Source organism: Burkholderia cepacia ATCC 25416, from assembly GCF_001411495.1.
GTDB classification, from domain to species: domain Bacteria; phylum Pseudomonadota; class Gammaproteobacteria; order Burkholderiales; family Burkholderiaceae; genus Burkholderia; species Burkholderia cepacia.
In genome coordinates this window covers 285,205-746,577 of record NZ_CP012983.1, presented here as the reverse complement: position 1 = coordinate 746,577, position 461,373 = coordinate 285,205, and the positions used below count along the sequence as shown (strand labels likewise).

Here is a 461,373-nt window from a genome sequence, read left to right as displayed (position 1 = left end):
GCGCTCGACCAGCCGTGGGTCCCGCAATGGCGCGGCGAACCGATCAAGGCCGTCGTCTCCGACAGCGGCCTCGCTGCGAGCTACGTGGTACCGAGCCCCATCGTCGAAGACGGCCAGGCGCCCGAGTATTCGAGCCTGCTCGCCAGCTACACGTGGGAGGATGATTCGACCCGGCTTCAGCACGATTTCGGGTTGTATCCGCAAAACCCGGCAACCGAGACCGGTACGGCGGACGGGATGTACCGGACGATGGTGAATCGCGCGTATCGGTACGTGAAGTATGCGGGCGCGTCGAACGCACAACCGTGGTGGTTCTATCGGCTGCTCGCGGAAGCACGCACGGCGGACCGCTTTGTCTTCGACTGGACGACCAACAAGACGGCCGGCGGCTTCAAGCTCGACATGACGGGCGACCATCACCAGAGCAACCTGTGCTTCCGGTATCACACGCATGCGCTCGCCGCGTCGCTCGACAACCGCTTCTTCATCGCCAGCGACAGCTACAGCCACCTCGGCGGCTGGCTCGAAGGCGCGTTCATGAGCGCACTGAATGCGGTGGCGGGCCTGATCGTGCGCGCCAATCGCGGCGACGTGAGTACGCTGTCCACTGAGGCACGTCCGCTCGTGATCGGTCTGCGGCCCGTCGTGAAGGTCCCCGCAGCGGAGCTGGCCACCAGCCAGTAATTCGCGAACGAAGAGACGCGCGCATCGCGCGTCATCATGCGCCCGCCGTCCGGCGGGCGCGTTTCACATCGATCGAAACAGGGGCGCGCGGCCGGACGGCGGAATCGGTGTATCCGGATTAACGCTCGCTCACCTTCACGCGCGGCAGCCATTCCGCCTCGGCACCCTGCGTGCCTTTCAATTGGGCGGGAATCGCGTCTTGCACTTGCGCGTCGTAGCGGCGTACCGCCTCGGTGTCGAGATGACGGCCGTCGAACGTCGACTGGCGACGGGTAATCATGTTGATGCGAAGGCGTTTTGCCGCCATGGTCGGTCTTCCTTGAAAAATCGGCACCCCGCCAACTGGCGAAGTGCAATAGATGTACGTGAGAAAGATGTCGCCAAGATGACGTGATGTGAAACGCACGTCTCCCGCCATCCTACGGCGGCTGCGCATGCACCGCAATGACCTCGAGCAAGCATCGCAGTTCACTTCTCCGCGATCCGCTTGCCGTCCGGCTTGATGGGTCGTTTCAAAGAAGGCACTCGAGGCGCGCCGCACGATCGACACGCTCCGCACTGGGTGCGGCGTCGAGGTACAACGGGTCGAAGGCCTGCCGGACGTGACGCCGTTCAACTTCGACCGCATCTGACCTCGCAGGCCGGGCCGTGATCGGGCCGCCGTTATAATCGGTGCGACTCTACGGCGGCCGCGCGTGTCGGCTGCCGGCTACACGCCGGGATGATTTCCCTTTCGGGCGCGACGCGCTCGATGATTTCTTTCTCCCCGAGCGTGAAGCGCCTTGCGCCATTCCCCGCGCCTGCCATTCATGCTCGGCCGGGCAACGGATGGTGACTGCGCGAGTTGCTTCAAATATGACGGTTTCCCGTGCTGCCACCGGGTTCACGGGGATCCTCGACAAAAAGACAGAGGGCCTCGCCGATGCCGGTTTCCACTGGTTTTGACCGCAATGCATTCAGGGCGTATCCGCTGGACGGCGCGCTGCTGCGCTTTCACCCCGCGACAGGAACGCACGTCCGGATCGAGAACGCGGCGACCCGCCACTTGCGGCGCCTCGCACCCCGGGTCGTGATGTTCGGGATAACGAACAAGTGCAATCTGTCCTGCGACTTCTGCTCGCGTGATGTGCAGCGCGACAGCGCCTGGTCCGTCCAGTCGGCCGCCGGCGTCCTTCGCGGCCTCGCCGCGGCAGGCACGCTGGAAGTCGCCTTCGGCGGCGGAGAGCCGTTCGCGTTCCGTGGATTCGCCGAGCTGATCGACATCCTCCATCACACCACGCCGCTTGCACTGAACGTCACGACCAATGGAACGCTGATCCGGCGCAACACGTTCGCGCCCTACGCGGGCCGCTTCGGCCAGGTCCGCGTCTCGCTCTACGACGACGTGCGCTGGCGCGACGCAGGCACGGTCCTTTCGGAATACGGGCAAAGGTGGGGCGCCAACCTGATCGTCGACGACGCCGTGCTGCCGGGCCTCCCCGCCCTGCTGGCCGAACTGGCCGCGCTGGGTTGTCAGGATGTCTCGTTGCTGTCCTACATCGGCCCCGATTTGCGCAGGCACCTTTCGCCGAGGGGGCGCGCGCAGCTCGCGGCCATCGTGCAGGATTCGCCGATCGCCTGCCGCCTGTCGGTGTGCTTCGGCGACGCGGTGCCCGTATCCAGATTGTTCGACGGAGCCGATGGCAGTGGCGACTGCGGCGCGGGGCTGGACTTCGTCTCCATCACGCCCGATCAGCGCATGCAGGGCTGTTCGTTCCAGGACGGCGGCCTGCCTGCCGCCAGTGCGGAGGACATCCTGCACGGGTGGCGCAACGCGCGTGCGCATCTCGAGCAGCCCAGTGCGCGGCGCGGTTGTGCACGTCGCGGCGCAGATGCCGGTCGAACCCGGTCAACGCCGCCGGTCAGCGTGTGGCAGGCATTCTCCGGCAACAACAGCGGTGAGTGCGTGATGGTCGCGAAATTCGAGACCATCGCGGATGCGGACGCCTACCTCGCACAACTGCTGCCGTCATGGGCGCCCGATGCCGAGTATTCGTCCGAGTGGAAGCGCCTGTTCAAGGAGGAAGCGGTCGCGGGGCCGGGCTTGTCGGGCGGAGGGTCGCCCCGCGAGCTGGCGGCGATCGGCCGCTCGGTGATCGCAACGGGATACGAGGCGGACGACCTGTTTCCGGAATTGCGTGCGCTGGCCTGGAAGAAAGGCGCATACGTGGTGCCCGGCGGCATCCACGCCCACGACGTGTTCCTGCTGGCCGCGGTGCGTGCGTCAGGCGCGGATGACGCACGCGATCTGGCCGCCCGGAAGCCCCATCCCGCCGCCAGGACCTGGCTGCATGGAGAGGTCGTCCTCGTCACGCTCGAGCTGCAGGGTGACGGCGCGCCAGGTGAGCTCGTCGAGATCCGGCAACTGCTCACCGACTATTGCGCCGGTCGCCCGCTCGCCGCGGAACTCGTGTTCGACGACATCGACGACGCGGCCATGCTGTCGGTCAAGAAGCGGCTCGGCGCGGAAATCGGTCGAACGCCAAGGCTTGCGCTGCATTTCGGCTCGCGTGAGGATTCCGGCGAGCGGGCGGTTCGATTCGCGCAAATGATCGCGGAAGGCCAGACCAACGTCGCCGGCACGTGTGTCCTGGTATCGGGAATCGAGCGGCGCAAGCGGCTCGCGGTGCTCGCCTATCGGCAAGGTGCGCATGTCGGCGCCATCGACGGCCCGGAAGTGCGCGTCAGCGCCTGTTTTTTCGTGCGTGATGTCACCCCTCGGAAAGGCCGGCGCGCGGAACCCGGCGAGATCGATATCGGCCTGGTTCGCGAAGCGCTTCACCAACGGTTTCCGGGCGGCGTTCGCATCGATGTCAAGGCGGGATATCGCCGGGGTATGGCCTTCGTGACCATCGTCACCGCGGACCCCGGATACGCTTTCGGTCAACTCGAGCAGCTTGCGGCGTCGTTCGATGCAAGGCTCAGCATCGGGGTGCACGAGGTCGATCCGCTGGCGTTTGCCGTTCGACGCGTGATCGCGGACGTGTATTCCTGACCTTCAACGCAACCCGCCCGGCGCACGCATTCGTCATCCCGGAATGCACGTTTTCGGCCTTCAATCGATCCGGGTATCACTCAGTCCGGCCGCGTCGCCGTCGCTCACGCCCGCCTGCCCGTCGACTGCGCAGCCAGCGCGGCCCGCTCGATCCAGCGAATGGCCGGCGCATCGTGTTCGCCCGGCGCGGGCTTGCCGATCAGGAAGCCCTGCACCTCGCGGCAGCCGGCATCCGTGATGCACGCCAGTTGCTCCTCCGTCTCGACGCCTTCCGCGACGGTCGTCACACCGAGACGCTTGCCGAGATCGGCCACCGCGCACACGACGGCCGCGCAGTCCGGTCGCGAGATCGCATCGCGCACGAAGCTGCCGTCGATCTTGATCTTGTCGAACGGAAACGCGCGCAGATGCGCGAGCGACGAGAAGCCCGTGCCGAAATCGTCGAGGGCGACGCGCACGCCCATCGAACGCAGCGCGCGCAGGTCCGCGATCGCCTTGCCCTCGTCATGCAGCAGCGCGGTTTCCGTCACCTCGATTTCCAGCCGGTCGGGCGTGAGGCCCGCGCCGGCCAGCGCCGCCGCGAAGGCCGGCACGATCGTGCCGTGGCCGAGCTGCGCCGCCGACACGTTGACGGCGACGCGTGCGCCGTCCGGCCAGCGCGCCGCCTCCCGGCATGCATGGTCGAGCACGAAGCGGCCGAGCCGGTCGATCAGGCCGCCGCGCTCGGCCACCGGAATGAAGTAGCCCGGCGAAATCCAGCCGGAGCGCGGGTGATGCCAGCGCAGCAGGGCCTCGCGCGTCGTCACCTGGCGAGTCCGGACATCGACGATCGGCTGGTAGAACACGTACAGCCCCTGGTTCTCGTCCAGCGCGACGCGCAGCTTCGATTCGAGCGCGATCCGCTCCTGCGCGCTCGTTTCCATGTCCGGCGAGAACATCCGGTACGTCCCCTTCCCGGCTTTCTTGGCCGCATAGAGCGCCATGTCCGCGCGTGACAGCAGCACGCCGGCGTCGTTGCCGTGATGCGGCGCCAGCACGCAGCCGATCGACGCGCCGATGCGGAACTGCCGCTCGGGCGACGGCGCATAGGGCGCGACGAGCGTGTCGACGAGCCGCGCGGCCGCGCCCATCGCGCCGTCCGCGTCGGTGTCGCGCAGCAGCACCGCGAATTCGTCGCCGCCGATGCGCCCGAACATCGTCCTCGCTTCCGGGCACTGCCCGCGAAGGCGTTCCGCGACCTGGCGCAGCACCTCGTCGCCCGCCGAATGCCCGCACGCGTCGTTGATCAGCTTGAAGCCGTCGAGGTCGATGAAGAGCAGCCCGAGCGTCTTGTCCGAGCGGCGCAGGCTCGTGTCGAATTCGGCGAGGAAGGTCGCGCGGTTCGGCAGGCCGGTGAGCGAATCGTGATGCGCGAGCTGGTGGATGCGCGCTTCCGCCTCGGCCTGCTGCGTGACGATCGACCACGACAGCATCGGGCCGATGTAGCGCCCCTCGGCATCGCGCACCGCCGAGACCTGGAGGTCGAGCACTTCCGGCCCGAGCCGCACGCGGCCGCGATGCGGCAGGTTCGCCGGATCGGCGAGCAGGCGGCGCTGGTGCTGCGGGTGCGGATGGAAGAAGTCGATCGACGCGCCGAGCGCATCGTCCGCGCGGATCGGCAGCAAATGCTCGATCGAGCGCAGCAGGTTTCGCGACGCCGTGTTCAGGTAGTTGATGCGGAACGTCTCCGGGTCGGCCGTCATCACGGCCACCGGCATGTCGTCGATCATCCGCATCAGCCGCGTCTGCGCCTGCTCGCGCATCCGCGATTCGGCCTGCGCGTCGACGGTACGCACGAAGCCCCGGTAGTTGACCGAGATGACGGCGATCAGCGCGGCCGACACGAAAGCCATGTTGACCGCGGTGGCGACGAGCGTCGGCTGGCCCGTCGAGAGGAAGAACGCGATGAACGCGGCGTTGACGATCACGGCCACGATCAGCGCGGCCGTGCGCAGGTACATCAGGCTGAAGATGCAGCCGATCACCGTGATCGCCATGTAGAACGCGACCTGGGCCTTTTGCCACGCGTCGCCGTACGGGAACAGCAGCAGCGCCCAGAGGGTGAACGTCACCGCGATCGGGATCACCAGCCAGTTCGTCATCGTGAGCGCACGCGACACGGTGTCCGGCGTCGGCTCCACCAGCCGCGCGCGGCGCCAGTGCAGCAGCCGCGCGAGCGACACGAGCGTCATCCCGGCCGGCATCGCGACCGACAGCCACCACGGCGTGCTGCGCAGGTGCGTGACGGCGAGGCTCCAGGTGCTCGAGACGAGGATCAGGTACATCACCGGGAGCTGGCCGGCGAATACCCGGAATTGCGCCGCGAGCAGGTCCGGGTTCCGGGCCGGCGCCGCGATGCTTGCCAGTCTGACCATCCGTGCGTAGTGGGTTTTCATGTGCGCCTGCCTGCTGCAACCTGCGTTCGGATTGCCGTATCCGGCGTTGTCGCTTACCGGCGCGGGCCCGGATCCAGCTCGGCCGTGACGGCCGATCCGGACGCGGGAACCGTCGCGCTGGCGCGGTTGCTGCCGGTCAGCGCGATCTGCCCGCTGCCGACAATCTCGTTGAGTGGTGCGGGCCTGCCGAGCAGGAAGCCCTGCGCTTCGTCGCAGCCTTCGTCGGCCAGCAGCACGAGCTGATCGCGCGTCTCGATGCCTTCGGCCAGGATCGGAATGCCCAGGCTCTTGCCGAGCGCGAGCACGGCGCGGATGATCGCGCGATCCTGCGGTTTCGCTTCCGCGTCCGCGACGAACGACTGGTCGAGCTTGATGCGGTCGAACGGGAACGAGCGCAGCGTGTCGAGCGACGAATAGCCGGTACCGAAATCGTCGAGCGCGATGCTCACGCCCAGCGCCTTGATCTGCCGCAGCGTATCCAGCGCGCGCTCGCGGCCGGCGAAGATCGTCGATTCCGTCAGTTCCAGCTGCAGGCGCGATGCCGGCAGGCCGGTTTCCTCGAGCACGTCCGCCACGAGCGCCGTCAGGTCCGCGTGCATGAACTGCACGGCCGATACGTTCACCGAGACCGTATAGGGCGGCTCCCACGTGGCCGCCCGCGCGCATGCCTCGCGCAGCACCCACGCGCCGATCTCCAGGATCACGCCGTTCTCCTCGGCGAGCGGAATGAACTCGGTGGGCGGTATCGTGCCGAGCGTCGCATGCTGCCAGCGCAGCAGCGCCTCGTAGCCGCGGATCTCGCCGGTCGTCAGCGACGTCTGCACCTGGTAGTGGACGCTCAGCTGGTTGTCGGCCACCGCGCGGCGCAGGTCGGCCGCGAGGCTGCGGCGCGCCCGGACGATCAGGTCCATCGCCGGCTCGTAGAAGCAGATCGATTGCGCGACGCTGGCCTTCGCACGGTACATCGCGAGGTCCGCGTTGTTGATGAGGATCGCCTTGGTGGCTGCGTCGTCCGGGTAGATGGCCACACCGAAGCTCGCGCCCGGCACGACCTCGTAGTCGTCCAGCCTGACCGGCTTGTAGAGCGCGGGCTCGAGCCGTTCGAGCAGGTCCATCAGGCGGGTGTCGTCGCCCATGCGGCAGAGTGCCGCGAATTCGTCGCCGCCGATGCGGGCGACGAATTCGCCTTCGCGCAACACGTTCGACATGCGCCGCGCGAGGATGCGCAGCACCTCGTCGCCGGCGTGATGGCCGCGCAGGTCGTTGATTTCCTTGAAGCGGTTCAGGTCGATGCCGATCAGCGCGAGTTTCGTGCCCTGCTCTTGCGCCAGCGCGATTTCGAGGTCCAGCCGCTCGTTGAAGCTCGCCCGGTTCGGCAGGCCGGTCAGCATGTCGCTCAGTGCCAGCCGGCGCAGGTGCTCGAGCGATTCGGCCCGCACGTTGCTGTCGATCACGTAGCTCACGAGCCCCGTGCAGACGATCACGAGCGACGTACCCGCGACCGCGAGCGCCAGCGGACGCAGCGTGTTCACGTCGGTCCACGCGCCGTCGAGCGTCAGCGGCGTGATGCGCAGCGCGGACATCCCGGTGAAATGCAGCGCGAGGATCGCGAGCGACAGCACGCCGGCCATCTGGTTGACCGCGTGCGGCGACGGCCGCATCGCGAGGTGCAGCGCGAGCGCCGCGAGGGTCATCGCCAGCAGCACCGACGCGACCAGGTAGCCGATGTCCCACGACACGATGCCTTCGACCCGCCACGCGAGCATGCCGGTGTAATGCATCAGCACGATCGCGACGCCGACGATCGCGCCGCCGAGCGCGGGCGCGATCCTGACGATGCGGCAGGTCGTCAGCGCGAAGCCGATCGTGCTGCCGCCGACCGCGATGAGCAGCGATACGAGCGTGAGCGGCAGGTCGAATTGCACGGGCGCGCCGGCGTCGAAGCCGAGCATCGCGATGAAGTGCGTGCACCAGATCGCCACACCGGCCGAAATGGCCGTCAGCACCTGCCAGCCGAACCGCTGCGTGCCGAAGGTGTTCACCGTGCGCTGGAACAGGCGCGCGGTGACCCACGAGCCGGCCCCGCACAACAGCGCGGCAAGCAGGACCAGCCAGTGATTGTGCCGTTGAACGATGCACCCTAAAACTGTCGCCAAAACCTTTCTTCCCCTATCCGTCGCATGCGTGGATGCCGTTCCCGATCGAAACCGCGGGGCGATGCCGCTTCGATCAGGCGCGCCTTCCGGATATCGGCATGCGATGAATAAACTGAACGCCGCGCGGCGGCACGCAAACGATTGCCCGGAAGATATTTTTTCTGGGAAAAGTGCCGGAACGAGACGGGGCGGGATATCGAAGGATTGGCCGATGGTTTGCCGATCGACCGACGGGTGTGGGCGATGGGTGATACGGCTGGATTCCGCCGCGCTTCACCGTCAGGTTTCTTCCGGGTTCGTCACGGATGGCCAGGGAACGCGGCGCGGTTATCGAGGAAGGTGCGGCAGGCGCAACCATGTCGGCACGAAGTGCCGAAGAACGGGATATGTGGCTGGCGGGACAAAAACCGGATTCCAGAGATCGACCGCCCGCAATTGCAGGCGGTCGATCAACACGCGTCCGTCATTTGCCCGGGCGTCGCGTGGCCTCGATCGGCTCTCCGTTCTCCGACACGAAATGCCGTCACGCGATCGTCGGGCATTCAACGCACTGGCACAAACGCCATCAATTCACCCCGACCGCGCTCCAAGCACGAGCGACCGTCGCGCTTTCGGCCGAATTCGCGCCGTACAGGTCGTTCGCCGCCTGGATCGACGCACGCCGCGCGTTCGGGTAGCTGGAGTTGGCGTTCAGATACACGGTCAGCGTCCGGTACCAGATCTTGCCGGCTTTCTCGCGGCCCAACCCGGTGAAGGTCGTGTCGCCGTTGCAGACCAGTTTCGCCTTCGTCAGGCCGGTATCGGTCGACGGCACCGTCGGGCCTTCCGCCAGCAGGTAGAAAAGGCGGTTGCCGACACCCGACGTGAAATGCGGATCGTGGCGCGGATTCGACCACGAGAATCCGCCGGACGGGTAACAGCTGAACGACCTGCCATCGAGATCCTGCTTGTACATCTTGCGCAGGCCGCCGCTCACCACGCGCGCACCGATCACGTAGTTGCCGGGATCGTTCGGGTTGTTCGCGTAGTACTTGACGAGCGTGCCGAAAATGTCGGAAGTCGCTTCGTTCAGCCCACCCGCGTCGCCCGAATAGTTCAGGTTGGCCGTGGCCTCGGTCACGCCGTGGCTCATCTCGTGTCCGGCCACGTCGACCGACACGACCGGCTTCGGCAGGCTCGTGCCCGGCTGGCCGTCGCCGTACACCATGATGTGCGACGGCATCCATGCCGCGTTCGCGCCGGTCGTGCCGCTGCCGGTGTCGAACACCACGTGCGCGAAACTCTTCACGCCGCGCCCGTCGTTGAAGATGCCGTTGCGGTTGTGCGTCGTCTTGTAGTAATCCCAAGTTAACGCCAGACCGTAATCGATGTCGGCGGCGACGGTCTGCCGGTCGGTGGTCGCGTTGTTGCCCCACACGTTCGTGCTGCTCGTGAAGATCGGCAGGTCGGTCGCCTGCTCGACGTCCTCCGCGATCAGTCCGCGACCGTCGTACACGGAGCCGCCGCCGCGATTCGGATCGAGCATCCGGTACGCGTTCGTGCCGGTCTGGTCGGTGGTCAGCGTCAGGTTGCCGTAGTACAGCGAGCGGCCGGTGCCGGTCGCGGCGGCGGTCTTGATCAGGTCCTGCGCATCGAGCACGGCGCCCGTGCGTGCGTCGACGTAGTACAGCACCGCATCGCTGTGCACGTCGTTCGACTTGCCGTATACGCGCACTGCATAGGCCAGCGTCGGCGTGACGTCGCGTGCGAACACCACGAGTTCCGCGTCGTCGACGCGGCGCACGTCCGACTTGAAACGCGCGGTCGCGATGCGCTTGACCCTGGCGTTGCCGATGTCGGGCGCGTTGCGTATCACGGAGCGGTTTCCGACCTTGCCGATCGTGCCGGCGAGATTGATCGGCGCGAGCTGGGTGACGCTCGCCTGCTTCAACTGCCCCTTGCTCGAATGGACGACCACGTCACCGCCGATCACGGGCAGGCCCGCGTAGAAGCGGTCGAAACGCACGTGCTCGGTGCCGTCGGGATCGACGATCACGTCGCGCACCTCGAATTGATCGCCGTCCGTCGGCGCACTCGCCTGCGGCCCTGCGAACTTCAACGTGCGTGCTGCGCCGCCAGCGGCCAGACTGAAGGCGGACGGGTTCTGCTGGATCAGTTGCAGTGCCTTGTCGACCGCGGCCGACTGGTCGCCGGCCTGGGCAAAAGCACTGAGACTCGCGACGGTAATCGCGGTGATGGACAGCAGGCGAGACAGTTTCTTCATGTAATCCCCCGGTTATGTATGGGTGATGTTCGAGGAATGCATCAAGTACAGACTTTGATCCAGGACATGTCACGAACTGCAGAGGGATGCTAGAAGGTCATTTTTATAATTACAAGATATTTTCTGACAGATTAATATTTTCTGTCGTCGATGTTAATCGAGTCATGATTTGGTGAGAAATCTGAAATGATCTCGTCGGCTGCGATGCCGGTTTCGGCAACGCCGCATCGGCGGAATGTGCGTGCCGGGCCCGTCGTTACTGGGGAAAGGCGTGCGTGGCGCGGGTCGGGCGGGATGAAGGATGTGAAGCTCAAGGTAGCGCGGCAGATGCCATTTGCTTTATTAAATATTGATTTTGATTATTGCCATTCCGGGCGCGCCGCCGGGATTTTTAATGGCCTTCCGATTCTCGCCCTTGATGACACCGCCTTTTAATTCGTAGTAAAAGCCTCGCGAACGATGCGCGAGAACATGATTTTTACGAATCTTTTGTTTGAGCTGCGCGGCACAGCCGGCAGCATGAGCGCGTCACACTGCCTCTTGCATCGCCCTATCCGCGCAGCGTGACGCGAATGCGCGGCCGCACGCCGCTGTTTTCGCGAGAGATGCATACGGCCGATGAACCGTCCGTCGACGTCGGCCGCCTACCTGCCCCGCACCTTGACCTGCACCACCAGCCACGTCAGCGCCCCCAGCACGAATACGGCGAGCGTCCACGTGCCGCCATGGTGCTGCAGCACCGCAGCCGTCGCGGCGACGCCCGCCAGTCCCTGCTGCAGGAAACCGCACAAGGCCATCGCATGCGCGCCATGTTCATGCGCATCGCTGACGGCGGTCGCCATGCTGTTCGGAAACAGCACCGCCTGGCCGAAGATCGCCAGGCAATACAGCGCGATGAAGATCCACAGGCCGGTGAAATGGGTCAGCAGGCCGCTCAGCCACGACACCAGCATCAACGTGGTTGCGAACGCAAGCAACGCGGCACCGGCATGCATCAGCCGGGCGCCGCCATGCCGTCTCACGAGACGGTTGACCAGCATCGCCCCGCTGAAATAGGCCACGCCGAGCAGAAGGCCGATACTGCCGAAGCTCGTCACGGCCAGCTTGAAATGTTCCTGGAACACGAACGGGCTCACCTCCTGCAAGGTGACGGTCGTCGCGAACCCCAATCCGCCCGCGCAGGCTGGCCACAGGAAGCCCGGGCGCCGCAGCAGGAGCCAGTAGGTACCGGCCAGGCCCGACGGTTTGGCGGCTCGGCTTCCCGCCTTCAACGGCAACGCGTACGACAGCGCGATCGCCAGCGCGGCGACGACGGCCATCAGCACGAAACCCGTTTGCCAATGACTGTATCGGCCGATGAGCCCGCCGATGAACTGGCCGCCGCCCAGGGCCGTGATGAAGGCGATCGACAACACGGAGAGGCGTCGCGCCAGTTCGTCGCCGCGCCAGTTGTCGCGGACAATGATTCGGGCGATGATCGCCGCGCCGCCGCCGCCGATGCCCTGGATGGCGCGTAACACGAGCAGCGCCGGTGCGACCGTGCAGCCGGCGAGCAGCAGGCTGCTGCCAATGAACAGCAGCAGCGAAATCAGCAGCGGGCCGCGCCGGCCCCAGCGTTCCGCGGCAGCGCCCCAGAATGGCACCGGCAGCGCGGCACCGATCACATAGGCGGAGATGGATAACTCGGCGCCGCCTTGCGTCATCTTCAACTCGCGCATGACGACAGGCAGCGACGGCAAGTACACCGTCGTCGCCATTTGGGCCATGAATACGACCAGGCACGCCAGCGCCATCAGGGAAGCAGCCGACGCCGCAGGTTCGCACGGCGCACCGGCGGCAAGAACGGGTTTGTCGCTCATGCCAGCCCTCGATCCGATCGGGACGCGCCCCCGGTCGTTACCCATCCGGGCGCACATGACGGGCTCCCGTCGCGGGCGCTATCCGCGTACATGCGCGTCTGAAATCCGGGTTCGGTCGCCATCGTTTCTCTCACGTTATTTTTTTCGGGGTTTGCCGCGGCAGTGGGCGGCAGGACTGAAGCGGCTGATTGTACAAAGGTGCGGGAAACGAATGGTAGACGCCGAATTCAAATGACCGTTGCGGAGCGGCGAGGGGCTCCCGGCTTCGCCCGCCCCGACAATGCAGGAAGTGTGGTGGGGCAAGCAGGGCCATGGCCGATATTCAATGACGAACCGCAGTCGAGCGACCGCTTCGTGCATGAGGCACAATAGCCGGCTTCAACATTCAACCGCGATCAAACCCATGCGCTTCGTCGTCGTCGGAACCAGCGGAGCGGGGAAATCCACCTTTTCCAGCGCACTGGCGGCAGCAGCGGGCTGCCCGTACATCGAGCTGGATCGACTCTACTGGGGCCCCGACTGGACTGCCGTGCCGCCGGAACAGTTCGAGCGCGCCGTGCTGGCCGCGACGGCCGGCGACCGATGGGTCGCCGACGGGAACTACAGCGCCGTGCGCGACGTGCTCTGGTCGAGAGCCACTCACGTGATCTGGCTCAACTTCGGGCGGCGGACGGTGTTCTCCCGGGTGCTCTGGCGCACGTTGAGCCGCGGGCTCATGCGCACCGAACTTTCTCACGGCAACCGCGAGTCGCTGCGGATGGCATTTTCGCGAGAGTCGGTGCTGCTGTGGTCGTACACCACGTTCGCCAGGAATCGTGTCAAGTTCGCCGGCCTGCGTGACGACCCGAAATACGCGCATCTGCACTGGACGGAAGTCACCCGGCCTTCGCGCACCCGCGCGGTCATCGACATGCTGGTTCGCGCCGGCGGTTGAGCGCGGCGCGACGCGCGTTTGCGGCGATGCGAATTCACTTCACGGCCGCATTGCCTCCGTCGGCGAACAGGGCCGAGCCGGTAACGAAACTGGCCATCGGGCTCGCCAGAAACAGCGCCGCGGATGCGATCTCGTCGGGGCGGGCGATGCGCTTCATCGCGTGGAGCCCGGCCGCCCATTCCTTTTGCTCGGGGTCTCCCCCCATCGCGGTGTCCACACCGCCCGGCAACAGTGCGTTTGCCCGAATCCCCCGTGCCGCGTAGTCCGCGGTGATGCCCTTCACCAGTCCCATCAAGCCGGCCTTGGACGCACCATACGCGGACATGCCGGGTAGCCCGACGCTGGTTCCGACGAAGCTGGACGTGAAGACGATCGAGCCGCCTCCGCGTTCGAGCATCGCGGGAATCTGGTTGCTTGCGCCCAGGAAGGCGGCCGTCAGATTGGTAGACAGCGTGTGCTGCCAATCGTCGAGCGAGATGTCCGCGAGCGGTTTGAGCGGCCCGACGGTTCCCGCGTTGTTGATCGCGATGTCGAGACCGCCGAACTCGCGCAGGGCCGTCGCGACGAGCCTTCGATGCGTATCGACGTGACAGACGTCGCCGGCGCAGGCGAACGCCTGCCCGCCGTGACGACGAATCTCGCTGGCCACCTGATTCAACGTGGATTCACTTCGCGCGCCCAATACGATTGACGCGCCATGCGCCGCGAACATCAGTGCGATCGCCCGGCCGATTCCGGTGGAGGCACCGGTGACGATGGCGACTTTCCCGTCGAGTAAGGTCATCTTCTTCACATCCCGTGAGTGAGGTCAGTCACGGCAATGTAGGCGACCGTTTGCAGGCAGACACTCCGTTTCTTGCTGTTGAAGTCCGGTGCGACGGCATCGCGGGTGGTGCGGCACGGCCATGTCGCGCGCTGCGGCGATCTGCACGTGATGGAGATGCGCAGCCTTCCCGACCTGCACGGTCATTGAAATGGCGGCCCGCGCCGGCACCCGAACGCGGTACGACGCTTGCCGGCGTCAGTCGTCGAACGTGCCTTGATATTCCGGCGCGGCATCCGCGCGCGTGTTCAGCTCGAACATCACGCCGCCCGGCGCGCGGCAGAAGAAGCGCGAACCGCGCCCGTTGTTGAAGACGTCCGTCACCATCTCGACGCCCTCTTCCCTGAAGCGTTCGAACAACGTGCGAACGGCATCGAGGCTCGGCAGTTCGAACCCGACGTGGAAATTCGTCGGCCACGCGGTCTCATCGTCGCCGGCGTGATCGATCACTACGTCGAAGCCCGGGCGCTTGAGGATCCAGGATTTGTCCCAGCTTCCCGCGATCGTGAAGCCGAGATGCCGCTCGAAGAATCGGGCCGTCGCCAGTGTGTCGGCGGAGGGGAAGCTCAGGTGATTGAGCTTCATGGTTTGCGTCATGGCAGTCATTGCGAGTCTCCGTCATGCGTCGATCGGCGGAGGCCCCATGCCGTTCCGCCCGACGCACCCAGAATACGAGCCGCGGCTCGCATTCGACAATTCGCATTCGCCGCCTGGCTCGACAGCGCGCGAACCCGCGAGAAATCGCGGATCGGGGCGCGGTTGCGAGCGCTGCGGATCGCGCCATTCGCATTTGTCCGTGATTTGGCTGAGCCACGTCACTTCCGGCAGCCGCCCACCTTGTTTCTCGAGAGAGCCATCTCCATTGGCTCCTCTTTCTGGACAGGTGGAACCATCGTTGAAAGCGACACGCCCCATGCCGCCCTACGTCTTCACCGCTTCGTAAACCTTCGTCTTCGGATTGAACCGGTATTCGACGACATCCGCGGCGCCGTCGGTCTTTTTCCGGCCGGCGTTGTCGATGCCCGTCCCGGTCATCGCCACGCGAAGGCGCGGCCAGTCCCGGCCGTCTGCCGGCAGGAAGGTCAGCGTCGACGAGCTTTCCACGCACGGTATCCGGTTGCCGGTACCCGCGGCATCGCATGCCGCGCCGCTGTCGTTGCCTCGAAATACGTTGCCGGCATAGGTCCAGTCGGTATCGTCAGGATTGCTGGACGCGTCGGTGCGCCGATAGACGAACATGCCAAACGACTTGATCCGGGTACCGGAAGCCAGGTACCAGGTCGGCACGGCCAGCACGATCCGCCCGTCCGGCAGGGTCGTGCTCACGGCCGGTTCCCTGTCGTCGATCGTGTCAGCCTTTTCGTAGCGGCCAAACTCGCCGATCGAGCGTTCCGACTCGACCATGTTCCAGCCGGCCACGCCACCGTCCGTGATCCATTCGAAGGTCGCCTCCGTGATCGTCACCCTGGCATCGGGCGCCGGCTCGGCGGTGTTCTCCTGTTCGGCGTACTTGTTCGGCGTCTCGTACGCGAAGCCGGTGAAGTAGTGGCCGCCGTTCAGGTCGAACGCGTGGCCGTACCAATACGTGGCCTGGCTTCCGTTGGCGATCTCCATCGTCGCCTCGCCATGCGCGTCCTTCTGGTAAATGCCCTCCAGCACCTGGCCCGGCCTGGGCGGCACAGGCGAGTCGCGCCCTTCGCGCTGCGAGGTAACGGCCTGCGTCGCCGACGCGGCCGCCGGCTGCGCATTCGATGCGGTATCGGCCTGACCGGAACGATCCCCGCATGCCGCGACCAGAAGCGAAACGACGGACAGCCATGCAAACTTCCCGATCATGTGCCTTTACCCCCGTGGATTGTCCGGGCGCTCAGCGGTACCTGCCGCCGTAACCGGGCGGAAAAGCCGACGCGATGGCGGCGCTCGCCGCGAAGGCGTGCCGCCGAATCTGACGCGGCAACGCGAAGCGTTGCGCGGGAAGCATCCTCGGGTTTCATCGTTTTCATTTTGTCGTTGTCGGCGCCAATACAGGACTGGAAGACGTGCTCGGACACGCTCAATGCGGAGTGCATTGCGCCAGCGCCGATTATCTCCACAATCGGCGAATAAATCATCCATCGACGGCATCGCCTGCCGGACGAGCCCGGCGTAGCCATACCGCTCTTCGCGACGCCTCAAGCGTCGATGGCCCGGGGTCGACAGACACACCCCGGGCCACGGATCTCCCGCCGGTGCCGGGCATCACGACCGCTGCCCGACACCACCGTTCGATCGATACTGCGCGGACAACGTCAGAACTGGTAACCCGCGCCCACCACCGCGCCAAAGTCCGAACGCGTGTTGCCCGTCACCGACGCCTTGACGACCCAGCGGTTGCTTTCCGTCACGTACGAGTACCCGGCGGCGAAACCCTGCTGGCCGTGATAGTTCGACGTCGCCGCCGAGACCATCGAGCGGCCCGCGCCCGTCGGTTGCGGCAGGCCAGCCACGGCCATTGCCGATGCCACGCCGCCGTACATGTCCTTCTTCAGGTCGTTGAACGAGTTGTACACCTGGCCGATGCGCTGGTCGGTGTAGCCCTTCGCCTGCGACGTGGCGGTCGACAGGTTGTCGTTCAGCTGCTGCACGTTCACCGCGTCGGTCGGCGCCGTGCCGGCCGCGACGTTCGTGACCTGGCGCTCGCTGCCCTTCGCACCGACCGAGAACGAATTGTCGCGATCGGCGACGGAGCCCTGGCCGACCGCCACCGCGTTCTTGCCGGTTGCGGTTGCCGTCGACCCGATCGAACCCGCATCGGCACGTGTGATCCACGTCGTGTTCGCATCGGTCGCCGCCGCGCGGATCTGGTCGTTGGCCGCCGCGTTCTTCAGCGCGTTGTTGAACTGGCCCATGTTGACCGCGTCGTTGTCCTTCACGCCCGCCGCGACACCGGTCAGCACGCGATCGCCCGACGTGCCGGAGAAGTTCACGCTGGTGCCGCCGGTGTCCTTCCCGACCGTGATCGCGCCGTTCGGATCCTGCTGCTGCACGAGGCCGGCCTTGCCGTTCGCGATGTTGTTCACGTTCCCCTGCAGGTTCGTGATGTCGGTCGTGTTCTTCGCGACCTGCTGGTTGGTCGCGTAGAGCTGCGAGCCGTTCACTGCATCCGTGCTGGTTGCGCTGAGCGTGCCGGCCTGCACGTTGGTGATGCGCGTGCCGCCCGCGCCGCCGAGCGTGATCGAGCTCTTCGACGCGTCGTCGTACTGCACCGCGAGCGCACCGAGCTGGTTGAGACTCGACTGCACGCCCTTCAACTGCTTGACGTTCACCGCGTCGGTATCGGCGGTGCCCGCGGCGACGTTCTTCAGCACGACGGCCGCATTCGGGTCGCCGCCGATGAGCGATACCGAATTCAGCCGGTTGCCGTTCGCGTCGACGTCGTACTTGACGACGTTCTTCACGGCCTCGCCCGCCTGGTTGGACACCTGCGTGATCTGCTGTTCGAGCGACGACTTCACGCCCGACAACTGGCCGCCGTTCACCGCGTCCGTGCTGCCCGCGGCGACGTTGCCATCGGCCACGTTCGTCAGCTTCGTCGGTGCACCGCCGCGCGCCGCGTTGTAGGCACCGAGCGTCGGGTCGAACTGCAGCGCGTCCTGCTGCAGCCCCGCGATCGCGGCCGTGTTGCCCGCGATGTTCGTTTCCGCATTGCCGAGGCGCGTTTCGTGATTCTCGAGCGTCGTCGTGTTGTTGAGAACGCGGCCGTCGAGATTCGTGAGCGCGTCGCCGACATTGTTGAACGAACCGCCGCCGACCTTATAGTCCGGCGCGCTGATCGAGCCGTCCGGATTCGCCGTCGCACCGCCGCCCAGCGCGGCCGCCGTGCCGTCGGTTGCACGGCGCAGTTGCGCGCCGTTCACCGCGTCCGTGCTGCCGGCCGCGACGTTGCCTTCCGCGACGTTGGTCAGGCGCACCGGGCTCCCGCCGTTGCCCGCGCCGAGCGAAACCTGCTTCTTGCTCGCGTCGTCGTACTTCACGGCGAGTGCGTCGAGCTGGCTCGTGCCGTCCTGGATCGCCGCGTTCAACTGGTCGACGTTGACCGCGTCCGTGCCGTTCTTGCCGGCCGCGACGTTGCCGATGCGTTGCGGGCCGTTGGCGCCGTGGCTCGCGTCGTAGGTGCCGAGGTTCGCGTTCCACTGGAGCGCGTCCTGCTGGAGCGCCGCGATGTTGCCCGTGTTCGTCGTCACCTGGTTGCCGAGCGTCGTCACGTTGTTGCTGACGTTCGTAATCGACTGGTTCAGCGAGTCGGTTGCCTTGCCGAGCTGGCCGACGTTCACGGCGTCGCTCGCGGCAGTGCCGTCCGCCACGTTGTGCAGGCCGACCGGCGACTGCGCGCCCTTGCCGCCGAGCGTCACGCCGCTGTGCGCATCGTCGTCGTACTGCACCGCGTTCTTCGTCGCGTTGCCGATCTGGTTGTTGATCGACGTGCTCAGGTTGCCGAGCGTCGTATTGATGTTGTTCGTCACGCTCGTGCTGAGCGACGACAGGCCGCCGTTCAGTTGCCCGACGTTCACCGCGTCGGTGTTCGCGACACCGGCCGCGACATTGTGCAGCGTCGTGCCGTTCGTGCCGGCGAACGTCACCGAGTCGAAGCCGCTCTGGCCGTCGTACTTCACGTTGCGCGTGTCGGCGGCCTGCAGGTTGCTGATGTTGGTGGTCGCCGTGCTCAGCGATGCGTTGATGCCGGTGACGTTGCTCTGCAGGTTCGTGATGTTCGACGCGGCGGTCGAGATCGACGATTGCAGCGGCGCGATGCTGCCGTTCAGCTGACCGACGTTGACCGCATCGGTGTCAGCGACGCCGGCCGCGACGTTGCCGATGCGTTGCGGGCCGTTGCCGCCGTGGCTCGCATCGTATGCGCCGAGGTTCGTGTTCCACAGAAGCGCGTCCTGCTGGAGCGCCGCGATGTTGCCCGTGTTCGTCGTGACCTGGTTGCCGACATTCGTAATCGACTGGTTCAGCGAGTCGGTTGCCTTGCCGAGCTGGCCGACGTTCACGGCATCGCTCGCGGCAACGCCGTCCGCCACGTTGTGCAGGCCGACCGGCGACTGCGCCCCCTTGCCACCGAGCGTCACGCCGCTGTGCGCGTCATCGTCGTACTGCACCGCATTCTTCGTCGCGTCGCCGATCTGGTTGGTGATCGACGTGCTCAGGTTGCCGAGCGTCGTGCTGAGGTTGTTCGTCACGCTCGTGCTGAGCGACGACAGGCCGCCGTTCAGTTGCCCGACGTTCACCGCGTCGGTATCGGCGACACCGGCCGCGACGTTGTGCAGCGTCGTGCCGTTCGTGCCGGCGAACGTCACCGAATCGAAGCCGCTCTGGCCGTCGTACTTGACGTTGCGTGCGTCGGCCGCCTGCAGGTTGCCGATATTCGTGGTTGCCGTGCTCAGCGATGTATTTATGTCCGTGACGCTGCTTTGCAGGTTCGTGATGTTCGATGCCGCCGTCGAAATGGACGTCTGCAGCGGGGCGACACTGCCCTTCAGCTGGCCGACGTTGACCGCATCGGTGTCGGCGACACCGGCCGCGACGCCGCCGATCGTGGTGCCGTTGCTGCCGTCGAGCGCGATCGCCGCGTGCGAATCGTCGGTGTATTTCACGACGTTCTTCGTCGCCGTCACGATGCTGGTGCTGAGGCTGTTGCCCACGCTGGTCACACGCTGGTCGACGTTCGAAATCGTGGTCGACAGCGAATTGCCGACCGACGTCACGCGCGCGTCGACGTTGGCGATGCTCGTGCTGAGCGTGCCGTTCACGTTCTTCAGCTGCTGGACGTTGACGGCATCCGTATCGGCCGCGCCCGCCGCGACGTTCTTGAGCTGACGCTCGGCGCCGATGGCGCCGAACGACACCGCGCCGCCGACCGGCGCGGCCGTGCCGCCGAACACCGGCGTGCCGCCGTTGCTCGCGCCGACGCTGCCCGAGCCGATCGCCACCTGGTTGTTGTCGTTCGTCTGCGCGCCCGCACCGATCGCCACGGATTGCGTGCCGCCGGCGCGCGTCTGTGTCGCCGCGTCGTACGACGCGCCGGCCGACACGCCGTCGCTCGAGGTCGGGTTCGCACCGCCGATCGCAACCGAACGGTCGCCGCTTGCCAGCGCCGAGTGGCCAAGTGCGATCGAGCTCGTGCCGCGCGCATCGGCGACGTTGCCGAGCGCCATCGAGAAATCGCCGACCGCGGCCGACTGGCGGCCGACGGCCAGCGACGTATTGCCTTGCGCGACGGCTACCGTGCCGATCGCCGTGGCCGAGTTTGCCAGCGCCTGCGAACCGACGCCGATCGCAATCGCGCCCCCGCTGCTGGTGCCGCCCTTGCTGCTCGCATTCGACTGGTCGCCGATCGCGATCCCGCTGGTACCGGCCCTGGCGTTCGTCCCCATCGTGACGTTTGCCGTGCTCACCGCCACGTAGCTTCCGCTCTTGGTCGACACGCACAGCGGGTTCGTCCCGTCGATGCACTGGCCGTTCAGCGCGTTGTCCGGGTTGCCGCGGTCGACGAAGTTGTCCGCATGCGCGGCCCCCGCGATCAGGACACCTGCACCCGTGAACATGGCGGCGGCGAGCGCCGAAATCTGCTTCCTCTTCATGGTCTTCTGCTCCGTTTTGTAGCGTCTGGTTTGTATACGGACTACTTAATTTGCTTGAAGGATTCAGATGCGATTGCGACTGCGATTACGATTACGACTTCAGTGCGGAACCCGATTCCGATGCCCGGCCCGAGCGTGCCGAAGGCGACACGCATCGCCCGCCCGTAGCGACGGGACGTTCGAAAGCCCGGGCACGCCGTTGGTGTGACGGCCCGTTCCGTTAATTCGGTTAATGCATTAGGAATGCATATCGTTTTATATGGGCGAATTCACCCATCGACTGAATCCGGAGATTCAACCCGCCGTTATGGACACCCCTGATTTGATGTCGCGCCGACCGCGACCAACCCCGCTTCTTTTATTTCATCGACGGCAACCGGACGTGCGCCTGAGCGCTACGGACATGCGTTCGGACGAGCATCAATTGATGCCACGGCCCCGAATCACGCAACGTCCGTCACAACCCTCCGTGCCTTGTGCTGCCCCGTGCAACCCTGCGTTCAAAGTTCGGACGAATTATGAGACACGCACTTAAATTATTGAAGGCGACATTCTTTATAGATTGTAAAATCCAATATATTCAATAAGTTGCGTTAAAAATGCGCATCTCGCAAACGATTTCGCGGCGCCGGAATTAATCCGGATGTTTTGTAGAGCGGACAAATGCTTTGCCGAAGCGGATTAAAAACAAATTCCAGCGAAAATATTTCCGCAGAAAAACCACCGAGCCGCGCGATCGCGTGCGGGCAAGAATGAAAATGGCGGAAATGGACAGGCATCAGGGTGCCACATCGCTAACGCAAATCACAATATCTGATTAAGAATCAGAAAACTGGAATGAAGTAAATAGAGTCAATGCGTCTGGCAAGAATCGAAATATCCCCCTACAATTCGGCTCGCATCGACACGGTCAGCCGCACCCTTTTCCACGCGCGGCGGCGGCAACGCTTCGCGTCCTTACCGGATCAGCGATCAATACAAGCAACGCCGGGTATTACGCCGACCGGTCGTCTGTCGCGCGGTTCGCGCGAAATCCGAATATCGATGCGCTTGTGCGTTGCCATAGAGCAGTTTCCAACGATTATCCGAACCGGGCCGGCCACCCGCAGGAACGCAGCCAGCAGCCATTCCAGAACAGGTGCACGATGCATCCATCGACCTCCGCATTGGGCGACGCCCATATCCTGATCGTCGACGATCAGCCCGACCAGCTTCGCTTGCTGATCGACATCCTGCGCGGCACCGGGTGCCGGATCAGCATTGCATCCGACGGGCTGCAGGCGTGCCAGCGTGCGCAGGCGCTCATGCCCGACCTGATCCTGATGGATGTCCGGATGCCGCGCATGGACGGCTTCACCGCGTGCCGGCTGCTGGCCGCCGATCCGCTGACGTGCGCGATTCCTGTCATCTTCCTGACCGTGGCGGGCGCGTTGCACGAACGCCTCGAGGGGTTCGAGATCGGCTGCGTCGACTACGTGGTGAAGCCGTTCGAGCCGGCCGAAGTGCTCGCGCGGATTCGCGTGCAGCTCGCGCGGGCGACGCGCGAGCGGCCCGTCGACACGGAAAGCGTGTTCGTGACCGGCAAGGACGACGACATCATCGTGCGCGCGGCCATCCGCCACCTGGCGCGGACGCTGAACGATCCGCCGACGGTGGAACAACTGGCACGCGCGGTCGGCACGCATGAAAAGCGGCTGTCGCGGGCGTTTCGCGACAATCTCGGCCAGACGGTGTTCGAGTATCTGCGGCACGAGCGGCTGAGGATCGCGCAGGATCTGCTGGATTCGACGTCGCTCAGCATTGCCAGCATCGCGAAGGAGATCGGTTTTTCCACGCCGGCGAATTTCGCCACCGCATTCCGCGAACGTTTCGGCCTCACGCCGACCGAGTGGCGGCGCCAGCGCCACGCCGGTGAACGCGCCGCGCGCCGGGAGCCGCAACGCGACGCGTAGGACGCGTTCCGCGCGCTCGCGCCTACCAGTTGTATTTCGCGCTGGCGAGCACGGTCCGCTCGTTGCCGAACACACACACGTTATACGACTGGCAACCGCTGACATAACGCCGGTCGAACAGGTTCGCGACGTTCAGCGCGAACCGCCAGTGCGGCATCTCGTAGTGCAGCGCCAGGTCGACCAGCGTCACGCTCGGCACCGTCAGCGAGTTGTCGGGCGCGCCCGCCGACGCGCTCTGGTAACGCACGCCGCCGCCGAGCCCGAGGCCCGACAGCGCGCCCGTGCGCCAGGTCCAGTCGGCCCACATCGAAGCCATCTGCCGCGGCAGCGGCACGGCCACCGGCCAGTGGTTCAGCGACGCGTCGTTCGCCTGCACGTTCTTGACGTCCTGATGGACGTACGACGCGACGACCGACAGCTCGCGGGTGATCTTGCCGACCGCGCTCAGCTCGATCCCGCGCGAGCGCACCTTGCCGGTCTGCACGGACGTCGTGCCGGTCGGGTCGAGACTGACCGGCGTCGGCGTCACGACGTTGATCTGGTCGATCTGGTAGAGGGCCGCACTCAGCATCAGGTTCCGGCCCGGCGGCTGCCAGCGCAACCCGGCTTCCGTCTGCGTGCCGCGTGTCGGCTTCGGCAGCCCGCCACCATACAACCGCACGCCGATGACGGGATCGAACGACGTCGAATGGCTCACATACGGCGACAGCCCGGCGTCGCCCCGATAGGTGAGCCCGACGCGCCCGGAGAATGCACTGACGTCCTGCCGCGCCTGCTTGCCGGCCGTCCGGTCGTCGAACCGCGCATTGACGAAATCCTCGCGGCCGCCGAGCGTCAGCGTCCAGCGCTTCCAGCGGATCTGGTCTTGCGCGTATACACCGAACGTGTTCATCGCCGTGTACTGGTCGACGTGGCCGAGCGACGTCGGGCCGGAGAAAATCGCGTCCGTGACGGGCCGGTACACGGGGTGATACAGGTTGAGCGACGGCGCGATCGCAAGCCACACGCTGTTGGTCGTCGTCTGCCGGTCGTATTGCGCGCCGAGCAGCAGCGTATGTTCGAGCGGCCCCGTGCCGAAGCGGGCCTGCGCGTGGTTGTCGATGTCGAGCCGGCTGTAGTTGAGCTGGAACAGCCCCGCGGTACGCATCATGTTGGTGGTGCTGCGGGGCGCGAAGCCGTTGCCGAACACCGTCGCGTCGTCGAGCGACAGGTGCGACCAGCGCACGTCCTGGTGCAGCGACCAGATCGCGTTCACGCGGTGCTCCAGCGCGTAGCCGAGCGACCACTGCTTCTTCCGGTAGTCGTTGAACCCGGGGTCGCCCATGTAGATGTCCTGCGACAGGCGGCCGTTCGGGTTCGGCAGCACCGTGCCCGACGCCGGCAGGAAGTTCGACGAAATATCGCCGCTGTCCTGCAGGAACGTCGCCGAGAGCGTCAGCGACGTGTCGGCGTTCGGCCGCCAGCGGAACGACGGCGCCAGCGCGACGCGACGGTCGCCGTTCGGGCCGGTTTCCGCGTTGCCGTCGCGCGCCACGCCGGCGAAGCGATACGCGTACCGGCCGTCCGGGTCGAGCGTATCGCCGACATCGACCATGAATTGCTTGCGCGCGTCGTTGCCGATCTGCACGCCGGCTTCACGGACGCGTTCGCCGTCGGCGAGCTTCGTGTGCGCGTCGACGATCGCGCCGGGCTCGCCCGCGCCGTACAGCACCGACGTCGGCCCGCGCAGCACCGCGATCGAGTCGATCGTGTACGGGTCGACGCGCCAGTCCGCGATCACGGCCGTATGCGGCGCGGCCACGCCGTCGACGTACAGCGTCGGCGTGAAGCCGCGCAGCGCCGCATACGAGTCGGTGCGGCTGTCGGCGCCGAACGTCGCGAATCCCGGCACGTAGCGCAGCGCCTGGTTCAGGTCGGTCGCGCCGGTCATCTCGATCTGCTGCGCGGTCACGATGTTGATCGTCTGCGGCACTTCTGCCACCGGCGTGTCGGTTTTCGTGCCGGCCGTGGTGCGCAGCCCGACGAGCCCGCTCGACGAGCGGTCGCCCTTCCCCGTTACGTCGATTTCCGGCAGCACGGTCGCCAGCGGCGCTGCCGCACCCGATGCCTGCGCGTGCGCGCCGCCCGCTGCCGCCACGTACAACGCGCTTCCGGCGGCGATCACCATCGCGCGTTTCGCCGCGCCCGTCCCCGTTACCATCGTTCCATGCTCCGTCGTGCTGGTGGCCGATTCGACCCGATCGCGGCCCGATCGCGACGCGACGCACCGCCGGCGTCCGCCCCGTGTTGTCATGCTGGCGATGCTGGTTACGCGCGAGTCGGCATGCAACGGCCAATGGCGTCGTTCGCGAGCGCAGCGATCATACCGGGCGAACGTAACGGAGTCTTTAAAAAAAGTGCGCCAGCGGGAAAAGCCGGCGTTTGGCGCGTTGGAGGCGGGGCCGGCGCGGGATCGATCCGTGCGGCGGCCCGCGAGGAAGGCAGATGAAAGACGGGAACGCCAGGCTGCATGCGCCCCGGGAACGGCCGTGGGCTGCCGTCGGCGGTACTAGGCGCGCACGCGCCGCATCCTGAGCGTCGCCGACGGCGACTCGCCGAACGCCCGCTTGTACTCGATCGCGAATCGCCCGAGGTGCGCGAAGCCCCATTTCAGCGCGATGTCCGTCACCGATGCGAGCCCCGGCGACTCGTCGGCCAGCAGTTCCTCGCGCACACGTTGCAGCCGCAACTGCCGCACGAAGCCCATCGGCGTGATCCCGTGGCGATGGCGGAAGCCGGCGAACAGCGTGCTCGGGCTCACGCCGGCGAGGTCGGCGAGCCGCTCGATCGTCAGCGGCTCGTCGAGATGGGCGCGAATGTAATCCTCGACGCGCCGCACATAGAACGGTGCGAGCGCCACCGGCAGGTGCCGCGTGCCGTTGCGCGCGCTGTTCGGGTGGCCGTGCAGCAGCAGGTTGAGCAGCGTCGATTCGAGCGGCTCGAACGCGAGCGGATGACGCAGCGGATGCGCGTCCGTCGCGATCGCGCCGGCGAGGACCGGCAGCAACTGCGCGAGACACGCCCCTTGCGACGACGACAGGTTGAATGCCGGTTCGAATTCGACCGGTGCGCGCCGGTCGTCGCCGAAATGCCGCTGCGCATGGCGCTCCATCACTTCGCGCTCGATGCGCACGATGACTTGCGGACACGCGTCGCCCCAGCGCATCTTCAGCGGCAGCGTCGGCGAGATCAACGACGCGGTGCCCGGCGACGACACGAAACTTGCCGATCCGCACTCGATCTCCGCGTCGCCGCGCAGCGGGATCTGCAACAGGAAGAAGTGCTCGAGCGGCCCGGGCTCGATGCTGACCCCGCCGCCGTAATCGAGCAGGTTCAACGACAGGTTGCCCCAACGCGCATGATGCATGCAGCTGTGCAGCGCGCGCGATTCGCCGGTCGGCGTGAGCCGGTGCGGCTTGAAGACGTCGGCGACACGCGCGCGCACCTCGTCGACATCGTTCGACTGCAGCAGCAGGTTGTCGTGATTGAAACAGGCGGTGTCGGCCAGCCAGCCCGTTCCGGAAAATTGCGCCATCGATGTTCTCCCGTCATGCTCGGTTGCACTCGCGCCGTGCATGCGTTCCCGGTGCGGGGGCATTCGCCGCACGATCCGGATAGCGCCCGGAGTATCCGGACAGTCCGGCCGCCAAAGCACGCAAGTCCCGCGCAAACGACGCAAGAAACGGACCGTTCGCGCATCGTAGAAAACTGTGCGGGCTTTCCGCATCCGCACATACCCGCAGTCGGCCGCGCGCCTGCCCACGCGCGGCGGCCGGTGCCGCAGGTTTCCGGAATTCGCGGATACCGGCCGAAGAAAGCGGATAGAAGCGCACGTTTCGTCCGCCAATACTGGGCTCGTCGCAGCAATGAATTCAACGGAGGGACAGATGAAAGGACGTCACATCGACATTCCGTCGCCGGACGGCGGAACGTTTCGCGCCTACCTGAGCACGCCGGCCGGCGGCAAGGGGCCGGGCATCGTGCTGTGTCACGAGATCTTCGGCGCGAACGCGACGATGCGGGAGGCCGCCGACTACTACGCGGAGGAAGGCTATACAGTGCTCGTGCCCGACCTGTTCTGGCGCCAGGCGCCGGGGATCGAGCTCGGCCATGCGGCAGCCGATGTCGAGCGCGCGATGGCCCTGTATCGCGAATTCGACGAGGACAAGGGCGTCGAGGACATCGGTGCCGCGCTGGACGCGCTCAGGCAGCAGCCGGAATGCACGGGCGAAACCGGCGTGCTCGGCTACTGCCTCGGCGGCAAGCTCGCCTATCTCGCCGCGTGCCGGCTGCCGGGCGTGGCCGCGGCGGTCAGCTACTACGGCGTGGGCATCGAGCAGGCGCTGGACGAGGCCGCGCACCTGCAGGGCCGGCTCGTGCTGCAGATCGCGGGGCTGGACCGCTTCTGCCCGCCCGACGCGCAGCAGCGCATCGCCGACGCGCTGGCCGGCCGCGACGGCGTCGAAGTGTATGTGTATCCGGGCGTCGATCACGCGTTCGCCCGCGTCGGCGGCGATCATTTCGACAAGGCCGCCGCGGTGATGGCCCACCAGCGCGCGATCGCCGCGTTCCGCGCCGCGCTCGGCCCGCACTACGACCTGTCCACACTGTGGGAAGCGCATCTCGAACACGAATTCGCCACGCGCAACGTCGATGCCACGATGGCGACGATGGTCGCCGAGCCGTACGTCAACCATGTTCCGACGCTGACGGGCGGCGTCGGCCACGACGAGCTCAAGCGCTTCTACACGCATCACTTCGTGCATGCGAATCCGCCCGACACGACGATCACGCCGATCTCGCGCACGATCGGCGCGAGCCAGGTCGTCGACGAGCTGCTGTTCTGCTTCACGCACACCACCGAGATCGACTGGATGCTGCCGGGCGTCGCGCCCACCGGCAAGCGCGTCGAGATTCCACTCGTCGCGATCGTCAAGTTTCGCGGCGACAAGCTCTATCACGAGCATATCTACTGGGATCAGGCGAGCGTGCTCGTGCAGATCGGCCTGCTCGATCCGGCCGGCCTGCCGGTCGCGGGCGTCGAAACGGCCCGCAAGCTGCTCGACGAAACCGTGCCGTCGAACGGCCTGATGCGCCGCTGGCAGGACAGCGAGCCGTCGACGGGTGTGCACTGACGCGCCCCCTCCCTCACCTCACGATTCACGGAGACACCCCATGACTGCCCTTGCTGGCAAAGTCGCGATCGTCACCGGCGGCGCCACGCTGATCGGCGCCGCGGTCGCGCAGGACCTGAGCCGCGCCGGTGCATGCGTCGCGATCCTCGATCTCGATGCGGACAACGGCGCGCGCGTCGCCGGTTCGCTCGGCGACAAGGCCATGTTCGTCGCGCTCGACATCACCGACGATCGCGCGATCGAACGTGCGATATCGGCCATCGTCGAGCGGTTCGGCGCGATCGACGTGCTCGTCAACCTCGCGTGCAGCTACGTCGACAACGGCATCCAGGCGACCCGCAACGACTGGCTCGCCGCGATGGACGTCAACGTCGTGTCGGCCGCGATGCTCGCGAAGGCCGTGCATCCGCACATGGCCCGGCGCGGCGGCGGCGCGATCGTGAACTTCAGCTCGATCTCGGCCGAGTGCGCTCAGACCGGCCGCTGGCTGTACCCGACGTCCAAGGCGGCGATCCGCCAGCTCACGCGCAGCATGGCGATGGATCTCGCGCCCGAGAGCATTCGCGTCAACTCGGTATCGCCGGGATGGACGTGGTCGCGCGTGATGGACGAGCTGACGCACGGCGACCGCGCGAAGACCGATCGCGTCGCCGCGCCGTTCCACCTGCTCGGCCGAGTCGGCGATCCGTCCGAGGTCGCACAGGTCGTGACGTTCCTGTGCAGCGACGCGGCGAGCTTCGTGACGGGCGCCGACTACGCGGTCGATGGCGGTTATTCCGCGATGGGCCCCGAACAGGCGGTGCCGGCCATTCCGCGGCTCGCGGAGTGACCGTTTCCCGCCGCCGCTTCCCGCAATCATTCCGGCCGGCATCCGGCCAACCAAGGACATCCCCATGAGACGTATCGCCATCGTCGGCGCCGGCCAGTCCGGCCTGCAACTCGCCTTCGCCCTGCTCGGCCAGGGCTACCACGTGACGCTCGCGACCAATCGCGACGCCGAACAGATCCGCACGGGCAAGGTCATGTCGAGCCAGTGCATGTTCCATACCGCACTGCAGATCGAACGCGACCTCGGCCTGAACACCTGGGAGGAAGCGTGCCCGTCCGTCGAAGGGATCGGCATCGCGGTACCGCATCCGGACGGCGGCGGCCGCAAGGCGATCGACTGGTCGTCGCGGCTGACCCGCTACGCGCAGTCGGTCGACCAGCGCGTGAAAATGGCCGACTGGCTCGACAGTGTGCGCCGCCGCGGCGCGGACGTGCGCATCGGCGACATCGGCGTGCCCGAACTCGAGGAACTGGCGCGCAGCCACGACCTCGTGCTGCTCGCGGCCGGCAAGGGCGAGATCGTCAACCTGCTCGGCCGCGACGACGCGCGCAGCGCGTTCGACCGCCCGCAACGCGCGCTGGCCCTCACCTATGTGAAAGGGATGACGCCGAGCCAGCCGTATTCGCGCGTGCGCTTCAACCTGCTGCCCGGCATCGGCGAGTATTTCGTATTCCCCGCGCTGACCACGACGGGCCCGTGCGAAATCATGGTGTTCGAAGGCATTCCGGGCGGCCCGCTCGATTGCTGGGCCGACGTGAAGACGCCCGAGCAGCATCTGGACCGGAGCCTGTCGTTCCTGCGGCAATACGTGCCGTGGGAATTCGAGCGCTGTCGCGACGTCGAGCTCACCGATTCGAACGGCACGCTGGCCGGCCGCTTCGCGCCGACGGTGCGCAAGCCGTTCTTCCGGCTGCCGTCGGGCCGCACGGTGTTCGGGATGGCCGATGCGGTGGTCGTCAACGATCCGATCACCGGGCAAGGCTCGAACAACGCCGCGAAATGCGCGAACGCATATTTCGATGCGATCGTCGCGCGCGATGCCGCGCCGTTCAGTGAAGACTGGATGCAGCAGACGTTCGAAGGCTACTGGGCTTATGCGCAGCATGTCGTGCGCTGGACCAACTCGCTGCTCACCCCGCCGCCGCCGCACATCCTCGAACTGCTCGGCGCGGCCGGCCAGTTGCCGTCGCTCGCCGCGGCGATCGTCGACGGCTTCGACGATCCGCGCCGGTTCTCGCCGTGGTGGTTCGAGCCGTCGGCCTGCGCGGCGTTCATCCGCGAACACAGTGCGCGTTCGGAGTAACCGGCATGGAAACGATCGCTACCGACCGCCCGACCCTCGACCCGATGCAGCTGCGCGCCGCGTTCGGGCAGTTCCCGACCGGCGTCACCGTGATCACCACGTGCGCGGCCGACGGACGCAAGGTGGGCCTCACCGCCAATTCGTTCTCGTCGCTGTCGCTCGATCCGCCGCTCGTGCTGTGGAGCCTTCGCAAGGTCGCGCCGAGCCGCCCGGATTTCGTCGCGGCCACCCATTTCGCGATCAACATCCTCGCGCACGACCAGATCGACCTGTCGCGCCGCTTCGCGACGCCCAGCGCCGACAAGTTCGACGGCGTGCCGCACGCGGATTCGGACGCCGGCGGCGTGCCCTGCCTCGACGGCGCGAGCGCGCGCTTCGTGTGCCGCAACGTCGGCCATTACGAAGGCGGCGATCACCTGCTCTTCATCGGCCAGATCGAGCAGTTCGACGCGTTCGGCAGGGCGCCGCTCGTGTTTCATGCGGGTCAGTATCGCGCGATCGCCGACCACCCCGATCTTTTTCGCACCGTTTGATTAGTTATACCGATAAACAACCAGGAGGTGGTGAACATGAAATTCGGCTCTCGCCTGCTCGTCGTCGCGGGCCTCTCGATCGCCGGCATGGCCGCAAGCGCGCCGGCCCGCGCAACCGACCTGCCGGCGGTCAATCTCGGCATGACCAGCTTCCTCGACGGCATGCCGCCGGCCGGCTCCGGCTGGTACGGCACGCAGTACCTGCAGTACTACACGGCCGGCCGCGTCAACGACAACGCGGGCAACAAGGTCGGGTTGCCGAAGCAGGACATCGACCTGTTCGCGGGGCTGAGCCAGCTCGTCTATCAGTCGCCGCTGACGTTCGCGGGCATGCATCCGGGCCTCGACGTGATCCTGCCGTGGGTCGCATCGGCGCGGACCGACGACGGCATCGGCAACGTCGCGCTGAATGCGCGCGCCGGCTTCGGCGACCTGCTGATCGGCCCGTTCGTCCAGTTCGATCCGGTGATGGGCGCGCAAGGCCCGCGCTTCGCGCAGCGCGTGGAATTCCAGTTCATCGCGCCGACCGGCGCGTACGATCCGTCGCGCGCGATCAACCCGGGCAGCCATGTCTGGTCGTTCGACCCGTACTGGGCGGCGACGCTGTGGCTCACGCCGAAATGGACCGTGTCGTGGCGGCTGCACTATCTGTGGAACACGACCAACCATCGGCCGGCCACGTCGCTCGGCCCGGACGTGACGTCGACGCAGGCCGGCCAGGCGATCCACGCGAACTTCGCGACCGAGTACGAGGTGCGCCCCGGCCTGCGGCTGGGGCTCAACGGCTACTGGCTGCGCCAGACCACCGACATGAAGGAAAACGGGCAGGACGTGCCGGGCACGCGGGAGGCCGTGTTCGCGATCGGCCCGGGGGCCATGTACAGCTTCTCGCAGCAGGATCACCTGATGTTCAACGCGTATTTCGAGACCTATGCGCGGAACCGGCCGCAGGGCACGCGGATGGTGCTGCGGTACGTGCATCACTTTCAGTGACGGCCGCGACCGGACGAACGGGCCCGGTCGGTTTCATCGGACGAATGATGCATGCTGCCCGCACCGGCGCGCCTGTCCTATAGTTTTGGAGAAGACAACGCAGGCAATACGTCACGACCACGGAGGACCCGCGCGATGAATCCTTCAGCAACCTCCCGGTTCTTGTCGAACGTATCGCGGCGGCTGGCGCACGGCATGGTGGCCGTCGCACCGGCCGTGGTCATCGGCATCGCCGTTTCCGCATGCGGCGGCGACAGTTCGCCGGGCTCGAGCGTGCCGGCGTTCGCGAACGCGGCGCGCCCTCAGATCAACGCACTGCTCGCGGATACGCAGACACCCGGCGCAGTCGTCTATGTGCAATCGCCGCAGGGGAACTGGCTCGAATCGTTCGGCACGGCCGTGCGGGGCACGAACACGCCGATACCGACGAACGCGCACTTTCGCGTCGGCAGCGTGACCAAGACATGGACCGGCACGGTGATCCTGCAGCTCGTGCAGGAAGGCCGGCTGAGCCTCGGCGACACCGTCAGCAAGTTCGTCGCGAACGTGCCGAACGGCAATACGATCACGATCGAACAGTTGCTGACCATGCGCAGCGGCCTCTACAACTATTCGACGAATCTCGCGTTCAACCAGACGCTCGACGCGCAGCCGGACAAGGTGTGGACGACGTCGGAACTGCTGGGTATCGCCGAAGGCCAGCCGGTCTATTTCGCGCCCGGCGCGGATTTTCGCTACTCGAATACGAACACGGTGCTGCTCGGGCTCATCATCGAGCAACTGACCGGCATGAGCGCGGCCGATGCGATGAACGCGCGCCTGTTCGCGCCGCTCGGCCTGGTCAATACCTTGCTCCCGCCGCAGCAGGATACGTCGCTGCCGGCACCGGCGCCGCAGGGCTATCAATGGGGCACCAATGCCGAGACGACCGACAGCGACGCGCTGTCGCCCCAACGCCAGGCGGACGCGAAAAACGGCACGCTGCAACCGACGAACGTGACCCGCGTGAATACGTCGTGGGCGTGGACGGCGGGCTCCGGCATTTCAACCGTGACGGAACTGGCCGCATACGTGCAGCGGATGGTGGGCGGCGGCTACCTGAACGCCAACCTTCAGGCGCAACGGCTCGCCAGTTGCACGCCGATCGATTCGTCCGACCCGAGGTCGGCCAGCTACTGCATGGGTCTGGCCGAATTCGGCACGTTCTACGGACATACGGGCGAGATCCCGGGCTTCAATACCTTCATGGGCTACGACCCGGTCACGAAGACGACGATCGTCACGTGGGCGAACACGGCGGCCGCGCCGGATGGGCGCGCACCGGCCAACGTGATCGCGCAGATCGTCATGGGCGAGCTCAGCAAGGCGGCCGAAGTGCCGAGCGAAGGGCGGCCGTGATGCCGCGCGAACACCGCTGCATCGCGTACAACGTGATGCCGGCAAACTTCGCCGGCATTCAGGTTAGCAGTAGGGGGCAGCCGATCAGGCGGTGGACTACGGCTACTTCCATGGCCGACCATGGGTCCAGGATGCATTGACGCCGCTATGGTCAACCTGTCTCGCGGCGCCGCCTGGGGAGGGAGCCTCCATGAAGCCTGTCGCCGTGCCGGCCGGCGGGGGTGGCCGCCCGGCACGCTGAACCTTCATCGACGTTTCCGTCGATCCCGGCACGACGCCGGTTCGCCGCTTACTGCGACATCCCGACGAACGTCGGCAGCAGCACGCGATAGACGTGAATCATCGCCGGCCCGAGCAGCACCAGCATCAGCGAGGGAAAGATGCAGAAGATCAGCGGGAACAGCAGTTTCAACGCAATCTTCGCGGCCCGTTCCTCCGCGCGCATCCGGCGCCGCGTGCGCAGCATGTCCGACAGCACGCGCAGCGATTCGCTGATGCTCGTGCCGAAACGATCGGCCTGGATCAGCATCGCGCAGAACGACTCGATGTCCTCGACGCCGGTACGCAGCGCGAGATTGCGCAGTGCCGTCTCCTTCGTGAAGCCGGAGCGCATCTCGAGCAGCAGCAGGTCGAGTTCGCTCGAGACCACCTCGCTGCTGAACCGCAGCTCCTCGCTCACCTTCATCAGCGCCGCGTCGAGCCCCAGCCCCGCTTCGACGCACACCGTAAGCAGGTCGAGCGCGTCCGGGAAATCCTCGAAGATCTTCTGCTGACGCACCTTGATCCGCTGCGACAGCACGATGTTCGGGATGTAGTAGCCGATCCCGGCGAGCGCGACGAGGATGACCGACAGGAGTTCGCGCTGATCCCCGAGCCGGGTCGTGATCAGCACCAGCAGCACCGCGCACGGCACGGCGAGCGCGAGCATCGTCTTCGCGGTGAAATACAGCGCGGCCGCGTTCGGGTTGCGCCAGCCGGCGTTCATGAGCCGGATGCGCAACGGCGAATTCTCCCACCCGTCCTTCGGCACCGACAGCCTGGAGATCGGGGTGGACAGCTCCACCAGCTTCGCGACCCAGCGCGAGGCCATGTCGTCGCTGTCGCCGGGGCCCGTGCCGGCGCCGCCGGCCTGCTGGATCCGGCGCTGGATATTGCGCGGCGCGAACAGCAGCATCCCGATCAGGGCGCCGCCGGCCACGAAGATGAACAGGCCGCCCAGCATCACGGCGTGGACTACGCTCAGGTTTTGCATGACAGTCTCGCTACGGTTCGTTATTCATCTCACGCGTCAGACGCGAATCCGGACAATGCGGCGGATCCACAGCAGGCCAAAGAGCATCGTCACCAGCATCGTGCCGACCATCCTGATCCCGGCCGGATCTTCCCAGAGCACCGACAGGAACTCGCGATTCATCACCGCGATCGCCCCGGCCGTACCGAACGGCAGCAGCCCGAGGATCCACGCCGACAGCCGCCCTTCCGCCGACAGCACACGCACCTTGTCGAACAGCTTGAAGCGCTCACGGATGAGCGCGGAGATGCTGTCGAGCAGCTCGGCCAGGTTGCCGCCGGTCTCGCGCTGGATCAGCACCGCGATCACGAAATAGCGCAGGTCCTGCACCGGCACGCGCGTCGCGAGATTCATCAGCGCGTCGTGCAGCGACACGCCGTAGTTGACCTCGTCGAACGTGATCCGGAATTCGCCGCCCATCGGATCGGGAAACTCCTCGCTCACCATCCCGAGCGTGCTCGTGAACGAATGACCGGAACGCAGCGCGCGCGAAATCATGTCGCAGATGTCCGGCAACTGCCGTTCGAGCTTGCGCATGCGGCGCCGGCGGGCACGCATCACATACATCGCCGGCAGGCATCCGGCACACAGCGCGATCGGCAGCGCAACCAGCTGCGGCAACGTGGCGAAACTCAGCGCGAGCCACGCGATCGCCGGAAACACCGCGCTGAGCACGATCAGCTTCGACAGCGTCCAGTCGAGGCCCGATTGCTGGATCAGGAGATCGAGCGCCTGCACGCGCGGCACGCGCAGCAGCAACTGGTCGAACGGCTTCGACTCGTCGAGCATCCGTTTCTTCAGGATCGACAGCCGCTCCTGCTGGACGTTACCGCCGGCCGACATCGCGCGAATGCGCGACTCGATCCGGCGCGCGGCAGCGCCGTGCCGCGCGTTCCACCATTGATAGGTGCCTTCGATCGTCAGCACGACCGCGACGAACATGAGAATCACAAAGGCGTAAAAGATCGTGTTCATGAGGTCTCCCCGGCGGTTAGCGGCGCCATGTCGTCAGTTCGTCTCGTAACGCTGCGACGGGTCGTACAGCGAATCCGGCAGGTTGATGCCGAACGCCTGCAGCCGCTCGACGAACTTCGGCCGCACGCCGGTCGCGCAGAAGTGGCCGCGCACCGAGCCGTCGCGGTCCACGCCCGTGCGCTTGAACGTGAAGATCTCCTGCATGTTGATGATGTCGCCTTCCATCCCGGTCAGCTCCTGGATGCTGACGATCTTGCGCTTGCCGTCCGTCAGCCGCGCCGCCTGCACGACCACCGAGATCGCCGATGCGATCTGCTGGCGCATCGTCTTCGGCGGCAGCGTCAGCCCGGAGACGCTGATCATGTTCTCGAGCCGCGTCAGCGCGTCGCGCGGCGTGTTCGCGTGGATCGTCGCGAGCGAGCCTTCGTGGCCGGTGTTCATCGCGTTGAGCATGTCGAGCGCTTCGGCGCCGCGCACTTCGCCGAGGATGATCCGGTCGGGGCGCATCCGCAGCGCGTTGCGCACCAGCGTGCGCTGCGTGATCTCGCCCTTGCCCTCGATGTTCGGCGGGCGCGTTTCGAGCCGCAGCACGTGCGGCTGCTGCAGTTGCAGCTCGGCGGCGTCCTCGATCGTCACGATCCGCTCGTTGCGCGGAATGTAGCCGGACAGGATGTTGAGCAGCGTCGTCTTGCCGCTGCCGGTGCCGCCCGACACCAGCACGTTCACCTTCGCGCGCGACAGCGCATCGAGCAGTTCGGCCATCGGCGGCGTCAGGCTGTGGTAGCGCACGAGGTCGTCCATCTTCAGCGGGTTGACCGCGAAGCGCCGGATCGACATCAGCGGCCCGTCGATCGCGGACGGCGGGATGATCGCGTTCACGCGCGAGCCGTCCGGCAGGCGTGCGTCGACCATCGGGCTCGATTCGTCGATGCGGCGCCCGACGCGCGACACGATCTTCTCGATCACCTTCATCAGGTGCGCATCGTCGTAGAACGTCACGTCGGTCAGTTCGAGCTGGCCGGCGCGCTCGACATAGACCTGCCGGTACGTGTTCACGAGGATGTCGGAAATGCCGGGGTCGCGCAGCAGCGCTTCGAGCGGGCCGAAGCCGAACATCTCGTCGTACACGTCGATCGCGAGCTGCCGCCGCTCGATGTCGTTCGCGGGCATCCGTTCGTCGTCGAGGATGCGCGAGATCAGCGCGGCGATTTCCTGCCGGACCTGCTCCTGCGGCATCCGCGACAGGCGCTCCAGCTCGACGCGCTCGAGCACCGCCAGGTGAATTTCGCGGCGCAGCTTCTGGTACGCGTCGCGTACCGACGAATGCGCCGGGCCGGCCGGTTCGTTGCCCGCCGCCAGCGGCTGGGCCCGGTGCAAGGACATCTGTTCGCGCAATGACATGATGGTTCCCCGAAAGATTTACATGGACTTGAGCTTCGGCGTGGCCTTGCGGCCGAACAGCCGGGACATCAGCGGTTCGCTGCGCGTGGCGCTGCGCCCCACGCGCACCTCCCCTTCGACGAGCTGCTTCGCGTATCCCTGCAGCGCACGCGCGACCGCCGTGCCGCGCGCGAGACGCGACACCGGGTGGCCCTGGTTGACCGCTTCGAGCACGGTGTCGACATCGTCCGGAATCGTGCAGGCCGCCTGCAGGCCGAGCACTTCCTCGAGCGCGGTGCGGGTCCGGTCGCTCGCGCGCGTCGCGCGGTTCAGGACGAGCCGCATCTGGTCGGTCGAGTAGCCGAGCGACACGAGGATCTCCAGCAGCCGGCGGCCCGCGCGCACGTGCGGCATCGCGGGCTGCATCACGAGCTGGATCTGGTCGCTGCGATCGAGCGCGACCATCGACAGCGGATTGATGCAGACGCCCAGGTCGAAGATCACGAAGTCGTAGCGCGGCGCGGCGACGCCGAGGATCCATTCGAGCGCGTCCTCGCGCATCTCGGCGGCCTTGACCGGGTCGCCGGCGCCCGCGAGCACGTGGAAGTTCTCCGTCACGCGCGCGACGCTCGCGTCGAGAAACGCGCTGTCGAGCCGCTCGATCTGCGCACACAGCTGCGGCAGCGTCGACGGCGGGGTTTCGTCGCTGACGAGGAACGCCGCATCGGCGAACTGCTGGTTCAGGTCGATCAGCAGCACGCGGCGCTTGAAGCCTTCCGCGATCTCGAAGGCGATGTTGCTGGCCGCGAAGCTCGTGCCGGCCCCGCCCTTGCACGACATGAACGACACGATCCGCGTATCGTCGGTGTCGCGCCGCGTGCTTTGCGCGGCCGCGCGTTCGAGCGCATTGCCGAGCGCCTGCAGGTCGAGCGGCCACTGCAGCACGTCGCGCGCGCCCGCGCGCATCGCGTCGAGCAGCACGTGCGGCGACGCATCCGCCGTCACGAGGATGCAGGTCAGCCCGGTGTGAACCCGGCAGATCCGCTCGATGGCCGCCAGCTCGGGCGCGTCGAGCGACGTGCCGTCGACCAGCAGGATGTCGAACGCGTCGAGCCCGTCGGTGCGATGCTCGATCTGCGACGGGCGGCCGGTCGCGCGTGTGGCGCGATAACGTCCGCAGTCGGTCACGAGGCGCGCGATCTGCGTGAGCCGCGCGGTATCGTCGGAAGCTACGAGGATGTTGATCATGTCGTGTGCCTCGCCTGTTCGATCAATTGCAGTTTGCACCGCCGGTCGCGGAAGTCAGGCTTTCGCGCGGCAGCGTCGTCGTGAACGGCGGCATCTTTACCGACACGTTCATGAACGGGATCATCGTCTTGACCGTGACGTTCGTGACGCTCACCGTCACGAACGCGCAGGTGTTTACGGTGCAGCTCGTCGGCGAGTAGTTCACCGACACGTTCGCGTTCGACAGCAGCGGCAGCAGCGCCGTCACGCGTTTCGCGACGCCGGCGGCATTCACGTCGCAGACCACCGCCGTGCGTGCGCCGAGGCGCACGGCCTCGCTTGCGGTGTTCCAGTAGAACAGCACGCGGCCGAATTCGAAGATGCCGAGCAGCAGCATGATCAGCACCGACGAGATGAGCGCGAACTCGACGATCGTCGAGCCGCGTTGGGCACGCCGGCGTGACAGGGGGACTGGGCGCGCGCTCATGACACTTGCCTCATCACGGTGACGATGTTGCCGAACGGGATCGACGTCAGCCCCGGATACGCGGGGATCGGCTGGTACGTGTAGCCCTTGATCTTCACCTCGACGACGTTGATCGCGCCTGTCGCCGTGCCGCTCGCCGCGTTGTTGTTCGAGTCGTAGGTCGGCAGGTTCGAGAATTGCGCCGGGTCGGACGCGTCGCTGCAACCGGTCGTATGCTGCGCGTCGCAGATGGTCACCATCGAGGTCGTGAGCCCCGGCACCAGCTCGGTGCCGGCCTGGCCGCACGTCGTGCTGCCGTAGACGACGAGGCACTGCGCCGCCGATACCGGATACGCGCTGTCGGTCGGCAGCCAGATCGACAGGTAGCGCGCCGCGTCGCGCGTCGCCTTGGTCAGCGTCTCATACTGGTAGATCGCGCGGCCGAACTCGGCCACGCCGGTCGCGAGCACGATCATCGGAATCAGCACGATCGCGAACTCGACGGCGGCCACGCCACGGGTGCGCGAACGGCGAAACGGGGGCCTTTTCATGATCGCTTCTCCCTATTGAACGAGCATCGGCACCTGGACCCCGGACGCGCTGCCGTCGCCGGGCAAGCCGTGCGTCGCGCACGGATTGTTGCCGGAGACGGACGAGCCGAGGTATTCGAGGTGCGCTATGACGGGGCCACTGCCGGAGCTGAACGGCAGGGGATCGAGCATCAGCACGCAATCCCATTGCGTGACGTGTACCTTGCCGCTGCTGCCCGTCAGCGACGAGCAGTCGCCTTCCGGCGCGAGCGCGACACGGCGGTCGCCGCCATAGGTCTGGTAGTTGCTCGCCGTCACGGTGCCGTTGGTGGAGATCCCGCTGCCCGACGGCGGCGCGCCGTCGCCCTGGTAGGGCTTGAAGGTCGTGCGGTCGGCGACGAACTGCGTGTACGCATCACCCTTGATGCCCGGCGTTCCGGGCGGCCCGTAGTTCGGGCCGACATACGCGTAGCCGGTGAAGTCGGGCTGGCCGCTCGAGCCGTTCGCGCCGTTCGTATAGATGCCGAAGCGCGTATTCCAGGCGCGGAGCGACGCCGACTTCAGGCCGGTGGTGCCGAGGTCGGGCGGGCTCGTGATATTGCAGGTGTTGCCCGACAGCTCGCTCGCGATGGCCGGTTCGTTCGTCGAGCCGTCGAGTGCCGCCCAGCCGAAGTTGCCGGGCCCGTAGGACGAACCGGACGGCGACGTGATCCAGTCGCCGACGTTGTAGGGCGGCGCGCCCGTCGCCCGGCACACGAACACCGGGATCGCGCACGCCGTCTGCCCGCCGCCGACCGTCGCGATCGCGCTCGCCGACACTGTGGCCGCGTTCGCGAGCTTGGTGCCCGGCAGCACGTTCAGCACCTCGATGAACCAGTGCGCGATGTTGCTCAATGTCGCGGTGCACTGCACGTACTTGATGTTCGCCGGCGTCGTGACCGAGTCCTTCGTCAGGAACGGATTGGTCAGCGAGTCGCTGAACGTGACGTTCGAATTCGTCGCCATCTGCACCGACTTGTTCTGGAAGAACACGAAATTCAAGTGCCCGGCGGCGATACCGTTCGCCTCGGCGACCGACAGGCTGATGGCCGAAGTCAGGTCACGCGCAGCCGACAGCGCGCACGCATCGGCGCTGTTCTGCAGTTCGCTGCGCGTGACGTACAGCTTGCCGAGATCCAGCGCGAGACCGACGAACCCGATCATCACCGCCAGTGCGAGACCGACGATGATCGCGACGGCACCGCGCTGGCGATGCAGGCTGCGACGCATGACTTTCGGATAGCGGGCTGCGCTGTTCATGGCGTTCTCCCTGAGCGTGCCGTCGTTACTGGGTGGCCTTGCCGATGCCGATCACGAACGCGTTCGTGGGCGGATCGACCTGCTTGAACGACTTTTCGTAGTTGTCGAGCGCCGACGCTGCCGCGCCGCCGTCGACCACCGTCGTCGCGGCCGCGTGTTCGGCGGCATGCGGGTCGATGATCTGGGCCTGCGTCACGGCGCGGACCGATTCGCCGAAGCGGGTGTCCCACACCGGGGTCGACGACATGCAGCCGGCAAGCGCGAAGGCGAGCGGTGCGGCGAGCGCCGCACGGCGCACGAATACGAGGTAGGCGGATTTCATGAGTGTCCCCTTGGATGGCATCAACGATCGGTGGGCTCGGATTCCGAGCGTGCGACCTGCGCGTGGGCAGCCGCCGGGAGCCGGTGCGTCGACCGCGCAGGTGTGGCCGGCTGGGCCGGCCGGGCCGGTGCGTCGGGGCCGGCCGCCGCAATGCGCGCGGCGGCGGCTTCGATGCGCGCGACGCGGGCCGCGTTCGCCGCGTTGGCCCCGTCGGGCCGCGGCACGACAACCGCCACCGGCGCGGGCGTCTTCTGCGGTTCGGCCGGTACCGGCGGCTGCGCGTCCACGCCTTGCGGCACACGCGGTGCGGGCAGCGCGGCGGCCGCGGCGGCCGGGGCATCCGGTTGCGGCGCCGGTGCGGGTGCCTGAGCCGGTGCCTGAGCCGGTGCCTGCGGGGCAGTTGCCGCGCCGTTCGACGGCTGTGCGCCAGGCTTGCGGACGCCGCCGCGGCCTTCCATGTTGCCCGTCGCGTACACGTCGACTTCGTTCGGCTTCGAGAAGCTGTCGGTCGGCAGCGGCACCTCGGCGGTCTGCAGCGGCTTCACCAGGTGCGGCGTGATCAGGAAGATCAGCTCCGTGCGATCCTGCTGGAACGACGTGCTGCGGAACAACGCGCCGAGCACCGGCACTTCGCCCACACCCGGGAGCGCCTTCAACGCGCCCGTCACGTTGTCCTTGATCAGCCCGCCGATCGCGAACGATTCGCCGTCGCTCATCTGCACCGTCGTCGATGCGCGCCGCGTCGTGATCAGCGGCAGGATCGACGTGCCGCCGATGTTGGTCGAGCTCAGCGTGACGCCCGTCGCCGACAGTTCCGACACTTCCGGCGCGACCTTCAGGCTGATCCGGCCGTTCGCCAGCACCGTCGGCGTGAACTTCAGCGCGACGCCGAATTCCTCTTCCTGCAGCGTGATCGACGACGTGCCGTTGCCGCTGCTCTGTGGAATCGGGATGAAGATCTTGCCGCCGGCGAGGAACGTCGCTTCCTGGCCGCTGATCGTCACGAGATTCGGCTCCGCGAGGATCTTGACCAGGTTGTCGGTGTTCTGTGCGTCGGCCGCGAGGTTGAACGGCTTGTTGTTCGCCTTGCTGAACGCGACGCCGCTTGCGACGCCCGCGAGCAGGTTGCTGACCAGCGCCCCGCTCCACGAACCGAACCCGCCCTGGATGTTGAGCGCGCTGCCCATCTGGTTGATCAGCGTCTTCGACACCTCGGCCACCTTCACCTCGAGCATCACCTGCTGCGGCGACGTGACGGCCAGCATGTTCAGCACGCCGCTGCCGCTTTGCTTGCCGCCCGCGGCCGGGTCGCCGGCGCTGTCGCCGTAGGCGCGCGCGATCTGCACGGCCTGCTGCGCCGCCTGCGAGCTCGACACGGTGCCCGACAGCACGATCGTGCCGGCCGCGGTCGTCACGCGGATGTCGCGCTCGTTCGGCATCAGCTGCTGCAGCGACGCCTGCAGGCCGCCTGCATCCGCGCCGACTGCCACATCGATCACGCGGCACGCACCGCTCTTGCCCTGCACGATCATGTTCGTCGTGCCGACCGCGAGCCCGAGGATGTACAGCGTCTGCGGCGACACCATCGTGGCCTGCGCGACGGCCGGATTGCCGATCGTCCGGTTACGGACCGGCTCCGGCATCGGCACCAGCAGCGACTTGCCGAGCGGCACGCTGACGCTGGTCGATTCGCGCACGGCGCCGACGCAGTTCGGCCCGCGCAGCGGGCCCGCCGATGCGGCGGGCGCGGCGGCCGCAACCGGCCCCATGCTAATCGTCATCTGCATCGGCCCCTTGCCGACCGCGGCGGGCGCGCTGGCGCCGCCCTTCGTCAGCGCCGCCGACTCGACGCCTTCCTGTGCGAGTGCGCCATAAACCGTGAGCCATCCCGAACAAAGGATCGCGGCCATCATCGTGCCCCGTGCGACGCGTGTGCGCAGCGGGCCGGTATCCGTGCATTGCGGTTTGATCTTCATTTCGTCTGATCCCCCGAGAGACCGGCTCCGTGCCGGTTATCGACTTCCAGGGCCGCCGCGTTGCCGGCGGCCGTTTATGTGACTGTGTTGATCTGCTTCAGAAACACTCGATGCTGCCCCTTACGCCCGTCAGCACGCCGACGCAGTCGCGCCGCGCTTCCGGCGCCGCATGCGATGCGACGTGCACGCGTACCGTCCGTACGCGAGCGGGCGCCGCGGGCGCTTCGGGTGCGGGCTCCTTGCCGAGCAGCGTCATCTTGGTCGCCCCGTCGGTGTTCAGCGTCTTCTGGTCGACCTGGTTGCGCAGCACGAGCGACAGCGTGCCGACGCTGCGCGCGAGGTCGAGCCGCTCGGCCTGGTCGGGCGTGACTTCCAGCGTCACCGCGTTGACGACCTTCGGCGCCGTGTCGTCGCGGCTCACCTGCTGCGCGACGGCGAGCACGAGGATGTGCTCGAGCACGATCTTCGAGATGCTCTGCCCGTCGGTCTTGCCCTGCTGTTCCTGCGTGTTGACGATCACGTCGACGTAGTTGCCCGGCAGCGCGAAGCCTGCGACGCCGACCACGTCGTTCACGCGCACCGTGATCGCACGGCTGCCGTCCGAGATCACCGCGGACAGCCCGCCCTTCGTGCCGACCGGCGCGAGCTTCGACTCGATCACCGGCTCGTCCCGCGACAGGCTGGTGCGTACCACGCGCCCTTCGAGCGCCTTGGTATCGGTGAACGCGCCGGTCGGCACGCTGCCCGACGGCCAGCTCACCATGCGGATCTGGTTCGGCCCGAGCGGCTCGCCCAGGTTCAGGTCGGTGGCCGCCACCGCAACCGACGTGACCGAACTCGTGGATGTCTGCATGAGCCAGTGGGACGCGAACACGACCGCGGCAAGACCCGCGACCATCGCGACGACCAGCATCAGGATCGCTCGACTGTTTTTCATGGCAATGCTCCTCGACGAATCGTGAAAGAAACGGCTCAACCGGTGATGAAGGTGCGTCCGCCGCGCTCGACGGGCGGCGGATGGACGCCGTCCCGTTCAGGTCCCGCGCCGAAATAGCTCGCCCACGCGTCGTACAGTGCGTCGTGCGTCACCTCGGCCGGATCGCCGCGATAGCGCGCGCCGGCGGCGACGAGTCGCAGCAGGTCTGCCGGGAAGCACGCGAGAAACGCCTTGCCGGTCGGCAGATGCAGCCGGTGCAGCAAGTAGTCGAATGCATCGCTCGCCGCGACGAGTCCCAGCGATGCGCAGGCCGCGTCGAACACCGCGCGGTAGTTGTCGATCGACAGCGCGCCGACGTGGATCTTCGAGCCGAGGCGGCGCAAGAATGCGTCGTCGCAGAACTGTTCGGGCGCCAGGTTGCTCGAGAACACGGGCCAGACGTCGAACGGCATCACGAAGCGGTTGCCGGATTCGAGCGTCATGAAATCGACGCCGCGATCGAGCGGGCGCAGCCAGCGGTTGAGCAGGTCGCGCGGCTCGACGCGCTGGCGGCCGAGATCGTCGACGACGTACATGCCCATGTTCGCCTTCATGTGCGGCGGGGCCTGGTAGAAGCCCGCGGCTTCGTCGCGGCGCAGGTCGAGCTCGTCGAGCGTCAGTTCGCCGCCGGACATCACGACCGGCCGCTCGCACAGGCGCCAGCGGCGATCGACCGACTGGCCGCCGGGCTGCGATGCCGCGTCGACATGCACGAGCGGGTCGTAGATCTGGATCACTTCGCCGGCCGCGCAGATCGCGTGCGGCACCGGCACGTAACCGCGCATCAGCGAGCCGAGCCGCTCGGCGAGGAAGGTCTTGCCGCTGCCGGCCGGGCCGTAGATCAGCAGCGGGCGGCCCGCGTTGAGCGCCGCGGCCGCCGCGTCGAGCACCGACGTGTCGATCACGATGTCTTCGAAGGCGGCCCACACGTCGCTCTGGCCGATGTGCAGCTTGCGCACCGAATGAGCCGCCACGCATTCGAGATACGCGTCGAGCGTCACCGGCGCGGGCCCGCTGTAGCCGCTGCGCGCCCGTTCCTCGAGCGCCAGCACGCGGCCCGCGTCGGTCAGGCGGAACGTCACGTCGAGATCGGTCGCGCCGCGATGGGTGAGTTCGACGAGGTGCTCGCGCACCAGGAACGCAAAGACGTCGTCGAGCACCGCGAGCGGCAGGCAGTGCCGCTCGACCAGGTCGCCGTACGACGGGCGGCCGAGCATCAGCGTCGACTTCAGCACGAGGCCGGCAACGAACGTCTTGCTCAGTCCCGTTTCGTCGAGCGAGCGCGGCGCGGCCGGCAATTGCGCGCCCAGCTTCGTGTGAGCCTCCCGCGACGGCAACGGATCGGGCAGATGGGCCACCTGCGCGTCGCGTCTCGGTTCGGTATGGTTCGTGTTCATGGTCGTTCGATCCTCGTTGCGGGTGCGTCGCGCTAGGTGTGCGACGCGAACAGCATGGCCAGCGTGCCGGCCGCGATCGCTACGCCATACGGCAGCGAGCCGACCGATGCGATTTCCGCAGGGCCGTCGGCGGCCTCCCCGCGCGTTCCTCGCGAATGCCGCGCGATCAGCGCGCGGACGTTCGCCCACATCTGGCGCATCCGGCCGCGCAACAGCACGACCGCGAGCGCACCGATCCCGCCGGCCAGGAACGTGGCCAGCACGATGTAACAGGTCATTTCCGCGCCGACCCATGCGCCGATCGCGAGCATCAGCTTCACGTCGCCGGCCGCCATCCCGCGCAGCAGGTAGAACGGCAGCAGCAGCGCGAAGCCGGTCGCCGCGCCGGCAAGCCAGCCGAGTGCGCCTGCCAGGACGCCGTGCAGCACGCACTGGGCGACCAGCGCGCCCGCCAGGCCGAGCGCGACGAGGCCGTTCGGGATGCGGCGGGCCGCGATGTCCGTGCCGGCCGCGGATACCGCGAGCAGCGTCACGCACAACGGAATCGGGTAAGACGGCGCAACGAGCAACATGGCGAACCTCGCTGAGCGAATCGAAGGATCAGGAAACCATTGCCAGCGCAGTGGCCACGGCGGCCGTGACGGCCGTTGCGATCACCGCGTACGTATTGGCAAGCGAGCCTTTCGGCGTGACGACGCTGCCCAGCACCGCGACGGCGAACGTCGCCGCGACGGATGCATACCCGATCGACGTCGCGCCCTGCTCCGCGTCGATCCTGGGGCTTGCGACACGCACCCTGGTTTGCATGATGGTCTCCGGTTCCCGGTCATCCGATGCGTGGGAGCGGCTCGATCGCTGCACCGGCCGAGCCGTCCGCACGCTCTGCTTTTCAACGGCCTCACACGGCCGCGGTCAGGTCGGCAGCGATCGTGGTGAACACGGTCTTCAGCTGCGTGCCGACCGCCGTGACCGCCACGATGATGCCGACCGCGATCAGTGCTGCGATCAGGCCGTATTCGATGGCGGTCACGCCGTCTTCGTCGCGAACGAAACGGGCGGCTTGTTGAATGAACTTGGTCATGATGATCTCCTTGCGTGGTGACTTTCAAAGTCCTCGCGTGCCGGCTGGTCGGTTGACCGTGCATCGATACGTCGAGGTAGGGTGTTGTTGCCGTGTGGTGTCGACGAGCGATTCGAATGCTCCGTTCGTCGTACCGTCCATCAGAGTGCTGTTACCGCCGAGTCCAGACTCGAGGCGATCGTGCTGAACACGGTCGACAGGTCTGTACCGATCGCCGTCAGCGCGGCGACGATGCCGAGCGCGATCAGCGCGGCGATCAGGCCGTACTCGATGGCCGTCACGCCTTCCCGATCCTCGACGAACCAGGCGATCTTTTCGATGACTCTTGTCATAAGTACTCTCCTTTCGGACTGCTATTAAATACCCTTCGTCTTGTGCGACGTCGGGACGGGCACCACCGGCACTACGCGAAAAATCGGAACGCGACGCTCAGCTGCGGGAACGGGGATGCACATCCCTGTCCGCGCGAACGGGTATCAGTGAGGCAGAATGCGAGAGAGGCGTGTACGGTGCGAGGGGTCGGACAAGCCGGACAAGCCGGGCAATCCGGTCGACCGGAACGGCACGACTGCCGTTCGACGCATGGAATCCAGATGAACGGGAAACAATCTCCCGGATAAGCTGCAATATGTTTTTAATCCGGTTCTCGAACCGTGATGTGCTGTGGTCTTTCATTTTTATTCCCCATATTCGGCCATGCCGACTTTTTATTGCCCTGACGATACCTGGGCTCATTGGTCACTCGACGAAGGCTTGCACGGTTGATCGACCTGGAGCTGCATGTTCCCCGACGCGCTCCGGCCCTTCTTTCCGCCGGTGATTCCGATGCGGGTTCCGTCTGTCTTTTGCCGGAACCGCCCGGTCGTCACCTCGTCGACTGCCGTGCCAACGCTTACGCAAAGAGCAGGCCACCTCGAGCAGAATCGAGGCGCATCAAGGGTTACGGCGATGCCCGCGTTCCCCGGCCCGGGGCCCGGCGCGTGAAATGTTTCAAAATTGATATATGTTTCCCCGCAAGCGTTGCAAGCCTGAATGGCTGCCGCCGCGCTCCGCAAAGGAGCAAAAATTTTTACTCGGGACTTTCCCGCACACGCGAAACGACCGGCGTCTCGTGTGGCCGGCGGGATGCGGAGCCGGTCAAATTGGCCGAATGTTTCAAAGCAGAAACACGAAATCCGGAAACGTCGATTTCTCATACCTGAAAACACGGTTTTCACGTGCGTCACCGGTCAATCCGGATTCCGGATTTCAGCGGGCGATTTGCATCACGCGATTTTTTCTTCAACAATGAATTCACCGGACGACGCCATTTCAGTGCGATTCGATCCGCAGGCACGACAGAACATGAAACGGCTGCCACAAACCATGCAGCCTCTACACACATACGGGGAATCATGTACACAGCCAATCGTGGGTCGCGCGTTCGCGCAATACGCTGTGCTCAATGGCTCACAGCCGACCGGATCGTTCCGTACAGCTGCATCATGCTGATGCTCTTCGCCGCGTTGCTGATTGTCTGGGGCTTCGTGACGAACGGCTTCACGTCGAACGCCGCCGTCCGCCCGGGCGTCGACTTCTCCGTTTTCTGGACCGCATCGCACCTGGTGTTGCAAGGCCATGCCGCATCGGCCTACGACCCTTCCTTGTTCCTGCAGGCCGAGCTCGCACAATTCGACACGTATTTGCAGCACCGGTCGCTTCCCTGGCTCTATCCGCCGACGATGTTGCTGTTCATCGCTCCGGTTGCCCTTGTGCCTTTCCTGCCCGCATATTTCCTCTTTTTCGCGGGCAGTCTTTTATGCTACGCGTTCGCCGTCTCGCGGTTGTCGGGATTGCGCGCGCATCTTCCGGTGCCGCACGCCGCGGCGATCGTCGTGGTCGCGTATTCGGCCGTGTGCATGTCCGCGCTGTTCGGCCAGAACAGCATCCTGACCGCCGGCCTCGCCGCACTCGCGCTGCATCTGCTCGGCAAGCGCCCGGTCGCGGCCGGCGTACTGATCGGGCTGCTCGCGATCAAGCCGCAGCTGGCGGTGGTGTTCCCGTTCGCGCTGATCGCGGCGCGCGCGTGGCGCACGTTCGCGGCGGCGGCAATCAGCGCAACGCTGTTCGCGGCGGCCGGGATCGCGCTGACCGGTACGGGCGCACTGCATGGGCTGGGCGACGCCGTGGCGACGGTGCGCGGCCAGCACTTCATGCTGCCGTCCTACTGGCTCGCTTCGCCGACGCCGTTCGCCGCGCTGCGGCTCTCGGGCTTCCCGGTGCCGGCTGCCCTGGCCGCGCAGGCCGTGATCGCGCTGCTCGCGATCGCGGCGACCGTCGATGTCTGGCGGCGCACGCCCGACATGCGCTTGCGCGGCGCGGCACTGGCCGTCGCCACCTTGCTGACTACACCCTATCTGTGGCACTACGAGCTGACCTGGCTCGGGATCGCGATCTTCTGCCTGATCGCCCATGGCCTCGATGAAGGCTGGCTGCCCGGCGACCAGGCCGTGATCGTGCTCGCCTGGCTGCTGCCGATCTTCGAAATGCTGAACCGCTTGATGAAGCTGCCGCAGATCGGCCCGATCGTGCTGCTTGCGGTGCTGTTCGTCGTCGTTCGCCGCGCCGCGCAGTGCTCGCCCCGGAGCTCGCGATGAAAACGCCCCATTCCGTTTTCCACGCCCGTCCCGAGACGGATGCGCACCCGGAACTCCCGATCGCCGGCCCGCGCCGTTATCCTCACTGGCTCAATCGCGATCGTGTACGCGTCTATGCCGGCGCCGCGTTGCTGGCCGAACTGCTGTTCATCGGCATCTACATCGCCCGAATGTACTTGCAGCATGGCGCCGCGCTGGTGCCGCTGTCGGAGGATTTCTCCGCGATCTGGAGCGCGGCATGGCTCGCCGCGCACGGGCGTGCCGCCGACGTCTGGCATTTCAGCGCGTTGTTCACGATCCAGCAACTCGCCGTCCCGGGAATGAATCTCGAGGACGGCATGCTCCTGTGGCTCTATCCGCCCAGCATGCTGTTGCTGGTCCTGCCGCTCGGCTGGCTTCCGTACACGCCGGCCGTCGTGCTCTGGCTCGGCGTCACGTATGTGCTGTTCGCCGTCGTCATTCATGCGACCGTGCAGCGCGGCACCGCATGGCTGTGCGCGCTGGCCTTCCCCGCCGCATTCATCACCGTCGTCATCGGGCAAACCAGCCTGTTTACCGCGACGTTCGGCGGCCTCGGCCTGTTGCTTCTGAAGCGCCGGCCCGTCGTGGCCGGGATCTGCTTCGGCTTGCTGATGATGAAACCGCAGGTCGCCATCCTGTTCCCGCTCGCGCTGCTGTGCGCCGGCCAGTGGCGTACGTTGGCCGCGTGGGCCGCGACGATCGTCGCCTGCGTCGCGCTCGCCACGCTCGCGTTCGGCACCGACTCGTGGATCGCGTTCGCACACGGGATGCGCGATGTCTACCAGGTCATCAGCACCGGCCATGCGAAGCTCGCGCGGATGCCGACCCTGTTCGCGCTGGCCGCGATGGCCGGCCTGCCCGCTTACGTCGCCAACGGCCTTCAACTGCTGTCGGCCGCGGTCGCCGCGATCGCGGTCGTCTATGCGTGGCGCGGCGACTGCGCGTACGCGCTGCGCGCCGCGACGCTCGCGTGCGCGTGCCTGCTCGTCAGCCCCTATCTGTACGACTACGACCTGACCTGGTACGGCCTCGTGATCGCGTGGTACGCGCGGTACGCGTGGACGCACGGCTGGCGGCGCTTCGACCGGGAATGGCTGACGCTGCTGTGGCTGATGCCGCTCGCGGGCCTCGCGGTCGTGCCGCATCTGTCGTTCCAGTTCATGCCGCTCGTCACGCTGGCGTCGCTCGGGCTGCTCGTCAGCCGGATCGCCCGGGACCGGCGCGACGTGCCGTCGATGCCGGACGCACGCGACCACTCGACCGACACCGCGTTCACCCATTCGGCAAGAACGCACCACCGCCCGGCGTACGGATTGCGCCGCACCGGCCGACCGACCATCGGCGTGCATCGGTGAAGCGACATCACAGGGGAAATCATCATGCGGGAACCACTCTATATACCGCTCGTATCGCTGGTCGTGCCGTTCTATAACGAAGGCGAGGCCGTCGAGCGCTTCTTCGACGTCGTGATGCCGTTGATGACGTCCATCGACGGCATCCGGTTCGAGATCGTCTGCGTGAACGACGGCAGCCGCGACGACACGCTCGAGCGGCTGATCCGGATCGGCGCCCGCGAACGGCGCGTGCGGGTGATCGACCTGACCCGCAACTTCGGCAAGGAAGCGGCGCTCACAGCCGGTCTCGACGAAGCCCTCGGCGACGCGGTGATCCCGCTCGACGCCGACCTGCAGGACCCGCCCAGCCTGATTCCGGTGATGATCGAACACTGGCGCGACGGTGCGGAAGTCGTCGCCGCGAAGCGCAGCAACCGCGCGTGCGATTCGTTCGCGAAGCGCACGGCGGCCGCGATCTACTATCGCGTGCACAACCTGCTGTCGGACGTGAAACTGCCGGAGAACGTCGGCGATTTCCGGCTGATGGACCGCAAGGTCGTGAACGCGCTGCGCAGCCTGCCCGAGCGGCATCGGTTCATGAAGGGGCTGTTCGCGTGGGTCGGCTACCGGACGGTCATCGTCGAATACCAGCGTGACGCGCGTAGTGCCGGACACTCGAAATTTTCCGGCTGGAAGCTGTGGAATTTCGCGCTGGAAGGCATCACCAGCTTCAGCACCGTGCCGCTGCGCAGCTGGACCTACATCGGCGTCGGCATCGCCGCGCTCGCGTTCCTGTACGGCGCGTTCATCATCCTCCGCACACTGCTGTTCGGCAATCCGGTGCTCGGCTACGCGTCGCTGATCTCGGTCACGCTGTTCATCGGCGGGATCGAGCTCATCGGGATCGGTGTCGTCGGCGAATACATCGGGCGGATCTACGACGAGTCGAAGCAACGGCCCGTCTACCTGATCCGCCGCCGCTACCAGACGCACGGCAAGGTGGTCGAACTGCGGGTCGCGCGCGATGCGCGCCGCCAGAGCGCTCGCCGGCGCGTGCAGCCGACCCGTGCGCGGATCGGCGAACGCTGACGCGCGGCGACGGCCATGATCGGCCTGCTCGATGCCGAGCGCACGCGCCTCGTGCGCTTCGGCGTGTCCGGCCTCTGCTCGACCGCGATCCACACGCTGGTCGCGGCGGCGCTGTTCGCACAGTTCGACGCAACGCTGGTGACGGCGAACACGATCGCGTTCCTCTGCGCGACGGCGTTCTCGTATCTCGCGAACACGCTGTGGAGTTTTTCGTCGACGGTGCGCACGCGCAACGCGGTGCGCTTTCTCGCCGTCACGCTCGCCGGCTTCGTCGAAACCCTGCTGCTCGCGCGTGCGGCCGAAGCGCTCGACGTGTCCCGCGCAATGAGCATCGTCGCGATCGCGTTGCTGATTCCGCCGACGACGTTCCTGCTGCACCGGCTCTGGACCTACCGGTAAACGCCCCTCCCCGCCGCCCCCGAAAATAATCGGCCATTCAATTAACAGATTCAATGTCGACATATTTATGTCACGCATGAATCCGATTGATTCCGATTTTAAAATTACCGCCCGAAACAAATTAAATACCCTGTTTACTTTTACAGCTTCCAGAAACAACCGAACGGGATAATCTGCCTTCGCCATCTCGCCAGCACGGGCATCGAACGGCGACGGGCCTTGCAGGACAAGGCAATGGCGGCTGCGCGACGAAATTCGCGCAACAATAATTCCCATTCATTCAAACGGGAGCTTCTATGTCACGCGTTACCGATGTGCTCGTCTCTTTCGATACCGAAACCATCCTCAAAAAATATCCGAATCCCAGCAAGAATCCGAATAGCCCGACGCTGATCGACTGGAAGCACGTGTACATGGTCACCAACCAGGACAACGTGGTGTCCGGGCAGGCGGGCGGCGAACTCGACCTGAAGGCGCAGGTCGGCGACCTGATCCGCTGGCGTGAAACGAGCCTGTCGCTGGGCTTCGAGAACCAGGTGGTGTTCTACAAGTTCATCGGCAACGTCGGCAACGAACTGATCTCGACGCCGACGCCGCGCGTCGCGGAAGCGTCGATCCCGGTGCCGAACACCAGCAAGCCCGAGGTGCCGACCTGCCAGAAGGTCGCGAACTACTACTGGTCGTCGGAATGCCTGAAGGTCGGCCGCGTGACTTACCACTTCCAGTTCCAGATCATCGATCGCAACTGCCAGAGCCAGGGCTGCTTCTCGTGGGATCCGTTCATCTCGATCCATAACTGATCGCGGCAGGCGGGCGGCCGCGCGGCGGCTGCCCGCATCAACCCCTTGTTGCGGAGGAAGCGCTCATGCCTGGTCTTCGTTCCGATGTGCTCGTGATCGTCGACGCCGTCACGCTGCTGTCGGCCTACCCGGAGGCGAGCCGGGACCCCGACGCGCCGACCGTGATCGACGGCCGGCACCTCTACGTGGTGAGCCCCGGCGACGCCGCGCAGCTCGGCCACAACGACAGCCGGCTCTTCGCCGGGCTGTCGCCGGGCGACCAGTTGCGCCTGCGCGAGACGGCGCTGGCACTGCGCGCCGAGGCGAGCGTGCTGTTCGTCCGGTTCGCGTTGAAGGATGCGGGCATCGTCGCGCCGTTCGAAGCCGAAGTACGCGACGCGGCCGCGCCGGTACCCGATGCCGACGACCTGCTGCATCCGCCCTGCCATCCGATGAAGGACCACTACTGGCGCAGCGACGTGCTGGCCGCGGGCGCCACCACGTGTACGGCCGATTTCGCCGTGTTCGACCGCGACGGCACCGTGTCGGGCTATTTCCGCTGGGAAACGTCGATCGAGATCGGCGCCGGCCAGCCGGCCGCGAAACAGCCGGATTTCAAGCCGTCGTCGGATCGCAACGGCAACTTCACGCTGCCGCCGGATACCGCGTTCAAGGCGATCTTCTACGCGAATGCCGCCGACCGGCAGGACCTCAGGCTCTTCATCGACGATGCGCCGGAACCGGCCGCGTCGTTCGTCGGCAACAGCGAGGACGGCGTCAGGCTGTTCACGCTGAACTCGAAGGGCGGCAGGATCCGGATCGACGCGTTCGCCAACGGCAGGAAATCCGCGACCGATGCGCGTCTCGCGCCGCTGTCCGCGGGTGACACCGTCTGGCTCGGCTGGCTCGGCGCCGAAGACGGCGCCGATGCCGACTACAACGACGGGATCGTGATCCTGCAGTGGCCGATCACCTGAGCATCGCGGCGATCGGCACGCGAGCGGTTCAGGTGCGCGGCAGCCCCGGCGGATTGGTCTGCGACCGGTCGATCGCTTCGGCATCGAGACTCCAGCGGCCGAGCACCTTCCGGTAGCTGCCGTTCGCGATCAGCGCATTGATCGCGACCGTCAGCGGATCGGCGAGGCCGCTGCCCTTGCGCGTCGTGATCGCGATGTCCGCGGTGCGCGGCCAGCCGCCGCTCACGGTGCCGATCAGCTTCGCGTCGCCGCGCAGCGATGCCTGGTACGCGAGCATCGAATTGACGCTGAAGATCGTGTCGACGCGCCCCGACTGCAGCGCGACCCAGCGCTCCGCCGCATCCGCGTAGTACTGGATCTCGACCGGCGCGAGGCCGCGCGCGACGTTCTGCCGGTTCCATTCGAGCAGGATCTTTTCCTGGTTCGTGCCCGAGTCGGTCACGACGCGCAGCCCGGCAACGTCCTTCGGCTCGCGAATCGACGCGATCCGGCTGCCGTTCTTCACGTAGAAGCCGAGCTGATCCTTCCGGTAGGTCGAGAAGTCGAATTTCTCCTTGCGCTGTTCGGTCACCGTCACGTTCGAGATCACCGCATCGACCTTGCCGGACTGCAGCGCGAGCGGCCAGTCGGCCCACGAGAGCGGCACGATTTTCAGCTTGCGGCCGATGCTGTCGGCGACGAGCTGGGCGAGATCGGGATCGAAGCCGACGACCGTTCGCGCATCGGTCGCATAGGTGCTGAGCGGCGGCAGGTTCGGCGCGATGCCGATCGTCAACGTGCCCGCTTCGGCAAACCGGTAGCCGGCCGGCAATGCCTGCTCGACCGCCGGGTTCACGGTGCCGCGCTGCCGGCCCGGCTGCTCGGGGCTCAGGTCGAACGTCGCGGCCTGCGCGGCGACGCTGCCGCCGAGCAGGACGGCGGCCAGCGTGCGAGCGATGCGTGCTGCGGGAATTGCTGTTCTTCTCATGTCTTCCGGATTCCTTGATGTTTGACGAAGCGTCTGCCGAACGCGGGCGGCGCCGAACGATTCTCACCGCCCGTTCGCCGCCCTTCTCCTCCCGGCGTTCCCGGTACGCTCACGCGGGCGTCGCCTCGAGTTCGGCGGTAGCCGCGCGTTGCGGCGCCGGTTGCGCGACCGGCGACGGGCGCGTCGCGTGCGCGTCGCCCGCATACAGCGCCTTCGGATCGAAGACCCGCGCCTGCAACGGCGTGAACGCGCGGAAGTTCCACAGGCTGCGCGCGACGAACACGCGCTGCACCCAGCGGAATGCCCGGTCGTTCTCGTCGTATTGCGGATCGAAACGGTCGCGCGAATGGAGCGTGAAATGGTTGTTGATCAGCACCAGCTTGCCGGGCTGTACCTGCACGCCGAACGACACTTCGCGCACCGCGCGATACAGGTTGGCCAGCGCCTCCTGCGCACGCGCATTAACCGCCAGCACCATGTCCGGATAGAACGCGACCGTCACGCGCGGCGCGTCGAGCGGCCCCGACAGCACCGCGCTCAGGTCGGTATTGTCGCGCGGCGTCGGCGCGGCGCCGCGCCACCGGTACGGCACGCGGATGATGTAGTGCTCACCGTAGAGTTGCGCGATGTCGTCCGGCGACAGCAGCTGCAGCGCGCGGCGCGCGTCGGCGAGCCGCGTGTACGGGCCGCCGCCGGCTTCGCTGCGCACGCCGAGCAGCAGCAACGCGAACGGCGACGTGTCGCCTTCCGGCATGTGCGCCTGCGCGGCGTTCTCGATATGGAAATCGAGCTCGACCTCGGAGCCGAGGCCCGTATAGTCGCGTGCGGTCGCCTTGTGCGGCGTGAGGTTGTTCACGAGCTCGCGGCCTTCGTGCGCGATCGAATACGGCTCGCCGGCCAGCGTGCTCAGGGCGACCAGCACGTTCTCGCTCAACACGCCGGCCTTGAACGAGCGGCCGGTCTCCTCGAACCTCGGGCTGCCCTTCACGTCGTCGTCGATCGGCAGGTTGTCGATCTCGATCGAGCCGTGCGCGTCGGCGGTCGGTGCCTTCGCGCGATCGAACGCGTCGACGATCCGGTCGGGAAACGCGTTGTAGGCGAGCTTGCGCACCGCGCTGATGTAGCCCGCGCCGCCGGCCGGATCGTAGGCCAGTGCGCCGAGCGTCTTCCGGATGTGACCGGACTCCGCTGCCGTCAAGACGATGCGTTCATCTGCGAGATAGGTCATAGGTCTCTCGTATAAAGATCGGGGTTCGAAGAGCGGCATGGCACTGCCGCCGCGCGTTGCCGTCCTCGGGGCGCAGCGCTCGACAAGACTAGGAGACCGACATTGCATTGCGAAATGATATTAAGTCGATTGCAAACAAAAATTTTCGATATAAGTTCAGCAATCCCGGCGGCGTCAGGCAGCGTCGATCGCACCACGCCTTAACACGAAAAGTGGTTAAAAAATCGCTGGTTATTATTTGTATTCGTTAGCAGGTCGATGCTAGTTTTCTGTCGGATTCGACGATGCGGCCGGCCGTCGATCGGCAGCCGGCGCCCTTCCTCCGCCCTACGGAAATCTGCCCGATGACCCGATTCCGCCTGCTGCGCCGTTCGTCCGGTCACGACGTGACCCTGCCCGCGTCCTGCCTTGCGCGCCACCCGGCACGGAGGCCGCAATGAGCGATCGCGCTCCGGCGCTCGGCGGCGCGCCGGCCGCCATCGCACCGCCGCATCGCACGTCGCTGCGCGCGATCTTCCCGACCGTCGCGGCCGCGAGCCTCGGCTTCGCGATCGTTCAGCTCGACGTGACCGTCGTCAACGTCGCGATTCCGAGCCTCGGCCATTCATTCGGATCGAGCGTCCACGGGCTGCAGTGGATCGTCGATGCGTACACGCTGTCGTTCGCCGCGCTGCTGCTGACGTCCGGCACGCTGGCCGACCGCTTCGGCAGCCGCCGGCTGTTCGCCTACGGCCTCGCGCTGTTCCTGCTGGCATCGCTCGGCTGCGCGCTCGCGCCGTCGCTGGCCGCCCTGATCGCCGCGCGGGTCGCGCAGGGCGTCGGCGCCGCGATGATCCTGCCCACGTCGCTCGCGCTCATCACGCATGCGTGCGCGAACGATGCCGCCGCGCGCGTAAGGGCCGTCGCGTGGTGGAGCGCGACCGGCGGCGCGATCAGCGCGGCCGGGCCGACGCTCGGCGGGCTGCTGATCGATTCGCTCGGCTGGCGTGCGATCTTCTTCATCAATCTGCCGATCTGCGCGGCCGGGTTGTGGCTCACGGTGCGCCATGTACGGGATTCGGCCGCCGCACGCACGCGGCTGTTCGATCCGGCAGGCCAGCTCGTCGCGGTGCTCGTGCTCGCGCTGCTGACAGGCGGGATCATCCGGGCCGGCGCGCAGGGGCCGGGCGATCCGTATGCGGCCGGTGCGCTGGCCGCGTCGGTCGCGCTCGGCGCGCTGTTCGTCGCGATCGAGCGCCGCGTGGCCGCGCCGATGCTGCAGCTCGCGTTCTTCCGGATCGCGCGCGTGCCGGGCGTGCTCGCGATCGGCGCGATCACGAATGCCGCGTTCTACGGGCTGATTTTCTCGCTGAGCCTCTATTTCCAGAATGCGCGCGGCTTCACCGCGACCGAGTCGGGGCTCGCACTCGCGCCGCTCACGATCATCATGCTCGCCAACATCGCGAGCGCGCGCCTCGCCGTGCGCCACGGATTCCGTGCGACCGTCATCGTCGGGCTCGTCGTGTCGCTCGCGGGCTACGTGTGGCTGTGGCGGACGCTCGGCGCGCATACCCCGTATGCGCTGCTCGCGCCGGGGCTCGCGGCAATGGCGATCGGCGGTGGCATCGCGATTCCCGCGCTGACGTCGACGCTGCTCGGCAGCGTCGAGGCCGGCCGCTCGGCCACCGCGTCGGCGATCCTCAATACCGCGCGCCAGGTGGGCGCAGCGGTTGGCGTCGCGGCGCTCGGCGCGCTGGTCGCGGGCCAGGGCGCCGCGATCGTGGCCGGCGCGGCACGCGCATTCGCCGTCGCGGCCGTGCTCGTGGCCGTCTGCATCGTGCTGGCCGTACGCTGGCCCGGCGATGCGCCCGAACCCGGCACGCGGGCCTGAGCCCGCACCGGCCGCCTCCTTCAACCGATCCCACAGCCCAGCGAGGAATCCATGCCGCATCGTTTCATCGATACCGTCCTGATCGTCGACGGCGCGTCGACAGCCGCCTATCTGGCGCCCGCGTTTCGCGCCTACGGCATCCGTTGCGCGCACGTGATCAGCGACCCCGACCTGCCGGAGATCTACCGGAACCAGTTCGTCCCGTCCGACTACATCCGCCAGGTCCAGCATCGCGGCGACCTTGACGCGACGCTCGCGCAGCTGGCCGACCTGCGGATCGGCGCGGTGCTGCACGGCCTCGACGCGGCGCTGGAACTGGCCGACACGCTGGCCGAGCGGCTCGACGTGCCGTACCGCAATCCGCTCGCAACCTCGGCCGCGCGCCGCGACAAGTACGCGATGAACGAGCGCATCCGGCAGGCCGGCCTGCGCGCACCGGCCCACTTCCACAGCACGTCGGTCGACGCCACGCTCGAATGGGCCCGCGCTCACGGCAGGCTGCCGCTCGTGGTGAAGCCGGCCCGCAGCGCGGGCGTGGCCGGCGTGAAGATCTGCCGGACACTCGACCAGGTCGAGGCCGCCGCACGCGACGTGCTCGCCACCCGCTCGCTCTACAACCAGCCGAACGACGACATCGTGATCCAGAGCTATTCGGAGGGGCAGGAATACATCGTCGATTCGGTGTCCTTCGAAGGCCGCCATCGGGTGGTCAGCCTGTGGGAAGTGCACCGCGACCGCACACATGCACCGCGGCTCGACAAGATGCTGGTGCTGAATCACGCCGACCCGCGTTACGCGCCGCTGCTCGACTACGCGGCCGACGTGCTCGACGCGCTGGAAGTCCGCTTCGGGCCGACCCATCTCGAACTGTTCGATACGGCCGACGGCCCGACGATCGTCGAGCTGAACGCGCGGCTGCACGGCAGCCTCGATCCGCGGCTGACGAGCGCGGTCAGCGGCGAGAACCATGTATCGGCCGCCGTCGAGGCCGTGCTGCATCCGGAGCGGCTGTTCGGCGAAGCCGCCGCGCCGACGGATTTCCGCGGTTACTGCGGACACGTGCTGCTGCTGTCGTCGCGCAACGGCGTGCTCCGGCAAGACTTCACCTGGCAGGCGATCCAGGCGCTGCCGTCGTTCGTCGGGCTCAAGCAATGGGCCAAGGTGGGCGACACGCTGCGCGTGACGACCGACCTGCAGACGGCGCTCGGCACGGTCGGCCTCTACAGCCCGACGTTCGAGCGCCTGCTCGAGGATTGCCGGCGCATCCGCGAGATCGAGGCCGATTTCTTCGCGGACGAACGGGCGGTCGAGTCGGCCTAGTGTCTCCGCGTGGTGCGATCGGCGCCGCGCATGCGGTGCGGTGCGCTTGCGTTGTGCTCCGCTAACGCGCGAGCAGCGCGCCCGACTGCCGGCCGAGCACCGCGCGCAATGCGTCGAGCTCGGGCAGCGCGGGCGCTTCTTCGGGCGTGACGAGATAGGTCGTCACGTTGTCGAGATCGTCGAACGCGTGCGTCCGCAGCTCCTTGCGCGCCACGTGCTCGGTCGTGATCCGCTTCGGCAGGATCGCGACGCCCATGCCGGCCGCCACGCAGCCGAGGATCGCGCCGAACGTGCCGAACGACGCCACCGACCCGATCGCGATGCCGCGCGCCTTCAGCCAGTGCTCCGCGACCGCGCGATACGGGCAGCCGTCGTGAAACGCGAGCAGCCGTACCGTGTTGTCGGCCAGTACCTGCCGGCGCGTGACGGTGGCCGCGCTCACCAGCACCATCTCTTCGGCGAACGCCGGCTCGTAGCGCAACCCGGGCCGGACGACCGCGCGCGCGGTCAGTGCGGCGTCGATCCGGCCGCGCAGTAGCGCGTCGGCCAGATCCGGCTCGCTGCCGATCTGCACCGTGAGGCCGAGCGCCGGATCGTGCGCCTTCAACGCGGCGGCGAGCGCCGGCAGCCGCGTGGCCGCCGTGCTTTCCATCGAACCGAGCCGGAAGCTGCGCGCGACCGGCGTCTCGCGCACCACCTGCGTCGCTTCGTCGACGAGGCGCAGGATGCGGTCGCAATACGGAATCAGCCGGCGCCCCGCGTCGTTCAGCACCAGCCGCTTGCCGTGCCGGTCGAACAGCGGCGCGTCGAGCGACTCCTCGAGCTGGCGCAGGCGCGCGGTGACGTTCGACTGCGTGCAGCCGATCCGTTCGGCCGCGCGCAGCGCGCTGCCTTCCTGAACGACGGCCCGGAAGGTTTCGAGCAGAGGAATGTTCATATCACTATCTCTTGTTACCGATGCAGTTTATATCATTTTACTTCGCCAATAATCGGGAATAGCCTGACGGATATCCCGTACCGGCCCGCCCCCTTTCGAGGAAACCGCATGCCCTCCGCCGCCTGCCCCGGCTTCGCCGCCGTTCACCACCGGCCCGAGGCGCCCCCGTGCGCACGCTGATTGCCGCGCTGGTGCGGCGCGGCCCGACGGTGCTCGCGGGCGGCGTCGGCCTCGGGCTGCTGGTGCCGCCGCTCGCGGACCTCGCGCGGCCGCTGATGTCCGTCACCGTGTTCCTGTTCGTGCTCGGTACGCTGCTGCGCGTCGAGCCGAGCGCCGTGCGCGCGGTCGCGCGGCGGCCGGCCGTGTCGCTGCTGCTGCCCGCCGCGACGATGATCGCGTGCCCTGTCGCGCTCGGCATCGCCGCGCGGCTCGCCGGCATGCCGTACGACTGGGTGGTCGCGCTCGTGATCGCGTACTGCGCGCCGCCGTCGAGCGGCACGTCGACGATCGCGCGGATGCTGTCGCTCGACGCCAGCGTCGCGCTCGTCGCGACCCTCGCGTCGATGGTGTTCGTCCCGCTCACCGCGCCGCTGCTGACGGCCTGGTTCAGCCACGATGCGGCCGTGTCGATCTCGCCGTTGAATCTCGCGTTGCGGCTCGCGCTGCTGATCGGCAGCGCCGAGGGCGTTGCGCTGCTCGTGCGGCGGTTCGCGGGGTCCCGGCTCGACCGCTATGCGACGCCGATCGATGCGACCGTCGTCGCCGCGCTGCTGGTGTTCGCGCTCGGCACGATGGCCGGCATGCAGCAATCGATCATCGACGCGCCGCACCGCGCGTTGACGGCCATCGCACTCGCGTTCGCCGTCAACGCGGGCTTCCAGATCATCGCGTACGGGCTCACGCCCGGCGACGTCCGCACACGGCTCAATGTCGCGCTGATCGTCGCCAATCGCAACGTCGGCCTGATGTGGGCCGCGCTCGGGCTCGCCGCGACGCCCACCATGGCGCTCGTGTTCACGTGCGCGCAGCTGCCGATCTACACGCTCCCGCGCGTCGTCCAGCATCTGCTGCCGCGCCTCGAGGCACAGCGCCTGCGCCGGCGCGCACGTTGACCGGCACGCAATGCCCCCTTCTTCACCGATCAAGGATCCAGCATGAAGCGACTCATCGTGATCGGCGCACGCGCCACCGGCAGCAGCCTCGCGCTCGTGCGCGGCGCGCTCGCCCGCCAGGCGGCCGTGACCGTCATCACCGCGCCCGGTCACAGTCTGGACGGCGTCTTTCCGGACGGCGTCGAGACGGTCAATCTCGAACCCGATGCCGCACTGCTCGCCGGCTGGCTGCGCGCGCGTTATCCGGACGAGATCGACACGCTGCGCGTGACGACCGCGCACGACACCTATGCGCGCACCGCCGCATCGGTCGCCTACGCGCTCGGCCTGCCCGGCCCCGATGCGCGCCACGTCGCGCACGCGGTGTCGAAGTCGAACCAGAAGGCACTGCTCGCCGCGCACGGCATCCCGGCCGCGCAATTCGTCACGGGCACGCTGGCCGCACCGGCGGCACTCGCAGCCGCGGCCGCTCCGCTGCGTTTCCCGGTCGTCGTCAAGCCGTCGGAAGGCTCGGCGAGCGACGGCGTGCGGCGCTGCGAGGACATCGCCGAAGTGCGCGCTCAACTCGACGCGCTCGCCGCCGCGCAAGCCGCCGCTCGAGCCGATGCACAGGCGCTTGCGACCGAGCGCATCGTGATCGAGGAATTCCTGGGCGGCAGCGAATACTGCGTCGAGTATTTCGACGGGCGCTATGTCGGCGCGATGCGCAAGCTGAAGCGGCATGGCGCCGGCTTTCTCGAACGCGGCTATACGTCCGAACTCGATCTCGACACGCCGACGCTGCGCGCGCTGATCGACGTCGGTACGCGCGCAACGGCGGCCGCCGGGCTGACATGGGGGCCGGTGCACCTGGACTGCATCGTGCACGACGGCGTGCCGCACGTGATCGAACTGAATCCGCGCATCGCCGGCAGCTTCATCTGCGACATCGTGCGCGACGGCTACGGCTTCGACGTGGCCGAAGCGTTGCTCGACAAGCTCGACGGGCGCCCGGTCGCGATTCCCGAGCGGTTCGAACCGCTCGCGTATGCGCGCGCCGAATTCCTGCTCGACAGCGACCCCGGCGCATGGCGTTTCGCGCAGGCGGGCGAGATCCGCGACGGCACGGTCACGATCAGCTACGGGCCGCAGGTGTTGCCCGATCGCGAGCGGCGTGCGTTTCTTTATGTGCGGGTTGCGCTGCCGGTTGCGCACGATGTGCACGAGACGCCCGCGCATCCCGGCTCGTCGGCCCACCGGGCGTCTGTCGCACCACCGGCCGTTTCCGGCTGACCGGCTGACCGGCTGACCGGCACGCGCGTTCAAACCGTCATCACACTGGAAACCGGGGGCGGCAAAGCGGAATCGGCCACCCGTCCACATCACGCCGCGCGGAAACGGGCGAATACCACGTGGCGGATTCGGCAAAGCTACACTGCCGACCGGTACCGCAGCCTTTTCACCGGCGGCGCATCGAGCGTCGGCTGATGCGTCGCATGCGAAGCGGCTGACCCGCACCGTTACAGATTGCGCCCCAACAACTGCCCCGGCCACCCGTCCACGTCGAAGGTCGACAGCCGCTCATACCCGCAGGACTCGTAGAAGCGCACCAGCGCGCCGGTCCCGCCCCCATAGCAATCCACCCGCAAGCGCTGCACCCCGGCAGCCCGGGCGCGCTCATCCGCAAAGGCCATGAGCCGCCGGCCGACACCGCGCGCCCGCGCATCGCGCGACGCAACCAGCACCCTCACGTAGATTTCCGGCTCGGTCGCGGGCGGCACGTAGGGCATCGATTCGCCCAGGATCAAGGCGCCCAGGATGCGGCCGTCGGGCGATTCCGCCACCCACGCGTCGGGCAGCGCACAGGCTTCCGTCACGAGCGCAATCCGCTTCGGTTGCGTCGACCAGGGCTCGCGCCCCCATTGCCCGTCGTTGCCGATATCGACGAACCACGCAATCACTTCATCGAAGATCCCCAGCACGGCCGGCGCATCCAGCGCGCTGGCACGTCGGATCACCCGCTCGTCCGTTCCTGTCACCGTCACGTTCAACACTCCTTCGCCGGATTCGACGACCGGCGCATGGTTGGATGTCACGCCGGGCTACCCGGGGAGGCGCGATGGGAGCCTGGCGATCAAGCCTGCTACGGTACTGAAATTCCACCCTGTTGATCAAGGCGTGACGGCCCACGATCCGACATGACGGGTTGGATTTGTCGAACGCACCGGAGGTCGGTGTCAGGCGAGGTGTCGAGCGACGATGACGCGCATGGAGGTTGCCGACGGACTGCAACACGTCGCGGCGTTGCAGACGGATCGGCACAGTAAAAGCGGTTCGATTCCGTGGCGAGGGTGCCGAAAGATCATGCTGCGGCGCATTACACCTGGCCATCACGTGATGACGGCAGGCCGACGCGCCGCCTGCTACACACCGCGCCGCATCGAAACGAAAGGAAACGAAACGATTCCCGCGCGCATGTCGCCCTTCGCGGCAAAAATATACAATCGTCGCGACGCATCGAAGGCATGAAGCGCCGGCCGCCCACTCTCGCTCGCCACCATGAACGCACCCGTTGACCCCACTCCCTCCGCCCCGTCGGTACTCGGCGTCTATCGGCAACTGGCGGACCCGTCCGCCGGGCAATGGATCGTCAGCCGCTCCGAACGCGCGCACATGTACCGCATCCAGCATCATCGTCCCGACGGCAGCACGTCGGTCGATACGGTCGTCGACGCGGACAACCTCGATGCGAAGCTGCACAAGTGGATCCAGGAAGGTTACGTCCGGCGCGAAACGGGCGACCATGCGGCCCCCGTGCATCGCGACCGGTTCATGCAGGACCTCCGACACGCGCACGCATCGCGGCCGGCGGCCACCGGCGATGCGGCGCACGTCGTGCAGGTGGGCGGCGTGCCGATGCCGCGCGGCCCGGGCGGGCCGCTCGTGCCGCCCCGGAACCCCGCCTACCTGTTCACCGCGCGCGCGACGGACGTGCTGGAAGACATCGTCGAGAACCGGCGCATCCTGTTGATCGGCCACACCGGCACCGGCAAGACGAGCCTGATCGAGCAGGCCGCCGCGCTAGCCGGCCACGGCGTGCTGCGCTCGAACATGAACGGGCAGACGACGGTCGGCGATTTCGTCGGGTTCTGGACCGTCAAGGGCGGCGAGACCCGCTGGGTCGACGGCGTGCTGCCGACCGCGATGCGCGAAGGGCTGTGGCTCATCGTCGACGAGATCGACTTCGCGGAACCGGCCATCCTCGCGGTGCTCACCGCCGTGCTCGAACCGGCGGGACGCCTGTTGCTGAAGGAGAAAGGCAACGAGATCGTCGTCCCGCATCCGTCGTTCCGGCTGTTCGCGACCGCCAACGCGGCGGGCGCGATGGGGCAGTTCCGCCACCTGTACCAGGGCGCCAACGTGATGAACGAGGCGTTTCTCGACCGCTGGCGCGTGTACCGCCTCGACTACCTGCCGCCGTCCGACGAGGCGCGCGTGCTGCAGCGCACGTTCGGCGCGGCCATGACCGAGGCGATGGCCGGCACGCTCGCGGCGATCGCGGCGGACTGCCGCGCCGCGTTCGTCCGCGAGGATCTGGCCAGCGCGTTCTCGACGCGGCGCCTGATCGACTGGGCCGACCTGATGCTGCGCACCGGCGATCCCGAAGCGGCCGCCGGCCCGACGATCTATGCGAAAGTCGGCGCGGAAGACGCCGACCTGATCCGCAGCATCATTCGCCACTACATCGACGTCGGGGCCTGACGCGATGGACCGGGACGACGATGCGCGCGCGCTCCACCTGACCCGGCTGGCCCGCACGCTCGCGCAACGACACGGCATCGAGGTACGGTTCGCGCGCCACGGCCCGCTCGCGCAGCGCGACCTGCTGGTGCTGCCCGACACGCTGCTCGCGGGCGACGTCGACGACGACGCGATCGTCGGCCTCGTCGACCTCCACGCGGCGCGGGTCCGCTTCGGCGCGATCGATGACGTTGCCGCGCTGGCGTCGCCCGCGGTGCGCGCGATTGCGCAGGCGATCGACGACCGGCGCGCGGCCGGCTGCCTCGTTGCGCGCTATCCCGGCGCGACGACGCTCCTGCGGCAAATGCGGGTGGCGTCGGCCGCCGATACGCTTCGACGTTGGCCACGGATGGCGTGGCGCGACAGGCTCGTATGGCGCATCGAGCGTACGCTGTGGGACGAACCGCCAGCCACGATCGAGCGCATCCCGTCGCTCGACGCGACGCTCGCCGCGTCGGACGATCTCGTCGACGAAGCGCGCGCCGCGACTTCGACGGCCGACAGCATCCGCGCCGCGCACCGGATCGTCGAGCGCGTCCGCGCGCTGGCCTCGGCCGGTGCGAACAACATGATGTTCACGGCCGATCCGGGCAGCACGATCGACAGCGACAGCATTGCCGCCGAATTCGACTCGGACGGACCGGGCGCGCCGGACGATGCACGTGCGCCGGTTTCGGCCGAATCGGGCGCCGGCGCGATCGCCGACACGGAATCGTCCACGGCATCACCGACGCCGGGCGATGCGGCACCCGGCACGATCCGCCTGTCCGCGGACCGTCGGCCGCTGCTGTCGGTCCCGCTGACCACCGCATTCGACACGGTGACGGACTTCACCGGCAAGGGCGACGCGGCGCGCTGGCACCGCCTGCGAAGCGCGGCCCGCGCGCAGACCGAGCCGCTCAAGCTGCGACTCGAACGCGCGTTGAAAGTGGACGAACAGACGCGCTGGAAGCGCGAACAGGAGCGCGGCGAACTCGACCGGATGGCGCTCGCCCGCCTCGTCACGTCGCCCGGCTACCGCACGCCGTTCCGTGTCCGGCGCGCCGCGCCCGGGCGCGACGCGGCCGTCAGCCTGCTGATCGATTGCAGCGGGTCGATGGCCGGCAGGAAGATCGAGCTCGCCCGGCTGTGCGCGGCGGCGCTGTGCGATGCGCTGATGCAGCTCGGCTTCGCGTGCGAAGCGCTCGGCTACAGCTCCGTCGAAGACGCCGCGATGCGCGCGCACTACCAGCGCTGGATCGACGCCGGCCGCGACACGTTCGGCTATAACCGCTTCGTCGAACGGCTCGACCTGCGCGTCTACAAGCGCTTCGATTCCGACAACCCGAGCGGCCTCGCGTGCATCGAATGCGGCCACGAGAATCCCGACGGCGAAGCGTTGAGCTGGGCCGCCGAACGGCTGCTGGCGCAGCGTGCGCGGCGGCGGATCCTGATGGTGCTGTCGGACGGTTATCCGGCAACCGGCGACGGCAACCCGGCGATCCTGCGCACCGACCTGCGCGCACGCGTCGATGCGCTGCGCGAGCGGCGCGTCGAACTGATCGGCGTCGGGATTCTCGACGATTCGGTCGAAGCGTTCTATCCGGTCAGCAGCGTGGTGGAGCATCTGCACGAGCTGCCGGGCGCGGCGTTCAGTGTCCTGAGCGATACGCTGCTGGACCGGCGCTAACCTCCGCCACGGCCGCAGTCTCGTTCGCGCTTTCGTTCACGCTTTCGTTCGCGTTTCCGCCGGCCCGCCGGATCGGCAGCCGAACGCAGAACGTCGTGCCGCGCCCGGGTTCGCTCGTCACGTCGATGGTGCCGCGATGGCGCTCGACGATCCCGTGCGACACCGACAAGCCGAGCCCCGTGCCCTGCCCGACCGGCTTCGTCGTGAAGAACGGATCGAAGATCCGCCGGACGACATCGGGCGTCATGCCCGTGCCGGTGTCGCTGATCGCAATCGACACCTGCTCGCCGTCGCTCGACGTGCGGATCGTGATCACGCCGCGCTCGGGAATCGCTTGCGCCGCGTTCACCAGCAGGTTCATGAAGACCTGGTTCAATTGCGACGGCAGGCATTCGACCTGCGGCACGTCGCCGTAGTCGCGCACGATCTCGGCCTTGTACTTGAGTTCGTTGTGGACGACGTTGAGCGTGCTTTCCAGCCCTGCACGAAGATCGACCACGCTCCACTCGTCGCTGGCCGGGCGCGAGAAATCGCGCAGGTCCTGCACGATGCGCCGCACGCGCAGCGCGCCGTCGATCGACTCGTCGATCAGCGTCGCGATCTCGCCGCGCACGTAGTCGAGGTCCGCCGCGCGGCCCAGTGCCGTCAGCGCATCGCGCGCGGCCGGGTCGAGCTGCGGCAGCGCGGCTTCATGCGCGGCGATCACGTCGAGCAGGCTGCGCACCCACGTCTTCAACGTATTGAGGTTCGCGCTGACGAACCCGATCGGATTGTTGATCTCGTGCGCGACACCGGCCGCGAGCTGACCGATCGACGCGAGCTTTTCCGACTGCAGCAGCTGCACGTGGGTTTCCTCGAGCGCATGCAACAGGCGCCGCTGCTCCTCCTTCTCCTGTTCGAGCCGCGCCTGCGCGGCCTTGCGCTCGTCGATCTCGGTCGCCATGTTCTCGCGGGTACGTTGCAGCATCGCCGTCGTCTGTTCGTAGCGGTGCAGCGCGCGTTCCAGTTCGACGGTGCGCAAGCGCACGAGCCGCTCGAGCGTATCGGTCATCCCGCGCAGGAAGGTTGTGCGCGCATCGAATCGGCTGAGCAACAGCGTGACGACCAGGGTTCCGGTCGTAAACAGCGCGACGGTCGTCGCGAGCCACGGCGTGTCGACCCCGTTCGCGGCCCCGCATCGCGCGTCCGGCGCGAAATGCGCGGCCGCCATCGCCGTGTAGTGCATGCCGGTAATCGCGACGCCCATGACGACGGCCGCGCCGACGCGCTGGGCGGTCGCATGGCGCGCCTGCCGCGCGCGCAGCGCCTGCGCGATCCACAGCGCGGCGGTCGACGCGATCACCGCGATGCCGATCGACGCGGCGAACAGCACGGCATCGTAGCGAATGCCGGGCGCCATGCGCATCGCGGCCATCCCCGCGTAATGCATGCCGGCGATCCCGCCGCCCATCAGCACGCCGCCCGCGAGCAGCCGCCGCCAGCCCAGCCGCGCGCGCGTGACGACATACAGCGCGAAGTACGACACGAGCACGGCAATCGCCAGCGACGCGCCCGTATCCGGCAACGCGTAGCCGAGCGGAATCGGCAGTGAAAACGCGAGCATGCCGACGAAATGCATCGACCAGATGCCCGTCCCCATCGCCGCCGCGCCGCCACCCAGCCACATGCGCCTGAGCTTCGGGTTGTCGAGCAGCGAAATGAAGGCGGCGAGGTCGAGTGTCGTATAGGAGGCCAGCGTCGCGATCGCGACCGACAGCAGGACGAGCGGAAGATTGTAGGTGCCGTGCATGATCGAGCGCCCGAATCGAGGTGAGTGCGTTGCCGCGGCGCGCGTGCGCACCGCGGCCGTCAGGCCGCGCGTCCGGGCTCAGGCAGGCGCCGCGCCAGCATTCGGCACGCCCTGCGCCGGCTTCGCCGCCTGGCCGGCCAGCACGAGGATGTCGAACGCCGTCCCCTCGCGTGTCTCGAAGCGGCGCACGAGCTCGATCTGGTGTGCGGACATCACGCTGCCCTTGGTCATCAGCAGCACGCCGCGATGCGTGCGCAGATCGTCGGCGAGCTGCATCCCCTCGCGCAGCTGCGCGGACTTGATCTCCGCGACGGACGCCGCGATGCCGAGGCTCGCCGGGTCCCGCATCAGTTCGGCGAGGTTTTCGACGATGCGCGGGTCGTAACGCACGCCGGCCTGCGAACGCATTGCGTCGAGCGCCTGCTCGACCGAATGCGGCGCACCGATGTCGCCATTGCGCAGCCCCTCGAAATCGCGTGCGATCGCGACGATCCGCGAGCCCGGCGGGATCGAGTCGCCGGCCAGCCCGTCCGGCGTGCCGCGCCCGTTGAAGCGCTCGTACTGGTGCAGCACGATCGACGCGACCTTGTGCAATTGCGCGACCGGCGTCAGCACCATCTGCGCGCGCAGCGGATGCTGCTGGAACAGGCCGTGCTCTTCCGCCGTCATCCGCGTGAGCGGCTTGTGCAGCAATTCGTCCGGCAGCGACAGCTTGCCGATGCCATGCAGCAGCCCCGCGAAGTAGACGTCCTGCGCATGCAGCTCGCTCATCCCGGAGGCCAGCGCGAGCCGTCGCGCAATCTCGCCGACCCGCATCGCGTGACCGCTGGCCGACCCGCAACGCATCTCGATCATGCTCGCGCACACCTGGACCATCGCGGTGAAGCTGCTTTTCAGATCGCGTTGTGCGGCTTCGAGGAACATCACGGTCTGCCCGAGTTCCTCGGTGCGCGCGCGAACCTGCGTTTCGAGTTCCGTGTTGAAACGGCGCAGCGCTTCGTTCTGCGCTTCCGTCAGCGCGGCGAGCCGCGCCGCCTCGTGCCGCAAACGGCGCTGCTCCAGCGCCTGTTCGATGGTCAGCAGCAGGTCGTGATCGTCCCACGGCTTGTTCAGGTAGCGATAGACGCCGCCCTCGTTGACGGCCTGCATGACCGACGCGATCTCCGCATAACCGGTCAGCAGGATACGCATCGTGTCCGGGTAGAGCGCCCGGGCACGGGCCAGGAACTCCGCGCCGCTCATGCCGGGCATCCGCATGTCGGACACGATCAGGTCGACTTCGGTCGACGCCAGCACCTCGAGGGCGGCCTCGCCGCTTTCCGCGGTCAGGATCTCGTAGCCGGCGGGCCGGAACACGCGCCGGAGCGCCGACAGCACGCTCGGCTCGTCGTCAACCAGCAGGATCGACGGCACGCCATCCGCGTCGTCGGATGTCGCTGCCGCCCCGGTCGTTTCAGGCGATACCGCATTCGGTCCGTTTGTTGCAGATGTCGTCATGATTGGCCTCGGATCATGTAGTTATATTCTCTCTGCATCATCGGCATGCGCCGCGCATTCGATATCCGGGAAAACGCTGATGCGCTCACCTGGATCACACCCCGCATGCGTCGTCACGACGCGCGGGCATGTGCGATCTACGCCGTCGCCGAACCCGGTTCGCGCACGTAGTAGATGTCCCACTCCGCTTCGTCGGCCTGCATGAAGCCGTGCCGCGCATAGAAACGGTTCGAATCGCTGCCGCGCAGTGCGCCGACACGCACGGGCACGCGCTGCGCGTCGGCCTCGGCAAAGATCCGCTGCAGCACGGCCGCGCCGATGCCCTTTCCCTGGTGCGCGGGCACGATGTACAGATGGTCGAGCAACCAGTGGTCTTCCTGCGGCCGAACCACGAAGAAACCCGCGTTCACGCCATCGGCTTCGATGAAGCGGCATAGCGCCGGGTCGAACGACGCGAGAAAGCGTTCGCGCGCACGCCGCGGATCGAAGCGGCCGATGCGCTCGAGGCTGTCGCGCATCGCGGCGATGCGAATCGCGACCAGCGTTTCGGCATCGGATTGGGCGGCGAGGGGAAAGGTCAGGTTCATGGGCAGGTCGTGCACACGTGGAGAAAACGCCAGAAATCGCATCGCATCGCGGCGCGGCGCGGCCGCCAAAGCCTGCTCGCGATTCCGGCCGCCAGCCGGCACGCACGGCGCGCGTCAGGGCGTCTCGATGCCTTCCGCACGCGTGGCAAGGAATCGCAAGTACCTGGCATCCTCGTCCTCGAACAGCTCCGGCCCGCCCGCCATGTATGCGCGCATCAGTTCGTCGGCCGCGCGGTCGAGATTGCCCAGTTCGAACTGGCACTGGCCGAGCCGCAGGTGCAGGAACGGGTTGCCGATCGCGTTGGGGAAGTGCATCGCCTGGCCGAGATTCTCGCACCCGGCCGCGTAGTCCGCTTGAAGGAAATTCGCGTCGCCGATCGCGGCCATCAACCACGTTCCGGCCTCCCAGTTGGTCTTCGGTTCGGGAAGCAGGTCGAATCCTGCCCGGAATTTCTCCAGCGCGCCTTCGTAGTCGCCGTCTTCCATCAACGCATCGCCCGCGTCGCTCAGCGCGCCGATGCGCTCATACAGCTCGTTGTCCAGTTCCGCCATGTCGAATCCCTGTTCCTGAGTTGAAATCGGCCCGGTGCGGCCGGTGGTTGCGATGCGATCGCGTGTGGTGTGACGTGCCGTGTTGCGGTGCTGCCTGCTCATCCGCCCGGCATTCGTCCAGCATACCCGAGCCGTATGACGCGCGTGTCGCGACTTGCCGCGCACCTGTCCCGCATCTGCCGAACGATCCGCGTCGGCGTCGTGCGCGTGAATCCGCTACGCTGACGGATACCTCGTGCCACCGTGACCCGCCCGCCGACGCGGCGATTCGCAGCATCGGTTTCTCATGCGGCACGGTGACCTCGTGCGTGCCGCCCCGGCCGCCAAAGGCGGGGATGGTTGTGCCGCGGCGACCACCGTGGCAGGATGCCGGGTTCGTTTGCACCGTGAAAGGGAGCTGGAAGCGATGTTGTCTTGCCGACTGAGGTGGTACGCGCTCGCGACGTCGAACCTGCTGCGCAGGCATTGGCAGGCGCTGCTCCTGCTGGCCATGCTGTTGCTGCCGGCGATGCCGGTGTTTTCGCAGACGCGCATTCTGGGTGCGCCGGTACTCGCGGCGCTGGCGCCGTCGCATGGCATCGAATGGCGGTTCGCGTGGGTGCACCTGCTCGAAGCCGTGGGCATCCTGTGGGTGCTGGCGCAGCGTCGTGCCATCACCGGGGGGCCGTTCGTCACCTTCCTCGCGTCCTTGCCCGTCTCCAGCGGCCGCCGTCGCGCCATCGACACGATCGTCGTGATCGTCGCGAGTACGCCGCTGCTGCTGCCCGTGCTTGCCGCCGCCATCGCGCTCGCCTTCCTGCCGCAAAAGGCGATCAACTACCTGTTCGTTCTCGACCTGTTCCTGATCACGCTCGGATGGCAATTGACCGCGCTGTCGCGCAACCTGCGCAATGCAATCGCGTTGATCGTTGCGAATGTCTTCCTGATCGGCGGCTTTCACGCCGAGGGGGCGTTACGTCCCGCGTGGCTGACCGTGGCATTGTTGCTCGCCGCTTTCACGATTGCGCATACGGCCCCTGCGCGGGCCACCCGTTCGGAAATGCCGGGGGCGTTCTCGCGTCGCATCGCGGATGCGATCCGCGTCCGTGTCCGGAACGGGCTGCCGCCCATCGCGAGGCTGCAGATCGGCATCCTGCGGGATCGCGCCGCGAGCACCGCCGGGCACTGCCTGATGATGGGTGCGGTCACCGCTTCGACATGCTTCCTGCTTGCGCTCTGGGGGTTCGACCAGCGCGCCGTTCCGCTGACGCTGATCGCGCAGGCCGTCATCGCGCTGATCGCGGCGACGACGTATCGCGATTTGCAGGCGGCGCACCTGCATGCGTCGCACTTCATGCAATCGTTGCCGCTGTCGACCTTCGCGAAGCGCCGGGCCGACTGTCTGACCGTTGCCGCGCTGGCGCTGCCGTTCGCCGCCGTCGCCCCGCTGTTGCTGGTGACGCACGGCGTGCTGTCATCGCAGATGGCGGCGGCGCTCGTGTGCTCGGGCGCACCGCTCGTCGCATTACACTATCTGCCGCAACGCTACGCGTCCCGACAATCCGTGTTGCTGGGCATCGCGCTGACCGTGGTCTGGGTCACGCTGGCCTGGCAAGTTTTCGTTTGATTACCCGATCCATGCTCCGCTTCGACAATCTCGGCAAGCGCTTCGACAAGCGCGTCGTCTTCCAAGGGCTCAACTTCGCATCCGGCGCCGGGTGCGTGGCGCTGTGCGACGAAAACGGCAGCGGCAAATCGACGTTGCTCGGCATTCTCGCCGGCACGATCGACGCGGACGAAGGCGAAGTCTGGCTCGGCGGCCATTCCCTGCGCACCGCGCCGCTCGCGGCGAAATCCGCGCTGGCGTACGTACCCGACGATTGCCTGACGTATCCGTTCCAGACCGGACGCGCGTTTCTCGATCTCGTGGCCGCGGCCAAGAAAACCGTCGTCGACGCCCGCACCCTCGAGCTGGCCGATCGATTCGGGCTCGCCCCGCATATGGACAAGCGCTTCGAGCAGATGTCGCTCGGCACGCGCAAGAAACTGTTCCTGACGGCGACGACACTCGGCGCGCCTACCGTCGTGATCGCCGACGAACCGGGCAACGGGCTCGACGCCGCGTCGCGTGCGGTGCTCGTCGACCTGTTCAGGACGTTGGCCGCGGACCGTGCCGTCTTTTTTTCGAGTCACGACCTGGCGCTGGCGCGCGCATGCGACGCAAGGATCACCGGTTTCGCGGAACTGGGAGCGGCTGGATAGGCGACATCGTCACGCGCAGTCGTGTGGGAAGCACCGGCGCGGCTGCGTGACATGAGGAACGAGGAGGAGAGGCGCCGGTACCGTTCGCGGCAAACTGCGGTATCGGCGGCAGGCAAGGATCTGGTGCCTGATTCGTGCGGATAGGCGTGATAGCACGTTCACACGGGACAGCGGTCGACCAGCACCATTCCGGCGGCCGGCCAGGCTTCGGCAATCGTCACGCCGATGATGGAGCCGCCGCCCGCTCCAACGCCATCATTGGCATCGTTCGTCGATCCGCGCACCGACGATCGATCGCGCTCTTTTCCCGGAAGTGCGAAACATCCGATCCCGTCTCGCACTTCCGTGATCTTTCCGATACGCACGTCGGGCGTGCCGGGCCCCGATCAAGCCGCCGTTCGACACCACGGCCGCTGACCGTTCGACCCGCGCACCCATACGCCCACGCCCGTGCGCCTCGTCAGGCCTTCAACGCACCGAAGACTTCGTCCAGCATCTTCTTGGCATCGCCGAACAGCATCCGGTTGTTGTCCTTGTAGAACAGCGGATTGTCGACGCCCGCATAACCTGACGCCATGCTGCGCTTCATCACGATCGACGTCTTGGCCTTCCACACCTCGAGCACCGGCATGCCGGCGATCGGGCTGGCCGGATCTTCCTGCGCGGCCGGGTTCACGATGTCGTTCGCGCCGATCACCATCGACACGTCGGCTTCCGGGAAATCGCCGTTGATCTCGTCCATCTCCATCACGATGTCGTAAGGCACCTTCGCCTCGGCGAGCAGCACGTTCATGTGCCCCGGCATGCGGCCGGCCACCGGATGGATCGCGAAACGCACGTCGACGCCCTTCTCGCGCAGCACCTTCGTGAGTTCATGCACCGTGTGCTGGGCTTGCGCCACCGCCATCCCGTAGCCGGGCACGATGATCACGCTCTTGGCATCGCGCAGCAGCTCCGCCGTCTCCAGCGCGCTCACCGCCACCACTTCGCCGGCCGGCTGCGCACCGGCGCCTGCCGCCGCGGGCGCACCGCTGCCGGTGCCGAAGCCGCCCGCGATCACGCTGATGAAGTTGCGGTTCATCGCGCGGCACATGATGTACGACAGGATCGCACCCGACGAGCCCACCAGCGCGCCGATCACGATCAGCAGGTCGTTGCCGAGCATGAAGCCGGTGGCCGCCGCCGCCCAGCCCGAGTAGCTGTTGAGCATCGACACCACGACGGGCATGTCCGCGCCGCCGATCGCCATCACCATGTGCACGCCGAACAGCAGCGACACCACCGTCATCACGATCAGCGGCGTCATGCCGTCCTGGATCGTCTCCGCATGCAGGAACGCACGACCGTAATAGATCACGATCAGCAGCGCGGCGAGGTTGAGCCAGTGCCGTGCCGGCAGCAGCAGCGGCTTGCCGCCGATCTTGCCGGAGAGCTTGCCGAACGCGATGACCGAGCCCGCGAAGGTCACCGCGCCGATCAGGATGCCGACGTAGATCTCCACTTCGTGGATCGCGTGCTCGGCACCCGTAAACTGAACCGACGTATCGATGTAGCTCGCGAAACCCACCAGGCACGCGGCCAGACCGACCAGGCTGTGCATCAGCGCAACCAGTTCGGGCATCTGCGTCATCTGCACCTTCTTCGCGGCGACGAGGCCGACGGCACCGCCGACGACCAGTGCAGCCACGATATAAGGAATGCCTTCGGCCGACACGCGCGGGCCGAGTACGGTGGCGAGCACGGCGATCAGCATGCCGATCATGCCGAGCAGGTTGCCGCGGCGCGCGGTCTCGGGGTTCGCCAGCCCGCCGAGGCTGAGGATGAAGAGGATGGCCGCGCCGATGTAGGAGACGGTAGTCAGGTTGGAAGTCATTGTTGTCGTCTCCTTACTTGCGGAACATCGCCAGCATGCGGCGCGTCACCGCGAAGCCGCCGAACATGTTGACGGCCGTGAGCGTCAGCGCACCCACCGCCAGGCCGAGGATCAGCCCCGACGGCCGGTCGCCGGCCGCGGCCTCGCCCAGCGGCGGCGCGACCTGCACCAGCGCGCCGATCGCGATGATCGACGAGATCGCGTTGGTGACGCTCATCAGCGGCGTATGCAGCGACGGCGTGACGTTCCAGATCACCATGTAGCCGACGAAGCAGGCCAGCACGAACACCGTGAAGTGCGCCAGGAACGTGGCCGGCGCGAACTGGCCGACCAGCAGGAACGCCAGTGCGCCGACGGCGAACACGATCGCGAGCGACTTCGCCGACATCGGCTCGCCGCTGCCGTGCCCGTGGCCCTTGGACGCGGTTGCCGCAACCGGCGCCGCCGCGGGTTTCGGTACCGCGGCCGGCTGCTGGATCGGCGGCGGCGGCCAGGTCACGTTGCCTTCCTTGATGACCGTGAGGCCGCGGATCGCGTCGTCATTGAAGTCGACGTTGATCGTGCCGTCCTTCGCCTTGCACAGCTCCTCGATCACGCGCAGCAGGTTGGTCGCATACAGCGTCGACGACTGTCGCGCCAGGCGCGACGCGAGATCCGTGTAGCCGACGATGGTCACGCCATGGCGGACCACCGCCTCGCCCGGCACCGTCAGCTCGCAGTTGCCGCCCTGCTCGCCGGCCATGTCGACGATCACGCTGCCCGGCTTCATCGACTGCACCATCTCGGCCGTGATGAGCTTCGGTGCCGGCTTGCCGGGAATCAGCGCGGTGGTGATGATGATGTCCGCATCCTTGGCCTGCTGCGCGTACATCGCGCGCTGCGCCTGCTGGAAGCCTTCGCTCATCACCTTCGCGTAACCGCCGCCGCCCGAGCCCTCTTCCTCGTAGTCGACCTTGACGAATTCGCCGCCGAGCGACTTGACCTGGTCGGCCACTTCCGCGCGCGTGTCGTTGGCGCGCACGATCGCGCCGAGGCCGGCGGCCGTGCCGATGGCCGCAAGGCCGGCGACGCCCGCGCCGGCGACGAACACCTTGGCCGGCGGCACCTTGCCCGCGGCCGTGATCTGCCCGTTGAAGTAACGGCCGAACGCATGGGCCGCCTCGATGACGGCGCGGTAGCCGCTCACGCCGGCCATCGACGTGAGCGCATCCATCTTCTGCGCACGCGACAGCGTGCGCGGCAGGGAATCGATCGCCAGCACCGTGGCCCGCTTCGCGGCCAGCTGCTGCATCAGTTCGGGGTTCTGCGCCGGCCAGACGAAGCCGACCAGCGTGCTGCCTTCACGCAACAGCGCGACTTCCTCGCTGCTCGGCGGGCGCACCTTGAGGACGATATCGCTGCGGCCCCACAGATCGGCGGCCGTCGCCACGACTTCGGCCCCGGCCGTACGGTAGTCGTCGTCGCTGAAGTTCGCGCCGGTGCCGGCACCGCTTTGCACGGCCACCGAGAACCCGAGCTTGATCAGCTTTTCGACCACGTCGGGAACCGTCGCTACGCGCCGTTCCTCGTTGGCCGTCTCCAGAGGGACCCCAATCAGTAATGTCATATCCTGAACTGTCAGTAGTGGCCGTCGCTAGGAGTTACGGCCTGCGTTTCAAGTCACCCAACTCAATCCGTGTACGACGCTGTTCCGCGGGCAGCTTCGCACTGCCGCGCCGAATTCACAAACTGTTCATCCTCTAAACAATCGGCTTGTCAGATCCGGGCGGTTCATGCTCCAGCCTGATTTTTCCGACGAATAGCCGGCGCATGATTCATTCGGATAAGAACTGCGAAGCATATCCCGTGCCAAAGTCTTTCCGAAATTTATATTTTGAATCGGCGCGCATTCAATCCATGAATCCCCTGTCTGGACACGACGGGCCTATAACCTGGCGTTTACCCGCTGGAACCGCTTCGCACGGCCTGTCGGCGCGTGAATCCGCTTGAAATTCGCTTTCAATCCGTTCGAAACATGAAAAACCGGTTATCGGCACGAACACTTCGGAATCGGTTTCATCGCGAATTTTCCGCTTGTCGGCACAATGCGATTTGTCGCGTGCGAACGACATCATCCGCGTGGCCGATGACATTCGGTGCCGGCGAGTTTAAGGGAGAACGCAGCCTGTCCGGATCAAGCGCGACGACGCTCACTCGCGCTGCGCGTCGACGTGGGCACGGATGCGGCGCGCGCCCTCTTCCGGCGTGCATGTCGACGTGTCGATGCGCAGCGCGTAAGGCCGCGAATAAGCCGGATGCCCGAACTGGGAGCGGGCCATGCCCTCGCCGCGATCGGGCCTCGCGCGTTCGCGCTGTTCGAGGATATCCAGCGGGCACGTCACGCCGATGACGAAGGTCTGACGCGGCGACAGCGCGGCAATGCATGCGTCGAGCGCGGCCGGATCCCGGAGCACGAGATCCAGCACGATCTCGAAATGGCTGGCCGCGATCCGTGCGAGCGTCGACTGCAGGTTGAGCTGGTGGAGTCTCAGCGCCTGATTCAGCTCCTCGTCCGATCGCATGTCACGTCGGCGCGACATCTCGACGAACGCGTCGAGCGAGACGTGAAACGTCGGCACGTCCGACCCTTGCTGGAGCGCCCTGGCCAGGCTGCTCTTCCCTGCACTGGTCGGGCCGTGCAATACGACGGCAACGGGTTTCATGGCGATGGTCGATGGGCGAGGTGCCCCGGTTGCCGTGTTGAATCAGGATGCTAGCCCAATTTTCGCCGCCCATCGACACGCCCGGTCGGCGCTTCGGCGAGCCCGCGCAACGCCGCCGCGTGCTCGGCGCCGTCCGCGATCTCGTCCAGCGCCCGGTTGTTGGTGCGCGGCCCGAACACGCCGATCGACACCATCACGATCAGCATGCTGCCGCCGATCAGCACGAACACGGCCGACACCCCCGCGCGTTCGAGCAGCAGCGCGACGATGAAACTGCTCGCGATCCCCGTCAGGCGGCCGATCGAATGCACGAAGCCGAGCGCGCGCCCGCGGATCTCGGTCGGAAACACTTCCGACTGGTACGCGGTGCCGTTGCTCGCGAGCACCGTGTTGGACAGCGTGACGAGCAAGCCGAACGCGATCACGAACGGCGCCTGCGCCGACATCGCGAACGCGGTGCCGAACAGCGCGACGCCGAACGCCGACGCGACGATCAGCCATTTGCGCTCGACCCGGTCGGCGAGCAGGCCGGCGACGAACGGCGACACCGGATACGCGAACGCGATCACGAACGCATACCAGAGGCTCTTCGTGACGCTCGCGCCCTGCGCGGCGAGCAGCGTCGGCAGCCACTGGCTGAAGCCGAAGAAACCGATGCTCAGGAATGCATTGAACGCGATCAGCATCGTCGTGCGGCCGCGATGCCGCGCATCCCACATCGACGGCGTGCGCGGCGCGGCAGTGGCCGTGGCCGCTGCGACCGGCGTCGGGACTGCGGGCAGCGGCCGGCCGGATTCCCGCTCGACGGCCTGCTCGAGCCGCCGCAGCACGGCTTCGGCCTCGGCCTCGCGCCCCGTGTGGGCGAGCCAGCGCGGCGACTCCGGCAACCGCGACTGCAGCCACCAGACGAAAACCGCGCCGCTGCCGCCGAGCAGCACGACCCAGCGCCATCCGGACATGCCGAGCGGATCGTGCGGCACCCATAACCACGACACCAGCGCCAGCACGGGCATCGCGAGATAGCCGACCGCGAAGCACAGCGCGAACGCGCGGCCGCGCACCGCCTTCGGCACCAGCTCGGTCAGGAACGCGCCGATCGTGATCAGCTCCGCGCCGATGCCGCAGCCCGCGATGAAACGGCACACGAGGATGCCGAGCGCATGCGTCTGCACGCACATCGCCAGGCTCGCCGCCGTGTAGAGCAGCAGCGCGCCGGTGAACAGCGCGCGACGCCCGAAGCGGTCCGCGAGGCGCGACACGAACATCTCGCCGACGAACAGCCCGGCGAACGTCGCCGCGCCGAGCGCGCCCTGGTCCGACATGCCGAGCACGCCGTGCGAGCCCGCGTGAAAGATGCCGTCGCGGATCAGCCCGGGCGGCAGGTAGGTCATCTGGAACAGGTCGTAGACCTCGAAAAACCCGCCGACGCTCAGGAACAGCACGAGCGTCCAGATGCTGGCCGTCGCGGGCAGGCGGTCGATGCGGGCGGCGATCGACGCCGCATGGGAATGGGACATGGCGATTCCTCGATGATCCGCCCGCGCGGCCTGCGCGAAGCGGCGAAGCGGCAGACCCGGCGCCGGCGCGACATGCGCGCGGCGCCGGCGTTCATACGGTGGCGACCGGATTGACCGGCGACCCGACGAGCCCGCGCAGGTGCAGCGGCGGCGCGGTCAGCAGGAAGCGGTTGCGCCGGTGCGCGTGCAGCCAGTCGGCAAGCGGCGTCAGGTGCCACAGCTCGCCGAGGTGAATGCCGAGCTTGAACAGGCACAGCTCGTGCAGCGGCATCAGCGCGCCGGGCCGCTCGCGCGCCCGCGCATCGCGCGGTCGCTCCTCGACCGCGTGGTTGTCCGCCGCGAGCGCGGCGAGCCCCGACGCGTCGATCCATTCGAGCAGGCGCGGGTCGTCGCCGTCGAGCACGCAGCACACGTCCGGCGCGGCGGGTTCGCCGCGCGCGTCGGCGTCGAGCAGGCGATCGGCGAAGCCCGTATGCACGCACACGATGTCGCCGCGCTCGACGATCACGTCGTCCGCGCGCAGCACCGCCATCCACTCCGCGTAGCCGATCTTGCGCCGCTCGTCGCCGAAGTGGCGCCGCAGGTCGACCAGCACGCCGCGCCCCTGCACGCCCGTCTGCGCCATCACCTCGATGCCGAGCGCACGCGCGCCGCCGCGCGGCGCGCACGCTTCGGGCACCTGGATGTGCTCGTCCATCCGGTAGCCGTTGTAGAACATGCGGGCCCGCTCGCCGTCGCCCGCCGGATCGAACAGCGAGCCGACGTGCGACAGCGCATCCCACTGCGTCGAGAACTGCGAGTGCATGCAGAACGAATCGTCGCAGACGACATCGGTTGCGTTCGCAACCTGTTCATCCGCCCGATAACCGAAGTACGGCTTGTCGCCGAGCAGCGCCGGCATGATCGCCGGCGGCCGGCGCCGCGCGTTCAACCCGCCGCCGCGCGGCACGTCGAGCGGCAGGCTCAGCGAAAACACGCGGCCTTCGCGCACTTCCGCGACGCCGCGCAGCACCGCGTCGGCGGTCAGCCAGTTCAGGCGCCCTTTCTGATCGTCCGGGCCGAAATCCCCCCAGTTCGAGCCGGGCGGCCGATGGGTCCAGCGTGGCTTCATGGTTGTCTCCTCCATGCAATGTCCAGGGTGCGGCGGCCGTCATTCGCGGCCGCGTCGCACGTCGCGCCTACCGCGTTCGGATCACGCCCAGCCCCGCGAGCCGCTCGTATTCGCGTTCGCCGAGCAGCGGCAGCAGGATCTCGCGATTGTTCTCGCCGAGCGCGGGCGCGGGCCGGCGGAACGTGCCGGGCGTGGCCGACAGGCGCGGCGTGATGTTGTGCATCGGCAGGCTGCCGACGTCGTCGTCCGGCAGCTCGACGAGCGCCTCGCGCTCGATCACATAGCGGTCCTGAACGATCTGCGCGATATCCTGGATCGGCCCGACCGTCACGCCCGCTTTTTCGAAGAACGCGAGATTGGCATCGAGATCGCGCGCGGCGATGAATTCGCCGACGATCGCATCGAGCGCTTCCGCGTGCTGCACGCGCTGCACGTTGGTCGCGTAGCGCGGATCGTCGATCAGCTCCGCGCGGCCGATCGCGCGGAACAGCCGCTCGGCCATCGCCTGTGTCGAACTCGACAGGCACAGCCACTTGCCGTCGCGGGTCCGATACGCGTTGCGCGGCGCGGTGTTCGACGAGCGGCTGCCGGTGCGTTCCTTGATCTTGCCGGTCATCACGTAGTTCGCGGCGGCCGGGCCGAGGATCGACAGCAGCGGCTCGAACAGCGACACGTCGATCACCTGCCCCGCCGCGCCGTGCGCGTCGCGCGCATGCAGCGCGACCAGCACGGCGATCGCGCCGGACAGCCCGGCCGTCATGTCGCCGAGGAACATCGGCGGCAGCACCGGCTCGCGATCGGCGAAGCCGTTGATCGCCGCGAACCCCGCATATCCTTCCGCGAGCGTGCCGAAGCCCGGCTTGTGGCGATACGGCCCGGTCTGCCCCCAGCCGGAGATCCGCGCGATCACCAGCTCGGGGCGGATCGCGAGCAGGTCGTCCGGGCCGAGCCCCATCTTCTCGGCGACGCCGGGCTTGAAGCTTTCGACGAACACGTCCGCGTCGCGCACCAGCCGGCGGACGATGTCGATGCCCTCGGGCGCGCGCAGGTCGACGCACACGCTGCGCTTGTTGCGCCCGTATACCTTCCAGTTCGTGCTGATCCCGCCCGCGCCGACCGCGCGCAGCGTATCGCCGCGCTCGCTCTCGACCTTCACGACATCCGCGCCGAAATCGGCGAGCTGCACGCTCAGCATGTTGCCGGCCATCAGGCGCGACAGGTCGACGACGCGCACGCCCGCGAGCGGCCCCTGCGCGCCGGCGTCGAACGGTTTCGGATGAATCGGGCCGGTGGACGCGCGACGGTGCGCGCCGGCCGCGTGAGCGACCTGCGGGTCGGGAACGAACATGCTTGTCTCCTGGTTGGTGTATGCGTCGTGCGAGGCGGACTGCAAGGCGGACTTCGAGGCGCGCTCAGCCGCGCGCGGCGCTACTCGAGCAGCGCGCCGAGCTGGTCGGCCGCGCGAAATGCCGCGCCTGCGGCGGGCAGATCGCCGCCGAGCGCATGCGTCAGCTCGACGGCAGCCGCCTGCACGCGCGGCAGGTAGTCGGCCAGCACCTTCTTGTTGAAGCGATAACGCGGCACGCCGAGCGAGATCGCGCCGCTGAGCACGCGGCCGACGCCGAATGCCGGGCACGCGATCGCCGCGCTTTCCGGATCGCGCTCGGCGATCGATACCGCGTAGCCCTGCTCGGCCGTCTTCTCGTAGTCGCCGCCGCGCGTGCCGCTGAACGCAAGCAGCACACGCCCGGCCGCGCCGACGTCGAGCGGGAAGCGGTCGCCCTCGCGCAGGTGCGTGCGCACCGAGCGCTGCGCCTGGATGCGGAACAGGCACACGCGCTGGTCGCCTTCACGCACGTAGAACGCGGCCGTCTCGCCGGTTTCCGCCGACAGTCTCGACAGGATCGGCATCACGTACTCGCGCAGCTGGAACGACTCGCGATACATCATCCCGAGCTGGAACACGGCGGGCCCCAGCACATAGCGCCCGTCCGGCAGGCGCTTGATGAAGCGGAACTGCTCGAGCGACTCGAACATCCGCAACAGCGTGCTCATGTTGAGCCCCGTCTCCTCGCTCACCTGCGCGAGCATCAGCCCGCCGGGCGCGTTGCCGAATGCCAGCAGCGCGGTCAGCGCGCGGTTGACCGCGGCCACGCCGCCCTCTGCCGGACTGCTTGTCTCCACCTTGTTCATGTCCACCTCGTGCGATGCCGGGCTGTTCGCGTCAGGTCGGTGCCACGTTACGCTGGCCGGCATCGAAAAATGAAAGTCACTTTCATTATACGCAGATCATCGATGACATCAACATGAATCCGCAGAGCTTCGCTCGGTCATCATCCTGAAATGTTCCTTGATACTAGGCGTTAACGATAATCTTGACGAATGCGGTCATCCATCACAAAAATGAAAGTGACTTTCATTTTATGAGACCGTAGATGAATTCATCATCACAACCCGTCTGGCGCTCGCTGCTGTACGTCCCCGCGCATGTCCCTCGTTTCGTCGCATCGGCCGCCGCGAGCGACGCCGATGCGCTGATCCTCGATCTCGAGGACAGCGTCCCGCCCGCATGCAAGGCAGCCGCCCGCGACGGGCTGGCCGACGCCGTGCCGGCGCTGCGCGCGCCAGGCCGCGACCTGCTGGTGCGCGCCAACGGCCCGCTCGACCAGCTCGTGCCCGACCTGCGCGCGGCCGTCCGGGCCGGCGTGGACGGCGTCGTGCTGCCGAAGGTGCGCGGCGGCTCGCACATCGAGGCGATCGACGAACTGCTGACCGCGCTCGAAGAAGAAGCCGGCGCGCCGCCCGGCCGCACACGGATCGTCGCGATCGTCGAAACGCCGCGCGCGTTCCAGGCAATGGACCGGATCGCGCAGGCGTCGCCGCGCGTCGTCGCGATGATGCTGGGCGGCGGCGATTTCGCGCTGAACTGCGAAAGCGGCGCGAGCGCCGATGTGCTGCGCGTGCCGAAACAGTTGCTGATCATCGCCGCGCGCGCCGCCGGCATCCTGCCGCTCGGCCTCATCGGCGGCCTCGACGAACTGCGCGATCTCGACGCGTTCGAGCGCATCGCGCGCGCGTCCGCGGAGCTCGGCTATGCAGGCGCGACCTGCATCCACCCGCTGCAGGTCGGCGCGCTCAACCGTGCGTTCCGGCCCGACGACGCCGCGGTGCGCGACGCGCACGCGGTGCTGGCCGCCTACGACGACGCACGTGCGAACGGGCGCGGCGCGCTGCGCGTCGACGGCCGGATGGTCGACGCGCCCGGCGTCGCCCGCGCGAAGCGCGTGCTCGCACGTCACGCGGCGGTACAGGCACGCGCCGACGGCGTGCCCCGGTAATGCGGGCGCCCCCCTTCATCGTCGCGCGTCCATGCGCGCGTCGCGCGGTGCGCGCACGCGCCCCGTCACGATGCCGTCCGTTCGCCACCCGGCCCGGATAGCGCCGCCCCGCAGCACCGCCGCACCGCTCGACCGGCGCGGCGCCGAACTCAAACAAAGAACAAACCCTGGAAGGAGACAAACCATGGGCAAGCGGATGTCCGCACTGTGCGGACTGGGCCTCGTATCGGCCAGCGCCTGCGCGCAGAGCACGATCACGCTGTATGGCGTGGCCGACATCTATACGGAACTCCTCACCCATCAGGCCGCGCCCGGCGACAAGTCGTCGGCATCGCTCGTGCGGATGGCGTCGGGCGGCAAGAGCGGCTCGCGCTGGGGCCTGAAGGGCGTCGAGGAACTCGGCGGCGGCTGGCAGGCCGCGTTCCGGCTCGAAAGCGGCATCAACCTGAACAACGGTACCGGCACCGGCGCGGGCGGCTTCGACCGCTCCGCATGGGTCGGGCTGCAGCACGAGCGCTGGGGCGCGCTGCGGCTCGGCCACCAGTACACGACGCTGTTCGACGTCATGGAGCGCTATTCGCCGACGGGCGCGTACTCGACGCTGTACGAGCCGGCCGGCGCGATCGTCGGCGTCAACTTCCGCGAGAACAACGTCGCCAAGTACCTGGCGAAGATCGGCCCGCTGACGCTCGAAACGCACTATTCGTTCGGCGGCACGCCCGGCGCGTTCCAGTCGAACGCCGCCTATGGCGCCGGCTTCGACTATGCCGGCGGCGCAATCTCGCTCGCCGCCGCGTTCGACAACGTCAACACGCCGCAGCCGGGCGGCTTCGCGCATTTCCGCCGCTACGCCGCCGCCGCGATCGCGTCCGTCGGACGTGCGCAGCTGCTGGCCGGCGTCACGCACGGCCAGAGCGGCGTCGCCGCGCCGTCGGTCGTGACGCGCTACACGTTCTGGTGGGCCGGCGTGCGCTACGCGATCACCCCTTACCTGCAGGCGGTCGGCGCGTTCTATTACGAGGACATCCGCGCGCAGAATGCGCCGAACGCGCAGACACCCACGCCGCACCCGGCCAACCCGCAGCAGGTCACGCTGCAGCTGAACTACTTCCTGTCGAAAGCCGTCACGCTGTACCTGGCGGGCGGCTACGCGCGCCGCGCCGCACTCGATTTCGACAATTACAACTACAACTTCCTCCACTACACGCTGGCCGGCGACCGCGCCAGCAGCGCGGGCCTGGCACTCGGCCTGCGCAAGCTGTTCTGACCTCGCCTCTCCCCAGCCTCAGGAACCTTCGGAGTCTTCGCACAATGAACCGCCGCCACTTCCTTTCCACGCTGACCGGCGCGGCGCTCGCGCTGCCGTTCGCTCACGCCCGCGCGGGCGCACTGCCGGCCGCCGGCGTCAGCCCCGGCCGCCCCGATCTCGCGCAGCAGCTCGCCGACTACGCGGCCGGGCTGCAGTATCGCGACCTCGACGCCGCGACGATCGAAACGATCAAGGCGCACCTGATCGACGCGCTCGGCTGCGCGATCGCCGCGCACGACGAACGTCCGGTACGCATCGCGCGCGACGCGGCGCTCGCGTCGCCGGGCGGCGTGTCGACGATCGTCGGCACGAACCAGCGCACGAGCCCCGATCTCGCCGCGTTCGCGACCGGCACCGCACTGCGCTACTACGATTTCAACGACGCGTACGCCGGCAAGGAGACCGGCCATCCGAGCGACAACATGTCCGCGTGCCTCGCGGTCGCCGAAGCGCAGCATGCGAACGGCCGCGACCTGATCCTGTCGATCGCGATCGCCTACGAGATCGCGTGCCGGCTGATGGACGCCGCCGCGATCAGCCCGCGCGGCTGGGACCACACGTGCTACAGCCTGCCCGCCGTCGCGCTCGCCGCGGGCAAGCTGATGCGCATGCCCGCGCCGCAGCTGGTGCAGGCGGTGAACCTGTCGATCAACAGCCATCTCGCGCTGAACCAGACGCGCGTCCAGCAGTTGTCGAACTGGAAGGCGCTCGCCGATGCGGACGCGGCGCGCAACGCGGTATTCTCGACGCAGCTCGCGCGGGCCGGGCTGACCGGCCCCGCGCCGATCTTCGAAGGCATGGCGGGATTCTTTCCGCAGGTGTCCGGGCCGTTCGCCGTCGACACGCGCGAATTCGGCGGGCGCGGCGGCGCGTTCCGGATCGGCAAGTGCTTCGTGAAGTTCTATCCCGCGCAAGGGCTCACGCAAACCGCGATTCCGGCGGCGCTCGACGTCGCCGCGCAGGTCGGCGACCTGCGCCGGATCCGGCGCATCGAGATCGACACGACCGAAGTCGGTTATGTGACGGCCGGCCGCGACCGCGAAAAATGGGCGCCGTCGACGCACGAGACCGCCGATCACAGCCTGCCGTACATCGTCGCGCGCGCGATGCTCGACGGCGACATCACGACCGAGAGCTACCGGCCCGACGCGCTGCACGATCCGGCGCTGCGCGCGTTGATCGAGCGGATCACGGTGCGCGAGGACCCGGCGCTGACCGCCCGCTATCCCGCGCACGCGCCGAACCGGGTAACGGCCGTGTGCGAAGACGGGTCGGTCTGCACGAAGCAGGTGGACGACCTGCCCGGCTCGCCGACGCGGCCGATGCGGCGCGACGACTACGAGGCGAAGTTCGCGAAGAACTGCCGGCGGCACTGGAGCCCGGCGCAGATCCGCGCGGCGCTCGATTACCTGTGGCGGCTCGACGAGCAGCCCGACGTCGCGACGCTGCCGCCGCTGCTCGTTGTCGGCTGACCTGCGTGAACGAACCCTAAGCTTCCGCCGCGACGCCGTGCCGTTCGAGCGCTTCCGCGACCTCGACGATGCGGCTGCGCAGCCAAGCGTGCGCGTTGCTGCCGTCGTAGCGCCGGTGCCAGTACAGCGACCACGCGACGGGCTCCATCGCGAGCGGCAGGTCGCGGATCACGAGCCGCGCATCGTCGAGGCTCAGCGCATGCCGCTCCGACATGATCACCGCGTACGGCAGCGCGTCCAGCATGTTCGGCACGACGAGCCAGTGCGGCACGTTGAGCGCGATGCGCCGCGTGCAGTTCATGTTCGCAAGCAGGTTGTCGACCAGGCTGTGGTCGACCGGGTTGATCGTCACGTTGAGGAAGTCGAGCGCGAGGAACCGTTCGAGCGTCAGCGGCGTGCCCGCTTCCGGATGGCTGCGGCTCATCACGCAGACCATCCGGTCATGAAACACGATTTGCGACGACAGCGTGCCCGAATGTTCGAGGCCGGCGCTGATCGCCAGGTCGAGCAGCCCCGACTCGAGTGCGTCGGCGGTCTTGGCGGCACTCATGTGCACGACGTCCATGCCGATATTCGGGCTGGTCAAGCGCATGCAGCGCAGCAGAGCCGGCAGCAAAAGCAATTCGGTGAGATCCGACATGCGCAACGTGAAATGGCGCTCGGACGTAAAAGGATTGAATTGATAATCCGATTCAAATAATTCCTCGATTTGTTGCATGATCTGTCGAATCGGTATCGCCAGCGCCTGTGCGCGCGGCGTCAACTCCATGCCGACCGCGGTGCGCGCCAGGATCTCGTCCTTGAACAGGAACCGCAACCGCGCCAGCGCGTTGCTGACGGCCGGCTGCGTGAGGCCGACCTTCTGGCCGGCCCGTGTGACCTGTTTCTCCGTCAATAGCGCATCGAGTATGACCAGCAGGTTCAGATCGATCGAACGTAGATTCATGTTTGCGACCATCCACTAAACAGGTTAAACACCGCCTCCGATTGCGATCGCGAAATTCCGCAATCGGAGCAATCCCCTGATATTTAGTGCAATGCACAAGAATAGTCCAATCTTGACGTATCTATATTTTTAGGTATCGAGCGGTATTGGTTAATTTTTTAAATTAGTGGGTCCGTTTCGCATCGATTCTTCCGGATACCGTGCCAATCGGCCATTTGATTCGCGATTTTTGAAAAAAGGTCGCATTGCAAAAAAATGCGGACGACCGCCGCCCCGGCGGCCGCCCGCGAGCTCAAACGGTCGCGACCGGATTCGCCGGTGCGCCGACCAGGCCGCGGATATGCAGCGGCGGCGCGGTCAGCAGAAACCGGTTCCGGCCGTGTGCATGCAGCCAGTTCGCGAGCGGCGTCAGGTGCCACAGCTCGCCGAGGTGAATACCGAGCTTGAACAGGCACAGTTCGTGAAGCGGCATCAGCGCGCCCGGTTGCGCGAGCGGCTGCGCATGTTGCGGACGTTCCTCGATCGCATGGTTGTCGGCCACGAGCGCGGCCAGCCCCGATTCGTCGATCCATTGCAGCAGCCGCGCATCGCTGCTGTCCAGCACGCACGCGCTCGCGACCGTCACCGGCGACCCGCCGTCGTCATGCAGCAGCAGATCCGCAAAACCGGTGTGAATGCAGACGATGTCGCCGCGCTCGACCTGCACGCGGTCCGCCTCCATCACCTGCATCAGTTGCGCGAAGCCGACCTTCGTGCGCGCGTCGCCGAAATGACGCCGCAGGTCGATCAGCACGCCGCGCCCCTGCACGCCCGTTTGCGCCATCACCTCGATGCCGAGCGCGTGCGCGCCGCCCGTCGCGTCGCCCTCTTGCGGCACCCGCAGATGCTCGCCCATCCGGAAGCCGTTGTAGAACACGATTTCAGGCACGCCGTCGTCGTCCGCGTCGAACACGCCGCCCACGTGCGACAGGCCGTCCCATTGCGTCGAGAACTGCGAGTGCATGCAGAACGAATCGTCGCAGACCACATCGGTTGCGTTCGCAACCTGTTCGTCCGCGCGATAACCGAAATACGGCTTGTCGCCGAGCAGCGCCGGCATGATCGCCGGTGGCCGCCGCCGCGCGTTCAGCCCGCCGCCGCGCGGCACGTCGAGCGGCAGGCTCAGCGAGAACGACAGCCCTTCCCGCACTTCGGCTGCGCCCTGCCGCACCTTGTCCGGCGTCAGCCAGTTCAGCCGCCCCTTCTGATCGTCGGGACCGAAGTCGCCCCAGTTCGAGCCGGGTGGCCGCTTTTTCCAGCGGGGTGCATTCAAGATCTGTGTCCTCCTTCAGTGCCCGACGTCAGCGCCGCGAGCGCATCGAGCGGCGCATCGTCGGCGAGCGACCGTACCGCGTCGCGCAGCGCGAGCGCGCGCTCCATGCCGAGCGCCGAACTCGCCGCCAGCACGAATTTCGCGGTGAGTTCCTGTTCGGTCAGCGGCCGCGAATTCGTGCCCTTGCTCGACTCGATCCACGCCTCGCGCACTTGCCCGTCGCGCAGCTCGACGCGCAGCACCGCCGGCAGGAAATGCGGGAAGCGCGCATCGCACCACGGATCGGCCACGCAACGCACCTTCGCAGCCAGGGCGCGCCGCGCGGGGTCCCGCGCAAGCGCATCGTCGAAATCGTCGAACCAGACGCCGAGACCGCCGCCGCCGAGCAGCGCCGCCGCGACCGTGTACGGCCCCGAGAACGCCGCCGCATAACCGTTCGGCGGATTCGCCTTCAACTCCGCCGGCTCGCCGATCGTGCGCAGCGTCGACGTCGCGACCCGCAGCTCGGCCGACACCACGTCGTCCGCCGTCACGCCTTGCGCCTTCAGTTGCAGCGCCGCGTCGATGCCCGGGTGCGTGAAGTGGTTGCACGGATACGGCTTGAAGATGATCCGGCTCGTCTCCCATTCGTCGCCCAGGTCGCGCAGCACCGCGTCGACGTCGGCGAGGTCGCCGCACCACGCATGGAAGAAGCCGAAGCGGCCTTCGAGCGCGGTCGGCGGCGCGGTGACGCCCGCGCCCGCCAGTTCCGCCGCGCTCACGCCCGCATGCGCCGCCCAGCCGCAGTGAATCCGCTTCACCGAGCCGCCGGTGCGGTTCGCTTCGAGCAGGCCCGCGCCCATGCTCGCGGCAATGCCGAGCGCCGCCGCGATCTGCGCGGCGTCGAGCCCGAGCAGCATCGCCGCGGCCGCCGCCGCGCCGACCGTGCCGCAGATCGACGTCGCGTGCTGGCCGCGCTCGAAAAACACCGAATTGCCGAGCCCCTCGTTATAGGCGGCGACGCCCAGCCGGATGCACACCTCGGTGCCCACCGTGATCGCATCGAGCAGCGCCGCGCCCGACGCGCCGCTCGCCTGCGCGGCGGCGAGCGCGGCCGGAATCACCGACGCACTCGGATGCAGCACCGACAGCATGTGCGAATCGTCGAAATCCATCGCATGCGCGAGCGTGCCGTTGACGAGCGCGGCACTCGCGGCCGGCAGCCGGTCGGGCGCGCCGATCACGCTCGCCGGGCCGGTGCCCGCCCAGCGCCGCGCGACCTGCAGCACCGACTGCACGACCGGTTCGTCGTGCGCGATCAGGCTGTTGCCGACCACGTCGAGCACGCGCGCGGCGGCCTCGACGCGCAGCCGGTATTCCAGCCCTCCGGCGCGCACCTCCGCCGCGAAGCGGCCGAGCGCGCCGACGATGCCGTCGGGTGGCGCGGGCCGGTCCGGTGCGACCGGATCGGCAGTGGCCGCCGGAGCGGAAAGCGTCTCGGGTGTGCTCATGCCAGTGCTCCACTGAGTCGAAGATTGTTCGCGAGCGCGAGCGTCACGCGCGCGTTGGCGATCAGCGGCGGCGCGACCACGCGGCCGTCCGGCAGCACGAAGACCGACGACGCCGAGGCCTTGCCCGCTGTCGCATCGACCGCCTCGAGCACCCGCTCGGCTGCGCGGATCTCGTCTTCCGACGGCGTGAACACCTCGTTGATCACCGCGAGCTGCGACGGATGAATCGCGAAGCGGCCGAGAAACCCCATCGACTTGGCGCGCAGCGTCGATTCCCTCAGCCCGTCGAGATCGGGCAGCGTGTGATAGACGGTCTGGATCGGCCCGGCGAGCCCCGCCGCGCGAGACACCACGACGCAGCGCGCGCGGCACACCTCGAGCGTGAAGTTGTCGACGCCGATCTGCAGGTCCGCACGCAGGTCGCTCTCGCCGAGCCCGATGCGCTCCAGCCGCGGCGACGCGGTCGCGAGCTGGTAAGCCGTCTCGACACCGTACGCCGACTCGATCAGGATCTGGATGCCCGCATCGCTGCCGAGCGCGTCGAGCCAGCCGGCCACTTCCTGGATATGCTGCGGCAGGTCGCATTTCGGCAGGCGCAGCGCCTGGAGCGCCGGCTGCGCGATCGCGTCGACGTCGTCGCGACACCACGGGCTGCCGATCGGGTTGATCCGCACGTAGGTCGGCTTCGGCGGGCCTTCCGCGAGAATCGCGGCGGCCGCCTCACGGGCTTCGGCCTTGTGGCTGGCCGGCACGGCATCCTCGAGGTCGAGCACGATGGCATCGGCTTCGCTCGCATACGCCTTGTCCACCACCTGCGCCTTGTGCGCGGGCACGTAGAGGTAACTGCGGTAGGTTGCGCTGGTTTTCATACAATGCCCCGTTCGGTCAAATCGGCGATCTCGTGCCGCTCCAGCCCCAATGCGCCGAATACTTCGTCGTTGTGCGTGCCGCGCGCCGGTCCGCCCCAGCGGATTGCGCCGGGCGTGTCGGACAGCCGGAACGGCACGTTGTGCGTGCGGAACGCGCCGAGCTCCGCGTCGGGCACCGACACGACCGAGCCGAGCGCCGCGTACTGCGGATCGCGGAGCACGTCGGCGACGTCGTAGATCGGCGCGACCGCCGCCTGCGCGCGCTCGAACTCGGCGATCACGTCGTCGCGCGAGCGCTGCCCGATCCAGCCGCCGACCGCCGCATCCAGTTCGTCCGCATGCTTCGCGCGCTCGGCGCCGTTCGCGAACCAGGGTTCGTCGATCAGGTCCTCACGGCCGACGAGGCGCATCACGCGCTCCGCGATGCTGTGCGCCGACGTCGACAGCGCGACCCACTTGCCGTCCGACGTGCGGTACACCCCGCGCGGCGAATTGTTCGGCGAACGATTGCCGGTGCGTTCGGGCACCCGGCCCGTCTGGTCGTAGCTCGCGACCTGCGCGCCCATCGCAGCGAGCATCGTCTCGATGATCGCGAGATCGACGACCTGGCCGCGCCCGGTGTGCTCGCGCGCCTTCAGCGCCGTCATGATCGCGAACGCGGCGTTCAGCCCCGCGACGGTGTCCGCGAGCGGGAACGACGGCAGCAGCGGCGGCCCGTCGGCCTCGCCGGTGACCGACGCGAGCCCGCTCATCGCCTCGGCCAGCGTACCGAAGCCGGGGCGGCTCGCATACGGGCCGAACTGCCCGAAGCCCGTCACCCGCACGAGCACGAGCCGCGGGTTGATCGCGGACAGCACGTCGTAACCGAGCCCCCAGCGTTCGAGCGTGCCGGGCCGGAAATTCTCGACGACCACGTCCGCCTGCGCCGCCATTTCGCGGAAGATCCGCTGGCCGTCGGCCGTGCCGAGATTCAGCGTGACGGCCCGCTTGTTGCGCGCGAGCACCTTCCACCACAACGGCACGTCGTCGCGACGCGCGCCGTACTTGCGCGCCGGATCGCCGTCCGGATGCTCGACCTTGATCACGTCGGCGCCGTAGTCCGCCAGCATCGTCGCCGCGAGCGGGCCCGCGAACAACGTCGCGGCGTCGATCACGCGAATGCCGTCGAGCGGCGCCGGTTTGGACGCGTCCGACGCCGCACCGGCGTCGACGCTCCCCATTTCCACAGTGGCCATGCCGTTCTCCAGTCAGATGGATTGCACGGCGCGCCGCACACCGTCATCATCTGCATGACTAATCGTCTTGCAGCGATGCGGGCGCGGCGCGCGACCTGCCGCTCAGACGGCGTTGATCCGGTAGATCGGGAAATACGTCTGGATCTTCCCGTTCAGGTAGTCGGACGCGAGCTTCGGCACCTCGTCGAAATCGAAGATCTCGGTCGGCTCCTCGCCGATCCAGCCGCTCGTTTCCTGGAAATCGCGGATCGTGATGCTGTCGTCGTAGCGCCACGCGTGCGTGTGGATGTGCAGGCGGCGGTTGATGCACTCCGTCGCGCGCAGGTTCCACAGGCGCATCCCGGTCTTCCAGCCGACCGTCGTGACGATACCCGTGCGGCCGACCACGCGCATCGTCGCGCGATACAGTGCGCCGCCGAGGTTGTCGAGGAAGATCGCGACGCCGCGGCCGCCGCTCAGCTCCGCGATCGTCTCCGCGAACACGCGCTCCGACTCGCGATAGCTCGCCTGGTACTCCGGATCGGTCTTGTAGCGCTCGTCGTCATACGCGAGGTTCGGGAACTTGCGGCGATCGACCGGCGTGATGCCGAGCTTCGCGAGCTCCTCGAGGCGCCGGTCGTTGCTCGCCGTCATCGCGACGCGAAAACCCTCGCGCTTCGCGAGCTGCAGTTCGGCGAGCGTCGTGCCGCCGCCCCAGCCGAACACCAGGTAGTCGGCCGGATCGACGTCCGGCAGCTGCGAGCGCCAGCACGTCGACGCCACCTTCCAGTTGTCCCATGCGGTGAAGTAGCGGCCGTACGTCGCCCATTGCAGCAGCGAATGCCGGCTGTCCGTCGGCACCGCCACGAGGTTGTCGGCGCGCATCTTGGTCCGCTGCGCCATCACGCCGATCGTGCCCGGCGCGTCGTACGCGTAGACGAGCTCGGCGAACCCGTATTCGTCGCGCTTGCCGAACGGCATCACCATGCAGATCTCGCCTTCCTTCAGCGTCTTCACGCCACTGCCGCGCTCGACGATGCGCACCAGCGCACCGTTGCCGAGCACGATCTTGTCCTCGCGGCGCTGCCGGCAGATGTCGACCGGATTGCGCGACAGCGCGTGGTCCAGGTTCGCCTCCCACGATCCGTACAGCGGCTCGACCAGCACCTCGTCGGCTTCCAGATCGGAGAATTCGAAGGTCTCGCGACGCAGCTCGCCCGCCACGGGCGCCTGCTTCCTGCTCGGTTCCGGTCCTGCGTAGAGAACCCATGCATCGGTCTTGATCATCGTCATGCCTCGGTAAATGACTCTGTTTGAATGGTGCACGCCGAACACGCCGCTTCGTTCAGCGCGAATACGCCTGCTTCAGTGCCGCCTCCACGTCGGCCGTCGCGGCGACCTGCCCGAGCTTCGGGAAGATCTGCGTCAGCGCGAAGGTCTGCGCGTCGGTGGACGACGTGCTGACCGCGTCGCTGACGACGACGACGTTGTAGTTGTTCTCGTATGCCTGGCGCGCCGTCGATTCGACGCCGATGTTGGTTGCGATCCCGGTTAGCACGATGTCCGTGATGCCGCGCCGGCGCAGCTGCACGTCGAGGTCGGTGCCGGTGAACGCGCCCCACTGGTGCTTCGTCACGACGATGTCGGACGGCCCGACGCCGAGCGCCGGCGCAAACGCGCTCCATTCGGGGTCGAGATTCGGCGGCGCCGACGGCGCATCCGTCCTGACCTTCAGCGCAACGCCGCCGTCCGGCTGGTAGCTCGTGTGCACGTAGATCACGGGAAGCTTCAACGCGCGGAACGCGGTCGCGAGCTCGACCGTCTTCGCCACGACCTGCGCGCCGGTGTAGGGCACGACCGGCAGCGACACGATGCCGTTCTGCAGATCGATGGCGACCAGGGCGACCGTGCGATTGAGCGTCGGAGTGGACATGTCAAAACCTCACTTCTGTTGGGGGATGGAAGAAGCAGCGGTATCCAGGTGCCGGCTCGACGCTGCGTTGAGCAGCAGCAGCACGCTGATGACCGCCAGGACGATGGCCAGCTCGCGCAGGCCGCGATCGCTCGCCGGATGGCCGAGCGCCAGCCCGACGAGCGCAAACGACAGGCTGCCGCCGACATACTGCGCAGTGCGGTACAGCCCCGAAGCCGTGCCGATCCGGTCGTGCGGCGCGCTCTGGTAGAGCGCGGCCTGGTTGCCGAGATTGTTGAAGCCGTTCGGCACGCCGAACACGATCGATAGCAGTACGATCGACCAGACCGGCATCGCGCTCGTGAGCAGGCTCATCACGACGCTGCCGACGCACAGCATCGCGGAGCCGATGATCAGCACCGGCCGCGAGCCGTGACGGTGTGCGAGGCGGGTCGCGAGCATCGTCGCCACGGTGCCGATCCCGGCGACCGGCAGCATCACGAGGCCGGCATCGGCGGCGGACAGGTGCTTGGCCTCCTGCAGCCACATCGGCAGCGCATAGAAGATCGCGTAGAACACCGCGTAGGTGCCGACGCAACGCAGGTACGTACTCGTGAGCGCGCGGTTGTCGCCGAGCATGCGGATGTCGATCAGCGGCGTCGCGGCCCGCCGCTCGTGCCCGACCAGCACCGGGCACAGCACCAGCGTCGCGACGAGCAGCAGCCAGTCGGGATCGTGCGTGATCGATTGCAGGAACAGCAGCAGGCTCGCGAGCGTCAGGACGAACAGCACGACGCCCGGCAGGTCCAGCTCCTTCAGCGTGCCCCGCAGCGTGCGGCGTTGCTGCGCGCCGCGCGGGACGACGTCGGCCGGAATCCACAACCACGCCAGCACGAACGCCAGCAGCACGATCGGCACGTTGATCCAGAAGATCGCGCGCCAGCCGGCGAACTGCACGAGCGCGCCGCCGAGCGGCGGCCCGAACGCGACGGCCACCTGTGCCGCCACCGAGATCGCGCCGAGTCCGCCCGTCGGCGTCGCGCCGTTCGCGTGCCGCTGCGACCACGTGCGGATCATCGCCATGCCGGCCGGATACGCGGCCGACGTGCCGATGCCGAGCGCGACGCGCGACGCGATCAGCCACCCGAGCGACGGTGCGAACGGCGCGAGCGCGGACGCGATCAATACGATCGCGAGGCCGATGCAGAAGATCCGCTTCGCGCCGAACCGGTCGGCAAGCCGCCCCATCGTCGGCTGGCCGACGGCCGTCGCGAGATAAAGGCCCGACACGAGCCACATGGTGTCGATGCGTTCCTGCCCGTGCGGGTTGAACGCCTGCTGGATGCTGACGAGCGCGACCGCGATCATCGACGAGTTCAGCGCGTTGAGCAGCGTGCCGAGCACGATGGGGCCCACCAGCCTGGCCGGCAGGCGCGGGCCCGCCGCACGCGCATTGCCGCCCGCCGGCGTGACACCGGAAGGCGGGGCTGACACTTTGGCAGGTCGATCGCGGTTCGTTGTCATGGCATCGTCACAGGGTGGTTTCGCATCGCTCGATCAAATTCGAACGTGCGTTCACCTTACCGTTACGATTGCCGTGAATGAAATGGATTGTTGCGATGCACACATTCGTCGCTTGAATGCGGATCGCGAATCTGACGATCGAGCGCGTCCCCTGCGAGCCGGGAATGAAATCGTCAAACGCCCGGCATTCCTTGCTGGACGGTCATACTCCCGGATCGCGATGAATTTTTTAGATGGAGTACGAAGCGATTTTCTCCGTGCACTCCCTGCGGATGACGATCGTTTTATGCGGCAGCGCAACGGGAATCCAGAGCGGTGGCTCTAGACCGGCACCACACTCGCGAGTGCGGGGTAATCGACGTCGTTGCGCCCTGCGCCCGCACGATGAGATCCTGACGCGTTCGAGACTGACGCGGCAGCATGGCCGATTGCCGTCACGACAGCGCGCCGGCGCCTCCGGAACGGTTCCGCGATGAAGCGCGTATCGACCGCGCCGAAGCACGGATAAGCCACGCCCTGGTGACCGTTATCGACGACGCGCTGAAGCAATCGCCCGATGCACGGCGATCCGCCCGATCGCGCCCGGATCGCGGCAGGCGCGACGCCGGACATGCCTGCGTCGCGCGATGCCGCGCTTGCTCCCTGTCATCGATTACACGCCTTGATTCTTCAAGCGGTTCGCGTGCGTGCGGATTACCGCAACCGGATCCTCCACATTCGCGCCGAGCACGCCGAGGATCTGGTTGATCGCATCGGTGTGATTCCAGTGATACGTGCCGAGCACCTGGCCAAACCGCGCGCTGCATTGCGACACGACGCCGTCGTTCTGACCGGCGCTGCGATTGATCATCACCGTGCCGCTGCCGAGGAGTGCCAGCGTCGACGGATCGAGCGCGTTCGCCGGATCGATGGCCCCGCTCACGCTCGTATCGACGGCCCCAGTCACGCCGGCCACCGTCGCTGTCGGCTGGATCGCCGTGCCGCCCCACGAATAAAGCAGGTGCGTATTGCCGCCGACAGTCTCGGTCGACGCGCCGGTTTGACACGATCCCGGCGCACCGAGCCCTGCGCTCGGGAATTTCTGGTTGTACGCGGCGGCCTTTGCCGTCGTCAGCACCGACAACGCCTGAATCGCATTCTGGTTCGTATTGAAGTTGCTGCTCGTCAACGTGCCGAGCGCATTCGCGAATGCACCGAGCACGGTCGACGACAGGCCGGTCGGGTCCGTCTGCAACAGTTGCTGGACGAAGTCCGCGAATTGCGAGCCCCAGTGCGGCGTACTGATCGTCGTCACCGACGCGACCAGTTCCGGCGCAACGGACGCAACATAACGCGATGTCAGGCCGCCCTGGCTATGGCCGATCAGATTCACTTTCTGCGCGCCCGTCGCCGCGAGCACCTGCTTCACGAACGCAAGCAATTGCTCGCCACGCCCGTTCGGGCCATCGTCGCTCTGGAAGCCGGACAGATTGGCAACGTATACCGCCGCGCCGTGCGCCTGCAGGTCCTCCGGAATGCGATACCAGTACTCGACGACGCCACCGTACTTGTCGGTGCCGGTCAGCCCGTGCACGAGAATGATCGGGTACCGGGTCGCCGCATAGTCGTCAACGGCGGTCGTCGCGGCGGTAGCAGCCTGCGCGCCGGCCAGCGACAGAACGGTTCCGACACTCGCGGCCGGGGCCGCATTCATTGCGATTGCCACCACGGTCGCCACTGCTTTCGCTCGTATCGATCTGCTCATCTTGCTCTCCATTTTTTACGTACATGTCAGTTGCTCGAGGATGAGGATGCGGAAATCGCTGATGCAGCGACGCTTCCGGCACTGAAGCGTCGCCCGCGCGCGGGATGTCGGCCGTACCGACTCGACGGCTTGGCGCGACGGTTTGGCCCGACGTACTCCGACGCCGGAAAACGAATAAAAACGAACACAAACGAACGTTTTCGCACCAGCACGCGAAGTGAATCACGTTCAACAACGCTGTGCAGGCAGTTAGACAGGGCCCTCCAGTCAGTTGACAACGGGTGCATCAACCACTAAATCCACCGATCTTCCTCGACGTCTTGTGATCCCGCCGTGACGGCTTTGCACCGGCACGTCGCCCCGCCCGACGTGCCTTATCGCGTTGCCGTCATGGAGCAATGGTCATCAAGGATGCAAAGGAGACCAAACGATCATGTGGAAGAACCCGCATTGCGCGGGTGGAACCGGTTTTCAGTGCCGGCAGCACGGTTGGTCTTGGGGCTTTGCAGGCCCGTCGGTTGAGCGCATACGCGCGACTGACGGGCGCATTCGGCAGGCAGTGTCTCGCCGAGCGAGCGCACCCGATCGCGGCCTGCGTGCGGCGAATCAACGTGGAGAGGAAGCGCCGCGCTGACGTCTGCTTCGTGGTGTGCGTCGCGCGCTGCCGTACGGTGCCAGGCCCGGGGCGTCATTCAGCATCCACGTCGCGAAAGCCTGCAACGGCCCCTGGGCCAGTTCGATCGGTTCGGGCAGGACGAGGCAGAAGTTTTTCGTGACGGACCTGCCCGCCGGCCAGGGTGCGACCAGCCGCCCCTGCTCGAGCTCCGCGTCGACGTAAAGACGCGGCACCAGCGCGACACCCAGGCCCGCGAGCGCCGCTTCGATCAGCATCGAATGGAGATCGTAGCGCGCGCCAACCGCCGAATTGCCCAGCACGATGCCGGACTCCTGCGCATAGGCTTGCCACGCGTCCGGGTTCTGCCGCCGGTGAAGGCGTGGCAGTGCATCCAGCGACGGGTTCGCCCCGGCGCCCGCCAGCAACGCCGGACTGCACACGGGCACCAGCACTTCCTCCAGCAGCGGATGCAGATGCATCCCCGCCCATGCCGGATGCTCGAAATGAATGGCGGCATCGAAACCGCTCCCGGCCAGCAGGAACGGTTCCATGCGCTCGGCGATATGCACCGTGACGTTCGGATGCCGGTCCTGAAAGTGTTTCAGCCGGGGGATCAGCCAGCGCGTGGCGAAGGTCGGAATGGCGGCGATATCGATGCTCGCGCCTTCGACGGGTTGCCCCATCAGGTACAGGCTGTCCCGTTCCAGGCGGTCCAGGATCTCGCGAACCTGCACGGCGTACCGCGCACCGTTCGGTGCCAGCCGTACCCGGTTGCCGATCCGCTCGAACAGCGTGACACCCAGGAACGCCTCCAGCCGGGCGATCTGACGGCTGACGGCGCCCTCGGTTCGGGCGAGTTCATCAGCGGCTCGGGCAAAGCTGCCGTGTCGGGCCGCGGCTTCGAACGCCTGCAGCGCGGAATTGCTCGGGATCTTGCGGGGCATGCGTGGCTCGCCGGTCAGGGTGGGTTCGACGTCAGCTTGAGCAAATATCACTGAAGGCTGATTTTATTTCGTTTTATGGGCTGCAAATGCGAGCTTAGCATTACGTTACCGCACTGACCATCAAGCGCTCGCTGACGGAAGTGCACCCTGTTCAAAGGACGATCCGATGATCTACACCGTGGAATGCAGCTTCGCCGACGTCGACAGCGAAGCCGAATGGAACGACTTCTACAGCCTTGAAAAGCTGCCTGCCCTGATCTCGGTGACGGGGTTTCACACGTCGCAGCGGTTCAAGGCGATCGGCAGCGGTTGCCCCGTCTATCTGGCGATTCACACGATCGACGGTCTCGATGTCCTGACCGGCGACGAATATCGCCGGAAAGGCGGCGGCAATTTTGCGAAGTGGCAGCAGCACATCACCGACTGGCATCGCAATCTCTATGGCGCTATCGGATTGGCCCCGGCGGTGGAGGAAGGCGAACACCTCGCGCTGTGCGCTGGCGGCCCTGATCCGCTGATCCGGTTGGGCCTCGACCCGCTGGCCATGCAAGCCGTCGCGCTGGAGCAGTTTCCGGCACGACGCTGGCTCGCCGTCGTGCCGCGCAACAACACGCTGCTTGTCGACGAACGCGCGGAAGGCGTTCACCTTTACGCGCCGATGACGGAGCAACTGACGAGCGCACGCGCCCTTTCAACTGCCCAGGAGTAAGCCCACGATGCCGAACGTCACTTTCTCGATCGATGCACAGCGGATGCCCGCTGACGAAAATCTTGCCGAGCTGTCGCGCGACTGCGTCGAGCTCTGTACGCATGTACTCGGCGCGGAACTCAAGAACGTCCACATCATTTTTCAGCCGGTTCTGCACGGGCACGGGCATCCTGTCTACGCGGACATTCGGTATCGCGCCGGGGCGCCCCGCACGTCGGCGGTCATGGACCGGTTCATGGAAGCGCTGGATCGTGCGATCGTTCAGCGCACCGGCCTCACCGCGCGCATTCGGTGTTTTGGTTACACCGCGTCGAACATTCACGCCCGCAACTAGCCCACCATTCGCCGATCCGGAGAAGCACGATGGCCACGCTTACCTTTCCCGGCCAGCAAGTCGGGGATTTCACGATTACCGCCATCAGCGATGGCTACCTCACCGCGAGTCTCGACTTTCTGTCGAATATCGATCCGGCCGACGCGTCGAACATGCAACGTGACGCCGGGCAGAAAGAGCCAGAAGCCGTACACATCAATTGCTACGTCGTACGCGGCGCGGGCCGCACCGTGCTCATCGATGCCGGGGCGGGCGGGTTCAGGCAATGGGGCGGCCAACTCAGGACGAACCTGGCGCTGGCCGGTATCGAACCCGCCGCGATCGACACCATCCTGCTGACCCACGCGCATCCCGATCATGTCGGGGGGCTCGTGAACGGTGCCGGAGAGATCGCGTTCCCGAACGCGGAACTGGTCGTGCATCGACGCGAGGTCGGGTTCTGGCAGGACGACGCGAATCTGAGTCGCGCCAGCGAACGCGCACGCGGAAATTTCCTGGTGGCGCGTCGGGTATTCGATGCTTATGGCGACCGGCTTCGTCTTTTCGACGACGGACAAGTGCTCCCCGGCATCGACGCACTGCCGATACCGGGGCACACCGATGGACACACCGGATATGTGCTTGAATCCCGCGATCAGGGGCTTCTTGTGTGGGGAGACGTGGTTCATTTCCCGCATATCCAGATTCAGCGACCGGAGGTGTCGATCGCCTTCGATCACGATGCGTCGTTGGCCGCTGCTACGCGGTCACGGCTTCTGGATCAGGTCAGTTCGGAGGGACTGTTGATCGCCGGCATGCATCTGGGGGAACGCGGGTTCGCACGCATCGAGCGAACGAATGGGGGATACCGTTTGCGCTATGAGCGCGAGGAATGAAGCAGACGGCATCCAGATACCGGCCACTCGTTGCGATCGCGCGGACATCCGCATCGCGACCGCTGCGCGTCCGACCTTCGCGCACGCCTGCTTCACATGTCACTCGCCGCCAGCGAGACCACACATGAAGCGTGCGAACGGGCATTGCCCCCGCCAAACGCCGAGCCGCGTTATTCACCCGTTTGAACCGAGTGGCGCTTTTTGAGGGTTATACGACCTTTGCGCCATACGCCTCGCGTTCCATACTGCACGTGGAAGATCGAGCCGGAAAAGGCACACAAACGCAATTGCGTTTGAAGCCTTCGGCCCGATCAATCACGACGTAAAAATGGAGCAGAAGATGAGGCTTAAAGACAAGTCAGCATTAATCACCGGTGGTACCAGCGGTATCGGCCTCGCAACCGCGAAGCTGTTCATTGCGGAAGGCGCCCGCGTAGCGGTGACGGGCCGCGATGAGACGGTGTTCGAGCGCGTGAAGGCCGAGCTTGGCGAACATGCGCTCGTTCTCAAGGGCGACGTCCGTTCGCTCGACGACATGCGGGCGATTGCCGCCGAGGTCAAGGAGACGTTCGGCGGCCTGGATGTCGTATTCGCGAACGCGGGCTGGGCGTTCCCGTCCGCGGTCAACGACATCGACGACGCGCTCTATGGCGAGATCATGGACATCAACGTCAAGGGCGTGGTGTTCACGCTTCAGGCGGTGCTGCCGGACCTGCGGCCAGGCGCCTCGTTCATTCTCAATACATCGTTCGTCGCGCAGACCGGCAAGCATGGCATCTCGTTGACCGCGGCAGCGAAAGCCGCCGTACGATCGCTCGCCCGCAGCTGGTCCTACGAGTTTCTCGACCGCAAGATCCGCTTCAACGCGATCGCGCCCGGTGTGATCGACACTCCGCTGCTCACCAAATGGGGCATGCCCGACGAATGGGTTCGCGACCGCAAGGCCGAATTCGCCGAAACCATTCCGGTGGGCCGCATGGGCAACGCCACGGACATAGCGTACGCGGCGCTCTATCTCGCCAGCGACGAATCGTCGTATGTCGTCGGCACCGAACTGGTCGTCGATGGCGGCGCGTCGCAGCTTTAAGCCTGCGGCGCGCGATGCCTGAGCCCTGCAAATCATGCGGGCTCATCCCCATCCCGATCTCACGTCCGCCACGCCGTTCGTCGCGGCGGCCATTCAATCCGGCCCAATCTGGTTGCGCTCGCAGAGGGGCCGAAGTGCAAGGAGAAACGATCTTGACCGACCGTAGCGAAGACAATGCTTCCGGAACACCGCTCACGAGAGCGGGCCGTTCGCGCCGCGATGCCCTCAAGCTGGGGGGCGCCGCCACCCTCGGCGCCATCCTGGGCGGCAGCGCGTTGCTCGCGCACACCACCCCTGCTCTTGCGCAGGCCGGCAGCAAGGGCGAACTTGCTCCGAATGAACCGCTCAACATCCTGATCGTCAATTACGACGGCGGGACGCTGCTCGACTTCGCCGGCCCCAGCGAGATCTTCCATCGGCTGCCGAATACGAACGTCCGCTACGCGAGCCTCGATGGCGGCAACGTGACGCTCGAATTCGGCGTCGTGTACGGCAAGACCGAGCGGCTGGCCGACATCGAGAAGACGGACGTGATTCTGGTCCCCGGCGGGTCCGATTTGACGGCGCCGATGCGACCCGCGTACCAGGCGCAGATCCGGCGCCTGGCGGAAAGCGCCAGGCACGTTACGTCGGTCTGCAACGGATCGCTCGTGCTCGCTGCAACGGGCGTGCTCAAGGGCAAGCGAAGCGCGTGCCATTGGGCCTTCGTCAACAAGCTGGCCGAATATGGCGCGATTCCCGTTCCCGACCGCTTCGTGGAAGACGACAACGGCCGGTTCATGAGCGGCGGCGGCGTGACGGCGGGCATCGACTTCGCGCTTCGCGTGGCGGAGAAGCTGCGCGGCCGACAGGCGGCCGAATTCACGCAACTCGTGATCGAATACGATCCCGCGCCGCCGTTCCACTCCGGCCATCCGAGGGACGCGCGGCCGGAAGTCGTCGCGATGGTCGACAAGGAATTGCCCGGCGCCTCCAGGGGGCTCGCACGCATTCCTGGCGTTCGGTGAGACATGCGCCGGCAATGTGCGCGGGCCGTTTGCAGGCCTCGATGATCGCCGGCTCCGACATTGCCTGCCCGCCCTGCCAATTTTCGCAGTCCTCTCAATTCGATCTCTAACCGGAAATCACCCGATGCAACAGAATCGTACTTTCGCTACCGCACTTGCAGCAGCCTGCGTCACCTTTTTCGCGTTTGCAACGCCGGCATCTGCCGGTGGTTCGCAACATCCGCCCGAAGCGGCCATCAAAGCCGAGAATGCACGATGGGCGGATGCCTTCGCGCGAGGAGACTACGAATCAATCGGTCGCCTCTATACCCGCGACGGCACACTCTTGCCGCCCGGCGGCGACAAGGTAACGGGGGGCCGCGCGATCACCGAATACCTCACCAAAGGGTATGGCGGATCGAAGCCTGTCACCGTATCGTTCAGCAACTACGAGTTCTACGGCAACGACCGGGTCGTGACCGAGGTTTCGGATACGGAGATCCATGACCACGACGGAAAGCTCAAATACCGCGGCAAGCAGACGCTCATCTTTCTGAAGCAGGGCGGCGCGTGGAAGCTGCATCGCGACATGTGGAACGATTACGGTCCGCTGCCGACGAACGACCAATGAGCATCCGGCGAAACGGATCATGACCTGCCCGCAGCACGACTAATCCGTTAGACAGACATTCATGGGCAGCGCGCTGATCGGCCGGCAGCCGATCAGCGCGCGCCGTTCGATCGGCTCTCGCGTCGAATCGCTTGCGGCGGGTGCCCATGCAGTTTGATGAAGGCCCTGCGCATCCGCTCCGGATCGGTGAACCCCACCGCCAGCGCAATCTGTTCGATCGGTTCGCTACCACTCTGCAGGCGCAGCCGCGCCGCCTCGACTCGCAGGCGCTCGACCGCCTTCGCAGGTGTTTCACCGGTTTCCCGGCGAAATGCGCGTCCGAACTGCCGCACACTCAATCGTGCTGCATCGGCGAGCCGTTCGACGGGCAACGCTTCGGCCAGGTGCTCCCGGGCAAAATTCAGCGCGATGCGGATCCGGTCCGATTCCGGCTCCATCTGCGACATCGCCGAGAATTGGGACTGGCCGCCCGGTCGGCGATACGGAACGACCAGATACCTGGAGACAGCACGCGCAATCTCCGCACCCATATCCCGTTCAATCATGCCGAGCGCCAGGTCGATTCCGGAGGCGATGCCCGCCGACGTCCAGATGCGACCCTCCTCGATATAGATACTGTCGCCTTCGACCCGGGTGCGCGGGAAGCGCGACTGCAACTGAGCCGCGTACAGCCAGTGCGTCGTGGCTCTCACGCCGTCCAGCAAGCCGGTTTCCGCCAGCAGGAACGCCCCCGTACACACGCTTGCCACCCGTGAGGCCCGGGCGCCGAGTTTCCTGGCAGCGGCGATGTTCTCCGGAGCCCGCATCGGCTCGATCTCCCCGCCCACGAAAATGACGGTGTCGAACGTGCGCCGTCCGATCGGCCGCGTTTCGATCGAAACGCCCGTATTGCCGGGAACCGGGCCGCCGGACTGCGAGATGACCTGGAGGTCGTACGGCGTGTGGCCCGCCACGGTGGCCACCTGATTGAAGGCCGACAGCGGCCCACCCAGATCGAGCACATCGTAGCCACGGCAAACGAAGAATCCGATTCGATGCATGACGAAGTCGTTAACTGAAAACCCGGAAAGTCGCATTTTATCCGGAACCCTCAAATAACGACATTCCGCCTGAAACGAGGGAAAAACGTCCTTTACGCGCTGATCGATTGTCCGTATGTCCAATCGCCGACATCGACCCGGCCGGGACAGGAGCGCGGCTCACGTCACGCCGAATTCACGCTCCGCCACTACATCGGCGACACGCGCACGCCAGCCAAATTTTGCTTTGATATACTTCGCCGCCCCATTCTTCACGTTCCCGCGGACTTATGACTGCCGCACAGTCGGACAACGCATCATCTGATTTCATGCCGGCCGACCTCAGGCAAAGCGTCGTCACGCAGACGTTGCCGCACTCACAGGTCAGCATCAGTCGGCTGAAGACATCTCGCAGGGATATCGGCCGAACCGCGCCATACGAACTTGAAGACGCCGATCTCGTCGTGTTGCAATTGCGCGCGTTCGGCGAACAGGAATTGTGGCTTGACGGACGTGTCGCTCGTTTCGTCCCCTATCAAGCAGGAACCGTCACGATCCATGACCTCGATCGCAGATGGGTTTCCGACCTGAAGGGAACGTTCGACTGCATCCATTTTCACCTCCCCCGCCGAACGCTGGAGGAGACAGTCGATGAACTCGGGGGCAGGCAGCGGCCACAGCTTTACCTGCCACCGCATTTGAGCAAGGTGGACCCGATCATTCATCGCCTGGGCCAGGCCCTGCTCCCCGCTTTGGCGCAGCCCGGGCATGCCTCCCGGCTCTTCGTCGACCACGTCGCGCTCGCCTTTCAGACGCATGTCGCGCGCCAGTACGGCGGCGTGAGCGAGCGGCAGGAGAAGTCGACGGGCAAGCTCACGGCGTGGCAGGAGCGAATGGCGAAAGGATTTCTTCTCGAGCACCTGACCGGGAACGTCTCGATTGCCGATGTCGCAAAAGCGTGCGGCCTGTCTCGCGGCTACTTTGTCAAAGCCTTTCATCAGACGACCGGGTTGCCGCCCCATCGCTGGCTGATCAATCAGCGCATCGAGCGCGCAATCATGTACATGCGCACGTCATCCATGCCGCTGCACATGATCTCGGATATCTGCGGCTTCGCGGATCAGAGCCACTTCACCAGAACATTTACGCGCGTCACCGGCGTGTCACCGCGTCGTTGGCGCGCGGACAACATCTGAGGCCTCCGCGATACTCATCGCATCCCCGCCCGGGCATCCTGCCCGGCACGCACGCTGCCCGTTCGGGCAAAATCGGAAACCTTCAGCGAAACCGTATCGGCTTTCGCATTCGAGCGCGTCTTCCGGGCGACTGCCAGGATCGAGGCCAGATGCTCGTAAAAGCATTCGAGCTGTCGCGCATCGGATGCCAGTCGCTCGAGGTCGCATGCCTTCTCGAGAATCAACCGGGAAACATGAAAGCGCTGAAGCCCGCGGCCGACCCGAGCCTGAAACACGACGCCATCGCTGCTATGCGGTACCCCCGCCCACACAAGCGAACTGCGGTCCATGAAGCCTCCGAACATTCTTAATCGTCACATCAATATGCCAGCCATCTCCGACGCTGCATATTTGTATTTCAAAATTGTGGCGCGCGGCACATCGGCACGTTCGCGTCATCCGGATATTGCGCTGCAGCAAAAGTGCCCGTAGACTGGGTTCGCGCATCCGATGTAGTTGCCCTGCAGTCGCCCCATGACGGGAGAGCACGCCATGACGACTTTTTCATCAGCACTGAATCAGGCACCCCCTGCCCTCCACGTGTTCCAGCAGGACGGTGGCTGGCACTGGGGTATCACCGTCCCTCGTCCCACGGGGTCCGGCTTCAAACTGATCGCATTCAGTCACCACATCTTTTCCACTGAAGACACGGCCCAGCACGACGGCGCTCGAGCGTTGGCGTCCATCGTCGCAAATGACGTGCATTGAACCTCGCGGATCTGGACCCCATCACGCGTCCCGATTCGGTGGTATCCGACATCCGCAAGCAAGGGAAAACGAAAGTCACGGCTGCCGCCGGCAAGGCGATTGCGAACCGAGGGCGCCGAAGAAGCCGCCATCGCGAACACCGCATGACCCGCGATGAACGCAGTGCGATTTTTTATCGCATTACGGCAGATAAGGCGTGATGTTCGACAGCGCACGGGAAACGTACTCATCCTTCTCCCCGACCGGCGCAACGTAATGAAGTGCGCTGCGCGCGGCTTCCTCGCCCTCGAGGCGCGCGATGATCCACGCGGCCAGGTATTGCGAAGCAAAACAGCCGCCTGCCGTTGCGACGTTACCCCGAGCGAAGAACGGCTGATTGAGGACTTCGACGCCCGCCTCGAGTACCCACGGTTTGGTCGTGAGGTCCGTACAGGCCGGGACGTTGTCGAGGAAGCCGAGCTTGGCCAGAACCAGCGTGCCCGAACACTGGGCACCGATCAGTTGCCAGGCGGGATCGAGTTTCAACTGCTCCATCAGCGTCGCGTCGTTGACGACATCCCGGGTTCGAACGCCGCTCCCGACGATGACGGCATCCGCTGTGCATGCGTCGGCCAATGTCGACTGCGCCTGCACGGTCACCCCGTTCATCGATGTGACGAAATGCTCCGGGCATGAAAGCGTGACCCGCCAGTCGGGCTTCTTGATGCGATTGAGCACGCCCAGTGCGATGAGGGAATCGAGTTCGTTGAAGCCCTGAAAGGTCAGAATGGCGATGTGCATGGGGTGCCCGTGTCCGAAGTCCGTCGATGCATATTGCCAGATCGCCGACGCGAATGGCCTGGCGTTACGCCGGATTCATCCCGTCGATGCAACCTCCTTGAAGCTGCCGGCGGGCCGCCAGCCATATTCAACGACCGGCGTGACTCGTCCCGACACGTCAAGGCTGCCGCTTGCCACGGCCACCGGCGGGTTTGCCGGCCGGCTTGCGCGATCCCGCAGCCGGCTTGCCCGCCGGTTTGCCGCGCGGTTTCTGCACGCTGAACGGGCTGCCGATCGTGTAATCCGGTTCGTTACCGGCCGGCTTTGCGTGCGCCGCCGCAGGCTTGTGCCTGCTTTCTCCACCTTGCGCTTGCGGGCGCGGCTTTTTACCGGGCACCTGTCTGGCAGCGGGCACCGCTTGCTGCACTTTCGGCTTCTTCGGCTTTTTGGGTTTCTTGATGATCTGACCCGTCGCGCTGGTTTCCGGCACGCGGTGTTCGGCCTCGAAACCCGGCTCTTCTTCACGGCGCAGCGTTTGCCGGATCAGCGCTTCGATCGCGGCCAGTTGCGGCGCTTCGTCGGCACACACCAGGGACACCGCGACACCGCTGGCGCCCGCGCGCCCGGTACGGCCGATCCGGTGCACATAGTCTTGCGCGACGATCGGCAGATCGACGTTGATCACCAGCGGCAGATCGTCGATATCGAGCCCGCGCGCCGCCACGTCGGTGGCGACCAGCATCTGGACTTCACCCGTCTTGAAGCGCTCCAGCGCGCGCAAGCGCGCGGGTTGCGGCTTGTCGCCGTGGATGGTGTCGACCGCATAACCGGCTTCGTCCAGCATGGCCGCCAGGTAATCCACGCCGTTGCGCGTCTTGACGAACACCAGCGCATGCTCCCACTTGTTCTCGGCCACGAGGTGCATGAAGAGGTCGGGCTTGTTCCGCTTGTCCACCGGCACCACCCACTGCTTGATCTTGCTGGCCGTGGCGTTGGGCGGGCTGACGCTGATGTTGACCGGGCCGCGCAGAATGCTCGCCGCCATCGCGCGGATCTCGTCGCTAAACGTGGCCGAGAACAGCAGCGTCTGGCGCTGGGCGGGCAACGCGGCAAAAACGGCGTTCAGTTCGCGCGCGAAGCCGAGATCCAGCATGCGGTCGGCTTCGTCCAGCACCAGCGTTTGAACCTGATCGAACTGCACCGCGTTCTGGCGATTCAGATCCAGCAACCGGCCCGGCGTGGCCACGAGCACATCCACGCCCTTGCGCAACTTCATCATCTGCGGGTTGATGCTCACGCCGCCGTACGCGGCCAGGAATCGCAGGTCGAGGCCCTTGCCGTAAGCGATGAAGCTTTGCAGCACCTGTTCGGCCAGTTCTCGCGTGGGCACCAGCACCAGGACGCGCGCGCGGTTGCTGGACACCGCCGGGCCGTGCTGCACCAGCCGCTGCAACAGCGGCAGTGCGAAACCCGCCGTCTTGCCGGTGCCGGTCTGGGCCCCGGCCATCACGTCCTTGCCGCCGAGCACGGCAGGAATCGCCTTGGCCTGCACCGGCGTAGGAGCCTGGTAATTGAGGTCCTGCAGGTTACGCAGCAAGGGATCGATCAGGCCGAGCGAGGCAAAAGACATGGACGTATTCCGGGCTAAAACCGCAATTCTAGCGGTTGCCGGACGGATCAAGGCCCGCCGCGCCCGGCCGGACGCCCGCGACGTGGAACGGCACGGCAAACCGGAAGCCGCCATGGGCGTAAAGCAAAAAGCGATTCCAGCCCCTTTTCGACTTCAAAAGCGCGCTCGCCGCCGGTCGGTCATTTGCCTGTTTACGACTTCATGGCCCACGGTCAGGCAGCGCCGTGGCGGGAAGGCTGATGTATCGCGTCTCCGGGTCGGCGACGAACGCTGGCTCGCGACGCTCGATGCGGCCCCGTCACGAAAGCCGGGTGATAAGCTCGATGCCGGCGCACAGTCGTGCTTCGACTCGCATCGACACACCCATCGACACGCCCGGAACCCTGACCCTACGACCGCAACGAGCCACCCATGCCTCTCGCCCCCTCCGTCCTCTCCGCGTTCACGCCTACCGGCAAGCTGCGCGCGTCGATCAATCTCGGCAACCCGATCCTCGCGAACCGCGACCCGGAAACCGGCGAACCGTTCGGCGTGTCGATCGACCTCGCGCGCGCGTTCGCCGAACGCCTGTCGGCCGAGCTGGAACTCGTGGTGTTCGACACCGCGGCCAAATCGGTGCAGGCGCTGACCGACGAGCGTGCCGATTTCGGTTTCTTCGCGGTCGACCCGCTGCGCGGCGAAACGGTCGCGTTCACGGCGCCGTACGTGCTGATCGAGGGGTTCTATCTCGTGCGCGATGCGTCGCCGATCCGCACGAACGCGGACGTCGACCAGCCTCACAACCGCGTGACCGTCGGCAAGGGCAGCGCGTACGACCTGTTCCTCACACGCGAGCTGAAGGCCGCGCAGATCGTGCGTGCACCGTCGTCGCAAGCCGTCGTACAGACCTTCGTCGACCAGCAGTTGGAAGTCGCGGCGGGCGTGAAGCAGCAGCTCGAGGCCGATGCGGCGAAAACGCCCGGCCTGCGCCTGCTCGACGAACGGTTCATGGTGATCCGGCAGGCAATGGGCGTGCCGAAGAGTCGCGGCGAAGCCGCCGCCGCGGCGCTGAATGCGTTCGTCGAGGAAATGAAGGCGTCGGGCTTCGTCGCGGATGCGCTGCGACGGCATGGCATCACCGGCGCATCCGTCGCGCCGCCGGGTTGATCGAAAGCGGCTCGGCAGCAAGCCGCCGCGCGGCGCGTGACCATCAGCGGTTGCCATTCGACGGCGAAGGCGACGGCCCTCAGAACCGGTACGTCGCCCCCACCTGCGCGAATCGCCCGACATACGTATAGAGCGACGAATCGTAGCCGGTCGGCCCCGCCATCCATACCGGATCGAACGGCGGCTTGCGATTGAAGAGGTTGTCGATCCCCGCGTACAGCGTCCAGTGCTTGAATCCCGTGTAGCCGATCATCAGGTTGAACTGGCTGTACGACGCAACGCCATCCGCCATGCCGGGGTACGTGCCCGGCGCGAGAATGGCCTGCGCGTACGGGCCGACATAGAGCCAGCTCAGGGTCGCATTCCACTGGTGATGGTTCCAGCTCAGGTCGGTGTTCCCTTTCCAGCGCGGCGAACTGCCGCCGAACGGCTGGTGAAGTGCGCCGTTGTTGCCGGCGTAATCCCTTTCCACGCCGCCAACCGGCATCTTGAAGTGCCACATGTACGCCCAATCGCCGGACAACGTGAAGGTACCGATTTTCGTCGCGACCGTCTGGCGGAACGTGGCCTCGAAACCGTCGGTGTCCAGCGACGACAGATTGCGATACGGCAGCGTGACATAGGCGATGCTGCCGTTGGCATTGCGAACCACCTGAGACGGATCGTTCTGATTGACCACGACCTGCACGTCGTCCGTGCCGATCACGTTATCGATGTGAATCTTGTACCAGTCGAAACCGATATCGGTCGTACGTGTCGGCGAAAACTGGAAGCCGACGTTATAGTTCTTCGTGCGCTCGGGCTGCAGGCCGCGATTGCCCGCGCGAATTTCCTCGACGATGTTGTACGAACCCGGATTGTTCGGATCTCGCGCGTCCACCACGCCCTGCGAGCCGAACGTCCGCGACGACGTGTTCTCGATCAGCGTCGGCGCACGGAAGCCCCGGTTGTACGAACCGTACAACGTGAGTTCCCGCACCGGCTGAAAACGCAGCGCGAACCGCGGCGAAAACGCGCCGCCGAAGTCGCTGTAGTGATCGTAGCGGCCCGACTGGCTGAACGTCAGTGTCTTCAGCAGCGGAATGTCGAGCTGATAGTAGACGGCCGCGACATTGCGCTCGCCGTCGACGGACTGGATCGACGGCGACGTCAGCTGGCCGCTCGCCCAGCCCGCTCCCGTGCCGATGTACTGGCTCTGATGCATGAACTGCGCGCCGAGCCCGAGGCCCACGTTGCCCGTCGGCAGCCTGAACAGGTTCGGGCTCGACAGCGTCGCATCCAGCACGTCGAGCTTCGTGATCGCCTGGTTCGACGTGCTCTGGTAAAGGCCGTTCAGTCCGTTCGGCGTCGCGGACGGATTGGAGAAATCGAACGTGCCGTTCCGGATGATGTTCGTCAGCGCGACGGCGCTCATCTGGTTCGAATAGTTCTGCGAGACCGTGTCCTGCGAATGCGCATACGACGCGCTCCAGTCCCAGTCGCCCGCGGACGGCACCGCGAACGTTCCCTTCACGCCCGTCGCGGCGCGCCAGTAGTTCGAACTGACATGCACCGACTGCGACGCCGGAAACGCATAGCGCAACTGCGTCGGCACGCCGAACGGATTGTAGGGATTACCGGCCGGCACGACGTTCGATACCAGCGCAACGCTGCCCGTCGCCGGATCGAAGGTCTGCGTGCTGGTCGTCAGGCGGCCGACGCCCCGGTTCGCGACCGTCGTGTTGTTGCTCTCCCACAGATCGGCGAACGCCTGCATCGCGTCGTCGATCCTGAACTCGCCGTGCAGCTTCGCGCTCAGGCGCTCGGTCCACGGCGAGAGCGACGACGCGCCTGCCGTGTTGCGCTGGCAGATCGTGCCGCCTGCGCCGAACGATTGGGAATTCGCGTTGCCGGGTGCGACCTTGCCGCCATACGCACAGGGGTCGAGCGGCACGTTGCCGTTCGCCCTCGCCCAGTACGACGTCGACTGGTTGGACAGGCCGCCGGGATAGTTCGAGAAATTCTGGTTCTCCGTCATGTTCCGGTCGGAAGCGAGCACGCCGTTGTTCTTGTAGTAGCTGAGCGCCGCCGTCACGTTGAAGCGATCCGCGTTGATGTCGCCGAAGCCGCCCAGCAAGCCGAACCGGGTCGTGCCCGCGCCGCCGCCGCCGTTCGTCGCGCCGCCGTAGCTGCCGGTCAGCTCCAGGCCCCGATAGTTCTTCTTCGTGATGATGTTCACGACGCCGGCGACGGCATCGGAGCCGTACTGCGACACCGCGCCCGTCTTGACGATCTCGATCCGGTCGATGATGTTGAGCGGCAGCGTGTTCAGGTCGAAGAACTGATCGGTGCCGTTGGCCGCGTACGCATACGGGGCGGCGCGCTGGCCATCGATGAGTACCAGCGTGTATTTTTCGCTCAGCCCGCGCAACGCGATCCCCGATCCGCCGACCGCGAAGTTGGCCGTCGCGGTCGAGCCGTCCCCCCAGCTGCTCGATGAATTGGCCGTCACGCTGCGCAGATAGTCCGCGACCGTCGTATGGCCGCTGTTCACGATGTCCTTCGCCGTGATCGTCTGGACCTGATTGAAGCCGACCTTGTCCGCGCTGCGGATCAACGACCCCGTCACTTCGAAACGCTTGACCGTCAGCGCGTCGTGCGCGCCCGATGCCAGCAACGCCGGCGCCGCGGGCACGGCCACTGTCGACGTCGTCGCGCCGGGTGCCGGCTGCGACTGCGCCCATGCGGACGCTCCTGGTACCGCCGTGGACGCGCAGAACCACGCTGCGGCAATCCCCCTCACCACGCTTTGCTTCATCTTTTTTCCCGACCACAATCGCCGGCCTGGCCGCGCGTATTCTTGAAACGGCATCTGTTTAGAGATCCGAATTCATGTTCGAAATGCAGATCGTTCCGGCTCGACGAGGTGTCTGCGACGTTTCGGGCACCGTGCCCGATTTCACGTCAGCCCGGATCGCATGGACGCCGCACGGGAATCGCCCGCGGCGTCAGGTCGACGCTGCCTGGAAAGCACGCATGCGCGAGCGCGCCCCGCGCGAGCCAGGCCGCGCGCCTGTCGGGCAAGACGACGGATGCCCGGCAACCGCCCGGACATCCGCCTGCTATTGATGGGAACCCGTTCGCGCGACGATCCGCGAGCGATGCGACTCCGGCGGCCGATCAGTCGATGGCCACCGCTACCGACTCACGCGACAGCACGTGGTACAGCGCGCCGGCGGCGAGGATGATGGCCGCGAGCGCCAGCATCAGCGTCTGATAGCCATGCCGGAAATCGTCGACCTGCCGCATCAGGAAGATGGCGAACGCAATGCCGCTCGCGCCGCCCACGTTGTGCACGGTCCACGACGTGCCCATCGCCACGGCCGCCTTTTCGCGCGGCAGCGCACCCAGCGCCACCAGCGTCGAGGGCCCGAGTATCGCGCCCCAGCCGATGCCGAATAGCAGCAGCGGCACGACGAACCAGGCTGCGTCGGGCTGCCCCGCGACGATCGACAGCAGAATCGACGCGACGACGAACAGCGACAGGCCGGTCACGATCACCCGCGACGGGCCGAGCCGTTCGCTGCGGCCGCCGATCCAGGACGACGCGATGGAGAACGTGATGGTCGCCGGCAGCAGATACAGCCCGATGGTGATGTCGCTCTTGTGGAGCTGGGTCGAAAAGAAGATCGGCAGGGTGAGCAGCACGATGCAGTAGAAGAACGCGAGAAAGAACGTCGCGAGCAGCGCGGACAGGAACCTCGGTTCGCGGAAGAAATGAAACTCGACGATCGGGTCGCGCGTGCGCAACTCATGCCAGACGAACAGTGCCAGCGCGACGAGCGACACCGGCAGCAACCAGAGATTGAGCCCGCCGCCGTCGACGGACAGATAGCTGACGAGCGTGGTCAGGCCGACGACCAGCAGCAGGCACCCCGTCACGTCGATGCGCTTGCGCGCCTGCGCCTTGAACTCCGGTATCGCCCAGGCGCAGAGCGCCAGGCTGATCGCGATGAACGGAATGTTGATCAGGAACGCGTCGTGCCAGTCGAGCGCGCTGGCGAACAGGCCGCCGATGATCGGGCCGAGCGCCAGCCCGACGCCGTTGGCGCCGAACAGGATCCCCAGCGCCTTGCCCTGTTCGTTCTCGTCGAACGTATAGCTGACGATCGCGCCCGATACCGTATACAGGATCGCGCAGCCGATGCCCTGCAGGAAGCGGAACCCGACCAGCAGCCAGAACTGATGCGCGACACCGGCCAGCAACGAAGCCGCGCCGAAGATCACGAGGCCGACGATCAGCAGCTTCTTGCGGCCCAGGTTGTCGGCCAGCGTCGCAACCGGCACCATGAACGCGGACAGCGCGACCATGAAGATGGACGTGATCCACTGCGTCGTCTGGATCGGGATCGAAAAGTCGCGGCCGATCGCCGGAAGAATCGTGTTGACGACCGTGAGATCGATACATCCCAGGAAGCTCGCGATACAGATGCCGGTCAGCCCGACGTATTTCCGAACCTTGCTCGATGAATTAGTCATGCGCCAGTGCCTCGGTTTCCTCGTCTGCGTGCGACGGCGATTTTTTCTTGAACTTGACCGCCAGCCAGTTGGCGCGGGCATCGCTCCCGTTCTGCACGAAAATCTCGCGGGTCTTGCTCATCGCGGCGGTCATCTGCTTCGGGTAGATGATGAAATCGATACCGTCCCGCGCCCACATCGGCATGATGATCGGGCATTCCTCGAGAATGTAGAAGAGCGAGCGATAGAACGCGTCCTCGTGTTCGCGGGTGCCCTGCACGAGCCCGTTGCGCTCCGCGAACACGCCGATGGTGTCGTTGATCGCGTAACGGTATTCGGGATTCGAGTAGTACTCGTTCGTGATCAGATGGTAGTACTGCGAATAGTCGTCTCGGCGCAGCAGGTCGTCCCATCGCAGGATCTCGCGCCGCATCGACAGCTTCGCGAGGGTTCCCTCGTGGTCCCGCAGCCACGCGTCGCCGCGGTCGCGGCTTTTCTGATAGTTGCTGCGCGCGGAGCCGGTCGCATAGTTGTGGCGCTGCAGCGTATCGGCCACGCCGATCACGCATTGCCCGAACCCCGCCACGTTGATCTTGTCGACGGTCGCCGCCAGCTTTTCGCCTTCGTGATATTCCTTGCCGACGCTGATCAGCAGCAGTGCCGTCTTGCCGACGTACTCGTGCGCCTGAAATTTTCCTTGTGCCTGCAATGAAACCTTGTACATGGTCAGCTCCAGTAAACTAAGGGTTCGGTAACGGATTTGATGCCGACGAAGGCACTCAACGTGACCCGGTCGGTGCCCCGGACGGGGCGAACCGCGTGGATGAAACGCGGATTCAGGAAGATCAGGTCGCCCACCTCCGGCTTGATCACCAGGTCGGGCGCGCCCACCTGCTCGCGGCCGATCCCGTAGTGGCGATCGCCCTTGAGCGCTTCGTATTCGCGCGCATCGGGTGCGACGCGCCAGAGTTCCAGCTCGCCGCCGTGCGGCGGCACCTGCAGATAGATGTTGGCCGACAGCTGATACTCCAGCGACCATCCGGTGCCCGCCGGCAGCGTCCATTCCAGGTTGTCGATGTGCGGCTCGAGATCCACGCCGGGCGTCAGGTAGCGGCACACGCCGACGAAGCACTTGCTCCCGTCCACACTCAGCAGCCGTGCCCCTTCGGGCCACGCGTCGTCGAGCAGCGTGCGGAACCGGTCGACCGGCGACGCCAGCTCGCCGAACAACGTCCGAACGCGCTCGATATTGGCACGCGCATGCCGGTGATACGCCTGCCGCACCTCTTCGGATCGCACCTCCGCGTACGCGATGCCGAGCCGCGTAAATTCGGCTGCGTGACCCAGCGCGCCCCGGTCGGGATGAGCGAACAGCTGCTCCTCCGCTCGCCGGACGACCGCCGGCGGCGTGAACGCACGAATGCGTATCGCGAGCGCATGGCCTCTGCACAAATCGAGAATGTGATCGGCGCACAGCGACGTTTCGTCGACGTCGATCACTGCATGGTCAACCTCTGCCGGTCGGTTCATGGCGCGATGGAATGAAGGAGTGAAGGAGTGAAGGAAGTAAGGGAGCCACGCGCATCAGAGCAGGTAGCGGGCGCGCAGGTAATAGAAGCCGCCGTTGATGCCGATCGGCGACGACACGATGTCGTACTGCGTGCCCAGGAACTGGTTCTCGGACGGCAGCTTGCTCGGGTACACGTTGAACAGGTTGTTCGCGCCCACCGCGATTTCGAACTTGCGTGTCATCGCATAGCGCAGCTCGACGTCGGTGACGTAGCGCGCCGCGTTCGTGAAATGCGCGAAGCGCGTCGTCGAAAATGCATTCGGGCCGCTCCAGTAGCTCTCTTCGCCGGATGTCGTGCCGTAACGCGTTTCGTGCAGGCTGAGCGCCCATTTGTCACGGTGCCAGGTGCCGCCGACGATGATCTTGTTCTTCGGCGTCGACGACGTGATGTAGCCGACCTGCTGCGCGTTCAACAGCGTGTTGCCGTTGGTGTCGCGGCCCACGCTCGTCACGCTCGTCGTGTTGAAGTTGATGCCGAGATCCCAGTCGACGCTCCCCCACCTCGCGAAGTTGCTGTGATACGTGGCCAGAATGTCGAGGCCGCGCGTGCGGGTATTCACGCCGTTCGTGAAATAGTTCGCCGTCACCGACGGCAAGCCCGCCGGCAACGTGATGCCGGCCTGCGTCAGCGCATCGATCGCGGTCTGTCCGCTATAGGTGCCGCCCTGCACGATCCGGTCGCGGATGTTGATCTGGTACGCGTCGATCGTCACGTTCAGGTTCGGCAGCGGGTTGAGCACGAGCCCGATATCGAAGTTGGTCGACTTCTCGGGCTTGAGCGGCGTCGCGCCGAGGTTGCGTGCGGCCTGCGAGTTCGGGGCCAGTTGCCCGTAGGCGGAAAGCGGCGAGATGTTCAGGTTCGTGAAGTACTGCTGCGCGAGCGACGGCGCGCGAAAGCCGGTGCCGACGCTTCCGCGGACCGCGATGCGCGGCGTGATGTCGTAGCGCGTCGAGACCTTGCCGTTGGTCGTGCTGCCGACGTCGTTGTAATGCTCGAAGCGCCCCGCGAGATCCACCTGCCAGTTCGGCGCGAGCCGGGTGGCGAGATCGATGTAGGTGCCGAGCACCTCGCGCGATTTCGACAGCGCACTGAGCGGCGACAGGCCCGGCAACGCCTGGCTGCCCGCACCGTAGGTCGACGCGGGATCGCCCGCGCCGACCGTGTAGCTTTCGTGGCGATGCTCGGCGCCGACCGACACGTTGAGCGGCGCGGGCAGCAGCGGCAGGTGGAATGCACGCGACAGGTCCAGGTTGTTGGTCCACTGCGTGTTCGTGAAGGTCGACAGGCGGAAGCCGGTCGGCGTCGATCCGGTCGCGGCGAACAGGCTCGTATTCGCCGAATTGACCATGCCGATGCCGATGTTGTCTCGGCCGTAGGTCGAACTGATGTCCCATGCCCAGCCGAGCAGCCGGTCGCCTTTCACGCCCGCGGTCAGCGAAAAGTCGTTTTCGCTGATCGTTTCCTGCGGCGTGAAGCCATTCGGATAGAGCGCGGGCAGGACCGACGGCAACCGGAAATTCTGGTAGCTGCCGCCGCTCCGGTGCGCATACGTGCCGAAGCCGTACAGCTTCGCGCCGCCTTCGAGCAGGTAACCCGCGTTGAAGGCGACCGATTCCCGCGTGCTGGAAGGCGACCCGAGAATCAGGTTGTCGTTCCGGCCGGTTCGCGGATCGGCGTCGGTTCGCACCGTATGATTCTGCCGGTTGTATTCGGCGCTCAGGTCGACATAACCGGTATCGCCGAGCCTCAGCCCGATGGTGGCCGCATTGTTCTGCGCGAGGCCGTCGCCGTGATAGGTCTGGCCGGTCGTGTTCGACACCTCGCCGCCCTGGTAATTCGACTTGAGGATGACGTTGATCACGCCGGCAATCGCATCCGAGCCGTATTGCGCGGATGCGCCGTCACGGAGAATCTCGACATGATCGATCGCCGTGACCGGGATCAGGTCGACGTCGACACCGGTCGATCCTTGCTGCGGCCCGCGGTTCAGCGACACGTTCGCGGTCGAATGGCGGCGCTTGCCGTTCACGAGCACCAGCACGTAATCGGGGCTCAGCCCGTGCAGCGTCAGCGCGCTGGTCAGGTTGCCCGCATCGCCGCGCATCGCCTGGCGCGCGATCGACGGCGAGAGCTGGACGAGTGCGTCGCGCAGGTTGCCCTGCCCGGTGCGCCGCAGCGCGTCGCCGCTGATCACCTCCACCGGGGCGGCGGCATCGCGCACCTTCCGCGCGCTTTCACGCGTGCCGGTCGTGACGACGACGTCCTGAACGGTGACGACGACGTCCCGGGTATCGCCGGCAGGCGCCGGTTCCGGCTTCGTGCCCTGTGCCCACGCGGCGCTGCCGGCGGTAATCCAGCAGGCGGCCAGCGCCAGCGAGCGGCAACGGGGGATCCTCACGCGCGCAATGTCGTTTCTCTGATAAACCACTTCAAGGCCCTCATTTCAGCGCGCCGCGAAGTGTCGTTTCATTCTCGCGTCACGCTTCTCGTTTGTTTTGATATCAGTGCGTGACGAATCATCCTCCTGGTGTAATAGTTTGTTAAATAACAAATACGCATTTTCATTTATCGATTCATCCGACAATTAGCGACATTGCGCACGATTACGCAATCACGCAGAAAATGTTGCGATTGCGTGGCGAATGGAAATGGCGTCGGTTAAATCGACTGATATTGACGATGCCAGATTTGAATAATGAAAAGGAATATGCGCACGTTTGTGAAATATCGATTTCGCTCGACAAGCTGCCGCATTGCATGTTCGAACCGATGGGCTGGAAAATATCGTGACGATGTCGACATCATAGCGATGGCGGAACGATCGCAGCCCGGCGGCCCGGCTCCGCTTCGAGCAGTCTTCGCTGATGGGGGTGGCCGGCTTAGGAGGAACGCGTCGGTTTCTTGATGCGAATGGATGACCAGTCGCCCGGCGTATCCGTTTGCAGCGTGGCAGATGATCTGCTCGTGCGGGAGCGCCGGGCCTGGACAACACATTTGAGTTGCCCGGCCGGCGAATGCGATTCACGCGGGGTTGCGCGAAGTTGCGTGACAGTGCGGCGATTGTGCGGACAGCGGCACCCGAGAGGATCGCGCGATCGCGTGCGACCCGGCGGGATACGACTCGATCCGCGCCATCGTTCTTTCGAGCCGCTCACTCCATGTACTGCTCGTTGCCGATCAGGCCGATCTTCGTCGCGCCTTCGCGCTGGGCCGAGGCCAGCACTTCGGCCACCGCCTTGTAAGGTGCGGACTTGTCCGGGCGCAGCCGGATCTCGTCCTGGTCGGCCTCGGCCGCCACCGCGCGGAACTTCGCGTCCAGCGCGGCCCCGCCGCTCACCGCCGCGCCGTTCCAGTTGACGGCCCCGTCCGCCCCGATATCGATCTGCACCACCTGGGGCGGATGCGGCGGCGGCGGTGGGTTCCCCACCGGCAGGTTCATCTTCACCGAGTGCATCTGGATCGGGATCGTGATGATCAACATGATCAGCAGCACCAGCATCACGTCGATCAACGGCGTGGTGTTGATGTCCACCATCACGTCCGGATCGTCCTTGCTCCCTCCGGAGCCTGCGTTCATACCCATCGTTCGAACTCCCTAGCCCCCGCGCGCGGGCGGCTGCGTGATGAAGGCGACCTTGACGACCCCGGCCCGCTCGCATGCCGCGACGACCCGGCCGATGTACCGATACGGCGTCGCCTGATCGCCGCGCACGTGGACGTCCGGTTGCGGCGCCTGCGTCGAAATCTCCTTCAGGCGCGACACCAGCGTTGGAAGGTTCACATGCTCGGTGCCCCAGAAAAGGTCGCCCTGCCGGTTCACCGCGATCTCGATGCTTTTCGGCTGGGTCTGCAGCGGCTGTACCCGCTCCGCCGGCAACTGCACCTGGATCGTGTGCGTCACCACCGGGATCGTGATGAGGAAGATGATCAGCAACACCAGCATCACGTCCACGAGCGGCGTCGTGTTGATCGCCGAGATCACCTCGTCGTTGTCGTCACCGCCGACACTGATTGCCATGACGCGCCCCGCCTACGACTGAACCGCCAGCGCCTGCGGCGCCTGTGCCGCCGGTGTCGCGATGCGGCCCGCCGCGCGCCTGCCGCCCGCGAGCAATACCGTGTGCAGTTGCGCGCCGAAATCGCGCACGCGTTCCATCACGGACTTGTTGCGGCGCACGAGGAAGTTGTAGCCGAGCACCGCCGGCACGGCGACCGCGAGGCCGATCGCGGTCATGATCAGCGCCTCGCCCACCGGGCCGGCAACCTTGTCGATCGACGCCTGGCCCGCGATGCCGATGGCCGTCAGCGCGTGATAGATGCCCCACACGGTGCCGAACAGGCCGACGAATGGTGCGGTGGAACCCACCGTGCCAAGAAACGCCAGGCCATCCTGCAGTCGGTTCGACACGCTGGTGATCGAGCGCTCGATGTTCAGCTCGATCCAGGTATTGCGGTCGACCGAATCGAGCAGCGCGGTGTCGTGGTGTTCGCCCGCCTCGATCGCGTTCTCGGCGATGAAGCGAAACGGCGACGTATCGTCGAGCTGGGCGGCACCCTCGGCCAGCGTCGGCGCATTCCAGACCTGCTCGTCGGCCGACTTCGCGCGGCCGTTCGCCCGCGCCTGCTCGATGAACTTGGTGACCATGACGTACCAGCTGCCGAGCGACATGACCACGAGCAGCCCCAGTACGAAACGCGCGACGAAGTCGCCGTTCGCCCACAGCGCGCCCAGCCCATACGGATTCTCGACGGTGGCCGACGTCGCGGGTTCGGGCGGCGGCACCGGGCGCTCCGATCCGTTCGACGCAGCCGGCGCCGCCACGATCGGCGATGCGCCGGATGCTGTCTCGACCTGTGCCGCCTTCTCCTGGGCAAGCACGGATTGCGGGGCGACCAGCGTGCCGCCCACGCCGGCGGCGATCATCAGGCTTGCCGCCAGCGCGGCCCGAAATTGCTTTCTCATACGCACTCCATATCTATTTCGGATCGATCCGGGAAGCAGGCGGCGTCTGCCGCGTTGCCTTCCCCGTCAGTTCAGGTTGAAGGAAAACGGTACCCGCACACGCACGGATTGCCCCTGGGCGATACAGTTGAAGCGCTTGACCGCATTGAGCGCCGCACGATTGAGCACCGGGTCGGCCGGCTGCGCGACCCGCAGGTTCGTGACGCGGCCGTCCGGGTCCACCGTGAATTCGACCGTGACATCGCCCGTGATGTTGTTGTCCTGCGCCTCCGCCGGGTAGACGATCGACGACCGGACTTCGTCCGAATTCGGGCAGACCACGCCGATCTCGTGGTTCACCGGCTTCGTGACCGTCACCGGCGCCGGCGCCGGCGGCGCCTCGTGCACCGGTGCGCTCTGGACCGGCACGTCCTGGTGCGTGATGGTCGGCTGCGGCGGGGCCTGCACGTGCACCTCGGGCGGCGGCACGAACGGCGGCGGCGGCGCCGTCACCCGCGGCTTCGACACGACCTTTTCGACCGGCTTCGGTGGCGGCGGTGGCGGCGGCGGCTTCACCGGTGCGATGATGCGTGCCTCGATCGGTTGCTGGACGATCTGGACGACCCGCGTCGCGAGACCGTTCACGAGCGCCCAGATCAGGACGAGATGCAGCGCAATGGCGATCGCGATGCCGCCGAAGCGGCGTACCGGATGCGTCTGCTTGTTGCCGAAGCGGCGCGGGCGGCCGATTGCCGCGAGCCGGGATGGAGAAGCGGTTGTCATGTTCGGTCCAGTTGCAACGAGATCGAAGGTGCGGCGTGCCCGGCGGCATCCGGTCCGTCGCCGACTTCAATCACGTGCGCCATTCGATGGAATGTCATGTCGATCGCATCAGGCCGCGGCGGGCTCGCGCCGGTCAACCGGCTGCCACCCGAGTGCCGGGGCGATACGCGTGATGAAGTCCTCGAGAATCTGCCGGTAGTTCTCGAACGGCAGGTCGTAAGGCAATTCGAGGCGCAGCTCCCGCACCTGTCCGACCACCGGGTCGGCCAGCAGCCGCTCCACGATCTCGTCCGAGCTGCCGACGAGATCCGGCGCGAACAGCGTGCGCCGCTCGCCCTGCGGCGCCAGCGTGCGGGCATGACGCGCGTCGGCAAACGCGCGATAGCGTTCGCGCTCCTTCGCGCTCGCGCCGTCGGTCGGGACGATCACGCGCCCCAGCGCGATCCGCGGAGCGTGAGCTTCATGCCAATGGTCGCGATACAGATCCAGTTGCCGCAACTGGGCGTCGATATGGCTATCGGTGCCCTCGCCCGTGGTTATATTGCCGATCAGCAGGTTGAACCCGTTCCTGGCGGCCCATTCGATCGACCGCCTGGAACCGCCTCCGTACCAGAGTCGCCCCGTCAGGCCGGGCGCAAACGGGCTCACGCGCGGCCGCACCCGGCCCGCGGCCGATTCGACGAACGTGTCGTCGTCGCCGAGCCAGTCGCCGGCGAGATTGCGGCGCAGGCGTGCCACACGCGCGTGCGAGAAGTCGACGAGATCCGGATCGGTGTCGAACAGCCGCTCGCCCAGCAGCGCGCCGTGATTCGGTGCGCCCGCGCTGAGCCCGACATTGAGCCGCCCGCGCGAGAGCACGTCGACGGTCGCGAGATCCTCGGCCAGCCGGAATGGATTCTCGTATCCCATCTGGATGACCGCGGCGCCCAATCCGATCCGGGCCGTGCGCTGGCTCGCCGCCGCGAGAAACGTGGCGGCCGACGAGACGGCGCGCTCGAGGTGGCGTTGCCGCACCCACGCGCTGTCGTAACCGAGCGCTTCGCCCGCGCCGAACAGTTCGAGCGTCTGCTCGAATCCCGCCGCCGCGTCTTCACCGGCGTAATTGCCCGGTGTCAGGAAGGCAATGTGATCAATGCGGACGTTGCTCACTTTCGTATCCTTCGTCATTGGGTCTGTCTGGTGGTACACGCGCCGCGTGCTGTCGGCCCGGGATCTGCCCAATCTGCCTGTCGGCAGGCATGACGCACGACCAGCACGGCACCATCGACCAAAACGCGCGCGCTCGCCTCTTCGGCGAGCGGGTTTTTATCGGGGATCGAAAGGAAACGCGACATCGAACTCAACCTCGCGAATGGCCGGGCTGACCGGATTCAAACTTTCATGAAAAAGCGTCGAATAGGCAGGTAATCTCGAATGTCGATTATGGAGAACGTGCGACTGCCCCGTTGCGGTCATTTCTTCTATGAATATGACGCGCGGATCAAAACCGATAGCGCGCACACACATAATGGAATTCGCGATTGATTCAGGCGTGGCCTCGCAAATCCGGGCAGGTGTGTAAGTCGAACGCTCGATCCGCTGGCCCGCGATAATGCCGGCCCAGGAACCTGGACGATGAAGAAGAGAACCCGACGGTCACACCCGGCGGGGTTCGATGCAAAAGTGCTGCGCTTGCAACGCTAAAGGCGAGCGGACGCTGGCCGCACTGGCACAACGGTTCGATGTGCAACCGAGCCCGATCACGGAATGGATGCGACAGCGCGGAAACGCGTGGGGGATGTGTTTCAAGTGACGGGCACGCGATCGAGCGAGCCGCCGGCAGACCTGACGGCACCGCATACGGGGATGGCGCCGGTCGACACCAGAAAACGAAGCTCCGATAGCGCGAGGCTTCGCGTATCGGAAGCGGGGTAACGGCGCCACACCGGAGCCATTACCCCACGTCTTGAAAGAAAAGAACCGAGCCCGTTAGCCGGGAGGCAATCCCCCTGGCACCGAGGCTCTCAACACTAAGTGCCGCGCTCACCCTACCCGCGCTTCTCCCTCGCGCTCGGCTTCCCCTTCGCCCGCGCCCGTTCGCGCGAGCACCGGCTTGAGCGCCTGCCCCGTATGGCTCGCGCTCACCCGCACGAGCGCTTCCGGCGGCGCCGCCGCGACGATCGTGCCGCCGCCCACGCCGCCTTCCGGCCCGAGATCGATGATCCAGTCGGCTTCCGCGATCACGTCGAGGTCGTGCTCGATCACGACGACGCTGTGCCCCGCATCGACGAGCCGGTGCAGCACGCGAATCAGCTTCGCGACGTCCGCCATGTGCAGGCCGACCGTCGGCTCGTCGAGCACGTACAGCGTGTGCGGCGCCTTCTGGCCGCGCCGCGTGATGTCGTCGCGCACCTTCGTCAGCTCGGTGACGAGCTTGATGCGCTGCGCCTCGCCGCCCGACAACGTCGGCGACGGCTGGCCGAGCGTCAGGTAGCCGAGGCCGACATCCTTCATCAGCTGCAACGGATGCGCGATGTTCGAGATCGGCGCAAAAAACTCCACTGCCTCGTCGATCTCCATCGTCAGCACGTCGCCGATGTTCCGGCCGCGCCACGTGACCGCGAGCGTCTCCGGGTTGAAGCGCTGCCCGTGGCACACGTCGCACGGCACCTTCACGTCGGGCAGGAAGCTCATGCCGATCGTGCGCACGCCTTGCCCTTCGCATGCGGGGCAACGCCCGTCGCCGGTGTTGAACGAGAAGCGCGACGCCGTGTAGCCGCGCGCACGCGCTTCCAGCGTATCGGCGAACAGCTTGCGGATCGTGTCCCACACGCCGATATAGGTGGCCGGACACGAGCGCGGCGTCTTGCCGATCGGCGTCTGGTCGACTTCGAGCACGCGGTCGATCTGCTCCCAGCCGCTCAGCGATTCGCAGCCCTGCCATGCATGCGTGACGTTCAGCGACGGCCGCGGCGCACTGCACGCAAGCACGCTCGAGCGACGGTTGGCGGCCGGCGTGTCCTGCTGCGCGGCCTTGCGCGCGCGGCGCGTGGCCGGCGACGACAGCACCGAGCGGCCGACCGCGTCGAGCAGGTTCGTCATCAGCACGTCGCGCGCGAGCGTCGACTTGCCCGAGCCGCTCACGCCCGTGACCGCGACGAGCCGCGCGAGCGGAATGCCGACCGTGACGTCGCGCAGGTTGTGCAGCCGCGCACCGTGCACGGTCAGCCAGGCTTCCGGCACGGCCGCGCCGCCCTTCTTGCCCGGCAGGCTCACGCTGCGGCGTGGCTGCAGCGGATGCGTCATCGGCTGCGCGAGCAGGCGGCCCGTCACGGAATCCGGCTGCGCGGCCAGATCGGCGACCGCGCCCTCGGCGACCAGCGTGCCGCCGCGCTTGCCCGCGCCCGGGCCGATGTCGATGATGTGATCGGCGCGGCGGATCGTGTCCTCGTCATGTTCGACGACGACGAGCGTGTTGCCCTTGTCGCCGAGCTTGCGCAGCGCATCCAGCAGGATCTGGTTGTCGCGCGGATGCAGGCCGATCGTCGGTTCGTCGAGCACGTAGCACACACCCTGCAGGTTGCTGCCGAGCTGCGCGGCGAGCCGGATGCGCTGCGCTTCGCCGCCCGACAGGCTCGGCGCCGCGCGATCGAGGCTCAGGTAGCCGAGCCCGACTTCCTCGAGAAACGCGAGGCGGCTGCCGATCTCGCTGACGATGTCGCGCGCGATCTGCGCGTCGCGCCCCGTCAGCTCCAGCCCGTCGATCCAGCGGCGCGTGTCCGACACCGTCCATTGCGCGACCTCGACGATCGGATGCGCGTCGAACGTCACCGCCCGCGCGGTCGGATTCAGCCGCGTGCCGTTGCAATCCGGGCACGGCTCGTTGCCGACGCCTTCCGGTTCCTGTTCGTCCGACGGCAGTGTCTGCTCGCGGCCGCGATCGTCCCCGGCGAGCACCGTGTCGTCGTACGCGGCGCGCTGTTCGCGCGTGAGCGTGACGCCGGTGCCGACGCAGGTCGTGCACCAGCCGTGCTTGCTGTTGTACGAGAACATCCGCGGGTCCAGCTCCGGGTAGCTCGTGCCGCACACCGGGCACGCACGCTTGACCGACAGCACCTTGACCGTGCCGACCCGCGCGGTCGAATGATCGTTCTGCATCGCGTCGTGCAGCCCGTCGAGCGGCGCGAGCAGATGCATCACGCCCTTGCCGAGCTCGAGCGTCTCGTCGAGCACGCGTCGCAGTTCGGCTTCGTTGTCGGGGGACACGACGATATCGGCGACCGGCAGCTCGATCGTATGCTCGCGGAAGCGGTCGAGCTTCGGCCACGGATCGACCGGCACGAACTCGCCGTCGACGCGCAGATGCGTGCTGCCGCGCGCCTTCGCCCACTTCGCGAGATCCGTATATACGCCCTTGCGGTTCACGACGAGCGGCGCAAGCAGCCCGACGTGTTCGCCGCGATGATCGCGCAGCAACTGCGCGGCGATCGATTCGACGGATTGCGACGTGACCGGCGTGCCGTCGTGGATGCAATGCTGCAGGCCGAGCTTCACGTACAGCAGCCGCAGGAAGTGCCACACCTCGGACGTGGTCGCGACCGTGCTCTTGCGCCCGCCGCGCGACAGCCGCTGCTCGATCGCGACGGTCGGCGGGATGCCGTACACCGCGTCGACTTCGGGGCGGCCGGCCGGCTGCACGATCGAGCGCGCATACGCGTTCAGCGATTCGAGGTAACGGCGCTGGCCTTCGTGGAACAGGATGTCGAACGCGAGCGTCGACTTGCCGGAACCCGACACGCCGGTGATCACGTTGAACTTGCCGTGCGGGATGTCGACGTCGAGCGCCTTCAGGTTGTGCTCGCGCGCGTTGACGATCCGCACGACGTCCTCGCCTTCGATCGCACGCCGCTCGCGCGCCGCGTTCAGCACGGCCTGCAGCGGCTTGCCTTCGTCGGCGAGTGCCATGTCGGCATCCATCGCGCGTTCGTACTGCAGCAGCGCCACGCCGGTATGCGATGCGGCGCAGGCTTTCACGTCGTCGGGCGTGCCCGCGCACAGCACGAGGCCGCCGCCGTCGCCGCCTTCCGGGCCGAGATCGATCAGCCAGTCGGCCGCGCGGATCACGTCGAGGTTGTGCTCGATCACGATCAGCGAATGGCCGGCCGCGAGCAGCTTGCCGAACGCCTGCATCAGCTTCGCGATGTCGTCGAAGTGCAGCCCGGTGGTCGGCTCGTCGAACATGAACAGCTTCGCCCGCGCGATGCGCGCCTCTTCCGTGACGACCCGGCGGCCGTTCACGGCCGCCGCCGATTCGGCGAGGAAGCCGGCCAGCTTCAGGCGCTGCGCTTCGCCGCCCGACAGCGTCGGCACCGGCTGGCCGAGCTTCACGTATTCGAGGCCGACGTCGACGATCGGCTGCAACACGCGCAGCACCTCGGCGTCGGTCGCGAAGAACGCGGCTGCTTCGCTGACGGTGAGATCGAGCACGTCGGCGATGCTCAGCGCGCGGCCGTCGCGCTCGATGCGCACTTCGAGAATCTCCGCGCGGTAGCGGCTGCCGTCGCAGTCCGGGCAGCGCAGGTAGACGTCGCTCAGGAACTGCATCTCGATGTGCTCGAAGCCCGAGCCGCCGCAGGTCGGGCAACGGCCGTCGCCCGAGTTGAAGCTGAACGTGCCGGCGCCGTAGCCGCGTTGCAGCGCGAGCGGCGCCTTCGCGAACAGCTTGCGGATCTCGTCGAACGCGCCGACGTAGCTCGCCGGGTTCGAACGGGTGGTCTTGCCGATCGGCGACTGGTCGACGAACACGACGTCGCCCACCTGGTCGGCGCCCGTGAGGCTGCGGTACGCGCCCGGCGACTCGGTCGCCTTGCCGTGGTGCCGCGCCATCGCCGGATAGAGCACGTCCTGCAGCAGCGTGGACTTGCCGGACCCCGACACGCCCGTCACGCAGACGAGCCGCTGCAGCGGAATCTCGACCGTCACGTCGCGCAGGTTGTGTTCGCTCGCCCCTTCGAGCACGATGCGCGGCGTATTCGCGTCGACCACCCGGCGCGCCCAGTTCGACGCATGCGCGACATGCTTGCGGCCGCCGAGATACTCGCCCGTCAGCGTGTGCGCGGAGCGGATGTCGCCCGGCGTGCCGTCGTAGACGATCGTGCCGCCGCGCTCGCCGGGGCCGGGCCCCATGTCGATCAGGCGATCGGCCGCGAGCATCACCGACGGATCGTGTTCGACCACCACCAGCGTATTGCCCGCATCGCGCAGCCGCTGCATCGCCTCGACGATCCGCGTGAGATCGCGCGGATGCAGCCCGATGCTCGGTTCGTCGAGCACGAACAGGGTTTTCGTGAGCGACGTGCCGAGCGCCGTCGTCAGGTTGATCCGCTGCACCTCGCCGCCCGACAGCGTGCGGCTCTGCCGGTCGAGCGTCAGGTAGCCGAGCCCGACGTCGCACAGGTATTTCAGGCGCGTGCGCACTTCGGCGAGCAGCAGCTTCAATGCATCGTCGAGCAGCGCGCTCGGCAGGCTGATGTCGTCGAAGAAGCGGCGGATACGCTCGATCGGCAACAGCATCAGGTCGTGCACGGTCAGGCCCGGCAGCGCCTCGAGCTGCGCGCGGCTCCAGTCGACGCCGCGCGGCATGAAGCGGCCGGCCGGCGCGAGCACGCCGTCGGCGTTCTCTTTCGAGCCGAGCCGCCACTGCAGCGACTCCGTCTTCAGGCGCGCGCCGCCGCACACGTCGCACGGCGTGTAGCTGCGGTATTTCGACAGCAGCACGCGGATATGCATCTTGTACGCTTTCGACTCGAGATAGCCGAAGAAGCGCTTCACGCCGTACCACTGGCTCTGCCACTTGCCGTTCCAGTCCGGCGAACCGTTGACGACCCAGTCGCGCTCGGCGTCCGACAGCTCGGCCCACGGCGTGTCGCGCGGGATGCCGGCTTTCGCCGCGTAGCGCATCAGGTCGTCCTGACACTCCTTCCACGCGGGCGTCTGCATCGGCTTGATCGCGCCGCCGCGCAGCGTCTTGCGCGCGTCGGGAATCACGAGGCCGAGATCGACGCCGATCACGCGGCCGAAGCCGCGGCAGGTTTCGCACGCGCCGTACGCCGAATTGAACGAGAACAGCGCCGCCTGCGGCTCCGCGTAGCGCAGATCGCTGTCGGGATCGTGAAGCCCGGTGGAGAAGCGCCACACCTGCGGCTCGGCGATCGCGTTTTCCGCTTCCGGCGCCAGCACGTACACGTTCACGCGCCCGCCGCCGCGTTTCAGCGACGCCTCGATCGCCTCGACCACGCGCACCTTGTCGGCCTGCTGCACGCGGAAGCGGTCGGCCACCACGTCGAGCACCTTGCGCGGCCCGGTGGGCGACGCGACCTCGCGCTGCGCCTGCACCCGCGTGTAACCGCTCGCGGACAGCCACTGCGCGACTTCTTCATCGGACGCCGTTTCGGGCAGCTCGACCGGGAACGTGACGACGACGCGCGGATCGTCCGCCCGCGTGCGCGCGACGAGTTCCGCGTAGATCGTCTCCGGCGTGTCGTGCCGCACCTGCCGCGCGGTCTTGCGGTCGAACAGCTCGGCCGCGCGCGCGTACAGCAGCTTCAGGTGATCGTTCAGCTCGGTCATCGTGCCGACGGTCGAGCGCGAACTGCGCACCGGGTTGGTCTGGTCGATCGCGATCGCGGGCGGCACGCCGTCGACCCGCTCGACCTGCGGGCGGTCCATCCGGTCGAGGAACTGCCGCGCGTACGCGCTGAACGTCTCGACGTAGCGCCGCTGGCCTTCCGCGTACAGCGTGTCGAACACGAGGCTCGACTTGCCGGAGCCCGACGGGCCGGTGACGACCGTCATCTCGCCGGTGCGCAGGTCGAGATCGAGGTTCTTGAGGTTGTGCTGACGTGCTCCGCGAATGCGGATCAGATTGCTGGATGACAATTTGCCTGCCCGTCCGAATGAGTTAACCAGAGTGCCCGGTGCCGGAACGCTGCGGCGGATGCCCGCAGGCGCGGCGCACGCGCCGCAAGGGTTGCACCTGTGCGGCCCGATTTCGACGGACACTATACTGTATATTCATACAGTTTTCCATGACGACCCTGAGGGCGGTATGGGATGGCGGTGGGAGGCGCGGCCATTCCGCGACAACGCGTTTATACTCCCCGGCCCGGCAATCCGTGTGATACGACAAGGAAAATGAAAGCAAGAGCATTGCTCATCACTTCGCTGGGAGCGTGGGTGTTGACTCAGCCGTCACTCGCCTTCTCGCAAAACATCAACGGGAAAAATCTCTTCATACAGAGATGCGCGATGTGCCATGGCGCAGATATCAAGGGCACCGGGCCATTGGCCAGGAAAAGCAATCCCCCGACGCCTGACCTCACGACTGCCGCGTTCAAAAAGCGGCTCCACGATTATCCAGGCGTCATCGTTTCATCGGTAATACTTCGCCCGAACGGGGACCTGATTCCGAGAACCTTGAGGGAGAACGGCGTCAAGCTGGCGCCGCACGCCTGGACCGTCCAGGATTTTCGCGACCTGAATCAATACATGAGCGACGTGATTTCCAACAGCCGATGATTGCGTGTTGACCGGCTGACCGCTCCGGGTCGTTTCGAGCCGGTAACATACCGCCGACGCGATATCCGGCGGAGGCATCAACCTTCCGAAAATGGTGCCGTTGCCCGGGTCGGACTTCGGCACGCAAGCCGTGTGTTGCGCCATCCGGATCCAACGCACCTGCCCGGGCGCAGCCCATGCGATGATGCGCGCTGATCAACATGAGAAATGGAATGACGACTACATTCGACGAGGCGACAACGGCGGCGATCGCCGCGTTTGCCCAACTGGATTTCCACACGGCCGTGCAAGCGATGCGCGCCGAAGCCGACTACGACCGCGAAATAGACCAGTGGATCTCGCGCTACATCGACGAGCACGGCGGCGGCGCGGACGATGCGGAATACGACGCGTTGCACGCACAGGCCCAGGCAACCCCGGAATTCGCGCAGTTCGTCGATGCGGCTCGCCGCGAGATCCTGGAATACTTCGACGTAACCGACGATCAGCTGGACTGGATGGTCCTGCTGCGCAATGACGACAGCGACGAGCTTTGGGCGGAAGTCAACCGGCAGCGGACCGCGCTGGGAACCGGTGAAGTGCGCGGCGATCTCTGACCCTTGCCTGCCATCCGGATTTCGCGTCGCGCCGGGTGCTTGGCTCGAGTCCGATCAGTCATGAGGTGGGCCGGGCATCACGTATCCCGGCCACCCGCTCGCCCCTGCCCTGCTACGCCTTTTTCGCGTAAGCGCCGCACCAGCCTTTCGCATTGACCTGCTTGCCGCCGAAAATGGTGCACGGCGCCGTGGCCGCACCGGTCTTGCCCTGGAAGAACTGGCAGTTCGCGCAGGCCTCGCCCGCCTGAAATTTCGGGAATTTCGCATGGTCGACCCGGCTTGCATCCGTCTTGTAGCCGAGGGCCTGGGCGTTTGCATCGGTTTCCTGCACGGCACCGGCCCCGGCATCTGCCGCGGCCGCGCGGCGCCCAACGGCCAGCGCGGATGCCAGAACGGTGGTGGCAGCGATAAAACGTCGGCGTGAAAACTTCATCTTGCCCTCCTCGATGTTTGCGTGGCCGGATGACCGGCATCCTCCGATGCCGCGAAGCCGCCCGGCGCACAACCGCGGCCCGTCACCGTGCCCGTCGCGCTGCGACACGTTTACCCCCTGCGAAGGAATCACCGAAAAAACAATTCCCGCATCCCGAACGTGTGATGCGCCTCGGCCGCCATCAGCACCATGAGCACCAGCAGGCACAGCGGCGGCACGAGGATCGCGTACACCAGCGCCAGCCGCTCCCACATCATGTGCATGAAGATCGACACGATCAGCCCGGCCTTGGCGATCATCAGCACGACGATCAGTACCCAGCGCAACAGGCCCTGCACGTTGAAATAGTCGACCAGGTACGACAACGTGCTCAGCACGAACAGCAGGCCCCAGATCTTCAGGTAGAGGCCGATCGGATGCTGCTGGCCGTGCGCGGCGTCGGGTCGGTCGGCGGGATCGGTATGGTCCATGGCCTGCCTCACCACAAGTAGAACAGCGCGAAGATGAACACCCACACCAGGTCGACGAAGTGCCAGTACAGGCCGGCGATCTCGACGATCTGGAAGTTGCCGTGTTCGGTGAACCCCGGCTGCAGGATCTTGCGCGCGATCAGCAGCAGGTAGATCACGCCGCAGGTCACGTGAAAGCCGTGGAACCCGGTGATCGTGAAGAAGCACGCGCCGAACTGCGCCGCGCCCAGCGGATTGCCCCACGGGCGGATGCCTTCCCGGAAGATCAGGTTGCTCCATTCGAACGCCTGCAGCGACACGAAGGTGGCGCCCAGCAGCGCGGTCGCCAGCAGCAGCGCGGCGGCGGGCCTCGCGTTGCGCCGGTAGCCGAAGTTGACGGCCATCGCCATGGTGCCGCTGCTGCTGATCAGCGTGAACGTCATGATCGCAATCAGCAGCAACGGCACCTCCACGCCGCCCACGCTGAGCCCGAACACCTTCGCGGTATCGGGCCACGGCGCCGTGGTCGACATGCGCACCGTCATGTAGCCGATCAGGAAACTGCTGAAGACGAAGGTGTCCGACAGCAGGAAGATCCACATCATCGCCTTGCCCCACGGCACCTTGAAGGCTTCGCGATCGGCCGACCAATCCGTGACGATGCCGCGCCAGCCGTCGGGCCGGGCGTCGGCGGACGGCGCATCGACAGGCGGGGCCGCGGGCGAATCGGCGGCGGATCCGGTGGGGGCCGTGGGCGCGGTCATCGCGCGGCTCCATACAGCGGCCCGCAGACGGCGGCGACGATCCCGGGGGTCAGCCACCACATCGCCGCCAGCAGCACGAGCCACACCGCGAGCAGGAAATGCCAGTAGAGCGCGCACAGATCGATGACACGCCGGGCCCGGAACGGGTCCGCGCGCCGGAGCTGCGCGATCGTCATCGCCCACGCCGCCAGCCCGCCCAGCACATGCAATCCGTGCAGGCCGGTGAGCAGGTAGAGGAAGCTGTTCGACGGATTGACCGCAACGGTCTGCCCGCCAGCCGACAGCAGGTGCCAGGCGGTCAGTTGCCCAGCCACGAACACGGCCGCCAGCACGCCGCCGCACACGAGCCACGCGGTGCGGTGCAAGGTCAGTTGCCGGGCTCGCTGCATGGCGACGCTGGCCAGCGCCAGCGCGCCGGTGTTCCACCACAGCAGCGCCGGATGCGGGATCGGCTGCCAGTCGGGCTCGCGCATGCGCATTGCATAGGCGAGCAGCAGCAGCGAGAACAACGTCGTCGCGACCGCCATGAAGACGATCAGACCGGTGCGGCCCGCATTCGGCAAGCCGGGTGGCGCGTCGTGAACGAAGGGGCGCGGCAGCGTGGTCATTCGTGGGCCTCGCCGGGGTGAAGCGCCGGGTGGGCCGGTTCAGGCACCGTCGCGGGCGGCTGGTTTTGCGGCACGAAATCTTCCTCTTGCCCCGGCGGACTGTATTCGTATGCCCAGCGGTAGACGACGGGAAGCGCCGCGCCCCAGTTGCCGTGCGCGGGCGGCGTTTGCGGCGTCTGCCATTCCAGCGTGGTGGCCCGCCACGGGTTGCCGTCGGCGCGCCGGCCGTGCACGAGGCTCCACGCGAGGTTGAACAGGAACAGCAACTGCGCCGCCGCGACGATCAGCGCGACGACGGTGATGAACGTGTTGAGCGTCTGCGCCGAATGCGGGATGAAGCTGTAGCCCTGGTACGCGTAATACCGCCGCGGCATGCCGAGGATGCCGAGATAGTGCATCGGGAAGTAGATCGCATAGGTGCCGACGAAGGTGATCCAGAAGTGCGCGCGCCCGAGCGTGTCGTCGAGCATGCGGCCCGTCACCTTCGGGTACCAGTGGTAGAGGCCGCCGAACACCACCAGGATCGGCGACACGGCCATCACCATATGGAAGTGCGCGACCACGAAATACGTGTTCGACAGCGGGATGTCCACGCTCACGTTGCCGAGGTAGAGCCCGGTCAGCCCGCCCAGCACGAAGGTGCTGATGAAGCCGATGGCGAACAGCATCGGCACGGTCAGGTGGATATCGCCGCGCCACAGCGTCAGCACCCAGTTGTAGACCTTGAGGGCGGTCGGCACGGCGATGATGAGCGTGGTGGTGGCGAAGAAGAAGCCGAAGTACGGATTCATGCCGGCGATGAACATGTGGTGCGCCCAGACCACGAAGCTCAGCGCGCCGATGATGACGATGGCCCACACCATCATCCGGTAGCCGAAGATGCTCTTGCGCGCGTGCGTGCTGATCAGGTCCGACGCGATGCCGAAGGCCGGCAGCGCGACGATGTAGACCTCCGGATGCCCGAAGAACCAGAACAGGTGCTGGAACAGCAGCGGGCTGCCGCCGGCATGCTTGAGCGTCTGCCCCATCGACACCACGGCCGGCACGAAGAAGCTGGTGCCGAGCGTCCTGTCGAACAGCATCATCACCGCCGACACGAACAGCGCCGGAAACGCCAGCAGCGCCATGATGGTCGCGATGAAGATGCCCCACACCGTGAGCGGCATGCGCATCAGCGTCATGCCGCGCGTGCGTGCCTGCAGCGTGGTGGTCACGTAATTCAGGCCGCCCATCGTCGCCGCGACGATGAAGATCGCCAGCGACACGAGCATCAGCACGATGCCCCATTCGACGCCCGGCGTGCCCGGCAGGATGGCCTGCGGCGGATACAGCGTCCAGCCCGCGCCGGTCGGCCCGCCCGGCACGAAGAAGCTCGCCGCCAGCACCAGCACGGCCAGCAGGTAGACCCAGTAGCTCAGCATGTTGAGAAACGGGAACACCATGTCGCGCGCGCCGAGCATCAGCGGGATCAGGTAGTTGCCGAAGCCGCCCAGGAACAGCGCCGTCAGCAGGTAGATCACCATGATCATCCCGTGCATCGTGACGAACTGGTAGTAGTGGTTCGCGTCGATGAAGGCGAACTTGCCCGGAAAGCCGAGCTGCAGCCGCATCAGGTCGGACAATACGAGGCCGACCAGCCCGATCGCGATGGCCGTCATCGCATACTGCACCGCGATGACCTTGTGGTCCTGGCTCCAGACATAGCGGGTCCAGAAGCTCTGCGGGGCGTGGTCGGTGTGCGCATAGGTCATGGTTTCTGCTCCGCTATTGCCTGGCCGCGGTACCGGCCGGAGGCGGCCCGCCTTGCGCCTCGATATATGCCACCAGTGCGGACAGTTCCTGGTCGCTCAGGTCGAAGCGCGGCATGATCGGCGAGAACCCCTTCACGACCCGCGCCGCCGGATCGCGGATGAACGCGCGCAGATAGGCTTCGTCCACCTTCGCGGTGCTGCCGTCGGCCATCGTTTCGGTCTTGCCGTACAGGCCCTTCCAGGTCGGGCCCACGAGCGGGCTGCCGTCCACGGTATGGCAGGCGACGCAGCCCTTGGCCGCCGCGAGCGTCTTGCCCAGTTCGGCGAGCGCGTGTGCGCTGCCGCCGGCAGCGGCGGGGGCTGCCTGCACGCGGGCGAGTTGCTGCCGCGCGAAGGTGGGCTGCTGCGCCAGCCAGCGCGAGAACGCGGCTTCGTCTTCCACGACCACCACGCCGCGCATGCCGGAGTGCCCGATCCCGCAGAGCTGCGCGCACAGGATGTCGTAGCGCCCCGCCTTGGTCGGCGTGAACCAGAAGGTGGTCACCATGCCCGGCACCATGTTCATCCGCGCCCGGAACGGCGGAACGTAGAAATCGTGCAGCACGTCGCGCGAGCGCGTCAGCACCTGGACCGGCCGGTTGAGCGGCAGGTGCACCTCGGGCGTCTCGATCAGGTAATTGTCGCGGCCGTTGGGGTCGGCGGGGTTCAGGCCGAACGGGTTGTCGTTACTGATGTAGCGCACGTCCGTCGTGCCCAGCTTGCCGCCGGGGCCCGCGAAACGGAAACGCCATTGCCATTGCTGGCCGAGCACTTCCATCTGCAGCACGTTGCGCGGCGGCCGGATGTAGTCCGCGTAGACGAACAGCCCCGGCGCCAGCAACGCCGCCACGCCGACGGCGGTCAGGCCGATCAGCCACCATTCCAGCCGGCGGTTGTGCGGTTCGTAGGCCGCGCGATGCCCGCTGCGGTGGCGATAGCGCACCAGCGCGACGACGATGAACAGGTTGATGGCGATGAAGAATGCACCGGTGATGACGAGCGTGATCGTCAGCATGTCGTCCATGCGCACCCAGTTCGACGCGATCGGCGTGATCCACCACGGACTGGCAAAGTGAAACCCCACCGCCAACAGGATGATCAGGACCAGGGCAATCGCAAGGGCCATAGGCCGCCTCGCTGCATATCACTCGCCGGCGCCGCCGACGCCGGGTTCCGTGTCTCCCGCGAACGCCGGGTGGTCAGGCTCGGCGCGGCGGGAAACGCGATGTATCAGTCGTCCACGTTGTGCTTGCGCAATCGCTCCAGCCTGCCGTAAGTGATGGCCGCAACCACGCCGAACAACAGGTTGGCCAGCAACGGCCCGGCACCCCGCTCGGAGACGAACCACGGGAACACGGCCGTCATGACGTAGAAGTTCCACCCGTACGCGACGATCCCGAACGCCAGCCCGATGGCGGCTTCCATGCCCACGCTTGAATCGAGGCGGAAAGGCGCCATGATCGCGGCGAGCATCACCCCCATGATCGCGCCGAGCACGTAGTGCAGCAGCAGCGCCATCGCGACGATTTCAAGGTTGAATTGCGTCATCTGGCCGAGCGCGCTGCGGCCCATCACCATCGCCGCGATCTTGTGTGTCGGTTGCCACGGGCTCGAGCCGAGCACGAGTGTCGACCAGACGAATTCCAGCGCGATCACCAGCGCACCGCCTGCGAGACCGGCCACGGCGGCGGCGACCCAGTCCGGCGTCCGACGCGCCCAATGGTGCGATTGCATGTGCAGTTCCATACGACCTCCTTGCCGACACTTCGACGTCGGCGCTTCGGTTCCGAGGGCGTCACGCGCGTCGGGCCTGCGTCACTCGAGCGATTCGGAAGCAGGGTTGCCTGCGCAACGTGCGAACGCCCTTCTCCGCGCGCGGCCGTGCGCTCGACGAAATGCGTCGATGAACCCGGGTATCGGGCAGGCCGGCTTGCTGTCGCGCGTCAGGGGAAGATCGGTGTCGTGGGCTCGGCGCCTTCCAGGTCCGCCGTCGGAAAGTGCCTGGCGACCATCTCCTCGATTTCCTGCTCTCGCAATGCCGGCACATCGGCCATGATCAGAATCTGGCCTTCCTGTATGGCCTCGCGAAATCGCTGGAGTCGCGCGTTCGGCTCGGCAATGCCGATCATCGCGGCGGTCCACGCCCCGAAACCCGCTCCCGCCAGCGTCAACCCGACAACGGCGCCGCCTGCGATCACGAGTTCCGCCGGGGGAAATACCAGCGCGACGAGGCCGATCAGTGCACCCGCCGCGCCGCCAAGCGCGACGCCGCGCTCGAGCGCATGCACGACATCGCTGCTTTGCAGCAACGATGCTTCGGGTAACTGATCGAGTGTGACGCTGTGATCGGCGAGGACGTGGATATGGCGCCAGATGATACGTGCGCGCAATAGATCGTCGACGATGGCCTTGGCCATCTGCGTATCGGGTACGAGGAAATAAAGGCGTCTCATGTTGGCACCCCTTTGTGCCGTCAACTACTCTTTCCATTCTATGTCAGCAATGGCAACACAGTAGGTGCGCGCGGGCCAGCGACGGTGCCGCATGCGCAGCCGTTCGGCCCCGAGCGACGCTATCCGCGTTTGCGCAACGGCTCCAGCAAGTCCCGCAGGCCGTTGTGGTCGATTTCATGCATCAGCGCAAGCTGCCGGCCGATTTCGCCGCGCGGGAACCCTTCGCGGGCCAGCCAGTTGAGGTAAGGCCCGGGCAGGTCGGCAATGAGTCGGCCCTTGTACTTTCCAAAGGGCATGGTGACGGTGACGAGGTGTTCGAGATCTGGGGTCTGCATGCCGGTATTGTGCACGGCTTTCCGCTCCCGTCGCATGCCAGGCTGACATCCGACGCGGCAAACCCTCCGGCAACAGCCTCGCGGAAACGAGGCGCCGCAAACCGCCCGCGCCCCTTTTCTGGCCTGCTAGACTGAAATTTCCCCCTGCAAACGATGGAGGGAATCATGTTGTCCGTCTACGTCGTGAAGACCGGCGAGCAGTTCCTGTGCACCGCCGAGGATGGCGATATCGGCATGGCACCAGCGGTTGAAGATGCCACGTCGTTTCGTTCGTATGAGGAAGCGGAAATGGCGGCGCACATGCATGCCGACCCCGGATACGAAATCGTCGCTGTTTGCGTGCTCAGACACTGACATGGCGCCCGCTGCCGGGCGCCCGGTTTGTCGGCCTCAGTAAACCGCTTCGTCACGCGCGGTCGTCGTGGAATCGCACAAGACCGGCACCGGCTGATCCACGCCTGCGCCGCCCGAACCACGCGGCACATCCGATACCCGCCGGCCGCCGCGTCGAAGGCGGCGCGGCCGCTTAATCTCAAGCTCAAGCTCAAGCTCAAGCTCAATCTCAAGCTCAAGCACCGGCAGCCGTCGCGTACGCGACGCATTGGCGCGCGAGCACGTCGGTCGGATCGACCAGCGTCGCACGCACACCGTTCGGCGCGACATATTCGCGGCCCGGCAGCAGGATCGGCAGCTCGGTGCAGCCGAGAACGATCACTTCGACGCCGTCGGCAATCAGCGCGTCGACGGCGGCATCGATGTCCGCTTGGCACTGGCCGGTCGTAAAGCCGGCCTTGACACCCCGCTCTCCGTAGATTGCTTCCATCACGCGCGCCTGCAGTGCCGGCGCCGGCGCGACCTGTCGGAATCCATACGATTCGAGCGCCTTTTCGTATACGCCGCTTTCGATCGTGCCCGACGTTGCCAGCACGCCGACCTCGCGCAGCCCCGGATACGCATCGCGCAGATGGGCGGCCGTCACGGTCAGCATGTTTACGATCGGAATGCCGAGGTGCGGTTGAACCCGCTCGACAAACGCATGCGCGGTATTGCACGGAATCGCGATGAGATCCGCCTCCCCGTCCTCGAGCCGCCTGCACGTCGCATACAGCGAGATCGTGGGGTCGGTCCCGTCGCCGACGAGGTTCGCCGTGCGGTCCGGGATCTGCGGATTCTGTTCGACCAGCAGCTTGATGTGCTCCTGGTCGCGCGAAGCCGGTGTGTTTCGAACGATCTTGTCCAGGAAGTCCACCGTCGCGGCCGGCCCGACGCCACCGACGACCCCGATCTTGAATACCGGTGCACGGGCCGCGCATCGGGTCGAAACCGCGTACTGCGCATATGCGAGATTCGAATCGATCAGCGGTATCCGCAGCGGCCCGATTTCGTCCGCCACGAGCGCAATCTCCGTCAGCCCCGGAACGATGACCTGCGCGCCCTGGTCCGCCAGATCCTCGCATGCGTCGCGCAGCAGCTCGACCGGCCGGCCGCGAAGATTGCCGCGCTTGATGCCGTCCGCCCCGTAGATCGCCTCGGTGACGGGATCGACATCGCCGCGCGGCCGCGGATGGACGATCTCGAACTGCGGCGCCGGGAAATACCGTTCGAACAGCCCGTCGGCCCGCACATGGTCCGAAGCCAGCACGCCGATGCGTATGGCGCCGGGATACGTGCGCTGCACGTGGCTGCGAACGGCTTCGACGATGTCCACGATCGGCAGGCGCGTATTGGCCTTCAGTTCGTCGATGAAGGTGTGGCTCAGGAAGCACGGCAGCACCACGGTCGTCACGCCGCGTTTCTCGAACGCGCGGATCATGTCGAACACGTACAGCTTGCGCGCCGTCGTCGCCGCGCTGCCCGAACCCGAACCTCTGAACGGGTGCTGCTCGAAGATCAGGTCGACGTGATCCTCGTCGGACGACGCCGGAGTCGCCTTCACCAGCTTGAAGAACACGTCGGCGCTTCCCAGCGGCCCGAGGCCGCCGACCACGCCGAACGTCCGTCCCGTGCCTGCGATGTCCCGGTGCGTCATGCGTTCAGCTCCCGCGAATCGAACGCGGCGCTGTCCGGCTGCGCGGCGCGCGCGCCCTCCCACTTCGCGATCACGGCCGTCGCCACGCTGTTGCCGATCACGTTCGTCATCGTGCGGCCCATGTCGAGCACCTGGTCGATCGCCAGGATCATGGCCACGCCGGCGGCCGGCAAATGGAACATCGGCGCGACGGCCGCGACGACGACCACCGATCCGCGCGGCACGCTCGCCATGCCCTTGCTGCTCAACATCAGGATCAGCAGCATGAACACCTGCTGCGAAAGCGGCATGTGCACGCCGAACGCCTGTGCGATGAAGAGGGCCGCAAACGCCTGATACATCATCGAGCCGTCCAGGTTGAATGCATAACCGAGCGGCAGCGTGAAACCGACGACCTTCTTGTCGACACCGAACTTCTCGAGCTGCTCGGTCAGGCGCGGATACGCCGCTTCGCTGCTGGCGGTCGAGAACGCGATCAACGCGGGTTCGCGCACGGCCCTCAGCAACGCGCCGACGCGCCGCCCGAGGAACAGGTATCCCGCGCCGATCAGGATCGTCCAGAGGACGAGCAGCCCGAGATAAAACGCGCCGATCAGCTTGCCGTACGTGTAGATCACGTCGAGCCCGCGCAGCGCGACGGACGACGCAATCGCACCGAAGACACCCAGCGGCGCCGCGCGCATCACGTAGTTCGTCAGGCGCAACATCACCGGCACCATGCCGTCGATCGACCGGATGACGATGCCGACACGCTGATCGTGCTTCAGCGCGCCCAGCGCGATGCCGAGAAAGACGGAGAAAACGAGAATCTGCAGGATGTCGTTGCGCGCCATCGCGTCGAGCAGGCTGGTCGGAAACGCGTGCGTGATCACGTCCCTGGCGTTCAGTGCCGCGGTATTCAGGCCGAGGTTGGCCTCGCCCGCGGGTTCCGCCAGGTTCAGGCCGGCGCCGGGCTGCAACGCGTTGGCCATGACGAGGCCGAGGCCCAGCGAAACCAGCGATGCGCAGACGAACCATGCAACCGAGCGCAATCCGATGCGCCCGACGTCCTCACCGCTGTCCATTCCGGCCAGGCCGGAAACGAGCGTCACGAACACGAGCGGCGCAATGATCATCTTGATCAGCCGAAGAAAGATGTCCGTCACGATCGAGAAATACCCTGCGACCGTCTTGAGCGTGCCCGGGTCCGCGATGCTCGTGTGACACGCATAGCCGGCGGCGACGCCGAGGACCATGCCGATTGCGATGCTTGAGGTAAGCCGATTTTTCATGTCCATCCGTCCTTGGGTGACGCCCGACCGCCGGCAGGCGACGGGCCGCGCGACGCGGGCCACGCGTCACATTTGTCGTTGGAACGAATGGTAGGGACGGCCGAACAGACCATGATGCCGGTGCATCATGGCGGTATGCGAGACTCGCATAAGGCGGGAAAACCCTAGCCGCGCCGCGAGGGTTCGGCGTGCAGATGCTGCCAGAGCGTCTCCAGGAACTCGCTGCGATTGGACGCGTCGCGATAGACGCGCAGCTCGATTTCGAGGTTCCATGCCGCCGGCCCGGCCGGCACGAGTTCGCCGGCTGCCAGCTCGGCGGCGATCGCACTCCGCGGCAGCCACGCCACGCCTTCGCCTTCCATCACGAGCTTTTTCAGCACTTCGGCCATGTCGGATTCATAGTGCAGCTGCAACGCCGGCGCATCCGGAGCGCGATCGAGCAGCAACGCGAGGCAGCGCCCGAAGTAGCTGGTGTCCGTATAGGAGATCAGCGGCAGCGGGTGCTGCTTCGTTCCGGGAAGGCGAAATGCGGGCGCCGACCGGCGGTTGGGCCGGCAGGCCGGCATCAACGTGTCGAGGCCGACCGTCACGTGTTCGTACCTGACCGGGTCCAGATGGAGCGGCAGCTCCGGATGGTGATAGGCGAACATCAGCTCGCAGTTGCCGTTGACGAGCATCAGGATCGAATCGTGGACATTCGTCGGAACGACGCGTGCCCGCACCTCGCCGAAATGCGGCGCAAGCGCCTTGAGCCAGGACGGCAGGAAATTCAGCGCGATCGTATGGCCCGCCGCGATCTGCAGGCTCTTGCCCGCGATGCGCTGCTCGGTGCGGATGATCGCGCGTGTGTCGAACAGGCGGCTGAGGACGTCTTCCGCCGTCTCGCGAAACAGCCGCCCTGCAGGCGTCAGGACCGGCGGAAAACTGCTGCGGTCGATCAGTTCGGCGCCGATCCATTGCTCGAGCGACTGGATGCGACGGCTGAAGCCCGACTGCGTGACGTTGCGGAACTCCGCCGCCCGGGAAAAGCTTTGATATTGAGCGAGGGCGATGAAATCCTCGATCCACTTGATTTCCATGTTTGCCTTGGAGGTCTGCAACCGGATCGACTTGCTGCCGACCGGGGGCACGGCGCTGATCGACCGGGCGCATCGTAACGGAAGGCACGGCGGTCGTCATGCCGACGACCGCCGCGGAACGCACGAAAGACATGGACAGGGTACAGGATCGGGAAACCCGGCGGTCGTACGCTCCGCGTTCAGTCCGGCGCCGGCTGTCCCGGTTCGCCATGATCGACGCGGAGCGCGACGGCAGCGGAGCCGGCATCGGCTGCCGCGCGCGACCAACCTTGATCATCATGGCGACGATGCGGCCGCGAGCCGGCCGCCTTCGCCGGTACCGTTCGCGGCCCCCACCCGCTACTTCTGCAGCAGGATCTCCACGCGTCGATTGCTCGCCCGCCCTTCGGCGGTCTCGTTGGAGCCCACCGGATCGGCCTCCCCCTTTCCTGTGGCCGTCACGGAATCCGCGTTCACGCCATGCTCGCGCAAATACGACCCGACCGCCTCCGCGCGGCGCTGCGACAGCGCCAGATTGTGCGCATCCGAGCCGACCGAGTCGGTATAGCCGGTCACCTTCACCAACGAGAAATGCCGGTCCGCCTGACGGCTCAGCAGTGCGTCGAGCGAAGCGCGGGCGGCGGGCGTCAGCGTTGCGGAGTCGGTCGCGAAGTACGTGTCGCCGGTCAGGCTGACCTTTTCCGCGGCGGCCGGTGCCGCCGCCACCGGCGCCGGAAGCGGCGCGGGTGCCGCGCCGCACTGGAACTCGATCGACCGCGGATCCGCGCCGTCGCGGAACGGCGCCTCCGAATCGACCAGTCGAACCGGCTGCGTGTCGCACATGCGCGTCGCGACCTTCATGCAGGTCTTTTCGCTCGACAGGATGCCGTGACAATCGACGCGAAACGTCCGCACGCCGTTTCTCGGCTGCAGTTCGTATGCATTGAACGTCGGCCCGGACGCGCTCGAGCAGGCGGCCAGGGAGACCACGGACACGAGCAGGGCAAGAGAAGTTTTCTTCACTGATTCACTCCCGAAAATCGGTTCGATATCGCGCATGCGGCGCGGCAGTGCGGCCGCATGCGAATGCGTTCTCGTTCAGCGCGAACCGTTCCGGCGCTGCACGCCCAAACGGTTCGCTGCGCACGGATCACTTCCACTGATACAACATACCGGCGCCGACCACGCGCTGACTGCCGGCGAAACCGCCGTTCAGCGTCGCCTTCAGGTTCTCCGTGAGGCGCGCCTGCATGCCGACGGCCATCGCCTTCTGGCCGAGGAAGCTCGCCGTACCGACCCCCATCGCGAAGTTCGAGTCGCGGTCCATGTGCGGGATCGACGCCATGGCGGCCGTCGCGGCAATCCCGTCGCGCGCCATCGAATCGGTCTGCTGGATCTGCTGCTGCATCTGCGTGAGCTGGTTGTTGACCGTGTTCAGCGATTGCGTGAACTGGTTCGATACCGCGTTCAGCTGGTTCACGTTCACCGCGTCGGTGCCCTGCGTGCCGGCCGCGACGTTGACGACCTGGCGCGCCGACTCCGCCGAGCCGACCGCGACGACGTTCGAGCGCCCGCCGTCGTTGCTGCCCGTGCCGATCGCGGTCGATCCGTTGCCCGTTGCGGTCGAGCCGACGCCGATCGCGGTCGAACCGTTGCCGGACGCCAGCGACCCGTTGCCGACCGCCGTGCTGTTCGAGCCCGATGCGACCGCGCCCGAGCCGCCCGCCGACGAATTCGGCCCCGTCGAGCCGGGCGGCACGTTCGTGCCGGTCGGGTTCGTCGTGTACGACCCGCCGAGGTTGGACGTGCGCTGGGTGATCAGCGTCGTCAACTGGTTGGCGACCGAGTCGAGCTGCGACACGTTGACCGCATCGGTGCCGCTCTTGCCGGCCGCGAGGCCGGTGATCTGCCGGTTGCCGATGTTGATTTCGCCGGCCGACGACTGCGGACTGCTCAGGCCGTACGCGATGTAGTTCGTCTGCGCGCCGACGGTGGTCAGCGAACCCGAACCGAGCGCGATGCTGTTCGCGAGCGTCGCCGACGCGCCGGCCCCGAACGCGAGCGCATCGGTTGCCGTGGCGTGCGCGCCCGAACCGAGGGCGACGCTGCCGACGCTCGCCGCGACCGCGTTGGCGCCCTGCGCGACCGACTGCGCGCCGGTGGCCGTCGCGCCGCTGCCGAGCGCCATCGCATCGGCCTGCGCGGCGCTTGCCGCCTGGCCGATCGCGACGCCGCCCGGCGCGGTGGCATCGACGATCGCACCGTTGCCGATCCCCACGCCGTTGTCGCCGTTGACCACCGTCGTCGGGCCGACCGCGACCGACTCCGCGCCGACCGCGAGCGAATCGACGGCCGTCGAGTTCGCATGGAAGTACTTCGTCGTCGTGACCGCGAACGACTGCAGCGCGCCGGCCAGCTGCCGCACGGTCACCGCGTCCTGCTGGCCGGTGCCGTCCGCGACGTTGGTGATCTGGCGATACGTCTTGTTCGTCGCGTCGCCGACCGATACCGCGCCCAGCAGCGTCTGGTCGGTCGTGTTGAACGGAATCGACGCGCTGCCGTTGCGGATGGTCCCCGACGCCGGCACCGTCGCGCGATCGGACACCGACCCGGCGCCGAGCGCGATACTGCCGTCCACCTTCGCGACCGCGTTCGGGCCGATCGCGACACTGTCGAGCCCGAGCGCCTGGCTGTCCGGCGCCGTGGAGTTCGCGTGGAAATACTTGATGCCGTGCGCATTGATGTTGTCGATCGCCGAGCCGACGTTGTTGTTGATCGTCGTCGAACCGTCGCTGTTGTACGTCACGTACGAAGGCGCGGAGATCGTGCCGGTCGTCGGGTCGTAGGTGGCCCCGCCGCCGATCGCGCCGGCCGTACTGTTGCCAAGATTGCCGTTGTTCGACGCGATCGAGCTGAGGCCGGTCGACAGCGAACCGATGCCCGTCGACGTCGCGGTGGACAGCGACGTCAGGTTGCTGTTCGTGCTCGACAGGCCGGTGGACAGCGAACCGACGGTCGTCGAGGTCGACGTCGACAGCGACGAAATCGAGCTGGTCGTCGAGCTGAGGCCGGTGGACAACGAGCCGATGCTCGTCGACGTCGCAGTGGACAGCGATGTCACAGTGCTGTTGGTCGTGCTCAGACCGGTGGACAGCGAAGCGACGCCGGTCGAGGTCGACGTGGACAACGACGTGACCGCGCTGTTCGTCGAACTCAGGCCGGTGGACAGCGAGCTGATGCCCGTCGATGTCGATGTCGACAGCGACGTGACCGTGCTGTTCGTCGAACTCAGGCCGGTGGACAGCGAGCTGATGCCGGTCGACGTCGATGTGGACAGCGACGTGACCGTGCTGTTCGTCGAACTCAGGCCGGTGGACAGCGAGCTGACGCCGGTCGACGTCGAAGTCGACAGCGAAGCCACCGAACTGTTGGTCGAGCTCAGGCCGGTCGAAGTCGACGTGGACAGTGAAGAAATCGCGCTGTTGGCCGACGACAACCCGGTCGACGTGGACGTCGACAATGACGTCACGGTGCTGTTGGTCGAACTCAAGCCCGTGGACAACGAGGTAATGCCGGTCGACGTCGACGTGGACAGCGACGAAATCGCGCTGTTGGCCGACGACAGGCCGGTCGACGTGGACGTCGACAACGAAGTCACCGAGCTGTTGGTCGAACTCAAGCCCGTGGACAACGAGGTAATGCCGGTCGACGTCGACGTGGACAGCGACGTGATCGCACTGTTGGCCGACGACAGGCCGGTCGACGTGGACGTCGACAATGACGTCACCGAGCTATTGGTCGAACTCAAGCCCGTGGACAGCGAGGTAATGCCGGTCGATGTCGACGTGGACAGCGACGTGATCGCGCTATTAGCCGACGACAGGCCGGTCGACGTGGACGTCGACAACGAAGTCACCGAGCTGTTGGTCGAACTCAACCCCGTCGACAACGAGCCGATCCCGGTCGACGTCGACGTCGACAACGACGTGATCGCGCTATTGGCCGACGACAGCCCGGTCGACAACGACGACACCCCCGTCGACAACGAACTGACGCTCGACGCGGTCGACGTCGACAGCGAATTCACCGCCTGGTTCGTCGCATCGAGCTGCGACCCGTTGATCGCATCCGTGCTCGCCGAATTGATGCGTCCGGCCGCGACGTTGGTGATCTGGCGCTCGGTACCCGCCGCACCGACGCTGACGACGCTGGTCGGGTTGGTGCCGTTGAAGTTGTAGGTGACGCCGCCGATCACCGCGCTCGCCGTCGGATTCGGCGCGGCCGTCGTCGACCCGGAACCGAGCGCGACGTCGTTTGCATTGTTCGCCACGGCCGACGCGCCGAACGCCACCGCACCGGCTGCCGCTGCCGTCGACGTATTGCCGAGCGCGAGCGAGCCCGTACCCTGCGCGAGGTTCGAATTGCCGATCGCAACCGCGCCGTCGCCGTTCGCGGTGTTGTTCGAACCCATCGTGACCGCGCCGGTGCCGATCGCGGTGCTCGGGTCGCCGATCGCCACCGCGCCGTTGCCGCTGACCGTCTGCCCCAGGCCGAGCGCGACCGCCCCGACGCCGCTCAACACCTTCGAGCTGTTGCCGCCTGCGATCGACCCCGCGCCTGCCGCGGCCGCGACCGAATTGCTGTCGCCGATCGCCACGGTGGACGCCGCGGCCGCGACACTGTTGATGCCGATGGCCGTCGCATTCGTGGCCGACGCCGTCGCACCGGGCCCCAGTGCGGTCGCCGAGATGCCGCTGCCGAGCGCGAGATTGCCGAGCGCGACCGCAAACTGCTGCGTCGCGGTCGACTGCACACCCATCGCGATCGAACTGACGCCCGACGCATTTGCGCTCAGCCCGTACGCCATTGCCTGATCGGCACCGGCCGTCGTCTTCGAACCCAGCGCGATCGAACTCACGCCAAGCGACTGCGTGCCCGAGCCCGGTACGCCGGCCGTCCCGCCCCAGCCGATCGCGATCGATGTTGCGCCCTTCGCGCCGCTGTTGACGCCCATCGAGATCGCGGAATTGCCTGACGTCAACGCACCGCTGCCCACCGCCACGCCGGCTGCGCCGGAACTCGTCGACTGGTTGCCGAGCGCAATCGCGCCCTGATTGGTCGCCTGCGACGAATAGCCGAGTGCAACGCCGCCGATGCCCGACGAAACCGCACCGAGTCCAAGCGCAACCGCATACTGACCAGATGCCGTTGCATTGTTCCCGAGTCCGACGGCGGACGTGCCGTTCGCGGTCGCGCCACTGCCGATCGCGACCGTGCCGGTCTGCGTCGCCTGCGCTGAATTACCGACCGCAACCGAATATGCGCCCGAACCGATCGCCTGCACGCCGAGCGATGCACTGTTGACGCCGGTCGCCTGCGCGTTGATGCCGACGGCCGTCGAACCGTCTGCCATCGCATGCGCGCCCGGCCCCAGCGCCGTGGCGGAAACGCCTGCTGCCGTCGACAGGTTGCCCAGCGCGGTCGAGTTCTGCTGCGCGGCACTCGACCCGACGCCGATCGAGATCGACGTCACGCCGCCGGTCGCGGAACCGCCGTCCGGCGCGTATTGCGCGTGCGCCCCCGCATGGAACAACGCAAGATACGTGGACGCCATCAGCACGGCCAGCCGTCGCGGCGACGGCGCCGAAAGCAGGCCCGCGCGTTGCGCGGCGCCCTCGTTCGCCGCATGCTCGCGCGGGCCGCTCGCCGACGCGACACGCTTGCCACGCGCACGGTCAAGCTCGGAAGCCGCAACCCAGGCCCCCAGTGCTTCGTTCCAGATCGACTTGAACGACTTGTTCATCTTGTGTTCCCTCGGTTCTCATGTGCTGGATGACGCGGCAGCAAACGCGACGGCAGGCGATGACGCATCGGCCTGCCCCCTCGTCCGTGCCGCGACGCTTCGCGCTTCAATTTGGATGGCTAACTAAACGATCGAACAACACTGCTCGGTAATCGCGATCGCGCGGGCGATCGCACGACTGCACGCCGCACGCGTGCATCGGCACGCGGCGCGGCTGCACTCGCCGGTTATCGGTTCATCGAAGCCGATGTCGCGCGAAAGACGGCAACGCGCGACCCCGCGCATCCGCATGCGCGCGCCGTCGCGCCGAGCCGGCGGCGACCTCGAATTTCATGGGAAGGCGTCGTTCAGACGCCGGATGGACGGATGCCGACCCGAACCCCGGGGCGGCCCGTCACGATTCATTCAGGAGGAGGATGACGCCGAGTAGTCCCCGGGTATGAAGCATGCGCACCCGGTTCGCTCGAACCGGTGCGTTGACCTGCCATGCCTGTCGCGTTCATGTTTTTCGTGCCCGCCTGATTCGAGAACGCGCTGCGCGATCGCACCCGGACGGATCAGACCACCGGGCTGCGCGCGCAGCCGCTCACCTTCTCCGCCGGCAGTCAAACGCTTTTCCGGATTTCCGGAAATAGCGCCTGACTTGCCGAACGCCCCCGCATCGATTTAATCGGTCGAATTTTCTTGACGATTTTTTTGGTCGATGCGTCACACCCTGACCAACCTCACAATCTTTCCGCTTATCTTGTATACGCACTCATTCGGAAAATTATGAAATTTGTATTACCCTCGTGCCAATTTTCTTGTCCGTCATCGCATTCCCACATCCTGAGAATTGCCATCATTCGATGTCACATTGAATATCGCGTCATCTGAATAGGGCAGCGGCAGGAATCCTTGCAAAACCGTTCCCCTCGAAGAACCGATTCCAGCCGCGCCGGGGCTAGTGTGCGGTCATCCGTTCAAACGCATCTTTTCTGGAGCGGAAAAAAACTTTTCCCGAGCGGACGGCATTTACATTCATACATTCCCGCTCGAAATCCGGTTTTCATCCGGATAAATCTTGACCGTCCCGCAAAAAGAAATTAATCAGGCGAGCGTCGATTCAGCGCATCAACTTCACACTGGAAGGCATCGTCTCTCGACATAACTCGCTCGAATTCATTCTGCGGGCCAATTCGATTCATCAACCGATAAAATCCGGAAATAAAGACCGATATTAAAAATGCACTTCGGCATGTTTTTCCACTCCGATTCCATTCGGCGGAACGCCAGTGTCGAAACCGCGCGGCGCCCCGCCGAATATGCCCACACGGGCCGCACGGAATCCTCACAATCGGTACTGTTGTCGACATATAATTTTTCGCAACAATCGCGCTGAAAGCGAAGCTTTCAATCCGACCGACCACCCTTCCACCGCGTCCGCCACCATGTCATCCCGCTCGTCCAGCCCGGCGTCGCTTCGCTCCACGCCGGATCTCGCCGACGCCCATATTCTTGTCGTCGACGATCGCCCGAACGACCTGCGGCTCCTGACCGAAATCCTGCGGGCCGCGCGGTGCCGGATCAGCGTCGCGTTCGACGGGCTGCAGGCGTATCACCGCGCCCAGGCGATCGCGCCCGACCTGATCCTGATGGATGTCCGCATGCCGCGCATGGACGGCTTCGCCGCGTGCCGGCTGCTGGCGTCGACGCCGTCGACGCAGTCCATCCCGGTCATCATCCTCACGGCCGCGGGCGATCTCGAGGATCGCATCGCGGGGCTCGAAACCGGCGCGATCGACTACATCGTCAAGCCGTTCGAGCCGACCGAAGTGCTGGCCCGGATCCGCAACCACCTGAAGCGCGCGCGGCGCAGCCAGCCGTTCGCGCACCTGCCCGAGATGCCCGACAACCCGGAGGCGGCCCTCGTGCGCGCGGCGGCCGAGGTCCTGCTGCGCGACCTGCGCCATCCGCCGGCGCTCGAGGATCTCGCCCGGCAGGTCGGCACCCACGAAAAACGGCTGTCGCGCGTGTTCCGCGACCAGCTCGGCCTGACCGTGTTCGAGTACCTGCGCGACACGCGCCTGCGCGCCGCGATGCATTTCCTCGCGGAGACGTCGATGGGGATCGGCGACATCGCCGAGGAAATCGGCTTTTCCACGCCCGGCAATTTCGCGACGGCGTTCCGCGAACGCTTCGGCATCACGCCGTCCGACTGGCGGCGCCAGCGCCATGCGGTCAACGCGCCGCCCACACCCGGCGGGCATCATCCCGATGTGTAGTCGCGACGCGGCTTGGGCAGCCGGATGGCGCGCGGTGCTGCTGCTTCTGATCGCACTGGCCGTCACCTGCGCGACGGCCCGCGCGGCAGCGACGCCGAACCCCGCGCAACTGGAAGCCGTGTCGGTGTTCGAGGACACGAGCACGACGATGACCGCCGAACAGGTCGCCGCGCGCGTTGCCGATCAGCCGCACGATGCGTCCACGACGACCGCGCCCTCGTTCAACATCGCCTTTTCGCGGTCGGCATGGTGGGTCAGCGCGACGCTGACCAACCGTGACAGCGCCGCTCGGCCGCTGGTGCTGGCGCTTCGCGATGCGCGCGTCGACCATGCCGACTTCTATGTCGGCCGGAACGGCCGGTGGACGCTCGACAGCCGCTTTCCGGCGGCCGACGCCGGCGGCGATGCGGCCGGGCCGCCGTCGCGCTACCCGGCACTCAACATCACGCTGCCCGCCGGCGCAAGCATCCCCGTGCTGATCCGCGTCACGTCGCGCAAGGAGATGCGGCTCGCGCCGGTGGCATTCACCCGTGCGGCATGGGATGCGCTGGAACGGCGCGCGACGATGTGGGACTTCGGTTTCTTCGGCGGGCTGCTCGCGCTCGTGTGGTGCGCGCTGCTGATCGGGTTCTTTTCGCGCAGCGGCGTGTTCTACGTACTGGCCGGGATTGCACTGGGCACGACGCTGTTCGAGGCGGCCTACCGCGGTTATACGGCGATGGCGCTGCCGCCCGCGCTGCGCGAGTGGTCGGCACGCGGCGAAATCATCTTCGTGTACCTCGCGATCGCCTGCTTCATCGTCTTCATCCTGACGGTCGCCCGACGCGAACAGGCCAGGCTGCCGTTGCGCGCGGTCTACATGGCATTCCTCGCGCTCGAGTTCGTCGGCGTGGCCGGCGCCGCCTGCGGCGACCTGCTGACCTTCACGTGGTTCTGCCTGCGGCTGAACGCGGCGCTGGGGATCGTCAACATCAGCCTCGCGCTGTGGCTCGCCGTCCGCCGCACGCCGACCGGCCGCGTGATGCTGATCGCGATCGCGTTCGCCACCTTCAACATGCTGATCCGCGTGCTCGACGGCATCGACGCGTTGCCGCCGGTGCTGTCCTGGCTCAAGTCCGACATCTATCCGAACCCCGTCATCGCGATCGTCGGGCTTGCCACGCACCTGCTGGTGCTGGCCGCGTGGATCCATCACGTGGGCCGTCAGCGCACCGAGGCGCGCAAGCGGCTCGAACACTGGCAGCTCACCGAACAGGATCGCCTGCGCGACGAAGTCGCACGACGCACGCTCGCGCTCAACGACGCGCTCCAGCAGGTCACGACGCACATGCAGCAGAAGATCGAGACGCTCGGCTACGTCAGCCACGACCTGCGCGCGCCGCTGTCGACGATCAACGGCTACGCGAAGCTGCTGCTGCAAGGCGCGACGCGCGGCCAGGCGCGGCTGATCCGCTCGATCGACCGCAGCATCCGCTACCAGCTCACGCTGATCGACGAACTGCTCGCGTTCACGAAAGCCGAGCTGCAGCCGCTCGGCGTGTCGCCGGACGCGACCGACCTGCCCGGCCTGCTCGACGACATCGGCCACTATGCACTCGCGCTGTGCGCGCAGCAGGACAACCGGTTCGCGTACCGGCCGGCCAGCCCGCTGCCGCGCACGATGTCGATCGACGGGATGCGGCTGCAGCAGGTGCTGCTGAACCTGCTGTCCAACGCATCGAAGTTCACGCGCGACGGCACGGTCACGTTGTCGGTGCATGCGTCGCGCGAAGGCGACGCATGGCGCCTGCTGTTCGAGGTCGCCGATACGGGCATCGGCATCGACATCAGCGGCACCCGCGACATCTTTCGCGCGTACCAGCAGGTGCAGGCCGTCAACGGCGGCACCGGGCTCGGCCTGTTCATCGCGCAGCGCATCGTCGGCGCGATGGGCGGCGAGCTGGCCGTCGCGAGCCAGCCCGGCATCGGCACGTCGTTCTCGTTCGCGATCGTCGCGCCGGCCGTCGGGCACGTGCTCGTGCCGGCATCGGAGCTCGTGCGGCGGTTTCATGCGGCGGACGAGGCCGTGCCGGGCGGCACCGTGCCCGCGATGGGCTGCCCGCCCGACGATGCACTCGATGCGCTGATCCGGCTCGCCGGCAACGGGCAGCTCACCGATATCGAGGAATGGCTCGGCCAGTACGCGGACGAACAGGATTACGCGGCCTTCGTGCAGGAGGTGCGCGAGCATCTCGATACGCTGGACCTGCATGCGATCGAGAAGCTGGCCGGTACGCTGAAACGCGCACGCCACGCGGCGGCGACGGATGACGCGGAGACGGACGCGGCCGGGCCGGCTTGATCGCGCGGACGGGACATCGCCGGCACCGCGTCAGGCCCGCGTTCCGGATTCCGCCGCGCCGATCGTCCAGCCCGCAACGCGATCGCTTCACCGGCCGTCCCCCCGCTCGCGCTTTCCGATACGCGCCCCGTCGAGCACCCGGCACGCACACGTTTGCGTGCCGCACCGCGCCCACTTGGATTGCATCCGGGCCTCGATTTCTTCGACGACCTGCCGTTAACCCGGGTTTCAGCGCAGCCCGGTTCATCGCGCCGGGCCTCCCCCTGCGAGCGCCAGCATGTCCGCATCCACCTCCATCGAGAAAATCGCCGACTGGGCGGGACGAAACCATCTTGTCGTCGGCGCGCTGGGCACCCTGATGTCGCTCGCGGCGATCGGCATCAGCGCGGCCACGCTCTGGGCCACGAGAAGCGAAGTCGTCGAGCACGCGCACGAAACCTCGCGCAACGTCGCCGCCGTGCTGGTCAGCGAGATCGCGCGGACCGTCGAAACGTCCAACAACGCGCTGATCGCGCTCTCCGCCGATCTCGGCAAGCCGGAGGTGCGACGCATGGACGCCGGGCTGCGGCACGACCTGCTGTTCCAGCGCGCGGCCGCGCAATACGTGACGGGAATGGGCGTGACGGACCGCGACGGCCGGCTGATCGACGCGTGCTGCGGCCCGTCCCACCACTGGAACTTCGGCGATCGCGACTATTTCAAGGTCCATCGCGACTCGCCGAACGTCGGCCTTTACGTGTCGGAGGCGTATCGCGCGCGCTCGCGCGGCGGCACGGAATCGATCGCGCTCTCCCGACGCATCGAACGACCGGACCACACGTTCAACGGCATCGCGGTGGTCGCGATCGACCTCGCCTATTTCGACCAGCTGCTGTCGCGGCTGGACGTCGGGCCGCACGGCATCAGCGCGATCGTGCGCGCGGACGGCACCATCCTCGCCCGCAACCCGTCGCTGAACGATCACCAGATGGTTCGCCTGCGCCGCTCGAAAGCCTTCGATCGCATGCTGAACCAGGATTCGGGCTTCTACGCGGCGCATTCGCGCATCGACGGAACGCTGCGGCTCTATACGTTCCAGCGGGTGCCCGGCACACCGCTGATCGCCGTCGTCGCGCCGGCCGAAGCCGACGTGCTGGCCGGTTTCATCCGGATGTCGTGGTCGGTCGGCGTGTCGGCGTCGCTCCTCTGCGCGCTCTTCTGCGCGGTCGTCTGGCTGCTCGCGTTCGCGTTGCGGGACAACCTTCGCAAGCAGACGCTGCTCACCGATCTCACGCGCACCGATCCGCTGACCGGCCTGCACAACCGCCGCGCGCTCGACGTCGCGCTGGCCGACGAATGGGAACGGCTCCAGCGCGGCCACGACGGCAGCCTGTCGGTGCTGTTCATCGATGCCGACCACTTCAAGCAGTACAACGACCGATACGGGCATGCACGCGGCGACACGGCGCTCCGGTTCCTCGCCGCATGCATCCGTGCCCATACGCAGCGGCGCGGCGACCTCGCCGCGCGTTACGGCGGCGAAGAGTTCGTCGCGGTGCTGCCCGACACCGACGAACGCGGCGCCGCGAAGGTCGCGGAGGCGATTCGCCGCGAGGTTGAACGCAACCGGCTCGACGGGTTCGCGGAACCCGTTCCGCCCTTCACCGTCAGCATCGGCTGCGCGACCGGCCATCGCGCACGCCCCGCCTCCGTGCACGCGCTGTCGCATCAGGCGGACATGGCGCTTTACCGCGCGAAGCGCGAAGGCCGAAACCGGGTGTGTTGCGCGGAAACGGAGCCGATCGCGCGCTCGGCATGACGGCCACGGGTCGAGTCGCGGCTCCGGGCCGCGGGTTGCACACCAACGATTGCCCCGGGCCACTGTTCCGTCATGGGTCGTTGTGGCAACAGGGATCGTTGTTCGATATCGAGGCCGCCGGACTTTCCATCCACGCGTATGGCCGGCGCGTAGCGGCACGCCGCTACATATCCGTCTCGGGTGCGTAAAAATGGCATCCGAGATGTTCAGTATCTGGAATTAACCAGATAGTGGGAATTTTCGCGCACGGAGCACGACACGCAACAAATCCTTAACGGCCGCGTAACGAATCGTCACCACAATTCGCCATCTTTGACCATCAGGATGGAGTCTTGCATGTTTGCGTCACGAAGCCGTTTCCCGCTGCATGTCGCCGCGCTGTCGAGCGCGATCGTTCTCGCCGCGTGCGGCGGCGGCGACGATGTCGCCTCGACCACCCCGACCAGCGCGGCCATGCCAGCGCCGCCGGCCGATCCCGGTTTCGTCGACAGCGCGCCGGTTCCGGGCGTGCCCGCCTTCGTCGACAACGTCGCGACCAACCAGCGCGGCGACGCGCGCTACGCCACGCTGTCGACGAACGCCGCGGTGCGCGTGGTCAGCCGCTTCCTCGACCTGTGGCAGCCGTCGACGATGCTCGTCGATGCGGGCGTGAGCGCGCCGGCCAACGGCGCGTTTCCGGCCATTTCGCCGTCGACCTGCACGGGGCTGCCCGGCAGCGGCACGCCGTGCGGCACGATCCTGAACGATGCGGTGCTGCGGGCGAACGTGCAATACGTGGTCAACGCGACGACCGCACGCACGCCGCAGCAAGCCGACGCCGCGTACTACGACGACCGGCGCGGCAAGGGCTACAGCGTGACCGACGGCATGGGGCCGCTCACCTCCGCATGGCGCACCGCCGCGCAGCAGGCGACCAGCATCACCAGCGTGCCGGCCGACGCGACGACCGTCCTGTACAACGACACGGGCAACAACGTGGGCGTGGGCGGCAGCGCGAACGCGAGCTTCGGGAAAGTCGTCGACCTGCTCAACGAGATGGGCAACAACGCGTCGACCGAACCCGCGAAACGCTTCTACAAGTATGCGCGGCCGTACCGCTGGAGCACGAGCGTCGTCGTCGCCCCCACGCTCGTGCCGGCGGAAAGCACGACGCCCGCGACCGACGGCGGGTTCATCAGCGGCCACCAGGCGGAAGCGATGCGCGACGCCGTGACGATGGCGTGGCTCGTGCCGGAGCGCTACCAGGAAATGGTCAGCCGCGGCCTCGAACTCGGCGAGAACCGCATCCTCGCCGGCATGCACTCGCCGCTCGACGTGATCGGCGGGCGCATGCTCGCGCTGGCGATCAGCGCGGCCAATCTCGCGGCGTACGCGAACGACGCTCAGGCCGCCTACGGGCAGGCGCACCAGACGCTGCAGCAGCTCACCGGCACGACCGGTTCGACGTTCGCGGCATTCGCGCACTCGGGCACGACGGCGACCGACCGCTTCGCCGATTACGCGACGAACAAGGCGGCCTTCGCGCGCCGCATGACCTACGGCTTCGGCGCGCTCGACGCGACCGGCGCGCCGCCGGTCGTGCCGAAGGGGGCGGAGATCCTGCTGCAGACGCGTTTCCCGTACCTGGGCGCGGATCAGCGGCGCGTCGTGCTGAAGACCACCGAGCTGCCGTCCGGCTACCCGGTGATGGACGATGCGGAAGGCTGGGGCCGGCTGAACCTGTTCGCCGCCGCCGACGGTTACGGCGCATTCAACGGCAACGTGATCGTCGCGATGGATGCGTCGAAGGGCGGCCTCAACGCCGCCGACCTGTGGCGCAACGACATCACGGGCACCGGCAAGCTGACGCTGCAAGGCAGCGGCGCGCTGACGCTGCAAGGCAGCGGCGCGCTGACGCTGGCGGGCAACAACAGCTATACGGGCGGCACGCAGGTCAGCGGCGGCACGCTCGCCGCGGCGTCCGCGACGGCGTTCGGCAACGGCGACGTGTATGTCGGCGCCGGCGGCGGCATCCGGATCGCGGCGGGTGCGCCCGTCACGATCGCGACGCGCTATACGCAGCTCGACAACACGACGCTCGAACTCGACATCGACGGCAACGGCGGCGGCCGCCTGCGCGTGGGCGGCGCGTTCACCGTCGCGGGCGGCACGCTGCACGTGAAGTTCGTGAACGGTTATGCGCCGAAGGCCGGCGACACCATCGCGCTGATCGACGCGGCAGCGGGCGCCGCGAAATTCGCGACGGTGACCGTCGACGGCTTCAAGGCGACGCCGGTCTATACGGCGACGGGGGTGTCGATCGTGCTGTCGGCGGCGTAACCGGCACAGCGATCGATCCGTGCGACGTCGCCTCCGACCGGCGGCGACGTCCATGCGAAACGACCGCGCGCCGCGTCCCGCTCGTTCCGACGAATGAAGCCGCGCGCGATAAATGCACCGGCTGACGCGCGATAAATGGGTGGGTGGAAAAATTTCACGTGGCTCAACTATATTTCCGCCAATGAAAAAGACCGGTCGGCTATGCCGACCGGTCCTATCAAATACGATCACTCCCCTGCAGCAGCCTCGATCGCGTCCGTATCCCACTTCCCACGTCGCGTTGCCTCCGCCAGCATGCCGAGCGTCAGCGGGTGGCGCTTCGGCGGCCGCAGCCGCTTCACGAACAACCCAATGAGCGACGACAGCAGTTCCTGGCCTTCCGGGCCGAAATAGCGCCGGTACGGGAACCCTTGGGCGTCGACGCCGAACGTCTCGGCCCACTTGTCGATGAACTCAACCCCATCCAGGCCGGTCACGCCGAGATCCTCCTCAAGCCGCGATTCCGGCTGAAGGTTCAACTGGCCACCGAACAATGGCCGGCCGAGTTCCTTACGGGTGAAGGCTTCAAAACGTTCCCAGGTATCGTCTTTCATGGCTCAGAGCACCCGATCCTCGGGCTTCACGAGTCGGTTGTAGGTCGTCACGGTATTGCGCATGATCAGGAACGCATCGCGAGCCAGGAACACCTCGCCTACGACCGGAATCGTCCGGCCGACCCACGCGCCGAGGCGGCGGGTGAAGGAGATTCGAATACCGGACAACCCGACGCCCGTGATCATCGGCAGGCGAAACGGCAGTATTTGGGGAAACAGTTTCCGGGCGGCAAGCGAGGCGACGGAAGTCCCCGGCGTAGCACCAGCGAACTTGCCCGGAACAGGAACGTCGCCCTCACCGAGCAACATTGCCGACGCGGCGGCCAGATCGTCCAGGCCGAGTTGCTTGCGTGTCTCGTCGAGCGCCACCAGGGCAAAGACGTCGACGGGCCGCAGATTGTGCCAGGTGCCGTAGGTGTAGCGGTTTTCGGCTATTCAATTTTTCTCCTGGTCCAGCAAGGGCGCTGCTCTCTCAGCGTGGCCCCCTGCGAAGGCGATACTTTACCGCATTGCCTCTGGAACAGCCCGGCCGGCGCGGCCGCCCGATCCCAGCTGTACACGATCAGTTCGCCGCGCGCGGCATCGCGGCCGCTCTTGCCTACCGTGTAGTTGAGGCTGGCCTTCTCCATCTCGAACCCCTCGAACACCCGCCGGATATCCGGATGGTCGTTGATGCTGACCATGATCTTGCCGGCGCGGGTCCGCATGGTGGCCGCCATCTGCTCGTACTCCTCGAACGGAAATGCAACGCCGTAGCCCTCGGTCTGCCAGAACGGCGGGGCGCAATAGAAAAACGTGTGCGGCCGCGAGCAGATTTTCCGGCCCGATCCCCTTGGATTTATCTCACTCCCCATCAGGCGATGCGAAACGTGGCGCCATCGAACCCGGCGAGGGAGTCGAGCCCGGCTCCCCGGCTCGCTCCCGATTCCGGAATCATCTACTTGACGCCATTCCCGGCGACCCATTGAAAGCCGAGACCGGTGATCCCGTTCACCAGGCTCTGGAAATCCTGGAACCCGGGCGTGCCGAGATCGGGCTCGAGCCAGAACGGATGGAAGAAGAATGACGCGAAACCATCCCGAACCGTCAGCGCGTATTGCGCATTCGTGTAGAGATCCTGCCACGTATAGGACAGACACGAGAACGGATCGATACCGCAGATGTTGTATTCGATGTTCCCGAGGTTCTCGGGCAGCACCCGTTGCCCGTAATAGTCGGTATTGATGATGTACGGGAAGAATTGCCCGACCGAAAAATCGTGATTCGGCGCGGTCGAATTCAGGTTCGGCTGATCCGACGTGTAGTAGACGACCCGCTGGTACGTCGTCTTGAACAGCGGCGGAACGGCCTTGATCGAAAGGGGCGACGACTGGTAGTGCGGCGCTTCCCACGCAAAGGGAACATAGCCGTTCGTCGACAGTTCCAGCAGGCCCGCTTTCAGACGGTTCGACGCCCACTGTGTCGAATCTTCGTCCACCGGACGGTTCTGCGTCGCCAGCCAGAACTCGTAGTCATTGCCGCTGACCGCGTTGTCGATATTCGGCGTCGAATTGTATTGATGCGTGTAACCGTGCATCACGATACTGCCGCCCCGGATCAGCGCGTAATTGAGCGCCTGCTTCAGACTGCTCGCCTGCGCGAGGTGTACGGTCAGCGGCACGCCGCCGTTATAGGCGCCGAGCGGATCCTGGTACAGCGGGATGGTCGCAATCGAAAACGGAATTTTCTTGGAATACATGTAGTCGGTCAGCGTCTTCATCGACGACGAGGTCGTGAACGCGTTGACGTCTTCCAGACGCACCATCGCGCGATGCAGCACCGGCTGGTTGGTCCCGAGAATGTCATGCAGCAGATCGCAGATCACCAGGTACCGGTCGCGCGGCCCGATGTATGAGAACGGCATGTCGGCGAAGTACCAGAAATTGCCCGCGCGCATGACATAAGGCGCCTGCGCACCGGTCTGACTGTCCTTGATGGTGACGAGTACACTGGCCTTCGTCGCGTCGGACACCGCGGTGATGCCGATGTCCGGATCCGCGCTGACGACGCCGGTGCTCGCGTTGAACGCATAGTATTTGACCATGCTCATGTTCTTGTAGAGCACCGTGTCAAAGAAGTCCGGGTTCGGGTTGCTGCTGGTCGGCGCGTAGGCCAGCCCGCTTATCCCGCTAAAGGTGAATCCGTAGCGGGCCGTGAAGTTGTACGACGGATCCCACGCGACTTCCCACAGGTTGTCCTTGAACCAGACCACCGTCTTCGACGTCTTGACGACGTCCGACAGAAATGCGGCAGGAAGGGTGTTGTTGTAATAGTTCCCCAGGTAGAAAGTCGCCTGGTACTTTTCGACGGTTCCGGCCGTATAGCTGTCGACGGGCGCAAGCGTGACATTGGTGTTGAAATGGCCAAGCAGATTGCGCAGCATGATCGCGTAAGCCATGCCGAGTTTCGTGTACGGGTCGTTCGGTGGGGCGTCATAGAGCACGAGGACGTTCGCCGTGGTGGTCTGGGCGAGCACGGTGGACGGCATCTGGCCGAATGCGAATCCGAGCACCAGCACCCATGCGAGGATGAGCTTCTTCATTGTGATCTCCTTCGTGCTTAGTCGCGCTGAAAGTCGCCGTTGGCCCGACGATGTTTGCCTTCGTTGAAGGTCGGTCCCCTGCCATGCTCGCGCTCGGCATTCCGTTTCTCGTCTTCCGCCACGCCTGGCACGATCTCCGTCGCGACGGCCGCGCGCGGTGGCGGCTCGACGCGTTTGTGTGAGGCGGAAGCACCGGACGCTCCCGCGTTGCAAACGGGGCTCATCAATGCCGTCGCGAACAAGATCGCTGCACATGCCACGGCAAGCTTGAGTGGGGATTTCATTGGAGAACTCCTTTCACTGGTCTCTGCGTGAAAACCGGAGGTATGTCATCGGAACAACGCCTGGCCTGAGCATTGAGTGTCTGGCGACCGCGAACCCTGGGGGACGTCGATGCCTGAAACAACCTCATACGAATTGCGCCACGCATCGTCACTCGCGTGACGACGTGACCGCCACCGGCGTCGGTCACGTCGCCCTGTGATGACCGCGACTGCACCCGCAAACGGCAGACACCCGATGCGTGTGTCGAGCGTGCAGTTGCGGCCCTCGTTTGCTCATCACACCGACCACACATGCATTAACGATGCCAGGCACCGTTCCACCGAAGCGGGCCGGCAACAGACGAAGGAGGATGACATCGCAACGCAAAAAAAACGTAACGCCAAAGAAACGCGGGGCGGCGATGCACGGTGGTACCGGCTCCAGGGATCATCGATGCCGGCAGGGGGAGAGGAAATGCATTTCGACTCTGCGCCTGGTTTGCGGCCGAGCCGGTGGGGTGAAAAATGCTATGGATCACGAATCTTGTGTTCTCGACAGCCTGCATGTCGGAACGTTTCGATCCTGAGAATTTGCGCGGTTCCGTGAAGACGGCCCTGCCTGGCGCAATTCGCCTGTGGACAGGCGAACTTGTCGGAGAGCGTGAAACCTTTGTCGTATGACAAAAGACGATCTTCCTGCAATCGTCAATCAGCTACGAGGATGGCTTTCATCGCATGCGGTCATTTGGCGACGCGCCTCGGCAGCGTGGCCTGACGATACGACGGCCGTGACACGGTGGAGGTCGACACCGAACACGGCCGGCCAGGCCATGCGGCCGAATACGTCCGCCGGAAAGTCGACGCACGCCTGCACCTTCGCCGACGCAGCCAGCCGAGTCGGATACACCGCCCGCACGTTCGCGGGCTGCGCGACGCCGGGCAACACCTGCACGAGTGCGCACGCTGTCGAGTAGCGTGCGCACGTCCCATATCTAGCGCAGCACGATGCCGCGCCCCGATATCAGGCACAGGTTCACGACGATCGCCTGTAGTAATGCTGCGCCAGCGCGACCCAATACCGGACACCGGCCGGGATGATTTCGTCGTTGAAATCGTATTTCGGGTGATGCAGCGACGGTGCCGCCGCGCCCTCCGGCGCATTGCCGATCAGCACGTAAGCGCCGGGCCGCTCCTCCAGCATGAAGCCGAAATCCTCCGACGTCATGTTCGGCGGCACGTCGCGGTACAGGCGTTCGCCACCGAACGTGTCGCCGATCACCGCTTCGCACAGCGCCGTCTCGGCCGGCGTGTTGACCGTTGCCGGGTAGTACTGGAAAAACTCGACGTCGACCTGCGCGCCATACGCACGCGCCAGCCCCTCGCACGTGAGCTGCACGTCTGTCTGCAGTTTCTGCTGCAACGCGGACGACAGCGTGCGGATCGTCCCGCGCAGCTCGACGCTGTCCGGAATGACGTTGTCCGTCGTGCCCGCGTGGATCATGCAGACGGAAATGACCGCAGGGTCCACGGGATCCTTGTGCCGCGCGGCGATGGTCTGACACTGCAGCACCATCGAACACGCGAGCGGAACGGGATCGATGCCCAGATGCGGCTGCGCCGCGTGCGCGCCCTTGCCGGTCACCTTGATCCTGAAGCGCGAGCCCGCGGCCATGATCGGGCCGGTACGCAATCCGAAATGCCCGGCAGGCAAGCCGGGCCAGTTGTGCATGCCGAACACCGCTTCGGTCGGGTATTGCTCGAACAGCCCGTCGTCGATCATCTTGCGCGCGCCCGCGCCGCCCTCTTCTCCCGGCTGAAACACGAAATGAACGGCACCCGGCAATGGCGGCAGTTCCTTCAGGATGCGCGCGGCGCCGAGCAACATGACGGTATGGCCGTCATGCCCGCATGCGTGCATGATCCCGTGCGTGCACGATGCGTGCGCGAAGTCGTTGGCTTCCTGGATCGGCAGTGCATCCAGATCCGCGCGCAGCACGATGCCGCGCGCCGGGTCCGCACCGGGCAGGCTCGCGACGACGCCCGTGCCGCCCAGCCCACGCGATACCGCATAACCGAGCGCGTCGAGCTCGCGGGCAACGACGTCGGCGGTCCGGTGTTCTTCGAATCGCAGCTCGGGATGCGCATGCAGATCGCGCCGCAGCCTTGCCCAATGCGCGTGATGCGCTTGCAGCGACGTATCGGGAATGACAGGTTTTTCCAATTTCGGCACCTTCCGAAAGTAAGCGGCTTCCAGTCCGTGCTGCCGCCGCGTTCGCACGCAGCGGCTGCGTCAGTCGTAAAAGCCGATGATCGACTTGATTTCCATGTAGTCCTCCATCCCTTCGATCCCGTACTCGCGGCCGTTGCCCGACTGCTTGTAGCCGCCGAACGGCGCCTGCGGATCCCATGCCGGATAGTTCAAGTGCACCTGCCCTGCCCGGATGCGGGCGGCCACCGCGCGTACGCTCTCGTGGTCGCTGCCCTGCACATGCGCGCCGAGCCCGTACACCGTGTCGTTCGCGATGGCGATCGCCTCTTCCACGGTGTCGTAGGGAAGGATCGCGAGGACCGGACCAAAAATCTCCTGTTGCGCGATCGTCATGTCGGTGCGCACGTCGGAAAAAATGGTCGGCCGCGCGTAGAAGCCCCGATCGAATCCCGCCGGCCGCCCCGGGCCGCCGGCGACGAGCTTCGCCCGTTCGTCGATGCCTGCGTCGATCATCTGCGCGACCCGCCCGAACTGCGCGCGATTGGCAAGCGGCCCATGCGTCGTCGCCTCGGCGAACGGATCGCCGACCACCAGCCGCTCCACTGCCGCGACGGCCAGCGCCTCGACCGCGCCGAGCGCGGCGCGCGGCACGATCATGCGGGTCGGCGCGCTGCACGACTGGCCCATGTTCCTGAACGCGGCGGCCACGCCGGGTGCGATCGCCTGCTGCAAGTCCGCATCCGGCAACACGATGTTCGGCGATTTGCCGCCGAGCTCCTGCGCGACGCGCTTGACGGTCGGCGCGGCTGCCTGCGCGACCAGCACGCCCGCGCGGGTCGATCCGGTGATCGACACCATGTCGACCTCCGGATGCGACGAAAGCGCGGAGCCGACCTCCGCACCATTGCCGCTCACCAGGTTGAATACGCCTGCCGGCACCCCCGCATCGGCGATCACTTCCGCAAACAGCAATGCGCTGAGCGGCGACAGCTCGCTGGGTTTCAGGACGACCGTACAACCGGCCGCGAGCGCCGGGCCGACCTTCGCGGTGATCTGGTAGATCGGCCAGTTCCACGGCGTGATCAGCGCGCACACGCCGATCGGCTCGCGTACGATCGCGGTCGTCCCGCGTCGGGAAACGAACGGATAGCGCGCGAGATTGTCGCGCGCGACCCGGATATGCTCGGCCGCGAGCGGCACGTGCGCGGCGCGCGCATAGGCGATCGGCGCACCCATCTCGGTGGCCAGCGCCGTGGCGAACAGTTCCGCCCGCTCCAGCATCAACGTGTGGACGCGATCGAGCAGCGCGGCGCGCGCCTGCGGCGAAGTGGCCGACCACCGTTCGAACGCACGGCGCGCGGCGGTGACGGCCCGGTCGGCGTCACGTGCGCTGCCGAGCGGGATGTCGCACACCGTGTCCTCGGTGGACGGGCACACGACCGCGAACCGGTCGCCGCCGTCGGGCAGGACCCAGTCGCCGTCGATGAAGAAACGATCCAGCCTGCCGGCTTGCATCAGGTGACGAACGGGGGAAATGACGGATGAATTCATTGCAGGATGTCCTTGAGGCGGTGCTGCACGCCCGCGAACGGCACGAACGACGGTCTGCCGAAGCGGTCGGATAAAACGGGCCGATCGAAGCTTGTCGACGGGTTGAGAGCGGCGCGTCCGTCGACCGTCCGTCGACGATTCGCGCCACCGGCATGAGCACGGTTCGCGCCGTGGCCGCCGTCGCCCCGCGTACTAGAAATCCGCGACCTTGCCCCACGCGGAATCGCTGAACCGTTCCGGCCGATACGGCACCGGGTCGACCAGCGGTTGCGCACCGGTCGCGAGATCCGCGATCAGATGCCCGGCGCCCGGCCCGATGCCGAAGCCGTGACCGGAAAAGCCCGCGGCAAGGATCAGCCCCGGCACACCCGGCACTTCGCCGATGCCCGGCACGCCGTCCGGCGTGCTGTCGACGAAGCCGGCCCATGCGTGCGTGATCTTCGCGTCGCGAAGTTCGGGAAACAGTTCGGCGGCGCGGCGGTGGGTCTCGTTGACCGTCGGCATGTCCGGTTTCGGATCCAGAATGCGTACCACCTCCATCGGCGTCGGTTCATCGAGCCGCCAGCGCTTCAGCGTTTCATGCCCGCCGCGCACGCCTTCGAGCCAGCCCGGCAGAAGATTGCGCCAGCGCTTCGCGAACATCGGCAAGAACTGCGGCGCGAATCGCAGGAACTGCGGCGTCACGTCCACGCGCGCGCGACCGCTGATCGCCAGCGCGTAGCGTCCGTCACTGCGGCGCGTCACGGACACGCCGGACGTATACATCGCATCCGGCAGCGGATGCTCGACAGGCGACACGCTCAGGATCGACTGACGGATCGACGCCTGCGGAAAGCGGATGCCGAGCTGGCGGCAGAACGACGACGCCCATGCGCCGCCGGCAAGCACGACCGTCCTGGTCTTGATGACGCCGGCCTCCGTGACGACGCCGCCGACACGCCCGCCCTCGAGTTCGATGCCGCGCGCCGCGCAGTGCTGGTGGACACTGCCGCCGAGCTTCATCAGTGCGGCGGCGACGGCCGGTGCGGCCTTCTCCGGGTCGGCCGTGCCGTCGGTCGGCGAAAAGACGCCGCCTTTCCACGTCCGCCCGGTCGCGTGTCCGCGCTCGGTGGCCTGCTTGCGGTCGAGCATGTACGTCGTCACGCCCGCGGTCTTCGCGAACTCGCCCCAGTTGGCCCAGCGCGACAGCTCGGCCTCGTCGTTACTCAGATACAACAGCCCGCAGCGATGAAAGCCGGTGTCTTCGCCGGATTCGGCGGCGAATCGTTCCCACAGATCGATGCTCTTGCTCGCCATCGGCAATTCGCGTTCGTCGCGGTTCTGCTGCCGGCACCAGCCCCAGTTGCGGCTCGACTGCTCGGCGCCGATTCGCCCCTTCTCGACGAGCGCGACCGATACCCCGCGCCGGGCCAGGTAATAGGCGGTAAAGACGCCGATGATGCCGCCGCCGACCACGACGACGTCGGCCGATGCCGGCGGCGTGGGCGAGGTTTCTATAAGGCGCAGCGGTGGGGACATGGTCAGTCTCGTTCGGTTGAGGCACGTACGTTCTGCACGACGTAAAACTTCGCGACGCGTTCGCTGCTTTCCCACCCGATCGATGCGCCGCGCGGCACGAACAGCGCATCACCGGTGCCGAGCGACAGCACGCTGCCGTCGGGGGCGGCGAATCGCACGCTGCCGGCCAGCAGGAGCATGAACTCGTTGACGCGATGCGGGCGAACGATCCGGTGATAGGGCGTCGAATCCCACGTACCGGCGCAATACCCGGCGCCGTCGTCGAGGAACACGTTGTCGCTGCGGCATTGCGGTGCGGGGCCGAGCAGCACCTCGGGCGGCAGCGATGCGGAAGGCTTGAAGTCGGCGTCGGCCCGCAGCGGAAACAGGCCGTGTTTCGTCGGCGTCGTGCACGCGGCTGCGCAGAACATCAACAACACGCGCGATTCCGCGTTGATGCGAAGCGCCGTGCCGGCACCGATGACTGCCCCTTCCCCCGGCCCGAGCACCAGCGGAGCGGCCCCGGCCGCTTCGAGCGTCAGCTCGCCTTCGATGACCGCGATCGTTTCGATGTGCGGAAAGCGCGCCACGTCGAGTTCGCCGACGAAGGCGATACGTCCCGCGGCCATCGAGTCGGGGCCTTCCCAGGCGATCTCCCGATGTCGCGCAAAAGGATCGCCGTCGCCGAACGCCTGCTTGCGGAACGAGGTGGAACAAGGCGCGCCGTCGGCACGATGCAACACGAAAGCTGCGGTCATTTCTGCTCCTCTGCAGTGCGCGGCGGCCGGATCGGAAACCGTCGCGCAATATTGGAAATCTCCGTTCGCCGGCGAACCCGCCGGAATCCCGTCAGGTGTGCACGCCGCCCGCGCTTGCGCCCGCGCGGCGTTCGGTGTGCGCGCGCGCCGACGTCGTTCGCGCCGATGCACCGCCCGGTCGCGCGACCACGCAATCGCGCGGCGTGATCCCGAGCACCCGCCGAAAATGCCGGCACAGATGGCTCTGGTCGAAGAAACCGACGTCGGTCGCGACGACCGACGGCGCAACTCCGGCGCGCAACAGGTCCTGCGCCCGCCGCACCCGGACGAGGCACAGATACCGGTGCGGGGACAACCCGGTTTCGCTGCGAAAGCGCGCGGTGAAACGCGATACGCTCAACCCGGCCACCGCCGCGAGCGTGTCGAGATTCAGCGGCTGCGCGAACGACGCGTCGATCGTGCGCAGCACGTCGCCGATCGCCGGCGAGACGGGCCGCGCGACGCGCGGTGTGCATGGCGTCGTGTCTTCGACCGAATCGTGAATCAGGTCGAGCATGCTGGCAGTCCTCATGTCGCCGCCTGCGGTGTCACGCCCGGCAAGGCGACGCCCGCTGACGGGCAAACGAAACGCGCTGTCATGTTGAATTCTCCCCGGCGCCCGCTTCAGTGCAGGAAATCCTGCACCCGGTAATACGCGCCGACGAACGGCAGGAACCACGCGTGCCCGAAATGCCCGGGCATCGCCGGCCAGTCGAGCTCGCGCCACGGATTCGAGGCCGTCGCGCCATACAGCACGTCGGCCATGACGCGGCCCATGTGCACCGACATCTGCACGCCGTGGCCGCTGTAGCCCATCGAGTAATAGAGCCCGTCGTGCTGGCCCGCGCGCGGCAGCCGGTCGGCGGTGATGTCCACCAGCCCGCCCCAGCAGTAGTCGAGCCGGACGTCGGCCAGTTCCGGGAAGTAACCGGCCATGCCGGCGCGCAGGATGTCGCCGCTTTTCGCGTCGGAGCGCGGGCTCGACATCGCGAAGCGGGCGCGGCCGCCGAACAGCAGCCGGTTGTCGGGCGTCACGCGGAAGTAGTTGCCGATCTGGCGCGACGTCACGTACGCACGGCGATGCGGGAACAGCCGGTTCAACTGCGCGTCGGCGAGCGGCTCGGTCACGACGATGAAGCTGCCGACCGGCGCGATGCGCCGCCGGAACCATCCGAACGGGCCGTGCTGCGATGCGCCGGTCGCGACGAGCACGCGATCGGCGACGATCCTGCCGCGCGTGCAGGTAATCGCGTGCCGCTCGCCATCGAGCCGGTCCAGTTGCGTGACGGCCGCATGCTCGTAGACGCGTGCACCCGCGCGCACCGCCGCGTGCGCAAGCCCGACACCGAACTTGCCCATGTGCATCTGCGCACCGTTGCGCTGCAAGAGTCCGCCGTAGAAGCCGTCGGACGCGACTTCATCGCGAATCCGCGTGGGTTCGATCAGTTCGATATCCGGATCGACGTCGCGCCGCAACGCGTCGAACGTCTTCGCCAGCCCTGCGAAATGCTGCGGCTTCGCGGCGAGCTTCAGCTTGCCCGCGCGCCGGAAATCGCAGTCGATCGCGTGTTCGGTGACGATCGTCTCGACGCTCTTCACCGCGCTTTCGTATGCGCGATAGAACTGCTTCGCCGGCTCCGCGCCCATGCGCGCGGCCAATGACGCGTAATCCTGCGCGACGCCCGTGTTGCACTGGCCGCCGTTGCGGCCGGACGCTTCGCCCGCGACCTGCGCGGCCTCGAGCACGACCACCGATACGCCGCGCTGCGCCAGCGCGAGCGCCGCCGACAAGCCGGTAAAGCCGCCGCCGATCACGACCACGTCGGCGCGCCCTTCGACGGGGCCCTCGCAGCCCGCGCGAAATGCGGGGCGGGTATCCAGCCAGTACGATTCGAATTTCATCGGGTCCTTCTCGAGCTTGTTGGCGACGACGATCGGCTGCCGTTCACGGGAAATCATTTAATCACCATCAAAAACCGCAGTTGCCGCGTATTCGCGCACGGCACGCGCGCAAATCGCCGTTTTGGGCAACCGCCGCAGCAGACTATGCGGTGCACCGGCCGCCACGTCGCGCGCGCCGAACGGCGGCGTGCCGCGCATTACAGCTGCACGGGCTGCCCGGGCGCGGCACCCGCCTGCGTCGGCTCGGCCTGGAAGCGCGCCAGGTCTTCCTCGTTGCGATGGCACAGCACCTGCGCGCCGTTGTCGAGCTTGCGCAGCACCGGCGGCGTCCGGTTGCAGAGGCCGTCCACCCGCATCGCGCAGCGCGACAGGAACGGACACAGCTCGCCGTCGTCCGCGCGCTCGCCGATCGGCACCAGCGGCCGATGGCAGCGCTCGGCCGCATCGTCGAGCCAGCCCGCGCGCAGCTCCGGCGCGGACGACACGAGCAGGTGCGAATACGGGTGATAAGGCGGCGCGCACAGCGCGTCGCGGCTGCCCGTCTCGACGCGGCGGCCCGCATACAGCACGACGATGTCGTCGCTGATCGCGCGCACCTTCGCGATGTCGTGCGTGATGAACACGTAGGACACGCCGAGCTTCGCCTGCAGGTCGCGCAGCAGGTCCATGATCGCGGCGCCGACCACGGTGTCGAGCGCCGACGTGACTTCGTCGCACAGGATCAGGTCGGGTTCGGCCGCGAGCGCACGCGCGAGGTTCACGCGCTGCTTCTGCCCGCCCGACAGCTCGCCGGTGCGCCGCGCGGCCACCGCCTGCGGCAGCCGCACGAGTTCGAGCAGCTCCGCGACGCGCTGCCGCGCACGCGCGCCCTTGATCCCGTGGTAGAACGCGAGCGGCCGCGCGAGCGTGCGCTCGACGGTATGCACCGGATTGAGCGCGGTGTCGGCGTTCTGGAACACGATCTGCACCCGCCGGTGCTGCTCCTTGGTGCGCTTGCCGATATCGCGCGCGAGCGGCTCGCCGTCGAGCAGGATCTTCCCGGCCGCCGCCGGCACCAGGCCCGCGATCACCTTGGCGAGCGTCGTCTTGCCGGAGCCCGATTCGCCGATCACGCCGACCGTCTGTCCGCGCCCGATGCGCAGGTCGACTTCGTTCAGGATCAGCTTCGCGGGCCAGCCCTTCGCGTTGCGGCCGCCGTAACCGGCGACCGCGCCGCGCACCTCGAGCAACGGCGCCGGGTCGGCCGGCGCCGGTTTCCCGTCGCGTTGCGCATCGTTCGGCGTGACCGCCGCGATCAGGCTCTGCGTGTACGGGTGCGCCGGTGCATGCAGGATCTGTTCGGTGTCGCCCGTCTCGCGGATCACGCCGTCGCTCAGCACGACGATCCGGTCGGCCATCTGCGCGACCACGGCCAGGTCGTGCGACACGTAGACCGCGCTCATCCCGTAGCGCCGGATCACGCTCTTGAACGCCTGCAGCACGTCGATCTGCGTGGTGACGTCGAGCGCCGTGGTCGGCTCGTCGAGAATCACGAGCTCCGGATCGGTGATCAGCGCCATCGCGGCCATCAGCCGCTGCAACTGCCCGCCCGACACCTGGTGCGGATAGCGCTTGCCGATCGTCTCCGGCTCCGGCAGCGCGAGCGCGCGGAACAGCTCGACCGCCTTTGCCTGCGCATCGCGCTTCGACATCGTCCGGTGAATCAGCGCGCTCTCGATCACCTGGTCGAGGATCGTGCGTGACGGGTTGAACGAGGCAGCCGCGCTCTGCGCGATATACGCGACCTTGCGGCCGCGCAGCGCGGCCAGGCCCGACGCCGACAGCCTGCAGACGTCCGTGCCGCCGATCTTCACCGAGCCGCCGGCAATCCGGCAGCCGGTGCGCGCGTGGCCCATCAGCGACAGCGCGATCGTCGTCTTGCCCGAGCCGGATTCGCCGATCAGCGCGAGCACCTCGCCGCGCCCGATCTCGAAGTCGACGTCGTGGACGATCGTCGTTTCCGCGGCGCCCGGGCGACCGCCGACAACGCGCAGCCCGCGCACCTCGACGAGCGGAGTCGATTGATCTCGCATCAGTGTTCTCCGGCGGCCGCGGCCGCGCCCTTGCGGCGGCCGCGATGCGGCAGACCGTCGATCAACAGGTTGACGCCCACCGTCAGGATCGCGATCGCGACCGCGGGCATGATCGCGACAGCCGAACCGTCGCCGAGGCTCGCGATGTTCTCGCGCACGAGCGAGCCGAGGTCCGCATACGGCGGCTGCACGCCGAGCCCGAGAAAGCTCAGGCCGCTCAGCAGCAGCACGACGAACGTGAAGCGCAGGCCCGTATCGGCGAGCATCGGATGAATCATGTTCGGCAGCATCTCGACGCACGCGATGTACAGCGCGCTCTCGCCGCGCGCCTTCGCGACCTGCACGAATTCGAGCGTGCTGATGTTGACCGCCAGCGCGCGTGCGATCCGGTACGAGCCCGGCATGTAGCTGACCGCGGCGGTCAGGACCAGCAGCGGCAGCGACGAGCCGAACGCGGCGACGAACATCAGCGCGAACATCTTCGACGGAATCGACGTGAGCGCGTCGAGCAGCCGGCTCATCGTCTCGTCGACCGCGCGGCCCGACACGGTCGCGAGCAGCCCGAGCGTCGTGCCTGTCAGCGCGGCGAGCAGCACCGCGGCGAGCGCGAGCAGCACGGTCAGGCGCGTGCCGTACAGGATCCGGCTCAGCATGTCGCGGCCGAGGAAGTCGGAGCCGAACGGCAGCTTCGCGCTGAACCGCGCGAACACGTCCGGCGTGACGATCGCGCCCACGTCGTGCGGCGCGAGCAGCGGGGCGAACACCGCGATGAACAGCATCAGCCCGACCATCGACAGGCCGACACGGCCGCCGGCCGTCAATTCGATGCGTGCGGAACGGCGCTTGCGCGGCTGGTCGGGGGCCGGGGCGGCGGGCGGCGTCGCGCCGCCCCACGGCGGGCGCGGTTCGCCGGACGGCGGCAGCGTGTTGCTGCGTTGAACGGGGTCGGTCGGGTGCATGGGCGGCATCTCGGAAGAAGGGCGGGACGGTCAGGTCCGCAGTCGCGGGTTCGACACGATCGAGCACAGGTCGGCGAACAGCACGAGCGTCAGGTAGGCGACGCAGAAGATCATCGTGCACGCCTGGACCAGCGGGAAATCGCGGTTGCTGACGGCGTCGACCATCAGGCTCGCGAGGCCCGGATAGTTGAAGATCGTCTCGACGACGATCACGCCGCCGAGCAGATACGACAGGCTCAACGCGATCGCATTGGCGATCGGGCCGATCGCGTTCGGCAACGCATGGCGCAGCACGACGCGTGCGGGGCTCGCGCCCTTGAGCACGGCCATCTCGACATACGACGCGCTCAACTGCTCGATCACCGCGGCGCGCGTCATGCGTGCCATCTGCGCGATCACGACCGCGCACAGCGTCAGCACCGGCATCGCATACGCACGCAGGAAATCGTGCAGGCTTTCGATCTCGCCGCTGTACGACAACGCGGACAGCCAGCGCAGCTTCACGGCGAACACGAGCACGGCGACGGTCGCGATCAGGAATTCCGGCGTCGCGACGAGCGACAGCGTGCCGAGGCTGATCACGCGGTCGACCAGCGACTCGCGCTTGACCGCCGCGAGGATGCCGAGCAGCAGCGCGATCGGCACCGACACGGCGGTCGTGATCGCCGCAAGCGTGAGCGACTTCGGCAGGCGTCCGCCGATCATCTCCGACACCGGCATGTCGCCGGACAGCGAACGGCCGAAATCGCCGTGCATCAGGCCGGCGAGCCAGTGCGCGTAACGCACGTGCGCGGGCATGTCGAGGCCGAACTGCTGGCGCAGCGCGGCAACCGTCTCCGGTGTCGCCGACTGGCCGAGCGCGGCCTGCGCGGCGTCGCCGGGCAGCAGGTTCGTGATCGTGAAGATGATCGCGGACACGATCAGCAACGTCAGCGCGGTGAGCGCGATGCGTCGGACGATCAGGCCGATGAGAATTCGGTTCATGAAGCGACACTCCCGAAAAGGCCGCGCGTGGCCGGCGCGGTCGCCCGCACCGGCCGCAAAGCGGCCGCCAGCAACGACGTCACGCGTTCCACCACACGTGCTCGGCGAACATGAAGCCCATCATCCCGCCGGTCGGGATCGAACCGAGACCGGCGAGCCGCTTGTCGTAGCCGTCGAGGAAGCTGATGAAGGCCGGAATGCCGACCCGCCCCTGCTGCGACACGATCACCTGCATGTCGCCGTACATCTGCTTGCGCTTCGCGTCGTCGGTTTCCGAACGCGCGGCGAGCAGCAGCTGGTCGAACTTCGCGTTCTTCCAGCCCGACTCGTTCCACGGCGCGTCCGACTTGAAGAACTGCGTGAACAGCACGTCGGCGCTCGAGCGCGGGTTGATGTTGCCGAAGGTGAGCGGGTGCTTCATCCAGTGGTTCGACCAGTAGCCGTCGGGCGACGCACGGTTGACCTGCAGGTTCAGCCCGATCTTCTGGCCGGCCTGCTGCAGCAGCACGGCCATCTCGACCGACCCGTTCGCGTCGGAGGTCGCATACATCGGCGGCAGCGTGACACCCAGCGCGCCCGCCTTCTGGAGCAGGAATTTCGCCTTGTCCGGATCGTGCGCGCGCTGCGGCAGCGACGCGTTGAAGTAACGATGCCCCGGCGGAATCGGCTGGTCGTTGCCGATCACCGAGTAACCGCGGAACACCGCCGAGCGGATCTGCTCGCGATCGAACAGGTACTTCATCCCTTCGACGAAATCGGGATTCGAGACGATCGGGTTGTCGCTGCGCATGATCAGGTCGGTGTAGAGGCCCGACTTGGTTTCCTTCAGCGCGTAGCCCGGCGTCGACGAGACCCGCTGCGTCGAGCGCGGATCGATCGCGTTGATCAGGTGCACGTCGCCCGACAGCAGCGCGTTCAGGCGCGCGGCGCTGTCGCCGATGCCGATCAGCTCGATCTCGTCGAGATACGGCCGGCCCGGCTTGAAGTAGCTGTCGTTGCGCACGCCGACGGTCGACACGCCCGGCTTGAACGACTTGAGCTTGTAAGGGCCGCAACCGATGCCGGTGCTGAAGTCGGTCGTGCCGTCCTTGACGATCACGAGCTGCGGCGTCGCGAGAATCACCGGCAGATCGGCATTCGCGCTGACCAGCGTGAGCGTGACTTCGTCCGGGCCGCTCGCCTTCGCGTCGGCGAACTGGTCGGCGAGCGGCTTGACCTTCGATGCGGTGGCGGCGTTCTTGTGGCGCATCAGCGAATACACCACGTCGGCGGGGCCGACCGACTTGCCGTCGTGGAACGTGACGCCCTTGCGCAGCTTGATGACCCACGTCTTCGCATCGGTGGTCTGCAGCGACTCGGCGAGATTCATCTGCGGCGTCAGGCTCGCGTCGAGCTGCGTGAGGCCGCTGTAGAACATGAAGAAGCGAATGTAGTCGGCGCCGGTCGAGCCCTTGGCCGGGTCGAGCGTATCGGCCGTCGAACCGGATTCGTTCGCGACCCGGATCTTGCCGCCGCGTTTCGCCGCGGGCGCCGCGAATGCGGACGCGGGGTTCATCAGGAGTCCGCCGGCGCCGGCGGCCATCATGCCGCTCGCCGCCATGACCTTCATCATGTCGCGGCGAGTGAAACCACCGTTGCCGCCGCCGTTGTCGATATCGTCGCTCATCCGAACTGCTCCTGACTGTTGAAAGTGGGGTCTGGGGTCCAGCGTGGTTCTCGAATCCCGCAGTGCCCGCTTGCTGGTGGCGGGCGCAACGTCGTACACATGCAATTCATTTAAGCATCGCCAAAATGCGGTTTGTCGCGATTCGGGCCGCCCGCACGATACGAATCGACCGTTTTGAGCCGCCCGCGCAGCATGAATTGCTGCGTGCGCCCACGTGTCGCCGTGTACCCGGCGGCGTGTCGCGGCGGCTGCCCAACCCGTGTCGATGCAGGAAATCGTAAGGCCGCAGCCGCCGCAGATTGCGCCGACAAAATTGTCCGTTCGGCATCCGGCGCGCGTTTGGCACACGCAAACCGCACGTTTGTGTCGAATGCGTGTCCGCATGCCGATGACGGCTGAAACGCACGGTGTATTGCGGCAGATCGCCGCATGCACGGGCGTCGACGGTGGGGATCGCGACGGGACGTCGCGCAGGAAAGTTCAGAAGAATGCCGCTCGATCGGAACGGCTTGGCGGGAAGACGGGAGGATGACGGGACCGCCGGGAAACCGGACCCGTGCGGCCGTGCGGCCGTGCAGTCGTCAGGCAGCGAGCCGGAATACCGATACGGCGGCCCGCAGGCGCGCCGCCTGCTCGTCCAGCGACGAAGCGGCCGCCGCCGCCTGCTCGACGAGCGCGGCGTTCTGCTGGGTGACTTCGTCCATTTGCGCGACCGCCAGCCCGATCTGTTCGATGCCGGTGCTTTGCTCGGCCGACGCCGCCGAAATCTCGCCCATGATGTCGGCCACCCGGTCGATCGACCGGACGATCTCCGTCATGCGCTCGCCGGCCGTCTCGACGAGCCGGCTGCCGCTGCCGGCCCGCTCGACCGACGCGTCGATCAAGCCCTTGATGTCCTTCGCGGCCGCGGCGCTGCGTTGCGCGAGCGAGCGGACTTCCGACGCGACGACGGCGAACCCGCGCCCCTCCTCGCCGGCCCGCGCGGCTTCCACCGCGGCGTTGAGCGCGAGAATGTTGGTCTGGAATGCGATGCTTTCGATCACGACGGTAATGTCGGCGATCCGCACCGACCCATCCGAGATCTGCCGCATCGTTTCGACGACCGCCTGCACGGCGGCGCCGCCGAGTTCGGTCGCATCCTTGGCCTGGGCCACGAGCGCATTCGCCTGGCGCGCATTGTCGGCGTTCTGTTTGACCGTGGACGTGATCTGCTCCATGCTCGCCGCCGTCTCCTGCAGCGACGCGGCCTGCTGCTCCGTGCGCTGCGACAGATCCAGGTTGCCTTGCGCGATCTCGCCGGTGCCGGTGGCGATCGAGTGGGTCGTGGTCTGGATCTCGGCGATGGTGTCGGTCAGCCGCGCCTTCATGTCGCCCAGCGCGACGAGCAGGCTGCCGGGCGCGGCGTGCGCCGTATCGAACTGCACGTCCAGTTCGCCGGCCGCGATGCGGGCGGCGATCTGCGTCGCATGCGCGGGCTCGCCGCCCAGCGTGCGCCTGACGCTGCGCAGCACGCCCCAGGCGATGGCCGCGAGCGCCGCGGCGATGACGAGCGCGACGGCGCCGAGCGCCATCGCGAGCCGGGCAAACGCCGCGTTGATGTCGTCGTAGAAAAATCCGGTGCCGATCCACCAGTTCCAGTCCGGAATCGCGACCACGCCCTGCAGCTTCGGCTCCAGGTCCGCGTCCGGGCTACGCTTGATCAGCACGTCGACGAGCGCGAAATGCGCCTGCGCCATCCCCGCGCGGTACGCCTCGCTGTCGGTCATGCCGCTGGTCGTGCGGTTGCCTTTCGCGCGCGTGCCGATGAATTTCGCGTTCGGGTGCACGAGGTTGACGCCGTCGGACGTCGTGACCCAGAAGTAGCTCTTCGAATTCGCGTTGAGCGCGGCCAGCGCGGCCTTGGCCTGCTGCTGCGCCTGCTCCTGCGTGAGCGTGCCGCTCGTCTGCAGCGCGCGATACGAATCGACCAGATGCTCGGCCTTGGTCAGCAGAATGACGATCTCTTCGCGGCGGCTGTCGATCAGCGCGTCGCGCAGCGTGTGCAGCGACAACGCGGCGAGCAGGACGACGCCGAGCAGCGCCGCGGCGACGAGCATCAGCAGTTTGGTGGACAACTTCATGCGGGGGCCTCGAAATATTAACCGTTCGGTACATATATCGGCCGGGGCGGTCCCGCCTTGAACGACTCGATATCGGTAATTACCCTCGTTTCGTACGCTGATCGAACGCGTGACGGGGCGCGCCGGCATCGCGGCCGCGTCCCATCGCGCGATGGATCAGCCGGCCCCGGCGGCTTACAGGCCGAGCTGCGTCGCGAGATGGCCGATATCCGACACTTCGTAATAGTTGTAGAACGGCGTGCCGGGCTCGTGGCCGCGATTGACGAACGCCTTGTGCTTGATGCCCAGATCCTCGGCCGTCATCAGGTCGTAGCGCAGGCTCGACGACACGTGCAGCACGTCCTCGGGCTTGCAGCCGAGCTTGCCGAACATGTACTCGAAGCCCTGCATCCGCGGCTTGTACGACTGCGCCTGCTGCGCGGTGAACACCGCATGGAACGGCGCGCCGAGCTTGTCGACGTTGCTCATGATCTGCTCGTCCATTGCGTTCGACAGGATCACGAGCTTGTACTTCGTCGCGAGCCGCGACAGGCCCGCCGGCACGTCCGGATGCGGGCCCCACGTCGGCACCGCATGATAGAAGCGCTCGGCCTCGGCTTCGTCGAACTTCACGCCGACTCGCGCGCAGGTGCGCCGGATCGCGTTGACGACGACGTCGCGGTACGGCTTCCACGCGCCGAGCACCTCGTCGAGCCGGTAAGCGGCGAACGCACGCACGAAATCCTCCATCGCGACCGGCGAGAGCCGGTCCGCGTAGATCTCGCGCGCCAGGTCCGCCATCTGGAAGCGGGTCAGCGTGCCGTAGCAGTCGAACGTGATGTACTTCGGTTCAAATTGGATCATGGTGACGTCCTGTCGGTGTGAAGCCCCGGCAGGGCCGGGGATGGGCTGGGTGGTACGAAATTGAATCAGGGCAAAAAACCCGGCGCACGTCGTTCGACGCCGCCCAAAACGCAGAATCGCCGCGTGTTGCGCGGCGCGGGCAGCACGATCTGCGGCGCTTGCCGGCGCGGTCCCGCCGCACCGGCGGGGCGGCGCGCCGGCAAGCGGCCGCGACACCGGTGTTTTCATCGTAGTGCCGTTCCCACAGCAGGCGCTGTCGGATTGACGGGCCTCGGCGGCACGATCCGCGCGTTCGCACGCGCCGATCGAGCCGGTTTGCGTCGATCTTGCACGGCCGCCCGCCGTCGCCGGAAAACAGGCGAATCATCCTATCCGTGCCGCGGTGTCGCTGGCAGAGTCGATATGTCATTCCTACCCATCCGGAGTCCAGCGTGTCCGATCTCAACCCTTCCCGCACGCTTATTTATCGTCGGTTCGCCGAAACCGACCTGCCCGCCGCGCATCGTCTGTCGGAAGCAGTCAAGTGGCCGCACCGGCTCGACGACTGGCGCTTCGTGCTCCAGCTCGGCGACGGCTTCGTCGCCGAGGACGAAACCGGCATCGTCGGTACCGCGCTCGGCTGGCGCTTCGGCGAAGCGCACGCGTCGCTCGGCATGGTCATCGTGTCGCCCGAGCACCAGGGCCGCGGCATCGGGCGCGAACTGCTCACCCGCGTGGTCGACAGCTTCGGCACGCGAACCATTTTTCTGCACGCGACGCCGGCCGGCGAGCCGCTGTACGCGAAATTCGGGTTCGAGGTGATCGATACGATCGACCAGCACCAGGGTGCCGCCTTCCAGCCGCCGCTGATATCGCTGCCGCCCGGCGAGCGCCTGCGGCCCATCGGCGCAAACGACGGCCCGCGGCTTGCCGCGCTCGCCTCGCGAGCCGCGGGTTATCGGCGCGACGAGGTGATCGAGGCGCTGCTCGGCGTCGCGAACGGCATCGCGCTCGATCGCGACGGCGAACTCCTCGGCTTCGCGCTGTTCCGCCGCTTCGGCCGCGGCCATGCGATCGGCCCGGTGGTCGCGCCGGACGCGCAGCGCGCGCAGGCGCTGATCAGCCACTGGCTCGCGCTGCACGAAGGGAAGTTCGTGCGGCTCGACGTGCCCGGCGACAGCGGGCTGTCCGACTGGCTGCAGGGGCTCGGTCTGCCGCGCGTCGATACCGTCGTCGCCATGGCGCGCGGCGCGACGCCCGCGCGCGACCCGGCGCTGCGCGCGTTCGCGATCGTGAACCAGGCCCTCGGTTGAGCGGTACCCACGATGAGCTTTCTCTACAAGGCCGACCCGGTGCGCGGTGCGCAATGGGCACAGCGCTTCGCGCAACAGGCGCCCGAGCTTCCGTTCCGGATCTGGCCGGACCTCGGCGATCCTGAAGCCGTCCGTTATCTCGCCGCGTGGCAGCCGCCCGACGATCCGGCCATGCTGCTGCCGAATCTCGAAGTCGTGTTCTCGGTCGGCGCCGGCATCGATCAGTTCGACCTGTCGCGCGTGCCGGCGCATATCCCGGTCGTGCGGATGATCGAGCCCGGCATCGTCGAAGGTATGGTCGAATACGTGACGCAGGCCGTGCTGACGATCCACCGCGACCTGCTCGACTACGCGGCCCAGCAGCGCGCGCAAGTGTGGCGCGAGCAGCCGGTGCGCGCGGCCGCATCGCGGCGCGTCGGCGTGCTCGGGCTCGGCACGCTCGGCCAGGCCGTGCTCGATACGCTGCGCCGCTTCGGCTTCCCGTGCGCCGGCTGGAGCCGCACGCCGCGCACGCTCGACGGCATCGACTGCTACGCGGGCGACGCGGCACTCGACGCGTTCCTCGCCCGCACCGACATCCTGATCTGCCTGCTCCCGCTCACCGACGGCACGCGCGGGCTTCTCGGCGCGCGCGTGTTCGATGCGCTGCCGGCGGGCGCGTCGCTCGTGCAGGTCGGGCGCGGCCCGCAGCTCGACGAAGCCGCGCTGCTCGCGGGGCTCGCGAGCGGCCGGCTCGACAGCGCGATCCTCGACGTGACGGACCCCGAACCGTTGCCGGCCGGCCATCCGTTCTGGACGCACCCGCGCATCCGGATCACGCCGCACATCGCGAGCGCGACGCGGCCGGACTCCGCGGTCGATGCCGTGCTCGCGAACCTCGCGCGCCATCGCGCGGGGCAGCCGATGATCGGCGTCGTCGATCGCGCGCGCGGCTACTGACGCGTGCGCCCGGCCCGGCGGGGCGCGCAGCAGAAAATGCCGAAGCGCCCCGCACAAACGCCGCGTTCGTATGTTTCAGACTGCAAATTGAAAACGCATGAGGATGGCTCGCCCGGTAGCATGAACTCATCGCTGACACCCGACGAGAGTCCCGCCCTGCCATGAACCACGCCGCGCTGATCGAAGCTGATCGTCAACACCTGATCCACCCCGTCGTCAACTATCGTGCGCACGAGGCGCGCGGCGTCACCATGCTCGAATCCGCCGACGGCGTGTTCCTGCGCGATGCCGCGGGCCATACGCTGCTCGATGCGTTCTCGGGCCTGTGGTGCGTCAACGTCGGCTACGGCCGCGACAGCATCGTGAAGGCCGCCGCCGAGCAGATGGCGAAACTGCCCTACGCGACCGGTTATTTCCATTTCGGCTCGCAGCCCGCGATCGAGCTGGCCGAACGGCTCGCGGCGCTCGCGCCGCCGTCGCTGAACCGCGTGTACTTCACGCTCGGCGGCTCGGACGCGATCGATTCCGCGGTGCGCTTCATCACGCACTATTTCAACGCGACAGGCCGCCCGTCGAAGAAGCAGATGATTGCGCTCGAGCGCGGCTATCACGGCTCGTCGTCGATCGGCGCGGGCCTCACCGCGCTGCCCGCGTTCCACCGTCATTTCGACCTGCCGCGTGCGGACCAGCACCACATCCCGTCGCCCTACCCGTACCGCCATCCGCTCGGCGGCGATCCGCAGGCGCTGATCGCCGCGTCGGTGGCCGCGCTGGAAGCCAAGGTTGCCGAACTCGGCGCCGACAACGTCGCCGCGTTCTTCTGCGAACCCGTGCAGGGTTCCGGCGGCGTGATCGTGCCGCCGGCCGGCTGGCTGAAGGCGATGCGCGACGCGTGCCGGCGCCTCGGCATCCTGTTCGTCGCCGACGAGGTGATCACCGGCTTCGGCCGCACGGGCCCGCTGTTCGCGTGCGAGACCGAACAGGTCGATCCGGACCTGATGACCGTCGCGAAGGGGCTGACGGCCGGCTATGCGCCGATGGGCGCGGTGCTGATGTCCGACGAAATCTACGAAGGGATCGCGGGCAGCCGTGCGGAGTCGGCCGTGGTCGGGCACGGCCATACGTATTCCGCGCACCCGGTCAGCGCGGCGATCGGCCTCGAGGTGCTGAAGCTCTATCACGAAGGCGGGCTGCTCGCGAACGGCCAGGCGCTGGCGCCGCGCTTCGCGGCGGGGCTCGATGCGCTGCGCGCGCATCCGCTCGTCGGCGACGCGCGTTCGGCCGGCCTGCTCGGCGCACTCGAGCTGGTCGCCGACAAGACGCACAAGACGCGCTTCGACGCGGCGCTGAACGTGCCGGACAAGATCGCGGCGGCCGCCTACGCGAACGGCGTGGTGTTTCGCGCGTTCGGCGACGGCGTGCTCGGCTTCGCGCCGGCGCTGAGCTTCACCGCGGGCGAGTTCGACCTGATGTTCGAACGCGTGCGCAAGACGCTCGACGACGTGCTGGCCGATCAGGGCGTGCAGCGCGCCCTCGACGCCGCGCACGCGCAGCCGGCCTGACCGGCCGAGGGAAAGCCGGGCTTGTGGCGGCCATCGTTCGACTCTAAAGTAACCGGACATTCCATTTTTCCGACTCACGTGAACATGACGGACAGCAAGCTGGATCGCATCGACCTGCGCATCCTCTCCCAGTTGCAGAAGCGCGGCCGCATGACCAACGTCGAGCTGGCGGATGCGGTCGGGCTGTCGCCGAGCCCCTGCCTGATCCGCGTGAAGCGGCTCGAGAAGGCCGGCTACATCGGCGGCTACGGCGCGCACATCCAGCTCGAGAAGCTCGGCGACGTGCAGGTCGTGTTCACCGAGGTCACGCTGGCCGACCACCGGCGCGAGGACTTCGACCGCTTCGTCGCGGCGATCCGCAACGTCGACGAGATCGTCGAATGCCACCTCGCGAGCGGCGGCTACGACTATCTGCTGAAGTTCATCACGCGCAGTGTCAGCCATTACCAGACGATCGTCGAAGGGCTGCTCGAGCAGAACATCGGCATCGAGAAGTATTTCAGTTACGTGATCATCAAATCGCCGTTCGTCAAACGGCACTACCCGCTCGAATCGCTGTTCGGCGAACGTCACTGACGGGCGGCCTGCGGCAACCCCGAACGCGGCAACGTGCTGTCCGCGCGGGGTAGTCGCGCGCCCGCGCCTCCGCCGGACGGCTTCATCCAAGGACCTGTCATGCCGCTTACGCTGTCCCGAACCGAACTCGTTCGCACCGCCAACCTGATCGACGGAACGTGGCGCGACGCGCTCGACGGCCGTCGCTTCGACGTCGTCGATCCGGCCACGCTCGACATCGTCGCGCACGCACCCGACAGCGGCGCCGCCGACGCGCGCGCCGCGACGGACGCGGCCGCACGCGCGCTGCCCGCATGGCGCGCGACCCCCGCTCGCGAACGGGCGGCGATCCTGCGCGCGTGGCATGCCGCGATCGTGGCGCATACCGACGATCTCGCGAAACTGCTGTCGCGCGAACAGGGCAAACCGCTCGCGGAAGCGCGCGGCGAAGTCGCATACGGCGCGTCGTACGTGCTGTGGTTCGCCGAGGAAGCGACACGCACGTATGGCGACCTGATTCCGCAGCAGCAGCGCGGCAAGCGGCTGAGCGCGGTGAAGGAGCCGATCGGCATCGTCGCCGCGATCACGCCGTGGAACTTCCCGCTCGCCATGATCGCGCGCAAGATCGCGCCCGCCCTCGCGGCCGGCTGCACGGTGGTCGCGAAGCCGGCGGAGGACACGCCGCTGACCGCGCTCGCGCTCGCGTTTCTCGCGCAGGAAGCCGGCGTGCCGCCCGGGGTGCTGAACCTGATCGCCGCGTCGCGCGAACGTGGCATCGATGCGGTGGCCGACTGGCTCGCCGACGGCCGCGTGCGCAAGATCACGTTCACCGGCTCGACGCCTGTCGGCAAGCTGCTGGCGCGCGAGTCGGCGGCGACGCTGAAGAAGCTGTCGCTGGAGCTCGGCGGCAACGCGCCGTTCATCGTCTTCGACGACGCCGAGCTCGACGCCGCGGTCGACGGGCTGATGGCCGCCAAGTTCCGCAACGGCGGGCAGACGTGCGTGTCGCCGAATCGCGTCTACGTGCAGGCCGGCGTCTACGACGCATTCGCCGCGAAGCTCGCGGCGCGCGTCGCCGCGCTGAAGGTCGCGCCGGCGACCGACCCGGCCGCGCAGATCGGCCCGATGATCAACGCGCGTGCAGTGGACAAGATTGCCCGCCACGTCGGCGACGCCGTCGAACGCGGCGCGCGCGTGCTCGCCGGCGGCAAGCGTCTGGCCGAACTCGGCCCCAACTATTACGCACCGACGGTGCTCGCCGACGCCACCGCCGACATGCAGCTGACCTGCGAGGAAACGTTCGGCCCGATCGCGGCGCTGTTCCGCTTCGATACCGAGGACGAAGCCGTCGGCGCCGCAAACGACACGCCGTTCGGGCTCGCCGCGTATTTCTACACGCAGGACGTGCGGCGCATTGCGCGCGTGTCGGCGCGGCTCGAAACGGGCATCGTCGGGATCAACGAAGGCGCGCTCGCGAGCGAGGCCGCGCCGTTCGGCGGCGTGAAGGAGTCGGGTTATGGTCGCGAGGGCTCGCGCTACGGGCTCGACGACTATCTGTCGATCAAGTACCTGTGCCAGGGCGGGCTCGACTGATCGGATGAATCCGGGCCGTCCGCGAGGCGGCCCTCGCCGCGCCCGGTCGACAGGCATGCGTTGACATCGGAACCGATCGGTTCATATAATGCATCCAACTTTTGGCACCGCATCGTTTGCGACACCGATCAATGGCAAATCCGGCTGGCGTGGGCCGCCCACGCGAATTCGAACTTGGCGATGCCGCGCGCGACGCGATGGACGTTTTCTGGGACCGCGGATACGAAGGCGCGTCCCTGCCCGACCTGATGGCCGGCACCGGCCTGTCGCGCGGTAGCCTGTACAAGGCGTTCGGCGACAAGAAGGCGCTGCTGCTGGCGGCGCTCGACCTGTACATGGCCGACGGGCTCAAGGCGACCGCGGACATTCTGTCGCAACCCGGCGCCGTCAAGGATGCGATTCGCGATTCGCTGCTGCGCTATGCGTGCCTGTCCGTCGGCGAGGCGGGCCGGCGCGGATGTCTCGCGGTCGCGATGACCACGGAACTGGCCGCGCGCGACGCGGATGTCGCGGAGCGCACCGGGCGCATGTTCCGGCGGCTGCAACAGCTCTATGCCGGTGCGATCGTCCGTGGCCAGGCGAGCGGCGAGATCGCCGAACAGGACGAACAGGTGCTGGCGCGTTTGCTGGTCTGCCAGATCGAGGGCATGCGCGTGCTGGGCAAAACCGGCGTGTCGGAGCAGGACATGCTCGCGCTGGTCGACCGCACGATGCGCATCCTCGACTGATATTTTTTTACCCAATTTGGAACCGATTGGTTCCGTATGGAGAATCGTCCATGTCACGGAATGACCCCGTATCACCCGACCCGCGCCGCTGGGCGATGTTTGCGGTCCTGCTCGTCGGCGCGTTCCTGCCGCCGCTGGATTTCTTCATCGTCAACGTCGCGCTGCCGTCGATCCGCGCGGAACTGGGCGCCTCGTCGTCGGCCGAGCAACTCGTCATTTCATCGTATGCGGGCCTGTACGCGGTGACGCTGATCACCGGCGGGCGATTGGGCGACCTGTTCGGCCGCGGCCGCGTGTTTTTCCTCGGGTTGATCGGCTTTGCGATCGCCTCGACGCTGTGCGGTTTCGCCAGTTCGCCGTGGACGCTCATCGTCGGCCGCGCGTTGCAGGGCGTGACGGCCGCGATCATGGCGCCGCAGGCGCTCGCTTCGATCCAGGCGATCTTCCCCGAAGCGGAAAAGCCGCTCGCGCTCAGCTTGTACGGCGCGGTATTCGGCCTCGCCGCCGTGGTCGGGCAGGCGCTGGGCGGGATCCTGATCTCGCTGAATCTGTTGAATCTGGGCTGGCGCACGATCTTCCTCGTCAACCTGCCGCTGGCGATTCTGGTCGTCCTGTTCGGGATTCCGCTGTTGAAGGAAACGCGTGCGCAGCATGCGCGCAAGCTCGACCTCGGCGGCACCGCGCTGTCGATGCTGACGCTGGGCGCGCTGATCGTGCCGCTGATCGAGGGGCGCGAAGCAGGCTGGCCCGTATGGGCATGGGTGTCGCTGCTCGCGGTGCCGGCCCTCACCGGGTTCTTCTGGCGCTACGAGCGCCGGCTCGGCCGCCGCGGCGGCGCACCGCTGCTCGATCCGGCCGCGCTGCGCGCACCGGGGCTCGGCCGCGCGTTGCTGATCGCGCTGCTGCTGTACTCGATCGGCGCGTTCTTCCTGCTGTTCTCGGTGTATCTGCAGAATGCATTGCACGTCGACGCACTGAGCGCGGGCCTCGTGTTCTTGCCGTTCGGCGTCGGGTTCCTGCTCGGCCCGTTGTCGACGCCTGCCTCCGCGCGTGTCATCGGCGCTTACGTCAATCCGTTCGGCATGAGTCTGGAGATCGTCGGGCTCGTCGGCCTCGCGTGGTTGATCGATGCCACGCCGATCGGGATGCCGCTCGCTGCCGCGCCGCTCGCCGTCGTGCTCTTCGTCATCGGTTTCGGACAAGGTCTCGCGCTGCCGACGCTCATGCGCATGGTGACGGGGCGCGTCGCACCGGCGCTGTCCGGCATGATCGCCGGCATCGCCAGCTCGACGCTGCAGGTCAGCACGTCGCTGAGCGTGGCGATCATCGGCGGCATTTTCTATACGACGCTCGGCACGCGCCAGGATCCGGCGGCCATCGCGCATGCGTTCATCGTCGCACTGCTGTCGATCTCGGTGTTCCTCGCCGTGGGCGCCGCGCTGGGCATCTCGCTTGCACGGGCGGGTGCCGCTCATACGTCGATGCGGGCCGCCGCGCGTCCGGGCTTCGGCCCCGAACGCGAACGGCCGTGATCGTTTGTATTTGCCCGTATTTTCCCGTACCGACATTCATCGCCGCGTCAGTCCGACCTGGAGGTTCTTCGTGTATTTCATCGTCTCCTATCGCCGAGCCGCGGGCACGCGATTCGATGCCCGTTACTACGTCGAACAACACATTCCGCTGGTGGAAAAATCCTGGAAGCCGTACGGGCTCGACGCTATCGACGCTTTCTTTCCAGCACGTGAGGATAGCGAACTGATCGTCGTGGCGATGTGCCGTTTCAAGGACAGTGCGGCGCTGGACGCTGCGTTCGCGTCCGCGGAGACGGCAGACGTCATGGCAGATATCGATGCGTTCACCGACATCGAACCCGACCGGCTCATCACGGACGTGTTCTCGCGCGTGTCGTAGCGCCGATCGCGCGCCGCCATGCATCGGTTTAGGCCGGCGCCATCGGTCACTTGTCCGATGGCGCCGCGAACGATCGGGTGTCAGGATAGGCAGCCGTCACGCGATACCGGACCGGGAGGATCACTGCAATGTCGGGACGTCAGATCTTCATCGTCGCATTGGCGAGCGGCCTGCCGCGTGCGTTCGGCGTGCTCGCTATCGTGTCGGGCCTGTTTCGGATCGGCACCGCAGTGCATCGCGGGAAACACGCCGACGCGCCGGCGCAAATGGTCTCGGGTGGAGCGCGAATGGCGCTGGCCGGCGCGCTGCTTTCCTGCGAAGCCGTCGGTGCCGTCTACTTCGCAATCGCGACGTTGGGGTACGGTTGGGCCGACACCGACGCGACAGACTCGGATCGCAGGGAACGGATCAACGACTGGTCGACTTGAATGGTGCAACCGCCATCTTCGATACGCGGGATAAGCCACCGGACAGGCGGAGCGTCAAAGGTCGCGCCGGCCCGACGGGCCGTCCGCGCACACACGAAAGCGAATCCGCGTCGCGGAGCGCGTCAGAGCAGCCCCAGCGCCGACGCCTTGAGGGTCGCCGCGGCGCGCGTCGAACATTCGAGCTTGCGGAACGCCTTCTCGACATGGGTGCGCACCGTGCTCGGACTCATCGCGAGCGCCTGCGCGACCTGCTTGTTACTCGCGCCGCGGGAGATTGCCCGCAGGACGTCGATTTCCCGCGCGGACAGGCGCGGGCCAACGGCCGACGCGCCCGTGGCGATGCGCCGGGGCACGGGCGTCCCGCCCGTCACGAGCGCGGCTACCACTTCGCCGCATAGCCGGCCGCACGCCGCTTCTTCCTGCAACTGGACGGCGGCGGCGGCATCGCTCAGCGCCGCGCGCCACGGACGCGCCGAGCGCAACGCGACCCACGCCAGCGACGCCGCCAGCACGCGCGCTTCGAGCGTCAGCGCCACATCGCGCGCGCCGCGAAAATAGCCCGAACCGTCCTGCCGCTCGTAGGCATACGACGCAAGCACCGCGGCTTCGCCGAGCGCGCCGGTCTGCCTGCCGGCGCGCTCGGTCCAGTACGGGACGAGTCGCACCTTTTCCCATGCGCTCGCAGGCAGCCGCGTCGGCAGATTCCACACATCGTTCGGCACCGCGGCCCTGCCGATGCCATGAATCAGTCCGGCCCGGTACACGCGTTCGCGCGCGGCCTCGTCCGGCGAAAGACGGCCGTAACAGGCGGCCGCCGTCGCCGCGACCGAACGCGAAAAACCCGTCATCCACGGCAGTTTCAGATCGATGACGTCCGCAATCAATTCGGCGGACGTCGCGCCCTGCATGTCCGGCGTGGCCAATGCGGCATCCAGGTCGGCGGGCGCCATGTGCTCGAGCGCCGCCAGCCAGCGCGGTGCGTCGCGCGCAGCAGTCTCGACGAGCACGGCCGGATAACGTGACCCCGCGCGCTGGCCGATCAAGTCGAGGGCCTGTTCGATGCCGTACGTGCGGCTGAGCACGTCCAGGTCGCCCGCCAGCGCGACGATCGACACGGCGGGCGGCACCTGTTCGCGTTCGAGCCGCGCAGGCAGCCCGTTGCCGTCCCAGGTTTCGAAAATGTGCCGCAGCGCGGTTTCCGTCGCGCTGGACAGACCGAGTATTCGCGCCACCTCGCCCGAGACTTCGCAATGAATCTGCGCGAGCGGGATCAGCGCGACACCCGCGCTGCCGATCGCTTCAGCCATGGCGGGCCGGCTCTCGAGCATCGCGGCGCGGATCGCGACGTCATCGCCGAATACCTGCGCGAAGCCCGCCGCGTTCGCCGTGCAGCCCGACCAGCGCAACAGCGCCACCTCGCGAGCCGTGTCGCACACCGATGCATCGAATCGTGCCGCGTGCGCGAGCTGCGCCGCCAGCCAGCCGGTGCGCGGCGAATGGTCGGTCGGCTGGCCCATGCTGAGATCGCCGATGAAGGCCAGCGCGCGCACGGCGTCGACTATGCGCAGCGGGGCGTGACGGGCTTCGGCGTCGGGCATCGGATGGGCGGAGAGATTCGCGAGGACGGGGAAACGATCATACGCGACGGCGTCGCGGCGTGCAGGGGCATGCGCGTCGGGCGGCGCGCCCCGGGACCAACACGGTGCGATGTTCGCTCGCATCTCTGCGGAGCGCCCCGCGGACTTCGCCATCGGACATCTGACCGATGGCGGCAGGCGCGGACGATTGCGATACTCGGCGCACTGGAGATCCGTCCCGGCGCCGCATCCGAATCCGCATGGCGGACATCCTGCGTGCCGGCCGGAACGACGTTTCGATGTAAAAGGAGTGCAAATGACTGATCGCTACCCTGAATTCCACGCCCTGGCCGACGAACACTGGCTGAAGCGGTACTACTTTTCCCGGGCGGTGTTCTCGCTGATCTGGGTCGCGCTGGCGTTTTCCGTCGGCCGGCGGAGCGCGGCCGGCGCGGCGGTCCTGCTGGTCGTTTATCCGGCCTGGGATGCGCTCGCCAATTTCGTCGACCTGTCCCGCAGCGGCGGGATGGCGGCAAACCGCACGCAGGCGGTCAACGTCGCGATCAGCGCCGTCACGACACTGGCGGTATTTCCGGCGTTGAATGCGGGCCTGCCCGCGGTCCTCGCGGTGTTCGGCGTATGGGCGATTCTGTCCGGCGCGCTGCAGCTCGGCACTGCCGTGCGGCGCTGGAAGCAGGCCGGCGCGCAGTGGGTGATGGTGCTGAGCGGCGCGCAATCGGCGTTGGCCGGGTTGTTCTTCATTTTGCAAAGCCATGCGCCGATGCCGCCGGCGATCGTTAAGATCGCGGGTTACGCGGGAGTAGGTGCGCTCTATTTCCTGATATCCGCCATCTGGCTGCAGGTGCGGGGGATGCGGCGCAGGGTGTCGTGAGCCGTCGGGCGGAATGAAGACCTGCACGCGGGCACGAATGGCTCTGAACGACCCGTAACGGTCAGTCGAATTTCTCCCAATCAGCCATTCGCGGCTTCGCCATATCGTCGCGCGCCTGCACCTGGACCGGCAGGTCGAACGCGGTCCCAGACGCTGACGTACCGTTTGCTGTGGCTTGCTTACCAACCGGCGGAAAGGCAGATTTCAACGCTCATCATCAACACCTCCATCCGATTCGACGGTTCGCCGGTGCGCAATCCGCTCTGGTCTGTAAGTAATCTTGGCCAGCGCTCGCTCAGTCTCGGGCAGCGCGTTCCGAACAGCAGACATACATTTTTCGGGCTGCGCGGTCTCCCACTCAAATGAAGCCGAAAGCTGGCTGACGCTCCCCGTCGCCGGCCTCGCAAGTTCAGAGGGCAAATGGATGGCATTAAAATCCGGGATAGCATTACGTCCGATCAGCCCGACCTGGCGCGCGACTGCCGTAGGGAGCTCAAGGCTCACCCGATAGCGGCCGCCGGGAGGTTCGAGCGGGACCAGCGCATCAATGTGCTCGAATGCCTCTGCCGTAGCCACCGCCCATTCCAAGCCAATCCCATCACGAAGTATCGTCGTGCCGTCCCCATGGGGCGGGACGTTATAGAACGGATTGCCTGGGACTTTTAGTTGGGGGAAAGCACTCAGGACACGAGCCACCTCATCGTCGGCAGCGTCCTCGATTACGCCTCCGACGACCGATGACGCCAAGTCACCTAGTGGTCCACGACCATTGCCACCCCAAGCGCCCACTAACGTGTCGCTAAGCGTCATCCCGTGCAATGCTTGGCTCAAAGGAGTAGCTGGAAAGCAGAAATCGGAACTATCGATCTGGCACATCGGATCGATTCCGGCGCCTACGAGCAGCGTCCATACAGCTTGGTTCTCCGTCCAGACGCTTACTAGGCCATCCTGAACGCGCACCGTAAGGGGCGTCGCGGGGGCGTCCTGAACGGATTCTAAGCGGTGGCCGACGAGTTCGAACCACTCCGCAAGCGTGGCTGGCAGTACGAAATTGAGGCGAGCCGAGATATCGGCGAGCTCGTCGGGCGAGCAGCCATCGGCTGAATCTAAGGCGCGCACATACCAGATACGCTGAAGTTCATCGAGCCATTGCCAGCGCGGAGAGCCTAGAAGGTCGAGCTGACGGCGGGAAGCACGATCGGTCATTAGCTATGTCTCCAGTCTGATCAAATCGTCGTGCGGTGATGACGTGAGATTGTGTGTGGCATTCCCAACGACGGTCATCAACAAGTGTTCGTGACCTGGATTGGTGACGGTTTAGACACCGAAGTCGAAGGCCCGAAAGTGGCCGAAGCCCGTCTCACACCCCATGCGCGAGAGCGGAATCGATTTCATTGTTTGTCAAGCCGAATCTCGCCATACGAGCGCGATGCTCTTCTGAGCCCAGATATGAACGAAGTTGCCCGTTTACCGCATTGAGCAGAGCGCTGTTTCGTCTGCTAAACGAGAATGCGCCGAGCGGGAGCTTCTGCTGCGTGCCATTCGTTTGCGGCTCGTGCTCCACTGCCTCAAGCATTGAGCCTCCGATCCGATACGCAACTATGCGATTTCCCAAGGCTGTGCTTGCATACGCGTCGATCGCGCCCGAGAGAACCGCTTCGATCGCGTCGGCCTGTTGCTCGAAGATGACTATCTGGTCCTCACTTACGCCTGACGTTCTCGCCGACTCGTGTTGCACCTGTCCGGCAATGACGCCAAGGCGCGCCTCGGGACGTTTGGCGAGTGACACGTAGCTGTTGAGCGCTTTCGGATTTCCAGTCCGAACCAGAAAGCCGTCTCCGATCCCCCATACGGGTACGCTGAACGCGACGATATTGGCGCGTTCAGGGGTAACGAAGAGCGGAACGTTCATATCCCAGTGACCTGCTTCAACGCCGGGTAGCAGTTCACTGAATGTCGTCAGGCGATGCTCGATCCGGGTAACACCGATCGCCCGAAGAACCGTATCGGCCAGATCAACGTCAGCACCCGTAGCATTACCATCCGCTTCCGTCCAACCGAACGGTGGTTCTTCGATGTATGCAATCGTTACCTTCATCGCTGCGCCTCGCGAAATGGGAATGGCCATCAAACCTAGAGCTGATTGTTGACGATTCTACCTACGTGCGCAGATGTCGCTTTTTGGCCGGATGCAGCCCGACGCGTTTGCCTATAGCTACCCCAGAAAAAACGCCAGCCATTCCCCATACCAGCCTTCCGCACCGGTCAATGCCCCCGGCCTGCCCCACATCCCTACCGCCCACGCAACGCCTGAGCCAGCGCATCCCCCGCAGCCAGAATATGCGCGGACAGAGCCGCACACGCCGCGTCCACATCCCCCTCACGTATCGCCCGAACGATGTCCCGATGTTCGTCGTTCGAGCGATCCTGCCAGTCGAGTTGCTGCCACGTCGCATACAGATGCCGTGAACTGGCCCGATGCATGTCGCCGATCGCGGCGACGAGCCGCGGCATCCCGCACGGCGCGGTCAACGCCCGATGAAACCTCAGATTCAGCGTGCCCAGCACGGCGATGCCACGCGCCGCGGCCTCCTGATCGAGGATCGCATCGAGTTCCTCCAGCGCCCGTGCATCGAGCGCGGGAATCGCCTCACGCAACGCCAGCGCCTCGAAAGCAGCACGCATCTTGGCCATTTCAAGCACGTCCGCCGGCTCGAGCGGCGCCGCCCGCACGCCTCGTCGCGGTTCCACCACGGCCAACCCCTGCGCTTCCAGCCGTCTGAACGCCTCGCGTACCGGCACATGACTCGCGCCGAACTCTGCCGCGATGTGGTCCTGACGCAGCCACTCCCCCGGCGCGATGACGCCCGAGATGATGCGGTCCGCCAATGCGATAGCGATCCGATCGGCCAGCGAGCGCTCCTCCTTGACTTCAAAGTTCATCCCGACCACCATGCATATATTATCTATAAAATTGTAACAAGATCGGAGGTCCGATGCACCGCCACCGCCCTGTCCGTCTGCAGCACATTGCCGGCATCGGCGTCGATCGCATGGGGTCGATCGCCGATCATGCCGACGTCGACCTTTTGCGACTCGAAAATCTCGACACCGACCTCCCACCCACTTCAGAAGCGCTGGCCTTCACCCGAGAAGCCATCCAGCGAGACTCGGCCAACTCCTATTTGCCCTTCGTCGGTCAGGATCGGCTGCGCGCGAGCGCTGCCGCACACGTGTCGGCGCTTTCGGGGCAGCGCTTCACGGCCGACCAGGTGGTGGTGTCGGCGGGTGGACTCTCCGGCATTCTGAATACGCTGCTCGCCACCGTCGAGACGGGCGACGAAGTCATCGTCACCGATCCGACGTACGCCGGTCTGCTGAACCGCATCCGCCTGGCGGGCGGCGTGCCTAAGCAAGTCCCGTTCACCTTCACGCCGGGCAGCGAATGGAAGCTGGACCAGACGGCACTGCGGGCAGCAATCGGTCCGAAAACGCGGGCCATGCTGCTGATGTCGCCGTCGATGCCTTCGGGCGGCTTCTTCGATGCGTCCGACTGGCAAGTGATCGCGAGCCTGTGTGTGCAGAACGATCTGCTGCTGATCCTCGACAGCGCGATGGAACGGCTGCTTTTCGATGGACGTACGGTCATCCATCCCGCCGGCCTGCCCGGCATGGCCGAGCGTACGGTCACGGTCGGCGCGGCGTCGAAAGAGTTGCGCATGATCGGCTGGCGGGTCGGCTGGATCGTCGCGCCGGAATGGCTGATTCCGGATCTGGTGGCCGTGTCGCTCGCCAATGTCGTGGTACCGGTCGGCATAGCCCAGGAGGCCGCGGCGGTTGCGCTCGAACATTCCGCATCCGATCTGCCTGGCTACGTGAGCGAACTGGAGAGACGGCGGGATACGGTCGCCGCCGAACTGTCGGGACTCCCGTTCGGCATGCCGGCGGGCGGCTGGTCGATGCTGCTGCGCGTCGCCGATTTCGGTCTGACCGGATCGCAGATGTCGGAGCGGTTGCTGCGCCACGGCGTATGTGCGACGGCCATGACCGGATGGGGCGTCGCCCACGGCGAGCAGTACGTCCGTTTCGTGTTCTCGAACGAACCGGTCGACCGGTTGCGCACGCTCGGGGACAAGGTGCGCTTCGCACTGGAGGACGCATGACGGCCGCTCACGAGAAAGCAGAGTCGCGCGCCGGGCGTCCCTGGCTGGAAGTAGCCGGAATTCCGCGTGTGGTGGTCGAGCAAACTCACACAAGATCGATCCGCGTGACGTGATGCATCCGGCGCCGAGGCGGCGCGATGCCCCCGCCCCGGCCGGACGTAACGTCGCGCGAACGCCCTACCGCCCCACCGGCGGCCGCAGGATATCGCGCGGAATCGACGCGATCAACATGCAGCTGACCAGCAGGCAAGCGCCCAGCGCATAAGTCCCGTTGTTGATGTTGCCGGTCATCTGCTTGGCGACGCCGGTGATCATCGAGCCCGTGAAGCCGGACAGGTTCCCCACCGAGTTGATCAGCGCGATGCCGGCGGCCGCGGCCGTGCCGGACAGGATCTGCCCCGGAAAGGTCCAGTAGATCGGCATCAGCGCGAGGATGCCGCAGGTGGCAATGGTCAGGAATACGATCGACAGCGCCACGTTGTGCGCGAACGCCGCGCTCAGGATCAGGAAGACGCCGCCGATCAGCGCGGGAATCGCCGCATGCAGGCGGCGTTCGCCGGTCTTGCGCGAGTGCGACGCGTTCCACACCATCGCGAAGATCGCCGTCAGGTACGGAATGGCCGTCAGCACGCCGATGTGCAGCGGGCTGTGCACACCCGACGCGCGGATGATCGACGGCAGCCAGAACGCCAGCCCGTAGAAACCGGTATTGAACGTCAGCAGAATGAAGGTGAGCAACCAGACGCGCGGGCTGCGCAGCGCGGCGCCGATGCTGTGCGACTTGTGCGCGGCCTCGGATTCGAGGTTGCGCGACAGCACCGCCTTTTCGTCGGCGGACAGCCACTTCGCCGTCTGCGGGCCGTCGCCGAGGCAGGCCAGCACGATGAACGCCACCACGATCGACGGCAGCCCTTCGAGCAGCAGCATCCATTGCCAGCCGCTCATGCCCGACAGGCCGTGCGTCTGCTCCATCAGCCAGCCGGACAGCACGCTGCCGAGCGTCAGGCTCAGCGGGATCGCGACCAGGAAGCCCGACATCGCCACGCTCTGGCGCCGCGCCGGGAACCAGTAGTTCAGGTACAGGATGACGCCCGGGAAAAAACCCGCTTCGCACAGCCCCAGCAGGAAGCGCAGCGTGTAGAACATCGTGGTCGTCTGCACGTGGAAGAACTGCGCGAGCGGCACGATGAACGCCATCGACGACGACACGATGCCCCACGTGATCATGATCCGCGCAATCCAGAAGCGCGCGCCGTAGCGGTGCAACAGCAGGTTGCTGGGCATCTCGAACAGGAAATAGCCCCAGAAGAAGATGCTGGCGCCGAGCGCATAGACGCCGTCGCTCAGGTTCAGGTCGTCGAGCATCTGCAGCTTCGCGAAGCCCACGTTGACGCGGTCCAGGTAGGCCACGACGTAACAGAGCAGCAGCAACGGCAGGATGCGCCGCATGACCTTGCGGTAAAGGGCGTCTTCGGACGAGTCGGCCGCGGCCGGTGCGGCAGCGGCCTGCGTAAGGGATGGCATCGGTCTGTCTCCTGATTGTGTCGATCTTCTTCGTACCGTCGCGTGCGCTGCGCGCATCGATGTTACCGATAACATCCGGTGCCAAAAAAAAGCCGACGAGGCGACGGGAGCGATCGGCAAGCTGATACCGGTAACACATTCGAAGGTAGCATGCGGCGACACGCGTGTACAAGTGCCGCCGGACGCGTGGTTTCCCTAGTGCGGCCCTCACCGCGGCGGGCACGCCGCGACCGTGCCTGCGCGGTATGCCGCACCGGTATGATGTAGCCTTTCCTGCCTTCTCCCGATCGCGATTCCGATGCCCAGTCCCACCGCAGTCCGGCCCGCCGGGCCGCCCCGCATGTCCGACGTAGCGCGCCTCGCCGGCGTATCGAAGATGACGGTGTCGCGCGTGCTCGCCGGCCACAGCGTGGCCGCCGAGACGCGCGCACGGGTCTGCGAGGCCATCGACCAGCTCGGCTACGTGGCGGATGCCGCTGCCGGTGCGCTGTCGTCGGGGCGCTCGGAATTCGTCGCGGTGCTGGTGCCGTCGCTGTCGAGTTCCAACTTCTCGGACACCGTGCGCGGCCTGACCGATGCGCTCGAGCCGCATGGTTTGCAATTGCTGCTCGGCGATACCGACTACGACCTCGAACGGGAAGAACGGCTCGTCCGGTCGATGCTGCGACACCAGCCGCGCTGCATCGCGCTGACGGGGTCGCAGCACACCGATGCGACGCGCAAGGTATTGGAGCGCTCGGCGATTCCAGTGGTCGAGATGTGGGACCTGCCCACGCGCCCGATCGACACCGCCGTCGGCTTCTCGAACGTGCGCGCCGCCCGTGCGATGGTGCGCCACCTGGCCGAGCGCGGTTACCGGCGCATCGGCTTTCTGGTCGGCGCGAGCGAACTGGATCGCCGCGGCCTGGACCGGCTCAAGGGCTACCAGGCGGAGATCAAGGCGCAGGGGCTGGGCGAACCGCGCGTCGTGCGGCTGGGCGAATCGCCGATCACGATGAGCCACGGCGGGCCGGCGATGGCCGCGCTGCTGGAGCAATGGCCGGATACCGACGCGGTGATGTGCGTGAGCGACATGTCGGCGTTCGGCGCGATCATGGAGTGTCACCGGCGCGGGCTCGCCGTGCCGGCCGATATCGCCGTGGCCGGCTTCGGGAACTTCGAAGTGGCGACATGCTGCCATCCGACCATCACGACCGTATCGGTCGACGCGTACGGCATCGGGCTGCGCACGGGCGAAGCGTTGCTGGCGGCGCTGCAAGCGCGTGACGCCGGCGAGCGGACCGAATCGAAAAGCATCCGTATCGACTACACGATCATCGCGCGGGAAAGCGCCTGACGGGCCGACGGCCGCACGCATCCCAAGACGCGACGCGCGCGGCTTCGTACCGGCCCCTGCCCCTCTCCGTCGCCACGCGCGCACGAAATCCCTTCCGCTGCGCAAAAAACCCGTGCTAACATCCAAACGATGTTACCGGTACCATCCGGCATGCAGAATGACAAAGGCCCCTCAGGAGACAGCCTGCCATGTCACACACCCCTCGCCGCCTGCGCAGCCAAGAATGGTTCGACGACCCCGCGCACGCGGACATGACGGCACTCTATGTCGAGCGCTTCATGAACAACGGGTTGACGCGCGAGGAACTGCAGTCGGGCCGCCCCATTATCGGCATCGCGCAGACGGGCAGCGACCTCGCGCCGTGCAACCGCCATCACATCGAGCTGGCCGAACGCACCAAGGCGGGCATCCGCGACGCGGGCGGCATTCCGATGGAGTTCCCCGTGCATCCGCTCGCCGAGCAAAGCCGCCGGCCCACCGCCGCGCTCGACCGCAATCTCGCGTATCTCGGGCTGGTGGAAGTGCTGCACGGCTTTCCGCTGGACGGTGTGGTGCTGACGACCGGCTGCGACAAGACCACGCCCGCGTGCCTGATGGCGGCCGCCACCGTCGACATGCCCGCGATCGTACTGTCGGGCGGCCCGATGCTCGACGGCTGGCACGAGGGCAAGCGGGTCGGCTCGGGCACGGTGATCTGGCATGCGCGCAACCTGCTCGCGGCGGGCGAGATCGACTACGAAGGCTTCATGCAGCTGACCACGGCCTCGTCGCCGTCGATCGGCCATTGCAACACCATGGGCACCGCGCTGTCGATGAACAGCCTCGCCGAGGCGCTGGGCATGTCGCTGCCCGGCTGCGCAAGCATTCCCGCCGCCTATCGCGAGCGCGGCCAGATGGCTTACGCGACCGGCAAGCGCGCGGTCGAGCTCGTTCGGGAAGACCTGCGCCCGTCGACAATCATGACGCGCGCGGCATTCGAGAATGCGATCGTCGTCGCGTCCGCGCTGGGCGCATCGACCAACTGCCCGCCGCACCTGATCGCGATTGCGCGCCACATGGGCGTCGAACTGAGCCTGGACGACTGGCAGCACCTGGGTGAATCGGTGCCGCTGCTCGTCAACTGCATGCCGGCCGGCGACTACCTCGGCGAGAGCTTCCACCGCGCCGGCGGCGTGCCCGCCGTGCTGCGCCAGCTCGATTCGGCCGGGCTGCTGCGGCGCGACTGCCTGACCGTATCGGGCCGCGCGATCGGCGAGATCGCCGACACCGCGCAGGACGCCGACCGCGACGTGATCCGCACGCCCGATGCGCCGCTCAAGCATGGCGCCGGCTTCATGGTGCTGTCGGGCAACTTCTTCGACAGCGCGATCATGAAGATGTCGGTGGTGGGCGACGCGTTCCGCCGCACCTACCTGTCCGAGCCGGGCGCGGAGAATACGTTCGAGGCGCGCGCGATCGTGTTCGACGGCCCCGAGGACTATCACGCGCGCATCAACGATCCCGCGCTGAACATCGACGAGCGCTGCATCCTCGTGATCCGCGGCTGCGGCACGGTCGGCTACCCGGGCAGTTCCGAAGTCGTGAACATGGCGCCGCCTGCCGAACTGGTGAAGCGCGGCGTGACGTCGCTGCCGTGCATGGGTGACGGACGCCAGAGCGGCACATCGGCCAGCCCGTCGATCCTGAACATGTCGCCGGAAGCCGCGGTCGGCGGCGGCCTCGCGCTGCTGCGCACGAACGATCGCGTGCGCGTGGACCTGAATCGCCGCAGCGTCGACGTGCTCGTCGACGAGGACGAACTCGCGCGCCGCCGCGAAACCGAAAGCTTCACCGTGCCGCAGGCGCAAACGCCGTGGCAGGAACTCTATCGCCGGTTCGTCGGCCAGCTGTCCACCGGCGGCTGCCTCGAACCGGCCACGCTGTACCTGAAGGTGATCGAGCAGCGCGGCAACCCGCGCCATTCGCACTGACCCACCGCCCCCGACTCTTGCCGAGCTGACCATGCATACGCCTTCCGTTTCCGATTGCCTGCCGCACGACCTCGACCACGCGCTGCTGATCGGCCGCGTCTGGCGGCACGACGGCGCCCACGCGGGCCCGAGCGTCGTCGCCGTGCGCGGCGGCGAAGTGTTCGACATCACACGCACCGTGCCGACCACCGCCGACCTGTTCGATCGCCCCGATGCAGTCGCCATCGCGCGCACCGCTGCCGGCGAATCGCTCGGCCGTGTCGAGCCGTTGTTGCAGGCCGCGCTGGACGGCACGCCGGGCGCGACGCACCTGCTCGCGCCGTGCGACGTGCAGGCGATCAAGGCGTGCGGCGTGACCTTTGCGGTCAGCCTGATCGAGCGCGTGATCGAGGAACAGGCGGGCGGCGATCCGGCCAAAGCGCGGGAGGTTCGCGACACCATCGCCGCGACCATCGGCACCGATCTATCAAAGATCGTGCCGGGCTCGGAAGCCGCGCTGCGCCTGAAGGCGGAGCTCGAACGCCGCGGCGCATGGTCGCAATACATGGAAGTCGGCATCGGCCCGGATGCGGAGGTGTTCTCCAAGGCGCAGCCAATGTCGGCGGTCGGCTTCGGCGCGGATGTGGGGCTGCTGCCCGTGTCGGTGTGGAACAACCCGGAACCGGAGATCGTGCTGGCGGTCGCCCGTGACGGCAGGCCGGTGGGCGCGACGCTCGGCAACGACGTGAACCTGCGCGACATCGAAGGCCGTTCGGCGCTGCTGCTCGGCAAATGCAAGGACAACAACGGCTCGTGCGCGATCGGCCCGTTCGTGCGGCTGTTCGACGACGGCTTCACGCTCGACAGCGTGCGGGCATGCAGCGTGTCGCTGCGCGTCGAAGGCGCGGACGACGGCTTCGTACTCGACGGCATCAGCCATATGCGCGAGATCAGCCGCGACCCGACCGACCTCGTCGCGCAGACCTGCGGCGCGCATCACCAATATCCGGACGGCTTCATGCTGTTCCTCGGCACGATGTTCTCGCCGATCCAGGATCGCGACGCGCCCGGCGGCGGATTCACGCATCACCTCGGCGACCGCGTCACGATCTCCACGCCCGCACTCGGCGCACTCGTCAACACCGTGCGGCTTTGCACGGAGATCGCGCCGTGGACCTTCGGCGTGCGCGCGCTGTATGCGAATCTGGCGGCACGCGGGCTGCTTGCCTGAGCGGAACGGCAGCAACACCGGCCTCCCCACGGGTGATCGATCGCAGTCAGCCACGGCGTGGGCGACGTACAGCGGACCGGTGCAGGATACGAACGAAATCCCGCCCGTCGTCGGCGGGTGCGCCAGCCGGACTGGCTTCGCCGCGCCGCATGAAACCGGGGCCCGCCGGCCCCGTCACGCGAACCGTCACGCCGCCACCGCGCGCTCCGCGAGCCTGAACTCGCCGACCGTCTGCGCGAGCCGGGCCGCCTGCTCGCGCAGCGACGTCGCGGCAGCCGCCGATTGCTCGACCAGCGCCGCGTTCTGCTGCGTCGTATCGTCGAGCTGCGACACCGCCTGATTCACCTGCTCGAGCCCCGTGCTCTGCTCCTTCGCGGCGACGCTGATTTCGGCGATCACGCTCGTGATGTTGCGCACGCCGTCGACGATTTCGTCCATCGTCGCACCGGCCGTCTGCACGAGCCCGGAGCCGCCCTCGATCTTCTCGACCGATGAGTGGATCAGCTGCTTGATTTCCCGCGCGGCCTGCGCGCTGCGCTGCGCGAGCGCACGCACTTCCCCGGCGACGACCGCGAAGCCGCGGCCGTGCTCGTTCGCGCGGGCCGCCTCGACGGCGGCGTTCAACGCGAGAATGTTGGTCTGGAACGCGATGCCGTCGATCACGCCGACGATGTTGGCGATCTCCGCCGACGCCTGCGTGATGTCGTTCATCGTCGACACGACGTCGCGCACGACCGTGCCGCCCCGCAGCGCGACGTCCGACGCCGATTCCGCCAGACGGTTCACCTGGCTCGCCGCATCGGCCGGGTTGCGGGCCGTGCCGGCGATCTCCTCGAGCGCGGCGGCCGTTTCCTGCAGGCTCGACGCCGCGTGTTCGGTGCGGGCCGACAGATCCTGGTTGCCCTGCGCGATCTCGGCGCTCGCGAGGTTCACGGACGTGCTGAAATCGCGGATCTGCCGCAGGATCGTACTGATCTTCTCGGCGAACGCGTTGAACGCTCTCGCGATCTGCGCGGCTTCGTCCGCGCCGTCGGCCGGCAGGCGCTTCGTCAGATCGCCGCTGCCGCTCGAGACGTCCGTGAGCGCGTCGCGCACTATCAGGATGTGCTTGAAGGCCGCGTTCGTCATCGCGCCGACCAGCGCCGCCGCGATGATGGCGACACACGTCGCAAGTATCCGTGCGCGAATTGATGACAGCATGATGACTTCGGTCTCCGTTACCGCGTGATTGAAATGGGATCGCTGAACAAGGCGAACCTGATCCGTTTAACGGCATGGCGGGCGAAAACAGCGCCGTTCTCCGGCTCAGCGTGACGAATGCGGATCGCGGTCGGATTTATTTTGACGACAGGCAACCCGCAAACGATTGCCCCGCAGCGCCGGTCCTAAACCTTTCTTTCACCATTCCGTTAATCAGGAAATCTATTTGATAACCACAACCGGATTCATCCCATGAACGATCGACGATTAACCGTTCGCACGAAGCTGATCATGGCTTTCGGACTTCTTACGTGTACGGTCGTGCTCGTCTCCATCGTCGGCATCGTCTCGCTCGGCAACGCGAACGCGGCATTCGACGACTATGTCAACGGCACCAACGCCCGCGCGAACCTGGCCGACAAGATTCGCTTCGCGGTCGACCGGCGCGCGATCGCCGCCCGCAACCAGGTCCTCGCGGCCAGCCCGCGCGACGCGGACATCGAGAAGGAAGCGGCGCTGCAGGCCGACCACGAAGTCGGCGCGCTGATGGGCGAACTGACGAATGCGGTCCGCGAGGGCAGCGGCGCATCCGACAAGGCGCGCGAACTGGTTCGGCAAATCGGGGCGGTCGAGGCGCAGTACGGCCCCGTGGCGCGCGCCATCGTCGACGCGGCGGCGAACAACCGGCGCGATCAGGCGATCACGATGATCAACGAACAGTGCCGACCGCTGCTGGCCCAGCTCGTCGCGGCCACCGACACGTATGCGACGTACTCGCGCGCGCGGGCCGATCAACTGGTGAAGGAATCGGACGACCGTTATACCTCGCGACGCCTGATGCTGATCGCGATCTGCATCGCCGCCGCCGCCGCGGCCGCGCTCTCGGGCCTCGTCATCACCCGCGGCCTGCTGCGCTCGCTGGGCACGGAGCCCGCCGTGCTCAGCGATATCGCCGGCCATATCGCCGCCGGCAATCTCGGCGCCGAAGCCACGACCGGCGCCGCGCCGGCCGGCAGCGTACTGGCCTCGATGCGCGACATGCAGGCGAACCTGATCCGCCTGATCTCGGAAGTCCGTACCGCATCGGGCAACGTCGCGACCGGCGCCGGCGAAATCGCGTCCGGCAACCAGGACCTGTCGTCCCGCACCGAACAGCAGGCCGCGTCGTTGCAGGAAACCGCGTCGAGCATGGAGCAACTGACCTCCACCGTGCGCCTGAACGCCGACAATGCGCAACAGGCGAGCGGCCTGGCCAACAACGCATCGGAGGTCGCGCAGCGCGGCAGCTCGGCGGTCGGCCTGATGGTCGACACGATGACCGACATCAGCGCGAGCTCCGCCAAGATCGCCGAGATCACCGGGATCATCGAAGGGATCGCGTTCCAGACCAACATCCTCGCGCTCAACGCGGCCGTGGAGGCTGCCCGCGCCGGCGAACAGGGCCGCGGCTTCGCGGTGGTGGCAAGCGAAGTCAGAAGTCTTGCGCAGCGTTCGTCGAGCGCCGCGAAGGAAATTCGCGAGCTGATCTCGCAATCGGTCCGGAAAATCGAGGACGGCTCGCATATCGCGAACAACGCGGGCGATACGATGAGCGAGGTCACGCATGCGATCTCGCGCGTGACCGACATCATGGGCGAAATCGCCGCGGCGTCGAGCGAACAGAGTCGCGGCATCGAGCAGGTCAATCTCGCCATTACGCAAATGGACGAGGTCACCCAGCAGAATGCGGCGCTCGTCGAGCAGGCGGCCGCCGCCTCGAAGTCGCTCGAGGAACAGGGAAACCGGCTTGCCGAGGCCGTCTCGTTGTTCCGGCTCGACGCGCGCATGGCCGGCGCGTAGGTCGGCGCCCGCCGCCCTGCCGCCGGCTCACCTCGACACAGAGTTCGAGCGCCCGTGCGCGCGTCTCGGCGAGCAAGCGCAGCGCTTCGCCGAGCAAGCCCTTCTCCAGGTCGGAGAGATGATCGTCGCGGCCGATTTCGCCGATCGCCGGCTCGCTCATGCGGGTTTCCATCGCGGCTTCTCCTTCGCTGTCCGATTGCGCACGCGGTCGCATGTCGCCTTTCGCGTCACATGACCGCGCCGCGCAGCCACGGCACGAACTCGCGTTCGCCGATGCCGTTGTCCTCGCTGCGGGATCGTCGTCCGGAGGCAACGTCGAGCATCAGCCGGAACAGCCGCTCGCCCGCTTCGCCGACCGAGAGCGAACCGGCGACGATCCCGCCGCTGTCGAAATCCATGTCCGATTGCATCCGCTCGTACAGGCCGGTCGTCGTCGCGATCTTGATCGTCGGCACCGGCTTCGAGCCGAACACCGAACCGCGGCCCGTCGTGAAGCACACGAGATTCGCGCCGCCGGCGATCTGCCCGGTGGCCGACACCGGGTCGTAACCGGGCGTATCCATGAACACGAGCCCCGCTTGCCGCACCGGCTCCGCATAGTCGTAGACCGCGCGCAGCGGCGAGCGGCCGCCCTTCGACACCGCGCCGAGCGATTTCTCGAGAATCGTCGTGATGCCGCCGGCGAGGTTGCCGGGCGACGGGTTGTTGTTCATTTCGCCGCCGTTGTCGGCGACGTAACGCTCCCACCACTGCAACCTGCCGAGCAGACGCTCGGCCACGTCGCGCGACGCCGCTCGCGCGATCAGCAGATGCTCGGCGCCGTAGATCTCGGGCGTCTCGGACAGAATCGCGGTGCCGCCGTTGCGGACCAGCAGATCGACGGCCGCGCCGAGCGCCGGATTCGCGGTGATGCCCGAGTAACCGTCGGAGCCGCCGCATTGCAGGCCGACCGTCAGCCGCGAGGCCGGCACGGCGCTGCGACGCGCGCCGTCGGCCGCCTCCAGCAACTCCCGCACGATCGACACGCCTTTGGCCACGGTGTCGCGCACGCCGCCTTCGTCCTGGATCACCAGCGTGCGCACGGTACCAGGTGCCGCCGCGTCGAGCCGCTGCGCGAGCGCGCCGACCTGGTTGACCTCACAACCGAGGCCGACGAGCAGCACGCCGGCGAAATTCGGGTTGCGCGCATAACCGACGAGCGTGCGTCGCAGCAGTTCGATGCCGTCGCCGGTCGCCGACATGCCGCAGCCGCTCTGATGGGTGATCGCGACGACGCCGTCGACATGGCCGAACGCGTCGAGCGCGCCGTGCCGGTATGCATCGGCGATCGCATGACAGACACTCGCCGAACAGTTGACGCTCGCGATCACGCCAACGTAGTTGCGCGTCCCCACGCTGCCGTCGGGACGCACGAATCCGTCGAAGGTATCGCGGCGATCGGCCGGAACGTCGTGCGTGTCGCCCGCCGGCCCGTCGTCGTGCGCATGCCGCTCAGGCATCCCGACGTTATGCACGTGCACGTGCTCGCCCGCGGCGATGTCCCGCAGCGCGACGCCGATCGGCTGCCCGCATTTGACGATCGCGTCGCCACGCGCGATCGGCGTGGTGGCGATCTTGTGGCCGGCCGGTATCGCGGCCGCCGGCCGCAGCGGTGCGCCGTGCACGTCGATCGGCACGTCCGGCGCCAGCGCATCGAGTGCGACGGCGACGTTGTCGTTGCCGTGAAGGATCACGATGGTCGGTTGCTTCACGATGGTCTTCTCCCTGTCGTTGCGGCCACCGGTTCGCAGCGGGCGACGAGTTGCCGCAACCGCGGTTGTTCGGCCGCCAGCGCCAGCGAATCGGCGAGCGCGAGCAGCGGCTCGATCCGCCGCGCGACCTTCTCGCGATGGTTGACCGCGATATCGGCGATGCGATGCGCGAGAAACGGATTGAGAAAGCGCTCGCGCACGCTGTCGACGTAGTGTTCGGCCGTTTCGCGCAAGCCCAGCGCCACGAATACCGGCGCGACTTCATCGCGCCACACGGCTTCGAGACCGTCGCGCAACCGCGCATCGTTCATCGCGTCCAGCACCGTTTCCGATGGGTCGCGCCCCGCCGCGAGCCACTGCTCCGCGAGCCAGCTGTGCCCGAGATTGAGGAAGAACAGCTTCAGGCGCTCGTGGCTGCGCAAATCGTCGGTGACGACGACCTGAGCATGCGTGCACGGCAGCGCCATGCCGGCACGCCGCTCGATCGCCCACAGCGCGTAGGGCTCCGCGATCGCGCCGACCGGATGGAGCGGCTCGGACACGATGCGGTCGACGAGCGAGTTGACCCACACGCAGCGGTTGCCCAGATAGTCGGCGAACGCGTCGGGCAGCCGCCACTGGCGCGCGAGGTCCAGCACGATGTCGCGCAGCGTGTCGCCGTTGTCCGTCACCAGTTCGCAAGGCAGGATGGAGACGCCGTCATCGGGCCGCACCTGCCAGCGCGCATGCAGCAGCGCGAACAGCTTCGCCGGAAAGCCGTGCGGTGCGTGCTCCTGCTGGGCCAGCAGGTCCACGGTGTCGCGCGGATCGGCGCGATACCCTGCGTCGCCGGTGTTCGACACGATGACGCGTACGGTCTCGATCGCGGCACCGCGTATCTCCGCCCAGTCGTGCTCGGCGTCCCACGCGCGATGCACGGCGCGGCACTCGACGACTTCGTCGACCACGCCGCCGCGGTCACGCCCGCGAATCCGCACCGGATAGCGACCGGTGGCGCGCAGCGCGTCGATGCGGGCGCGGCTGGCCGGATTGCCGGTCGTCTGCACGATGCCGATGCCGCCCATCGCGTTGCCGTCGTCCAGCGCCTGCGAGACAAACAAGTCGACGTGCGCGAGCAGGAAGCGGCTCGTGCCGAACTGGAGGATCGGCGGCGTCATCGCATGCGCTCCGCGTGCCGGATTCGATCGATCAGCATTCGACGAGCGCCTTCACGACGGTCTGCCCCGCATCGAGCAAACGCGGCAGCGCATCCGGCACCTCTTCGAGCCGCATCCGGTGCGTGTTCAGCGCGCGGTCCGGAATACGCCCCCCGCGCATCGCGTCGAGCACCGTCGCGAAATCCTCGGCCGTCGCATTGCGGCTCGCGAGCAGCGTGGCTTCCCGTTTGTGGAATTCGGGATCCGAAAAAGCGACGTGCCCGCGCACGATCGAGATCAACGTGTATTTGCCGCCATGCGCGACGAATTCGAAACCGCGATTCATCGCATCGAGGTTGCCTGTGGCGTCGAACACCGCATCGAAATACTCGCCGTTCGTCAACGCCGCGAGACGCGCCGCGTCATCCTCGCCCACCTCCACGGTCGCATCAACCGTCAGATGTTGCCGGCAAAACGCCAGTCGATCCGCCCGCGTGTCGAGGCATGTGACGTCGGCGCCACGCAGCTTCGCGAAGATCATCGCGGCCATGCCGATCGGCCCGGCGCCGACGACCAGCGCGCGCTGCCCGGCGCGGACGTCCGCGCGCCGCACCGCATGCGCGCCGATCGCGAGGAATTCCAGCATCGCCGCCTGGTCGAGCGAAATGCCGTCGGCCTTGTGAACGAACTGCGCAGGCACGCTCAGGTATTCGGCGAGCGCGCCGTCGCGATGCACGCCGAGCACCTTGATGTTCACGCAGCAATTCGTGTTGCCGTGCCGACAGGCGATGCAGTGCCCGCACGACAGATACGGCATCACGTACACCGCGTCGCCGACGCCGAGCCCCGACTCGGGTTCCGCCTCGACGACGACCGCCGAAAGCTCATGGCCCATCACGCGCGGATAGTCGAGGTACGGCTGGTTGCCGGTGAAGATATGCAGGTCGGTGCCGCAAATGCCGACCCGTTGCACGCGCAACAGTACTTCGCCGCTGCCGCGTACGGGCAGTTCGCGCTGCTGCACGCGCAGCACGCCGGGGGATTCGCAAATCACGCTGAGCATGTCGGGTTCCTTTCGTTCTGGTTCATTCGTCGTGGCGTGCGGTGTCGATCCGGTAGAAGCGGTGTGCGTTGCCGCCGAAGAGGCCGTCCAGCGCCGCGGCGCCGAGCAACCGCGCGCAATCGTCCTCGCACGCGGCCAGCCATTCGCCGTAGCCGCCGCACGCCGACGCCAGCCGCAGCACCGGCCAGTCGCTGCCCCACATCAGGCGCGTCGGCCCGAACAGCTCGGCCAGCGCGTAGACATACGGCCGCGTGCGCGCGCGCACGGCATCGGGCCCAGCCGACGGCCCTGCTTCGGTCCAGAGGCCGGACAGCTTGCAATGAAGGTTCGGCAGGCGCGCAAGCCGGCCCATCGCCGACAGCCACGGCTGCCATTCGCCGCGCTCGATGAACGGCTTCGCGCCATGGTCGATCACGATCGGCAGATCCGGATGGCGTCGCGCGAATGCATGCAGCGCATCGAGATGACGCGGCATCACCAGTGCATCAAAACGCAGCCCGTGCTCGAGCATCGCGGCGACCGCGCGATCCAGCCGCGGATCGTCGATCCACGTGTCGTCGGGCAGATCCTGCAGCATCGGTCGCAAGCCGCGCGCCTTTGGCGCGGACGCAAACGCCGCGATCCGCGCCGGTGCGTCGTCGGCCTTCAGGTCGACCCAGCCGACCACCGCGCCGACGCTCGGCGTTTCGTCCGCGAGATCGAGCAGAAAGCGCGTGTCGGCTTCGCTCGGCAGCGATTGCACGAGGACAGTGGTGTCGATGCGCGCAGCGTCGAGCAGCGGCGCCAGATCGGCCGGACCGAAATCCCGGTGAATCGCATCGAGTTCGGCCGGCGGCCAGCAGCCGGCCCGTGCGTCGATGCGCCAGTAGTGCTGATGGGCGTCGATGCGCATGGTCATGCGTGGGCTCCCGGAACCGGCGCGTGCGCCGCGATCAACCCTTCGTCGCGCAGCGCATCCCACAGTTCGGCCGGCGCGGGACGCTCGAACCAGTCGACGTTCTGCTTCAACTGCGCCACGCTGCGCGCGCCGACCACGCACGATACGACGGCTGGATGACCGAACGGAAACTGCAATGCCGCGGCGGGAAGCGGCACGTCGAAGCGGTTGCACAGCGCGCCGAGCCGCGTGGCCTTGTCGATCACGTCGGCGCTCGCGTCCGCATAGTTGAACTTGCCGTTGCCGGCGAGCAGGCCGGAATTGAACACGCCGCCGATCACGATCGCCGTCCCGTCACGGGCGCACGCGTCGAGCAGCGGTTCGAGCGCCGTCTGTTCGAGCAGCGTGTAGCGGCCGGCCAGCAGCACCGCATCGAGCGCCGCTTCGTTCAGCGCGTCTGCCGCGACTTCCCATTCGTTCACGCCGAGACCGAACGCGCCGATCTCGCCGCTGGCGCGCAGCGCATCCAGCGCGCGAAATCCGCCGCCGCGCGTCAACTGTTCCCAGTAGTGCGCGTGACGATCGCCGTGCGTCATCGCGCCGATGTCGTGCACGTACAGCATGTCGATCCGCGCGAGCCCGAGCCGTTGCCGGCTGTCGTCATGCGAGCGCATGATGCCGTCGTAGCTGTAGTCGTAGACGGGCCGGAACGGCAGCGGCTCGGCCCAGCCGTCGTCGCCCGGCCGCACGCTCGCGTCGGCGCGCATCAGCCGCCCGACCTTCGTGCTGAGCGTGAACGCGCTGCGCTCGCGCGGAGCGAGCCCCGCCCCCACGCGCCGCTCGGACAGCGTGTAGCCGTAATACGGCGCGGTGTCGAAGTAGCGCAGGCCGGCAGCCCACGCGGCGTCGACCAGCGCGGCGGCGGCGGCCGCCGACATCGGCCGATAAAGGCCGCCGAGCTGCGAGCAGCCGAGGCCGAGCGTGGACACCGTCAGCCCGCTGCGCGGCAAGGTGCGCGTATCGTTTGCGTTCATGAGTGGTGACTCGATGCGTGCAAGCGGCACGGGCGATCAGTACAGGACATTCTTCGCTGCCTGCGAATCGAGGTTCTGCTTGTCGACCATCACGACGCCGGTATCGATCAGCTTCGGCGCGGGCTTGCGCTCGATCACGTCGAGCGCCGTGCGCACGCCCTGGTTCCCCATCTGCCACGAGCCCTGCACGGCGATCGCCTGCACGGTGCCGTCGCGCACGAAGCCCTGCAGGTCCTCGTTGCCGTCGAACCCGATCGCCACCACCTTGCCCGCCTTGCCCGACTGCTTCAGCGCACGGCCCATGCCGACCGCGGTCGGCTCGTTCGCGCCGAAGATGCCCTTCAGGTCCGGGTTCGCCGACAGCACGTCGGTCGTCTGGTTCAGCGCGGTCGCCATTTGCGATTGCGAGTAGTACGGGCCGACGACCTGCAGCTTCGAATGGCTCTCGATGTACTTGCGGAACCCGCCGACGCGGCTGACCTCGGAGCCCGCGCCCGGTACGTACGACATGATCGCGATCTTGCCCGACTGCCCGACGCGGTCGATCAGCGCCTTCGCGCACAGCGCGCCCGCCTTCTCGTTGTCGGTCGACAGGAATGCCTGGTAGTACGGCTTGCCCGCGTCCGCGATCGCCGAGTCGATCAACATGACGGGAATGTGCGCTTCCCACGCCTTCTTGATCGCGGGCACGAGCGCATCGGGATCGGACGGCGCGAGCACGATGCCCGCCACATGACGCGTAACCGCGTTGTCGACCATGTTGACCTGCCCGCTGATGTCGGACTCGGCCGCCGGGCCCTGGAACGTCATCGTGTAACCCTTGGCGCCGCCGAGCGCCGCCTTCGCGCCCTTCTGCACGTTCTGCCAGTAGTTCGAATTGACCGTCTTGACGATCACGGCGATCTCGCCGCCCGCCGCATACGCGCCGCTGCTGCACACCGCGAACACGCACGCCGATGCCGCCAGCAGGATGGATTTGTTCATGTCTCGCTCCGCTTCTCGTTGGTAGGGACTGCTTGCTGCCGGTCAGGGCCGGCGATTGCGCAACTGGTCGATCCACACCGTGCCGAGGATCACGACGCCGATGATGATCTGCTGGATGAAGCTCGACACGCCGTTCATGTTCAGGCCGTTGCGCAGCACGCCGATCACGAACGCGCCGATCGCCGTGCCGGAGATCGTGCCGACGCCGCCCATCAGCGACGTGCCGCCGATGACCGAACTGGCGATCGCGTCGAGCTCGTACATCACGCCTTCGTTCGGCTGCCCGGTGACGAGCCGCGACATCAGCACGCAACCGGTCACGCCCGCGAGCGCGCCGGACAGCACGTAGGTGAACAGCTTCACGCCCTGCACGTTCACGCCCGACAGCCGGGCGGCTTCCGCGTTCGACCCGACCGCGTAGATATGGCGGCCGAGCGACGTTCTCGACAGCAGCACGGACACCACGACGAACAGCACGACCATGATCACGACCGGATACGGAATGCCGGGAAAGGTCGTGTCGGGGAACCCGTCCGCGCCGATGCGCGAGATCCGCAGCAGCGCGCCGTTGCCGAGCGCGCCGAACGCATCGCCGAGATCCGATACCGGCCGCGCGCCGGTGATCTGCAGCGCGATGCCGCGCGCAACGAGCATCATGCCGAGCGTCGCGATGAACGGCGGCAGGCCCATCTGCGTCACGCAGATGCCGTTGACGAGCCCGCACAGCGCGCCGACCAGGATGCCGGCCGCCATCGCCGCGGGCACCGGCGCGCCGGCCTTGACCAGCAGCGCCGCGCACACGCCGGACAGCGCGAGCACCGAGCCGACCGACAGGTCGATGCCGCCCGTGATGATCACGCAGGTGGCGGCCACGCCCAGATAGGCGATCGACGTGACCTGCAGGCCGACCGTCATCAGGTTGTCGACCGAGAAGAACGCCGCGCTCGAGATCGAGAACGCGAACACGAGCACGACGAGACTGCCCAGCGCCGCGAACTTCTGGATCAGGTCGCGCCGCCGCTGTCGCGCCGCCCGTTCGTCGGCCTGGCTTCGATCGGATGTCATTTCAAGCATGGGAACTCCCCGACGCGTAGTGCATGATCTCCTCCTGACTGGTGTGTTTCGTATCGAGAAATGCGGTCAATCGACCTTCGTGAAAAACGGCGATCCGGTCGGTCATGCCGAGCAGTTCGGGCAGTTCCGAACTGATCAGCACCACGCCGACGCCGTCGGCGGCGAGCCGGTCCATCAGCCCGTAGATCGCGAATTTCGCGCCGACGTCGATGCCGCGCGTCGGCTCGTCGAAGAACAGGATCTTCGAGCCGCGGTACAGCCATTTGCCGATGACGACCTTCTGCTGGTTGCCGCCGGACAGGTTTCGGACGCGCTGGTGCACGGACGGCGTGCGAATCGCGAGGTCCTGCACGTAGCGGCGCGCGACGTCGAGTTCGTCGTCGAAGCGCAGGAATCCGAAGCGTGACGTGATGCCGCGCACGTTCGCGAGCGTGAGGTTCGCCGCGACGGGCATCGGCAGCGCGAGACCCTCCTTCTTGCGGTCCTCCGACAGATACGCGATGCCGTGCCGGATCGCCTCGCGCGGCGAGCGGATCGTCACGGGCCGGCCGTGCAGCCCGATCGTGCCGCCGTCGGGGCGATCCGCGCCGAAGATCGCGCGGGCGATCTCGGTGCGCCCGGCGCCCATCAAGCCCGCGAAACCGAGGATCTCGCCGCGGCGCAGCGCGAACGACACCGGCCCGAACACGCCGTCGCGGCGCAGGTCCCGCACGTCGAGCAGCACCTCGTCGGTCGGCACCGATTGCCGCGACGGATAGGCGTCGTCGAGCGTGCGTCCGACCATGCGCGCGACGATGTCGTCGATGCTCACGTCGGCGAAAGCGTCCGTCGAGATGTGGCGCCCGTCGCGCAGCACCGTCACGCGATCGACGATCTGCGCCATTTCGTCGAGCCGGTGCGAGATATACAGAATCGCCACGCCGTCGGCGCGCAGTTCCTCGATGATGCGAAACAGCTGCACCGTTTCCGTTTCGGTCAGCGACGACGTGGGTTCGTCCATGATCAGCACACGCGCATCGTGCGACAGCGCCTTCGCGATCTCGACCATCTGCTGCTGCGCGATGGACAGCACGCCGACCTTCGTCGTCGGCGCGACGTTCAGGCCGATGCGCGCGATGCAGCGCGCCGCCTCCGCGTTCATGCGTTTCGTATCGACGAACGGCCCGCGCCGCGGCTCGCGCGCGAGGAACAGGTTCTCCGCCACGCTCAGGTGCGGGACGAGATTGAGCTCCTGATGAATGATCGAGATGCCGGCCGCCTGCGCTTCGGAGGCCGAATGAAACCGCACCGGCGCGCCGCGATAGTGAACGACACCGTCGTCGGGCAGGTACTGGCCGCTGATGATCTTCATCAGCGTCGATTTGCCTGCGCCGTTCTCGCCGCACACCGCATGCACCTCGCCGCGGCGCAGGTCGAGGCGAATCCCGTCGAGCGCGAGGACGCCGGGGAAGCGCTTGCGAATCCCGTCCAGGCGCAGGATCTCCCGGTCCGGTTCGTCCTGCGCGGCCTGACCGGGCAGATTGCGAGGCATTGCCATTGCGTCTCCTGGGGATGGATCGACCTCGACACTAACCGGTCAGTCCAATTTGGATGAATTACAGCAATCAAACCCATTTTGGTCAAGCCAATTTAATTATTCACATCTGATCTTACCAATAGTGAAAACCCGGACATCCGGATGAACGCGCCGCTACACGGGGCGATGCGTCCGGCGTGATAGACTCCGCGACACGCGCTTGCGCCCGAAGCGCATTGATCCCTATCACTCGGATGAAATCGACAGAACCCAAGCGGCTTTACCAATCGGTCGCGGCCCAGATCGTCGCGTTGATTCGCCAGGGCGAATTCGCGATCGGCGAGCGGCTGCCGCCCGAGCGCGAGCTGGCGCTGACGCTCGGCGTGTCGCGGCCGTCGCTTCGGGAGGCGCTGATCGCGCTGGAAATCGGCGGGCAGATCGAAATCCGCATGGGCTCCGGCGTCTATGTGCGCGATACGGCCGCCGACGCTGTCGGCCCGATGGCCACGCTCGGCGACAGTCCGTCGGAATTGATGCAGGCTCGCGCGGCCGTCGAAGGCAGCGTCGCCGCGCTGGCCGCAGCGCGGATGACGGCCGCCATGCTCGAGCGGCTGCGCCGCACCGTTCAGCGCATGAAGCGGCTCGCGGAGGCCGGCAAATCCCCGGTCGAAGCCGACCGGCAGTTCCACATGCTGATCGCGGAAGCCGCCGGCAACTCGGTGCTCACCCGCTTCGTCGGCGAGCTGTTCGACAGCCGCCACGACCCGATCGCGGCCGCGATGCGCGGCCATGCGGAGAATCCGCAGACGTGGACCGCCGCGGTGCGCGAGCACGAGGACGTGCTGCTCGCGTTGCAGGCCGGCGATCCGATCGCCGCGCAGACGGCCATTCGCGCGCATCTTCGCGCGTCGGAAGCGCGGTGGATCGAGGGTGGGCTGAAAGCCGATCCGGATTGAGCTGAACACGCACGGGCGCCGGCGCGCGTCGGCGAGCGCGGTGTCGTGCATCGCGTGGCGCCGTGCCCCCTGCAATTTCACTCATATTTCTCGCGCAGGCGTGACGAAAGCGCTATCCGGCCGTCACCACGCCATGGTTTGTTTTCCCCGCCGTTCGGCATTTCAGGAAATCCACCCATCCCCTCGCTCGCATCCGCGCGCCCCACCGTTTCGCTCCCCATACCAATCCTCAAAATTACGATTGCAAATGCCTCTCATTTGCATTAAATTGCCGCGCAAATGTACTGTTTGGAACACCGATGTCAGCGCAAGGCCGCCCGCCGTGCCCGAACGCGAACGACACGAAAGGGAGAGGTATGAGCAGGAGGAACTGGGCGGCCGCACCGATGGCCATCGTCGTCGGCGCGGCAGGCGTGGGCGCGGCCGACGCGCAGGAGGCGACGCTGCCCACCATCGAGATCTCGGGGCAGCGCGCAAGCGCGCCATTTCGCACACGCGACTCGACGAGCGCGACGCGCGGCGACGCGGACGTGATGGAGATCCCGTTCGCGGTCAGCAGCGTCGATGCGAAACTCGTGCGCACGGTCGCCGCGACGCGCGGCGAGGACCTGTACGACTGGGTCGCGGGCGTCGCACGGCAGAACAACTTCGGCGGTCTTTGGGACAACTACGCGGTGCGCGGCTTCGCCGGCGACGGCAACACGTCCGGCACCGACTACCTCGTCAACGGCTTTTCATGGAATCGCGGGATCAGCGTGCCGCGCGACACCGCCAACCTCGAGCGCATGGAAGTGCTCAAGGGGCCCGCGTCGGCGCTGTACGGGCGCGGCGATCCGGGCGGGCTCATCAGCTACACGACGAAGCAGCCGCAGTTCGCGCGCGCGAACACCGTCGGCGTGTCGGCCGGCAGCTACGGCGCATTGCGCGAGACGCTCGATTCGACCGGCCCCGTGACGAAGTCGCTCGCGTACCGCTTCGTCGCGATGAACGAGAACAACGGCAGCTTCCGCGATACCGTGTCGAGCAAACGCTACCTGTTCGCGCCGTCGTTCACGTGGGACATCGGTGCGGACACGACGCTTCATTACGAATTCGAGAGTGCGCGCCAGCGCGCACCGCTCGATCGCGGCGTGGTCGCGGTGGGCGGGCAGCTCGGTGCGATTCCCGCATCGCGCTTCCTCGGCGAGCCGCGCGACGGCGACTACGACGTGCGCAACACAGGCCATCAGTTCACGCTCGAGCATCGCGTCGATGCGAACTGGTCGGTCAACGCCGGGTTCGCGCAGCGCACCACCGACCTGTCCGGCCGCTCGTCCGAGGCATTCGCGCTGCAGCCGGACGGCCGCACGCTGTGGCGCCGCTACCGGCAAGTCGCGTTTCATTCGAACGACCTGCAGGGCCGCATCGAAACGGCCGGCAAGTTCCGCACCGGCGGCATCGGCCACACGCTCGTGCTGGGCGTCGATGCGTACCGCTTCAACTACGACCAGTTCGTCGCGCGCTCGACGCCCACGGCCGCGGCGCCGTATGCGATCGACATCTTCGATCCCGTCTACGGCCAGCCGGCGCCCACGCCGCGCACCGCGACCAACCTGCTCGAGCGCGACGACGGCCAGGGGCTCTACGCGCAGGACACGCTCGCGTTCGGCCCGCACTGGAAAATCCTCGCCGGGCTGCGCTGGGATCGCTTCCACCAGTCGGTCGAGAACCGCCTGAAAGGCACGACGAGCAGCCAGGTGCAGACCGCGTTGAGTCCGCGCATCGGCATCGTGTACGAGATGAGCCCCGCCCTGTCGCTCTATGCGAACACCGCGTATTCGTTCCGGCCGAACAACGGCGCCGACGTCGACGGCCGCGCGTTCGATCCGGAGAAGGGGCACGGCTACGAAGCCGGCGCGAAATGGGCCGGCGCGCGCTGGCTCGCGACCGTCGCGGCGTTCTACGTCAACAAGCGCAACGTGCTGACCGCCGATCCGGCGAACGCCGGTTTCTCGCGCGCGGCCGGCGAGGTGCGCAGCCGCGGCGTCGAATTCGAATGGAACGGCGACCTCGGCCACGGCGTGCGCGGCCTCGTCAACCTTGCGTACGTCGACGCCGAAGTCACGCACGACGCGGTGCTGACACCCGGCGCACGCCTCGTCGACATTCCGCGCCTGAGCGGCAGCGCGCTGCTCCTGTACGAAACCGCGGTACCGTTCGCGGACAAGGCCGGCGCCGGCGCCGGCCTGATCTACGTCGGGCGCCGGGCCGGCAACACCGCGAACACGCAGGACGGGTTCGAGCTGCCGGCCTATGCGACCGTGCAGCTGAACGGCTATGTGCAGGTCAACAAGCACCTGCGTGCGTCGGTCGTGCTGAACAACCTGTTCAACCGCACCACCTACGTCAGCTCCTACAACAGCTTGTGGGTCACGCCGGGCGCACCGCGCAGCCTGTTCGCGTCGCTCGCCTATACGTTCTAGCGGGGGTTGGCAGGCCGGCGCTGCGACTCGTGCGCTTCACGCGCCGACCGCGAGGAACGCGCCGAAACCGACCCGCAACCCTTCACGCCGGATGGCCGCGAGCCACAGAATCGTCGCGAGCGATCCGGTGACGGACAGGTTCGGCCCCAGGTCAACGCCGATCAGAATCGCGTCGATCACCGCTTGCGGGCTGCGTGCGGCGTCGACCGTCGAACTCGCGATGAGCCCGGCAGGCAGGTTGTTGACCAGGTTCGACGCCAGTGCGATCGCAATGCCCGCCGCGGCCGCGGCGGTCTGCTCGCCGCTTGCCGTCACCGCGCGCAGCAGCCCGGCGAGCGCACGCACCGCACCGCTCCGGTCGAGCGCCTCGACGAGTACGAACAGCCCCGCGACGAGCGGCAACACGCTCCATGAAATCGCGCGAACGATCGGCACGCATGCGGTGCGATCCTTGACCAGCACGCATGCGACGGTGACGATCCCCGCCGCCGCGGTCGGCAACCCGAGCGGAAGATCGAGCGCCGACACCGTCATCAGCGCGGCGGCCGTGATCGCGATGCCGGCCAGCGCGATACGCCCGCCGCCGGTGAGCGGCCGGGTCGGCAAACCGGATTCGCAACGGCCGCCGAGCGCGTGCCGCTGGGTCATCCGAAGCATCAGGAACGTGCATGCGATCGATGCGACGGACGGGATCGCGAAGTGGGCCAGCCATACGCCGAGCGACGGCATGCGCGCGCCGTACAGCACGAGATTCGCGGGGTTCGAGATCGGCAGCACGAAACTCGCCGCGTTCGCGACGAACGCGCAGATGTACAGCAGCGGCAGCGGATCGGCCTTCGCCCGGCGCGCGGCCGCGATGACCGCGGGCGTCAGCACGACGGCGGTCGCATCGTTCGACAGGAAGACCGTCGTCACGGTGCCCACCAGGTAGACGAGCGCGAACAGGCGCCGGGGAGAACCCTGCGCGAGATTGACGACGCGCGTCGCGACCCAGTCGAACAGCCCTTCGCGCCGCGCGACCTCGGACAGCAGCATCATGCCGGTCAGGAACAGGTACACGTCGCCGCCCTTCGCGACGGCATCGAGCGCCGGATGCACGGGCAACAGGCCGCACACTACCAGCAGCAACGCGCCGCTCACGGCCCAGGTCGCCTCGGGCCAGCCGAACGGGCGGGCGATGACGCCCGCCGTGGCGAGCGCGGAAATCAGCCATGCAAGTGAAACGGAATTCATGGGCAGGTCGGGAATCGCAGGGAGAAGGAAAGCACGTTCAGGACGACGCGGCCGGCAGGTCGGCCGGCTTGCCGCACACGCTGCTCAGCGCTCGCGCGTGACCGAGCCAGAGCGCGAGCGCGCCCGTCGACACGGCGCCCAGCACGACGAATGCGACCGGATAACCGAAGTGCTGCGCGAGCACGCCGCCCAGCACGGGACTGAGCGCCGCGCCGATCCCCTGCGCGGTCGCGACGGCGCCCTGCCCGGCGTTCACGCGGCCGGAGCCGTGCAGCAGGCGCACGACGAGCGCCGGCACGACGACGCTTTGCAGGCCGGCACCGATGCCGTCGAGCACCTGCACCGGCCAGACGCCCGCCTCGCTCATCAGCACGGCGGCAATCACGCCCCGCACCGGCAACACCAGATAGGAAAGCAGCAGCACGCGCCAATAACCGTGCGCGCGAATCAGCCGGGGCGCGACCCACGCGGCCGCGATCATCACGAGCTGCGCGATGACGATGGTTTGCGCGGTGAACATGCTCGCGTTGCTGCGATGCGTGGCGACCACGCCCATCCCGTAGAGCGGCAGCATCGCCGCGTTGCCGAGATGAAACAGCGCGAGCGACGCGCCGAGCAGGAGCAGCGGCCGGTTCGAGGCGAGCGTGCGCAAGCCGCCGGCGGGCGGCGCCGACGCGCCCATGGGCGGATCATCGCGCACGGCATGCGTTCGCGGCTCGGCATGGTCCACGTCGAGGCCGCGTGCGCACGCGTGGTCGATGGCCCGTGCGGGAATCGCCAACGTACTCGCGATCGCGAGGAGCGTGAACACGGCGACGAGCGCGAACACCGCGTCGAATCCCGCATGCCAGCCGAGCCATCCGGCGAGCGCCGCGCCGACCACGTTGCCCGCATGGTTCGCCATCTGGTTGCGGCCGAACTGCCGGTCGAAACCCTGCCGGCGCGCGATGCCGAGCGTCACGCCCGCGACGGCCGGCGCCAGCGCCGCGCCGCCGACGGCGGCCAGGATCTGCGACGCCGCCACCGCCGGATAACCGTCGGCGAACATCAGCGCCAGCGAGGCCAGCGCCGTCACGGCGGTGGCCGCGACGATCAGCGCGCGCTTCGCGCGCAGCGCATCGACGAGCGCGCCGGCCGGCGGCGTCGCGGCCATCGCGGCGAGCCCGGCCAGCGTCATGACCGAGCCGATCGCGTCGGCACTCCAGCCGCGCGACAGCAGGATCACGCCGATGAACGGGCCGATGCCGGCCTGCACGTCGGCCAGGAAGAAATTGAGCGCCTCGAGCGCGCGCGCCGCTCTCATCGTCGACGGGCAGTCATTCGTCGTCCACATCGACCAGCTCGGCGATCTCGCTCACTTCGAGCACCGCGCCGTACCGCGTGACGACGCCTTGCCCCCACGCCATGACATGGATACCGGCGCGCAGATAGTCGCTCAGCTCGGCTGCCGCATGCGGCGGCATCCGCAGCACGACGCCGTTCGTCAGCAACGCGCCGTTCAGCTCGCCTTTCGGGCCGTGCAGCGCGAACGCGACTTCGCCGCTCATCTCCATCAGCTTGCGGCCGCCATGCGGCGGCTTCGGCGCACCGGGCACGGGCCCGTTGTCGACGATGTCGACGCCGTGGCGCCCGGTCAGCTGCACCGCCACGATCATCGCGGCGCCGCGCGACTTGACGCCGCGCACGCGGATGCGGTCGCCCACCTCGACATGGCGAACCAGTTCGCGGCCCAGGTGCGGCGGCACGTGAACCTGCAGGTCGCCGTTCAGGATCAGGCCGTCGATGTCCCCGTGCGGGTTGAGCAGGAACTGTGTGACGCGGCCGCGCGTTTCGGGCAGGCAGGCGGGATCGATCCAGTGCATGGCAGGACTCCTTGTGGGATGGCAGGAAAACGACGTGCGATCAGCGCACGACGTCGTCATAAAGATTCACGACACGGCCCGGCGAGCCGAATGCGGTGGCCTGCAGCGCTTCGCCGTAGGCATTGCGCGTGCCGTATCCGACCGCGGCAACGCGCGCGCCGGGTACGAGCAGCGCGCCGAACTGCTGCGCGGCCGGCACCGTCAGCTTGACGATCGCGCCGCTGTCGAGCATCACGCCGTCCGGCTCGCCGCGTGGTGCGCGCATGACGCGCCGCACGACACCCGACACGCTGAGCCGGGCCAGATTGACGCCGCGCAGCGCGGGCGGCATCGGCGCGGCGGATGGCGGCGGCTGGTCGGACAACGATGCGCCGCTGCGGTCGTTGCGCACGACGCGCGCGTGGATGTCGTCGCCGGCGCGACGTTCGCCGGCCACCGTTACCCGGTCGCCCGGCCGCGCGAGCGCGATCAGCTGCGTGCCGAGATGCGGCGGCACGCCGACGAGCGTACCGTCGGTCAGCACGAAACCGTCGACCGCGCCTTCCGGGTTGATCGTCAGGCGCGAGAGCGTGCCGGACACGAGCGTGTCGGAGGCGACGGGCGACAGCGGCGGAGGCGAAAGAGGAGCCGGTTCGAAACCGGCGCGCGGCGGCGCACCGGGCGGTTCGTCCGCAGGCGGCGGGGGTGGAACCTGCGCGGCGCAGGCGGTCGCCGCGGCGATCAGCGCGGCGGCACACAGTCCGACACAGCTGCGGCGAACGGCGGCGCGTGGGATCGACTTCATGACGGGCTCCGGCAACGGGTTGCGATGCCGTGATATCTGCAACATGCGTGCCAGCACGCATGCGCCCGCCGGGCGGCGTATCGAACGATGAACCGTGCACAACGTGTCGGGATTCCCGACACGTGTTACCCGCCGTTGTCGGGAATCCCGACAGGCGTCATGGCGCCGCTACTCGTCGCGCTCGATACCCAGATGGGCCATGCGCGCATAGAGCGACTGACGGCCGATGCCGAGCTGCCGTGCCGCCTCCGCGCGATTGCCGTTCGCGCGCTCGAGCGCGCGCAGGATCGCGGCGCGCTCGACCGCCGCCAGTGCGTCGGGCAACGGCATGTCGAACAGCGGCGCGGGCAGCGCAAGCGCGTCGCCGCCGGGCGCCGGCGCCGCCACGACGCCGAACCCGAGATCGGCCGCGCCGATGGCCGGCCCGGGCGCCAGCGCGGCCGCCCGCTCCATCACGTTGCGCAGCTCACGCACGTTGCCGGGCCAGCGATGATCGAGCAGCGCCCGCTGTGCGTCGTTCGTCAGGTGCAACGGGCGCGCGCCTGCCGCGCACGCCAGGAAATGCGCGGCCAGCGGCAGGATGTCGGCCACGCGATCCGCGAGCGGCGGCAGGTGCAGCGGAATCACGTTCAGCCGGTAGAACAGGTCTTCGCGAAACGTGCCGTTCGCGACGGCCTCGGCGAGATCGCGGTGCGTCGCGGCCACCACCCGGATGTCGATCGCCGTCGGACGATCCGCGCCGAGCGGCGTCACCTCGCGCTCCTGCAGCGCGCGCAACAGCTTGGCCTGCATGGCCGTGGGCATGTCGCCGATCTCGTCGAGAAACAGCGTGCCGCCGTCGGCCTCGACGAGCCGCCCGGCGCGATCGACGTGCGCCCCCGTAAACGCGCCGCGTCGATGCCCGAACAGTTCGCTTTCGAGCAGGTCGGCCGGAATCGCCGCGCAGTTGACCGCGACGAACGGCCCGGCATGCCGCATCGACGCGGCATGCAACACGCGCGCCGCCACTTCCTTGCCGGTGCCCGTCTCGCCGGTGACGAGCACGGTCGCGTCGCTCGTCGCGGCCCGGCCGATCTGCTTCTGCACATCGCGCATCGCGGCGCTCACGCCCAGCAGCCGGGGGCGGGCCGACGCGGGTTCGCGCGCAAACCCGCCGCCGTGCGGCTCGACGGCCGCCGGCGGCGCGTTCGCGGAAACGACGCGCGCGAGCAGTTGTGCGATGTCGCGACGCCCGATCGGCTTGGTCAGGTGATCGAACGCGCCGAGCCGCATCGCGTCGATCGTGTTGTCGCTGGTCGCATGGGCGGTCAGCATCACGACCGGAATCGCGGCCAGTGCGGGATCGTCGCGCAGCTGCGCGAGCACCGCGAGCCCGTCGAGGTCCGGCAAGCGGAAATCCAGAAAGATGCAATCGACGCGGCCGCCGTCGCGCAGCGCGCTCAACGCCGCGCGCCCGGCTTCGGCTTCGACGACCCGATGACCGAGATCGGCGAGCGTCTCGGCCAGGCCGTCGCGAAATGCCGCGTCGTCGTCGACTATGAGGATGGTTGCCATGGGATTTCAATGACGAAGGATGCGCCGTGCGGAACGTCGTCGAGCCAGGCCTGGCCGCCATGCGCCGCGGCCACTTCGCGGACGACAGCAAGACCGAGGCCGGTGCCGTCCGCCCGCCCCGTCACGAACGGCTCGAAAATCCGCTCGCGCTGCTCGGCGGGAACCCCGGGGCCGGTATCCGACACGGTGATCCTCAGCCAGTCGCGTCCGGCGAACGTGCGACGCGCGGCGGCGAGCGTGACCGCACCGCCGTCGCCGGCATGGCGCAGTGCATTGAGCAACAGGTTGTCGAGCGCGCGACGCATCTGGTCGGGATCGAACATGGGGAACGCGGCGGGCTGCGCAAGGCGTTCGCCCTGCTCGCCGGGCAGCCATGCGAGATCGATCGCCTGTCGCTGCGCCAACTCGCGGTGCGTGTCGACGACCTGCGCGAGCCACGCGTCGACGTCGACGCGCGTCGCATGCGGGCTGACCGGCTGCGTCAGCGCGAGCAGGCCCGACAGCTGCGCATCGATGCGTTCGATCTGCGCCAGGATCACGCGCAGCGCGTCCTGCTGCCGTCGGCTGTCGCCGGCCAGCGCGTTTTCGGCTTTCAGGCGCATCGCGCCCATCGGGTTGCGAATCTCGTGCGCGACCTGCGCGGCCAGTTTGCCGAGCATCCCGAAGCGTTCCGCCTGCGCGAGCCGCGTGCGGAGTTCGGCGGCCTGCTGTTGCAGTTGCTCGGCGCGCCGTGCATGCGCGTTGAACGCATCGATGATCCGGTCGAGATCGGGCTCGCCGACATACGGCAGGTGCGGTGCGCGGCCGTCGGGCGCCAACCCGGCTTCGATCCGCGCGAGATTGCCTTTCCAGCGCCGCAGCGCGATGGCGAGCGCCGCCGCGATCGCGAGAATCACCGCGAGCACGCCGGCAAGGCCCGTCGCCAGCAGCTCGCCGTGCCGGCCGAGCGGCGGGCGGGCGCGCGTCAGCATCCAGACGAACAGGCCCGATCCGGCGCGGACCGGACACGCCGCCGCGATCACGGCATCCTGCGCGCCCTCGACCGCATTCGACGTCGTGGCACGCGTCGCGGCGGCCGCGCGCAGCGTGCGGAGAATCAGCGGCGTTTCCGCGTCCGGCACGTCGCGCTTGATGCCGCTGCCCTGATAAGTCGGAAAGGAATACGCGAGAAAACCGCTCGCCGCGGGTGCGCCGCCGGCCGCCCAGAAACCGCCTTCCATGTCCGGCGCGCGCGCCAGGACGATATCGAGGATCGCATGCATCAGCGCCGAATCGGGCTGCGCGCCGGCCGGCGCGGACGCATCGTAGCGCGACGCGACCGCTTCGCAGGCCGCTTCGCCCGCGGCCCGCGCGCCGGCGATCTGCTCCCCTTCGGCGGAACTGGCCATCACCCAGACGACCGCGACGAGCGTCGCGCAGAGCGTCGCGACGAGCGCCCAGAGCATGACGAGTTGAGTGGAAAACGGCGGACGCTTCATCGGATCGGGCAGGCGGTCGAGGGCGACAGGATAACGTAAAGCATACGACGCCGGGACCCGCGCCGCCGGCCTGCCGGATCGGGCAGGACATCGCGCCGGACGGCAGCGGCCGCCATCGGGAAAGGCCGCTGAAAGATCGAACCGCTAGACTGCCTCCGGCCCGACGCGGTGCAGAATCCCGACAGTTTCAGGACGATCACGCCGGTCAGTCAGGACCTGTTCCCGTGGGCGTTCCGCGACGAGTTGAGCTGGGTCGAGCCGTACTACGCGCGCTTCGGCGATCGCCGCCTGCCGGCGATCATCGCGCCGCGCCGCCCGTTCAGCGAATGGCGGCTCGGCGGCGACGTGACCGCGGTGTGGGGTGCTCCGCTGCCGTAACGGTCGCCCGCGCGCGTTCGGGAGGTTTCGCCGTCGCGAACCGCCGCGACGGCAAAACGAGCCGGGCCGCGACCACGGATCGTGTCGACGCCTGCTTCAGCCGCTTTCCAGTGCGAAATTGTTCGGTCGACGCACAACCTCGCGCAATCTCGCGCAAACGGCGCCGCCAGGCCATTCATGTATCAGCGCGCAGCGCCCGGGACGGGCTCGTTCATCGCGTCGCCGTATCGCTCCGCGCGCTCGACGATGCGCGCGAGCCGGATGATGTCGGTCAGCGCGAAATCGTTCGCGTCCGGCCTCGGACGATCGTGCTCGTCCGCCACGCGCATCGCGAACGCGAGCGCTTCCGAGCGCTCGCGCAACAGCGTGCGCAGCGCATCCGCGATGATCCGGCGGTCGCGCGGATCGCCCAGGCCGAGCGCGGCCCCGTGATCGTATTCGACGGCCGGCGTCGCGAGCGGCGACGCCGTCAGCATGGAGATCCCGCGCATCGGTACCGTGTTCCGTTTCATGTCCACCTCCCGTTGACGGGCGGCCAGGGCGCGACGCCTCACCGCCGGTTCGACCGCGACACCACGTCGATCCACACCGCCAGCACCAGCACCGCGCCCTTGACGATCATCTGCCAGTACGCGTCGACGTCGAGCATCGACATGCCGTTGTCGAGGCTCGCCATCACGAGCGCGCCGATCAGCGCGCCGTACACGGTGCCCGAGCCGCCGCGCATCGACGTGCCGCCGATGAAGCACGCGGCGATCGCGTCGAGTTCGCCCATCGTGCCCGCCGACGGCGAACCGGCCGCGAGCCGCGCGGTGTTCACGATGCCGGCGAACGCGCACATCAGCCCCATCAGCGCGAAGATCGCGAGCTTCACTCGGTCGGTATCGACGCCGGACAGCCGCGTCGCCTCGAGATTCGAGCCCACCGCATAAATGCGTCGGCCGAACACGGTCTGCGTCGCGATCCACGAGAACACACCGAGCAGCGCGAGCAGCAGCAGCACCGGCACCGGGATGCCGCCGTAGCGGTCGAGCGTCGCGACGAACGCGAACAGCACGGCCCCCGCGCCCACGATCTTGACGGCGTCCTGCCACAGCGGCGCGACCGCAAGCCGGTAGCGGTGCCGCGTGCCGCGCTGGCGCACGACCAGCAGCGCGACGAGCGCGAACAGCAGCAGCGCGAGGCCGTCGCCGGCCACGCGCGGCAGGTAGCCCTGCCCGAGGAACACGAAGCCGTCGGACACCGGGGCGATCGTCGAGCCGCCCGTCACGCCGAGCAGGATCCCGCGAAACGCGAGCATCCCGCCGAGCCCGACGATGAACGACGGCACGCGCCGGTAGGTCGACCACCAGCCGTTGAAGAGTCCGATCAGCACACCGAGCGCGAGCACCGCCGGGACCGTCGCGGCGACGGGCCAGTGGCGGTTCACGTCGAGGATTGCCGCGACGCCGCCGAGCAGCCCGAGCAGCGAGCCGACCGACAGGTCGATCTCGCCCGCGATGATCACGAACACCATTCCGCACGCGAGCATGCCGGTGATCGACATCTGCCGCAGCAGGTTCGACACGTTGCGCGGCGTGACGAACGCGCCGTCGGTCAGCACCGAGAAGAATGCCCAGATCGCCGCGACCGCGAGCAGCAGCGCGAGGATCTTGTAGCGCACGAATATCTGGCGAAGCTGGCTGCCGGTCGAGCGCCCGGCCGGTTGCCCTGCTTCGTGGCCGCTTGAACGGCGCGCATCCGCGTCCTGCGTCGCCGGGGTGGAGGAAGAAAGTTCGGAATTCATGTCGCACTCGTTGCGGTGGGTTCGGTCGGCCGCCGGCCGGATTTCAGCGCGGCGCCGAGGATCTGTTCCTGTGTCAGGCCGTCGTTGACGAAGTCGCCGCGCAGCTCGCCTTCGCCGATCACCAGCACGCGATCGGCGAGCCCGAGCACCTCGGGCATTTCCGACGACACGACGATCAGCGCGACGCCGCGCTTCGCGAGCGCGAACACGAGACGGTAGATCTCCGCTTTCGCGCCCACGTCGACGCCGCGTGTCGGCTCGTCGAGAATCAGCACCTGCGGCTCGGCCAGCAGCATCTTCGCGAGCACGGCCTTCTGCTGGTTGCCGCCGGACAGGCTCGCGATCGGCAGGAACGGATGCGCGGCACGCACCGACAGCCGCTGCATCTCGGTGCGGATCGCGTCCAGCTCGGCGGCCGCGTCGATCCGCCCGCGCGCCGCGAAGCGCCGCAGCACCGTCAGCGTGATGTTGTGGCCGACACCGAGCTGCGGCACGATGCCGTGGCGCTTGCGGTCCTCGGGCACCATCGCGATGCCGGCGCGGATCGCATCGGCGGGCGTGCGGATCGACAGCGGCCGGCCGTTCATCAGCACGGTCGCCGTGCACGCGCCCGGATACGCGCCGAAGATCGCCTGCATCAGCTCGGTACGACCCGCGCCGACGAGCCCCGCGACGCCGAGGATCTCGCCGCGCCGCACGCTGAACGACACGTCGTCCACCCGCTTGCGGCGCGGGTTCGTCACGTCGCGGCAGGTCACGTGGCGCGCTTCCAGCACGACGTCGCCGATCTCGTGCGGCTCGCGCGGGTACAAATCGCGAATCTCGCGGCCGACCATCATCGCGATGATCCGGTCGGTCGTCAGCGCGCGCATCGGCTCGGTCGCGACATGGCGGCCGTCGCGGATCACCGTCACCGTGTCGCACACCGCCTCGACCTCGTCGAGCTTGTGCGAGATGTACACGCACGCGACGCCGCGGCGCTTCAGGTCGCGCACGATGTCGAGCAGGATGCGCGTTTCGGACGCGCTCAGCGACGACGAAGGTTCGTCGAGGATCAACAGCTTCGCGCGCTTGTTCAGCGCCTTCGCGATCTCGATCAGCTGCTGGTGGCCGCCGCCGTAGTTCATCACCGGCTGCGCGACGTTGATCGAGTCGATCCGCAGTTCATGCAGCAGCGCCTCGGCACGCTGCACCATCGCCGCGTAGTTCATGCGCCCGCCCGGCAGCGTGATCTCGTTGCCGAGAAAGATGTTCTCGGCCACCGACAGCTCGGGCACGAGCATCAATTCCTGGTGGATGATCACGATGCCCGCGCGCTCGGTGTCGCGCACGCCGGACGCGACGAGCGGCGCGCCCTCCCAGCGGATCTCGCCCTCCCACGTGCCGTGCGGATACACGCCCGACAGCACCTTCATCAGCGTCGATTTGCCCGCGCCGTTCTCGCCGCACAGCCCTACGCACTCGCCCGGCCGCACCACCAGGTCGATGCCGTCGAGCGCCTTCACGCCGTCGAATTCCTTGACGATGCCGCGCATCGTCAGCAAGGGTTCGGTCATTCGCTCATGCCTCGCAGTGTGCGCGCGGACGCACCGGTGGGACGCCCGCGCCGCGTCGTTACTGGCTCGCCAGCTGCGCCTGGGTATAGAAGCCGTCCTTCACGACGACGTCGACGTTGCGCTTGGTCAACAGCGTCGGCTGCAGCAGCACCGTGTCGACCTTCTTCTTGCCGTTGTCGTATTGCGCGTTGAACGCCGGTTTCGTGCCCTTCGCGAGATCCACCGCGAGTTTCGCCGCTTCGCTCGCGATCAGCTTGAGCGGCTTGTAGACGGTCATCGTCTGCGTGCCGGCGATCACGCGCTTGACCGCCGCGAGATCCGCGTCCTGCCCGGACACCGGCACCTTGCCGGCGAGGTGCTGCGCGGCGAGCGCCTGGATCGCGCCGCCCGCGGTGCCGTCGTTCGACGCGACGATCGCGTCGATCCGGTTGTTGTTCGCGGTCAGCGCATCCTCGACGATCCGCAGCGCGGTCGACGCGCTCCACTCCGGCACCCACTGCTGGCCGACGACCTTGATGTCGCCGCGATCGATCGCCGGCTTCAGCACCTTCAACTGCCCTTCGCGCAGCATCTTCGCGTTGTTGTCGGTCGGTGCGCCGCCGAGCAGGAAATAGTTGCCCTTCGGCTTCGCGTCGACGACGCCCTGCGCCTGCAGTTCGCCGACCTTCTCGTTGTCGAACGAGATGTACGCGTCGACGTCGGCGTCGAGGATCAGCCGGTCGTACGACACCACCTTGATGCCGGCCTTGCGCGCTTCGGCGACCACGTTGCCGAGCGTCTTCGAGTTGAACGGGACGATCACGATCACGTCCACGCCGCGCGAGATCAGGTTCTCGATCTGCGAGATCTGTCGCGCCTCGCTCGCGTCCGCGGACTGCACGGACACCTTCGCGCCGAGCTTCGTCGCGGCGGCCACGAAATAGTCGCGGTCGCGCGACCAGCGCTCGACGCGCAGGTCGTCGATGCAGAAGCCGATTTCAGGCTTGTCCTTGCTCGCATGCGCGAGCGGGGCGCCCAGTGTCAGGATCGCCAGCGCAGCGGCGCCGGCAAGCGAGCTCAATACCGTACGACGTTTCACGGATTTCATGTCTCCATTCCTCTCTTTATTGGACTACTCCACGAACGCCGGGCAGCCGCCGAAACCGGTCGCCCATCGTCTTGCCACCGCGCGGCACGGCTTCGTGCGGCCTGTCACACGCCCGTCACGCGCCTGTCGCAAACACCGGCTCGAGCGCCCGATACAGCGCGCGAAACGTCGGCCGCCGCGCGTCGCGATACCACGCGTGGCGTGTCATGTCGGGCTCCCGTACCGCGACGACCGGCGGCTGCGGGCACACCGCGTCGAGCGGCGCATCCGGTTCGAGCGCGAGATGCGCGAGCCGCGCGGCGCCGAGCGCCGGGCCGACTTCGCCGCCCGCGCGCAAGGTCAGCGCGCGGCCGCTCAGGTCGGCCAGCATCTGCGTCCAGTACGCGCTGCGCGAGCCGCCGCCGATCACCGTGATGCCGTCGGGCGCGAGCCCGGCCGCATGCAGCGCGTCGATCCCGTCGAGCAGCGCGAAGCCGACGCCTTCGAGCGTCGCGTTCGCGAGATCCGCGCGCCGCGTATCGGGCGTCATCCCGTAGAACACGCCCTTCGCATTCACGTCGTTGTGCGGCGTGCGCTCGCCGCTCAGGTAAGGCAGGAACCACGGGCGCTCCGCGCACGCGTTCGCTTCCGCGTCGGCGAGCAGTGCGGCAACGCCGTCGTAGCCGGCCAGCTGCGCGGTGAAATCGACGCAACCGGCCGCGTTCAGCATCACCGACATCAGGTGCCAGGTGCGCGGCAACGCGTGACAGAAACTGTGAACCGCCGATTCGGGATTCGCGCGAAAACCGTCCGACACCGCGAAGTAGACGCCCGACGTGCCGAGCGACAGCAGCGCGTCGCCGGGCCGCACGATGCCGACGCCCACCGCGCCGGCCGCGTTGTCGCCGCCGCCCGCGACGACCGGGATCTCGCGCAATCCGAGCGTGCGTGCGACGGCCGGCAGCAGCGTGCCGGTAATGCGGTTGCCCTCGAACACGGCGGGCATCTGCGCGCGCGACAACCCGCATGCGGCGAGCAGCGTGTCGTCGTAATCGCGCTTCGCGACATCGAGCCACAGCGTGCCGGCCGCATCCGACGGATCGGTCGCGAACGCGCCGGTCAACCGGTAGCGCAGATAATCCTTCGGCAGCAGCACATGGGCGATCCGCGCGAATACGTCCGGCTCGTGACGGTGCACCCACAGCAGCTTCGGCGCGGTAAAGCCCGGCATCGCGAGATTGCCGGCGACGGCGCGCAGCGTGGGCGCGCGCCGCTCGAGTTCCGCGCACTCCGCATCCGCGCGGCCGTCGTTCCACAGGATCGCGGGGCGCAGCACGTCGCCCTGCGCATCGAGCAGCGTCGCGCCGTGCATCTGCCCGGTCAGGCCGAGCGCATCGACGGCGCGCGGATCGATGCCGGCCGCGCGCGCATCGGCGACGAGCGCCGCCAGCGCACCGCCCGTCGCGTCCCACCAGTCGCGCGGCGCCTGTTCGGACCAGCGCGGCCGCGGCCGGCTCACCGCCAGCGGCCGGCTCGCGCTGGCCCGCACAACGCCGTCACGGTCGAGCAGCACGGCCTTCACGCCCGACGTACCGAGGTCGACTCCGATGTACATGGCGTCAGCGCAGCCCGTAGATGGCCTGGTTCACGATGTTCTCGAGCCGCTCCTGCCCGCCGCTCGCATGCTGCGGGTTCACGCCGCGCGCGAGCGCGTCGGCGGCGAGCGACTCCAGCGTATAGCCGCCCGACAGGATCTCGCGGCCGAACGCGCTGTCCCACTGCGCGTAGCGCTGCCGACGCAGCGCGTCGAGCCGGTCGTTGGCGACCAGCACGGCGGCGCGTTCGAGCGCGAGCGCGAGCACGTCGATCGCGCCCACATGGCCGTGGAACAGGTCTTCCGGATCGACGCTCTGGCGCCGCACCTTCGCGTCGAAGTTCATGCCGCCGGTAGTGAAGCCGCCGTGGCGCAGGATCTCGTAGAACGCGAGGGTCAGCTCCTCGACGCTGTTCGGGAACTGGTCGGTGTCCCAGCCGTTCTGCGGATCGCCGCGATTCGCATCGACGCTGCCGAACACGCCGAGCGCGAACGCGTTCGCGATCTCGTGATGGAACGAATGGCCGGCGAGCGTCGCGTGGTTCGCCTCGATGTTCACGCGGATCTCGTTCTGCAATCCGTATTGCGTGAGGAAACCGTGCACGGTCGCGACGTCGTAGTCGTACTGGTGCTTGGTCGGCTCCTGCGGCTTCGGCTCGATCAGCAGCGCGCCCTTGAAACCGATCCGGTGCTTGTGCTCGACGACCATCGACAGGAAGCGCGCGAACTGCTCGCGCTCGCGCACGAGATCGGTATTGAGCAGCGTCTCGTAGCCTTCGCGGCCGCCCCACAGCACGTAGTTCTCGCCGCCGAGCCGGTGCGTCGCGTCGAGCGCGTGGCGCACCTGGGTCGCCGCCCACGCGAACACGTCGGGATTCGGGTTGGTCGCCGCGCCCGCCGCGAAGCGCGGATGCGAGAACAGGTTCGCGGTGCCCCACAGCAGCCGCACGCCGGTGGCCTGCTGACGCTCGCCCAGGTAGTCCGTCATCCGCGCGAAATTCTCGACGTACTCGCGCAGGCTGTCGCCTTCCGGCGCGACATCGGTGTCGTGGAACGTATAGAACGGCGTGCCGAGCTTCGTGAAGAACTCGAACGCCGCATCCGCCTTCTGCCGCGCCCGCTCGAGCGGGTCGCCCGGCTGCTGCCACGGCCGCCGGAACGCGCCCTGGCCGAAGATGTCGTGCCCCGGCCACACGAACGTGTGCCAGTAGCACACCGCGATGCGCAAGTGTTCCTCGAGCGTCTTGCCGAGCACCTGCTTCGTGCGGTCGTAATGGCGGTAGGCAAGCGGGTTGTCCGATTGCGGACCTTCGTAGCGAATCGCGGGAATCTGTTCGAAATACGACATGGCGTCTCCGTCCGGTTTCTTGTTGCAGTGCGGCGCGCGGCGCGTTGGCGTGCGGGCCGAATTCGGTCTGGCTGGATCGTGCCCGCGCGCCCCCGCCCCCGCAATTGCGAAATTGCGCAGCACGCTTAACGTTTCTTGCCAGCGCGCTGCGCACCGCACGCGTTCCGTCCTACAATCGCCGGACACCAGACAAGCGCGCGGCACCGTCCGCGCACCCGGAGACAACGGCGCGACGCCCCGCACGGCACGCGCCTCGAGACCGAGATGACCCGCGCCCCTTCCAGCCAGACACCGCACCGCATCGCGCTGCTGTTCAACGCCAACAAGGTCTACGACCGCGAGATCATCAGCGGCATCGGCCAGTACCTGCGCTCGACGCGCGTGGTGTGGGACCTGTTCCTCGAGGACGACTTCCGCTGCCGGCTCGCCGGCATCGAGCATTTCGACGGCGACGGCATCATTGCCGACTTCGACGATCCGGCCGTCGCCGACGCGCTCGCCGGCTCGCCGCTGCCGATCGTCGCGCTCGGCTCGTCCTACGAAGATCCCGCGCAGTATCCGGACGGCGTGCCGTATATCGCGACCGACAACGCGAAACTCGTGTCGCTCGCATACACGCACCTGATCGGCGCCGGGCTCGCGCACTTCGCGATGTACAGCCTGCCCGACGCGCAGCAGAACCGCTGGGCGCAGCAGCGCGAGCTGGCATTCGACCGGCTCGCGCGCGCGGACGGGCTCGACGCGCCGATCTACCGCGGGCTGTCGACGAGCGCATCGGCATGGAATCACGCGATCGAGCAGCTGATCAGCTGGCTGCATGCGCTGCCGAAACCCGTCGGCATCATCGCGGTGACCGACGCGCGCGCGCGGCACCTGCTGCAGGCCTGCCTGATCGCCGGCCTCGCGGTGCCGGAACAGGTCGCGATCATCGGCATCGACAACGATCCGCTCACGCGCACGCTGACGCGCATCCCGCTGTCGTCCGTGATCCAGGGCACCGAGGAAATGGGCCGGACCGCCGCGCACCTGCTGCACCAGATGCTGCGCGGCGTGCGTTTTCCCGACCGGCGCATTCTCGTGCCGCCCGTCGGGATCAACGTGCTCGAATCGACGCGCCACCAGCCGCTCACGAGCCCGTACGTGATGCGCGCGCGCCATTTCATTCGCCAGTACGCGTGCCAGGGCATCAAGACGGAACAGGTCGCCGACTACGTCGGCGTGTCGCGCTCGCTGCTCGAAGAGCACTTCCGGCGCGAACTGCAGCGCACCGTGCACCAGGAAATCCTGCGCCACAAGCTCGAAGCGGCGCAGGCGCTGCTTGCCGGCCGGCAGGCGTCGAGCGCCGAAGTCGCGATCCGCTGCGGGTTCACGTCGCTTCAGTACATGTACGCGGTATTCCGCCGCGAGCTGGGATGCACGCCGCGCGAATACCAGGAACGCACGATCGCCGCGCACTGAAGCCGGCCTTACCCATCGAATCCACCCATGCATATCGATACCGACTCTCCCCGCCCGGCGCCCGGCGTCGCACGCGTCCCTTCCGAACCGTGGGGCACGCTGCCCGACGGCGACGCGGTGCGGCGCTACACGCTGCGTAACGCGCACGGGATGCGCGTCGTCGTCAGCGACCTCGGCGCGACCGTCGTGTCGTGGCTCGCGCCCGACCGCGCCGGACGCTTCGCCGACATCGTGCTCGCGCACGACACGCCCGCCGAATACGTCGAATCGGGCGCCTACCTCGGCGCGACGGTCGGCCGCTGGGCGAACCGGATCGCCGGCGCGCGCTTCACGCTCGACGGCGTCGACTACCGGCTCGATCGCAACGAGCGCGGCAATCTGCTGCACGGCGGCGCGAACGGCTTTCACCGGCAGCGCTGGGCCGTCGTCGACGATTGCGGCGGGTTGACGCTGCAACTCGATTCGCCGGAAGGCGACGCGGGTTTTCCGGGCAACGTGAGCGTGCAGGTTCGTTACGCGCTCGACGACGACGGCACGCTGACGATCGACTACACCGGCGTCACCGACGCGCCCACGCCGCTGAACCTGACGAATCACAGTTATTTCAACCTCAGCGGCCGCGCGGGCGGCGACGTGCGCGGCCACGTGCTGAGCATCGACGCCGACGCGTTCCTCGAAGTCGACGACGCGCTGATCCCGACCGGCACCGCCGACGTGACCGGCACCGCGTTCGACTTCCGGCACAGCGCACCGCTCGGCGCGCGCCTCGACTGGCCGCACGCGCAGCTCGCGCGGGCGCGCGGGTTCGACCACTGTTTCGTGCTGCGCGACGGCGCGCACGCGCTCAGGCCCGTCGCGGCGATCTACGACCCGGAAAGCGGCCGCGAGCTGCTCGTGTCGACGGATCAGCGCGGCCTGCAACTCTATACGGGCAACTACCTGGACGGCGTGCGCGTGAGCGGCGGCACGCGCTGCGCGCGACACGCCGCGCTGTGCGTCGAAGCCGGCGGTTTTCCGGATCAGGTCAACATGGACGACCTGCGCGACGCCGTCATCGTTCAGCCGGGCGCCGTCTATCGACAGACCACGCAATACCGCGTCGGCGTTCGCGCCTGACGCGGTGCGCGCCGGCGGCGCGGCTACGTCGCGCACCGCTGCCCGGTTGATCCCGCCCCGCTGCGCCGCACGCGCGGTGCGATCCCCGGTGTGATCCCGGTGTGATCCCCTACGCGCGCCGCATCGTCGACACGAGCGCCGCATCCTCGCCCGTCCCGGCCGGCCGTGCCGATGCGGCGTCGGCCGGCCGCGGCCGTTCGCCCAGCCCCGTGCCGCCGGTGCGCCGCCGCGCGGCATGCCGCTCGATCACCCGCTGCAGCACGCAGAACACGCACAGCAGCGCGCCGATCACGATCCGCGTCCACCACGAGCTCAACGTGCCGTCGAACGTGATCAGCACCTGGATCGTGCCGAGGATGCCGACCCCGAACACCGAACCGATCACGTAGCCCACGCCGCCCGTGAGCAGCGTGCCGCCGATCACGGTCGCGGCGATCGCGTCGAGCTCCATCCCCTGCGCCTGCAGCCCGTAGCCCGACAGCACGTACAGCGTGAACACCACGCCGCCGAGCGCCGAGCAGAAGCCGCTCAGCGCGTACACGCCGATCTTCGTGCGCGCGACCGGCAAGCCCATCAGCAGCGCCGAACGTTCGTTGCCGCCGATCGCATACACGTTGCGGCCGAACCGCGTGAAATGCGCGACGTAGATCGCGGCGGCCAGCGTCGCGAGCGCGATCAGCGCGCCCGCGCTCAGCGTGCCGCCGCCGACCGGCACGCTGATGCCCGCGATCGCATGAAACGTCGGCTCGTTGATCGTGATCGACTGCGTCGTGATCAGGAAGCACGCGCCGCGCGCGAGAAACATCCCGGCAAGCGTGACGATGAACGGCTGCAAGCGAAAGCAATGGATCAGCGCGCCCATCGCCGCGCCGTACAGCGCGCCGAACGCCAGCACGAGCGGCACGATGACCCACACCGGCCAGTGCAGCCGCTCGGCGCCGACCGCGCAGAGGATCGTTGTCAGCGCAACGACCGAGCCGACCGACAGGTCGATCCCGCCCGACACGATCACGAACGTCATCCCGATCGCGACGATCAGCAGGAACGCGTTGTCGACGAGCAGCCCGGTGAGCACCTGCATCGAGAAAAATCCGGTGTACATCACGGACCCGAAACCGAACAGCGCGACGAACAGCAGGATCGTCACGACGATCGGCAGCGTGCGCGGGTCGGCGAGCCGGCCAAGGAATCGGGTCATCGGGGCGTCGCTCCGGTGGTGGCGCGCGAACGCGCGGATGGCAGCAGCCGTGACGCATGCCGGACGACCAGCGCGCGCGCCGCCTCCGACTGGATCAGCGTCACGACGATCACGACGACCGCCTTGACGACGAGCGTCGCCTCCGGCGGCACGCCGATCGAATAGGTCGTGTAGGTGAGCGTCTGGATGATCAGCGCGCCGAGCACCGAGCCGGCGAGGCTGAAGCGGCCGCCGAGCAGCGACGTGCCGCCGAGCGTCACCGCGAGGATCGCGTCGAGCTCGAGCAGCAGCCCGGCGTTGTTGCCGTCGGCGCTGCGCACGTTCGAGCTCGCGAGGATGCCGGCGAGCGCCGCCATCACGCCCGAACACAGATACACGCCGAACACGACCGCACCCGCGCGCAGCCCGACGAGCCGCGTCGCGACCGGATTCACGCCGATCGCGCGAATGAACAGCCCGAGCGCCGTGCGGTTCACCAGCAGCGCGGTCGCCGCGATCGTCGCGATGGCGATCCACACCGCGCACGGCACGGTCGCGAGATAACCGCCGCCGAGCGCGAGATAGCCGGGCGCGCCGATCGGGATGATCTGGCCGCCCGTCAGCAGCTGCGCGACGCCGCGGCCGGCCACCATCAGGATCAGCGTCGCGATGATCGGCTGCATCCCGACGAACGCGACGAGCAGCCCGTTCCAGGCGCCCGCGAGCAAGCCGACGCCGAGCGCGGCGGCCAGCGCGGCACCGACCCGCGACGGATCGGCGTCGAGCACGATCGCCGCGGCCGCGCCGGCGATCGCGACGATCGCGCCGACCGAGATATCGATCCCGCGCGTCGCGATCACGAGCGTCATCCCGAGCGACACGATCACGAGCGGCGCCGCGCGGTTCAGGATGTCGATCGGCGCGCCGAACAGGTGGCCGTCGAGCAGTGCGATCGACAGAAAACCCGGACGATGCGCGACGTCGAGCGCGAACAGCAGCGCGAGCGTCAGCACCGGCCACGCGAGCGAATGACGAAACAGCATGCGCAGCGGCGTCATGACTGGCCTCCCGCGATCAGACGGTACACCTGCTCCTCGGACGCATCGGCGCCGGTCAGCTCGGCGACCTTGCGACGGTCGCGCAGCACCGCGATCCGGTGACTCACGCGCACGACCTCGCCGATCTCCGACGAGATGAACAGGATCGCGAGCCCGGTCTTGCACAGCGCGAGCACGCGCTCCATGATGTCGAACTTCGCGGCGACGTCGATCCCGCGCGTCGGTTCGTCGAGAATCAGCAGTTTCGGGTCCGTCGCGAGCCAGCGCGCGAGCAGCACCTTCTGCTGGTTGCCGCCCGACAGCAGGCCGATCGGCTGCTCCGCGTCGCGCGCCTTGATGCCGAGCCGGGCGATATACGAATCGGCGATCTCGCGCTGGCGCGCGCGCCCGATCAGCCGCCACCAGCCGCGCCGCGCCTGCAGCGCGAGGATGATGTTCTCGCGGATCGACAGCGCGGCGACGATACCCTCCTTCTTGCGGTCTTCCGGGCAGTACGCGATGCCGTGCCGCACCGCGTCGTGCGGCGACGCAAGCCGCGTGCGCGTGCCGTCGATCTCGATCGCGCCGGTGTCCGGGCGCTCCGCGGCGAACGCGAGCTGCGCGGTTTCGGTACGCCCCGAGCCGAGCAGCCCGGCCAGCCCGACGATCTCGCCGGGCCGCACGTCGAGATCGAGCGCGCTCATCATCCCGCGCCGGCCGACCTGTTGCATCGACAGGAACGGCGCGGCGTCGCCCGCGGTGCGCGCGGCGGCCGCGGCACCCGCCTGCAGCGTATCGGACATCCGCTCGCGGCCGGTCATTTTCGCCACCAGCGCGTCGACCGGCAGGTCGCGCGCCAGGTACTCGCCTTCGCGCTCGCCGTTGCGCATCACGGTGATCCGGTCGGACACCGCATAGGTCTGCTCGAGAAAGTGCGTGACGAACAGGATCGCGATGCCCGACGCCTTCAGCCGGCGCAGCACGTCGAACAGCCGCGCGACCTCGCCGTCGTCGAGGCTCGACGTCGGTTCGTCGAGGATCAGCACGCGCGCGTCGACGGAAACGGCGCGCGCGATCGCGACCATCTGCTGCACGGCGATCGGGTACGCGTCGAGCGAGCGCGTGACGTCGAGAGACAGGTCGAGTTCCGCGAGCGCCGCGCGCGCACGCGCATGGATCGCGTTCCAGTCGATCGCGCCGCGCCGCATCGGCTGCCGGCCCGCGAAGATGTTCTCGGCGACCGACAGGTTCGCGCACAGGTTCACTTCCTGGTAAAGCGTCTGGATCCCGGCCGCCTCGGCTTCGCGCGGCGCGGCGAAGCGCACGGGCCGGCCGCCGACGCGAATCTCGCCCGCGTCGTGCGCATGCACGCCGGTGAGCACGTTGATCAGCGTCGACTTGCCCGCGCCGTTCTGCCCCATCAGCGCGTGGATCTCGCCGGGAAACAACCGGAAGTCCACGCGCTGCAGCGCGCTGACACCCGGAAATGACTTGTCGATGCCGGTCATCTCGACCACCGGCGATTGCGTCATGACCCCTCCGTCGAAACGGTTGCGAAACGGTTGCGACTCGGGCGGCAGCCGCGCCGCCGCCCGCGCGGGACATCAGTACTTGCGGGTCGGCAGCACCTGCGCCGCGACGTTCATCGGGAACACCGTCTCGTTCGTGACGATCCGCTTGGGCAACTGCTTGCCGGCGACCACGTCCTTCACCGCGCTCATCAGCTGCGGGCCGAGCAGCGGGCTGCATTCGACGTCGACGTTGATCTTGCCGGCGATCATCGCCTGGAAACCGCCCTTCGTCGCATCGAACGACACGACGCTCACGTCCTTGCCGGGCTTGATCCCGGCTTCTTCCATCGCCTGGATCGCGCCGAGCGCCATGTCGTCGTTGTGCGCGTAGACGACGTCGATCTGCTTGCCGTAGGTCTTCGCGAACGCTTCCATCACCTGCTTGCCGCCGGCGAGCGTGAAGTCGCCGCTCTGCGACGCGATCACCTTGAATTTCGGATTGTTCTTGATCACTTCGAGCAGACCCGCGCGGCGATCGTTGGCCGGCGCGGAGCCGACGGTGCCCTGCAGTTCGACGATATTGATCGGGCCCGCGTCGTTCTTGTAGCGCTCTTCCATCCAGTGGCCGGCGCGCCGCCCTTCCTCGAGGAAGTCCGAACCGATCATCGTCACGTACAGCGACGGGTCCTTCACGTCGACCGCGCGATCGGTCAGGATCACCGGGATATGCGCGGCCTTCGCTTCGGTCAGCACCGGTTCCCAGCCCGATTCGACGACCGGCGAGAACGCGATCACGTCGACCTTCTGCGCGATGAACGAACGGATCGCGCGAATCTGGTTCTCCTGCTTCTGCTGCGCGTCCGAGAATTTCAGGTTGATGCCGGCGTCCTTCGCCGCGCCCTTCACCGACACGGTGTTCGCGGTGCGCCACGCGCTTTCCGCGCCGACCTGCGAGAAACCGAGCGTGATCGGCTTCTGCTGCGCGAACGCGCCGTGCGCGAACACCGTCGCCGCGGCGACGATCGCGCCGGCCGTCAGCTTCCTGAAGAATGTCATGGTCCGTCTCCGATGATGTCGTTGTATGCCGCTGCGCTGTTGTGGTTCTGCGTGGCGCGGGGATGCGGGTCGGGCTGCAGACCGGGCTGGCGCGTGCGGCCGGCCCGGTCTGCATGCCCCGCATCAGTCTATGAACAAGTCCGATAACCTTCCAATGAAATATTGGATTCGGGCGATATCGGAATTGGCATACGTATAAACACCTAAACGGGCCGGGGGACGGGCGCGGCGGAGATGGGGAAAGAGGCCGGCTATACGAGCGCGCAAGGCGCGATCATGGGCGGCTTCGTGAACCGGGGCGGCAGACCGGGCTCGGTCGCGAGCGGCTGGCTGATGGATCGCTTCGACCGCTACCGGGTGATCGCCGCGAGTTTTTGCCTGGCGGCACGGTCGCTCCGGGCCGTGCACGGGATGCAGTCGACGTTCCGGGCCCGGCAGGTGCTCGCCTTTGCTTGGGGATCGTTCATTCCCGGCACGAATACCGGCATGAACGTGTTGACCGCGCTTTTATCCGACCGTCGCTCACGACGGCCAGGATTACCGCGCATCGCCATCGCCGGCGACGCCAAACCGCCGGTCGATGCCGCTGTCGCGACCGCGCGACGTCTCGCCGCCCCGATTCGGCACGACGCCGGCCGCATGCGGCCGACCGTCTTCAACCGCGCGCGCCGGGTTCAACGCTTGCAGCACGCTCGCGCGCCCACCGTCGTCATCGGGCAATTGCGGCATCCCGCGTGCAAAGGCCGGCGCGACCGCCGCCGCGAGCAGCGCGGCGATCGCCAGCCGGGAAAGGCGCTTCATCGCCTGTCTCCCGGTCACTGCGCGCTGACGGCCGGCACCGGCGTCGACGCGGTCGCGGTGGCCTGCTCGCCGTGCGCGATCGCATAAAGCTCGCGATTGCGCGCGATCGTCTGCGGGCTCGGCGGATAGTCCCAGTTCGACATGGGCACGGTGCCGTCGCGTTGCGCCTGAACGAGCTCGGCGATCACGTCGGCACGGGTCGGGCCCGACGACGACGCTTGCGCGAAAGCGGCTACCGGCGTGCCGATGGCGAGGGCGAGCAGCGCGGTCGCTGCGATCAGTCTGCGATTCATGATGAAACTCCCCAGAACGGTTAGATGAGGACGCATCGTCGATGCGCCGCCGGCGGTGCCGCGGATGCGGTTCTCCGCCCGACGTCTTCATTCTGGTGACTGCGGCCGGCACGACGCTGACCGTTACATGACAATCCTGAAATCTGCGGCGCAACGCGCAGATAACAGTTTCGTAATCTTCGAGTCAGGGCCGGGTCAACGCGGCACCGGCAGACTGCACGCTCGTCGCATCCATCGCGGCGCCCTTGCTCTGCTTCGAGGAAAACATCATGTGGATCGTCCGGCTGGCGTTACGCAGGCCCTATACGTTCGTCGTGCTCGCACTGCTGATCTTCATCGCGGGCACGCTCGCGATCCTGCGCACGCCGACCGACATCTTTCCGAACATCGACATCCCGGTCGTCAGCATCGTCTGGTCGTACAACGGCTTTTCCGCCGAGGACATGGCCAAGCGCATCACGACCAACTACGAGCGCGCGCTCACGTCCGACGTCGACGACATCGAGCACATCGAATCGCAATCGCTGAACGGCGTGTCGGTCGTGAAGATCTTCTTCCACCCCGGCGCGGACATCAATCGCGCGATTGCCGAAGCCTCCAGCAACTCCGCGTCGATCCTGCGGATCCTGCCGCCGGGCACGCTGCCGCCGAACATCATCACGTACAACGCGTCGACGGTGCCGATCCTGCAGCTCGGGCTGTCGAGCAGCACGCTCGCCGAGCAGCAGCTGTACGACCTCGGCAACAGCTTCATCCGCACGCAGCTCGCGACCGTCCAGGGCGCGGCCGTGCCGCTGCCGTTCGGCGGCAAGGTGCCCGAGATCGTCGTCGACCTGAACATGCGCGCGCTGCAGGCCAAGGGGCTCGCGCCGATCGACGTGGTCAACGCGATCAACGCGCAGAACCTGATCCTGCCCGGCGGCACCGCGAAGATCGGCGCACGCGAATACAACGTGCAGATGAACGGCAGTACGCAGACCGTCGCCGCGCTGAACGACCTGCCGGTGAAGACCGTCGGCGGCAACGTCGTCTATGTGCGCGACGTGGCCCACGTGCGCAACGGCTACGCGCCGCAGACCAACATCGTGCGCAGCGACGGCAAGCGCGCGGCGCTGCTGACGGTCGAGAAGACCGGCAGCGCATCGACGCTGACGATCATCGGCCAGGTGAAGGCGATGCTGCCGAAGATCGCGGCCGGCCTGCCGAAGGCGCTGCACATCACGCCGCTCGGCGACCAGTCGGTGTTCGTGAAAGCGGCGATCCAGGGCGTCGCGCGCGAAGCGCTGATCGCCGCGTGCCTGACGGCGCTGATGATCCTGCTGTTCCTCGGCAGCTGGCGCGCGACGCTGATCATCGCCGTGACGATCCCGCTCGCGGTGCTGACGTCGCTGTGCGCGCTGGCCGCGCTCGGCGAGACGATCAACATCATGACGCTCGGCGGGCTCGCGCTCGCGGTCGGGATTCTCGTCGACGATGCGACCGTCGCGATCGAGAACATCACGCACCACCTCGAACGCGGCGCGCCGCTCGAGGAGGCGATCCTGACCGGCGCGGGCGAGATCGCCGTGCCGACCTTCGTGTCGACGCTGTCGATCTGCATCGTGTTCGCGCCGATGTTCCTGCTGACGGGCGTCGCGCGCTACCTGTTCGTGCCGATGGCCGAAGCGGTGATCTTCGCGATGATCGCGTCGTACTTCTTCTCGCGCACGCTGATCCCGACGCTCGCGATGGTGCTGATGCGCGCCAAGGGGCACGGCAAGCAGCCGCGCGGCATCTTCGCTCGCTTCGCGCGCTTCCAGGCCGCCTTCGAGCACCGTTTCGAAGCGGTCCGCGCGCGCTATCGCGCGCTGCTGTCGGCCGCGATCGCGAACCGGCGCCGCTTCGCGGCCGCGTTCCTGCTCGCCTGCGTGGCTTCCACGAGTCTGTTCGCCGTCGCCGGGCAGGATTTCTTCCCGTCGGTCGATACCGGCGAGATCCGGCTGCACCTGCGCGCGCCGACCGGCACGCGGATCGAGGAGACCGCGCGCCTGACCGACGAGGTCGAGACGCGGATCCGCTCGGTGATCCCCGCGAACGAACTGGCCGGCGTGCTCGACAACATCGGCGTGCCGGTCAGCGGGATCAACCTGACCTACGACTCGTCCGATCCGGTCGGCGCCGGCGATGCCGACATCATGATCACGCTGAAGCCGAACCACCGGCCGACCGCGCAGTACGTGACGAAGCTGCGCAACCTGCTGAACCAGGCGTTCCCGGGCGTGACCTTCGCGTTCCTGCCGGCCGACATCGTCAGCCAGATCCTCAACTTCGGATTGCCCGCGCCGATCGACATCCAGATCGTCGGCAACCGGCTCGATGCGAACCGCGCGGTCGCGAACCGGCTGCTCGCGCAACTGCGCGGCGTGCGCGGCCTCGTGGACGCGCGCATCCAGCAGCCCGGCGACGCACCCGCGATCAACGTCGACGTCGATCGCACCAAGGCGATCCAGGCCGGGCTCCAGCAGCGCGACGTGGCGCAGAACCTGCTGATCGCGCTGTCCGGCAGCTCGCAGACCACGCCGAACTTCTGGCTGAACCCCGCCAACGGCGTCAGTTACCCGGTGCTGGTGCAGGCGCCTCAGTACGACGTCAATTCGCTGCAATCGCTCGCGAACATCGCGATGCCGACCGCCGCGCAATCGCCGCAGACGCCCGCGGGCGGCCCCGCGGCCGGCGCGGGCGCGCAGAACCTGCTCGGCACGCTGGGCACCTTCTCGCGCGCCGAGCAGCAGGCCGTCGTGTCGCACTACAACGTGCAGCCGGTGCTCGACATCTTCGCGTCGGTGCAGGACCGCGATCTCGGCGGCGTGACGGCCGACGTGACGAAGCTCGTCGACGCCGCACGCGCGCAACTGCCGCCCGGCTCGTCGATCGTGCTGCGCGGCCAGGTGCAGGCGATGCACCAGTCGTTCGCGGGGCTGCTGAGCGGCCTCGTGCTCGCGATCGCGCTGGTCTACCTGCTGATGGTCGTGAACTTCCAGTCGTGGCTCGACCCGCTCGTGATCGTCAGCGGCCTGCCCGCGTCGCTCGCGGGCATCGCGTGGATGCTGTTCGTCACGAACACGACGCTGTCGGTGCCCGCGCTGACCGGCACGATCCTGTGCATCGGCATCGCGACCGCGAACAGCATTCTCGTCGTCAACGCGGCGCGCGAGCTGAGCGCCGGCGGCGCGCCGCCGTGGCAGGCCGCGCTCGACGCGGGGTTCAGCCGGTTCCGCCCGGTCGTGATGACCGCGCTCGCGATGCTGATCGGCATGCTGCCGATGGCGCTCGGCCTCGGCGACGGCGGCGAACAGAACGCGCCGCTCGGCCGCGCGGTGATCGGCGGCCTCGCGTTCGGCACGGTGTCGACGCTGCTGTTCGTGCCCGTCGTGTTCGGCTTCGTCCATGCGTGGCTCGAACGGCGACGCGATGCGGCCGCCGCACGCCGCGTGCCGGACACGCCGGCACTGCCTTGAGCACGGATACCCGGATAGCTGGACTGGATACCCGCCGATTTCCTCCGACTCGCCCGACTTCGAACCCATCATGAACGACTCGACCGAACCTCTCGCCCCGCTTTCCGCCGAAACGGCGGCGGTGCCGCCTGTCGCGCGCGACGCCGCACCCGACGCGCCGCTGCCCCGTCGCGGCCGCAGGCTCGCCGTGCCGCTGGCCGCGCTCGCATTCGCCGCCGCGCTGCTGGCCGCCGGCATCGTGCCGCGTATCGATGCACGCGCCGCGCAGCGCGTGCAGGTGGCCGCGCAGCGGGCGCTGCCGGTGTCCGTGATCCGGCCCGGCGCCGCGCCGGCCGACCAGACGCTCACGCTGCCGGGTGCGGTGATGCCGTACGCGGAAGCGTCGATCTATGCGCGCACGAGCGGTTATATCGCGCACTGGAGTGCGGATATCGGCACGCACGTGAAAGCCGGGCAGACGCTCGCGCAGATCACGGCGCCCGACCTCGACGCGCAGTTGCGCCAGGCGCACGCCGACACGTCGACCGCGCAGGCGAACTACGACTACGCGAAATCGACCGCGCAGCGCTGGCAGGAGATGCTGAAGACGCAGTCGGTATCGCAGCAGGACACCGACACGAAGGTCGCCGACATGAACGCGAAGCGCGCGATGCTCGCCTCCGCGCAGGCGAATGCCGCCCATCTGAACGAACTCGTGTCGTACGAATCGGTGACGGCGCCGTTCGACGGCGTGATCACCGCGCGCAACGTCGACGTCGGCACGCTCGTCACGGCGGGCGGCACGCCGGGCAGCCCGGGGCTGTCGGGCGAGCTGTTCCACCTCGAGCAGACCGACACGCTGCGCGTGTTCGTCGACGTTCCGCAGGACAGCGCGGCCGGCGTGTCGGCCGGCACGCCCGTGTACCTGACCACGCAGCAGTATCCGGGCCGGCGCTTCGCCGCGCGCGTGGCGCGCAGCGCGGGCGCGATCGATCCCGTGACGCGCACGCTGCGGGTCGAGATCGACGTCGACAACCACGACGGCGCGCTGATGCCGGGCGCGTACGCGCAAGCGCACCTGCTCGTCGCGAGTGCGGCGCCCGCGTTCGAGCTGCCGGTCAGCGCGCTGCTGTTCCGGCCGAACGGCGTGACGGTCGCGACCGTCGCCGCGAACGGCACCACCGCGCTGAAGACCGTGCAAATCGGCCGCGATTTCGGCACGCACGTCGAGATCGTCGCGGGGCTGGCCGCGACCGATCGGGTGATCGACAACCCGGGCGATTCGATCGCCGGCGGCGAGACCGTGAAGATCGTGGCGGTCGAGCCCGGCGCGGCGCAGGCGGCTGCGCAGGCCGGCTCGGCTACCGGTGTGCCGGCGGCGCCTCGCGCGGTAGCGGCCGCGGCAGCGCCGGCCGCCGTCGCGGCGCCCGCGTCGACGCCGGTTGCGACCTCGACGAAGGCCCGCAGCTGACCGTTCATGACAACCCGCGAGATCTCCACCATGTGCCTCTTTCATCCGCTCCCGTTCGCGCGCCGCGTCGTCGCGCTCGGCATCGCCGCCGCGTTGACCGCATGCTCGACGCTACCCGCCTACTCGCCCCCCACCGTCGCGGTGCCTGCGCACTATGCGGGCGTACCGGCTACGGGCATACCGGCTACGGGCGTACCGGCTTCGGGCGTACCGGCTACGGCCGCCCCCGTCTCCCAACCCGGCTGGAACGTCGTCACGCCCGCCGATGCCGCGTCGCGCGGCCCGTGGTGGACCGTCTTCGACGACGCCGCACTGAACGCGCTCGAAGCGCGCGTCGACATCTCGAACCAGACCGTGAAGAAAGCCGTCGCCGATCTCCAGCAGGCGCGCGCGATGGTCGGCTACCAGCGTGCGGGGTTCCTGCCGACCGTCACGGCCGGCGTCGCACGGAGCCGCTCGCGCTTGTCGCAGAACAAGCTCGGCTCGTCGCTCGCCGGCAAGACGACGCCCGACTACCAGGCCGGCGTCGCCGCGAGCTGGGAACCCGACCTGTTCGGCCGCGTGCGCGACGCCGTGACGGGCGCGCAGGCGAATGCCGACGCGAGCGCGGCCGACCTGCAGGCCGTGAGGCTGTCCGTCACGGCCGAGCTCGCGACCGACTATTTCGCGCTGCGCTCGCTCGACACGCAGAAGCAACTGCTCGACGAAACGGTGCGCGCGTATGCCGATGCCCTGAAGCTGCTGAAGCAGCAACTCGCGGACGGCGCGATCGACGCGTCGGCCGTCGCGCAAGCCGAGACGCAGCTCGAATCGACGCAGACGCAGGACACCGACATCGACGCGTCGCGCGCGCAACTTCAGCATGCGCTCGCGACGCTGGTCGGCGAAAGCGCGTCGACCTTCACGCTGCCGCCGCGCGTGCAGGCATTCGACGTGCCGGCGATCCCGGCCGGCGTGCCGTCGCAACTGCTCGAGCGGCGGCCCGACATCGCGGCGGCCGAGCGGCGCGTCGCGGCCGCGAACGCGCAGATCGGCGAGGCGCGCGCCGCGTTCTTTCCCGACCTGGTGCTGTCGGCGAGCGCGGGGCTCGAAAGTTCGTTCTTCGCGCCGTGGCTCACCGCGCCGAGCCTGTTCTGGTCGCTCGGCTCGCAGCTCGCCGGCACGCTGTTCGACGGCGGGCGCCGCAGCGCGTCGCTGCACGCCGCGCATGCGCAGTACGACGGCGTGGTCGCCGATTACCGGCAGACCGTGCTGGCCGCGTTCCAGCAGGTCGAGGATCAGCTTTCCGCGCTCGATGCGCTCGCATCGGAAGCGAACAGCCAGCAGCGCGCGACCGACGCGGCCGACCTGTCGCTGAAGCTGACGACCAACCGCTTCAACGCCGGTGCGGTCAGCTATCTCGACGTCGTGACCGCGCAGACGATCGCGCTGTCGAACCGGCGCCTGGCCGACCAGATCGCCGCGCGCCGGATGGAGGCGGCGGTCGCGCTGCTGACGGCGCTCGGCGGCGGCTGGAACAAGGATACGGATATGGATGCGCACGCAACGGCCGCCGCGCACGCGGCCGCTACGCCGTCGGCGTCCTGACGAACGTGAGGATGAAGCGCGTGCCGGCCGCGTCGCTTTCGACGCGTGCGGTGCCGCCGTGCAATTCCATCACCGAGCGCACGATCGCGAGGCCGAGCCCGGCCGTGCCGCCCGGCACGCCGCCGCTGCGCGCGGGGTCGCCGCGCACGAAACGCTCGAAGATGCGCGGCAGCAGCGCGGGATCGATCGGCTCGCCCGGGTTCGCGACGACGACGCGCACCGCATCCGCCGTTTCGTCGACGCTCATCGCGATCACGCCGCCCGCCGGCGTATAACGCAGCGCGTTGGCCAGCAGGTTGCTGACCGCGCGGCGGAACAGTTCGAGATCGGCGGTCAGTTGCCCGTGCCCGTCGACGCGCAGCGTCGATCCCGCTTCGTCGGCCAGCCCTTCGAAATAACCGGCGATACGCTCCAGTTCGTCATGCACGTCGAACGCACGCTGCCGTGTGACGAAACCCGGATGCTCGGCGCGCGCGAGAAACAGCACGTTCTCGATCATCCGCGCGAGACGGTCGTATTCCTCGAGATTCGATTCGAGCAGCGCCTGGTACTCGTCGGGCGAACGCGGTCGCGCGAGCGCCACCTCGGTCGCGCCGCGCATGTTGTTCAGCGGCGTGCGCAGGTCGTGCGCGAGATCCGCGCTGAATTGCGACAGGTGTCCGAACGCCTGCTGCAGGCGGCCGAGCATCGCGTTCTGCGCGTCGACGAGCGCCGTCAGCTCGCGCGGCGCACGCGACGCGTCGAGCCGCGTATCGAGCTTGTCGACGGTGATCCGGCCCGTGTTCGCGACGATCTCGCGCAGCGGCGCGAGCGATGTGCGGATCAGCCAGTAGCTGAGCAGCATCGCGAACAGCGCACCCAGGCCGCCGGCGATCTTCAGCCGGTCACGGTAGCCGTCGAGCATCGCGGCGCGATCGCTCATGTTGCGCGCGATCGCGATCCGGATCGTCGAGTGGTCGCGCAACTGCGCGTCGCTGACGACGCCGCGCACGGACACGCCGCCGCCGGCCGTCCACGTTGCGATCCGGTCGGTGGTGATCCGTTCGTTCGCGGGCACCGGCGTCGCGTGCGGCGGGAACAGCGCGGCGTCGGGCAATGCCGGCAGCGCGGGCGAGGCGGGCGAGGTGGGCGAGGTGGGCGTCGATGCGGCTGCCGCCGGCTCGGGCGAGTCCTCGAACCCGGTGCGCTCGACGTTGTGGCGCGCGAGCACGTTGCCCTGCCCGTCGACGACGGCGATCGACAGCGCCGCGTTGCCGAGCACCTGGCTCGTCAGCCGGTCCGCATGCGTGCGCACCGCGTCGAGCGAATCGAGCTCGCCCGCCAGCCGGCGCGTGTGCCGCGCGGCGAGCACGATGTCGAGGTCGTCCTGCGTGCTCACCTGCCGCTCGAGGGCCGTATACACATAGGTGCCGACAAGCGCGAAGACGGCGAGCATGGTCGCGCCGAACGCGAGCGCGAGCGTCGCGCCGATCGAGCGGCCGATCAAGCGGCCGAGGGTCATGCGGCGTCCTTCGGTTCGAGCACGTAGCCGACGCCGCGCACCGTATGGATCAGCTTGACCGCGAAATCGTCGTCGATCTTCGCGCGCAGCCGCCGGATCGCGACTTCGACGACGTTGGTGTCGCTGTCGAAATTCATGTCCCACACGTACGACGCGATCTGCGTGCGACTCAGCACCTCGCCCTGCCGGCGCGCGAGCAGTTGCAGCAGCGAGAATTCGCGCGGCGTCAGGTCGATCCGCACGGTGCCGCGCTTCACGCGGCGGCGCACGACGTCGATCTCCAGGTCGCCCACCGCGATGCGTTCCGTCTCGCGCGGCGGCCCGCGCCGTGCGAGCGTGCGGATCCGGGCAAGCAGCTCGACAAATGCGAACGGCTTCACGAGGTAGTCGTCGGCGCCGAGTTCGAGGCCGTGCACGCGATCCTGCACGTCGTCGCGCGCGGTCAGGAACAGCACGGGCGTCGCGTGGGTGTCGCGCAGCCGCTTGAGCACACTCCAGCCGTCGAGCACGGGCAGCATCACGTCGAGCACGATCACGTCGTAGCTTTCCTCCTGCGCGAGCGTCAGGCCCTCGCCGCCATCCTTCGCGAGATCGACGCTGAAGCCGGATTCCTCGAGCCCTTTCTTCAGGTACGCGCCGGTCTTCGGTTCGTCTTCGACTATCAGGATGCGCATGGTCGGCTCCGTCGCATGGGGGTGGTGACATGCGCCGATGTTACCGGGAAACGCGGCGCGCGAGCCGCATCGTGCAAGCGCGAAACGGGCGGATTACAAAACTGTAATCGGCGGGTCAGCGTCGTGACTGCCGCGGCAACCAGAATGGGATACGTGGGGCCGCCCCACTCGCCCGTTCGTTCAACCACCAGGGAATCGTCATGAAACTCTTCACTGCCTTTGTCGTTGCCGCGCTGAGCCTGCCGTTCGGTACACAGGCTTTCGCCCAGTCCACACAGGCGCCGCTCACGCGCGCCGAAATCTACCAGCAGCTGATCAATGCCGAAGCCGGCGGCCTGCTGCCGACGGACCGGAACGACTATCCGCCGTCGCAGGCGCAGATCGCGCGCAATCGCCAGCTTTACGCGCGTGCGCATCCCGATGCGGCGCCGGTTGCGACGGCATCGGCCGGCTCTTGATCTCCGCATCTGTTCGGCAGCCGGCTGACGGCCGGATCGCGCGCCGACCCGGCGCCTGGCGGCGGATTTCGCGGCGCCCGCAGCCGGGCCCGCGAAATCCTTGTCGCTCAAGCGCTCAAGCGCTCAAGCGCACCGGCCCGATGGCCGCCCGCCCGTCCGACGACGTGAAACGATGATCGCAAAAAAACGGGCCGTGCTCGGCTCGGGCATGCCGGCCGCGGCCTTTCCGGCGCGATCCTGCTCGTTGGCCGGCTCCCGGCCGCTGCCTCACGCTTCGCCGCTCACTCGCGGCGGTGCGGTCGAGCGCCCGTCTCGGCGACGCGGTCGACCCAGCCCCGGTAGAACGCGCGGTACTTGAGCACGAGCTTGTCGTACCTGCTGTACGCGCCGCCGCCGTCCGGCTTCATCCCGTTCCAGATCCTGACGTCGTACCCCGCGGCCTGTCGGGTCTGCAACCCGAACAGCACGTAGTCGGTCGCGCGGCGCAAGACGCCGCCCACCTTCTTGATCGAGATGAGCATGTGCATGACGTTTTTGCCGTCGCTCACCGGCGTGACGCACTGGAGCAGCTTGTATTTGAAGTCTCCGTCCAGCGCGACGGTCATGACGCACCCGCCGGGGTAGCCGTCGAAGTGCAGGTTCATCTGCGACATGTTCAGGCCGAGCGCGCGCGACAGCATGCCGAGGGGCCCGAAGTACCGGTTCACGGTGAAGTCGATCCCGGCACCGAACCACGCGCCCGCCCGGGCCAGCGGCTCGACCTCCGGCCACGGGCGCCAGTCGTCGAACAGCTTGAGTTCGAAGGCCGAGATCGGGAGCGCGTGCACGGGGGTGGCGTGTTGCGCGTCGTAGAAGTTCTCGACGATCCGCAAGACCGCCGTCGTCGTCTCGAACGCGAAGTGCAGGTGCATGAAGTCGCCGTTGTCGACGTCGGCCGCGGCGATTTCGGGCAGCGGGTGCAGCGGCTGCGGAGAGCCGTACCAGACCCACACGTAGCCGTACCGCTCCGCGGTGACCCACGTCGGCTGACGCGCGCCGCGCGGAACGGGCTCCAGCTGCCGCACCACCTGGCTGTGTCCGGGGATGTGAACGCACCGGCCCTGCTCGTCGTACCGCCAGTGGTGAAACGGGCACTGGATGCACCCGTCCGTGACCCGCCCGTCGGCCAGGTTCGCGCCGAGGTGCGAGCAGTGGCGGTCCATCACCACCGCCCGCCCCGTCGCACCGCGCCACGCCACGCACGGACGGCCGAACAGCGTCAACTCCGTCGGCTTGTCCTTGAGGTCGTCCGAGCGCATCGCGACGTACCAGCTCGCGGCCACGCGCGTGGTCGCGTCGTACACCCCCGGGGCTTGCTCCGTGGCGACCGCTTGATCGAATTGAACGTCGTTCATCGTTTTCCTGGCGGTGTCGGCCGGCTACTTCAGCGCCAGGCCGATGCGGGTCGTGATGTACGCCTTGAGCAGCGCGAACATCGGGTTGTAGTCGAAGTACCGTTTCACCTCTGCCGGCGCGCTGGTTTGCGTCCAGTGCATCAGCTTCATCGCGGGCACCAGGCTGTACTTCGAGTTGTTGAGTTGCGGCCTGGCCCCGGTGATGCAGTACCCGAAGCCGAACATCGGCCTGGCGAACTCGCGTTCGTCGATGAGGGCGTGAATCCGCGCCGCGGCCTCCCCGGCCTCCTTGTGCCCGGCGCTCACGGCCTCGACCTCGGCTTTGGCGTCGTTGAACAACTGGTAGTACCCCTCCATGTCCGCGCACAGGTACCCGAGGTACGGAGGGTCGTTGTCCAGGTGATCGAGGTCGCCCTCGTCACGCGACGCGCGGAACCTCGCATGGGCCTGCACGAGCCGGAACTGCCCGAGGATCGTGCCGACCGCCCACAGCCGATGGAACGCGTCCCACAGGCGGAAGTCCGAGAACGCCGTGTAGCAGCAACTGACGAAGTCGTCGTTGTGGTCCAGGAGCTTCTGCTGCAGGCGCTCGATGTACTCGAAGCGCTCGGGGGAGAAGTCGTCGTCGCGCAGCGCCTTGATGAGGCGCGCCGCGAGCGCATGGATGGTCACCGCGGTGTTCTCGAGCCCCCGGGAGAACAGCGGGTCGATGAACCCGTTCGCATGCAGCATCAGGCAGTAGCGGTCGCCGACGCAGGCGCTCGACGAGAATTGCAGGCGGTCGGTCTTGACCCAGTCGCGCACCGGCACGGCATCCCGGAACTGCGCCGCGATGCTCGGGAACCGCGCGAGGAACTCGTCGAATTCCTGCTGTGCGGAGATGTCCGTTTTCGGGTAGACACGCGGGTCGAGCTGCAGGCCGACGCTCACCAGGTTGTTGGTCGATCGCGGGTGGTTGTTGAACGGAATCACCCAGAGCCAGCCGCCCGCGAACATGTGATGCAGGGTTCCCTCGTGCCAGCGCCAGCGCTGCCCCTTGACCTTGAAGATGTCGTCGAACGGCTTGACCCCGAGCATGTGCGTGTAAATGCTGCGCGAGTGCGTCTTGAAGCGGCACGGCTCTTCGCGGAGCTTGAACTTGGTCGCGAGCGGCGCGCGCGGCCCGCCGCAATCGATCATGTACCGGCCGGTGAACCGTTCGCCCTGGGCGGTGGTCACCGCGACGCCGTCCTTGTCCGCGTGGTATTCGGTCACGTTCGTCTTCTGGCGCACCGTGCAGCCGTATTTGATCGCGGCCTGCAACAGGTAGGCGTCGACGTCTTGCCGGTAATAGTGGCTCTCCGGGCCCCACGGCAGCTCGGGAATCACGCACTGCGTGAACTCCTTCGGGTCGTGTTCCTGGCCGGGCTTGTGGAACACGAAGCCGAAGTTGCGCTTGATGCCCGTGCTCGACGCGACGTAACGCTGCGTCGCGTAGAACGACGTGATGCGGTCGAGCTCCGGAATGCCGTAGCGATCGGCGATGATGCGATTCATCAGGGACGTCTCGGGGATCGACGATTCGCCGATCGTGAAGCGCGGGTGCGACGACTCCTCGATGATCAGCACGCGAAACTGCTGGTTGGCCAGGATCGCCCCCATCTGGGTGCCGGACATGCCCGACCCGAGGATGATCACGTCGAAGTGGTTGCTGTCGCGCCCGTTCGCGGGGCTCTTTTGAGTCATGGGGGCACACTCTCCTTGTGAGATGGAACACATGGCCGCACGCGTCGGGCGTCGGGTGTCAGGGCTCGTCGAGCGCGGCGCGAAGGCGGGACCGCACGGCACGCGTGAGCGTGAGCAGATCGCCGAGCATGCTGGGCGCGTACCCCCCGCTGCCGATCGTCGGGCCGCTTCGCCCGACCTCGTACGCCCGCTCCGCCAATTTGACGTGCGGCGCGCGGAAGCGCAGCAGGATCTCGAAGACCCGGTCGAGGGCGGCCAGCCCGGCCACGACGGGCTCGCGCCGCGCGCCCGTCGCCTGCACCTCGTCGAGCACGCGGTCGACGAGCGAAGGCGCCCCGGCGAACCGCGCGTAGATCGCCCCGAACGCGGGAAGCACGTAGGGCAGGTACGTCTCCTTGAATTCCCGATAACCCGGGTGGTCCGATTGCGACCCCCACAGCACGTGCTCCAGCACGAAGAGCGGCATTTCCACCGCACCGGGGCCGAGGTAGCTCCGGCCCCCGACCCGAATCGGTTCGTAGTACGGGCGAAGCTCGTCGTAGAAGACCTGCACCGAGATATAGCGGTAGGCGTAAACGATCGATTCGACCATCTTGTGGAGATAGTCCGCCAGCTCGTCGCACCCTTCGGCGAACGACGGCGACCGCAGGGGCACGTCGTACAGCTCGACGGTCATCCCGATGGCCGCCTCGAGCGCCGCCATAGAGATACGCACGCTCTCGAGCAGGTGCGCTTCGTCGCGCAGCCCGGTGTAGCTCCGCTGCGCGTCGGCCGCCGCGGGGTTCCAGACCGTCACGTGCAGAAGCGTCTCGCGCGGCGGCAGGCCGGTCACGCGCGCCAGGTCGAGCAGCACCGGCTCGAGCCCGGGCACCGCGTCCACGGGCTCGTGGCCGTGCCGCTTGAGCGAGCCCAGGAAGAACCCGATGTCCCGCATCGCGGCGGCGGCTTCGACGAAGCCCCAGTCGGCGGGCACGCCGCGCACCGGGAGGAACTCGCGCAACAGGCCGACGATGCCGGGCACGTCCTTCTGACGGTTCAGGCCCGGCAGTTGCAGAACGAGCGCCCGCGCCCGCAGCGGATCGCAAGCCGCCACCGCGGCGTGCGTCGCCGCGAATGCGCATGCGCGGTCCAGGGTGCGCTCCACTACAGGGTTTCCGGCGCCGCGAGCGTCGGCCCGGGCTGGCTGCGAGACAGCCCCGCGCCGCCGTCGCGCAGCGACCGCAGGTAGTCGTAGTTCGTCGGCAGGCTCGTCCGCAGACGTTCGGCCTCGCGCCGGATACGGGCGAACATCGCCTCGGCCTTGTCGATCGACTCCGGCCGGTGCTGCAAGAGCGGCAGCGACCGGTCGGGCAGTAGCCCCAAGCCCGCAAAGATGCAGTAGTAGTTTCCGTTCAACCAGAAGTTCCTGAATTCGTAGTCGAACGTTTCGTAGTACGTCGAATCGTCGAACGACGTGGTGGTCAGCGGCAATCCTGCCTTGTAGCGCTGAACCTTCTCCTTGATGGCATCCGAGAGGCGCAGGTCGTGCCGGTTCGCGAGCCAGAACGGCGTGTCGTCGCGCGACGAGGTGAAATAGTGCGCCTGGACGAAATCCCGGCAGTCGTCGAACATGTGGACGATCTCGGCGTTGAATGCGTCCGCCAGCCGCGGGTCGAACGAGGTATCGGGGAAGTGCTTCACGAGCTGATAAAGCGCCGCGTAGATGAAGTAGATTCCCGTCGATTCCAGCGGCTCCAGGAAGCACGACGACAGCCCGATCGCGACGCAGTTGTTGACCCACGCCCGCCCGTTGCGCCCGACCCGGAACTTGATCTGGTTGAGCGGCTGCTTGTCCGACAGGCCCCAGAGGTTGAGGAAGTCGGCGGTGGCCTGGTCGCGCGACGTGAACTTGCTCGAGAAGACGTAGCCGCTGCCGAACCGGCCCAGCATCGGAATCTTCCAGGTCCACCCCGAATTCATGGCGATCGCCGAGGTGTACGGCTCGACTCCCACGCGCGCATCGGCATTCGGCACTGCACTGGCGACCGCGCTGTCGCACAGCAGGTAGTCGGACATGTCGATGAAGGGCTCTTTCAGCGCCTGGTTGATCAGCAGCCCCCGCATGCCGGAGCAGTCGATGAACAGGTCCGCCTCCAGCGTGCGCCCTTCCTTGGTGGACAGGCTGGCGATGTAGCCGCGTTCGTTCAGGCGAACCTGCTCGACCTCGTCGATCACCTGTTTCACCCCGCGCTCGATGGCCCAGCGCTTCAGGAAGTCGGCTACCAGATGCGCATCGAAGTGCCACGCGTGGGACATCTGGCGGGTGCCGTCTGACAGGCACGGTGCGAGCTTGGCGTCGAGCGCCCCGGGCTGCGGGTAGCACGCGTACTCCATCGGCTGCTGGAAGCCCTGTTCGCGCTTGCGCATCCAGTAGTGGGTAAGCGGCACGCCGTCGCAGTTCGGCACGGTGCCGAACAAGTGGTAGAAGTGATCGTCGCGCGAGCGCTCCGGGGACTTCCTCCAGTTCACGAACTTGATGGCGGCCTTGAACGCGCCGTTCACCTGGGGCATCCACTCCCGCTCCGGTATCCCGAGGAAGTCGAAGAACACCTTCTGCAGACTCGGGATGGTCGCCTCGCCCACGCCGATCCGGGGGATCGCCGCGGACTCGACGAGCGTAATGCTCGTGTGCTGCTGGAGCGCCCGGACGAGGTACGAAGCGGCCATCCAGCCCGCGGTGCCACCGCCCACGATGACGATATTCTTGATCGGGTTGCTCATGACACGGTTCTCATAGGATTTGAAACCTGAAGGGATGGTGCCGCCTGATCGAGCTGAACTCGTAAATCGTCCGGTAACGCGTCATGAATGGATTGGCTTGCCGATGCGGAAATTGCCATTAACGCATCGAATGCACATGAAACTTCAGCTTCCCGAAGCTTTCCATACCGTTCGCGCAACCTGTCCGATACACCTTAACAGCGTTCACGACGGCACACCTCGTAAAATTTCATATCAATTTTCATTGCTCCAAAGAAATATTCAATCCATAAAATATCGGCGAGATATTTTATGGATGAGCATTTACATTTTTAAAAATCAATCATTTCATTTTTAGCCAACGCACCCGTTTATTGTATAAAAACGATAAATGAACTACCCAATTAACGGGAAACGAATAAGGTCGCCACCATTTGCGAAACAATGATGTCGACCCTTGCGCATTTCGGCGAACTTGACCTGCTCCCGGCGATGAGAGGGGTGCTGCCCGACAGGCCTTAGCGATTGAGTACGGAAAACGCCAGCGTGCCCGCGAACATCGCCAGCACGACCGACGCGCCGCGAAGCAGCGTTCCGGTATGGGTAGCCAGCGACCGGCGCGCCGTCAGGACACCGCCGACGACAAGCCACATCGAACCGATCGTCACGGCAAGCGCCGTAAAGACCGCGATCGAGCAGAGATAGAACGGAACCGATACGAAAGCCTGCGGGGGAAAGATCGCCGTGGCGAACAACAACGCCTTCGGGTTCATGGTCGTCGCGACGAACATGTCGCGAAAGCCGATGGTGCCCGACCGGATGCCCTCAAGGTGCGGGCTTTTCCATAGCTGCAGGGCGAGATAGAAGATGTAGGCCGAACTCCCCAGCTTCAGCACATCGTAAAGCCAGGGCCGCGTGGCCGCGAAGGTCGCCAGGAAGAAACCCCACAGTGATATCGCGAAGCCGTAGCCCGATGCCTCCGCCACCAGGAGTCGCGACGATTGCCGGAAGCCGACCTTGATTCCCGAGGACAGCAACAAGGTATTTGTCGGGCCTGGCGTGGCCAGGACCAGCGAAACGTAGAGTGCCATCTTCAACATCACCTGGAATGTCGGCATCTTGCTTCCTTGGTGTCGATGACGGTCGCCATGCGTCGGGGCGAGCTGTCGTATCGGTTGTGGGTCATTCTGCATTCGGGCTGCGGTCGGCGTTCGCAACAGGCGCCAGCGGTGCCCGGCAACCATGCCAATGGCGATCAAGAGAAAACCAGCCGGGTTCGAGGGGCTTTGGGAAAATGGCGCATTTTTCACGGCATTACCGTTTGGCAGCGAATTGTACGTCGCCGATCCGAATTATGCTGCGTCTGAAAATGCCCGCCTGAGATTAAAAATAGATGCAACCAATGTTACTCAATCACACATTTTTTAATTCTGAAAATTAAAGCGTAACTTTCCGCGTGATTGATTCAATTACGTGTTCTTAATCGTTTAATCGGGTCACGATGATCAAAATGGCTCCAATAGCCCCGACAAGAACCGCGCGGTGAAACAAACGTCGCCTGCGCGCCACCCTGAATATGTCACGGGTCAAATCCGCCAATGGCCGGATTCGTATTGGTTCATAACAGGCACCGACCCTGCCGTTCGGCACGCAGACTTTCGCACCATCCACGCCGGCGTCGCTCACGCGCGCCGAAGTCCGCCAGCAACCGATCGATGCCGAAGCCGACACACTGCTGCCGACCAACCGTAACGACTGTCTGCCGTCGCACGCGCTCGCGCATCCCGATGCGGCACCGGTCGGTTGTCGATCAACGGTGGACAGCCGCGTCGCAGACGCCGTCCCTTTTCATTCGCTCCACCGCTTTATTATCAGGAATCCTTTCATGTCATCCAGTAGAGCGACGCATCATCCGTGCATGAGGCGGACGTGAGTGAACCCGAGGCCTTCCCGCCAGCACGGCGCCCTGCCCGCCACCGGATCATCGGCGTCGTGCCGGTCGCGCTGATCGCCGCTCACCTGCTGCGCCAGACGAAACCGGTCTCGGTGCAAAAAGAGGCGGCTACGACCAATGGCCGTCAGTCAGTCGTTGGCGCGAACGACTTCAGGTACTTCATGCCGGTGTCGCACATGATCGTCACGATCGTGGCGTCCGGGCCAAGCCGTTCGGCGAGTCGCAATGCGCCAGTTACGTTGGCTCCGGTCGACGTACCGCAGAACAACCCCTCTTCGGCGGCCAGTCGGAACGCCATGGCTCTCGCCTCCTCCGTGGAGACACGCTCGAGTTCGTCAGCAATCCCGTCGCGCCAAAGCGGCACGACATAACCCGCGCCGATCCCGTCGATCTTGTGCGCGCCGGTAGGGCCGCCCGACAGTACCGCGGATTCGGCCGGCTCCACACCGGCGATCCGAATGCGTGCATCGTGTTCGCGCAAGCGCCGCGAGATCCCGCGCAGCGACGCAGCCGTGCCGACACTTTGGACGAAGCCGTCGAGGCGGCCGCCGGTCTGCTCCCAGATCTCGTCGGCCATCTTCGTATAGGCGTTGAGCTGATCGGTGTTTTCCATCTGCGCCGTGATGTATGCGCCCGTCTCGCCGGCAATTCGATGCGCTTCGCGAATCATGTCCTTCGTCAGCTTCTCGGTTTGCTTGCCGTTGTCGCTGGCGACGAGCGTCAGCTTCGCGCCCAGCAGGCGCATGTGATCCAGCTTTTCCTTCGAGAACGCATCCGATGAAACCAGATGCAGCGGATGCCGCTTGACGGCACACACCAGCGCCAGCGACACACCTGTGCTGCCGCCGGTGTATTCGACCACTGCGCCGCCGGGCTTCAGACGCCCATCCCGCTCGGGAGCTTCGATCATCTCGAGCGCGATCCGATCTTTCATGCTGCCGGTTGGATTCTGGCTTTCGAGCTTGACGAAAAGGCGTGCGCCGTTCTTCGGGACAACGTTTCGCAACGGGACGAGTGACGTGTTGCCGATCGTGTCGAGGATGCTGCCGGGAGTCGATTTCATGGTGACCTCTGAAGTAAGCAGGCAAGTGAAACGCAAGTGCGTGGGGGTCAGCTCGCTTGTCCGAGCAACGCAACAGCGAACGTGAGCGTCGCCGCGAAGCCGGCCAGGAAAGCGATCGTGCGAACAACGGGAATGCCGGCGGCGTAGACCACGTAGTGAACCAACCGGGCACCGAGATAGAGCTTGGCCGCGAACACCGTCGCCGGGCCGCTCGCCCCCCGTCATTGCGCACATCAGCACGAGCGGGGCGAACACGGCGAGATTCTCGATCGCGTTCGCATGCGCGCTCCGTGCGCGTTCCGCCCACGGCGGATCGGGCGGACGGGACGGATCGGGATTGTTCAGGGCCGCCATCAGGCCACGCGTCATGATCCTGGCCAGCATGTACGGAATCCACATCAGCAGCGTTGCGAGTGCGGTGAGCGTCAGCAGGTGAAGTTCTGGCGAAAATGTCATCGGATTGGCCTTGTCGTACAGAAGGTGCAGCAGAGATCTGCGGATGCCGGAAACGCTTCGCAGTCTAGACTTGCGACGAGGTCTGATCCATAGTCACAAATGACATTAATAGCGACAATCGCGACATCCGATCGACACGGAATCCGGCAGTCGTTCGACCGCGACGATGCATCGTTGGCGCGTAGCACCAACGCGCCACACGCCGCCCACCGAATTCATTCAGACCGCACGCGACACAAGCTCGCCGAGAACCGTATCCAGTGCGATGCGACCACGCACGATTTCTTCCGGATTACTTTCGAAATCGATCCAGCCTTCGTTGAAGCCGTCCAGCATGCGCATGCGGGGTAGTGGATGTTTCATGCCCTGCGCACGGAACAGCGCTTCCCACGTTCGCCTGTCGACGCCTTCCGCGCGCACCTGCCGGCCCAGAACGCGAGCGAAGGCGAGTGCAAGATCGTCGGGGCTCACGCGGCGCGGGCCCTCGAGCTCGACGACACGCACACCGCGCCAGGTCTGCTGGAGCAGTTCTGCCGCAACGCGACCTACGTCCGCGGTGGCGACCATCGGCACGGGCTTGTCGAGCGGCTGCAGGTAGCTGGCGATGACGCCCTCGTCGCGCGCGGACGCGACGTCCCACGCGGCGTTCTCCATGAACCAGCCGGGCCGCAGGAACGTCACGGGCATCGGCATCCCGCGCAGCGCCTGTTCCATCAGCGTGCGTTGCGTGAGCAGATTGGGCTCGTCAGCCTGTGCACCGATCGTCGACAGGCAAACGACCTTTTCGGGGCGCGCCTTCAGAAGCGCCGCGGACACGGCCTCGATCACCTTCCGCGCCTCGGGAAACCCGGGCTCCGGATCGAACTCCGAAGGCGGCAGGATGAAAACGCCCGCAGCGCCCGTGAACGCGGCGGCGAGCGACGATGGGTCTTCCATGAAGGCAGTCGCAATCTCGCACCCGCGCGCCGCCCACGCCCCTGCCCGCGTCGTGTCGCGCGCGACCGCGCGCACCGGCCGCCCCGCCGCCAGCAGCTCGCTGGCCAATGCGCCGCCGACCTTGCCGGTGATTCCTGTTATCGCATACATGTTCGTTCTCCGTGTGTGAATACGTCGGTCGCATTCTGGCCAAACATCGAGCGAAACAAAACGACATGGATGGAAGCAGATAAGTGACAACGCGTCACTAATTCGGCATGATCGACGCAGACGACCGGCATTGCTGCGCTGTCCGGCGTCGGCGTGGCGGCCTTCAGCGGGTCGCCCGCGATCCGCCACCGTATGCACTCGAACAACCATGAGATCCAGTAGCGAGAAACTGTCCGGCAGCATTAGCGTGTTCGCCGCCGTGGTCGATGCCGGAACGTTTGCGGCTGCGGCCGACGTAATAGGCATGACGCCGCCGGGCGTCAGTCGAGCGATTGCACGACTGGAAAGAAAGCTGAACATCCGGCTTTTCAATCGAACGACGCGGTCGGTGTCGCTGACCGAAGAGGGCCGCAGGTTTTACGAGCAGGTCATGCCGCATCTTGCCGGGCTGGAGGAAGCAGCCGCGGCGGCCGCAGGCGGCGCCTCCGTCGTGCGCGGAAAGCTGCGAATCAATCTGGATCCCGTCGTTTACCGGGCCATTCTCGGGCAACAACTCGATGCGTTCATGGACGCACATCCCGACCTCGAAATCGAGCTCATCGCGCGAGACAGCCTGGGCGACCTCGTCATGGACGGCTTCGACCTCGCCGTGCGATTCGGTGAACCGCGATCGTCCAGCCTGATTGCGAGAAAGCTGCTCGATACCGGCGTCGTGACGGTCGCGGCGCCCTCGTACATCGCTCGCCGGGGACGGCCGGCCAAACCCGAGGACCTCGAAAGCCGGAGCCACCGATGCCTTGAATTTCGCAACCCGGAGACAGGCAAGCCGTTCGCCTGGGAATTCCATCGTCGGCGCAAACGCATCGTGGTCGACACCCGGGGGCGCCTCACGGTCAACGATCCGGGCGCCCTGCTCAGCGCGTGCCTCGCCGGTTCCGGCATTGCGCAGATGCTGCTGCTCGGTGCCGAGCCGCTGATCGCCGACGGCCGGTTGATCAATCTCTTTCCCGAATGGGCCGACGAGCGGTATCCGTTATATGCGTACTACCCATCCCGGCATCACGTGCCGGCCAAAACCCGGGCGTTCCTGGATTTCATGGTCGAACTGACGGGTGTTCACGGGCGCGCCGGCATGCGCTAGTGCCGTTCCGGCGGCGCCCACGGCCCCTTTGTTCGGCATTCGCCGCGTACGCACGCCGCTTTTCAAGGCCGGACGCTACCGATTGCTGGCGCGCAATTCCCGCACCCCACGGCCGAGCCTGCGACGCAACAAGGCCCGCAACGTCGCCGCATCCGCGTAGCCGACCTCGCTCGCAATCGTCTCCAGGTCGTAACCCATCGACACGAGATTCTGCGCCCGTTCGATGCGCAGATCCTGGACGAACGCCAATGGCGACTTCCCAAGTACCGCCTCGGTACGGCGCTGCAACGTGCGCGGTCCGACGGCCAATGCGGCGGCCGCCGCCTGAAGCGAAAAACCCGTGGAAAGATGCTCGCGCGCCCATCGCTCGAATCGAGCGACCAGCGGATCCGCATGGGCAAGGTAATCCGGAATGATGTATTCGGCCTGCGACGAACGCTTGTCGATCAGCATGAAACGGGCAACGAGCGTGGCCAGTTCGGGACTCGCCTGACGCAGCAACCACAGCGCAAGGTCGAGATGGCCCATGGCCGATCCCGCCGTCACCAGGCGATCCGCGGCGACGACCATGCGTGAATCGTTCAGATCGACCGCAGGATAACGTTGACGAAAGAAGGGCGAGAGCGACCAGGTGGTCGTCGCCTCGCGATGATCCAGAAGCCCGGCTTCCGCCAGCACGAACGTACCGATGCAAGCGGCGGCGACGCCGACGCCATCGGCATGCCACGCCCGAAGGTGCGCCATTGCATCGCGCACGTCCGGACGCTCCAGCGCCTCGATCAGGCGCTCCGGCTGCCTGATGCCAGGCGCGGGCACGACCACCCAGTCGGCATGGCGTGCGCTGCTTGCGGGCTCCGCCAGCATGGACAGTCCGTGCGCGGTACGGACGCGTCTGCGTACGCCGACCACTCCGACGTCGAAGGGCGGCGCGGCAAAGCCCTGAGCGGCAGCCAGTTCGTTGGCCATCGCGAAGGTATCCAAAAGCACCGTCAGGCCGGTGTCGAACAGCCCTTCGAGCGCCAGAATGGACAATCTCATGTCGTAAACGCATCCATTAATGTCATTTGCGACTATAGCCCGCTTTCCGTGAAAAACCTAGACTGCACTGCAATGCGGCGAAGAGTTCTCCAATGACGTCGCCCATTTCATCTCGACCGCGCCGGACATGCTCGCGCTGATTCGGTTGCGGCTCTCCAACCTTGTTTTGCTGGAACACACTCGACATGACCAAAAATATTCTGATAACCGGCGCCAGCAGCGGCTTCGGCCGCCACACTGCAGAAGGGCTCTCGGCGGCCGGGCACCGGGTATTCGCGTCGATGCGCGACATCGCCGGCCGAAACCGGCCCCATGCCGATGCCCTTCAAGCGAAAGGCATGCACGTCATCGAACTGGATGTGGCGGACGATGCGTCCGTCGAGCGAGGCGTGGCTTCCGTGCTGGAAAATGCCGGGCATCTCGACGTCCTCGTCAACAACGCAGGTATCGGATCAGCGGGTATTTCCGAGGCGTTCACGACACAGCAGGTACAGGCGCTCTTCGACGTGAATGTATTCGGCATCCAGCGAACGTCGAGGGCGGTGCTGCCGACCTTCAGGAAACAGGGCGAAGGCCTGATCGTGAACATCGGCTCGATACTCGGCCGCGTGACGTTTCCGTTCTTCGGTCTCTATGGCGCATCGAAGTTCGCGCTCGAAGCGTTGACCGACAGCTACCGCTACGAGTTGTCGACGTCGGGCATCGACGTCGTTCTCGTTCAACCCAGCAACTATCCGACGAATATTTTCGCCAGCGCGCAGCGGCCCGCCGACGCCGCGCGCGTACCCGGCTACGGCGAGGCCGGTGCGATTCCGGACAAAATGGTGGAGACGCTCATGGCGCTGTTCGCGAGCGACCACGCGCCGAACCCGCACGACGTCGCCGACGCGATCGTGCAGCTTGTCGCACAAGCCAACGGTACTCGCCCGCCGCGCTTGATCGTGGGCGAGTCATTCGGCGCTGACGCCCTCAACGCCCAGGCGGCATCGATTCAGGCGCAGGTGCTCGAGGGCCTCGGGCTGGCACACCTCGCCGAGCCGAAAGGGCGATCCGCCGCGGCCTGAAGGTACGGTCGACGCGGAAGCCGACACCGATCCGGCGCGCTGCCCCCGCTTCGTTCAATTGCCGGGCGCGAGGTCGTTGGCAAACCGGTTCGTATAACCGAGCGTACCGACGCCGCCGATGGAGTTGCACGTCGACGATGCGGCGCCGGGCGGACAATCGACGTCACGGTCGAACGACCAGAAGTGGACACCCACGAGGCCATTCTGTTTCACGAACTGCGCAACGGTGTCCGCATCCGCCGGCGTAAAGGTTTCGCCGCTCACATCGTTGCCGCCGATCATCGGCGTCAGCTCGATCTGGCTGTACGGCACGCCCCAGTGATCGTGCAGGTTCATCGCCGCCTGGATCGCCGACTGCCCCATCTGGCACGTGCCGTTCGCGACCACGCAGTTCCCCGCCCCCGCTGACCCGTAGTCCATCGTCATCAGGTCGATGGTGTAGTTCTTCAGGCCGTGCGCCTGGATCGCCTGCATGACCCAGTCTCCGTACACGTTGAAGCTGTCGGGGGCGCTGGCGCCCCAGGAGCCGGCCGTGGTCGCGCCCTGCTGGGAAGGGGCCAGTGTCGCGAGCGTAAAGCTGAAGCGCAGGCCGGGATAATTCTGCTGGGCGACCGCCACGCGCCGGACGAGATCGTCGATCACCTGTTGTGTCTGCCCGCCCTCGATATCGAAGTCGATCCCGATGAGGTTGTTCGACGCATAACGATTGATGAAGGCCGCCATGCCCGCATCCGTCCCGCACGTGAACATGCCGGCCGCGCCGCCGGTGGAAATCACGTAATTCACATTGGCAGCAGTGAAAAGCGGCACATTGGCGGCCGCCATCGCGCCGCCGTCGACGCCCGCCCAGTTCTCGCTGCCGCATTCGCCGGTCGCAAACGCGAGCGTCAGCGTACGGACACCGGCTGGCAGCACCGACAGCACCGGGCGCATCTGACCGGTGACGTTCGACGAGATGACGTTCGTGTTCCAGTTCATCGAAATCGTCGTGTCCTTGTACGGGCTATAAACGAATGCCGGCGCCGTGCCGGTACCCGTCCCGGCTGCCGCGGCGGTGCCGGTGCCGAAGGACGACCATGCCAGCAGAAGCGCCAGCGCGCCCTTCAAGGTCGATCGCTGCATGATTCCGGATCGGTTGCTCTTCATTTTCACGCCCTCATTGCGTTTTACGCATTGCCGGCATCGGTCTTTCACGCGATACATGCCGGGGAAGATTTCAGGAAGACGCGCTCCGTCCACACGGGCGTAACGAAAACCCGCCACGTCATGCGGACGGCAAGCGCCTGCACCATTGATACGGACTACCGAATCAACATCGTGATCAGATCAGCCTTGCGGCTCCTCCACCCGGTGGCTTCCCCTTTCGATTGACAACGCTCCGCCCAGGTCGAATTCAAGAGAAATCAACCTTACAAATTGCCGTCCGAAGACAAATTTCGATATTGATTTTGTTTTTATATCTACGACGAAAAAACTGCGACTTCGGTCTATGCTGGTGAAGCATGTACACGCCACTTTCGCGCAAGACCGGATATCCGTCACAAGCGCGATGCAGGCGGTACGTGAAGCCGTCACGCAGGCCTGGGATAGCGTGCCTGCCACGCGGCGGCGGATACCGGTCTTTCGACGGCCGATGTAGTGATGCTTCAATCCGACGCCCGCGTTTCGTTTGGTTATACTACATAATCGTCAGGCATCAACCCTTGAATCGAGTATTTTCACCCATATCGAAACCAGAAATATTCACGCGATCGCATTGCCATATTGCAATTATCGCCATTCGATAATTTAACCGGATATCCCGCAGCCATTTGGCTGATTGTTCAAATCAACGAAATTCAGGCGACGCGATCTGGCTTCATCGTATTGGCTGCCGACCCGCGATGACGTCACGTGGCCGTCCTTGATGCATCCACCGAACCCGGAGGCCGAACATGACTGTCGATCTCGCCCCCCAAGCATCGACCCGCACCGCCCAACTGGTCACCCGGGTGTACGCGAGGCTCCTGCTGGTCAGCTTCGCGCTGCTGCCCGCCTATCTGATCGCCTACCTGTACTTCTTCCAGGACCCGTCGCTGAAATTCGAGAATCACGCCTTTCACGAGCTGGCGATCGCGGCCGCCACGCTCGAAGGCGCGTTCGTCACGTATGTCTGCTGGCGCTGCTATCGCCTGTCGGGTGAGCCGTTGCTTCGCTGGCTTACGCTGGGCTTTCTGGGCTTTTCCGTCATCTATGCGTTGCACGGCCTGTTCACCGGCATGGCGCATCACAACATCTGGCTGTTCCTGCTGTACGGGCCGGCATCGCGCCTGACCATGTCGATCCTGATCCTTGTCGGGCAGCTCACCTATAGTCACAAGGCCGACAGCGCAACGACCCGCGCCGATCCCCGCATCTGGTTGCCCTGGCTCGCGCTGTTCGGACTCGTCGACGTCGCGGTCGCCGTGATCGCCTTCTCGCCGGTGGCCGGCAACCTGTGGGTGCGCCTGTCGATGGAAGGCGGCGCACTGCTGCTCTCGGCCGTGAACGTCGTTGCGCTGGTCGTACGCCGCATCCGCTCGCCGCTGATGACGATCTACGGCATTTCGGTCACGTCGTTCGCACTCTCGTCGCTCGCCTTCATCCTCGGGCGGCCGTGGAATCACATGTGGTGGCTCGCGCATGCGATTTTCGCGGCCGGCTTCTTCCTGCTCAGTTTCGGCGTGGTGCAGGCCTTTCAAACGACCCGTTCGTTTTCGAAGATCTACAGCCAGGCAGAACTGTTTGCCCGGTTGAGGGACGCGATGGCCAGGACGGAGCGCGCGTTGCAGGCGCTGCAACGGACCAACGAAAAGCTCGAGCACCTGGCGGCCACGGACCCGCTCACGGGCGCGACCAACCGGCGGCAATTCATCGAAAGCGTGGAAGCGGAAATCAACCGGGCCAAGCGCAACGGTGCGCCGTTCTCGCTGCTCGCGCTCGATCTCGACCACTTCAAGGCGATCAACGACAGTTACGGGCATCAGGCGGGCGATCAGGTGTTGCAACGCTTCGTCGACAAATGCACCGATGCGATCCGGCCGTACGATGGCGTCGCGCGGGTAGGCGGCGAGGAATTCATGGTGCTGCTGCCGCAAGCCGCGCTGGACACGGCCCGGTCGATCGGCGAGCGCATCCGCGCGGCGATCGCCGGCGCGCCGTTCGAAGCAGGCATCGGCGAACCGATCAAGGTCACCGTGAGTGTCGGCGCCTCCGAATTCGGCCGGGACGGCGAGACGATCGACGCGATCCTGCGCAAGGCCGACGAACGCCTGTACCGCGCGAAGCATCAAGGCCGCAACCAGGTGGTTGCCGGGTAAGCCGGTTGCCGTGTCAGTGCCGCCCACCGCGCTCCTCACACGGGTTCTTCAACTCATGACGCGCCGGGCATCGCCGGGCGCGTCATGTCGCGGCCGGATCAGAACGGGCTGCGTGTCGTATCGCCATTGGTGAAGATCGCGTCGACGACCTGATAGAACGCCATCGCCGTATCCGCGACTTCCCAGACCGCAAGGATGACGTGGTAGCCGCTACGCATCGGCAGCCGGCACGCGTGAATGGTCGGCTGCTGGGGCACCAGGTTCGCGTTCGGGTTCCAGTATGGCTGGCCGGGATTCTGGATCGTGCAGAACGGCGTGGGCTCGAACTGCGCGCGCGTGAGCTTTTCCGACGGGTTCCAGTCGGCGCGTGTAATGAAGTAGTTCCAGCGACGCGTCTTGTGCACGGCGCTGAACTCCCATTTGAAATTCTGCACCGCGCCCGGCCGTAGCGGGATCTTCTGCCAGCGGCCCGGCGACTGCTCGTTCAGCACGGGTAGCGGGCCATTCGTGCTGGCGCCGGCGATTTCGCCATCCTTCGGTGGTGCGGCATTCTTCGCGTCGTCCGGCGCAAACGGGTCCGACAGGCCGCTTTGCGTCGCGGGGAAGAACTTGCCGTTCTCCATCGCGTTCGCGTGCCACGCGTCGACAGGGCAGTTCGGATTCTGGCCTTGCGTGCACAGCACGATGCGCGAAGGCGGTTCGGTCAAACGGCCGTGCGCGTGCGCACCGGCCGCCGCGACCAGCAGTACCGCACCGGCCAGCGCGCGTGGCATGACGGAAGCAACGTAGCTGCGGATGTTCTTGTTCATGAGCCCTCTCATGGCATGAATGTCGAAACGGATATGCGCACATCGAGCCTGTCGCAGGATTCCGCGAAGAGATTCCTGTCGACGCATCGTCGCGCATGCTGATCGGCGAAAGCGGCGGTCGAATGAAACCGCGGCAAGCAATGATCAATCGCCATGCTTTCTGACAAATCACTTTCACCGAGTCGAACCTTATCCGCAAAAACCGGAAAAATAAACGTCCGTCATTGATAATCATTTGATTCGCGGCATCGAATCATCCATTCCTGGATTCTTCGCCCTTCAACCCTGACGTAACGCGGATTCTGGCGTTTGACGATCGTGAATGATCGATCCCGGCATTTCGCGTTCGGAGGCCACCGGTATGACCGCCTCCATTGCTCAATAATTTGATTCGTCGATTGATATTTGAATTGAATCAAACCCGCCAATAATTAAAAATCCGGATCGGGATGAATTATTGTTTCGCTGAAAATTACGCCTGATCTGAAAATAGCTCGCAGGCCATCGTCGACCGGGAGCCTCCAGATCCGGGCATATTCAAACGCTGGCGCGCTGCGCATCGATGTCGTCAATGTCGGTCACGTTGCGAAGCGCGGAGTCATCCCCCCAAGCCCCCACCCCGAAGCGAACAACCCACAGCGCCCAACACCCGCGTTGTCGACCGCCCACAGGCACGAAACCAACGCAAAAACTGAAAGACTGAATTGCCGATCCGCACGCTTTTGACGCAGCTATATTCTCGACGACCAGCCCCTTAAACAAGGACTGCGAACAATATCCGTCAACCTACGTTCGAGACCTTCATCCATGAATAAAACGACACGGCTGCTGCGCATGACGTGCGCACTCGCCTGCTGCGGCCTGTTCTCCCACGCGCATGCGCAAAGCAGCGTCACGCTGTACGGCGTCATCGACACCGGGATCGACTTCGCGTCGAACGTCGACGGCCAGCACCTGTGGCAGATGGCGAGCGGCGTCAGCGCCGGCAGCCGCTGGGGGCTGCGCGGCAAGGAAGATCTCGGTGGCGGGCTCGCCGCGATCTTCGATCTCGAAAGCGGCTTCAATTCCACGAACGGCGGGCTCGGCAGCGGCCTCGCGTTCTCGCGCAACGCTTACGTCGGGCTGTCCGACCAACGCATGGGCACGCTGACGCTCGGCCGGCAGTGGGATCCGATCGTCGACCTGATCGAGCCGTATTCGCTGAACGACTATTACGGGGGCTGGTATTTCTCGCACCCGAACGACATGGACAACCTCGACAACGGCTTCGCGATCAGCAACGCCGTGAAATACACGAGCCCGACGATCGCCGGCTTCACCGCCGAGGCGCTCTACTCGTTCGGCGGGCAGCCCGGCCGCTTCTCCGACAACGCCGCGTACAGCGCGGCGCTCGCCTACACGAACGGGCCGTTCTCGGCCGGCGTCGGCTACTTGCGCGTCAACGATCCGGAGCAGGCTGTGCAGAGCTACCAGAACGGCAGCGGATACACGAACGCGGTGTACGGCGACGCGCTCATGAACGCGCGCAGCCAGAACATCTTCGCGGCCGGCGCGTCGTACCAGATCGGCAACGTCAAGCTGATGGGCAACTTCACCAACGTCGATTTCCAGCAAGGCGACGACGCGCAGGACGTGAAGTTCCAGAACTACGAGATCGCCGGCACGCTCGCCGCCACGAGCCAGCTCAATTTCGGCCTCGGCTACACCTACACGACCGGCCGCGACCACGCGACCGGCCAGGAACCCGACTACCGGCAACTGAACGCGAGCGCCGAGTACGAGCTGTCGAAGCGCACGGCGATCTATGCACTCGCGGCACTGCAGATGGCGTCGGGCGGCGCCGTCGCGCAGGTGGCGGGCTTCGATCCGTCGTCGAACGGCCGGCAGGCGGTCGGCCGGATCGGGCTGCGCCACACGTTCTAGGCGATCGCGCGAAGGGGCCGGCTTCCCGTGTACCGGAAGCCGGCCCCGGCCCGCGCGATCGACCCACGCGCCGAATCAGTTCGGCAGGCTGACCACCATCTGCTCGTCCTCCAGCAGTTGCGTGAGCGACCCGTGCAGACGCTCGAGGCTCCGCGGCGGCAGCGCGAAACTCGCCCAGCCGAGCCCCGTGTGCCGCAGCAACAGCACCGCGCCGCCGTACAGCGGATGGCGCTCCGCATACCAGCACGGGTCCATCTCCGTCACGAACTGCTGCGCGCGCGGCGGCATCTCGGGCACGGCCGGCTGCATCGACGCGCGCAACAGGCTCAGATACTGGATGACCGCATCGACGTCCTCCGGATCGAGCACCGCGGCACCCCGTTCGACCGACACCAGCACCACCGGCTTGCCGTGTTCCTGGATCATCTTGATACTCAGCGGCTGCGTCATTATTGCGTTCCTCGTGGCTACTCGTATCGGCCCATTATCGGCAGCCGCGTCGCGCGCGCACCTGAAGATTTGATGCAGCTTCATGAATTTATTTTTAGGTTGACTGCCGTTGCGACAATCGCGTATTCGCCGTCACGACGCACGACGATCTCGATGGCATGGTCGTCCGCCGCTTCCTTAAACGAAATTTCATCCATTCCGCGTCGTTTTTTAAGTGTCCGGCGCCGGCCCGCATCCCATAATCGGCTCGCTACCTTGCCGGTCACGCGCGGCGGCACGCATCGAGCGATGCGTCGGCGGCGCATGCGAACGGTCAATTCTTTCCTTCGGCGGACCATGAACCAACTGCAAGCGATGCGCGTGTTCACGCGTGTAGTCGAGTTGTCGAGTTTCAATCTCGCCGCGCGCCAGCTCGGGATGTCGGCGGCCGCGGTCACGCGCAGCGTCGGCATGCTCGAAGCGCACCTGAACATGCGACTGCTGAACCGGACGACCCGCAGCCTGTCCCTCACCGAGACCGGCCGCGAATATCTCGACGGTTGCCGCTCGATCATCGAGAAGCTCGACGAGATGGAATCGAACCTCGTGCAGGTCACGCGCGACCCGCGCGGCACGCTGCGGATCGCCGCGTCGGCGACCTCCGTCGCGGCCGGCCTCGGCATGCTGCTGTCGGCGTATCGCGACGGGCATCCGCGCGTCCGGTTCGACGTGACCACGTTCGACACGCACGTCGACATGGTCGAGGGCGGCTACGACGTCTGCTTCTGCGACGATCGCCGCCTCGTCAACGCGACCTTCGTGTCGCGGATGCTGACGAGCGTGCGCGACGTGGTCGTCGCGTCACCCGAGTACCTCGCGCGCCACGGCACGCCCAACGATCCCGTCGAACTGAACGAACACAGCCTGCTGACCGTGTCGAACGGCACCGCGCGCAGCTGGGAATTCTCGGACGTCGACGGTTCCTACCGCGTCTACACGGGCAACGCGCTGGCCTCGACCGGCAGCATGATGGTGCGAATCGCGGCGCTCAATCACATGGGCATCACGCAATTGCCGCACCCGCTCGTCGCCGACGATCTCGCACGCGGCGCGCTGGTGCCGCTGCTCGAACGCTACGAAGTGAACGGCGGCGCGCGCTGCATCTCGATGCTTTACCCGAGCCGCAACCATCTGTCGACCAAGGTCCGCAGCTTCATCGACTACGTGGTCGAACACTATCGCGCGCCCGAGCGCGCCGCCGCCTGATTCCGCCCGGGCCGCCCCGTCCATGCCCCACATCCTGACGATCGAAGACGATCCGCTGATCGCGGATCACATCACCCAGACGTTGCGCGCCGGCGGCCACCAGGTGGACGTCGCGCGCACCGGCCGCGACGGCATGGCCAGGGCGATGAGTGCCGACTACGACGTCGTGACGCTCGACCGCATGCTGCCGGATCTCGACGGGCTCACGATTCTCGCGACGATGCGCGGCGTCGGCCTCGACACGCCGGTGCTCGTGATGAGCGCGATGTCCGACGTCGACCAGCGCATCCAGGGGCTGCGCGCGGGCGGCGACGACTATCTCGTCAAGCCGTTCTCGCTCGACGAGATGTGCGCGCGCATCGACGTGCTGATCCGCCGCCGGCCGCGCGGCGCTCAGGTCGAGACGGTCCTGCGCGCGGGCGAGCTCGCATTCGACCTGGTGCGGCGCCGCGTCACGCTCGGCGCGAGCGAGCTCGCGCTGCTGCCGACCGAATTGCGCGTGCTCGAATTCATGATGCGCCACGCCGGCCGCGTGCTCACGCGCACGATGATCTTCGAGGCGGTGTGGGGCTGCCGCTTCGATCCGGGCACCAACCTGATCGACGTCCACGTCGGCCGCCTGCGCAAGAAGGTGAACCGTCCGGATGCGGCACCGTTGATCCGCACGATCCGCGGCTCGGGCTACATGCTCGGCTGAATCCGGCCGCCGCCACCTAAAACTTCTTTCATCTTTTTAGCGACCGGCTGTTAGGGGCCGCTCCGCAGAATGCGGTCATCGGCTGCGTATCGGTGTTTTCCCGAAGCCGCGCGCATCCGGCTCTTCTTCACGACGCTTTTGAACGGAGCAGCACCCCATGCTGAAAATTGTCCGGCTCGCGCTCACCCGGCCCTACACGTTCGTCGTGCTGGCGCTGCTGATCCTGATCGCGGGTCCGCTCGCGGCACTCCGCACGCCCATCGACATCTTCCCGGATATCCGCATTCCGGTGATCAGCGTCGTCTGGAACTACGCCGGCCTGCAGCCGGACGACATGTCCGGACGCGTGATCACGTACTACGAGCGCACGCTCGGCACGACGGTCAACGATGTCCAGCATATCGAGTCACAATCGTTCCGCGGCTACGGCATCGTGAAGATCTTCTTCCAGCCGACCGTCGATATCCGCACGGCAACCGCGCAGGTCACGTCGATCTCGCAGACCGTGCTCAAACAGATGCCGCCCGGCACCACGCCGCCGCAAATCCTCAACTACAACGCGTCGACCGTCCCCGTGCTGCAGATCGCGCTGACCAGCAACACGCTCGACGAACAGAAGCTGGCGGATTACGCGGTCAACTTCATTCGACCGCAGCTGCTGTCTGTGCCCGGTGTCGCGATTCCGACGCCGTACGGCGGCAAGTCACGTGAAGTGCAGATCGACCTCGACCCGCAGGCGCTGCAGTCGAAAGGGCTGTCGGCGCAGGACGTCGCGCACGCGCTCGCGCAGCAGAACCAGATCATCCCGGCCGGCACGCAGAAGATCGGCCGCTTCGAATACAACATCAAGCTCAACAACAGCCCGCTCTCGCTCGACGCGTTGAACGACCTGCCGATCAAGTCGGTCGACGGCACGACGATTTATATCCGTGACGTCGCGCATGTGCGTGACGGCTACCCGCCGCAGGGCAACATCGTGCGCGTGGACGGCCATCGCGCGGTGCTGATGAGTATCCTGAAGAACGGCTCGGCATCGACGCTCGACATCATCGCGGGCGTGAAGGCGAAGCTGCCGCTGGTCGAACAGACGCTGCCGCCGGGCCTGAAGCTCGTCACGATGGGCGACCAGTCGACCTTCGTGAACGGCGCCGTCAGCGGCGTGGCGCGCGAAGGCATCATCGCCGCCGCGCTGACCTCGCTGATGATCCTGCTGTTCCTCGGCTCGTGGCGCTCGACGCTGATCATCGCCGCGTCGATCCCGCTTGCCGTGCTCTCGGCGATCGCGCTGCTCGCGGCCACCGGCGAAACACTCAACGTGATGACGCTCGGCGGCCTCGCGCTCGCGGTCGGGATTCTGGTCGACGACGCGACGGTGACGATCGAGAACGTGAACTGGCACCTCGAACAGGGCAAGGACACGCGCACCGCGATCGTCGACGGCGCGAAACAGATCGTGATGCCGGCGCTCGTCTCGCTGCTGTGCATCTGCATCGTGTTCGTGCCGATGCTGATGCTCGACGGCATCTCGCGCTTCCTGTTCGTGCCGATGGCGAAGGCCGTGATCTTCTCGATGATGTCGTCGTTCGTGCTGTCGCGCACCTTCGTGCCGATGCTCGCGCAATACCTGCTCAAGCCGCACGCGTCGGCCGGCCATGCGTCGGGCGAGCTCGCGGCGATCATGGATTCGCATGCGGGCCATGCCGGCGCGCACGACGCGCCGCCGTCGCGCAATCCGCTGGTGCGCTTCCAGCGTGCATTCGAGCGCCGCTTCGAGTCCGTGCGCGCGTCGTACCGGATCCTGCTGGGCCTCGCGCTCACACGCCGCAAGCCGTTCGTCGTCGCGTTCCTGTGCGTGGTGGCCGCATCGTTCCTGCTCGTCCCGTGGCTCGGCCGCAACTTCTTCCCGACGATCGACTCGGGCGAGATCTCGCTGCACGTGCGTGCGCCGGTCGGCACGCGGGTCGAGGAAACCGCCGCCGAGTTCGACCGTATCGAAAACACGATTCGCGGTGTGATCCCGCCCGCGCAGTTGCGCGAAGTGGTCGACAACATCGGCCTGCCGAACAGCGGGATCAACCTGACCTACAACAACAGCGGCACGCTCGGGCCGCAGGACGGCGACATCCTGATCTCGCTGTCGCACGACCACGCACCGACCGCCGACTACGTGCGCGAGCTGCGCGAACGCCTGCCGCGCGCCTATCCGGGCACCACGTTCTCGTTCCTGCCTGCCGACATCGTCAGCCAGATCCTCAACTTCGGCGCACCGGCCCCGGTCGACCTGCAGGTGGCCGGCCCCAACCAGCAGGCCAACCTCGCTTATGCGCGCGAGCTGTACCGCAAGCTGCGCCTGATCGCCGGCGTGGCCGACCCGCGCATCCAGCAGGCCAGCACCTATCCGCAGTTCACGGTGGCGGTCGACCGGACGCGTGCCGACCAGCTCGGCATCACCGAGCAGGACGTGACGAACTCGGTGGTCGCGACGCTCGCGGGCACCAGCCAGGTCGACCCGACCTACTGGCTCAATCCGCGTAACGGCGTGTCCTATCCGATCGTCGCGCAGACGCCGCAGTACCGGATGACCACGCTGTCGGCGCTGCAGAACCTGCCTGTCACCGGCGCGAACGGCCAGTCGCAGCTGCTCGGCGGTCTCGCGACGATCACGCGCGGCGTCGGCAACGCAGTGGTGTCGCACTACAACATCGAACCGCTGTTCGACATCTACGCGACCACCCAGGGCCGCGACCTCGGCGCCGTCGCCGCCGACATCGGCAGCATCGTCAAGGCCACCGCGAAGGACCTGCCCAAGGGCTCGACCGTCACGCTGCGCGGCCAGGTGCAGACCATGAACAGCGCGTTCACCGGCCTGCTGCTCGGGCTGGCGGGCGCAATCGTGCTGATCTACCTGCTGATCGTCGTGAACTTCCACTCGTGGGCCGATGCGTTCGTGATCGTCTCCGCGCTGCCGGCGGCGCTGGCCGGCATCGTCTGGATGCTGTTCACCACGCACACGCCGATGTCGGTGCCCGCGCTCACCGGCGCGATCCTGTGCATGGGCGTGGCCACCGCGAACGCGATCCTCGTCGTGAGCTTCGCGCGCGAGCGCCTCGCCGAAACCGGCAACGCGCTCGCCTCGGCGCTCGAAGCCGGCTTCACGCGCTTTCGGCCCGTGCTGATGACCGCGCTCGCGATGATCATCGGCATGGCGCCGATGGCGCTCGGCCTCGGCGACGGCGGCGAGCAGAACGCGCCGCTCGGCCGCGCCGTGATCGGCGGCCTCGCGTGCGCGACGATCGCGACACTGTTCTTCGTTCCCGTCGTGTTCAGCCTCGTGCATCGGCGCGATGCGCTGAAACACGACGCACCCCGCGCTTCCTTCCCTTCCGCGTCCGGAGCTTCCCATGTCCACTGAGATCGAAATCAAGTCGCCGAAACGGCTGCCCAACCTCAAGCTCGTCGCCACGATCGCCGCGCTGGTCGCGGTCGGCATCGTGACGGCCGGCATCGCAGGCCGCGCGCACGCGAAACAGGAAATGACCCGATGGTCCGCCGAACAGGCGGTGCCGACCGTGGTCGCCTACACGCCGACGACCGGCGGCGACGGCGCCGCGCTCGTGCTGCCCGGCCACCTGTCCGCGTTCGAAAGCGCGCCGATCCATGCGCAGGTGTCGGGCTACCTGCGTGCGTGGTACACCGATATCGGCGCGCACGTGAAGTCGGGCCAGCTGCTCGGCCTGATCGACACGCCCGAGCTCGACCAGCAGCTTCAGCAGGCGCGCGCCGACCTGCAGAGCTCGCTCGCCAACGAGAAGCTGGCCGCGTCCACGGCCGCGCGCTGGACCAGGATGCTCGCGCAGGATTCCGTGTCGCAGCAGGAAACCGACGAGAAGACCAGCGACCTCGCCGCCAAGCAGGCGATCGTCGCGGCCAACGAGGCCAACGTGCGGCGTCTCGACGCGCTGGAGGCGTTCAAGCGCATCGTCGCGCCGTTCGACGGCGTCGTCACCGCGCGCAAGACCGACATCGGCCAGCTGATCTCGGCCGGCGGCGGCGCCGGCCCCGAACTGTTCGCCGTGTCCGACGTGCACCGGATGCGCGTCTACGTGAGCGTGCCGCAGAACGAGGCCGCCGCGATCCGCCCCGGCATGAGCGCGACGCTGACCGTGCCCGAGCATCCGGACGAGACCTTCCATGCGACGCTCGCCGACACCGACGATTCGATCGCCGATTCGACCGGCACGCTGCTCGTGCAGCTGATGGTCGACAACCGCGACGGCAAGCTGATTCCGGGCGAATACACCGAGGTGCATTTCGCGCTGCCGGCCGGCAGCAGCCACGCGTTGACGATTCCCGCCAGCTCGCTGATCTTCCGCCAGGCCGGCCTGCAGGTCGCCGTGGTCGGCAAGGACGATCGCGCGGTGCTCAAGCCCGTCACGATCGCGACCGACCTCGGCACGCACGTGCAGATCGCGACCGGCCTCGCGCCCGACGATCGCGTGATCGACAACCCGCCCGACTCGCTGTCCGCGGGCGACCGCGTCCGGCTCGCGACGCCGGCCGGCACCATCGCGGCGGCCGTGCGCGACACGGAGCGTGCGAATGGCTAACCCGCGTCGGCTCTGCGCGATGCTCGCCAGTATCGCGTTCCTCTCCGCCTGCTCGTTCGCGCCCGTCTATCACGCGCCCACCACCGCGCTGCCTGCCCAATTCAAGGAAGCGGGCGGCTGGCAGCCGGCACAGCCGGCCGACCGCATCGCACGCGACGGCTGGTGGAAGGCGTTCCGCGATCCGGTGCTCGACCGGCTCGAAGCGCGGGTCGCGGCCGCCAACCCCGACGTGGCCGCCGCGGTGGCGCGCCATGACGAAGCCGGCGCGCTGTTCGATCAGGCGCGCGCGGGGCTGTTCCCGACCATCGGCCTCGGCGCGCAGGTTTCGAGCAACCGGCAATCGGCCACGCGCCCGCTGCGCGGCGCGAACCAGCCGAACGTGTACGGCTCGAACACGCTCGACGCCGGCTTCGACTACGACCTCGACCTGTGGGGCAAGGTGCGCAACGAGGTCGCGGCCGGGCGCGCGAACGCGCAGGCCAGCGCCGACGATCTCGCATCGGTGCAGCTGAGCCTGCAGGCCAGCCTCGCGAACGCGTACTTCAACCTGCGCGGGCTCGACCAGCAGCAGCAGTTGCTGTCCGACACGATCGACACGTACCAGCGTGCGTTGAAACTCACGATGAGCCGGCACGCGGGCGGCATCGCATCCGATCTCGACGTCTCGCGCGCGCAGACGCAGCTCGACTCGGCCCGCGCGTCGGCCGAGGACGTGCGGGCGCGGCGCGCGCTGTACGAGCACGCGATCGCGACGCTCACCGGCGTGCCGGCCTCGTCGTTCGCGCTCGCGCCGGACCTGAGCGTGGCGTATCTGCCCGCGATCCCGGCCGGCATTCCCGCCACGCTGCTGCAACGGCGGCCCGACGTCGCGGCCGCCGAACGCCGCATGGCGGCCGCCAACGCGCAGATCGGCGTGGTGCGCGCGGCGTTCTTCCCCGACATCACGCTCGGGCTGATCGGCGGATACCAGAGTTCGGGGCTCGGCCATTGGCTCAGGGCGCCGAACGAGATCTGGTCGATCGGGCCCAGCCTCGCGCTCACGCTGTTCGACGGCGGCCGCCGCCAGGCGCTCACGGCCCAGGCGCACGCGCAGCTGGCCGAGAACGGCGCGAAATACCGCGCGGTGGTACTCGATGCGTGCCAGCAGGTGGAAGACAACCTCGCGCTCACGCACCATCTCGGCGACGAAGCCGATCGCCAACAGGAAGCGCTCGACGCGGCCGAACGCACGTTGCAGTTGTCGATGTCGCGCTATCGGGACGGCGTCGTCAGCTATCTCGACGTGGTGACCGCACAGACCACCGAGCTCGAGACGAAGGTGGCGATGCTGGAACTGAATACGCGCCGGCAGTTGGCGGCGGTCGGGTTGATCGCGGCACTGGGCGGAGGGTGGTCGGCCGACGAAGCAGCGTCCGGCGCGAAAGCGCCGGTCGCGACGCCGGCTCGTTCGACGACCTGAGCCCGTTGCGGCACGTGGGGAGCGTGTCGCGTTTGGATGCACCCGTCATCGCGACGGGTGCTTTTTTTCGCGGGCCCGGCCGGTCAGAACTTGTGACGGATGCCGGCCGCGACCACCGCCTGGCGATCGTTACCCGACGCGGCCAGATTGAAGATCCCCGCGTTGCCGAGCACCGCGACACCGTCCGCGCCCGTCACGCGCTGATACACGCCTTCGAGATAGAGATCGGTGCGGCGCGACAGTGCATAGTCGGCCTGCAGCATGAACTGGTTCCACTTCGGCGCGATGCTGCGGCCCGCATCGTCGAAACGGCCCTGCGTGAACGTATACGAGCCGCCCAGCGAGAAGGCCGGCGTCAGGAAGTAGCGCCCGTTCAGTTCGTAGTTGCTGAAGGTCAGCAACTGGCCGTTCACGGTGCCGTACGCGCCGCCCTGCGACAGTTCGCGCGGGTCGTTCAGGATCGTTCTCGTATAAACGAAGCCGATCGTCGCATGATCGAACGCATAGTGCGCGCCGGCGCCGAACGTGCGCCAGCGTCCGCCCGCGAGCATCGCATCGCCGTCCGAGCTGCTCAGCGATCCGCCGGTGTTCTTCGGCGCATTCACGCCGCCCGGCTGGTTCGACTGCAGGTACGCCACGCCCACGTCGAGCGGACCGTTCGCATACCGCGCGCCGACGCTGTACGCGTTGTTGTTGCTGAACCCGCCGCCCTGGTTGCTGAAGCCGTACGCGCCGCCGAACGTGAAGCCGCCGTAGTCTGCGCTGCGGAACTTCACCGCGTTGTTCATCCGCGTGTCGTTGGCGAGGTTGTCGTTGTCGTACGGGTGATCGGCGAGGTTGCCGCCGAATCCCGAGCCCGTCGCCGACAGCGGCGCGACGAAGTCGACCAGGAAATCGTATTGCCGGCCGAGCGTCACCGTGCCCCATTGGCGGCTCGCGAGGCCGACCCAGGCCTGACGGCCGAACTCGTCGCCGCCGTTGCCGAACTTGCCGTTCGCGACGTTGAAGCCGTTCTCGAGGGTGAACACGGCGGCCAGGCCGCCGCCGAGATCCTCGTTGCCGCGCAGCCCCCAGCGCGACGTGCTGACGTTGCCGCTCTGCACGCCGTAAGCGGGCCCCGCGCCGGCCGCCGATTTCTGGTTGCTGATGTAGTCCAGGCCCGCGTCGATCGTGCCGTACAGCGTGACGCTGCTCTGTGCATGCGCCGCGCCTGCAAGCAGGCACGCAGCCGCTGCCGGGATTGCCAGAAGTTTCTTCATGATGGTTTCGCTAGAGTGGATCGGTCTTCTCGCATCGCCGGCCGGTGTGGAACGGCCGCTCCGTCCGCGATGCGATGGCGCACAATTTAGGCAGCGGGCATGACAGCGCCGTTATCGAAACGGCCCGAAAAATGAAACCTTCTTCATCCTCGCGATACGCCGCATTCATGTCCGTGCGGAACGCGCCGGCGCATGAATTTCTTTTCACGTTGCGTATGCCGATCCGATAGCCCCCCTCCTCTATGCTTGTCCTCAACCCGACGCGCGGCATCGACTGGCCGTGCCGGGGGATGAACCCGATCAATCATCATGAGGATTCCGAACATGAAAACCGCCACGATCGTCGCTTCCACGCTGCTCGCCGCGTGTGCCGCACTGTCCGTTCCCGCGTTCGCGCAAACGAGTACCCGGGTGACGCAGATGACGCCGGCCGCCACCAAGGACGGCGTGCCCGGCGCGCAGGCCGCCGGCCAGTGGGTGCCGCCGTACGGACAGCCGATCCACGAGAAAACGCGTGCCCAGGTCTACGCGGAACTCGTGCACGCCGAACAGGACGGGCAGATCAAGTACCTGGATTCCACGCTCTATTCGCATTGATGCGCACCGCCGCGCGGCCGGGCGTGCTGCCCGGCGCGCGCCGCCCACCCCTCGCATCACCCGTCATTCATGAAGCTTCGTCCCTTGCTCGTTCGTTCCGCCCGTGTTGCGCTCGTCGCGATCGCGGCCGGCGTGATGCTGTCCGGCTGCGCCGGCGCGCAACCCGACGGCCCCGGCGATTGCGTCGGCCCGCCCGATTTCTGTGTGCCGTTCTTCGGCTCGTAAACGCACGACGGGCGCGCTGCCATCGGCAACGCGCCCGTTCGTACAGGGGGGCCGCGCGGTTATGCGTCCGGCAGCGTCACCTGGTAGCCGTAGCGGCTCACCGTATCGATCCGGACATCGGGCAGATGCCGCGCGAGCTTGCGGCGTAGCCGCGACACCACGAGATTGACGCTCGACGGGTCGACATCGTCCTTGTCCTGCCACACATACCGGATCAACTGGTCGCGCGGCACCGGCGCGTTCGGATGGCGCATCAGGCATTCGAGCAGCAGGCATTCGCGCCGCGTCACGGCGAGGCGCAGCTTGCCGTCCTTGAGTTCGCGCGCGAGCGTCTCCAGCATGGACACCGCCGCGACCGGGCCTTCCGTGTCGCGCGGCCCGGCCAGCCGCTGCAACGCCTGCAGGCGCTCGTGCAGCTCGATGAACGAATACGGCGCGCCGAAACACGCATCGGCACCTGCGTGCAGCACGCGGATGCGCTCGCGCGCCGATGCCTGGCCGATCAGCACCACCAGTGCCGCACCGCCGCCGTCGGCGACGAAACGCGGCAGCATCGCGATCAGCGCGGCATCGCTGCCCGGCTCGAACGCGGTCGCGACGATTGCGTCGAACGTCTCCTGCGACGCGAGGAACAACCCGTCGCGCAGATCGTCCGCACGCTGCAGGCTGTGCCCGCTCTCCTGCAGCGCCTTGTACAGCCACGCTGCTTCCGGGTGCGGCGAAGTCACGAGCAGCACGCGCATCGTCAGCCCCCTTCGCGGCGGCAATGCGCGCGCACGTGCAGCCGGATGCGGACAACCGTCATGCGAGCGACCTCGGCCAGCATTCGATCGTCACGCGCGTGCCCGGCTCGGCATTGCCGATGCGCAGCGTGAAGTCGTGCACGTTGACGACCGTCGACACGATGCTCAGGCCGAGCCCGGCCCCGGCGAGGTGCCCGGTGCGGCGGCTGCGGTAACGATGCTGCAGCACGGCCTCGCGCTCGTTCGCCGCGATGCCCGGGCCGTTGTCGACCACGTCGATGCGCGGACCGGACGGCGTATCGTGAAGTTCGAGGCGCACGGTGTCGCCCGAGGTCGTGTACTTGAGCGCGTTGTCGAGCAGGTTCGTGAGCGCCTCGAACAGCAGCGCGCGATCGCCGTGAATCCGCGCGACCGGTTCGACGAGCACGACGAAATGGATGGCACGGCTGTCGGCGAGCGGCTCGAACAGTTGCCCGACGTCCGTGACGAGATCTTCCAGCGCGAGCTCGGCGAACCCGCCGCGCCGCTGCAGCGACCCGATTTCGGCGATGCGCAGCATCGCGCGAAACCGGCTGAGCAGCACGTCGGTCTCGTTGCGTGCGCGAGCGACGAGCGTCGCCAGCGCGGCATCGTCGAGCCCGTCCGCGCGCTCCGCCGCATGCGCAAGCAGCGTATGCACGTGCGCGAGCGGCGTACGCAGGTCGTGCGCGATGCCGTCGCAGACGCCCTTCACCTCGTTCATCAGGCGCTCGACTTCCTCGAGCATGTGATTGACCAGATGCGACAGCAGGTCGATCTCGTCGTGCCCGCCGATCGGCAGCCGCTGCCCGAGGTCGCCCTGCGCGATGCGCTGCGTGATGCGCCGGACTTCCTTCAGGCGCCGCATCTGCCGCACGCTGAGAATCAGGCCGCCGACGACGCCCGCGCCCAGGCAGAACAGGCCGCCGCCGACCAGCGCCTGGATGATCGCCGCGCGAATCCGCAGGATGTGCGTCAGGTCGCGCCCGAGCACCAGCACGTCGCCGTTGGCGCGCCGCTCCGCCATCGTGCGGACGACCGGCGGCACCTGATCGCCCGCGATCGTCATCGTGTGGTCGAGCGTCACGCCGGTGCGATCCGGCCGGATGCCGTCGGGCATGGCCAGCACGTCGCCGGCGACATGCCTGCCGTCGGCCGTGAAGAGCCCGTAGTAGTTGGTGTGCATCCGCTCGTGCTCGATCCGGTGCTGGATGGCCGCGGCAAGCTGGTTGTCCTGGAGCGAATCGAAGTAGATCATCTGCCAGTCGATCACCACGTCGGTTTCGCGCTCCATGTCGTGCGTGATGATCGATGCGATGAAGCCGAGCAGCAGCATCACCGACACGGAAAACGTCACCGCGTAGACCGACACGAGCCGGAACGTGCTGGAATACCAGTGACGCTTCGGCGCCGGCTGGACGTGATCCGTCGAGGACATCAAGGTCGCGGACTCAGCCAAGGATGTAGCCCGCGCCGCGTACCGTCTGGATCATCTGCTTCGCATCGGGCGGATCGATCTTCTTGCGCAGCCGGCCCATGTGCACTTCGATCAGGTTGGTGCCGGGATCGAAGTGATAGCCCCATACGGCCTCGAACAGCATCGTGCGCGTGATGGTCTGGCCGGCATTGCGCATCATGTATTCGAGCACGCGGTATTCGGTCGGCAGCAGCGCGATTTCGTCGCCGTCGCGAAACACCTTGCGCGAAATCAGGTCGAGCCTGAGCGGGCCGACGGTCAGCGTCGTGGCGAACGGCGCCGGCGCGGTCTGGCTCCGGCGCAACAGCACCTCCAGGCGTGCCGCCATTTCCTCGGGATCGAACGGTTTGGTCAGGTAATCGTCGCCGCCCGCACGCAGGCCGCGCACGCGTTCGTCGACATCGCCGAGCGCGCTCAGCATCAGCACCGGGGTGCGCACGCCGACGCTGCGCATCGTGGTCAGGATCGTGAGGCCGTCGACGACCGGCAGCATGCGGTCGAGCGTGATCACGTCGAACTCGTTGCCGAGCGCGCGGGCCATGCCGTCGCGGCCGTTCGCCACCCATTCGACCGTGAAGCCGCGCCCTTGCAGTTCCCTGACTATTTCGTTCGCGGTGATTTCGTCGTCTTCGATCGTCAGTACATGCGCGATGGCCGTACCGCTCTTGGCCAGCCGGTCGGGCAGGGCCGGCGTGTTACCGGGGGAAACTGATGATGCCATTTACGATTCTCGTCTTCAGCGAAGGGACGCACGCGCTTCGACACCCGAAGGGCGAGCGCGTTCGGATGGAGACTACACGCGCGCGCGTAAATCGTGCGCGTCGACTTCATGAAGAAAGTTTCATATACGGCGGCAACGCCCGCCGGGGCTACCGGCGCGCGTTGTTGCGACAGGATGCCGCACGACCCTTCGCCTTCGCGCACGGGCGGTTGCAACCGATCGCGTCGAAAGGTATCGGTAAAGAATCGCGCATCAGCTTCGGTGCGGCTCCGCGCCGGGCTGGTCGACGCGATGCGAAGCGACGCGATGTGCCGCGTTCTCCACACGCTGCGTGCGCTCGACCTTCTCGTGCGCGAGCGTCACGTCGGCAATCGCGAGCCCCGTTCCCTGCACCTTCGCGAACGCCAGCACCGGTGAGCACACCAGCGCGATGAGCGCGGCCATCCTGACGGTCTCTTTCATTGCATTACCCCGATGCAGGCCGCGCCGTGCGCAGCGTCGATTGATCACGGGTTCGACGATACGCCCGCACGGCTAACCGTTCGGTCGCGCATGCATGAAGGTTTCTTTAAGGTTCGATGCGTACGACGACGATCGCCTCCGCGCGCGGTCGATCCGGATAAAACTAGTTTCATCTTCGCGCGGCCGTTTCGATAGTCCACGGTGCCTAACCTGTGTCGTGAGGTCGACGTTGGCAATCCACCGTACGGCCGGTTCCCAACGCTTCCCAGGAGTCGAAGATGAAACATCCCGCCCGTTACCTCGCCTGTTCCGCGCTGCTCGTGATGAGCTTCGCCGCGCACGCCGCACCGACACTCACGCCGGCGCAATGCCACGACTATCCGTTCGTGCATACGCACGGCCCGGTCTCCCACCGGCAACTGATCAACGAGCTGAACGAGCTGGAATCCGTCGGCTACAACCCGTCGTCGGGCGACGAGAGCAGCTACCCGGACGATATCGATTCGGCGCAGGCGCGCCTGATGACCGAGTATCAGAAGGATTGTGCGGGCGCAGCCAACACCGTCGCGTCGAACGGCAACTGACTCGCCACCGGCGAACGATCTCCGAGTTTGCGCGCGTGCCTCGCGGCCGCGCGCTTTTTTTCGTCGATGCCGTGCACGCTACGCGACGGCTTTTTTCAACGACGGGCGGATCGCGACGGAAGGCAATGTCGTGATCGTGAACGTCGCCGGACGCACGGCGATCGGCACGATCGATTTCACCGGGTACCACGGGACGCCGCGATCGTGTGTTGTCCCCCCATGGCAAGCGCACACGCGCTCGCGATCGACTTCAACGTGTCGGTGTCGCTGTTCGGCGGCACGACGCCGCTCGTCACCGCATGGCGCGTCGATCGCACCGGCGTCTCGCACGACGGCGCGCCGCGTGCCGTCCTATCCGACGCGATACATCGGCAGCACGTTGCTGCCGGCCGCTTCCTGGCCCGACGCGAGCGGATGGTGCGCCTGTTCGAGCAGCCAGTTGGTCAGCACCGCGATGTCGAACTCGTTGCACGCATCCGGGTTCTGCACCAGCACGTAACTGCCCGATGCGACCGTGCAGTGCGCGAACAACTCGACGAGCCGGCCCTGCTTCAGCAGCCCGTCGACCAGCGGCCGCCGCCCGATCGCGATGCCGTGCCCGTCGACCGCCGCCTGCACCAGCTGGTCGTACTGGCTGAAATGCAGCGCGCCGGCGGGCCGCAGGCGCGGCACGCCGAGTTCCTTCAGCAGATGGCTCCACCCGTGCCACGGCCATTCGCAGCGCGGATCGTCGAGATGCAGCAGCACGTGCTTTTCAAGATCCTCCGGCTTCATCGACGCCGCGTCGCCCGCCGTCGCCATCAGGCTCGGGCTGCAGACCGCCACGACGCGCTCGCGAAACAGCACGTCCGTATCGTCCGTCGACGTATACGGCCCCGCATATCGCACGGCCAAATGCAAACGTTTGCGCTTGAGATCCTCAATTTCGCTCGTTGCCGATACGCGCACGTCGATGTCGGGGTAGCTTGCGCGGAACGAACCGAGGCGCGGAATCAGCCACAGCGCCGCGAACGATACGGTCGTCGACAACGAGATCGCGCGCTGTCCCACGCTCGACGACAGCTTGCCGATCACCGATTCGAGGTCGGACAACGCGAACGAGATCGCGTCGTACAGCTCCCGCCCCTTGTCGGTCAGCGTCAGCGATCGAATGTGCCGGTGAAAGAGCTCGATCCGGAGCTGCTCCTCGAGTGCCTTGACCTGCCGACTCACGGCAGATTGCGTGACGTTCAGTTCCTGCCCGGCGCGTGTAAAGCTCAAATGACGCGCCGCGCATTCGAAGCCTCTCAGGAAATCCAGCGAAGGCATACTTCTCAATCGTTTTGCCAATCTCACATTAGCCATACCGCCGCCTCAAAGTTGCACCCATCGACAGGCAAGTCGCCTTTCGTTCCCCTGAATCGTTTCTCCTATTTGGATTCGGAAGCGATTTTATATTGAAGAATGGATGCCGATCATTCTTATTTTCAATCGTGACACTCGTATTTATCTATCGATTTTAGTCGGCCCAATATTCTTACATTAACATTATTAAGTAGTGGTTTTGTAAATAAATATCCGGGTGGAATGACGCGAGGAATGGCCGAAAAATACCCACCAAAACAGGATATTGCGGGCAAAAATCGATGTCACGGCGGACATCTCGACGTCGCAACGGAATCGCGCCCCGTGCCTACAATATAATTTCAATCACCCGACATATCATTTCATTTGCCGCATTACGGAAAGAAAGCACACTCCAACATACACGCGAAATACCATTTAAATCCTGAATTTCATGTTTATGAAAATATACTAAACGCATGAAATTTGATTGAATCATGCAATAACAGGAAATTGATGAACCCATTATGTCCGGAAATGAATATCCCGCCGGCCGGATACGGGACACCGTGCGCACTACGTCATCTTGCCGGCCGGAATCGGTTCCGCCCAAGCTGGACGGGGCACGCATCCGCTATACGCCGTCCACCACGCCATCCGCCACACGGTTCGTCCGCGCGGTCACTTCGCGGCGATAGCGGTTCAGCTCCTGCGCGGTCGCGAACGTGCGCTCGAACAGGATCGACAGGTTGTGCAGGATCCGCTCGACGACCTTCTTTTCCCACTCGCCGTCGAACCGGATCTGTTCGTCGAGCCAGCGCTCGAGCCATTCCGGATCGGGCAAGCGCGACTGCACGGTATCGCGCGGGAACAGTGCCTGGTTCACGTGCAGGTTGGTCGGGTGCAGCGGCTTCTCGGTGCGGCGCGCCGACGCCATCAGCACGCCGATCTTCGCGAACGCCGCGCGCGCGACGTCGCCGCAGTTGTTCAGCGCCTTCTTCATGTAGCGCAGGTAGGCGCCGCCATGGCGCGCTTCATCGCGCGAAATCGTTTCGTAGATCTGCTTGATGACCGGCTCGGTGTGCCAGTCGGCCGCGCAGCGGTACCAGTGGTTCAGGCGGATCTCGCCGCAGAAGTGCAGCATCAGCGTCTCGAGCGGCGGCGCCGGGTCGAATTCGAAGCGCACCGCGTGCAGTTCCGCTTCGGTCGGCACCCTCTCCGGCCGGAAGCGGCGCAGGTATTCCATCAGCACGAGCGAATGCTTCTGCTCCTCGAAGAACCACACGCTCATGAACGCGGAAAAGTCGCTGTCATGCCGGTTGTCGCGCAGGAACATTTCCGTCGCGGGCAGCGCCGACCATTCGGTGATCGCGTTCATCCTGATCGTCTCGGCCTGCTCGTCGGTGAGCAGCGAAGCGTCGAACCGGTTCCACGGAATGTCCGTCTCCATGTTCCAGCGCACCGCTTCCAGCGACCTGAATAATTCCGGATAGAGCATCGTCGTCACCGTCGTTGAACAATGTTCCGGCACGGCACGCACGCGGGCGGCCGGCCCCGTCGCGGTCATGCCGATTGCGTCGACGCCGGCGCCGGCGCCGCCGTTTCGGCATCGGGCGCACGCTCGTCCGCATCGTCGTCCACCGTGCGCGGCGCCAGCCTGCCGCGCAGCAGCGCGTAATAGAACTGCCGGTACGTGCGGTGGTAATAGCGGATGCGCGGCCCGATCGCGCCATGCAGGTCGTGCAGCCGCTCGATCGGCAGGTTCGGCATCATGTGGTGCTCGACGTGATAGTTGTTGCCGTTCGTGAACCACGTCATGAACGCGTTGCTCTCGATCGTCCGCGTGTTGCGGAACGGGTCGGTGCTCGTCAGGTCGCAGCGGTAGTGCTCGGGCATCTCGACCAGCGCATGCACGGGCGCGGCGACGAACACCAGCGGCACGACCCACACCCACACGGCAAACCACGTGTGCAGCGCGACCGACACGCCGGCCAGCAGCGCGATCGCCGCGACCATCAGCAGGTGATCGCGGCGGATCGCGCGCGACACGAGCGGGTTGTCGCCGAAGCGCGCCCCCGGCACGACGAGCTTCGCGACGTTCTTCGCGAACTGGATATAGTGCGCGGCCATCGACAGCCGCCACGCCCACAGGCCGAGATTGACGACGGGGCTCGCGCCGTACTGGTCGCCGTAGTCGAAGAACTCCTTGTTCTCCGGCGTGCCGAGCAGCCGGTGATGACGCAGGTGGCTGTCCTGGTACGCGTGGAACGACACCAGCATCGGCATGCCGAGCAGCACGCCGAACACCATGTTGAGCCGCTTGCTCCGGAACCCCTGGTAGTGCAGCGCCTGGTGCTGCAGCTCGACGCCGTGCGCGTACATCGCGCCGATCAGCAGGATCCCGACGATCTTCAGGATCACATACGTCGACAGCGCGAACAGCATGCCGTGCGCAACGAGCGCGACGTATACCGCGAGCTTCAGCGAGAAGACGACGCCGCTCGGGCGGCTCTTCATGTCTGCAACCGGTTTCTGACGGGCGACAAGCGATGAGGTGACGGACAAGACGCTCTCCTTGAGCCGGACCTTGCCCGGCGCCATGACACGGCGACGCTGGCGCGCTGCCGGGTTGCAATTCTTCTGTGAGTCGATGCTTCGGACAAACGAATTTTCCGAACGCATTGCATGACGCCCGCGCATGAGCGCACCACATCGTGAACTAGACGACCGGTCGAATGCGTACCGGCCATTCACCCGGCGCGGGTTCACATGCATATGTGCGGGGCAGACACGAGTGGATGCGTGCCGCTCATGCATAGCCTGCAAATATTCCGTTTGTCGTGTCATGTCGATCCGGCAAGAATCCCCCTCACTCGACGAACGGCGCCGCCGGCACCGTGGCACGAGCGGCCGTGTTCCTCAACGGGAGATTCTCGTGACGAAGTGCGCATCCACCATTCATCGCCTGATCGAATCGCTCGAGGACGTCGCGGGCGCCACGCATCGCATGACGTTCGTCGACGAGGCCGGCAACGAGGCAGGCATCACGTACCGGCGCTTCGCGGAAGAAGTGTTTCACCAGGCCGGCGCGCTGCGTGAACTCGACGTGCGCGAGAACGACCTGGTGATGCTCGCCTTGCCCGCATCGGTCGAGCACGCGGTCGCGATGATGGCCTGCGTGATGACGGGCGCGCTGCCCTGCACCGTGCCCGTTCCCGCGCGCCGCGCCACCGCCGGCAGGCAAGTGATCGACGTCGCGTGCGAGCTGTATCGGCCGCGCCTCGTCATTGCCGCCGATGCGCAGGCCGCCGCGTGGCGCGACGACGCGTTTCCCGCGGCATCGACGCGCGTGGTCGATCTCGACACGCTGTCGATCGCCGCGGATGCCGGCGCGCGCGCACTGATCAGCGCGAAGAGCGGCCATGACCCACATCACGTGCAGCTCACGTCGGGCTCGACGTCGCACCCGAAAGCCGCGGTGCTCAGCCACGAGAACGTGATCGCGAACGTGCTCGGCATCGGCGGGTCGGTCCGCTTCGACATCGCGGCCGGTGACGGCACCGCCTCGTGGCTGCCGCTCTATCACGACATGGGGCTGCTCACGCTGCTGTCGAACCTGCACTACCGCGCGCCGCTGCTGATGATGCAGCCGAACAGCTTCATCCGGAATCCGCTCGGCTGGCTGAAGCGCATCGCGTCGGCGCGCGCGACGACGACGTCGGTGCCGACCTTCGCGCTGCGCTACTGCGTGCGCCGCTTCAACGCCGCCGCGATGGAAGGCGTCGACCTGTCCGCGTGCCGCAACATCTTCATCGGCGGCGAACGCGTGGACGACGCGACGCTGCGCGACTTCGCCGCGACGTTCGCGCCGTACGGCCTCGCGGCATCGGCGCTGCAGCCGTGCTACGGGATGGCCGAATCGACGCTCGCGGTGTCGATGCATCGTGCGTGGCATGAAGGCACGGTGGACGGCGCACCGTACGTGATCGCCGACACGCTCGACCGGCGTGCGCTGATCGAGCGGCGCGACGCGCAACCGGCCGCCGCGAACGACGGCGCCGACACCGAGACCGAAACCGTGCTCGCGATGGGCACGCCGATCGACGGCATGGCCTTTCGCATCCTCGACGACGGCGACCACGCGCTCGCGAACCGCGCCGTCGGCGAAGTCGCGATTCGCGGCACGTCGGTGATGCTCGGCTACCTGAATCCCGACGACGGCTCGATCGCCGCGCCGCTGACGGCCGACGGCTGGTTCCGCACCGGCGACATCGGCTACGTCTCGGACGGTCAGCTCCATATCCTCGGGCGCAAGAAGGAAGTCATCATCATCCGCGGCAGCAACTACTTCCCGCACGACATCGAGGAAGCGCTGGCATCGCATCGCACGCTGCGCAAGAGCACGTGCATCGCGTTCGGGCTGCCCGACCCCGAGACGGGCACCGAGCGGCTGGTCGTCGCGATCGAGGCGCGGCCCGCCGATGCGACGCCGCAGACGCGTGCCGAGTGCCAGCAGCTGCTCGCGTCGCGCATCGGCTTCGCCGCGCAGGAGCTGTGCTTCGTCGAGCCCGGCTCGTTGCCGCGCACCACGAGCGGCAAGCTGCAGCGCCTGAAATGCCGCGACCTCTATGCGAACGGCGCGCTGCCTGTCATCCACGCAGCGGCGGCGGTCGAAGCCGGCCAGGGAGCGTACGCATGACGGCCGCCCCGCTCACGCCGGTGCTCGAGCTGCGCGACGTCACGCGCGTGTACGAGGGCGCGGGCCGCGTCGTCGCGGTGCGCGACGCGACGATCTCGATCGGCCCGCGCGACGTCGTCGCGCTCGTCGGCCCGTCGGGCAGCGGCAAGAGCACGCTGCTCAACCTGGCCGGCTTTCTCGACGTGCCGAGCAGCGGCGAACGCTGGCTCGAAGGCCATCGGATCGACGACGCACCGGACACGCTCGAACGGATCCGCCGCGAGCGCATCGGCTTCGTGTTCCAGCAGTTCAACCTGATTCCGGTGATGTCGGCGCTCGAGAACGTCGAGCTCGGCTGCTTCGCGTGGGGCACGCCGCGCACGCGCCGCGAGCGCGCCCGCGCGATGCTCGACGCGGTGGGGCTCGCCGCGCGCGAACGCCACCGCCCCGGCGAGCTGTCCGGCGGCGAGCAGCAACGGGTCGCGCTGGCGCGCGCGCTCGCCAAGGAGCCGGCGATCGTGATCGCGGACGAGCCGACCGCCAGCCTCGACAGCACCAACGCGCGCGCGGTGGCCGAGCTGATCCTCGACACCAACCGCACGCTGGGCACCGCCTTTCTGATTGCGTCGCACGACGATCGTCTGTGCGCGCACCTGCCGCGCCGCATCGAGATGCGCGACGGCGTACCGGGAGTGAATCGTGAACTGGTCGACGTTTGCGTGGCGTAACCTCTGGCGCAACAAGCGCCGCACCGTGCTGACGATGGCGATGATCGGCGTCGCCGCGTTCGCGTCGAGCCTCGCGCTCGGCTACGTGATCGCAACCTTCGACGCGGTGCGCGAAGGCTCGATCGACAGCGGCGTCGGCCACGTGCAGGTGCTGCACCATGGCTATCTCGACCTGATCGGCGAACGGCCGCTGCAGTACGGGCTGACCGCCGACGAGCAGGCTGCCGCCGCGCGCGCCGTCGCCGCGCTGCACGGCGTCGCCACCACCGCGCGCGGCATCGACTTCGACGGGCTGATCTCGAACGGCGATCTCAGCTACGGCTTCGTCGGCGAAGGCATCGAGCCGAACCGCGAGCCGCCCGGCTTCTTCGACTATCACACGGTGCTGTCGGGCCGCTACCTGTCGCCCGCGAATGCCGGCACCGAAGTCGTCGTCGGCGCCGAACTCGCGCGCAAGCTCGGCGTGCACGTCGGCTCGGTCGTGCAGTTGATGGCCTCGACCGCGCACGGCGGCATCAACGCGACCGACGCGCAGATCGTCGGCGTGATGAGCACGGGCAACAAGGACGTCGACGAACGGATCGTCGACGTGACGTTCGCGGCCGCGCAAGCGCTGCTGCGCACCGACCGCGCGTCGCGCATCGCGGTGTTCCTGTCGGACACGGCGCACACGCCGTCCGCCGCCGCGACGCTGCGCGCCGCGCTGCCCGCGCTCGACGTGAAGACCTGGGACCAGCTCGTGTCGCTCTATCACCAGGTCGTCGCGCTGTACAAGAACCAGTTCTCGGTGTTCGGCGCGATCCTGTGCGTGACGATCCTGCTGTCGATGAGCAACTGGATCCTGATGAGCATCGTCGAGCGCCGCCGCGAGATCTCGACCCTGCGCGCGCTCGGCGTGCCGGCCGCGACGGTGCGCGGCGTGCTGATCCAGGAGACCGCGTTCCTCGGCCTGCTCGGCGCGGCCGCCGGCATCGCGGCGGCGCTGCTGACGATGGTCGCGCTCAACCATGCGCAGATCCACCTGCCCGCGCCGCCGGGCCGCGTGAAGCCGATCCTGCTCGAATTCACGGTTTCGCCGGCCGCCGTGGTCGCCGTTGAAGGCGCGTTCGTCGTGCTCGGCGTGGCCGCCGCGCTGCTCGCGACGCTCGGGCTCGCCAAACGCAACATCCTCGAAGGACTCGCCCCATGAACCGCATTCGCCTGATGGTCGCCGCGCTCGTCGCGTGCGCGCCGCTCGCCCACGCAGCCGACGCACCGGCGGCCCAGACCATGCTCGCCCGTGCCGACGCGTACCGCAGCACGGCCGCCGATACGCAGACGAACATCCAGATCACGAACGAGGTCGGCGGACAATCCGGCGACGCGACGCGCTATCTCGTCTACACGCGCGGCAACGGCGACACGCTCGCGCTGACGCGCAGCGGCGAGAACGACGGCCAGAAGTATCTCGCGACGACGCGCGGCCACTGGTTCTACGTGCCGAACACGCGCAGCGCGGTACGCATCAACGGGATGCAGCGGCTGCAGGGCGAGGTCGTGATCAGCGACATCACGCGCACGCACTGGGCGGACAGCTATCGCGCGTCGGCCGCGCCCGGCGCGACGACGATCGCCGGCAAGCCGGCCACCGAGCTCGACCTGACCGCGACCGATCCCGACAACGTCTACCCGACGATCAAGCTGTGGGTCACGCCCGACACCGACGTGCCGGTGCGCGCGCAGTTCTTCCTCGCGAGCGGGCTGCTGTTCCGCAGCGCCGATTTCTCCGCGCCGGTCGAGGCGAACGGGCGCAAGGTGATCCGCAAGATCACCTATCGCAACGAGATCGAGAAGCAGCGCGCGAGCGTCGTCGACATCCTCGACGGCCAGCCGCGCAAGATTCCGTCGGGCTGGTTCAACCCCGACACGCTTGCCGATGGCCAGTGACCACGACGCCCATGCCGACGCCCGTCGTGACCGCCCTCGTCCCTCGCCCGGCCGCCTCCGGCGCGGCGTCGTACTCGCCGTTCCGCTCGCGCTCGGCTGCACGCTCGCGCACGGAGAATCGCTGATGGAACAGTTGAGCACGCTGAACGGCATCGCCTACGCACGCTCGGTCGACAGCATGGACGGTCATGCGCTGCTCGGCAGCCTGATCGGCGACCAGCCGCGCAACCAGCAGGAAGCGGGCCTGCTCGCGCGCATCGACGGCGAGAACCTGTTCCTGAACGCACGCGCCGTCGCGAGCAACCATTCGCTCGGCGCGCAGGCCACCCGCTTCAACGAGGCCGGCGTGCGCTACGCATTCGACAACGGCATCACGCTCACCGCCGGCAAGCGGATCGACCCGCTCGACACGTCGCAGGCGTTCTTCCCGCTCGGCTTCTTCCAGAAGCGGGCCGCGACGGCCGACATCTACGACCGCTACGGCGACGTCGAAGGCACGCCGCTCGTCGAAGCGAAATGGGCCGGCGAACAGGCCACGCTGCAGTTCATCGCCGGCGAGAACCGCACGCTGCGCAACGACGTCGACAACCGCGACGTGCAGGGCGCGACGCAGCTCGTGCGCGGCGCGTACAACTGGTCGGGCGGCTCGGCCGCGCTGCTCGCCGGGCGTCATGCGGGCCGCGGCGGCGCGGGCGCGACGCTGTCGTTCGACGTCGCGCGCTCGAACACCGTCTATGCGAGCGCGTGGCTCGAACGCGGCACGACACGGCCGCTGCCGGCCTTCATCGCGAACGGCACGCCGCTCGATTCGCCGGCCGCGTACGACGCCGTCGATCGCCGCAACGACCGCCAGGTCATGTGGCGCAGCGCGGTCGGCATGCAGAGCGCATTGCCCGGCAACCTGTCGCTGATCGTCGAGTGGTCGCACGACGAGGCGCGTTACGACGCGAACCAGTGGCGCCGGATGGTCGGCGCGGTGCGCGCGAACAACGCGCTGCTGCCCGTCGCGCCCGGCCCCGCGCTGGCCGGCCTCGGCGGCACCGCCGATTTCGTGAGCGCGGACGGCAACCTGCGCGACTACCTGTTCGCGCGGCTCGGCAAGAAGATCGGCCGCGTCGAGTATTCGCTGCGCGGCGTGTATTCGCCGCAGGACAAGGGCCTGCTCGCGATCGCCCAGGTCGTCGCCGACGTGAACAAGCGCGTGAGCGTCGATGTCGCGCTCACCCGCGCGTTCTCCGACAGCAATTCCGAGTACCGGATGGTCGGTCTCGGCACCCGTATCGACGCCGCCGTGCGCGTGCGCTTCTGACAGGAACCCCGCCCCATGTCCACGCTTACCGTCCCCGCTTCGTCCGCCGACCTGCCGCCGCCGCCGCTGCTTCGCGTGGCCGACCAGGCCGCGTATCCGGTGCTGCGGCACCTCGACACGATCGGCACCATCGGCACGCCGCCGCGCGCGGCCGCCCGGCTCGTCGAGGCGGCCGCCGTGCGGCTGCTCGACAGCGAGATGGTGATCGCGCTGCGCGCCGCCACGCCGGACGTGCTGCCCGATTCGTCCGCGTCGACGCCGCTGCGGCACGACGAGGCACCGCTCACCGAAGCGCTGCTCGGCCAGATCGAACGCGAAGGGTTTCATCACCTGTTCAAGCCGTTCATGCGCGCGTTCATCCGCATCATGTTCGGGCTGTTCTTCTCCGACGACCAGAACCGTCGCGCATGCGACTGCATCGACAGCGGCCACAACTTCGCGTTCCTGATGAGCGACGGCGGCGGCCCGACCCTCGCCGCCTGGCGCACGGTCGTGCGCAGCGACGATAACGGCCTTGCGCTCACCGTCGACAAGGTGTGGGGCATCGAAGCGCATCGCGACTGCATGGCGGTCGTCGCCGCGCGGCTGCCGGGCGTGATGTTCCCGGCCGCGTACCTCGTGTGGCCCGACGAGTACCGCAAGCTCAAGCGCACGACCTGCGGCGCGCCGTTCCTGGCGGGCAACCTGCAGCTCGCGAACGTCGGCGGCCAGGTGCGCGTGAGCGCCGAGGATCGCCTGCGGATCGGCGGCCCGACCGTGTTCAACAAGTACCTGACCGTCGTGCGCCCCTACTTCGTCCGCGCGTTGATGGCGCACGTCGAATGGCTCGCGCAAACCGGCCGCGTCGAACTCGACGCCGACGCGCGCGCCGTCCACCGCTTCATCGCGGACGCCGCGCGCAGCCAGACCGACGACGCGCACTACAGCTTCGGCAAGGTGCAGCGCGTGCTCGCGATCAAGCTGCTGTCGAACGAGTTCCTGACGGCGCTCGTGCGCGACGGCCGGGTCGCGACGTTCGACGACCAGCGCGACCTGCTGGCGTTTTCGAAGATGGAAGGCAGTTCGTACCGTTGTTATCACGAGCTTCGCAAGAGCCTGCGCTGCGAAGCCGGCAGTTGACCCACGCGACAGGCCGATCGATCCCGATCAACCCACTTCATTACCAGGAGCTCCTCTCATGACGACCCAGAACGTTCCGGCCGACGCGCTCGACATCCTGTCCCGCGAAGTCGCGAAGATCCTCAATGTCGAGACCGTCGACACCGATGCCGGCATCGGCGAACTCGGCATCGATTCGCTGAACATCGTCGAGCTGATCGTGTTCTGCGAACAGCTCTACGGTTCGATCGACCCGGAAGCGCTGAACATCACGCAGTACACGACGCTGCAGCAGCTCGACGCGCAACTGCGCAGCCAGCAGCACGCCGCCTGACACGACGATGCTCGCGCCCCTTGCGACCGTGGCGGCCGCCGCCGCCGAGCCGCTCCCGGTGGCCCCGGCGGCCCCGGCGACCGCGCTGACCGTGCAGGCGCTCGCGTACCGGCGCGTCGCGCCGTCACGCGACGGCGCGGCCGTGCCGCTCGACGACACGGCCCGCGCGATCGGCGCGCTCGCGTGCGCCGATCGCGAGCGGCTGTGCGGCGCGGTCGGCGCGGACGACTACGTGGTCAGCTCGACGATCCTGTCGATGCTGCTGATGAACGATTCGCCGCAGCATCGCGTGTTCGCGCAGGCGCTCGCGGGCGCGAACGACTACACGCCCGACTGGATGACCTGCTCGTACGAGTGCGCGGGCTGGGGCTACGTGCTGCGCCGCGCGCTCGCCACCGCCGCCGAAACCGGGCCGCGCACGCTGCTGCTGCAGATCGTCGACGTCGACGTGCACGGCTATACGTACTGGCACGGCAACCCCGCGTGGGGGCGTTCGGGCTTCGGCGTGTGCACGCTGCTCGTCGACGTCGGCCGCGAAGCGTCGCCGGCCGCACCGTCGGTGCTCGCGGACGCCGCGCCGCCGGCCAGCGCGGTCGTGCGGCTCGGCCGCGACATCCGCACCTTCTGCGCGGCGCGGCCCGGCGTGCACGCGGCGCTGCCGTTCTTTCCGGCGACGTCGCGCCGCGCGCTGCTCGCGTCGGTCGGCAAGACGCCGCTGCTACCCGACGGCCACGGGCTGTTCGGCCATGCGTTCGGCAGCGACCCGTGGCTGTCGGTGCTGCTCGCGCATCGCGACGGCGACACGCCGCGCCGCGCGGCCGTCTGCTCGCTCGCGCTGAACGGCTATTACGCGGTCGCCGACGTCGCATTCGCGCCGGACGCGACGTTCTCTCTCGACAGCGAGGCATGACATGGTGCGGCCCGTTCACTTCACCTACCGGATCGAGCGCGATGCGCGGCAGCCGGTCGCGGTCGCCGCGAGCGCGTACCGGATGCCGCTCGACACGCCGGCCGACTACGCGCGCGCCGCGCTCGCGGAAGCGGCCGGCGAACCGTACGACGCCGGCGACGCATCCGGCGGCGAGCGCCGCGTGCTGCTCGACCACGTCCAGTATTTCGCGTTCCTCGCGGAAGCGACCGCGCGAATCCGCGACGCGGTGCATCCGGACGCACGCGTGTTCATCGAAGTCTGCGCGCCGTACTTCGGCGCGCTGCCGGCCGAACTGCTCGCGCCGCACGTGCTGCTCGGCGTGCACCTGTACGACGAAGCGTTGCGCGATGCCGCGCGCGGCGCGCCCGTCGTGTGGATCGGCGACCGGATCCTGCGCGATGCCGAGTTCTCCGGCGACAACCGCGTGTGCTGCGCGATCTGGCCCGCGCGGCTCGCCGATGCGTTCGACGCGCAACTGCGCGGCGCATGGCCGTCGTACGCGATCCGCCTCGTGCCGCATCCGCCGACACCGCGCGCCGCCGCCACGACGCTTACCGATTCCGCCCATCATTCCGGCGCCGCCGCGCGGCCGGGGAGACCCTAAATGACTGACACGCTCACCGTTATGCAGGACACGGCCGACATCCGCTGGTCGATGCCCGTCGACGCCCTGATGTCGAACGACTACGCGCTGCGCGAAGAGGCGCTGAACCGGCTCTACGAAAAGGCGAAGGCCGCGCAGTGGGACGTCGCGACCGACGTCGACTGGAGCCACGACCTCGACCCGGCGAATCCGCTCGGCATGCCCGACCCGACGCTGCTGATCTACGGCACCGAGCTGTGGAGCAAGCTGTCCGACGCCGACAAGCGCGAGGTGCGCCATCACGCGCAGGGCTGGCTGCTGTCGCAGATCCTGCACGGCGAGCAGGCCGCGCTGATCTGCGCATCGAAGCTCGCGTCGGCCGAGGATGGCCTGAGCGCGCGCCTGTGCGCCGCCGCGCAGATGATGGACGAAGCGCGCCACGTCGAGGCGTACGCGAAGCTCGTCAACGAGAAGCTCGACGTCAGCTACCCGATGAGCCGCTCGCTGAAGGGGCTGCTGCACGACACGATCACGAGCAGCGCGCTCGACATGACGAACCTCGGGATGCAGGTGCTCGTCGAGGGTATCGCGCTGTCGATCTTCCAGAGCGTCGTCGCGTACAGCACCGATCCGTTCATCAAGGATCTCTTCCTGCGGATCCAGCGCGACGAGGCGCGTCACTTCGCGGTCGGCCGGATCACGCTGTGCCGCGTGTATGCGGAGATGAGTTCGACCGAGCTGCGCGAGCGCGAGGAATTCGTCTGCGAAGGCGCGGCCGTGCTGTACGAGCACCTGTGCGCGGACGACATCTGGGAGCCGATGGGCCTGTCGAAACGCGAATGCAGCGCGATGGTGCGCGAGTCGCCGGTCTCCAGCTCGATCCGCCGCTCGATCTTCCGGCGCCTGGTGCCGACGATCCGCGAGATGGGCCTGCTCACGCCGACGGTGCAGGCGACCTTCGAAAAACTCGATGTTCTCGACTACGCGGCGATGCCGCTCAACTGAACCATGACGAACTCCTCCCAAGCGTCACGCGATTTCTGGATCGGTATCGACGCGGTGGCCTACGAACTGCCGGGCCTGCCCGTCGACATCGAGGCGTGGGCCGCCGAGCGCGACTACCCGGCGCAACGGGCCGCGGCGATCGCGCAGTCGGGCAGCCGCTACTTCCACATGGCGCTCGACACGAGCGAGACCGAGCTCGCGATCGCGGCGGCGGGCCGCCTGCTCGACACCGCGCGCGTGCATCCGTCCGACATCGGCGCGATCGTCCACGTGCACACCCAGCAGTTCAGCGTGCCGCCCGCGCCGCGCAGCCTGCCGCACGAGCTCGCCGCGCAGCTCGGCATCGAGCCGCTGTGGCTCGGCTCGGTCGCGCAGCTGAACTGCGTGTCGGTCGCGGCCGGCATCGAGACCGTTCGCGCGCTGATGCGTCGTTATCCGCAACTCGACGCGGCGCTCGTCGTGTCGTCCGACCGCGTGTACGGCGAGGATTACCGGATGCGGCAGATGACGGGCGTGCAGTGCGACGGCGCGGCCGCGATGCTGATCGCGCGCAACAGCACGAAGAACCGGCTCGGCGGCATCGCGATCGAGACGCACGCGAAATGGCATCGCGGCTCGGACACCGTCGCCGCGAACGAGGCCGACCTGATCATGATGGAGTGGCCGTACACGCGCAAGGCGATCGACGCGGCGGTCGCGCTCGAACCGCACGCGCTCGACGCATACGAGCTCGTGCTGCCGCACAACGCCGACCTGCCGGGCTGGAACGCGCTGTGCCGCGCGATGCGCGTGCCGGCCGAGCGGCTGTATGCGGAGAACATCCATGCGCGCGGCCATGCGTGCTGCTCGGATTTCCCGATCAACCTGGCCGACGTCGGGCTCGACGCGGTCGCGCGCGGGCAGCGCGTGCTCGGCGTGATGCAGTCGAACTGCGGCGCGTATGCGGCCGCCACGCTTCATCCGGTGGGCCGCCATGACGCCTGAGCACCCGCTTCCACCCGCCGGCGACCACGCGTGGATCGCCGACCTGCGCACGCCGTGCTACGTGTACGAGCCGGAAGTCGCGATCGCGCGTTACCGGTCGCTGAAGGCGCGGCTCGGCACGCGGCTGATCGTGTCGCTGAAGGCGAACCCGAACCAGGACATGCTCGCGCGCTGTGCCCATGCGTACGAGGACGGCGTCGAACTCGCGAGCCGCGGCGAACTCGACGCGGTGATCGGCCGGATCAGGACGCCGCGCTACCTGAACAACCCGTCGATGGACGAAATGTTCATGCGCGCCGGGCTCGCGTCGCGCTGCCATTTCGTGCTCGACAACCCGGACGCGGTCGCGCGCTTCGTGCCGCTGGCGCGCGAAGCCGCGGCCGGCGGCAGCACGCCGGGCCCGGTACTGCTGCGCGTGAATGCCGGCGCGCTGGCCGGCGACGACGCGCGGGCGCTGTGGCACGACCACTTCGGGATGACGCCGAACGAGGCGCACGACGCGGTGCGCACGCTCGCCGCCGCCGGCCTGCCCGTTGCCGGGCTGCACGTGTTCTCCGGCCCGCATTCGTTCATCCGCCAGGACGCGACGCAGCCCGACACGCTCGTGCTGCCCGAGCGGCTCGCGGCGCTCGCCCGCGATCTCGCGCCGGCCAACGGCGCACCGCTCGGCTCGCTGAGCCTCGGCGGCGGCTTCGCCGACGATCACCCGGGCGATGCCGCGTTCGAGCGCTATACGACCGCGCTCGCCCCGCTGGCCGGCCGGTACTCGCTCGCGCACGAATCCGGCCGCGCGATCTTCGCCGACGCGGGCGTGTTCGCGACACGCGTCGTCGCGGTCAAGACATGGCAGGACCGCACGATCGCCGTCTGCGACGGCGGGCTGTCGCATGCGTTCCTGCTCGCGCAGACCGAATCGGTGATGCGCCGGCTGGCCGCGCCGTCGCTCGTGCGCCGCACGCCGGCACCGCCCGCGCGCGGCGTGCCGACGATCTACGCCGGCAGCACGTGCAGCCGCGCAGACGTGATCGGCCGCGACGATACCGGCGCTCCGCCGCAGGTCGGCGACATCGCCGTGTTCGCGCGCTGCGGCGCCTATCACCGGACGTACTCGATGGCGCATTTCCTGTCCCACGAAGCCGCGCACGTGTACGTGCGGCCCGCCTAGACCCACCAGAGAGAGGAGCCGATCATGAACGCCCTGATCAGCATCGCCGACCTGCTCGACCACGGCGCCGCGCGCTGGCCGCATCATCCCGCGTATGCCGACGGCGGCGGCACGATGACCTACGAACAGCTCGCGCGCGCGGTCCGCCGCGCGGCCGCCGCACTCGCGTCGCGCGGCGTGCGGCCCGGCGAGCGCGTCGCCATCTACGCGCCGAAACGCATCGAAACCGTGGTCGCGATGCTCGCGGCCAACGCACTCGGCGCGATCTTCGTGCCGGTCAATCCGCAATTGAAGGAAGCGCAGATCGAACACATCGTCGCCGACAGCGGCGCGGCGCTGTTCATGACCGGCGCGCAGCGATTGAAGCGCCTGCCGGCGCTCGCCGCGCTCGTCGGCACCCGCACGATGCTGATCGAGGAGCTGGCCGATGCGATCGCCGCGTCCGACGCCGGCGCTCCGGCACCGTTCGCCGCCGGCCGCCCGGTGGACGACGATCCCGCCGCGCTGCTCTACACGTCCGGCTCGACCGGCAAGCCGAAAGGCGTGGTCGTGTCGCATCGCAACCTGGTGTCGGGCGCGTTCAGCGTCGCCGCGTACCAGGGGCTGGCCGACGACGACGTCGTGCTCGGCGTGCTGCCGCTCAGCTTCGACGCGGGCCTGAGCCAGCTCACGACCGCGCTGGCGTCCGGCGCGTGTTACTCGCCGCTCGACTTCCTGCAGCCGGCCGACGTGCCGCGCCATTGCGACGCGTTCGGCGTGACGTCGATCACCGGCGTGCCGCCGCTGTGGATGCAGCTCGCGTCGGCCGGCTGGAGCGATACGGCGCGCACGCGAATCCGTCGCTTCGCGAACACCGGCGGCCATCTCGCGACGCCGCTGCTGCACCGCCTGCAGGCGCTGTTCACGCACGCCGCGCCGTACCTGATGTACGGACTGACCGAAGCGTTCCGTTCGACGTACCTGCCGCCGGCCGACGCGGCGTTGCGCCCGACGTCGATCGGCAAGGCCGTGCCGAACGCCGAGATCCTCGTGCTGCGTGCGGACGGCAGCGAATGCGCGGCCGACGAGCCCGGCGAACTCGTGCATCGCGGCGCGTTCGTCACGCTCGGCTACTGGAACCGGCCCGAGCTGACCGCGCAGCGCTTCCGCCCGCTGCCGCGCCGGCACGGCGAGATCCCGCGCCCCGACGTCGCGGTGTGGTCCGGCGACATCGTGCGGCGCGACGCCGACGGCTACCTGTATTTCGTCGCGCGCGGCGACGACATGATCAAGACCTCCGGCTACCGCGTCAGCCCGACCGAGGTCGAGGACGTGCTGTTCGCGCTGCCGCACATCCGCGAGGCGGCGGTGTTCGGCGTGCCGCACGCGTCGCTCGGCGAGGCGATCGCCGCGTGCGTCGTGTCGACGCTCGACGCCGACGCGTGCCGCGCCGACATCGCACGCGCGTGCCGCGACGCGTTGCCGACCTACATGAGCCCGCTCGTCGTCGAGCCGCTGCCGGCGCTGCCGCGCAACCCGAACGGCAAGATCGACCGCCCCGCGCTGAAAAACCAGTATCGCGACGCGTTCGCGCACACGAACGAGGAGACCGCCGCATGACCCTGTCCACGCTCGATGAAACCTGCCTCGGCGCGCGCCGCGTCGCCGAGCCCGGCACGCTCGCCCTGTCCGGCGGCGTCGTGGTGCTGCCGCCCGCCGTCGTGTTCAGCGCGATCCAGGCGCAGGAGCGCCATCCCGGCTACCGGCACCTGCTGCTGCCGCAGGCGCGCTTCGCGCGGCCGCGCGGGATGGGTGCGCTGACGCCCGAGGAAGGCACGCGCCTCGCGCCGGGCGGCCGGCCCGCGCTGCGGGTCGCGCCGCCCGGGCGCAGCCTCGCCGATCTCGCCGCCGACGCCGCGCTCGACCTGCGCGACCAGCTCGGCTCCGGGCAACTGGCCCGCACGACCCACGTGATCGTCGCGAGCTGCGCGCTCAACGAAGGCATCGGCGACTCGGTCGTCGGCCGCATGCAGTACGAACTCGGCCTGCAGCGCGTGACGCCGTTCGCGCTCGGCCAGAACGGCACGCTCGGCTGGTATTCGGCGCTGATGCTGCTCGACGGGCTGCTCGACGAAGGCGACCAGGCGCTCGTGATCCTCAGCGACAAGTGGCTCTACCCGTTCTTCCGCCAGTTCGGCGACCTGGTCGGCTACGGCGACGCGGCCGCCGCGCTGCTCGTGTCGCGCGCGGGCCCGGCGCCCGAGCCGGCCGACTGGGGCGGCGTGCGGTCCGTCGCGCTCGAGTTCGGGCCGTCGATCGCCGATCCGTGGGCCGACGCGCCGGGCGCGCTGCGCGACACGCTCGCGCCGCTCGCCGCGCGCGCGATCCGCCGCGCGCTCGACATGGCCGGGCTGCGCGCCGACCAGATCGACTGGTGCGTGCCTCCCGGCTTCGATCCCGGTTTCGCGGCGCGCGTGGCCGACGCCGCGTCGATCCCGGTCGGCGCGCGGATTCAGCACGACGGATCGGGCCACCTGTCGTCGGCCGAATCGGCGGCCGCGCTGATCCGGCTCGCCGGTGCGCTCGACGAAGGCGAGCGCCGCACGGTGCTCGTGTGGGATGCGGCACTGCATGGCGCGGCGGCGGCGGCCGTCGTCGACCTCGCCGGCGGCCTCGATGCCGCACTCGATATCGAAGGAGACGCATGATGAGCGCCTACAAGGTCAGCCTGCGCGAACTGCGCTTCTTTCTGTGGGAACTGTTCGAAGCCGACAAGCAGTTCCTGGCGGAACACGGCCTGTACGGCACCCATGACCGTGCGTCGATCGACGCGCTGCTCGAACGCGCGCGCGACTTCGCGCTCGACCTCGGCCGCAGCTACCAGCAGGCCGACGTCGAGGGCTGCACGCTGCTCGACGACGGCCAGGTGCGCATTCCGTCGCATTTCCACGCGTTGTGGGCGCGGTTTCGCGACGAATGGTCGAACACGCTGTTCGGCACCGCGCACGGGCTGCCGCCGATCGTCACGCAGATGATCTACGAGATGTTCATGGGCGCGAACCCGTCGTTCATGACGTACGGCGGCTTCACGCGCCCCGCGGTCAAGCTGCTGCAGATGCACGGCACGCCGCACCAGAAGGCGCTGATCGCGCCGCTCGAGGCGTACCGCTGGGATGCGTGCTTCTGCGCGACCGAGCCGCAGGCCGGCACCGACCTCACCGCGGTCGCGCTGCGCGCGACGCCGCTCGAACGCGACATCTACGCGATCGACGGCGAGAAGGTCTACATCTCGGCCGGCATGCACGAGCTGACCGAGAACACGCTGTATTTCGTGCTCGGCCGCATCGACACCGCGTCGCCCGATTCCTTCTCGCTGTCGTGCCTCGTCGTGCCGCGCTTCTGGCCGGACGAGGAAACCGGCGAATTGCAGCCGAACCACGTCGACTGCATCGGCCTGCCGCGCAAGATGGGGCTCAAGGGCTGCGCGAACACGCACCTGGTGTTCGGCGCGAACGGCACGACCCGCGGCTGGCTGCTCGGCGGCCGGCGCAACGTCGGCCTGCTCCAGCTGATGCCGCTGATGAACCAGGCGCGGATGAGTACCGGGATGTTCGGTGTCGGCGTCGCGTCGAGCGCGTACCTGCACGCGGTCGAGTATGCGGGCCGCCGGCTGCAGGGCCGGCCGATCGAGCGCGCGTCGAACACGAATGCCGCGCGCGTCGCGATCGTCGAGCACGCGGACGTGCAGCGCATGCTGGTCGACATGAAAAGCCGCGTCGACGGCTGCCGCGGCCTGCTCGGCAAGCTCGCCGCGACCGCCACGCGCGCGGCGATGCTCGAAGCGACACCCGACGCCGATCCGGCCGAGATCGAGCGCCACCGCAAGCTGCAACTGCTGCTGACGCCGGTCTGCAAGGCATTCATCTCCGACCAGGCGTGGCGGATCTGCGAAACCGCGATCCAGGTGCACGGCGGGCTCGGCTACACCGACGCGAGCCCCGTCGAGCAGAACGCGCGCGACGTGAAGATCCTGTCGATCTGGGAAGGCACGAACTACATCCAGGCGCAGGACCTCGTGCGCGACAAGCTCGGCTTCGGCCGCCATTCGCGGCTGATCCAGTACTACCGCGACGAACTCGACGTGTTCCTCGCGCGCCAGCATCACACGGGCACGCATGCGGAGCTGCGCCCGCTGTTCGACGCGCTGCGCACGGGCGCCGACCGGATCGCCGCCGCGCTCGACGACATCGCGCGCGACGTGCAGGACGGCCACACGCACCGCAGCAGCCAGTTCTACACGCGTTTTCTCGAGATGTTCGGCGTCGTCACGTCGGCGTGGGTGCTGCTCGAATCGGCGACGATCGCCGCGCGCCGGCTCGATGCGCCGGACACGGCCGACACGCCGGCCGAACTCGCGTTCTATCGCGGCAAGCTGAAAAGCGCGCGCTACTACTTCGCGAACGTGCTGCCCGTGGTCGACCAGCACGCGGCCGTGATCGCCGCGATGGCGTACGCGGCGATCAGCGTCAGCAGCGAAGAACTCGCGCAGGCGGAATGACATGGACACGACACTCGATTCCGGCACGAACGCTTCGGCCGCCTCGACCGGCGGCGCGCCGCGCAACCTGCTCGGCCGCCCGGCAACGCGCCATCGCGGCACCGACATCGACGGCGCGACGCTCGAGCCCGAAGCGCTGCGCGTGCGCGATCTCGACCTGAACGCGCTGATCGGCGCGACGACGTTCGAAGGCGCGCTCGCGCACCTGTGGTTCGACGTCGCGCCGGACAACGCGGCTCATGGCAAGCACGAGGCGGCGATCCGCACGCGGCTCGCGGCGTTCGCCGAGGCGCTGGCGCCCGGCTCGGCCGCGCAGTCCGTCGCCGCGGATCTCGGCGCGGCGGGTGTCGCGCCGGTGTTCGCGGCCGCGTCCGGCCTGTTGCGCGGCTTCGACGACGTGACGGCACGCATGCCCGGCAACGCGCCGGACGACGCCGACCTCGACACGATGCTGCTGTGCGCGGCGGCCGCGCCGTTCCTGCTGCACGCGGCGATCGAAGGCCGCCCGTTTGCCGCCGGCACCGACGGCGGCGCTTCGCTCGATACCGCCGCGACACAAGCGCAACGCATGCTCGTGCTGACCGGCGCGACGCGCCGCGATGCGCAGGCGCAAACCGCAATGGACATGCTGCTCGTCGCGTGGCACGCCGGCTTCGGCTACATCACGCCGACCGTGCTCGCGCCGCGCGTCGCGATCGGCACCGGCGTCACGCTCACGCAGGCGATCGCGTCCGGTTTCCTCGCGAGCGGCCCGTCGCACGTCGGCGCGGCACTCGAAGCGATGCACTGGCTCGCCGCGCTCGCACGCTCGGCCCCGGGCGGCATCGACGCACCGCCCGCCGCGCTCGACGCCGCCGGCCGCGCGGCGATCGATGCGGCGCTCGACGCGAAACACACGCTGTACGGCTTCGGCCATCCGCTGTTCGTCGCCGATCCGCGGCCGCCACACATGCGCGGCCTGTTCGCCGCACACGGCTTCGACGGCGCGTACGTGACGCTGTTCGACGCGTGCAGCGCCCAGGCCGACGCCCGCCGCGCGTTGCGGCCTAACATCGATTTCCTGACGGCCGCGACGCTGCTCGAACTCGGTGTCGCCGCGCCGTCGTGGGGCGTCGGTGTCGGGCTCGGCGCGCGCATCGCGGCGATGGCCGCGCATGCGGTCGAGCGCCGGCGCCGCCCGGCCTTCGGCGTCAACAGCGCGACCGCGCGACGGCTGCTGGCCGCCGTGCCGGTCGGCTGGCTGTGAATCCTCATCCATCGGCACCATTCAGCAAAAGGAACGTCATGCTGCTCAAGAACCTGCGCCCGGCGAACGACTACGATCGCTTCGCCACCGAAACGCTCGAACCGTGGGACCTGCTGTTCATCAGCCGCATCCGCCAGCTCGCGCGCGGGATGACGCCCGGCGTGATCGCCGACATCGGCACGGCCACCGGCGTCGTGCCGGTGCGGCTCGCCACCGACCCGGCGATGCGCGGCTGGCGCTACGTCGGCATCGACCTCGATCCGGCGATGCTCGACGAAGGCCGCCCGCGCATCCGCGAACTCGATCTCGACGACACGATCGAGATGCGCGTCGGCGACGCGCTCGCGCTGCCGTTCGACGACGGCACACTGACGATGGCCGTCGGCCGCGCGACGCTGCACCACCTGCCCGACAAGGCGCTCAGCCTGACCGAGATGTATCGCGTGCTGGAGCCGGGCGGCATCGCGCTCGTGCACGACATGCGCCGCGACGCGCCGCAGCACCTGCTCGACCGCTTCACCGAGATGCGCGCCGCCGCCGACTATCCGCCGACCCACGTCGAGGAAAAGATCACGCTCGACGAAGCGCACGCGCTCGTCGCCGAAGCCGGCCTCGCGGACGTCGCGTCGATCTACAGCCCGAGCGCCGGGCTCGGCGCGCTCGGCTTCGAGATCCTGCTGAAGAAACCGGCGCTGGCCTGAGCGATGACCGACCTCGCCTTTCTCGCCGCGCACGCCGCCGTGCGGCTCGGCGCCGACGACGTGCACTGCGCGGCGGTCGCGCCCGGCGCGACGCTGCCGCTGTGCGTGACGCCGCGCAGCGCCGAGCTCGCGACCTCGCCGGAGATGTTCGTCGCGTGGTACCGCTCGCGGCTCGACACGATCGACACGCTGCTCGACGCGTGCGGCGCGCTGCTGTGGCGCGGTTTCGCGGTGCCCGACACCGCCGCGTTCGGCCGCCTCGGCGCGCTGTATCCGGCGCACGCGAACGGTTACACGGCGGGCGCCGCGCCGCGCAAGCAGATCGACGGCCAGGTGTACGAATCGACCCGCATGCCGCCGCCGTTCAAGATCGGGCTGCATCAGGAGATGGCCTACATGCCCGCGTTCCCGCGCCTCGTCGCGTTCTATTGCCGGCGGCCGGCCGATGCGGGCGGCGAAACGCCGATCTGCGACATGCGGCGCGTGACGGCGCGCGTGCCGGCCGCGCTGCGCGAACGGTTCGCCGCCCGCGGCGTGATGTACCTGCGCAACTTCGCGGCGCCCGGCGATCGCGCGGACGGCCTCGCCGCCAACCCGAACCTGCCGTTCGCCGAATACCACCGGCCGTGGCACGACGCGTTCGGCACGCGCGACCGCGACGAGGTCGAGCGGCTGTGCGCGGAACGCGGCGTCGGCTGCCGCTGGCTCGACGACGGCAGCGTGACCGTGTCGCACGTCGGCAGCGCGCTGCGCGCGCATCCGCGCACCGGCGAAACCGTCTGGTTCAACCAGGCGAGCGCGCAGCACCCGAACCCGCGCTCGATGGGCGAGCTCAGCTACCGCTACCTGCAGCGCATGTACGGCGCGCGCGCCGCGTTCCCGTACGAGATCCGCTACGGCGACGGCTCGCCGATGCCGTTCGACGATCTCGTCGCGATCTACGACGCGTTCGACGAAGAGGAACTCGCATTCCCGTGGCAGGCCGGCGACGTGCTCGTCGTCGACAACATGCTGGTCGCGCACGGCCGCAACCCGTACCGGGGCGCGCGCGACACGCAGGTCATGCTGTTCGACTGACAGGAAGCCGACGATGAGCGATTCGTTCCTCGCCTCCGTGCGCGCGCTGTTCGGCCCGCACACCGCGTTCGACCGGCCGCTGCGCACGGCCTCGCAGCCGCCGCCCGATGCGCACGCGCCGGGTGCGGCGCTCGGCGCGCGCGCGATCGACGTCGCGGCCGGCGATTTCCGTTTCTCCGCGCGCCACGTGCGATTCCGGCTCGGCGCGGTCACGGCGATCGTCGGGCCGAACGGTTCCGGCAAGACCACGCTGCTCGAAACGCTGCTCGGCTTCCGGCGCGGCGGCACCGACGTGCGCGTGCTCGACGTGCCGGCCGCGCGCTTCATGCGCGACACGCCGTCGCTGCGGCGGCTCGGCGCGCAGCTGCAGAAGGTCGAGTATCCCGACCATCTCCGCGTGTCGGAGATCGTCGCGCTGCACTGCGCGATGTACGTGCACGCGGACGCCGCGGTCACGGAGGCGCTCGGCATCGCCGAATTGCTCGACAAGCCGTGCCGCGCGCTGTCGAAGGGGCAGCGCCAGCGCGTGGATCTCTACGTGGCGCTCGCGCACCGCCCCGAACTGGCCGTGCTCGACGAACCGTTCACCGGCCTCGACCGTCGTTATGCCGGCGTCGTGATCGACCTGCTGCGCCACCGCGCGCGCGGCACGAGCATCGCGATGATCTGCCACGCCGAGGAGGAGCTTGCCGTCGTCGACGATCTCGTCTGGGTGCGCGACGGCGGCGTGCGCTACCAGGGCGACAAGGACGCGCTGCGCGCCGAGCTCGTGGGCGAAGCGCGCGCGGTCCTGCATTGCCGCGACGAAGCCGACGCACGCGCGCTGCGCAAGCGGCTCGCGGCGCTGCCGGGCGTGACCGGCGTGCGCGTGTCGGCCGCGCACGTCGTCGAGGTGTTCGGCGATGCGACGCTGCATCCGAACGTGCACCGCATCGTCGGCGAACAGGGCATCCAGCATCTCGCGCTCGCGCCGAGCACGCCGGGCGACCTGCTGCGCCTCTGTACCGAGGGCCCCGTCCATGACTAAGGTGTTCCTGATTCTCGTGCGCAACGAGCTGCTCGGTTATCTGCGCAGCCGCTCGTCGCTGTTCTGGACGCTCGTGTTCCCGGTGTTCCTGCTGAGCGTGATGCTGTTCGCGTTCGGCGGATCGGGGTCGCTCGGCACCGCCGACATCGCGTTCGACGTGCCCGGCGGCGCGACGCCGTACAGCCGCGCATGCGAAGCGCAGATCGTCGCCAGCCTCACGCACAGCGACACGGTGAAGGCGACCTTCGGCGGGCGCGGCGCGGCGGCCGATCGCGTGACCGTCGTGCTCGGCGCCGACGAGCGCACGCCGGCGACGATCCGCTACGACTTCAACGGCTCGCTCGCGGTCAAGGCCGCGTCGCGCGTCGTCGAGATCGCGCTCGCCCGCTGCGCCGCGCAGCGGCTCGGGCTGCCGGCCGCGCAGGCGCGCTTCGAGAACGCGGCACCGGCGCGCCGCCCGTTCGACTATGGCGCGTTCTTCGCGACCGGCATTCTCGTGATGGCGTTCATGGCGATCGGCCTGAACTCGACGACCACCGCGATCGCGTCGCTGCGCGAACGCAATACCTTCAAGCTGTACGTGTGCTTCCCGGTCTCGCGCGGCGTGTTCCTCGCCGCGCTGATCGTCGCGCGGATGGTGATGATGGCGCTGTCGGCGCTCGTGCTGCTGACGGTCGCACGCGTCGCGTTCGGCATCGCGCTGCCGATCGCGACGCCGGACGGGCTGCGCGCCTTGCCGATCGTGCTGCTCGGCGCGGCGATGGTGCTCAGCATCGGCGTGCTGCTCGCGAGCCGCACGCGGTCGCTCGCGGCCGCCGAACTCGCGTGCAACGTCACCTACTACCCGCTGCTGTTCTTCAGCGACCTGACGATCCCGATGCACGACGCACCGGCCTGGCTCAAGGCGGTACTCGCATTCCTGCCGACCAACCAGTTCGCCGTCGCGCTGCGCGGCGCGCTGGTCGACGGCGCCCCGTACGCGCAGCTCGCGCCGCAACTGCTCGGCATGACCGCGAGCACGGCGCTGTTCCTGTTCGCCGCCGCGCGGCTGTTCCGCTGGCACGACGCATGACGCATGACGCGTCGCCCATTGTTTCGACGAAGGAGAATCCCCCGATGAAATCGAGCAATCCCATCACCGACTACCTGCTGCACGCGAGCAACTTCCTGCCGGCGATCGTGTTCCTGTTCTACGGCCGGCTCGGGCCCGGACAGCCGGACGTGCGCTGGACGCACGCGTTCCTGATCGGCGGCGTGCTCGCGCTCGTGCACGGCGCATGGCTGATCCGCCGCGCGGACCGCAACAGCATCGCGATCGGCGTCGACCTGTTCCTCGTGATCGGCGCGGTGCTGGCGCTCGTGTCGCCGACAGGTAGCCGTTTGTGGGGAGAAGAACTCGGGCCGGCCGCAATGCTCGTCTGCGTGCTGGTCGTCGGCATCGTGCATACCGCGTGGTCGGACGGCGGGTTCGTCGACGGCACCTTCGTCGACCATGCGCGCGCCCGTTCGCTGTCGATCGTGCTGCTCGCCGTCACCGTCGTCGCGCTCGCGGTGTCGATCGCGATGCGCCACAGCCCGCTGTGGGGCGGCGTCGTGCCGCTGATCGCGCTGGTCGTCGTGCGCGGCCGCCTGCGCAAGCAGCTCGTGCGGGCCGGCTGACGATGAGCGCGCTGCCCGACCGCGCCGCGCAACGGCACGCGCTCGCCGCGACGCTCGGCGACGGCTGGCTCGACGGTGCGTCGGCCGAATCGTGCGAGCCGTACGCGACGGACGTGACGCTGCACAGCGGCGTCGCGCTCGGTGTCGCGCGGCCGGCGTCGACCGCCGACACGAGCGCGCTCGCGCGGGTCGCCGTCGCGCACCGCATCGCGCTCGTCGCACAGGGGGCGCGCACCGGGCTCGTCGGCGCCGCCGTGCCCGATCGTAGCGGCACGCAATGCGTGGTGTCGTTCGACCGGATGCGCGCCGTTCGCGCATTCGACGCGGCGAATCGCAGCATCACGGTCGAGGCCGGCGTGCGGCTGTCCGACATCAACCGCGTGGCGGCCGACGCCGGCCTCTGCCTGCCGATCGACCTCGGCAGCGATCCGGCGGCCGGCGGCCTCGTCGGCGCCAACGCGGGCGGCAGCCGCCTGATCAAGTACGGCGACGTGCGCCGCAACGTGCTCGGCGTCGAAGTCGTGCTCGCCGACGCGGCGGGCACCGTGATCGACGCGCTCGCGCCGCTGCGCAAGCGCAACGCGGGTTTCGACGTCACGCAATGCTTCATCGGCGCGAACGGCGCCCACGGGCTCGTGACGGCCGTGTCGTTCGCGCTCGCGCCGCTCGAACGGTCGTCGTGTGCCGCGTTCGTCGCGTTTGCGTCGTACGACGCGGCGCTCGCCGGCCTGCTCGCGTTCGAGCGTGCGTTCGGCGAGATGCTGTCGGCGTTCGAATTCATGTCGGCCGCGGCCGTCGGTTGCGTCGCCGCCGCGTTTCCGGCGCTGCGCATTCCGTTTGAAGCCGACGCCGCCGCATGCTACGCGCTCGTCGAGATCGCGACCGGCATGCCGGGGCTCGACGGGCTGCTCGAGGAACGCACGATCGCGACGCTCGACACGCTGGCGGGCGAACGCGTGGTACTCGACGCGGCCTGCGCGCCGGCCGAACGGTTCTGGCGGATCCGCGATGCACTGCCGGTCGCGGTTGCGCAGCACGGCATTCCGCTGTCGTTCGACGTGTCGTTTCCGCGCGGCGCGCTGGCCGCATTCGTCGCCGATGCCGAGCAATGGATCGCGGCGGCGCATCCGTCGCTGCGCTGTCACGCGTTCGGTCATTTCGGCGACGGCGGCTGCCATCTCGTCGTGTCGGTCCCCCACGCCGACGCGGAGCGCTACGGGCCGCTGCAGCAGGTGGCGCTGCGCGGCGCGCTGTACGAGCGCGTCGTGCGGGCCGGCGGCTGCTTCAGCGCGGAGCACGGCGTCGGGCCGGTCAACGTCGCGTATTACCGCAAGCACGTGCCGGCCGCGCAACGGGAACTCGCCGCCGCCGTCCAGCACGCCGTCGACCCGTTGGGGTTGATCGGGCGTGTGCGCTATTGATGCGCCGTTTCGCGGCGCCAGGGAGAAATCGCATGATGCTTCGACACCCGCCCGGCCCGGGTACGGCTTCCGAACCGGATACCGACCCGCCGCTCTCCGGCATTCCGGCCACGCTGCCCGACTCGGGAGCCGTGATCAACGTGCGGGGGGTGGCCCACGTGATCCCGCTGCCGCCGCGCGATCACGCGCGCCCGGCGCTGTGGCGCGAGCTTGCGGATCGGCGCGACGAACGGTCGGCCGATGGAAACGGAGAACCGGAGGCGCGGCAGGATTGAGCGGGCATGTGCGCTCCGGTGAATTGAAAGGGCACCGCGCAAACGAACACGGCGCCGGACAACCTCGGTCGTCCGGCGCCGCGTCAGGCAACGCATCCGGTCAGAACACCGCGTGTCCGCTGATCAAGCTGGGCAGCCAGGTCGAGAAGAACGGCATGTAAGTGACGATGTTGATCGCACTGAAGATCGCGAGGTAATACGGCCACGCCATCTTCGTCGTCTCCCCGATCGACACGTTGCCGATCGCGCAGCCGACGAACTGCACCGAGCCGATCGGCGGATGCACGAGGCCGAGCGAGCAGTTCAGCAGCAGCATGATCCCGAACTGCACCGGCCCGACACCGCATGCCATCGCGATCGGCAGGAACAGCGGCGTCGTGATCAGGATGTGCGCGGCCATGTCGACGAACGTGCCGAGGAACACCTGGATGATGTTGATGTACAGCAGCATCAGCCACGGCGCGGCGGTCGACTGCTTCAGCAGCCCCTCGATCGCATCCGGAATCTCCAGGTACGACATCTGGAAGCGCAGCATGTTGGACACCGCGATCAGCAGCAGCACGACCCCCGTCGTGCGCGCCGCATGCGACAGCGCGCGGCGCAGCTTCTCGGCCGTCAGCGTGCGGTACACGACCGCGGTCAGTACGAGCGAGTACACGACGGCGATCGCGGCGGCTTCGGTCGCGGTCGCGATCCCCTTCGCGACGCACACGAGGATGATCGCGATCACCATCAGCCCGGGCACCGCGCCGACGAAGCTGCGCAGCACCGCATACCAGCCGGGAAACGCGGGCAGCGCGGACGAACCGTCTTCACGGCGCGGGTAGCCGTGGCGCACCGCCTGCCAGTACGCGGCGGCGAGCACGAAGCCCATCACCCACAACACCGGCAGCAGCCCGGAAAACAGCAGGTCGCCGATCGACACGCCGCTCACCGGCTGGCCGTGCAGCATCCCGGTGATGCCCTGCGCGGCGAACGCGTAGATGATCATGTTGGTCGACGTCGGCATCAGCGCGCCGGCGAGCGACGCATGCGTCGTCACGTTGACCGCGTACGCGGCGCTGTAGCCTTCGCGCTTCATCAGCGGAATCACCACGCCGCCCATCGCCGACGTATCGGCGGTCGGCGAGCCCGACACGCCGCCGAACAGCGTGCAGGCGACGACGTTCGCCATCCCGAGGCCGCCGCGGAAATGGCCGACGGTCGCCTGCGCGAAGCGCAGGATCCGGTCCGCGATGCCGCCATGCAGCATCAGTTCGCCGGAGAAGATGAAGAACGGCACGGCGAGGAACGAAAACGCATTCATCCCCGAGATCATCGCCTGCATCGCGGTCGCGATCGGCAGGCCTTCGACCATATAGGTCAGCACGCAGGCGATGCCGAGCGCGAACGACACGGGCACGCCGAGCACGAGGAAAATCAGAAAACTGACGGACAGGATCGCGAGTTCCATGGCGTTATTGCCCCGGCGAAGAACGACGAAGCGCGAGCAGGTGCTCGAGCGAGAAGAGGGTGATGGCGATCGCCGCCGGCATCGCGATCAGGTAGCGCACGCCTTCGGGCAGCCCGATGATCGGAATGCGGTCGCCCATCGTCTCGGCGGCCATGCTGCCGCAGCCGGCCATGATCATGATCGCGAATGCGATCAGGCTCACGTGCTGGATCGCGATCACCACCGTGCGCGACCTGGGCGGCAGCCGGCGCACGAGCGAATCGAGGCCGATGTGACCACCGTCGCGCACCTTCATCGCCGCGCCGAACATCGCGATCACGATCACGAGCAGCAGCGCGATCGGCTCCACGAAATCCGGCGCGTTCTCGAACACGTAGCGCATCACGACCGCGTAGAACACCAGCACCGTCAGCACCGCGAGGCACGCCGACGCGATCACCGCCAGCACGCGGAACAGCACGTCGTTCACGCAGCGCAGGAGCGGCGCGGCATGCGGCCGCGCCGGCCCCGCGCCGTCCGGGGCGGCCGCCCCGCCGGCGGCCGCGGCGCCGTTCAGGGAAGTGCGACGCGTCACTTGGTGGCCTCGATCTCGTCGACGATCTGCTTCATCTGCGGCGTCTTCTCGTACTTCGTCCACAGCGGCTGCATCGCCTTCACGAACGCCGCGCGATCGATCTGCGCGGCCGGCAGGACCTTCGCGCCGCCCTTCGTCACCGCCTGCTGCGCGGACGCCTCGCGCGCGGTCCACAGCTTCTGGTAGTACGGCACCGAATCGGCCGCGGCCTTCCTGATCGCCGCCTGCTCCTGCTGCGACAGCGTGTCCCAGACCTTCTTCGAGAACACCAGCACTTCCGGCGTCATCGCGTGCTGCGTCTCCGAGTAGTCGGGCGCCACTTCGTAGTGCTTGGTTTCCTCGTACGACGGCATGTTGTTTTCGGCCGCGTCGACGAGGCCCGTCTTCAGCCCCGTGTACACCTCGGCGAACGGCATCGGCGTCGGCGTGCCGCCCATCGCCTTGATCTCGTCGACCATCAGGTCAGACGGTTGCACGCGCACCTTCAGCCCCTTCATGTCGGCCGGCGAGCGCACCGGGCGCTTCGCGTAGATCGAGCGCGCGCCGCTCTCGTAGAACGTCAGCGCGATCATCCCCTTCGCGGTGAACGCGTCCAGGATCTTCTGGCCGGCCGGGCCGTACATCGCCTTGCGGAAATGATCGACGTCGCGGAACAGGAACGGGAACGACGGGATCAGCGATTCCGGCACGATCTCGTTGAACGACGCACCGTTCACGCGCGCCATGTCGATCGCGCCGATCCGCACCTGGTCGACCGTGTCCTTCTCCGAGCCGAGCGCGCTGTTGCCGAACACCTTGATCGAATCCTTGCCGCCCGTCTGCTTCGACAGTTCGTCGCCCATGAACTTCACGGCCATGTTGGTCGGGAAGTTGTCGCCATGCACGTCCGCCGAGCGGAACACGCGCGCCTGGGCGGACATCCCGAAGCCGGCCAGCAGCGCAACGGCCAGGGCGGTACGGGAGCGGGTGAATCGGTGCTTCATCGTCAGTCTCCTTGATGGTTGTACTCGTTGTCGCGCGGCGATCGGCCGGCATGCGCATGCTTCGGCGCCGTGCTCGCCGACCGCAGAGTCATACGTCGTATGACGTGTTGACGCGAATGTACGTCGGTTAATCGTTTAACTCACTTGGTGCATACCCGTAGAATCTCAGCCAGGAAGGGTTTCCAGCGAATTTTGGGGAACCGCATTCTCTGTTTAGGTGGCTCTATGCGAAACGTTTTCCGGAAGCGGGTTCGCATTTGCGGGAAGCGGCCGGCTGATTGCCTGGGCTGACAGGGGAAATCGATCGCTCGCTTCGCTTTCTATTGTCATAGGATGACTGATCTCAACGCGTGTACGTCGGCGCAATGTCATGCGCACGCGCCGCCGGCGGCGGCGCGATTCAGGAAGGAAAGAACGAGGGGGAAAGCGTGCAACGACAGGCGCGCTCGCCTGCCGTTGCCGTCATGTCTGCATGACCAGCGACGTCAGTTGCGCCGCGCGCGCCACGGCCGTCTTTGCGTAGATCGACTTGATCTGCGTGCGGATCGTGCCGATCGACACGCCGCGCAGCCCCGCGCATTCCTGCGGCGACAGCCCGTCGCAGCACAGCAGCACGGCGAGATCGGCCTCGGCCGACGACAGCCCGTAGAACACGCGCAGCCGCTGCGCGCGGGCCGACGGCGAACGCAGGTCGGCGGCCGTCATCAGCGTCGCGACGCCCGGCCGCTCGCGCATCAGGCGCGACTGCTCGGGCACCGGCATCAACGCCAGCGGCAGCGGTTCGCCCGTCGCGCGCCGCAACAACAGCCCGCCGCGCGCGTACGCGTGCCGCCAATGCACATCGTCGACGCAGCCTTCCGGCGCGAAACGCCCGTTCACCACCCGCAACGCCGGCTCCGCCGCGATCAGCTGATCGGCCGCGCGATTCGTATAGCGCAATTCGCGCTGCGCGCCGAGCAGGAAGACCGGCACCGGAATCGCATCGAGCGCCGATTCGGCCGCGGCCACGCGCGCCTCGAGCTCGCCGATCCGCGCCTGGATCTGCAGCGCGCGGCTGATGTGCATTCCCATGTTTTCGATCGCGCGGCGCTGATCGTCGGACAGCCCCTGCGATTCGAGGCCGCCCTGGACGCTGAGGAATGCGCCCGAACCCTCGCTGCGATGGATGTACAGGCCCGAGATGCTGCCGATCCCAAAAGGGTGAAGGAACTCCTGATAGAACTCGCTGTGCGCACGCTGGTGCGCGGACAGGTGCTTGACGTCCTCGAACCAGCGGCCCGCCGGCCAGTTGCCGGCGACCGGCACGACCGGATCGTACCGATAGAACTCGGTGTTGTACGTGTGATAACACGCGGCGACCCATGACGCGTCGTCACCCGCCGCCTTCTCGATCGCCGGCACCCGCGCCGCGTCGTCGAACGACAGCAGCGTGACCATGCGCACGCCGACCCACGATCTCAGCCCGTCCAGCACCGTTTCCCAGCGTTGATCGCCCAGTGCCGCGGCATAGACGTCATCGATCCATGCCGATGGAATCAACCCGTTCATTTGCATCTGGCTACCCCGCGCCGTGCGTTTTTGTCGAACGTCTTCTGCGCATCTTAGTCAATTGACGCCAACGTTTGAATCACTCGTTCGCATTTGGTCGAAATACGACGTTTGTTACCGTTTATCATCAGACGTAATGGGCGTTTTCCGGCGTTTCGGCTCAATCGAATCCGGCACACGCAGGGTGGCGCGCTTTTCTTCCGGATCGCGGTATGCCATGATGCGGCGCATGACGATTCGAAACACCACGCTCTCGCTGCACCATCACCACGGACGCCCCCTGTTGCGCCGTGGCTCGTTTCGCATCTAGCAATTGCATCGGGTGAATGCCCGATCAAGACGACACCAAGGCGCCTGCGGCGCCTTTTTTGTTTTTTGCCGCCTTAAAAACCTGCTGCGCCGATCAATCGATACCGTACGGAGTGTTTTCAATGCAACAGCCCTGGAAAGAAATCGCCTTGTCGGATTTGCCGCTGCGCGAGGACCTCAGGTTGCAGCACGCGTACGGGGCGCCGCAGCTCGACGTGCCGGTCTGCCTGAACGTCAACGAGAATCCCTATCCGCCATCGCCCGCGCTCGTCGAGCGCATCGCGACCGCGGTGGCCGACGCCGCGCGCACGGCGAACCGCTATCCCGATCGCGACTTTGCCGGGCTGCGATCGCATCTGGCGGCCTATCTGACGCACGACACCGGCGTGACGGTCGACGCAGCGGGCATCTGGGCCGCCAACGGCTCGAATGAGGTGATCCAGCAGATCCTGCAGGCATTCGGCGGCCCGGGGCGATCGGCGCTGGCCTTTACGCCCGCGTATCCCATGTATGACGAATACTGCCGCACGACTTTCACGCGCCTCCATACGTTGCCGCGCACCGGGGATTTCGCGCTGGACGTGGATCAGGCGCTCGACGGTATCCGCACGCACCAGCCGGGCGTGGTGCTGCTGACGTCGCCGAACAACCCGACCGGAACCGCGCTGCCGGTCGGCGATATTCGCGCCATCCTCGACGTCGCGCCGGGCGTGGTCGTCGTCGACGAAGCCTATGCGGAGTTCCGGCGTCGCGGCGTACCCAGCGCGGTGACGCTGCTACCGGATCATCCGCGGCTCATCGTGACCCGCACGTTGAGCAAGGCATTCAAGTTCGCGGGCGGCCGCGTCGGGTATTGCGCGTGCGCGCCCGCGATCGTGCAGGCGCTGAAGCTGGTTCGATTGCCCTACCACCTGTCGGCCTTCACCCAGGCGGCGGCCTGCGCGGCGCTGGTCGCGCGCGACGAGATGCTGTCGCAAGTCGAGACGATCAAGGCCGAGCGCGATTCGACCGTCGGCTGGCTGCGCGGTCTGGGCCTCACGGTGGCCGATTCCGATGCGAACTTCGTGATGTTCGGCGAGTTTGCCGATCGGCACCGGATCTGGAGCGGCCTGCTGCGCCACGGCGTCCTGATTCGCGAATCGGGCCCGCCGGCGTATCTGCGCGTGTCCATCGGCACCGCTGCGGAGATGGCCGCATTCCGTGCGGCCCTGCTTGACGTGATGGCGGCCGGATAAGCGACCGGCCATCCGGTCGACGACGCGACGAAACACATGCCGGCGCCGCATCCGACGATGTACTTACTTCATCGCCGCGAAGCGCATTTCCATCTCGTCGATCTTCGCGAGCACCGCTTCGCTGAGCTTTCTGATGTGGCGCGGCACATCGGGCGCCGACAGCAGCTCCTCGATTCGCCCGCGCCAGTAGCTCGGATGCCGCACACGCACCGCGCCCGACATCGACACATCGTCAGCGTTCTGTTCGCTGTCCAGGAGAGCCACCATTCTCTGGATGTGAGAGAGCTCTCGTTCCACATAGTCTCGTGCCAGCATATTGATTGAAATTCCCCGAAATACGACAGCAGGCCTTCCGTCATCAACGCGCCATCGTGCTGCGATGAAAGCGACTCGCCGCACACATCGAACGCCATCGTAAGCAGAAGCTGTGTCAGTAGACTGCGTGGGCATGTGTTGATTTCGACTCGGAATGGCGGGCCTGCCCGCTTGTTCTGATGCCATCCGTCCCCGATGCCCTGTGGTCAATCGTAGGCTTACTGTCGGGCAATGGCATCTCCCAAAGTGGGGATGCCGTCCGATATTGGCGGGGGGATTTCCGGAAATCGTGGGGAGTCGGGGGGCGCACATGCGGCGGCCGGCCGGGGATGAATTCTCGATGGGCCGGCTACTTGAATGGCGTGCATCGGCGCACTGCCGCCGGGCAGGCAAGGGGAGGATTTGCAGCGCGCATGAGCGTGGCCCGGGGTTCGCGTTCACGACGATTTCGGACGGGAACGTGTGACGTCCGTCGTACGCCGTGCGCGTCGACAACGTTTGCGCCTGCGTGACGCGCCAGCGTGCGAGATTGTTTCGACATGGGGCGCGCGACGGCGCAGCCCACTTGCCCGGCTCGCCGCGCGCATTCACATCGCCGGTATCGAACGCCGCCTGACGCTTCGTCAAATCCTTTTGATCGAGCAACCTGTCGAAGTCCTTCGGCGAGTGTTTTTTTGGGTATTGCAAGCGCTTGTCGGTAGTGACTCGCGTGTCGCGCGCGAATATCCGGATGTTTCGCGAAACGACCTACCCGCGAGATACAGCCCGTCGGAATCAGATACCGGCATTGCCCTGCTTCAACCCGAAAATGAAATCCGCTTCCACCGATGCGCCTTTGGGCAATTGCAGCACGCCGACCGATGTCCGCGTATGAACACCGGCGTCGCCAAGCACCGCATACAACACATCGGATGCGCCGTCGGCAACTTCGCTTTGCATCGTGAAGCCGGGTGCACTTCGCACATACACGGTCATGCGCGGCACCGTCGCTATTACGTCAAGCGTGCCGCAGCGCGTTCTGATCAGCGAGAGCGCACGGAGTGTCGATACACCGGCAGCCCGGCGACCTTCATCGAGCGAAATGGATTCCCCCACTACGCCAACGAAATGCACCACTTCGCCGATCCGTGGAATCTGGCCGGCAATATAGGCCGTATTCCCGTCGACCAGAACGGGGGTGTACTTTCCGCCAATCCTGATTTCCTCGTCCGGATTGAAGCCGAATTCGGCGGCAATCTGAATCAGCTTCTCGTCTCTGTTCATCAGTGAATTCCCCGATACTTCATAAAAATGTAAAGAGTAGTTAAATCCCGATTGCTTGTCTTGAAGAAGAAAACCCGTGCGATCGGTCAACTTGACATGCTCGTGCCGTTAAAGATGCCCGGGTAATCCTCTACGTCTTCGTCAATACGACACACTTCTCAGGTGTTCGAAGCAGTCCTGCATCGCCATATTGACGACAAAACACGTAGTCGATGAGAATTTCCTCAAAATTTTCCGTTGAAACCGCTATCATGTGAGTACTCAACCTGAAGAGCGATACATGGCAACGTACAAGGAACTGAAAGCCCAAATGGAAGCTTTGGCCGAGAAAGCCGAAGCTGCACGTGCCGCGGAATTCCAGGCGATCGTCGACGACATCCGCACCAAGGTTGCCGAATTCGGCATTACCGAAAAGGACATTTTCGGTAACCGTCGCGGCCGTCCGGCCAAGCAAGCGGCCGCCCCCGTGCAGGCAAAGTATCGCGACCCGAAGACCGGGGCAACCTGGTCGGGCCGCGGTCGCGCACCCGCATGGATCAAGGACGCGAAGAATCGCAATCGATTCCTGATCCAGGAATAAGATTCTCGACGCGTACCGGCGCGCGGTTTTGCGCGCCGTCCTGCTATTTGGGCATCAATACCGGCGGTATCCAACGACCGCGCCGGGTTGATGAGGCTTTGTCTCATTCGGCGCGCGGCGGCATGCTGCGCGCCGGATCGAATTCGGCCTCGCCCTCGCAATATTTCCTGATTCAACGTTCGTAATAGATCGCAAGCCAGACGGTTTGCGTTTCTTCGTGCGTCCACGCTACGCGATGGCGGCAATGCGGCTCGATCAGCACGTAGTCGCCGGGATGCATTTCATGGCGCGTCGGGCCTTCTTCGAATTCGAGCACCGCCGCCCCCGACAACAGCACGACCCATTCGGCGCGTGCGTCGTCATACCAAAAACCGTCCGGGCTCGTGTGGCCCATCGATACGATTCGCTCGACGTTCAGACGCTGGCCCGTGACAAGGAGGTCGATTTTTTCGTCCTCATCGCGCCGGGCATCGGCGGTGAACAGGTTGCCGGTTTGAAGTTGCATGGGTTGGCCTCGTCGGCGGTATTGGATGGGCGCCAGGGTTGACGGTGGCGGGAAATGTTCACTGTAGCTCAATGGATGCGATTGGAACCGGCTCGTTTCGCTGGAAGGAAACGATGGCGGTACCTATTCCATGATCGGCCAACGAGAGACGATCATCGTCTTTTTTCAATCGCCGCTGTTGGGAGGTATCGCGTCGAGCAGACGGCAGGCTTGGTTTGCGATCGTGTCGGAAAGAACCCGCGGCCGTTCAACTGCTGCGCGGGCATACGAGGCTCGAGCGCGCTGGCCGATACCTCGGCACCGAGGTCGACGATGCGCTTGAGACGGCGGAGCGAACGAAGGCCTGCCCCAACGGCCGGCGAACGGACGTTTGCCGGCCACAAGCGGCCAATGGCTCATCCACAGCGAACGGCCGCTTCCCGTCGGGACGCGGCCGTTCCTGGCGGCAACTGTCACGTTACGCAAATCGTCGGGTTCAGCCAGTCGTTCGAGCCATCCGGTCGGTCACGCGAGCCAGGTTTTGATAGACGCGGCCATCGTGCCGGTCGAGATGCCATATCGGTCATGCAGCGTCGGCAGCGCGCCGGCATCGAGAAATTCGTCAGGCAGTGCGATCTGCCGGAACGACGGTGTCACGCCCGCGCCGAGCAATGTGCGTGCCACGGCTTCGCCGAGTCCGCCGATCACCGTATGGTTTTCCGCGACGATCACCATGCGGCCGGTACGCTTCGCTTCCCGCAGGATCGTGGCGGTATCGAGCGGTTTGATGGTCGGCACGTGCAGTACGCCGACGTCGATGCGGTCCGCCTCCAGCGCTTTCGCGACTTCGAGCGCGCGCATCGTCATGATCCCGGACGAGATCAGCAGCACGTCGTTGCCGTCGCGCAGCAGCTTCGCCTTCCCGAGTTCGAACGTGTAGTCGTATTCGTCGAGGACGGCGGGCACATTGCCGCGTAACAGGCGCGCGTACACCGGGCCTTTGTGTGCGGCGATGCCCGGCACCATCTGCTCGATGTCGAGCGCGTCGCACGGATCGATCACCGTCATGTTCGGCATCGCGCGCATCAGCGCGAGATCTTCGGCAGCCTGGTGACTCGGGCCATAGCCTGTCGTGAGACCGGGCAGTGCCGCCACAATTTTCACGTCGAGGTTGTCCTCGGCGATTGCCTGGTGGATAAAGTCATACGCGCGGCGCGTGGCGAACACCGCATATGTCGTCACGAACGGCTGTGCGCCTTCATGGGCCATGCCTGCCGCCGCCCCCATCAACAGTTGCTCGGCCATGCCCATCTGGTAGTAACGATCGGGAAACGCCTTTGCGAAGATGTGCAGGTCGGTGTATTTGCCGAGGTCTGCTGTCATGCCGATCACGTCGGTCTTCGTGCGTGCGAGTTCGGCAAGCGCCTGGCCGAACGGCGCGGAACGGGTCATCTGGCCTTCTCCCGCGATCGACGCGATCATCGCCGATGTCTTCAGGCGCGGCTTTTTCTCAACGGTGCTCATGCTGTTCTCCCTGCCTCGAGTGCCTCGAGCGCGAGTTGCCACTCGTGCGCGTCGACGCGGATAAAGTGGTTCTTCTCGCGTTGTTCGAGGAACGGCACGCCGCAGCCCATCTTCGTATCGCATACGATGATGCGCGGTTGCGGCTTGTCGTGATTGCGGGCGTTATCGAAAGCCACCTTCACGGCATCGATGTCGTTGCCGTTCACACGCTGCGCATACCAGCCGAATGCCTCGAGTTTCTCGACGAGCGGCTCGAACGCCATGATTTGCGTCGACGGGCCGTCGGCCTGCTGGTTGTTGACATCGACCATCGCGATCAGGTTGTCGAGTTTCCAGTGCGCGGCGGACATCAGGCCTTCCCAGATCGCGCCTTCGTCGAGTTCGCCGTCGGAGAAGAGGGTGTAGACGAACGCGTTCGACCCTTTGCGCCTGAGCCCAAGGCAGCGGCCTACGGCAATCGTCAGGCCGTGGCCGAGGGAGCCACCGGACATCTCCATCCCCGGCGTATAGCTCGCCATGCCGGACATGGGCAGGCGGCTGTCATCGCTGCCATAGGTTTCGAGTTCTTCTGCGGGCAGGACGTCGGCCTCGAAGAGCGCCGCGTACAGCGCAATCGCGTAATGGCCGTTGGACAGCAGGAAGCGGTCGCGATCTTCCCATTCGGGGTCATGCGGGCGGTAACGCATGGCGCCGAAGTACGCCACGGCCAGTACGTCTGCGATGTCGAGCGCCTGGCCGATATAGCCCTGGCCCTGTACTTCGCCCATCAGCAGCGCGTTTCTCCTGATCCGGTACGCACGCTCGGCGAGCGAGACGTCCTCGGCAATGATTTCGGTTTCCATGTATTGCTCCTTCGATATCGAGAGAATCCTGAAAGCGTCAGCGGTTGACGGACCTGGCCGGGACGAGGAACACGAGCGCGGCACCCAGCGTCACCGCCACGGAGATGAAGACGAGGCCCGCCGTCGATTTGCCGGTCAGGTCATTGAGCCAGCCGACGATGGCGGGCGAGAAGAATCCCGCCAGATTGGCGAAACAGTTCACGGCGGCGATGCCCGCCGCGGCCGATACCCCGCCAAGCAGTGACGTCGGCAAGGACCAGAACTGCGAAGACGATGCGAGGATGCCGGCGGCAGCAACACTCAGGCAGATAATCGACGCCGCGACGCTGCCCAGCGCGGGCAACGCGGCGAAACCCGCTGCGGCGATCAGCATGGGAATCGCGAGGTGGAAGCGGCGTTCGCGTCGGCGGTCCGCGCTCATGCCGATCAGCGGCAGCGCGACGAGTGCGCACAGGTAGGGAATCGCGGTGAAAATGCCGACCCAAAGCGGGTCCGATACACCGGCTTTGCGTACGATGGTGGGCAGCCAGAAAGTCAGACCGTACTGGCCGAGCACGACGCAGAAGTAGATCGCGGCCATCAGCCACAGGCGGCGGTCGCCGATGAACGCCCCGATCGAGAGATGAGCCGTCTTGTGCGCATCGTCTCCCGCGACATTGCGGGCGAGCAGTGCCTTTTCGGAGTCTGTGAGCCACGTTGCCTTGGCGATGCCGTCATCGAGGTACAGCAGGATCGCGATGCCCAGCACCAGCGACGGCACGGCTTCGAGCAGGAACAGCCACTTCCAGCCCGCCATCGACATCGCGCCCTCGAGCGAATGCATGATCGAACCCGACAGCGGGCCGCCGATGATGCCTGCCAGCGGAATCGCCATGAAGAACAGCGACAGCGCCTTTGCGCGGCGCACGGAGGGAAACCAGTAGGTCAGGTACAGGATCACGCCCGGCGCAAATCCCGCTTCGGCCACGCCGAGCAGAAAACGCAGCATGTAGAAGACGGTTGGCGATTTGACGAACACGAAGCTCGCGGAGATCAGCGCCCACGTGAGCATGATCCGCGCAAGCCACTTGCGCGCACCGACTCGGTGGAGAATGAGATTGCTTGGCACTTCGAACAGAAAGTAGCCGAGAAAGAAGATACCCGCGCCTACGCCGTAGACGGTCTCGCTGAAACGCAGATCGCTCAGCATCTGCAGCTTCGCAAAGCCTACGTTGACGCGATCGAGATACGCGCCCAGGTAGCACAGCATCAGAAAGGGAATCAGGCGGCGGCTGACCTTCGCGTAGGTTTTTGCCTCGAATGTCGGCGAGTCGCCGCACTGGATCGCATCGCCCGCGACGGCCGATGCGCTGTATCTGGATTTCATGTGTCTGTCTCCTGCCACGGCCCCGGTGGGTCCCGGGTGCTTCGGGATGCCGCGCACGCGCGGCGCTGTCGTTAGTGAATCAACATGCCGCCGTTCACGTCGAGTGTGATGCCGGTCAGGTAGGTCGAAAGGTCGCTGACCAGAAAGAGGCAGGCATTCGCGACATCGGCTGCGTCGCCGAGGCGCCCGAGGGGGATGCCCTTGATGATGTCGGCGCGCATGTCGGGCGTGAGTTTGTCGCCCGTGATGTCCGTCTGGATGAGACCCGGCGTGATGGAATTGACACGGATATGATCCGCGCCGAACTCGCGCGCCATGGCTTTGGCGAGTCCGAGCACACCGGCCTTGGCGGCGCTGTAGTGCGGTCCGCCGAAGATGCCGCCGCCGCGTTGCGCGGAAACGGACGACATGCACACGATGCTGCCGCCGTTTTGCGCCTTCATCGCGGGAATCACTGCCTGCGACATATGGAGCGTGCCACGCAGATTGACGTCGACGATCGCGTCGAAATCCTTGCCGCCGATTTCGAGCGTGCGAACCGGCTGCGTGATACCTGCATTATTGATGAGGCCGTCGATGCGGCCGTACCGTTCGAGCGTCGCACGCGCGGCGGCGACACAAGCGTCCTTGTCGGTGACGTCGCAGGCGAGGCCGAGATGGTCGGCGCCGAGATCGGCGGCAGCGGTTTGCGCGTCGTCCTTGCGCAGGTCGAGAATCACGACACGCGCCCCCTCTGCGGCCAGCGCCTTTGCGGTCGCCTTGCCGATACCACGGGGCGACGCCGCGCCCGTCACCACGATAATCTTGTTCTCGAGCAGCATTGCCTGTCTCCGGGGTGTTGATGTGTGCCCGTAGTGTCGGTGGACGGGGCAACGGCATCAACGCGGAAACGCTCAACAATGGCTGAGAAAAATTCAGATGACCGCCGCCTCCCGCTCGATCCATGCGAGAAAGCGTTCGACGCGCGGCAATTCGGCGTTTTGCGTCGGGTAAACCAGATGATGTGCGCCGACTTCAACGGAATATGTCTCGTCGAAAACAGGCACCAGCAGTCCGTCCCTGATTTTCACCGATGCGAGCGTCAGGCTCTCGAGTGCGATGCCGAGGCCGAGTGCCGCCGTTTCGATCGACATGTACGAGCGGTCGAAGGAAAAATCGAACGTCTTCTGCTTCGCGGATACGCCTGTCCTGCCGAACCATTGCTTCCACTGGACGAGCGGAGTCTCTGAATAGATCAGACGATGCGCCAGCAGGTCTTCCGGGGTCTCGACGGGATGCCGCTCAAGATAGGCAGGCGAAGCAAGCGGCGCAATGAATTCGCCACGCACTGTTTTCACTTCCAGCGTGTCCCAGTTGCCGTAACCGTGCCGGATGTCGATGTCGTAGTAGCCGTTCGAAAAAGAGACGTTCTCGTATGAGCACGCGAGATTGAGCTGAATGTCGCCATTCGCTTCCTGAAACGACGATAACCGGGGAAGCAGCCACATGAGTCCGAAGCTCGGACTCGAATGCACCCGCAAGATGTCAACCTCCGTGCGGCTCGACGCCCGCTCGGTCGCGCGGCTCAGATCCGCAAGCGACCCGGTCACGTCGGAGAGGTAGCGCTCGCCCGTGGGCGTCAACACGAGACCACGCCCGGACCGCTGGAACAACGGCTGGCCGACGATTGATTCGAGATTGCTCAGCTGATGGCTCACGGCCGACGCCGTCAGACCCAGTTCTTCCGCTGCGCGATTCACGCTTTTGGTTCTGGCGACACTCTCGAACGCAATGATGGACTTGAGCGGGGGAATACGCATCGTGACATTCTTTCGGTTGCGGTAGAAGGAAACCGACTTGTTCGCACGACATCTGCCCTGCCATCCTGTCGGCAACCCGCACAGCGTACACGCATCCGATACGACGGCAAGCGCGATGCGACCAGTCAAGCGTCTCGGCTTCCAACCACAATCCGACCTGGCGCCGTGCACGACTGCGCAGGACAGCGACATGCATTGTCCGGCTTTCCCTCCTGACGCGCGATCGCTTTTCGTCACCTGACGAGCAAGTCACGGCCCCGGACTCCCTCATTCAGCGAGCCATCTGCTGTCCGGGCTGCCGGCTTCGTTCGCGGGGATCGTCAGCATCTCGTCCATCGGCCGTGCGGAGGCAACGGCCGGTTTGCGTCTGCCCGGCCGGCTCACGAGAATCGCAGCCCGCCAATGCTACGTATGGTCACGTACCGTAGACAAAAGCCACCACGCGTTAATCCGTCGCCGGAATCCACGAGGCCGTCACCGCGTCGCTTGCGCGGAACGCGGGAAACTTCGCGCTAAGCTCCGCGATCGTGTGGATGTCGTTCTTCACGAGATCATCGCGCGTGATCAGCGTCGGCTTGACCACGATCCGCCGGCCCGGATCTTGCCCCGCGACGAGCAGCGCGGCGGCCCGCACCGACACCGCGCCGACGACCGCGGGATTCGTCGCGGCCGTCGCGACCCATGCGCTGCCGGGCGCGCGAATCGCCTCGATATCGGCGGTCGAAATGTCGGCGCTATAGATGCGCAACTTCGACGCCAGCTTCGCCTCGTCGGCCGCGAGCTTCGCACCGCGCGCGAATTCGTCGTAAGGCGCGAACACCACGCGGATGTCGGGATGCGCGCGATAGGCGGCCGCGGCCTGGTTCGCGACCGATTGCGCGATCGGATTGTCGACGGTGCCCCAGCGCGCCTGCTCGCGCACCTTCGGATGCGCGCGCTTGAAGTCCCGCCACGCGGCGTCGCGCCGGTCGAGCGGCGCGAATCCGGCGACGTACACGTAGCCGGCCGAGAACGCATCGCCGTTGTCCTTCACCGCCTGGTCGAGCAGCAAGTTCGCGAGGTCGCGATCGCTCTGTTCGATCTGCGGCACCTTCGGGTTACCGAGGTCGACATCGAACGCGACGACCTTGATGCCCTTGTCCAGCGCGCGCTGCACGACGTCCTTCAGCGATTCGGGGAGCCCGTGGTTGACGATGATCGCCGACACACCGACGCTGATCGCCTGCTGGATCTGCTCGCGCTGCTCGGTTGCGTCCTGGCGGCCCTCGTAGATGCGCAGGTCGATACCGAGCGCCTTCGCCTGCTTCTGCGCGCCGGCCTCGTATGCCTGGAAGAAATCGCCGGTCGACAGGTAGTTGACGAGCGCGACCTTCACTCCGCCCTTGTCGAACGGCGCGGGTGCGCCTTTGAGCGGGCCGGCATGCGATGCGGGCACGGTCAACGCGGCAACGGACAGGAGCGCGAGCGCGCGGATCATCCGGACGGGGCGCAACGGACGGCGAAACGGGAATCGCATGCGGGTCTTCCTTGGCTGGTGTCGGTATCCGGAAAATCTATCAGCGCGGCGAACCGCTTCAAACCGAGCGATTCGGCAATCGATATTCCTTCGGATGGCAAATCGTTGAAGCCGACCACGTCGCGCCTGGCACAAGCATTCGAGCGCGCGCGTGATATGCGTAGCAGGAATCGATGGTTAGCGCGCGGGAGCGTTGTCATTAGAGTCGCAAAGTTCAGCTCCCTCTTTTTTCAGCGCCCATCGACGCCATGACCCGTCCCGCCCGAACCCGTCGCACCTTTGCCGCCGCCCTGCTGACGCTCGCCGCCGTCGCCGCGCTCTCCCCTGCCCGCGCGCAAAGCGATGCAGCAGCAAGTAACGCCGCCGTACCGTCGCTGAAAGGCAAGCGCATCGGCATCACGGCGATCGGCACCGATCATTATTGGGACCTGAAGGCATACCAGGGTGCGATCGACGAAGTGAAGCGGCTCGGCGGAACGCCGATCGCACTCGACGCCGGCCGCAACGACAACCGCCAGATCGCGCAGATCCAGACGCTGATCGCGCAGAAGCCCGATGCGATCATCGAGCAGCTCGGCACGGCGAGCGTGCTCGAACCGTGGCTGCAAAAGATCCGGCAGGCCGGCATTCCGCTGTTCACGATCGACACGGCCTCGCCGTCGAGCCTCAACGTCACGACCTCGGACAACTTCTTCATCGGCGAGCAACTCGCGCTGAAGCTCGTCAACGACATCCACGGCGAAGGCAACATTCTCGTGTTCAACGGCTTCTACGGCGTGCCGGTGTGCGCGATCCGCTATGACCAGTTGAAGGCGGTGCTCAAGTACTACCCGAAGGTGAAGATCCTGCAGCCCGAGTTGCGCGACGTGATTCCGAACACCGTGCAGAGCGCGTACGCGCAGGTCAGCCAGTTGCTCGCGAAATACCCGAAGGGGCAGATCGCCGCGATCTGGGCCGCGTGGGACGTGCCGCAAGTCGGCGCGACGCAGGCCGTCGACGCCGCGCGCCGCAGCGAAATCAGGACCTATGCGGTGGACGGCAGCCCCGATGTCGTCGCGCTCGTGAAAGACCCGAAATCGAGCGCGGCGGCCGTGGTCGCGCAACAACCCGCGCTGATCGGCAAGACCGCGGTCGACAACGTCGCGCGCTACCTGGCCGGCGAGCGCACGCTGCCGCCCTATACGTATGTCCCGTCGCTGCTCGTCACGAAGGACAACGCCGGCTCGGCCCAGCAGACGCTCGGGCAGGCCGCCGCCCCGAAATGAGCGCCGACACGCGCCCGCCCGCGCTGGCGCTGCGCGGGATCGTCAAACACTTCGACGGCGTGCCGGCGCTGCGCGGCGCGTCGCTCGACGTCGCGCGCGGCACCGTGCACGGGCTGATCGGGCAGAACGGCGCCGGCAAGTCGACGCTGATCCGGATTCTCGCCGGCATCGACACGGCCGATGCCGGTACGATCGCGATCGACGGTGCGACACAGGCACTCGCACACCGCGCGCCGCCGGAGGGCATTGCGTTCATTCATCAGGAGCGTCTGCTGCCGGCGACTTTCACGGTCGCCGAGGCGCTGCAGTTCGGCAACGAACCGGCCTATGGCGCGGGGCCGCTCGGGCTGCTGGCGGCACGCCGGATGCGACGCGATGCCAGCGACGCGCTGCACGCGCATTTCGGCCTCGACCTGCCGCCGAACCGCCTGATTGCCGAATTGAGCGTCGCCGAGCGGCAGATCGTGCAGATCACGCGCGCGCTGATGCGCGACCCGCGCATCCTCGTGCTCGACGAACCGACCGCCGCGCTCGTCAGCAGCGAGGTCGACCGCCTGCTGCAGACACTCGACCGGCTGCGGCGCCGCGGGCTGACGATCCTCTACGTGTCGCACTACCTGAACGAGATCGCGGCGATCTGCGATCGCGTCACCGTGCTGCGCGACGGCACCGACGTTGCGCACGTCGACGCACGGACCACGCCGACCGAGGCGCTCGTCGCGGCGATGATCGGCACCGGGATCGCCGCACGATCGCAAGCGCCGGTGCGCGTGCCCGGCCCGTCCGCGCTGCGGGTCGCCGGCCTCGCGGCGCCCGGCCGGTTCGACGACGTGTCGTTCGAGGTCCGGCGCGGCGAGATCGTCGGTGTCACGGGGCTGCTCGGTTCCGGCGGAAAGCAGGTCGTGCGCAGCCTGTTCGGTCTCGAACGCGGCGTGCGCGGCACGGTGACGCTCGACGGCCGCGTGACGCGGCTGCGCAGCCCGCGCGACGCGGTGCGTCGCGGCATCGCGTTCGTGCCGGAAGACCGCCGCTCGCACGGCATCGCGCCGAGCCTGTCCGTGCGCGAGAACATCACGCTCGCGAGCCTTGCGCGCTTCACCCGATTCGGTCTGGTCGCGCGGCGCCGCGAGGACGACGCGGTGCAACGGCTGATCGCCGCGCTCGACGTGCGGGCGCCCGGCCCGGACGCGCCGGTGCGCCAGCTGTCCGGCGGCAACCAGCAGAAAGTCGCGCTCGCGAAATGGCTGAGCCGCGGCGCCGATCGCACGTCGCCGGTGTATCTCTTCGACGAGCCGACGGTGGGCGTCGATATCGGCGCCAAAGCGGAAATCTACCGGCTGCTCGATCGCCTCGCACGCGACGGCGCGGCGATCCTGCTGTTCTCGAGCGACCTGATCGAGCTGCTGGACGTCACCGATCGCGTGCTCGTGATGGCACGCGGCCGGATCGTGCGCGACGTCGCGACCCGCGACGCCACGCGCCACGATCTGCTCGCGTGGGCGACCGGCGCACGCGGCCACACGCCGCGGCAGGAGGTGGCCGCATGAACCGGATCCTCGATCGTGCGCCGCCCGGAGCGGCGTTCGCGCGGCTGCCGGGCACGTTCGGCGCACAATTCTGGCTGCGCTGGGGCGCGGCACTGGCGTTCGCCGTCGTGTGTGCGGTGTTTGCCGCGAGTTCGCCGCTCTTTCTGACCGTCGCAAACCTCGCGAACGTGCTGCAGCAGTCGGCCGTGGTCGGCATCCTCGGATTCGGGTTGACCGCCGTGCTGATCGGCGGCGGCCCCGATCCGATCCGCGGCGGTCTCGACCTGTCGGTCGCGGCGAACATGGGCCTCTGCGCAGCCGTGCAGGCCGTCGCGCTGCGCGACGGGGCGCCTGACGGCGCGGCGCTTGCGCTGATGCTGGCCACCGGCGCGGCGGTCGGTGCGCTCAATGCATTCGCGGTGATCGCGCTGCGGATCGTCCCGCTGCTGGCCACGCTGACGACGATGAATCTCTGCGCCGGCTTCGAACTGGTGCTGACGCAGAACACGTCGGTCGCGGCGGCGAGCCCGGTGCTCACCTTTCTGATCGACAGCGGCCCGTTCGACGTACCGCATCTCGCGCCCGCGTTGCTGATCGTCGCGCTGCTGTTCGGCGTGCTGCTGCACCGAACCCGCTTCGGCCTGCGGCTCGCCGCGACCGGTGCGCATCGCGATGCCGCCCGCGCGGCCGGACTGCGCGTGAACGCGTATGTCGCGGCCAGCTACGTGCTGAGCGGCGTCTCCGCCGCGCTGGCCGCGCTTGCGTCGAGTGCCTTGCTGAGCGGCAGCTCGCCCGGCGCCGGCGAAAACCTGCTGGCCGTCGTCGCGGTCGCGCTGCTCGGCGTCGTGTTCTCGCGGCGGCTCGTGCCGACGATACCGGGCACGCTGCTCGCCGCGCTGTTCGTCGGCATCGTCGGCAACGGCTTCCAGCTCGACAACGTGTCGAGCTACTGGGTCAACGGCGTCGAAGGCGCGCTGATCCTGTTCGTCGTCGCGACGACCGCGCTGATTCGGCGCCGCCATACGGAACACCATGCCCATGACTGAACGGATCGGCCGCCTGCAGCGGTTCTCGCTCGTGGCGGCACTGCTCGCGGTGATCGCCTTCTTCGCCGTGTTCGCACCGGGGTTCGCGCGGCCCGCCAATCTCGCCGACGTGCTGGTGAACAACTTCGCGCTGCTTGCGATCGCCGCGCTCGGGATGACGCTCGCGCTGTCGATCGGCGCGGTCGACCTGTCGCTGGGCACCGCGATCGACGTCGCGAGCCTCGTGTTCGTGCAGCTGGTCGCGCATCAGGTGGGCGTGCTGCCGGCCCTGCTCGGCGGCCTCGGTGCGGCGGTGCTGGTCGGCACGTTCAACGGCGCGCTGGTCGCCGGCCTCGGGATCGCACCGTTTCTCGCGACGCTCGGCACGCTGTTCATCGGCCAGACCGTCCAGCAGCTCGCCACCGGCGGCGGCCAGCCCGTCTACCTGCTGAACGTGGCGCTACCGCCGCTGTTCGGCGCGCTCGCACACGGTACGCTCGCGGGCGTGCCGGTGCCGCTGTGGTGCGTCGTCGTGCTCGCCGCGGCCGTGCATGTCGTGCTCGCGCATTCGGCGTTCGGGCGCTACAGCGCCGCGCTCGGCGCGCAGCCGGGCGTCGCGCGCCATTCGGGGCTGCCGGTCGCGGCGACCGTCGTGGCGACGTTCGTCGCGAGCGCGCTCGTCTACGGCGTGGTCGGCCTGCTGCTGTCGTCGACGGTCAAGGCCTATGTTCCGCAGGCCGGCAACGGCTTCCTGCTGAACGCGATCGGCGCGACCTTCATCGGCACGACGCTGTCGCCGACACGCCGTCCAGGCGTCACCGGCACCCTGCTCGGCGTGCTGCTGATCAGCCTCGTCGCCAACGGGCTGCTGCTGATCGGCTGGAACTTCTACTGGCAGCAGGTCGCCACCGGCGCGCTGATCCTCGCGGTGCTCGCGCTGAGTTTCATGGGGCGGCGTGTACGCGCCGCGTGAGCCGCCGCACGCCGTGCCCTCCCTACACCACGCTCAGGCGCGGGCGTCCGCGTGCCGGCCGATGCCGAACGTGAACGCCAGCGCGAGCACCAGCAGCGCCCCTTTCACGAAATCCTGCAGGTAATACGGCGCATTGAGCATCGTCAGGCCGTTGAGCAGCACACCGACGAACACGGCCCCGACCACGGTGCCGAACACGTTCGGCCGTTTCGCGCCCCACACCGCGTACCCGACCAGCGCGGCGGCCACCGCGTCGAGCAGCAGCGAGTGCCCGGCGCTGACGTCGCCGCGCCCGACGCGGGCGGCGATCAGCACGCCCCCCAGTGCCGCAATTGCGCCCGATACGACATACGCCGCGACCCGGTAGCGCGCCGCGGGCGCACCGGCCAGCCGCGCGGCCGTCTCGTTGCCGCCGATCGCATAGATCACGCGGCCCCAGCGCGTCGCTTCCATCGCGATGCAAGCCAGCACCGTCACCGCCGCCAGTATCAGAACCGGCAACGGCACCACGTCGAACACACGCAGGCGCCCGAGCGCGAGAAACGCGTCGGGAAACATGCCGCTCGCTTCCGTGCCGTCGGGCAGCACCGAACCGGTCGCGAGCGAATGCCCGCCGGTCGGAATCAGCTGCAGGCCCGCGAGCAGGAACAGCGTGCCGAGCGTCGCAAGCTGGTCCGGCACGCGCAAGCGCGTGATCAGCACACCGTTGAACAGGCCGGCTGCCACACCGAGCGCAACGCAGGCCGCCACCGCCGCGAGCGCGCTGCCGTGCCAGACAACCAGCACATAGCTCGCCGCCATCTGCGCGGATGCGGCGATGCTGCCCACCGACAAGTCGAAGCCGCCCGCCGCGAGCGTGATCGTCACACCGATCCCGAGCAGCGCGACGATCGACACCGCCTGCAGGATGCTGAACAGGTTGTCCACTTTCAGGAACGCGGGCTCGTTGACGGTAAAGACGACGACCAGCGCGGCAAGCACGAGCAGGATGCCGGTGCGTTCGAGGCCGGCGCGCAGGCGGGCCGACGCGGGCAGCGCCGGCCTGGCGGACGGCGCATCGGCTGCAACGGCAGGTGTGGCGGATTTCGGCATCGTCATGGATCAGTCCGACGGGTGGGAGGATGAATGATCGAGCGTCGCGCGATCGAACCGGACGACTCGATCGGCGACTTCGACCGCTTCCTCGAGATCGCTGACGAACACGAGCGTCGCGCGTTCGTGCGCATGGCGCCGCAACATGTCGACGATATCGGCGCGCGCACCGGCGTCGATGCCCTGGAACGGTTCGTCGAGCAACAGCAGCCGCGCGGGTTCCGCGTGCCAGCGGGCGAGCACGACCTTCTGCTGGTTGCCACCGGACAGCCGCACGAGACGGTCGTCGGGGCCCGTGCAGCGAATTCCGAAGCGCGCGATCGCGGCGGCGGCCGCCGTGCGCTCGCGCGCAGCGCGCACCGCGCCGCCGCCGAACCAGCGCGACAGGAACGGGAAGCTGATCGTGCCCGCGATCGACGCAAACGGCACGCTGTCGGGAAACAGCGACGTGCGCCAGCGGTCCTCGCCGGCGAGGAACACGCCGGCGCGAATCGCGTCGGCAGGTGAACGCGGGCGCCACGGCCTGCCGTCGAGCGTCATCGCGCCCTGCGCCGCACGCACGGCGCCGAAGATCGTGTTTGCGAGGCGCGACTTGCCGCCGCCGACGGGCCCCGCGATCGCGACGATCTCGCCGCGCCGCACGTCGAGATCGAACGGCGCGCTGGACTGCGTCAGGCGCAACCCGCGCACGCTCAGGCCGGTGTCGCCGGGCCGCGCGATCGGCGCCGGGCCCGGCGCACGCGCCTTCGGCAACGGCCGCCCGATCATCGTTTCGACCGCCGCGTCGAAATCGACCGGTGCGGCGAGATCGGCGACGATCCGTCCGTCGCGCACGATCGCGACGCGATCGGCGATACGGCGCAGGTCGCCGAGCCGGTGCGACACCAGCAGGACCGCGCCCCCTTCGTCACGCAATGTATCGAGCAGCGCGAACAGGCGCTCGGCCTCCGGCGCCGACAGGCTCGCGGTCGGTTCGTCGAGGATCAGCAGGCCCGGCTGCCCGGCAAGTGCTCGCGCGAGCGTCACACGCTGCTGGTCCGCCAGCGAAAGCGACGCGAGCGGCGCCGCCAGGTCGGCATCGAGCCCGACGCGTTCGGCGAGCGGCCGGGCGGCATCGCGCCGGGCGGCCGGCGGCACGCGCCACGGCGATGCCGGATCGCACAGCCGGTCGAGCAGCAGGTTGTCGGCGATCGACAGCGTCGGCACCACCGCGTCGGCAACCGACTGATGCACGGTCGCGATGCCGAGCTGCTTCGCCGCGTGCGGCGACGCGGGCCGGTAAGGCGTGCCGCGCAGCGTCAGCGTGCCGCCGTCGTGACGGATCACGCCGCTCAGGATCTTGACGAACGTCGATTTGCCCGCGCCGTTGGCCCCCATCAGCGCGACGACTTCGCCGGCGCCGATCGACAGGTCGAGCGATGCGAGCGCGGTCGTCGCGCCGAAGCGCTTCGACACGCCGATGGCCGTCAGGACGGGCGGCCGCGCGACGCGATGCCGTCGATCTACTCGGAGATTGGATGAAGTCGTCGTCAATGCGGTGTCGAAAAGATGTGCCTCTCGGCGGGCGGTGCCATGTGCGCAACGCCACCTGGTCACCGGAAACGTGCGGGGGATGCTTTGCGCGGGGGCAATCCCGCTTTGGCGGGGACGCCATGTCGCGGCTCATCGACTTCGGCCTCCACGTCGATCCGCGTCGAGCATGACTGTGCACCGGGCAGGCATCGACGCCGGTTCGGCCAATCTAGCGTGCCGCACGATGTACCCGCAAACAACGATTTCTGTCATCGATATGACGTGGGCGAGAATCCCGACTCCGCACCCTGTCACGATCCTTACGCTGCCGGAGATGTGCGAACCGCTGCGTGACGCGCTCTAATATTTTTTCTTTACCAGACTTTGTTTACCTGAAAATATAGCCCCGCAGTTCGCGCGATTTGCAAAGAGTCCGGACATTTGCGGATACGCGTATCGCCGGCCCGGCATCGACCTGAATACGCGGCACCTCGTCACGCTTGGAGTAAGCAGTGCCATGAGCGGCTGCGAGAATCAATTGTGTTTCCGGCCTGGCGCTGCCTTGCATCTCGGCATCTCGGCATCTCGGCGTATGGCGCCGAGCAGATCCGCGAGGTATTCATTGCAAGGTTTTGCCGGGAATGCGCGGGCGTTCAATGCGGCAGCCATTTTCACATCCGTCGCCGACACGTTCCAGAATAACGAATAGCATGATGCCCTCGACCCGGTGGCAACTGATCGTGACGTATGTGTGCGCCGACGCAGCCGTGACGGTTTCGTCTCGCATCCTGCAGTTCTATGCCACCTGGCTTTTGCTGAAGGGTATCGCGAACCCGTCGGCACTCACGCTGACGCTGGTCGCAACGTGGGCGACGACCCTGCTGATCCTTCCGTTCACCGGCATCGTCGCCGACCGAGTCCGCAAAAGTACGGTTTTGCTGGGCGCATCGTTGCTTGCCCTTGCGTCGGTGATACCGGTCGTCGTCGTCGCACTTGCGCTTCACGGCACCTACACGAACTGGCTTATCGTCGTCATCGTCATCGCGAGTGTGACTTCGAGCGTCGCCGTGGCGGCCCTTATGCCGCTGAGCACGCCGCTCATACCTGAAATTTCACCGGATGCCGACGAGGTCCGTCGAGGTCTGCGCCTGAAGGCGTCGGGTTTCATCCTGAATATCCTGTTCGGCCCGACGCTGGCAGGTTTCATGATCGGGGCATTCGGCGGCGAGTCCGCGTTATGGGTGAGTGTCGCAAGCAGTTGTTTCGGCGTCGTAGCGGCGCTCGCCTTCCACATATCATTCAGCGCGGGCCAATCGGTGCACGCGCACTCCGGCGAAGCGCCGTCGTTTTTTCAGGATCTGCGCCGCGGGATGCAGCGGGTGCTTGGTATTCGAGCCGAGCGGGCGATCGCGACAGCGTCGCTGCTTGCCAACATGCTGTTCGTCCCGTTCGTTTTCTTCCTGTTGCCGGCCAAGGTTCTCGCGGAGGGCGGCTCGATGCTGAACGTCGCCGGCATCGAACTGTCATTGGGTGCGGGCGTATTGGCGGCTTCGGCCTTGCTGATCCAGCAAGCACGACGCATTGTTTCCGATCACGCCACTTCGATCGTCGGCATTGCAATGATCGGCGCCTCCATCTTCGCGTTCGGTTGCTCGCACACGCTCCCCGTCTGGTGCATGCTCGGTTTCGCATTGGGTACCGGATTGACGATGTTCAACGTCACCGTCAATTCGAAACGGGCAATGGCCATTCCAGCCGGGCATCGTGCCGGTATGGAATCGAGCCTGATGTTTCTTTGCACGGCCGCTGCTCCTTTGGGTATCTGGATGTCGGGCGCGGCGCTGAAGACCTTGTCGCCAAACGCAGTCATCATCTACGGCAGCGAACTTTTCGTATTTGCGCTCCTTTGCATTGCCTTTTCCCGGCCGTTGAGGCTCATGCTCAATTCCGACGATGGTGGCTCGCCTCACTATCTCCAGACCAACCGGGAACTTTTCGACCTTCAATCGCCGTCGTGACCTGTCCATTCCTGCCAGTGCCGAGTGTGGCTTCGTCATTGTCGACGGCGTTCGATTCCCGGCTGAAGTCCACGTATGACGATCGACTCGAATAACGCTCAACGCATGCGCCAGAGCTGTATCCCGACAGGGTTCGCGCATACTTTGCGGCCGCGCAGCCAGGCGGATCAGTTCACAAATCAAAATCAATGTGCCAATATGACCGGCATGGAACTCCGTAACGTCCCGAACCAATTTCGTCATCATCACGGCCGTCACTCGATGCGCCGTGGTTCGTTACGTCCATAGCAGGACATCCGGGATTGCAGTTCCCCCTTCCTGTACACACGACCAAGGCGCCTACGGCGCCTTTTTTATTTTTTACCCCGAGGAGAACGCTCATGACCATGATCAAGCTCGACATGTAAGTAGCGTTCCTGCAGGTTCTCGCACAGATACTTGGACAACGTGCTTTTGCCCGAGCTACTTGGCCCGTTAAGTACAACGATGGCTCCCGGAGGGGGGAGCGTTTCGGTGATCGGCATCACGGAGCCCGTTCTAAGCCCGAAGGGGCGACTAGCTGATTGATAGGCGATATTGCGTCAGTCCCGGACGATCAATGCGTTCCTTGATCGCAAAGCCATGGCGCTCGTAGAACGGAATATTGCGCGACTCTGCGGTTTCCAAGGAAATCATCCCAGATGGTTCGATCTCGCGAAGATGCGCCAAGGTCGCATTTAGGAGCGTCGACCCGATCCCTTCGCCTTGTAGCATCGGGGACACACCGATGAACTCAATCCAGCTTGAGTTTGCAACAGAGGAGTTCGAGCCAGAACTCTCGCGAAGCAGATCGATTCTTCGCAAGGATAGTTCGCCACAGGTGCTTGCGATCTGATGTCCCAGCTCGGCAAAGTTGCCGGATGATTCTGCGCGGGACGCCGGCGCAAAGTAGCTCACGGCAACGAGGTCACCGCTACGCCACGCGCCCAAAGCAGGCATGAGCGCATCGTGGTGATATCTCAAATAGCTTCTCAGATAGTTTGTGCGGCGCTCGTCGAATCCCCAGTTTTCAGCGAACAGGCACCAGGCAAGGATGGGGTCTTGTTCGAACGCTGCATCCAGCAAAACCAACGCCGATTCAAGGAACTGATGCGGCAGGGGCGCTACCGATAGTTTTGTATCGTGCATGTTCGGTTTAGGCAGCAGGCGCTCGTTGAATGAATTGGCGTAACTTACAGCGTAGCTTTTGATTTTGAGCCTTATCAGATAAGGTGCTGGTACTGCTGCATCATTGGGGTGACGGGTGCAGGTGCTGTGGTGGGTTGGGTGCTCATGTGACCGGGAAAAGTTACTTTGGCTACCCGAGTTTACCAGTGGCTTCGGCGTTCACGCGCGAAGTTCGCCGTTTGACCAGGTGCGGGTGATCGTGAGCGGCAGCCAAGCGTTTCCAAACTCTCGCGACGCTAGACAACGAACAAGCAATCACAAAATATCAGAGACGGACCATTAGTACATACCTTCGCCCGGCTTGCACCAGGGCAAAGGTATTGACCGCATCGTAAACGTCACTCCGCGCGTATCGACGTTCGCATTCTGCGCGTGAATAAAATCTACGAAACGGTATTGATTTGGAGGTGGCAGATCTTCGCTGGCTCCCAGTCCAAACTGACGGCAGTGAGGCGTCTCGACACGAATGAACCCGTACTCGCCGTCGGGGCCATTCATATGCCTAGATAGATCCTTTGATAACCCGATGAGAGTCGCAGCGTTCTGTCCCTGCGCTGTCGAAACGACCGACAAGCCTGTTAATGCAACCAGAATGAGTAGTGACTTCACAAGTTGCCCAGTTGGTTTTTCGCGACGACGCATGATTGTGACACGTTCGATGCCATGCCCTTTTGGGCTAACGACAGATTCCGAAAAGGGTGGACGTAGTTATTGGCGTAGCTTTGCGGGCTGATCCTTGTCAGGCAAGGCGCAGGCACTGCTGCATCATTGGGGTGACGGTTGCAGGTGCTGCTGCGGGTTGCGTGCTCATGTGACCGGGAAAAGTTGCTTTGGCAGCCCGAGTTTACCAGCGGCCCGGGCGCGTCCGCGCGAACTTCGCCGTTTGGCCAGTTTCTGGTGATGGAGAGCGGTAGCGATCAGTATCACCCGGCTTTAGCATCCCGACCCGGCGCATAACGATAACAAGGACCAGCCATTCGACATCCTCCAGCAGATCGTCGACAATCAGCACGCGCTTCGAGCAACGACATGGCAGTGTCGCGTTGCCCAAAGGATCTGGCGTATGTCGAAGTCTTCGAACTGACGCACCGGGAATTACCATGAGATATCCGAGAACCTCGTTCATTCTGTCGGCGATCGATCCGGATCTTCTGTACCCGTGCCTCGAGGTTCGATTCGAAACCGACGACCTTGATGCGCTGCGGCGAATGGTCGACCCGAACGCATCCGAGGATGCGGACCTCGACGACTGCTATCTTCTGTCGCCGACACAGGTCGCCAACGTATGCGACGCCTTCGCGATCGAGTTTGAACATGGTTCGCGCGAAACCCTTCTCGCAAAATATGTGACGGCTCGCATTCTCGTACCGTACCTTGTCCATACCGGCTACGAGCTGGCTTTGATGGTGCAAGGGCGCAAACCATTCGGGTTCATTGAATTCAACAGCGAATGGCCGCCGTCGGTCGTACTGAAGGCTCGCTTCGACGAGTATGTGGCTCAAGGCGTCTTGCATTCCCAGGAAATCATCCGCGAGGTACCGGCTTGTCCAGGCCGCCCGGCGCGTCGAATCGGACAAGTTCTGTATACGCTCAAAGGCGAGGAGTGGCGCATCCCGGCTCTGGAATTTTTTCGTCAGAATCTCAACAGGGAAGGCGACGGCTGCGAGAACATGGTGCGCTTAGAGGGCGCGTTGCTCGGTTACGAGCGATGGCAAAACGACTGGTGGATCGACCATCTCGAGCGCAGCGGTACAGGCCTTTGTGGCATGTCCAGTATCGTCCAGGTGAACCGGGCGCAATTCGACTGGCTTGACCATGCGGGTTTCCGGGCGCTTCCGCCGGTCGACGCACCGACGTTCACACTATATTCGTCGCGTTGGTTCGACGAGGACGCAATGAAAGCCGCCATGCGGAACGACCAGACCATTGAAGCGTTCGTTCAGTTCAACGTCGGGTTGGTTCACATCATGCATGCAGCCGACTTTCGGACCGCAGGCCCTTATGAGATTCCGGCAACACTGATTCCGACGATAAACCATCACCTCTTGCGCGCGGTGAGGGTCTTGATCCGTCGAAGTGATTGCCTCGAAGCTTCCTCTTTGTAAGGAGGAGTCTGGCAAGTTCTCGCCGGCGGAGAAGCGGTCATATGAGTGACGACTGTAAGCAGTCGAATTTCTCTGGGAGGATTCCTTCGATGAAAGGATCGGGCCGACGACCTCTGCTACATAGCTTTCATTGAAAACCGATCATCATAGGGAAAGTGATCGACGCTATCCTTGATAACGGTAACAAAACAGCGGTTCGCGAGGAGTTCCATGCGCTCCTTCGGCGACAGTCCTTCTTCGTTGCACGATTCTGCATGAAGTTCCAAAAGATCAACCGTGCCGTCGACATTAAAGTGGAAGGTGTCGCCAAGGTGGTAATCGCGCCTAAAAGAAGTTCGCCATGATGAGTTGTGCCCCCACCCGTGGGCGAGATCGTGGTGCGGTCGTGTCTTTCTGCGAAAAGCCCAATAAAGAGTAGAAGCGTCAGCGACCTCTGGGCGCATGACACTGGCGTTTGCAGATAGAGTGACGCCCGCCCGCATCAAAAGAAGCGGACCGAGCATCAGGCATGGCCAGTGATATTTGGCAATTTGAGGTGACTGAGCCGCCTCAGCAGAGCAAAGTAGAGCAGCGATCTCGTGATGGAAAGGCGAATATCGATCGGGTCGCACGACATCCAAGCCGATGCGTTCCGAGAAGCACACAAGCTCATCCTCCGAGATGGCGGGGCCACGCCACTCAGTTCCATCGGCTCGTCCACTCTGGAAACAAAGCACTAGAAGCTCGAAAACGCGGCTAGCTGCATAAAGCAACCAGCGTTCGTCTTCGGATACATTCGGAATAGGCCTACCGCTTCTTAAGCGAATGGATCGGAGCCGTTCGATTTCGGCGGGATTCTCTTCTATCCAAGGAATCAGCACATCGACGAACGCCATCTGGCCTTGGTATGCGAGCAGGTCGTCATGAAGGGATCGAAATGACATATAGAAATACTCGCATCAAGAGGCTCGACGTAATCAGGGCCGCGACAACTCAGAGAAATACATGGGTCCCTGCTTTGCAAGACCGATACTGGACGAAGCTGTCAGCATGGTTGCTACAATCATTGTAGCCGGGGAACCGCATGGCCCTATCTGGAGGGCCGCTCCGGGTCGGTTTCGGGCAACTGTGCTAGGGCAAGTGCAAGCAACCCCGGAAGGTAGCAGTCGGCCAATTCCGGACGTCCATCGTTGTGCTCCACATCGCTGACAAGCAGGCCGGGAAATGAAAGAACGCAATTCGTGACTTTTTTGACAATTTCGCACGCGATTTCGACTTATTTTTTACTTGTCGGAGCATCCCAGAACACGGGAAAGAAAGCACGCTAAGTCGGTTGCAGTGGTTGGCACCGATCGTGAACGACTGTCCGTACCCGTCCCCCTCGATTACCTGTTCCGACAAAGGTCGATAAATCTACGATCGAACGTGGCACAAGCACGGAATGAGCAGCACGAGCTTCTACAATTGGCGCTACCTATACAATTCATTGACTTCTGAACGGAATAAATTGACGCGATGAAAATCGAAGGCATCCTTGGTCGAGTCGACACTGGTCTAGTGAAACTGGGGGGGGACTCGCTACCCTGTCTGTACCGGATTGAGGTGGCCGGACACTACTATTTTTGCGATCCCGGGGAGTTCGCTGCGATTCACAAGCAAATCGCTCGGGCAAACACCGGTTCGCGGGTATATGGCATGGCCTATCGTACAAGGAGCAACAACGGCGTGAGCTGGCTTATCGGCGACGGATTCGAGCTTGCTCCGAAAAGTTGGTTGCGACAGGGGCTATGGGCCACGCTGATTTTTATCGTATCGCTCGGATTGATGTGGCCACTCGGATATCTGATCCTTGGTGGTGGCGACAATCTGTTGTCGAGGATCGGCGGTTTTTTTTATTCGATTGCGCTTTTGATCTCGGCTTTAGTCGGTTTCTTGGGGTTTGGAGGAGGGCTTCTGTCTATAGTTCGTATCGTGACTGCATTCGCACCTCATCGTCTATGTGCCGAGTTCAGCTATCGACATGCATCAAGGCATTTTGCGGCTAAGAAAGCATGAATTCCCTTCCACCAATGAAACTGATCTCGGGTCGTGCTCGAGCCATCGAGCAGCTTACGGTGACCACTGAGCACATCATCGGAGTAGATAACCTTAACCTGACTGAAGTCAGCAGCCAGTATGTCGTGCTCGTCCTTGATGGTGTTGATACGCCGCTCACGCTTAACTCCTTCGACCCTAGTACGCTGTTCATCGCGGAGGGGGATGCGGTAGAAGTGGCAGGCATTCGTCAAGGCAACCGCGTAGATGTCTACGGCATTCGAAACGTCACAGATGGGTCAGTCTATCTCGTACGTCCTGCTGGAATGTACAGCTGGTTTGGTAGCTATCTCGTAGCGGGCATTTGTACTTTTTCGGCTTGTGGCACCCTCCTTACGATGGGCTTGGGTGGTGAACGAGATCCGGCTGCTTACCTGCAGGTTATCGGGATCGCCGCCGCGATTGCCAGCGTCCCGTTCGGACTTGGATTGCTCGGAAGGCGTCTGGGCTACTCTAATCGGGCAGTTGAAGCGCATTCCCAATCCGGTGGAAAGCAGGAGATGATCGACGCGCAGTCAATCCTACAGTTGACGCCTGATGAGCTTAAACGAATTCGGCGGCTGGGATGACTTTGTCGACCGTTACCTTGCTTGATTTGACGGGGACGGCTGGAAGAAATGGCCATTAAACTTCTTTGGAATAGCTCTGACGAGCGGAAAGTTGGGGGATGCTTATCCACCGCGCATGAACGTCCGTTCTGGAGAACTGTGAAGGACCGCTCCGGGTCGATCTGCGCCGGTCGTGCGTCACAGGGCGGCGGCCGGCCGCGTTCGGCAGCCAAGAGCAGTCACTCAGAACACGTTCTTTAAAGCGAATATTGGCCGCCCAATAGCGAGTTGCTGCGAAGCATGCCGCGATCTTTCTTGGAAGATACTGCGAGCCGTCACTCCCGCGGCTTGTATAACGGCTTGTATAACCGACGTCAGCCGAGATAAACTCCGCCGCTACATCCAACTCTTTTTAAAAAAGGAGGTAAATATGGTTTTGCTCATGCGCCCACTGATGTTGGCACATTTGTTCAGCACATTCGCCTGCTCTTGCCTGAGTTCCATCGCGCTGCGATAACCCGGTCTGAGCAAAGCTTTCTCCTTCCGAGTCCTTTCTCGACTCCAAAGTTGTCGCCAGCGCTCCTGTTGACAGGGACGAACACGTCCCGAAAAAACGAGAGCAAGAGCATGACAACCCTGATTTCCGCACTTTCCTTGCAACTGGAAACCGGCCATGGCCCGCTATTCCAGGATCTTACCTTTACTGTAAAACTTGGCGACCGCATCGGCCTGATCGGCCACAACGGCTGCGGCAAGACCAGCCTGCTTGATGTATTGGCGGGCAGCCGCGAACCCGGTGTCGGTAGCGTGCAATATGCGGCAATGTGCCGCCTGCAACACGTCGAGCAGCATCTACCGCCAAGACTTGCCGACCTGACGACGCGAGAGGCGTTGCTGAAGAGCGTCGGCGGGCAACGGGCCGAGCATTGGCGGGTAGACAGTCTACTGGACGATTTAGAGCTGGCCACTGCGGCGGACATACCCGTTTCCGACCTGAGCGGCGGTCAGCACACGCGTTTGCTGTTGGGACGTGCCGTACTTGCGCAGCCGAATCTGCTGTTGCTTGATGAACCAAGCAATCATCTGGATCTACCCTCGTTGTTGTGGCTGGAAAATTTCCTGCGCCGCTGGCAGGGGGGCTTCATCCTGGTATCGCACGACGCGCGACTTCTGGACAGCCTCAGCAACAGAAGCTGGATTCTGCGCGATCAGCGCTTGTATAGTTTCGATATGCCGTGCAGCCGGGCCCTGGTCGCGTTGGCTGAGGCCGATGCAACGGCACAGGCGCGTCATGCAGGCGAGCAAAGCGAGATAGACCGGCTGGCCGCCAGCAGCAAACGTCTGGCCATCTGGGGGCGCGAGCACGACAACGAGAAACTGTCGCGCCAAGCCAAGTCCATGCAAAGGCGTGTCGAAAAACTAAAGGAAGACCAGACCTTTGTGAGTCGCGGCAGCCCGTGGCGCTTGAAGCTACAAGGGAGGCCATTTGCGGCTGACCGTCTGATGGCCTTCGAAGGGCTGCATGTACGCGCCCAGGCGGACGAACCGATCCTGTTTGAGGTTCACGATTTGTGGTTGAGGCCAGGTGACAAGGTCGCGGTCCTGGGCAGCAATGGCACGGGCAAATCCTCGTTGCTGCGCCAGTGCTGGAGCGATCTGCAGCGGGGGGAAGCGCGCATGGGTTGGCGTTATCATCCGGCCGCACGCATCGCCTACTACGATCAGTCATTGCATCAACTGGCCGACGACGCCACTTTGTCTGACGCTCTATATAAATTCGCGCCCGTCGGAGACAGAGAGCGACGGCAGGCTTTGATTTCCGCCGGGTTTGCGTATGTCCGCCATGGTCAGACCGTCGCCACGCTCAGTGGCGGCGAGCGGGCTCGTCTGCTCTTTCTCGCGCTGTCCATGGCGAGCTACCACCTGTTGTGGCTCGACGAGCCGACCAATCACCTGGATATGGAAGGTAAGCGCGAACTTGCTGCCGCACTGGCGGCGTTCGATGGCGGTTTCATCCTGGTTTCGCACGACCGCGAATTGATCGAGCACAGTTGCAATCGCTTCTGGGCAATCCATAACGGGCGCTTGCAGGAATTGCCGGATGCGGAAAGCGCGTATCGAAATTTGTTCACATCTCGTGAGCCCGCTGTACCCGAGCAGATTCCGACCACACGGAACCACACCGGCGTTCAATCCACCAGCAGTGACGCTGAGGCACTGTGGCAACGGTGGTGTCAGTTGGAGACCTTGCTGGCGGCAGAACTCGTACGCAAGCCCAAACATCAAAAGCCGCGACTGCAGGAACAGTGGCGGGAAGAAATGCGGCAACTGGAACGGGAGCTTGGGCTTTAAGGCGTATGTGACGGGTACGGTTCGCAGCAGCGCGGCGACGTCTGACTGGCTATAGGCAGAGACTGGTGCGGTGCCTCTTGGTGCCGCCCGCCGCCAGTATCCTGCGATTCCACACCCGCTTCACGTTCTGATCGAACGAATGGCCGATATCGAAAAGCTCGAGTGTCGCTTTCGGGTCGACCACGGTCAACCAGCTCCGACCAGCCGCCCACGACCAATCGCTCGACGCCACGGGCCAGTCTGTTGATAATCAGGACATGATCCGCCGACTCAAGGCGTCACTTCTAACCCAAACAATCGCGATCGACACGTCTTTTGCGCATTTCTTGCCGGAGTTACTTGTGTACATCGATGTACCCCGCGGTCTCGTGTTCTTCGACCAAACTGACGCTTTCCTTCCCGAGCCGGCGTTAGTGCAATACGACCGTGATTCGAAAACGATTACATCGATCGCCGGCGCGCAGACGGACGATACGGTGTGTGATGTATCGCGCGACGGCCGTCGCCTTGCATTGGCATCGGCGTCGTGGATAGTCGCACGCAATACCAACCGCAGCCGCTTGACCGTAGTTGCCGATGGCACCGTCCTGCATCAGACCGACAAGTTTCTGTCGTTCTGGACGCGCCTGGATCCGTCCGGGCGCTATGCGCTGGTAAGCGCCTTCAAGAGCAATGACAAAGGCCGTCCGGTGGTGATCGATCTGGACACCGGCGAGCATGGCGATCCTGTCGCGCGTGATTTCGATGCACGTTTCGGCGACGTGGATCCGGTCGACGGACTCCTTTGGGCTCCAGACGAACGAACCGGGAATTCGGTGCTGACCGTGAATTGCCGCAGCGGCGAGATCAATAAGGTCAATCTCCCGGCGGGCGGCAAGGTCAAGCGCCTGCGCTTTGCGCGCGATGGGTCGGTCATGTTCGTCGCGAGCGATACCAATCAATTGCTGTGCTGTGACCGGAATGGCTCGGTGGTATGGTCGCGCGATATTGGCGAATTTGGCGAGGTTCGCTCGGCCAACATCCTGTTTAACGAGAGTGGCAGCCATTTGTGCTTACCCTTGCCGGAAACGGCACGCTGCAATTGGGGCGAGGATCTGGTGATCGACGCACATACCGGTGCGGTCGAACATGCCATTCAACGTCACCGTGGGCCGCCCGCGCGACTGGCAGCAGATTGGTTCGGCGACCGGCTGCTGACGCATGGCGGTGAAATCGTCGATTTTTATACCGGCAAGGTGACGGACATGCTGTCGTTCAAAAGCGGCAGTAGCGCGATCGCGGGAAACCTCGGCTGCTGACATATCGATACCCCACCGCCTCACTCGGTCAGCAACTCAACACCGCGACGCGACGAGATCCCGGCCAGCTGTTCAGCAGGCTGCGGCCGCGCGAACAGAAACCCCTGCACCTGGTGGCAGCCGATTTCCTGCAGGAACGCGAGCTGCTTCTCCGTCTCGACGCCCTCCATCACGACATCGAGCCCCAGCGCGCGCCCCATCGCAACGATCGCGCGCACGATTGCATCATCCGTGCTGCCCGAACCGCAGTCCGTCAGGAACGACCGATCGATCTTCAGCGTATCGACGGGCAGATCCTTCAGGTACACCAGCGACGAATAGCCCGTACCGAAATCGTCGATCGCCAGGCTGATCCCCCGTGTCGCCAGTTCGCGCAGCAGGATGCCGATTTCCTCGCGGGTGTTCATCGCCATGCTTTCGAGCAACTCGAGCTGCAGGCATTCGGCCGGCAACGCGGTTTCGCTGAGGATGGTCGTCAGGTCGCTGAGGAAATGGTCGGTAAAGCACTGCCGCGCCGACACGTTCACCGACACCCGCCCGAACTCGAAACCCTCGTCGAGCCAGCGGCGCGCCTGTCGGCAGGCTTCGCGCAGCACCCACCGGCCGATCGGGACGATCAGCGCCGACCGCTCAGCCAGCCCGATGAAGTCGCCCGGCGGCACCAGGCCCTTGCGTGGATGCAGCCAGCGCAGCAGCGCCTCCACGCCGACGATCCGGCCGCTGGCCAGATCGTATTGCGGCTGGTAGAACAGCCGGAATTCGTTCTGCTCGAGCGCGCGGTGCAGCTCGCCGAGCGTCTCCAGCTGCTCCATCGCCGACGACGTCATCTTGCTCTCGAAGAACTGGAACACGTTCCTGCCGCGGCTCTTCGCGCCATACATCGCCTGGTCCGCGAGCAGGATCAGGTGCTCCGCCTCGGTGCCGTCGTCCGGATAGATGCTGATGCCGATGCTCGGCGTCACGAAGATCTCGCGACCGCCGACATCGATCGCCCGCGCCACTTCGTCCAGCAGCTTGCGTGCAACGCGCCCGACGTCGCGAACATCGTCGAATTCCTCGAGCACGAGCGCGAATTCGTCACCGCCCATGCGCGCCACCGTGTCGTTCGCGCGCACCGACGCGACGATGCGCTCCGCGACCTGCTTCAGCACCTCGTCGCCGGCGTTGTGGCCGAGCGTATCGTTGACCAGCTTGAAGCGGTCGAGATCGAGGTACATCACCGCGACCTTGCGACCGAGCCGCTTCGCGTGAGCGATCGCGTGCGCGAGCCGCTCCTCGAACAGCGCCCGGTTCGCGAGATCGGTGAGCACGTCGTGCGTGGCGAGATAGCCCAGCCGCTCCTCCGCCTGACGCCGTTGCGTGATGTCGGAGAAGATCGCCGCATAGTGCGAGATCTCGTCATCGTTGTCGCGAATGCTGGTGATCGTCAGGTATTCCAGAAACAGCTCGCCGGTCTTGCGGCGATTCCAGATTTCGCCTTGCCAGTGGCCATCGGTCGTCAGCGAATGCCACAGCTGCTTGTAGAAATCCGGCGTCTGGCGCCCGGAACTCAGCAGGCCCGGGTTGCGCCCGATCACTTCGTCCGCGGTGTACCCGGTCAGGCGCGTGAAGGCCTGGTTGACGCGCTCGATCCTCGCGTGCCGATCGGTCACCATGATGCCTTCGAGCGCCGATTCGAACACCCGATCCGCCATGCGCAGGTTGAAGCGCGCGAGACCCAGCGCTTCGTCGCGCTCGCGCACGGCGCTGCGCAACTCGTTCGCGTATTCATGCTCGATGCTCTGCAGCACGTCCGCGAAACAGAGCAGCCCGGTCAGCCTGCCCGCCTCGTCCCGAATGCCGACGTGCCGCATATTGTGCTCAGTCATGAAGCGCTGTGCTGTATACAAACTCTGCTTCGCGCTCAGCATCTGCAGCGGCTTGCTCGCGTAGACCCCGACCGCGCCCTGGGACGCGCCTTCCGCCAGGAGCCGGACGATGTCCCGCTCGGTCAGGATGCCGTGCTCGCCGTCGTCGTAGCCGACCAGGATCGCATCGATTCGTTGCGTGCGCATCTGCGTGACAACGTCGTGCAGCGCGACCTGCTCGGACACCACGACGGGCGGATGGACGCGGATCGATTCGATCGGTTTCAGGTGCAGGAAGAACTCCGGCCCCTGGTTCACGACGACGTCGGTCTGCGTCAGCACGCCGATCGCGGCGTTGTCGCGGACCACCACGAAGTGCCGGACGCCCGACTGCTTGAACTTCATCGCGGCCTCACCCAGCGGCGTGTTGGCCTCGAGCGTCAGCACCGGATGGCTCATTACCTCGCTGACCGGCCGATCGAGCCCGTGCGGATCGTCGCCGGCCGACAGTGCATCGCGCTCGGTCCAGATCCCGACGACCTGTTCATCCTCCATCACGACGATCGAGCTGCAACGCTCGATGAACATGCGTCGCGCGACCTCCCGCACCGGCGTGGCGGGCATGCAGGACAGAATCTGACGCGCGACGAGGCGCGCAATCGGAACATCGTAGCTGCTCGGATACATTCTCTAACCAAGACGAAAAGCCCTCGCCGGCGCGCTTCGATCCGGCAACCTTCAGGCTCGCCCGCGGCGACAGGCGCGGTGCGATCTCGCTCGCCTCGAATGGTTGCGTACTCATCGAACTCGCAGACGGGGCATTGACCCATCGTGTGAGGCGTCGCGGCGGCGAGCGTGGCACATGAGCCGCGACGTCGCATTTGACGATCCCTTGTCCAGCGGGTTCAGACGCCGGAGCGCCGCCCACTCGGAGGCAGCCGCCCTGAGTTAACGACAGATTCGTGGAAGAGTTGAGTGCCGTGACGACATTCGTGCTGCGGGACGGCAAGTCGAGCGGCTGCGGGGCGGGTGAACCGTCAATGCGGCCGAGACACCCCCGGCTTCAGCAGGGCTTTTTGTTACACGCGGGTGACAAGGCGTCGCATGGACCGGCGGCGGCGCTCATGGAGGAATGGAACCCGTCCACGGCTGCCGTGAAGTCCGGGCGATCCGTCGGACGAGACTCGAGATCGGGCGGCCAGCTGCGCCCCGGCCGCTTGCGGCCGTCTGCCATGAACGCTCGAATCGTTGACGATCCGAGCGCTCATGGTCATATGGAACCACCAGAATGCTGCCAGCCCGGCGTATTGCACCCACTACTCCGGGCTTCCGGGCCTGCAATTTGAAGATCAGAAGCTATGGTGCATGCCGATGTTGACCTGAACCTGGTTACCGCCCGATGAGGTGTTGCCAAAGTCGGCAGCCGAAGCCTGAGCGCCCTGGGCATGGACGTAGGCGCCCACGGCGTAAACCGACGTGCGCTTCGACAGCGCGTACATGGCACCGAGCGACGCCTGGTTGATCGAAGCCATCGTGCGGCCTTCGGCAGCCTGGCTGGGTGTGGCTGCGGAACCGTAGACATACGTGTACCCGGTGGCCAGCGACAACGCCGGGGTGACCTGGTACTGCAGGAGCGCACCCAGCACGTTGAAGTGGATCGACGGCTGGCCGTTGTTGCCTTGGTACTGCGCATTCGAGTACCGCAAGCCCGCCGTGTACGGACCGATCTGGTATTGAGTTGCGATCTGGGCGATGCCCGCGCTCTTGAACGCATTACCACCGTTATAACCCGAGCTCGGATAGCCCAGCGCGGTACCGAAACCCGGTTGTGCCGTTGCGTTCTGCCACCCGTTCTCACCCTGGTTGGCCGCGCGGAAGTAGCCGCCGGCGACGGTCAGGCCGCCTTGAGCGTAGTTCGCCGCCACCGACCACGATTGCCCCGAACCCATCGCACCGGCAACACCGCCGAACGAGTACGCGCCTTCAGCCTGGAAGCCGTTGATGACCGGCGAAATGTACTTCACGGCGCTGTTCTGGTTCGTCGTGTTGTCGTTGTTGTCGACGTCGCCCGGGGTCGAGAATGTCGACGCTGAAATGGCGTCGCCCGTCAGGCCCTGCACCATTTCCGTTACGGCATCGAGCTGGCGCCCCATGCGCAGCGTACCGTACCGATCGGAAGCAATGCCGACGTATGCCTGGCGGTTGAACAACGAACGCGTGGCACCAATCGGCCCTTGGCCGTTTATGCCGCCCGTACCGATATTGAAACCGTTTTCGATCTTGAATACCGCCTTGAGGCCGCCGCCGAGGTCTTCGTCCCCCTTGAGGCCCCACTTGTTCGAACCTACGGCGCCGCCGTCGAGGCCGAACCGCTTGTGGCCATTGATGTTCGAGGTGTAGCCGATACCCGAATCGAGCATGCCGTACAGGGTGACCGACGACTGCGCCATTGCTGCCGAAGATGCGGCGAATGCGGCAACAGCGATAACGCTGACGTTGACGTTTTTGTTTTTCATCTGTATTTCACTGTCAGGAGTGGTTTTGGGATTGTTTGAAACGGGTTGTGTCGTATTCGAATGCAGACGGCGGCGCACGGCCTGCGCGTCGTCTCGGCCGCAACGGCCAGCGTCATATTCGCCAAATCGGCATAATCAAATCAATCATTTCGTCATCCTCAAAATTTCATGCGGAGAAGCATCGCGCATCTCGACCTGTCCGGCACTCTTTCGATCAGAACAATCGCGGCGTCCCCACCTGGATCAAAGCCGCTTCCTTGCTTCCGTTGTCGCTCCAGCCCTACGGCACCGTGGATCGAGAATGTGCCGAGTCGCCTGTTTGCTGCATCAATACCTTGCCTTCCAGCTCCGGCGAAACTTCACCGTCGATCACGCGAAGAAACTTGCCCCCTGCGCGGTGATTTCCGGGCGCGCCTTGGCCACGAGCGCGCACTAGAGGATTCATTCGAACTGACGTCCTCCCGCCGTATTCATGATTCGGCGAACCGATGTGCCGAATCCGCGAAGCCGGACAACTCGAGCGGATCACCGCGCTCAGCCGAACCTTCCCCGATCGCATTTCGGAGCAGTCCGGCGTCGTCACGTCCAGCGCCCGTGCAATGCCTGCGAGCAAGGTCGGCGATGACGAAACCGGACCACGCTCCACCTGCTACAAAAGACCGTCTGGACGTACCGACCGCCATTACAGGCTGCTTGAGCGTCCGGTTCAACCGCTGGCGAAGTACGCGAACCTAATCGCCGGGCACCAACGTGGACGGATCGCGCTTAGCAAGTGCGAAAGACCATATCAGGAACATAATTTTGCGTCAAAAATTGTTTGATATAAGTTAATCTGGTTTGATAACGTTGCGCCATGCCGGACTTACCCTTATAGGAACTGGCCCGAGGACACCGCGTCAGCAAGATCCGCGCCGTGACGCTGATCCACGATCAGACGAAAACCTGGTGTCGAACGGGAGCGCTTATGCGCTGACGACAGACGCTCCCTATCCGACGTCGAGCCGGGGCCAAAATGGCAGCGGTAAGCGAGGTATCCTGACTCGCATCGCAGGGCACCAGCCCGCCGAGACAGACGCTGCAGGCCGTTCTCTCGAAGTGCTCGCTGCATCGAGGTTCCCGTCGCTTCCGCATCCGCTGCCCGGGCCTTGATGATTCCGTGACCGCGTGTGACTCCTTTCCAGAAATGCGCCCGGCTGCTTCCGGTACCTGAATGAATTCAAGTCCCGTTCGACTCCGTGAACACGTGCCGTCCGACATCGAGCGATTTTGCGAATTGCAGATGAGCTCGCAAGTGGCCCGCTACGTGTCGTGGCTCCCGCGAACGAGAGCGCAATGTGAACATGCGTTGGCGGACGCGATCGCACAGCAACGATCCGCGGAGCGGATACGCTTCTTCTACGCGGTTGAATGTCAGCACGTGAAGGGAATGATCGGGAGTGTCGGCTACACGATCCGCGACTCCGTTTCGGCTGATTGTGGCTGGTTTTTATTGCCTGACTTTTGGGGAAAGGGCTACGCGGCTCATGCGATTCGTGCGCTGCTCGTTCTCGCGTTCGGCTCGGGCAGGATGACGAGCATGACGGCGTCATGCGCTATCGAGAATCGAGCCTCTCTTCGCGTCGCCGAAAAATGCGGGTTTCGCCTGATAGCCACGACAGGTGATCGATGCACCTTCGAAATCCACAAGGAAGAAGTCAATCGCCACAGCGTGAAGATGTGAACCTCTTGGTGACTTTGTAACCGCCAATCACGTGGCATCCGTGCTTACGATGAAATATCAAATAATTCCACAGTCGATTGATATTGATTCTGCACGCAATGAATTTATTCATACTTTCCCCGCATTCAAGGATGCAATTTTCATGTGCAAGCTTTGCTCATTGAATAATCTTCCCGAAAAGAGACGGTATAAGACAGAATCGACGACTCGCGACTGCGGACGTTGGAAATTTTTCAAAGCAGCGACCTTCTCGGTGCACATGGTGCACGTCACATTTGGTCTTTTGAGGGCGACATGGACGGAATAGCCAAGGCACTTGTACTGGCCGTGAGGTACATCGATCAGCGGAGTAACTTGCACACCGAGGACGACGACGTCAACGCACTTGAGGAGATCGCAGCGGCACTTGCAGTTGCATCGACAACAGAGCAGGATGCCTTTGCCAGGATGGCAACGTCGCTTGGCTTCCCTGAGCTAGTGGAGCAACTCGGCCTGGATTCGCCGCGATGACCGCATCGGGCGGCAGCCGGCCAAACAGAGGCAGTCGACCATTGTGTCAAGATTGATAACACTGCGAACCATTCCAACCAAGGCAAAACAATGATGACTTCCGGCGACGGCCTGACCAGTCCCGCGCGGCTCCTGCGACTCGCCTCATGGGTAATCGCGATCATCTTCGCCGTCTTTCTGAACATGCTCGGCAGCCTCGTGATCCGCGACATGGCGTTTGCCCCGACGGGCGGCCCGCCCGTCATCGAGCAATTCGCCGATGCGCCGACGAAAGCGCGGCTGGACGCAGCGCGGCGCAATCTGCAGGCGCAGCACAACGCGCTTACCGACAAGGCCGACACCATGGAGGTCGCGCGCGGCCGCGCCGCGAAGGAGTAGGCGGCCGAGAAAGAAAGCTTCCGCAACTGGCTGGCAACGCGCTCGGTAACCGGCGACAGTGCGAGGGACCCCGACATTCTGGCGAGAACTCGCAAGCTGGATTCGCTCCAGGCCGTGGTGGTCAACTGGCAGCATCAGATCGATGCGATCAACGATCAGCAACGGGCGCTGGCATCGCAGCTGACTCAAGTAGACACGCAAATCGCCGAAGCGGACGCAGCAGCCGAACGGCGCTTCGACGAAGCGACACGGCACTACGAGTTGCAAGTGTTCGGACTGCGGCTTGCGCTGACGCTGCCGATACTGCTGGTTGCGATCTGGTTGTTCATACGCTATCGCAAGATACGCTACTGGCCTTTCGTGTACGGTTTTGGCCTGTTTGCACTGAGCGCGTTCTTCATCGAACTGGTCCCGTACTTGCCGAATTTCGGCGGCTATGTCCGGGTCCTGGTGGGCATTGCGCTCACGGTGTTCGCCGGCCTTTACATGATGAAGGCCTTTCAGCGCTATGCCGAACGCAAACGGCTCGAATTGCAGCAGGATCAGGGAGAACGCGCGCGCACGATCGGCTACGAAAAAGCCGTTCGTTCGCTCGAAAAAAAGCGCTGCCCGTCATGCGACAAACAATGGAATCTCGGCGGCGACGACTCCACGTTCTGCGTGCATTGCGGATTACGACTCTTCAATGTCTGCGAATGCGGCGGCCGGAATTTCTTCTTCTTCCCGCATTGCCATCAATGCGGTGCGGCTCAGGGAAATGAGGTGCCGGCGTCGTCCGACTGACAACTGGTGTCGGCGTACGGCGGCTGTGGAGCGTTGTCGATAGCCTTCAGCGGATCGGGTCGGGTCAGTCGCGGAACCAGGCAGCGACCGGGTTCGGCGGCGGATTCAAAAGGTCGTCCGGCACGGGCCGCTCGATCGTTCACAATCCTCGACCCGTCGCCCTCGCTCGTTGAATCCGCAACCATCCGCGAACGCCGCCGATGCCGTCACGCGTGCGTTTCAGCGACAGCTTCGCCCGGCTTCACTGCCATTCGCCGGGATGACAGACCACCCAACCCGGATGATAGCTATCCATGTCCGTGTGCCCCCAGCACCAGCCGTGCTGGCGAATGGTTTTCATCATCAGCTCGCGTTGTGCGCACGCACTGCCCGGAGCATATTGCCCGTCAGGCAATAGTTTCGGTGCCGCGCCGTTCCTGCATTGGCCATCAACCGCTTCTTCCTGACGCATCAACTCCTGGACAGCGGGTGGAACGGTGCGGGCCAGCGTGGCCTTGTATTCGATGCAGGCGGCCGCCTTGGGGTCGTTGGATTTGCCGGCACATCGGGACTGGAGCTTGTCGATGTTTCTCGACACTTCCGGCGGATACGTTTCGGCGTGCGCCGCTGTAACACATCCCGCCAGCAACAGGCTGGCGGCGGCAAGAGATCTGATCAAAATCATTTCGTGAAGGACACGATGCATCGGGTAGCCCAGGAACCGGCGAATTATGGCACGTGCGCGTTTTCAACGACTCGCCGGGCAAGGGTGTCCGGACATCCCTCGGCGACGCAACGGGACACTCACGAACACGGCCGGCGCCCCGCGGATTGCTCCAGTCGCGCGAGGTACGCATCGCCCCATTGCTTCATCGCCTCGAGCACCGGGGCGAGCGTTCTGCCGAATTCGGTCAACGTGTATTCGACGCGGGGCGGAACCTCGGCGAAAACCGTACGGGTCACGATGCCGTCCGATTCGAGCTCGCGAAGCTGCAACGTCAACGAGCGCTGGGTCACCACTCCGATCAAGCCGCGCAACTCGCCGAACCTTTTGGTACCGCCCAGCAGATAGTGCACGATCAGCGGCTTCCATTTCCCTCCCGCGACATCGACCGTCGCGGCGACCGAGCACGGATACGTGCTAACCGAAGATGTCATGCCGGCTCCCAATAGGATAATTTCTTTCCCTATATATCAAAGACGTGCCTTCTTGTGCAAAAGCGGTCGACCGCCGATAGTCCCGGCATCGTTACATCGGCCGCCGATAACCGGCGACCGGACTCATTCAAGGGATCAGATCGATGAAGGCCGCTTATTACGAACGTCAGGGCAACGCTTCGGAAGTGTTGAGGCTCGGGGATTTTCCGGTTCCGCAACCGGGTCCGGGCGAAGTCCGGGTACGCATCCACGCATCGGGCCTGAATCCCAGCGATATCAAGGCGCGTACCGGCTTCTCCGGCCGTTCCGCATTTCCGATGGTCATTCCGCATCAAGACGGTGCAGGCGTGATCGACGCGGTCGGTGCCGGCGTTGCGCCGACACGGACAGGCGAACGGGTGTGGCTGTTCGAAGCGCAATATCGCCGCCCCTTCGGCACGGCCGCGGAATATGCGGTCGTTCCGGAAGCACAGGCCGTTCCTTTGCCCGACAATGTTTCGTTCGAGGTCGGCGCCTGCCTGGGCATTCCGGCACTCACGGCCCATCGCTGCCTCTTCTCCGACGGCGACATCAAGGGTCGCGCGATACTCGTCCAGGGCGGCGCGGGAGCGGTCGGAACCGCAGCAATCCTGCTTGCAAAATGGGCCGGCGCGTGGGTCGCGACCACCGTTTCAACGCCCGCGCAGGCAGACGCCGCACGGCGTGCGGGTGCAGACCTCGTGATCAATCGACGGCTGCAGGATGTGGTCGCGATCGTGAAGTCGGCAACACGGCAGCGGGGAGTCGATCGTATCGTGGAAGTCAGTCTGCAAGACAACCTCGACATCGATATGCGCTGCCTCGCCAACGGCGGCATCATCAGTTCGTACGCCGTAGGATCCGCTGCCGATCAGGTGCCGCTTCCCCTGCTCGACGCAATGATCGCAGGCTGTACATTCCGGTTCGTTTACATTTACACCGTCCCGGCGGCCGCCAAGTCCGCAGCCGTTTCGGCGATCTGCCGATGCCTCGAGGACGGCGCCTATGTGCCGACCATAGGCATGCAATTCGCGCTCGACGCCATCGTTGAAGCCCACCAGGCTCAGGAATCTGGCCAGGTTATCGGCAAGATCATCGTCAGGCCACCGCTCGTCCGGTCGCATGAGCCGGCGGACGTTCAGCCGAATGATTGATCACCGCAAGGACGTGTCGGCAAGCCAGCGTCCCCGCATTCGCAATGCCGGGCACTTCCGGCGAAGGACGGCCGGGATTCGTGAGGCCCCCTGCCGCGAGATCGAACCGACGACGCTCATGTTCGAACGTGTCGTGGTCAGCGTCATGAAGCCCCCTCGAGAATGACGAAGGTCCCGGTTGCTGCCCCGGCGCGAAGTGCCTTGGCCGTCTGGTATTCGGGGCTCTCATAAAAACGCCTGGCCTCGGCGAACGAATCGAACTCGAGAACCACATGCCGCTCATGGGCCTCGCCTTCGAGGTTTTCATACTGCCCCCAGGCCGCAATGACCTTGGGGCCGAAAGCCTTGATTGCATCACCCGCGGCTTCTGCATAAGCAGCATAGGCGGCCGGGTCCGAAACGCTGACGTGTGCGACTAGATAACCCTTCGGCATGTCGATCTCTCTTTGGTAACGGGAACACGCGATTCAACGCGGGGCGGCGATCTTCAACGACTTGCGTCGACTGGATTGAGGTGCGATCGCCGGTTCTATTCCGACGCGACGCGCCGGAAAGGTTGAGGGCGCCTGCCCGCCTCCTGACGCTCGATCATCCAGCCGGGATAGCTGGCCGGCAAAGCACTCACGGCATCGAGACGCGCAAGCTCGGTCTCGGTCAGGACGACGTCGACCGCGCCGAGATTGTCTTCGAGCTGTTCGATCCGTTTGGCGCCGACAATCACGCTCGTGACATGCGGCCTCGCAAGTAGCCACGCGAGCGCGATCCGGGCGACCGAGACATCGTGCGCATCGGCGATGGTGCGCATCTCTGCAACGCACGGCCAGGCTCGATCAAGATCGACCGGCGGAAAATCGAAATGATTGCGCCGCGAACCACTGTCGGTCGACGTACCGGGGCCGAACTTCCCCGACAGCAACCCGCCGGCGAGAGGCGACCAGACGAGCAGCCCCATCTGCTCCTCGACGACGAGTGGCACCAGTTCGCGCTCGACGTCACGTCCGGCGATCGAATAGTAGGCCTGGAGCGTCTCGAAGCGCGTGGCGCGAAGCGCCGCACTCAGCCCGAGCGCCTTGCCGATCCTGCCCGCGCGCCAATTCGACACGCCGACATATCGGACCAGCCCCTGCCGCGTGAGATCGTCGAGGGCGCGCAGCGTCTCTTCGATCGGCGTGACGGGATCGTTGGCATGAATCTGGTACAGATCGATATGGTCGACCTGAAGCCGTTCCAGGCTTCTCTGCACGGAATCCATGATGTGGCCGCGCGACGCCCCCTGTTCGTTGGGCTTCCGGCCCATCACGCCGGCCGTCTTGGTCGCGAGCACGATCTCGCTGCGCGGCACGCCGATGTCCCGGAGGGCCTGCCCGACGATGCGTTCGGACTGGCCAAAGGAGTAAATGTCGGCGGTATCGATGAAATTGATTCCGTCGGCAAGCGCGCGGGCGATCAGCTGGTTCGCCTCGTCCTGTTCGACGGCGCCGATCGCCTTCCACATGCCGGCATCGGCATTGCCGCCCAGCGTCATCGTGCCGAGGCACAACTCGGAAACGTACAGGCCGGTGCGGCCAAGTTGCTTGTATTTCATCACCCTTCCCTTCAAACGTGGCTGGATGGCATGCGGCGGCGTCCGTTGCGTTGCGTCACGTCCCGTCGCGCATGCCGGGATTTCAGTTGCCTCGAGGTGTTCCGGACCGAAACTGTCCGGCGATCGTCGCGACGCGCATGCCATGGCGGCGTGCCGTCTCGAGGTCCCCCGATGACATTTCCTCGGGCGACGCATCGGCAGGCGTTTGCGCCATCGGCCCGATATAGGCGCCCATGCGATTCAGGTCGTCACGCATCGAGGCTTTCACGTTCGCCGGCTTGATGTCCATGCTGACCCAGATGCCGCCGTGCTGCCCGGCGAGCAGGAAGAAGTATTCGAGCGTGTTGAGCTTGTCGCCGTTGATGCTTGCGCTGTTGGTGAAGCCGCCAAAGATCTTGTTCCGCCATCCGCCTTCGAACCAGACCTTCGAGGATGCGTCGGCAAACTTCTTGAACTGCCAGCTCGGGCCGCCCATGTAGGTCGGCAAGCCGAACAGGATCGCGTCCGCGCCGGCGAGCATTTCCCAGGCATCCGCTGGAATGTTTCCCTCGCTGTCGATCGCGACGAGCACGGCGCGGGCGCCTTCGGCGACAGCGTTAGCCATGCGCTCGGTATGCCCGTGGCCGGAGTGGAATACGACGACTGTGTTGACCGGAGAGGCGTGTGGTGTCATGGGTGCTTCCTTTCGTTCGCGTTGTCCGCGGTGGACGACATGGAAAGCCACTCTACCGAGCCACAACTGAGTTATAAACGATGACAAATTGAACGTTCTGTTACTCCCTGGGTGAACAATGCAAAACCTCGACGCGCTTTTGATCTTTGCCCGTGTCGCCGAAATGACGAGCTTCACGCGCGCGGCCGAAAGCCTCGGTATCCAGAAGGGACGTGTGTCGATGGTGATCCGTGAACTCGAGCGGGACGTGGGCGTTGCGCTCCTGCACCGGACCACGAGGCGCGTTCAGCTGACTGAAGACGGGCGCGCCTTTTATTCACGCGCGCGCGACCTGCTGGCCGAAGTACAGGAGTTGCAATCGATGTTCTCCGGCAACGGCACACCGTTGCGGGGAAGGCTGCGCGTCGACATGCCCACCGAGCTGGCACGCAGCGTCGTGATTCCCGCACTCCCGCAACTGATGGCGGCGCATCCGGAACTGGAACTGGAACTTTCGAGCACCGATCGGCGTGTCGATCTCGTCCAGGAAGGATTCGACTGCGTGATCCGGCTCGGGCCGATCGTCGACGAGACGCTGATTGCCCGGCCGCTGGGAAAACTGCGGATGACCAATGCGGCGAGCCCGAGCTATCTGGCGCGGTACGGCACACCGCACACGCTCGATGATCTGCGCACGCAGGGACACCGAATGATCCACTACACGCTGACACTCGGTGCCAGGCATGCCGGATGGGAATACCCGGACGGCGACGGCTATGCGTCGCTTCCGCTGCCGAGCGCGATGCAGGTCAACAGTGTGCAGACCTATCATGCAGCCGGGCTGGCCGGCCTCGGGTTGATCCAGGCGGGATATCCGACGCTTGCGCACTACATTGAAAGCGGCGCGCTGGTGGAGGTGCTGCCCGACTTGCGTCCCGAGCCGCTCGCCGCGTCGCTTGTCGTGGCCCATCGGCGCAATCTGTCGCCTCGCGTCCGGGCCTTCATGGACTGGATCGAGGGGGTGTTGGAGCCTTATCTTGATTGAGCGGCGGGTGTGGTGGTTTATGTCCGGCGCGGGTCGTTCGGTCGTTCGGCGACACCTTCGTCGATCAGGTCTTGAATCGCGCTGGCGCTTGTACGTTCGTCGAAGGTCGCTTACTGGAACGCAAGTCGAATGGTCGTGACAGATCGCAATGGCTTACCGTCCGCATCATGGTATCGGGTACATCGGCTGGCAAGTAGCGCCGCTTTCGCACTGTCGTTCAGGCACGCGTACCCCGTCGATTCGACAACAGTCACGTTTTCAACCTGACCGTTGACGCTGATTTCGAAACGCAGCTTTACCGTCCCGCTTTCGTGTGCCCGCCGCGCCTCGTTCGGATAGTCCGGCCTGACCAGGTTGCATGTCGCCTGGTGAGCGACATCGGGCGCGGCCACGGACGACACGAGTGCTTCAGGCGTCACGGCAAAGGCCGATAATGCGGAACAACTCAGGCACGCCGTTGCGCCGTGTCGCAGAATCGGAAGAAGTTTTATTTTCCGCATGAGGTGCGAGTGGTCGGTGCGGATCAGTTTTTGAAGCAGTTGCGAAGCGTTGGATCAGAATCCATAGGTCAGGCGATCATAGCTGGACGGTCGCTTGATGTCCGCAGGCAGCACGATGAATGTCCGATTTGGCTTTCGATGCAGGTTTGGAATGGGTTGGGAATCACCGATCAGGATCGACGGGTTGAATCCGCAGACATATTCGGCCGTTCGTCAATGAAAATACACGGTCATTCGAGTGACCGCATCGGTAGCCGAACTCGGACCGATGCGGTTAAAGTTCTGCTGAACCCGGGTTTGTGAATTCAAAACTATACTTCACTATCAGCAATGGCTTCGACCAGAAAAAATACAGGAAACGTTTCTCGCGGAAAACCGGCTCTTGAGCACCATCTCACTAGTCTGAAACGCATTTTGACACTGGGAGATGCTCGCATGCTTGAGCGGCTTGCCGCCAGCCTCATTGGTTCGCTTATCGGCGTAAGACTGGCTGTTTCGGATTCTGGTTTTCAGTTTGGTGCAGATGCCGGGACCGCAGGCAGCCAGGGCCGACACATTCGTATAGAGAGCAAGCGCTATGCGGACGGCACCTCGCTCAACAAACGCGAATTGCAGGGTGAAGTCGACGATGCACTCAAACGGAATCCGCTTCTAGAGCTTTGGATTCTGGTGTGCACACGTCGTGCTGACGAAGGACTCAGAGAGACGCTGAACGGGAAAGCCGACTCTGAGGGATTGCCCATTGCTGTTATCGACTGGGACGATCAGAGTGGAGGAATACCAGAACTCGCGGCGCTCTGCGCAGTCGATCCAGAGCTTGTAAAGCGATTCTACGGTAAGCCTGCGAGCGACGCCGCACTGGCAATCCACGAAGCCGCCCAACCGGTAATCGGAATGATTCGCCGGGAACTGGAGCCCTGGAAAATCGGATTCGATTCTGTGCGGGAAGCTGCGGCGCAGCGTATTGTTTCTATCTGGAACAATGCCACCGAGTCAACCGCGCTTTTTGCACAGAACGCAGCGGGCGGCGCTGCCGACATCTTTATTACCAGGAAAACTGTTCTCGATCAGTTGGATAACTGGTGGGCAAAGCCTTCGTACCAGCGCGCTATTGCTCACGGCAGTGAGGGCGTCGGCAAAACGTGGACAATCCTGCACTGGATTGTGCGTGAACTGGAACGTCTACCTATTGTTCTCGCGATACCTTCATCGGCGATCCGTCGTTTAAAGGGGCTCTCAAACGGCACCTTGCAAGAGTTTCTCGGCGACGAGCTGTACGACCTCACTCGTAGCAGGAACCGTGTCTACTGGGAACAACGTGTCCGCCGACTGCTTAGCCGTCCGGCCGAGGAAGGGCCAGCTCTGCTGCTAACGTTGGACGGGCTGAACCAAGAGCCATCGTTCGAATGGGTGCGCCTTCTCCAAATATTGCAGGGCGAGACGTTTCACACTTCAGTGCGTACTCTGGTCAGTGTCCAGACTCACTTCCTTGAAAATCGGCTTCAGGGGCTTCGCTCGGCCCCGAATACGAGCGTACGCATAGGAATTGAACCCTACAGTGACATCCCGGGGGGAGAGCTCGATGAGTTGCTAATCGCACATTCCATTCCGCGTACAGAGTTGTCTGCGGACCTCGTCAGGCTGGCCTGCATTCCAAGGCTCTTTCCGCTCGTCGTCCGATTCCGTGAAGAGGCGTCGTTTAAGGGGGGCGTGACGGTCAATCGTCTGTTGTGGGCCTATGGCCGAGACGAATTGGGGATGCGAGAAGGGCGGAGCTTTTCAGAGCTGGAGTGGACTCAATGGCTGGTTGCTCAGGCGAATAAATATCTTGAACAGATTGGAAGTACCGGTGCAGATCTCGCACGGCTCGCAGAACAGTTCTCATACACGGCAGATGAACTTGCAAGTTCGGCGCAGGTGAGTGCTCGCAGTGTCGACGACAACTATAGACGCCTAAGCGAAATCATTTCTGGCGCGTGGATGGAAGAAGTCCCCGGTAGACTTGGGGTTCATCGTCCAAAGGAATCGACAATTCATCTCGCTTTGGCAGCGGCGTTGCTGACAAAGTTGGAGGAGGCCTCGGCAAACGGCCATGATGTAACCGCAGCACTTGAAGAGTGGCTAGATCCAATTGCTTCCACATCGGCCTCGCCCGATATCCTTTCCGCGGCTATCTCTGTGCTTGTTGCGCGAGGTGCGGCAATTATGCAGGACGTCACGACGCCTGTTCTTTTTGCACTATTACAAAGCCAGAACGCAAACGACGAGCATCGGAATGAGGTAGTAGACCTTGCCCCCGCGCTGGCAGTGCCCTTGCTCGATGTGACCGAAATGTCCAGTGGCCGTGCAATGGCCTCTGCTCGCAGCTGGGCTGTGCAAGCCCTCCGCCTTATTACACCTGCCGGCGGCACAGTCTGGAATGCCGTTCTTGACCGACTGGTCGAGTGGGTGGCGCGAGTGCCATGTCCGTCTCCTGAGGAAAGGATTCGCGACAAGGATGCTTCTGCAATGCTCTCCCGGCATCTTGTCCACTTGATTGGTACCGATGAGGCCGGAATCCATCCTGTGATGGGCATTCCACTTAGGTTACAGCATAAACGATTCGATGATTTGCGCGAGCTCGTTCCAATTCTTCTGCAGGGAAAAGCACTGCATTCTGCGGAGAGAGTTTTTGCTGCCACTTGCGTCGTGCATCACGTGGACATGTTAGGTAGTGATTTTTGGCTCGCAATGCGTTGGCTAGTTCTTCTCAATCAGGTGGACCGCGATGAAGTGGTCAGAATGCTGGTCCGCATATCGGACGCGGCGCTGCATGTCGTGACCGAGAAGGGTGTTCACAAGGATTTTCAGCAACAAATTGCAGCCTTCCTGCGCTGGCTCGCGGGCACTGAAACGTCGGAGGCGGAGGCGTCCGCAATTCAGGATCGCCTGCCAGGTAATTTCGAATACCAACGGGATTACCTCGCCAACCCGAGTCAAAGCTTCTATGCACTTGAATATCGTCATACATTACAGGTGCTGGGCAATTCGACCCTGCCCGTTTTGAGACGAGCAGAACGTACGGCCCGGTACTGGGCAGCGCCTAATTTGAATGTGCCGAAGTCGTTTGTTGATGCATTGGCCGAGACCGCAAATGCACTCGACGTTAGTCTGCTCAGAACAGGCATGACATCGACAATTGAGGACCATAATTTCGATACTTTAGTTGGAGTGCTGGGTCGCTTTACCCCCGACGCACTCGGCGCGCTGGTGACACGTTTTCTCAGGCAACTTGCTGAACGCACTGATCAAGCTCGCCACTGGGCGGGTTTACAGGCTCCAGACCACGTGCTGCTTGTGGACGATGCTGCTGCCAACGCTGCGAGTATGTTACGGCACAAGCAACCGACCGTACTGCACAAGGATGAACAATTTGTCGCGGCACGACTGGTCCATCTTGAACTTCTGCCACTAGATGTGAGGTCCCAACTCGACCTGCTGGCGGAAGCGGAAGGCGTCCCGATTTCTCTCACGCTTCGCTACACGTTGAAGCCTGCCGACTCCGGTACGCTGTCCCGGTTTATTGAAGACCGGGGTGTGGAAAATCAGCGGGTGATAGAGGTGGTATTCGCATCTCTCGGATTTCATCCAGTACCACTGCCAGAATCCGAAGTCGAACGTCTCGCGAATGTTGCGTTGGCTCTAGAACATGAGGTGCTTCGCAACGTAGCATTTATTGGTCTTTCAACCTCCAACCCTGCGTCGTTCGGCCGGGTGCTGCTGCAAAACGGATGGTGTTTTAAAGCGAGCCAAACCGTCTTCGAGCAGGAGTACGGAAGCGCTGCCGTGCTTGCGGCTGCGAAGGAGCGGTCGTTGATCTCACTGGCAGGTCTTGTCGCCCCGTGGTCGTTGCTACGTGCAGCTCTCGAGCGAGGCGCCGCAGAAGAGGATGTGAAAGTCGCTGCTCAAGCTCTAGATGCGACGTTAAGTGCCAGCCAGCATCTAGACATCGGCGTGCTGGACTCCGATGTCACGATCGACGTTTCGGACGCTATTGCTCGGCTATCGCTGCACGCTCGCCAGAACGAGGAAAATGTTCAGTCTCTTGCGGAGATGTTTGATTTCAAGAAGCGGGAGGCACGTGAGCGTGCAGCTCGATCCAATACGTTGGCTCAACTTGAACGGGCGCGTACCGCTGGCGCGAATCTGTATTCGATACTATTCCCAACAGTACAAGCGCGATTGCTTGTGAAGAGCGCTTCAGCCGAGGTCGACGCGTGGCTGGACGGGATGGAGGAGCTGACGGTTGACTTTGTCCGACGCGTGAATCAGGCGGGGGGGTTATTTGTGGCGCTCTGCGAGGCTCTGATGGAGGTTGCTCCCATTCGCGGTATTGCCCTTTGGCGTGCGCTTAAACGCTCCCTTCGTGTCAAATTCACTGGTATCGCTGGCGTTGACGACCTGATGCACATGCCATTTCGGGTAGACGGCGGTCCGGCAATCAATCAGTTTCGCGACGAGTTGTATCAGCTTCAGGGCAACGCGACGACCGCCGACTACGTGGAAACGGTCGTCTGCGCACTCGCAAATGGTCGTCGCGACTGGCTGGATTCACGGATCTTGGCTGATGAGAACTCGACAGAAGATTGGCGACGCAAACGCGCAATCCTGTTGCGGGGACTGACGGACCATGTCGCTGTTGACGAACTGGAGTGGCCGGAAGGAGACTTGAACGAAGGTTGGGGGCAAGTAAAGCGGGAAGCGCAATTCTGGCGTAACCGGTCGGCTTTCTCTCGGTATTGGTGGCAAGAGTTTGTTTCGGCGAGCAGCGCGGAGGCGGCCTACGCCGCATGGCAGGTTCTGCTCACCTGTGTGGACCGAAAAATCTGGATTTGGATTGACCAGGATTTTGCAAGTCTCGACGAGTCGGATCTGTTGTCGCGGAGAAAGCTGTTACATCTTCAACTGTCGAGACGAGCGCTTGAAAGAGCAGTCAACGACGGGGAAAAGAAAGCCGGGAACAACGCCACTGAAAGTCTAATGTCCTGGAAGGCTCCCAACCATTGGCTAGATTTGTCAGTGGTGCAAGGCTAGAAGTACTTTTTTTGCGCGGCAATTACAAGGTCTCATAGCTGAGTCGCACGCAGATCGCGTCGTACGTCGGCTCCGGCTGATGACCTGCCGACCAACATGGCCGCCCGAATGGCCGTTATAGATTGAACGCTGCCTTTGAGTACACGTGGTCCCGTAGGACCGCTGCGGGTCGGTTTCCGCCTCGGTCACCACCGCTAGTTCCCAACCGCGCCCATCCCCATCACACATACGCGCGAGTATTCAAGCAGGAGGTGATCGGAGAATTGTTGGAACCGGGCATTGTCACGCACCTGCGTTATCAGCGGACTCTCGAGTGACCGCGCGAACTACGAGCATGCCGGCACATAAAAGGCTTGACCCCAACCCGCCCCCCCTCCCCCTACTCCGCATGCTCACGATCGAACGCACGATTACTCGCCTCGATCGTCGCGAGCGCATTCTCCGCCCATGCCTTGAGATCGATGACGAGCGGAAGCAGCGTACCGGCCAGAGAACTCAGCGCGTACTCGACACGCAGCGGCAGTTCGTCATAGACATTGCGCACCACCAGTCCGTCGCGCTCCATCGCGCGCAGCGTCTGGGTCAGCATCTTCTGCGAGACACCTTCCAGGCGGCGCTTGATGTCGCCAAAACGCATCGGCCCATCCTTCATCGCGACCATGGCCAGCACGGTCCACTTCTGCCCGATACGCGCGAGCACCGCGCGTGACGGACAGACTTTCAGGAACGCATCGGGCGGCAACTCGATCTTCTTCGTCATGGTTACCCTCGGGTACCTAATTGATTGCAGAAACCGGAATTGAAAGAATGATGCCACCCAATCAATCGTGAGGTGCATGCCATGAAGATCGCATTCCTGGGCGGTGGAAACTTTGGCGGGAATCTGGCCGAATTGCTGGTCGCGGCGGGACATGATGTGGTAGTCGGCTTGCGCAATCCCGCGAGGGCGCGCCCGGGCGCCCGGTACCGAATCGCGTCGCTGGACGAGGCCGCGACGCATGGTGATGTTGTCATCATCGCTGTCCTCTATCAGGCGTGCGCCGAGGTACTTCCCTCCCTTGCGCATCGGCTGGCCGGCAAGATCGTTGTTGACGCAACGAATGCGCTCAAGGACGACTGGTCGCCACTTCCGCTGGGGGCCGACGGATCGGCAGCCGAGGCGATCGGCCACCTGCTGCCGGGCGCGCGTCTGGTGAAGTGCTTCAACACGGTGTTCGCCGACATCATGACGCCGGATCGCATCGATCGCGGTGGCCATGCCGTTACGGCATTCATCGCGGGCAACGACGTCCAGGCCAACACGACGGTCGCCGAGATCGCGGAAAGCGCGGGGTTCGCGCCCGTCGTGACCGGCCCCTTGAACAACGCCCGTTATCTCGAGGCGATGGCACACCTCAATATTCAGATCGCCATAGGTCGGGGCGGCGGAACGAATGCCGGCTTCGTGTACCACCGCGCGCTCGCTTAGAAGCCCGGGTGTTCAACCTCGACGCGGTCGCCAATGGAATCCCGGCCGCGCAGAAATAGCGCGGCGCCAGCGGGCGGCGATCGCTTCGGCTCACAAGTGTCACGCACCCGCAACGCGTCGCTTCCTGTCGACATTCGATTCGCCACGAATCCCCGATCGCTACCTGCGTTCGACTTCAACGCCCCGCACCATGCTCGATCAAATGCTCGACGAAACGAGTCAGCTTCGGCAATGGCCGCCGATCGTGCCGATACACGATATGAACCGGATGCGGCGCCGGCAAGTACGCTTGCAACACCGGCACCAGCGCGCCACTCGCCAGATCGTGCGCCACCAGAACTTCAGGCTGCAGCAACAATCCCGCGCCCGCGATGGCGGCCATGCGCAGCCCGTTCCCGTCGTCGCACGTGAAGACCGGATCCTGCGAAACCTGCGGCCCGTCCCACCCACCGAGCTTCCACCCGTTACGGCCGTTCCACACCGAGTGAGACAGGCAGTGATGCACGCCCAGATCCTGCGGCGTCTCCGGACGTCCATGCCGCGCGAGGTAACCGGGCGATGCGCAAATCACCATGCGATACATGGTCAACGGTTTTGCGATCAGATCGACGTCACCCAGTTCACCAATTCGAACGGCGAGATCGAAACCCTCGTCCACCAGGTCGACGACGCGATTGCTCAACACCAGCTCGATGCGCACGAGTGGATGCATCTGCTGGAACGTCGCGGCCAGCGGCGCGACGACGCATGCACCGAAGGTAATCGGCGCGCTGATCCGCAACGTGCCGGACGGCGACGCACGCAATCGCTCGACCGATGTCTCGGCGATCCGCACCTGTTCAAGCGCGCGCTTGGCATCTTCGTAGAACACGCGCCCCGCGTCCGTCAGGCTCTGCCGTCGCGTGGTGCGCTCCAGCATGCGCGCGCCGAGGCGCTCTTCAAGTTCGCGCACGTACTTGCCGACCATGACCGCCGACATGCCAAGCCGCTGCGCCGCCTCGGTGAAGTTGCCCCCTTCCACGACGGCAACGAAGGTTTCCATTGAACGCAGCTTGTCCATATTGCGAACTGGCGATTAGTAGTGTCGGAAATTAGAGCACATTTATCTCAATATTGGTTCGAAGAACAATGGCTGCTCCAACCTGAAATCGAAAAGGAGTGGTTCCATGAAGATCGTTGTAATCGGCGCCGGCGGAGACGTCGGACGTGCCGTGGCAGATGAGCTTGCGCGTGACGGAAGACACGAAGTCGTTCGCGTGGGTCGCACCTCCGGTGACCATCAGGTCGACATCACCCATGACGAGAGCGTGAGCGCGCTGTTCGAGAAGATCGGGCAAGTCGACGCAATCGTCGCCGCCGCGGGCAATGTCATCCTTGCCCCGATCGAGAAGATGACGGCGGCCGATTTCCACAAGGGATTGCAGGACAAGCTGCTGAGCCAGGTCCGCATCGCACTGGTGGGCCAGCACTATCTGGTCGACGGCGGGTCGATCACGCTGACCTCGGGCATCGCGGTCGATGATCCGATTGCGCAAGGTGCCCATGCCGCCGCATCGAATGCCGGAATTGAAGGATTCGTGCGCGGGGCCGCGTGCGATTTTCCGCGCGGCATCCGGATCAACGTCGTGAGCCCGACGGTGCTGACGGAATCCATGGATCGGTTCGGTCCGTTTTTTCCCGGCTGCGAGAGCGTGCCGGCGGCACGTGTGGCAATGGCCTATCGACGCAGCGTGGAAGGCGTGCATAGCGGTCGCGTCTATCGGGTCGGTCATTGACGTTGAGGGTTCGCCCCGCGAGCCCGAATTCCTCGCGCCCCTGCCTGCCCCAGATTCCGCCACGCCATCACCGCACCGGCCACCAGCAACAGAACGGAAACGATCAACGCCCGCGCCATCCCGTGAACGAACGTCGCGCTGTCTGCCGCCCGAACGAAGAAACCAAACAACGCGACGCCCAACACGCCGCCCACCTGCCGGGCCGTATTCAACAGCCCGGACGCCACCCCTGACTGCGCGGCGCTCACCGCCGCGAGCGCCGCGTCCGTGATCGTCGGTATCGTCAGCGCGATGCCGCTGCCTGCCAGCAGCATCGGTATTGCGAGCAGCGCGTTGGAGTGCACGGCGATCGCCGGCCACATCGCGAGATACCCGACCGCGGAAATCGACAGGCCGGCCGTCGCCAGCGTGCGCGCACCGAGCCTGCCGGTGAGTCTGCCGGAAGCGATGCTCATGGCCATCAGCACACCCATCATCGGCAGAAACGCGACACCCGTACGCACGGGCGTCATATGCCACACCGACTGAAAAAGCAGGCTCAACGTAAACACGATCCCGTAGAAGACCAGATTCGCGATCGCGCCGATCACGATCGAACTGCGGACGATCCGGTCCTGCCACAACGCAGATGGCAGCATCGCGTCCGGATTACGCGCTTCCAGCCGGACGAACGCGATGCCCAGCCCGACGCACAACGCGAACGCGCCCACGATGACCGGGTTGCGCCATCCCAGTGCACTGATCTCGGTCGACGCGAACGTGAGCGCCGCCAGCGCCAACGCACCGGTCAGTTGTCCGGGAAGATCCAGGCGCCTTCCGCGCTGCGCTTTCGTGTCCGGCGCAAACCGCCATGTCATCCAGATACCGGCCAGGCCGACCGGCACATTGACCAGGAAAATGCTGCGCCAACCCACGGCAGCGATGAGCAATCCGCCGGCCAACGGCCCCGCGGCCAGCGCGATGCCGCCGCCGGCGCCCCACCAGCCGATCGCCCGGCTGCGCGCCGCCGCGTCGTCGAATGCGACGCGCAGCACGGCCAGCGAGTTCGGCACCAGCAGCGACGCGCCGATCCCCTGAACGAGCCGCCACGCGATCAACGCTTCCATCGAATGCGCGATGCCGCAGCCGATCGACGAGAGCGTGAATATCGCGTAGCCGGCAATGAACACGCGCTTTGCGCCCAGCCGGTCGCCGAGGGCGCCGGCCATCAGCAGGGTCGCCGCGAACACGAGCGCATACGCATTGACGACCCATTGCAGGTCCGTGACCGCTGCGCCAAAGGCCGTCCGCAATGCATCGAGCGCAACGTTGACGACGCTGACGTCGATCAGGACGACAGCAAAACCGAGGCACGCGGCCGTTTGAACCAGCCGCGGGTGATGTCTGGATGAGGTCTGCATCGGCAATCCTTCGCATGGGGAGGATTGCAGCGTAGAGGATCGCCTTCTGTGCGAATATTCCGCGAAACAGCACAGCAACCTGGAGAAAATGCACCGATGTTCGACTGGGAAAACCTGCGCTACTTCGTTGCCGTCGCACAAACGGGGAGTCTTTCGGCAGCCGCCAGGCGCTTGAATGTCGACCACGCGACCGTCAGCCGCCGCTTGGGCGCACTCGAAGCGGAACTGAAGATCCGCGTGATCGACCGGTTGCCGCGCGCGTGCCGGCCGACCGCCGCCGGCCGGCAGATACTCGAGCTCGCCGAGAAAATGGAGGCACACGCGTTTGCGATCGAGCGCCTCGCGCTCACGGAACACCTGCCGATGCACGGCACCGTGACGATCAGCGTGCCGCCCGTACTCGCAAACAACTTCTTCGCGAATCATCTACATGAATTCGCGCAATTGCATCCGGGCATTCGGCTATCGATGGCCAGCCAGGCGCAACGCGTGTCGCTCGCCCGTCGTGAAGCCGATATCGCCGTGCGCCTGTTCCGCCCCGAGGAACCGCAAAACGTGACGCGCAAGCTGGGCGAGATGGCGTTCGGGCTCTATGCGAGCCGCGACTATGCGCACGCGTCGTCGCCCGACGACTGGGCCTTCATCTGCTACGACGCGCAATTCGCGGAAATGCCGCATCAGAGATGGCTCGAGTCGATCGCGCGAGGCCGCCGTATCGCGTGCGAGGTGAGCGACATCACGACACAGCAGGTGGCGGCACGTACAGGCATCGGCGTGGCCGGGCTGCCGGTGTTCATGGGCGACGACGATCCCGTGTTGCAGCGCCTGCCGTTCGACGGGGAACCGTACGCCCGGGATCTCTGGCTGGTCGTGCATGCCGACCTCAGACATGCGCCGACGATTCGCGCGGCAATCGACTTCATCGTGGACGTGACGGGCAGGACGTTCGCGCCGGACGCCCGACCGTAGCGACGGCGACTACGGTCACCCGATCGCGCTGGCCGAGCCGGCTGTCAGCGCGCCGCTTCAACGTCGGAAGCAGCCGGTCTCGCTCATCGTCGACCGCCCCTCCCCGGCATCCGCGCGCCGATCAGGCCACCGCCCTCAACCACGCAAGCACATCCGCCTGTGCACGGCCTGCCACCACCGGCTCCGGCGTCAATAGACAGTAATGCGAACCATCCTCGACGAACCCCATCGGCGCGACCAGCACGCCGCTTTCGATATCGTCGCGAACGAGATGCCACGGGCCGATGGCGACACCCAGCCCCGCAACCGCCGCCTGCAGGCTGAAGTAGAAATGGTCGAACACCTGCCCGCGCCCGCTCACGGCCGGCTGATGCGCGGCAACCGCCCATTCCTTCCACGCGTCCGGCCGTGTCCGCGTATGCAACTGCGGAACGTCCGTCTTCAACGAACGCTCGCCGCGACGAGCGGAAAACCACGCATCGACCTTGTCCGGCCGGCAAACCGGCCCCACCCGCTCCGCGAACAGACGCTCCGCGTGGTAACCCGCCGGCCACGCAAAGTCGTTGCGTCGAATCGCCATGTCGATGCCGCTGTCGAATGAAAACGGGCCACCCGCGGCAGCCAGGTGAACGTCGATGCCCGCATGTCGCGCCTGAAAATCCGGCCAGCGCGGAATCAGCCAGCGCATCAGAAGCGTCGGCTCGCACGACAGGACCCAGCGCCGCGCCCGGGCGGCCTCGGTGCGCAATTCCTGCGCGGCGTGACGCATCAGCCCCAGCCCGTCGTGGACCGCCTGCGCCAGCTTGCGGCCCGCGTCGGTCAGGAACACGCGCCGGCTGCGCCGCTGGAACAGCGCCACGCCCAGGTCGTCCTCGAGCAGCCGCACCGCGCGGCTGACCGCGCCGTGGGTCAGGCACAGCTCGTCGGCGGCACGACTGAAATTCTCGTGACGCGCCGCCGCCTCGAAGCAACGCAGGGCCATCAGCGAAGGCAGGTTCGCGCGCATCGATTGTGAATCCATCTCACCATTCTGGTCAGAAATCATCGCTTTTCCGGATGAAACTTGACCCATAAGATTGCGCCATCAAGCCATCAATCGCAAGGACAGGACGATGACCGAACTGATAGTTGTAGTCACCATCACGCTGCTGGCCGTGATCAGCCCGGGCCCGGACTTCGCGATGGTCACGCGCAACAGCCTGATGCTGTCGCGTCGCTCGGGCGTGCTCACCGCGCTGGGTATCGGGCTGGGCGTGACGGTTCACGTGAGCTACACGCTGCTGGGCGTCGGCCTGCTGATCCGGCAATCGTTGTGGCTCTTCAATGCCGTCAAGCTGATCGGCGCGATCTACCTGGTCTACCTCGGCGTGAAGATGCTCATGACGAAGGCCGGCAGCAGGCAGGCCGACGCGCCGGCCGCACCGCTGTCGGACCTGGCCGCGCTGCGCACCGGCTTCCTGACCAATGCGCTGAACCCCAAGACCACGGTGTTCATCGTCAGCCTGTTCATGCAGGCCGTGCGGCCCGACACGCCGTTGATCGTGCAGATCGGCTACGGTGCTTTCATCGCGCTGGCGCACGCCGGCTGGTTCAGTCTGGTGGCCGTGTGCTTCTCCGCGACGGCCGTCCGCGATCGCCTGCTGTCGCTGCGGCACTGGATCGACCGCACCTTCGGATGCCTGCTCGTCGGCTTCGGCGTTGCGCTCGCCATCGCGCGCGGCGGGCGCTGATCCGGGCGTCCGCCCCGCACGCCGACACAAGCGCCGGGAGCACACCGCAGACGCACCGACTCACCGGCGCACCGGATACGCTGCGCGGCAGCGTCAGAACCCGCGCGCGATCGATCGGGCTTCGTCGATCGCGCGGCTGCGATCGACCTTTCCGTCGGCACCGAACAACGTACGCTCGACGACGATGCCCGTGACGTCCGTCACGCCCACGAACCTGAGCCATGTTTCCATGTACGGGCGCTGAAGATCGAACTCTGCGGCCGGCGTAAACGAACCCGGCGACTGATAACCGAGCCCGCGCGCGTAGACCACGGCCGCCTTTTTCCCGGCCAGCTTGCCGGTGAAGCCCGTGTCGTCGAACGTGAACAGCACGTCCTTCTGCGAGATCGTATCGATCAGGTGCTTGAGCTTGTACGGAATGCTGAAATTCCACAGCGGCACGCCGAACAGGAACTTGTCCGCTGCGTGGAACGGCGCTGCGAGCTGCTCGATCCGCTGCCATGCCGCCGCCTGCGACGGTGTCAACGCGGTGCCGCTCAGCCCCGCATATTTCGCGGCCAGCGCGTCTTCGTCGAATTCGGGCATCGCCAGATCCCACACGTCGAGCTTTCGTATTTCATGATCGGGATGCGCATGCCGGTACGCGTCGAGAAACGCATTGCACACTTCGATGGATGCGGAATATGCCTTGTTGGGTGAGCCTTCGATATAGAGCACGCACGTCATGGAGCCGGTCCTTGCCAGGAGTGACGGCGACGCGCCGGATGCGCGGTCGCCCACTACGGTTCGCAGCGTATCGAGCCCGCTTATAATTTGGAAACGATATTAATTGATTGAATTAACCCGGATTTGTGATCAATGGAGAATCCTCTCGACACGGCGCTGCTTCAGACGTTCGTCGCGGTCGCCGACGTGCGGAGTTTCACCGGCGCCGGTCGCAGGCTGAATCTCAGCCAGTCCGCGGTCAGCGCCCAGATCGTTCGTCTCGAAGAACAGGTCGGCCAGGCGCTGCTCGTGCGCAATACGCGCAGCGTCACGCTCACCGCGCATGGCCAGACGCTGCTCGGTTACGCGCGCGCGATGCTCAATCTGAGCGGGGAAGCGAGGGCGCGGCTGGGAGCCGGCGACGCAGCCGATACCCGGCTGCGCATCGGCGCATCGGAGGATTTCGCGGAAGGCTGGCTGCCGGACGCGATGCGCCGCCACTCGGCCACGCGGCGCGGATTGCGGCTGGATCTGACGGTCGACATCGGCGACAGCTTGTTTCGGCGGCATGCCGACGGCGAATTCGATCTCGTGATCGGCAGCCGGTGCGCGCACACGGATCAGGGCGCGACGTTGTGGCAAGAGCCGCTCGTCTGGGCATTTGCGCGCCACGAGCGGTTGCCGGAAGGCGAGGTGGCGCTCGCGTGCTTCCCCGATCCTTGCCCGTACCGGGGCGCCGCTCTCAAGGCGCTCGCGCTGGCCGACCTGCGCTACCGGATCGCATGCGAAAGCCCGAGCGTCGCCGGCATCCGGACATGCGTGCGCGCCGGCATCGCCATCGCGCCGGTGCCGCGCAGCGCGATCGACGGCACACTCCGGGAACTCGGCGTGGCCGACGGCTTGCCGGAACTGCCGGAAGTCGAATTCGTGCTGATGCATGACGCGCGGATGCCGGCCGCGGTCGAATTCGCCGCGACGATCTTCGACGAAGCCGCCGTTCGCACGGGAGCGGGCAAGCGCACTACGCCCTAGCAGGCATCGTGCGGCCGCGTTCAGCGCTTGGCGCTCAATCCCGCGCGCACGCCCACCGGTTCCCGGCTCCGCCCGAGCAGCGCCGCCAGCGAGAGATCCGCGAGCTTGCCGAACGGCGCGCGCAGCAGGCTTGGCAGGTTCCAGCGCCCCTGCACGAACACGCCCTTCGCGTGGCTCATCGCGCGGAATCCCTCGATGCCGTGATACGCGCCCATCCCGCTCGGACCAACGCCACCGAACGGCAAGTCTTCCTGCGCGACATGCAGGAGCGTGTTGTTGATGCCGACATTGCCCGACGTGGTGCGCTTGAGCAGCGACTCGCAGTCGCCGTCCTGCGCACCGAAGTAATACAGCACGAGCGGACGCGGACGCGCATTCACGTAGTCGACGACTTCGTCGATCGTGCGATACGTGCGCACCGCCAGGATCGGCCCGAAGATTTCTTCCTGCATGACGGCCGTATCGTCGCCGGCGCCGACGATCAGCGTGGGGGCGAGCGTCCGCTTGCGGGTCGCCGCCTGCTGCGGGCTCACGCCCGCCTCGATCACGCGCGCGCCCTTGCTGCGCGCTTCGTCGACGAGCCCCTTCAGGCGATCGTAATGCCGGTCGCTGACGATCGACGTGTAATCCGGGCTCGTCGGCCCGTCCGGATAGAAGCGCGCGACGGCCGCATCGTATTGCGTGACGAACGCGTCCAGGTCGTCTTCATGCACCAGCGCATAGTCGGGCGCCACGCAGGTCTGTCCGCCGTTCGACAGCTTGCCGAACACGATGCTCGACATCGTCCGGCCATCGACATGCCCCCGCGCGACGATCGCCGGGCTCTTGCCGCCGAGTTCGAGCGTCACCGGCACCAGGTTCTCGCTGGCCGCCTTCATGACCTTGCGGCCCACCTGTGTGCTGCCGGTAAACAGCAGATGGTCGAACGGCAAGCCGCTGAAGGCCGCACCGACTTCCGGGCCGCCGAGCACGACCGCGACTTCTTCGCTCGGGAAGGTCTCCGCGAGCATCCGGCGCATCACCTCGCTGGTGCGCGGCGTCAGTTCCGACGGCTTGAGCATCGCGCGATTGCCCGCGGCCAGCGCGGTCGCCAGCGGAATGAAGGTGAGCGAGAACGGGTAATTCCACGGCGCCATCACGCCGATCACACCCAACGGCTGGTACTCCACGTGAGCCTGCCCGGCCCGATAGAAAATCCCGACGTGCCGGCGCTGCGGCTTCGTGAAGCGGCGCAGGTTGCGCGTCAGGTAGTCGATCGCCTGGATCACGCCGACCAGTTCCATGATCGCGGTCTCGTGCCGCGAGCGATTCCCGAAATCGGCGCTGATCGCCTCCTCCACTTCGCGGCGATACGCCAGCACCACGGCGCGCAGCCGCGCGAGCCTGGCCTTGCGCTGCTGCAAGGTCGGCGGCCCCTCGCTGACGAACGCGTTGCGCTGGCGGGCCAGCAGCACCGCCGGGTCGAAGCTCGAGATGGATTCTGCGGAAACGGCCATGGTGAACCTCACGAGGTTGCGTCGATGTAGACACTGTCAACTTGCATGCGGCGGATCATAGGCCCACAATGTGTCCCCTGTCAACATAGGAGCAACACGATGTCGTCGGATGAGGATGCGGACGCCGGGCAAAAGGCCTATCACCACGGGGATCTGCGTCGCGCGATCATCGAAACGGCGCTCGACACGCTGCAGGAGCAGCAGGGCTGGCAGTTCACGCTGCGTGAAATCGCGCGGCGCGCGAACGTCAGCCACTCCGCGCCGTACCGGCATTTCCCGGACAAGGCCGCGTTGCTGCACGAGCTCGCACTGATCGGCTTCGACCGCCTGCGCGACGAGCTCGCCGCGTCCATCGATCCCGCGGCGAGCGCACCGGACGTGCTGCTGGCGCTCGCGTATGCCCATCTCGCATTCGGGCAGCGCAACCCGGATCTCTATCGACTGATGTTTGCCGCGGATGCCGGGGAGCCCTCGGACATCCATCTCGATCCGCGCGTGCAGGCGCCTTTCCTGCTGGTCGTCGACATCCTGGAACACGGCCAGCGCGCCGGCACGATCCGCCCGCGCCCGGCGCTCGGCCAGGCAACTGCCTGCTGGGCGCATCTGCACGGCCTGACGATGCTGGCGATCGACAGGCGGCTGGTGCGCGAGAAGGTCGGCGATCACGCGATCGAAGATGCGCTGACAACCTTGCTGGACGGACTCATACTGCCCGCCAGCCCTGCGCGGGAAGCAAAGACAAAAACAAAAGCGAAAGCGAAAGGGTCTTGACCTTCAACTTTGCTTAAAGGTTATGGTTTGCCTCGGCAGCGTATCGAGGCCATGGGTATGTGTACTGCCATCCGACAATCCGGCGGCACGTAGAAGACGTCCGCCCGTGGCCGATGAAAAGGAATCCGCATCATGAGCAAGCGCATCCTTCACGTCGTCAGCAACGTCGCGCACTACGCCGACCCGTCGCAACCGACCGGCCTGTGGCTGTCCGAACTGACTCATGCCCACCACATCTTCGCGGCGAAAGGCTATGAGCAGAGGCTCGTGAGCCCCAAGGGCGGCGTGTCGCCGCTGGAGCCACGCTCGCTCAAATGGCCGCACGCCGACGCCGCCTCGAAAGCGTGGCGCGCCGACAAGGCCAACGCGGCCCTGCTTGCCAATACCGCGCGCCCCGACGAGATCGATCCGGCCGATTTCGACGCGATCTACTTCACCGGCGGCCATGCCGTGATGTGGGACTACCCGGACGACGCGGGGCTGCAGCGGCTCACGCGCGAGATCTACGAGCGCGGCGGCGTCGTGTCGTCGGTCTGTCACGGCTACTGCGGGCTGCTGAACACGACGCTGTCGGACGGCTCGCTGCTGGTTGCCGGACGCCGGATCACCGGCTACTCGTGGGTGGAGGAAATCCTCGCCGGTGTCGCGAAGAAGGTGCCGTACAACGTCGAGGAGCAGATGCAGCAGCGTGGCGCGCGCTACGAGAAGGCGCTGCTGCCGTTCACGTCGAACGTCGTCGTCGACGGCCGTCTGGTGACCGGCCAGAATCCGCAATCGGCGAAGGCGACCGCCGAGCAGGTCGTCGCGCTGCTGTGAGGTGATGCGCCGGCGCCCCGCTACGCGCGGGTCGGCCGGCGCAACACCGGTTCGTCGCGATCGGCGGCGGCCTCGCCGCCATCCGCTGCATTCCCCGGCGGGACCCGCGACAGCAATCGTTTCGCATGGGTCGCACAATCGACCGACGCCGGTTTCGCCGCGATTTCGGCGATCAGCGACAAGACCTGCCCCTTGCTGCGCGCCAGCCGCGCCTCCAGTGCCTCGATGTCCCGCACCTTGCGGTGCAGCGCCTCCAGCAACGAATCGCATGGCCACTGCGCGAGGCCGGCCGGAATCAGCGTGCGAATCTCGTCGAGGCTGAAATCCGCCTTCTGCGCCGCCGTGATCAGATCGAGCACCGTCACCGCTTCCTGCGGATAGGAGCGGTAGCCGTTCGCTTCGCGCGCGACGAGCGTCAACAGACCGATGCGCTCGTAGAAGCGGATGCACGAAGGAGTAAGGCCGGTGCGTTCCGCCAGTTCCCCGATCTTCATGTTCCGATACTCCTTCGCCGGATCGCATCCGGCCATCCGTCCCGTCGTGACTGCAGGTTGTCTCCTGAAATTGATTCGCTATCCGATCTTTATCGGCTTCCTGTCGCAGGGCCGACGGCGCGCACTCACATCACGTCGAAACGCAGCCCCGCGTGGCGAACCAGGCGCTCGATGTAGCGCTCGTCGAACATCGTCGCGGGCGTCCAGAAGCCGCCGCCGCGGCCGGTCTTGACACCGTCTCCGCCGTAATCCAGCGCGAGACCGATCGCGGCCTGGCCGAGCATCTTGCCGGTGGAGCCATAGCCCGGATCGCGGTCGCCGGTGACTTTCACGCGCAAGGTCCGCCCGTCGTCGGCACGACCGAAGAAACGCAAATCGTAACGGCCGGCCAGCTGGGCGGCCGCGCTCGGCCCCTCGCCGGGCTTCGGCAGCAGAAAACGCTCCATCAGGCTGCGCACCGGCTTGATGAGGACACCGACCATGAACGCGCCGAGGCCGGCCACCATCGTCAGCGCCGTCAGGCGGCCCTTCAGGCCCGTGCCCGTCATCACCGCTTCGTCATACGTGAAGCGGCTGCCGTACGCGTTGCCGGCCAGCGCATTGGAACGATGCACGACACGCTCGTTGATCGCCGCCATCACGAATGGCGCGATCCACGCGTCGAAGTCGCGATCGAACGCCGCGGATCGCACCGCATGCTGGCGTACCGTGAAGCCGTGCCCCTTCGGGCACAGCGAATAAGGATCGAGCAGTTCCCTGCGCAACGCGGGATCGGCGGCCGCTTCGCGGACGACGTTGATCACGCTCGCCACCGTGCCGCCCGACGCGCCGCCCTTCAGCGTCCTGACGCGCATCTTCACCTGCGCGGCCGGCACGCCCCACCGCTGCCGCGCCTGCTGCTGCAGGAAGAACACGCCCATGTCCGACGGCACCGAATCGAAGCCGCAGCAATGGACGATGCGCGCGCCGGATTGCCGCGCCGCCGGCTCGTACCTGTCGATCATCCGTTTGATCCACTGTGTTTCGCCGGTGAGGTCGCAGTAGTCGGTGCCGGTTTCCGCGCAGACCCTGACCAGCGGCTCCCCGTAAAGCGCATAGGGGCCGACGGTGGACACGACCACGCGCGTCTGCGCGCAGAGCGCTCGAAGCTGCGCTTCGTCGGCCGCATCGGCAACGATGATCGGCACCGACTGCCCGGCCGCACCCAGCGTATCCCTGACCTGCCCGAGCTTCGCTTCGGAGCGGCCGGCGATGGCCCAGCGCAGCGTCTCGCCGGAGCCCGACAGGTACTCGGACAGGTAGCGGGCCAGGATCTGCCCGACGAAACTGGTGGCGCCAAATACGACGAGATCGTGGGTCGGCCGGGTCATGGGCGGTTCCTCATGGGGGATTCCTTCGGCGCGGGGGTACCGCGAACGGACGTGGCGTCAGCGTTGCTTTCCGGGTTCATCGAAGGCCTTCAACGGGGTCGGCAGGTTCAGGACCAGTTGCGCGTCCTTCACCACGTCGAGACGCAGGATGGTGGACGCGCCCAGCCCGTCGAGCAGCTGGCTCAACGGGCCGCCGTGCCGCACGAGCTCGACGTTGCGCGGCAACAGGCGCTGGGCGAACGATAGCGCATTCGTCTGCACCGATGTCTGGTGCCATTCGCCGTCGATGCGATTGATCATCGTCGTCGAGCCCATGTGCGACTGCGATGCGACGTGGGTCAGTACCGGCAGCGGCACGCTCAGGCTCAGGTCCGGCCGGCCGCCCGGGCCGGCGATGCGTGCGCGGGCGGTGGCGCCGAGGTCCACGTCGATGTCGGCAAGCCACTTGGGCAACTGATAACCGTGCACGCCGCGCACTCGCGCGATTTCCGTGGTGACCGGCAGCGCCAGCACGTGCGCGAAGAAGCTCCGGCGCCGCATCGAATCGATCAGCTCGCGCGCGTGCGACCCTGTCGCGCCGGGCCGGCGGATAACCACCGCGACGGACACTTCGTCATACGGATCGTTGTCGCACACCGAATACGAGAAGAAGGTCAGCGCGACCAACCCGTACCCGGGCAGCGCACGCAGCGGTTCGAGCGGCACCGGCAGCGTGGTCCGCAGGCGTTCGAGCGGCGCAAGGAACAGCAGCTGGATGCTGCTGGAACGGTAGTAGAAATTCGGTGCCCAGGTCGGGCCGACCCGCGAAGCGACCTGACGCTTCGGAATCCGACGGAAAAAATCGATGTTCCCCGCGGCGGGATCTCGCGCCACCTCGTCGAGGTCGGGATTCATCCGGAACCGGTCGTAGTACCCGCCTTCGGGCACGTCGACCGTGTGCGGCCCGAATTCGACCTGTGTAAACCGCCTGTCCATGTTCGTCGCCTCTCGTCGATGATCGACCGTGGCAGGCAACACCCGAAGCCCGCTGACTCACCGCCGTCAGCAAGCACTCTAGGATTGAAGTCAACTTTAAGGTCAAGGAGCGGAATAGAGGGGCGCGTCGGATCGCGTCGGGACGGCCGGCCGGTGCGCCCGGCGGGAGCGCCGAATCATTTGGCGGCCGTGCGCCGGCCCTTGCCGCGTATCGGCACCACTGCCGGTTTGCGCAACCGGTCCATCACCCACCGCGTACGCTCCGAGCAGTTCAGTTCGGTCGGCCGGTTCCGGATGCTGTCGATCGCGACGAGCAGTTGCGCCTTGTTCTCCTTGAGACGCTTCTGCATCGCCTCGATCTCGACGACTTTCCGTTCGAGCGCCGCCACCAGCCCGTCATGCTGCCAGTTGCCGGCTTTCACCGGCAGCAGATGGCGGATCTGCTCCAGCGAGAACCCGGCGCGCTGCGCGCCGGCGATGATCTCGAGCATCCACACCGCGTCTTCGCCGTAGTCGCGATAACCGTTCGTGCCGCGCTCGACCGCGGTGAGCAGCCCTTCAGCCTCGTAGAAACGGATCCGCGATGCCGTCAGGCCACTGAGCTTCGCGAGCTCTCCAATTCTCATACCTGCCTCGCAACCGTGTTGACATTAAACCTAACTTTAAACCTACAGTGAGCGCATCGCCAGGCCGGCCGGACGGCCGAAGCCGCGTCGGACACAGCACCGGCCTGGCGATCATCGCGAACGGCAAGACCGTCACGCATCGATATCGCCTACCGAACAGGAGCAGACATGGGATACGTCACAACGAAGGATGGCGTCGACATCTTCTACAAGGACTGGGGGCCGCGCGACGCCCAGGTGATCTTTTTTCATCATGGCTGGCCGCTCAGCGCCGACGACTGGGATGCGCAGATGCTCTTCTTCCTGGCCCAGGGTTATCGCGTGATCGCGCACGACCGTCGCGGCCACGGGCGCTCCAGCCAGGTCTGGGACGGCCATGACATGGATCACTACGCGGACGACGTCGCCGCGGTCGTGAACCACCTCGGCGTGCAAGGCGCCGTTCATGTCGGCCATTCGACCGGCGGCGGCGAAGTCATCCACTACGTCGCGCGTCACGGCGAAGACCGCGTCGCCAAGGCCGTGCTGATCAGCGCGGTTCCGCCGATGATGGTCAAGACGGACAGCAATCCGGGCGGCCTGCCGAAAGCCGTGTTCGACAACCTCCAGGCGCAGCTCGCGGCGAACCGCGCGCAGTTCTACTACGACGTCCCGGCCGGCCCGTTCTACGGCTACAACCGCGACGGCGCCAAACCGTCGCAAGGCGTCATCTGGAACTGGTGGCGGCAGGGCGTGATGGGCAGCGCGAAGGCCCACTACGACGGCATCGTCGCGTTCTCGCAGACCGACTTCACCGAAGACCTGAAATGCACCACGATTCCCGTTCTCGTGATGCATGGCGACGACGACCAGATCGTCCCGTATGCCGATTCCGGTCTCCTGTCGGCGAAGCTGGCGAGGAACAGCACGCTGAAGACCTACCAGGGCTTCCCGCACGGCATGCCCACGTCCAACGCCGACACGATCAACGCCGACCTGCTCGCGTTCATCCGCGGCTGAACACGGCAAGCGCCGACGCGGCCTTCAGCGGCAATCGTCGCCGAAGGCCGTCTTCCTGCGTCCGTCCGCTCCCGAAGGCAGCGAGTCGACCTCGTGAAGAAAATCGGGAACCGCTTCTCCGATCGAGGCGAGATACCCGGCCATCGCGCCGGCGACCTTGCGCACGGCGGGACGTGCGGTTATCCGCTCGCGCCACGCGAGCAGGCGCGGCGTTTCATCCGTCATCGGTGCGCCCTTGCGCGCACCGAACAACTGCGCCATGTAGAACGCGATATCGGCGTACGAATACGCGCCGGCCACAGCGCGGGATCGCCGTCCATCAGCACCGGCACCTGCCGCTTCGGGTTGATGCGCACGACATCCGGATGCCAGCCTGAACTCCGTCAACGCAATGCTGCACCGAATGCGGCCGGATCAGATTTCGTCCGCAAATTCGTCGAGAAAGCGCTGCAACCGGTCGCGACGAACGATCGCCATCCGGGTACCGGTGACGGTCTGGAAACCGGTTGAAAGCCTCAGCAGTTTCGTGCGGAAGTGATCGATCGCGAAACGCGTGTCGTCGAGTTCCCGTTCCGATGCGTGCGGATCGGCCGGGTCGTACAGCGCGCTGCCCATCCGGCCCGCGACATAAAAGCACCGCGCGACGCCTACCATCCCGATCGCATCGAGCCGGTCGGCGTCCTGCAACACCTTTGCTTCGCGCGTCGTCGGCGCGACACCGGCCGAGAAACTGTGCGCCTCGACCGCATGAGCAACGGCGTCGACCTTCGCGTCAGGCCAATCCAGCGACTTCAGCACCTGCCGGGCCTTTTGCGCCGACAGCCGCGATGCCTGCGCGCGAAGCGGGGAATCTTTCTCCACCGCCACGCAGTCGTGCAGCAATGTCGCGGCGAACAGCACCTCGGCATCGCCGCCCTCCTTCGCGTGGATCGCGGCCGCGTTCTTCCACACGCGTTGCAGATGCGAAGTGTCGTGGGAACCGTCGCCGTCGGCGCCGCTCCAGTGAGCCAGCAGGGCCTTGGCCAGATCCTGAAAGGGTGCGAACGCAGGGAGGGTCATGAGGGGCGGCGGTCGAGGTCGGGATGCCGATTATCGCCGCAAGTGCCGCACGGCACACGATCGGCAGCCCGATCCGCCGTTGATCCCGGCGCCTGCGCGTCGAACGCAGTGCCGGGTTCGCCACACGATCGTGTGGATGCATCAGACCGCGGCGGCTCACTCGGTCATCGCCGAGCGAAACAGCCACGATCGAAACGGATTCAATTCCACGCATGGCGCGCCGGGCGCACGCCGTTCAGATAGTAGTTGCCGACGAGGTGATATTTCCAGCGCACCGGATCGTGCAGCGTATGCGTGCGTGCATTGCGCCAGTGCCGGTCGAGGTTGTGCTCGGAAAGCGTCGCCTGCGTGCCGGCCAGCTCGAACAGCTTCTCGCCCGCGAGCAGCGCGATCTCCGTCGTCAGCACCTTCGCCTCGCCCACCGCTACCGACGCGCGCGCAACGTCGTCCTCGGTCACGTCGCCGCGCGCCGCGATCTCGTCGAGCGTGCGCGCCGCGCGCTCGAGCAACGCCTCCGCCGCATGCAGCTGAATGTGCAGATGGCCGATCTCGCGGATCGTCAACGGATCGTCCGCCGCGCGCTCGACGCCGCTGTCGACCCACGGCCGCGTGCGTGTGCGCACGAACGCCAGCGTATCGTCGAGCGCGGCCCTGGCGATACCCGCGTCGATCGCGGCCTGGATGATCTGCGAGAGCGGGCCGTTCAGCGTCGGCAGGTCCGACACGCGTTGCGCCGGCAGCACGTGCGACGCTGGTACGCGCACATTGTCGAGCACGACCGTGCCGCTCGCGGTGGTCCGCTGCCCGAATCCCGACCAGTCGTCGATCACGGTCAGCCCCGGCGCCGGCTGGCGGATGTAGGCGAGCCACGCGCGGCGCTCGTCGTCGAGGCCGAGCACCGGCACGTAATGCGCGAACAGCGCTCCGGTCGAATAGAACTTGGTGCCGTCGACGACGTAATCGTCGCCGTCCCGGCGCACGCGCGTCTTCAGGTCGAGCACGTGCTTCGTGCCCTTCTCCGAAAAACCGTTGCCGAACCGCTTGCCGCTCAGCACTTCCGAGAAGAAGAGACGCTTCTGCGCGTCGGTGCCGGTCAGCGCGATCACGTCGACCAGCCCGAAATGATTCTGCGGCAACTGCCCGAGCGACGGATCGGCCGCCGCGACGATCTTCACCACCTCCGTCAGCGTCACATGCGAGACGCCCGCACCGCCATAAGCCTTCGGCACCGTGATGGCCCACAGCCCCGACTGCGAGAACCATTCGATCTCGTCGCGCGGTAACCGGCGCTCCCGGTCGCGCTCGGCCGCGCCTTGCGCGAGCCGTTGCGCAAGCGCATGCGCGGCCGCGATGGCCTGTGCGTCGTCGGCGATCACGCTGGCCGCCTGCGGTTGCGTATCGGCCGGTCGTTCCTGGATCGTGGCGCTCGTCTCTGACATCGGGCTCTCCTGCTGGTTGACGGAAACGTTCAATCTAGCAGCGCCCCGAGCGCCGGCAAACCGAGCGATTCGCACAACGATATTCCTTCGAATGACAAACGATGCGGCACGCCGCGTGCAAAAAGCCGCGCATCAGCAGCGATATCGACACCCCGGCATCGATGCCACGGCGCGTCGCCCGCGTAATGCCCGGCAGCGATAAGGATGTACGAATCCGTTATTGGATCGTCCGCATCGTGCTTCCTATACTGGCCTGCCGGCATCGACGGCCCCCGCCTTTCAAGGACCACCGCATGACTTCATCTCCCGCCGCAACCGAACTTTCCACCGGCACCGACTATGACGCGCTTGCCAGCCGCTTCAGGCCGATCTTCGAACGCATCGCGGCCGACACCGCGGAACGCGAACGCCGCCGCGAACTGCCGCACGAGGCGATCGGCTGGCTGAAGGCCGCCGGCTTCGGCGCCGTCCGGCTGCCGGTGCGCGACGGCGGCGCCGGCGCATCGCTGCCGCAGCTGTTCCGGCTGCTGACCGAGCTCGCTGCCGCCGATTCCAACCTGCCGCAGGCATTGCGCGGGCACTTCGCGTTCGTCGAGGACTGGCTGAACGCGCCGCCCGGCGCCGACCGCCAGACGTGGTTCGACCGCTTCGCGAGCGGCCAGCTCGTCGGCAATGCATGGACCGAGACCGGCGACGTGTCGCTCGGCCAGACCATCACGAAGGTGTCGGAAAAGAACGGCCGGCTCGTGCTGAACGGCCGGAAGTTCTACAGCACCGGCAGCCTGTTTGCCGACTGGATCGACGTGTTCGCGCAACGCGCGAGCGACGGCAGCGACGTGATCGTCGCCGTCGCGACCGCGCAGCCCGGCGTGATCCGCGAAGACGACTGGGACGGCTTCGGCCAGACGACGACCGGCAGCGGCACCACGCGCTTCGAGGACGCGACGGTCGACGCACGGGACGTGATCGACTTCGCGCGACGCTTCAAGTACCAGACCGCGTTCTACCAGCTCTTCCACGTCGCGACGCTGGCCGGCATCGGCCACGCGATCGTGCGCGACGCCGGCGAGCTGGTGCGCCATCGCACCCGCGTGTACAGCCACGGCAACGCACCGCGTGCCAGCGACGACGCGCAGCTGCAGCAGGTGGTCGGCGAGATCGCGTCGTGGGCCTACGCGGCCGACGCGCTCGCGCAGCGCGCCGCGCAGCCGCTGCAACGGGCCTACGAAGCGCACTTCGGCGGCGACGCGGCGGCCGAGCACGATGCGAACGTCGCGGCCGAGATCGAATCCGCGCAGAGTCAGATCGTCGTGTCGGAACTCGTATTGCGTGCGGCGACGCACCTGTTCGACGCGCTCGGTGCGTCCGCCACCCGCAGCACGACGGCGCTCGACCGCCACTGGCGCAACGCGCGCACCGTGTCGTCGCACAATCCGCTCGTCTACAAGGCGCGGATCGTCGGCGACTGGGTCATCAACGGGCGCACGCCGCCGTTCGTCTGGCAGGTCGGCAACGGCGCGGGCACGCAAGCAGAAACCGGAGCCGCCCAATGAGCAAGACCGGCAAGACCATCCGCTTCAACGCGTTCGAGATGAACTGCGTCGGCCACCAGTCGCCCGGGCTGTGGGCCCATCCGCGCGACCGGTCGTGGCAGTACAAGGATCTCGACTACTGGACCGACCTCGCCCGCGTGCTCGAGCGCGGCATCTTCGACGCGATCTTCATCGCGGACGTGATCGGCTACTACGACGTCTACAAGGGCAGCAACTACCATGCGCTGCACCAGGCCGCGCAGATCCCGGTCAACGATCCGCTGCAGCTCGCCGCGCCGATCGCGATGGCGACCGAGCATCTCGGCATCGGCATCACCGCGTCGACGACGTTCGAACACCCGTACACGTTCGCGCGCCGGCTGTCGACCGCCGATCATCACACGAAGGGCCGGCTCGCGTGGAACATCGTCACGTCCTACCTAGAAAGCGGCGCGAAGAACATCGGTGACCACGGCCTGCGCACGCACGACGATCGTTATGCGGTCGCGGCCGAATACGTCGAGGTGCTGTACAAGCTGTTCGAAGGGAGCTGGGAAGACGGCGCGGTAGTGCGCGACCGCGACGGCCGCGTGTTCACGCATCCGGAGAAGGTGCACGAGATCGGCCACAAGGGCCGGTTCTTCGACGTGCCCGGCTACCACCTGTGCGAACCGTCGCCGCAACGCACGCCGGTGCTGTTCCAGGCCGGCGCGTCCGGCCCCGGCAAGGCGTTCGCCGCGCAGCACGCCGAATGCGTGTTCGTCGCCGCGCCGACCCGCGCGCAGCTCGCGCGCTACGTGGCCGACGTGCGCGCGCAGGCCACCGCCGCGGGGCGCGATGCGAGCAAGGTATTGATCTACAACCTCGTCACCGTGATCGTTGACGAAACCGACGAGAAGGCGCAGGCCAAGTTCGACGAGTATCGCAAGTACGTGTCGTATGACGGCTCGCTGGTGTTCATGTCGGGCTGGACCGGCATCGACTTCGGCCAGTACGCGCCGAACGATCCCGTCCGGCGCGTCGAGACGAATGCGATCGTATCGGCGGTCGAACATCTGTCGGGCGGCGACACCGCATGGACGATCGAGGAACTGGCGGCCTGGGGCGGCATCGGCGGCCTGGGCCCGGTGTTCGTCGGCTCGGCGGCGACCGTCGCGAACATCCTGCAGGAATGGGTCGCCGCGACAGACGTGGACGGCTTCAACCTCGCGTATGCGGTCGCGCACGAAACCTTCGAGGACGTCGTGCGTCATCTCGTCCCCGAACTGCAGCGGCGCGGCGTGTATCCGACCGGCTATGCGCCGGGCACGCTGCGCGAGAAACTGTTCGGCGGGTCGGCGCGGCTGCCGGACGAACATCCGGCCGCGCAGTTCCGCGACATCGAGCAGGTCAAGCGCGATGCCGAGCGGGTAGCGGCCTGAGCGGACGGCATCGCGACGGCCGGTCGGCCCGTGTGCGGGCCGGCCGGCTTCACGACAGGCAGCAACCGGCACGTCGGGCCGCTCGCCCGACACCTCGCCCGATCGCTGCTCTCCTCCTCACTCGAAGAAGCACGGTGCAGCCCCGCTGCGCGTTCTGCCTGCGCACTCGCGCATCGAGATGCAATGCAGATATCGCGGTAACGACTACGCGCGCACTGAAGAAAGCGCGCGCGTTATCCAGCCGACGAGCGATCCCGACCGCCTTCACTCTGCGCCGTCGTCGTCGATGTCCCGCGCCGTCGGCTCATAACGCACGATCAGCAGGAACACGATCGGCGTCGCGGCGCTGATCGCGACGACCCAGAACATGTCCGTGCCGAGACGCGCCTGCAGGATCGGCAGCACGAACAGCGCCAGCGCCTGGCCGATGCCGCACAGCGACCGCCCGAAGCCGACGCCGGTGCCGCGGATCGACGCCGGATACGACAGCGTCGGGTAGATCATCATCTGCGCGCCGGGCCCGAACCCTTCGGCGAACAGCCAGGTGCCGAGCATCAGCAGCACGAAGCCGATCGCGAGTGCGCCATGCGGATGCCCGGCCAGCGCGAGCGCCACGAGCGCGACGAACTGGAGCGCGAAACCGGCGATCGCGACATGGCGCGACGCATGGCGATGGGCCAGGCGCATGCCCAGCAAACCGCCGGTGAACGCAAACAGCACGTTCAGCGCCAGCGACGCCGCGATCGTTTCGAACACGCCCGCACCCAGAAACTGCGACAGGATCGACGGCAGGAAGAATGCGATCGCCGTGTATTCGAACGGGATGCACAGGTTCATCACGCTGGCGACGATCGTGCGCCCCAGGTACGGGCGCTGGAACAGCACGCGAATGCGCACGGGCGGCTGGCTCGGCGCGCGTCGCGCGTCCTCCGCCTCGTGTGCGTGAATCCCGTACGACTCGCGCAGGATCCTCGCGGCATTGGCCAGGTCGCCCTGGTTCGCGGCCCACAGCGGCGATTCGTTCATGAAGCGGTTCCTGAACAGGATGATGACGAGGGCCGGCACCGCGCCGAAGATCAGCGATGCGCGCCAAAGCCATCCCGCGTGCTCGGCCGGCAGCAGGAAATACAGCCCGAAGATCAGCAGGAAGCACGCCGACGACGCCACGTACCACATCGGGCACCACGCGGCGAGCCGCGACGCCTTGTTGCCGCGACCGTTGAACTTCGAGAATTCCGCGAGAAACGCCATCGCGACGGGCAGGTCGATGCCGACACCGAGCCCCATCACGAAGCGCGCGGCGATCAGCACCCATACATTGGGCGCAAGACCGGCCGCGATCGCCGCGACCACGAAAAACAGCATGTCGGCCATGAACACCTGATAACGGCCGATCCTGTCGGTCAGCCATCCGCCGATCAGGCTGCCGAAGATCGTCCCGATCATGATCGCCGACCCGACCAGCCCGGTCAGCGCGGGTGTCAGGCCGAACTCGCGCGCCACGTCGTCGATCCCGTAGGACAGCGTCGTCAGGTCGTATGCATCGAGAAAGACGCCGCCGAGCGCCAGCAGCACGATCATCCGGGCGTGGCTGACGGAGCTGTCCACCGTGTTGATCAGGCGCGCGACGTCGCTTGCCGAGCGAATGGGGGAGGAAGCCGGGGAGACGGCATTCAGGTCGATCGAACTCATCGCACTCCTTTGTTTTTCGCCGACGGGCCGGCGATGTCCGCATGAAGCCGGAAGTCGTGCGTGTTCAATCGCGGCCGGCAACGACCCTTCGCAACTGCACGCCTCTCGACACGCGACACGCGACGCCGTCGAGCTCCGGCAGCAGGCATTCTGTTCTCCCGATCCGGTTCTCCCAAGCGATATAAACCGATAAATTAATCGACCCGCGTCATAAAGTTGCCCGCCGCCCGCGCTTAGCAGCAACGCGCATGTTCAATCGCGGATTTCTTCGTTACCGAAACCCCGCGGCTTCGCTACATTAGCCGGTCACCCTGCCCGTCCCCGGCTCGTTGCCGTTCTTCCGGAGAATCCCCGATGAAGCTGTCCTGGTCCCGCGTATGGCAATCCGCGGCCCTCGTCGTTGCCGCGTTCGCCGGCCTCGTCTCGGTGCACGCACGCGCGGCGACGCCCGCGGAAATCCGCGTCGACTACGCGTACTACTCGCCGGAGAGCCTGGTGATCCGCCACTTCGGCTGGCTCGAGGACGAATTCAAGGCCGACCGCACGTCGATTCGCTGGGTGCTGAGCCTGGGCAGCAATCGCGCACTCGAATACCTGAACAGCGGTGCGGTCGACTTCGGTTCCGCCGCGGGTCTCGCGTCGGTGCTCGCACGCGCGAACGGCAACCCGATCCATACCGTCTACGTGTTCTCGCGCCCCGAGTGGACCGCGCTCGTGGTCCGCAAGGACTCGCCGATCCGCTCGCTCGCGGACCTGAAGGGCAAGAAAATCGCCGCGACGCGCGGCACCGATCCGTTCCTGTTCACGCTGCGCGCACTGCATACGGTCGGCCTGACCCGCGACGACGTCGAGATCGTCAACCTGCAGCATCCCGACGGGCGCACCGCGCTCGCGAACGGCCAGGTCGATGCGTGGGCCGGCCTCGATCCGCACATGGCCGCGGCGCAGCTCGACGACGGCGCCCGCCTGCTCTACCGCAATGTCGCGTTCAACACCTACGGTTTCCTGAACGTCCGCGATGCGTTCGCCAGCCAGTACCCGCAAGCGGTCACGCGCGTACTGAAGGTCTACGATCGCGCGCGCCAGTGGATCGTCGCGCATCCGGTCGACACCGCGCAGATCGTCGCCGACGAATCGAAGGTGTCGCTGCCGGTGGCGAAACTGCAGCTTCAGCGCAACGACTTCAGCGACCCCGTACCCGGCGAAACGCAGCGCGCGGCACTGAAGGCGGCCGCGCCGGTGCTGACGGCCGAGCAGTTGACCAAGCCCGGCGTCGATCCCGCGAAGATCGTCGATACGCTGATCGATCCGGCGTTCGCGCGCCCGCTCGTCGCCGCTTCGCACTGAGCCTGCCGCCCATGACGAACAGCGCCGCCCGCGACGACACGCTCGCGCCTCGCCGCCCCGCGTCGCCCCGCGCCGGCCGGCGCGATCCGCTTCGCCGATGGCGGCTCGCGGGCCTCGCGCTGCCGTTCGCGGTGCTCGCGTTGCTGGAGGTCGTCGTGCGCCAGGGCTGGCTGCCGGACCATCTCGTTCCGGCGCCGAGCGAGATTCTCGCCACGCTCGCCGGCATGGGCATCACGCGCGTGGCGCGCCACGTCGGCGCGAGTACGCTGCGGGTCGCGGTCGGTTTCGCGGCCGGCGCCGTACTCGCGCTCGCCGTCGGCGCGGCGATGGGCCTGAGCCGACGGATCGACGCGCTGCTCGAACCGACGTTCCAGGCGCTGCGCGCGATTCCGTCGCTCGCGTGGGTGCCGGTGCTGTTGCTGTGGCTCGGCATCGATGAAGCACCGAAGATCACGCTGATCGCCATCGGCGCATTCTTCCCCGTCCACCTCGCGGTGGTCGCCGGCATTCGCGACGTCGACCGCAAGCTCGTCGAGCTTGGCGCCGTGTACCGGCTCGGCCCGCTCGCGCTGTTCCGGCGAATCCTGCTGCCGGCCGCGCTGCCGCAGATCGTCACCGGCCTGCGTACCGGCCTCAGCCTCGCGTGGATGTTCATGGTCGCCGCGGAGCTGATCGCAGCCACGCGCGGCCTCGGCTTCCTGCTGAGCGACGGCCGCGAGACCGGGCGGCCCGATCTCGTGTTCGGTGCGATCCTGCTGCTGGCGTTGCTCGGCAAGCTGACCGACGGCGCGATGGCGCGCATCGAGTCGCACTGGCTCGGCTGGCGCGACGCATTCGATCACGCGAAACGCAAGGCGTCGACATGAGCACGCGCGCTTCCGCACATACGGCAGCGGACGCGGCAACACCGCTGCTCGACCTGCGCATCACCCGCAAGCTTTACGGCGGCCGCACGATCCTCGCCGACGTCCCGCTGCAGGTCACGCGCGGCGAGATCGTCTGCGTGGTCGGCCCGAGCGGATGCGGCAAGAGCACGCTGCTGCGGATCGTCGCCGGTCTCGACACGGATTTCCGCGGCAGCGTGAAGCTGGGAGGTGTCGCGCTCGACGGCCCCTCCCCGCGCGTCGGCGTGATCTTCCAGGAGCCGCGACTGCTGCCGTGGTTATCGATCGCGGACAACGTCGGCTTTGCGGCCGGCCCGCGAGGCGGGCGAGCGCCGGCCGTCGCCCGGCTGCTCGACGAAGTCGGCCTTGCCGGCGTCGCCCGGCAACTGCCGGCCACGTTGTCGGGCGGGATGGCCCAGCGCGCCGCGATCGCGCGCGGGCTGTTCGGCGAACCGGACCTGCTGCTGCTCGACGAACCGTTCAGCGCGGTCGACGCGATGACCCGGATGCGGTTGCAGACGCTGCTGCTCGATGTCGTCGCGCGGCACCGGACGGCCGCGATCGTCGTCACGCACGATCTCGACGAAGCGCTGTACCTGGGCGATCGCGTGCTGATGCTCGCGCCCGACCCGGGCCGCATCGACGACGAGATCCATGTCGAAGCCGCACGACCGCGCGACCGCCGCGACCCGTCGCTGGCCGTGCTGCGCGCGCGGCTGCTGGACGCGTTCCAGCATCTTCAGGATCGTGCCGGCGGGGCAAAGCGTTTGACGCACGACAACCCGGGTGGGGAATCCGGCATTCGCGCGGGCTGATTTCGGGCTGATTCCGGGCTGATTCATCACCGATTCGTCGCCGGCATCTCCCGACCCCGATCCGGCACACGTTCAACGCCTGGGCGACGCATCCGGAGTGTCACGCGCGTGCGGCGAGAGTCGCTGTCGTATCGGCGCCCCAACAGGGTGCGCGGGAGATCGAGCGTGCCCGCTCACGTCGCGGCCCCATGCAATGCCGCGACGCGCCGGTGCACCGACGCACATCAACCGTGCTCAACCGTGCGTATGCCGCAATTCGCCGTCGATCGTCTGCGGCAGCGTCAACAGGTTGAAGATCGGGCACACGGCCTCGACCGCCTGATGCAGTGCACGAATCGTCTCCGGCGGTTCGGGCGACACGATATCGAGCGTGTAGCGGAGGTTGTGCGGAAACACCGGCACATGCTCGAAGCCCGGCTGCTGCGCGAGCGGATGCTGGTCGCCGGTCACCTCGACCTCGATCGAGTCGATCTTCAGGCCGCGCTCCGCGGCCTGGATCAGCGTGATGTGCGTCAGGCAACTGCCCAGCACGCCGAGCTGCAGCTCCGGCGACGCCGGCCCGAGGTTGTAGCCCGCAAAATCGGGCGGACTGTCGCTGATCACCTGGAAATCGCGAATGCGGATCTCGCGCACGCCGCTGCGGCCCAGTGCACGCACGGTCGCTTTCAACGGCGTCGCCTTGAATTCCGGATCGTTGCGCGCGGCATCCTTTTTCGCGAGCCAGGCGTCGCGCTTCTGTTCGAGATAGTCGTTCAGTGTGGTCATGGTCGGGCCGGTACGGTCGCAATCATCGGCCTCGCATGCGGCGGCCGGTTGAGGGAAGTCGTCATGCTATTCCGATCCGCTTCGGCTACTAAACGATCTTTCCAGCAAAGCAATTCGCGCCGCGCGATGTCACATTGCAACCTCCGCGTTCAGGAACGCGTCGGCAGTTATGCACCGCCCTCCGACTTATCCACAATTTCCGTGCATAACCCTGTGGAGAACCTGGCGGCAATCGCGCTGCCGCCCTTGCCGACAGGCGTCGCCGCGCCGCCGTCGCCGCATCGCGGGCACTGAACGAGAACAGCGGCGCATCGGGTTCGATGCTCGCCCGGATCCGGTTCCTCACCGTGCCGGCGCATCGGTTGCGTCAATATCGGCAGTCAGGATGTCCGCACCAGAAGTGTGCTGCTTCGACGACGTCCGCACCGTGTCGTGCCGCGAGCGCGGCCCGACGATCCGGTACCCGCCGCCCGCCTCGAGGCATCACGCGAGCGCGTCGTCACGCAGACGGAACTGCGCGACCGCCGCGCTCAGCCGCGCGCCTTGTTCGTCGAGCGACAGCGCCGCGGCCGCGGCCTCCTCGACCAGCGCGGCATTGCGCTGCATCGCCTGCTCCATCTGGATGACCGCGGCGTTCACCTGCTCGATGCCCGACGATTGCTCTTCGAACGCGTGGCTGGTGTCGCTCATGATCGTATTGACGCGCTCGACCGCGGCGACGAGCTCGGCCATCGCCGAGCCGGCGAGTGCAACGAGACCGCTGCCGTCCTCGACGCGCTGCGCGGAATGGCCGATCAGCTCGCGGATTTCCTTCGCCGCCGACGCGCAGCGCTGCGCGAGCCCGCGCACCTCGGTCGCGACGACCGCGAAGCCGCGCCCTTGCTCGCCCGCGCGCGCGGCTTCGACGGCAGCGTTCAATGCGAGGATGTTGGTCTGGAACGCGATGCTCTCGATCACGCCGACGATCCCGGAGATCTTCGCGGAACTGTGCGAAATCGCCGACATCGTCTCGACGACGCGCCGCATCGCGTCGCCGCCGCGCGACGCAATGCCCGCCGCGCCCTCGACATAGGTGCGGGCATCGCGCGCGTTGTCCGCGTTCTGGCGCACGGCCGCCGTCAGCTGCTCGACGCTCGCCGCCGCCTGCTGCAGCGACACGGCCTGCTGCTCGGTACGCGCCGACAAGTCGACGTTGCCGCTCGCGATCGTGCGGACGTCGCCGACGATCGTCTCCGTACTCGTGCGCACCTGGTTCACGGTGTCGACGAGGCCGTCCTGCATCCGCTTCAGCGCATGCAGCAGATACGCCATCTCGTTCTCGCCGGGCACGACGACCGTGCCGGTCAGGTCGCCCTTCGAGATCTTTTCGAACTGGCCGACCGCGAGCCTGATCGGCTCGATGATCGCCTTCGCGAGCACGCGCTGCGCCACGAAGCCGATGACGAGCGCGAGCACCGCGACCGCGACCATCCCCCACACGATCCGGTGGAACAGGACACCGGCCGCCTCGTAGCGCGCCTTTTCACGCGCAACCTGGAACGATTCGAGCGCATCGATCGCCTCCTGGTACGCGGTGAACAGGGCGGGCGGCGCGGTGCGTTGCGTGTCGAGGAAGCCGAACGCGTCGTCGCCGTCGAGTTGCGCGAGCGCCTTCAGGAACACGCCGTCGAGCAGGGCACGACGGCGATTCTGCAGCGTGTCGAACAGCGCCTGTTCGTCGGCGCTGCGCGCGTGCAGGCGCGCGTAGGCATCCAGTTCGTCGTTGCTCTGCTTGAGGAGCGCGTGGACTTTCGCGACCTCTTCCTTCGCCGACCGGCCGGCGCTGATGACCTGCGCGACGTCGCTCATCCGTTCGCGCAGCACGAGCATGCGCTCGGAGCTGGTCTTCAGGTGCAACAGCGACGCGGTGTCGTCGCGGTACATCGCCTCGAGCGAACCGTTGCCCATATAGAGGGCCGCGATGCATGCGCCGACCACCAGCACGAGCAGCACGGTATAACCCGCGATGGTCGCGACGAGACCACCACGGATAGTGAGTTGTTTTCGCATGACGTTCCCTTGCGCCGGCCGGGCGCGGCCAGCGGCGGATGTGGATTCCGGATCACGAAAGACGCGCGCCGTGTCGCAACACGCGGCGCATGGGCTGCGAACGGGTTAACGGCGGGTGGAGCGGGGAGGTTTTATCCGCACGCGACGCGAATCTTGACGATTGCGACAAAAGAAGCAGAAAGGTGCGCTCGACTCGTGCGCCAAGCAGTACCAACGATTGCGTGGGTCACTTTCCGCGAGCGTCGGGCGGAACACGAGGAACGCGAGGCACGCGAATCGCTCGACGCGTCCCGACAGGTATCTAACCGCCGCCGGCCAGCCGTGAACGGATCTCGTCAACCGAGAGATCGCGCAGATGCGTGGCGATCTGCCATGTATTTCCCCAGCGGTCTTTCACCATTGCCCGCCTGTCGCCATACGGCATGTCGGCCGGCGCTTCGAGCGGAATCGCGTGTGCCGCGAGCGCCCGCCGATAGGTCAGGTCGGCATCCTCGACATAGACGTACAGAAACGCGGGCATCGGATCGCGCAGGCCGTCCTCGCCGCTGACCATCACGACGGAATCGCCGATCCGGATTTCCGCGGGCAACCCGGGTCGAAACGCGCCCTGGGCGTGAAATACCGATCGCATGAATTCGATCAGGTGTTCCGGATCCGGCACCACGATGCGGGGCGTGACGGTATGCCATCCGTCGGGCTGGAATCGGGCCATGTCGGGCAGCCTCCGAAAAGATTTCCGCGGGTATTCTCCTCCGGCTCCGGCGCGCTGCAAAGGGCACGCCGCCGCCGGCCGGAACGCCCTTGGTTCAATCGACGACGAGCAGTTTCGCGCCGGTCCGGGTGGACGATCGACGGGCCTCCTTTACGAACCCGGCCTGACGACGCCGGCTTCGTCATAAGCGACGATGTTCAACCCTTCCGACGCCGTCGGCGCGACGAAGTACCGCGTCATCCTGTCGAACTCGGCGTCCGACGCCTGGAACGGATGGTCGCCTCGCGCGTTGCGCGCGCGCAGCCGCGCCTTGCAGACCGCATCGGTGACGTCGAGGTAATGCAGCCGATGACCGCAGCCGGCGGCCTGCGAAACGGCGAGCCCCCATGCGCGCGCAGCGACGGTATTGAACGGCACATCCAGCACCACCGACACGCCGGCCTGCAGCACCGCGCGAGCCTGATCCGCAATCACGTTGCCGACGCGCCGTGCACACCGGACGTAGTCGTCGATCGACAGGATCTCGCCCGGATAAAGATGCGCGAGCCACGCGTCTTCGCTGATCGCAACGACCGGCCCGGCGCTCGCGAGCCGCGCGACGAGCGTCGATTTTCCGGAAGCGATCTTGCCGCATACCATGTGGAGCAACACGGCATCGTCCGATGCCGTCGCGTGAAGTGACTTCGTCTGCATTTCCAGGTTCTCCGTTGAATGCCCGGAAAGCAAAAACCCGCCTTCCAGGCGGGTTGTGACGATATCCATTCAGTCGATCGCTACCCCGCCGGCAATATCGCGGCGCGAATAATCGAACGGATTGGCGAATGGGTCATGCGCGTCAGAATAACCAGCGGCCCGATTGCGGGCAAGCGAATCGGAAACGGCATACTTCAACCCGCAGGCTTAAAGCTGATACCCTTGCCGGAAAACAGATATGGAGTTCCGTGGCGGCCCGCGCCACCTCCATTCAGAAAACAGAAAACCAAAGAGAGGGCATTCCGAAATGAAACGTGGTTTTGTATTTGCCGGCCTGCTGGCAATGTCGTTGTTCGCCGCGCAGGCGGCACGGGCGCAGGAAAAGGCCGCGCCGCCTGTTTATACGTGGCTGTCCGAGCGTTTCCCGGATTACACCCGCTACGATTCCCCGGTATTGACCATCAGCGATTCGGGTTTATCGGCCGACCAGGGCATCGTCGACGCGCAACTGACGCTGGTCCAGTCTCCGCAAGGCGTCGATTCCGTACTGGGGCTGGCCGTCGCCTTCCATACGAAGCAGAAGTGGAATTTCAATACCGTGCGCGACTACGGGAAATTCGGCACCCGCTACCGGCAGCCGGACCTCCCCGTCGTGATTCCGACGCTGAACGGCGGTGGCTACAACGACACCGGATACTGGAACACGGCAGCCGATGGCGGCAAGACCTGGCCCGTCAACGGCGGCGTTTTCATCCTGCTGGACCGCCTCAACCTGAAGACCTACGAGATCAGCGGGACCGACCTCGTGCTCAGCCTCTCGGACTACGACGCAACCGACAAGGTCTTCAGGATCCGGATTCCGGCCGCGTACCTGTCGCGCTTTCTCGCCAGCATTCCGAACGACCGCCGTCTGGTGCCGGAAGAGCTGAGGGGCCGCCCGATGGGCTTCGGCGTGCATTTCGTCGACCTCGACGAGCGGGTACAGTCGGGCATGAAGCTCCCCGGCGGCGCGCTGCAGATCCTCGGTGTGCTGCCCGGCACCGTCGCCGATCGCGCCGGCCTGAAGAACTACGATGTGCTGATCCGGTTCGGCGATCGCCCGCTCAAGACGATGGCCGATCTGGCCGACGCCGTGCATGCGACCGCCAAGGGCACCGTGGTGCCGCTGACCGTCTGGCGCGATGCCAGGGCGGTCACGCTGCAGGCGCAGTTCTGAGCGCGCCGCCGGGCCGGCGCGCGAACGCGGCCTGACGCCGCGGCGCACGCGTCACGCGGCCCCGTCGCGCCCCTTCGGAAACGCGCCATGGCTCATCGCGTCGAGTTGCCGCTCGATCTCCGCGCGCAATTCGGCGGAGATCTCGACGCTGTCCAGCAACTGCGAAATCCATAGCCCGTCGGCGGCGAGCCGGCAGATCATCAGCGTCGCGGCCTGCTCGAGCGGCACCGGGTCGGGGCGCGTCCATTCCCGCATCGGCACCGACCATCGTTCGCGCGTGTCCTGGTCGGTAATCATCGACGCGACGAGCACGCGCAGCACATCGGTACTCGCGACCGGCTGCGACTCGTCGAGCACCGCGTGCATGTAGGCCCGCGCCGCCGCACCGGCGCCGCCGGCATCCGCCGCCACCCGCTCGGCCATCTGCGCGGCGAACCGCCCGGTCGCCTGACCGAACAGCGCATCCAGCAGCCCCTGCTTGTTCGCGAAGTGATACTGCAACGCGCCCTTCGTCACGCCGGCGCGCTCGGCCACCGCATCGAGCGTCAATGCGGCCACGCCGTGATGTGTCGCGATTTCCGATGCGGCCGCCAGCAGCTGCGCGCGCACCTGGTCCGGTGCTTTTTTCCGACGCACGCCGGCGGTGGCGACGGCCGGCGCCGACGATGCTTCAGGCGCCCGCGCACCGGCCACGGCAGCCGGTTCGACAGGCTCGGCCACATCGTGCGGCGCGGGTTCGAGGTGCTTTTTCATGGTGCGGATGTTAGCACCGGGCGTCTCGATATAAACATTCCGGCTGGATGGTATGATCCGCCGCATGACTCGATCCACCCCCTCCCCCTGGTCCGCGCTCGACACCGCCATCGCCCGTGGACGCGACGCCCTCGTGCGTCTCCAGCAGCCCGACGGCAGCTGGTGTTTCGAACTCGAATCCGACGCGACGATCACCGCGGAATACATCCTGATGATGCATTTCATGGACAAGATCGACGACCTCCGCCAGGAGCGGATGGCGCGCTACCTGCGCGCGAACCAGCGGCTCGACACGCACGGCGGCTGGGCACTGTACGTCGACGGCGATCCGGACGTGTCGTGCAGCGTGAAGGCGTACTTCGCGCTGAAGGCGGCCGGCGACAGCGAGCACGCGCCGCACATGGTCCGCGCGCGCGACGCGATCCTGAAGCTCGGCGGCGCGGCACGCTCGAACGTGTTCACGCGCATCCTGCTCGCGACGTTCGGCCAGGTGCCGTGGCGCGCGGCGCCGTTCATGCCGATCGAATTCGTGCTGTTCCCGAAGTGGGTGCCGATCTCGATGTACAAGGTCGCGTACTGGGCGCGCACGACGATGGTGCCGCTGCTCGTGCTGTGCTCGCTGAAGGCGCGCGCCCGCAATCCGCGCAACGTCTCGATCCGCGAGCTGTTCGTCACGCCGCCGGATGAGGAACGCCGGTACTTCCCGCCGGCGCGCGGCATGCGCAAGCTGTTCCTCGCGCTCGATCGCACGGTGCGTCATGTCGAGCCGCTGATGCCGAAGGGCCTGCGGCAGCGCGCGATCCGCCACGCCGAAGCGTGGTGCGCGGAGCGCATGAACGGCGAGGACGGGCTCGGCGGGATCTTCCCGCCGATCGTGTACAGCTACCAGATGATGCAGGTGCTCGGTTACCCGGACGATCATCCGCTGCGGCGCGATTGTGAGAACGCGCTGGAAAAGCTGCTGGTCACGCGGCCGGACGGCAGCATGTATTGCCAGCCGTGCCTGTCGCCGGTGTGGGATACCGCGTGGAGCACGATGGCGCTCGAGCAGGCGCGCGGCGTGGCGGTGCCGGAAGACGGCGAGCCGGACGACGCGCGGCGCGCACTCGACGCACGCATCGCGCGCGCGTACGACTGGCTGGCCGAACGCCAGGTGAACGACCTGCGCGGCGACTGGATCGAGAACGCGCCGGCCGACGTCCAGCCGGGCGGATGGGCGTTCCAGTACGCGAACCCGTACTACCCCGACATCGACGACACCGCGGTCGTCACCGCGATGCTCGATCGCCGTGGCCGCACGCATCGCAACGCGGACGGCACGAACCCGTATGCGCCGCGCGTCGCGCGCGCGCTCGACTGGATGCGCGGGCTGCAATCGCGCAACGGCGGTTTCGCGGCGTTCGACGCCGACTGCGACCGCATGTACCTGAACGCGATCCCGTTCGCCGATCACGGCGCCCTGCTCGATCCGCCGACCGAGGACGTGTCGGGCCGCGTGCTGCTGTGCTTCGGCGTGACGAAACGCGCGGACGAACGCGCGTCGCTCGCGCGCTGCATCGAATACGTGAAGCGCACGCAGCAGCCCGACGGCAGCTGGTGGGGCCGCTGGGGCACGAACTACATCTACGGTACGTGGAGCGTGCTGGCCGGCCTCGCGCTCGCCGGCGAGGACAAGTCGCAGCCGTATATCGCACGCGCGATCGAATGGCTGCGTTCAAGGCAGCATGCGGATGGCGGCTGGGGCGAGACGAACGACAGCTACATCGACCCGAAGCTGGGCGGCACCAATGGCGGCGAGAGCACGTCGAACTTCACCGCGTGGGCGCTGCTCGCGCAGATGGCGTTCGGCGACTGCGAATCCGATTCGGTGAAGCGCGGCATCGCGTATCTGCAGTCGGTGCAGCAGGAAGACGGTTTCTGGTGGCATCGTTCGCACAACGCACCCGGCTTCCCGCGCATCTTCTACCTGAAGTATCACGGCTATACCGCGTACTTCCCGCTGTGGGCGCTCGCGCGTTACCGGCGGCTGGCGGGCGCGGCGGCGGCTGCGCCCGCGGCAGTCGATGCGGCCGACACAGCCGTCGCCTGAACGATCGCGCGCCGTGTCCGGCGATCAGCGATCGATCGGCAGCGGTGCATCGGCCGCGACGAGCTGCTGCTCGCGCATCTCGCGCCAGAAATCGGCGGGGATATCGAACGTCAGTGCCGCTGAATCTTCCGCGATCCGCTCGGGCCGGCTCGCGCCCGGAATCACCGCGGCCGTCGCCGGATGCGCGAGCACGAACTGCAGCGCGGCCGCCTTGACCGGCACGTCGTAGCGCGCCGCGATCGCGCGGATGCGCTCGACCTTCGCGACGATGTCGGGCGGCGCCTTCCGGTATTCGAAGTGCGCGCCGCCGACGAGCACCCCAGAACTGTACGGGCCGCCGACGACGATCCCGACGTTGCGGGCCGCAGCCGCCGGCATCACGCGCTGCAGCGCGCGTTCGTGATCGAGCAGCGTGTAGCGGCCGGCCAGCAGCATGCCGTCCGGTTGCGGTTCGGCCAGATCCAGCACCAGTTCGATCGGCTCGACGCGGTTCACGCCGAGGCCCCACGCACCGATCACGCCTTCTTCGCGCAGCTTGCCCAGCACGCGGAACGCGCCCTTGCGCGCGGCCTCGAACTGCGCGAGCCATTCGTCGCCATGGATGTCCTGCGCGATGTCGTGCACCCAGACGATGTCGAGGCGGTCGGTGCGCAGGCGCTTCAGGCTGTCCTCGATCGAGCGCAGCGTCGCGTCGGCCGAGTAGTCGCTCACCAGCCGGTTCGCGCGGCCATGCGCGAAGATCCCGCTCTTTTCGCCGTAGTCGCGCGTCTTCGCGTCTTCCATTTCGTCGAGCACGATGCGGCCGACCTTCGTGCTGATGACGTAGTCGTCACGGCGACGGCCGGCGAGCGCGTAGCCGAGGCGCGCTTCGGCCAGGCCGGCGCCGTACGACGGCGCGGTATCGAAGTAGCGGATACCGCGCGCCCACGCGGCTTCGACGGTGGCGATCGCTTCTTCGTCGGGAATGTCGCGGAACATGTTGCCGAGCGGCGCCGCGCCGAAACCGAGCCGGTTGTCGGCCGGCAGCGTGTCTTTGAGACTCATCAGTTGCTCCGGGTCTGACAGGAAAGTGAACCCAGTCTAGGTTGCACACATAAGTCTGTCCAAGACATAATTCGTCAAACTTGAGTCCCAGAAGGTCTTATATGCTCGACATCCGCCAGCTTCAGTATTTCATCGCGGTCGCGGAAGAGGAACACGTCGGCCGCGCGGCCGAACGCCTGCACATTTCGCAATCGCCGCTCAGCCGCCAGATCGCGCAGCTCGAGGAAAAGCTCGGGCTGACGCTGTTCGAACGCAGCCAGCAGCGCATTCGTCTGACGCGTGACGGCCGCACGTTCCTCAGCGAAACCCACGCGTTCCTGCGTCACGCGAACCGGCTCGAATCGCTCGCGCGCCGGCTCGGCCGCGGCGACGAAGGCGGCCTGTGCATCGGCTACCTCGAAACGGCCACGCACTCGGGCGTGCTGCCGCGTGCGCTGAAGACGCTGCGTGCCGATCGCCCGTCCGTTCACATCGCTCTGTATAACTATCAATCCGCCGCGCAGCTCGAAGGCTTGCGCGAACGCAGCCTCGACATCGCGCTCGTCACCGAGCCGCCTGCACCTGACGACCCCGAACTCGATTCGATGCGGGTGCTGAACGATCCGATGCTGCTCGCGATGCCCGACGGGCACCCGCTCGCGAAGAAGAAGACGCTCGTCGCCGACGATCTCGCCGCGCAGGCGTGGATCGGCGTCACGCAGCACGAAAGCGCGCCGCGTCACGGCGCGTTCGTCGCGGCGTGCGCGAAGGCCGGCTTTTCGCCGGACATTTCGGTGGAAGCGACCGAGCCGCTCGCGGCGCTCGGCCTCGTCGCCGCCGGGCTCGGCGTGACGATGATCCAGCAGAGCCTGCGTCACCAGGTGCCGGAAGGCGTCGTGCTGCGCGAGCTGCCGTGGTTCAGTTACCGCACGCCGCTGTGGGCCGCGTGGCACAAGGTCAACCTGCGGCCGCTGGTCGGCATCTTCCGCGAAATCCTGACCGGCGAAGAGGTCGTCGCGGTGGCTGGAAAGTAACGCTGCGGATGGCCGGGGGGCCTGCACATCGGTGCGGTCGCGCATGCGAAGCAAACATGCCAACGCCTTCGACACGAGCCTGAACCCGCGACGAAGGCGCCGACGGAGCCCGATATCGCCGGGCTCCTGCTCACGCGATGCGATGCGTCGAGTCGCGCTGCCGTCAGGCCGCCGCGAACCGCTTCGCCAGTTCCGCGAGGCCGTCTTCGTAGATCCCGCGGAACAGCTTGACGGTGTCGTCGTCGGTCGCGCCGTGCGGCGTGAACGTGCCCGACCATTCGACAGTCGACGCGTTCGGGCCGTTTTCGCGCACGCGCAGCGTCGAGCGATAGTTCACGACCGGGAACGGCGCTTCGAGGATCGCGTACGTGTAGCTGCGTTGCGCTTCGTCGAACGCGACCAGCCGCTCGACGATCGCCTCGCCGGCCGGGTTCGCGAGACGCCGCACGCGCCCGCCTTCGCTCAGCTCGCTGGCCGGAATGTACGACAGCCAGTCGGGCAGCGACCCGAAGCCGCCGATCAGTTGCCAGACCGTCCCGGCCGAAGCCGGGAGTTCGATGCTTGCATTGGCCTGTGCCATGTCATCACCTTTCAGGATCGACGTCAGGATTAGCGATCGATCGGCAACGGCGCGTTGGCCGCGATCAGACCTTGTTCACGCATTTCGCGCCAGAAGTCGGCCGGGATCACCACGTTCAGCGCTGCCTGGTCTTCCGCGATCCGCTCCGGACGGCTCGCGCCCGGAATCACCGCGACGGTGGCCGGATGCGACATCGAGAACTGCAGCGCGGCGGCCTTGATCGGCACGTCGTAGCGCGTGGCGATCGCCTTGATCCGCTCGACCTTCGCGAGAATGTCCGGCGAAGCCTTCTGGTATTCGAAATGCGTGCCGCCCGCGAGCACGCCCGAGCTGTACGGGCCGCCGACGACGATCCCGACGTTCTGCGCGGCAGCCGCCGGCATCACGCGCTGCAGCGCGCGCTCGTGATCGAGCAGCGTATAGCGGCCGGCCAGCAGCATGCCGTCCGGTTGCGGTTCGGCGAGGTCCAGCACCAGTTCGATCGGCTCGACGCGGTTCACGCCGAGACCCCATGCCTTGATCACGCCTTCTTCGCGCAGCTTGCTCAGCACGCGGAACGCACCCTTGCGCGCGACTTCGAACTGCGCGAGCCATTCGTCGCCGTAGAAGTCCTGCGCGATGTCGTGCACCCAGACGATGTCGAGGCGGTCGGTGCGCAGGCGCTTCAGGCTGTCCTCGATCGAACGCAGCGTCGCGTCGGCCGTGTAGTCGTTGACGATGCGGTTCGGCCGGCCGTGTTCGAACAGGCCGCCCTTTTCGCCGAGATCACGCGCCGACACGTCTTCGATTTCGTCGAGGATCACGCGGCCAACCTTGGTGCTCAGGACATATTCGTCGCGCGGGTGGTTCGCCAGCGCATCGCCGAGGCGGATTTCCGCCAGGCCGGCGCCATAGAACGGAGCCGAATCGAAATAACGGATGCCGTGTTGCCATGCCGCTTCGACGGTGGCCGCGGCTTCCGCGTCGGGGATGTTGCGGAACATGTTGCCGAGCGGGGCCGTACCGAAACCAAGGATCTTGTTACCGGGCAGCTTGTCTTTGAGACTCATGATTTTCTCCAGGGAATGAGGGAAAGCGGGTTCAGTCTAGGTACGTCGGTTAAGTCTGTCCAAGACGGAATTCGACACACTTGAGTCCCCGGAGGTCTGAATGGCCGTTTCAAGGCCTGCCTCGATGCCCCGCCCCGATACCCCGTTCCGGCAGGACGCCCGACCGGCAAGGCTTTCGACCGAATCCGCACCCGATTCGTGATTCCAGATCAAAAATCATTTGGGCCGGCAGCCGTTTTTCCCGGGCGCCGCGATACCTATATTGGCTGCACTCGCAACGACATCGACGTGGTTGCGGTTCACTCGACCCGACAGGTACCCATGATGAAAACGCTGATTTCTTCCACGCTTGCCGCACTGATCCTTTCCGCACCGGCGCTGTCGTTCGCGCAGCAGGCCGACCATCAACTGACCCGCGCCGAAGTGAAGGCCGAAATGGCGCGCCTCGCGGCCGTCGGCTACACCCCGGCGCTGGACCACAACCAGTATCCGGTCGCGATCCTCGCCGCCGAAAAGCGCGTGCGGGAAAACGCCGTCGCACACAATGCGCCGGGCACCGCACCGGCCGCCGCGACGTCCGGTTACGGCAGCGAAGCGCGCACCGCCGGCGAATCCGGCCGCGTGACGACGATCAACGGCCGCGACTCGATCTATCGCGGTCATTGAGCCGCGCCGACGCGCAAGAGCGCCCGCCTCCCGATACGCGCCACCGCTCGTCCCGCCCTTCCGCATGGCCGGCCCGAATCGCCTGAACAGGCATTCGGGCCGCGCGTCGTCGCCGCATTTTTTCTCCCCCGCCCTGCCCCGCGAAACCCGCTCGCACATCGTCACCGCGTACGCCGATTCGTGACTGCGCAGTACAAGTTCTTATGCCGCTTCATCCGTTTATCCGCCGCGCGCCGCGCCGGATACTGCGCACCATCCGGCGCGAGGCGCCCCACTCGATATTTCGCACACGTATGAACCGATATCCAGGATTGAAGCGCATCGCGCGACCGGCCGTGCTGGCCGCCATTCCACTGGCCGCGCTCGTCGCGTTGTCCGGCTGCCGGTCGGACGACAAGGCGCCGGCCGCGACGCCGAGCGTGGTCGTCAGCGCGCCCGTCGCGCGCGACGTCAACGACGTCGACGTCTATACGGGCCGCTTCGAAGCGGTCGACACCGTCGACGTGCGCCCGCGCGTGAGCGGTTATCTCGACAAGGTCGCGTTCCAGGACGGCGCGACCGTCCGCAAGGGCGACCTGCTGTTCGTCATCGACCCGCGCCCGTATCAAGCGGCCGTCACGGCCGCGCAAGGCACGCTCGAACGCGCGCAGTCGCAACTGAAGCTGAGCCGGCAGGACTTCGAACGCGCCAGCATCCTGATCAGGACCGACACGATCGCGCAGAGCCTCTACGACCAGCGCAGGCAGGCCGTGCAAAGTGCGCAGGCCGAGGTGACGAGCGCGCAAGGTGCGCTCGAACGCGCGCGGCTCGACCTGTCGTTCACGCGCATCGTCGCGCCGATGTCCGGCCGCATCAGCCGCAAGCGCGTCAGCGAGGGCAACCTCGTGAAAGGTGGCGACAGCGACGCGACCGTGCTGACGACGATCGTGTCGCAGGACCCGATCGACATCTACTTCGATGTCGACGAGGAAAGCTACCTGCGCTATACGCGCGAGGCGCAAAAAAGCGGCGGCAGCGCGTCGTCGCGGCAGGTCGCGATCGCGCTGCCGGGCGATGCGCAGCCGTCGCTGACGGGCACGATGGATTTCGTCGACAACCGCCTCGACGACTCGACCGGCACGCTGCGGCAACGCGCGCGCGTCGCGAATCCGGACCGGCGCCTGAGCCCCGGCCAGTTCGGCCGCGTCTATCTGTCGAGCCGCGTCGCGCATCACGCGCTGCTCGTGCCGGATGCGGCCGTCGCGACCGATGCGACGCGCCGCGTGCTGTATTTCGTCGATGCGAACGGCACCGTCGCGATTCGCCCCGTGACGCCCGGCCGCCTGTACGGCAACCTGCGCGAGATCGACGCAGGGCTGAACGCGGGCGACCGCGTGATCGTCGACGGCTTCCAGCGCGTGCAGGCCGGCGACAAGGTCAAGGCCGTGCCGCGCGCGATCGAAGCCGCCACGTTGGCCCGCGCGGCGAGCGGCACGACCGGGAGCGCGCAATGAACCTCGGCCGTCTGTCCGTCCAGCAACCGGTGCTCGCGATCGTCCTGTCCATCGTGCTGACCATCGCCGGTGCGCTGGCCTATTTCTCGCTCGCGGTGTCCGAGTATCCGGACATCGCGCCGCCGACCGTCGTGATCCAGGCGACCTATCCGGGCGCGTCCGCGGAAACGGTGTCGCAAACGGTGTCGACGCCGATCGAACTCGAAGTGAACGGCGTGGAAGACATGCTGTACATGTACAGCCAGGCGACGTCCGACGGCAGCCTGAACATCACCGTGACGTTCAAGCCCGGCACCGACGTCGACAAGGCGCAGGTGCTCGTGCAGAACCGCGTCGCGCTCGCGACGCCGCGCCTGCCCGAGCCCGTGCAGCGCAGCGGCGTATCGGTGCGCAAGTCGTCGCCGACGCAGCTCGGCACGATCTTCCTGTACTCGCCGGACCAGCGCTACGATCCGCTGTACGTGTCGAACTACGCGATCCGCAACGTCGCGGACGTGCTGAAGCGGATCGAAGGCGTCGGCGACATCAACCCGCTCGGCGCGCGCGAATACTCGATGCGCATCTGGCTCGATCCCGAGCGCGTCGCGTCGTTCGGCCTGAGCCCCGGCGACCTGATCGCCGCGGTGCGGGCGCAGAACACGCAGCTCGCGGGCGGCGTGGTCGCGCAGGCGCCGATCACGAACCAGGCGTTCCAGCCGAACCTGATCTTCGAAGGGCGGCTCAAGCGTCCCGAAGATTTCAGCGACATCGTCGTCAAGCAGGGCAAGGACGGGCGGCTCGTGCGGCTGAAGGATGTCGCGCGCGTCGAGGTCGGCGCACTCGCGTATGCGACCGACAGCTACATGCTGCGCCACCCGACGATCGCGTTGCAGGTGCTGCAGCAGCCCGGCGCGAACGCGGTCGCGACGATGGATGCGGTCGAGAAGAAGATGGCCGAACTGGCCAGGGACTTCCCGAAGGGCATCGTCTACAACATCGGCTACAACCCGACCGCCTTCATCGGCGACAGCATCCACGAACTCGTCAAGACCATCTACGAAGCCGTCGTGCTCGTCGTGTTCGTCGTGCTGCTGTTCCTGCAGGGCTGGCGGCCGTCGATCATCCCGATCCTGTCGATTCCGGTGTCGCTCGTCGGCACGTTCGCGGCGATGGCCGCGCTCGGCTACTCGATCAACAACCTGACGCTGTTCGGCCTCGTGCTCGCGGTGGGGATCGTCGTCGACAACGCGATCGTCGTGGTCGAGAACGTCGAGCGGCACCTGTCGGCCGGCGCCGGGCCGCGCGACGCGACGCTGCTGACGATGAAGGAAGTCGGCGGCGCGCTGTTCGCGATCACGCTCGTGCTGTGCGCGGTGTTCGTGCCGACCTCGTTCATTCCGGGCATCTCGGGCCAGTTCTTCCGCCAGTTCGGCGTGACGATCGCCGTGTCGACCGCGATCTCGTTCTTCACGTCGGTGACGCTCGCGCCCGCACTCTCCGCGATGATGCTGAAAGCGCACGCCCGCGATCACGACGTGCCCGCTCCGGCGTCGCGCATGGCCGCGCCGTTCGCGCCGGCGATGCGCGTCGCGCGGCGCATCTCGAACGCGTTCAACCGCGTGTTCCAGCGCCTGTCCGATGCGTATGGCCGGCTCGTCAGGAAGGTCGTGCGGATCATCCCGGCGATGGGCGTGCTGTACGTGGTGCTGATCGCCGCGACCGGCTACCTGCTCGTGTCGAGCCCGAAGGGCTTCATTCCCGCGCAGGACCGCGGCTACCTCGTCGTGCTCGTGCGGATGCCCGACGGCGCGACGCTCGAACGCACGAGCGCCGTCGCACGCAAGATCGAGGACATCGCGCTGTCGGTGCCCGGTGTCGCACGCGTGCCGGTGTTCTCCGGCGTGAACGCGGCGACCGGCACGAACTCGGCGAACAGCGCCGGCCTGTTCCCGGTGTTCCAGCCCTGGCCCGAACGCAAGGCGCGCGGCCTGACGATCGACACGATTGCCGCCGAGATGCGCAAGCGGCTCGCGGCCGTCACCGAGGCGTCGATCGTCGTCGCGATGCCGCCGCCGGTGCAGGGCCTCGGCAGCACGGGCGGTTTCGCGATGCGGCTCGAAGACCGCAACGGCCTCGGCACCGCCGCGCTCGCGAAGGCGACGCAGGATCTGGTGGCGGCCGCGAACCGCACGCCCGGCATGGTCGGCGTCTATACGCCCTACTCCGCGACGAGCCCGCAGGTGCACGTCGAGCTCGACCGCGAGAAGGCCGAGATGCTCGGCGTGCCGAGCCAGGCCATCAACGACGCGGTCGAGACGTATTTCGGCTCGACCTACATCAACGACTTCAACATCGTCGGGCGCACCTATCGCGTGACCGCGCAGGCCGACCTGCCGTTCCGCGTCGGCGCTTCCGATCTCGCGCGGCTGAAGGTGCGCAACCGCGACGGCGAGATGGTGCCGATCGGCAGCGTCACGCGCATCGACGACACGCTCGGCGTCGATCGCGCGCCGCGCTACAACCTGTATCCGGCCACCGAGATCAACGGCGATACGGCACCGGGCCTCGGTTCCGGCTTCGCGATCAAGACGATGGAATCGCTCGCGAAACAGGTGCTGCCGCCCGGCATTTCGTTCGAATGGACCGATCTGTCGTATCAGCAGACCACGGCCGGCAACACGGGGCTGCTCGTGTTCCCGCTGTGCGTGCTGCTCGTCTACCTGGTGCTCGCCGCGCAGTACGGCAGCTGGAGCCTGCCCGTGTCGATCCTGCTGATCGTGCCGATGTGCCTGCTCGCCGCATCGCTCGGCGTGCGCGCGCTCGGCCAGGACGTGAACATCCTCACGCAGATCGGCTTCATCGTGCTGGTCGGGCTCGCCGCGAAAAACGCGATCCTGATCGTCGAGGTCGCGCGGCAGCTGGAGGCCGACGGCACCGAACTCGTCGAGGCCGTCGTCGAAGCCTGCGTGCAGCGGCTGCGCCCGATCGTGATGACGTCGCTCGCGTTCATCCTCGGCGTGCTGCCGCTCGTGATCTCCGACGGCGCCGGCGCGGAAATGCGCCAGGCGGTCGGCGCGGCCGTGTTCTTCGGGATGATCGGCGTGACGTTCTTCGGGCTGCTGTTTACGCCCGTGTTCTATGTGATGGTTCGCCGGCTCGCGTTGCGCAAGGCCGCTGTCGCGACCATCGCGACGGAGGTGGTGCAATGAAGTTCGTTCGACTCGTGGCCGCGCTGTCCGCGGCGGCCGTCCTGACCGCGTGCACGAGCGCGCCGGTCGCCACCGTCACGCCGCCGCCGCTGGCCGCGACCTATGCGAACGCGGATCTCGCGGCCGGCGGCCCGGCCGCCGACACCGGCGCGTGGTGGCACGCTTTCCACGACCCGATCCTCGACGGGCTGGTCGACACGGCGCTCGCGAACAACCTCGACCTGCAGGCCGCAGTCGCACGCATCGACGCGGCGCGCGCGGTGCGGATCGGCGCGGCGTCGCAGTGGTTCCCTTCGGTCGACCTGAACGCGGGCGCCGGCCGCCAGCGGCTCTCCGCCTCGCAGGCATTCCCGACCGATACGCCGACGACCGGCAACGCGTTCGACCTGAATGCGAGCCTCGCGTGGGAAATCGACATCTTCGGGCGCATCCGCCAGGGCGTGTCGGCCGCCGACGCGGATATCGCGTCCGCGCAGAACGATGCGGCGGCCGTGCGGATCGCGACGATCGACGAAACCGTGCGCACCTACGTGACGGTGCGCGGGCTCGAGCAGCGGCTCGCGCTGGTCGAGGCCAACGCGTTGAGCCAGCGCAGCACCGAGGAATCGACGCGGCGCCTGTTCGACGCGGGCGTCGTGCCGGTGGCCGACGTGGACCGTGCCGCCGCGCAGACGGAAACGACGCTGGCCGAGCTGCCCGCGCTGCAACTTCAGCGGCAGGCCGCGATCCACCGGCTGTCGATCATCACCGCGTCCACGCCGCAGGCCATCTACGCGCGCGTCGATCCGCCCGCGCCGGAACCGGTGTGGACGGCCGCCGCGCCGGGCGTCGGCACGCCGGCCGACTTGCTGCGCCGCCGGCCCGACGTGCGCGCGGCCGAGGCGCGCGTTGTCGCCGCCTATGCACGGATCGGCGTGGCGGAGGCCGACCTGAAGCCGCACCTGCAACTGATCGGCGTGATCGGTGCGGCGATCGACGGCTTCTCGGGCGCGACGCTCGCGCGGTCGCTCGCCTGGATGGCCGGCGCCGGCGCGAGCGCGCCGCTGTTCGACGGCGGGCGCCGGCGCAGCGTCGTCGCGTTGCGCCGCGCGCAGGCCGCGCAGGCGGTCGCCGCGTATCGCTCGACGGTGCTGACGGCCGTCGGCGACGTCGAGACGTCGATCGCCGCCACCGCCCGCGATCACAGCCGGACCGAGCGCCTCGAACGCGCGGTGTCGAACGCGCGCGGCGCTTATACGCAGATCAACCGGTCGTGGCGCAGCGGCGAATCGGCGTTCATCGATACGCTGGAGGTGCAGCGTTCGCTGCTCGCGGCCGAGGATTCGCTCGCGCAGGCGCGCACCGAGGAAATGCTCGGCCGGGTCAGGCTGATGACTGCGCTGGGGCAGTAAGCGCGCGGTTCAGGTGCGACCGCTGCCGCGCATCGGTCGATACGCAAAGGGCGGCGGGTTCGATGTGATTCGAACCCGCCGCCCTTTTGCATCTTGCGTGGCCAGCTGCGTGCGGTACCGGCTCAGTCGATGTCGCCGCCTTCCTTCAACTGCGCGCTCAAGTAGTCGAGAAAACTGACGATGCGCGACGACAGCGTCGCGTTCCGATAGAACACCGCGTGAATCGGCTGGCGGAACTCGACGGTATCGTCGACGAGCAGTTCGACGAGGCTGCCGTCGCGGCGATGCGTGCCCGTCATGTAGTCGGCCAGGCACACGATGCCGGCGCCACTGAGCGCGAGCGTCAGCAGCGTCTCGCCGCTCGACGCCTGCAGCGCCGGATGAATCCGGTACACGCCGCCGTCGGCGGTATGCAACGGCCAGTGGTTCAGCGTTTCCGGCTGCACGAAGCCGAGCAGCGCATGGTTCGCGAGATCGGCGACGCTCGTCGGCACGCCGGCTTTCTCCAGATAGGCCGGGCTCGCCAGGATGCGCAGCCGGCTGCTGCCGAGCCGGCGCGCATGCAGCGTCGAATCGCGCAGCTCGCCGATCCGGATCGCCACGTCGGTGCGCTGTTCGAGCAGGTCGATGATCTCGTCGCTCGTATGGAGTTCGGCCGTGATCGCCGGATAGGCTTCGCGGAAGCCGGGCATCATCGGCGCGATCACGTGCTGCATGAACGGCATCGCCGCGTTGATCCGCAAGCGCCCGGACGGCGTCTCGCGCTGGCTGACGATCTGTTCCTCGGCAAACTCGACCGACGCGATGATGTCGCGCGCGTAGTCGAGAAAAAGCTTGCCCTCGTCGGTCAATTCGAGGCGGCGCGTCGTGCGGCGGATCAGCGTCGTGTCGAGCTTCTCCTCGAGGCGCCGCAGGATCCGGCTCATCACCGAGGTCGGCTGGTGCAGCTTGTCGGCCGCACCCGTCAGCGAACCGGTATCGGCGATGGTCACGAACGCGAGCATCTCGTCCAGGGTCGTCTTCATGGTCGGCAGTCTTCCGCAGTTTCAGAAACCGCCACGATAGTGCCGCCGCGCCGCTTTGATAAGCCGGCGCGCGCGCGAATCACAGTTGATTTCGATTCAATGATTCGCGGCGACTATTGTCCGAACAATCCGGCACGAAGCGGGAGGCCGCATACGCAAACGCGCCCGGGCGGGCGCGCTTTTCGTCAGACAAGGCAACGCCGTGTCAGGCCGCGACGGGCATCTCGTCGCGAATCCAGTCGAGCATCGCGCCGTGCGTCGGCGCCCACCCGAGTTCCTGCCGCGCGCGCAACGCCTTCACGCGGCTGTTCGACGCGAGCGAGTCATGCGCGCGCGAATGGCCGAGCGCCTGCGCCGCATCCGCGATATCCCATTCGACGATGGACGGCAAGCCGAGCCGCTCGCCGAGCGCATGGCCGATTTCCGCGAACGACGCTTCGCCGTTTTCCGCGAAGTAGAACGCACCGGGCGGCGCGGCATCGATCGCGCGCAGATACAGATCGGCGACATCGTCGACGTGCACGTTCGACCAGCGGTTCAGCCCCTTGCCGATCACGCGCACCGCGCAGGCATCGCGCGCGATCGCCGCGAGCAGCGGCAGTTGCGCGCTGTCGCGGCGGATGCCGAGGCCGTCGCCGTAGATCATGCTGTTGCAGATCACGGCCGAGCGGATGCCGAGGTTGGCCGACGACATCACGAGCCGGTCGATCGCGCGGCGCTCGGCCTTCGCGGGTTTGACGACGGGCGTCGTCTCGTCGAATACGGGGGCATCGCCATGCGCGCCCTGTGCGTCGTCCGCGATCACGCTGGTGCCGCTCGTATGCACGAACGTCTTGCCCGAGCCGCTCAGCGCGCCGATGATCGCCTCGACGGCCTCGCGGTGATCGCTGCTCGCCGCGTTGACGACGCAGTCCGCGTCGCGCGCGAACGCTTGCAGCAGCGCCGAGTCGTCGAGCGTGCCGACGACCGGCATGATGCCGGCCGCCGCGAGTTTCGCGGCGTTGTCGCCGTCGCGCGTCAAGCCGGTGACGACGTGCCCCGCCGAGACGAGCCGCGCGGCCACCGAGCCGCCGATGTAGCCGCTCGCGCCCGTCACGAATATCCTGATGCCTTTCATCTGCTGCTCCGAGAGCGAGACAGCCGGTACGGCAGACGTCTCGCGAAATGTCGTGCGTCGCAGTATCGGCGGCCGGCGTTGCACGCGGAAGGGCGGCGTCGCGAAAACAGTTTTGAGCGCAACGGGATGATCGGCCGCGTCAGACGAACCCCTCGTCGACCAGCGTGCAGCCGTCCGCGGTGATCTCGTGCCGCTGGCCCGAGCCGCCGGCCACGCGGCTCCAGCTTTCGGACACGAGCATCGCCGCATCGCCGTCCGTGTGCAGCGCATAGCCGAATCCGCCATACATGCCCGGCACCGCGAACCACATGCGTTCGGCCTGCGCGTCGAATTCGAGTAGCGGCTCGAGCTCGGGCAGGCGCAGCGCGTCGACGCGCAAATGTGCGATGCGGCCGAGCATCATCGCGTGGAAATGGCGCTGGATGGCGAACAGCGTGGCGTCGGGCACGAAGCGTCGCGGCTGCGGCGCCAGCAGGTCGACCAGATGCCGATGCCCGCGCCGCACGGCGATATCGACCGGGCGCTCGCCGTGGGCATCGCGCAGCATGCGCCACGCACCGAGCCGCAACAGTTGGGCGACGACCGCCTTCGGTGCGCCGCCGCGGGCGGCCTGATGCAGCGGCGCACGAAGCGACGTGCCGCCGAGCCGGTTCGCGTTGACGAGCGCACGCTCCTTCGCGACGAGCGCGAGCATCGTCGCCCAGTCGCCGTTCCTGGCCGCGTCGGCCAGCGCGTGCCGGGTCGCGACTTGCGCGTCGCCGAGCACGTCGGCGCCCGTGATGCCGTCCCATGTGATGCTCAACCGGATCTCCTCGTGTATCGCGTTCGCGTGACCGCGTCGATCGCCCATCATAAGCGTTCGTCGCGCCTGCGCGATCGCGCGGCGCTGCTTCGGGTCACGATTCCCCGGCGTCCGATCCGGCCGCTGCCCGCACAGGCGCGTCGATCTGCGATGATGTCGGACGCGAGGCCACGCATCGCGATCGCCTCGCACGGGCGCGCCGCACGCGCACCCGATCCATCCACCCCGACGAAGCATGCTCATCATGATCGACGTTTCCTCCATCACCGACGCGTTCGCCCCGAGCGGCGAGCCGACGCAGTACCGCGTATCGCCCGAGAAACTGATTTCCGGCGATCCGCTGCACACGCTCACACCCGGCTTCGCGAGTCCGTGCGGCCGCTTCTCGACCGGCATCTGGGAAAGCACGCCCGGCTGCTGGCACGTCGCATACACCGAAGCGGAATACTGCGAGATCCTCGAAGGCACGTCGGTGATCACCGACCTCGAAGGCAACCGGAAGACCCTGCGCGCCGGCCATCGTTTCGTGATTCCGCCGGGTTTTCGCGGCACGTGGGAAGTCGTCGAACGCACGCGGAAGATCTTCGTCGCGTACGACGAGCAGCCGCCCGAATGAGCGGCGAGCGGGCGCGATCGATGCGGCATTGCACGACAGGTCGACGATCCGCCAGCCGCGCGGCATCGCCGCCGTGCGCCATCGTTCGTCCGGATTCGTCGCGACCGCATCGGTCGCCTTCCCGACAGCCCGGCACGCCGGCCGTGCGGCACGACCGGCCCGCCGGCTGAAACGTTACCGCCGGCCGTCGAGCGCCCCGAGAATCCCGTACGCGGCCTTCACGCGGTCCTCGTTCGGAAAGCTGCGGTTCGCGAGCATCACGATCGCGATCCGCTTCGACGGGACGAACGCGACATAGGTGCTGAAGCCGTTGGTCGAGCCCGTCTTGTTGATCCACGTATCCGCGCTCGGCGCGAGCGGCGGCTTGATCGCGGAGGCCGGCAACCCGTCGCGCAGCATCTTCATCGAGTTGCCTTCGAGCAGCGTCGGCAGCGCGACCGGATACGGATACTGTTCCCAGATCAGGTCCTGCGTCAGCGGCCCCGCGCGGAAATAGCCGGTGTGGGTGCGTTCGAGCGCGCGCTGCAGGCGCGGCGCGGTTTCGATCAGCCCCATGTTCGCCTGCACGAAGCGCAGCAGGTCGGCCGCCGTGGTCCGCACGCCGTAGGCCGGCTGCCACAGCATGCCGCCCGTCATCCGGATCGGCTTGCCGTCCTGCGTATAACCCTGTGCGTAGTCGGCCTGACGTGCTTCCGGCACGTTGATGTACGTGTGCGTCATGCCGAGCGCGGGAAAGAGCCGCTGCTCCATCAGCACCGCGAAATCCTTGTGCATCGCCTTCGCGGTGAGCCACCCGAGCATGCCGACCGACACGTTCGAATACGTCCGGTACGTACCCGACGCATGCGCGGGCCGCCACGCGTCGAGATAGCGGATCAGGCCCGCGTCGTCGCGGATGCTGTCCGGCACCTGCACCGGCATGCCGCCCGACGTGTGCGTACCGAGATCGAGCAGCGTCACGACGCCGAACGGCTTGCCCTGCAGGGCAGGCAGGTACTTGCCGACCGGATCGGCCAGCGACAGTTCCCCGCCCTCCTGCGCGTCGGCCGCGAGCGTCGCGGTCAGCGTCTTGCTGACGGAGCCGATTTCGAACAGCGTGTCGCCGGTGACGGGCTTGCCGGTTTGCGTCGACATCACGCCGTAGTCGAACACGTAGGGCTTGCCGTCGGCGACGATGCCGACCGCCATGCCGGGAATCGCGTACTGCTTCATCAGCGGCGCGATGTGGCGGGTCACGGTGTCGTGGAGGTCGTCCGGGGTGGCGGCGGCCGCTCGGCCGGCCGTGGCGGTGACGCACGCGGCGACGAGCAGGGTCGCGGCGAAGCGTGTCGCGTTGAATCGCATGGTTGCGGTTCCTTCGATTTGCGATGGTTGCGTGGACAACAGATCCGGTCGCGCCATGCGGAAATCACAGCGGCCGGCCTGCCGAAGCAGGACTATCCGCTGTAAGCCGTCCGTCAACAATCGACGTTATGTTGATCGAGCCTAAAGAAAAACTTATGGGCTTGGCGAAGGCGTGGATGACCGCTGCCGTCGTCGCGGCGTGCTCGATGGTTTGCGGGGAACGTCGGGCGGCACCGTCAAGTGCACTGCCACGAACGCGACACGTCGGTGACGTTGCCGTACAAGCGAGTCACGGCGCTGGCAACACGAGGCTCGAGCACGTCACCCCGGCAACCGGTCCAGAAACGCCAGCATCGCCGCGTTGAACCGCGCGGGCCGCTGCAGCGGCGCGAAATGGCTCACGCCGGGCAGGATCGTCAGCGTCGCGCCCGGGATCGTACGCGCCAGGTACGCCGCATGCTCGGGCCGGATGAATTCGTCGTGCTCGCCCAGCACGATCGTGACCGGCACGGCGATCGCCGCGAGATCCTCCGCGCTGTAATCCGGTTGCGTGCGCATCATTTCGCTGACGGCCGCGACGAATGCATCGAACTCGCCCGGTGTCGCGGAAAGCGCCGCATAGTCCTTGCGATGCCGCGCGAAGCAGCGGTCGAGCAGCGGGCCCGGCACGATCTCCTTCGTGCCGCCCGGGTCCATGTTGCACGCGAAGAAGAACACGCCGGCCGCACGTTCCGGCGCGCGATCGGCCAGCACGAGCGCGATGCACGCGCCGTCGCTCCAGCCGACGAAGCGCGCACGGTCGACGTGCAGCGCATCGAGCACCGCGAGCACGTCCGACGCCATGCGTTCGTAGGAATAGGGTTGCGCGTCGCGCGTGCTGCGGCCGTGGCCGCGGCTGTCGATCACGATCGCGCGGTAGCCGGCCGCGAGCAGCGCCGGCACCTGGTTGCCCCAGTTGCCGCCGTGGCCGAGGCCGCCGTGCAGCAGCACGACCGGCGGGCCGTGGCCGAACGACGCGTGCCAGATGCGCGCGCCGTCGTGTTCGAGCCATCCTTGCTCGTCGGCCGCCGGCAGCGGCGTGCCGCCTTGCGCGTCGAAGCGGACGAGGTCGTCGTCGTCGAGTTCCGCATGCATCGTTCTGCCGTCCTGTCGAAGGAGACGTGCTTGCGATTGTAATGCGTGCGGCCGACGCGGCCGCATCCGCTCAGGCCTGCGTCGACACCAGCCCGCCTGCCGACGAGCCGCCCGTCTTCTCGACGGCCGCCGCGAGTTGCGCGATCGCGGTCGCCAGCGCCCCCGCGATCGCGCCGGCTTCCGCGCTCAGCGACTGCTGTTCGACCTCCGCGGCCGGGTCGTCCTTCGCGCGCTGCGCCGCGCTCGCCATCTGGCGCTCGATCGTGGCCAGCTGCTTCTGCAACCGGTCGATCAACGCTTTCAGCTGCGCGACCGCCGGATCGTCGGACGACGCGCCCGATGCGCCGAGCGTTTCGCCGGTGGCGCCGGTCGAACCCTGCGCACCGGACGTGCCTGTCGTACTCGCCGCACCCGTCGCGCCCGCGGCATTCGTCGCGCCATCGGTCGATGACGTCGCGGCGGGCGCGGCCGACGAAGCATTCGCGCCCGGGCTCGCGTCCGCCAGCGAGGTGCGCGTGGTCGTGGAGAAATCGATCTGCATCGTGTCGGTCCCTGTGTCGGTAAACGAATCGTGGCTGGGGGGGAATTGCCTTCCAATTCGTTTACGGCATTCGTCACACGAAACTTGAGTATCGGGGCCCGACAGATTTGGCTGAAGATCGCCGGTTTTAGTCGCGAAAGGGCCAGATTCGCGGCACCGCAGCGCTGATAAAATCGCGGCTTCGCCGGCGGAAGTCGCGCGCCCGCTGCCCCGGGGCGCGAGCGCGCAACGCCGCCGGTATCGACTCCCGCCCTTCCGGGCGCGGCACGCGACACGTGCCGACGCCGCGGTCGCGGCTGCGCGGGTCGCTTTTTCCGTTCGCCTGCGTGCCCCGCTCGCCGCTTCAAGCGGCGAACGCCGTCCGGCGCGCGCTCACTTCATCACGCATTCGAGGAACACACGATGGCCCGCATCGGCGCCTTCTGCATCACGACGTGGCTTGCCGCCGCGATTCTCTACTTCGGCCAGCACTCCGTCGCGATGATCGTGTTGAGCGGTGTCGTCGTGTTCGGCGGATTCGACCTGCTGCGTCCGTAAGCGCGCAGGGCCACGCGGCCGCGCCCGGTCGCGACGGCCGGCGCGACTGTGATAGCCTCTTCCGCACCGTCTGTCACGCGCACGCCTCGCCGGCAACCAGGAGAACGGAATTTGAATCATGGTTCGAACCGCCACCCGGCCGCCCTCGCCTGCAAGGTGTGTTCGGCCCGCGCCCCCATCTGCGGGCTGGTCGATTTCTCGCGCTGCGGCGCGGACTTCATTGCCGGGAAGAAAGTCGACCCGTTTGCGGGCGTGCCGGTCTACTACCATGCTTGCGAGCAATGCGGCTTCACGTGGGCGCCCATGTTCGACAGCTGGACCCACGACGATTTCGCGCAGCATGTCTATAACGCCGACTATGCGCGCCACGATCCCGAGTATCTCGAGGTCCGTCCGCAGCAGCATGCCGACCTGATCTGCACCAGTTTCGCGGAAATGCGGGAAGGCCGGATTCTCGATTTCGGCTCGGGGCTGGGCTTGCTGGAACGGAAACTGGCATCGCGCGGCTTCACGGACGTGACGTCGTACGATCCGTTCTCGCACCCGGTTCCGCCCGAAGGCACGTTCGACACGATCCTGTCGTTCGAGGTGTTCGAGCATCATCCGGCGCCGTTCGACCTCTTCGACCAGATCATGCGTTACCGGAAACGCGACGGCGCGCTGCTGTTCCAGACGTCGCTGATCAGCCGGGAGATCATCGAGCGCGGCATCGAGCAGTGGTGGTACTGCGTGCCGCGCAACGGGCACATCTCGTTCCACACGCCGCAGTCCCTGACGCTGCTTGCCCAACGCCACGGGCTCGAATACGGCGCGTTCAGTCCCGAGCTGCACGTCGTCTTCGATCGCGCGGCGACACCGCACTGGCTCGACAGGTTTCTCAAGCCGTAACGGCTCGCCGGCGATCAGGCATGCAACGAACGCCGCGTGCCTTCACGCGGCGCTTGCACGGCATCGCGCCCACGCCCACGCCGCCGTCAGCATGCCCCGAACGTCGGCACCGCCGGATCGACCGCCAGCGCGCACTCGTTGAACACGACCGGCACGCCGCCGAGCCCGAGCCTGCAGTTCGGGCGGTCGAGCCGCCACCCGTCGACGCGCAGCGCGGCGCGCGACACCGGCGCACCGCTCGCATGCGGCAAATCGATCGTGACCTGCCGCTTCGCGCCCGGCATCAGGTTCAGGTAGTTGTCGCTGTAGAACGCGGGCAGCACGCGCGCACCGGTCGACGAATCGAATACCTGCAAGTGCGTCATCAACGCGAACGTCGTGCCGATGTTCGCGACGTCGACCGTGATGCGCGTCGTCGTGTCGTCGGTCTCGGCCGATGCCGCGCCGATGGCAACCGCCGCGCCCGGCATCGTATCGAGCGACGTGTACGCGGTGTCGCCTCCGTCGCGCTGTCGCCAGTACACGTTCTCCGCGAGCGGATTGCCGCCCGCGTCGGTCAGCACGAGCGACACGATGCACACGTCCGACTTCGCCGCGGCCATCGCCGCCTTCAGGTTCGCCACCACGCGATACGAGGCCTTCGCGACGCCGCCGACGTCCGCGACAGTCCGGCTGCTCGACGTGCCGTCGAGGTTGTACACGCGCATCTCGACGCGGCCGGTGACGGCCGCCGCCGTGTGATTCGCGATCGTCACGTCGGCGGTATTCGCATCGAGGATCGCATTGACGCGACGGCACCCGTGCCGCACCGCGAAGAACGACGCATGCGCGTCGAGGTCGTGGCTGTACATCTGCCACACGAAGCTCGGCTGCGCGGGGTTCGTCATCCACATGATCACGCCGGTGGCCGGCGACGTGATCTTCCCGGCCACCGGGCCGATCATCACGGCCGCGTTCGCCTCGTAGATCGAGCGGATGCATTCGTAGTTCATCATCTGCGCCTTGCGCACGAAGTCTGCGAGATTGCGGATCGCGCCGTAGCGCTGCGCCGTCATCGCGATGTAGCCGGCGCCGCCCTGCTTGCCGACCGACGGGTAGTACGCGCCGTTGCCGTTCATGTCGCGGTCGGCCCAGAAGTCGTCCGGGCATTCGTACGAGCCGGGCGGCAGCATCGATTCGACGCATTCGAGCGTCGGGATCGAATGCGAGCCGACCTCGTTGTGAAACGCAATCGACGTCGTGCCGTAGCCGCGGCTGAATGCCGCCTGCGGCGAGGCCCAGTTGTACGGGCCGCCGGACGAATAGCCGTTCACCGCGCCGGTGCCCGTATCGCCGGCCGAACTCGTGAGGCACAGGCGCTGCGGATCGAGTTCGGCGACGAGCGCGTCGAGCCCCTTGACGAGTGCCGGCGGCGGCGCACCTTCGTTGCCGCCGCACCAGAGCAGGATCGACGGACGATGGCGGTTGCGCGCGATCACGTCGCGGATGTTGTCGAGATCGCGCGGCACGTTGGCCGGCCCCGATCCGTCGCCTTCGGTCGAGAAGAAGAAGTCCTGCCAGACGAGGATCCCGTAGCGGTCGCATGCATCGAAGAAATCGTCGCTCGTGCTCTGCCCGTTCCAGTTGCGGATCAGGTTGAGGTTCGCGTCGCGATGGAGCCGCACCTGGTTGAACAGCCGTTCGCGCGGAATGCGCTTCAGCGCTTCGTCGAGCCCCCAGTTGCCGCCCATCACGAGGATCGGCAGGCCGTTGACCGTGATGCTCAACTGCGGCCCCATGCCGATGTCGCGCACGTATTCGATGCGGCGCAGGCCGACCTTCAGCGTGCGCTCGTCCGAGCGCCTGCGCGCCACCTCGATGCCGACCGTCACCGCGTAGAGGTTCGGTTCGCCATACCCGTTCGGCCACCACAGTCTCGGCTGCCTGATCGACAGCGCCGCGATATCCGACGACGTGAGCGACACCTTCGTCGTCGTACTCGATGCGGGAATCGCGATGTCGTGGCGAAACGGCGCGCCGTTGCCGACGGTGCCGACGACGGTCGCGACGAGATCCGCGCCGGAGCCGTTGTCCAGTTCGAGATCGAGCCGCAACTCGGCGTGCGACAGGTCGGTGGACAGCGTGTGCGCGACGTTGATCGCCGCGATCCGCACCGTGCCGGTCGTGAACCATGCCACTGGCTGCCAGATGCCGAGTTCGCGATCGGGGATCGTCGGCAGCCAGTCCCAGCCCGCCGAGCAGAAGAAGGTCGGCCCGTTCTTCAGCGTGACGCCGGTCGGGCCGCCGTTGCGCCCGCCGCGCGTGACGCCGCTCGCGTAGCTCGGCAGCAGCGGCCCTTCCGAGAAATCCGGCTTGACGACGCGCACCGCGAGACCGGCCGCGCCGCCCGCTTGCGGCACCAGCCTCGAGATGTCGAACGTCCCCTGCTTGAACGCGCCTTCCAGCCGGCCGACGGGCGCGCCGTTCAGCCAGACCTCGGCGCAGTAGTTGACGCCGCCGAAGCGCAGCCACAGCCGCTGCCCCGGCTGCCGTGGGGGCGCCGTGAAGGTCGTCCGGTACCAGTAGTCGGTGTCCTTCAGCGTGTCAGGAATGGTGTCCGTGACGATGCGGCCGTAGAACGGGTCGGGATACTTGCCGTTGACGATCATGCTGTTCAGCACGGTGCCGGGCACCGTCGCCGGCGCCATGCCCGGCACGCCGGCCGCGCCCGACAGTTGCGCGCCGCCGGCGCCCGGCAGGCTGCTCGCCGGGGCGAACGTCCAGTTCGTCGTGAGATCCTGCGCGGCCAGCAGGCTGTGTTCGGGGTCGCCCGGCACGACGGGCGTGACCGTCGCGGGGCCGTCGGCGCCGGGCGTGCCGGGCGCGCCGGCGGGCGCATCCATGTCGCCCCCGCAGCCGGCGAGCCAGCTCGTGCCGACCAGTGCGGCGCCATACGACAGGAATTTCCGGCGTTCTTTCGACGTCATGTGGTTGTCTCCCTGATGATGCCGACATCGTCGCGGGCGCGCGCGCGACGCGAAGCCGCGCGCGCGCCGGTCACGTTCACTGCGCGCCGGCCCGGCGCATGCGCATCACCGTCGACGGACTGCCGGCCGTCATCTGCGTATAGTCCGCGTTCGGCCCGGACGGCGGCGTCAGGTTGTCAGCGGCCGCCCATTGCGTCGGCGCCGCCGACAGCGTGTAGCGCATCGTGCCGCCATTGGCGATCTTGCCCAGCGGCAGCCATGAGCCCGCGTAGTCCGCGCCGTTCACCTTCAGCGACTGGATATACGCAAACGACGGGTGCCCCGCACCGTCCATCGCCACCTGCTTGTCGCTTTCGAGCCGCAGCGTCTTGCCGTTGCCGAACCAGACGGTGATCCCGCTGAACTGCGGCGTGGACAGCGCGAGCCCCGCCTCCGACGGAATCACCGGGAACATGCCGAGTGCCGCCCACACGTACCAGCTCGACGTCGCCCCCATGTCGTCGTTGCCCGGCAGCCCGTCGCGCGCGGTCGTGAACGCCTTCGACATGATGATCGGCAGGATGTACTGCGCACCGCTCGGCTGCCCGGCCCAGTTGTAGCCCCACGGCGACTGGAACGACGGTTCGTTGCCGATGTACAGGCCGGTGGACGATTCGCCGCCGTTCAGGTCGCCGGAGGCCGGCACGGTCGAGAACGGCGTCGTGATCGCAAACAGCGTGTTCAGCCGCGCGACGGCCGCCTGCTTGCCGCCGATCGCGTCGATCAGCGCGCTCCAGTCCTGCGCGAAGGTCCAGAAGTAATTCGGCTCGGTCGATTCATGGAACGAACCCTGCACGAGCGTCCCCAGCGTGCCGGGCGCCGAGCCGGCCGGCGGCGCATTGCGCGCGGCGATCACCTTGTTCGTGTAGTCGAAGATGTTGCGCCACCACCCGGCCCGCGTGTACAGCGTGCCGATGTTGTCGGGCGTCACGCCGACCGACGGCGCGTTCAGCACACTGGCGGGCAATGCCTGCAGGAACGCGGCCGCGGAACGGTCGCTCAGCACGCGCTCGATGGTGGCCGAAGACGAGTGACCGTCGTCGCCCTGCGACAGGTAGTGGGCCGTCAGGAAGTTGGCGAGGCCCGCAGCGCTTGCGCGGTCGTTGCATGCGCTCGACGGATCGAACACCGACTGCTTCGTCAGCCGCGCGGCCGACACCAGATCGAAATCGGTCGCGCCGAACTTGTACGCGCCGGCGATCACGTTCAGCGCGTTGTCGCCGGCCATCGGCGTCGAGTCGTCGCTGCCGTCGACCCAGTGCGGGAACGCGCCGCACTGAAGCCCGTCGACCACGAGCGACTGCATCATGTCGCTCGTTTCCTTTGGCGCGAGCAGCGCCAGCAACTGCGTTTGCGACCGGTACGTATCCCACAGCGAGAAGCCCGTGTAGTGGTTGCCCGCGCCGCCCTGCGAGCCGTCGGTGCGCCGGAATGCGTAGTCGCCGACCTTTGCCGTCGCGCGCTGCGGCACAGTGCCGGTCTGGTCGACCGACGCCGGATAGCCGCCGCTCGCGTTCTTCGGCTGGCGCATGCTGCGGAATTCGCCGTTCGTGTCGCTGTAGAGCGTCGGCGTGCCGAACACGCGATAGAGCGCGGTGTAGAACTTCGTCAGGTTCGCCTTCTGCGTCGCGTTCAGCGATGCGGGCGCGGCGGCCTGGTCGATCTGGATCGTGTTGAGCCGGTCGTTCCACAAGCCGGACGCGTTGTTGCGCGCGTCGTCGAACGCGAGCTTTTCGCCTTCGGCTTTCAGGTTGGCCTGCGCATTCTGGATACTGACGGACGAGACCCCGACCTTCACGGTGACGGTGCGGTCGGTGTCGGTCAGGTCGAATTGCAGCGTCGCCGCGCCGTTGCTGACGGTATTCACCGCCGACGTGCCCGCCTGCTTGCGCAGCGGCTTGTCGAAGGTCGCGTAGAAATACACGGGCGCGTTCCACACCGTGCCGTACGGCGTGCAGAACGCCGGCGCGACGGCCTGCCCGCTCATCGACCTGCCGTCGCTCGCGAGCGCCAGCGCGACGTTGCTGGCGGTGACCTTCGTGCTGCCCGAATCGCTGTTGCCGTTCAGCTTCGCGTCGATCGAGAAGAAACCCTTGTCCTTGTCCGTGTACGTGAAGCGCGCGATGCCGGAGCGCGCCGTCGCGCTCAGCTCCGTGACGATGCCGTTCGCGAGGCGGACCTTGTAGTACCCGGGTTCGGCCGTTTCATCCGCATAGCTGTACCCGATTCCGGTCGGCCGGCCGCCCGACGCGATCGCCTTCGCCGCATCGGCCGGCAGCATCGCGACCGTGCCCTGCCCCGGGCACCCGACACCGCTCAGGTGCGTCACGCTGAAGAAGTCGATCGTGCCGCCCGCCCCACCCGTCGACAGGTAGCCGCCCGAGCCGTTGAAGTTGTAGCGCGGCGTATTGGGCCCGAAATTCACCATCCCGAACGGCACCATCGCGCCAGGGCTCACGTTCCCCGCGTAGCCCGAGTCCGAGTTGACCTGCGTGCCGATGAGCGGGTTGACGAACCGGGTCAGCTGCATGTTGGTGCGCCTGGGCGGCGCCGGCTGATCGGGCTGCGGCGGCCGGGAAGGGTCCGAGGACGGCGGCACGGTCGACGGCGTGTCTCCCGCGCCGTTGCTGGCCGTCTGAACGCTGTTCACGTCGTCGCCGCCGCACGCGGCAAGCGCCGCGCAAGTCAGCGTGGCGACGAGCAAGAGTCGTGGATGTCTCATTTTTTCGTTTAGTACCGTTAATCAAAACGATTGTTCCGGCGCCGCGATCATCCGGCACGCCGCGCGGCGTAGCGTCGACTGGCCCTCCAGGCGACGTCACGCCGGCTCGTTACATGCGAATACCCCGCGACGATCGTTGCTGCCGCAACCGTCGCCTCACCGCCCTGTCTCCGGGAACGTCACATCCTTCCCAGGGGCTTACAGTGCCGTAACGACTGTTTATTCACCACGAGAAGTTTCCCGAATTTTCAGTTTGTTTAACTAAACAATCTGGAGTTAAGCAGCTTCGGGTATGCATTCCCGCCATTTGTTGCGTTGCAACGGCGGCGCACCGGGAGGTGCATTGACGGGCGCCCGGCGAACCCGGGCGCCGCATGAACGTGAAGAACGGGACGAACGGATGCCGTGCGCGTCAGCGCGGCAACGTCCGCAGCGACGACGGTCCACCCGTCAGCGCGATCCGCTTGCCCGTATCGCGCAGCTTGCCGCCTTCCACCGCATAGAACGCCAGTTGCCGCTCGACGTTGAACTGCACGATCACGTGCCGGCTGTCCGCGGTGAACACGATGCCTTGCGCGGCTTCGCCGCCGGGCACCTCGCTCACCTTCACGGCCTGCCCGTTGCGGATTTCGAACAGCAGCACCTTGCCGATCTTGTGGCGGCCCGGATTGTCGGCCGTCAGGTTCGAGCCGTCCATCGCCTGCACGGCGATCCACTTCCCGTCCGGCGAAATCGCGACGCCTTCCGGCAGCGACGGCACCGTCAGGTACTGGACCGTGCGGAACGGCACGCGCGACACGTCGATCAGCGCGACCGAATCGGCATCGCCCGCGAGCGTGCCCGTATAACCCGGCAGCCCGGCCAGCCCCACGTTGCTGACGACGGCCCAGCGGTTGTCGCTCGACACGTCGATCGTGTAAGGCGCGACACCCGTGCTCAGGCGCGACCCGCTGTCGGTCACCTTGCCGTCGTCGACGTTCAGCACCGCGATGCCCTGCTCGTCGCGCAGCGACACGAGCGCATGCTTGCCGTCGTGCGTGAAGCTGATCCCGGCCAGCCGCTTCTTGCCGATCTTCAGGCTGCCGTCGAGCGTCACCTGTGTGCCGTCGATGCGAAGGATCGACACGCTGCCGTCGACGTTCGCGACGAGCGCGAGCTTGCCCGAGCGGTCGATCGCGATCCCTTGCGGATGCGTGCCGAGCTCGATGCGCGTGACCGACGGCGGCGCGGCGTCGAGATTCACGACCTGCAGGAACGTGTCGAACACGAGCTGCTTCGCGGCCGTGTCGTAGCGCGTCGGCGCGCCGACAAGCGCGAGCTTCGCGTCGGGCGTGATCGCGACGGCCTGCGGCGGCCCCTGGATGCCGTTCTCGACGTCGACCTGCCGCGCGACCTTCGGCGGGAACGTGCTGGCGTCGAGCAGCGTCAGCGTGTCGGCGGGCGGCGAAGCGAGATAGGTGTCGCGGCCCTCGACGCGCTGGTACTTGCCGTCGTTGCCGGACACGATCCAGTCGGCGGCGTGCGCGGCAACGGCCGTCGTGGCGAGGGTCAGCGCGGCGAGCAGGCGCGCGCTGCGCGGGCGGAAGGAATTCGAATGCATGGCGGTCGGTTCTCCGGATCGGTTGCGGATGCAATGGATGGCTCGACCCTGCTGCTCGACGGGTCGAAACCACCGCATGATGCCCGAAAGCCGCCGAATCCGGCGTCCCGCACCCGGTTCGTTTCGGTCAACCCGTCCGTCGCGCGCCGAACGGCCACTCGCCGACGTCGTCGAGCGGATACACCGGCCGCGCCAGCCGCTCGTAGTGAAACAGCCCGTAGTCCGAGCCCGTCACGCCGCGGCTGTCGCACTCGACCAGCGCGGCCGCGATCGGCACGAACACCGGCCGGCAATACATCCGCGATTTCAGCAGCAGGAAGCGTGCGCGGCGCGGATCGACGCCGACGCTCTCGAACACGCCGAGGTCCCACGGCTCCTGCGTACGCTCGGTGATGACGAGCGTGGCCGCGCCGATATCGAGCACGGCCGTGCGGCCCATGTATGCGCGCTGGCCCGTGTAAGTCGGCCCCGTGATCACGTATTCGCCGTCGGTGAGCGCACGCACGACGCCGGTCGCGCGAAACGGCTCGCGCCGCACGCCGCCGTGCGACGGCAGGCGGTTGCCGACCGGCACCGTCACGGTCGCGCCGACGCCCGCGTCGATCAGCGCGGCGACGGCCTGCGGGTCGCACAGCGGCCCGCTGACGATGCCGTCGAGCCCGTGCGCGAGCGCGGCCTCGAGCAGGTCCATCGTGTCGCACGGGCCGCCCGACATGCAGTTGTCGCCGTGGTCGAGCATCAGCACGGGCCGGTCCGCGCCACGCGCGAGCGCCGCGGCCTGCGCGACCGATTCGGTAAGCGGCGCGCTGCGATAGACGAATTCGTCGCGCGCGTCCCAGATCTGCCGTGCGATGCGCTCGGCGACCGCGTCGGCCCCGGCGCGGTCGCCATCGGCCACCACCACGACGCTGATGCACGGCGCGGGAATGTCCGCGAGCGAGAAACCCGGCAGCACCGATACCGCGAGCATCCCGTCGGCCTCGGCCGCGCGCGCGGCCTCCACCGCGCGCTTCATCGCGCCTTCGGCGCTCGCGCTGCGCAGCGTCGACGTCATCAGCGGCGGCTGCCGCCATGCGAGCACGGGCCGCGCGCGACCGTGAAGCCGGTCGAATAGCAACCGTGCCGCATGCTCGCCGGTCTCGTACATGTCGACGTGCGGATAAGTCTTGAAACTGACGATCACATCCGCGTGATCGACCATCTTCTGCGTGACGTTCGCATGCAGGTCGAGCGCGACCGCGATCGGCGCATCGGGCAGCGCCGCGCGCACACGCGCGAGAAGGTCGCCCTCGCCGTCCGCGCTCTGCTCGGCCACCATCGCACCGTGCAGGTCGAGCATCACCGCGTCGCAGCCGGGCGCGGCCGCGACGATCGCGTCGCAGATCGCCGCATACGCGTCGGCCGCAACCGGCCCGCTCGGGTTCGCGGCCGCCGACACGGGCGTGACGATCCCGGCGCCTTCACGCTCGGCCGCGTCGAGGAACGCGGCCATCGCGGTGCGCATCCCGCGATTCGCGCGATACGCGTCGTCGCCCCAGTCGGGGCCGTTGCGGCCGAACGCGGCGAGCGGCGTCGGCACCGGCGAGAACGTGTTCGTCTCGTGGTTCATCCGGGCGATCAGGATCTTCATCGTGTACTGCCCTTCGCGATCCCGGCCGCGCCCAGCATCGCCTGCAGCAGCACGTTGCAGCCGGCTTCCAGATGCACCGGATCGGCGTCCTCGATCTCGTTGTGGCTGATCCCGTCCTTGCACGGCACGAAGATCATCGCGGTCGGCGCAACGCGCGCGAGATACACAGCGTCGTGGCCCGCGCCGCTGATCACGTTCATCGACGACATCCCGAGCGCGTTCGCGCCGGCGCGAACCTGCTCGACCAGCGTCGCATCGAACGGCTGCGGCGGAAAATACACGACCTGCTCGACGTCGATCCGCATGTCGGCCGCTGCGCCCAGGTCGGCGCACGCCGCGCGCAGTTGCGCATCCATCGCCGTCAGCGTCGCGTCGTCAGCCGCGCGCAGGTCGACGGTCAGCGTCACGCGGCCCGGAATCACGTTGCGCGAATTCGGGTGCACGTCGACCCAGCCGACCGTGCCGCGTCCGTGCGGCGGATGCGCGAGCGCAATGGCGTTCACCGCGCGCACCAGATCGGCCGCGACCAGCAGCGCGTCGCGTCGCAACGCCATCGGCGTCGGGCCCGCGTGCGCCTCCATGCCGTGCACGGTCACGTCGTACCAGCGCTGCCCGAGTGCGCCCTCGACCACGCCGATCGTCGTGTCGTGCGCCTCCAGCACCGGCCCCTGCTCGATATGCGCTTCGAAATACGCGCCGACCGGATGCGCGCCGTGCCCGCCGTCCGCATGGCCCGCATACCCGATCGCGGCAAGTGCGTCGCGCACCGACACGCCGTCGCGATCGCTTTGCGCGAGCGCATGGTCGAGCGTGAACGCGCCCGCGAACACGCCGGAGCCCATCATCACGGGCACGAAGCGCGAGCCTTCCTCGTTGGTCCAGACGGCGACCTCGAGCGGCGCGCGCGTGCGCACGCCCGCGTCGTCGAGCGTGCGCAGCACTTCGAGGCCCGCGAGCACGCCGTAGTTGCCGTCGAACTTGCCGCCGGTCGGCTGCGTGTCGATATGGCTGCCCGTCGTCACGGGCGGCAGGTCGTCGCGTTCGCCGGCCCGCCGCGCGAAGATGTTGCCGATCGCATCGACGCGCACCGTGCAGCCGGTTTCCTTCGCCCACGCGACAAACAGGTCGCGTGCCTCGCGATCGAGTTCGGTGAGCGCGAGGCGGCATACGCCGCCCTTGTCGGTCGCGCCGATCCGCGCGAGACGCATCAGGCTGTCCCACAGCCGCGCGCCGTCGACGCGCAAGCCGGACGCCGCGACGCCCGGTGTCGAATCCTGAACTTGCATCGATGGATTTCCTCGCAATGAAAGAGCGCGACGCTTACGCGACGCCGACGCCCAGGTAACGGTCCTTCACCTCGTGATCGGCCGCGAACGCCGCGTTGCTGCCTTCATAGACGATCACGCCCTGTTCGATCACGAAGTGGCGGTCCGCGAGCTGCGTGCACACTTCGAGGTTCTGTTCGACGAGCAGGATCGCGACGCCGGCCGCCTTGATCTGCTTCAACTGCGCGACGATCTCCTCGACGATCACCGGCGCGAGCCCCTCGACCGGCTCGTCGAGCATCAGCAGCCGCGGGTGGTTCATCAGCGCGCGGCCGATCGCGAGCATCTGCTGCTCGCCGCCCGACAGCTGCGCACCGCCGTTGCGGCGGCGCTCCTTCAGGCGCGGAAAGATCCGGTAGATGTCGTCGAGCTGCCACGGCGAATCCCGGCGCGCGCCGAGCAGCAGGTTTTCCTCGACCGACAGCAGCCGGAAAATCCCGCGATGCTCGGGCACGAAGCACAGCCCGCGCGTGGCGATCCGGTGTGCGGGCTGCCCGGACAGCGAACGGCCCACGAACGTCACCGTGCCACCGGTTGGTGCCACGACACCGGCGATGGTCTTGAGCGTCGTCGACTTGCCCGCACCGTTGCGCCCCAGCAGCGTCACCGTCTCGCCTTCGTTCACGTTCAGCGAAATGCCCTGCAGCACGTGACTCTTGCCGTAGTACGCATGAACCTCCTTCACGTCGAGCATCATGCGCGGCCTCCCGTGATCATGTTGCCGAGATACGCGCTGCGCACGCGCTCGTCGCCGCGAATCGCGTCGGGTTTGCCTTCGACCAGCACGCGGCCCTGCTGCATCACCGTAATCGTGTCCGAGATGTCCATCACGATGCCCATGTTGTGTTCGATCAGCACGACCGTGTAGTCGTCGCGCAGGCCGCGGATCAGCGCCTTCATGTCGTCGAGATCGTCGATCCCCATGCCCGACGTCGGCTCGTCGAGAAAGATCGCGCGCGGTCGCGCCGCCAGCGCCATCCCGACCTCGAGCCGGCGCTGCTGGCCGTGCGACAGCACGCCGGCCGCCGTATCGGCGAAGCGCTGCAGGCCGAGCCGCTCGAGCACGTCGTCGACAATGCCGTCGTGCGCAAGCGCACCGCGCGGCGGCGTCCACGGATTCAGCGCGCGCCGCGATTCGACGCCCTGCGCGGCAACGCGCAGGTTCTCGCGCACGCTCAGGTTCGGAAACAGGCTCGTCACCTGGAACGAGCGCGCGATGCCGCGCCGCACGCGCTTGTGATCGGGTTCGCGCGACACGTCGTGACCGTCGAACAGGATCGAGCCCGACGTGATCGGCAATGTGCCCGTCAGCGTATGGAACAACGTGGTCTTGCCCGCACCGTTCGGCCCGATCACCGAATGCACGGTGCGCGGCATGATCCGCAGATCGACGCCGCCCAGCGCCGTGAACTTGCCGTAGCGCTTGACGATGCCGCGCGCTTCGAGAATCGCTTCGCTCATTGCCGCTCCTCGGTCGTCTGCTCCGTGCGTCCGCCGCGCCGCAGCGACGCCACGACGCGTTCACCCAATCCCCACAACCCGCGCTGCATGAACAGGCTGACCGCGATCAGCACGAGGCCGAGCAGCAGCAGCCAGCGCGGCCACAGCGTCGACAGCCAGTCCGCGAACAGCACGTAGAATGCCGCGCCGAGCACCGACGCGAACAGGTTGCCCGTGCCGCCGATCACCGTCATCACGAGGATCATCTCGCTCGTGTGATAGTCGATGTTCGACAGCGGCGCGATGCCCGTCATCAACGCGTGCAGCGCACCCGCGAAACCCGTGACCGCCCCCGAAAGCACGAACGCCGCAAGCTTGAAGCGCTTCACGTCGTAGCCGGCCGCCGCCGCGCGCGCCTCGTTGTCGCGGATCGCGAGCAGCGTGCGGCCGAACACGGAGCGCGACACGCGCAACAGCAGCCAGAACACCGCGACAAACAGCACCGCGACGAAGCCGTAGTAGCGCCACGGCGAATCGAGTGAAACGAGCGGATGCCCGAACGCGGCGAGCGCGGGACGCGGGATGTCGAGCAGCCCGTTGTCGCCGCCCGTGACGTCCGGCGTCGTGTAGGCGAGAAAGTAGAACAGCTGCCCGAACGCGAGCGTCAGCATCACGAAGTAGGTGCCACGCTGCCGGATCGAGAACCAGCCGACGAGCGCCGCCGCGACGGCTCCGAGCACGGTGGCTGCAGCGAGCGCAGCGGTCACCGATGCGACGCCGTGCGTCAGCACCAGCCCCGCCGCGTAGCTGCCGAGCCCGAAGAAGATGCCCTGCCCGAATGACAACAGCCCCGTATAGCCCAGCAGCAGGTTGCAGCCGAGCGCGGCGAGCGCGAACACCAGCACTTCGGTCGCGAGCGAGCCCGAGCTCAGCGCGACCGGCAGCATGCACACGACGGCCACCGCGAGCCAGCCCTCCGGGCGTTGCAACGCAGAGCGCCATGCAGGCACGCGCTGCGAGACTGCCGCTCCCGACGGCAGCGGTTTCGACGATTCGATCATGCGGCCCTCCCCAGCAACCCGTTCGGACGCAACAGCAGCACGGCCGCCATCGCGACATAGATCATCAGCCGTGCGCCTTCCGGCCACAGCGTGCTCATCAGGCTCTGCACGATACCGACCAGCAACCCGCCCACGAGCGCTCCGAGAAAATTCCCCATCCCGCCGACCACGACCACGACGAACGCGACGCCGAGCGCCTCGATGCCCATGAACGGATCGACGCCGCGAATCGGCGCGGCGAGCACGCCCGCGAGTGCCGCCGTCGCCGCGCCGAGCGCGAACACGAGACTGAACACGCGCGTCACGTTGATGCCGAGCAGCGATACCATCTCCGTCGATTCGCTGCCCGCGCGCACCGTACTGCCGAGCCGCGTGCCTTCGAGCACCCACCACAGCAATGCGGCGAGCACGGCCGTGAACCCGATCACGAACAGCCGGTATTTCGGGTAGACGAAGCCGCCCCAGATCACGACGCCGTTCAGCGCGTCGGGCGGCGGCACGTTGTCGCCGAGCGGGCCCCATGCGAGGATCGCGCACTCCTGCAGCACGAGCGCGAGCCCGACGGTCGCGAGGATGTGGAATTCGTGCTGTTGCGCATACACGTGACGCAGCACGAGCTTCTCGACGATCCACGCGAACGCGCCGACGACGAGCGGCACGACCGCGAGCGCGACCCAGAAATTCGCCGACCATTGCAGCGCCTGGTAGCAGAGATACGCGCCGAGCAGGTAGAACGCGCCGTGAGCGAAATTCACGAAGCGCAGCAGGCCGAACACGATCGACAGGCCGACGGCGAGCAGGAAATACAACATGCCCACGCCGATGCCGTTGACGATCTGCAGCAGATAGACGTTCATGGCTTCCGTGTCAGAAAGGAAGGAAATGGACGTCCGCGGCGCACGACGGCCGCGGACGCATGCATAGCGTCACGCGAGCTTGCAGCCCGTCTTGTCGATCGGCAGGAACGACTGGCCCGAGCTGACGATGTCGGCATAGTCGTCCGCGCTCTTCATCCGGCCCTTCGGCTTGCCCTTCAGCAGGTAATAGTTCTTCAGCACCTGGTGGTCGCCCTTGCGGATTTCCTCCGGGCCCGTGAGGCCGTCGTACTTCATGCCCTCCATCGCCGCAACGACCTTCTTCGGATCGGCACTGCCGGCCTTCAACATCGCGTCGACCAAGATCTTCGAGCAGATGTACGACCCCGCGAGGCTGTAGTTAGGGTTCGCCTTGAACGCGGCGTTCGTGCGCTTCACCAGATCGCGGTTCAGCGGCGAATCGATGCCGTGCCAGTACTGCGCGCCGAAATACACGCCGTCGCAGATGTCGGGCCCGAGCGCCTCGAACTGTTCGAGGCCCGACGCCCACGCGAGCAGGATCGTGCAGTTGCGCTTCATCCCGAAGCTGACGGCCTGGCGCAACGTATCCGACGATTGCGAGCCGAAGTTCAGGATCAGCAGCACGTCCGGCTGCGCGGCCACCGCGTTCGTCAGGTAGCCGCTGAATTCCTTCTCTGCGAGCGAGTGGTAGCTGTTGCCGACATGCTCGATGCCCTTCTCCTTGAAGATCGCTTTCGCGGCCGACAGCAGGCCGTCGCCGAACACGTATTGCGGCGTGATCGTGTACCAACGCTTCGCCTTCGGCAGCATCTGGATCAACGGGCGCACCGTCTGCTCGATCGCGCCGAAGGTCGGCACCGACCAGCGGAACGTCGCGGCATTGCAATCCTTGCCGGTGATTTCGTCCGCGCCGGCCGTCGTGATGAACACGCCGTCCGCCTTCTGGACTTCCTTGCCCATCGCCAGCGATTCGGACGACAGGATGCCGCCCGCGAAGAAGCGCACGCCCTTCTGCTGCGCGATCTCCTGCACACGCCGCACAGCGGTCGCGGGCTTGCCCTCGGTGTCGAGCGCCGTATAGGCCAGCGGCATCCCGAGGACCTTGCCGTACTGCTTGACGACGAGCTGCATGCCGAGATCGGCGTACTTGCCGTTGGCGGCGAACGGCCCCGACATCGGCACCGGGCACGCCAGCTGGATGGGCGAACCCTGCGCGAACGCGGCACGGGACGACATGCTGCCGAGCGCACCCGGCACGGCCGACAGCGCGGCCAGTTTCAACAGTTCTCGGCGATTCAAGTTGACGCTCCTGATAAAGGGGGACACACGCGATGCGACCGACTGCCAAACCGTGCCCACGCCCTGCAGGATGCGCGCCGCCGGTTGATCCTATTTATCATGATAAATAGAATGAACCTGATGCTAGAGTTGATCAAAATTAGTGTCAATCAGGCAAAATTCCGTACTCGCGCCGGAACGGATCGTCGACGATGACGCGGCGCGCAGTCAGACAAAGGAGTCGTGAAGATGGTCATGGACCGAGCCAGGGCGGGCCTCGCAGTCGAAATCAAGCAGCCGAAGCGGGCCGACCTCGTCGCCGAGGAGATCAAGCGGCTGATCACCGAGAAGGACCTGAAGCCGGGCGACCGCCTCCCGCGTGAAGCCGAGCTGCAGCAGCTCTATGCGGTGAGCAAGAGCACGATCCGCGAGGCGCTGAAGTCGCTCGAGGTGCAGGGGCTCATCAAGGTCACGACGGGGCCGACGGGCGGCGGGATGGTCGTCGAGGTGCCGCTCGACCGCACGCTGCAGCTGCTGCAGAACTACCTGTTCTTCAAGGACGTGACGATCGACGACATCTATACGGTGCGCCAACTGCTCGAACCCGAGCTGGCGGCGGGCGCCGTGCCGCACCTGACCGAGCGCGACTTCGCGGCGCTCGAGGCGAACATCGCGTGTTGTGATGGCGGCTCGGGTATGCACGACCGCGGCCACATGCTGCGCCAGCGGCAGGAGGACACGACGTTCCACGACATCCTCGCAGCCGCGAACCCGAACCCGTTCCTGCGATTCAGCTGCGAGCTGATCAACGAGATGATCCGGCAGTTGATCGAGTTCCGGAACGATACGCCGCTCGTCGAGCACAAGCGCTTCGGCGAAGCGAACGTGTCGATCCACAAGGCGATCCTGCAGGCCGCTCGCGAGCGCGATGCCGAGCGCGTGCGTGCGCTGATGGTCGAGCACATGACCGACGCGCCCAAGCATGTGAAGCGGATGAAAGGCAAGCTGCGCGGGCGTCTGATCCTCGACTCCGAAATCCGCAGGCGGGCCGCCGCTCACATTGCGGGACCCGATGCGGCCGCAACGGATCCCGAAGAGGACTGAGCGTCGGCCGGCGCGGTCGATTCAAGGCCGACTGCTTCGCGGCGGCCTGAATACCCCTACCGCGCCGCGAATGCCGATGACGCGCCGTTGCGCACCGTTGCGGCCGAACGCCGCGAGCGGCGTCGGCACCGGCCGGAACGTATTCGTCTCGTGGTGTACCCGGGCGATCGGGATCGTCAGCGCACGCCGCCTTCCGTGTACCCCGTCGTGCCCTTCGTCTCCAGATATTCGACGAGGCCGAACTCCGCATACTCGCGGCCGTTGCCCGAACGCTTGTAGCCGCCGAACGGCGCGGCCGGATTCCACGCCGGATAGTTGATGTGCACGTTGCCGACCCGCAGCCGTGCCGCGACCCGGCGCGCACGTGCCGGGTCCTTCGTCTGCACGTATGCCGCAAGCCCGTAGACCGAATCGTTCGCGAGCGCGATCGCCTCGTCCTCGGTGCGGTAGGTCAGGATCGACAGCACCGGCCCGAAGATTTCCTCGCGCGCGATCGTCATGCCGGGCGTGACGTTCGAGAACACCGTCGGCTTCACGTAGAAGCCGTCTCCGAGCCCGTCGGGCCGACCGGTGCCACCGGCGACGAGCGTCGCGCCTTCGTCGATCCCGCACTGGATCAGCTGCTGGATGCGGTCGAACTGCGTGCGGCTGACGACCGGCCCGATATCCGTTTCCGTCGAACGCGGATCGCCGACGACGGTGCGCGCCGCCTCGTTGCGCGCCGCGGCCTCGGCTGCGGCAAGGTGGTCGACATGCACGAACATCCGCGTCGGCGCGTTGCACGACTGCCCGCTGTTGCTGAAGCAACTGCGCGCACCGCGCGTGACCGCATCCTCGATGTCGGCATCGGGCAGGATCAGGTTCGGGCTCTTGCTGCCGAGTTCCTGGTGCACGCGCTTCACGGTATCGGCGGCCGCCTTCGCGACCTCGACACCCGCGCGCGTCGAACCGGTGAACGACACCATGTCGACGTCCGGATGCCGCGACAGCGCGTCGCCCACTTCGTGCCCGTAACCGTGCACGAGGTTGAACACGCCCGGCGGCACGCCGGCTTCGTGCAGGATCTCCGCGAACAGGATCGCGCTGAACGGCGCGATCTCGCTCGGCTTGAGCACCATCGTGCAGCCGGCCGCGAGCGCCGGCGCGACCTTGCACACGATCTGGTTGATCGGCCAGTTCCATGGCGTGATCAGCGCGCACACGCCGATCGGCTCGTGCGACACCAGCAGCGAATCGGTCTGCGTGCTGAAGCGGAACGACTGCAGCGCGCGGATCGTCTGCTCGAGGTGCGCGGTGCCGACCGCCGCCTGCATCGCACGCGCGAATGCGATCGGTGCGCCCATCTCCTGGCTGATCGTCCGCGCGACCTCCTCGTAGCGACGCTGGTAGATCTCGAGCACGCGCCGCAGCAGCGCGACGCGCTCGCTCACCGGCCAGCGCGAATACGTGTCGAAGGCCTGCCGGGCCGCGCCCACCGCACGGTCGACGTCGGCCGCGCCGCCGACCCTGAGCTGCGCATACGGCCGCGCCGTGCTCGGGTCGATCACGTCGATCGCCTTCGCATCGGCCGGGTCGAGCCACTGGCCGTCGATATAGGACTGTTGTGACGTTCGCATCGAATGCTCCTGTTGTGACGGATGCCGGTGTCGCGCTCAGCGCGTCGCGCGCGCGAAGGTGTCGACGAGAATGTCGCGGATCTGCGCGACGAACCACACGATTTCGTCGCGCGACATCACGAGCGGCGGCGAGAACTGCGCGATCGGCGTGCCTTCGTGATCGACGCCCGCGCGGCACAGCAGCCCCGCGTCGAAGATCGCGGGCGCGAGCAGCGTCGACACGAACGCCTGCGCGCTGATGCCTGCCGCCCAGCGGCGCGCGGCCTTGTCGGTCACGAGTTCGAGCGAGTAGTGGTAGCCGTCGCCGCGCACGTCGCCGACGCACGGCAGTTCGAGCAGGCCGTCGAGGGTCTGGCGGAACACCGCTTCGTTGCATCGGACGTTCTCGAGCACGCCTTCGCGCTCCATGATCGCGAGGTTCGCGAGCGCGGCCGTGCACGCGACCGGATGGCCGCCGTATGTCGCACCGTGCAGGAACATCTGCTGCGGGCCGTCGAGGATCGTTTCGACGACCGCGTCGCTCGCGATCACGCCGCCGAGCGGCACGTAGCCCGACGCGATGCCTTTCGCGAACGTGATGATGTCCGGCTTCAGCCCGTAGCGCGCGGAGCCGAAATATTCGCCGAGCCGGCCGAACCCGCAGATCACTTCGTCGGCGACGAGCAGCACGCCGTGCCGGTCGCAGATGTCGCGCAGCCCGGCCGTGTAGCCGGCCGGCGGCGTCAGGCTGCCGCCCGCGTTCTGCAGCGGCTCGACGACGATCGCGGCGACGGTATCCGGGCCTTCCTGCACGATCAGCGACTCGATCTCGTCGAGCAGATGGCGCGTGAACTGCGCTTCCGTCTCGCCCGCCGGGCGGCCGTAGCGTTTCGTGTTGCCCACGTGGCGCACGCCCGACATCAGCGGCTCGAAATGCTTGCGGAAGTTCGTCATCCCGTTCAGCGCGAGCGCGCCGAACGACGTGCCGTGATACGCGACGCGCCGCGCGATGAACTTGCGCCGCTGCGGCTCGCCGCGCGACTGGTGATACTGGCGCACCAGCTTGATCGCCGCTTCGTTCGACTCCGAGCCGCTCGACGTGAAGAACACGCGGTTCAGCCCGTCCGGCGCGAGCGTCGCGAGCTTGTGCGCGAGCGTGATCGCCGGCTCGTGGCCGACACCCCAGTTGGTCGCGAACGGCAGCCGCACCATCTGCTCGCGGATCGCGTCGCCGATTTCCGCGCCGTGGCTGTAGCCGACCTGCACGCAGTACAGCCCGGCCAGCGCATCGAAGTAGCGCTTGCCGTGGCGGTCGACGAGCCAGCAGCCTTCGCCGCGGTCGAACACGGTCAGCGCATGGTCGCGATACGCATCGGCGTGCGTGAAATGCATCAGCAGGTGGCGCTTGCCGAGCGCCTGCAGGTCCGCATCGAGATTGACGTCAACAGCGTTCATGGTTCACTCCTCCTTCAGGGTTTCAGGTCCGGCGCGGCGCGCCCGGTCATTCAGTTCATCGACAGCGTCGGCGCGGGGCGCGTGAAACCGCGCGTCAGCCATGCGAGCTGGCAGAGCCCGAGCACGAGCCAGCCGATGCCGACGTAGAACGTCTGGCGCGACAGCCCCGACCAGAGCCACACGTTCATCGCGAAGCCGAGCGCCGGCATCACGCCGAACGTGATCCAGCCCGCGAAGCGGCGATGCTCGGCGCGGCACAGATAACTGCGCATCACGCACAGGTTGACGATCGCGAACGCGACGAGCGCGCCGAAGCTGATCATCGTCGACGCGAGATCGAGCGTGACGAACAGCGCGGACAGCGACACGACGCCGACCGCGAGCGTCGCGCGAACCGGCGTGCGCAGCCGCGCATGCAGGTGGCCGAATACGCGTTCGGGCAGCACCCGGTCGCGGCCCATCGCGAACAGCACGCGCGTCACGCTCGCCTGCCCGGCCATCGCGCTCGCGAAACAGCCGGCCACGTACACGGCGACGAAGAACGCCGACAACGTGCCGCCGCCGATGCGCCGCATCAGCTCGAGGCTGGCCGAATCGAGATCCTTGAATGCGTGCCAGTCGGGAAACACCACCTGCCCGACATACGCGATCAGCATGAACAGCACGCCGCTCGCCAGCGTGCAGAGCAGGATCGCGCGCGGCACCGTGCGCTTCGGCTCGCGCGTTTCCTCCGACAGTGTGGTGACCGCGTCGAAGCCGAGGAACGACAGGCACAGGATCGCGGACCCGGCGAAGATCGCGCGCGCATCGCCCGACGACGGCAACGCGACGGCCATCGACAGCCCCTCGCCTGCCGCGACCCGCGCCGATGCGATGACGAAGATCGCAATGAACACGAGCTGGCTCGCGATGAGGATCAGGTTCACGCGATTGACGAGCCGGATGCCGACGATGTTCAGCCCGGTGATCAGCGCGATGCTCCCGACGATCCACACGCTGGCCGGCACCATCGGAAAAATCTGCTTCATGTAGATGCCGATCGCGAGGTAGCTGATCATCGGGATGAACAGGTAGTCCATCAGCAACGCCCAGCCGACCATGAAGCCGGCCGACGTGCCGAAATTGCGGCTCGCGAACGTATAGGCGGACCCGGCGCTCGGCATCAGCCGCGCCATGTGGCCATAGCTGCGCGCGGTGAACAGCATCGCGACCAGCGTGACCGCATACGCGGCCGTCAGGTGCCCGTTCGTCTCGCTCGTGACGAGCCCGTAGGTCGTGAACACCGTCATCGGCAGCATGTACGCGAGGCCGAAGATCACCAGCGTCGCGAGGCCAAGCAGGTGCGGCTTGCGGCGGTCGTCCGCGTCGCTGCGAAACGCGTGCGCTGCGAAGTCCTGCGTCGCGGCGGCCGATGCGTATCGACCGGGGCTGTCGTTGTCCATGCTGTCCTCACGTAGGTGGCGTTCACGGCTTCAACACTCGTGCGCCCGGCACGGCCGGCGGCGCACGACTGGAAGAAAGTGTGGTGCGCCAAAAATTCCGCCACGAATGAGAAATGCGGACGTAATCGGGGGATATTTCCGGACACCCGGCCGCGTATCGCGCCGGCGTGTCATGCATGGTGCTGTGCCGCACTGGCGTTTTGCGGACATTCCGGCTATGTTCTACGCGACCCAGTCGCCCCGTCAGCACCATGGACACCCGCTCTCATCGAAACCAGAGCCGGGCCGAGCGCAGCCTGCGTTCGTCGCTCGGCCTCGCGCGCCCGGCCGGACGCCAGGAGGACATTCCCGCCACCGTCCACGCGATCGCGGTCGCGCTGGACGAGTGCCGCGTGCGGCACATCGACGGTGCCGCGCTGCTCGAAGGCACGGGGCTCGGCGCGGACGAAGTCGCGTCGCCGAACCTGCACGTGAATCGCGGCCAGGAGCAGCGCTGCTTCCGCAACCTGCTGCAGCGCAGCGGCGTGCCGTCGATCGGGCTGTCGATCGGCGCGCGGCTGCACGTATCGACACTCGGCCTCGCCGGCTACGCGATGCTGATCAGCGGTTCCGTCATGCAGGCATTCCGGTGCATGAGCCAGTTTCCGCTGTTCATGGGCCTGTATTTCGACGTGCGTATCGATGCGCATGCGGACGGCATGAGCGTGACCATCAGCCGCTACAACGGCGAGCCCGATCTCGAGGTGTTCCAGATCGACATGTGCCTGTCGAGCCTGCGCCTGATCGTGTCCGACCTCGTCGGCAAGCCGGTCTGGCCCGCGCAGGTACAGCTCGCGCGCCGCACGCCACGCAACGCGGCCGACTACACGCGCCACTTCGGCTGCAGGGTCGCGTTCAATGCCGGTGACAACCGGCTCGTGTTCACGTCCGTGAACGGCACCGAGATGCCGCTGCTCGCGAACGAAGTCAGCTTCAATGCGCTGCACGGCCAGTGCGAGGCGCTCGAACGGCAGTGGGCCGCGTCGGTCGGCACGCGTTTCGCCGATCGCGCGAAGGAGCTGATGGCGCGCGACCTCACGCGTTTCAAGTCGATAACGTCGCTCGCGAACGCGCTGCACCTGACGGAGCGCACGCTGCGCCGTCGGCTCGACAAGGACGGCCTCACGTTCCAGTCGCTGCTCGACGACGTGCGCCGCGACGAGGCGGTGCGGATGCTCGACGATCCGGAGCTGACGGTCGCGGCCATTGCGGAACGTCTCGGCTACAGCGAGCCGCGCAGCTTCCGCCATGCGTATCGACGCTGGACCGGGCACCCGCCGCGCGCCGGCGCCGAATCCGACGCGTAACGCGCCATGGACGCCCGGTTGAAAGGCCCGCCGCACAAGCCTTCGCGCCGACCGGCCACGAGCCGGATTCATTGACGGCATCGGCCATTCCCGCACACGTCATGCATCACCTGCGTCTGCATGAAGTCGCGTTCGAGATGGCGGTTATCGTCCGGGTCGACTCAAGTAGAATGCGCGCAACCATCAAGCCGAGCGGGGCCACGCTTCCATTCCACTCGCACCGGCGCAACGCGAACAAGACGACACGAACATGCGCAGCGGCATCCGCGGGCCGCGCCGCCCCAACCGGGCGCGCGCCACCGCGACGATCGACCGCCGACGAAGCCTCCATGAGCAAACCGATCCTGTACCTCCTCGCCGGCAACGGCAGCGCGGCCGACTGGTGGGACGACACGCTGCCCCACTTCCGCCGTTACCGGCCCGTACCGCTGGAACTGCCGGGCTTCGGCGACAATCCCGCGCCGCCCTGCGAAGATCTCGCCGCGTATGCGCAAGCGCTGCTGGACGCGACCGAACCGGGCCACGCGATCATGGCGGTCGGCGTGAATGCGCTGCTGGTGCTGCATGCGTTGCAACGGCGCCCCGGCCACTTCGGCCGCAGCGTGCTGCTCGCGCCCGTCGGTGCATTTCTGTGGGAACGGCGCCTGCCGAAACTGATGGCGCCGAAGCCGCTGCGCAAAACCATTCACTGGCTGCTCGCGCACTACCCGGCGCTGTTCGCCCGCAAGTTCTCGAACCTGACCTGGACACGCGCGCAGTACCGCCGCATGGGCGCCGGCTACGCGCGCTGCCGCGCGTTCCTGCCGCACTGGGATCTCGTGCGCGCGGATACCGCGCTGCCGCTGCTCGAGTGGGTCACCGATCGCATCGAACTCGTGTGGGGCGACCAGGACGCCGTGCTCGGCGTGCGCCAGGCCGCCGCATGGTCGGCCATCCTCGCGCGCGCCGAGCTCACCGTCACGCTGCAGGCCGGCTGGGGACACTATCCGTGGATCGACGCACCGGCTGCGTTCGCGCAGTGGCTCGAAGCGGGCGACGCCGGCTTCGTCGCGCACACCAAGGGCGGGCGCCTGGCGCTGGCGACGATGGCCGGCCTGCCCGTGCCGCCCGCGCTGTCGCTGACCCGCGCCGACGATCCGCGCCTGCCCGGCTTTCTCGCGAGCCAGCCCGACGCCGAGTGGGCGATCCGCTCGTCGAGCCATGGCGAAGACCAGGCCGATGCGGCCAACGCGGGCCTGCACACCACGTTCCTGCGCGTACCGGCCTCGCAGGCCGCCGCGCGCGCGGCCGAGCTGCTCGACGGCGGCCTCGAGGAAACGGTCGTACAGCGCTTCATCACGCCCGTGCTGTCGGGCATCGCGTTCGTGCGGCATCTCGCGGTCGAAGTCGAATGGGTGGAAGGCCACCTCGAATCGCTCGCCGACGGCCAGGCGAGCCCGCAACGCGCGATCCTGTCGCGGCTCGGCGAGCCCTGGCAACGCGGCACGTTCCCGGGCGCGCATGGCCTGGACGCGACGCAACTGTGGACCTTCCTGCAACGCGTGCTGCGCGCGTTCCACTACGTGCCGGGCGATGTCGAATGGGCGTGGGACGGCACGCAGCTGTGGCTGCTGCAATACCGCCCGATCAGCAGCTACGGCTGGCACCGGCACCTGACCGCCGCGAACATCGCCGAGATCCTGCCGCCGCAGCCCAGCCGGCTGGTCGAGTACGCCCAACGGCGCGCGGCCGGCAGCATCCCGGCCATCATGGCGCGCTGGGATGCGCGCGTATTGCAGGATAACGAACCATTCACCGCGCTCTATGGCGGCGCGTCGTACATCAACAACGACCTGTTCCTCGCCCGTCTCGCCGACTGGGGCGTATCGGCCGGCAACTACAGCGGCGAGATCGGCGGCGCGACCCCGCCGCTGCGCTGGCGCCCGCTGCGGCTGCTGCGTTCGCTGCCGGTGTTCTGGCGCATGCTGCGCGCCGCACGCGGGCATCTGCCGACGCTCGAACGCGGCCTGCAGCGCTTCGACCGGGAACTCGCGACGCTCGTCGAGCAACGCGCCGACGGCCGGCAGCTGGCCGACTGGTTCACGCGCTTCTACGTGTTCGTCGTGCAGGGCAACCTGTGCATCGCGTCATCGCTGGCCAGCAGCGGCGGCGCGCTCTGGGGCCGTCCGCCGACCGCGTATGGCCGGCTCGAGAACAGCCCGCATCGCCTGCCGTGGGAAACCGATCCGGGCACCGCACGGCCCGCGCCCGCCGATCTGCCGTTGCAGGCGTTTCCCGACTGGCCGCTGCCCGTCCGCGTGCTCCACGCGCTCGGCGCGCCCGGCATGCGCGGCTGGTATCTGCAGGTGCGCGAGTGGTATCGCGACAACCTGATGCGCGTGTTCTTCCGCCTGCATCACGCGATGCCGGCCGCCGACCGCGACGCATGGTTCGCGCCCTATCCCGATCGCCGCGAACGCAACGGCAGCTTCTGGCAGGACGGCAGCGAAGGCACCGACGAGGCGGCCGGCTTCATGATCTATCCGGGCCACACGCAAGGCGTGCTCGGCCGCGACATCCTGCTCGAAGACACGCTCGACCCGGGCCGGCACGCGCAGTACCAGGCCGCACGCGCGGTGATCGCGCGCATGGGCGGCCGGCTGTCGCACGGCGCGACGCTGCTGCGCGAACTGCGCAAGCCGTCGGCCGTGCTGCCGCGCGTCGACGCGGCGTGGATCGGGCGCGAGGTGCAACTCAGCGACGGCCGGCTGACGCTGGTCGACTAGGCGCGACGCGGTTGCCGCGGGCCCGGGCGCGGACTCAGCGCACCGGCGTGCGGGGTTTCCCGTCGACCTTCAACGTACGCCGGTCGTGCGCGGCTTCGTATTCGACCGTCTGCGCCGGTGTGACGGCGCCGTACGAACGGCCGTTCACGTAGACGATGCCGTCCCGCAGCTCGATCCGGTCGCCGTTGACCGTCGCGGTGGCCCGGTCGCCTTGCAGCACCGCGCCCGAGCAACCGGCGGTCGAAAAGCTGCGCACCGACGTGCCCGGCATCGCGGCGATCCCGCCCTGATCCGCCGCATGCGCCGCGCTGCAGGGCGGCGCATCCATGCTGCCGGCCGCGTGAACGGTACCGGCACCGATCCCGCACCCGGCAAGCAACGCAATCGTCATCGGCTTCAGATTGTTCATGGTGGGCTCCGTTGTCCGCCGCCGCGGATCGATGACCGGCCGACATCCGCGCTCGCATGGCGGGGCGTCCGGATGCACCGAGTATGCGTCCGGTGCCCGGCACTCCGCCATCCGCGCCAATACCACTCACCGCCCGCCCATCCGTCCCCGTGATCCGCGCCGACGCCGGCCCCGCAAGCACCGCTCGGCACGACGCGTCCCGATGAAAATCCGCCTTGATCAAGTTGCGACCCGCAACTATTATTGATTGCGATCCGCAACCGTTCCGGACTGACCATGGACCTCATCGACGCTCCCGCCAAGCCTCGCGAAGCAACCATCCTCGAGCTTCGCGACTTCTCCCGCAAACTGGTTCGCGAGCTCGGTTTCATGCGCGCGACGCTGGCCGACAGCGACTGGGCGCCTTCGGCGGTTCACGCGATCCTCGAGATCGGGATGGCGCCCGGCATCAACGCCCGCGATCTGGGCAACATCCTGCGGCTGGACAAATCGAACACGAGCCGGCAACTCGCGCGGCTCGAGGCGGCCGGCATCGTCGAACGGCGCGTGTCGAGCGACGATGCGCGCGCGACCGAGCTGTACCTGACCGCCGACGGCAAGAAGCTCCAGAAAAGAATCGACGCGTTCGCGACGGATCAGGTGTCGAATGCGTTGCGCCGCATGGTGCCGGCGGATCAACAGGCGCTGCTGCGCTCGCTCGCGCTGTATGCCGATGCGCTCGCGCAGGACAACGCCGCCAGGGCAAGCGCCGCGACACCCGATGCGCCATCGATCCGCGAAGGCTACCAGCCGGGCTGCATCGGCGATATCGCGAGCCTTCACGCGCGCTTCTATTCGGAACACTGGGGATTCGGCGCCTTTTTCGAAAAGCGGGTGGCGACCGAGCTGGCCGAGTTCGCCGGTGCGCTGCCGGCCGACGGCAAGGCGCTCTGGCTGTGCCAGGAAGACGGACGGACGCTCGCGTCGCTCGCGATCGACGGCGACCCGGCAACGGGCGTCGCGCACCTGCGATGGTTCATCGTGAACGATGCGTTGCGCGGCTCCGGCATCGGGCGCCGCCTGATGACGGAAGCGATGCGCTTCGTCGACGCGCAGCGGTTTCGCGAAACCTACCTGTGGACGTTCAAGGGCCTCGATTCGGCACGCCACCTGTACGAGTCGTTCGGCTTCACGCTGACGAGCGAATCCGCGGGCACGCAATGGGGCACGGAGGTGGTCGAGCAGCGCTTCAGCCGGCCCGGGCCATCCGGCGGCTGAAGGTCGATGGGCTGCATGCCGTCGAATATTCTCATCACTTGACGCGCGTCATGACCGCTCGAGCCGCGTCGCGTGCGCGGTTCATCCGTTATCGCGATCACGCCGAACGCCTGCATCGGCCTGCGAATCACTAGGGAAAATCCCGAGACATCCTTACAGCGATTTCCCTGATGATTCACGGAAGCGTCATGTTTTCGGCGATCCAGCGGTCCGCCAAGCTTTCAGTTCCCGTCTCGAAACCGATGACGCATCGCGGCAAATTCGATGACCGCGGCCTGAAATGGCAGTCGCTGGCGAATCGTCAGGTGTTCAATACTTTCAACAACCCGGTCGAGAGTAAACGTGAGATTCCGTGGCCCGCTGGTGCGGTGGAGACGAGGCGATGCGCGAAACCTGCGCGCCGCGATCGCGTCCACCGACGACCGTGACGGCTGGCAAAGTCCTCGCCTGCATCTGTCGATCTACACCATCCTGTCCTGCCGCTCCGTTCGCCGCCACAACGCCGTCGCCGCGCGTGCGTACGTCGCGATCCATACCGACGACGTGGCCTCGCTGCTGCCTTAGCGCTTCACCCCTTTTCCTGTATCCGTTCGACCTGCCCGCCGTGTCGCCCGACCGGTGACGGAATCCGCTCGCGCTTCGTTTCCGTGCGAGCCGGCCCGCAATCGAACGGATTCCTGATCGTCGCGCACCACGCTCGCTCACCGCGAGCGGTGCTCGCGCACGCCCGCTTCATCCGATGAACCGTCGCGCACCGGCCCGCGCATCGCGGATCGACACGCGCCCTGAAAATGGAAGACTTCGTCATGCGAATCCGCACGCTTGCCCGCAGCATTGCAACCGCCGCCTCCCTGTCGGCCGCCGCGTCCGCCGGCACGACCGCCCACGCGGCCGGTGAACTGAACATCTACAACTGGTCCGACTACATCGCCCCGGACACGGTCCCGAACTTCCAGAAGCAGACGGGCCTCCACGTCCGCTACGACAACTACGACAGCGACGACACGCTGCAGGCGAAACTGATGTCGGGGAATTCCGGCTACGACATCGTCGTGCCGACGTCGAACTACATGGCCAAGCAGATTCAGGCGAGCGTCTACCAGCCGCTCGACAAGTCGAAGCTGCCGAACCTGTCGAACCTCGATCCGCTGCTGATGAAGATGGTCGCCGACGCCGATCCGGGCAACCAGTACGGCGTGCCATGGGCCTACGGCACCGACGGCATCGGCTACAACGTGCAGGCGGTGAAGAAGGCGCTCGGCGACAAGGCGCCGGTCGACAGCTGGGCGCTGGTGTTCGATCCGGCCAATATGGCGAAGCTCAAGAGCTGCGGCGTATCGTTCCTCGACCAGGCGGTCGACGTGTTCGCGGCCACGCTGCAATACATGGGCAAGGACCCGAACAGCACGAACCCGGCCGACTACCGCGCGGCGTACGAGGTGCTGAAGAAGGTACGCCCGTACATCACGCAGTTCAACTCGTCGGGCTACATCAACGATCTCGCGAACAACGACCTGTGCGTGTCGTTCGGCTATTCGGGCGACGTCGGCATTGCGCACCGCCGCGCCGCCGAAGCGAAGCGCCCGTACGAGATCCGCTTCGCGAACCCGAAGGAAGGCGGGCTGCTGTGGTTCGACATGATGGTGATCCCGAAGGATGCGCCGAACCGCGACGCCGCGCTGAAGTGGATCAACTACCTGCAGGATCCGAAGGTCAACGCCGGCATCACCAACGCGGTGTTCTATCCGACCGCGAACAAGGCCGCGCGCCAGTATGTGAAGCCCGCGATCGCACGCGACCCGTCGGTGTATCCGGCCGACGAGGTGCTGAGCAGGATGACGCTGCTCAAGCCGATGCCGCCCGAGATTCGCCGGCTGCAGAACCGGCTGTGGGCGCAGTTGAAGACGGGGCGATGAGCGTCGTCGCGCGACGCGACCCGATCCGGTGCCGCACCTGCGGCCGTCCGGACGGAGGCGCATACGGCGCCGACGCGCACGTGCTCGCGTCGTTGCGGCAGACGTTCGACCCATACGCGACGTCGCGCGACCTGCCGCATGGCCGGCGACAGCAGGAACCGGCCGCGCCGAGCGGACGTCGAGACGAATGCGCTCGACGCCGTTCGATGCGCTATCGCGACACCTGCTCCGCCGAAAACGCGTCTTCCACGAACCGGATCACGTCGTCGAGCGACGACGTGCACGTGGCGCCCGCCGCGAGCACGCGAAACGCCCCCTCCGGCCCGAAGCAGACGAGCGGCTTGCGCCAGCGCCGCGCGAGCGCGATCTCCTCGGCCGTGCCGTGCCCGCCCGGCAGCGCGACGATCAGGTCGCTGCTCAGCACGTTCACGTAGTTGCGGTTGATCGTGTGCGGCTCGGCGTCCGGCTCGCGGCGCGGCAGCGGCGTGAGGATCGGGATGTCGACGAACGGATGCGGATAGCCGTCGAGCGGCACGAAGCCCGCGAGCGGATCGGCCTGCGTCGGCAGGATGCCGATCGATCGCCCGGCGCGCCCGGGCACGCCGGCGAACGCCCGCGCGACCGCCAGCATCACGCCCTGCCCGCCGCCCGTCAGCAGGTTGAAACCGGCCCGCGCGAGCCATGCGCCGAGCGGCTCCGAAAACGCGAGCCACGGCTCCTTGCCCGAGCCCATCACGCCGATCGTCCTGTTCTTCTGCTGCATCGTGGTTTCCGGAGAAGGGGTTGGATTGCGCGCGATCGCCGCGCTCATTCGAGCTCGACGCCCTTGAGCTCGGGAATCAGAAACAGCGTCGCGACCATGTCGAGCACGTAGAGGCCGGCGAGCATGGCGATGGCCGTCTGGAACGAATAGTGCGCGGCAAGCGCGCCGACCGCGACCGGGCCGAAGCCGCCCACCGCGCGGCCGATGTTCCACAGCACGTTCTGCGCGGTTGCGCGTGCGGCCGTCGGATAACCCTCCGACATCAGCGTCCCGTAGCCACCGACCATCCCGTTGACGAACATGCCCATCAGCGCGCCGGCCCACAGCATCGCCGTCGGGTCCGACAGCCGCGCATACGCGATGACCGTCGCCACCGCGCCGAGCTGGTACAGCAGGAACGTCGGCTTGCGCCCGATGCGGTCGGCCAGCTGCCCGAACACCCAGACGCCGATCATCATCCCGACGACCGTCACCGCCGTCCACACCCCCGACTTCGTCAGCGAGAAACCCATCTGTTTCGACAGGAAGGTCGGCAGCCAGATCATGATCCCGTAGTAGCCGAAGTTCTGGACCGAACACAGGATCACGATGCCGAGGCTCGTGCGCGCGGTGCGGCCGTCCGCGACGAGCAGGCGGAACGCGTTGGCCTTCGGCTGCGCCGCGCGCTGCACGAACGCCTCCGGCTCGTGCAGCTTGTTGCGCATCGCCCACGCGAGCAGTGCGGGCAGCACGCCGACCAGGAACATCCCGCGCCAGCCGATGTGCAGCAGCAGGAACGGCGTCAGCAGGGCGGCCAGCAGCACGCCGGCCTGCCAGCCGAGCGCGACGTAGCACGATACGCGCGCGCGTTTGCTGGCCGGCCACGCTTCCGCCGCGAGCGCCATGCCGATCCCGAACTCACCGCCCAGCCCGATGCCCGCGATGGTGCGGTAGACGAGCAGATCCCGGAAGCCCTGTGCGAACGCACACAGCCCGGTGAAGACCGCGAACAGCAGGATCGTCCAGGTCAGCACGCGCACGCGCCCGTAGCGGTCGCTCAGCGCACCGAACAGGATGCCGCCCGCGACGGCGCCGATCAGCGTCCAGGTGACGAGCGCGCCGCCCTGCCCGGGTGTCAGGTGCAGCGCCGCCGTGATCGCCGGCAGCATGAAGCCGAGGATCAGCAGGTCGAAGCCGTCCATCGCATAGCCGATCGCCGATCCGGCCAGCGCTTTCCACGCGTATGCGCCGACCTGCTCGACGCGCGGGGCCGACGGGCCGCCGAGCGTCGGAGATTTCATGTTTGCTGCCATGATGTCCTGCCACGATTGTCCGGCGACATTCTAAGGCCTGTGCCCGCGAACGAAGGGCCGGCAGGTCGGCCAGTGGCGAGGCTCCGCGTGCGCCGGCACCCGCCTGCGGGACGGCATGGCGGCAACCTGCGGGTCATGAACGGGAGAGAAAAACGGCGGGCCGGTGTCGGCGGTGAAGCCGGCGATGTCGCGGCCAGGCCGGACACCGGATGAACGACTACGTAGGGGGAGCGGGTTGCCGGCCGGCCCGCTTGCGCGAGCCGGAGGGCGCCGGAGGGTCCGGCAGCCTGGCCGGCTTCAGCCCTGGTCGTCGCCGGGCCACCAGGTCTTGGCCTCGCGGTCGACGGCGAGCGTGTCGAGATCCTTGCCTTCGAGCCATTTCGGCCGCGGGCCGCGGCCCGACCATGAGCGGCCGGTCGTCGGATCGTAGTACTTGGCAGGCGCCTTGCGTTTTCGCTGGACGATATAACCGAGCGCGCTCAGCACTTCCTGCTGCGAAATTCCCAAAAGCTCGACCTGTTCCTTGAATGCCGCGAGCGCGGCCTGCTTCTCCTTCTGCTTCGCATCCGACAGCTTGATATTCAGGTCCCGAAGTTGTGCTTCGAGTTCCTGCAGGGCCTGGGTCATGTATTCATCCTCTTTGGGCATGTTTTCGCAAAAAGCTCCGATGGCGGAACCTACCACGAAGTTCCGCCGATGGGTGCTGTCAAATGTATGTATCGTTTGCCTGAGCCGGCGTGGCTTGCGCGATACGCACTAAACGACGTCGCGCGTCAATCGATGACAGACTGAACCGGCCCGGCAACGCGCAGCCCGCCGCATACGAAGGCACGGGCGAACGACTGCGGCAAGTAGGCGCCGCACCAGGCACTGGCGCGGCATGGCGCGAATGATAGCAGTGCGCGGCATCGCGATGCAGAAGTCGTCGGCCGGCGTCGATCCGGACCCGGTCGCTTTTTGGTCGCTTTTCGGCCGCTCGTCGATCGCTTTTCGGCCGCTTACAGACCGACGTCGCAGGCGTCCCACGCGATCCTGTCGAACAGCGCGCGCAGCTTCGCGCCGCGCGCCGCGTTCAGCGCGGCCGCATGCGCGACGCGCCCGGCGAGATGCGCGCGGAAGTCCGGACGCGCATCGCGATTCTGCGCCGCCGGCCCGCTCCGGATGCAGTTGGTCAGGATGGCCTTCAGGAGATCGAACTCATCGCGCGCCAGGTTCGGATGACGATTGACGACCACGCCGGCGAGTTGCTGGCGCATGCCGCGCCGCATCACGCGCGTCTTGCGCAGGTGCAGCGCAAAGCCCTCCTCGAGCGCGATCGCGGCAACGCGCACCTGCAACCGCTCGACGTCGCGCGCCAGCGCGCCGCCGCCGGAAAATGCGAGATCGTCGGCGTAACGCGTGTAGGTTGCATCGAGCGAACGCGCGAGCGCGGCGAGCCGCATGTCGAACCGGAAGGCGCTCAGGTTCGCCAGCGCCGGCGACGTCGGCGCCCCCTGCGGCAGATGCCGTTCTCGATAGCGCTGGCGGCCGATCCAGTCGAACCGGTCGCGCAGGTCCGGTGCGAGCAGCCGCGCGGACGGCACGCGGTTGGTGCACAGCCCGGTAAGCGTGCGCGCGACTTCGGCCGGGTATCCGAGCGTGACGAACAGCGCGTGAATGCGCGCGGCGCGTATCGATACGAAGAAATCCGCGAGGTCGAAACGGACGACGACATCGCGATCGGCATGCGGCGCCGCGAACGACACGATCCCGTGCCCCTTGCGAAAACCGTGCACCGCTCCGTGCGGCGCGATGCGGTCGAGCAGCCCGTGCAGGATGCGGCGCTGCGCTTCGCGCAGCCGGCCCTTCGGGATCTCGACCAGTCGGCACCCGCCGCTGCGCTTGTCGTGCGCCACGTACGTGTAGTGATGCAACGGCGTGGCGCCGCTGCGCGCGTCGACGCGCCAACGGTCGGACAGCCAGTCGAGTTCCGGCACGCGCACGCCGAGCCAGTCGGCGAGATCGCCGGGCGTCGCCCATTGCGGCACGTCGCAGCCGGCCAGCGGCGCCGGCAACGGCAGCTGGACGAGCGGCCGCCGCACGACGCGGATCGCGGCGGGCCGATCGCTGCCGTACCACGCGAGCACGAAAGGCGGCGCATCGGCGAGGTGCGCCGCAAGCGCATCGATGTCGACATCGGCCCAGCGCGCGCCGAAGCGCACGAGCGCGGCGTCCGCGACTTCGTGAGTCCACGGCGGCGCGCCGCCGAGTACCGCCGCCATCCGGGACAGGACGCCGGCACGTTCGGGCGCACCGGCCAGCATCGCCTCGGCAATCGTGCGGGTGGTATCGCGCAGGGATGAAGACATGGAAAAGGATGGGCGGGACGATGAGCCAACGTGACGGGTATTGCGAGGAGTCACGTTGCGCAACGCGCAACGGCGCTCCTTGCGACGCATCGGGATGTCGATCTGATCCACGGGGTAGCCCCGTAGTCCTGGAACATCGGCTGCCTGTTCCGGGCGTGAGCTTGACCCACCGGCCCGCGATGCGACTTTAAAGGCCGCGAACGCGGCGTGTCAAACCGGGGCGATCCGGTGCGGCCGGATCGCGACGACCGACCTACGCGCGCCGGGAAAACAGTTCGCGGTACGCGATCGGCGCGACGCCGACACCGGCCATGTTGTTCAGCATCGTGGCCCAGGTCGCGTTGTCGACGCTGACCGGAAACGACCGCACGCGGTTGGCGAGCAGCCAGAAGGTGCGCGTCATGCCATTGCTCATCGCGACTTCGTACCCGCCTCCCTCGATCCAGTAGCCGACCGGCGGCAGTGCCACCGGTTCGAGGCGGCCGGCCCGGAACGCGGCGGCGGCCGACGCGTACTTGCTGTCGAGCGGCATGACGCGGCGCGGCACGCAGTCCTGCGAGTTCGGCTGCGGGAATCTCGGGCTCGTGCCGAGCCACAGGCCGTAGAACGTCTGCGCGTCGAGATGCACGACGTAGCGCTCCGTTTCGGCGGGCGTCGCCGCCATGTAGCAGTCGGCCTGGCCCGGAACGGCGACACGCCACATCGCGCGCTGCGCGCTGAGGTCGACCAGTTCGCTCGCCTGCGGCCGTGGGTGGACGGGAGACGGTCGTCCCGCTTCGCGCAGGTCGCGCGCGCGATCGAGTCCGATACGAAGACGTGTCAGCATGGGCCCTCTCTTGCTCTCGTGATTTGTTCGAATGAGCCGGGGTGCGGGCGAAACCATCGTCGCGCGTCGGCAAACCGTGTGCCCGGCGCCCTGGCGCTCCCGGTGTGCCCGGGAACCCGCGCAGTGTAGCGCCTTTCCGTTCGGGCACGAGTCGCGTCGTGCCAGAGATTCCTCCCGCGCTCGAACGATCGCCCCCCCTATGAACGCCCATGCGCTTCGCCTGCCGCGCCGGCACCACCATCGATCATCGCCTCAATATTCGCCGTCGATTATTTGAATATCGAAACAATCAAAAAATAAAAACAACACCACCCAGAATTCAATTAAATCAAATTCAAACAAAAAATTATCGAATTCCATTAACGATAAATTAATTCGATTGGCGCCCTCAAACCCAAATAAATAGTCTGTGTTGTGCGCCGCAACACCGCGATTCAAAAATCAAAGAGGTAACGGAGGCGCAGCACGAATCATTTCATTCGTGCTTTGTCGCAAAGTTCCAGCTTGCCAGGCCCCGTTGATTTCCAGACGCTTGCGAATCAGCAATCCGGAAGGACAGACATGTCTTTCCGGACGTGGCCGACGTCGTCAGATCGCATCATTTCATTCAATTCCAAAGGAAAGTCATGAAGAAGATTGCAACCGTGCTGTTTTCAGCACTGATGCTCGCCTCCACGTGCGCGTCCGCACAGGCACTTTGCAAAGCCGGCAAGATCGACAAGATCGAAACCGACACCACCGGCAACCTGCTGGTGACGATCAACGATGGCGTCTACTCGTTCAGTGCCAAGGAAGTTTATTCAATTATTTACCAGGCATATTCTGAAAACAGAAATATGTTTATCTATGGAAATAATTGCGCGAATGGCTCGCCGGCGACCCGCTTTGCGATTCGTTAATCGATCTTGAAGCGCTCGACGATTATCGATACGTGAAGCCCGGTGCTGGATTGACGGTCTGAATCCAGCACCACCGCGGGCTGGGGTGCCGATACTGCGCGACATCGCACCTGCATGCCCGCTACCTGTTCATCCATCTGCCATTCCCGTCCGGGTACCGACGAAGCCGGCCGGCTTGCCATTGCGATTCAGGCGTCGTCCGGCGTTTGTCGCCTCCATCGCATCATCGTGACGTTCACGCCGAGCCGGATGCCCGGTTCGTTGCGCCAGGCTCGCGCGTGATTCCATGTGCGGCTTGTGAAAGCGCATGCACGGCCGTAGCATCAGGCATCCCTGCGTCGGCGACCGTCGGGGCCCAGCCATGAGCAGACGCCCGGCTGTCGGATATCGCCATGCGCAGACCGTACCCATCCCCGTCGAAGGCGCCCAATGATCGACCACGTTTACATCTCAGTCACCGACATCGAAAAATCACTGGCCTTCTACGCTGAAGCCTTGAAGCCGCTCGGCTGGAGCATTTTCGGCAACTACGACTCCGCCTCGGGCCCGGAAAGCGTCCCCGATCTTTACGGCATCGGCGACGACGTGTACGGCAAGGGAGCGGGAGTCGGATCGAGCATCTGGCTGCGCAAACGCCATCCCGGCGAGACCGGGCTTTACGTCGGGATCGTCTGCGATACCAATGAACTGGTCGACGCGGCCTACGCCGCCGCGATCAAGGCCGGCGGGATTGACGAGGGGAAACCGGCGGATCGTACCTACTTCGCCCCCGGCTACTACGCCGCCAACGTAGCCGACTTCGACGGCAACCGCCTCGAATTCGTACACAAGGCGTGGAACCCGAAGCGACACGCATAGCACATCGATGCACGGGCGCCCTGGCTGTTCGGTCTGCGCCGCCCGCGCCGACGCGTGAATCGCATGCGGCATGGCGCACCCCGCATCGGCTGAGAAGCGCGACCGCGCGGGCCGCCTCCCGGCGGTCCGCCACAGGCGACGTCACCGATCCAGCAAGCGCCCCAGCCGCATCATCGTGACGTTCACGCCGAGATGCCGCATCGACGGTTGCACGATCACGCAGTTGTCGTACGGCGTGACGATCACATGGTCGCCGTCGCGGGCAATTTCGGTGCCGGCCTTCCCGATCACCTCGAGCCCCGTGAACGGTTGCGAGAACCGGAAATCCATCGAACGCGCGACGACCGGCTCCGTGATCTCGACGAACTTCTGCCGCACCGGCACGGCCTGCGTGAGGAAGGCCGCGACGTCGTCGCGCGCAACCACGCCCGCATGCAGCAGGAAGCGCGCCGCGCTGTCGAGCGCGACGTCACGCGCGCTCGCGGCGAAGTGCTGGCCCGTCTCGATCAGCAGCGCATTCTTCGCGCTCGCCGCGTCGCCGAAGCCGCCGTAGTCGCGCAGCCGCGTGCCGTTCGCATGGCCGCGATCGATGATCACGTGCTCCGGCGTGCCGATTGCGGCCGCCAGCGCGATCGCCTTCTCGAGCGGGCCGGTCATCATCAGCGGCGCGGATGCCTCGTGCATCGAATGAATGTCGAGCAGCAGGTCGACCGTATCGAGCAGCGGACGCATCGCGCGCGCACGCGCGAGCTCGCGGCTGTCGCGCGTGCCGTCGAGCGCGGCCGGCGTCCACACGCGATTCATGTCCTCGTCGAGGTAGCGCGTCGCATCGGCGTTCTCCGCACTGAAGTGCTCGTAGGCGCCCACGTTGCCGAAGCCGAGCGACAGCCGGCCCGCAATCGGCTGCAGGCCCGCGGCCAGCAACGTATCCACCGCGATCGCGCCGCTGACTTCGTTGCCGTGCGTCAGCGCGAGGATCATCACGTGCTTGCCGGGCCGGCCGCTGTCGAACGTATGCAGATAGTCGATGCCCGTATTGCCCGCGCGCCAGCGCGAGATGTCGGGGAAGGCCACTTCGATCGGATAGGCCGGCAAGGCGGCGCGGATGGCTTCAAGCGTGGTCATGTCGGAAAGGCTCAACAAGGTTCGGAAAAGGCACGGCCGGCGTGTGCCGGCTGCGCCGGAATCGGGTTTGCGGCCGGCGCGTCACGCCCCGGTCGCGCGTGTCGATGGCGCGGCGGCGGCCGCCGCGCCGCGCATCCGGCGGCCGAGCGAAATCACCGACGTGATCCCGAGCACGGCCGTCGCCATCACGTAGAAACTCGGCGCGAGCTTGTTGTGCGTCGCGTCGATCAGCCAGGTCACGATCAGCGGCGCGAAGCCGCCGAACAGCGTCACCGAGAAGTTGTACGACAGCGCGAGGCCCGTGCCGCGCGTGCTCGTCGGGAAGATGTCGGCGAGCAGCGCCGGCAGCGGCGCGAGGCTCACCGCGATCAACAGGCCGACCAGCGCCTGGACCGCGAGCAGCGTCTCGACCGTCGGATAGCGGTTCAGCATGACGAACAGCGGCCACGTCGTCGCGCCGACCAGGATCAGCGCGATCAGCATCACGCGGATGCGGCCGAAACGGTCCGACAGATGCCCGACGACCGGCGCGGCGACCATCAGCATCGCGCCCGTGACGACCGCGCCGAGATACGACGACGTGGCCGGGATATGCAGCTGCTTGACCGCGTACGTCGGCATGTACAGCTTGTGCACGTAGTTGAAGGCCGTGGCCGTCGCGACCACCCCCGCGCCGAGCAGCATGTTCGCGCGATCGCGCACGAACACGTCGCGCAGCGGCGACTTCGCGCGCCCTTGCTCACCCAGCCGGCGGAAATCGGCCGGTTCGTCGATGTTGCGGCGAATGTAGAGCCCGACCGGGCCGATCAGCAACCCGACCGAAAACGCGACGCGCCAGCCCCACGTGTGCAGCTGGTCGGTCGTCAGCAGCAGGCTCAGCAGCGCCGATACGCCGGCCGCGAGCACCGTCGCGAGCCCCTGCGTCGACATCTGCCAGCTCGCGAAGAAGCCGCGCCGCTTCGCATCGGCCTGCTCGACCATGAACGCGGTTGCCGCGCCGAATTCGCCGCCCGTCGAGAAACCCTGCAGCATCCGCGCGACGATGATCAGCAACGGCGACGCGATGCCGATCTGCGCATACGTCGGCGCGAACGCGATCATCGCGGTGCCGAGCATCATCAGCCCGATCGACATCGTCAGCGATGCCTTGCGGCCCGCGCGGTCGGCGTAGCTGCCGAGCACGATCGAGCCGAGCGGACGCGTGACGAACGAAATGCCGAACGTGCCGACCGACAGCAGCAGCGAAGTCGCCGCGTCGTGCGTGGGGAAAAACAGCTGGCCGATGACGATCGCGAAGTAACCGTAGATCAGCAGATCGTAGAACTCCAGCGCGTTGCCGATGCTCGCGGCGCAGATCTCGCGCCACGGGTTGTGCGGGGCCGGCGTCGCGCCGTGTGTATTGCGGGTCATCCCTTTGCTCCTCCGGTAATGCTGGCCGTCAGGATTTTGAAAGACGGCGCGCGGCTTTGCCGGCGGCCGTTCGGGCCAGTCAAGCGCGGAGTGTAGGCAACGCGGGGCGGGCGTTCGTGCCGTTTCGGCACGCAATCGTGCCGATCGGCGCGCAGGCCGCGCGGGCGCTGCCCGCGGAGGCTATGCGGCGCCGTCGTCGCGGGCCGGCGCGGTGCGCCAGATCGCGTCCAGTACCGGGTGCGGGTCGTTCCGTCGACGGTACAGCGCAATGTCGAAGCCGATCTGCCAGTCGGCGCCCCCGACGATCGCGAGCTCGCCGCGCCGCACGTCGTCGGCGACGAGCCGCTGCGGCAGCCACGCCAGGCCGAGCCCGCGGCGCGCCATCGCGAGGATCGCTTCGTACGAGTCGGCCTGGTACACGGGCCGCAACGTCGGGCGGCCGGGCATTTCGGCGAGATGGCGCGCCAGCACCGCGCGCAGGGTCAACGTGCGCGCGAACGCGAGCCACGGCACCGGCGCCTGCCCGGCCGGCAGCCGGTAGCGCACGCTGCCGCGCGCATCGAACGCGCTGACCGGCACCAGCACCTCGCGCGCGACGGACAGCCAGTCGAAGCGGTCGCGATCGATCAGCAGCCGCGTATGCGGGCTCGAATAGACGATCAGCATGTCGGCGTCGCCGGCCGTGAGCTGCAGGATCGCTTCCTCCGCGCTGCCGGTCGACACGGTCGCCGTAAAAAAACCGGCGCGCGCAACGGTCTCGTCGTACCAGTCGGGGAAGAAGGTGGCCGAGAGCGTGCGGCCGGTCGCGATTCGCAGGTTGTTCTCCAGCACCGGCGACGCTTCCTGGAGTTGCGTGCGGGCGCCGTGCAGGACGTCGAGCGCGTTCGATGCCGCATCGAGAAACACGGTGCCCGCCGCCGTCAGTTCGAGCGGCTTCGTGCGCGCGATCAGGCGCGCGCCGACCCACTCCTCGAGCGACCGGATACGGCGGCCAAACGCCGGATGCGTGACGAACCGGTTCTCCGCCGCGCGGGTGAAGCTGCGCGTGCGCGCGAGCTCGACGAAGTCTTCGAGCCATTTCAGTTGCATGGCTGGGCTCCTGGGTGGGCGATGATGGGCCGGCCGATGCGCGCGGGCCGCCTCCGTCGCGCAGCTGTCGCCGTGGACGGCTGCGGATCACGCGGCGCGGGCCGCGGCGTGGCGCGGCGCGGCGCCCGATCCTACAGCGTCTGCGGCGCATCGCGCAGGACGGCGCGCAGCGCGATATCGAAAGGCGTCGCGTGATCGATCCCGGCTGCGCGCACGCGCGATGCGTCCAGATGGCAATCGTACGGACGCGGCGTCGCGTCGGTCGGCTGGTCGATCCGCGTGAGCGATGCTTCGATGCCGAGCGCGGCCGCGATCCGCTGCGCAATGTCGTACTTCGTCATCGGCTCCTCGCCCGACCAGTGACGGATGCCCGTGATCGACGCACCCGCGAGATGGCGCAATGTCAGGTCGCGGATGACGTCCGCGACGTCGGGCGTATAGGTCGGGTAACGGATCGCCCAGGCGTCCATGCCGACCGCGGCGGCGCCCGGCCGTGCGGACGCGGCGATCGCCGGCACGAGACTCGTGACGGCCGATTCGCTCCAGTCGACGATCGGGCCGTACAGCAGCGGCAGGCGCAGCACGCACGACAGCGGCGACGCGGCGAGGAGCGCTGCCTCGCCTTCCAGCTTCGTGCGGCCGTAGATGTTCAGCGGATTCGGGGTGGCGTCCTCGCGGTACGGAGCGGCCTTGCCGTCGAAGACGTAGTCGGTGGAGATACCGAGCGTCCATGCGCCGTGGCGCGCGGCGAGCGCGCCGATGCGCGCCGGGGCGGTGACGTTGATTGCGCGTGCGCCGTCAGGATCGCGTTCGCAGACGTCCGGGCGGCGTTCAGCCGCGCAGATGATCACGGCGGCCGGCTGGCGGGTGGCGAAAAGGTGTTCGAGGGCCGGCTCGTCGAGGACGTCGAGTTCGGCGAGGTTTTCCGCAGGCAACGCAAGGCGTTTTGCGCCTGCGCCGTGCGGGTTGCGAATCGTCGCGACGAGGTTTAACGAAGACTCGCGGGACAGCGATGCGGCAACCGCGCGGCCGAGGAGGCCGGCGGCGCCGATGAGAAGGACGGTCGATTGAGGTACGGTAGCCATCTGTGAAAGGGGAACGGGGATTCCCCAATCTATACAAGAACAGGCAACCGATGTCGACTCCCCTCACTCGTCGGCTGCATGCCTGTCTTCTCGTCACGTCGGGACTCGCGGCGCCGGTCGGCCTGGCGACACCCGCCGAGCGGATCCGGATGACGCTTCCGGCACGCTCGTCATTCGCGGACAGGCAGGCTGCAGGATTCCCGTCGACCTGCCTGATCTCCAGTTCGACGGGCGCCACCGACGTCGCCATTGCGTCCGACAGGCACGACAGCGCCGCGAGCAAGCCCGGCGCGCTGCTTCAAAAGCCTGTCTGCACTACCTGAATCCTCCCGGAACGGCACAAGAATGCGAACAAGCGCTTAGGTGGCCCGACATAACCATGGTGAAACCCGTAAGCGGCGCCCGGCCCAACCTTGTCCGCGCCGTCATTCGCGACCGGAACGCCACGACGCGAAGCCCACTGCGCCGCTCAGTATCCTGCCGACGCGCACGGGTTCCCTTCCTGCCCCGGCGTCGCAATGCGGACACCGCCCCCCGCTTGCCTGATCACGCAAAACGCCGAGCTGTACACCGGGCCATAGCCCCCTCCCGGTACGATCGAGATGCTGTAGAACTTGTTGATGTCCAGCGCCCTCGGCGCCGCACGCACAACCGCACCGGCCACGGTCTGGCCATAGACGAGACACGCGCCTCGCTTCAGATAAACCGGCGGCGCACTCCCCGGAACCTCCAGCGCCCAATACGTGACAACGGGACTGACCGGGCCGGTTTGTCTCGTCACATCGACCCCGCGGATCTGGATCGGGTCGGAACCAGTGTCGTCACTTGCCGGCAGGCAAGCAGCCGGTTTTCCGTCGATCTGCCTGATGTCCAGGCGAATCGGACCGTGCGACGTGGCAACCGCACAGGAGGTAAACAACCAGCACGATAGGCATGCCACGGCACTGCTTCGCAAAATTTCCCTCACGCTTCGCATCCATTCATCGCGGCATCGAAACCACTCGAGTCAATCAGGAATTCAAACATCGCCACCGTGCGACGGCGCCCGTCCCGCTACTTCGGCAAATTGTCCGTATTCTTCGGATCCCGCAGCAACGGCGCGAGCACCCAGTCGAGTTCTTCCGGCGCGCCGACGTATCCGCGGTGAATGATCGCCTGGTATTTCTTGAGCACATGAATCGCGAAATAATCCGCGACCAGATTTCCCTGCTGCTCCATGTTGTAGTCGTGAAAAACGTTCTGAGGCGTGATGGTGTACTGATAGGCACGCTCGCCGCGAATGGTGACGGTCAGCCCGTGCCAGCGCATCGAATATCCGAGCTGGTATTGCCAGACGTGCGTCATCTCGTGCATGAACCATGACATGTCGCCATCCGCCACCGACGCGGCGGAGAAGTCCTCGAGAAAGTCCTCGTCGCGAAAATACATGTGCCCGTCAGGAGTAACTGCGGTTCTCTTGCGCTGCATGTCGAACCAGAAGTAACTCCCCCGATGCACCCGCACCTTGTCGTAATCGATGCTGTCCTTGAAGACGGTCCGGGCCATCTCGATCTCGCCCGCCGTCAACGGCCGATCATGTCCCTTGACCGTCATCGACTTCTCCGATTCTCCCAACTGAAACTGGTTCGTCTGCACGCCGTTGATCTTGACTCGGCAATCCACGCCGTCACCGCCTTCCGCGCAAGCTTCACGACGCCGTCGATCAGTGGCCGGCTGTCAAGCTGCGTACCACGCGGCACGGTGACGGCGGCCGACATCTGTGCCGCCCGGCCGCTGTCCATCTCGAAGTGCGCGATCGAACATGACGGAAACGCGCGCAAGTAGTGCGGGTACAGCGTCTCGAACCATGCCTCGGTAAACCGCGGATAGTCGTCGTTCTCCGTCGGCAATGTCCTGAAGCAGACGATTTCTGCGAGACGCCGCGGCGTGAACAGCGTCACTGTGCACGCGCAATCATGTCCGGAACCTGTTCGTTTGGCAACGCAGCACCCACGCCGCACGCGCCACACGTCACGCCCCGCCCACAAAAACAAAACCCGGCGCACTTTCGTGCACCGGGCTCCGAGCCGAACGGAACCGCCGCCCCGCCTTACTTCCGGTCGAGCGAATACCGCCCCGGCCCGGTCAGTGCGAGCAACAGCAGCCCGCCGATGATGCTCACGTTCTTGTAGAAGTTGATCATCGCCATGTATTGCTCCATCCCCTGCAGCGCCCAGTAGCGATGGCCGATCAGCGCGGTCGCGAGCGTATAGGCGGCGAACACCAGTGCGAGCGGCCGCGTATAGAAGCCGGCCGCGATCAGCAGGCCGCCGACCAGCTCGACCGCCACCGCGATCACCGCGGCCAGTTCGGGCGCTGGGTTCCCCGTCGACGCCATGTACGCGACGGTGCCCGAGAAGCCGTTCAGCTTCTGCCAGCCGAACAGCACGAACAGGATCATCAACAGCACGCGAGCCGCCAGCAGCAGCTCGTCCTTCTTCGACTCCAGCGAAACGTAACGCATAGCAATATCACCCTTGAATTGACGGTTTGATGCATCCGGTGCCGGGAGGCGCCGAATCACTCCTCGCACGATCGGACAGCAGGCCGGAGCGCCCGCCGCCGAAGAATCCGTCGGGTTGCGCCGTTCCCGGCGCGCTTCCGATCGGTTCTGGCGAAGCACGGGTGCAGTCTACTGTCTCGTCACGAATCATCAATCCGTCAAAGAAGGATTCGCTGTCTCATTAAAGTGGACAATCGACGACAAAAGCGCCGACAGGCAAAGGTCGGCAGGCAGTGCAAATCAACCCGCCGCATGTTTCCGGAACACGGAAACGCCACGCTTCTTTCAGGCCACCTGATTCAATCGATATTTTCGGCTTCAATTGACACAAATCGGTCACAACCGCGCATATCGAACTTGTCATTAAACGGCGGGTTCAATATCGATTCACAAAGGCCGACTTGATTCCCGCAACTCGACCCGCATTGCAATCTACCGGGCATTCTGTTTCAGAAAAAATCTCATGGCCCGGAAACGAACATCGGCAATACGAAAACGTTTCGCGGGCAGGCGGACTGGAATCGCCGGTGACGCATGTCGTCCGTCAGACAAGGATTTCAGCCCGTCATCGACTGGGAAACACCCTTTCCACACACCGTCGATCGATCCGATGTTTAGCAGAATCAGCGCAAAACCTTGACCAATCCTTCTCGCCCTTTGCCAGTTTTCAACACCGTGAAAAATGCTTGAATAAATACAGCCAAAACGGTGTGTTTACGGCAAAAAATCGCAGACCTTTAGCCCTCACTCAAACACCCCGTTCCCGTCTGCATTTTTCTCAACATGCATTACAAAAAATTACCAAGTAATACCGATTTAAATATACGATAGCGCACGTCCTTACGTTTTCCCGACACTCCCGTGAACCCCGGGAACGCGTCGCGCCGGACGCGCCCTGCCTTCGAAGCGCCGCAGGCCGACCCGGCAGCCGCTCGTCACGGGATCGTTATTCAACCGGAGACCACCCATGGCAACGAACACGCCCGTGACCAGCGGCGCGAACACGAACAGCCTGTTGCAACAGGCGGCGCAATCGATCATCAACGGCTCGACCGGTAATCCGTCGATGGACGTCGGCACGCTCGTCAAGACGCTGGTGAACGCGAAAACCGCCGGCCGGGCCGCCGCGCTCGCCGCGTCGCAGACCACCGGCACGACGCAGATTTCCGCATTCGGCGCGCTGTCGTCCGCACTGGGTGCGCTCGAGGCGGGCCTCGCCTCGCTGTCGAATGGCGGGCTGCAGTCGACGTTCACCGCGGTCGCGAGCGGCAAGGGCCTGACCGCGACGGCGGGCGCGGGCGCGGTGGCCGGCACCTACACGATCGGCGTCACGCAGACCGCGACCGCGCAGGCGCTGGCTTCGTCGGGCTTCGACGGGAGCAAGGCGCTCGGCACCGGCACGCTGACGCTGTCGCTCGGCAGCCAGTCGTTCAAGGTCGACGTCACCGGTACGAACAACACGCTGTCGGGCATCGCGGCCGCGATCAACTCCGCGGCGAACAACCCGGGGATCAGCGCGACCGTGATCAACGGCACCGACGGCGCGCACCTCGTGCTCGCGTCGACGAAGACGGGCTCGGCGAACGCGATCAGCGTCGCGGTCGGCAACGTGGCCAACGACAACGGGCTGTCGAACCTCGGCGTCACGTCGACTGCCGACACGACGGGCGGCGCGTCGAAGATCGAATCGGCGAACAGCGCGGCCGCGTGGCGGCAAAGCGCCGTCGCGCAGGACGCGAAGTTCACGCTCAACGGCATCGCGTCGACCAGCGCGAGCAACACGGTGTCGGGCGTGCTGAGCGGCGTCACGCTGAACCTGTCGGCGGCCGCGGTCAGCGCGACCGACACGCAGACGCTGACGGTCAGCACCGATACGAAGTCGCAGGCGGCCACGATCACGAACTTCGTGAACCTGTACAACACCGTCGTCAAGACGATGGGCGCGCTGTCGAGCTACACGGAAGGGGCGAGCTCGCAGGGTGCGCTGATCGGCGATTCGACGCTGAACACGATCCGCAACTCGCTCGCGTCGATCGTCGCGCGCGGTGTCGCGAACGAGAACGGCAACGGACACACGAACCTGATGGCGATCGGCATCTCGCTCGAGAAGGACGGCACGCTGAAGGCCGACAGCGCGAAGCTCGACAGTGCGCTGTCCAACAACCCGTCAGGGGTCGCGCGCCTGTTCAACTCGACGAACGGGATGGGCAAGCAACTGACCGACCAGATCGCGCCCTTCACGAAGAAAGGCGGGATGATCGAAGTGCGCACGAACGCGCTGAGTGCCAACCTGAAGCGCGTCACGCAGCAGCAGACGGATCTGGCCGACTACGCCGCGCAATTGACCAAGCAGTATCAGGCGCAGTTCACGGCGCTCAATACGCTGATGGCCAAGATGAACTCGAACACGCAATACCTGACGCGGCTGTTCGGCGGCGCCAACAGCAGCGGCACGCTGGCGAACAAGTGATGCGCGCCCGGGCCGCCGGATGATCGCGGCGGCGGCGGCCGGTCAATGGATCGACCGGCTCGCGCCGCCGCGCACGGCGTCCCGCCTGGACACATCACGCAGACGCCGGCGGTGCGCAAGCATGCGCCGGGCGCCCTTCCGCGGTTCGCTCCATCGCGGCAGGCCGTGCCGTCAGCCGAGACCTTCGACGCGATCGGCAAACAAATCGATCGCACGCGACACCTGACGCCCGAAATAGCCTGGCCGTTCGCGCTCGTATGCGCGCAGCAGCGACGTGCATTCACGCTCCGCCCAGCGCCACACGGGGCCCTGTTTCGCGAAGACCGGATGACCGTGCAGTTCGGCCGGTACCGCGTGCTCGTCGTCCCAGCCCCAGAAATACGCCTGGTACGCGCGTGCGTACGGCATCCCCAGATGGCTCGCCACGGTCTCGTCGTGGCGCAGCGTGAAATCGACGATTTCCTTGCGCGCACGGCCGCCGATATCGTCATGACGCGCCTCGATCCAGCAGTGATACCTCGCGAGCTGCGACAGGTGCCGCGCGGTGCGGCGCCGCTCGCGCGTCGTGCACAGCGCATACAGGTTGCCGCCGCCGAAATCCAGCACCTCCCCACCCGCGAACGGCCGGTACGGCTTGCCGGTCAGCAGCGTCAGCACCTGCGCGCCGACGATCGCGTAGTCGGCACATCGCATGTAGCCGCTGCGCGTCGTCGCTTCCGACACGCTCCGGTGGACGACCTCATC

Annotated in this window: 388 protein-coding genes and 3 pseudogenes (2 of these 391 cut by a window edge); 158 read left to right on the top strand and 233 right to left on the bottom strand. The window is 66.6% G+C overall.

Going from position 1 to position 461,373, the window contains the following annotated elements; translation table 11 throughout:
• On the top strand, nucleotides 1-684 hold the final stretch of the coding sequence (locus APZ15_RS35535) for a flavin monoamine oxidase family protein (RefSeq protein ID WP_027792695.1). Its footprint begins 1,461 nt before the window's first position; only the last 684 of its 2,145 coding nucleotides appear in the window; its start codon lies off the left edge, out of view; the stop codon is at nucleotides 682-684.
• Nucleotides 685-802: 118 nt separating this feature from the next.
• Here the strand turns inward: APZ15_RS35535 and APZ15_RS35530 are convergent, their stop codons facing one another.
• Nucleotides 803-1,090 carry a hypothetical protein gene (locus APZ15_RS35530; protein WP_226151172.1) on the bottom strand — a complete coding sequence of 96 codons (288 nt, stop codon included), beginning with the start codon at nucleotides 1,088-1,090 and terminating at the stop codon, nucleotides 803-805.
• Nucleotides 1,091-1,606: 516 nt separating this feature from the next.
• On the opposite strand from APZ15_RS35530, the gene APZ15_RS35525 reads away from it, so the two are divergent.
• Nucleotides 1,607-3,718, top strand: a complete 2,112-nt coding sequence (locus APZ15_RS35525; protein WP_027792697.1) for a radical SAM protein — start codon at nucleotides 1,607-1,609, stop codon at nucleotides 3,716-3,718.
• A 104-nt stretch (nucleotides 3,719-3,822) separates the two neighbouring features.
• Here APZ15_RS35525 and APZ15_RS35520 read toward each other — a convergent pair whose 3' ends face one another.
• The 3 genes from APZ15_RS35520 to APZ15_RS35510 all read right to left on the bottom strand — a co-directional run bounded on the left by APZ15_RS35520 (nucleotide 3,823) and on the right by APZ15_RS35510 (nucleotide 10,572).
• Complete coding sequence (locus APZ15_RS35520; protein ID WP_027792698.1) at nucleotides 3,823-6,153, bottom strand: putative bifunctional diguanylate cyclase/phosphodiesterase; 2,331 nt, start codon at nucleotides 6,151-6,153, stop codon at nucleotides 3,823-3,825.
• A gap of 53 nt (nucleotides 6,154-6,206) precedes the next feature.
• Nucleotides 6,207-8,309, bottom strand: a complete 2,103-nt coding sequence (locus APZ15_RS35515; protein WP_027792699.1) for a putative bifunctional diguanylate cyclase/phosphodiesterase — start codon at nucleotides 8,307-8,309, stop codon at nucleotides 6,207-6,209.
• A gap of 565 nt (nucleotides 8,310-8,874) precedes the next feature.
• Complete coding sequence (locus tag APZ15_RS35510; RefSeq protein ID WP_027792700.1) at nucleotides 8,875-10,572, bottom strand: M4 family metallopeptidase; 1,698 nt, start codon at nucleotides 10,570-10,572, stop codon at nucleotides 8,875-8,877.
• A gap of 186 nt (nucleotides 10,573-10,758) precedes the next feature.
• On the opposite strand from APZ15_RS35510, the gene APZ15_RS41950 reads away from it, so the two are divergent.
• Nucleotides 10,759-11,007, top strand: coding sequence for a hypothetical protein (locus tag APZ15_RS41950; protein ID WP_138143355.1), 249 nt, complete (start codon nucleotides 10,759-10,761; stop codon nucleotides 11,005-11,007).
• Between the two features lie 209 nt (nucleotides 11,008-11,216).
• Here the strand turns inward: APZ15_RS41950 and APZ15_RS35505 are convergent, their stop codons facing one another.
• Nucleotides 11,217-12,431, bottom strand: coding sequence for an MFS transporter (locus tag APZ15_RS35505; RefSeq protein ID WP_027792701.1), 1,215 nt, complete (start codon nucleotides 12,429-12,431; stop codon nucleotides 11,217-11,219).
• Nucleotides 12,432-12,834: 403 nt separating this feature from the next.
• Between APZ15_RS35505 and APZ15_RS35500 the strand changes: the two genes are divergently transcribed.
• The gene (locus tag APZ15_RS35500; RefSeq protein ID WP_027792702.1) at nucleotides 12,835-13,365 is read left to right on the top strand and encodes a P-loop NTPase family protein; all 531 of its coding nucleotides are present in this window, start codon (nucleotides 12,835-12,837) and stop codon (nucleotides 13,363-13,365) included.
• Between the two features lie 34 nt (nucleotides 13,366-13,399).
• On the opposite strand, the gene APZ15_RS35495 is transcribed toward APZ15_RS35500, so the two are convergent.
• From APZ15_RS35495 to APZ15_RS35480, 4 genes are all read right to left on the bottom strand, one after another.
• Nucleotides 13,400-14,149: an SDR family oxidoreductase gene (locus APZ15_RS35495; protein WP_027792703.1), complete on the bottom strand. Its 750-nt coding sequence runs from the start codon at nucleotides 14,147-14,149 to the stop codon at nucleotides 13,400-13,402.
• A 237-nt stretch (nucleotides 14,150-14,386) separates the two neighbouring features.
• The gene (locus tag APZ15_RS35490; protein WP_027792704.1) at nucleotides 14,387-14,794 is read right to left on the bottom strand and encodes a VOC family protein; all 408 of its coding nucleotides are present in this window, start codon (nucleotides 14,792-14,794) and stop codon (nucleotides 14,387-14,389) included.
• A 315-nt stretch (nucleotides 14,795-15,109) separates the two neighbouring features.
• Nucleotides 15,110-16,024 (bottom strand): hypothetical protein, encoded by a 915-nt coding sequence (locus APZ15_RS35485; protein WP_049097131.1) that lies wholly within the window; start codon nucleotides 16,022-16,024, stop codon nucleotides 15,110-15,112.
• Nucleotides 16,025-16,476: 452 nt separating this feature from the next.
• On the bottom strand, nucleotides 16,477-20,811 hold the full coding sequence (locus tag APZ15_RS35480) for a YadA-like family protein (protein ID WP_027792705.1): 4,335 nt from the start codon (nucleotides 20,809-20,811) through the stop codon (nucleotides 16,477-16,479).
• Nucleotides 20,812-21,956: 1,145 nt separating this feature from the next.
• Between APZ15_RS35480 and APZ15_RS35475 the strand changes: the two genes are divergently transcribed.
• On the top strand, nucleotides 21,957-22,763 hold the full coding sequence (locus tag APZ15_RS35475) for a response regulator transcription factor (protein ID WP_027792706.1): 807 nt from the start codon (nucleotides 21,957-21,959) through the stop codon (nucleotides 22,761-22,763).
• Between the two features lie 22 nt (nucleotides 22,764-22,785).
• Here APZ15_RS35475 and APZ15_RS35470 read toward each other — a convergent pair whose 3' ends face one another.
• Both APZ15_RS35470 and APZ15_RS35465 read right to left on the bottom strand, forming a co-directional pair.
• Nucleotides 22,786-24,963 (bottom strand): TonB-dependent siderophore receptor, encoded by a 2,178-nt coding sequence (locus APZ15_RS35470; protein ID WP_027792707.1) that lies wholly within the window; start codon nucleotides 24,961-24,963, stop codon nucleotides 22,786-22,788.
• Nucleotides 24,964-25,311: 348 nt separating this feature from the next.
• Nucleotides 25,312-26,337 carry an AraC family transcriptional regulator gene (locus APZ15_RS35465; RefSeq protein ID WP_027792708.1) on the bottom strand — a complete coding sequence of 342 codons (1,026 nt, stop codon included), beginning with the start codon at nucleotides 26,335-26,337 and terminating at the stop codon, nucleotides 25,312-25,314.
• A gap of 352 nt (nucleotides 26,338-26,689) precedes the next feature.
• Here APZ15_RS35465 and APZ15_RS35460 point away from each other — a divergent pair, with 352 nt between their 5' ends.
• From APZ15_RS35460 to APZ15_RS35435, 6 genes are all read left to right on the top strand, one after another.
• Nucleotides 26,690-27,937 carry a dienelactone hydrolase family protein gene (locus tag APZ15_RS35460; RefSeq protein ID WP_027792709.1) on the top strand — a complete coding sequence of 416 codons (1,248 nt, stop codon included), beginning with the start codon at nucleotides 26,690-26,692 and terminating at the stop codon, nucleotides 27,935-27,937.
• Between the two features lie 40 nt (nucleotides 27,938-27,977).
• Nucleotides 27,978-28,766 (top strand): SDR family oxidoreductase, encoded by a 789-nt coding sequence (locus APZ15_RS35455; protein WP_027792710.1) that lies wholly within the window; start codon nucleotides 27,978-27,980, stop codon nucleotides 28,764-28,766.
• A gap of 64 nt (nucleotides 28,767-28,830) precedes the next feature.
• Nucleotides 28,831-30,069, top strand: coding sequence for a styrene monooxygenase/indole monooxygenase family protein (locus APZ15_RS35450; protein ID WP_027792711.1), 1,239 nt, complete (start codon nucleotides 28,831-28,833; stop codon nucleotides 30,067-30,069).
• A gap of 5 nt (nucleotides 30,070-30,074) precedes the next feature.
• Nucleotides 30,075-30,602, top strand: coding sequence for a flavin reductase family protein (locus tag APZ15_RS35445; RefSeq protein ID WP_027792712.1), 528 nt, complete (start codon nucleotides 30,075-30,077; stop codon nucleotides 30,600-30,602).
• 36 nt (nucleotides 30,603-30,638) lie between these two features.
• On the top strand, nucleotides 30,639-31,595 hold the full coding sequence (locus APZ15_RS35440; RefSeq protein WP_027792713.1) for a SphA family protein: 957 nt from the start codon (nucleotides 30,639-30,641) through the stop codon (nucleotides 31,593-31,595).
• A gap of 135 nt (nucleotides 31,596-31,730) precedes the next feature.
• Nucleotides 31,731-32,993 carry a serine hydrolase domain-containing protein gene (locus APZ15_RS35435; RefSeq protein ID WP_027792714.1) on the top strand — a complete coding sequence of 421 codons (1,263 nt, stop codon included), beginning with the start codon at nucleotides 31,731-31,733 and terminating at the stop codon, nucleotides 32,991-32,993.
• A 289-nt stretch (nucleotides 32,994-33,282) separates the two neighbouring features.
• Here the strand turns inward: APZ15_RS35435 and APZ15_RS35430 are convergent, their stop codons facing one another.
• From APZ15_RS35430 to APZ15_RS35360, 15 genes are all read right to left on the bottom strand, one after another.
• Entirely contained in the window at nucleotides 33,283-34,245 is a 963-nt protein-coding gene (locus tag APZ15_RS35430; protein ID WP_027792715.1) for a type II secretion system F family protein, read from the bottom strand.
• 36 nt (nucleotides 34,246-34,281) lie between these two features.
• Nucleotides 34,282-35,259, bottom strand: coding sequence for a type II secretion system F family protein (locus tag APZ15_RS35425; protein ID WP_027792716.1), 978 nt, complete (start codon nucleotides 35,257-35,259; stop codon nucleotides 34,282-34,284).
• A 33-nt stretch (nucleotides 35,260-35,292) separates the two neighbouring features.
• Complete coding sequence (locus APZ15_RS35420; protein WP_027792717.1) at nucleotides 35,293-36,660, bottom strand: TadA family conjugal transfer-associated ATPase; 1,368 nt, start codon at nucleotides 36,658-36,660, stop codon at nucleotides 35,293-35,295.
• An 18-nt stretch (nucleotides 36,661-36,678) separates the two neighbouring features.
• Complete coding sequence (locus APZ15_RS35415; RefSeq protein ID WP_027792718.1) at nucleotides 36,679-37,887, bottom strand: CpaE/TadZ family protein; 1,209 nt, start codon at nucleotides 37,885-37,887, stop codon at nucleotides 36,679-36,681.
• 22 nt (nucleotides 37,888-37,909) lie between these two features.
• Nucleotides 37,910-38,353 (bottom strand): TadE/TadG family type IV pilus assembly protein, encoded by a 444-nt coding sequence (locus tag APZ15_RS35410; protein WP_027792719.1) that lies wholly within the window; start codon nucleotides 38,351-38,353, stop codon nucleotides 37,910-37,912.
• Nucleotides 38,350-38,883, bottom strand: a complete 534-nt coding sequence (locus tag APZ15_RS35405; protein ID WP_027792720.1) for a TadE/TadG family type IV pilus assembly protein — start codon at nucleotides 38,881-38,883, stop codon at nucleotides 38,350-38,352. The genes APZ15_RS35410 and APZ15_RS35405 overlap by 4 nt, the downstream gene beginning before the upstream one ends.
• Before the next feature lie 12 nt (nucleotides 38,884-38,895).
• Nucleotides 38,896-40,161, bottom strand: a complete 1,266-nt coding sequence (locus tag APZ15_RS35400; RefSeq protein WP_027792721.1) for a pilus assembly protein TadG-related protein — start codon at nucleotides 40,159-40,161, stop codon at nucleotides 38,896-38,898.
• 25 nt (nucleotides 40,162-40,186) lie between these two features.
• Nucleotides 40,187-40,483 carry a hypothetical protein gene (locus tag APZ15_RS35395; RefSeq protein ID WP_027792722.1) on the bottom strand — a complete coding sequence of 99 codons (297 nt, stop codon included), beginning with the start codon at nucleotides 40,481-40,483 and terminating at the stop codon, nucleotides 40,187-40,189.
• A gap of 20 nt (nucleotides 40,484-40,503) precedes the next feature.
• The gene (locus APZ15_RS35390; RefSeq protein ID WP_027792723.1) at nucleotides 40,504-42,459 is read right to left on the bottom strand and encodes a type II and III secretion system protein family protein; all 1,956 of its coding nucleotides are present in this window, start codon (nucleotides 42,457-42,459) and stop codon (nucleotides 40,504-40,506) included.
• A gap of 97 nt (nucleotides 42,460-42,556) precedes the next feature.
• Nucleotides 42,557-43,396 carry a Flp pilus assembly protein CpaB gene (gene cpaB, locus APZ15_RS35385; RefSeq protein WP_027792724.1) on the bottom strand — a complete coding sequence of 280 codons (840 nt, stop codon included), beginning with the start codon at nucleotides 43,394-43,396 and terminating at the stop codon, nucleotides 42,557-42,559.
• Nucleotides 43,397-43,431: 35 nt separating this feature from the next.
• Nucleotides 43,432-44,832, bottom strand: a complete 1,401-nt coding sequence (locus APZ15_RS35380) for a P-loop NTPase family protein (protein WP_027792725.1) — start codon at nucleotides 44,830-44,832, stop codon at nucleotides 43,432-43,434.
• A 32-nt stretch (nucleotides 44,833-44,864) separates the two neighbouring features.
• Nucleotides 44,865-45,404, bottom strand: coding sequence for an A24 family peptidase (locus tag APZ15_RS35375; protein ID WP_027792726.1), 540 nt, complete (start codon nucleotides 45,402-45,404; stop codon nucleotides 44,865-44,867).
• A 28-nt stretch (nucleotides 45,405-45,432) separates the two neighbouring features.
• Entirely contained in the window at nucleotides 45,433-45,639 is a 207-nt protein-coding gene (locus tag APZ15_RS35370) for a hypothetical protein (protein ID WP_027792727.1), read from the bottom strand.
• Between the two features lie 91 nt (nucleotides 45,640-45,730).
• Complete coding sequence (locus APZ15_RS35365) at nucleotides 45,731-45,913, bottom strand: Flp family type IVb pilin (RefSeq protein WP_021156632.1); 183 nt, start codon at nucleotides 45,911-45,913, stop codon at nucleotides 45,731-45,733.
• A 140-nt stretch (nucleotides 45,914-46,053) separates the two neighbouring features.
• Nucleotides 46,054-46,245, bottom strand: a complete 192-nt coding sequence (locus APZ15_RS35360; RefSeq protein WP_027792728.1) for a Flp family type IVb pilin — start codon at nucleotides 46,243-46,245, stop codon at nucleotides 46,054-46,056.
• A gap of 1,062 nt (nucleotides 46,246-47,307) precedes the next feature.
• Here APZ15_RS35360 and APZ15_RS35355 point away from each other — a divergent pair.
• From APZ15_RS35355 to APZ15_RS40365, 6 genes are all read left to right on the top strand, one after another.
• Nucleotides 47,308-48,549, top strand: a complete 1,242-nt coding sequence (locus APZ15_RS35355; RefSeq protein ID WP_027792729.1) for a glycosyltransferase family 87 protein — start codon at nucleotides 47,308-47,310, stop codon at nucleotides 48,547-48,549.
• Nucleotides 48,546-49,925, top strand: a complete 1,380-nt coding sequence (locus APZ15_RS35350) for a glycosyltransferase family 87 protein (RefSeq protein WP_027792730.1) — start codon at nucleotides 48,546-48,548, stop codon at nucleotides 49,923-49,925. The genes APZ15_RS35355 and APZ15_RS35350 overlap by 4 nt, the downstream gene beginning before the upstream one ends.
• 24 nt (nucleotides 49,926-49,949) lie before the next feature.
• The gene (locus APZ15_RS35345; protein WP_027792731.1) at nucleotides 49,950-50,993 is read left to right on the top strand and encodes a glycosyltransferase family 2 protein; all 1,044 of its coding nucleotides are present in this window, start codon (nucleotides 49,950-49,952) and stop codon (nucleotides 50,991-50,993) included.
• 15 nt (nucleotides 50,994-51,008) lie between these two features.
• Complete coding sequence (locus APZ15_RS35340; protein WP_027792732.1) at nucleotides 51,009-51,392, top strand: GtrA family protein; 384 nt, start codon at nucleotides 51,009-51,011, stop codon at nucleotides 51,390-51,392.
• A 296-nt stretch (nucleotides 51,393-51,688) separates the two neighbouring features.
• A complete protein-coding gene (locus APZ15_RS35335; protein WP_027792733.1) occupies nucleotides 51,689-52,192 on the top strand; it encodes an inclusion body family protein in 504 nt (167 codons plus the stop codon).
• Between the two features lie 65 nt (nucleotides 52,193-52,257).
• On the top strand, nucleotides 52,258-53,148 hold the full coding sequence (locus APZ15_RS40365; protein ID WP_080981943.1) for an AidA/PixA family protein: 891 nt from the start codon (nucleotides 52,258-52,260) through the stop codon (nucleotides 53,146-53,148).
• Between the two features lie 28 nt (nucleotides 53,149-53,176).
• Here APZ15_RS40365 and APZ15_RS35320 read toward each other — a convergent pair whose 3' ends face one another.
• The gene (locus APZ15_RS35320) at nucleotides 53,177-54,115 is read right to left on the bottom strand and encodes an ABC transporter substrate-binding protein (protein WP_027792734.1); all 939 of its coding nucleotides are present in this window, start codon (nucleotides 54,113-54,115) and stop codon (nucleotides 53,177-53,179) included.
• Nucleotides 54,116-54,224: 109 nt separating this feature from the next.
• Nucleotides 54,225-55,343, bottom strand: coding sequence for a TauD/TfdA family dioxygenase (locus APZ15_RS35315; RefSeq protein ID WP_049096656.1), 1,119 nt, complete (start codon nucleotides 55,341-55,343; stop codon nucleotides 54,225-54,227).
• A gap of 436 nt (nucleotides 55,344-55,779) precedes the next feature.
• On the opposite strand from APZ15_RS35315, the gene APZ15_RS35310 reads away from it, so the two are divergent.
• The gene (locus APZ15_RS35310; RefSeq protein ID WP_027792736.1) at nucleotides 55,780-57,213 is read left to right on the top strand and encodes an MFS transporter; all 1,434 of its coding nucleotides are present in this window, start codon (nucleotides 55,780-55,782) and stop codon (nucleotides 57,211-57,213) included.
• Nucleotides 57,214-57,264: 51 nt separating this feature from the next.
• Nucleotides 57,265-58,533: an ATP-grasp domain-containing protein gene (locus tag APZ15_RS35305; protein WP_027792737.1), complete on the top strand. Its 1,269-nt coding sequence runs from the start codon at nucleotides 57,265-57,267 to the stop codon at nucleotides 58,531-58,533.
• A 61-nt stretch (nucleotides 58,534-58,594) separates the two neighbouring features.
• Here the strand turns inward: APZ15_RS35305 and APZ15_RS35300 are convergent, their stop codons facing one another.
• Nucleotides 58,595-59,470: a LysR family transcriptional regulator gene (locus APZ15_RS35300; RefSeq protein ID WP_027792738.1), complete on the bottom strand. Its 876-nt coding sequence runs from the start codon at nucleotides 59,468-59,470 to the stop codon at nucleotides 58,595-58,597.
• 167 nt (nucleotides 59,471-59,637) lie between these two features.
• Here APZ15_RS35300 and APZ15_RS35295 point away from each other — a divergent pair, with 167 nt between their 5' ends.
• The gene (locus APZ15_RS35295) at nucleotides 59,638-60,582 is read left to right on the top strand and encodes a hypothetical protein (RefSeq protein ID WP_027792739.1); all 945 of its coding nucleotides are present in this window, start codon (nucleotides 59,638-59,640) and stop codon (nucleotides 60,580-60,582) included.
• Nucleotides 60,583-60,624: 42 nt separating this feature from the next.
• A complete protein-coding gene (locus tag APZ15_RS35290) occupies nucleotides 60,625-61,854 on the top strand; it encodes an ATP-grasp domain-containing protein (RefSeq protein WP_080981944.1) in 1,230 nt (409 codons plus the stop codon).
• 227 nt (nucleotides 61,855-62,081) lie between these two features.
• On the opposite strand, the gene APZ15_RS35285 is transcribed toward APZ15_RS35290, so the two are convergent.
• A complete protein-coding gene (locus APZ15_RS35285; protein ID WP_226153243.1) occupies nucleotides 62,082-62,657 on the bottom strand; it encodes a GNAT family N-acetyltransferase in 576 nt (191 codons plus the stop codon).
• A gap of 172 nt (nucleotides 62,658-62,829) precedes the next feature.
• Here APZ15_RS35285 and APZ15_RS41515 point away from each other — a divergent pair, with 172 nt between their 5' ends.
• Genes APZ15_RS41515 through APZ15_RS35275 form a run of 3 tightly spaced genes read left to right on the top strand, consistent with a single transcriptional unit; the run spans nucleotide 62,830 to nucleotide 66,031 of the window.
• Nucleotides 62,830-63,090 carry a hypothetical protein gene (locus APZ15_RS41515; protein WP_138143354.1) on the top strand — a complete coding sequence of 87 codons (261 nt, stop codon included), beginning with the start codon at nucleotides 62,830-62,832 and terminating at the stop codon, nucleotides 63,088-63,090.
• A gap of 30 nt (nucleotides 63,091-63,120) precedes the next feature.
• The gene (locus APZ15_RS35280; RefSeq protein WP_027792741.1) at nucleotides 63,121-64,323 is read left to right on the top strand and encodes an ATP-binding protein; all 1,203 of its coding nucleotides are present in this window, start codon (nucleotides 63,121-63,123) and stop codon (nucleotides 64,321-64,323) included.
• Nucleotides 64,324-64,327: 4 nt separating this feature from the next.
• Nucleotides 64,328-66,031, top strand: coding sequence for a cobaltochelatase CobT-related protein (locus APZ15_RS35275; RefSeq protein WP_027792742.1), 1,704 nt, complete (start codon nucleotides 64,328-64,330; stop codon nucleotides 66,029-66,031).
• On the opposite strand, the gene APZ15_RS35270 is transcribed toward APZ15_RS35275, so the two are convergent.
• The 4 genes from APZ15_RS35270 to APZ15_RS35255 all read right to left on the bottom strand — a co-directional run bounded on the left by APZ15_RS35270 (nucleotide 65,994) and on the right by APZ15_RS35255 (nucleotide 70,456).
• Nucleotides 65,994-67,820, bottom strand: a complete 1,827-nt coding sequence (locus APZ15_RS35270) for a histidine kinase (protein ID WP_027792743.1) — start codon at nucleotides 67,818-67,820, stop codon at nucleotides 65,994-65,996. The genes APZ15_RS35275 and APZ15_RS35270 overlap by 38 nt on opposite strands.
• A gap of 78 nt (nucleotides 67,821-67,898) precedes the next feature.
• Complete coding sequence (gene nosR / locus APZ15_RS35265) at nucleotides 67,899-69,317, bottom strand: response regulator c-di-GMP phosphodiesterase, NosR family (RefSeq protein WP_027792744.1); 1,419 nt, start codon at nucleotides 69,315-69,317, stop codon at nucleotides 67,899-67,901.
• A 137-nt stretch (nucleotides 69,318-69,454) separates the two neighbouring features.
• On the bottom strand, nucleotides 69,455-69,904 hold the full coding sequence (locus APZ15_RS35260) for a GNAT family N-acetyltransferase (RefSeq protein ID WP_027792745.1): 450 nt from the start codon (nucleotides 69,902-69,904) through the stop codon (nucleotides 69,455-69,457).
• 114 nt (nucleotides 69,905-70,018) lie between these two features.
• Complete coding sequence (locus APZ15_RS35255) at nucleotides 70,019-70,456, bottom strand: tetratricopeptide repeat protein (protein WP_027792746.1); 438 nt, start codon at nucleotides 70,454-70,456, stop codon at nucleotides 70,019-70,021.
• Nucleotides 70,457-70,742: 286 nt separating this feature from the next.
• Here APZ15_RS35255 and APZ15_RS35250 point away from each other — a divergent pair, with 286 nt between their 5' ends.
• Both APZ15_RS35250 and APZ15_RS35245 read left to right on the top strand, forming a co-directional pair.
• Nucleotides 70,743-72,062 (top strand): hypothetical protein, encoded by a 1,320-nt coding sequence (locus tag APZ15_RS35250; protein WP_138143353.1) that lies wholly within the window; start codon nucleotides 70,743-70,745, stop codon nucleotides 72,060-72,062.
• A gap of 11 nt (nucleotides 72,063-72,073) precedes the next feature.
• Nucleotides 72,074-72,697 (top strand): ABC transporter ATP-binding protein, encoded by a 624-nt coding sequence (locus tag APZ15_RS35245; protein WP_027792748.1) that lies wholly within the window; start codon nucleotides 72,074-72,076, stop codon nucleotides 72,695-72,697.
• 158 nt (nucleotides 72,698-72,855) lie between these two features.
• On the opposite strand, the gene APZ15_RS41510 is transcribed toward APZ15_RS35245, so the two are convergent.
• From APZ15_RS41510 to APZ15_RS35210, 8 genes are all read right to left on the bottom strand, one after another.
• Nucleotides 72,856-73,062: a hypothetical protein gene (locus tag APZ15_RS41510; protein WP_138143352.1), complete on the bottom strand. Its 207-nt coding sequence runs from the start codon at nucleotides 73,060-73,062 to the stop codon at nucleotides 72,856-72,858.
• A 95-nt stretch (nucleotides 73,063-73,157) separates the two neighbouring features.
• Nucleotides 73,158-74,570, bottom strand: a complete 1,413-nt coding sequence (pntB, locus tag APZ15_RS35240; RefSeq protein WP_027792749.1) for a Re/Si-specific NAD(P)(+) transhydrogenase subunit beta — start codon at nucleotides 74,568-74,570, stop codon at nucleotides 73,158-73,160.
• A gap of 13 nt (nucleotides 74,571-74,583) precedes the next feature.
• Nucleotides 74,584-76,176: a Re/Si-specific NAD(P)(+) transhydrogenase subunit alpha gene (locus tag APZ15_RS35235; RefSeq protein ID WP_027792750.1), complete on the bottom strand. Its 1,593-nt coding sequence runs from the start codon at nucleotides 76,174-76,176 to the stop codon at nucleotides 74,584-74,586.
• Between the two features lie 583 nt (nucleotides 76,177-76,759).
• Nucleotides 76,760-77,272, bottom strand: coding sequence for a chloramphenicol phosphotransferase CPT family protein (locus APZ15_RS35230; RefSeq protein ID WP_027792751.1), 513 nt, complete (start codon nucleotides 77,270-77,272; stop codon nucleotides 76,760-76,762).
• A gap of 50 nt (nucleotides 77,273-77,322) precedes the next feature.
• The gene (locus APZ15_RS35225) at nucleotides 77,323-78,789 is read right to left on the bottom strand and encodes an MFS transporter (protein WP_063623172.1); all 1,467 of its coding nucleotides are present in this window, start codon (nucleotides 78,787-78,789) and stop codon (nucleotides 77,323-77,325) included.
• 91 nt (nucleotides 78,790-78,880) lie between these two features.
• Nucleotides 78,881-79,900: a cyclase family protein gene (locus APZ15_RS35220; protein ID WP_027792752.1), complete on the bottom strand. Its 1,020-nt coding sequence runs from the start codon at nucleotides 79,898-79,900 to the stop codon at nucleotides 78,881-78,883.
• 67 nt (nucleotides 79,901-79,967) lie between these two features.
• Nucleotides 79,968-81,248, bottom strand: a complete 1,281-nt coding sequence (locus tag APZ15_RS35215; RefSeq protein ID WP_034196226.1) for a CaiB/BaiF CoA transferase family protein — start codon at nucleotides 81,246-81,248, stop codon at nucleotides 79,968-79,970.
• 80 nt (nucleotides 81,249-81,328) lie between these two features.
• Entirely contained in the window at nucleotides 81,329-82,093 is a 765-nt protein-coding gene (locus APZ15_RS35210) for an IclR family transcriptional regulator (RefSeq protein WP_034196227.1), read from the bottom strand.
• Between the two features lie 242 nt (nucleotides 82,094-82,335).
• Here APZ15_RS35210 and APZ15_RS35205 point away from each other — a divergent pair, with 242 nt between their 5' ends.
• The 3 genes from APZ15_RS35205 to APZ15_RS35195 all read left to right on the top strand — a co-directional run bounded on the left by APZ15_RS35205 (nucleotide 82,336) and on the right by APZ15_RS35195 (nucleotide 86,019).
• A complete protein-coding gene (locus APZ15_RS35205; protein ID WP_027792754.1) occupies nucleotides 82,336-83,238 on the top strand; it encodes an HpcH/HpaI aldolase/citrate lyase family protein in 903 nt (300 codons plus the stop codon).
• 184 nt (nucleotides 83,239-83,422) lie between these two features.
• A complete protein-coding gene (locus APZ15_RS35200) occupies nucleotides 83,423-84,505 on the top strand; it encodes a porin (protein WP_027792755.1) in 1,083 nt (360 codons plus the stop codon).
• Between the two features lie 44 nt (nucleotides 84,506-84,549).
• Nucleotides 84,550-86,019, top strand: coding sequence for an MmgE/PrpD family protein (locus tag APZ15_RS35195; RefSeq protein ID WP_027792756.1), 1,470 nt, complete (start codon nucleotides 84,550-84,552; stop codon nucleotides 86,017-86,019).
• A 16-nt stretch (nucleotides 86,020-86,035) separates the two neighbouring features.
• On the opposite strand, the gene APZ15_RS35190 is transcribed toward APZ15_RS35195, so the two are convergent.
• The 10 genes from APZ15_RS35190 to APZ15_RS35140 form a co-directional block, all read right to left on the bottom strand.
• Entirely contained in the window at nucleotides 86,036-86,965 is a 930-nt protein-coding gene (locus APZ15_RS35190) for a LysR family transcriptional regulator (RefSeq protein ID WP_027792757.1), read from the bottom strand.
• A 292-nt stretch (nucleotides 86,966-87,257) separates the two neighbouring features.
• The gene (locus APZ15_RS35185) at nucleotides 87,258-88,277 is read right to left on the bottom strand and encodes a cyclase family protein (protein ID WP_027792758.1); all 1,020 of its coding nucleotides are present in this window, start codon (nucleotides 88,275-88,277) and stop codon (nucleotides 87,258-87,260) included.
• On the bottom strand, nucleotides 88,274-89,767 hold the full coding sequence (locus APZ15_RS35180) for an MmgE/PrpD family protein (RefSeq protein ID WP_027792759.1): 1,494 nt from the start codon (nucleotides 89,765-89,767) through the stop codon (nucleotides 88,274-88,276). The genes APZ15_RS35185 and APZ15_RS35180 overlap by 4 nt, the downstream gene beginning before the upstream one ends.
• The gene (locus tag APZ15_RS35175; RefSeq protein WP_027792760.1) at nucleotides 89,764-90,636 is read right to left on the bottom strand and encodes an HpcH/HpaI aldolase/citrate lyase family protein; all 873 of its coding nucleotides are present in this window, start codon (nucleotides 90,634-90,636) and stop codon (nucleotides 89,764-89,766) included. The genes APZ15_RS35180 and APZ15_RS35175 overlap by 4 nt, the downstream gene beginning before the upstream one ends.
• A complete protein-coding gene (locus APZ15_RS35170) occupies nucleotides 90,633-91,871 on the bottom strand; it encodes a CaiB/BaiF CoA transferase family protein (protein WP_049097012.1) in 1,239 nt (412 codons plus the stop codon). The genes APZ15_RS35175 and APZ15_RS35170 overlap by 4 nt, the downstream gene beginning before the upstream one ends.
• A gap of 102 nt (nucleotides 91,872-91,973) precedes the next feature.
• A complete protein-coding gene (locus tag APZ15_RS35165) occupies nucleotides 91,974-93,137 on the bottom strand; it encodes a quinone oxidoreductase family protein (RefSeq protein WP_027792762.1) in 1,164 nt (387 codons plus the stop codon).
• A 58-nt stretch (nucleotides 93,138-93,195) separates the two neighbouring features.
• The gene (locus APZ15_RS35160; RefSeq protein ID WP_027792763.1) at nucleotides 93,196-93,783 is read right to left on the bottom strand and encodes a hydrolase; all 588 of its coding nucleotides are present in this window, start codon (nucleotides 93,781-93,783) and stop codon (nucleotides 93,196-93,198) included.
• A 9-nt stretch (nucleotides 93,784-93,792) separates the two neighbouring features.
• On the bottom strand, nucleotides 93,793-95,286 hold the full coding sequence (locus APZ15_RS35155) for an MFS transporter (protein ID WP_034196229.1): 1,494 nt from the start codon (nucleotides 95,284-95,286) through the stop codon (nucleotides 93,793-93,795).
• 652 nt (nucleotides 95,287-95,938) lie between these two features.
• The gene (locus tag APZ15_RS35145; protein ID WP_034196290.1) at nucleotides 95,939-97,030 is read right to left on the bottom strand and encodes a triacylglycerol lipase; all 1,092 of its coding nucleotides are present in this window, start codon (nucleotides 97,028-97,030) and stop codon (nucleotides 95,939-95,941) included.
• 606 nt (nucleotides 97,031-97,636) lie between these two features.
• Nucleotides 97,637-98,590: a LysR substrate-binding domain-containing protein gene (locus tag APZ15_RS35140; RefSeq protein ID WP_049097015.1), complete on the bottom strand. Its 954-nt coding sequence runs from the start codon at nucleotides 98,588-98,590 to the stop codon at nucleotides 97,637-97,639.
• 166 nt (nucleotides 98,591-98,756) lie between these two features.
• Between APZ15_RS35140 and APZ15_RS35135 the strand changes: the two genes are divergently transcribed.
• The 6 genes from APZ15_RS35135 to APZ15_RS35110 all read left to right on the top strand — a co-directional run bounded on the left by APZ15_RS35135 (nucleotide 98,757) and on the right by APZ15_RS35110 (nucleotide 103,212).
• Nucleotides 98,757-99,299: a hypothetical protein gene (locus tag APZ15_RS35135; RefSeq protein WP_027792767.1), complete on the top strand. Its 543-nt coding sequence runs from the start codon at nucleotides 98,757-98,759 to the stop codon at nucleotides 99,297-99,299.
• 7 nt (nucleotides 99,300-99,306) lie between these two features.
• The gene (locus tag APZ15_RS35130; RefSeq protein WP_027792768.1) at nucleotides 99,307-99,633 is read left to right on the top strand and encodes a hypothetical protein; all 327 of its coding nucleotides are present in this window, start codon (nucleotides 99,307-99,309) and stop codon (nucleotides 99,631-99,633) included.
• A gap of 29 nt (nucleotides 99,634-99,662) precedes the next feature.
• Entirely contained in the window at nucleotides 99,663-100,508 is an 846-nt protein-coding gene (locus APZ15_RS35125; RefSeq protein ID WP_027792769.1) for an MBL fold metallo-hydrolase, read from the top strand.
• 340 nt (nucleotides 100,509-100,848) lie between these two features.
• A complete protein-coding gene (locus APZ15_RS35120; protein ID WP_027792770.1) occupies nucleotides 100,849-101,595 on the top strand; it encodes an SDR family oxidoreductase in 747 nt (248 codons plus the stop codon).
• Between the two features lie 134 nt (nucleotides 101,596-101,729).
• Complete coding sequence (locus APZ15_RS35115; protein ID WP_370448754.1) at nucleotides 101,730-102,602, top strand: DJ-1/PfpI family protein; 873 nt, start codon at nucleotides 101,730-101,732, stop codon at nucleotides 102,600-102,602.
• A gap of 124 nt (nucleotides 102,603-102,726) precedes the next feature.
• Entirely contained in the window at nucleotides 102,727-103,212 is a 486-nt protein-coding gene (locus tag APZ15_RS35110; protein ID WP_027792772.1) for a YybH family protein, read from the top strand.
• A gap of 92 nt (nucleotides 103,213-103,304) precedes the next feature.
• Here the strand turns inward: APZ15_RS35110 and APZ15_RS35105 are convergent, their stop codons facing one another.
• On the bottom strand, nucleotides 103,305-104,252 hold the full coding sequence (locus APZ15_RS35105) for a GlxA family transcriptional regulator (RefSeq protein WP_027792773.1): 948 nt from the start codon (nucleotides 104,250-104,252) through the stop codon (nucleotides 103,305-103,307).
• Nucleotides 104,253-104,521: 269 nt separating this feature from the next.
• On the opposite strand from APZ15_RS35105, the gene APZ15_RS35100 reads away from it, so the two are divergent.
• Nucleotides 104,522-105,427 carry a helix-turn-helix transcriptional regulator gene (locus APZ15_RS35100; protein WP_027792774.1) on the top strand — a complete coding sequence of 302 codons (906 nt, stop codon included), beginning with the start codon at nucleotides 104,522-104,524 and terminating at the stop codon, nucleotides 105,425-105,427.
• A 14-nt stretch (nucleotides 105,428-105,441) separates the two neighbouring features.
• On the opposite strand, the gene APZ15_RS35095 is transcribed toward APZ15_RS35100, so the two are convergent.
• Nucleotides 105,442-105,756, bottom strand: a complete 315-nt coding sequence (locus tag APZ15_RS35095; protein ID WP_027792775.1) for a hypothetical protein — start codon at nucleotides 105,754-105,756, stop codon at nucleotides 105,442-105,444.
• 202 nt (nucleotides 105,757-105,958) lie between these two features.
• On the opposite strand from APZ15_RS35095, the gene APZ15_RS35090 reads away from it, so the two are divergent.
• On the top strand, nucleotides 105,959-106,174 hold the full coding sequence (locus APZ15_RS35090) for a hypothetical protein (RefSeq protein ID WP_034196292.1): 216 nt from the start codon (nucleotides 105,959-105,961) through the stop codon (nucleotides 106,172-106,174).
• On the top strand, nucleotides 106,171-106,374 hold the full coding sequence (locus APZ15_RS41505) for a hypothetical protein (RefSeq protein WP_138143351.1): 204 nt from the start codon (nucleotides 106,171-106,173) through the stop codon (nucleotides 106,372-106,374). The genes APZ15_RS35090 and APZ15_RS41505 overlap by 4 nt, the downstream gene beginning before the upstream one ends.
• Here APZ15_RS41505 and APZ15_RS35085 read toward each other — a convergent pair.
• Nucleotides 106,355-106,954, bottom strand: coding sequence for a DJ-1/PfpI family protein (locus APZ15_RS35085; protein WP_027792777.1), 600 nt, complete (start codon nucleotides 106,952-106,954; stop codon nucleotides 106,355-106,357). The two genes, APZ15_RS41505 and APZ15_RS35085, sit on opposite strands and share 20 nt — an antisense overlap.
• Before the next feature lie 157 nt (nucleotides 106,955-107,111).
• Nucleotides 107,112-108,563 (bottom strand): DEAD/DEAH box helicase, encoded by a 1,452-nt coding sequence (locus APZ15_RS35080; protein WP_027792778.1) that lies wholly within the window; start codon nucleotides 108,561-108,563, stop codon nucleotides 107,112-107,114.
• A gap of 411 nt (nucleotides 108,564-108,974) precedes the next feature.
• Between APZ15_RS35080 and APZ15_RS35075 the strand changes: the two genes are divergently transcribed.
• Nucleotides 108,975-109,709 (top strand): ABC transporter substrate-binding protein, encoded by a 735-nt coding sequence (locus tag APZ15_RS35075; RefSeq protein ID WP_027792779.1) that lies wholly within the window; start codon nucleotides 108,975-108,977, stop codon nucleotides 109,707-109,709.
• A gap of 79 nt (nucleotides 109,710-109,788) precedes the next feature.
• On the opposite strand, the gene APZ15_RS35070 is transcribed toward APZ15_RS35075, so the two are convergent.
• From APZ15_RS35070 to uvrA, 11 genes are all read right to left on the bottom strand, one after another.
• A complete protein-coding gene (locus APZ15_RS35070) occupies nucleotides 109,789-112,506 on the bottom strand; it encodes a TonB-dependent receptor (protein WP_027792780.1) in 2,718 nt (905 codons plus the stop codon).
• A gap of 362 nt (nucleotides 112,507-112,868) precedes the next feature.
• Nucleotides 112,869-114,227: an MFS transporter gene (locus APZ15_RS35065; protein ID WP_027792781.1), complete on the bottom strand. Its 1,359-nt coding sequence runs from the start codon at nucleotides 114,225-114,227 to the stop codon at nucleotides 112,869-112,871.
• Nucleotides 114,220-114,930, bottom strand: coding sequence for a hypothetical protein (locus APZ15_RS35060; protein ID WP_027792782.1), 711 nt, complete (start codon nucleotides 114,928-114,930; stop codon nucleotides 114,220-114,222). The genes APZ15_RS35065 and APZ15_RS35060 overlap by 8 nt, the downstream gene beginning before the upstream one ends.
• 2 nt (nucleotides 114,931-114,932) lie before the next feature.
• Nucleotides 114,933-115,706 (bottom strand): 2OG-Fe(II)-dependent halogenase WelO5 family protein, encoded by a 774-nt coding sequence (locus tag APZ15_RS35055; protein ID WP_027792783.1) that lies wholly within the window; start codon nucleotides 115,704-115,706, stop codon nucleotides 114,933-114,935.
• Between the two features lie 84 nt (nucleotides 115,707-115,790).
• Nucleotides 115,791-118,175 (bottom strand): TonB-dependent receptor plug domain-containing protein, encoded by a 2,385-nt coding sequence (locus APZ15_RS35050; protein ID WP_226153242.1) that lies wholly within the window; start codon nucleotides 118,173-118,175, stop codon nucleotides 115,791-115,793.
• 753 nt (nucleotides 118,176-118,928) lie between these two features.
• Nucleotides 118,929-119,360 (bottom strand): ExbD/TolR family protein, encoded by a 432-nt coding sequence (locus tag APZ15_RS35045; protein WP_027792785.1) that lies wholly within the window; start codon nucleotides 119,358-119,360, stop codon nucleotides 118,929-118,931.
• Nucleotides 119,361-119,372: 12 nt separating this feature from the next.
• Entirely contained in the window at nucleotides 119,373-119,795 is a 423-nt protein-coding gene (locus APZ15_RS35040; RefSeq protein ID WP_027792786.1) for an ExbD/TolR family protein, read from the bottom strand.
• A 12-nt stretch (nucleotides 119,796-119,807) separates the two neighbouring features.
• Nucleotides 119,808-120,740, bottom strand: coding sequence for a MotA/TolQ/ExbB proton channel family protein (locus APZ15_RS35035; protein WP_027792787.1), 933 nt, complete (start codon nucleotides 120,738-120,740; stop codon nucleotides 119,808-119,810).
• A gap of 66 nt (nucleotides 120,741-120,806) precedes the next feature.
• Nucleotides 120,807-121,502: an energy transducer TonB gene (locus APZ15_RS35030; RefSeq protein ID WP_027792788.1), complete on the bottom strand. Its 696-nt coding sequence runs from the start codon at nucleotides 121,500-121,502 to the stop codon at nucleotides 120,807-120,809.
• Between the two features lie 108 nt (nucleotides 121,503-121,610).
• Entirely contained in the window at nucleotides 121,611-122,651 is a 1,041-nt protein-coding gene (locus tag APZ15_RS35025; RefSeq protein WP_027792789.1) for an LLM class flavin-dependent oxidoreductase, read from the bottom strand.
• An 873-nt stretch (nucleotides 122,652-123,524) separates the two neighbouring features.
• Nucleotides 123,525-129,419 (bottom strand): excinuclease ABC subunit UvrA, encoded by a 5,895-nt coding sequence (gene uvrA, locus APZ15_RS35020; RefSeq protein WP_027792790.1) that lies wholly within the window; start codon nucleotides 129,417-129,419, stop codon nucleotides 123,525-123,527.
• Between the two features lie 255 nt (nucleotides 129,420-129,674).
• Between uvrA and APZ15_RS35015 the strand changes: the two genes are divergently transcribed.
• Both APZ15_RS35015 and APZ15_RS35010 read left to right on the top strand, forming a co-directional pair.
• Nucleotides 129,675-130,058 carry a c-type cytochrome gene (locus APZ15_RS35015; protein ID WP_027792791.1) on the top strand — a complete coding sequence of 128 codons (384 nt, stop codon included), beginning with the start codon at nucleotides 129,675-129,677 and terminating at the stop codon, nucleotides 130,056-130,058.
• Between the two features lie 212 nt (nucleotides 130,059-130,270).
• Nucleotides 130,271-130,654 carry a hypothetical protein gene (locus tag APZ15_RS35010; RefSeq protein ID WP_027792792.1) on the top strand — a complete coding sequence of 128 codons (384 nt, stop codon included), beginning with the start codon at nucleotides 130,271-130,273 and terminating at the stop codon, nucleotides 130,652-130,654.
• Nucleotides 130,655-130,766: 112 nt separating this feature from the next.
• Here the strand turns inward: APZ15_RS35010 and APZ15_RS35005 are convergent, their stop codons facing one another.
• The 9 genes from APZ15_RS35005 to APZ15_RS34965 form a co-directional block, all read right to left on the bottom strand.
• Entirely contained in the window at nucleotides 130,767-131,087 is a 321-nt protein-coding gene (locus APZ15_RS35005) for a high-potential iron-sulfur protein (RefSeq protein ID WP_027792793.1), read from the bottom strand.
• Between the two features lie 128 nt (nucleotides 131,088-131,215).
• Nucleotides 131,216-131,557 carry a cytochrome C oxidase subunit IV family protein gene (locus APZ15_RS35000; protein ID WP_027792794.1) on the bottom strand — a complete coding sequence of 114 codons (342 nt, stop codon included), beginning with the start codon at nucleotides 131,555-131,557 and terminating at the stop codon, nucleotides 131,216-131,218.
• A gap of 8 nt (nucleotides 131,558-131,565) precedes the next feature.
• Entirely contained in the window at nucleotides 131,566-132,300 is a 735-nt protein-coding gene (locus APZ15_RS34995) for a heme-copper oxidase subunit III family protein (protein ID WP_027792795.1), read from the bottom strand.
• Nucleotides 132,297-132,908 carry a cytochrome c oxidase subunit 3 gene (locus tag APZ15_RS34990; RefSeq protein ID WP_027792796.1) on the bottom strand — a complete coding sequence of 204 codons (612 nt, stop codon included), beginning with the start codon at nucleotides 132,906-132,908 and terminating at the stop codon, nucleotides 132,297-132,299. The genes APZ15_RS34995 and APZ15_RS34990 overlap by 4 nt, the downstream gene beginning before the upstream one ends.
• Nucleotides 132,905-134,659, bottom strand: a complete 1,755-nt coding sequence (gene ctaD, locus APZ15_RS34985) for a cytochrome c oxidase subunit I (protein WP_027792797.1) — start codon at nucleotides 134,657-134,659, stop codon at nucleotides 132,905-132,907. Before ctaD ends, APZ15_RS34990 begins: the two co-directional genes overlap by 4 nt.
• 13 nt (nucleotides 134,660-134,672) lie before the next feature.
• Nucleotides 134,673-135,824, bottom strand: coding sequence for a c-type cytochrome (locus APZ15_RS34980; protein WP_027792798.1), 1,152 nt, complete (start codon nucleotides 135,822-135,824; stop codon nucleotides 134,673-134,675).
• Nucleotides 135,825-135,928: 104 nt separating this feature from the next.
• Complete coding sequence (locus tag APZ15_RS34975; RefSeq protein ID WP_027792799.1) at nucleotides 135,929-136,444, bottom strand: hypothetical protein; 516 nt, start codon at nucleotides 136,442-136,444, stop codon at nucleotides 135,929-135,931.
• A gap of 197 nt (nucleotides 136,445-136,641) precedes the next feature.
• Nucleotides 136,642-137,151, bottom strand: coding sequence for a hypothetical protein (locus APZ15_RS34970; protein ID WP_027792800.1), 510 nt, complete (start codon nucleotides 137,149-137,151; stop codon nucleotides 136,642-136,644).
• Nucleotides 137,152-137,270: 119 nt separating this feature from the next.
• Nucleotides 137,271-137,486: a DUF3820 family protein gene (locus APZ15_RS34965; protein WP_027792801.1), complete on the bottom strand. Its 216-nt coding sequence runs from the start codon at nucleotides 137,484-137,486 to the stop codon at nucleotides 137,271-137,273.
• A gap of 165 nt (nucleotides 137,487-137,651) precedes the next feature.
• On the opposite strand from APZ15_RS34965, the gene APZ15_RS34960 reads away from it, so the two are divergent.
• Nucleotides 137,652-137,840 carry a hypothetical protein gene (locus APZ15_RS34960; RefSeq protein WP_027792802.1) on the top strand — a complete coding sequence of 63 codons (189 nt, stop codon included), beginning with the start codon at nucleotides 137,652-137,654 and terminating at the stop codon, nucleotides 137,838-137,840.
• A gap of 214 nt (nucleotides 137,841-138,054) precedes the next feature.
• On the opposite strand, the gene cuyB is transcribed toward APZ15_RS34960, so the two are convergent.
• From cuyB to APZ15_RS41500, 5 genes are all read right to left on the bottom strand, one after another.
• Complete coding sequence (gene cuyB / locus APZ15_RS34955; RefSeq protein ID WP_027792803.1) at nucleotides 138,055-139,515, bottom strand: cysteate racemase; 1,461 nt, start codon at nucleotides 139,513-139,515, stop codon at nucleotides 138,055-138,057.
• The gene (locus APZ15_RS34950; RefSeq protein WP_027792804.1) at nucleotides 139,512-140,786 is read right to left on the bottom strand and encodes a dicarboxylate/amino acid:cation symporter; all 1,275 of its coding nucleotides are present in this window, start codon (nucleotides 140,784-140,786) and stop codon (nucleotides 139,512-139,514) included. Before APZ15_RS34950 ends, cuyB begins: the two co-directional genes overlap by 4 nt.
• Before the next feature lie 164 nt (nucleotides 140,787-140,950).
• On the bottom strand, nucleotides 140,951-141,865 hold the full coding sequence (locus APZ15_RS34945; RefSeq protein WP_027792805.1) for a LysR substrate-binding domain-containing protein: 915 nt from the start codon (nucleotides 141,863-141,865) through the stop codon (nucleotides 140,951-140,953).
• 339 nt (nucleotides 141,866-142,204) lie between these two features.
• On the bottom strand, nucleotides 142,205-142,867 hold the full coding sequence (locus tag APZ15_RS34940) for an OmpA family protein (RefSeq protein WP_027792806.1): 663 nt from the start codon (nucleotides 142,865-142,867) through the stop codon (nucleotides 142,205-142,207).
• A 127-nt stretch (nucleotides 142,868-142,994) separates the two neighbouring features.
• Nucleotides 142,995-147,647 (bottom strand): YadA-like family protein, encoded by a 4,653-nt coding sequence (locus tag APZ15_RS41500; RefSeq protein ID WP_027792807.1) that lies wholly within the window; start codon nucleotides 147,645-147,647, stop codon nucleotides 142,995-142,997.
• A 1,430-nt stretch (nucleotides 147,648-149,077) separates the two neighbouring features.
• On the opposite strand from APZ15_RS41500, the gene APZ15_RS34930 reads away from it, so the two are divergent.
• The 4 genes from APZ15_RS34930 (at nucleotide 149,078) to APZ15_RS34915 (ending at nucleotide 156,369) form a co-directional block, all read left to right on the top strand.
• Nucleotides 149,078-149,911 (top strand): response regulator transcription factor, encoded by an 834-nt coding sequence (locus tag APZ15_RS34930; RefSeq protein ID WP_027792808.1) that lies wholly within the window; start codon nucleotides 149,078-149,080, stop codon nucleotides 149,909-149,911.
• Nucleotides 149,904-152,252 (top strand): sensor histidine kinase, encoded by a 2,349-nt coding sequence (locus tag APZ15_RS34925; RefSeq protein ID WP_027792809.1) that lies wholly within the window; start codon nucleotides 149,904-149,906, stop codon nucleotides 152,250-152,252. The genes APZ15_RS34930 and APZ15_RS34925 overlap by 8 nt, the downstream gene beginning before the upstream one ends.
• Before the next feature lie 277 nt (nucleotides 152,253-152,529).
• Nucleotides 152,530-154,050 carry a sensor domain-containing diguanylate cyclase gene (locus APZ15_RS34920; protein WP_027792810.1) on the top strand — a complete coding sequence of 507 codons (1,521 nt, stop codon included), beginning with the start codon at nucleotides 152,530-152,532 and terminating at the stop codon, nucleotides 154,048-154,050.
• A 336-nt stretch (nucleotides 154,051-154,386) separates the two neighbouring features.
• Entirely contained in the window at nucleotides 154,387-156,369 is a 1,983-nt protein-coding gene (locus tag APZ15_RS34915; RefSeq protein ID WP_027792811.1) for an autotransporter-associated beta strand repeat-containing protein, read from the top strand.
• Between the two features lie 227 nt (nucleotides 156,370-156,596).
• On the opposite strand, the gene APZ15_RS34910 is transcribed toward APZ15_RS34915, so the two are convergent.
• The 17 genes from APZ15_RS34910 to APZ15_RS34830 form a co-directional block, all read right to left on the bottom strand.
• A complete protein-coding gene (locus APZ15_RS34910) occupies nucleotides 156,597-156,962 on the bottom strand; it encodes a DUF1493 family protein (RefSeq protein WP_027792812.1) in 366 nt (121 codons plus the stop codon).
• A gap of 3 nt (nucleotides 156,963-156,965) precedes the next feature.
• A complete protein-coding gene (locus APZ15_RS34905; protein ID WP_027792813.1) occupies nucleotides 156,966-157,397 on the bottom strand; it encodes an STM2901 family protein in 432 nt (143 codons plus the stop codon).
• Nucleotides 157,394-157,681 (bottom strand): DNA methyltransferase, encoded by a 288-nt coding sequence (locus tag APZ15_RS34900; RefSeq protein ID WP_138143349.1) that lies wholly within the window; start codon nucleotides 157,679-157,681, stop codon nucleotides 157,394-157,396. The genes APZ15_RS34905 and APZ15_RS34900 overlap by 4 nt, the downstream gene beginning before the upstream one ends.
• A 218-nt stretch (nucleotides 157,682-157,899) precedes the next feature.
• A complete protein-coding gene (locus APZ15_RS34895) occupies nucleotides 157,900-159,543 on the bottom strand; it encodes a DUF2334 domain-containing protein (protein ID WP_027792814.1) in 1,644 nt (547 codons plus the stop codon).
• A gap of 17 nt (nucleotides 159,544-159,560) precedes the next feature.
• A complete protein-coding gene (locus tag APZ15_RS41495; RefSeq protein ID WP_138143348.1) occupies nucleotides 159,561-159,827 on the bottom strand; it encodes a hypothetical protein in 267 nt (88 codons plus the stop codon).
• A 1,012-nt stretch (nucleotides 159,828-160,839) separates the two neighbouring features.
• Nucleotides 160,840-162,027, bottom strand: a complete 1,188-nt coding sequence (locus APZ15_RS34885; RefSeq protein WP_027792816.1) for a M20 aminoacylase family protein — start codon at nucleotides 162,025-162,027, stop codon at nucleotides 160,840-160,842.
• 69 nt (nucleotides 162,028-162,096) lie between these two features.
• Nucleotides 162,097-163,566 carry an aldehyde dehydrogenase family protein gene (locus tag APZ15_RS34880; protein WP_027792817.1) on the bottom strand — a complete coding sequence of 490 codons (1,470 nt, stop codon included), beginning with the start codon at nucleotides 163,564-163,566 and terminating at the stop codon, nucleotides 162,097-162,099.
• A gap of 192 nt (nucleotides 163,567-163,758) precedes the next feature.
• Nucleotides 163,759-165,084 (bottom strand): NAD(P)/FAD-dependent oxidoreductase, encoded by a 1,326-nt coding sequence (locus tag APZ15_RS34875; protein WP_027792818.1) that lies wholly within the window; start codon nucleotides 165,082-165,084, stop codon nucleotides 163,759-163,761.
• A 2-nt stretch (nucleotides 165,085-165,086) separates the two neighbouring features.
• A complete protein-coding gene (locus APZ15_RS34870) occupies nucleotides 165,087-165,821 on the bottom strand; it encodes a cupin domain-containing protein (RefSeq protein ID WP_027792819.1) in 735 nt (244 codons plus the stop codon).
• 91 nt (nucleotides 165,822-165,912) lie between these two features.
• Nucleotides 165,913-166,377 carry a helix-turn-helix domain-containing protein gene (locus tag APZ15_RS34865; RefSeq protein WP_051363326.1) on the bottom strand — a complete coding sequence of 155 codons (465 nt, stop codon included), beginning with the start codon at nucleotides 166,375-166,377 and terminating at the stop codon, nucleotides 165,913-165,915.
• A 107-nt stretch (nucleotides 166,378-166,484) separates the two neighbouring features.
• Nucleotides 166,485-167,762 carry an NAD(P)/FAD-dependent oxidoreductase gene (locus tag APZ15_RS34860; protein ID WP_034196295.1) on the bottom strand — a complete coding sequence of 426 codons (1,278 nt, stop codon included), beginning with the start codon at nucleotides 167,760-167,762 and terminating at the stop codon, nucleotides 166,485-166,487.
• Nucleotides 167,763-167,959: 197 nt separating this feature from the next.
• Nucleotides 167,960-169,834 carry an ABC transporter ATP-binding protein gene (locus tag APZ15_RS34855; protein ID WP_027792822.1) on the bottom strand — a complete coding sequence of 625 codons (1,875 nt, stop codon included), beginning with the start codon at nucleotides 169,832-169,834 and terminating at the stop codon, nucleotides 167,960-167,962.
• A complete protein-coding gene (locus APZ15_RS34850; protein WP_027792823.1) occupies nucleotides 169,834-170,793 on the bottom strand; it encodes an ABC transporter permease in 960 nt (319 codons plus the stop codon). Before APZ15_RS34850 ends, APZ15_RS34855 begins: the two co-directional genes overlap by 1 nt.
• Nucleotides 170,794-170,823: 30 nt before the next feature.
• Nucleotides 170,824-171,777, bottom strand: coding sequence for an ABC transporter permease (locus APZ15_RS34845; protein WP_027792824.1), 954 nt, complete (start codon nucleotides 171,775-171,777; stop codon nucleotides 170,824-170,826).
• A 79-nt stretch (nucleotides 171,778-171,856) separates the two neighbouring features.
• On the bottom strand, nucleotides 171,857-173,443 hold the full coding sequence (locus tag APZ15_RS34840) for an ABC transporter substrate-binding protein (RefSeq protein ID WP_027792825.1): 1,587 nt from the start codon (nucleotides 173,441-173,443) through the stop codon (nucleotides 171,857-171,859).
• Between the two features lie 581 nt (nucleotides 173,444-174,024).
• The gene (locus APZ15_RS34835) at nucleotides 174,025-175,563 is read right to left on the bottom strand and encodes a methyl-accepting chemotaxis protein (RefSeq protein ID WP_027792826.1); all 1,539 of its coding nucleotides are present in this window, start codon (nucleotides 175,561-175,563) and stop codon (nucleotides 174,025-174,027) included.
• A 174-nt stretch (nucleotides 175,564-175,737) separates the two neighbouring features.
• Nucleotides 175,738-176,406: a haloacid dehalogenase type II gene (locus tag APZ15_RS34830; RefSeq protein WP_021156521.1), complete on the bottom strand. Its 669-nt coding sequence runs from the start codon at nucleotides 176,404-176,406 to the stop codon at nucleotides 175,738-175,740.
• A 431-nt stretch (nucleotides 176,407-176,837) separates the two neighbouring features.
• On the opposite strand from APZ15_RS34830, the gene APZ15_RS34825 reads away from it, so the two are divergent.
• The 9 genes from APZ15_RS34825 (at nucleotide 176,838) to APZ15_RS34785 (ending at nucleotide 185,414) form a co-directional block, all read left to right on the top strand.
• Nucleotides 176,838-177,698: a GNAT family N-acetyltransferase gene (locus tag APZ15_RS34825; protein ID WP_027792827.1), complete on the top strand. Its 861-nt coding sequence runs from the start codon at nucleotides 176,838-176,840 to the stop codon at nucleotides 177,696-177,698.
• Between the two features lie 12 nt (nucleotides 177,699-177,710).
• Nucleotides 177,711-178,637 (top strand): 2-hydroxyacid dehydrogenase, encoded by a 927-nt coding sequence (locus APZ15_RS34820; RefSeq protein ID WP_027792828.1) that lies wholly within the window; start codon nucleotides 177,711-177,713, stop codon nucleotides 178,635-178,637.
• A 161-nt stretch (nucleotides 178,638-178,798) separates the two neighbouring features.
• The gene (locus APZ15_RS34815; protein WP_027792829.1) at nucleotides 178,799-180,199 is read left to right on the top strand and encodes an aspartate aminotransferase family protein; all 1,401 of its coding nucleotides are present in this window, start codon (nucleotides 178,799-178,801) and stop codon (nucleotides 180,197-180,199) included.
• Nucleotides 180,200-180,283: 84 nt separating this feature from the next.
• Entirely contained in the window at nucleotides 180,284-180,775 is a 492-nt protein-coding gene (locus APZ15_RS34810) for an Lrp/AsnC family transcriptional regulator (protein WP_006749694.1), read from the top strand.
• 99 nt (nucleotides 180,776-180,874) lie between these two features.
• Nucleotides 180,875-182,347, top strand: coding sequence for an NAD-dependent succinate-semialdehyde dehydrogenase (locus tag APZ15_RS34805; protein WP_027792830.1), 1,473 nt, complete (start codon nucleotides 180,875-180,877; stop codon nucleotides 182,345-182,347).
• A gap of 131 nt (nucleotides 182,348-182,478) precedes the next feature.
• Nucleotides 182,479-183,075, top strand: coding sequence for a TetR/AcrR family transcriptional regulator (locus APZ15_RS34800; protein ID WP_027792831.1), 597 nt, complete (start codon nucleotides 182,479-182,481; stop codon nucleotides 183,073-183,075).
• A 50-nt stretch (nucleotides 183,076-183,125) separates the two neighbouring features.
• A complete protein-coding gene (locus APZ15_RS34795; protein WP_027792832.1) occupies nucleotides 183,126-184,607 on the top strand; it encodes an MFS transporter in 1,482 nt (493 codons plus the stop codon).
• Nucleotides 184,608-184,677: 70 nt separating this feature from the next.
• Nucleotides 184,678-184,986 carry an EthD family reductase gene (locus APZ15_RS34790; protein WP_027792833.1) on the top strand — a complete coding sequence of 103 codons (309 nt, stop codon included), beginning with the start codon at nucleotides 184,678-184,680 and terminating at the stop codon, nucleotides 184,984-184,986.
• A gap of 128 nt (nucleotides 184,987-185,114) precedes the next feature.
• Nucleotides 185,115-185,414, top strand: coding sequence for a hypothetical protein (locus APZ15_RS34785; RefSeq protein ID WP_027792834.1), 300 nt, complete (start codon nucleotides 185,115-185,117; stop codon nucleotides 185,412-185,414).
• A 122-nt stretch (nucleotides 185,415-185,536) separates the two neighbouring features.
• Here the strand turns inward: APZ15_RS34785 and APZ15_RS34780 are convergent, their stop codons facing one another.
• On the bottom strand, nucleotides 185,537-187,012 hold the full coding sequence (locus APZ15_RS34780) for an HD domain-containing phosphohydrolase (RefSeq protein ID WP_027792835.1): 1,476 nt from the start codon (nucleotides 187,010-187,012) through the stop codon (nucleotides 185,537-185,539).
• 295 nt (nucleotides 187,013-187,307) lie between these two features.
• Between APZ15_RS34780 and APZ15_RS34775 the strand changes: the two genes are divergently transcribed.
• A complete protein-coding gene (locus tag APZ15_RS34775) occupies nucleotides 187,308-187,883 on the top strand; it encodes a DUF308 domain-containing protein (RefSeq protein WP_027792836.1) in 576 nt (191 codons plus the stop codon).
• Nucleotides 187,884-188,087: 204 nt separating this feature from the next.
• Here the strand turns inward: APZ15_RS34775 and APZ15_RS41490 are convergent, their stop codons facing one another.
• The 3 genes from APZ15_RS41490 to APZ15_RS34760 form a co-directional block, all read right to left on the bottom strand.
• Complete coding sequence (locus APZ15_RS41490; protein ID WP_138143347.1) at nucleotides 188,088-189,089, bottom strand: hypothetical protein; 1,002 nt, start codon at nucleotides 189,087-189,089, stop codon at nucleotides 188,088-188,090.
• 154 nt (nucleotides 189,090-189,243) lie between these two features.
• Complete coding sequence (locus tag APZ15_RS34765; RefSeq protein WP_027792838.1) at nucleotides 189,244-189,981, bottom strand: transporter substrate-binding domain-containing protein; 738 nt, start codon at nucleotides 189,979-189,981, stop codon at nucleotides 189,244-189,246.
• 194 nt (nucleotides 189,982-190,175) lie between these two features.
• A complete protein-coding gene (locus APZ15_RS34760; RefSeq protein ID WP_226128526.1) occupies nucleotides 190,176-190,826 on the bottom strand; it encodes a GntR family transcriptional regulator in 651 nt (216 codons plus the stop codon).
• 53 nt (nucleotides 190,827-190,879) lie between these two features.
• Between APZ15_RS34760 and APZ15_RS34755 the strand changes: the two genes are divergently transcribed.
• Entirely contained in the window at nucleotides 190,880-192,046 is a 1,167-nt protein-coding gene (locus tag APZ15_RS34755; protein WP_027792840.1) for a pyridoxal phosphate-dependent aminotransferase, read from the top strand.
• 177 nt (nucleotides 192,047-192,223) lie between these two features.
• Here APZ15_RS34755 and APZ15_RS34750 read toward each other — a convergent pair whose 3' ends face one another.
• Nucleotides 192,224-193,570, bottom strand: coding sequence for an MFS transporter (locus tag APZ15_RS34750; RefSeq protein ID WP_027792841.1), 1,347 nt, complete (start codon nucleotides 193,568-193,570; stop codon nucleotides 192,224-192,226).
• 298 nt (nucleotides 193,571-193,868) lie between these two features.
• Here APZ15_RS34750 and APZ15_RS34745 point away from each other — a divergent pair, with 298 nt between their 5' ends.
• From APZ15_RS34745 to APZ15_RS34735, 3 genes are all read left to right on the top strand, one after another.
• Nucleotides 193,869-194,906 (top strand): LacI family DNA-binding transcriptional regulator, encoded by a 1,038-nt coding sequence (locus tag APZ15_RS34745; protein WP_027792842.1) that lies wholly within the window; start codon nucleotides 193,869-193,871, stop codon nucleotides 194,904-194,906.
• A 188-nt stretch (nucleotides 194,907-195,094) separates the two neighbouring features.
• Nucleotides 195,095-196,876 (top strand): IlvD/Edd family dehydratase, encoded by a 1,782-nt coding sequence (locus tag APZ15_RS34740; RefSeq protein ID WP_027792843.1) that lies wholly within the window; start codon nucleotides 195,095-195,097, stop codon nucleotides 196,874-196,876.
• A 31-nt stretch (nucleotides 196,877-196,907) separates the two neighbouring features.
• Entirely contained in the window at nucleotides 196,908-198,086 is a 1,179-nt protein-coding gene (locus APZ15_RS34735; protein ID WP_027792844.1) for a fumarylacetoacetate hydrolase family protein, read from the top strand.
• Nucleotides 198,087-198,272: 186 nt separating this feature from the next.
• On the opposite strand, the pseudogene APZ15_RS34730 reads toward APZ15_RS34735, so the two are convergent.
• Nucleotides 198,273-199,247: pseudogene (locus tag APZ15_RS34730) on the bottom strand (methyl-accepting chemotaxis protein); the annotation flags it as partial.
• A 291-nt stretch (nucleotides 199,248-199,538) separates the two neighbouring features.
• On the opposite strand from APZ15_RS34730, the gene APZ15_RS34725 reads away from it, so the two are divergent.
• Nucleotides 199,539-201,125: a methyl-accepting chemotaxis protein gene (locus tag APZ15_RS34725; RefSeq protein ID WP_027792845.1), complete on the top strand. Its 1,587-nt coding sequence runs from the start codon at nucleotides 199,539-199,541 to the stop codon at nucleotides 201,123-201,125.
• Between the two features lie 227 nt (nucleotides 201,126-201,352).
• Here the strand turns inward: APZ15_RS34725 and APZ15_RS34720 are convergent, their stop codons facing one another.
• The 8 genes from APZ15_RS34720 to APZ15_RS34685 are packed head-to-tail and all read right to left on the bottom strand — an operon-like array spanning nucleotide 201,353 to nucleotide 210,581.
• Entirely contained in the window at nucleotides 201,353-202,876 is a 1,524-nt protein-coding gene (locus APZ15_RS34720) for a UxaA family hydrolase (protein WP_027792846.1), read from the bottom strand.
• A complete protein-coding gene (locus APZ15_RS34715) occupies nucleotides 202,873-204,033 on the bottom strand; it encodes a mannitol dehydrogenase family protein (protein ID WP_027792847.1) in 1,161 nt (386 codons plus the stop codon). The genes APZ15_RS34720 and APZ15_RS34715 overlap by 4 nt, the downstream gene beginning before the upstream one ends.
• A 31-nt stretch (nucleotides 204,034-204,064) precedes the next feature.
• The gene (locus APZ15_RS34710) at nucleotides 204,065-205,075 is read right to left on the bottom strand and encodes a zinc-binding alcohol dehydrogenase family protein (protein ID WP_027792848.1); all 1,011 of its coding nucleotides are present in this window, start codon (nucleotides 205,073-205,075) and stop codon (nucleotides 204,065-204,067) included.
• A gap of 22 nt (nucleotides 205,076-205,097) precedes the next feature.
• Nucleotides 205,098-205,973, bottom strand: coding sequence for an amidohydrolase family protein (locus APZ15_RS34705; protein ID WP_027792849.1), 876 nt, complete (start codon nucleotides 205,971-205,973; stop codon nucleotides 205,098-205,100).
• Nucleotides 205,970-206,986 carry an aldo/keto reductase gene (locus APZ15_RS34700; protein ID WP_027792850.1) on the bottom strand — a complete coding sequence of 339 codons (1,017 nt, stop codon included), beginning with the start codon at nucleotides 206,984-206,986 and terminating at the stop codon, nucleotides 205,970-205,972. Before APZ15_RS34700 ends, APZ15_RS34705 begins: the two co-directional genes overlap by 4 nt.
• Nucleotides 206,987-207,022: 36 nt before the next feature.
• Nucleotides 207,023-207,970, bottom strand: a complete 948-nt coding sequence (locus APZ15_RS34695; RefSeq protein WP_027792851.1) for an ABC transporter substrate-binding protein — start codon at nucleotides 207,968-207,970, stop codon at nucleotides 207,023-207,025.
• Between the two features lie 42 nt (nucleotides 207,971-208,012).
• Nucleotides 208,013-209,044 (bottom strand): ABC transporter permease, encoded by a 1,032-nt coding sequence (locus APZ15_RS34690; RefSeq protein ID WP_027792852.1) that lies wholly within the window; start codon nucleotides 209,042-209,044, stop codon nucleotides 208,013-208,015.
• The gene (locus APZ15_RS34685; RefSeq protein ID WP_027792853.1) at nucleotides 209,037-210,581 is read right to left on the bottom strand and encodes a sugar ABC transporter ATP-binding protein; all 1,545 of its coding nucleotides are present in this window, start codon (nucleotides 210,579-210,581) and stop codon (nucleotides 209,037-209,039) included. Before APZ15_RS34685 ends, APZ15_RS34690 begins: the two co-directional genes overlap by 8 nt.
• Before the next feature lie 233 nt (nucleotides 210,582-210,814).
• On the opposite strand from APZ15_RS34685, the gene APZ15_RS34680 reads away from it, so the two are divergent.
• A complete protein-coding gene (locus APZ15_RS34680) occupies nucleotides 210,815-211,516 on the top strand; it encodes a FadR/GntR family transcriptional regulator (protein WP_027792854.1) in 702 nt (233 codons plus the stop codon).
• Nucleotides 211,517-211,872: 356 nt separating this feature from the next.
• The gene (locus APZ15_RS34675; protein ID WP_027792855.1) at nucleotides 211,873-213,978 is read left to right on the top strand and encodes a TonB-dependent siderophore receptor; all 2,106 of its coding nucleotides are present in this window, start codon (nucleotides 211,873-211,875) and stop codon (nucleotides 213,976-213,978) included.
• Nucleotides 213,979-214,014: 36 nt separating this feature from the next.
• Here APZ15_RS34675 and APZ15_RS34670 read toward each other — a convergent pair whose 3' ends face one another.
• The 6 genes from APZ15_RS34670 to APZ15_RS34645 all read right to left on the bottom strand — a co-directional run bounded on the left by APZ15_RS34670 (nucleotide 214,015) and on the right by APZ15_RS34645 (nucleotide 220,889).
• Nucleotides 214,015-215,211 (bottom strand): arsenic transporter, encoded by a 1,197-nt coding sequence (locus APZ15_RS34670; protein WP_034196298.1) that lies wholly within the window; start codon nucleotides 215,209-215,211, stop codon nucleotides 214,015-214,017.
• A gap of 37 nt (nucleotides 215,212-215,248) precedes the next feature.
• The gene (locus tag APZ15_RS34665; RefSeq protein ID WP_027792856.1) at nucleotides 215,249-216,514 is read right to left on the bottom strand and encodes an MFS transporter; all 1,266 of its coding nucleotides are present in this window, start codon (nucleotides 216,512-216,514) and stop codon (nucleotides 215,249-215,251) included.
• A gap of 13 nt (nucleotides 216,515-216,527) precedes the next feature.
• Complete coding sequence (locus APZ15_RS34660) at nucleotides 216,528-217,073, bottom strand: hypothetical protein (protein ID WP_021163229.1); 546 nt, start codon at nucleotides 217,071-217,073, stop codon at nucleotides 216,528-216,530.
• Nucleotides 217,074-217,113: 40 nt separating this feature from the next.
• Nucleotides 217,114-217,857, bottom strand: a complete 744-nt coding sequence (locus APZ15_RS34655; RefSeq protein ID WP_027792857.1) for a hypothetical protein — start codon at nucleotides 217,855-217,857, stop codon at nucleotides 217,114-217,116.
• Between the two features lie 168 nt (nucleotides 217,858-218,025).
• The gene (locus APZ15_RS34650; RefSeq protein ID WP_027792858.1) at nucleotides 218,026-219,411 is read right to left on the bottom strand and encodes a sigma-54-dependent transcriptional regulator; all 1,386 of its coding nucleotides are present in this window, start codon (nucleotides 219,409-219,411) and stop codon (nucleotides 218,026-218,028) included.
• Nucleotides 219,393-220,889 (bottom strand): sensor histidine kinase, encoded by a 1,497-nt coding sequence (locus APZ15_RS34645; RefSeq protein WP_027792859.1) that lies wholly within the window; start codon nucleotides 220,887-220,889, stop codon nucleotides 219,393-219,395. The genes APZ15_RS34650 and APZ15_RS34645 overlap by 19 nt, the downstream gene beginning before the upstream one ends.
• A gap of 168 nt (nucleotides 220,890-221,057) precedes the next feature.
• Here APZ15_RS34645 and APZ15_RS34640 point away from each other — a divergent pair, with 168 nt between their 5' ends.
• Nucleotides 221,058-221,267, top strand: coding sequence for a hypothetical protein (locus APZ15_RS34640; RefSeq protein WP_027792860.1), 210 nt, complete (start codon nucleotides 221,058-221,060; stop codon nucleotides 221,265-221,267).
• A 182-nt stretch (nucleotides 221,268-221,449) separates the two neighbouring features.
• Here APZ15_RS34640 and APZ15_RS34635 read toward each other — a convergent pair whose 3' ends face one another.
• The 6 genes from APZ15_RS34635 to xylA form a co-directional block, all read right to left on the bottom strand.
• A complete protein-coding gene (locus APZ15_RS34635; RefSeq protein ID WP_027792861.1) occupies nucleotides 221,450-221,779 on the bottom strand; it encodes a hypothetical protein in 330 nt (109 codons plus the stop codon).
• Nucleotides 221,780-221,817: 38 nt separating this feature from the next.
• Nucleotides 221,818-223,053 carry a sugar ABC transporter permease gene (locus tag APZ15_RS34630; RefSeq protein WP_027792862.1) on the bottom strand — a complete coding sequence of 412 codons (1,236 nt, stop codon included), beginning with the start codon at nucleotides 223,051-223,053 and terminating at the stop codon, nucleotides 221,818-221,820.
• A complete protein-coding gene (gene xylG / locus APZ15_RS34625) occupies nucleotides 223,050-224,609 on the bottom strand; it encodes a D-xylose ABC transporter ATP-binding protein (RefSeq protein ID WP_027792863.1) in 1,560 nt (519 codons plus the stop codon). Before xylG ends, APZ15_RS34630 begins: the two co-directional genes overlap by 4 nt.
• A 58-nt stretch (nucleotides 224,610-224,667) precedes the next feature.
• Nucleotides 224,668-225,696: a D-xylose ABC transporter substrate-binding protein gene (xylF, locus tag APZ15_RS34620; RefSeq protein ID WP_027792864.1), complete on the bottom strand. Its 1,029-nt coding sequence runs from the start codon at nucleotides 225,694-225,696 to the stop codon at nucleotides 224,668-224,670.
• Between the two features lie 115 nt (nucleotides 225,697-225,811).
• The gene (gene xylB, locus APZ15_RS34615; RefSeq protein WP_027792865.1) at nucleotides 225,812-227,290 is read right to left on the bottom strand and encodes a xylulokinase; all 1,479 of its coding nucleotides are present in this window, start codon (nucleotides 227,288-227,290) and stop codon (nucleotides 225,812-225,814) included.
• A 4-nt stretch (nucleotides 227,291-227,294) separates the two neighbouring features.
• Complete coding sequence (xylA, locus tag APZ15_RS34610; RefSeq protein ID WP_027792866.1) at nucleotides 227,295-228,617, bottom strand: xylose isomerase; 1,323 nt, start codon at nucleotides 228,615-228,617, stop codon at nucleotides 227,295-227,297.
• 264 nt (nucleotides 228,618-228,881) lie between these two features.
• Between xylA and APZ15_RS34605 the strand changes: the two genes are divergently transcribed.
• Both APZ15_RS34605 and APZ15_RS34600 read left to right on the top strand, forming a co-directional pair.
• Nucleotides 228,882-230,075: a XylR family transcriptional regulator gene (locus APZ15_RS34605; RefSeq protein WP_027792867.1), complete on the top strand. Its 1,194-nt coding sequence runs from the start codon at nucleotides 228,882-228,884 to the stop codon at nucleotides 230,073-230,075.
• A gap of 27 nt (nucleotides 230,076-230,102) precedes the next feature.
• Nucleotides 230,103-231,191: an aldose epimerase family protein gene (locus APZ15_RS34600; RefSeq protein WP_027792868.1), complete on the top strand. Its 1,089-nt coding sequence runs from the start codon at nucleotides 230,103-230,105 to the stop codon at nucleotides 231,189-231,191.
• A 109-nt stretch (nucleotides 231,192-231,300) separates the two neighbouring features.
• On the opposite strand, the gene yjfF is transcribed toward APZ15_RS34600, so the two are convergent.
• The 4 genes from yjfF to APZ15_RS34580 all read right to left on the bottom strand — a co-directional run bounded on the left by yjfF (nucleotide 231,301) and on the right by APZ15_RS34580 (nucleotide 235,972).
• A complete protein-coding gene (yjfF, locus tag APZ15_RS34595) occupies nucleotides 231,301-232,389 on the bottom strand; it encodes a galactofuranose ABC transporter, permease protein YjfF (protein ID WP_027792869.1) in 1,089 nt (362 codons plus the stop codon).
• Nucleotides 232,386-233,426 carry an ABC transporter permease gene (locus APZ15_RS34590; RefSeq protein WP_027792870.1) on the bottom strand — a complete coding sequence of 347 codons (1,041 nt, stop codon included), beginning with the start codon at nucleotides 233,424-233,426 and terminating at the stop codon, nucleotides 232,386-232,388. Before APZ15_RS34590 ends, yjfF begins: the two co-directional genes overlap by 4 nt.
• A complete protein-coding gene (locus APZ15_RS34585) occupies nucleotides 233,423-234,937 on the bottom strand; it encodes a sugar ABC transporter ATP-binding protein (RefSeq protein WP_027792871.1) in 1,515 nt (504 codons plus the stop codon). The genes APZ15_RS34590 and APZ15_RS34585 overlap by 4 nt, the downstream gene beginning before the upstream one ends.
• 72 nt (nucleotides 234,938-235,009) lie before the next feature.
• Nucleotides 235,010-235,972 (bottom strand): ABC transporter substrate-binding protein, encoded by a 963-nt coding sequence (locus APZ15_RS34580; RefSeq protein ID WP_027792872.1) that lies wholly within the window; start codon nucleotides 235,970-235,972, stop codon nucleotides 235,010-235,012.
• A gap of 276 nt (nucleotides 235,973-236,248) precedes the next feature.
• On the opposite strand from APZ15_RS34580, the gene APZ15_RS41485 reads away from it, so the two are divergent.
• Nucleotides 236,249-236,860 carry an MFS transporter gene (locus APZ15_RS41485; protein ID WP_155253156.1) on the top strand — a complete coding sequence of 204 codons (612 nt, stop codon included), beginning with the start codon at nucleotides 236,249-236,251 and terminating at the stop codon, nucleotides 236,858-236,860.
• On the opposite strand, the gene APZ15_RS34570 is transcribed toward APZ15_RS41485, so the two are convergent.
• Nucleotides 236,788-237,066, bottom strand: coding sequence for a DUF4148 domain-containing protein (locus APZ15_RS34570; protein WP_027792873.1), 279 nt, complete (start codon nucleotides 237,064-237,066; stop codon nucleotides 236,788-236,790). The genes APZ15_RS41485 and APZ15_RS34570 overlap by 73 nt on opposite strands.
• A 269-nt stretch (nucleotides 237,067-237,335) precedes the next feature.
• On the opposite strand from APZ15_RS34570, the gene APZ15_RS34565 reads away from it, so the two are divergent.
• The 3 genes from APZ15_RS34565 (at nucleotide 237,336) to APZ15_RS34555 (ending at nucleotide 243,600) form a co-directional block, all read left to right on the top strand.
• Nucleotides 237,336-240,563, top strand: coding sequence for an efflux RND transporter permease subunit (locus APZ15_RS34565; RefSeq protein WP_027792874.1), 3,228 nt, complete (start codon nucleotides 237,336-237,338; stop codon nucleotides 240,561-240,563).
• Nucleotides 240,564-240,633: 70 nt separating this feature from the next.
• A complete protein-coding gene (locus APZ15_RS34560; protein ID WP_027792875.1) occupies nucleotides 240,634-242,013 on the top strand; it encodes an efflux RND transporter periplasmic adaptor subunit in 1,380 nt (459 codons plus the stop codon).
• A 30-nt stretch (nucleotides 242,014-242,043) separates the two neighbouring features.
• Nucleotides 242,044-243,600: an efflux transporter outer membrane subunit gene (locus tag APZ15_RS34555; protein WP_027792876.1), complete on the top strand. Its 1,557-nt coding sequence runs from the start codon at nucleotides 242,044-242,046 to the stop codon at nucleotides 243,598-243,600.
• Here the strand turns inward: APZ15_RS34555 and APZ15_RS34550 are convergent.
• Both APZ15_RS34550 and APZ15_RS34545 read right to left on the bottom strand, forming a co-directional pair.
• Nucleotides 243,581-245,101 carry a heavy metal sensor histidine kinase gene (locus APZ15_RS34550; RefSeq protein ID WP_034196234.1) on the bottom strand — a complete coding sequence of 507 codons (1,521 nt, stop codon included), beginning with the start codon at nucleotides 245,099-245,101 and terminating at the stop codon, nucleotides 243,581-243,583. The genes APZ15_RS34555 and APZ15_RS34550 overlap by 20 nt on opposite strands.
• Nucleotides 245,098-245,775: a heavy metal response regulator transcription factor gene (locus APZ15_RS34545; protein ID WP_021160488.1), complete on the bottom strand. Its 678-nt coding sequence runs from the start codon at nucleotides 245,773-245,775 to the stop codon at nucleotides 245,098-245,100. The genes APZ15_RS34550 and APZ15_RS34545 overlap by 4 nt, the downstream gene beginning before the upstream one ends.
• A gap of 200 nt (nucleotides 245,776-245,975) precedes the next feature.
• On the opposite strand from APZ15_RS34545, the gene APZ15_RS34540 reads away from it, so the two are divergent.
• A complete protein-coding gene (locus APZ15_RS34540; protein ID WP_027792878.1) occupies nucleotides 245,976-246,233 on the top strand; it encodes a DUF4148 domain-containing protein in 258 nt (85 codons plus the stop codon).
• 281 nt (nucleotides 246,234-246,514) lie between these two features.
• Here the strand turns inward: APZ15_RS34540 and APZ15_RS34535 are convergent, their stop codons facing one another.
• The 5 genes from APZ15_RS34535 to APZ15_RS34515 form a co-directional block, all read right to left on the bottom strand.
• Nucleotides 246,515-247,627 (bottom strand): Rieske 2Fe-2S domain-containing protein, encoded by a 1,113-nt coding sequence (locus tag APZ15_RS34535; RefSeq protein ID WP_027792879.1) that lies wholly within the window; start codon nucleotides 247,625-247,627, stop codon nucleotides 246,515-246,517.
• Between the two features lie 24 nt (nucleotides 247,628-247,651).
• Nucleotides 247,652-249,352: an NAD(P)/FAD-dependent oxidoreductase gene (locus APZ15_RS34530; protein WP_027792880.1), complete on the bottom strand. Its 1,701-nt coding sequence runs from the start codon at nucleotides 249,350-249,352 to the stop codon at nucleotides 247,652-247,654.
• Between the two features lie 58 nt (nucleotides 249,353-249,410).
• Entirely contained in the window at nucleotides 249,411-250,496 is a 1,086-nt protein-coding gene (locus APZ15_RS34525; protein ID WP_027792881.1) for a monodechloroaminopyrrolnitrin synthase PrnB family protein, read from the bottom strand.
• Nucleotides 250,496-252,112 (bottom strand): tryptophan halogenase family protein, encoded by a 1,617-nt coding sequence (locus APZ15_RS34520; RefSeq protein ID WP_027792882.1) that lies wholly within the window; start codon nucleotides 252,110-252,112, stop codon nucleotides 250,496-250,498. The genes APZ15_RS34525 and APZ15_RS34520 overlap by 1 nt, the downstream gene beginning before the upstream one ends.
• A gap of 497 nt (nucleotides 252,113-252,609) precedes the next feature.
• Nucleotides 252,610-253,209, bottom strand: a complete 600-nt coding sequence (locus APZ15_RS34515; protein ID WP_027792883.1) for a LysE family translocator — start codon at nucleotides 253,207-253,209, stop codon at nucleotides 252,610-252,612.
• 124 nt (nucleotides 253,210-253,333) lie between these two features.
• Between APZ15_RS34515 and APZ15_RS41480 the strand changes: the two genes are divergently transcribed.
• Nucleotides 253,334-253,519: a hypothetical protein gene (locus tag APZ15_RS41480; RefSeq protein WP_146774579.1), complete on the top strand. Its 186-nt coding sequence runs from the start codon at nucleotides 253,334-253,336 to the stop codon at nucleotides 253,517-253,519.
• Nucleotides 253,520-254,169: 650 nt separating this feature from the next.
• Here the strand turns inward: APZ15_RS41480 and APZ15_RS34510 are convergent.
• Complete coding sequence (locus APZ15_RS34510; protein ID WP_422646756.1) at nucleotides 254,170-255,564, bottom strand: pyridoxal-phosphate dependent enzyme; 1,395 nt, start codon at nucleotides 255,562-255,564, stop codon at nucleotides 254,170-254,172.
• Between the two features lie 219 nt (nucleotides 255,565-255,783).
• Entirely contained in the window at nucleotides 255,784-256,650 is an 867-nt protein-coding gene (locus APZ15_RS34500; protein ID WP_027792885.1) for an NmrA family NAD(P)-binding protein, read from the bottom strand.
• A gap of 208 nt (nucleotides 256,651-256,858) precedes the next feature.
• On the opposite strand from APZ15_RS34500, the gene APZ15_RS34495 reads away from it, so the two are divergent.
• The gene (locus APZ15_RS34495; RefSeq protein ID WP_027792886.1) at nucleotides 256,859-257,791 is read left to right on the top strand and encodes a LysR family transcriptional regulator; all 933 of its coding nucleotides are present in this window, start codon (nucleotides 256,859-256,861) and stop codon (nucleotides 257,789-257,791) included.
• 75 nt (nucleotides 257,792-257,866) lie between these two features.
• Here APZ15_RS34495 and APZ15_RS34490 read toward each other — a convergent pair whose 3' ends face one another.
• Entirely contained in the window at nucleotides 257,867-258,829 is a 963-nt protein-coding gene (locus tag APZ15_RS34490) for a GlxA family transcriptional regulator (RefSeq protein WP_027792887.1), read from the bottom strand.
• Between the two features lie 185 nt (nucleotides 258,830-259,014).
• On the opposite strand from APZ15_RS34490, the gene APZ15_RS34485 reads away from it, so the two are divergent.
• Nucleotides 259,015-259,893 (top strand): SDR family oxidoreductase, encoded by an 879-nt coding sequence (locus APZ15_RS34485; protein ID WP_049098431.1) that lies wholly within the window; start codon nucleotides 259,015-259,017, stop codon nucleotides 259,891-259,893.
• A gap of 54 nt (nucleotides 259,894-259,947) precedes the next feature.
• Here APZ15_RS34485 and APZ15_RS34480 read toward each other — a convergent pair whose 3' ends face one another.
• Nucleotides 259,948-261,156, bottom strand: coding sequence for a chitinase (locus tag APZ15_RS34480; RefSeq protein ID WP_370448756.1), 1,209 nt, complete (start codon nucleotides 261,154-261,156; stop codon nucleotides 259,948-259,950).
• Between the two features lie 671 nt (nucleotides 261,157-261,827).
• Between APZ15_RS34480 and APZ15_RS34475 the strand changes: the two genes are divergently transcribed.
• The gene (locus tag APZ15_RS34475) at nucleotides 261,828-263,231 is read left to right on the top strand and encodes a GGDEF domain-containing protein (RefSeq protein ID WP_027792890.1); all 1,404 of its coding nucleotides are present in this window, start codon (nucleotides 261,828-261,830) and stop codon (nucleotides 263,229-263,231) included.
• 98 nt (nucleotides 263,232-263,329) lie between these two features.
• Here the strand turns inward: APZ15_RS34475 and APZ15_RS34470 are convergent, their stop codons facing one another.
• Entirely contained in the window at nucleotides 263,330-264,004 is a 675-nt protein-coding gene (locus APZ15_RS34470) for a lytic polysaccharide monooxygenase auxiliary activity family 9 protein (RefSeq protein ID WP_034196299.1), read from the bottom strand.
• An 870-nt stretch (nucleotides 264,005-264,874) separates the two neighbouring features.
• Between APZ15_RS34470 and APZ15_RS34465 the strand changes: the two genes are divergently transcribed.
• Nucleotides 264,875-265,963 (top strand): porin, encoded by a 1,089-nt coding sequence (locus APZ15_RS34465; RefSeq protein WP_034196300.1) that lies wholly within the window; start codon nucleotides 264,875-264,877, stop codon nucleotides 265,961-265,963.
• 75 nt (nucleotides 265,964-266,038) lie between these two features.
• On the opposite strand, the gene APZ15_RS34460 is transcribed toward APZ15_RS34465, so the two are convergent.
• Nucleotides 266,039-266,413: a hypothetical protein gene (locus tag APZ15_RS34460; protein WP_027792893.1), complete on the bottom strand. Its 375-nt coding sequence runs from the start codon at nucleotides 266,411-266,413 to the stop codon at nucleotides 266,039-266,041.
• A gap of 80 nt (nucleotides 266,414-266,493) precedes the next feature.
• Complete coding sequence (locus tag APZ15_RS41475) at nucleotides 266,494-266,730, bottom strand: hypothetical protein (RefSeq protein ID WP_136470793.1); 237 nt, start codon at nucleotides 266,728-266,730, stop codon at nucleotides 266,494-266,496.
• Nucleotides 266,731-266,749: 19 nt separating this feature from the next.
• On the opposite strand from APZ15_RS41475, the gene APZ15_RS34455 reads away from it, so the two are divergent.
• From APZ15_RS34455 to APZ15_RS34435, 5 genes are all read left to right on the top strand, one after another.
• The gene (locus APZ15_RS34455) at nucleotides 266,750-267,658 is read left to right on the top strand and encodes a LysR family transcriptional regulator (RefSeq protein WP_027792894.1); all 909 of its coding nucleotides are present in this window, start codon (nucleotides 266,750-266,752) and stop codon (nucleotides 267,656-267,658) included.
• A 22-nt stretch (nucleotides 267,659-267,680) separates the two neighbouring features.
• Complete coding sequence (locus APZ15_RS34450; RefSeq protein WP_027792895.1) at nucleotides 267,681-268,355, top strand: response regulator transcription factor; 675 nt, start codon at nucleotides 267,681-267,683, stop codon at nucleotides 268,353-268,355.
• A gap of 157 nt (nucleotides 268,356-268,512) precedes the next feature.
• On the top strand, nucleotides 268,513-271,767 hold the full coding sequence (locus tag APZ15_RS34445) for an efflux RND transporter permease subunit (protein WP_027792896.1): 3,255 nt from the start codon (nucleotides 268,513-268,515) through the stop codon (nucleotides 271,765-271,767).
• Nucleotides 271,757-272,962 carry an efflux RND transporter periplasmic adaptor subunit gene (locus APZ15_RS34440; RefSeq protein WP_027792897.1) on the top strand — a complete coding sequence of 402 codons (1,206 nt, stop codon included), beginning with the start codon at nucleotides 271,757-271,759 and terminating at the stop codon, nucleotides 272,960-272,962. The genes APZ15_RS34445 and APZ15_RS34440 overlap by 11 nt, the downstream gene beginning before the upstream one ends.
• Nucleotides 272,955-274,421 (top strand): efflux transporter outer membrane subunit, encoded by a 1,467-nt coding sequence (locus APZ15_RS34435; protein ID WP_027792898.1) that lies wholly within the window; start codon nucleotides 272,955-272,957, stop codon nucleotides 274,419-274,421. The genes APZ15_RS34440 and APZ15_RS34435 overlap by 8 nt, the downstream gene beginning before the upstream one ends.
• Nucleotides 274,422-274,504: 83 nt before the next feature.
• Here APZ15_RS34435 and APZ15_RS34430 read toward each other — a convergent pair whose 3' ends face one another.
• Entirely contained in the window at nucleotides 274,505-275,680 is a 1,176-nt protein-coding gene (locus tag APZ15_RS34430; protein ID WP_027792899.1) for a porin, read from the bottom strand.
• A 324-nt stretch (nucleotides 275,681-276,004) separates the two neighbouring features.
• Between APZ15_RS34430 and APZ15_RS34425 the strand changes: the two genes are divergently transcribed.
• Together APZ15_RS34425 and APZ15_RS41940 are read left to right on the top strand one after the other, a co-directional pair.
• The gene (locus APZ15_RS34425) at nucleotides 276,005-276,277 is read left to right on the top strand and encodes a DUF4148 domain-containing protein (RefSeq protein WP_027792900.1); all 273 of its coding nucleotides are present in this window, start codon (nucleotides 276,005-276,007) and stop codon (nucleotides 276,275-276,277) included.
• A 69-nt stretch (nucleotides 276,278-276,346) separates the two neighbouring features.
• Complete coding sequence (locus APZ15_RS41940; protein WP_162923038.1) at nucleotides 276,347-276,502, top strand: hypothetical protein; 156 nt, start codon at nucleotides 276,347-276,349, stop codon at nucleotides 276,500-276,502.
• A 59-nt stretch (nucleotides 276,503-276,561) separates the two neighbouring features.
• On the opposite strand, the gene APZ15_RS34420 is transcribed toward APZ15_RS41940, so the two are convergent.
• From APZ15_RS34420 to APZ15_RS34405, 4 genes are all read right to left on the bottom strand, one after another.
• On the bottom strand, nucleotides 276,562-277,245 hold the full coding sequence (locus APZ15_RS34420; protein WP_027792901.1) for a response regulator transcription factor: 684 nt from the start codon (nucleotides 277,243-277,245) through the stop codon (nucleotides 276,562-276,564).
• 58 nt (nucleotides 277,246-277,303) lie between these two features.
• Nucleotides 277,304-278,701: a sensor histidine kinase gene (locus APZ15_RS34415; protein WP_049096825.1), complete on the bottom strand. Its 1,398-nt coding sequence runs from the start codon at nucleotides 278,699-278,701 to the stop codon at nucleotides 277,304-277,306.
• A gap of 13 nt (nucleotides 278,702-278,714) precedes the next feature.
• Entirely contained in the window at nucleotides 278,715-279,392 is a 678-nt protein-coding gene (locus APZ15_RS34410) for a response regulator transcription factor (RefSeq protein WP_021160456.1), read from the bottom strand.
• A 321-nt stretch (nucleotides 279,393-279,713) separates the two neighbouring features.
• On the bottom strand, nucleotides 279,714-279,923 hold the full coding sequence (locus APZ15_RS34405; RefSeq protein WP_027792903.1) for a hypothetical protein: 210 nt from the start codon (nucleotides 279,921-279,923) through the stop codon (nucleotides 279,714-279,716).
• 278 nt (nucleotides 279,924-280,201) lie between these two features.
• Between APZ15_RS34405 and APZ15_RS34400 the strand changes: the two genes are divergently transcribed.
• Nucleotides 280,202-280,507, top strand: coding sequence for a DUF4148 domain-containing protein (locus tag APZ15_RS34400; RefSeq protein WP_027792904.1), 306 nt, complete (start codon nucleotides 280,202-280,204; stop codon nucleotides 280,505-280,507).
• Between the two features lie 351 nt (nucleotides 280,508-280,858).
• Here APZ15_RS34400 and APZ15_RS34395 read toward each other — a convergent pair whose 3' ends face one another.
• The 3 genes from APZ15_RS34395 to APZ15_RS34385 all read right to left on the bottom strand — a co-directional run bounded on the left by APZ15_RS34395 (nucleotide 280,859) and on the right by APZ15_RS34385 (nucleotide 284,347).
• Nucleotides 280,859-281,851 (bottom strand): LysR substrate-binding domain-containing protein, encoded by a 993-nt coding sequence (locus APZ15_RS34395; protein ID WP_027792905.1) that lies wholly within the window; start codon nucleotides 281,849-281,851, stop codon nucleotides 280,859-280,861.
• A gap of 613 nt (nucleotides 281,852-282,464) precedes the next feature.
• Entirely contained in the window at nucleotides 282,465-283,337 is an 873-nt protein-coding gene (locus APZ15_RS34390) for a ferritin family protein (protein WP_027792906.1), read from the bottom strand.
• Nucleotides 283,338-283,393: 56 nt separating this feature from the next.
• Nucleotides 283,394-284,347, bottom strand: a complete 954-nt coding sequence (locus tag APZ15_RS34385; RefSeq protein ID WP_027792907.1) for a fatty acid desaturase family protein — start codon at nucleotides 284,345-284,347, stop codon at nucleotides 283,394-283,396.
• A gap of 418 nt (nucleotides 284,348-284,765) precedes the next feature.
• On the opposite strand from APZ15_RS34385, the gene APZ15_RS34380 reads away from it, so the two are divergent.
• Genes APZ15_RS34380 through APZ15_RS34270 form a run of 23 tightly spaced genes read left to right on the top strand, consistent with a single transcriptional unit; the run spans nucleotide 284,766 to nucleotide 308,514 of the window.
• Nucleotides 284,766-286,529, top strand: coding sequence for a fatty acyl-AMP ligase (locus APZ15_RS34380; protein WP_027792908.1), 1,764 nt, complete (start codon nucleotides 284,766-284,768; stop codon nucleotides 286,527-286,529).
• The gene (locus tag APZ15_RS34375; RefSeq protein ID WP_027792909.1) at nucleotides 286,526-287,236 is read left to right on the top strand and encodes an ABC transporter ATP-binding protein; all 711 of its coding nucleotides are present in this window, start codon (nucleotides 286,526-286,528) and stop codon (nucleotides 287,234-287,236) included. Before APZ15_RS34380 ends, APZ15_RS34375 begins: the two co-directional genes overlap by 4 nt.
• The gene (locus APZ15_RS34370) at nucleotides 287,208-288,425 is read left to right on the top strand and encodes an ABC transporter permease (protein WP_027792910.1); all 1,218 of its coding nucleotides are present in this window, start codon (nucleotides 287,208-287,210) and stop codon (nucleotides 288,423-288,425) included. Before APZ15_RS34375 ends, APZ15_RS34370 begins: the two co-directional genes overlap by 29 nt.
• Nucleotides 288,422-289,162, top strand: coding sequence for an outer membrane lipoprotein-sorting protein (locus tag APZ15_RS34365; RefSeq protein WP_027792911.1), 741 nt, complete (start codon nucleotides 288,422-288,424; stop codon nucleotides 289,160-289,162). Before APZ15_RS34370 ends, APZ15_RS34365 begins: the two co-directional genes overlap by 4 nt.
• Complete coding sequence (locus APZ15_RS34360) at nucleotides 289,152-290,471, top strand: hypothetical protein (RefSeq protein WP_027792912.1); 1,320 nt, start codon at nucleotides 289,152-289,154, stop codon at nucleotides 290,469-290,471. Before APZ15_RS34365 ends, APZ15_RS34360 begins: the two co-directional genes overlap by 11 nt.
• A gap of 15 nt (nucleotides 290,472-290,486) precedes the next feature.
• Nucleotides 290,487-291,590, top strand: coding sequence for a hypothetical protein (locus APZ15_RS34355; protein WP_027792913.1), 1,104 nt, complete (start codon nucleotides 290,487-290,489; stop codon nucleotides 291,588-291,590).
• Between the two features lie 58 nt (nucleotides 291,591-291,648).
• Nucleotides 291,649-291,903 (top strand): acyl carrier protein, encoded by a 255-nt coding sequence (locus APZ15_RS34350; RefSeq protein WP_006481176.1) that lies wholly within the window; start codon nucleotides 291,649-291,651, stop codon nucleotides 291,901-291,903.
• A 7-nt stretch (nucleotides 291,904-291,910) separates the two neighbouring features.
• On the top strand, nucleotides 291,911-292,813 hold the full coding sequence (locus APZ15_RS34345) for a hypothetical protein (RefSeq protein ID WP_049097863.1): 903 nt from the start codon (nucleotides 291,911-291,913) through the stop codon (nucleotides 292,811-292,813).
• Nucleotide 292,814: 1 nt separating this feature from the next.
• On the top strand, nucleotides 292,815-293,438 hold the full coding sequence (locus APZ15_RS34340) for a hypothetical protein (RefSeq protein WP_027792014.1): 624 nt from the start codon (nucleotides 292,815-292,817) through the stop codon (nucleotides 293,436-293,438).
• On the top strand, nucleotides 293,439-294,422 hold the full coding sequence (locus APZ15_RS34335; RefSeq protein WP_021164011.1) for a ferritin-like domain-containing protein: 984 nt from the start codon (nucleotides 293,439-293,441) through the stop codon (nucleotides 294,420-294,422).
• A gap of 3 nt (nucleotides 294,423-294,425) precedes the next feature.
• On the top strand, nucleotides 294,426-295,406 hold the full coding sequence (locus APZ15_RS34330) for a ketoacyl-ACP synthase III family protein (RefSeq protein WP_027792016.1): 981 nt from the start codon (nucleotides 294,426-294,428) through the stop codon (nucleotides 295,404-295,406).
• Complete coding sequence (locus APZ15_RS34325; protein WP_027792017.1) at nucleotides 295,396-296,571, top strand: PLP-dependent decarboxylase; 1,176 nt, start codon at nucleotides 295,396-295,398, stop codon at nucleotides 296,569-296,571. Before APZ15_RS34330 ends, APZ15_RS34325 begins: the two co-directional genes overlap by 11 nt.
• Nucleotides 296,572-296,595: 24 nt before the next feature.
• A complete protein-coding gene (locus APZ15_RS34320; RefSeq protein ID WP_027792018.1) occupies nucleotides 296,596-298,170 on the top strand; it encodes an acyl-CoA ligase (AMP-forming), exosortase A system-associated in 1,575 nt (524 codons plus the stop codon).
• Entirely contained in the window at nucleotides 298,167-299,258 is a 1,092-nt protein-coding gene (locus tag APZ15_RS34315; protein ID WP_049097861.1) for a hypothetical protein, read from the top strand. The genes APZ15_RS34320 and APZ15_RS34315 overlap by 4 nt, the downstream gene beginning before the upstream one ends.
• Nucleotides 299,258-301,108, top strand: coding sequence for an acyl-CoA dehydrogenase family protein (locus tag APZ15_RS34310; RefSeq protein ID WP_027792020.1), 1,851 nt, complete (start codon nucleotides 299,258-299,260; stop codon nucleotides 301,106-301,108). Before APZ15_RS34315 ends, APZ15_RS34310 begins: the two co-directional genes overlap by 1 nt.
• A 1-nt stretch (nucleotide 301,109) precedes the next feature.
• Complete coding sequence (locus APZ15_RS34305) at nucleotides 301,110-302,354, top strand: citrate/2-methylcitrate synthase (protein WP_034196195.1); 1,245 nt, start codon at nucleotides 301,110-301,112, stop codon at nucleotides 302,352-302,354.
• A 38-nt stretch (nucleotides 302,355-302,392) separates the two neighbouring features.
• The gene (locus APZ15_RS34300; RefSeq protein ID WP_021160286.1) at nucleotides 302,393-303,055 is read left to right on the top strand and encodes a class I SAM-dependent methyltransferase; all 663 of its coding nucleotides are present in this window, start codon (nucleotides 302,393-302,395) and stop codon (nucleotides 303,053-303,055) included.
• Between the two features lie 3 nt (nucleotides 303,056-303,058).
• Entirely contained in the window at nucleotides 303,059-304,132 is a 1,074-nt protein-coding gene (locus tag APZ15_RS34295) for a TauD/TfdA family dioxygenase (protein WP_027792022.1), read from the top strand.
• Nucleotides 304,133-304,145: 13 nt separating this feature from the next.
• A complete protein-coding gene (locus tag APZ15_RS34290) occupies nucleotides 304,146-305,159 on the top strand; it encodes an ATP-binding cassette domain-containing protein (protein ID WP_027792023.1) in 1,014 nt (337 codons plus the stop codon).
• Nucleotides 305,152-306,231 (top strand): ABC transporter permease, encoded by a 1,080-nt coding sequence (locus APZ15_RS34285; RefSeq protein ID WP_027792024.1) that lies wholly within the window; start codon nucleotides 305,152-305,154, stop codon nucleotides 306,229-306,231. The genes APZ15_RS34290 and APZ15_RS34285 overlap by 8 nt, the downstream gene beginning before the upstream one ends.
• A gap of 44 nt (nucleotides 306,232-306,275) precedes the next feature.
• Nucleotides 306,276-306,818, top strand: coding sequence for a hypothetical protein (locus APZ15_RS34280; RefSeq protein WP_021160282.1), 543 nt, complete (start codon nucleotides 306,276-306,278; stop codon nucleotides 306,816-306,818).
• Nucleotides 306,819-306,820: 2 nt separating this feature from the next.
• The gene (locus APZ15_RS34275; protein ID WP_027792025.1) at nucleotides 306,821-308,239 is read left to right on the top strand and encodes an FAD-binding oxidoreductase; all 1,419 of its coding nucleotides are present in this window, start codon (nucleotides 306,821-306,823) and stop codon (nucleotides 308,237-308,239) included.
• Nucleotides 308,240-308,271: 32 nt separating this feature from the next.
• Complete coding sequence (locus APZ15_RS34270) at nucleotides 308,272-308,514, top strand: hypothetical protein (protein WP_027792026.1); 243 nt, start codon at nucleotides 308,272-308,274, stop codon at nucleotides 308,512-308,514.
• A 100-nt stretch (nucleotides 308,515-308,614) separates the two neighbouring features.
• Here the strand turns inward: APZ15_RS34270 and APZ15_RS34265 are convergent, their stop codons facing one another.
• The 4 genes from APZ15_RS34265 to APZ15_RS34250 all read right to left on the bottom strand — a co-directional run bounded on the left by APZ15_RS34265 (nucleotide 308,615) and on the right by APZ15_RS34250 (nucleotide 313,072).
• Entirely contained in the window at nucleotides 308,615-309,967 is a 1,353-nt protein-coding gene (locus APZ15_RS34265) for a TRAP transporter large permease (RefSeq protein ID WP_027792027.1), read from the bottom strand.
• Nucleotides 309,968-309,971: 4 nt separating this feature from the next.
• Nucleotides 309,972-310,541: a TRAP transporter small permease gene (locus tag APZ15_RS34260; RefSeq protein WP_027792028.1), complete on the bottom strand. Its 570-nt coding sequence runs from the start codon at nucleotides 310,539-310,541 to the stop codon at nucleotides 309,972-309,974.
• Nucleotides 310,538-311,524, bottom strand: coding sequence for a TRAP transporter substrate-binding protein (locus APZ15_RS34255; RefSeq protein WP_027792029.1), 987 nt, complete (start codon nucleotides 311,522-311,524; stop codon nucleotides 310,538-310,540). Before APZ15_RS34255 ends, APZ15_RS34260 begins: the two co-directional genes overlap by 4 nt.
• Nucleotides 311,525-311,986: 462 nt before the next feature.
• Entirely contained in the window at nucleotides 311,987-313,072 is a 1,086-nt protein-coding gene (locus APZ15_RS34250) for a helix-turn-helix transcriptional regulator (protein ID WP_226128462.1), read from the bottom strand.
• A 326-nt stretch (nucleotides 313,073-313,398) separates the two neighbouring features.
• Between APZ15_RS34250 and APZ15_RS34245 the strand changes: the two genes are divergently transcribed.
• The gene (locus APZ15_RS34245) at nucleotides 313,399-314,616 is read left to right on the top strand and encodes a histidinol-phosphate transaminase (RefSeq protein ID WP_236849599.1); all 1,218 of its coding nucleotides are present in this window, start codon (nucleotides 313,399-313,401) and stop codon (nucleotides 314,614-314,616) included.
• A gap of 63 nt (nucleotides 314,617-314,679) precedes the next feature.
• Here APZ15_RS34245 and APZ15_RS34240 read toward each other — a convergent pair whose 3' ends face one another.
• Both APZ15_RS34240 and APZ15_RS34235 read right to left on the bottom strand, forming a co-directional pair.
• Nucleotides 314,680-314,931 carry a hypothetical protein gene (locus APZ15_RS34240; protein ID WP_027792032.1) on the bottom strand — a complete coding sequence of 84 codons (252 nt, stop codon included), beginning with the start codon at nucleotides 314,929-314,931 and terminating at the stop codon, nucleotides 314,680-314,682.
• 774 nt (nucleotides 314,932-315,705) lie between these two features.
• Entirely contained in the window at nucleotides 315,706-316,194 is a 489-nt protein-coding gene (locus APZ15_RS34235) for a RidA family protein (RefSeq protein WP_027792033.1), read from the bottom strand.
• Nucleotides 316,195-316,474: 280 nt separating this feature from the next.
• Here APZ15_RS34235 and APZ15_RS34230 point away from each other — a divergent pair, with 280 nt between their 5' ends.
• A complete protein-coding gene (locus tag APZ15_RS34230) occupies nucleotides 316,475-316,774 on the top strand; it encodes an H-NS histone family protein (RefSeq protein WP_021160271.1) in 300 nt (99 codons plus the stop codon).
• Nucleotides 316,775-316,946: 172 nt separating this feature from the next.
• Here APZ15_RS34230 and APZ15_RS34225 read toward each other — a convergent pair whose 3' ends face one another.
• The 7 genes from APZ15_RS34225 to APZ15_RS34195 form a co-directional block, all read right to left on the bottom strand.
• On the bottom strand, nucleotides 316,947-317,279 hold the full coding sequence (locus APZ15_RS34225) for a cupin domain-containing protein (RefSeq protein WP_027792034.1): 333 nt from the start codon (nucleotides 317,277-317,279) through the stop codon (nucleotides 316,947-316,949).
• Nucleotides 317,280-317,783: 504 nt separating this feature from the next.
• The gene (locus APZ15_RS34220; RefSeq protein WP_027792035.1) at nucleotides 317,784-318,782 is read right to left on the bottom strand and encodes a transketolase family protein; all 999 of its coding nucleotides are present in this window, start codon (nucleotides 318,780-318,782) and stop codon (nucleotides 317,784-317,786) included.
• A complete protein-coding gene (locus APZ15_RS34215) occupies nucleotides 318,779-319,624 on the bottom strand; it encodes a transketolase (protein WP_027792036.1) in 846 nt (281 codons plus the stop codon). Before APZ15_RS34215 ends, APZ15_RS34220 begins: the two co-directional genes overlap by 4 nt.
• Nucleotides 319,625-319,661: 37 nt before the next feature.
• Nucleotides 319,662-320,990, bottom strand: coding sequence for an MFS transporter (locus tag APZ15_RS34210; RefSeq protein ID WP_027792037.1), 1,329 nt, complete (start codon nucleotides 320,988-320,990; stop codon nucleotides 319,662-319,664).
• A 71-nt stretch (nucleotides 320,991-321,061) separates the two neighbouring features.
• Nucleotides 321,062-321,811 carry an SDR family NAD(P)-dependent oxidoreductase gene (locus tag APZ15_RS34205; RefSeq protein ID WP_027792038.1) on the bottom strand — a complete coding sequence of 250 codons (750 nt, stop codon included), beginning with the start codon at nucleotides 321,809-321,811 and terminating at the stop codon, nucleotides 321,062-321,064.
• 93 nt (nucleotides 321,812-321,904) lie between these two features.
• Entirely contained in the window at nucleotides 321,905-322,789 is an 885-nt protein-coding gene (locus APZ15_RS34200) for a LysR substrate-binding domain-containing protein (protein ID WP_027792039.1), read from the bottom strand.
• Nucleotides 322,790-323,234: 445 nt separating this feature from the next.
• Nucleotides 323,235-324,305: a substrate-binding domain-containing protein gene (locus APZ15_RS34195; RefSeq protein ID WP_027792040.1), complete on the bottom strand. Its 1,071-nt coding sequence runs from the start codon at nucleotides 324,303-324,305 to the stop codon at nucleotides 323,235-323,237.
• Nucleotides 324,306-324,553: 248 nt separating this feature from the next.
• On the opposite strand from APZ15_RS34195, the gene APZ15_RS34190 reads away from it, so the two are divergent.
• Genes APZ15_RS34190 through APZ15_RS34175 form a run of 4 tightly spaced genes read left to right on the top strand, consistent with a single transcriptional unit; the run spans nucleotide 324,554 to nucleotide 329,094 of the window.
• Nucleotides 324,554-325,570, top strand: coding sequence for a sugar ABC transporter substrate-binding protein (locus APZ15_RS34190; protein WP_027792041.1), 1,017 nt, complete (start codon nucleotides 324,554-324,556; stop codon nucleotides 325,568-325,570).
• Nucleotides 325,567-327,117: a sugar ABC transporter ATP-binding protein gene (locus tag APZ15_RS34185; protein ID WP_027792042.1), complete on the top strand. Its 1,551-nt coding sequence runs from the start codon at nucleotides 325,567-325,569 to the stop codon at nucleotides 327,115-327,117. Before APZ15_RS34190 ends, APZ15_RS34185 begins: the two co-directional genes overlap by 4 nt.
• Nucleotides 327,114-328,142 carry an ABC transporter permease gene (locus APZ15_RS34180; protein WP_027792043.1) on the top strand — a complete coding sequence of 343 codons (1,029 nt, stop codon included), beginning with the start codon at nucleotides 327,114-327,116 and terminating at the stop codon, nucleotides 328,140-328,142. Before APZ15_RS34185 ends, APZ15_RS34180 begins: the two co-directional genes overlap by 4 nt.
• Nucleotides 328,135-329,094 (top strand): ABC transporter permease, encoded by a 960-nt coding sequence (locus tag APZ15_RS34175; protein WP_027792044.1) that lies wholly within the window; start codon nucleotides 328,135-328,137, stop codon nucleotides 329,092-329,094. Before APZ15_RS34180 ends, APZ15_RS34175 begins: the two co-directional genes overlap by 8 nt.
• Before the next feature lie 33 nt (nucleotides 329,095-329,127).
• On the opposite strand, the gene APZ15_RS34170 is transcribed toward APZ15_RS34175, so the two are convergent.
• Both APZ15_RS34170 and APZ15_RS34165 read right to left on the bottom strand, forming a co-directional pair.
• Nucleotides 329,128-330,192 carry an ABC transporter permease gene (locus tag APZ15_RS34170; protein ID WP_226153240.1) on the bottom strand — a complete coding sequence of 355 codons (1,065 nt, stop codon included), beginning with the start codon at nucleotides 330,190-330,192 and terminating at the stop codon, nucleotides 329,128-329,130.
• Nucleotides 330,193-330,195: 3 nt separating this feature from the next.
• On the bottom strand, nucleotides 330,196-331,719 hold the full coding sequence (locus APZ15_RS34165) for a sugar ABC transporter ATP-binding protein (protein ID WP_027792046.1): 1,524 nt from the start codon (nucleotides 331,717-331,719) through the stop codon (nucleotides 330,196-330,198).
• A 689-nt stretch (nucleotides 331,720-332,408) separates the two neighbouring features.
• Here APZ15_RS34165 and APZ15_RS34160 point away from each other — a divergent pair.
• A complete protein-coding gene (locus APZ15_RS34160) occupies nucleotides 332,409-333,716 on the top strand; it encodes an MFS transporter (RefSeq protein WP_027792047.1) in 1,308 nt (435 codons plus the stop codon).
• Nucleotides 333,717-334,069: 353 nt separating this feature from the next.
• Here the strand turns inward: APZ15_RS34160 and APZ15_RS42800 are convergent, their stop codons facing one another.
• Entirely contained in the window at nucleotides 334,070-334,240 is a 171-nt protein-coding gene (locus tag APZ15_RS42800) for a phosphotransferase-like protein (protein WP_080982067.1), read from the bottom strand.
• Nucleotides 334,241-334,271: 31 nt separating this feature from the next.
• A complete protein-coding gene (locus APZ15_RS34155) occupies nucleotides 334,272-334,883 on the bottom strand; it encodes a GNAT family N-acetyltransferase (RefSeq protein ID WP_027792048.1) in 612 nt (203 codons plus the stop codon).
• A gap of 1,139 nt (nucleotides 334,884-336,022) precedes the next feature.
• On the opposite strand from APZ15_RS34155, the gene APZ15_RS42435 reads away from it, so the two are divergent.
• Entirely contained in the window at nucleotides 336,023-337,027 is a 1,005-nt protein-coding gene (locus APZ15_RS42435) for a hypothetical protein (protein WP_226153239.1), read from the top strand.
• A 116-nt stretch (nucleotides 337,028-337,143) separates the two neighbouring features.
• On the opposite strand, the gene APZ15_RS41470 is transcribed toward APZ15_RS42435, so the two are convergent.
• A complete protein-coding gene (locus tag APZ15_RS41470; RefSeq protein ID WP_124919707.1) occupies nucleotides 337,144-337,950 on the bottom strand; it encodes a hypothetical protein in 807 nt (268 codons plus the stop codon).
• A 571-nt stretch (nucleotides 337,951-338,521) separates the two neighbouring features.
• On the opposite strand from APZ15_RS41470, the gene APZ15_RS41465 reads away from it, so the two are divergent.
• The 4 genes from APZ15_RS41465 to APZ15_RS34135 all read left to right on the top strand — a co-directional run bounded on the left by APZ15_RS41465 (nucleotide 338,522) and on the right by APZ15_RS34135 (nucleotide 343,298).
• Entirely contained in the window at nucleotides 338,522-339,061 is a 540-nt protein-coding gene (locus APZ15_RS41465) for a hypothetical protein (RefSeq protein WP_138143345.1), read from the top strand.
• A complete protein-coding gene (locus APZ15_RS34145; RefSeq protein ID WP_138143344.1) occupies nucleotides 339,058-339,669 on the top strand; it encodes a hypothetical protein in 612 nt (203 codons plus the stop codon). Before APZ15_RS41465 ends, APZ15_RS34145 begins: the two co-directional genes overlap by 4 nt.
• Before the next feature lie 606 nt (nucleotides 339,670-340,275).
• Nucleotides 340,276-342,000 (top strand): ABC-F family ATP-binding cassette domain-containing protein, encoded by a 1,725-nt coding sequence (locus APZ15_RS34140; RefSeq protein WP_027792051.1) that lies wholly within the window; start codon nucleotides 340,276-340,278, stop codon nucleotides 341,998-342,000.
• 257 nt (nucleotides 342,001-342,257) lie between these two features.
• Nucleotides 342,258-343,298 carry a YncE family protein gene (locus APZ15_RS34135; RefSeq protein WP_201800285.1) on the top strand — a complete coding sequence of 347 codons (1,041 nt, stop codon included), beginning with the start codon at nucleotides 342,258-342,260 and terminating at the stop codon, nucleotides 343,296-343,298.
• Between the two features lie 20 nt (nucleotides 343,299-343,318).
• Here the strand turns inward: APZ15_RS34135 and APZ15_RS34130 are convergent, their stop codons facing one another.
• A complete protein-coding gene (locus APZ15_RS34130; RefSeq protein WP_027792053.1) occupies nucleotides 343,319-345,832 on the bottom strand; it encodes an EAL domain-containing protein in 2,514 nt (837 codons plus the stop codon).
• A gap of 662 nt (nucleotides 345,833-346,494) precedes the next feature.
• A complete protein-coding gene (locus tag APZ15_RS34125; RefSeq protein ID WP_027792054.1) occupies nucleotides 346,495-347,661 on the bottom strand; it encodes a porin in 1,167 nt (388 codons plus the stop codon).
• A gap of 1,210 nt (nucleotides 347,662-348,871) precedes the next feature.
• Here APZ15_RS34125 and APZ15_RS34120 point away from each other — a divergent pair.
• The 3 genes and pseudogenes from APZ15_RS34120 to APZ15_RS34110 all read left to right on the top strand — a co-directional run bounded on the left by APZ15_RS34120 (nucleotide 348,872) and on the right by APZ15_RS34110 (nucleotide 351,052).
• Complete coding sequence (locus APZ15_RS34120) at nucleotides 348,872-349,381, top strand: GNAT family N-acetyltransferase (RefSeq protein WP_080981885.1); 510 nt, start codon at nucleotides 348,872-348,874, stop codon at nucleotides 349,379-349,381.
• A 222-nt stretch (nucleotides 349,382-349,603) separates the two neighbouring features.
• Nucleotides 349,604-349,891, top strand: coding sequence for a hypothetical protein (locus APZ15_RS34115; protein WP_138143343.1), 288 nt, complete (start codon nucleotides 349,604-349,606; stop codon nucleotides 349,889-349,891).
• A 93-nt stretch (nucleotides 349,892-349,984) separates the two neighbouring features.
• A pseudogene (locus tag APZ15_RS34110) lies at nucleotides 349,985-351,052 on the top strand (hypothetical protein).
• 241 nt (nucleotides 351,053-351,293) lie between these two features.
• Here APZ15_RS34110 and APZ15_RS34105 read toward each other — a convergent pair.
• Nucleotides 351,294-351,716, bottom strand: a complete 423-nt coding sequence (locus tag APZ15_RS34105) for a hypothetical protein (protein WP_027792056.1) — start codon at nucleotides 351,714-351,716, stop codon at nucleotides 351,294-351,296.
• Between the two features lie 119 nt (nucleotides 351,717-351,835).
• Complete coding sequence (locus APZ15_RS34100; protein ID WP_027792057.1) at nucleotides 351,836-352,189, bottom strand: winged helix-turn-helix transcriptional regulator; 354 nt, start codon at nucleotides 352,187-352,189, stop codon at nucleotides 351,836-351,838.
• A gap of 143 nt (nucleotides 352,190-352,332) precedes the next feature.
• Between APZ15_RS34100 and APZ15_RS34095 the strand changes: the two genes are divergently transcribed.
• Nucleotides 352,333-353,361 (top strand): NADPH:quinone reductase, encoded by a 1,029-nt coding sequence (locus APZ15_RS34095; RefSeq protein WP_049096281.1) that lies wholly within the window; start codon nucleotides 352,333-352,335, stop codon nucleotides 353,359-353,361.
• A gap of 143 nt (nucleotides 353,362-353,504) precedes the next feature.
• Here APZ15_RS34095 and APZ15_RS34090 read toward each other — a convergent pair whose 3' ends face one another.
• From APZ15_RS34090 to APZ15_RS34080, 3 genes are all read right to left on the bottom strand, one after another.
• Nucleotides 353,505-353,795 carry a DUF1330 domain-containing protein gene (locus APZ15_RS34090; protein ID WP_027792058.1) on the bottom strand — a complete coding sequence of 97 codons (291 nt, stop codon included), beginning with the start codon at nucleotides 353,793-353,795 and terminating at the stop codon, nucleotides 353,505-353,507.
• Nucleotides 353,796-353,890: 95 nt separating this feature from the next.
• On the bottom strand, nucleotides 353,891-354,946 hold the full coding sequence (locus APZ15_RS34085; protein WP_027792059.1) for an aldo/keto reductase: 1,056 nt from the start codon (nucleotides 354,944-354,946) through the stop codon (nucleotides 353,891-353,893).
• An 82-nt stretch (nucleotides 354,947-355,028) separates the two neighbouring features.
• Nucleotides 355,029-355,619, bottom strand: a complete 591-nt coding sequence (locus APZ15_RS34080; protein WP_027792060.1) for a flavodoxin family protein — start codon at nucleotides 355,617-355,619, stop codon at nucleotides 355,029-355,031.
• 118 nt (nucleotides 355,620-355,737) lie between these two features.
• Here APZ15_RS34080 and APZ15_RS34075 point away from each other — a divergent pair, with 118 nt between their 5' ends.
• Nucleotides 355,738-356,643, top strand: a complete 906-nt coding sequence (locus APZ15_RS34075; RefSeq protein WP_021160247.1) for a LysR family transcriptional regulator — start codon at nucleotides 355,738-355,740, stop codon at nucleotides 356,641-356,643.
• A 110-nt stretch (nucleotides 356,644-356,753) separates the two neighbouring features.
• Here the strand turns inward: APZ15_RS34075 and APZ15_RS42795 are convergent, their stop codons facing one another.
• Nucleotides 356,754-357,143: an energy transducer TonB gene (locus APZ15_RS42795; protein WP_080981886.1), complete on the bottom strand. Its 390-nt coding sequence runs from the start codon at nucleotides 357,141-357,143 to the stop codon at nucleotides 356,754-356,756.
• Between the two features lie 330 nt (nucleotides 357,144-357,473).
• Here APZ15_RS42795 and APZ15_RS41460 point away from each other — a divergent pair, with 330 nt between their 5' ends.
• Nucleotides 357,474-362,216: a hypothetical protein gene (locus APZ15_RS41460; RefSeq protein WP_138143342.1), complete on the top strand. Its 4,743-nt coding sequence runs from the start codon at nucleotides 357,474-357,476 to the stop codon at nucleotides 362,214-362,216.
• Between the two features lie 379 nt (nucleotides 362,217-362,595).
• Here the strand turns inward: APZ15_RS41460 and APZ15_RS34060 are convergent, their stop codons facing one another.
• On the bottom strand, nucleotides 362,596-362,976 hold the full coding sequence (locus APZ15_RS34060) for a winged helix-turn-helix transcriptional regulator (RefSeq protein WP_034196196.1): 381 nt from the start codon (nucleotides 362,974-362,976) through the stop codon (nucleotides 362,596-362,598).
• A gap of 81 nt (nucleotides 362,977-363,057) precedes the next feature.
• On the opposite strand from APZ15_RS34060, the gene APZ15_RS34055 reads away from it, so the two are divergent.
• The gene (locus APZ15_RS34055) at nucleotides 363,058-363,684 is read left to right on the top strand and encodes an NADPH-dependent F420 reductase (protein WP_027792064.1); all 627 of its coding nucleotides are present in this window, start codon (nucleotides 363,058-363,060) and stop codon (nucleotides 363,682-363,684) included.
• A gap of 175 nt (nucleotides 363,685-363,859) precedes the next feature.
• Here the strand turns inward: APZ15_RS34055 and APZ15_RS34050 are convergent, their stop codons facing one another.
• A complete protein-coding gene (locus APZ15_RS34050) occupies nucleotides 363,860-364,744 on the bottom strand; it encodes a LysR family transcriptional regulator (protein WP_027792065.1) in 885 nt (294 codons plus the stop codon).
• 106 nt (nucleotides 364,745-364,850) lie between these two features.
• On the opposite strand from APZ15_RS34050, the gene APZ15_RS34045 reads away from it, so the two are divergent.
• Nucleotides 364,851-365,459 carry a short chain dehydrogenase gene (locus APZ15_RS34045; protein WP_027792066.1) on the top strand — a complete coding sequence of 203 codons (609 nt, stop codon included), beginning with the start codon at nucleotides 364,851-364,853 and terminating at the stop codon, nucleotides 365,457-365,459.
• Here APZ15_RS34045 and APZ15_RS34040 read toward each other — a convergent pair.
• Nucleotides 365,453-366,859, bottom strand: a complete 1,407-nt coding sequence (locus tag APZ15_RS34040; protein WP_049096282.1) for an MFS transporter — start codon at nucleotides 366,857-366,859, stop codon at nucleotides 365,453-365,455. The two genes, APZ15_RS34045 and APZ15_RS34040, sit on opposite strands and share 7 nt — an antisense overlap.
• 96 nt (nucleotides 366,860-366,955) lie before the next feature.
• Here APZ15_RS34040 and APZ15_RS34035 point away from each other — a divergent pair, with 96 nt between their 5' ends.
• Nucleotides 366,956-367,828: a LysR family transcriptional regulator gene (locus APZ15_RS34035; protein WP_027792067.1), complete on the top strand. Its 873-nt coding sequence runs from the start codon at nucleotides 366,956-366,958 to the stop codon at nucleotides 367,826-367,828.
• Between the two features lie 121 nt (nucleotides 367,829-367,949).
• On the opposite strand, the gene APZ15_RS34030 is transcribed toward APZ15_RS34035, so the two are convergent.
• On the bottom strand, nucleotides 367,950-368,873 hold the full coding sequence (locus APZ15_RS34030; protein ID WP_027792068.1) for a LysR family transcriptional regulator: 924 nt from the start codon (nucleotides 368,871-368,873) through the stop codon (nucleotides 367,950-367,952).
• Between the two features lie 67 nt (nucleotides 368,874-368,940).
• Between APZ15_RS34030 and APZ15_RS34025 the strand changes: the two genes are divergently transcribed.
• Nucleotides 368,941-369,558, top strand: coding sequence for a LysE family translocator (locus APZ15_RS34025; protein WP_027792069.1), 618 nt, complete (start codon nucleotides 368,941-368,943; stop codon nucleotides 369,556-369,558).
• Between the two features lie 93 nt (nucleotides 369,559-369,651).
• Here APZ15_RS34025 and APZ15_RS34020 read toward each other — a convergent pair whose 3' ends face one another.
• Complete coding sequence (locus APZ15_RS34020; protein ID WP_027792070.1) at nucleotides 369,652-370,284, bottom strand: FMN-dependent NADH-azoreductase; 633 nt, start codon at nucleotides 370,282-370,284, stop codon at nucleotides 369,652-369,654.
• A 132-nt stretch (nucleotides 370,285-370,416) separates the two neighbouring features.
• On the opposite strand from APZ15_RS34020, the gene APZ15_RS34015 reads away from it, so the two are divergent.
• Nucleotides 370,417-371,295 (top strand): LysR substrate-binding domain-containing protein, encoded by an 879-nt coding sequence (locus tag APZ15_RS34015; protein ID WP_027792071.1) that lies wholly within the window; start codon nucleotides 370,417-370,419, stop codon nucleotides 371,293-371,295.
• A 20-nt stretch (nucleotides 371,296-371,315) separates the two neighbouring features.
• Here the strand turns inward: APZ15_RS34015 and APZ15_RS34010 are convergent, their stop codons facing one another.
• The gene (locus APZ15_RS34010; protein ID WP_027792072.1) at nucleotides 371,316-372,791 is read right to left on the bottom strand and encodes a coniferyl aldehyde dehydrogenase; all 1,476 of its coding nucleotides are present in this window, start codon (nucleotides 372,789-372,791) and stop codon (nucleotides 371,316-371,318) included.
• Between the two features lie 45 nt (nucleotides 372,792-372,836).
• Here APZ15_RS34010 and APZ15_RS34005 point away from each other — a divergent pair, with 45 nt between their 5' ends.
• Nucleotides 372,837-373,562: a TetR/AcrR family transcriptional regulator gene (locus APZ15_RS34005; RefSeq protein ID WP_226129247.1), complete on the top strand. Its 726-nt coding sequence runs from the start codon at nucleotides 372,837-372,839 to the stop codon at nucleotides 373,560-373,562.
• A gap of 132 nt (nucleotides 373,563-373,694) precedes the next feature.
• Nucleotides 373,695-374,378, top strand: coding sequence for a type 1 glutamine amidotransferase domain-containing protein (locus tag APZ15_RS34000; protein WP_027792074.1), 684 nt, complete (start codon nucleotides 373,695-373,697; stop codon nucleotides 374,376-374,378).
• Nucleotides 374,379-374,398: 20 nt separating this feature from the next.
• On the opposite strand, the gene APZ15_RS33995 is transcribed toward APZ15_RS34000, so the two are convergent.
• From APZ15_RS33995 to APZ15_RS33980, 4 genes are all read right to left on the bottom strand, one after another.
• Nucleotides 374,399-374,872 (bottom strand): MerR family transcriptional regulator, encoded by a 474-nt coding sequence (locus APZ15_RS33995; RefSeq protein ID WP_027792075.1) that lies wholly within the window; start codon nucleotides 374,870-374,872, stop codon nucleotides 374,399-374,401.
• Between the two features lie 125 nt (nucleotides 374,873-374,997).
• Nucleotides 374,998-376,242, bottom strand: coding sequence for a saccharopine dehydrogenase family protein (locus tag APZ15_RS33990; RefSeq protein ID WP_027792076.1), 1,245 nt, complete (start codon nucleotides 376,240-376,242; stop codon nucleotides 374,998-375,000).
• A 57-nt stretch (nucleotides 376,243-376,299) separates the two neighbouring features.
• Nucleotides 376,300-377,217, bottom strand: coding sequence for an acetoacetate decarboxylase family protein (locus APZ15_RS33985; protein WP_027792077.1), 918 nt, complete (start codon nucleotides 377,215-377,217; stop codon nucleotides 376,300-376,302).
• A 176-nt stretch (nucleotides 377,218-377,393) separates the two neighbouring features.
• Nucleotides 377,394-377,843 (bottom strand): MerR family transcriptional regulator, encoded by a 450-nt coding sequence (locus APZ15_RS33980; protein ID WP_027792078.1) that lies wholly within the window; start codon nucleotides 377,841-377,843, stop codon nucleotides 377,394-377,396.
• A 168-nt stretch (nucleotides 377,844-378,011) separates the two neighbouring features.
• Between APZ15_RS33980 and APZ15_RS33975 the strand changes: the two genes are divergently transcribed.
• Nucleotides 378,012-378,842 carry an alpha/beta fold hydrolase gene (locus tag APZ15_RS33975; RefSeq protein WP_027792079.1) on the top strand — a complete coding sequence of 277 codons (831 nt, stop codon included), beginning with the start codon at nucleotides 378,012-378,014 and terminating at the stop codon, nucleotides 378,840-378,842.
• A gap of 24 nt (nucleotides 378,843-378,866) precedes the next feature.
• Here the strand turns inward: APZ15_RS33975 and APZ15_RS33970 are convergent, their stop codons facing one another.
• From APZ15_RS33970 to APZ15_RS33960, 3 genes are all read right to left on the bottom strand, one after another.
• Nucleotides 378,867-379,229, bottom strand: a complete 363-nt coding sequence (locus APZ15_RS33970) for a glutathione S-transferase family protein (protein WP_226212373.1) — start codon at nucleotides 379,227-379,229, stop codon at nucleotides 378,867-378,869.
• A 27-nt stretch (nucleotides 379,230-379,256) separates the two neighbouring features.
• Entirely contained in the window at nucleotides 379,257-379,901 is a 645-nt protein-coding gene (locus APZ15_RS33965) for an HD domain-containing protein (RefSeq protein WP_027792081.1), read from the bottom strand.
• 200 nt (nucleotides 379,902-380,101) lie between these two features.
• Nucleotides 380,102-381,340, bottom strand: a complete 1,239-nt coding sequence (locus tag APZ15_RS33960; RefSeq protein ID WP_034196241.1) for an SfnB family sulfur acquisition oxidoreductase — start codon at nucleotides 381,338-381,340, stop codon at nucleotides 380,102-380,104.
• Nucleotides 381,341-381,633: 293 nt separating this feature from the next.
• Between APZ15_RS33960 and APZ15_RS33955 the strand changes: the two genes are divergently transcribed.
• Nucleotides 381,634-382,893 carry an acyl-CoA dehydrogenase family protein gene (locus APZ15_RS33955; RefSeq protein WP_027792083.1) on the top strand — a complete coding sequence of 420 codons (1,260 nt, stop codon included), beginning with the start codon at nucleotides 381,634-381,636 and terminating at the stop codon, nucleotides 382,891-382,893.
• The gene (locus APZ15_RS33950) at nucleotides 382,890-384,293 is read left to right on the top strand and encodes an LLM class flavin-dependent oxidoreductase (protein ID WP_027792084.1); all 1,404 of its coding nucleotides are present in this window, start codon (nucleotides 382,890-382,892) and stop codon (nucleotides 384,291-384,293) included. Before APZ15_RS33955 ends, APZ15_RS33950 begins: the two co-directional genes overlap by 4 nt.
• Nucleotides 384,294-384,557: 264 nt before the next feature.
• Here APZ15_RS33950 and APZ15_RS33945 read toward each other — a convergent pair whose 3' ends face one another.
• Nucleotides 384,558-385,985: an MFS transporter gene (locus tag APZ15_RS33945; RefSeq protein ID WP_027792085.1), complete on the bottom strand. Its 1,428-nt coding sequence runs from the start codon at nucleotides 385,983-385,985 to the stop codon at nucleotides 384,558-384,560.
• 354 nt (nucleotides 385,986-386,339) lie between these two features.
• On the opposite strand from APZ15_RS33945, the gene APZ15_RS33940 reads away from it, so the two are divergent.
• From APZ15_RS33940 to APZ15_RS33930, 3 genes are read left to right on the top strand one after another with little or no spacing between them, the layout of a single operon-like run.
• Nucleotides 386,340-387,332, top strand: a complete 993-nt coding sequence (locus tag APZ15_RS33940) for an aliphatic sulfonate ABC transporter substrate-binding protein (protein WP_027792086.1) — start codon at nucleotides 386,340-386,342, stop codon at nucleotides 387,330-387,332.
• 11 nt (nucleotides 387,333-387,343) lie between these two features.
• Nucleotides 387,344-388,198 (top strand): ABC transporter permease, encoded by an 855-nt coding sequence (locus tag APZ15_RS33935; protein ID WP_027792087.1) that lies wholly within the window; start codon nucleotides 387,344-387,346, stop codon nucleotides 388,196-388,198.
• Nucleotides 388,195-389,031, top strand: coding sequence for an ABC transporter ATP-binding protein (locus APZ15_RS33930; protein WP_027792088.1), 837 nt, complete (start codon nucleotides 388,195-388,197; stop codon nucleotides 389,029-389,031). Before APZ15_RS33935 ends, APZ15_RS33930 begins: the two co-directional genes overlap by 4 nt.
• Nucleotides 389,032-389,265: 234 nt before the next feature.
• Here APZ15_RS33930 and APZ15_RS33925 read toward each other — a convergent pair whose 3' ends face one another.
• The 4 genes from APZ15_RS33925 to APZ15_RS33910 form a co-directional block, all read right to left on the bottom strand.
• A complete protein-coding gene (locus APZ15_RS33925) occupies nucleotides 389,266-389,796 on the bottom strand; it encodes an OsmC family protein (RefSeq protein ID WP_021160217.1) in 531 nt (176 codons plus the stop codon).
• A gap of 483 nt (nucleotides 389,797-390,279) precedes the next feature.
• A complete protein-coding gene (locus tag APZ15_RS33920) occupies nucleotides 390,280-391,845 on the bottom strand; it encodes a methyl-accepting chemotaxis protein (RefSeq protein WP_027792089.1) in 1,566 nt (521 codons plus the stop codon).
• 301 nt (nucleotides 391,846-392,146) lie between these two features.
• Complete coding sequence (locus tag APZ15_RS33915) at nucleotides 392,147-392,617, bottom strand: VOC family protein (RefSeq protein WP_226153238.1); 471 nt, start codon at nucleotides 392,615-392,617, stop codon at nucleotides 392,147-392,149.
• A 90-nt stretch (nucleotides 392,618-392,707) separates the two neighbouring features.
• Nucleotides 392,708-393,250 carry a P-loop nucleotide/nucleoside kinase family protein gene (locus tag APZ15_RS33910; RefSeq protein WP_027792091.1) on the bottom strand — a complete coding sequence of 181 codons (543 nt, stop codon included), beginning with the start codon at nucleotides 393,248-393,250 and terminating at the stop codon, nucleotides 392,708-392,710.
• Between the two features lie 238 nt (nucleotides 393,251-393,488).
• Here APZ15_RS33910 and APZ15_RS33905 point away from each other — a divergent pair, with 238 nt between their 5' ends.
• A complete protein-coding gene (locus APZ15_RS33905) occupies nucleotides 393,489-394,466 on the top strand; it encodes a PDZ domain-containing protein (protein ID WP_080981887.1) in 978 nt (325 codons plus the stop codon).
• A gap of 51 nt (nucleotides 394,467-394,517) precedes the next feature.
• Here APZ15_RS33905 and APZ15_RS33900 read toward each other — a convergent pair whose 3' ends face one another.
• Nucleotides 394,518-395,219 carry a TetR/AcrR family transcriptional regulator gene (locus APZ15_RS33900; RefSeq protein ID WP_027792093.1) on the bottom strand — a complete coding sequence of 234 codons (702 nt, stop codon included), beginning with the start codon at nucleotides 395,217-395,219 and terminating at the stop codon, nucleotides 394,518-394,520.
• A 52-nt stretch (nucleotides 395,220-395,271) separates the two neighbouring features.
• Between APZ15_RS33900 and shc the strand changes: the two genes are divergently transcribed.
• Nucleotides 395,272-397,308 (top strand): squalene--hopene cyclase, encoded by a 2,037-nt coding sequence (gene shc, locus APZ15_RS33895; RefSeq protein WP_027792094.1) that lies wholly within the window; start codon nucleotides 395,272-395,274, stop codon nucleotides 397,306-397,308.
• A gap of 24 nt (nucleotides 397,309-397,332) precedes the next feature.
• Here the strand turns inward: shc and APZ15_RS33890 are convergent, their stop codons facing one another.
• Nucleotides 397,333-398,352 (bottom strand): aldo/keto reductase, encoded by a 1,020-nt coding sequence (locus tag APZ15_RS33890; RefSeq protein WP_027792095.1) that lies wholly within the window; start codon nucleotides 398,350-398,352, stop codon nucleotides 397,333-397,335.
• Nucleotides 398,353-398,453: 101 nt separating this feature from the next.
• Between APZ15_RS33890 and APZ15_RS33885 the strand changes: the two genes are divergently transcribed.
• Entirely contained in the window at nucleotides 398,454-399,365 is a 912-nt protein-coding gene (locus APZ15_RS33885; protein ID WP_021160208.1) for a LysR family transcriptional regulator, read from the top strand.
• A gap of 163 nt (nucleotides 399,366-399,528) precedes the next feature.
• Here APZ15_RS33885 and APZ15_RS33880 read toward each other — a convergent pair whose 3' ends face one another.
• Both APZ15_RS33880 and APZ15_RS33875 read right to left on the bottom strand, forming a co-directional pair.
• Nucleotides 399,529-399,945, bottom strand: coding sequence for an SRPBCC family protein (locus APZ15_RS33880; RefSeq protein ID WP_027792096.1), 417 nt, complete (start codon nucleotides 399,943-399,945; stop codon nucleotides 399,529-399,531).
• Between the two features lie 29 nt (nucleotides 399,946-399,974).
• A complete protein-coding gene (locus APZ15_RS33875) occupies nucleotides 399,975-400,994 on the bottom strand; it encodes an aldo/keto reductase (protein WP_027792097.1) in 1,020 nt (339 codons plus the stop codon).
• A gap of 321 nt (nucleotides 400,995-401,315) precedes the next feature.
• Here APZ15_RS33875 and APZ15_RS33870 point away from each other — a divergent pair, with 321 nt between their 5' ends.
• The 4 genes from APZ15_RS33870 (at nucleotide 401,316) to APZ15_RS33855 (ending at nucleotide 407,732) form a co-directional block, all read left to right on the top strand.
• Nucleotides 401,316-401,660: a DUF4148 domain-containing protein gene (locus APZ15_RS33870; protein ID WP_021160205.1), complete on the top strand. Its 345-nt coding sequence runs from the start codon at nucleotides 401,316-401,318 to the stop codon at nucleotides 401,658-401,660.
• 293 nt (nucleotides 401,661-401,953) lie between these two features.
• Complete coding sequence (locus APZ15_RS33865; protein WP_027792099.1) at nucleotides 401,954-403,153, top strand: efflux RND transporter periplasmic adaptor subunit; 1,200 nt, start codon at nucleotides 401,954-401,956, stop codon at nucleotides 403,151-403,153.
• Entirely contained in the window at nucleotides 403,150-406,341 is a 3,192-nt protein-coding gene (locus APZ15_RS33860; RefSeq protein WP_027792100.1) for an efflux RND transporter permease subunit, read from the top strand. The genes APZ15_RS33865 and APZ15_RS33860 overlap by 4 nt, the downstream gene beginning before the upstream one ends.
• On the top strand, nucleotides 406,338-407,732 hold the full coding sequence (locus tag APZ15_RS33855) for an efflux transporter outer membrane subunit (RefSeq protein WP_027792101.1): 1,395 nt from the start codon (nucleotides 406,338-406,340) through the stop codon (nucleotides 407,730-407,732). Before APZ15_RS33860 ends, APZ15_RS33855 begins: the two co-directional genes overlap by 4 nt.
• A 122-nt stretch (nucleotides 407,733-407,854) precedes the next feature.
• Here APZ15_RS33855 and APZ15_RS33850 read toward each other — a convergent pair whose 3' ends face one another.
• From APZ15_RS33850 to APZ15_RS33840, 3 genes are all read right to left on the bottom strand, one after another.
• A complete protein-coding gene (locus tag APZ15_RS33850; RefSeq protein WP_027792102.1) occupies nucleotides 407,855-408,757 on the bottom strand; it encodes a LysR substrate-binding domain-containing protein in 903 nt (300 codons plus the stop codon).
• A 205-nt stretch (nucleotides 408,758-408,962) separates the two neighbouring features.
• Entirely contained in the window at nucleotides 408,963-409,874 is a 912-nt protein-coding gene (locus APZ15_RS33845) for an NAD-dependent epimerase/dehydratase family protein (protein WP_080981929.1), read from the bottom strand.
• A 139-nt stretch (nucleotides 409,875-410,013) separates the two neighbouring features.
• Entirely contained in the window at nucleotides 410,014-410,676 is a 663-nt protein-coding gene (locus APZ15_RS33840) for an ankyrin repeat domain-containing protein (protein ID WP_027792104.1), read from the bottom strand.
• A 244-nt stretch (nucleotides 410,677-410,920) separates the two neighbouring features.
• Here APZ15_RS33840 and APZ15_RS33835 point away from each other — a divergent pair, with 244 nt between their 5' ends.
• Nucleotides 410,921-411,292, top strand: a complete 372-nt coding sequence (locus APZ15_RS33835) for a cupin domain-containing protein (RefSeq protein ID WP_049096504.1) — start codon at nucleotides 410,921-410,923, stop codon at nucleotides 411,290-411,292.
• A 174-nt stretch (nucleotides 411,293-411,466) separates the two neighbouring features.
• On the opposite strand, the gene ampC is transcribed toward APZ15_RS33835, so the two are convergent.
• From ampC to APZ15_RS33820, 3 genes are all read right to left on the bottom strand, one after another.
• The gene (gene ampC, locus APZ15_RS33830; protein ID WP_027792106.1) at nucleotides 411,467-412,636 is read right to left on the bottom strand and encodes a class C beta-lactamase; all 1,170 of its coding nucleotides are present in this window, start codon (nucleotides 412,634-412,636) and stop codon (nucleotides 411,467-411,469) included.
• Between the two features lie 321 nt (nucleotides 412,637-412,957).
• Nucleotides 412,958-413,770: an alpha/beta fold hydrolase gene (locus APZ15_RS33825; RefSeq protein ID WP_027792107.1), complete on the bottom strand. Its 813-nt coding sequence runs from the start codon at nucleotides 413,768-413,770 to the stop codon at nucleotides 412,958-412,960.
• A 70-nt stretch (nucleotides 413,771-413,840) separates the two neighbouring features.
• Nucleotides 413,841-414,311 (bottom strand): hypothetical protein, encoded by a 471-nt coding sequence (locus tag APZ15_RS33820; protein WP_027792108.1) that lies wholly within the window; start codon nucleotides 414,309-414,311, stop codon nucleotides 413,841-413,843.
• Between the two features lie 402 nt (nucleotides 414,312-414,713).
• Between APZ15_RS33820 and APZ15_RS42565 the strand changes: the two genes are divergently transcribed.
• Together APZ15_RS42565 and APZ15_RS33815 are read left to right on the top strand one after the other, a co-directional pair.
• Nucleotides 414,714-414,848 carry a hypothetical protein gene (locus APZ15_RS42565; protein WP_006767081.1) on the top strand — a complete coding sequence of 45 codons (135 nt, stop codon included), beginning with the start codon at nucleotides 414,714-414,716 and terminating at the stop codon, nucleotides 414,846-414,848.
• A gap of 111 nt (nucleotides 414,849-414,959) precedes the next feature.
• Complete coding sequence (locus APZ15_RS33815) at nucleotides 414,960-415,736, top strand: class I SAM-dependent methyltransferase (protein WP_027792109.1); 777 nt, start codon at nucleotides 414,960-414,962, stop codon at nucleotides 415,734-415,736.
• A gap of 86 nt (nucleotides 415,737-415,822) precedes the next feature.
• On the opposite strand, the gene APZ15_RS33810 is transcribed toward APZ15_RS33815, so the two are convergent.
• From APZ15_RS33810 to APZ15_RS33765, 10 genes are all read right to left on the bottom strand, one after another.
• The gene (locus tag APZ15_RS33810; RefSeq protein ID WP_027792110.1) at nucleotides 415,823-418,702 is read right to left on the bottom strand and encodes a glycoside hydrolase family 2 protein; all 2,880 of its coding nucleotides are present in this window, start codon (nucleotides 418,700-418,702) and stop codon (nucleotides 415,823-415,825) included.
• Between the two features lie 76 nt (nucleotides 418,703-418,778).
• Nucleotides 418,779-421,463 carry a GH92 family glycosyl hydrolase gene (locus tag APZ15_RS33805; RefSeq protein ID WP_027792111.1) on the bottom strand — a complete coding sequence of 895 codons (2,685 nt, stop codon included), beginning with the start codon at nucleotides 421,461-421,463 and terminating at the stop codon, nucleotides 418,779-418,781.
• A 412-nt stretch (nucleotides 421,464-421,875) separates the two neighbouring features.
• On the bottom strand, nucleotides 421,876-423,063 hold the full coding sequence (locus APZ15_RS33800) for a beta-propeller fold lactonase family protein (protein WP_027792112.1): 1,188 nt from the start codon (nucleotides 423,061-423,063) through the stop codon (nucleotides 421,876-421,878).
• Between the two features lie 127 nt (nucleotides 423,064-423,190).
• The gene (locus APZ15_RS33795; protein ID WP_027792113.1) at nucleotides 423,191-424,693 is read right to left on the bottom strand and encodes a M81 family metallopeptidase; all 1,503 of its coding nucleotides are present in this window, start codon (nucleotides 424,691-424,693) and stop codon (nucleotides 423,191-423,193) included.
• A complete protein-coding gene (locus APZ15_RS33790) occupies nucleotides 424,690-425,979 on the bottom strand; it encodes a Zn-dependent hydrolase (RefSeq protein WP_027792114.1) in 1,290 nt (429 codons plus the stop codon). The genes APZ15_RS33795 and APZ15_RS33790 overlap by 4 nt, the downstream gene beginning before the upstream one ends.
• A 34-nt stretch (nucleotides 425,980-426,013) precedes the next feature.
• Complete coding sequence (locus APZ15_RS33785; protein ID WP_027792115.1) at nucleotides 426,014-426,715, bottom strand: ABC transporter ATP-binding protein; 702 nt, start codon at nucleotides 426,713-426,715, stop codon at nucleotides 426,014-426,016.
• Nucleotides 426,712-427,479 carry an ABC transporter ATP-binding protein gene (locus APZ15_RS33780; protein ID WP_027792116.1) on the bottom strand — a complete coding sequence of 256 codons (768 nt, stop codon included), beginning with the start codon at nucleotides 427,477-427,479 and terminating at the stop codon, nucleotides 426,712-426,714. Before APZ15_RS33780 ends, APZ15_RS33785 begins: the two co-directional genes overlap by 4 nt.
• Nucleotides 427,476-428,519 carry a branched-chain amino acid ABC transporter permease gene (locus APZ15_RS33775; protein ID WP_027792117.1) on the bottom strand — a complete coding sequence of 348 codons (1,044 nt, stop codon included), beginning with the start codon at nucleotides 428,517-428,519 and terminating at the stop codon, nucleotides 427,476-427,478. The genes APZ15_RS33780 and APZ15_RS33775 overlap by 4 nt, the downstream gene beginning before the upstream one ends.
• Nucleotides 428,516-429,376 carry a branched-chain amino acid ABC transporter permease gene (locus tag APZ15_RS33770; protein WP_027792118.1) on the bottom strand — a complete coding sequence of 287 codons (861 nt, stop codon included), beginning with the start codon at nucleotides 429,374-429,376 and terminating at the stop codon, nucleotides 428,516-428,518. Before APZ15_RS33770 ends, APZ15_RS33775 begins: the two co-directional genes overlap by 4 nt.
• 69 nt (nucleotides 429,377-429,445) lie before the next feature.
• Nucleotides 429,446-430,654, bottom strand: coding sequence for an ABC transporter substrate-binding protein (locus APZ15_RS33765; RefSeq protein ID WP_027792119.1), 1,209 nt, complete (start codon nucleotides 430,652-430,654; stop codon nucleotides 429,446-429,448).
• A 228-nt stretch (nucleotides 430,655-430,882) separates the two neighbouring features.
• On the opposite strand from APZ15_RS33765, the gene APZ15_RS33760 reads away from it, so the two are divergent.
• Entirely contained in the window at nucleotides 430,883-431,737 is an 855-nt protein-coding gene (locus APZ15_RS33760; RefSeq protein ID WP_027792120.1) for a FadR/GntR family transcriptional regulator, read from the top strand.
• Between the two features lie 176 nt (nucleotides 431,738-431,913).
• Here the strand turns inward: APZ15_RS33760 and APZ15_RS33755 are convergent, their stop codons facing one another.
• From APZ15_RS33755 to APZ15_RS33745, 3 genes are read right to left on the bottom strand one after another with little or no spacing between them, the layout of a single operon-like run.
• Nucleotides 431,914-433,353 (bottom strand): aldehyde dehydrogenase family protein, encoded by a 1,440-nt coding sequence (locus APZ15_RS33755; RefSeq protein ID WP_027792121.1) that lies wholly within the window; start codon nucleotides 433,351-433,353, stop codon nucleotides 431,914-431,916.
• 36 nt (nucleotides 433,354-433,389) lie between these two features.
• Entirely contained in the window at nucleotides 433,390-434,787 is a 1,398-nt protein-coding gene (locus APZ15_RS33750; protein ID WP_027792122.1) for an aspartate aminotransferase family protein, read from the bottom strand.
• Between the two features lie 50 nt (nucleotides 434,788-434,837).
• Complete coding sequence (locus APZ15_RS33745) at nucleotides 434,838-436,229, bottom strand: APC family permease (protein ID WP_027792123.1); 1,392 nt, start codon at nucleotides 436,227-436,229, stop codon at nucleotides 434,838-434,840.
• A gap of 251 nt (nucleotides 436,230-436,480) precedes the next feature.
• On the opposite strand from APZ15_RS33745, the gene APZ15_RS33740 reads away from it, so the two are divergent.
• Together APZ15_RS33740 and APZ15_RS33735 are read left to right on the top strand one after the other, a co-directional pair.
• Complete coding sequence (locus APZ15_RS33740; RefSeq protein WP_027792124.1) at nucleotides 436,481-437,575, top strand: AraC family transcriptional regulator; 1,095 nt, start codon at nucleotides 436,481-436,483, stop codon at nucleotides 437,573-437,575.
• Nucleotides 437,576-437,904: 329 nt separating this feature from the next.
• Nucleotides 437,905-440,340 carry a PEP-utilizing enzyme gene (locus APZ15_RS33735; protein ID WP_027792125.1) on the top strand — a complete coding sequence of 812 codons (2,436 nt, stop codon included), beginning with the start codon at nucleotides 437,905-437,907 and terminating at the stop codon, nucleotides 440,338-440,340.
• A gap of 34 nt (nucleotides 440,341-440,374) precedes the next feature.
• Here the strand turns inward: APZ15_RS33735 and APZ15_RS33730 are convergent, their stop codons facing one another.
• Nucleotides 440,375-440,749, bottom strand: coding sequence for a S26 family signal peptidase (locus APZ15_RS33730; RefSeq protein ID WP_027792126.1), 375 nt, complete (start codon nucleotides 440,747-440,749; stop codon nucleotides 440,375-440,377).
• Between the two features lie 276 nt (nucleotides 440,750-441,025).
• Here APZ15_RS33730 and APZ15_RS33725 point away from each other — a divergent pair, with 276 nt between their 5' ends.
• The 3 genes from APZ15_RS33725 to APZ15_RS33715 all read left to right on the top strand — a co-directional run bounded on the left by APZ15_RS33725 (nucleotide 441,026) and on the right by APZ15_RS33715 (nucleotide 443,922).
• The gene (locus APZ15_RS33725) at nucleotides 441,026-442,006 is read left to right on the top strand and encodes a bifunctional helix-turn-helix transcriptional regulator/GNAT family N-acetyltransferase (RefSeq protein ID WP_027792127.1); all 981 of its coding nucleotides are present in this window, start codon (nucleotides 441,026-441,028) and stop codon (nucleotides 442,004-442,006) included.
• Between the two features lie 342 nt (nucleotides 442,007-442,348).
• Entirely contained in the window at nucleotides 442,349-442,570 is a 222-nt protein-coding gene (locus APZ15_RS41920; RefSeq protein ID WP_049096502.1) for a hypothetical protein, read from the top strand.
• 242 nt (nucleotides 442,571-442,812) lie between these two features.
• Complete coding sequence (locus APZ15_RS33715) at nucleotides 442,813-443,922, top strand: polyamine ABC transporter substrate-binding protein (RefSeq protein ID WP_027792129.1); 1,110 nt, start codon at nucleotides 442,813-442,815, stop codon at nucleotides 443,920-443,922.
• A 211-nt stretch (nucleotides 443,923-444,133) separates the two neighbouring features.
• On the opposite strand, the gene APZ15_RS33710 is transcribed toward APZ15_RS33715, so the two are convergent.
• The 5 genes from APZ15_RS33710 to APZ15_RS33690 all read right to left on the bottom strand — a co-directional run bounded on the left by APZ15_RS33710 (nucleotide 444,134) and on the right by APZ15_RS33690 (nucleotide 449,151).
• Nucleotides 444,134-444,733: an SLOG cluster 4 domain-containing protein gene (locus APZ15_RS33710; protein ID WP_027792130.1), complete on the bottom strand. Its 600-nt coding sequence runs from the start codon at nucleotides 444,731-444,733 to the stop codon at nucleotides 444,134-444,136.
• Nucleotides 444,730-445,977, bottom strand: a complete 1,248-nt coding sequence (locus APZ15_RS33705) for an MFS transporter (protein ID WP_027792131.1) — start codon at nucleotides 445,975-445,977, stop codon at nucleotides 444,730-444,732. Before APZ15_RS33705 ends, APZ15_RS33710 begins: the two co-directional genes overlap by 4 nt.
• Before the next feature lie 297 nt (nucleotides 445,978-446,274).
• Nucleotides 446,275-446,604 (bottom strand): H-NS histone family protein, encoded by a 330-nt coding sequence (locus tag APZ15_RS33700; RefSeq protein WP_027792132.1) that lies wholly within the window; start codon nucleotides 446,602-446,604, stop codon nucleotides 446,275-446,277.
• A gap of 371 nt (nucleotides 446,605-446,975) precedes the next feature.
• Entirely contained in the window at nucleotides 446,976-448,325 is a 1,350-nt protein-coding gene (locus APZ15_RS33695) for a reverse transcriptase family protein (RefSeq protein WP_027792133.1), read from the bottom strand.
• Between the two features lie 253 nt (nucleotides 448,326-448,578).
• Nucleotides 448,579-449,151 carry a plasmid fertility inhibition factor family protein gene (locus APZ15_RS33690; RefSeq protein ID WP_027792134.1) on the bottom strand — a complete coding sequence of 191 codons (573 nt, stop codon included), beginning with the start codon at nucleotides 449,149-449,151 and terminating at the stop codon, nucleotides 448,579-448,581.
• A gap of 626 nt (nucleotides 449,152-449,777) precedes the next feature.
• Between APZ15_RS33690 and APZ15_RS33685 the strand changes: the two genes are divergently transcribed.
• Nucleotides 449,778-450,050, top strand: a complete 273-nt coding sequence (locus APZ15_RS33685) for a hypothetical protein (RefSeq protein WP_027792135.1) — start codon at nucleotides 449,778-449,780, stop codon at nucleotides 450,048-450,050.
• Here APZ15_RS33685 and APZ15_RS41445 read toward each other — a convergent pair.
• Entirely contained in the window at nucleotides 450,047-450,187 is a 141-nt protein-coding gene (locus tag APZ15_RS41445) for a hypothetical protein (RefSeq protein WP_155253152.1), read from the bottom strand. The genes APZ15_RS33685 and APZ15_RS41445 overlap by 4 nt on opposite strands.
• A 292-nt stretch (nucleotides 450,188-450,479) precedes the next feature.
• Here APZ15_RS41445 and APZ15_RS33680 point away from each other — a divergent pair, with 292 nt between their 5' ends.
• Nucleotides 450,480-450,908 carry a VOC family protein gene (locus APZ15_RS33680; RefSeq protein ID WP_027792136.1) on the top strand — a complete coding sequence of 143 codons (429 nt, stop codon included), beginning with the start codon at nucleotides 450,480-450,482 and terminating at the stop codon, nucleotides 450,906-450,908.
• Nucleotides 450,909-451,049: 141 nt separating this feature from the next.
• On the opposite strand, the gene APZ15_RS33675 is transcribed toward APZ15_RS33680, so the two are convergent.
• The 4 genes from APZ15_RS33675 to APZ15_RS33660 form a co-directional block, all read right to left on the bottom strand.
• Entirely contained in the window at nucleotides 451,050-452,033 is a 984-nt protein-coding gene (locus APZ15_RS33675; protein ID WP_027792137.1) for a M14 family metallopeptidase, read from the bottom strand.
• An 81-nt stretch (nucleotides 452,034-452,114) separates the two neighbouring features.
• The gene (locus APZ15_RS33670; protein WP_021160113.1) at nucleotides 452,115-453,443 is read right to left on the bottom strand and encodes an MFS transporter; all 1,329 of its coding nucleotides are present in this window, start codon (nucleotides 453,441-453,443) and stop codon (nucleotides 452,115-452,117) included.
• 180 nt (nucleotides 453,444-453,623) lie between these two features.
• Nucleotides 453,624-454,532 (bottom strand): LysR family transcriptional regulator, encoded by a 909-nt coding sequence (locus APZ15_RS33665; protein ID WP_027792138.1) that lies wholly within the window; start codon nucleotides 454,530-454,532, stop codon nucleotides 453,624-453,626.
• Between the two features lie 131 nt (nucleotides 454,533-454,663).
• Nucleotides 454,664-455,617, bottom strand: a complete 954-nt coding sequence (locus tag APZ15_RS33660; protein ID WP_027792139.1) for a dTDP-4-dehydrorhamnose reductase family protein — start codon at nucleotides 455,615-455,617, stop codon at nucleotides 454,664-454,666.
• Between the two features lie 50 nt (nucleotides 455,618-455,667).
• Between APZ15_RS33660 and APZ15_RS33655 the strand changes: the two genes are divergently transcribed.
• Entirely contained in the window at nucleotides 455,668-455,940 is a 273-nt protein-coding gene (locus APZ15_RS33655) for a hypothetical protein (protein ID WP_027792140.1), read from the top strand.
• A 730-nt stretch (nucleotides 455,941-456,670) separates the two neighbouring features.
• Here APZ15_RS33655 and APZ15_RS33645 read toward each other — a convergent pair.
• The 3 genes and pseudogenes from APZ15_RS33645 to APZ15_RS33635 form a co-directional block, all read right to left on the bottom strand.
• Nucleotides 456,671-457,270 (bottom strand): annotated as a pseudogene (locus tag APZ15_RS33645) (type VI secretion system Vgr family protein); the annotation flags it as partial.
• Nucleotides 457,207-457,557, bottom strand: a complete 351-nt coding sequence (locus APZ15_RS42790; RefSeq protein ID WP_057056490.1) for a type VI secretion system baseplate subunit TssF — start codon at nucleotides 457,555-457,557, stop codon at nucleotides 457,207-457,209. The gene APZ15_RS42790 and the pseudogene APZ15_RS33645, both read right to left, overlap by 64 nt.
• A 149-nt stretch (nucleotides 457,558-457,706) precedes the next feature.
• Nucleotides 457,707-458,120, bottom strand: coding sequence for a DoxX family protein (locus APZ15_RS33635; protein WP_027792143.1), 414 nt, complete (start codon nucleotides 458,118-458,120; stop codon nucleotides 457,707-457,709).
• A gap of 1,006 nt (nucleotides 458,121-459,126) precedes the next feature.
• On the opposite strand from APZ15_RS33635, the gene fliD reads away from it, so the two are divergent.
• The gene (gene fliD / locus APZ15_RS33630) at nucleotides 459,127-460,629 is read left to right on the top strand and encodes a flagellar filament capping protein FliD (protein ID WP_027792144.1); all 1,503 of its coding nucleotides are present in this window, start codon (nucleotides 459,127-459,129) and stop codon (nucleotides 460,627-460,629) included.
• A gap of 171 nt (nucleotides 460,630-460,800) precedes the next feature.
• On the opposite strand, the gene APZ15_RS33625 is transcribed toward fliD, so the two are convergent.
• On the bottom strand, nucleotides 460,801-461,373 hold the 3' portion of the coding sequence (locus APZ15_RS33625; protein WP_027792145.1) for a hypothetical protein. It continues 75 nt past the right edge of the window; only the last 573 of its 648 coding nucleotides appear in the window; the start codon falls outside the window, past its right edge — the gene reads right to left on this strand; the stop codon is at nucleotides 460,801-460,803.

Coding starts and splice junctions, on each gene's coding strand:
- APZ15_RS35525 (WP_027792697.1), top strand. CDS start 1,607: ATGCCGGTTTCCACTGGTTTTGACCGCAATGCATTCAGGGCGTATCCG.
- APZ15_RS35520 (WP_027792698.1), bottom strand. CDS start 6,153: ATGAAAACCCACTACGCACGGATGGTCAGACTGGCAAGCATCGCGGCG.
- APZ15_RS35510 (WP_027792700.1), bottom strand. CDS start 10,572: ATGAAGAAACTGTCTCGCCTGCTGTCCATCACCGCGATTACCGTCGCG.
- APZ15_RS41950 (WP_138143355.1), top strand. CDS start 10,759: ATGATCTCGTCGGCTGCGATGCCGGTTTCGGCAACGCCGCATCGGCGG.
- APZ15_RS35505 (WP_027792701.1), bottom strand. CDS start 12,431: ATGAGCGACAAACCCGTTCTTGCCGCCGGTGCGCCGTGCGAACCTGCG.
- APZ15_RS35500 (WP_027792702.1), top strand. CDS start 12,835: ATGCGCTTCGTCGTCGTCGGAACCAGCGGAGCGGGGAAATCCACCTTT.
- APZ15_RS35495 (WP_027792703.1), bottom strand. CDS start 14,149: ATGACCTTACTCGACGGGAAAGTCGCCATCGTCACCGGTGCCTCCACC.
- APZ15_RS35490 (WP_027792704.1), bottom strand. CDS start 14,794: ATGACTGCCATGACGCAAACCATGAAGCTCAATCACCTGAGCTTCCCC.
- APZ15_RS35485 (WP_049097131.1), bottom strand. CDS start 16,024: ATGATCGGGAAGTTTGCATGGCTGTCCGTCGTTTCGCTTCTGGTCGCG.
- APZ15_RS35480 (WP_027792705.1), bottom strand. CDS start 20,811: ATGAAGAGGAAGCAGATTTCGGCGCTCGCCGCCGCCATGTTCACGGGT.
- APZ15_RS35475 (WP_027792706.1), top strand. CDS start 21,957: ATGCATCCATCGACCTCCGCATTGGGCGACGCCCATATCCTGATCGTC.
- APZ15_RS35470 (WP_027792707.1), bottom strand. CDS start 24,963: ATGGTAACGGGGACGGGCGCGGCGAAACGCGCGATGGTGATCGCCGCC.
- APZ15_RS35465 (WP_027792708.1), bottom strand. CDS start 26,337: ATGGCGCAATTTTCCGGAACGGGCTGGCTGGCCGACACCGCCTGTTTC.
- APZ15_RS35460 (WP_027792709.1), top strand. CDS start 26,690: ATGAAAGGACGTCACATCGACATTCCGTCGCCGGACGGCGGAACGTTT.
- APZ15_RS35455 (WP_027792710.1), top strand. CDS start 27,978: ATGACTGCCCTTGCTGGCAAAGTCGCGATCGTCACCGGCGGCGCCACG.
- APZ15_RS35450 (WP_027792711.1), top strand. CDS start 28,831: ATGAGACGTATCGCCATCGTCGGCGCCGGCCAGTCCGGCCTGCAACTC.
- APZ15_RS35445 (WP_027792712.1), top strand. CDS start 30,075: ATGGAAACGATCGCTACCGACCGCCCGACCCTCGACCCGATGCAGCTG.
- APZ15_RS35440 (WP_027792713.1), top strand. CDS start 30,639: ATGAAATTCGGCTCTCGCCTGCTCGTCGTCGCGGGCCTCTCGATCGCC.
- APZ15_RS35435 (WP_027792714.1), top strand. CDS start 31,731: ATGAATCCTTCAGCAACCTCCCGGTTCTTGTCGAACGTATCGCGGCGG.
- APZ15_RS35430 (WP_027792715.1), bottom strand. CDS start 34,245: ATGCAAAACCTGAGCGTAGTCCACGCCGTGATGCTGGGCGGCCTGTTC.
- APZ15_RS35425 (WP_027792716.1), bottom strand. CDS start 35,259: ATGAACACGATCTTTTACGCCTTTGTGATTCTCATGTTCGTCGCGGTC.
- APZ15_RS35420 (WP_027792717.1), bottom strand. CDS start 36,660: ATGTCATTGCGCGAACAGATGTCCTTGCACCGGGCCCAGCCGCTGGCG.
- APZ15_RS35415 (WP_027792718.1), bottom strand. CDS start 37,887: ATGATCAACATCCTCGTAGCTTCCGACGATACCGCGCGGCTCACGCAG.
- APZ15_RS35410 (WP_027792719.1), bottom strand. CDS start 38,353: ATGAGCGCGCGCCCAGTCCCCCTGTCACGCCGGCGTGCCCAACGCGGC.
- APZ15_RS35405 (WP_027792720.1), bottom strand. CDS start 38,883: ATGAAAAGGCCCCCGTTTCGCCGTTCGCGCACCCGTGGCGTGGCCGCC.
- APZ15_RS35400 (WP_027792721.1), bottom strand. CDS start 40,161: ATGAACAGCGCAGCCCGCTATCCGAAAGTCATGCGTCGCAGCCTGCAT.
- APZ15_RS35395 (WP_027792722.1), bottom strand. CDS start 40,483: ATGAAATCCGCCTACCTCGTATTCGTGCGCCGTGCGGCGCTCGCCGCA.
- APZ15_RS35390 (WP_027792723.1), bottom strand. CDS start 42,459: ATGAAGATCAAACCGCAATGCACGGATACCGGCCCGCTGCGCACACGC.
- cpaB (WP_027792724.1), bottom strand. CDS start 43,396: ATGAAAAACAGTCGAGCGATCCTGATGCTGGTCGTCGCGATGGTCGCG.
- APZ15_RS35380 (WP_027792725.1), bottom strand. CDS start 44,832: ATGAACACGAACCATACCGAACCGAGACGCGACGCGCAGGTGGCCCAT.
- APZ15_RS35375 (WP_027792726.1), bottom strand. CDS start 45,404: ATGTTGCTCGTTGCGCCGTCTTACCCGATTCCGTTGTGCGTGACGCTG.
- APZ15_RS35370 (WP_027792727.1), bottom strand. CDS start 45,639: ATGCAAACCAGGGTGCGTGTCGCAAGCCCCAGGATCGACGCGGAGCAG.
- APZ15_RS35365 (WP_021156632.1), bottom strand. CDS start 45,913: ATGACCAAGTTCATTCAACAAGCCGCCCGTTTCGTTCGCGACGAAGAC.
- APZ15_RS35360 (WP_027792728.1), bottom strand. CDS start 46,245: ATGACAAGAGTCATCGAAAAGATCGCCTGGTTCGTCGAGGATCGGGAA.
- APZ15_RS35355 (WP_027792729.1), top strand. CDS start 47,308: ATGTACACAGCCAATCGTGGGTCGCGCGTTCGCGCAATACGCTGTGCT.
- APZ15_RS35350 (WP_027792730.1), top strand. CDS start 48,546: ATGAAAACGCCCCATTCCGTTTTCCACGCCCGTCCCGAGACGGATGCG.
- APZ15_RS35345 (WP_027792731.1), top strand. CDS start 49,950: ATGCGGGAACCACTCTATATACCGCTCGTATCGCTGGTCGTGCCGTTC.
- APZ15_RS35340 (WP_027792732.1), top strand. CDS start 51,009: ATGATCGGCCTGCTCGATGCCGAGCGCACGCGCCTCGTGCGCTTCGGC.
- APZ15_RS35335 (WP_027792733.1), top strand. CDS start 51,689: ATGTCACGCGTTACCGATGTGCTCGTCTCTTTCGATACCGAAACCATC.
- APZ15_RS40365 (WP_080981943.1), top strand. CDS start 52,258: ATGCCTGGTCTTCGTTCCGATGTGCTCGTGATCGTCGACGCCGTCACG.
- APZ15_RS35320 (WP_027792734.1), bottom strand. CDS start 54,115: ATGAGAAGAACAGCAATTCCCGCAGCACGCATCGCTCGCACGCTGGCC.
- APZ15_RS35315 (WP_049096656.1), bottom strand. CDS start 55,343: ATGACCTATCTCGCAGATGAACGCATCGTCTTGACGGCAGCGGAGTCC.
- APZ15_RS35310 (WP_027792736.1), top strand. CDS start 55,780: ATGAGCGATCGCGCTCCGGCGCTCGGCGGCGCGCCGGCCGCCATCGCA.
- APZ15_RS35305 (WP_027792737.1), top strand. CDS start 57,265: ATGCCGCATCGTTTCATCGATACCGTCCTGATCGTCGACGGCGCGTCG.
- APZ15_RS35300 (WP_027792738.1), bottom strand. CDS start 59,470: ATGAACATTCCTCTGCTCGAAACCTTCCGGGCCGTCGTTCAGGAAGGC.
- APZ15_RS35290 (WP_080981944.1), top strand. CDS start 60,625: ATGAAGCGACTCATCGTGATCGGCGCACGCGCCACCGGCAGCAGCCTC.
- APZ15_RS41515 (WP_138143354.1), top strand. CDS start 62,830: ATGGAGGTTGCCGACGGACTGCAACACGTCGCGGCGTTGCAGACGGAT.
- APZ15_RS35280 (WP_027792741.1), top strand. CDS start 63,121: ATGAACGCACCCGTTGACCCCACTCCCTCCGCCCCGTCGGTACTCGGC.
- APZ15_RS35275 (WP_027792742.1), top strand. CDS start 64,328: ATGGACCGGGACGACGATGCGCGCGCGCTCCACCTGACCCGGCTGGCC.
- APZ15_RS35270 (WP_027792743.1), bottom strand. CDS start 67,820: ATGCACGGCACCTACAATCTTCCGCTCGTCCTGCTGTCGGTCGCGATC.
- nosR (WP_027792744.1), bottom strand. CDS start 69,317: ATGACGACATCTGCAACAAACGGACCGAATGCGGTATCGCCTGAAACG.
- APZ15_RS35260 (WP_027792745.1), bottom strand. CDS start 69,904: ATGAACCTGACCTTTCCCCTCGCCGCCCAATCCGATGCCGAAACGCTG.
- APZ15_RS35255 (WP_027792746.1), bottom strand. CDS start 70,456: ATGGCGGAACTGGACAACGAGCTGTATGAGCGCATCGGCGCGCTGAGC.
- APZ15_RS35250 (WP_138143353.1), top strand. CDS start 70,743: ATGCGGCACGGTGACCTCGTGCGTGCCGCCCCGGCCGCCAAAGGCGGG.
- APZ15_RS35245 (WP_027792748.1), top strand. CDS start 72,074: ATGCTCCGCTTCGACAATCTCGGCAAGCGCTTCGACAAGCGCGTCGTC.
- pntB (WP_027792749.1), bottom strand. CDS start 74,570: ATGACTTCCAACCTGACTACCGTCTCCTACATCGGCGCGGCCATCCTC.
- APZ15_RS35235 (WP_027792750.1), bottom strand. CDS start 76,176: ATGACATTACTGATTGGGGTCCCTCTGGAGACGGCCAACGAGGAACGG.
- APZ15_RS35230 (WP_027792751.1), bottom strand. CDS start 77,272: ATGAAACCCGTTGCCGTCGTATTGCACGGCCCGACCAGTGCAGGGAAG.
- APZ15_RS35225 (WP_063623172.1), bottom strand. CDS start 78,789: ATGTCCCATTCCCATGCGGCGTCGATCGCCGCCCGCATCGACCGCCTG.
- APZ15_RS35220 (WP_027792752.1), bottom strand. CDS start 79,900: ATGAAGCCACGCTGGACCCATCGGCCGCCCGGCTCGAACTGGGGGGAT.
- APZ15_RS35215 (WP_034196226.1), bottom strand. CDS start 81,248: ATGTTCGTTCCCGACCCGCAGGTCGCTCACGCGGCCGGCGCGCACCGT.
- APZ15_RS35210 (WP_034196227.1), bottom strand. CDS start 82,093: ATGAACAAGGTGGAGACAAGCAGTCCGGCAGAGGGCGGCGTGGCCGCG.
- APZ15_RS35205 (WP_027792754.1), top strand. CDS start 82,336: ATGAATTCATCATCACAACCCGTCTGGCGCTCGCTGCTGTACGTCCCC.
- APZ15_RS35200 (WP_027792755.1), top strand. CDS start 83,423: ATGGGCAAGCGGATGTCCGCACTGTGCGGACTGGGCCTCGTATCGGCC.
- APZ15_RS35195 (WP_027792756.1), top strand. CDS start 84,550: ATGAACCGCCGCCACTTCCTTTCCACGCTGACCGGCGCGGCGCTCGCG.
- APZ15_RS35190 (WP_027792757.1), bottom strand. CDS start 86,965: ATGAATCTACGTTCGATCGATCTGAACCTGCTGGTCATACTCGATGCG.
- APZ15_RS35180 (WP_027792759.1), bottom strand. CDS start 89,767: ATGAGCACACCCGAGACGCTTTCCGCTCCGGCGGCCACTGCCGATCCG.
- APZ15_RS35175 (WP_027792760.1), bottom strand. CDS start 90,636: ATGAAAACCAGCGCAACCTACCGCAGTTACCTCTACGTGCCCGCGCAC.
- APZ15_RS35170 (WP_049097012.1), bottom strand. CDS start 91,871: ATGGCCACTGTGGAAATGGGGAGCGTCGACGCCGGTGCGGCGTCGGAC.
- APZ15_RS35165 (WP_027792762.1), bottom strand. CDS start 93,137: ATGATCAAGACCGATGCATGGGTTCTCTACGCAGGACCGGAACCGAGC.
- APZ15_RS35160 (WP_027792763.1), bottom strand. CDS start 93,783: ATGTCCACTCCGACGCTCAATCGCACGGTCGCCCTGGTCGCCATCGAT.
- APZ15_RS35155 (WP_034196229.1), bottom strand. CDS start 95,286: ATGACAACGAACCGCGATCGACCTGCCAAAGTGTCAGCCCCGCCTTCC.
- APZ15_RS35145 (WP_034196290.1), bottom strand. CDS start 97,030: ATGAGCAGATCGATACGAGCGAAAGCAGTGGCGACCGTGGTGGCAATC.
- APZ15_RS35140 (WP_049097015.1), bottom strand. CDS start 98,590: ATGCCCCGCAAGATCCCGAGCAATTCCGCGCTGCAGGCGTTCGAAGCC.
- APZ15_RS35135 (WP_027792767.1), top strand. CDS start 98,757: ATGATCTACACCGTGGAATGCAGCTTCGCCGACGTCGACAGCGAAGCC.
- APZ15_RS35130 (WP_027792768.1), top strand. CDS start 99,307: ATGCCGAACGTCACTTTCTCGATCGATGCACAGCGGATGCCCGCTGAC.
- APZ15_RS35125 (WP_027792769.1), top strand. CDS start 99,663: ATGGCCACGCTTACCTTTCCCGGCCAGCAAGTCGGGGATTTCACGATT.
- APZ15_RS35120 (WP_027792770.1), top strand. CDS start 100,849: ATGAGGCTTAAAGACAAGTCAGCATTAATCACCGGTGGTACCAGCGGT.
- APZ15_RS35110 (WP_027792772.1), top strand. CDS start 102,727: ATGCAACAGAATCGTACTTTCGCTACCGCACTTGCAGCAGCCTGCGTC.
- APZ15_RS35105 (WP_027792773.1), bottom strand. CDS start 104,252: ATGCATCGAATCGGATTCTTCGTTTGCCGTGGCTACGATGTGCTCGAT.
- APZ15_RS35100 (WP_027792774.1), top strand. CDS start 104,522: ATGACTGCCGCACAGTCGGACAACGCATCATCTGATTTCATGCCGGCC.
- APZ15_RS35095 (WP_027792775.1), bottom strand. CDS start 105,756: ATGGACCGCAGTTCGCTTGTGTGGGCGGGGGTACCGCATAGCAGCGAT.
- APZ15_RS35090 (WP_034196292.1), top strand. CDS start 105,959: ATGACGACTTTTTCATCAGCACTGAATCAGGCACCCCCTGCCCTCCAC.
- APZ15_RS35085 (WP_027792777.1), bottom strand. CDS start 106,954: ATGCACATCGCCATTCTGACCTTTCAGGGCTTCAACGAACTCGATTCC.
- APZ15_RS35080 (WP_027792778.1), bottom strand. CDS start 108,563: ATGTCTTTTGCCTCGCTCGGCCTGATCGATCCCTTGCTGCGTAACCTG.
- APZ15_RS35075 (WP_027792779.1), top strand. CDS start 108,975: ATGCCTCTCGCCCCCTCCGTCCTCTCCGCGTTCACGCCTACCGGCAAG.
- APZ15_RS35070 (WP_027792780.1), bottom strand. CDS start 112,506: ATGAAGCAAAGCGTGGTGAGGGGGATTGCCGCAGCGTGGTTCTGCGCG.
- APZ15_RS35065 (WP_027792781.1), bottom strand. CDS start 114,227: ATGACTAATTCATCGAGCAAGGTTCGGAAATACGTCGGGCTGACCGGC.
- APZ15_RS35060 (WP_027792782.1), bottom strand. CDS start 114,930: ATGTACAAGGTTTCATTGCAGGCACAAGGAAAATTTCAGGCGCACGAG.
- APZ15_RS35045 (WP_027792785.1), bottom strand. CDS start 119,360: ATGGGTATGAACGCAGGCTCCGGAGGGAGCAAGGACGATCCGGACGTG.
- APZ15_RS35040 (WP_027792786.1), bottom strand. CDS start 119,795: ATGGCAATCAGTGTCGGCGGTGACGACAACGACGAGGTGATCTCGGCG.
- APZ15_RS35035 (WP_027792787.1), bottom strand. CDS start 120,740: ATGAGAAAGCAATTTCGGGCCGCGCTGGCGGCAAGCCTGATGATCGCC.
- APZ15_RS35030 (WP_027792788.1), bottom strand. CDS start 121,502: ATGACAACCGCTTCTCCATCCCGGCTCGCGGCAATCGGCCGCCCGCGC.
- APZ15_RS35015 (WP_027792791.1), top strand. CDS start 129,675: ATGAAAGCAAGAGCATTGCTCATCACTTCGCTGGGAGCGTGGGTGTTG.
- APZ15_RS35010 (WP_027792792.1), top strand. CDS start 130,271: ATGACGACTACATTCGACGAGGCGACAACGGCGGCGATCGCCGCGTTT.
- APZ15_RS35005 (WP_027792793.1), bottom strand. CDS start 131,087: ATGAAGTTTTCACGCCGACGTTTTATCGCTGCCACCACCGTTCTGGCA.
- APZ15_RS35000 (WP_027792794.1), bottom strand. CDS start 131,557: ATGGACCATACCGATCCCGCCGACCGACCCGACGCCGCGCACGGCCAG.
- APZ15_RS34995 (WP_027792795.1), bottom strand. CDS start 132,300: ATGACCGCGCCCACGGCCCCCACCGGATCCGCCGCCGATTCGCCCGCG.
- APZ15_RS34990 (WP_027792796.1), bottom strand. CDS start 132,908: ATGACCACGCTGCCGCGCCCCTTCGTTCACGACGCGCCACCCGGCTTG.
- ctaD (WP_027792797.1), bottom strand. CDS start 134,659: ATGACCTATGCGCACACCGACCACGCCCCGCAGAGCTTCTGGACCCGC.
- APZ15_RS34980 (WP_027792798.1), bottom strand. CDS start 135,824: ATGGCCCTTGCGATTGCCCTGGTCCTGATCATCCTGTTGGCGGTGGGG.
- APZ15_RS34975 (WP_027792799.1), bottom strand. CDS start 136,444: ATGGAACTGCACATGCAATCGCACCATTGGGCGCGTCGGACGCCGGAC.
- APZ15_RS34970 (WP_027792800.1), bottom strand. CDS start 137,151: ATGAGACGCCTTTATTTCCTCGTACCCGATACGCAGATGGCCAAGGCC.
- APZ15_RS34965 (WP_027792801.1), bottom strand. CDS start 137,486: ATGCAGACCCCAGATCTCGAACACCTCGTCACCGTCACCATGCCCTTT.
- APZ15_RS34960 (WP_027792802.1), top strand. CDS start 137,652: ATGTTGTCCGTCTACGTCGTGAAGACCGGCGAGCAGTTCCTGTGCACC.
- cuyB (WP_027792803.1), bottom strand. CDS start 139,515: ATGACGCACCGGGACATCGCAGGCACGGGACGGACGTTCGGCGTGGTC.
- APZ15_RS34950 (WP_027792804.1), bottom strand. CDS start 140,786: ATGAAAAATCGGCTTACCTCAAGCATCGCAATCGGCATGGTCCTCGGC.
- APZ15_RS34945 (WP_027792805.1), bottom strand. CDS start 141,865: ATGGAAATCAAGTGGATCGAGGATTTCATCGCCCTCGCTCAATATCAA.
- APZ15_RS41500 (WP_027792807.1), bottom strand. CDS start 147,647: ATGAACAAGTCGTTCAAGTCGATCTGGAACGAAGCACTGGGGGCCTGG.
- APZ15_RS34930 (WP_027792808.1), top strand. CDS start 149,078: ATGTCATCCCGCTCGTCCAGCCCGGCGTCGCTTCGCTCCACGCCGGAT.
- APZ15_RS34925 (WP_027792809.1), top strand. CDS start 149,904: ATGTGTAGTCGCGACGCGGCTTGGGCAGCCGGATGGCGCGCGGTGCTG.
- APZ15_RS34920 (WP_027792810.1), top strand. CDS start 152,530: ATGTCCGCATCCACCTCCATCGAGAAAATCGCCGACTGGGCGGGACGA.
- APZ15_RS34915 (WP_027792811.1), top strand. CDS start 154,387: ATGTTTGCGTCACGAAGCCGTTTCCCGCTGCATGTCGCCGCGCTGTCG.
- APZ15_RS34910 (WP_027792812.1), bottom strand. CDS start 156,962: ATGAAAGACGATACCTGGGAACGTTTTGAAGCCTTCACCCGTAAGGAA.
- APZ15_RS34900 (WP_138143349.1), bottom strand. CDS start 157,681: ATGGCGGCCACCATGCGGACCCGCGCCGGCAAGATCATGGTCAGCATC.
- APZ15_RS34895 (WP_027792814.1), bottom strand. CDS start 159,543: ATGAAGAAGCTCATCCTCGCATGGGTGCTGGTGCTCGGATTCGCATTC.
- APZ15_RS41495 (WP_138143348.1), bottom strand. CDS start 159,827: ATGAAATCCCCACTCAAGCTTGCCGTGGCATGTGCAGCGATCTTGTTC.
- APZ15_RS34880 (WP_027792817.1), bottom strand. CDS start 163,566: ATGAATTCATCCGTCATTTCCCCCGTTCGTCACCTGATGCAAGCCGGC.
- APZ15_RS34875 (WP_027792818.1), bottom strand. CDS start 165,084: ATGTCCCCACCGCTGCGCCTTATAGAAACCTCGCCCACGCCGCCGGCA.
- APZ15_RS34870 (WP_027792819.1), bottom strand. CDS start 165,821: ATGACCGCAGCTTTCGTGTTGCATCGTGCCGACGGCGCGCCTTGTTCC.
- APZ15_RS34865 (WP_051363326.1), bottom strand. CDS start 166,377: ATGCTCGACCTGATTCACGATTCGGTCGAAGACACGACGCCATGCACA.
- APZ15_RS34860 (WP_034196295.1), bottom strand. CDS start 167,762: ATGAAATTCGAATCGTACTGGCTGGATACCCGCCCCGCATTTCGCGCG.
- APZ15_RS34855 (WP_027792822.1), bottom strand. CDS start 169,834: ATGCGAGATCAATCGACTCCGCTCGTCGAGGTGCGCGGGCTGCGCGTT.
- APZ15_RS34850 (WP_027792823.1), bottom strand. CDS start 170,793: ATGCACCCGACCGACCCCGTTCAACGCAGCAACACGCTGCCGCCGTCC.
- APZ15_RS34845 (WP_027792824.1), bottom strand. CDS start 171,777: ATGAACCGAATTCTCATCGGCCTGATCGTCCGACGCATCGCGCTCACC.
- APZ15_RS34840 (WP_027792825.1), bottom strand. CDS start 173,443: ATGAGCGACGATATCGACAACGGCGGCGGCAACGGTGGTTTCACTCGC.
- APZ15_RS34835 (WP_027792826.1), bottom strand. CDS start 175,563: ATGAAGTTGTCCACCAAACTGCTGATGCTCGTCGCCGCGGCGCTGCTC.
- APZ15_RS34830 (WP_021156521.1), bottom strand. CDS start 176,406: ATGATCCAATTTGAACCGAAGTACATCACGTTCGACTGCTACGGCACG.
- APZ15_RS34820 (WP_027792828.1), top strand. CDS start 177,711: ATGAGCTTTCTCTACAAGGCCGACCCGGTGCGCGGTGCGCAATGGGCA.
- APZ15_RS34815 (WP_027792829.1), top strand. CDS start 178,799: ATGAACCACGCCGCGCTGATCGAAGCTGATCGTCAACACCTGATCCAC.
- APZ15_RS34810 (WP_006749694.1), top strand. CDS start 180,284: ATGACGGACAGCAAGCTGGATCGCATCGACCTGCGCATCCTCTCCCAG.
- APZ15_RS34805 (WP_027792830.1), top strand. CDS start 180,875: ATGCCGCTTACGCTGTCCCGAACCGAACTCGTTCGCACCGCCAACCTG.
- APZ15_RS34800 (WP_027792831.1), top strand. CDS start 182,479: ATGGCAAATCCGGCTGGCGTGGGCCGCCCACGCGAATTCGAACTTGGC.
- APZ15_RS34795 (WP_027792832.1), top strand. CDS start 183,126: ATGTCACGGAATGACCCCGTATCACCCGACCCGCGCCGCTGGGCGATG.
- APZ15_RS34785 (WP_027792834.1), top strand. CDS start 185,115: ATGTCGGGACGTCAGATCTTCATCGTCGCATTGGCGAGCGGCCTGCCG.
- APZ15_RS34780 (WP_027792835.1), bottom strand. CDS start 187,012: ATGCCCGACGCCGAAGCCCGTCACGCCCCGCTGCGCATAGTCGACGCC.
- APZ15_RS34775 (WP_027792836.1), top strand. CDS start 187,308: ATGACTGATCGCTACCCTGAATTCCACGCCCTGGCCGACGAACACTGG.
- APZ15_RS41490 (WP_138143347.1), bottom strand. CDS start 189,089: ATGACCGATCGTGCTTCCCGCCGTCAGCTCGACCTTCTAGGCTCTCCG.
- APZ15_RS34765 (WP_027792838.1), bottom strand. CDS start 189,981: ATGAAGGTAACGATTGCATACATCGAAGAACCACCGTTCGGTTGGACG.
- APZ15_RS34760 (WP_226128526.1), bottom strand. CDS start 190,826: ATGAACTTTGAAGTCAAGGAGGAGCGCTCGCTGGCCGATCGGATCGCT.
- APZ15_RS34755 (WP_027792840.1), top strand. CDS start 190,880: ATGCACCGCCACCGCCCTGTCCGTCTGCAGCACATTGCCGGCATCGGC.
- APZ15_RS34750 (WP_027792841.1), bottom strand. CDS start 193,570: ATGCCATCCCTTACGCAGGCCGCTGCCGCACCGGCCGCGGCCGACTCG.
- APZ15_RS34745 (WP_027792842.1), top strand. CDS start 193,869: ATGCCCAGTCCCACCGCAGTCCGGCCCGCCGGGCCGCCCCGCATGTCC.
- APZ15_RS34740 (WP_027792843.1), top strand. CDS start 195,095: ATGTCACACACCCCTCGCCGCCTGCGCAGCCAAGAATGGTTCGACGAC.
- APZ15_RS34735 (WP_027792844.1), top strand. CDS start 196,908: ATGCATACGCCTTCCGTTTCCGATTGCCTGCCGCACGACCTCGACCAC.
- APZ15_RS34725 (WP_027792845.1), top strand. CDS start 199,539: ATGAACGATCGACGATTAACCGTTCGCACGAAGCTGATCATGGCTTTC.
- APZ15_RS34715 (WP_027792847.1), bottom strand. CDS start 204,033: ATGACGCCGCCGATCCTCCAGTTCGGCACGAGCCGCTTCCTGCTCGCG.
- APZ15_RS34710 (WP_027792848.1), bottom strand. CDS start 205,075: ATGCTCAGCGTGATTTGCGAATCCCCCGGCGTGCTGCGCGTGCAGCAG.
- APZ15_RS34705 (WP_027792849.1), bottom strand. CDS start 205,973: ATGACCATGCGCATCGACGCCCATCAGCACTACTGGCGCATCGACGCA.
- APZ15_RS34700 (WP_027792850.1), bottom strand. CDS start 206,986: ATGAACGCAAACGATACGCGCACCTTGCCGCGCAGCGGGCTGACGGTG.
- APZ15_RS34695 (WP_027792851.1), bottom strand. CDS start 207,970: ATGAACAAATCCATCCTGCTGGCGGCATCGGCGTGCGTGTTCGCGGTG.
- APZ15_RS34690 (WP_027792852.1), bottom strand. CDS start 209,044: ATGCTTGAAATGACATCCGATCGAAGCCAGGCCGACGAACGGGCGGCG.
- APZ15_RS34685 (WP_027792853.1), bottom strand. CDS start 210,581: ATGGCAATGCCTCGCAATCTGCCCGGTCAGGCCGCGCAGGACGAACCG.
- APZ15_RS34680 (WP_027792854.1), top strand. CDS start 210,815: ATGAAATCGACAGAACCCAAGCGGCTTTACCAATCGGTCGCGGCCCAG.
- APZ15_RS34675 (WP_027792855.1), top strand. CDS start 211,873: ATGAGCAGGAGGAACTGGGCGGCCGCACCGATGGCCATCGTCGTCGGC.
- APZ15_RS34670 (WP_034196298.1), bottom strand. CDS start 215,211: ATGAATTCCGTTTCACTTGCATGGCTGATTTCCGCGCTCGCCACGGCG.
- APZ15_RS34665 (WP_027792856.1), bottom strand. CDS start 216,514: ATGAGAGCGGCGCGCGCGCTCGAGGCGCTCAATTTCTTCCTGGCCGAC.
- APZ15_RS34660 (WP_021163229.1), bottom strand. CDS start 217,073: ATGCACTGGATCGATCCCGCCTGCCTGCCCGAAACGCGCGGCCGCGTC.
- APZ15_RS34655 (WP_027792857.1), bottom strand. CDS start 217,857: ATGAAGTCGATCCCACGCGCCGCCGTTCGCCGCAGCTGTGTCGGACTG.
- APZ15_RS34650 (WP_027792858.1), bottom strand. CDS start 219,411: ATGGCAACCATCCTCATAGTCGACGACGACGCGGCATTTCGCGACGGC.
- APZ15_RS34645 (WP_027792859.1), bottom strand. CDS start 220,889: ATGAAGCGTCCGCCGTTTTCCACTCAACTCGTCATGCTCTGGGCGCTC.
- APZ15_RS34635 (WP_027792861.1), bottom strand. CDS start 221,779: ATGAAACGGAACACGGTACCGATGCGCGGGATCTCCATGCTGACGGCG.
- APZ15_RS34630 (WP_027792862.1), bottom strand. CDS start 223,053: ATGAATTCCGAACTTTCTTCCTCCACCCCGGCGACGCAGGACGCGGAT.
- xylG (WP_027792863.1), bottom strand. CDS start 224,609: ATGACCGAACCCTTGCTGACGATGCGCGGCATCGTCAAGGAATTCGAC.
- xylF (WP_027792864.1), bottom strand. CDS start 225,696: ATGAAATCCGTGAAACGTCGTACGGTATTGAGCTCGCTTGCCGGCGCC.
- xylB (WP_027792865.1), bottom strand. CDS start 227,290: ATGTACATCGGAGTCGACCTCGGTACGTCGGGCGTGAAGGCCGTGCTG.
- xylA (WP_027792866.1), bottom strand. CDS start 228,617: ATGTCGTATTTCGAACAGATTCCCGCGATTCGCTACGAAGGTCCGCAA.
- APZ15_RS34605 (WP_027792867.1), top strand. CDS start 228,882: ATGACCCGCGCCCCTTCCAGCCAGACACCGCACCGCATCGCGCTGCTG.
- APZ15_RS34600 (WP_027792868.1), top strand. CDS start 230,103: ATGCATATCGATACCGACTCTCCCCGCCCGGCGCCCGGCGTCGCACGC.
- yjfF (WP_027792869.1), bottom strand. CDS start 232,389: ATGACCCGATTCCTTGGCCGGCTCGCCGACCCGCGCACGCTGCCGATC.
- APZ15_RS34590 (WP_027792870.1), bottom strand. CDS start 233,426: ATGACGCCGCTGCGCATGCTGTTTCGTCATTCGCTCGCGTGGCCGGTG.
- APZ15_RS34585 (WP_027792871.1), bottom strand. CDS start 234,937: ATGACGCAATCGCCGGTGGTCGAGATGACCGGCATCGACAAGTCATTT.
- APZ15_RS34580 (WP_027792872.1), bottom strand. CDS start 235,972: ATGACATTCTTCAGGAAGCTGACGGCCGGCGCGATCGTCGCCGCGGCG.
- APZ15_RS41485 (WP_155253156.1), top strand. CDS start 236,249: ATGGGCGGCTTCGTGAACCGGGGCGGCAGACCGGGCTCGGTCGCGAGC.
- APZ15_RS34570 (WP_027792873.1), bottom strand. CDS start 237,066: ATGAATCGCAGACTGATCGCAGCGACCGCGCTGCTCGCCCTCGCCATC.
- APZ15_RS34565 (WP_027792874.1), top strand. CDS start 237,336: ATGTGGATCGTCCGGCTGGCGTTACGCAGGCCCTATACGTTCGTCGTG.
- APZ15_RS34560 (WP_027792875.1), top strand. CDS start 240,634: ATGAACGACTCGACCGAACCTCTCGCCCCGCTTTCCGCCGAAACGGCG.
- APZ15_RS34555 (WP_027792876.1), top strand. CDS start 242,044: ATGTGCCTCTTTCATCCGCTCCCGTTCGCGCGCCGCGTCGTCGCGCTC.
- APZ15_RS34550 (WP_034196234.1), bottom strand. CDS start 245,101: ATGACCCTCGGCCGCTTGATCGGCCGCTCGATCGGCGCGACGCTCGCG.
- APZ15_RS34545 (WP_021160488.1), bottom strand. CDS start 245,775: ATGCGCATCCTGATAGTCGAAGACGAACCGAAGACCGGCGCGTACCTG.
- APZ15_RS34540 (WP_027792878.1), top strand. CDS start 245,976: ATGAAACTCTTCACTGCCTTTGTCGTTGCCGCGCTGAGCCTGCCGTTC.
- APZ15_RS34535 (WP_027792879.1), bottom strand. CDS start 247,627: ATGAACGACGTTCAATTCGATCAAGCGGTCGCCACGGAGCAAGCCCCG.
- APZ15_RS34530 (WP_027792880.1), bottom strand. CDS start 249,352: ATGACTCAAAAGAGCCCCGCGAACGGGCGCGACAGCAACCACTTCGAC.
- APZ15_RS34520 (WP_027792882.1), bottom strand. CDS start 252,112: ATGAGCAACCCGATCAAGAATATCGTCATCGTGGGCGGTGGCACCGCG.
- APZ15_RS34515 (WP_027792883.1), bottom strand. CDS start 253,209: ATGCCGACATTCCAGGTGATGTTGAAGATGGCACTCTACGTTTCGCTG.
- APZ15_RS41480 (WP_146774579.1), top strand. CDS start 253,334: ATGCCAATGGCGATCAAGAGAAAACCAGCCGGGTTCGAGGGGCTTTGG.
- APZ15_RS34510 (WP_422646756.1), bottom strand. CDS start 255,564: ATGACATTTTCGCCAGAACTTCACCTGCTGACGCTCACCGCACTCGCA.
- APZ15_RS34500 (WP_027792885.1), bottom strand. CDS start 256,650: ATGTATGCGATAACAGGAATCACCGGCAAGGTCGGCGGCGCATTGGCC.
- APZ15_RS34495 (WP_027792886.1), top strand. CDS start 256,859: ATGAGATCCAGTAGCGAGAAACTGTCCGGCAGCATTAGCGTGTTCGCC.
- APZ15_RS34490 (WP_027792887.1), bottom strand. CDS start 258,829: ATGAGATTGTCCATTCTGGCGCTCGAAGGGCTGTTCGACACCGGCCTG.
- APZ15_RS34485 (WP_049098431.1), top strand. CDS start 259,015: ATGACCAAAAATATTCTGATAACCGGCGCCAGCAGCGGCTTCGGCCGC.
- APZ15_RS34475 (WP_027792890.1), top strand. CDS start 261,828: ATGACTGTCGATCTCGCCCCCCAAGCATCGACCCGCACCGCCCAACTG.
- APZ15_RS34470 (WP_034196299.1), bottom strand. CDS start 264,004: ATGCCACGCGCGCTGGCCGGTGCGGTACTGCTGGTCGCGGCGGCCGGT.
- APZ15_RS34465 (WP_034196300.1), top strand. CDS start 264,875: ATGACGTGCGCACTCGCCTGCTGCGGCCTGTTCTCCCACGCGCATGCG.
- APZ15_RS34460 (WP_027792893.1), bottom strand. CDS start 266,413: ATGACGCAGCCGCTGAGTATCAAGATGATCCAGGAACACGGCAAGCCG.
- APZ15_RS34455 (WP_027792894.1), top strand. CDS start 266,750: ATGAACCAACTGCAAGCGATGCGCGTGTTCACGCGTGTAGTCGAGTTG.
- APZ15_RS34450 (WP_027792895.1), top strand. CDS start 267,681: ATGCCCCACATCCTGACGATCGAAGACGATCCGCTGATCGCGGATCAC.
- APZ15_RS34445 (WP_027792896.1), top strand. CDS start 268,513: ATGCTGAAAATTGTCCGGCTCGCGCTCACCCGGCCCTACACGTTCGTC.
- APZ15_RS34440 (WP_027792897.1), top strand. CDS start 271,757: ATGTCCACTGAGATCGAAATCAAGTCGCCGAAACGGCTGCCCAACCTC.
- APZ15_RS34435 (WP_027792898.1), top strand. CDS start 272,955: ATGGCTAACCCGCGTCGGCTCTGCGCGATGCTCGCCAGTATCGCGTTC.
- APZ15_RS34430 (WP_027792899.1), bottom strand. CDS start 275,680: ATGAAGAAACTTCTGGCAATCCCGGCAGCGGCTGCGTGCCTGCTTGCA.
- APZ15_RS34425 (WP_027792900.1), top strand. CDS start 276,005: ATGAAAACCGCCACGATCGTCGCTTCCACGCTGCTCGCCGCGTGTGCC.
- APZ15_RS41940 (WP_162923038.1), top strand. CDS start 276,347: ATGAAGCTTCGTCCCTTGCTCGTTCGTTCCGCCCGTGTTGCGCTCGTC.
- APZ15_RS34420 (WP_027792901.1), bottom strand. CDS start 277,245: ATGCGCGTGCTGCTCGTGACTTCGCCGCACCCGGAAGCAGCGTGGCTG.
- APZ15_RS34415 (WP_049096825.1), bottom strand. CDS start 278,701: ATGTCCTCGACGGATCACGTCCAGCCGGCGCCGAAGCGTCACTGGTAT.
- APZ15_RS34405 (WP_027792903.1), bottom strand. CDS start 279,923: ATGAAAGAGACCGTCAGGATGGCCGCGCTCATCGCGCTGGTGTGCTCA.
- APZ15_RS34400 (WP_027792904.1), top strand. CDS start 280,202: ATGAAACATCCCGCCCGTTACCTCGCCTGTTCCGCGCTGCTCGTGATG.
- APZ15_RS34395 (WP_027792905.1), bottom strand. CDS start 281,851: ATGGCTAATGTGAGATTGGCAAAACGATTGAGAAGTATGCCTTCGCTG.
- APZ15_RS34385 (WP_027792907.1), bottom strand. CDS start 284,347: ATGAAGAGCCGCCCGAGCGGCGTCGTCTTCTCGCTGAAGCTCGCGGTA.
- APZ15_RS34375 (WP_027792909.1), top strand. CDS start 286,526: ATGACGGCCGCCCCGCTCACGCCGGTGCTCGAGCTGCGCGACGTCACG.
- APZ15_RS34365 (WP_027792911.1), top strand. CDS start 288,422: ATGAACCGCATTCGCCTGATGGTCGCCGCGCTCGTCGCGTGCGCGCCG.
- APZ15_RS34360 (WP_027792912.1), top strand. CDS start 289,152: ATGGCCAGTGACCACGACGCCCATGCCGACGCCCGTCGTGACCGCCCT.
- APZ15_RS34355 (WP_027792913.1), top strand. CDS start 290,487: ATGTCCACGCTTACCGTCCCCGCTTCGTCCGCCGACCTGCCGCCGCCG.
- APZ15_RS34350 (WP_006481176.1), top strand. CDS start 291,649: ATGACGACCCAGAACGTTCCGGCCGACGCGCTCGACATCCTGTCCCGC.
- APZ15_RS34345 (WP_049097863.1), top strand. CDS start 291,911: ATGCTCGCGCCCCTTGCGACCGTGGCGGCCGCCGCCGCCGAGCCGCTC.
- APZ15_RS34340 (WP_027792014.1), top strand. CDS start 292,815: ATGGTGCGGCCCGTTCACTTCACCTACCGGATCGAGCGCGATGCGCGG.
- APZ15_RS34335 (WP_021164011.1), top strand. CDS start 293,439: ATGACTGACACGCTCACCGTTATGCAGGACACGGCCGACATCCGCTGG.
- APZ15_RS34330 (WP_027792016.1), top strand. CDS start 294,426: ATGACGAACTCCTCCCAAGCGTCACGCGATTTCTGGATCGGTATCGAC.
- APZ15_RS34325 (WP_027792017.1), top strand. CDS start 295,396: ATGACGCCTGAGCACCCGCTTCCACCCGCCGGCGACCACGCGTGGATC.
- APZ15_RS34320 (WP_027792018.1), top strand. CDS start 296,596: ATGAACGCCCTGATCAGCATCGCCGACCTGCTCGACCACGGCGCCGCG.
- APZ15_RS34315 (WP_049097861.1), top strand. CDS start 298,167: ATGACCCTGTCCACGCTCGATGAAACCTGCCTCGGCGCGCGCCGCGTC.
- APZ15_RS34310 (WP_027792020.1), top strand. CDS start 299,258: ATGAGCGCCTACAAGGTCAGCCTGCGCGAACTGCGCTTCTTTCTGTGG.
- APZ15_RS34305 (WP_034196195.1), top strand. CDS start 301,110: ATGGACACGACACTCGATTCCGGCACGAACGCTTCGGCCGCCTCGACC.
- APZ15_RS34300 (WP_021160286.1), top strand. CDS start 302,393: ATGCTGCTCAAGAACCTGCGCCCGGCGAACGACTACGATCGCTTCGCC.
- APZ15_RS34295 (WP_027792022.1), top strand. CDS start 303,059: ATGACCGACCTCGCCTTTCTCGCCGCGCACGCCGCCGTGCGGCTCGGC.
- APZ15_RS34290 (WP_027792023.1), top strand. CDS start 304,146: ATGAGCGATTCGTTCCTCGCCTCCGTGCGCGCGCTGTTCGGCCCGCAC.
- APZ15_RS34285 (WP_027792024.1), top strand. CDS start 305,152: ATGACTAAGGTGTTCCTGATTCTCGTGCGCAACGAGCTGCTCGGTTAT.
- APZ15_RS34280 (WP_021160282.1), top strand. CDS start 306,276: ATGAAATCGAGCAATCCCATCACCGACTACCTGCTGCACGCGAGCAAC.
- APZ15_RS34275 (WP_027792025.1), top strand. CDS start 306,821: ATGAGCGCGCTGCCCGACCGCGCCGCGCAACGGCACGCGCTCGCCGCG.
- APZ15_RS34270 (WP_027792026.1), top strand. CDS start 308,272: ATGATGCTTCGACACCCGCCCGGCCCGGGTACGGCTTCCGAACCGGAT.
- APZ15_RS34265 (WP_027792027.1), bottom strand. CDS start 309,967: ATGGAACTCGCGATCCTGTCCGTCAGTTTTCTGATTTTCCTCGTGCTC.
- APZ15_RS34255 (WP_027792029.1), bottom strand. CDS start 311,524: ATGAAGCACCGATTCACCCGCTCCCGTACCGCCCTGGCCGTTGCGCTG.
- APZ15_RS34250 (WP_226128462.1), bottom strand. CDS start 313,072: ATGAACGGGTTGATTCCATCGGCATGGATCGATGACGTCTATGCCGCG.
- APZ15_RS34245 (WP_236849599.1), top strand. CDS start 313,399: ATGCCCGATCAAGACGACACCAAGGCGCCTGCGGCGCCTTTTTTGTTT.
- APZ15_RS34240 (WP_027792032.1), bottom strand. CDS start 314,931: ATGCTGGCACGAGACTATGTGGAACGAGAGCTCTCTCACATCCAGAGA.
- APZ15_RS34235 (WP_027792033.1), bottom strand. CDS start 316,194: ATGAACAGAGACGAGAAGCTGATTCAGATTGCCGCCGAATTCGGCTTC.
- APZ15_RS34230 (WP_021160271.1), top strand. CDS start 316,475: ATGGCAACGTACAAGGAACTGAAAGCCCAAATGGAAGCTTTGGCCGAG.
- APZ15_RS34225 (WP_027792034.1), bottom strand. CDS start 317,279: ATGCAACTTCAAACCGGCAACCTGTTCACCGCCGATGCCCGGCGCGAT.
- APZ15_RS34220 (WP_027792035.1), bottom strand. CDS start 318,782: ATGAGCACCGTTGAGAAAAAGCCGCGCCTGAAGACATCGGCGATGATC.
- APZ15_RS34215 (WP_027792036.1), bottom strand. CDS start 319,624: ATGGAAACCGAAATCATTGCCGAGGACGTCTCGCTCGCCGAGCGTGCG.
- APZ15_RS34210 (WP_027792037.1), bottom strand. CDS start 320,990: ATGAAATCCAGATACAGCGCATCGGCCGTCGCGGGCGATGCGATCCAG.
- APZ15_RS34205 (WP_027792038.1), bottom strand. CDS start 321,811: ATGCTGCTCGAGAACAAGATTATCGTGGTGACGGGCGCGGCGTCGCCC.
- APZ15_RS34200 (WP_027792039.1), bottom strand. CDS start 322,789: ATGCGTATTCCCCCGCTCAAGTCCATCATTGCGTTCGAGAGTGTCGCC.
- APZ15_RS34195 (WP_027792040.1), bottom strand. CDS start 324,305: ATGCGATTCCCGTTTCGCCGTCCGTTGCGCCCCGTCCGGATGATCCGC.
- APZ15_RS34190 (WP_027792041.1), top strand. CDS start 324,554: ATGACCCGTCCCGCCCGAACCCGTCGCACCTTTGCCGCCGCCCTGCTG.
- APZ15_RS34185 (WP_027792042.1), top strand. CDS start 325,567: ATGAGCGCCGACACGCGCCCGCCCGCGCTGGCGCTGCGCGGGATCGTC.
- APZ15_RS34180 (WP_027792043.1), top strand. CDS start 327,114: ATGAACCGGATCCTCGATCGTGCGCCGCCCGGAGCGGCGTTCGCGCGG.
- APZ15_RS34175 (WP_027792044.1), top strand. CDS start 328,135: ATGACTGAACGGATCGGCCGCCTGCAGCGGTTCTCGCTCGTGGCGGCA.
- APZ15_RS34170 (WP_226153240.1), bottom strand. CDS start 330,192: ATGACGATGCCGAAATCCGCCACACCTGCCGTTGCAGCCGATGCGCCG.
- APZ15_RS34160 (WP_027792047.1), top strand. CDS start 332,409: ATGATGCCCTCGACCCGGTGGCAACTGATCGTGACGTATGTGTGCGCC.
- APZ15_RS42800 (WP_080982067.1), bottom strand. CDS start 334,240: ATGCCGATCACCGAAACGCTCCCCCCTCCGGGAGCCATCGTTGTACTT.
- APZ15_RS34155 (WP_027792048.1), bottom strand. CDS start 334,883: ATGCACGATACAAAACTATCGGTAGCGCCCCTGCCGCATCAGTTCCTT.
- APZ15_RS42435 (WP_226153239.1), top strand. CDS start 336,023: ATGAGATATCCGAGAACCTCGTTCATTCTGTCGGCGATCGATCCGGAT.
- APZ15_RS41470 (WP_124919707.1), bottom strand. CDS start 337,950: ATGTCATTTCGATCCCTTCATGACGACCTGCTCGCATACCAAGGCCAG.
- APZ15_RS41465 (WP_138143345.1), top strand. CDS start 338,522: ATGAAAATCGAAGGCATCCTTGGTCGAGTCGACACTGGTCTAGTGAAA.
- APZ15_RS34145 (WP_138143344.1), top strand. CDS start 339,058: ATGAATTCCCTTCCACCAATGAAACTGATCTCGGGTCGTGCTCGAGCC.
- APZ15_RS34140 (WP_027792051.1), top strand. CDS start 340,276: ATGACAACCCTGATTTCCGCACTTTCCTTGCAACTGGAAACCGGCCAT.
- APZ15_RS34135 (WP_201800285.1), top strand. CDS start 342,258: ATGATCCGCCGACTCAAGGCGTCACTTCTAACCCAAACAATCGCGATC.
- APZ15_RS34130 (WP_027792053.1), bottom strand. CDS start 345,832: ATGTATCCGAGCAGCTACGATGTTCCGATTGCGCGCCTCGTCGCGCGT.
- APZ15_RS34125 (WP_027792054.1), bottom strand. CDS start 347,661: ATGAAAAACAAAAACGTCAACGTCAGCGTTATCGCTGTTGCCGCATTC.
- APZ15_RS34120 (WP_080981885.1), top strand. CDS start 348,872: ATGAATTCAAGTCCCGTTCGACTCCGTGAACACGTGCCGTCCGACATC.
- APZ15_RS34105 (WP_027792056.1), bottom strand. CDS start 351,716: ATGATTTTGATCAGATCTCTTGCCGCCGCCAGCCTGTTGCTGGCGGGA.
- APZ15_RS34100 (WP_027792057.1), bottom strand. CDS start 352,189: ATGACATCTTCGGTTAGCACGTATCCGTGCTCGGTCGCCGCGACGGTC.
- APZ15_RS34095 (WP_049096281.1), top strand. CDS start 352,333: ATGAAGGCCGCTTATTACGAACGTCAGGGCAACGCTTCGGAAGTGTTG.
- APZ15_RS34090 (WP_027792058.1), bottom strand. CDS start 353,795: ATGCCGAAGGGTTATCTAGTCGCACACGTCAGCGTTTCGGACCCGGCC.
- APZ15_RS34085 (WP_027792059.1), bottom strand. CDS start 354,946: ATGAAATACAAGCAACTTGGCCGCACCGGCCTGTACGTTTCCGAGTTG.
- APZ15_RS34080 (WP_027792060.1), bottom strand. CDS start 355,619: ATGACACCACACGCCTCTCCGGTCAACACAGTCGTCGTATTCCACTCC.
- APZ15_RS34075 (WP_021160247.1), top strand. CDS start 355,738: ATGCAAAACCTCGACGCGCTTTTGATCTTTGCCCGTGTCGCCGAAATG.
- APZ15_RS42795 (WP_080981886.1), bottom strand. CDS start 357,143: ATGCGGAAAATAAAACTTCTTCCGATTCTGCGACACGGCGCAACGGCG.
- APZ15_RS41460 (WP_138143342.1), top strand. CDS start 357,474: ATGGCTTCGACCAGAAAAAATACAGGAAACGTTTCTCGCGGAAAACCG.
- APZ15_RS34060 (WP_034196196.1), bottom strand. CDS start 362,976: ATGACGAAGAAGATCGAGTTGCCGCCCGATGCGTTCCTGAAAGTCTGT.
- APZ15_RS34055 (WP_027792064.1), top strand. CDS start 363,058: ATGAAGATCGCATTCCTGGGCGGTGGAAACTTTGGCGGGAATCTGGCC.
- APZ15_RS34050 (WP_027792065.1), bottom strand. CDS start 364,744: ATGGACAAGCTGCGTTCAATGGAAACCTTCGTTGCCGTCGTGGAAGGG.
- APZ15_RS34045 (WP_027792066.1), top strand. CDS start 364,851: ATGAAGATCGTTGTAATCGGCGCCGGCGGAGACGTCGGACGTGCCGTG.
- APZ15_RS34040 (WP_049096282.1), bottom strand. CDS start 366,859: ATGCAGACCTCATCCAGACATCACCCGCGGCTGGTTCAAACGGCCGCG.
- APZ15_RS34035 (WP_027792067.1), top strand. CDS start 366,956: ATGTTCGACTGGGAAAACCTGCGCTACTTCGTTGCCGTCGCACAAACG.
- APZ15_RS34030 (WP_027792068.1), bottom strand. CDS start 368,873: ATGATTTCTGACCAGAATGGTGAGATGGATTCACAATCGATGCGCGCG.
- APZ15_RS34025 (WP_027792069.1), top strand. CDS start 368,941: ATGACCGAACTGATAGTTGTAGTCACCATCACGCTGCTGGCCGTGATC.
- APZ15_RS34020 (WP_027792070.1), bottom strand. CDS start 370,284: ATGACGTGCGTGCTCTATATCGAAGGCTCACCCAACAAGGCATATTCC.
- APZ15_RS34015 (WP_027792071.1), top strand. CDS start 370,417: ATGGAGAATCCTCTCGACACGGCGCTGCTTCAGACGTTCGTCGCGGTC.
- APZ15_RS34010 (WP_027792072.1), bottom strand. CDS start 372,791: ATGGCCGTTTCCGCAGAATCCATCTCGAGCTTCGACCCGGCGGTGCTG.
- APZ15_RS34005 (WP_226129247.1), top strand. CDS start 372,837: ATGCGGCGGATCATAGGCCCACAATGTGTCCCCTGTCAACATAGGAGC.
- APZ15_RS34000 (WP_027792074.1), top strand. CDS start 373,695: ATGAGCAAGCGCATCCTTCACGTCGTCAGCAACGTCGCGCACTACGCC.
- APZ15_RS33995 (WP_027792075.1), bottom strand. CDS start 374,872: ATGAAGATCGGGGAACTGGCGGAACGCACCGGCCTTACTCCTTCGTGC.
- APZ15_RS33990 (WP_027792076.1), bottom strand. CDS start 376,242: ATGACCCGGCCGACCCACGATCTCGTCGTATTTGGCGCCACCAGTTTC.
- APZ15_RS33985 (WP_027792077.1), bottom strand. CDS start 377,217: ATGGACAGGCGGTTTACACAGGTCGAATTCGGGCCGCACACGGTCGAC.
- APZ15_RS33980 (WP_027792078.1), bottom strand. CDS start 377,843: ATGAGAATTGGAGAGCTCGCGAAGCTCAGTGGCCTGACGGCATCGCGG.
- APZ15_RS33975 (WP_027792079.1), top strand. CDS start 378,012: ATGGGATACGTCACAACGAAGGATGGCGTCGACATCTTCTACAAGGAC.
- APZ15_RS33965 (WP_027792081.1), bottom strand. CDS start 379,901: ATGACCCTCCCTGCGTTCGCACCCTTTCAGGATCTGGCCAAGGCCCTG.
- APZ15_RS33960 (WP_034196241.1), bottom strand. CDS start 381,340: ATGTCAGAGACGAGCGCCACGATCCAGGAACGACCGGCCGATACGCAA.
- APZ15_RS33955 (WP_027792083.1), top strand. CDS start 381,634: ATGACTTCATCTCCCGCCGCAACCGAACTTTCCACCGGCACCGACTAT.
- APZ15_RS33950 (WP_027792084.1), top strand. CDS start 382,890: ATGAGCAAGACCGGCAAGACCATCCGCTTCAACGCGTTCGAGATGAAC.
- APZ15_RS33945 (WP_027792085.1), bottom strand. CDS start 385,985: ATGAGTTCGATCGACCTGAATGCCGTCTCCCCGGCTTCCTCCCCCATT.
- APZ15_RS33940 (WP_027792086.1), top strand. CDS start 386,340: ATGAAGCTGTCCTGGTCCCGCGTATGGCAATCCGCGGCCCTCGTCGTT.
- APZ15_RS33935 (WP_027792087.1), top strand. CDS start 387,344: ATGACGAACAGCGCCGCCCGCGACGACACGCTCGCGCCTCGCCGCCCC.
- APZ15_RS33930 (WP_027792088.1), top strand. CDS start 388,195: ATGAGCACGCGCGCTTCCGCACATACGGCAGCGGACGCGGCAACACCG.
- APZ15_RS33925 (WP_021160217.1), bottom strand. CDS start 389,796: ATGACCACACTGAACGACTATCTCGAACAGAAGCGCGACGCCTGGCTC.
- APZ15_RS33920 (WP_027792089.1), bottom strand. CDS start 391,845: ATGCGAAAACAACTCACTATCCGTGGTGGTCTCGTCGCGACCATCGCG.
- APZ15_RS33910 (WP_027792091.1), bottom strand. CDS start 393,250: ATGCAGACGAAGTCACTTCACGCGACGGCATCGGACGATGCCGTGTTG.
- APZ15_RS33905 (WP_080981887.1), top strand. CDS start 393,489: ATGGAGTTCCGTGGCGGCCCGCGCCACCTCCATTCAGAAAACAGAAAA.
- APZ15_RS33900 (WP_027792093.1), bottom strand. CDS start 395,219: ATGAAAAAGCACCTCGAACCCGCGCCGCACGATGTGGCCGAGCCTGTC.
- shc (WP_027792094.1), top strand. CDS start 395,272: ATGATCCGCCGCATGACTCGATCCACCCCCTCCCCCTGGTCCGCGCTC.
- APZ15_RS33890 (WP_027792095.1), bottom strand. CDS start 398,352: ATGAGTCTCAAAGACACGCTGCCGGCCGACAACCGGCTCGGTTTCGGC.
- APZ15_RS33885 (WP_021160208.1), top strand. CDS start 398,454: ATGCTCGACATCCGCCAGCTTCAGTATTTCATCGCGGTCGCGGAAGAG.
- APZ15_RS33880 (WP_027792096.1), bottom strand. CDS start 399,945: ATGGCACAGGCCAATGCAAGCATCGAACTCCCGGCTTCGGCCGGGACG.
- APZ15_RS33875 (WP_027792097.1), bottom strand. CDS start 400,994: ATGAGTCTCAAAGACAAGCTGCCCGGTAACAAGATCCTTGGTTTCGGT.
- APZ15_RS33870 (WP_021160205.1), top strand. CDS start 401,316: ATGATGAAAACGCTGATTTCTTCCACGCTTGCCGCACTGATCCTTTCC.
- APZ15_RS33865 (WP_027792099.1), top strand. CDS start 401,954: ATGAACCGATATCCAGGATTGAAGCGCATCGCGCGACCGGCCGTGCTG.
- APZ15_RS33860 (WP_027792100.1), top strand. CDS start 403,150: ATGAACCTCGGCCGTCTGTCCGTCCAGCAACCGGTGCTCGCGATCGTC.
- APZ15_RS33855 (WP_027792101.1), top strand. CDS start 406,338: ATGAAGTTCGTTCGACTCGTGGCCGCGCTGTCCGCGGCGGCCGTCCTG.
- APZ15_RS33850 (WP_027792102.1), bottom strand. CDS start 408,757: ATGAAGACGACCCTGGACGAGATGCTCGCGTTCGTGACCATCGCCGAT.
- APZ15_RS33845 (WP_080981929.1), bottom strand. CDS start 409,874: ATGAAAGGCATCAGGATATTCGTGACGGGCGCGAGCGGCTACATCGGC.
- APZ15_RS33835 (WP_049096504.1), top strand. CDS start 410,921: ATGATCGACGTTTCCTCCATCACCGACGCGTTCGCCCCGAGCGGCGAG.
- ampC (WP_027792106.1), bottom strand. CDS start 412,636: ATGCGATTCAACGCGACACGCTTCGCCGCGACCCTGCTCGTCGCCGCG.
- APZ15_RS33825 (WP_027792107.1), bottom strand. CDS start 413,770: ATGCATGCGGAACTCGACGACGACGACCTCGTCCGCTTCGACGCGCAA.
- APZ15_RS33820 (WP_027792108.1), bottom strand. CDS start 414,311: ATGCAGATCGATTTCTCCACGACCACGCGCACCTCGCTGGCGGACGCG.
- APZ15_RS42565 (WP_006767081.1), top strand. CDS start 414,714: ATGGCCCGCATCGGCGCCTTCTGCATCACGACGTGGCTTGCCGCCGCG.
- APZ15_RS33810 (WP_027792110.1), bottom strand. CDS start 418,702: ATGACGTCGAAAGAACGCCGGAAATTCCTGTCGTATGGCGCCGCACTG.
- APZ15_RS33805 (WP_027792111.1), bottom strand. CDS start 421,463: ATGAGACATCCACGACTCTTGCTCGTCGCCACGCTGACTTGCGCGGCG.
- APZ15_RS33800 (WP_027792112.1), bottom strand. CDS start 423,063: ATGCATTCGAATTCCTTCCGCCCGCGCAGCGCGCGCCTGCTCGCCGCG.
- APZ15_RS33795 (WP_027792113.1), bottom strand. CDS start 424,693: ATGAAGATCCTGATCGCCCGGATGAACCACGAGACGAACACGTTCTCG.
- APZ15_RS33790 (WP_027792114.1), bottom strand. CDS start 425,979: ATGCAAGTTCAGGATTCGACACCGGGCGTCGCGGCGTCCGGCTTGCGC.
- APZ15_RS33785 (WP_027792115.1), bottom strand. CDS start 426,715: ATGATGCTCGACGTGAAGGAGGTTCATGCGTACTACGGCAAGAGTCAC.
- APZ15_RS33780 (WP_027792116.1), bottom strand. CDS start 427,479: ATGAGCGAAGCGATTCTCGAAGCGCGCGGCATCGTCAAGCGCTACGGC.
- APZ15_RS33775 (WP_027792117.1), bottom strand. CDS start 428,519: ATGATCGAATCGTCGAAACCGCTGCCGTCGGGAGCGGCAGTCTCGCAG.
- APZ15_RS33770 (WP_027792118.1), bottom strand. CDS start 429,376: ATGAACGTCTATCTGCTGCAGATCGTCAACGGCATCGGCGTGGGCATG.
- APZ15_RS33760 (WP_027792120.1), top strand. CDS start 430,883: ATGGTCATGGACCGAGCCAGGGCGGGCCTCGCAGTCGAAATCAAGCAG.
- APZ15_RS33755 (WP_027792121.1), bottom strand. CDS start 433,353: ATGCGAACGTCACAACAGTCCTATATCGACGGCCAGTGGCTCGACCCG.
- APZ15_RS33750 (WP_027792122.1), bottom strand. CDS start 434,787: ATGAACGCTGTTGACGTCAATCTCGATGCGGACCTGCAGGCGCTCGGC.
- APZ15_RS33745 (WP_027792123.1), bottom strand. CDS start 436,229: ATGGACAACGACAGCCCCGGTCGATACGCATCGGCCGCCGCGACGCAG.
- APZ15_RS33740 (WP_027792124.1), top strand. CDS start 436,481: ATGGACACCCGCTCTCATCGAAACCAGAGCCGGGCCGAGCGCAGCCTG.
- APZ15_RS33735 (WP_027792125.1), top strand. CDS start 437,905: ATGAGCAAACCGATCCTGTACCTCCTCGCCGGCAACGGCAGCGCGGCC.
- APZ15_RS33730 (WP_027792126.1), bottom strand. CDS start 440,749: ATGAACAATCTGAAGCCGATGACGATTGCGTTGCTTGCCGGGTGCGGG.
- APZ15_RS33725 (WP_027792127.1), top strand. CDS start 441,026: ATGGACCTCATCGACGCTCCCGCCAAGCCTCGCGAAGCAACCATCCTC.
- APZ15_RS33715 (WP_027792129.1), top strand. CDS start 442,813: ATGCGAATCCGCACGCTTGCCCGCAGCATTGCAACCGCCGCCTCCCTG.
- APZ15_RS33710 (WP_027792130.1), bottom strand. CDS start 444,733: ATGAGCGCGGCGATCGCGCGCAATCCAACCCCTTCTCCGGAAACCACG.
- APZ15_RS33705 (WP_027792131.1), bottom strand. CDS start 445,977: ATGGCAGCAAACATGAAATCTCCGACGCTCGGCGGCCCGTCGGCCCCG.
- APZ15_RS33700 (WP_027792132.1), bottom strand. CDS start 446,604: ATGACCCAGGCCCTGCAGGAACTCGAAGCACAACTTCGGGACCTGAAT.
- APZ15_RS33695 (WP_027792133.1), bottom strand. CDS start 448,325: ATGTCTTCATCCCTGCGCGATACCACCCGCACGATTGCCGAGGCGATG.
- APZ15_RS33690 (WP_027792134.1), bottom strand. CDS start 449,151: ATGCTGACACGTCTTCGTATCGGACTCGATCGCGCGCGCGACCTGCGC.
- APZ15_RS33685 (WP_027792135.1), top strand. CDS start 449,778: ATGAAGAAGATTGCAACCGTGCTGTTTTCAGCACTGATGCTCGCCTCC.
- APZ15_RS41445 (WP_155253152.1), bottom strand. CDS start 450,187: ATGGATGAACAGGTAGCGGGCATGCAGGTGCGATGTCGCGCAGTATCG.
- APZ15_RS33680 (WP_027792136.1), top strand. CDS start 450,480: ATGATCGACCACGTTTACATCTCAGTCACCGACATCGAAAAATCACTG.
- APZ15_RS33675 (WP_027792137.1), bottom strand. CDS start 452,033: ATGACCACGCTTGAAGCCATCCGCGCCGCCTTGCCGGCCTATCCGATC.
- APZ15_RS33670 (WP_021160113.1), bottom strand. CDS start 453,443: ATGACCCGCAATACACACGGCGCGACGCCGGCCCCGCACAACCCGTGG.
- APZ15_RS33665 (WP_027792138.1), bottom strand. CDS start 454,532: ATGCAACTGAAATGGCTCGAAGACTTCGTCGAGCTCGCGCGCACGCGC.
- APZ15_RS33660 (WP_027792139.1), bottom strand. CDS start 455,617: ATGGCTACCGTACCTCAATCGACCGTCCTTCTCATCGGCGCCGCCGGC.
- APZ15_RS33655 (WP_027792140.1), top strand. CDS start 455,668: ATGTCGACTCCCCTCACTCGTCGGCTGCATGCCTGTCTTCTCGTCACG.
- APZ15_RS33635 (WP_027792143.1), bottom strand. CDS start 458,120: ATGCGTTACGTTTCGCTGGAGTCGAAGAAGGACGAGCTGCTGCTGGCG.
- fliD (WP_027792144.1), top strand. CDS start 459,127: ATGGCAACGAACACGCCCGTGACCAGCGGCGCGAACACGAACAGCCTG.